The organism is Streptomyces sp. NBC_00210 (assembly GCF_045160975.1).
GTDB lineage: Bacteria > Actinomycetota > Actinomycetes > Streptomycetales > Streptomycetaceae > Streptomyces.
This window is the reverse complement of record NZ_CP108120.1, coordinates 7813697-8275069: the sequence shown is the minus strand read 5'-3', so window position 1 is coordinate 8275069 and position 461373 is coordinate 7813697. Positions and strand designations below refer to the sequence as shown.

The 461373-nt window shown below is 69.3% G+C and carries 349 protein-coding genes and 14 pseudogenes (2 of these 363 only partly in view); 195 read left to right on the top strand and 168 right to left on the bottom strand.

The genetic code is table 11. From position 1 onward, the window contains the following. Window positions 1–313, top strand: the 3' end of a protein-coding gene (locus tag OG729_RS37195) for an RNA polymerase subunit sigma-70 (protein ID WP_405810473.1). The gene continues 686 nt to the left of window position 1, outside the view; the window shows 313 of its 999 coding nt (coding positions 687–999); its start codon lies beyond the left edge, outside the window; the stop codon is at window positions 311–313. Window positions 314–318: 5 nt separating this feature from the next. Continuing rightward, window positions 319–849, top strand: a complete 531-nt coding sequence (locus OG729_RS37190; RefSeq protein WP_405810472.1) for a DUF6069 family protein — start codon at window positions 319–321, stop codon at window positions 847–849. Window positions 850–1276: 427 nt separating this feature from the next. Here the strand turns inward: OG729_RS37190 and OG729_RS37185 are convergent, their stop codons facing one another. Then, window positions 1277–4846, bottom strand: a complete 3570-nt coding sequence (locus OG729_RS37185) for a SpoIIE family protein phosphatase (RefSeq protein ID WP_405810471.1) — start codon at window positions 4844–4846, stop codon at window positions 1277–1279. Window positions 4847–5190: 344 nt separating this feature from the next. After that, on the bottom strand, window positions 5191–5736 hold the full coding sequence (locus tag OG729_RS37180; RefSeq protein ID WP_405810470.1) for a DUF6177 family protein: 546 nt from the start codon (window positions 5734–5736) through the stop codon (window positions 5191–5193). Between the two features lie 9 nt (window positions 5737–5745). Here OG729_RS37180 and OG729_RS37175 point away from each other — a divergent pair, with 9 nt between their 5' ends. Further along, window positions 5746–5994, top strand: a complete 249-nt coding sequence (locus OG729_RS37175; protein ID WP_405810468.1) for an AfsA-related hotdog domain-containing protein — start codon at window positions 5746–5748, stop codon at window positions 5992–5994. Between the two features lie 41 nt (window positions 5995–6035). Here OG729_RS37175 and OG729_RS37170 read toward each other — a convergent pair whose 3' ends face one another. After that, entirely contained in the window at window positions 6036–6956 is a 921-nt protein-coding gene (locus OG729_RS37170; protein ID WP_405810466.1) for a LysR family transcriptional regulator, read from the bottom strand. Window positions 6957–7066: 110 nt separating this feature from the next. Here OG729_RS37170 and OG729_RS37165 point away from each other — a divergent pair. After that, window positions 7067–8005: pseudogene (locus tag OG729_RS37165) on the top strand (DMT family transporter); the annotation flags it as partial. A gap of 135 nt (window positions 8006–8140) precedes the next feature. Here the strand turns inward: OG729_RS37165 and OG729_RS37160 are convergent. The 3 genes and pseudogenes from OG729_RS37160 to OG729_RS37150 all read right to left on the bottom strand — a co-directional run. Further along, window positions 8141–8515, bottom strand: a pseudogene (locus OG729_RS37160) (sulfatase-like hydrolase/transferase); the annotation flags it as partial. Then, window positions 8515–8994 (bottom strand): sulfatase-like hydrolase/transferase, encoded by a 480-nt coding sequence (locus tag OG729_RS37155; protein ID WP_405810464.1) that lies wholly within the window; start codon window positions 8992–8994, stop codon window positions 8515–8517. The gene OG729_RS37155 and the pseudogene OG729_RS37160, both read right to left, overlap by 1 nt. Window positions 8995–9051: 57 nt before the next feature. Beyond that, window positions 9052–9582: a hypothetical protein gene (locus OG729_RS37150; RefSeq protein WP_405810462.1), complete on the bottom strand. Its 531-nt coding sequence runs from the start codon at window positions 9580–9582 to the stop codon at window positions 9052–9054. A 529-nt stretch (window positions 9583–10111) separates the two neighbouring features. Here OG729_RS37150 and OG729_RS37145 point away from each other — a divergent pair. From OG729_RS37145 to OG729_RS37120, 6 genes and pseudogenes are all read left to right on the top strand, one after another. After that, window positions 10112–10717 (top strand): cation:proton antiporter, encoded by a 606-nt coding sequence (locus tag OG729_RS37145; RefSeq protein WP_405810460.1) that lies wholly within the window; start codon window positions 10112–10114, stop codon window positions 10715–10717. Next, a pseudogene (locus tag OG729_RS37140) lies at window positions 10693–11076 on the top strand (cation:proton antiporter); the annotation flags it as partial. The gene OG729_RS37145 and the pseudogene OG729_RS37140, both read left to right, overlap by 25 nt. 152 nt (window positions 11077–11228) lie before the next feature. Then, entirely contained in the window at window positions 11229–11435 is a 207-nt protein-coding gene (locus OG729_RS37135; protein ID WP_405811472.1) for a hypothetical protein, read from the top strand. Between the two features lie 222 nt (window positions 11436–11657). Next, entirely contained in the window at window positions 11658–11984 is a 327-nt protein-coding gene (locus OG729_RS37130; protein ID WP_405810458.1) for a carboxymuconolactone decarboxylase family protein, read from the top strand. 131 nt (window positions 11985–12115) lie between these two features. Next, complete coding sequence (locus tag OG729_RS37125) at window positions 12116–13546, top strand: DUF2252 domain-containing protein (RefSeq protein WP_405810457.1); 1431 nt, start codon at window positions 12116–12118, stop codon at window positions 13544–13546. Window positions 13547–15001: 1455 nt separating this feature from the next. Beyond that, on the top strand, window positions 15002–15232 hold the full coding sequence (locus tag OG729_RS37120; RefSeq protein ID WP_405810456.1) for a hypothetical protein: 231 nt from the start codon (window positions 15002–15004) through the stop codon (window positions 15230–15232). A gap of 490 nt (window positions 15233–15722) precedes the next feature. On the opposite strand, the gene OG729_RS37115 is transcribed toward OG729_RS37120, so the two are convergent. The 3 genes from OG729_RS37115 to OG729_RS37105 all read right to left on the bottom strand — a co-directional run bounded on the left by OG729_RS37115 (window position 15723) and on the right by OG729_RS37105 (window position 19259). Continuing rightward, on the bottom strand, window positions 15723–15935 hold the full coding sequence (locus OG729_RS37115; protein WP_405810454.1) for a restriction endonuclease fold toxin-2 domain-containing protein: 213 nt from the start codon (window positions 15933–15935) through the stop codon (window positions 15723–15725). Window positions 15936–16163: 228 nt separating this feature from the next. Next, window positions 16164–17552: a HEAT repeat domain-containing protein gene (locus OG729_RS37110; RefSeq protein ID WP_405810452.1), complete on the bottom strand. Its 1389-nt coding sequence runs from the start codon at window positions 17550–17552 to the stop codon at window positions 16164–16166. 618 nt (window positions 17553–18170) lie between these two features. Continuing rightward, window positions 18171–19259, bottom strand: a complete 1089-nt coding sequence (locus OG729_RS37105; protein ID WP_405810450.1) for a cation diffusion facilitator family transporter — start codon at window positions 19257–19259, stop codon at window positions 18171–18173. Window positions 19260–19323: 64 nt separating this feature from the next. On the opposite strand from OG729_RS37105, the gene OG729_RS37100 reads away from it, so the two are divergent. Next, window positions 19324–19683, top strand: a complete 360-nt coding sequence (locus OG729_RS37100; protein ID WP_405810448.1) for an ArsR/SmtB family transcription factor — start codon at window positions 19324–19326, stop codon at window positions 19681–19683. A gap of 13 nt (window positions 19684–19696) precedes the next feature. Here the strand turns inward: OG729_RS37100 and OG729_RS37095 are convergent, their stop codons facing one another. Both OG729_RS37095 and OG729_RS37090 read right to left on the bottom strand, forming a co-directional pair. Further along, entirely contained in the window at window positions 19697–19867 is a 171-nt protein-coding gene (locus OG729_RS37095; RefSeq protein WP_360876904.1) for a hypothetical protein, read from the bottom strand. 14 nt (window positions 19868–19881) lie between these two features. Then, window positions 19882–20541: a class I SAM-dependent methyltransferase gene (locus OG729_RS37090; protein ID WP_405810447.1), complete on the bottom strand. Its 660-nt coding sequence runs from the start codon at window positions 20539–20541 to the stop codon at window positions 19882–19884. A gap of 88 nt (window positions 20542–20629) precedes the next feature. Between OG729_RS37090 and OG729_RS37085 the strand changes: the two genes are divergently transcribed. The 9 genes and pseudogenes from OG729_RS37085 to OG729_RS37045 all read left to right on the top strand — a co-directional run bounded on the left by OG729_RS37085 (window position 20630) and on the right by OG729_RS37045 (window position 29874). Next, a complete protein-coding gene (locus OG729_RS37085; RefSeq protein ID WP_405810445.1) occupies window positions 20630–21274 on the top strand; it encodes a TetR/AcrR family transcriptional regulator in 645 nt (214 codons plus the stop codon). A gap of 14 nt (window positions 21275–21288) precedes the next feature. Further along, a pseudogene (locus tag OG729_RS37080) lies at window positions 21289–21617 on the top strand (HAD-IC family P-type ATPase); the annotation flags it as partial. 1134 nt (window positions 21618–22751) lie between these two features. Beyond that, the gene (locus OG729_RS37075; RefSeq protein WP_405810443.1) at window positions 22752–23027 is read left to right on the top strand and encodes a hypothetical protein; all 276 of its coding nucleotides are present in this window, start codon (window positions 22752–22754) and stop codon (window positions 23025–23027) included. A gap of 5 nt (window positions 23028–23032) precedes the next feature. Beyond that, window positions 23033–24790, top strand: a complete 1758-nt coding sequence (locus OG729_RS37070; RefSeq protein ID WP_405810442.1) for an alpha/beta hydrolase — start codon at window positions 23033–23035, stop codon at window positions 24788–24790. Between the two features lie 20 nt (window positions 24791–24810). Next, entirely contained in the window at window positions 24811–25767 is a 957-nt protein-coding gene (locus OG729_RS37065) for a hypothetical protein (protein WP_405810440.1), read from the top strand. 575 nt (window positions 25768–26342) lie between these two features. After that, on the top strand, window positions 26343–27641 hold the full coding sequence (gene ltrA / locus OG729_RS37060) for a group II intron reverse transcriptase/maturase (protein WP_405810438.1): 1299 nt from the start codon (window positions 26343–26345) through the stop codon (window positions 27639–27641). Next, on the top strand, window positions 27544–28149 hold the full coding sequence (locus OG729_RS37055; protein ID WP_405810436.1) for a transposase: 606 nt from the start codon (window positions 27544–27546) through the stop codon (window positions 28147–28149). Before ltrA ends, OG729_RS37055 begins: the two co-directional genes overlap by 98 nt. After that, a complete protein-coding gene (locus OG729_RS37050; RefSeq protein WP_405811418.1) occupies window positions 28098–28577 on the top strand; it encodes an IS5 family transposase in 480 nt (159 codons plus the stop codon). The genes OG729_RS37055 and OG729_RS37050 overlap by 52 nt, the downstream gene beginning before the upstream one ends. A gap of 187 nt (window positions 28578–28764) precedes the next feature. Then, a complete protein-coding gene (locus OG729_RS37045) occupies window positions 28765–29874 on the top strand; it encodes an IS110 family transposase (protein ID WP_405803420.1) in 1110 nt (369 codons plus the stop codon). A gap of 97 nt (window positions 29875–29971) precedes the next feature. Here the strand turns inward: OG729_RS37045 and OG729_RS37040 are convergent, their stop codons facing one another. Both OG729_RS37040 and OG729_RS37035 read right to left on the bottom strand, forming a co-directional pair. Then, window positions 29972–30502 carry a GNAT family N-acetyltransferase gene (locus OG729_RS37040; RefSeq protein WP_405803613.1) on the bottom strand — a complete coding sequence of 177 codons (531 nt, stop codon included), beginning with the start codon at window positions 30500–30502 and terminating at the stop codon, window positions 29972–29974. Between the two features lie 268 nt (window positions 30503–30770). Continuing rightward, the gene (locus OG729_RS37035; RefSeq protein ID WP_405803668.1) at window positions 30771–32039 is read right to left on the bottom strand and encodes an IS4 family transposase; all 1269 of its coding nucleotides are present in this window, start codon (window positions 32037–32039) and stop codon (window positions 30771–30773) included. A gap of 453 nt (window positions 32040–32492) precedes the next feature. Here OG729_RS37035 and OG729_RS37030 point away from each other — a divergent pair, with 453 nt between their 5' ends. From OG729_RS37030 to OG729_RS37020, 3 genes are all read left to right on the top strand, one after another. Continuing rightward, on the top strand, window positions 32493–34067 hold the full coding sequence (locus tag OG729_RS37030) for a hypothetical protein (protein ID WP_405810435.1): 1575 nt from the start codon (window positions 32493–32495) through the stop codon (window positions 34065–34067). Window positions 34068–34074: 7 nt separating this feature from the next. Further along, the gene (locus OG729_RS37025) at window positions 34075–35535 is read left to right on the top strand and encodes a hypothetical protein (RefSeq protein ID WP_405810433.1); all 1461 of its coding nucleotides are present in this window, start codon (window positions 34075–34077) and stop codon (window positions 35533–35535) included. Between the two features lie 69 nt (window positions 35536–35604). Next, the gene (locus tag OG729_RS37020; protein WP_405810432.1) at window positions 35605–36948 is read left to right on the top strand and encodes a caspase family protein; all 1344 of its coding nucleotides are present in this window, start codon (window positions 35605–35607) and stop codon (window positions 36946–36948) included. 1813 nt (window positions 36949–38761) lie between these two features. On the opposite strand, the gene OG729_RS37015 is transcribed toward OG729_RS37020, so the two are convergent. The 10 genes from OG729_RS37015 to OG729_RS36970 form a co-directional block, all read right to left on the bottom strand. Further along, window positions 38762–42799 carry a hypothetical protein gene (locus OG729_RS37015; protein ID WP_405810430.1) on the bottom strand — a complete coding sequence of 1346 codons (4038 nt, stop codon included), beginning with the start codon at window positions 42797–42799 and terminating at the stop codon, window positions 38762–38764. A 244-nt stretch (window positions 42800–43043) separates the two neighbouring features. Then, window positions 43044–43880: a hypothetical protein gene (locus OG729_RS37010; protein WP_405810428.1), complete on the bottom strand. Its 837-nt coding sequence runs from the start codon at window positions 43878–43880 to the stop codon at window positions 43044–43046. Window positions 43881–43992: 112 nt separating this feature from the next. Beyond that, on the bottom strand, window positions 43993–44478 hold the full coding sequence (locus tag OG729_RS37005; RefSeq protein WP_405810427.1) for a hypothetical protein: 486 nt from the start codon (window positions 44476–44478) through the stop codon (window positions 43993–43995). 895 nt (window positions 44479–45373) lie between these two features. Beyond that, window positions 45374–46072 (bottom strand): IMP cyclohydrolase, encoded by a 699-nt coding sequence (locus OG729_RS37000; protein WP_405810425.1) that lies wholly within the window; start codon window positions 46070–46072, stop codon window positions 45374–45376. A gap of 360 nt (window positions 46073–46432) precedes the next feature. Next, complete coding sequence (locus tag OG729_RS36995; protein ID WP_405810424.1) at window positions 46433–46594, bottom strand: hypothetical protein; 162 nt, start codon at window positions 46592–46594, stop codon at window positions 46433–46435. 1395 nt (window positions 46595–47989) lie between these two features. After that, a complete protein-coding gene (locus OG729_RS36990) occupies window positions 47990–48325 on the bottom strand; it encodes a hypothetical protein (RefSeq protein ID WP_405810422.1) in 336 nt (111 codons plus the stop codon). A 2-nt stretch (window positions 48326–48327) separates the two neighbouring features. Then, window positions 48328–53715 (bottom strand): polymorphic toxin-type HINT domain-containing protein, encoded by a 5388-nt coding sequence (locus OG729_RS36985; RefSeq protein ID WP_405810421.1) that lies wholly within the window; start codon window positions 53713–53715, stop codon window positions 48328–48330. Between the two features lie 81 nt (window positions 53716–53796). After that, window positions 53797–54567 (bottom strand): IS21-like element helper ATPase IstB, encoded by a 771-nt coding sequence (istB, locus tag OG729_RS36980; RefSeq protein ID WP_405803643.1) that lies wholly within the window; start codon window positions 54565–54567, stop codon window positions 53797–53799. After that, a complete protein-coding gene (istA, locus tag OG729_RS36975; protein WP_405811003.1) occupies window positions 54564–55979 on the bottom strand; it encodes an IS21 family transposase in 1416 nt (471 codons plus the stop codon). Before istA ends, istB begins: the two co-directional genes overlap by 4 nt. 67 nt (window positions 55980–56046) lie before the next feature. Then, on the bottom strand, window positions 56047–57234 hold the full coding sequence (locus OG729_RS36970; RefSeq protein WP_405810419.1) for a hypothetical protein: 1188 nt from the start codon (window positions 57232–57234) through the stop codon (window positions 56047–56049). An 809-nt stretch (window positions 57235–58043) separates the two neighbouring features. Here OG729_RS36970 and OG729_RS36965 point away from each other — a divergent pair. Continuing rightward, on the top strand, window positions 58044–61304 hold the full coding sequence (locus OG729_RS36965; protein ID WP_405810417.1) for a hypothetical protein: 3261 nt from the start codon (window positions 58044–58046) through the stop codon (window positions 61302–61304). Between the two features lie 420 nt (window positions 61305–61724). After that, window positions 61725–63305 (top strand): FG-GAP repeat domain-containing protein, encoded by a 1581-nt coding sequence (locus OG729_RS36960; protein WP_405810416.1) that lies wholly within the window; start codon window positions 61725–61727, stop codon window positions 63303–63305. Between the two features lie 276 nt (window positions 63306–63581). Here OG729_RS36960 and OG729_RS36955 read toward each other — a convergent pair whose 3' ends face one another. After that, window positions 63582–64343: a PIG-L family deacetylase gene (locus OG729_RS36955; protein ID WP_405810415.1), complete on the bottom strand. Its 762-nt coding sequence runs from the start codon at window positions 64341–64343 to the stop codon at window positions 63582–63584. A 1118-nt stretch (window positions 64344–65461) separates the two neighbouring features. Here OG729_RS36955 and OG729_RS36950 point away from each other — a divergent pair. Beyond that, on the top strand, window positions 65462–66112 hold the full coding sequence (locus OG729_RS36950) for a hypothetical protein (RefSeq protein ID WP_405810413.1): 651 nt from the start codon (window positions 65462–65464) through the stop codon (window positions 66110–66112). 77 nt (window positions 66113–66189) lie between these two features. Here the strand turns inward: OG729_RS36950 and OG729_RS36945 are convergent, their stop codons facing one another. Further along, window positions 66190–67458 (bottom strand): MFS transporter, encoded by a 1269-nt coding sequence (locus tag OG729_RS36945; protein WP_405810412.1) that lies wholly within the window; start codon window positions 67456–67458, stop codon window positions 66190–66192. Next, the gene (locus OG729_RS36940) at window positions 67455–68819 is read right to left on the bottom strand and encodes a rhodanese-like domain-containing protein (RefSeq protein ID WP_405810410.1); all 1365 of its coding nucleotides are present in this window, start codon (window positions 68817–68819) and stop codon (window positions 67455–67457) included. The genes OG729_RS36945 and OG729_RS36940 overlap by 4 nt, the downstream gene beginning before the upstream one ends. An 85-nt stretch (window positions 68820–68904) precedes the next feature. Here OG729_RS36940 and OG729_RS36935 point away from each other — a divergent pair, with 85 nt between their 5' ends. After that, a complete protein-coding gene (locus OG729_RS36935; protein WP_405810408.1) occupies window positions 68905–69573 on the top strand; it encodes an ArsR/SmtB family transcription factor in 669 nt (222 codons plus the stop codon). Next, on the top strand, window positions 69570–70733 hold the full coding sequence (locus OG729_RS36930) for a cysteine desulfurase family protein (protein WP_405810407.1): 1164 nt from the start codon (window positions 69570–69572) through the stop codon (window positions 70731–70733). Before OG729_RS36935 ends, OG729_RS36930 begins: the two co-directional genes overlap by 4 nt. A gap of 86 nt (window positions 70734–70819) precedes the next feature. On the opposite strand, the gene OG729_RS36925 is transcribed toward OG729_RS36930, so the two are convergent. After that, window positions 70820–71116 (bottom strand): hypothetical protein, encoded by a 297-nt coding sequence (locus tag OG729_RS36925; protein ID WP_405810405.1) that lies wholly within the window; start codon window positions 71114–71116, stop codon window positions 70820–70822. Window positions 71117–71194: 78 nt separating this feature from the next. Then, on the bottom strand, window positions 71195–72148 hold the full coding sequence (locus OG729_RS36920; RefSeq protein WP_405810404.1) for an IS4 family transposase: 954 nt from the start codon (window positions 72146–72148) through the stop codon (window positions 71195–71197). A 730-nt stretch (window positions 72149–72878) separates the two neighbouring features. Between OG729_RS36920 and OG729_RS36915 the strand changes: the two genes are divergently transcribed. From OG729_RS36915 to OG729_RS36905, 3 genes are all read left to right on the top strand, one after another. Further along, entirely contained in the window at window positions 72879–73169 is a 291-nt protein-coding gene (locus OG729_RS36915) for a hypothetical protein (protein WP_405810403.1), read from the top strand. 127 nt (window positions 73170–73296) lie between these two features. Further along, window positions 73297–73737 carry a sulfurtransferase TusA family protein gene (locus tag OG729_RS36910; protein WP_405810401.1) on the top strand — a complete coding sequence of 147 codons (441 nt, stop codon included), beginning with the start codon at window positions 73297–73299 and terminating at the stop codon, window positions 73735–73737. Between the two features lie 75 nt (window positions 73738–73812). Further along, window positions 73813–74649, top strand: a complete 837-nt coding sequence (locus tag OG729_RS36905) for a DUF2182 domain-containing protein (protein ID WP_405810399.1) — start codon at window positions 73813–73815, stop codon at window positions 74647–74649. A gap of 1 nt (window position 74650) precedes the next feature. Here the strand turns inward: OG729_RS36905 and nrtS are convergent, their stop codons facing one another. From nrtS to OG729_RS36875, 6 genes are all read right to left on the bottom strand, one after another. Further along, a complete protein-coding gene (gene nrtS / locus OG729_RS36900) occupies window positions 74651–74902 on the bottom strand; it encodes a nitrate/nitrite transporter NrtS (RefSeq protein ID WP_405810398.1) in 252 nt (83 codons plus the stop codon). A gap of 5 nt (window positions 74903–74907) precedes the next feature. After that, complete coding sequence (locus OG729_RS36895) at window positions 74908–75531, bottom strand: DUF1326 domain-containing protein (protein WP_405810396.1); 624 nt, start codon at window positions 75529–75531, stop codon at window positions 74908–74910. Between the two features lie 299 nt (window positions 75532–75830). After that, window positions 75831–77000, bottom strand: a complete 1170-nt coding sequence (locus tag OG729_RS36890; protein ID WP_405810394.1) for a permease — start codon at window positions 76998–77000, stop codon at window positions 75831–75833. A gap of 359 nt (window positions 77001–77359) precedes the next feature. Continuing rightward, window positions 77360–78052 (bottom strand): DUF4142 domain-containing protein, encoded by a 693-nt coding sequence (locus tag OG729_RS36885; protein ID WP_405810392.1) that lies wholly within the window; start codon window positions 78050–78052, stop codon window positions 77360–77362. A gap of 261 nt (window positions 78053–78313) precedes the next feature. Next, window positions 78314–79891, bottom strand: coding sequence for a chloride channel protein (locus tag OG729_RS36880; RefSeq protein WP_405810390.1), 1578 nt, complete (start codon window positions 79889–79891; stop codon window positions 78314–78316). A 23-nt stretch (window positions 79892–79914) separates the two neighbouring features. After that, entirely contained in the window at window positions 79915–80427 is a 513-nt protein-coding gene (locus OG729_RS36875) for a nitroreductase family deazaflavin-dependent oxidoreductase (protein WP_405810389.1), read from the bottom strand. Window positions 80428–80672: 245 nt separating this feature from the next. Here OG729_RS36875 and OG729_RS36870 point away from each other — a divergent pair. After that, window positions 80673–80897: pseudogene (locus OG729_RS36870) on the top strand (hypothetical protein); the annotation flags it as partial. Between the two features lie 169 nt (window positions 80898–81066). Beyond that, window positions 81067–81597, top strand: coding sequence for a MarR family winged helix-turn-helix transcriptional regulator (locus OG729_RS36865; protein ID WP_405810387.1), 531 nt, complete (start codon window positions 81067–81069; stop codon window positions 81595–81597). Window positions 81598–82028: 431 nt separating this feature from the next. On the opposite strand, the gene OG729_RS36860 is transcribed toward OG729_RS36865, so the two are convergent. The 7 genes from OG729_RS36860 to OG729_RS36830 all read right to left on the bottom strand — a co-directional run bounded on the left by OG729_RS36860 (window position 82029) and on the right by OG729_RS36830 (window position 86586). After that, entirely contained in the window at window positions 82029–82328 is a 300-nt protein-coding gene (locus tag OG729_RS36860) for a hypothetical protein (RefSeq protein ID WP_405810385.1), read from the bottom strand. A gap of 50 nt (window positions 82329–82378) precedes the next feature. Continuing rightward, window positions 82379–82864 carry a CBS domain-containing protein gene (locus tag OG729_RS36855; RefSeq protein WP_405810383.1) on the bottom strand — a complete coding sequence of 162 codons (486 nt, stop codon included), beginning with the start codon at window positions 82862–82864 and terminating at the stop codon, window positions 82379–82381. A gap of 113 nt (window positions 82865–82977) precedes the next feature. Then, the gene (locus OG729_RS36850) at window positions 82978–83268 is read right to left on the bottom strand and encodes a hypothetical protein (protein ID WP_405810381.1); all 291 of its coding nucleotides are present in this window, start codon (window positions 83266–83268) and stop codon (window positions 82978–82980) included. Between the two features lie 3 nt (window positions 83269–83271). Then, on the bottom strand, window positions 83272–84570 hold the full coding sequence (locus OG729_RS36845) for an SLC13 family permease (protein ID WP_405810379.1): 1299 nt from the start codon (window positions 84568–84570) through the stop codon (window positions 83272–83274). Continuing rightward, window positions 84567–84818, bottom strand: coding sequence for a CBS domain-containing protein (locus OG729_RS36840; protein WP_405810377.1), 252 nt, complete (start codon window positions 84816–84818; stop codon window positions 84567–84569). The genes OG729_RS36845 and OG729_RS36840 overlap by 4 nt, the downstream gene beginning before the upstream one ends. Further along, a complete protein-coding gene (locus OG729_RS36835; protein ID WP_405810375.1) occupies window positions 84805–86046 on the bottom strand; it encodes a cation:proton antiporter in 1242 nt (413 codons plus the stop codon). The genes OG729_RS36840 and OG729_RS36835 overlap by 14 nt, the downstream gene beginning before the upstream one ends. Before the next feature lie 180 nt (window positions 86047–86226). Further along, complete coding sequence (locus tag OG729_RS36830; RefSeq protein ID WP_405810374.1) at window positions 86227–86586, bottom strand: hypothetical protein; 360 nt, start codon at window positions 86584–86586, stop codon at window positions 86227–86229. Between the two features lie 143 nt (window positions 86587–86729). Between OG729_RS36830 and OG729_RS36825 the strand changes: the two genes are divergently transcribed. Then, window positions 86730–87059 carry a hypothetical protein gene (locus OG729_RS36825; RefSeq protein WP_405810372.1) on the top strand — a complete coding sequence of 110 codons (330 nt, stop codon included), beginning with the start codon at window positions 86730–86732 and terminating at the stop codon, window positions 87057–87059. Here the strand turns inward: OG729_RS36825 and OG729_RS36820 are convergent. Both OG729_RS36820 and OG729_RS36815 read right to left on the bottom strand, forming a co-directional pair. Then, the gene (locus OG729_RS36820) at window positions 87056–87604 is read right to left on the bottom strand and encodes a hypothetical protein (RefSeq protein ID WP_405810370.1); all 549 of its coding nucleotides are present in this window, start codon (window positions 87602–87604) and stop codon (window positions 87056–87058) included. The two genes, OG729_RS36825 and OG729_RS36820, sit on opposite strands and share 4 nt — an antisense overlap. After that, window positions 87601–88878 (bottom strand): molybdopterin-dependent oxidoreductase, encoded by a 1278-nt coding sequence (locus tag OG729_RS36815; RefSeq protein ID WP_405811417.1) that lies wholly within the window; start codon window positions 88876–88878, stop codon window positions 87601–87603. Before OG729_RS36815 ends, OG729_RS36820 begins: the two co-directional genes overlap by 4 nt. A 1140-nt stretch (window positions 88879–90018) precedes the next feature. Here OG729_RS36815 and OG729_RS36810 point away from each other — a divergent pair. Further along, window positions 90019–90339: an MmcQ/YjbR family DNA-binding protein gene (locus OG729_RS36810; RefSeq protein WP_405810368.1), complete on the top strand. Its 321-nt coding sequence runs from the start codon at window positions 90019–90021 to the stop codon at window positions 90337–90339. A gap of 146 nt (window positions 90340–90485) precedes the next feature. Here OG729_RS36810 and OG729_RS36805 read toward each other — a convergent pair whose 3' ends face one another. Next, window positions 90486–91700, bottom strand: a complete 1215-nt coding sequence (locus OG729_RS36805; RefSeq protein WP_405810366.1) for an RNA polymerase sigma factor — start codon at window positions 91698–91700, stop codon at window positions 90486–90488. Window positions 91701–91714: 14 nt separating this feature from the next. Further along, on the bottom strand, window positions 91715–92074 hold the full coding sequence (locus tag OG729_RS36800) for a YciI family protein (protein WP_405810364.1): 360 nt from the start codon (window positions 92072–92074) through the stop codon (window positions 91715–91717). A gap of 258 nt (window positions 92075–92332) precedes the next feature. Between OG729_RS36800 and OG729_RS36795 the strand changes: the two genes are divergently transcribed. From OG729_RS36795 to OG729_RS36765, 7 genes and pseudogenes are all read left to right on the top strand, one after another. Next, entirely contained in the window at window positions 92333–92848 is a 516-nt protein-coding gene (locus OG729_RS36795; RefSeq protein WP_405810362.1) for a class I SAM-dependent methyltransferase, read from the top strand. 557 nt (window positions 92849–93405) lie between these two features. Further along, window positions 93406–96727, top strand: a pseudogene (locus OG729_RS36790) (FtsX-like permease family protein). A 1-nt stretch (window position 96728) separates the two neighbouring features. Beyond that, window positions 96729–99524 carry an FtsX-like permease family protein gene (locus OG729_RS36785; protein ID WP_405810360.1) on the top strand — a complete coding sequence of 932 codons (2796 nt, stop codon included), beginning with the start codon at window positions 96729–96731 and terminating at the stop codon, window positions 99522–99524. Next, entirely contained in the window at window positions 99521–100609 is a 1089-nt protein-coding gene (locus OG729_RS36780; RefSeq protein ID WP_405810358.1) for an ABC transporter ATP-binding protein, read from the top strand. The genes OG729_RS36785 and OG729_RS36780 overlap by 4 nt, the downstream gene beginning before the upstream one ends. Continuing rightward, window positions 100606–101337, top strand: coding sequence for an ABC transporter ATP-binding protein (locus OG729_RS36775; RefSeq protein ID WP_405810356.1), 732 nt, complete (start codon window positions 100606–100608; stop codon window positions 101335–101337). Before OG729_RS36780 ends, OG729_RS36775 begins: the two co-directional genes overlap by 4 nt. Window positions 101338–101518: 181 nt before the next feature. Next, complete coding sequence (locus OG729_RS36770; RefSeq protein WP_360868684.1) at window positions 101519–101950, top strand: hypothetical protein; 432 nt, start codon at window positions 101519–101521, stop codon at window positions 101948–101950. 42 nt (window positions 101951–101992) lie between these two features. Then, window positions 101993–102514, top strand: coding sequence for an RICIN domain-containing protein (locus tag OG729_RS36765; RefSeq protein ID WP_405810354.1), 522 nt, complete (start codon window positions 101993–101995; stop codon window positions 102512–102514). 84 nt (window positions 102515–102598) lie between these two features. Here OG729_RS36765 and OG729_RS36760 read toward each other — a convergent pair whose 3' ends face one another. Beyond that, window positions 102599–104812 carry an FUSC family protein gene (locus tag OG729_RS36760; RefSeq protein ID WP_405811415.1) on the bottom strand — a complete coding sequence of 738 codons (2214 nt, stop codon included), beginning with the start codon at window positions 104810–104812 and terminating at the stop codon, window positions 102599–102601. Window positions 104813–105110: 298 nt separating this feature from the next. On the opposite strand from OG729_RS36760, the gene OG729_RS36755 reads away from it, so the two are divergent. The 3 genes from OG729_RS36755 (at window position 105111) to OG729_RS36745 (ending at window position 108749) form a co-directional block, all read left to right on the top strand. Then, the gene (locus OG729_RS36755) at window positions 105111–105656 is read left to right on the top strand and encodes a hypothetical protein (protein WP_405810352.1); all 546 of its coding nucleotides are present in this window, start codon (window positions 105111–105113) and stop codon (window positions 105654–105656) included. A gap of 18 nt (window positions 105657–105674) precedes the next feature. Beyond that, window positions 105675–106574 carry a DMT family transporter gene (locus OG729_RS36750; protein ID WP_405810351.1) on the top strand — a complete coding sequence of 300 codons (900 nt, stop codon included), beginning with the start codon at window positions 105675–105677 and terminating at the stop codon, window positions 106572–106574. A 261-nt stretch (window positions 106575–106835) separates the two neighbouring features. Next, window positions 106836–108749, top strand: coding sequence for a protein-arginine deiminase domain-containing protein (locus OG729_RS36745; protein ID WP_405810349.1), 1914 nt, complete (start codon window positions 106836–106838; stop codon window positions 108747–108749). 85 nt (window positions 108750–108834) lie between these two features. Here OG729_RS36745 and OG729_RS36740 read toward each other — a convergent pair whose 3' ends face one another. Then, complete coding sequence (locus OG729_RS36740; RefSeq protein ID WP_405810347.1) at window positions 108835–111240, bottom strand: SpoIIE family protein phosphatase; 2406 nt, start codon at window positions 111238–111240, stop codon at window positions 108835–108837. A gap of 529 nt (window positions 111241–111769) precedes the next feature. Between OG729_RS36740 and OG729_RS36735 the strand changes: the two genes are divergently transcribed. Then, the gene (locus OG729_RS36735; protein WP_405810346.1) at window positions 111770–115054 is read left to right on the top strand and encodes a GH92 family glycosyl hydrolase; all 3285 of its coding nucleotides are present in this window, start codon (window positions 111770–111772) and stop codon (window positions 115052–115054) included. A 60-nt stretch (window positions 115055–115114) separates the two neighbouring features. Here the strand turns inward: OG729_RS36735 and tgmB are convergent, their stop codons facing one another. Further along, window positions 115115–116071: an ATP-grasp ribosomal peptide maturase gene (gene tgmB / locus OG729_RS36730; protein ID WP_405810345.1), complete on the bottom strand. Its 957-nt coding sequence runs from the start codon at window positions 116069–116071 to the stop codon at window positions 115115–115117. A gap of 13 nt (window positions 116072–116084) precedes the next feature. Continuing rightward, window positions 116085–116276: a putative ATP-grasp-modified RiPP gene (gene tgmA, locus OG729_RS36725; protein WP_360868664.1), complete on the bottom strand. Its 192-nt coding sequence runs from the start codon at window positions 116274–116276 to the stop codon at window positions 116085–116087. 666 nt (window positions 116277–116942) lie between these two features. On the opposite strand from tgmA, the gene OG729_RS36720 reads away from it, so the two are divergent. Continuing rightward, window positions 116943–118229, top strand: a complete 1287-nt coding sequence (locus OG729_RS36720; protein WP_405810343.1) for an MFS transporter — start codon at window positions 116943–116945, stop codon at window positions 118227–118229. Between the two features lie 7 nt (window positions 118230–118236). Further along, window positions 118237–118983, top strand: a complete 747-nt coding sequence (locus OG729_RS36715) for a type 1 glutamine amidotransferase domain-containing protein (RefSeq protein ID WP_405810341.1) — start codon at window positions 118237–118239, stop codon at window positions 118981–118983. A gap of 26 nt (window positions 118984–119009) precedes the next feature. Here the strand turns inward: OG729_RS36715 and OG729_RS36710 are convergent, their stop codons facing one another. Beyond that, window positions 119010–119612, bottom strand: coding sequence for a TetR/AcrR family transcriptional regulator (locus tag OG729_RS36710; RefSeq protein ID WP_405810340.1), 603 nt, complete (start codon window positions 119610–119612; stop codon window positions 119010–119012). A gap of 175 nt (window positions 119613–119787) precedes the next feature. Between OG729_RS36710 and OG729_RS36705 the strand changes: the two genes are divergently transcribed. Next, a complete protein-coding gene (locus tag OG729_RS36705; RefSeq protein ID WP_405810338.1) occupies window positions 119788–120036 on the top strand; it encodes a hypothetical protein in 249 nt (82 codons plus the stop codon). An 8-nt stretch (window positions 120037–120044) separates the two neighbouring features. Here OG729_RS36705 and OG729_RS36700 read toward each other — a convergent pair whose 3' ends face one another. Both OG729_RS36700 and OG729_RS36695 read right to left on the bottom strand, forming a co-directional pair. Next, the gene (locus tag OG729_RS36700) at window positions 120045–120923 is read right to left on the bottom strand and encodes a hypothetical protein (RefSeq protein WP_405810337.1); all 879 of its coding nucleotides are present in this window, start codon (window positions 120921–120923) and stop codon (window positions 120045–120047) included. Between the two features lie 76 nt (window positions 120924–120999). Beyond that, a complete protein-coding gene (locus OG729_RS36695) occupies window positions 121000–121122 on the bottom strand; it encodes a hypothetical protein (RefSeq protein ID WP_405810335.1) in 123 nt (40 codons plus the stop codon). A 60-nt stretch (window positions 121123–121182) separates the two neighbouring features. Here OG729_RS36695 and OG729_RS36690 point away from each other — a divergent pair, with 60 nt between their 5' ends. Then, the gene (locus OG729_RS36690) at window positions 121183–122052 is read left to right on the top strand and encodes an IS5 family transposase (RefSeq protein ID WP_405803909.1); all 870 of its coding nucleotides are present in this window, start codon (window positions 121183–121185) and stop codon (window positions 122050–122052) included. Between the two features lie 75 nt (window positions 122053–122127). Beyond that, a complete protein-coding gene (locus OG729_RS36685; RefSeq protein WP_405803908.1) occupies window positions 122128–122457 on the top strand; it encodes a hypothetical protein in 330 nt (109 codons plus the stop codon). 327 nt (window positions 122458–122784) lie between these two features. On the opposite strand, the pseudogene OG729_RS36680 reads toward OG729_RS36685, so the two are convergent. After that, window positions 122785–122928 (bottom strand): annotated as a pseudogene (locus tag OG729_RS36680) (TetR/AcrR family transcriptional regulator); the annotation flags it as partial. Between the two features lie 208 nt (window positions 122929–123136). On the opposite strand from OG729_RS36680, the gene OG729_RS36675 reads away from it, so the two are divergent. The 4 genes from OG729_RS36675 (at window position 123137) to OG729_RS36660 (ending at window position 127254) form a co-directional block, all read left to right on the top strand. Then, window positions 123137–124033, top strand: a complete 897-nt coding sequence (locus OG729_RS36675; RefSeq protein ID WP_405810333.1) for a hypothetical protein — start codon at window positions 123137–123139, stop codon at window positions 124031–124033. A 160-nt stretch (window positions 124034–124193) separates the two neighbouring features. Beyond that, window positions 124194–125138, top strand: coding sequence for a nucleoside hydrolase (locus tag OG729_RS36670; protein WP_360868640.1), 945 nt, complete (start codon window positions 124194–124196; stop codon window positions 125136–125138). A 51-nt stretch (window positions 125139–125189) separates the two neighbouring features. Next, window positions 125190–126173 (top strand): aldo/keto reductase, encoded by a 984-nt coding sequence (locus tag OG729_RS36665; protein ID WP_360868637.1) that lies wholly within the window; start codon window positions 125190–125192, stop codon window positions 126171–126173. A gap of 118 nt (window positions 126174–126291) precedes the next feature. After that, complete coding sequence (locus tag OG729_RS36660; protein ID WP_360868635.1) at window positions 126292–127254, top strand: DUF3048 domain-containing protein; 963 nt, start codon at window positions 126292–126294, stop codon at window positions 127252–127254. Window positions 127255–127297: 43 nt separating this feature from the next. Here OG729_RS36660 and OG729_RS36655 read toward each other — a convergent pair whose 3' ends face one another. Further along, window positions 127298–127915 (bottom strand): hypothetical protein, encoded by a 618-nt coding sequence (locus OG729_RS36655; RefSeq protein WP_405810330.1) that lies wholly within the window; start codon window positions 127913–127915, stop codon window positions 127298–127300. Window positions 127916–128305: 390 nt separating this feature from the next. Here OG729_RS36655 and OG729_RS36650 point away from each other — a divergent pair, with 390 nt between their 5' ends. Further along, complete coding sequence (locus OG729_RS36650; RefSeq protein ID WP_405810328.1) at window positions 128306–129565, top strand: glycosyltransferase; 1260 nt, start codon at window positions 128306–128308, stop codon at window positions 129563–129565. A gap of 120 nt (window positions 129566–129685) precedes the next feature. On the opposite strand, the gene OG729_RS36645 is transcribed toward OG729_RS36650, so the two are convergent. Then, window positions 129686–130816 carry a S1 family peptidase gene (locus OG729_RS36645; RefSeq protein WP_405811413.1) on the bottom strand — a complete coding sequence of 377 codons (1131 nt, stop codon included), beginning with the start codon at window positions 130814–130816 and terminating at the stop codon, window positions 129686–129688. Between the two features lie 625 nt (window positions 130817–131441). On the opposite strand from OG729_RS36645, the gene OG729_RS36640 reads away from it, so the two are divergent. Continuing rightward, window positions 131442–132281, top strand: a complete 840-nt coding sequence (locus tag OG729_RS36640) for a nitroreductase/quinone reductase family protein (RefSeq protein WP_405810326.1) — start codon at window positions 131442–131444, stop codon at window positions 132279–132281. A gap of 106 nt (window positions 132282–132387) precedes the next feature. Here the strand turns inward: OG729_RS36640 and OG729_RS36635 are convergent. Then, window positions 132388–132752, bottom strand: a pseudogene (locus OG729_RS36635) (hypothetical protein); the annotation flags it as partial. A gap of 77 nt (window positions 132753–132829) precedes the next feature. On the opposite strand from OG729_RS36635, the gene OG729_RS36630 reads away from it, so the two are divergent. Beyond that, entirely contained in the window at window positions 132830–134059 is a 1230-nt protein-coding gene (locus OG729_RS36630; protein WP_405810324.1) for a cysteine desulfurase-like protein, read from the top strand. A 95-nt stretch (window positions 134060–134154) separates the two neighbouring features. Here the strand turns inward: OG729_RS36630 and OG729_RS36625 are convergent, their stop codons facing one another. Then, a complete protein-coding gene (locus tag OG729_RS36625) occupies window positions 134155–135345 on the bottom strand; it encodes a 4-hydroxybenzoate 3-monooxygenase (protein ID WP_405810323.1) in 1191 nt (396 codons plus the stop codon). A 33-nt stretch (window positions 135346–135378) separates the two neighbouring features. Here OG729_RS36625 and OG729_RS36620 point away from each other — a divergent pair. The 6 genes and pseudogenes from OG729_RS36620 to OG729_RS36595 all read left to right on the top strand — a co-directional run. Further along, window positions 135379–135596 (top strand): annotated as a pseudogene (locus OG729_RS36620) (IclR family transcriptional regulator C-terminal domain-containing protein); the annotation flags it as partial. Window positions 135597–135770: 174 nt separating this feature from the next. Then, entirely contained in the window at window positions 135771–136730 is a 960-nt protein-coding gene (locus tag OG729_RS36615; RefSeq protein WP_405810321.1) for an endonuclease/exonuclease/phosphatase family protein, read from the top strand. Between the two features lie 270 nt (window positions 136731–137000). Then, complete coding sequence (locus tag OG729_RS36610; RefSeq protein WP_405810319.1) at window positions 137001–138749, top strand: PKD domain-containing protein; 1749 nt, start codon at window positions 137001–137003, stop codon at window positions 138747–138749. 112 nt (window positions 138750–138861) lie between these two features. Beyond that, window positions 138862–139872 carry an SPFH domain-containing protein gene (locus tag OG729_RS36605; RefSeq protein WP_405810317.1) on the top strand — a complete coding sequence of 337 codons (1011 nt, stop codon included), beginning with the start codon at window positions 138862–138864 and terminating at the stop codon, window positions 139870–139872. Further along, on the top strand, window positions 139869–140762 hold the full coding sequence (locus tag OG729_RS36600) for a hypothetical protein (RefSeq protein WP_405810316.1): 894 nt from the start codon (window positions 139869–139871) through the stop codon (window positions 140760–140762). Before OG729_RS36605 ends, OG729_RS36600 begins: the two co-directional genes overlap by 4 nt. A 909-nt stretch (window positions 140763–141671) precedes the next feature. Beyond that, window positions 141672–142589 carry a S1 family peptidase gene (locus OG729_RS36595; protein WP_360868609.1) on the top strand — a complete coding sequence of 306 codons (918 nt, stop codon included), beginning with the start codon at window positions 141672–141674 and terminating at the stop codon, window positions 142587–142589. Window positions 142590–142657: 68 nt separating this feature from the next. Here the strand turns inward: OG729_RS36595 and OG729_RS36590 are convergent, their stop codons facing one another. Beyond that, window positions 142658–143500: a uracil-DNA glycosylase gene (locus tag OG729_RS36590; protein ID WP_405810314.1), complete on the bottom strand. Its 843-nt coding sequence runs from the start codon at window positions 143498–143500 to the stop codon at window positions 142658–142660. 172 nt (window positions 143501–143672) lie between these two features. Between OG729_RS36590 and OG729_RS36585 the strand changes: the two genes are divergently transcribed. After that, on the top strand, window positions 143673–145400 hold the full coding sequence (locus OG729_RS36585; protein ID WP_405810312.1) for a hypothetical protein: 1728 nt from the start codon (window positions 143673–143675) through the stop codon (window positions 145398–145400). A 70-nt stretch (window positions 145401–145470) separates the two neighbouring features. On the opposite strand, the gene OG729_RS36580 is transcribed toward OG729_RS36585, so the two are convergent. From OG729_RS36580 to OG729_RS36555, 6 genes are all read right to left on the bottom strand, one after another. Then, window positions 145471–145710 carry a hypothetical protein gene (locus tag OG729_RS36580; protein WP_405810311.1) on the bottom strand — a complete coding sequence of 80 codons (240 nt, stop codon included), beginning with the start codon at window positions 145708–145710 and terminating at the stop codon, window positions 145471–145473. Between the two features lie 236 nt (window positions 145711–145946). Then, window positions 145947–146878, bottom strand: a protein-coding gene (locus OG729_RS36575) for an IS5 family transposase (protein WP_405803601.1) whose coding sequence is annotated in 2 segments (ribosomal slippage) — window positions 145947–146528 and window positions 146531–146878 — 930 coding nt in all. Because the reading frame shifts where the segments join, the coding sequence is not laid out codon by codon here. A gap of 87 nt (window positions 146879–146965) precedes the next feature. Continuing rightward, on the bottom strand, window positions 146966–147814 hold the full coding sequence (locus OG729_RS36570) for an amino acid ABC transporter ATP-binding protein (protein WP_405810310.1): 849 nt from the start codon (window positions 147812–147814) through the stop codon (window positions 146966–146968). Between the two features lie 7 nt (window positions 147815–147821). Beyond that, a complete protein-coding gene (locus OG729_RS36565) occupies window positions 147822–148652 on the bottom strand; it encodes an amino acid ABC transporter permease (RefSeq protein ID WP_360868594.1) in 831 nt (276 codons plus the stop codon). Further along, window positions 148619–149386, bottom strand: a complete 768-nt coding sequence (locus OG729_RS36560; RefSeq protein WP_360868796.1) for an ABC transporter substrate-binding protein — start codon at window positions 149384–149386, stop codon at window positions 148619–148621. The genes OG729_RS36565 and OG729_RS36560 overlap by 34 nt, the downstream gene beginning before the upstream one ends. Window positions 149387–149697: 311 nt before the next feature. Beyond that, window positions 149698–150192 carry a GNAT family N-acetyltransferase gene (locus OG729_RS36555; RefSeq protein WP_405811412.1) on the bottom strand — a complete coding sequence of 165 codons (495 nt, stop codon included), beginning with the start codon at window positions 150190–150192 and terminating at the stop codon, window positions 149698–149700. A gap of 80 nt (window positions 150193–150272) precedes the next feature. On the opposite strand from OG729_RS36555, the gene OG729_RS36550 reads away from it, so the two are divergent. From OG729_RS36550 to OG729_RS36525, 6 genes are all read left to right on the top strand, one after another. Then, entirely contained in the window at window positions 150273–150932 is a 660-nt protein-coding gene (locus OG729_RS36550) for a histone deacetylase (RefSeq protein WP_405810308.1), read from the top strand. 122 nt (window positions 150933–151054) lie between these two features. Further along, on the top strand, window positions 151055–151504 hold the full coding sequence (locus OG729_RS36545) for an SgcJ/EcaC family oxidoreductase (protein ID WP_405810306.1): 450 nt from the start codon (window positions 151055–151057) through the stop codon (window positions 151502–151504). A gap of 156 nt (window positions 151505–151660) precedes the next feature. Next, entirely contained in the window at window positions 151661–152839 is a 1179-nt protein-coding gene (locus OG729_RS36540) for an alpha/beta hydrolase (protein ID WP_360868584.1), read from the top strand. A 127-nt stretch (window positions 152840–152966) separates the two neighbouring features. Then, entirely contained in the window at window positions 152967–154967 is a 2001-nt protein-coding gene (locus tag OG729_RS36535; protein ID WP_405810304.1) for a Xaa-Pro dipeptidyl-peptidase, read from the top strand. An 86-nt stretch (window positions 154968–155053) separates the two neighbouring features. After that, window positions 155054–155230, top strand: coding sequence for a penicillin acylase family protein (locus OG729_RS36530; RefSeq protein WP_405811410.1), 177 nt, complete (start codon window positions 155054–155056; stop codon window positions 155228–155230). Further along, on the top strand, window positions 155152–155703 hold the full coding sequence (locus tag OG729_RS36525; protein ID WP_405811408.1) for a GNAT family N-acetyltransferase: 552 nt from the start codon (window positions 155152–155154) through the stop codon (window positions 155701–155703). The genes OG729_RS36530 and OG729_RS36525 overlap by 79 nt, the downstream gene beginning before the upstream one ends. Before the next feature lie 137 nt (window positions 155704–155840). Here OG729_RS36525 and ligA read toward each other — a convergent pair whose 3' ends face one another. The 4 genes from ligA to OG729_RS36505 all read right to left on the bottom strand — a co-directional run bounded on the left by ligA (window position 155841) and on the right by OG729_RS36505 (window position 161399). Then, window positions 155841–157952, bottom strand: coding sequence for an NAD-dependent DNA ligase LigA (gene ligA / locus OG729_RS36520; RefSeq protein ID WP_405810303.1), 2112 nt, complete (start codon window positions 157950–157952; stop codon window positions 155841–155843). A gap of 99 nt (window positions 157953–158051) precedes the next feature. Continuing rightward, window positions 158052–158423, bottom strand: coding sequence for a nuclear transport factor 2 family protein (locus OG729_RS36515; protein ID WP_360868574.1), 372 nt, complete (start codon window positions 158421–158423; stop codon window positions 158052–158054). 9 nt (window positions 158424–158432) lie between these two features. Further along, on the bottom strand, window positions 158433–159971 hold the full coding sequence (locus OG729_RS36510; RefSeq protein ID WP_405810302.1) for an amino acid adenylation domain-containing protein: 1539 nt from the start codon (window positions 159969–159971) through the stop codon (window positions 158433–158435). A 66-nt stretch (window positions 159972–160037) separates the two neighbouring features. Next, the gene (locus OG729_RS36505) at window positions 160038–161399 is read right to left on the bottom strand and encodes a KamA family radical SAM protein (RefSeq protein ID WP_405810301.1); all 1362 of its coding nucleotides are present in this window, start codon (window positions 161397–161399) and stop codon (window positions 160038–160040) included. A 268-nt stretch (window positions 161400–161667) separates the two neighbouring features. On the opposite strand from OG729_RS36505, the gene OG729_RS36500 reads away from it, so the two are divergent. The 3 genes from OG729_RS36500 to OG729_RS36490 all read left to right on the top strand — a co-directional run bounded on the left by OG729_RS36500 (window position 161668) and on the right by OG729_RS36490 (window position 173547). Beyond that, a complete protein-coding gene (locus tag OG729_RS36500) occupies window positions 161668–170511 on the top strand; it encodes an amino acid adenylation domain-containing protein (RefSeq protein WP_405810299.1) in 8844 nt (2947 codons plus the stop codon). Further along, window positions 170504–171694 (top strand): NAD(P)/FAD-dependent oxidoreductase, encoded by a 1191-nt coding sequence (locus OG729_RS36495; RefSeq protein WP_405810298.1) that lies wholly within the window; start codon window positions 170504–170506, stop codon window positions 171692–171694. Before OG729_RS36500 ends, OG729_RS36495 begins: the two co-directional genes overlap by 8 nt. Before the next feature lie 416 nt (window positions 171695–172110). Further along, entirely contained in the window at window positions 172111–173547 is a 1437-nt protein-coding gene (locus tag OG729_RS36490; RefSeq protein ID WP_405811406.1) for a PP2C family protein-serine/threonine phosphatase, read from the top strand. An 84-nt stretch (window positions 173548–173631) separates the two neighbouring features. Here the strand turns inward: OG729_RS36490 and OG729_RS36485 are convergent, their stop codons facing one another. Next, window positions 173632–175125 carry a hypothetical protein gene (locus OG729_RS36485; RefSeq protein ID WP_360868560.1) on the bottom strand — a complete coding sequence of 498 codons (1494 nt, stop codon included), beginning with the start codon at window positions 175123–175125 and terminating at the stop codon, window positions 173632–173634. A gap of 232 nt (window positions 175126–175357) precedes the next feature. Here OG729_RS36485 and OG729_RS36480 point away from each other — a divergent pair, with 232 nt between their 5' ends. The 3 genes from OG729_RS36480 (at window position 175358) to OG729_RS36470 (ending at window position 179146) form a co-directional block, all read left to right on the top strand. After that, window positions 175358–176476, top strand: coding sequence for an aminoglycoside phosphotransferase family protein (locus OG729_RS36480; RefSeq protein ID WP_360868557.1), 1119 nt, complete (start codon window positions 175358–175360; stop codon window positions 176474–176476). A gap of 326 nt (window positions 176477–176802) precedes the next feature. Next, entirely contained in the window at window positions 176803–176934 is a 132-nt protein-coding gene (locus OG729_RS36475; protein ID WP_405810296.1) for a hypothetical protein, read from the top strand. 286 nt (window positions 176935–177220) lie between these two features. Then, complete coding sequence (locus OG729_RS36470) at window positions 177221–179146, top strand: N-acetylmuramoyl-L-alanine amidase (RefSeq protein WP_405810295.1); 1926 nt, start codon at window positions 177221–177223, stop codon at window positions 179144–179146. A 181-nt stretch (window positions 179147–179327) separates the two neighbouring features. Here the strand turns inward: OG729_RS36470 and OG729_RS36465 are convergent, their stop codons facing one another. The 9 genes from OG729_RS36465 to OG729_RS36425 form a co-directional block, all read right to left on the bottom strand. Beyond that, window positions 179328–179828 carry a hypothetical protein gene (locus tag OG729_RS36465; RefSeq protein ID WP_360868549.1) on the bottom strand — a complete coding sequence of 167 codons (501 nt, stop codon included), beginning with the start codon at window positions 179826–179828 and terminating at the stop codon, window positions 179328–179330. Between the two features lie 67 nt (window positions 179829–179895). Then, window positions 179896–180210 (bottom strand): hypothetical protein, encoded by a 315-nt coding sequence (locus OG729_RS36460; RefSeq protein WP_360868546.1) that lies wholly within the window; start codon window positions 180208–180210, stop codon window positions 179896–179898. 169 nt (window positions 180211–180379) lie between these two features. Then, on the bottom strand, window positions 180380–180724 hold the full coding sequence (locus OG729_RS36455) for a hypothetical protein (protein ID WP_360868544.1): 345 nt from the start codon (window positions 180722–180724) through the stop codon (window positions 180380–180382). 173 nt (window positions 180725–180897) lie between these two features. Beyond that, complete coding sequence (locus tag OG729_RS36450) at window positions 180898–181056, bottom strand: hypothetical protein (RefSeq protein ID WP_360868541.1); 159 nt, start codon at window positions 181054–181056, stop codon at window positions 180898–180900. Window positions 181057–181139: 83 nt separating this feature from the next. Next, complete coding sequence (locus tag OG729_RS36445) at window positions 181140–181382, bottom strand: DUF397 domain-containing protein (protein ID WP_360868538.1); 243 nt, start codon at window positions 181380–181382, stop codon at window positions 181140–181142. A 140-nt stretch (window positions 181383–181522) separates the two neighbouring features. After that, the gene (locus tag OG729_RS36440) at window positions 181523–182689 is read right to left on the bottom strand and encodes a thiolase domain-containing protein (protein ID WP_360868535.1); all 1167 of its coding nucleotides are present in this window, start codon (window positions 182687–182689) and stop codon (window positions 181523–181525) included. Then, entirely contained in the window at window positions 182682–183734 is a 1053-nt protein-coding gene (locus OG729_RS36435) for a thiolase domain-containing protein (RefSeq protein WP_405810292.1), read from the bottom strand. The genes OG729_RS36440 and OG729_RS36435 overlap by 8 nt, the downstream gene beginning before the upstream one ends. Further along, the gene (locus OG729_RS36430) at window positions 183731–184690 is read right to left on the bottom strand and encodes a Zn-ribbon domain-containing OB-fold protein (RefSeq protein WP_405810290.1); all 960 of its coding nucleotides are present in this window, start codon (window positions 184688–184690) and stop codon (window positions 183731–183733) included. Before OG729_RS36430 ends, OG729_RS36435 begins: the two co-directional genes overlap by 4 nt. Before the next feature lie 182 nt (window positions 184691–184872). Then, entirely contained in the window at window positions 184873–185673 is an 801-nt protein-coding gene (locus tag OG729_RS36425; protein ID WP_405810289.1) for a crotonase/enoyl-CoA hydratase family protein, read from the bottom strand. Between the two features lie 164 nt (window positions 185674–185837). Here OG729_RS36425 and OG729_RS36420 point away from each other — a divergent pair, with 164 nt between their 5' ends. After that, window positions 185838–187460, top strand: coding sequence for an acyl-CoA synthetase (locus OG729_RS36420; protein WP_360868525.1), 1623 nt, complete (start codon window positions 185838–185840; stop codon window positions 187458–187460). Window positions 187461–187512: 52 nt separating this feature from the next. Here OG729_RS36420 and OG729_RS36415 read toward each other — a convergent pair whose 3' ends face one another. Both OG729_RS36415 and OG729_RS36410 read right to left on the bottom strand, forming a co-directional pair. Next, window positions 187513–188139 (bottom strand): chorismate mutase, encoded by a 627-nt coding sequence (locus OG729_RS36415; protein ID WP_405810287.1) that lies wholly within the window; start codon window positions 188137–188139, stop codon window positions 187513–187515. A gap of 73 nt (window positions 188140–188212) precedes the next feature. Continuing rightward, entirely contained in the window at window positions 188213–188749 is a 537-nt protein-coding gene (locus OG729_RS36410; protein ID WP_405810285.1) for a VOC family protein, read from the bottom strand. 307 nt (window positions 188750–189056) lie between these two features. On the opposite strand from OG729_RS36410, the gene paaK reads away from it, so the two are divergent. Then, window positions 189057–190343, top strand: coding sequence for a phenylacetate--CoA ligase PaaK (gene paaK / locus OG729_RS36405; RefSeq protein WP_405810284.1), 1287 nt, complete (start codon window positions 189057–189059; stop codon window positions 190341–190343). On the opposite strand, the gene OG729_RS36400 is transcribed toward paaK, so the two are convergent. Beyond that, on the bottom strand, window positions 190330–191826 hold the full coding sequence (locus tag OG729_RS36400) for an acyl-CoA synthetase (protein WP_405810283.1): 1497 nt from the start codon (window positions 191824–191826) through the stop codon (window positions 190330–190332). The two genes, paaK and OG729_RS36400, sit on opposite strands and share 14 nt — an antisense overlap. A gap of 126 nt (window positions 191827–191952) precedes the next feature. Between OG729_RS36400 and OG729_RS36395 the strand changes: the two genes are divergently transcribed. Then, window positions 191953–194340 carry an acylase gene (locus OG729_RS36395; RefSeq protein ID WP_405810281.1) on the top strand — a complete coding sequence of 796 codons (2388 nt, stop codon included), beginning with the start codon at window positions 191953–191955 and terminating at the stop codon, window positions 194338–194340. A gap of 41 nt (window positions 194341–194381) precedes the next feature. Here the strand turns inward: OG729_RS36395 and OG729_RS36390 are convergent, their stop codons facing one another. Beyond that, window positions 194382–195959, bottom strand: a complete 1578-nt coding sequence (locus OG729_RS36390; protein WP_405810280.1) for an acyl-CoA synthetase — start codon at window positions 195957–195959, stop codon at window positions 194382–194384. Continuing rightward, window positions 195956–197065, bottom strand: a complete 1110-nt coding sequence (locus OG729_RS36385; protein ID WP_405810278.1) for an NAD(P)H-dependent flavin oxidoreductase — start codon at window positions 197063–197065, stop codon at window positions 195956–195958. Before OG729_RS36385 ends, OG729_RS36390 begins: the two co-directional genes overlap by 4 nt. Window positions 197066–197214: 149 nt before the next feature. Here OG729_RS36385 and OG729_RS36380 point away from each other — a divergent pair, with 149 nt between their 5' ends. Continuing rightward, entirely contained in the window at window positions 197215–199005 is a 1791-nt protein-coding gene (locus tag OG729_RS36380) for a serine hydrolase (RefSeq protein ID WP_405810277.1), read from the top strand. 352 nt (window positions 199006–199357) lie between these two features. After that, a pseudogene (locus OG729_RS36375) lies at window positions 199358–199555 on the top strand (hypothetical protein); the annotation flags it as partial. Between the two features lie 350 nt (window positions 199556–199905). Here OG729_RS36375 and acs read toward each other — a convergent pair. Beyond that, complete coding sequence (gene acs, locus OG729_RS36370; protein ID WP_405810275.1) at window positions 199906–202020, bottom strand: acetate--CoA ligase; 2115 nt, start codon at window positions 202018–202020, stop codon at window positions 199906–199908. Window positions 202021–202083: 63 nt separating this feature from the next. After that, entirely contained in the window at window positions 202084–202371 is a 288-nt protein-coding gene (locus tag OG729_RS36365) for a hypothetical protein (protein WP_405810273.1), read from the bottom strand. A 427-nt stretch (window positions 202372–202798) separates the two neighbouring features. On the opposite strand from OG729_RS36365, the gene OG729_RS36360 reads away from it, so the two are divergent. The 6 genes from OG729_RS36360 to OG729_RS36335 are packed head-to-tail and all read left to right on the top strand — an operon-like array spanning window position 202799 to window position 206386. After that, entirely contained in the window at window positions 202799–203140 is a 342-nt protein-coding gene (locus tag OG729_RS36360) for an ArsR/SmtB family transcription factor (RefSeq protein WP_405810272.1), read from the top strand. Window positions 203141–203160: 20 nt separating this feature from the next. Next, on the top strand, window positions 203161–204870 hold the full coding sequence (locus OG729_RS36355; protein ID WP_405810270.1) for a SulP family inorganic anion transporter: 1710 nt from the start codon (window positions 203161–203163) through the stop codon (window positions 204868–204870). Continuing rightward, window positions 204867–205277 (top strand): pyridoxamine 5'-phosphate oxidase family protein, encoded by a 411-nt coding sequence (locus OG729_RS36350; protein ID WP_405810268.1) that lies wholly within the window; start codon window positions 204867–204869, stop codon window positions 205275–205277. Before OG729_RS36355 ends, OG729_RS36350 begins: the two co-directional genes overlap by 4 nt. Continuing rightward, on the top strand, window positions 205277–205699 hold the full coding sequence (locus OG729_RS36345; RefSeq protein ID WP_405810266.1) for an ATP-binding protein: 423 nt from the start codon (window positions 205277–205279) through the stop codon (window positions 205697–205699). Before OG729_RS36350 ends, OG729_RS36345 begins: the two co-directional genes overlap by 1 nt. Before the next feature lie 16 nt (window positions 205700–205715). Continuing rightward, a complete protein-coding gene (locus OG729_RS36340; protein WP_405810264.1) occupies window positions 205716–206129 on the top strand; it encodes an STAS domain-containing protein in 414 nt (137 codons plus the stop codon). A 35-nt stretch (window positions 206130–206164) separates the two neighbouring features. Further along, entirely contained in the window at window positions 206165–206386 is a 222-nt protein-coding gene (locus OG729_RS36335; RefSeq protein WP_405810263.1) for an alkylphosphonate utilization protein, read from the top strand. A 114-nt stretch (window positions 206387–206500) separates the two neighbouring features. Here the strand turns inward: OG729_RS36335 and OG729_RS36330 are convergent, their stop codons facing one another. Together OG729_RS36330 and OG729_RS36325 are read right to left on the bottom strand one after the other, a co-directional pair. After that, the gene (locus OG729_RS36330; protein WP_405810261.1) at window positions 206501–206851 is read right to left on the bottom strand and encodes an STAS domain-containing protein; all 351 of its coding nucleotides are present in this window, start codon (window positions 206849–206851) and stop codon (window positions 206501–206503) included. Between the two features lie 14 nt (window positions 206852–206865). Further along, complete coding sequence (locus OG729_RS36325) at window positions 206866–207072, bottom strand: hypothetical protein (protein ID WP_405810260.1); 207 nt, start codon at window positions 207070–207072, stop codon at window positions 206866–206868. 183 nt (window positions 207073–207255) lie between these two features. Between OG729_RS36325 and OG729_RS36320 the strand changes: the two genes are divergently transcribed. The 7 genes from OG729_RS36320 (at window position 207256) to OG729_RS36290 (ending at window position 215078) form a co-directional block, all read left to right on the top strand. Further along, window positions 207256–207606: an ArsR/SmtB family transcription factor gene (locus OG729_RS36320; RefSeq protein WP_405811405.1), complete on the top strand. Its 351-nt coding sequence runs from the start codon at window positions 207256–207258 to the stop codon at window positions 207604–207606. Between the two features lie 207 nt (window positions 207607–207813). Further along, a complete protein-coding gene (locus OG729_RS36315; RefSeq protein WP_405810258.1) occupies window positions 207814–208293 on the top strand; it encodes an NADH-quinone oxidoreductase subunit B family protein in 480 nt (159 codons plus the stop codon). Continuing rightward, on the top strand, window positions 208236–210323 hold the full coding sequence (locus tag OG729_RS36310; RefSeq protein WP_405810256.1) for a proton-conducting transporter membrane subunit: 2088 nt from the start codon (window positions 208236–208238) through the stop codon (window positions 210321–210323). The genes OG729_RS36315 and OG729_RS36310 overlap by 58 nt, the downstream gene beginning before the upstream one ends. Next, window positions 210320–211273 (top strand): respiratory chain complex I subunit 1 family protein, encoded by a 954-nt coding sequence (locus OG729_RS36305; protein ID WP_405810255.1) that lies wholly within the window; start codon window positions 210320–210322, stop codon window positions 211271–211273. Before OG729_RS36310 ends, OG729_RS36305 begins: the two co-directional genes overlap by 4 nt. Window positions 211274–211280: 7 nt before the next feature. Continuing rightward, complete coding sequence (locus tag OG729_RS36300) at window positions 211281–211973, top strand: hypothetical protein (RefSeq protein ID WP_405810253.1); 693 nt, start codon at window positions 211281–211283, stop codon at window positions 211971–211973. Next, window positions 211973–213592, top strand: a complete 1620-nt coding sequence (locus OG729_RS36295; protein WP_405810252.1) for a proton-conducting transporter membrane subunit — start codon at window positions 211973–211975, stop codon at window positions 213590–213592. Before OG729_RS36300 ends, OG729_RS36295 begins: the two co-directional genes overlap by 1 nt. Before the next feature lie 4 nt (window positions 213593–213596). Continuing rightward, window positions 213597–215078, top strand: coding sequence for an NADH-quinone oxidoreductase subunit C (locus OG729_RS36290; protein ID WP_405810250.1), 1482 nt, complete (start codon window positions 213597–213599; stop codon window positions 215076–215078). Window positions 215079–215447: 369 nt separating this feature from the next. On the opposite strand, the gene OG729_RS36285 is transcribed toward OG729_RS36290, so the two are convergent. The 7 genes from OG729_RS36285 to OG729_RS36255 all read right to left on the bottom strand — a co-directional run bounded on the left by OG729_RS36285 (window position 215448) and on the right by OG729_RS36255 (window position 218716). Then, window positions 215448–216101 carry a pyridoxamine 5'-phosphate oxidase family protein gene (locus OG729_RS36285; protein ID WP_405810248.1) on the bottom strand — a complete coding sequence of 218 codons (654 nt, stop codon included), beginning with the start codon at window positions 216099–216101 and terminating at the stop codon, window positions 215448–215450. Continuing rightward, on the bottom strand, window positions 216098–216595 hold the full coding sequence (locus OG729_RS36280) for a hypothetical protein (RefSeq protein ID WP_405810246.1): 498 nt from the start codon (window positions 216593–216595) through the stop codon (window positions 216098–216100). The genes OG729_RS36285 and OG729_RS36280 overlap by 4 nt, the downstream gene beginning before the upstream one ends. A gap of 231 nt (window positions 216596–216826) precedes the next feature. Further along, the gene (locus tag OG729_RS36275; RefSeq protein ID WP_326655553.1) at window positions 216827–216952 is read right to left on the bottom strand and encodes a DUF6126 family protein; all 126 of its coding nucleotides are present in this window, start codon (window positions 216950–216952) and stop codon (window positions 216827–216829) included. Window positions 216953–216987: 35 nt separating this feature from the next. Next, the gene (locus tag OG729_RS36270) at window positions 216988–217314 is read right to left on the bottom strand and encodes a hypothetical protein (RefSeq protein ID WP_405810245.1); all 327 of its coding nucleotides are present in this window, start codon (window positions 217312–217314) and stop codon (window positions 216988–216990) included. Beyond that, entirely contained in the window at window positions 217314–217658 is a 345-nt protein-coding gene (locus OG729_RS36265; RefSeq protein WP_405811402.1) for an ArsR/SmtB family transcription factor, read from the bottom strand. Before OG729_RS36265 ends, OG729_RS36270 begins: the two co-directional genes overlap by 1 nt. Beyond that, a complete protein-coding gene (locus OG729_RS36260) occupies window positions 217639–217929 on the bottom strand; it encodes a hypothetical protein (RefSeq protein ID WP_405810244.1) in 291 nt (96 codons plus the stop codon). The genes OG729_RS36265 and OG729_RS36260 overlap by 20 nt, the downstream gene beginning before the upstream one ends. A 184-nt stretch (window positions 217930–218113) precedes the next feature. Beyond that, on the bottom strand, window positions 218114–218716 hold the full coding sequence (locus tag OG729_RS36255) for a hypothetical protein (RefSeq protein ID WP_405810243.1): 603 nt from the start codon (window positions 218714–218716) through the stop codon (window positions 218114–218116). Between OG729_RS36255 and OG729_RS36250 the strand changes: the two genes are divergently transcribed. Next, complete coding sequence (locus tag OG729_RS36250; RefSeq protein ID WP_405810241.1) at window positions 218709–219104, top strand: hypothetical protein; 396 nt, start codon at window positions 218709–218711, stop codon at window positions 219102–219104. The genes OG729_RS36255 and OG729_RS36250 overlap by 8 nt on opposite strands. Here OG729_RS36250 and OG729_RS36245 read toward each other — a convergent pair. The 5 genes from OG729_RS36245 to OG729_RS36225 all read right to left on the bottom strand — a co-directional run bounded on the left by OG729_RS36245 (window position 219099) and on the right by OG729_RS36225 (window position 226069). Further along, window positions 219099–219881 (bottom strand): hypothetical protein, encoded by a 783-nt coding sequence (locus OG729_RS36245; RefSeq protein ID WP_405810239.1) that lies wholly within the window; start codon window positions 219879–219881, stop codon window positions 219099–219101. The two genes, OG729_RS36250 and OG729_RS36245, sit on opposite strands and share 6 nt — an antisense overlap. A gap of 382 nt (window positions 219882–220263) precedes the next feature. Then, window positions 220264–221796 (bottom strand): phytoene desaturase family protein, encoded by a 1533-nt coding sequence (locus OG729_RS36240; RefSeq protein ID WP_405810238.1) that lies wholly within the window; start codon window positions 221794–221796, stop codon window positions 220264–220266. Between the two features lie 70 nt (window positions 221797–221866). Beyond that, window positions 221867–224104: a tetratricopeptide repeat protein gene (locus OG729_RS36235; protein ID WP_405810236.1), complete on the bottom strand. Its 2238-nt coding sequence runs from the start codon at window positions 224102–224104 to the stop codon at window positions 221867–221869. After that, on the bottom strand, window positions 224086–225012 hold the full coding sequence (locus OG729_RS36230; RefSeq protein ID WP_405810234.1) for an oxygenase MpaB family protein: 927 nt from the start codon (window positions 225010–225012) through the stop codon (window positions 224086–224088). The genes OG729_RS36235 and OG729_RS36230 overlap by 19 nt, the downstream gene beginning before the upstream one ends. A gap of 172 nt (window positions 225013–225184) precedes the next feature. After that, entirely contained in the window at window positions 225185–226069 is an 885-nt protein-coding gene (locus tag OG729_RS36225; RefSeq protein ID WP_405810233.1) for a LysR substrate-binding domain-containing protein, read from the bottom strand. Between the two features lie 165 nt (window positions 226070–226234). Between OG729_RS36225 and OG729_RS36220 the strand changes: the two genes are divergently transcribed. Both OG729_RS36220 and OG729_RS36215 read left to right on the top strand, forming a co-directional pair. Next, a complete protein-coding gene (locus OG729_RS36220; protein ID WP_360868488.1) occupies window positions 226235–227128 on the top strand; it encodes an MBL fold metallo-hydrolase in 894 nt (297 codons plus the stop codon). A gap of 45 nt (window positions 227129–227173) precedes the next feature. Next, window positions 227174–227596, top strand: coding sequence for a carboxymuconolactone decarboxylase family protein (locus OG729_RS36215; protein ID WP_405810231.1), 423 nt, complete (start codon window positions 227174–227176; stop codon window positions 227594–227596). Between the two features lie 42 nt (window positions 227597–227638). Here OG729_RS36215 and OG729_RS36210 read toward each other — a convergent pair whose 3' ends face one another. Then, the gene (locus OG729_RS36210; RefSeq protein WP_405810230.1) at window positions 227639–228703 is read right to left on the bottom strand and encodes an LLM class flavin-dependent oxidoreductase; all 1065 of its coding nucleotides are present in this window, start codon (window positions 228701–228703) and stop codon (window positions 227639–227641) included. A 49-nt stretch (window positions 228704–228752) separates the two neighbouring features. Then, on the bottom strand, window positions 228753–229208 hold the full coding sequence (locus tag OG729_RS36205) for a MarR family winged helix-turn-helix transcriptional regulator (protein ID WP_360868480.1): 456 nt from the start codon (window positions 229206–229208) through the stop codon (window positions 228753–228755). Window positions 229209–229310: 102 nt separating this feature from the next. On the opposite strand from OG729_RS36205, the gene OG729_RS36200 reads away from it, so the two are divergent. The 4 genes from OG729_RS36200 (at window position 229311) to OG729_RS36185 (ending at window position 234598) form a co-directional block, all read left to right on the top strand. Further along, window positions 229311–229871 carry an NADPH-dependent FMN reductase gene (locus OG729_RS36200; protein WP_405810227.1) on the top strand — a complete coding sequence of 187 codons (561 nt, stop codon included), beginning with the start codon at window positions 229311–229313 and terminating at the stop codon, window positions 229869–229871. 164 nt (window positions 229872–230035) lie between these two features. Beyond that, window positions 230036–231055: an alcohol dehydrogenase gene (locus tag OG729_RS36195; protein ID WP_405810225.1), complete on the top strand. Its 1020-nt coding sequence runs from the start codon at window positions 230036–230038 to the stop codon at window positions 231053–231055. 162 nt (window positions 231056–231217) lie between these two features. Then, entirely contained in the window at window positions 231218–233050 is a 1833-nt protein-coding gene (locus OG729_RS36190) for a glycoside hydrolase family 15 protein (RefSeq protein WP_405810224.1), read from the top strand. Window positions 233051–233152: 102 nt separating this feature from the next. Then, window positions 233153–234598, top strand: a complete 1446-nt coding sequence (locus OG729_RS36185; RefSeq protein WP_405810222.1) for a glyceraldehyde-3-phosphate dehydrogenase — start codon at window positions 233153–233155, stop codon at window positions 234596–234598. Between the two features lie 204 nt (window positions 234599–234802). On the opposite strand, the gene OG729_RS36180 is transcribed toward OG729_RS36185, so the two are convergent. Both OG729_RS36180 and OG729_RS36175 read right to left on the bottom strand, forming a co-directional pair. After that, window positions 234803–235282, bottom strand: coding sequence for a DUF1801 domain-containing protein (locus OG729_RS36180; protein ID WP_360868468.1), 480 nt, complete (start codon window positions 235280–235282; stop codon window positions 234803–234805). Window positions 235283–235478: 196 nt separating this feature from the next. Next, entirely contained in the window at window positions 235479–235934 is a 456-nt protein-coding gene (locus OG729_RS36175) for a carboxymuconolactone decarboxylase family protein (RefSeq protein ID WP_360868465.1), read from the bottom strand. 178 nt (window positions 235935–236112) lie between these two features. Here OG729_RS36175 and OG729_RS36170 point away from each other — a divergent pair, with 178 nt between their 5' ends. Next, window positions 236113–238569, top strand: a complete 2457-nt coding sequence (locus tag OG729_RS36170) for a tetratricopeptide repeat protein (protein ID WP_405810221.1) — start codon at window positions 236113–236115, stop codon at window positions 238567–238569. A 247-nt stretch (window positions 238570–238816) separates the two neighbouring features. Here OG729_RS36170 and OG729_RS36165 read toward each other — a convergent pair whose 3' ends face one another. The 3 genes from OG729_RS36165 to OG729_RS36155 form a co-directional block, all read right to left on the bottom strand. After that, entirely contained in the window at window positions 238817–239278 is a 462-nt protein-coding gene (locus tag OG729_RS36165) for a DUF6308 family protein (RefSeq protein ID WP_405810219.1), read from the bottom strand. Window positions 239279–239485: 207 nt separating this feature from the next. After that, complete coding sequence (locus OG729_RS36160; protein WP_405810218.1) at window positions 239486–240010, bottom strand: SMI1/KNR4 family protein; 525 nt, start codon at window positions 240008–240010, stop codon at window positions 239486–239488. Beyond that, window positions 240007–248634 carry a DNRLRE domain-containing protein gene (locus OG729_RS36155; protein WP_405810216.1) on the bottom strand — a complete coding sequence of 2876 codons (8628 nt, stop codon included), beginning with the start codon at window positions 248632–248634 and terminating at the stop codon, window positions 240007–240009. The genes OG729_RS36160 and OG729_RS36155 overlap by 4 nt, the downstream gene beginning before the upstream one ends. Before the next feature lie 398 nt (window positions 248635–249032). On the opposite strand from OG729_RS36155, the gene OG729_RS36150 reads away from it, so the two are divergent. Next, window positions 249033–249425 (top strand): hypothetical protein, encoded by a 393-nt coding sequence (locus OG729_RS36150; RefSeq protein ID WP_405810214.1) that lies wholly within the window; start codon window positions 249033–249035, stop codon window positions 249423–249425. Window positions 249426–250011: 586 nt separating this feature from the next. On the opposite strand, the gene OG729_RS36145 is transcribed toward OG729_RS36150, so the two are convergent. Then, the gene (locus tag OG729_RS36145; RefSeq protein ID WP_405810212.1) at window positions 250012–250473 is read right to left on the bottom strand and encodes a hypothetical protein; all 462 of its coding nucleotides are present in this window, start codon (window positions 250471–250473) and stop codon (window positions 250012–250014) included. Here OG729_RS36145 and OG729_RS36140 point away from each other — a divergent pair, their 5' ends adjacent. Beyond that, entirely contained in the window at window positions 250474–251181 is a 708-nt protein-coding gene (locus OG729_RS36140; RefSeq protein WP_405810210.1) for a hypothetical protein, read from the top strand. Window positions 251182–251830: 649 nt separating this feature from the next. On the opposite strand, the gene OG729_RS36135 is transcribed toward OG729_RS36140, so the two are convergent. Both OG729_RS36135 and OG729_RS36130 read right to left on the bottom strand, forming a co-directional pair. Next, window positions 251831–253021 (bottom strand): acyl-CoA dehydrogenase family protein, encoded by a 1191-nt coding sequence (locus OG729_RS36135; protein WP_405810208.1) that lies wholly within the window; start codon window positions 253019–253021, stop codon window positions 251831–251833. Window positions 253022–253113: 92 nt separating this feature from the next. Continuing rightward, window positions 253114–254292 (bottom strand): serine hydrolase domain-containing protein, encoded by a 1179-nt coding sequence (locus OG729_RS36130; RefSeq protein WP_405810207.1) that lies wholly within the window; start codon window positions 254290–254292, stop codon window positions 253114–253116. A gap of 239 nt (window positions 254293–254531) precedes the next feature. Between OG729_RS36130 and OG729_RS36125 the strand changes: the two genes are divergently transcribed. After that, window positions 254532–255581 carry an enoyl-CoA hydratase/isomerase family protein gene (locus OG729_RS36125; protein ID WP_405810206.1) on the top strand — a complete coding sequence of 350 codons (1050 nt, stop codon included), beginning with the start codon at window positions 254532–254534 and terminating at the stop codon, window positions 255579–255581. A gap of 2 nt (window positions 255582–255583) precedes the next feature. On the opposite strand, the gene OG729_RS36120 is transcribed toward OG729_RS36125, so the two are convergent. From OG729_RS36120 to OG729_RS36110, 3 genes are all read right to left on the bottom strand, one after another. After that, window positions 255584–256411: a hypothetical protein gene (locus OG729_RS36120; protein ID WP_360868384.1), complete on the bottom strand. Its 828-nt coding sequence runs from the start codon at window positions 256409–256411 to the stop codon at window positions 255584–255586. A gap of 95 nt (window positions 256412–256506) precedes the next feature. Further along, entirely contained in the window at window positions 256507–258645 is a 2139-nt protein-coding gene (locus tag OG729_RS36115; RefSeq protein ID WP_405810205.1) for a SpoIIE family protein phosphatase, read from the bottom strand. Window positions 258646–258923: 278 nt separating this feature from the next. Then, complete coding sequence (locus OG729_RS36110; RefSeq protein WP_405811400.1) at window positions 258924–262343, bottom strand: phosphodiester glycosidase family protein; 3420 nt, start codon at window positions 262341–262343, stop codon at window positions 258924–258926. Between the two features lie 323 nt (window positions 262344–262666). On the opposite strand from OG729_RS36110, the gene OG729_RS36105 reads away from it, so the two are divergent. From OG729_RS36105 to OG729_RS36080, 6 genes are all read left to right on the top strand, one after another. Then, a complete protein-coding gene (locus OG729_RS36105; RefSeq protein WP_351446407.1) occupies window positions 262667–262750 on the top strand; it encodes a putative leader peptide in 84 nt (27 codons plus the stop codon). A gap of 216 nt (window positions 262751–262966) precedes the next feature. Beyond that, window positions 262967–263983, top strand: coding sequence for an ABC transporter substrate-binding protein (locus tag OG729_RS36100; RefSeq protein ID WP_405810203.1), 1017 nt, complete (start codon window positions 262967–262969; stop codon window positions 263981–263983). Between the two features lie 3 nt (window positions 263984–263986). Then, window positions 263987–264799 carry an ABC transporter ATP-binding protein gene (locus tag OG729_RS36095; RefSeq protein WP_360868379.1) on the top strand — a complete coding sequence of 271 codons (813 nt, stop codon included), beginning with the start codon at window positions 263987–263989 and terminating at the stop codon, window positions 264797–264799. Next, window positions 264796–265677 carry an ABC transporter permease gene (locus OG729_RS36090; RefSeq protein ID WP_405810201.1) on the top strand — a complete coding sequence of 294 codons (882 nt, stop codon included), beginning with the start codon at window positions 264796–264798 and terminating at the stop codon, window positions 265675–265677. The genes OG729_RS36095 and OG729_RS36090 overlap by 4 nt, the downstream gene beginning before the upstream one ends. A gap of 10 nt (window positions 265678–265687) precedes the next feature. Continuing rightward, window positions 265688–267013 (top strand): LLM class flavin-dependent oxidoreductase, encoded by a 1326-nt coding sequence (locus OG729_RS36085; RefSeq protein ID WP_405810199.1) that lies wholly within the window; start codon window positions 265688–265690, stop codon window positions 267011–267013. A 92-nt stretch (window positions 267014–267105) separates the two neighbouring features. Continuing rightward, the gene (locus OG729_RS36080) at window positions 267106–268002 is read left to right on the top strand and encodes a TauD/TfdA dioxygenase family protein (RefSeq protein WP_405810197.1); all 897 of its coding nucleotides are present in this window, start codon (window positions 267106–267108) and stop codon (window positions 268000–268002) included. Between the two features lie 69 nt (window positions 268003–268071). Here the strand turns inward: OG729_RS36080 and OG729_RS36075 are convergent, their stop codons facing one another. The 3 genes from OG729_RS36075 to OG729_RS36065 form a co-directional block, all read right to left on the bottom strand. Then, entirely contained in the window at window positions 268072–268695 is a 624-nt protein-coding gene (locus tag OG729_RS36075) for an Hsp20/alpha crystallin family protein (RefSeq protein ID WP_360868367.1), read from the bottom strand. Between the two features lie 233 nt (window positions 268696–268928). Further along, on the bottom strand, window positions 268929–269456 hold the full coding sequence (locus OG729_RS36070; RefSeq protein ID WP_405810195.1) for a DUF6328 family protein: 528 nt from the start codon (window positions 269454–269456) through the stop codon (window positions 268929–268931). A gap of 28 nt (window positions 269457–269484) precedes the next feature. After that, window positions 269485–270276, bottom strand: coding sequence for a SigB/SigF/SigG family RNA polymerase sigma factor (locus OG729_RS36065; protein ID WP_405810193.1), 792 nt, complete (start codon window positions 270274–270276; stop codon window positions 269485–269487). 247 nt (window positions 270277–270523) lie between these two features. On the opposite strand from OG729_RS36065, the gene OG729_RS36060 reads away from it, so the two are divergent. Then, complete coding sequence (locus OG729_RS36060) at window positions 270524–270694, top strand: hydrophobic protein (protein ID WP_360868355.1); 171 nt, start codon at window positions 270524–270526, stop codon at window positions 270692–270694. A 121-nt stretch (window positions 270695–270815) separates the two neighbouring features. Here the strand turns inward: OG729_RS36060 and OG729_RS36055 are convergent, their stop codons facing one another. From OG729_RS36055 to OG729_RS36045, 3 genes are all read right to left on the bottom strand, one after another. Further along, a complete protein-coding gene (locus OG729_RS36055; RefSeq protein ID WP_405810191.1) occupies window positions 270816–272660 on the bottom strand; it encodes a transketolase in 1845 nt (614 codons plus the stop codon). Window position 272661: 1 nt separating this feature from the next. After that, the gene (locus OG729_RS36050) at window positions 272662–273987 is read right to left on the bottom strand and encodes an NAD(P)/FAD-dependent oxidoreductase (RefSeq protein ID WP_405810190.1); all 1326 of its coding nucleotides are present in this window, start codon (window positions 273985–273987) and stop codon (window positions 272662–272664) included. An 81-nt stretch (window positions 273988–274068) separates the two neighbouring features. Further along, window positions 274069–274296, bottom strand: coding sequence for a DUF6458 family protein (locus OG729_RS36045; RefSeq protein ID WP_360868345.1), 228 nt, complete (start codon window positions 274294–274296; stop codon window positions 274069–274071). Window positions 274297–274537: 241 nt separating this feature from the next. On the opposite strand from OG729_RS36045, the gene OG729_RS36040 reads away from it, so the two are divergent. Further along, window positions 274538–275371: a VOC family protein gene (locus OG729_RS36040; protein ID WP_405810189.1), complete on the top strand. Its 834-nt coding sequence runs from the start codon at window positions 274538–274540 to the stop codon at window positions 275369–275371. A 279-nt stretch (window positions 275372–275650) separates the two neighbouring features. Continuing rightward, complete coding sequence (locus OG729_RS36035) at window positions 275651–276028, top strand: ANTAR domain-containing protein (protein WP_405810187.1); 378 nt, start codon at window positions 275651–275653, stop codon at window positions 276026–276028. A 90-nt stretch (window positions 276029–276118) separates the two neighbouring features. Here the strand turns inward: OG729_RS36035 and OG729_RS36030 are convergent, their stop codons facing one another. Beyond that, complete coding sequence (locus OG729_RS36030; protein WP_360868336.1) at window positions 276119–276445, bottom strand: plasmid stabilization protein; 327 nt, start codon at window positions 276443–276445, stop codon at window positions 276119–276121. Between the two features lie 212 nt (window positions 276446–276657). Here OG729_RS36030 and OG729_RS36025 point away from each other — a divergent pair, with 212 nt between their 5' ends. Further along, window positions 276658–278940: a SpoIIE family protein phosphatase gene (locus OG729_RS36025; RefSeq protein ID WP_405810185.1), complete on the top strand. Its 2283-nt coding sequence runs from the start codon at window positions 276658–276660 to the stop codon at window positions 278938–278940. A gap of 68 nt (window positions 278941–279008) precedes the next feature. On the opposite strand, the gene OG729_RS36020 is transcribed toward OG729_RS36025, so the two are convergent. Next, window positions 279009–281951, bottom strand: coding sequence for a HAMP domain-containing protein (locus OG729_RS36020; protein WP_405810184.1), 2943 nt, complete (start codon window positions 281949–281951; stop codon window positions 279009–279011). Between the two features lie 166 nt (window positions 281952–282117). Next, window positions 282118–282513: an ATP-binding protein gene (locus OG729_RS36015; protein ID WP_360868327.1), complete on the bottom strand. Its 396-nt coding sequence runs from the start codon at window positions 282511–282513 to the stop codon at window positions 282118–282120. Window positions 282514–282735: 222 nt separating this feature from the next. On the opposite strand from OG729_RS36015, the gene OG729_RS36010 reads away from it, so the two are divergent. Beyond that, entirely contained in the window at window positions 282736–283581 is an 846-nt protein-coding gene (locus OG729_RS36010) for a SigB/SigF/SigG family RNA polymerase sigma factor (RefSeq protein WP_405811399.1), read from the top strand. Between the two features lie 67 nt (window positions 283582–283648). On the opposite strand, the gene OG729_RS36005 is transcribed toward OG729_RS36010, so the two are convergent. The 3 genes from OG729_RS36005 to OG729_RS35995 all read right to left on the bottom strand — a co-directional run bounded on the left by OG729_RS36005 (window position 283649) and on the right by OG729_RS35995 (window position 285151). After that, the gene (locus OG729_RS36005) at window positions 283649–284071 is read right to left on the bottom strand and encodes an ATP-binding protein (RefSeq protein ID WP_405810183.1); all 423 of its coding nucleotides are present in this window, start codon (window positions 284069–284071) and stop codon (window positions 283649–283651) included. Between the two features lie 12 nt (window positions 284072–284083). Continuing rightward, a complete protein-coding gene (locus OG729_RS36000; RefSeq protein WP_405810181.1) occupies window positions 284084–284443 on the bottom strand; it encodes an STAS domain-containing protein in 360 nt (119 codons plus the stop codon). A gap of 330 nt (window positions 284444–284773) precedes the next feature. Beyond that, entirely contained in the window at window positions 284774–285151 is a 378-nt protein-coding gene (locus OG729_RS35995; protein ID WP_405810179.1) for a DUF2795 domain-containing protein, read from the bottom strand. A gap of 283 nt (window positions 285152–285434) precedes the next feature. Between OG729_RS35995 and OG729_RS35990 the strand changes: the two genes are divergently transcribed. Next, entirely contained in the window at window positions 285435–286226 is a 792-nt protein-coding gene (locus tag OG729_RS35990; RefSeq protein WP_405810178.1) for a SigB/SigF/SigG family RNA polymerase sigma factor, read from the top strand. 34 nt (window positions 286227–286260) lie between these two features. On the opposite strand, the gene OG729_RS35985 is transcribed toward OG729_RS35990, so the two are convergent. The 12 genes from OG729_RS35985 to OG729_RS35930 form a co-directional block, all read right to left on the bottom strand. Beyond that, on the bottom strand, window positions 286261–287496 hold the full coding sequence (locus OG729_RS35985) for an FUSC family protein (RefSeq protein ID WP_405810177.1): 1236 nt from the start codon (window positions 287494–287496) through the stop codon (window positions 286261–286263). Between the two features lie 67 nt (window positions 287497–287563). Then, on the bottom strand, window positions 287564–287812 hold the full coding sequence (locus tag OG729_RS35980) for a DUF5133 domain-containing protein (protein WP_405810176.1): 249 nt from the start codon (window positions 287810–287812) through the stop codon (window positions 287564–287566). Between the two features lie 167 nt (window positions 287813–287979). Next, window positions 287980–288258 carry a gas vesicle protein K gene (locus tag OG729_RS35975; protein WP_360868304.1) on the bottom strand — a complete coding sequence of 93 codons (279 nt, stop codon included), beginning with the start codon at window positions 288256–288258 and terminating at the stop codon, window positions 287980–287982. Further along, a complete protein-coding gene (locus tag OG729_RS35970; RefSeq protein ID WP_360868301.1) occupies window positions 288255–288452 on the bottom strand; it encodes a gas vesicle protein in 198 nt (65 codons plus the stop codon). The genes OG729_RS35975 and OG729_RS35970 overlap by 4 nt, the downstream gene beginning before the upstream one ends. Next, the gene (locus OG729_RS35965) at window positions 288449–289222 is read right to left on the bottom strand and encodes a GvpL/GvpF family gas vesicle protein (RefSeq protein ID WP_405810174.1); all 774 of its coding nucleotides are present in this window, start codon (window positions 289220–289222) and stop codon (window positions 288449–288451) included. The genes OG729_RS35970 and OG729_RS35965 overlap by 4 nt, the downstream gene beginning before the upstream one ends. Further along, complete coding sequence (locus OG729_RS35960; RefSeq protein WP_360868297.1) at window positions 289219–289620, bottom strand: gas vesicle protein; 402 nt, start codon at window positions 289618–289620, stop codon at window positions 289219–289221. Before OG729_RS35960 ends, OG729_RS35965 begins: the two co-directional genes overlap by 4 nt. Continuing rightward, on the bottom strand, window positions 289617–290648 hold the full coding sequence (locus OG729_RS35955) for an SRPBCC family protein (protein WP_405810173.1): 1032 nt from the start codon (window positions 290646–290648) through the stop codon (window positions 289617–289619). The genes OG729_RS35960 and OG729_RS35955 overlap by 4 nt, the downstream gene beginning before the upstream one ends. After that, on the bottom strand, window positions 290641–291240 hold the full coding sequence (locus OG729_RS35950) for a DNA primase (protein ID WP_405810171.1): 600 nt from the start codon (window positions 291238–291240) through the stop codon (window positions 290641–290643). Before OG729_RS35950 ends, OG729_RS35955 begins: the two co-directional genes overlap by 8 nt. Then, window positions 291237–291482, bottom strand: a complete 246-nt coding sequence (locus OG729_RS35945; RefSeq protein ID WP_405810170.1) for a gas vesicle protein GvpG — start codon at window positions 291480–291482, stop codon at window positions 291237–291239. Before OG729_RS35945 ends, OG729_RS35950 begins: the two co-directional genes overlap by 4 nt. A gap of 5 nt (window positions 291483–291487) precedes the next feature. Further along, window positions 291488–292204, bottom strand: a complete 717-nt coding sequence (locus OG729_RS35940; RefSeq protein ID WP_405810168.1) for a GvpL/GvpF family gas vesicle protein — start codon at window positions 292202–292204, stop codon at window positions 291488–291490. Beyond that, window positions 292201–292656, bottom strand: coding sequence for a gas vesicle structural protein GvpA (locus tag OG729_RS35935; protein WP_405810166.1), 456 nt, complete (start codon window positions 292654–292656; stop codon window positions 292201–292203). Before OG729_RS35935 ends, OG729_RS35940 begins: the two co-directional genes overlap by 4 nt. Before the next feature lie 40 nt (window positions 292657–292696). Next, window positions 292697–293014: a gas vesicle protein gene (locus OG729_RS35930; RefSeq protein ID WP_405810165.1), complete on the bottom strand. Its 318-nt coding sequence runs from the start codon at window positions 293012–293014 to the stop codon at window positions 292697–292699. A gap of 147 nt (window positions 293015–293161) precedes the next feature. On the opposite strand from OG729_RS35930, the gene OG729_RS35925 reads away from it, so the two are divergent. The 4 genes from OG729_RS35925 (at window position 293162) to OG729_RS35910 (ending at window position 298316) form a co-directional block, all read left to right on the top strand. Then, complete coding sequence (locus tag OG729_RS35925) at window positions 293162–293386, top strand: hypothetical protein (RefSeq protein WP_405810164.1); 225 nt, start codon at window positions 293162–293164, stop codon at window positions 293384–293386. Between the two features lie 30 nt (window positions 293387–293416). Then, window positions 293417–294445, top strand: a complete 1029-nt coding sequence (locus tag OG729_RS35920) for a PHP domain-containing protein (protein ID WP_405810163.1) — start codon at window positions 293417–293419, stop codon at window positions 294443–294445. A 301-nt stretch (window positions 294446–294746) separates the two neighbouring features. Then, window positions 294747–296804, top strand: coding sequence for a phosphocholine-specific phospholipase C (locus tag OG729_RS35915; protein WP_360868266.1), 2058 nt, complete (start codon window positions 294747–294749; stop codon window positions 296802–296804). A gap of 192 nt (window positions 296805–296996) precedes the next feature. Further along, complete coding sequence (locus OG729_RS35910) at window positions 296997–298316, top strand: LCP family protein (protein ID WP_405810161.1); 1320 nt, start codon at window positions 296997–296999, stop codon at window positions 298314–298316. Window positions 298317–298349: 33 nt separating this feature from the next. Here the strand turns inward: OG729_RS35910 and OG729_RS35905 are convergent, their stop codons facing one another. The 4 genes and pseudogenes from OG729_RS35905 to OG729_RS35890 all read right to left on the bottom strand — a co-directional run bounded on the left by OG729_RS35905 (window position 298350) and on the right by OG729_RS35890 (window position 329841). Beyond that, a complete protein-coding gene (locus OG729_RS35905) occupies window positions 298350–298730 on the bottom strand; it encodes a VOC family protein (RefSeq protein WP_360868261.1) in 381 nt (126 codons plus the stop codon). 364 nt (window positions 298731–299094) lie between these two features. Further along, a complete protein-coding gene (locus OG729_RS35900; protein ID WP_405810159.1) occupies window positions 299095–305802 on the bottom strand; it encodes a type I polyketide synthase in 6708 nt (2235 codons plus the stop codon). Beyond that, window positions 305720–316285 (bottom strand): annotated as a pseudogene (locus OG729_RS35895) (SDR family NAD(P)-dependent oxidoreductase); the annotation flags it as partial. The pseudogene OG729_RS35895 and the gene OG729_RS35900, both read right to left, overlap by 83 nt. A 113-nt stretch (window positions 316286–316398) precedes the next feature. Further along, complete coding sequence (locus OG729_RS35890; protein WP_405810157.1) at window positions 316399–329841, bottom strand: SDR family NAD(P)-dependent oxidoreductase; 13443 nt, start codon at window positions 329839–329841, stop codon at window positions 316399–316401. 250 nt (window positions 329842–330091) lie between these two features. On the opposite strand from OG729_RS35890, the gene OG729_RS35885 reads away from it, so the two are divergent. Next, on the top strand, window positions 330092–330499 hold the full coding sequence (locus tag OG729_RS35885; protein ID WP_405810156.1) for a YybH family protein: 408 nt from the start codon (window positions 330092–330094) through the stop codon (window positions 330497–330499). A gap of 221 nt (window positions 330500–330720) precedes the next feature. Continuing rightward, entirely contained in the window at window positions 330721–332220 is a 1500-nt protein-coding gene (locus tag OG729_RS35880) for an aldehyde dehydrogenase family protein (RefSeq protein ID WP_405810154.1), read from the top strand. 121 nt (window positions 332221–332341) lie between these two features. On the opposite strand, the gene OG729_RS35875 is transcribed toward OG729_RS35880, so the two are convergent. Beyond that, a complete protein-coding gene (locus OG729_RS35875; RefSeq protein ID WP_405810152.1) occupies window positions 332342–333589 on the bottom strand; it encodes a cytochrome P450 in 1248 nt (415 codons plus the stop codon). 245 nt (window positions 333590–333834) lie between these two features. Here OG729_RS35875 and OG729_RS35870 point away from each other — a divergent pair, with 245 nt between their 5' ends. The 3 genes from OG729_RS35870 to OG729_RS35860 all read left to right on the top strand — a co-directional run bounded on the left by OG729_RS35870 (window position 333835) and on the right by OG729_RS35860 (window position 337514). Continuing rightward, window positions 333835–334602, top strand: a complete 768-nt coding sequence (locus tag OG729_RS35870; RefSeq protein ID WP_405810150.1) for an SDR family oxidoreductase — start codon at window positions 333835–333837, stop codon at window positions 334600–334602. A 227-nt stretch (window positions 334603–334829) separates the two neighbouring features. Beyond that, on the top strand, window positions 334830–336005 hold the full coding sequence (locus OG729_RS35865; protein WP_405810148.1) for an acyl-CoA dehydrogenase family protein: 1176 nt from the start codon (window positions 334830–334832) through the stop codon (window positions 336003–336005). 54 nt (window positions 336006–336059) lie between these two features. Further along, window positions 336060–337514, top strand: a complete 1455-nt coding sequence (locus tag OG729_RS35860) for an FAD-dependent oxidoreductase (protein WP_405810147.1) — start codon at window positions 336060–336062, stop codon at window positions 337512–337514. 332 nt (window positions 337515–337846) lie between these two features. On the opposite strand, the gene OG729_RS35855 is transcribed toward OG729_RS35860, so the two are convergent. Then, window positions 337847–338359: a flavin reductase family protein gene (locus OG729_RS35855; protein ID WP_405810145.1), complete on the bottom strand. Its 513-nt coding sequence runs from the start codon at window positions 338357–338359 to the stop codon at window positions 337847–337849. A gap of 140 nt (window positions 338360–338499) precedes the next feature. Between OG729_RS35855 and OG729_RS35850 the strand changes: the two genes are divergently transcribed. The 3 genes from OG729_RS35850 (at window position 338500) to OG729_RS35840 (ending at window position 341398) form a co-directional block, all read left to right on the top strand. Beyond that, window positions 338500–340092: an aspartate aminotransferase family protein gene (locus OG729_RS35850; RefSeq protein WP_405810143.1), complete on the top strand. Its 1593-nt coding sequence runs from the start codon at window positions 338500–338502 to the stop codon at window positions 340090–340092. A 14-nt stretch (window positions 340093–340106) separates the two neighbouring features. Continuing rightward, entirely contained in the window at window positions 340107–340868 is a 762-nt protein-coding gene (locus OG729_RS35845; RefSeq protein WP_405810142.1) for a thioesterase II family protein, read from the top strand. A gap of 203 nt (window positions 340869–341071) precedes the next feature. Then, a complete protein-coding gene (locus OG729_RS35840) occupies window positions 341072–341398 on the top strand; it encodes a winged helix-turn-helix transcriptional regulator (RefSeq protein WP_405810141.1) in 327 nt (108 codons plus the stop codon). Window positions 341399–341459: 61 nt separating this feature from the next. On the opposite strand, the gene OG729_RS35835 is transcribed toward OG729_RS35840, so the two are convergent. After that, on the bottom strand, window positions 341460–343898 hold the full coding sequence (locus OG729_RS35835; RefSeq protein WP_405810140.1) for a BTAD domain-containing putative transcriptional regulator: 2439 nt from the start codon (window positions 343896–343898) through the stop codon (window positions 341460–341462). Between the two features lie 749 nt (window positions 343899–344647). On the opposite strand from OG729_RS35835, the gene OG729_RS35830 reads away from it, so the two are divergent. From OG729_RS35830 to OG729_RS35795, 8 genes and pseudogenes are all read left to right on the top strand, one after another. Then, window positions 344648–345046, top strand: coding sequence for a YybH family protein (locus OG729_RS35830; protein WP_405810138.1), 399 nt, complete (start codon window positions 344648–344650; stop codon window positions 345044–345046). Window positions 345047–345317: 271 nt separating this feature from the next. After that, complete coding sequence (locus OG729_RS35825) at window positions 345318–345485, top strand: hypothetical protein (protein ID WP_405810137.1); 168 nt, start codon at window positions 345318–345320, stop codon at window positions 345483–345485. 3 nt (window positions 345486–345488) lie between these two features. After that, window positions 345489–347279, top strand: coding sequence for a fatty acyl-AMP ligase (locus tag OG729_RS35820; RefSeq protein WP_405810135.1), 1791 nt, complete (start codon window positions 345489–345491; stop codon window positions 347277–347279). Beyond that, window positions 347276–348280 carry a beta-ketoacyl-ACP synthase III gene (locus tag OG729_RS35815; RefSeq protein WP_405810133.1) on the top strand — a complete coding sequence of 335 codons (1005 nt, stop codon included), beginning with the start codon at window positions 347276–347278 and terminating at the stop codon, window positions 348278–348280. The genes OG729_RS35820 and OG729_RS35815 overlap by 4 nt, the downstream gene beginning before the upstream one ends. Before the next feature lie 44 nt (window positions 348281–348324). Then, window positions 348325–349902, top strand: a complete 1578-nt coding sequence (locus OG729_RS35810) for an acyl-CoA carboxylase subunit beta (protein WP_405811397.1) — start codon at window positions 348325–348327, stop codon at window positions 349900–349902. Further along, window positions 349899–350123 (top strand): acyl-CoA carboxylase epsilon subunit, encoded by a 225-nt coding sequence (locus OG729_RS35805; protein WP_360884498.1) that lies wholly within the window; start codon window positions 349899–349901, stop codon window positions 350121–350123. The genes OG729_RS35810 and OG729_RS35805 overlap by 4 nt, the downstream gene beginning before the upstream one ends. Window positions 350124–350170: 47 nt before the next feature. After that, window positions 350171–351925 carry an acetyl/propionyl/methylcrotonyl-CoA carboxylase subunit alpha gene (locus OG729_RS35800; protein ID WP_405810131.1) on the top strand — a complete coding sequence of 585 codons (1755 nt, stop codon included), beginning with the start codon at window positions 350171–350173 and terminating at the stop codon, window positions 351923–351925. A gap of 116 nt (window positions 351926–352041) precedes the next feature. Beyond that, window positions 352042–352467 (top strand): annotated as a pseudogene (locus OG729_RS35795) (4'-phosphopantetheinyl transferase); the annotation flags it as partial. Window positions 352468–352697: 230 nt separating this feature from the next. On the opposite strand, the gene OG729_RS35790 reads toward OG729_RS35795, so the two are convergent. Further along, entirely contained in the window at window positions 352698–353582 is an 885-nt protein-coding gene (locus OG729_RS35790) for an NAD(P)-dependent oxidoreductase (protein ID WP_405811395.1), read from the bottom strand. A gap of 550 nt (window positions 353583–354132) precedes the next feature. Between OG729_RS35790 and OG729_RS35785 the strand changes: the two genes are divergently transcribed. From OG729_RS35785 to dhaM, 5 genes and pseudogenes are all read left to right on the top strand, one after another. After that, the gene (locus OG729_RS35785) at window positions 354133–354480 is read left to right on the top strand and encodes a helix-turn-helix domain-containing protein (RefSeq protein WP_360885040.1); all 348 of its coding nucleotides are present in this window, start codon (window positions 354133–354135) and stop codon (window positions 354478–354480) included. 107 nt (window positions 354481–354587) lie between these two features. Next, window positions 354588–356015, top strand: a pseudogene (locus OG729_RS35780) (long-chain-fatty-acid--CoA ligase); the annotation flags it as partial. An 85-nt stretch (window positions 356016–356100) separates the two neighbouring features. Continuing rightward, window positions 356101–357093 (top strand): dihydroxyacetone kinase subunit DhaK, encoded by a 993-nt coding sequence (gene dhaK, locus OG729_RS35775; RefSeq protein WP_360885028.1) that lies wholly within the window; start codon window positions 356101–356103, stop codon window positions 357091–357093. Window positions 357094–357148: 55 nt separating this feature from the next. After that, complete coding sequence (gene dhaL / locus OG729_RS35770; RefSeq protein ID WP_360885025.1) at window positions 357149–357754, top strand: dihydroxyacetone kinase subunit DhaL; 606 nt, start codon at window positions 357149–357151, stop codon at window positions 357752–357754. After that, window positions 357751–358158, top strand: a complete 408-nt coding sequence (gene dhaM / locus OG729_RS35765) for a dihydroxyacetone kinase phosphoryl donor subunit DhaM (protein ID WP_405810129.1) — start codon at window positions 357751–357753, stop codon at window positions 358156–358158. The genes dhaL and dhaM overlap by 4 nt, the downstream gene beginning before the upstream one ends. Before the next feature lie 74 nt (window positions 358159–358232). Here dhaM and OG729_RS35760 read toward each other — a convergent pair whose 3' ends face one another. After that, window positions 358233–360221, bottom strand: a complete 1989-nt coding sequence (locus OG729_RS35760) for a GTP-binding protein (protein ID WP_405810127.1) — start codon at window positions 360219–360221, stop codon at window positions 358233–358235. Between the two features lie 314 nt (window positions 360222–360535). On the opposite strand from OG729_RS35760, the gene OG729_RS35755 reads away from it, so the two are divergent. From OG729_RS35755 to OG729_RS35740, 4 genes are all read left to right on the top strand, one after another. Next, window positions 360536–361156, top strand: coding sequence for a hypothetical protein (locus tag OG729_RS35755; protein WP_360885017.1), 621 nt, complete (start codon window positions 360536–360538; stop codon window positions 361154–361156). 84 nt (window positions 361157–361240) lie between these two features. Next, window positions 361241–361879 (top strand): class F sortase, encoded by a 639-nt coding sequence (locus tag OG729_RS35750; RefSeq protein ID WP_360885014.1) that lies wholly within the window; start codon window positions 361241–361243, stop codon window positions 361877–361879. Between the two features lie 222 nt (window positions 361880–362101). Next, a complete protein-coding gene (locus OG729_RS35745; protein ID WP_405810126.1) occupies window positions 362102–362884 on the top strand; it encodes a glucosamine-6-phosphate deaminase in 783 nt (260 codons plus the stop codon). A 233-nt stretch (window positions 362885–363117) separates the two neighbouring features. Further along, entirely contained in the window at window positions 363118–364392 is a 1275-nt protein-coding gene (locus OG729_RS35740) for a globin domain-containing protein (RefSeq protein WP_405810124.1), read from the top strand. A gap of 94 nt (window positions 364393–364486) precedes the next feature. On the opposite strand, the gene OG729_RS35735 is transcribed toward OG729_RS35740, so the two are convergent. Next, the gene (locus OG729_RS35735; protein WP_405810123.1) at window positions 364487–365947 is read right to left on the bottom strand and encodes a discoidin domain-containing protein; all 1461 of its coding nucleotides are present in this window, start codon (window positions 365945–365947) and stop codon (window positions 364487–364489) included. Window positions 365948–366402: 455 nt separating this feature from the next. On the opposite strand from OG729_RS35735, the gene OG729_RS35730 reads away from it, so the two are divergent. The 23 genes from OG729_RS35730 to OG729_RS35620 all read left to right on the top strand — a co-directional run bounded on the left by OG729_RS35730 (window position 366403) and on the right by OG729_RS35620 (window position 400661). Then, window positions 366403–367929, top strand: a complete 1527-nt coding sequence (locus tag OG729_RS35730) for an APC family permease (RefSeq protein ID WP_405810122.1) — start codon at window positions 366403–366405, stop codon at window positions 367927–367929. A 494-nt stretch (window positions 367930–368423) separates the two neighbouring features. Continuing rightward, window positions 368424–370274: a phage tail sheath family protein gene (locus tag OG729_RS35725; protein ID WP_405810120.1), complete on the top strand. Its 1851-nt coding sequence runs from the start codon at window positions 368424–368426 to the stop codon at window positions 370272–370274. A gap of 28 nt (window positions 370275–370302) precedes the next feature. Continuing rightward, window positions 370303–370827, top strand: a complete 525-nt coding sequence (locus OG729_RS35720; RefSeq protein WP_360877968.1) for a phage tail protein — start codon at window positions 370303–370305, stop codon at window positions 370825–370827. A 29-nt stretch (window positions 370828–370856) separates the two neighbouring features. Beyond that, window positions 370857–371603: a hypothetical protein gene (locus OG729_RS35715; RefSeq protein ID WP_360877965.1), complete on the top strand. Its 747-nt coding sequence runs from the start codon at window positions 370857–370859 to the stop codon at window positions 371601–371603. Next, window positions 371596–372315, top strand: coding sequence for a hypothetical protein (locus tag OG729_RS35710; RefSeq protein WP_405810118.1), 720 nt, complete (start codon window positions 371596–371598; stop codon window positions 372313–372315). The genes OG729_RS35715 and OG729_RS35710 overlap by 8 nt, the downstream gene beginning before the upstream one ends. A gap of 4 nt (window positions 372316–372319) precedes the next feature. Beyond that, complete coding sequence (locus OG729_RS35705; protein ID WP_405810116.1) at window positions 372320–373153, top strand: DUF4255 domain-containing protein; 834 nt, start codon at window positions 372320–372322, stop codon at window positions 373151–373153. A gap of 33 nt (window positions 373154–373186) precedes the next feature. Next, a complete protein-coding gene (locus tag OG729_RS35700; RefSeq protein WP_405811394.1) occupies window positions 373187–375340 on the top strand; it encodes an ATP-binding protein in 2154 nt (717 codons plus the stop codon). Continuing rightward, the gene (locus OG729_RS35695) at window positions 375331–375639 is read left to right on the top strand and encodes a hypothetical protein (protein WP_405810115.1); all 309 of its coding nucleotides are present in this window, start codon (window positions 375331–375333) and stop codon (window positions 375637–375639) included. The genes OG729_RS35700 and OG729_RS35695 overlap by 10 nt, the downstream gene beginning before the upstream one ends. Next, the gene (locus OG729_RS35690) at window positions 375636–382091 is read left to right on the top strand and encodes a DUF4157 domain-containing protein (protein WP_405810114.1); all 6456 of its coding nucleotides are present in this window, start codon (window positions 375636–375638) and stop codon (window positions 382089–382091) included. Before OG729_RS35695 ends, OG729_RS35690 begins: the two co-directional genes overlap by 4 nt. 39 nt (window positions 382092–382130) lie before the next feature. After that, window positions 382131–382838: a hypothetical protein gene (locus OG729_RS35685; RefSeq protein ID WP_405810113.1), complete on the top strand. Its 708-nt coding sequence runs from the start codon at window positions 382131–382133 to the stop codon at window positions 382836–382838. Beyond that, the gene (locus OG729_RS35680) at window positions 382835–383500 is read left to right on the top strand and encodes a hypothetical protein (protein WP_328681006.1); all 666 of its coding nucleotides are present in this window, start codon (window positions 382835–382837) and stop codon (window positions 383498–383500) included. Before OG729_RS35685 ends, OG729_RS35680 begins: the two co-directional genes overlap by 4 nt. 3 nt (window positions 383501–383503) lie before the next feature. Beyond that, window positions 383504–383854, top strand: a complete 351-nt coding sequence (locus OG729_RS35675; RefSeq protein ID WP_405810111.1) for a hypothetical protein — start codon at window positions 383504–383506, stop codon at window positions 383852–383854. Further along, window positions 383847–384986: a hypothetical protein gene (locus tag OG729_RS35670; protein WP_405810110.1), complete on the top strand. Its 1140-nt coding sequence runs from the start codon at window positions 383847–383849 to the stop codon at window positions 384984–384986. Before OG729_RS35675 ends, OG729_RS35670 begins: the two co-directional genes overlap by 8 nt. Window positions 384987–385004: 18 nt before the next feature. After that, window positions 385005–385532, top strand: coding sequence for a phage baseplate assembly protein V (locus OG729_RS35665; RefSeq protein WP_405810109.1), 528 nt, complete (start codon window positions 385005–385007; stop codon window positions 385530–385532). Then, entirely contained in the window at window positions 385529–385900 is a 372-nt protein-coding gene (locus tag OG729_RS35660) for a hypothetical protein (RefSeq protein ID WP_405810108.1), read from the top strand. The genes OG729_RS35665 and OG729_RS35660 overlap by 4 nt, the downstream gene beginning before the upstream one ends. After that, window positions 385897–386265 (top strand): GPW/gp25 family protein, encoded by a 369-nt coding sequence (locus OG729_RS35655; protein WP_266487781.1) that lies wholly within the window; start codon window positions 385897–385899, stop codon window positions 386263–386265. The genes OG729_RS35660 and OG729_RS35655 overlap by 4 nt, the downstream gene beginning before the upstream one ends. Beyond that, entirely contained in the window at window positions 386262–389429 is a 3168-nt protein-coding gene (locus OG729_RS35650) for a putative baseplate assembly protein (protein ID WP_405810107.1), read from the top strand. The genes OG729_RS35655 and OG729_RS35650 overlap by 4 nt, the downstream gene beginning before the upstream one ends. Then, window positions 389426–393178 carry a putative baseplate assembly protein gene (locus tag OG729_RS35645; protein WP_405810105.1) on the top strand — a complete coding sequence of 1251 codons (3753 nt, stop codon included), beginning with the start codon at window positions 389426–389428 and terminating at the stop codon, window positions 393176–393178. The genes OG729_RS35650 and OG729_RS35645 overlap by 4 nt, the downstream gene beginning before the upstream one ends. After that, window positions 393175–395331 carry a hypothetical protein gene (locus OG729_RS35640; protein ID WP_405810104.1) on the top strand — a complete coding sequence of 719 codons (2157 nt, stop codon included), beginning with the start codon at window positions 393175–393177 and terminating at the stop codon, window positions 395329–395331. The genes OG729_RS35645 and OG729_RS35640 overlap by 4 nt, the downstream gene beginning before the upstream one ends. A gap of 40 nt (window positions 395332–395371) precedes the next feature. Then, window positions 395372–396958 (top strand): DUF6519 domain-containing protein, encoded by a 1587-nt coding sequence (locus OG729_RS35635; protein WP_405810103.1) that lies wholly within the window; start codon window positions 395372–395374, stop codon window positions 396956–396958. Window positions 396959–396983: 25 nt separating this feature from the next. Then, the gene (locus OG729_RS35630) at window positions 396984–397868 is read left to right on the top strand and encodes a peptidoglycan-binding protein (RefSeq protein WP_405810102.1); all 885 of its coding nucleotides are present in this window, start codon (window positions 396984–396986) and stop codon (window positions 397866–397868) included. A gap of 210 nt (window positions 397869–398078) precedes the next feature. Next, window positions 398079–399026, top strand: a complete 948-nt coding sequence (locus OG729_RS35625) for an ornithine cyclodeaminase family protein (protein ID WP_405810101.1) — start codon at window positions 398079–398081, stop codon at window positions 399024–399026. A 435-nt stretch (window positions 399027–399461) separates the two neighbouring features. Further along, window positions 399462–400661: a lactate 2-monooxygenase gene (locus OG729_RS35620; protein WP_405810099.1), complete on the top strand. Its 1200-nt coding sequence runs from the start codon at window positions 399462–399464 to the stop codon at window positions 400659–400661. Between the two features lie 348 nt (window positions 400662–401009). On the opposite strand, the gene OG729_RS35615 is transcribed toward OG729_RS35620, so the two are convergent. After that, complete coding sequence (locus OG729_RS35615; protein WP_360877914.1) at window positions 401010–401396, bottom strand: helix-turn-helix domain-containing protein; 387 nt, start codon at window positions 401394–401396, stop codon at window positions 401010–401012. 156 nt (window positions 401397–401552) lie between these two features. Between OG729_RS35615 and OG729_RS35610 the strand changes: the two genes are divergently transcribed. Next, a complete protein-coding gene (locus OG729_RS35610) occupies window positions 401553–402521 on the top strand; it encodes an NADP-dependent oxidoreductase (RefSeq protein ID WP_405810097.1) in 969 nt (322 codons plus the stop codon). 50 nt (window positions 402522–402571) lie between these two features. Here OG729_RS35610 and OG729_RS35605 read toward each other — a convergent pair whose 3' ends face one another. Beyond that, window positions 402572–403033, bottom strand: coding sequence for a hypothetical protein (locus OG729_RS35605; RefSeq protein ID WP_360877907.1), 462 nt, complete (start codon window positions 403031–403033; stop codon window positions 402572–402574). Window positions 403034–403327: 294 nt separating this feature from the next. Here OG729_RS35605 and OG729_RS35600 point away from each other — a divergent pair, with 294 nt between their 5' ends. Then, the gene (locus tag OG729_RS35600) at window positions 403328–403555 is read left to right on the top strand and encodes a hypothetical protein (protein WP_360877904.1); all 228 of its coding nucleotides are present in this window, start codon (window positions 403328–403330) and stop codon (window positions 403553–403555) included. 13 nt (window positions 403556–403568) lie between these two features. Here the strand turns inward: OG729_RS35600 and OG729_RS35595 are convergent, their stop codons facing one another. Beyond that, window positions 403569–404051 carry a DUF2000 domain-containing protein gene (locus OG729_RS35595; protein WP_405810095.1) on the bottom strand — a complete coding sequence of 161 codons (483 nt, stop codon included), beginning with the start codon at window positions 404049–404051 and terminating at the stop codon, window positions 403569–403571. A gap of 73 nt (window positions 404052–404124) precedes the next feature. Between OG729_RS35595 and OG729_RS35590 the strand changes: the two genes are divergently transcribed. Next, a complete protein-coding gene (locus tag OG729_RS35590) occupies window positions 404125–404619 on the top strand; it encodes an Lrp/AsnC family transcriptional regulator (protein WP_360877897.1) in 495 nt (164 codons plus the stop codon). A 93-nt stretch (window positions 404620–404712) separates the two neighbouring features. Here the strand turns inward: OG729_RS35590 and OG729_RS35585 are convergent, their stop codons facing one another. The 4 genes from OG729_RS35585 to OG729_RS35570 all read right to left on the bottom strand — a co-directional run bounded on the left by OG729_RS35585 (window position 404713) and on the right by OG729_RS35570 (window position 407983). Continuing rightward, entirely contained in the window at window positions 404713–406125 is a 1413-nt protein-coding gene (locus OG729_RS35585; protein ID WP_405810094.1) for an NADP-dependent succinic semialdehyde dehydrogenase, read from the bottom strand. Between the two features lie 16 nt (window positions 406126–406141). Continuing rightward, on the bottom strand, window positions 406142–406540 hold the full coding sequence (locus OG729_RS35580; protein WP_360877890.1) for a hypothetical protein: 399 nt from the start codon (window positions 406538–406540) through the stop codon (window positions 406142–406144). Window positions 406541–406906: 366 nt separating this feature from the next. After that, window positions 406907–407560 carry a DUF6629 family protein gene (locus tag OG729_RS35575; RefSeq protein WP_405810092.1) on the bottom strand — a complete coding sequence of 218 codons (654 nt, stop codon included), beginning with the start codon at window positions 407558–407560 and terminating at the stop codon, window positions 406907–406909. Window positions 407561–407620: 60 nt separating this feature from the next. Further along, complete coding sequence (locus OG729_RS35570; protein WP_405810090.1) at window positions 407621–407983, bottom strand: VOC family protein; 363 nt, start codon at window positions 407981–407983, stop codon at window positions 407621–407623. A 362-nt stretch (window positions 407984–408345) separates the two neighbouring features. Between OG729_RS35570 and OG729_RS35565 the strand changes: the two genes are divergently transcribed. From OG729_RS35565 to OG729_RS35550, 4 genes are all read left to right on the top strand, one after another. Further along, window positions 408346–410229 carry a methylmalonyl-CoA mutase family protein gene (locus OG729_RS35565; protein WP_405810089.1) on the top strand — a complete coding sequence of 628 codons (1884 nt, stop codon included), beginning with the start codon at window positions 408346–408348 and terminating at the stop codon, window positions 410227–410229. Continuing rightward, entirely contained in the window at window positions 410229–412445 is a 2217-nt protein-coding gene (gene scpA, locus OG729_RS35560) for a methylmalonyl-CoA mutase (protein ID WP_405810087.1), read from the top strand. Before OG729_RS35565 ends, scpA begins: the two co-directional genes overlap by 1 nt. Window positions 412446–412458: 13 nt before the next feature. Then, on the top strand, window positions 412459–413448 hold the full coding sequence (gene meaB, locus OG729_RS35555) for a methylmalonyl Co-A mutase-associated GTPase MeaB (RefSeq protein ID WP_405810085.1): 990 nt from the start codon (window positions 412459–412461) through the stop codon (window positions 413446–413448). 127 nt (window positions 413449–413575) lie between these two features. After that, window positions 413576–414328 carry an ArsR/SmtB family transcription factor gene (locus OG729_RS35550; protein WP_405810083.1) on the top strand — a complete coding sequence of 251 codons (753 nt, stop codon included), beginning with the start codon at window positions 413576–413578 and terminating at the stop codon, window positions 414326–414328. A 90-nt stretch (window positions 414329–414418) separates the two neighbouring features. Here OG729_RS35550 and OG729_RS35545 read toward each other — a convergent pair whose 3' ends face one another. After that, window positions 414419–415633 carry a DUF2993 domain-containing protein gene (locus tag OG729_RS35545; protein ID WP_360877864.1) on the bottom strand — a complete coding sequence of 405 codons (1215 nt, stop codon included), beginning with the start codon at window positions 415631–415633 and terminating at the stop codon, window positions 414419–414421. A gap of 210 nt (window positions 415634–415843) precedes the next feature. Here OG729_RS35545 and OG729_RS35540 point away from each other — a divergent pair, with 210 nt between their 5' ends. The 3 genes and pseudogenes from OG729_RS35540 to OG729_RS35530 form a co-directional block, all read left to right on the top strand. Further along, window positions 415844–416479: a putative glycolipid-binding domain-containing protein gene (locus tag OG729_RS35540; protein WP_405810081.1), complete on the top strand. Its 636-nt coding sequence runs from the start codon at window positions 415844–415846 to the stop codon at window positions 416477–416479. A gap of 3 nt (window positions 416480–416482) precedes the next feature. Continuing rightward, a complete protein-coding gene (locus OG729_RS35535; protein ID WP_405810079.1) occupies window positions 416483–417823 on the top strand; it encodes a 6-phospho-beta-glucosidase in 1341 nt (446 codons plus the stop codon). Between the two features lie 9 nt (window positions 417824–417832). Next, window positions 417833–418332: pseudogene (locus tag OG729_RS35530) on the top strand (alpha-mannosidase 2C1); the annotation flags it as partial. Window positions 418333–418488: 156 nt separating this feature from the next. Here OG729_RS35530 and OG729_RS35525 read toward each other — a convergent pair. After that, window positions 418489–419424, bottom strand: coding sequence for a lytic polysaccharide monooxygenase (locus OG729_RS35525; RefSeq protein ID WP_405810077.1), 936 nt, complete (start codon window positions 419422–419424; stop codon window positions 418489–418491). Window positions 419425–419646: 222 nt separating this feature from the next. Between OG729_RS35525 and OG729_RS35520 the strand changes: the two genes are divergently transcribed. From OG729_RS35520 to OG729_RS35505, 4 genes are read left to right on the top strand one after another with little or no spacing between them, the layout of a single operon-like run. Next, the gene (locus OG729_RS35520) at window positions 419647–420498 is read left to right on the top strand and encodes a hypothetical protein (RefSeq protein ID WP_405810075.1); all 852 of its coding nucleotides are present in this window, start codon (window positions 419647–419649) and stop codon (window positions 420496–420498) included. A 9-nt stretch (window positions 420499–420507) separates the two neighbouring features. Beyond that, window positions 420508–422853 carry an FHA domain-containing protein gene (locus OG729_RS35515; RefSeq protein WP_405810073.1) on the top strand — a complete coding sequence of 782 codons (2346 nt, stop codon included), beginning with the start codon at window positions 420508–420510 and terminating at the stop codon, window positions 422851–422853. A gap of 13 nt (window positions 422854–422866) precedes the next feature. Next, the gene (locus OG729_RS35510) at window positions 422867–423469 is read left to right on the top strand and encodes a hypothetical protein (RefSeq protein ID WP_405810071.1); all 603 of its coding nucleotides are present in this window, start codon (window positions 422867–422869) and stop codon (window positions 423467–423469) included. Next, window positions 423469–424485: a serine/threonine-protein kinase gene (locus OG729_RS35505; protein ID WP_405810069.1), complete on the top strand. Its 1017-nt coding sequence runs from the start codon at window positions 423469–423471 to the stop codon at window positions 424483–424485. The genes OG729_RS35510 and OG729_RS35505 overlap by 1 nt, the downstream gene beginning before the upstream one ends. Before the next feature lie 7 nt (window positions 424486–424492). Here OG729_RS35505 and OG729_RS35500 read toward each other — a convergent pair whose 3' ends face one another. After that, window positions 424493–425761, bottom strand: a complete 1269-nt coding sequence (locus OG729_RS35500; RefSeq protein ID WP_405810067.1) for a streptophobe family protein — start codon at window positions 425759–425761, stop codon at window positions 424493–424495. Window positions 425762–425963: 202 nt separating this feature from the next. On the opposite strand from OG729_RS35500, the gene OG729_RS35495 reads away from it, so the two are divergent. After that, on the top strand, window positions 425964–427181 hold the full coding sequence (locus tag OG729_RS35495; RefSeq protein ID WP_405810065.1) for a DUF6777 domain-containing protein: 1218 nt from the start codon (window positions 425964–425966) through the stop codon (window positions 427179–427181). Window positions 427182–427223: 42 nt separating this feature from the next. Here OG729_RS35495 and OG729_RS35490 read toward each other — a convergent pair whose 3' ends face one another. The 3 genes from OG729_RS35490 to OG729_RS35480 form a co-directional block, all read right to left on the bottom strand. Further along, on the bottom strand, window positions 427224–428105 hold the full coding sequence (locus tag OG729_RS35490; RefSeq protein ID WP_405810063.1) for a GNAT family N-acetyltransferase: 882 nt from the start codon (window positions 428103–428105) through the stop codon (window positions 427224–427226). Between the two features lie 40 nt (window positions 428106–428145). Then, complete coding sequence (locus tag OG729_RS35485; protein WP_360877983.1) at window positions 428146–429597, bottom strand: amino acid permease; 1452 nt, start codon at window positions 429595–429597, stop codon at window positions 428146–428148. A gap of 193 nt (window positions 429598–429790) precedes the next feature. Continuing rightward, window positions 429791–430747: a hypothetical protein gene (locus OG729_RS35480; RefSeq protein ID WP_360877829.1), complete on the bottom strand. Its 957-nt coding sequence runs from the start codon at window positions 430745–430747 to the stop codon at window positions 429791–429793. Window positions 430748–431472: 725 nt separating this feature from the next. Between OG729_RS35480 and OG729_RS35475 the strand changes: the two genes are divergently transcribed. From OG729_RS35475 to OG729_RS35445, 7 genes are all read left to right on the top strand, one after another. Beyond that, the gene (locus tag OG729_RS35475; protein ID WP_405810061.1) at window positions 431473–432663 is read left to right on the top strand and encodes an acetyl-CoA carboxylase biotin carboxylase subunit family protein; all 1191 of its coding nucleotides are present in this window, start codon (window positions 431473–431475) and stop codon (window positions 432661–432663) included. Beyond that, on the top strand, window positions 432660–434462 hold the full coding sequence (locus OG729_RS35470) for an IucA/IucC family protein (protein ID WP_405810060.1): 1803 nt from the start codon (window positions 432660–432662) through the stop codon (window positions 434460–434462). Before OG729_RS35475 ends, OG729_RS35470 begins: the two co-directional genes overlap by 4 nt. Before the next feature lie 86 nt (window positions 434463–434548). Continuing rightward, entirely contained in the window at window positions 434549–436306 is a 1758-nt protein-coding gene (locus OG729_RS35465; RefSeq protein ID WP_405811392.1) for an IucA/IucC family protein, read from the top strand. 22 nt (window positions 436307–436328) lie between these two features. After that, window positions 436329–437573, top strand: a complete 1245-nt coding sequence (locus OG729_RS35460; RefSeq protein WP_405810058.1) for a type III PLP-dependent enzyme — start codon at window positions 436329–436331, stop codon at window positions 437571–437573. 105 nt (window positions 437574–437678) lie between these two features. Beyond that, complete coding sequence (locus OG729_RS35455; protein ID WP_405810056.1) at window positions 437679–439652, top strand: beta-N-acetylglucosaminidase domain-containing protein; 1974 nt, start codon at window positions 437679–437681, stop codon at window positions 439650–439652. Between the two features lie 70 nt (window positions 439653–439722). After that, entirely contained in the window at window positions 439723–443013 is a 3291-nt protein-coding gene (locus OG729_RS35450; RefSeq protein ID WP_405810054.1) for a GH92 family glycosyl hydrolase, read from the top strand. 127 nt (window positions 443014–443140) lie between these two features. After that, a complete protein-coding gene (locus OG729_RS35445; protein ID WP_405810053.1) occupies window positions 443141–444364 on the top strand; it encodes a lactonase family protein in 1224 nt (407 codons plus the stop codon). Window positions 444365–444395: 31 nt separating this feature from the next. Here the strand turns inward: OG729_RS35445 and OG729_RS35440 are convergent, their stop codons facing one another. The 6 genes from OG729_RS35440 to OG729_RS35415 all read right to left on the bottom strand — a co-directional run bounded on the left by OG729_RS35440 (window position 444396) and on the right by OG729_RS35415 (window position 454082). Continuing rightward, window positions 444396–447425, bottom strand: coding sequence for an alpha-mannosidase (locus OG729_RS35440; protein ID WP_405810052.1), 3030 nt, complete (start codon window positions 447423–447425; stop codon window positions 444396–444398). A 30-nt stretch (window positions 447426–447455) separates the two neighbouring features. Continuing rightward, a complete protein-coding gene (locus OG729_RS35435) occupies window positions 447456–449477 on the bottom strand; it encodes an endo-beta-N-acetylglucosaminidase (protein ID WP_405810050.1) in 2022 nt (673 codons plus the stop codon). 176 nt (window positions 449478–449653) lie between these two features. Then, the gene (locus OG729_RS35430) at window positions 449654–450910 is read right to left on the bottom strand and encodes a glycosyl hydrolase (RefSeq protein ID WP_405810049.1); all 1257 of its coding nucleotides are present in this window, start codon (window positions 450908–450910) and stop codon (window positions 449654–449656) included. Window positions 450911–450954: 44 nt separating this feature from the next. Continuing rightward, window positions 450955–451815, bottom strand: coding sequence for a carbohydrate ABC transporter permease (locus OG729_RS35425; protein WP_360877793.1), 861 nt, complete (start codon window positions 451813–451815; stop codon window positions 450955–450957). After that, window positions 451812–452783 carry a carbohydrate ABC transporter permease gene (locus tag OG729_RS35420; RefSeq protein ID WP_405810047.1) on the bottom strand — a complete coding sequence of 324 codons (972 nt, stop codon included), beginning with the start codon at window positions 452781–452783 and terminating at the stop codon, window positions 451812–451814. The genes OG729_RS35425 and OG729_RS35420 overlap by 4 nt, the downstream gene beginning before the upstream one ends. A 12-nt stretch (window positions 452784–452795) precedes the next feature. Next, a complete protein-coding gene (locus tag OG729_RS35415; RefSeq protein ID WP_405810046.1) occupies window positions 452796–454082 on the bottom strand; it encodes an ABC transporter substrate-binding protein in 1287 nt (428 codons plus the stop codon). A 274-nt stretch (window positions 454083–454356) separates the two neighbouring features. On the opposite strand from OG729_RS35415, the gene OG729_RS35410 reads away from it, so the two are divergent. Both OG729_RS35410 and putP read left to right on the top strand, forming a co-directional pair. Further along, window positions 454357–455373, top strand: coding sequence for a LacI family DNA-binding transcriptional regulator (locus tag OG729_RS35410; protein ID WP_360877975.1), 1017 nt, complete (start codon window positions 454357–454359; stop codon window positions 455371–455373). A gap of 271 nt (window positions 455374–455644) precedes the next feature. Continuing rightward, window positions 455645–457177, top strand: a complete 1533-nt coding sequence (putP, locus tag OG729_RS35405; protein ID WP_405810044.1) for a sodium/proline symporter PutP — start codon at window positions 455645–455647, stop codon at window positions 457175–457177. A 55-nt stretch (window positions 457178–457232) separates the two neighbouring features. Here putP and OG729_RS35400 read toward each other — a convergent pair whose 3' ends face one another. The 3 genes from OG729_RS35400 to OG729_RS35390 are packed head-to-tail and all read right to left on the bottom strand — an operon-like array spanning window position 457233 to window position 461064. Then, window positions 457233–458579 (bottom strand): carboxyl transferase domain-containing protein, encoded by a 1347-nt coding sequence (locus OG729_RS35400; RefSeq protein ID WP_405810043.1) that lies wholly within the window; start codon window positions 458577–458579, stop codon window positions 457233–457235. Then, window positions 458572–460011: an acyl-CoA synthetase gene (locus tag OG729_RS35395; RefSeq protein ID WP_405810041.1), complete on the bottom strand. Its 1440-nt coding sequence runs from the start codon at window positions 460009–460011 to the stop codon at window positions 458572–458574. The genes OG729_RS35400 and OG729_RS35395 overlap by 8 nt, the downstream gene beginning before the upstream one ends. A 51-nt stretch (window positions 460012–460062) precedes the next feature. Next, the gene (locus OG729_RS35390; RefSeq protein ID WP_405810039.1) at window positions 460063–461064 is read right to left on the bottom strand and encodes a LysR family transcriptional regulator; all 1002 of its coding nucleotides are present in this window, start codon (window positions 461062–461064) and stop codon (window positions 460063–460065) included. Between the two features lie 84 nt (window positions 461065–461148). Between OG729_RS35390 and OG729_RS35385 the strand changes: the two genes are divergently transcribed. Then, window positions 461149–461373: the 5' end (the start) of a type 1 glutamine amidotransferase domain-containing protein gene (locus OG729_RS35385; protein WP_360877769.1), read on the top strand. It continues 471 nt past the right edge of the window; 225 of the gene's 696 nt are visible here — the first part of the coding sequence; its start codon is at window positions 461149–461151; its stop codon lies off the right edge, out of view.

The following is a 461373-nucleotide window of genomic DNA, read 5'->3' as shown; positions in this document are numbered from 1 at the left end:
GCTGCGGGACGACGTCCGCTGCTCGATGCCGCCCACGCCGGGCCTGTACATCGGCCGCGACACGGTGGTGAACGACTGGGTCGAGAGCGGCTTCGAGGGCATGAAGGGCCTGCGCGCCGTCCTCACCTCCGTGAACCGGCAGCCCGCCGTCGCCTTCTACCTCTGGCACAAGCGGGAGGGCGCGTACCTGCCGCTGACGATCGACGTCCTGCGCGTCACCGGCGGGGCGATCACCGAGATCGTCACGTTCCACGACGACCAGTTCCCGCGGCTCGGGCTGCCGGAGCGCCTCCCGGCGGACGGCACGGAGTAGTCCCGGTGTGGACGCTCGCGCTGCGCGGTGGCGCGCGTGTCGCGGTGGTCGCGGCGGAGTGGTGCGACGCGTTCGGCGTCGTCACCCGCGGGCGGGTGCAGCTGGAGCTGCACCACGGCGAGCCCGGGCCGGTCCTCGGACGCGACGCCGGGTTCTGGCTCCGCGGCACCGGCTTCATTGCCACGCTCGCAGCGATGGTGGCCACCACCCTCGCCGCGGCGCTTGCCCAGGCCGTTGGCGTCGACTTCGAGGTCCCCGATGGTGGCGAGACGATCCCGTTGTCCGGGTTCGCCGTGGTGACCGGCTTCTTCTCGATCGTGGGCATCGTCATTGCCGTCGCTCTTCTTCGTTGGAGCGCTCGCCCCGCCGAGCGATTCGTGTGGACGGCAGTGTCGCTGACCGCGATCTCGTTGGTCCCGCCCCTCCTGTCCGGGGCAAACACCGCCACCACCACCGCCCTCCTCGGGCTACACCTCGTCCCTGCGACGGTGATGATCCCCACCCTGGCGCGGAGCCTCCGCACCCGGACCGAATGACGATCCAGCAACGGGACAATGCGCGGCGCAAGGGCGTGCGCGAGCGCACCAACGCGGCCCCCGGTGCTGCCACCCTCCATTCCAGGTTCCTTTTCTTGGTCAATTCGAAAGCTGAGTCGCGTGTACGAAGAAGCACAGGGCACCTTGCGGGATGAAGACCAAACGCCACCCGCTTCTGTCGGGGCGCACCGGGTACCCCGGTCGCGTTTCACCCTGGCCGACCCCGCCGTCGCGCGCCTCCCACGTGGATTCGGCTCCTGCGCGGCGGCTTGAGCCGGGATCTGCCCTCTCTCGGGTCGACTTCAGGCTCAAGCCGCGCCAGGACGCGCTCGCAGCCGAGCCCTGACACCTACGCCTGCGGGAGGCTTCCACGCCGTAGCCGACGGGGCAGGGAACGCGGTTTGTTACGTGGGAGGTTGGAAAAGGCTCAATGACTACGAGCAGTAGCGGTCGGTTGTTTGGCACTTCCGCCAGCCTGCGGGTCGCCGGTTCGACACGATGGTTCGGCGGTGGCTGCGAGCAGGGCGGTGTCGTCGTCGACCCGGTCGGGGGTGTTCAGCAGCTCCAGAGCCGCTTCGGTGATCTGCTGGGGGTCGGTGCGGGCGGCGGCGGGCAGCGCGCCGCAGGTCTGGCGCAGGGCCGCCAGGCAGTCGTCCAGGGACAGCGCCCGGTTTTCGACCAGGCCGTCGGTGTACAGCAGCAGGCTGGTGCCGGGCGGGAACGCCACCTCGCGGTCGACTGGGGTGCTGCCCAGTCCCAGCGGCAGCGCCGGGGGCAGCTCCAGGTAGGCGGTGTCGGCGGCTACCAGCAGGGGCGGCAGGTGCCCGCTGGCGGCGTAGCGCAGGCGGTGGCGGTGTGGGTTGTAGACCGCGTACAGGCAGGTGGCGAAGCGTTCGGTGGCGAGCGACTGCAGGTAGGTGTCCAGCCTGGCCAGCACCCGGGCCGGGCCGGCGCCCTCCATCGCGAGGCTGTGGAGGGCGGAGCGGAGTTGGCCCATCACAGTGGCGGCTTCCACGTCGTGGCCCATGACGTCGCCGATGGCCAGCCCCACGGCACCGTCGGGCAGTGCGAGCACGTCGTACCAGTCGCCGCCGACCTCGGCGCCGCGGTTGCTGGCACGGTAGTGGGTGGCCAGGCGCACCCCGGGCACCTGGGGCAGGCGGTGGGGCAGCAGGGCACGCTGCAGGGTCAGGGCGAGGCGGCGCTCGTTGTGGTACCGGGTGGAGTTGTCGTAGGCCAGGGCCAGGCGGTGGGCGAGGTTCTCCAGATACTTGTGTTCGACGGCGGAGTAGTCGGTGTGCCGGACCAGTACCAGGGCCCCCAGTGTCTGGTCGTGGGCGTGCAGCGGCAGGGCCAGCACGGCGGCGGGCGCCGGGTGCGGGCTGGCTGGGGCTGGGGCGGTGCCGTTGATCGCGTGGGTGGCGGCGGTGGCCAGGGCCTCGCGGGCAAGAAGGGGGGTGCCGGCGATGTATGCCGGGGGTGACTGCGCCGGGGCGGGTGCCGCGGCGGTGAGGTGGATGCTGATCTGGTCGGCGAAGTCGGGCAGCAGGATCTGGCCGGCAGTCTGCAGTACCTGGTCCGGGTCGAGGGTGGCGGACAGCCGCAGGCCCGCGTCGGCCAGGGAGGCCAGCACGGCCAGCTGGTTGCGGGTCTCGGTCAGGACCTGTTCGCGCAGCCGGGACAGTTCCAACCCGGTGCGGACGCGCGCCAGCAGCTGGCGCGCGGAGAAGGGTTTGGCCAGGTAGTCGTCGGCGCCGGCGTGCCGGCCCTGCGCGGATTCCTCCTCGCCGGCGCGGGCGGTGAGCAAGACGATGGGCAGGCGGGCGGTGCGCGGGTCGGCGCGCAGCGCCCGGACCAGCTCGAAGCCGTCCATGCGGGGCATCATCACGTCGCTCAGCACCAGCTCCACCGGCTGCGCCAGGGCCATCTCCAGGGCGGCCCGGCCGTCGGCGGCGAGCAGTACGTCGTAGTCGGGCTGCAGGAGCTGGGTGAGGTAGGCGCGCATGTCGGCGTTGTCGTCGACCACCAGCAGGCGGGCCCGGTGGGAGCGGTCGGTTTCGTGCGGGCCGGGGCCGTGGGGGGCATCGTGGGTCGCGGGGGCGTGCGGGGTGCGTGCCGCGGGGGTGGCCGCGGCGGGGACGGGGTCGGCCGCCAGCCAGCCCAGCGCCTCGTCCACGTAGGCCGCGGCGCGGCCGGGCCGGCCGCCTCCGCCTTCCCTGGGGGGTTCCCCGAGGGACCCGGCGCCGGCCGCGGGCGGGTCCGGGCGGGGCCGGTGGGCGGCGGCGAAGGGGAGGTCCATGGTGACGGTGGTGCCCTGGCCGAGCAGGCTGTCCACGCCGACGGTGCCGCCGTGCGCTTCAACCAGGTCCTTCACCAGCACCAAGCCGAGGCCGCTGCCCTCGTGGGAGCGGGAGCGGGCGCCGCGGACCCGGTGGAAGCGCTCGAACAGGCGCGGCAGCTCGTCTGCGGGGATGCCGATGCCGGTGTCGGTCACGGTCAGCCGGGCCCGGTCGCCGGCCGCGGCCACCTGCACCCGGGCGCCGCCGGTGAAGGTGAACTTCAGGGCGTTGCTGAGCAGGTTGAGGATGATCTTCTCCCACATCTCCCGGTCCAGGGACACCGGCTTGGGCAGCGGCGGGCAGTCCACCTCCAGCGTCAGCCCGGCCGACTCGAAGGCGGAGCGGAACACCCCGGCCAGCTCGGCCGTGGCACCGGCGAGGTCGACCGGCTCGCGGGCCGGGCGCATCTGCCCGGCCTCGGCCCTGGCGACGTCCAGGAGGGTGTTGACCTGCTTCAGCAGGCGCAGGGCGCCGCGCTCGGCCAGCTCCAGCTGCTCGCGCCGCTCGGGCCGGTCCTCGTCGGCCAGGGCCTGCTGGAGCGGGCCCAGGAGCAGGGTGAGTGGGGTGCGGAACTCGTGGCTGACGTTGGCGAAGAAGGTGGTCTTGGCCCGGTCCAGCTCGGCCAGCGCCTCCGCCCGTCGGCGCTGCTCGTCGTGGGCGAGCGCGGCCGTCAGCGCCCCGGCCACGGCGGCGGCGAGCACCTCCAAAAAGTCCCGGTAGGCCCCGGCCGGCGGGAAGCAGGGGTTGACGCCCACCACCAGGACGCCCTCCACCTGGCCCGCGCAGTCCAGCGGCAGGGCCAGCGCCTGCTCGACTGGGAGCCGGGGGGCCGCGGCGTGCTGCCCGGCCGTGTTGCCGCCGGTGAGCGCGGCGGCTGGCAGCGTGGCAGGGGCACCGTCGGCGACCACCTGCGCCAGCCGGGCCGCGACCTCCGACCCGTCGGCCGCACTCAGCGAGACGGCTTCGGGCGCCGGCCGGAGCCCGGCGGAGGCCGCCGGCCGCAGCATCCCCGGCTCGGAGACCAGGTACAGGCCCAGGAACGGGATCTCCTCGGGATAGGAGCCCAGCACCTCCGCGACGACGCGGGCGACCTCGCCCGGGGTGGGCAGCCCGGCGGTGCGAGCGCCGGTCTCGCTCAGCAGGCGCAGCCGGCGCTCGCCCAGTACCCGGCCGGTGGTCTCGGTGATGATCTGCAGCACGCCGCCGGCGGTGCCGTCGTCCAGCAGCACGGGCTGGAAGGCGGAGTCGAAGTAGCACTGTTCCGGAAAGCCGTGGCGCTCCATGATGAGCGGCTCATCGGGGATCAGCAGGGGCTTGCGGGTGTCGGTCACATAGTGGAAGTGGGAGCTCACGGGGTGGACCCAGACCTCGGGGAACACATCCTTATAGGGCCTGCCGAGCGCCCAGGGGTGTTTGGCGCCGACAATGGGTGAGGAGCCCAGGTTGTACAGCGTGGCGAATTCGGCGCCCCAGTACAGAGCCATCCCGTGCTCAGAGGTGAGCATGAGGCGCAGGGTGTCCACCAGGGGCCCCGGCCAGGACTCGGGGGGCCCGAGCGGCGTCGCCGCCCACTCGATCCCGGCCAGAAGCTCGCCGAACGCGCCGGCCTCGGCGAACATCCGGGCCGCCGCGGTGCGCGGGTCATCGGGCCGGGTCATCGAGAAAACTTCCTCCTGGCGCCTATGTGATCCGCCCGCGCCCTCCCAAGGCTGCCGACGGCCACTCGCTGCGGACCTTCCGGGCAGATCGGACGCCGGATCCGACGGTTCTAGCTACACTCATGCCAGAATTGCAACGTTAAAATAGTTAAACCATGATTTGCCCAGCAGTGTACGCTTGCAGCCGCATGCCGGCGGCGGCGATCGTCGACTCGCAGTCCCGCGGGCAGTCGACACCGTCGACACCGTCGGCGCCGACGGTGTCGGCCGGGACGGCGGGAAGAAGGTGGCGGGCCGCAAAGGGCAGGTCGTGGACTGCCTGGGCTTGCTGCTGGCGGTGCTGCTCACCGCCGCGAGCGTCCAGGGCCGGGATGCCGCGATGCCGCTGCTGCAGCGACTGCGTGCTGGACGGGGCGGAGAGGGAGCGGGGGGCGGCGAGCGTGGGTGAGAGTGGTGTCGGCGACTGCGTCCGCGCCGAGTGTGAAAGCGACCGGGACGGGCGGCGACTCGAAGTGTGAGGGGACGGCCAGGTCGCGCCGGGCCGGGCGGACTGTGGTGATCATAGTGTTGAAGTTGTGCTGGGTGACCAGGGCGGCGTCGAGCGGCAGGGCCTCGGCCGGTCCGTAGCCGAGCGTGAGAGTGATGTCCTGCTCGACGCCTGCCGTGGTGCGGGTGATCCGCGCGGTGGCGATGGCCGGGCGGTCTGGATGGCCGACGGCGGTGAGCTGGGTCGGCTCGGGGACACGGCTTCGGGCAAGGTCGGTCAACTGCCTAGTTGACCATGGCAGGTTGACGGGTTCGGCGGTGCCCCAGCCGGCGGGCGGCACTCCGGTGAGCAGCTGCCAGGCGGTCTCCAGTGAGCGGCCGAGCAGTAGATCGTCGTCGACCACGCCCCGGGCATGCTGCTCCTGGAGGCTGCCCGCCAGGCGGCCCTGGCCACGGCACACCACGACACGATGACGGTCACCGGCATGGACTCCGACTTCATCCGCTACGCCGAGATGGACGTCCCCTGCTGGGTGGAGGCCGAGCAACTGGCGGACCCCGACCAGGTGCGGATTGGCGCCCGGCAGCACGGCAAGGAGATCTTCGCCGGCGTGGTCACCCTGGCCGCCTTACCCACCGCGCCCGGCGCGCACGGCGCCTGACATGCGCCCCTTACGCCCCGCCGCCGACCCGCAGGCCGCGGTCATTCCGACCGGGGCTCATCGGGCGGGTCGGCGGTGGCGGCCGCGTCCCGCAGCGCGTCCAACAGGCCGCGCAGGGCCGGCTGTTCGAGGGCGGTCTCCCGGGCGGCGGCCGAGATCACCCGGACCGGCTCGGGGTTGCGGACCGGGCGCACGACGACCGCGGGGTGCTGGTTGCGCAGCCCGAGCCGCGGCATCAGACCGACGCCGAGACCGGCCGCGACGAAGCCCTGCGCGGTGGCGTAGTCCTCACTCTGGATGACGAAGTCGGGGCTGAAGCCGGCCGCCGCGCAGGAGTCGATGACGGGTTCGAGGCAGGGGCCGGGGGGCTCGCTGCCGACCCACTGCTCACCAGACAACTCGTGCAGGTCGATCACCTCCTTGCCTGCGAGCGGATGGCCGAGGGGCAGTACGGCCGCGTACGGGTCGTCGAGGAGGTGGACGAGCCGGAAGCCGTCGCCTTTGCGGTCCTGCGCCTGGACCACCACGGCCAGGTCGGCCCGGCCCCGCGCCACCCCCTGGAACGGGTCCTCCGGGTCGGCGAGTTCGAGGTCGACGCGGACGCCGGGGTGCTCGGCGCGGAGTCTGGCCAGGGCGGGCGCCACCAGCGTGGAGCCGGCCGTGGCGAAGTAGCGGACCGACAGCCGGCCGGTGCGTCCGGCGCGGAGGTCGGCGAGCGCGGTCTCCGCCTGGGCGACCGCCGAGCCGATCAGCGCCGCGTGCTCGGTGAGCAGCAGCCCGGCCGCCGTGGGGCGCACCCCGCGGCCGACCCGCTCGAGCAGCGCCGTACCGGCCTGTTTCTCCAGCGCCGCCACCTGCTGACTGACGGCGGACGGGGTGTAGCCCAAGTGGGCCGCGGCGGCCGTGACCGTGCCGCTGGTGACCACCGCGCGCAGGACCTGCAGTCGCCTCACATCAAGCATGTAGCTCAGCTTAACAGTATGAGTAGAACCATTTGCTTGTCCTCAAAGCGTAGCTGAGGCACCTTCAGGACGGGGACGAGAAACCACCGAACGAGAATGGGGGAAACGCCATGAGCGACAACAGCGGTACGCGGGGTCTTTGGGGTGGATTGCGGGTGGCCGTGCTCGCCCTACTGTGGGGCTCGACCTTCCTCTGGATCGAGCTGGCGCTGCGCGGGCTCTCCCCGCTCCAGGTCACGCTCGCGCGCTGTGTCCTCGGTGCGCTCGTCCTCGTCGTCGCCTGCTATACGACGGGGCAGCGGCTGCCTAGGGGCGTCGCCACCTGGCGGCACGTCGTCGTCGCGGCCTTCTTCTGCAACGCCCTGCCGTTCGCCCTGTTCAGCATGGGCCAGCAGACCGTCGACTCCGGGCTCGCGGGCGTCCTGAACGCCACGACCCCGCTCTGGTCGATCGCCCTCGGTCTCGCTCTCGGCTCGGAGCGCGGGCTGCGGCCCGTACGGCTGGCGGGTCTTCTGCTCGGCTTCACCGGCACGATCGTTATCTTCGCCCCCTGGCAGACGACCGGGGCCACCGGCTGGGGCGCCCTCGCGATCCTGGGCGCCGCCGCCAGCTATGCCGTCGCGTTCACGTACATGGGCCGCACCCTGGTCCGCAGGGGCACGCCCACGATCTCGCTCTCCGCCGCCCAGCTCGTCGCCGCGAGCGGACTGACCGCCCTCGCGGTGCCGATCGGCGGCCTGGAGACGATCGACCCCGGCCCGACGGTCCTGGTCGCGGCCGTCGTCCTCAGCGTCTTCTGCACCGCGATCACCTTCCACCTCACCTACCGGATCATCAACGACGAGGGCGCGACCAACGCCGCCGTGGTCGGCTATTTGCTGCCGGTGGTGTCCGTGCTGCTGGGGGCGGTCGTCCTGGGCGAGGACCTGAGCGTCCGGGTGGTGCTGGGGATGGCCGTGGTGCTGGTGGGTGTAGGGATTACCCGGAGGCAGGGGGCGGCTGCGGAAGCTGTGGCTGCTGCCGAAGAACCGGCCGTCGAGGAGTCGGCCACCCCCGGGCTCGCCCCGGACCTCCGCTCGGTCGACGCCGACCCCCGCGACTGGGTGACGCCTCGGATGGTCGCGGATGCCGAGCACGTCGAGGACGGTGGGGAGCATGTCGATGGCGTGCGCGAACTGGTTGCGGATCTCGCCGCGGGGCCCGGATGCCGGCCGGCCAGTGGACGAGGAAGGGGTCGCTGACGCCGCCGCGGTAGGTCTCCCGCTTCCAGCGCCGGAAGGGGGTGTTGCCCGCCCACGTCCAGCCCCAGGGGTAGGGGTTGAACGTCTCCGGGCCGCCGAGCTCGTCGATCCTGGCCAGACTCTCCTCCAGCGGCTCGGGCGCGTTGATGAAGAACTGCAGCTCGTGGTGGTGCCAGTCACCCCGCCCTCGGCGCTCGCCCCGTTGTCGGAGACCACCATGATCAGTGTGTTGTCGAACTCGCCGGTCTCCTTAAGGAAGTCCAGCAGCCGCCCGATGTGGTGGTCGGTGTGGCTGAGGAACCCGGCGTAGACCTCCATCATCCGCGCGGCCAGCCGCCGCGCGTCCGCAGACAGCGACTCCCACTCGGGCACGTCCGGATCGTGCGGGGACAACTGCGCGTCCGCCGGCACCACACCGAGTTGCTTCTGCCGGTCGAAGGTGTGCTCGTGGAAGGAGCCCAACCGTCGTCGAACCGCCCCCGGTAACGGTCCGCCCACTCTTTCGGCACATGGTGCCGGGCATGCGTCGCACCGGGGCACAAGTGCAGATAGAACGGCTTGTCCGGCGCGACCTGCTTGGCATCCGCAATGAACGACATCGGCCGCTCGACCAGGTCATCCGTCAGGTGGTAGCCCTCCTCCGGCGTCGCCGGCGGCTCGACCTGGTGGTTGTCGTACACCAGGTCCGGATACCACTGGCTTAAATCGCCGCCCAGGAACCCGTAGAACCGCTCGAAGCCCCGCCCCAGCGGCCACCGGCCGTAGGGCCCCGCGGCCGACTCCTGCTCCGAGGGCATCAGGTGCCACCGCCGACCAACACTTCCCGGTCTCGGCCGCGGCTGCGGTGCGTGGCATCAGTACCGCAATGCGTCACTGACCTCGGCTGTCACCGTGCCGGTCAGGTCCCGGTTACTCCGCGCGGTGGCGTGGGCCGTGCCGCCTGCGGCGACCTCGGGGACCTGGACGACGACCACGTCGAGCAGGTTGTCTGACTGGTCCTTGAAATTGACCACGAGGGTGTAACTCCTCGGCTTCGAGTCGTGGTTGGCGACGTTCACCGGGACCTGCGCCTTGCCGTCGGAGCCGGTCGCGACGCTGCCGAGGCTGATGTCCGCCTTGGCGTCCAAGCCGCCCTTCACCTTTTCCAACGCGGCCGACGCTTCCGCCGAGGCGGAAGCGACCGCGGAGGCCACCGCGGAGGCCACCGCCGACGCTGCCGCACTGTTGGCCGCGGAGGCAACGGAGGACGCCTTCGATTTCACCGCAGCGGCCGCCGAGGACTCGGGGGAGCTTGGAGACTCGTCCGACGAGCAGCCGGTCAGTCCGGCGCAGCCGAGCATGACGGCCACCCAAGCGGCAGCACATCGGCTGACCTTGCGTCCCATGGCTTCTCCCGGCTCGACGGCAATTCTCCGTCCAGCGTCAGCTGTCCCGGTCCGCCGTACCAGCAAGGCACGCGCGGCACCCGGGTGACGTCGACAGGCATCAGCCCTGCCTGCCCGCTCGGAAGCCCTGATCCGCCTCGCGATGGCCGACCTGATGGCACGCCGCCTCACCGGCGAAGCCACGACCTCCTGGCGCGACCCGACACAACGGGACGAAAGGCAACTCACGAACGGCTGCGCGCCTCGTGGATCATCCGCGTCCACCGCGATGGGCGGCGTGGAGCGAAGGCCCGCCGGGAGCCGTGGGCGTTCATCGCCCCGTGGTACGTGTGTCGGTGCCGTACTCGGGATCCGTCCTCGCGCCACACTGATCTCTGATCTGCGCGACCGGCGGCAGTCGGCCCGGGCCGCCGCCCGACGCTCTGATGCCCTACAGGAGCACCTGCGAGGTAAGCCGGTTCCACACAGCCCGCTCTCTCTCGTTCCACGGTCACGGCTTCGTGCGTTGCGACAGGAGGAGTGGGACGTCATGTGTGGTGGCAGCGCCTGGACCGGAGCTGCGGTTGCGGCCGTTACCGTCGGCTACGGGCTGTTCTCGCGCCGCCTGGCGTCGACGCCGGTGTCGGCTCCGATGGTGTTCACCGGCTTCGGGGTGCTCATCGGGCCGATCGGGCTGGACGTTCTCGACCTGGGCCACGACACAGGCCCAGTGTTGACGCTGATCGAGGCTGCCCTGACCCTCCTGCTCTTCACCGACGCGATGACCGCACGCCGACGGGACCTGCGCACGGGCGGCTTCCTGCCCATGCGTCTGCTGGCCGTCGGGCTGCCGTTGAGTATCGGAGCGGGGTGGCTGTTGGGGTGGTCCTTGATTCCGGGTCTGACCCTGTGGGAGTTCGCGTTGCTCGGGGCGGTCCTTGCCCCCACCGATGCGGCGCTCGGCAAGACCGCCAGCTCCAGCCCCCGTGTTCCGCCCCTCGTGCGCCACGGGCTCAATGTCGAGAGCGGCCTCAATGACGGCCTGGTGCTTCCGTTCTTCCTCATCTTCCTCGCCGCATCTTCCTCGCCGCGCTCTCCGGAACGGTCGCCTCCAGGGAAGGCGCGGGCGGAGTGTTCTGGCGGGCACTGGTGGTGAGCCCCGTGGTGGGCCTGGCCTTCGGAGGGCTCGGTGGCCGGATGTTGACCCTGTCGCGGGACCGGGGCTGGGCGACGCGTGAATGGCAGCAGGTGGTCGTCCTGGCGGTGGCCTTCTGCGCGTACAGCGTCGCGACGGCCCTGGACGGAAGCGGCTTCATCGCCACCTGGATGGGGGGCTTCGCGTTCGGTGTGGCACTGCGCAAGGGTGCACCGGCGGGTGGGGAGTCGGCCAAGGAGGGGCCCGCCGACCTGGCCGAGTACGTGGGCGGACTGCTGGGGACCCTGAGCTTCCTGGTCTTCGGGGCGGTCCTGCTCGGCCCGGCGCTGGAGCACCTGAACTGGCGGATCATCACATATGCGGTGCTCAGCTTGACGGTGGTCAGAATGCTTCCCGTGGCCCTCGCGCTGGCCGGCACCGGCAGCGGCTGCCCACCGTCGCCTACGTCGGTTGGTTCGGACCCGGCGGCTTGGCTTCCGTGGTCTTCGGGCTCCTTCTGGTGGAGGAACACGTGCCCGGGATGGAACGGCTGGGCCAGGTTGTCGCGGTCACCATCCGCCTCAGCGTTCTGCTGCACGGCATGTCGGCCCCGTACTTCGCCGACCGCTACGGGAACTGGTACGACGCCGCCAAGGCCGCCACCCCCGACCTGCGCGAGGCACAGGGCGCGCCGGAAGGCGCCGGGAAACAGCACAGCGGCCCGCGACGCCTGCGCTGAGCCGGGTGGGATCTGCCGGCGCGGGCCGCCACCGTCGACCCGGGTGGCCGCGAGCCTCCGTCAGGCCGGATGATCACCGGCCTTCCCGCCTCCTCTCATGCGCGAGGTCCTCATGCGCTCTAGGGTTTAAGGGAATCCGGAATCCCCAGGCTCGCGGAAATCCATTGCTTCCGCCCGCCTCCCCCCACTCGGGCTCGGAAACACACCGGGAGGGCATGCGACATGTCCACTGCATCGGAAACCCCTGTCCTGGACACCCTCGCCGCCATGACGGTCGACTCGATCGAGCGGTGCGGGCTGGCCCCGGACATGCTCATACTCACGCGCATCGCGGCACTCGCCGCCTCGGATGCCCCGCCCATCTCCTACGCGGCCCATATCGACCCCGCCCTCAAGGCCGGCCTGACCGCCGACAAGCTGCAGGACGTCCTGGTCGCCATCGCGCCCATCGTGGGCACCGCCCACGTCATGACGGCGGCAGGCAACATCACCAAAGCACTCGGCATCGCCATCGCCGTCGCCGATGCCGAGATCGAGGCCCAGGGCTGATATCGGACGCCGCCCGGCATCGATGATCCGCGCGGCCGGCATCGGGCAGAAGGCCACGAAGCTGCCCTTCTGCCCGACGTGCCCTGTGCCGGGCGTCCCGACGGCCGCATGGCCAGGCAGGAGGGTCTTCGATGACCCAGAACGCGACCACGGCGATGCGCGCGGCAGCGCACGCCACGCCCGAGGAACGCGCTGCTTTCGGCAAGGAGGCGCGGCGCCGTTCGCCGCGGTCGGGCCATGCCGTGTACAAGCCGTCTCCTGACCGGGCGGACCCGTTGGCGATCCTGGAGGCGCAGTCCGCGGCACGGGTGCCCGAACTCGTCCCGATCCGCTACGGCCGGATGATGGAGTCCCCGTTCCGCTTCTACCGGGGCGCCGCCGCGATCATGGCGGGCGACCTGGCCGACAGCCCGGTCTCGGGACTCACGGCCCAACTGTGCGGGGACGCACACCTGCTGAACTTCCGTCTGCTTGCCTCGCCGGAGAGGAACTTGATGTTCGACATCAACGACTTCGACGAGACGCTGCCGGGCCCCTGGGAGTGGGACGTCAAGCGGCTGTCGGCGAGTCTCGTCATCGCGGGCCGGGCGAACGACTTCGACGACGCCGAACGCGCAGACATAGTGAGCTCCACGGTCCGTTCGTACCGCGAGACGATGATCCGCTTCGCCGGCACGGGCAACCTCGACGTCTGGTACGCGAAGATCGACCAGGACCTTCTGGATGCCCTGGCCACAGGCCGGCTCCACAAGCGCGGTCAGAAGAACCTGGACCGCGCCATGGCGAAGGCCCGCACCCGCGACAGCCTGCAAGCCTTCGACAAGCTCACCGAGACGGTCGACGGCCGGCCCAGGATCGCGCCGGATCCCCCGCTGCTCGTCCCGGTCGGCGACCTGCTGCCGGACGTCGAGCGCAGCGCGCTCGAGCGCCAGTTCCGGGGCCTGATCGAGCGGTACGGCAGCACTCTGGCTTCCGACCGGCGCACGCTCCTGGCGGACTACCGACTGGCGGACGTTGCCCGCAAGGTGGTCGGCGTCGGCAGTGTCGGCACCCGATGCTGGATCTTCCTGCTGCTCGGCCGGGATGGCCAGGACCCGCTCTTCCTCCAGGCCAAGGAGGCCGACACCTCCGTGCTCGCCGAACACGTCGGGGCGAGCCAGTACCGCAACCAGGGCGAGCGGGTGGTATCGGGCCAGCGGTTGATGCAGGCCGCGAGCGACATCTTCCTCGGCTGGGAGCGGGTGGAGGGGATCGACGGCAAGCAGCGCGATTTCTACGTCCGCCAGTTGCGCGACTGGAAGGGCATCGCCGTGCCGGAGAGGATGCGGCCGGAGGGCATGCGGGCGTTCGGCGAACTGTGCGGGGCCACCCTGGCTCGTGCGCACGCGCGGTCCGGCGACCGCATCGCGATCGCCGCGTACCTGGGCAGCGGCGACTCGTTCGACCGGGCACTCACCACCTTCGCGGAGGCATACGCCGACCAGAACGAGCGTGACCACCAGGCCCTGGTCGACGCGGTGCACGCGGGCCGGCTACCCGCGGAGGAACTGCCCGCGGCCTGACCCGGGGCAGGGTGTCCGGGAGCTCGGCCGACAGGGGAGACGCACACGTCGGCCCTGACGGCCGGAGGTCCCGCCGAGGAGCTGCGCTCCGGGAATCCAGACTAGGTCACCGCGTGGTGGGCGGGCTGCCGTTCTCGCCGACCGCTGCTGCATGGAACTGCCGCCACACCGCGCGGACAACGCCACCCACCACCGGAGCGGTGTCGGGCAACATGGTGCCGAGGCAGCCGCTTCCGATTCCCTGCGTCCTGCCAGCGTCCCGAATTCGGCATCCAGCCGCTCACACTGGCCAACGCGGTGACTTCCCGGACTGTGGGGCCAACACATCCGCGCGGGTCAGACCAGTTCGAACTACCGCCGACGGCAACGCCGTCGAGCTCATGGGCAGCGGATTCAGTCCGTTGAGCCAAAGTCCTGAATCCGCACGCGTGATGATACGTTTCTGCAGGTCAGAGACCTGCGCGGTGGGGCGGGTGGGACTCGAACCCACGGCCGACCGATTATTAGTCCTTTGGGGATCTTGGCGGACGTGTGCTCAGGCACCGTTGACCAGTCACTCCTCTTCGGGACATGGACTACAAATCTCCGCGCAGCGGAGAGCCCTACCGACGAATGAGATCCGTGCCCTCTTTGCCCGTGTCGATTCACATTCGACTGGGGCGACACCGTCGTCTCCCATCCCTGCTGCAGCTTCCTCGTCCCTGGCCGGAGAGCCCGCGAACGGTATGGCCCCGAGGTGCTGCCTCGGCTGTGGGACGCCAGCCGCCGCCACGACCTCGGCGGAGGTCAGTTCGTGCGACGGTCCCGCCAGCACCGACTTGTGTCACGCCGCCGGCCCGGACGCCCGCGCCTTGAGGCAGGGTGAAGCCGCTGACCTGCGATGGATGCACATCGTTATCGGCGATCTCTCCTGGGAAGCCGCTGATCAACATAGGTTCACGACCATGGAAAGCCCAGAGCAGAACGCAATCAGCGAGCCCGAGGTCATCGGAGGCTTCCCTGAGTCGCCCGCTCCGGACACCTCGCACGACCAAGCCCCATCGGCGCCCGGCACACCCCGGGTCAAGGCCTGGATATTGGGCGGGCTGGGAGGCGTCGTGGCGGCGTCGGTCGTGTGGGGTTCGGGGCTCTACGCATTCGGACTCCCCGGCACACCGGACACGGTCGGCTATCGCGTCGCGGACAAGCTGTGCGACAAGGCCCTTCTGCCGGGGCTGAGTACCCGGTTCGCCAAGGGCACGGACTGGACGTCCTCGGTGAGGAAGCACCGCGCTATGGACACAGCGGACTGCTTCGGTGAGCTGCAGGCCACCGGAAAGGGCATGCACAGCGGCCAGCTTCAGCTCTCGGTCGTCCTGCACAAACAGGCCGACCTGACAGCCGAGTTCGAGGCCAGGCGGGCAGGCAGGCACCAGGAAGCGGTTCGCGGCGGGCGGCGGTGGGGGAGAGACCGAGGTGCACCGTGTTCCCGGCCTCGCGGACCATGCCTATCTGGTGACCAACGAAATCGGGGAGGGCTCGCACTGGATGCAACTGAACGTGCTCGACGGCAGAGCCGAGTTCACGCTGGGGCTGACCACCATGGCTCTGGGCGACGTGTCCCCGCCTCCCACTCCCAAGGAACTCGAACCACTCCTGGTCAAGGACATGAAGGACGTCATGAGCAGCCTCAGAAAGAGCGGCTGAACCCCGTGGCCGGAACACCGTGAGCCCAACTCCCCCAGCCTCTCGGGCCCGACAAGATCGCCCGGACATCACCTCGTGCCGTCCGGTGGTCTTTCTCAAAGTCAACCTCGTTCGCACGCACTCAGTCATGCGCGGGCGCCGAGTGGAGCTCAGAGCTGCTTGGTCAGGACACACAGGTCATAGTTGTCCAAGTCGCCCATGTACACTCACAACTTGGGCGCCTCGACCGTTCCGCCTGCCTCGTACTGGGCGTCCAGTCTTGACTCGGCGAACTCGATCGACACCTCTGTGACGGGTCGAGATTCGCTGCCGGGCGTCCGGGTGAACGTCTCCCAGGCCCCTGCTCCGTTTGCGGTCATGTAGTGGCGATCGACACCCGCAGGGACCTCACCGCCGAAGTCCCAGTAGTCGCCGCAGACCTCTTCAGCAACGAAGGTTCCCGTCGCGGAGAACGTGATGCTGCCCTCCTGCTCGTCCTGCCAAGTACCGGTCAGTTCCTCGCGGGAGAGGCCGACACGGGCACGGGCTCGCCGATGGTCTCTACATCATCGGCGGGCCGTATGCCGTCCACCATCAGACCCCGCTTCTTCCCTGCCAGCGGTACTTCCCGCTCGGGATAGCCCGCGATACGCAGCTGGTACGCGTTGTCAGGGTCGGTCGTCCCGCCACCGCCCGCAAATCCGCCGGGGCGGAGGGAGTTCATCCAGGTGCGGAACTGCTGCTGCCCGGCTGGGGACGGCGTTGTCAGTGAGGGCTTGAGACAGTGGCAACCCCGAGACTCCGGCAGCCCGCAGACATGCCGCAGACCAGGTCAAGCAGGCCACAGCCTTCCTTGGCCGGCTCGCCGACCGGGACGACGCCATCAGCACTTGGCCGCGCAGCCGCGATCCGATAACAAGTCCTGGAAATGCCCGCCCCGATTGTGGCGAAGCTATCGGCTGTCGGGGCAGGGCTGGTCGGGCCTGTTCCGCCATCTCCAGCGCCAGAGCCCGTCCGCCCGGTGATCGTGCTCGAAGCTGGGGCCGAGGGGTCCCACGCGTTCGTACGCCTCCTCGGTCCGCGGATCGTCCCGCCGGGCGAGGCCGTAGGCGCCCTCCAGGCGCAGCTGTTGATCGTCCTCGTCGAGCAGTGCCGCGAACGCGTCTGTGACGGCGGGCGTACGGTCGCGGGGTGCGGACAGGGCAGCCGCGGCGGAGGCCCGTACCGCGGTGTCCGGGTCCCGGACCAGGGCGAGCAGTGCCTGCGTGATTTCGGGAGTGAGGTCGCGCCCCGTGCCGAGCACGGTGCACACCGCGCTGCGTACCGCGGAGTCGGGGTCGCGCGCGAGGGTGAGCAGTGAGGCGGTGGCTGCGGGGGTGAGGGAGGTGCCGTGCGTGTGGAAGCAGTAGGGCACTTCACGGCGCACGCGGGGGTCCGGGTGGTCGGCGTGGCGGAGCCCGATGGCCTCCTGGCCGGGGTGTTCGTGGCCGGTGTAGATGTCGAGAACCTTGGCAAGCACCTCACTGTCCGTCTCTTCGACTGCCCAAGCAGCGAGGAGTTGGCTCTCCTCCTTCGTGTACGAGTGGAGGCCGGCGCTCTCGAAGATCGCCCTGGTCCACAGGAAGCAGGTCACGAATCGGCGGTGGGCGGGCGCCGGGTGGTGGCGGAAGGCCACCACGGCCGACCAGGTTTCCTTGCTGCGGCGCTGGCTGAGGACGAAGCAGGACGCGGACCAGTCCACATGGTCCTCGTCGGGGTACCGGACGGCGCGGGCCACCAGTTCATCGACCGGTGCCAGGATGCGGAAGGCCCACTCCAGCGAGGTGAGAATGGCGCCATACCCCGCCCGTACAGTGAGCCCACCGAGGGAGACCTGATCGACATGGTTGTACTCGTCGTCTTGGACCTGGAACGTTTCGGCTGGGCCTGACGCTCCGGTCCTGCGGCGCAACTCCTCGGCCGCGCCCGTCTCGTACCAGTTCCTGGCCAAGGCGAGCAGCCGTTCCCGTGTGGCTTGCGGGAGCCGCAGCCGCGGCTCGTTGCCCAGAACCGCCGTGACCATCGCCGGAGAGCCGAGATCGACGGCCCGCAGCAGCGGTGACATCCCGTCCGGCAGCAGCTGGTCCTGGTCCGCGCCGCCCTCCACCAGCGCCTCGGCGACCGCTTCGTCGTACGTCTCCACGGCCGCGCACAGCACCGGGAGTCCGTCCTCACCGGCCGCGTCGGGATCTGCGCCCTCTGCCAGCAGCGCGCGCACCGCGTCAGCGTTCCGTGCCCGTACCGCCGATATGAGTCTGCTGTCCCGGCTCTCTTTGTGACTGCCGTACCCCGGCGATCCCATCCGTCCCCGCTTCAACGCGCGTCCGCCCCTGTCATCGCCGACTTCACGAGTGGCCTGGTGAGCCGCCCGCCCCCTGATCGCAACCTTGGTCCTGTATTTGCCCCGTACGCAACAGGGAGTCCCTGCTGAGATTGATCTCGGGGGGCTCGCCTACTGCGCGGGGCCTCGAGCCGGCGGGGGACGGTGCCCGCAGCGGCTACAACGACGGCCCGCCCCTCCAGCCGCTTCCGGGAGCCACAGAAAGCCAAACAGCCTCATATCGGGCAGACCTTGTCCCCTGACTTGTCCCCTGACTTGTCTCCTGACTTGTCCCCTGCGGCCATGAACCGCCAATAGCCACCGCGAGAGCACCAGCCCCAAGCGAGCCCCGTAGCCGTCCCTTGGGTTCTGGTGCTCGTCCAACAAGGTTGTACCTGACTCGGCTGCTGTGGCCTGCTGTACCGCCGACGCCCAGTCCTTGACGATCAGGATGCACGGTGCACTGGCGCCGCCCGCCGACACATGGGTGAAGGTGACTTGACCTGGCCCATGGCATCCGGGCGGCGCCCTGGGGACCTCCTCGGCTGCGGTCGCCCTCGATGTGGCGACCGTCCAGCAAATCCCGCAGCCGCTCAGCCCCTACCTGGACCGCGCCCCTACCGGAGACTGAGACCCGTGATGCGCCAGGTCCAGATGCGGGTCGGGGGCACCCGGCACCGGCGCCGGGTCGGCGTGGACCAGGGCTGCTGTCAGTTTCGGTACTGCGTGCAGGAGGGCGTGCTCAGCGTCGACGGCCACCTGGTGCGCCTCGTGGACGGTCAGCTCCCCGTCCACGACGACCGCGACCTCGGCGCGCAAGCGGTGGCCGATCCAGCGCAGCCGCAGTTCGCTGACCGCCCGTACACCTGGCAACGATTCCAACGCATACTCGGCGGCATCGACGAGGGCCGGGTCGACCGCATCCATGATCCGGCGGAAGACCTCCCGGCACGCGTCGCGCAGGACGAGGAGTATCGCGGCAGTGATAGCCAACCCCACGATCGGGTCGGCGAGCTGCCAACCGATTGCCGCACCGCTCGCTCCCAACAGCACGGCGAGCGAGGTGAATCCGTCAGTACGGGCATGCAGCCCGTCGGCGACCAGTGCGGCTGAGCCGATGTCGCGGCCGACGCGGATACGGTAGCGGGCGACCCACTCATTGCCGAGGAAACCGATGACAGCCGCGGCCGCCACCACCGGCAGGTAGCTGATTTCCTGCGGGTTCAGCAGCCGGTCGATCGCGGTCCAGGCGGCGAAGGCGGCGGAGGCGGCGATGGTCAGCACGATGACGATGCCGGCCAGGTCCTCGGCCCGCCCGTAGCCGTAGGTGAAGCGCCGGTTGGCAGCGCGGCGGCCGAGTACGAAGGCGACGCCGAGCGGCAGCGCGGTCAGGGCGTCGGCGGCGTTGTGGACGGTGTCGCCCAGCAGTGCCACCGAACTGGACAGCACTACGACGACGGCCTGCGCGACCGCCGTGACGCCGAGCACGACCAGCGATGTCCACAGTGCCCGCATGCCCTTCGCGGAGGACTCCAGCGCGCTGTCGATCTTGTCGGCGGACTCGTGCGAGTGCGGTTTCAACAGATGTCCGGTCTGGTGCCGCCACCGCGCCAGGCGGCTGTCGCCATGGCCATGGGCATCCTGATGTCCGTGGTCGTGGTGGTGGGTGTGTCCGTCCTGGTTGCTCACGAATCTGGCCTTCCGACGGGGACCGGAGGTGGACATGGGGACATGACTCCCCCGTTATGTGCGTATGAGCGCACGCCTGCACCTGTCACCTGCGCACGGTTCACATCCGCAAGATCCGGGCGCCGAGCAGTTCGCCCGCGCCGCCGAGGTCCTGGGCCTGCTCGCCGACCGCACGCGCCTGGTGCTGCTGCACACTCTCGGCAAAGGCGAGGCGGACGTCACCACGCTGACCGCCGCCTGCGGCGCCGCCCGCCCGGCGGTCAGCCAGCACCTGGCCAGGCTCCGCCTCGCGGGCCTGGTCGATGCCCGTAAGGACGGCCGCCGTGTCGTTTACGCCCTGACTGACGATCACCTTGCCCGCCTGGTCGGCGAGGCACTCAGCCACGCCGACCACGATCTGTCCGGCAGTCGGCGCCACGACTGACGGGGAGCGTGCCCTACCGGGACCTGTTCCGCGCCAGCCACCGCCGTCCCGCCAGCGCGGCCGCGAGATGTGCCACAAGACCAAGACCGACCATTGCCAGCCCAACCCGCGCACTGATCCACAGGTGCACCGCGACACCCGCCACAAGCAGCAGCGCGAAGGCGATCCGCAGAGTGCGGTTCATGTGCAGCATCCGGTTCACCGCACAATTTCCGGCCGGGTGGCCTGGACATAGCGCAGGTGCGGCCGCACGTCACCGCGCGCCCGCACCTCGAAACCGGCCTCGGCGGCGAGGCCGTCGAGGAGATCCACCGGGTTGTGCTCCATCGCCGGGCCGGTCAGCGCGCCGATCAGGTGGCGGCCCAGCCGACTGCGCGGCGGCCGGAAGTCGGCGAGCAGTAGTCGTCCGCCGGGGCGCAGTACCCGGAACATCTCGCGCAGCGCGGCGGGCCGCACGTCGGCCGGGATGTGATGGATCGCCAGGCTGGTGAGCACCACGTCGAAGGAGGCGTCCGGCACCTCCAGCGCCTCGGCAACCCCGGTCTCGTACGAGCAGGCGGCGCCGGCTTTGCTCCGTGCGTAGCCGATGACGGTGGGCGAGGGATCGATGCCCAGCGCGCTGCCGCCGGGTGCCACCGCCGCGGCGACCAGCCGGGTCAGGTAGCCGGTGCCGCAGCCCACGTCGAGCACCTTGTCCCCGGGGCGGGCACCGCTGAGTTCGACCAGGCGCGAGTACGCGCGGTGCCGCCGCCCGCCGAAGAAGACCGCGGTGAACACCTCGTAGGCGCGAGCCGGGCCGATCGTCTCTCCCCGTGTGGTCGTCTGCGGATCGCCGTGCAGGAGTCGTCCGAGGGCCATCGCCCCTCCTTAACTTAGTTGCGACTAAGAACACCGCTAACTTAGTCACGACTAAGTTATGCGCGCAAGGGGGGTTACGCTTTCCTCCGTGACCGACTCAAGATCCACCACCCGGAAAGGCGCGCCGCGCGTCCGGCTCCCCGCCGCGCAGCGCAGGGAGTCGATCCTCACCGCGGCCACCGAGGTGTTCGCCGAATCCGGGTACCGGCGCGGCAAGGTCTCCGAGGTCGCCGCCCGGCTCGGGGTGAGCGAACCGGTGGTCTTTCAGAACTTCGGCTCGAAGGCCGTGCTGTACGCCGCCGTCCTGGACCGAGCCGTCACCCGGGTTCGCGATGCCCTCAACAACGCCGCCGACCAAGGCACATCGGTGTCCGAACTCCTGGCAGCATTCCTGGCCCCGGACCACATGGACCGCTTCCACACACCAGGATCGCTCGGCTTCCTCTTCGCCGACGCCTCCTCGCTCACCGGCGAGCCCGGCGTCGATGACGCAGCCCGCCACGCACTCCAACAGATGGCGGAGTCCTTCGCGGACCTGCTCCGCAGTGGACAGCGGCACGGCGACATCCGCCCCGACCTGGACCCGGCAGCCGGCGCCTGGTGGCTCATGTCGATGCTGTCCGCACGCACCTTCCGCGCCGCCGTCATCCCCGACCGGGCCGCGCTGGAGGCCCGGCTCACCGCCATGACACTCAACGCGCTGACCGCACGGGAGCGGTCCGCCGAACCGTAGGCCGCCGCGCGGCAGAACTGGCCCGGGCCCGCGACGCGGCCGAAGCCGAGGGCCGCACAGTGGTCTTCGTCGCCTGGGATGGACAGGTCCGCGGGCGCTGGTGGTCCGCGACACCGTCAAGGCGACCAGTGCCGAGGCAGTCGCCGATCTCAAGCGGCTCGGGCTCACCCGTCCTGCTGATCGGCGACAACACGGCGGCGGCCCGCGCGGTCGTTGCTCAGGTCGTGTCGATCAGGTCATCGCCGAAGTCCACCCCGAGGACAAGTTCGCCGAAGTCCAGCGGTTGCAGCAGGCGGGCCGAGTGGTGGCGATGGTCGGCGACGGCGTCAACGACGCCGCAGCCCCGTCAGCCCCAGCTCTTCCTCGGCCCGTTGTCGAGCGTCTGCAAAAGCCGGTGTGCTGTGAGGGCGCCAGGGATGGTGGCCGGATGAACCTGGACGCCGAGCGCTATCTCGCAGCCATCGCTGACACTCACGCGTCGGCGGTGGCGGTATCGGCTGACTACCCCCTCAGCAGGGACTCGTCGGCCACGGGGAAAGAGCGGTGTGCAGACCGCCAGATCGGTAATCGAGCCGGGGCACCACATGACCCGATCCAGTCCGTTAGGCGCCCCGAGCCTGTTCAGGTCCAGCTAACGTCGGCATGGTCCGTTCCAGTACGGGCTGTTTCACAACGCCCGCACGTCGGTCAGATTTGATCCTCGCCACTCAAAAGCCAAACGGGGTCATATCAGGCAGACCTTGTCCCCCGACTTGCCCCTGGGGGACCGCGGACCGCCAATAGCCACCGCGAAACCACTGGTTCCAAGCGAGCAGCACGAAAAAATCGCAGGTCAGAACGTTTCTTCTGACCTGCGGTTTGGTGGGGCGGGTGGGACTCGAACCCACGGCCGACGGATTATGAGTCCTTTGGTGATCGTGACGACCTTTGCCCTTCTGTTCAAATCTTGGGTGTTTTCACAAGTCAGCATGCGAATTGGCTGCGACTCTCAATCACCCTTTGCAGGTCTGTGCAGATGCTTGTGTCCTCACCGCGTCCACACATCGCCCCTTCAGCCACTCGGTGCCAGCCAATCGGCAGGTCGTCGCAGGCAGCACGGACGCCCGCGCAGAGGAGTGACATACCGGTGCGGGCGGTACCTCAGTGGAGGTGCCGCCCGCAATGAGTATGCGTACCCACTGGGGCGAGTACCGCCCGCTGCACTCGCCGGACCCCCCGCCGTAACGTCCGTCACACGCACAGACGTGGAATTCCACTGGCATCCAGACGCAACCTTTGCATCTTTGTGGGAGCAACTCGCTTTACCTGTACGGTACTTCAACGGGGAGAGACTGCGGCACTGAGTCCGAAGTGGGAGGAACTGTTCAACGCCGACACACCGGACGAGCAGATGCAACTGGCGTCCGCCGGACCTGGTAACGGAAGCAATGAATCCGATCTGAAGGCCAGCAAAGGGCCTTGGACGACAGCCGCCGGAGTGGCCGACCAGCTCCACACGAAGACCAAAACCTCGCTGACCGATCTCAACCTGGCGCACGAGGGCCTCACATGGGGCCTGGAGGGGTTCACGATCGGCGCGACCCTGGCCGAAGTGCGGCGCGGCTGGGAGAAGCGGCTGCGTAGCGTACGGGACGAGTGCGCCCGCCTGGACGGCGTGCTGAAGTCGGTCGGCAAGGACTTCGGTGAGATCGAGGTCGACATCCGGCGTTCCTTCCGGAACACCTCCCCCGACGCCCGCCAGAAGGACAGGTAGTCGCCTTGCTCACGTGGAAGCATGTGCGCGACATCAAGCGCGAGGAGTACGAACAGGCCGCCGACGGCTGGGGGAAGGTCAGCGCGAGTGCCAGTGCGGCGATGGACCAGGTCGACCAGCAGATGATCGCCAAGCTCCAGAAATCGCAGCGGGGCAAGGCGGCGAGGGCGGCGGTCAGGGACCTCGGCCGGCTCAGCCGCAACTACCAGTACATACATACGGAGTGCGGGCTGATCCGTACTGCTCTCAACGGCTTCGCGACCGAACTGGCCACCCCTCAGCGCAAGGTGAACGAGGCGCTGGCTGCCGCCGAAGGCTACAAATTCACGGTGAACCCCGACGGCTCGGTCGAGTACCCCCAGTCACCTCTGACCCCGCTGGGCCCCGGCACAGGAACCGCCACTCCCGGAGCCCCTGTCCCCCTCCTGCCCGGAAAGGGCGAGGGCGGTGCCGACGTCAACAAGGGCCGGGCGGAGGAGATAGCCGAGAAACTCGCGAACGCGGTACGTGAGGCCGCCGAGATCCAGTCGCGCTACAAAGCGGCGCTCGGCAAGCTGAAGTCCGAGGGAGGACTGGAGATCAGCGCCCGTATGTGGGCGGACGCGGCCAAGGACATCGGCGAAGTACGCAAGGCTGCCGGGAACTACGTCACTGCCGGTTCCGCAGACATCCCCAAGAACAAGACACCTGCGGAGAACGCCATTTGGTGGCAAAGCCTGAGGCAGGAGAAGCGGGACGAGCTCGCCACGATGTACCCGGCGAGTATCGGGGCGCTCGACGGACTGCCGTCAGAGGTCAGGGACGAGGCGAACCGCATCGTGCTGCGGACGACCACCGCGGATCTCGAACTGGAGAGGGCCGCGCTGGTGGCCCAGCGCGACGAACTCAGCCAGTACGACAGATACCGACTGCAGAAGGCAAAGCAACGAATCAAGGAGATCGACGAGGACCTCAAGGGACTCAATTCGGTCCAGAACCATCTCGACACCGCTGGGCAGAAGGATCTGCCGGAGCTCTACCTGCTGGGCGTCGACACCGAGAAGGAAGGGCACGCCATCGTCTCGGGCGGAAATCCCGACACCGCGGACAACGTCGCGACCTACGTCCCCGGAATGAATACGAATCTCGAGGGAATCGACAAGGACATCCAGCGAGCCGAGAATCTCTACAGCGAGTCGGTCAAACTCGGCGACCCGGACAAGAAGTACGCCTCCCTCATGTGGCTCGACTACGACGCCCCACAGGGCCCGTCAGTCGGCAGCGAGAACCGCGCCAACAAGGGTGCACCTGTACTGCACGACTTCCTGGACGGGCTGCAGGCGTCGCACCCGTGCCCGCCCGCCAACGACACCGTGATCGGCCACAGCTACGGATCCCTCGTCACGGGCAAGATGCTGGCCAGTGACGAGACTCCGCCCGTCGACGCAGCCATCTTCATCGGCAGTCCCGGCGTCGGGGTAGACAACGCCCGCGATCTGAACATCCCGCCGGAAGCCGTGTGGGCCGGGAAATCCAAGAATGACCCCGTGGCCCATCTACCCACCCGTACGCCGTGGGATCCGCGTGACTGGGGCAAGCGCCCCTTCGGCGTCGATCCGACCTCGTTCGATTTCGGCGGGAATTCGTTCGGGGTCCAGGACGGCAGCAAATGGCCACCCTTCTCGGCACATAGCCTGTATTGGGACGAGAACTCCGAGTCCCTGGGGAATATGGCACTCCTGGTGAATGGAGAATGGCCGGCGAGTGGCATGGATCCTGAGTGAGGACGCAGATGAGCAGCGGTATGAGGATCCGACGCCTGGCCGCGGGGCTCGCCCTGGCCTCCTTCCTGGTAGCCGGGTGCGGCGCCGACGGCAAGGACACATCGAGCAACCCCGCAGAACCCGGAGGCACCACCATGGACATGAGCCGAGCCGAGCGCAGGGCAGAAGAGCTGATCCAGCAGGCGGTCCGCGGCGTGAGCCCGGTGCCCCGGCTGGAGTCGTTCGGCGGTGGCGTCAAGCCCTGCCTGGATCCGAGCGACGGCGGTTCGGAAGACAGAGTCACGCTGACGAGGAACTACTGGTTGAAGGACATCCCGCGCGAGCAGTCCAAGGACGTCGTCCGCCAGGTTTTCGAGAGCTGGAGGGCCGGCGGCCATGCCGTCGATGCCGAACCCGACTACAACCGCAACGTCGCCGTCGCCAATCTGCGCAGCAAGCCGGACGACTTCCTGATGCAGGTGGCGGCGGGACTCGGCGGTCAGGTCAGCGTGGGTGTCACGTCTCCATGCTTCTGGCCCGACGAGGTCAAGAGCCCCGTCCCCAAGGCACTCGGACACCCGGCACCCAGATCCAACACCGAACTCCAGGCGAGGCAACAAGCCCTGAGCGGCGTGCAGGGGGTCTCCAGCCAAATTCTGGACACGTTCGCCGGAGGCCGTCCGTCTTACGAAGACGCGTACGTATGGGTTCGCGAACAGGACGGCTCCTGCGTGGCTCAGCACCAGTGGACCTACACATGCGGGGACGCCGTGAGGGCCGCGCAGGCCTTCCAGCGCATGCTGCGCAAACTGGGTGAACGCGGCTGGCAGCTGGTCGACCCCCCTGAGGATGCGGCGGCTCAGGGCGGCGATGCCGTACTTGCTCTGACGCCTGATGAATACGAAGCGGGGGCGACGGTGGAGCGCGAGCGCGCCCGGGCGGTCATCACCGTTTCCGCGGCGTGGGAACGGGAGTGGCCACCGCCCTACAGGCGCTGACCCGACCGGTGCCCCACTCTGTGGGCCGACGCTTCTAGAGCCTGTTGTGAAAGTAGATCTTGGTCGTGAAATGATCACGTGCTGTGGCACGTGGCGATCTGACGGACGAGCAATTTGCGCCGTGAGGCGCTGTCGATTCGAGCGGAGGTGTGAGACCTTCGCCGCCGATCCTGTCGCAGCAGGAGGGTGGAGCTGAGGGCAGCCTGATCCGGGTGATGCCGGGGAGGGCGGGAGCAGCCCTGACAACGTCGGGATGTGCCAGTACTGCCAGATGGTGCGGGTCCGGTCAGCGTGGTGGAGAGGAGTACGAGAGGAACCGGCGTCGTTACGTCCTAACTTCGTCACCGGCTCAAATCTGGTGGATATGGGCCGGGTGCGGTGCGCACGGCCGTTCGCGGCCGGAACTCTGAGGGCGTCTTATTGTTTGCGCCCAGGAGGCCATGAGGAAAGCCTGCGGCGTACTCATGGCGATGCCGCTGGGATACAGCCGGGCTCCTACTTCGCCAAGCGAATCACAGTGAACACGGGAACCATCCATCCGCAGTTCCCGGTTGACGGGAATCCAACTGCTGGTAGTGGCGTTCGACCGGGTGGCCGGCAACCGGGGAGCGCGAACCGCAGGCGTGGACGACCTTACGGTCGCCGACGTTGAGGAGCGGATCGGGGTTCCCGGGTTTCTGAACGACCTGCGTACTCAGATCAAGACGGGTGCGTTTCGGGCACTTCCGGTACGGCAGAAGAAGATTCCCAAGCCGGGCGGGTCGGGGAAGGTCAGACGACTGGGGATTCCCGTGGTCGCTGACCGGGTCGTTCAGGCCGCGCTGAAGCTGGTGTTGGAACCGATCTTCGAGGCCGACTTCAAGCCGGTCTCCTACGGGTTTCGGCCCAACCGGCGGGCTCAGGACGCCATTGCCGAGATCCACTTCTTCGGGACCCGCGGATACCGCTGGGTCCTGGATGCGGACATCCAGGCGTGCTTCGACGAGATCGATCACACGCCGCTGATGGCCCGCGTCCGAAGCCGGATCAAGGACAAGCGGGTCCTTGCCCTGGTGAGGGCGTTCTTGAAGGCCGCAGTGCTTGCCGAACTCGGCGAACTTCAGGACACTCACACCGGGACGCCGCAGGGCGGCGTCATCTCTCCTCTCCTGGCCAACATCGCCTTGTCCGTGCTCGATGAGCACGTGCACCGGGCCTGGGAGCCAGACGGTGTGATGGCGACACAGCAACGGCGCGAGCGACGGCGCCTCAAGGATCTGCCGAACTGGCGGATCGTCCGTTACGCGGACGATTTCGTGGATCTGGTCCATGGGACCGCGCAGGACACCGAGGCATTGCGAGAGGAGATCGCGCACGTGCTACTACCGATGGGGCTTCGGCTGTCTCCAGCGAAAACCCAAGTGGTGCACATGAGCGAGGGATTCGACTTCTTGGGGTTCCACATCCAGTGGCGTCGCAAACGAGGCACGAATAAGTGGCACGTTTACACCTTCGTCGCTCAGCGGCCCTTGCGGTCGGTGAAGGCGAAGATCCGTGCCCTGACCCACAAAACGTCACAGCAGGACCTGGGTTACGTGCTGACCAGTTTGAATATGGTCATGCGCGGGTGGGCCAACTACTTCCGGCACGCCGTCGCGAAGAACACTTTCAGCACGTTGGACAACTTCACCTGGTGGAGGCTGATCCGCATGTTGCGCGAACGGCATCACTGGACGTGGTCGGACGTCCGTCGGCGGTTCACCACTGCCTCCGGGCGGTGGCTGCCGATCACGACGGGTGAGATCGAGCTGCGGAAGATCAGCGAAATCCGGGTCACTCGGTATCGCTACCGCAGCAAGTCGATTCCCAGCCCTTGGCTCTTGCAGCAAACCTGACGGCAGAGGCCGTGGAGAGCCCGTTGCGTTGAGAGGCGCACGGCGGGTTCGGCGAGAGGTCCGGAGAAACGGACCGAGAGTGATCTCGGCACCGCGCTCCGCGCCTACTCAGCGGGCCCGGTTGGAGCCGTTGTTGCCGAAGGGCAAGAAGTCAGGCCGGCCGCCGATATGGCCGAGGCGGCAGCTGATCAACGGCACACGGTGGCGGACCGGGGCAGGGACGCCGTGGCGGGACGTGCCCGAGCGGTACGGGCCGTGGGACCGGGTCTACGACCTGTTCCGGCGCTGGCAACGGGACGGCACCTGGAAGCGCATCTTCACCGCGCTGCAGTCCCAGGCGGACGCGAAGGAGCTGATCACCTGGGATGTCAGCGTCGACTCGACGGTGTGCCGCGCCCATCAGCACGCCGCCGGGGCGGTTAAAAGGGGGATCTCCAGAGGGAGCCGCCCGGGGGCATCGAGACCGAGCCGGACGACCACGGCCTCGGGCGCTCACGGGGCGGGCTGACCACCAAGGTCCATCTCGCGGTCGAGCAGGGGCAAAAGCCCATGTCGATCGTGATCACGGCCGGGCAGCGCGGGGATTCCCCACAGTTCGAGCCGGTCCTGGAGCGAATCCGAGTGCCCCGGCAGGGGCTGGGGCGTCCACGCAAACGGCCCGACAAGGTGCGCGCCGACAAGGCATACGGATCCCGGAAGAACCGCTCCTACCTGCGCCAACGCGGGATCCGCTGCACGATCCCGGAGAAGAAGGACCAGATCCGCAACCGCAAGAAGCTCGGCTCCCACGGCGGTCGGCCACCGAGCTTCGACAAGACCGACTACCGCGAGCGCCACGCGGTCGAGTGCGGCATCAATCGCCTCAAACGCCACCGTGCTGTGGCCACCAGATATGACTGTGAGGATGTTGGGGTGCCGCTCCGGGCGGTGGCCTGACTCGCGATACGACTGGCCCTGGTGCCTTGAGTTTGATCTGTCGGCCACTGCTCGGGGCGGTACTCGCTGCCGCCGGGCAGGGGACGTGTCCCGATAGGGGCCTTCGCGACAGGCACCGTCACAGTCTTGACCGCCCCCGGCCCGGCGACGGCCACCGGTTCCCGAGGCGATCAGGAGATAGGCGACCTTGACTAGCATCACGCAGTCCACCGCCCCATGTCACGTCGCGGCGGACGCCGAGGACATCCTGCTCGGCGTGGACACGCACAAGGACGTCCACGCCGCAGCCGTCATCACCGTGCTCGGCGCCGCACTGGACGGTCGCAGCTTCCCCGCGACCGCCGATGGCTATCGGCAACTCCTCGACTGGGCAAGGTCATTCGGTGCCTTGCGGCGGGCCGGCGTTGAATGCACCGGCTCATACGGAGCCGCCCTGACCCGTCACCTGCGCGCCGAGGGCATCGTGGTAACCGAGGTCAACCAGCCCGACAAGGCCGCCCGACGCCGCCACGGCAAGACCGACGCCATCGACGCCGAGGCCGCAGCCCGCGCCGTGCTGACCGGACGCGCCACCGCCGCGGCGAAGACCGGCGACGGTCCAGTCGAGATGCTCCGACTGTTCAAGCTGGCGAAGGGGTCCGCGATCAAGTCCAGGACCCAGGCGATCAACCAGCTCAAGAGCGTCCTGGTCTCAGCTGACGCCGCCCTCCGCGAGTCGCTGGCGGGACTGAGCAATCCGCACCTGTTCAAGCAATGCGCAGACCTCGACCCCCAGCACGCGAGAGGGCCGGCCGGGGCCGCCCGCCACACCTTGAGGCTGCTGGCTCGCCGCATTCGGCACCTGACCGAGGAGATCGACGATCTCAACACGCGAATAGCCGAGGCAGTCGAAGTCAGCACGCCGGGCCTGCTGGAAGTCCGTGGCGTCGGCCCGGACAGCGCCGCTGCCCTGCTCATCTCGGCTGGCGACAACCCCGAGCGACTCGTCAGCGAGGCGTCCTTCGCAGCCTTATGCGGCACCAGCCCAGTCGAGGCTTCCTCCGGTAAGACACAGCGCCGCAGGCTGAACCGTGGCGGCGACCGCCAAGCGAACGCCGCCCTCTACCGGCTCGTCCTCAGCCGTCTACGCTGGGACGGCCGCACCCGCGACTACCTGCAACGACGTCTGACCGAGGGCAAGACACGCCGCGAGATCATCCGCTGCCTCAAACGCTACGTCGCACGAGAGATCTACCGACTTCTCGTCCCAGCGAACACTCCGGCTGACCAGACAGGACCTGCCAGCGTCGCTGCTTGACATCCATAGGGGCATCAAACTCGCGGTCCGCCACGAAGCGACCGTGCTGGTCCCGGCCATCAACGAGTGGCTGTAACCAGCACGGCTGCACCACTGCCTACAGAGTGATCCAGTAGCGGCGCTTGATGCCCGCGTCGGTGGTGCGGACATCCTCCAAGACGCCACCGTTGCGCTCGATGCTGCGCGCCGATCCGACATTGTCGTCGTCGCAGGTGACGAGGACCCGCCCCAGACCCAACGCACGGGCCTCGAATAGAACCGCCCCGAGGGCCCACGTGGCCAAGCCGCGTCTCCGGGCGGAGGGCCGGATGCTATAGCCGATGTGCCCGCCGACATCGAGCAGAAAGGCGTTCAGATAGTGCCGCAGATCGATGGCTCCCAGATAGCTGTCGCCCTCGACGATCCACCAGTGGGTGGCGTGGACGCGCTCATCTCCCACGGCAACTGACCTGTCCGACTGCTGCTGCAGTTGCTCAACCCACGCCGCGAAAACCTCGGGGCTGTCGAGGCCGGCTTCAGGTGCGAGACGCAAGCCGGTCCCGTCCTGATGGGCACCTGGAGACCACTCGTCACGCGCCGCGAGCCATGAGGACTGGAGCCGACCTGTGGGTGTGATCAGTTCAGGCATGCGGGCGACGATAACACTCGTTCGTCCCCTGTGATCAGGCATTTTGCGCTGCTCCGGGCCCACGACTGCTCGCGCATCACACCCGCATGACGCGTGATCATCCACAACCAAGATCTACTTTCACAACAGGCCCTAAGGCCAATGCCGTTGCTTTACGGATCTGCTGGTTGGGGTCTGGTGATCAGGACGGCTCGTGTGCCGGTGCGGGTGGGCTGGGGCCAGCCATGGTGTTGAGGTCGTTTGAGCCGGTAGTTGGACATCTTGCGTTTCACGACGCGGGGCTGGCTGCGTAGCCTCTGTTGGGCAGGAGTCGTTCCAGGAGGTCCTGTTCGAGTATCACCAGGGCTCTGACCAGGAGGTCAGGGGAAAAGCTGCCGGGCGTGACGGTCACGCTGCGGCGGGCGGAGCGCAGGGTTTCGGTGAAGGAGACCCGGTCGGGGTCCAGGCCACGGGTGGCGGCCGTTCTCAGCATGAGCTCGCGCAGGGCGTGGTGGACCAGCAGGTGTGCCCAGATCTGCTGGCGGACGCCGTCGGGCGTTTTGCTGCTGAGGACAACGCGTGCGCCGCGCTGATGAGTCTTGATCTCGGCGAAAACGGACTCGATCTCCCAGCGTTCGCGGTAGAGCGCGGCCAGTTGCCGGGCCGGATACCGTCGGGCGTCCAGCAGGGTGGTGACCAGGCGGTATCCGCCGGCTGCATCCTCGCCGAGCTGGTCCTTGAGCCGGTAGGCCAGGACCCGGACCACGATGGGCTCGTTCCGGGCAGGGTCGCTGCTTGCGCGGATCTGTGACAGCCACGACCCGTCACAGAACTGCCTGGTGACGGGCAGGACGCGGTTGGCGGGCACCCGCCAGAGCAGGTCGGCGCCGGTGGCGGTGAATGCCTGCCACAACGGGACACCGAGGAACTCCCGGTCGGCCAGGACGAGTTGGCCCGGGCCGAGCGACCGCGGCAGACGGGCCACCAGGGTGACTTCCCCGGTGCGGCAGCCGGCCAGTTCCGCGTCCAGCACCGCATGGCTGCCCAGCTCCACCAGGGCAGCCATCCGCACCTGCGGAAACGCACTCCGGCCCGTCCCGCGGCCGCTGCCCGGACGATCGAAGGCAGCCTCGTTGGCCGCGGTGTCCGCGACGTCCCAGCAGGTCCCGTCCACCGCCAGCAGCCGCAGGCCCCGCCAGAACGCCCCGGGCGTCGCCTCGGTGGCCATCGGCTTGGCCGTCGTGGCGAACAGCACCCGCAAGGGCTCCGAGCCCAGCCGCTGCCGGGCCCGGAACAGCGAGGACTTCGCCGGCACATGCCAGGCACCGAGCAGTCCCTGGCTTCGCAGACCCTCCACCAGGTGCCGCATCACTTCCAGATACGGAGCCGGAGAGAACAACGCGAGCCCCAGCACGAAATACACCACCAGCCGGGCGGGAAGCAGTCGCTTGCGTTGTTCCGCGCAGCCGCAAGCGGCCACCACCCGATCCACCAACCCCGGCGGATACACCCAGGTCAACAACCCAAGACCCGATAACTCAGAGACACTCGCAGCCACCCGAACCACCCCCGGGACCCACTGCCAAGCAGCCTACGCCCGCAACCTAAAACAACGGCATTGGCCCTAAGGCGTGTCTCCTTGATGGGCTGAGCAGTTGATCGGATGTGTCGTCCGGTTGGTGATCAGTGATGCGACGGGACCGGATGTAGGCATGGGCGCCGTCTCCAGCGCCAAAAACTCCTACTCCATCGCCTATAGGCTGCTGCCCGACCTGACGCCGGCCGGCTGCGTGTACGAACGGTCGGATGCGTGACACGGGCCGTAAGCGATGTGACCCGGGGGGAACCTGGGACACCGGAGCCCGCGTAGGCGACCGGCGATGTAAGGGGGCGGAGGGACGGAAACATATCAGTAGGGCAGAAATCCCATCCATATCTACGTCTTTTGTTCGCTTGGCCCCCTCCGCACCCCCCACTAATATGACGGGCAGTCTTTCGGGGAGAGGGTCGAGTGGCTGACATCAAAGACTTGATGGCACGCGTGATTGACGATCTCTATGCCGGCCTGACCGGTGGAGATGCTGAAATTCCGCTGCCCGCCAATACGCTGATCAACTGGATCCAGCCGGGAATCCCGCTGCATCCCAGTGAGTTCGACTTCGCGGTGGCCGGACCCTATGCCGGGCCGACACCGCTCACCATGGGATTCTTCCGGGAACTCGTCTCTGTCATTCAGGGCGACGATCCGAAAATGTCCCGTGAAGAAGTCCTCAAGCAGGCCAAACTGGCCTACCAGCAGCATCTGCTGGGCACCTGGGAGAACTGGTCCCGCCTCGTCGACTTCATTCCGCTGCCCGCGCCCGGCGAAGGGCAGAGCGGCTGGACGAGCCGGAATAAACAGGGCCGCAACAAACACACCCAGGTCGTCTACGCGCAGTCCGGACGCGCCGTTTCCCAGGTTTACGCGGATGCGCTGAATCTGTGCATGGTCGCAGACGACGAGATCAGCGACGAGAAAAAGGAGATCATCACCCGGATGCGCCGCCTCCTCCAGGAGGAGGTCACGGTAGAGGACTGGATCAGCGGCGAGAAACGCATCGAGATCCGGCAGTCGCAGATCATGAAGGCGTACGACGAATACCAGACCAGGTACGAGAACGCCGTCATCGACTACGGCCAGCGGCTGGCCCGCTCGCAGAACGGTTCGGCGGCGGACCTCGTCGAGTGGTCCCGCAGCGGTGGCATCTACCGGGCTCGCGCGATCAAGGCGTGGCGCGACTGGGAGTCGCTCGGCAGCAAGAACGACGTGGAGCGGGCCCAGGCGGTGCTGGATCAGCTCCTCGGCACCAGCGCCGTGCAGTGGGTGGCCGACCTGCGCTCGGACGTCGAGCAGGCGAGGAACGCGACCCAGGGTGTGTTCGGATACCCGTTCTTCCCGGCATCGGTGGTGCCGGGGGGTTTCGCGCGCAGCGACAGTTGGACGACGTACGAGAACCATGAACTGCACCGGTCCAGCCAGGAATCCAGCATTTCCCGGCGGGGCAGCGCGAGCCTCGGATTCAGCCTGGGACTCGTCAATTTCACCGGTGGCGGGGGCGGTGGCCGGCGCGAGGAGGAATTCAAGATCCAGGACAATCGGTTCGGGATGAAGTTCCAGTACACCCAGGTAGAGGTCGTGCGCCCCGCGTTCAATCCGGGTTTCTTCTCCTCGCAGAGCTGGAAGCTGAAGCACGAGTTCACCGACGCGTATCGAACGGATCAATTGTCCGACGGCTCCGAGAAACCAACGGGCGCCCTCATCGCGTATCCGTCCAAGGCGCTGTTCGTACGCGACCTCACCTTCTACTCGAGCGACCTGGCCTCATACATGAAGACCAAAACGGAGGACATCCAGGCGGGCGCATTCGTGGGGATCGGTCCGATCCTCCTGGGTGGCGGATATCAGCAGTCGTCGTTCAACAGGGAATCCAATCTGGAGATCACGGACGCATCCGTGCGCATTCCTGGACTGCAACTCGTCGCCTTCGTGAGCACCCTGCTCCCAGCGGCGCCCAATCCCTCCCCGGACATCAAGAACTGGCTCTGACCCGCCGATGATCCCGGATGGCCTGCACGTCGCCGTCGCCGCCTGGATCGACGCCAAGAGGACCTACAGCGGATTTCTGTCCGTGCCAACGGGACCTCTTGCCGTCACGCCCGGCGAGCTCGAACCCGTCGTGACCGGTGTCACTACTGCCGACGAACTTGCGCTCGCCGCCGAATTTGCCTTCCTCACCAATTTCGTGCCCCGGAAAGGCACCCCAGCCGACCCCTTCGGCCCCCGGCCCACGCTCTGGACGGTGCACCGTGAGACCCTGGCCGAGATGCGTTTCGCCGCCCAGACGCTGAGCGCGGCCGAGGCGCGCGAGCTCGAACAGGCCCGCGCGGTGCTGTACACGCAGGACGAGGACGGGCGGGCCGCGCCCTCGGCACAGTTCCTCGCCTACCAGGAGATGCGCGCCGTCGTCGATCAGCTGGAGGACCGGCATAGCCTGCCGGACGTGCTGCAACTGGCGTACGCCGACTGGCTGGTCCTCGGCCACAAGTTGGAGGTGGAGGCGGCTCTCGCCGTACTCGACCGGCTGGCCCGCCGGTCGTCGCGCACGGACGCCGCACTGGAGCGCGCCGGCCTGGAGGACACCCTGCTGAGCCGCTCGGCGGACCTGGCCTTCGCGCCGACGTACTTCGCGCCGCTTTCCGCGACGCAGGAGCCGACCTGGACGCGGGTGCGCGTCTCCTACGCCGACCTGCGGGCGGCCGTGCCGGGCGATGCCGCCGCCCACGCGCGCGCGTTCCTTTCCAGCACGGCGGAGGGGTACTGCGAGTTCGGGTACGCGGTCCTGGACGTCCTGCGGGCCTGGTTCTCTTACCGGCTCTATCTCGCGGACGACTGGAGGATGCCGGAGGGGCAGAGCGTGTCGACGGGGAGCGGCACGGAGGGTCGTATTCCGGCCTATCCGCAATCCGTCTATCTGGCACGGGTGCTCGAGTTGTCCACGCCGCTCGGTCCCGCGCCGGCAGCGTCGGCCACCTCGACGCCCGGCGTGGGCACGGTCATCGGCAGGCCGTTGCGACTGAGGGGGGTGGGCGGGGTGCTGCCCAGGCCCGTGCCGGTGGGGGGATTCGGGGCGCGGGGCGGGGTGGTCGGCATCCCGGCGATCACCGCGAGGGCCGCAGCAGCACTTCCGGCACAGACGGCGACAACCGCAGGGCAGCTTCCGGCACAGACGTTGACGCCCGCCGGCCCCTTTCCGCAGCCCACGACGAGGCCCCTCGGCCCCCCGCTGTCCAGCCCCCGCCTCCCCTTCCAGCCGGCCGACTGGCGGGCTCGGCTCGACCGGCTCCAGCTCCGGTTGCGCGACCGTGTCGGCCCCGATCTGCGCATCCCACCGGCGAGTTCGGAGGGGCCCGTCCTCGAACCGGCTCCGGCGTGCGCGTCCCCCGCGCTCGTCGTGGGCTTCGGCTGCGCCCTGCTGCCGCCCGCCCCCCACCCCAACGAGACGTACGTGTGGTGACGAGGAATGTCACCGACCGACAAGTAGAAAGCGTGGTGGCTTTCCGTGTTGACTTCGCACCGCTTCACCGTGAGGGTCACGAGGGACACTCGTGACCGCCTGGAACTGATCGCGACCAACGAGAAGCCGATGGGCCCGCGCGAACGGCACCACGGTGCCGTACGGGCCGTGCAGGCCGCGCTCGCCGACCTCAACCGGGGATATCTGCGCGGCTCCGACGTCGACGGCTTCTACGGCCAGCAGACCGCCGTCGCCGTAGAGGCGTTCCAGCGCGACTACGGTCTCTACGCCGACGGCCTGGTCGGCAAGCAGACCATCGGCCAGCTCGACGGGATCTTCTCCGCCAACGTGATCAGGCCGCCGCGCGGGATGAGCGTCCACATCGGCGTGGACCGGCTCGACGCCGGCCACTACGGCGGCGCCTTCGCGCTCTCCTCGTGCGTCAACGACGCTCGTGCCATGCGCACGATCGCCGAGGCCCTCGGCTACCAGACACTGACCCTGGAGAACGAGAACGCCACCGTCGCCAACTTCATGGGGTTCATGAGGCAGAGCGCCGCCGCGCTCTTCTCCGGCGACACCCTCCTCATCACCTTCTCCGGCCATGGCTCGCAGATCCCCGACAGCAGCGGTGACGCGGAGGCCGACGGGCTCGACGAGACCTTGTGCTTTTTCGACCGGATGCTCGTCGACGACGAGCTGTACTCCTTGCTGGCTGGCTTCCAGGCGGGTGTCCGCGTGATCGGCGTGTTCGACGCCTGCCACAGCGGGACCGTGGCCAAACCGCTCGACCTCCCGGTGGAGGAGGAGGCGCGGCTGCGCAGGGAGGAACGCCTGCGGCGGCTGACCGACGCGGCGACGGCCTACGAGGAGACGAGCAAGTCCGTGGCCGTGGACGGCAGCCCCGTGAGCACGGTCCCGCTCGCCGAGTCCGAGGTCGACGAGGCCGCCTTCGCCGAGGAGGGGGCCCCGCCCGCGCCCGCCGCATTCCTGGCCACCGAGTCCGTGACGGCCCACGACTCCGGCGCCCTCGGCCTCCTCGCCGACCTGTACGCCGGCGAGACCACCGGCAAGGGCAAGGTCATCGAGTTCTTCTCCGGGATCTACGAGAAGTACCAGACGCTCTACGACGCCGTACGCGACGCCTCCGGCCCGCGTGAGTCGGCCGACGTGGCCGCCACGGTCGTCACCCTCTCTGCGTGCAGCGACGCCCAGCTCACCCCGGCGGGGAGCGTGTACAGCCTGTTCACCTACAACGTCGTCAACGCCTGGGCGTCCGAATCCTTCAGTGGCACCTACGGCCAGTTCCACAAGGCCCTGCTGGACCGCAGCCGCGCGGACGCCACGCCCGTGCTCAGCACCTACGGCCGTTCGACGGAGGCGATGCTGGCGAACCGGCCCTTCGTCACCTGAACGGCTCCCGCCCGGTGCGTGCCGGGCGGGCGGTCCGCGGAAGTCGGGCAGGCAGCTTCCGCGGACCGCGCACCGTGCATGCAGGACCAGCAGCAGCCACGCTGCTGCCGGTTGTTGACGTTCGTCAGGGAAAGCCTTGAGGTTCTGCCAGGTGTCCGAGGTCCGGTGAAGATCCCCTGAACACGGCGCCGTGTACCAGGGGCTGGGGCCGACCCTGTGCTCGCGCCTGCACGAGCTGGCGGCGAGCCATGCTGCCCTGCCCCTTTCAGCGACGTTGCCGCCAGGCAGGGAAGCCGAGCTGGACCGCAGACTCGCTGGGCAGTTTCAGTACGGACCGTTTACCCACGAACAGCCCTGCGCTCCAGAGGTACGGAGCACCCCGTCTGCCGCCACCGACTTCTCCGCTGTCTCCACAGGTCGGCGTCGACAGGATGGGCCCGAAGCCGCCACTTCCGATTCCCTGCGTCCCATCAGCGTCCCAACTACCACCCCTCCAGTTTTGCGAGAGCCACCGAACGATTCATAACCGCAGGATCAACGGAGCTTCCAGCCACGAATCACCACATCTCCGTTGAACTCACGAGCAGCGGATTCAGTCCGTTCACCCAAAGTCCTGAATCCGCCCGCCCGCTGAGACGTTTCCGCAGGTCACGGACGTGCATGGTGGGGCGGGTGGGACTCGAACCCACGGCCGACGGATTATGAGTCCTTTTGTGATCGTGACGGCCTTTGTGATTCTGCTCAGATCTTGGGCGTTTTCACAGGTCAGCGATGGTATTGCTTGCGGCTCGCAGTCGCGCTTTGCAGGTCTGTGCAGATGCTTGTGTCCACACCGCGTCCACACAGCGCCTTCCTCGGCATCTCGGTTGCCACCCAATCGGCTGCTCGACACAGGCAGCTGCGGGTGGACGTACCAGCGCGCAACGGAGAGCCTTACCGACGAGAGAGGCCCGGCCCTCATCGCCAGTGGGTGGAGCCACACGGCATTTCCACGTCAGCTGCCTACGTGGAGAGTGGTGCAATGCGCCTCCGCCGGGATCGACACGGGCTGCACCACTACGCCTGAGTTCCAGCGCGTAGACCTTCACCACCGGCTCCGCCTGTACCCTGTCGCACAGCATCGCGAGCACGAAGGACGCCCTGCGCCACCCGTCATGTCCCTTGGTGAGCGAGGTCATGGTGCCGCCCTCGGCGACCTACTGGCAGCCGCCACAGCCAACCTCCACGCGGTGCTGGGGCCTTGGCGAGGGCGCCCAGGGCGCGGTCGGCTGCCGCCATGCGGTACCGCGCCGGCTCCCGGAGAGCGACCTAGGGAACCGACGCGGTCATGAACAGGACTGCCGAAGCTGCGAGGCAGCCCGCGGAAGCCGGTCAGGTGCAGCTATCGATCTCCCGCGCTTGGACATGGGACCGCTGGGGCGCGAACGTGACTGTGTACGCGTAGCAGCGCAGGACCTCAGTGCCGCCGAACAAGCCGGCCTGGGTGCCGCGGACTTGGGCGACCACCGTTACGGTGTCACGATCCCGCGCTGTGTCCTGTTGGGATGCTTGTGAGTCCCGGAGCGCCCTGCCGATTTCTTCGCCTGTCAGATTGCCGTCTCCCGCCGCTTCCGCCAAGAGTCGCTGGCCCCGCTCAACCGAGGCTTTCACCTGTTGAAGGGCCTTTTCCTGGCTCTGCTGACGAGTGTGAATCAGAGCGTAGGTGGTGACTCCGACCAGCAGGAGCGCGACGATAAGGGCTACGAGGCAACCCGAGGACAGAAGACGGAGTGGTCTCCTGTCATTCGAACCAACTGCATCTAATGTCATGCGACTAGCTTCCCGTATAGCCGATCGCTTGCAGTGTCTCCTCGATGAATTGCGCGTAGCCGGTGGTACCGGCGGGCTTGGGATGGAAGGACTCACGACTCAGGCACTGGCTGCCCGGGGTCCAGATCATGCAGATGGTGTCTACCTTGTCGTTCTCGTGGAAGTCGCCGTCGCCCTCCGGGCCGATCACGGTCCTGTTGAGCCATTCTGAGCTGTCGCACAGGCCATGTCCCTTGAACTTGGGGATGGGATCGGCGTGCGCCACCTTGATCCCTTGAGTTTTCAGCTTGGCAACCATGGCTGACTGCTTGGCCGCGACGTAGTCCGCCAGCCCGTTGAGCTCCTCGAACGCGGCTCCCTCACAGCTCCACTCAGCAACGATCCGCGGGTAGCCCATGAGGACGATCTGTGCGTTCTTCGCATGATTTGGGTCAGCGATCCGCCTGATGATCTCTTCTGTCTTGACAACAGCGGCATCGATGCGACCGGTGTAGTCCTCTTTCTTGCAGACACCGACGGCATAGCAATTGATGACGGCGTCCTGGAACGCGCCGCCGTCATTGCCTCCGATGCTCAGCGTCACAAGGGTGGTGTTCTCATCGAGCACGCCTGACTCGACCTGGGACATCTCGTGGAATTGTCCTTCGCCGGCGGCATAGTTGTCGGGGGTGTCCCAGGAGAAGGGGACTCCGTCGCCGAGTACATTCCAGGTTTTCGCTCCGGAGCAGGCCACGAAGCCGAGTTCAGCTCCTCCTGACCAGGCGTCGGAGAGCTGGCCGAGCGGCGTGCTCTGTCCGGGCAGGACCATCTTGCGTGGCCAGGATTCGGTGATGCTACGGCGGCAGGCGTTCCAGCGGCGGTTGCCGTGGTCGTCGTCGGATTCCTTGTAGTAGTTCTCCGTGCCTTCGCCGGAGGAGTACGAGTCGCCGAGCGCGGCGACGATGTGCTTCGGTTTGCCCGGTAGCGGCTGGAAGGCGACTGCGTCGAAGGCGATGTCCTCGTCACCGGTGCCGTCCTGCGTCAGGGTGCTGAGCTTCACCCGGGGTGTGCCGTTGATCTTGTGCACCCCCAGCGAGACCCAGTTGTTGGCACGCCGCTTCTGGTTTATATACCGGGTTTTGGTGAAGGAGCCGCTGCCGGTGTCGATGTCGTAGCGCGCCTGCTGGGTGTGCGCACCGTGATCCGGAAGGTGCACTGCGATGCGCATCCATTCGTTGCGCGGGGCGTTGAGCTTCCAGGTCCCAGAGAATTCGAGCCGGTCGCCCTTGTTGGCGAGGGTGCGGGTGTGTCCGAAATAGAAGTGGCCACCGAAGCCGGCTCCGAGTTGGTGAAGGTCGACCTTCGAGGGATAGACGCCACTACTTCCCGTGAAAGTGAAGGTGAAGGTTCCCGCATTCGCCGCGGGGCGTGGGCAGTTCGGTCGCACGGAGGCTGCGGTGGTGTCGTCCACGATAAGGGCGCCAGGAGGTGCGGCGTTCCCGGAGGCGGTGGCACTCACCGAGCAGTTGGGCGGGTAGGCGGTACCGTCGGGCTCCTCGGGGTAGGTGTTGTCGAAACGGACGAGTTCCCGGCCGCAGGAGTAGTTGCAGTCGCTCTTCCAGTAGGTGACGGGGATGTGCCACCAGCACTTGCTGTCGCCCCGGCCGCAGGGTCCTGTGGTTCCGTTGTCGTTGCTGGCGTCGTCACTGATCCGGCTGGGGTCGCACTCGTTGGCCTGGGGAGAGCAGAACATGTCCTCCGGCGGCTTGGCGCGTGCCCTGTTGTACTTGGCGCTGCCCTTGACGGTGGCGTCCTCGCTGGTGCCGTTCCACCAGGCTGCGCGGAACCCGGCGACCATCTTCCCGGGGGCTTCGATTGCCTCCAGCGGATGAGCGGCGAAGCCGATGACTTTCTCTGGGTAGGGCCAGTTCTGCGGCTTTGCGGCGTCGGCGTAGTGGTCGCTGCCGAGCCTGTCCTCCATGAAGGGGAGACGTGCGGCGTCCCAGTCGGGGTTGGCGGGGTTATTGGCCCAGCCGACCCCCCATGGTCCGCTGCCGGTGTTTTGGTGGAACCCGGCGTTGTAGATCCACAGAGCGAAGAACCAGTTCTCCAGCCGGGACGGGTCACCGTCGTTAATGACCAGGCCCGCTTTACGGGTCTCGTTCCACTTGCTGGCAAGGATCTGCAGGCCTGCGGCAATATTTGCCGTGTAGTCGAGTGCGACGGCGCGCTGGGTTTGGTAGGGCCAGGCGGCCCCGCCGTGATCGGGGTCGTCGAAGCCGGCCTTGCGCATGTGGTCAGTGACCTGGGTGACGCCGTACCCGCAGTCGGCCTTGCTCCAGTCGACGTCCCAGTCGTTTCCGGTGTTGCCGTCGTAGTAGTTGATGCCGTAGAAGTTCCCGATCAGCGGGTTGCCAGTGACGCCTGGGACAGTCATCCGGGCGGCCTGCCACATGTTGGACTCCTGGGCCGTGACGCCCAGCATGACCTGTGCGGGGATGCGCCCCCCGCCTTCCAGCGCCGGCGGCGGGAAGAGGGTCTGCGGCTGGTAGGCGGGCATGCCCAGGTTCTTCCAGTTCGCCGGGCGGGTATTCTTGAGGTTGCCCATGATCCCCTGGTCGACAGCCCACTCGACCTGCCGCGGCTTGGGCTGCATCGCCTGGTTGGCCGGGTCATTGCGGGGCACCGAGCAGACACGCTCGTCCTCAACGGGGCTGGTCGGAGAGCCAGCGGCTGCCAGCCAGACATTCGCCGCACGGGCTCGTGCTGTGCCCGTCGGGCGCTTCAATTTCGGTGACGCTTCGCCGCCCTGGACAATCGTCCTGCTGGGCGGCGCTGCAGAATTCACTGTGAAGCTGAGCTTCCTGCCTCGTCCTGGCAGGACCATGGCGACGGCGACGGAGCGGGCTGCGGCGGCGTCCTGCGGCTGGATGCGAGAGTCCTTGCCGTCGGCCCATGCGGTGCTGGTCAGCACCGCATCCCCGCCGGTACTCACCAGCGAGTCCTTCGGGACACCCTGCAAGCGGCGTACCCCGGACGGCAGTCTGCTGGTGGTCTGCTTCACCTCCCCGGTCACAAAGACCGTGCTACCGCCGCGGGTGAGGCCGGTAGCAGTAACCGGGCCGCGGGCCAGGGAGGCTGGCCGTGTGGCAGCGGGCCGGCGGTGTTTGATCTGCGCGGCGGTGATGCGGCGTACCTCGGTCTGCACGTCCATGGAGTCCTGCGCTTTGGACGGCAGCTTGTCAAGGAAAACGAGACCGCCCCCGGCGTCGGGTGTCAGCCGGTAGGGCACTCGACGGGTCTGGGCGATGCGGGTCCGCTTGCCGTCGGCGCTGATCTTCACGATCTCGGCGCCCGCAGCGGCTGCGATGCCGCCCCCTTCCAGGGGTACGGCTGAGGTGACCTGCCCTCGCGTTTCAGCAGGGGCGCTCAGCTGTCCGGTCGCCGTATCGAGACGGAACAGCCGAGTGGCAGATTTGTCCTCGCCTCCGGACTGCGACAGCACGGCGCTTTCGCCAGCCCCACATCCGGGATTGTGGTACGCCAGCGACGCTTGCAAGTTGAGCTTGTGCACAGCTCCGCTGTTCATGTCCACCACCGCCGTGAACGCACCCCGCGCCATTAGTTCCGGCTTGTTCGTGAAGGTCCGGGGCGCATAGACCACCACCGCTCGCTTGCCGGAGGCCGTCAGGCAGACGTTGCCGATCCACAGATCGGCCTCGAAGCCCGGCTCCGACAACGACGCCGTCGTACGCCACGCATACCCTTGGTTCTGGCGAGCAGTCAGGATGTGGAAGCCCGTGGCGTCCCCGATCGCCGTCCACGCGAGGTCACCTGATCCCTTCCACCCCTTTCCCAGAACATCGGCCCGCTGGGCGCTCGGCACTTCGGCGGGATCGTCCGAGACCGTGGGCTTGACCGCCTTCACGGTCGCCCGGGGTGCGTCTGCCCAGGCCGATGCCTGAATGGACCCGATCAACAGAAATGTCGCAGCCATGACAACTAAGGGAACTCTGGCCTGTCTATGAAATTTCACTTTTTCTCCATGGACGAGGGGAAGCATGCCTGATCACTAGATCTGCCCTTGAATGGCAAGGGTGTCCGGGGGAGGCGCTTTCCCATCTCGCAGTCCGGGAGGTGGAGCGAGGTTGGGAACGCAGTGGCAAAAGGGCCCGGCATGTCGGCCGCGCCTCGCGGTGTCCCACGTGGAGCCGGCTCGCAGCGGATGCAGTGATCGAGCAGATATGGAATGTGCGCTGTGCCGCGACCGATTCGGCCCCGCGCTGTGGCGGGGCCGAACGCGGTGGCTACTTGGCGATGGTTGAAGCTTTGGCGACTGCGGCCTTGTTACCCGCCTTCACTTTCTCAAGAGCGGGCCGGTTCTCCTCGATGGCTTTCAGCTGCAGCTTGACCTCGGCGTCGAACCAGGTCTTCTCGACGCTGTAGCGGTCCCGGCACTGAATGTCCGCCTTCGCCGTGGCGATCTCGAGGGCGGTCACCTTGTGCTGATCGTTGAAGCGGGGGTCGTCATTGGCCTCCATGGGCTCCTTGTAGGAGTAGCCCTTGGCCTTCATGCACGACGACCACTTGGCCAACGCCGCAACGACGTTCGGGTCGTTCTTGGACTGCATGAAGGACTCGCCATTGATCCTCTGCACAAGTTCGGCAGGTTGGGCTGGCGGAGCCTGGCCGTCGGCCGCCTGGACGCAGGCCCTCAGCTTCCCTTCATCCGCACCCGACTCGTCCACCGCGCCGGCCATCATGGCCTCGTCATAGGCCTGCTGCTGTTCAGCGGCAGGGTGGTAGCCCCGCCCGGCCGCAGTTTCGGCGTCGTGGATGCCGTACCGCCAGTCAACAAGTGTCGTCCCACCAGGTTCGGGGAGGTCAGGCGCGGGGGTCCACCTGTCGAAGCCTGCGTCCTCCATGCACTTGTCGATCAGACTGTCCCGGGCGTTGCTGATCAGGCGAGCTTCCGCCTTGGTTGTCATGAAGGCCTCGACAGGCAGCTTCCATGTGGCCGGGTCCTGCGGATCACCCACAGCCGCCTTGGCGTTCGTGTTCTGCGGTGCTGCGACGTCGGCGTGCGCCGACTGGGCCTCGCTTGACGGCGAGTCGTTCCAGGGCCCATTGAGCGTGAGAACCACCGCTCCCACGGCGGCGGCCGCCGTGACCGGGGCCCAGGCCCTGACGAGCGTCTTCTTCGAGTTCACTTGTCCCCCTCCTGCTCCTGCGTTACCAGCGGGCTGCCGAAGACACCTAAGCGACCCATGCGAAGGAGGCGTTCTCGTTGTAGACGTTCCGGAACCGGTCTATGTGCTGGTACGGAGCCATGGCGTCGTAGACCCCTTTGTATCCGCTATTGAAGTACACCCTGGCCGTGTACTTGTAATGTTCGTTCTCGCCAGATGCCGCGTTGTTCTTGACCTTCTGATTGGACCCCGGCCAGGGGCTACTGACGCCAACCGGGCAGAATTTGAGGGGGTAGGCGTGACCGTCACCAGGCCTCAGCGCGTCGAAGTCGTATACGCTGTACCCAATATTGCGGTACGCCCCGCCTTGGCCAGAGTTGTAGAAGATATGGAACTTGAACTTTGAGGCGTGCGGGTCCTTGCACGCCTCCATGCTGGTCAGGTTGTAGTTGTCTGCTGCGGGGTCGCCCGCGAGCGCGCTGGGCGCAACAGCGAGCGAGAGCATCAGTGCGGCGGATGCCGCGCCTGCCACTACTACAATTGATCTTCGCACCTGTGCCTCCGTTCGTGCCCGCCGCAGGCGGTCACGGGACAGGCGCTGTGATGCACGCCTTGCCATTGGGGCGGGAGACACCGACATACCGCCGTGCCTCGCGTGTGCAGTCCCCCCGTGACCGCGCTGCCAACGGCTCTTTTCTAACGTCCATCGGCATGCGCCAGTCGGCTTATAGAAGCCGAATCTGGCGCGGTATGAATATAGGCCTAGACCAGACCCTCAAACCAACTCGTTAGTTGCCGACCTCGTTGGTCGTGGCTGATTTGTCGCCCTGAACGGAGTGATGCAACCGAAGCCTGGAACGGGCGGGAGATGCACCGAAGCAGCGAGCCTCCTGTGAAGTGGGAGGCAGGAGAGTCGTGACTTTCTCAATCGGACTGGCCTGTTCTGGGTGACGTTGCGACGCCCCGGCGGGCCCCTGTGCGGCCGCAGGGCATGCGCTTCACGCCTGGCGGATCCACCACGCCCCGAAGCCCCGCCTCGTGGGCCTCAGTTCATAGGACACCAGCTTCTCGGCATCTTCTGGATGATCTCCAGCCGCGGTGCGAGGGGGCGTACGTCCGCATCGCACCGCCACCGCCACCGCCACCGGTCCACCGCAGGCCATGAAACGCGACGGGTGGCTCCTGGCGCGGCCAGGAGCCACCGGCAGACGAACCGAACCTCTTCCGCAGGTCGTTGTGCTCGGAGCCTCATGACTCGGGCACGTGACCATGCAGCAGCCCACAGCGCCGCTGTCTGGCTCAAGTCCTCACGCCAGACGCTGCACGTCCACGCCGTCGACGCCGGACATTCGGACCCTTTGGTTCGGCCCCGCGCCGAACCTCACTTCCTGAAGCGGACCTCCTTTAGGCTCTGGCGCCGAGCCATCGGACTCGGCGCCGGACAAACATCATGCGCGAGCCTCTGACGCTTGTCGGATGTCGGCACTCGTGAGCCCTCCGGGACCGAAGGCCGCCGCAGCGATACGGAGTTCGGGCGGCAGAACCGACCACAGCTCGTCCAGCAGGTCGGTGGGATTGTCAGCGGTCGTCCGGACCTCCATGAACGGGCTGCCGGTGGCGATCTCCTGCCCGTCCGAGTGATAGGTCATCATGAGCACTCCCTCACCAGGAGCCAGGTCGCTGACGTGCAGGGTGAGCCGGTTGGTGGTTGCGCGGTTCCCGGCGCCGCGCCGGGCGGCGCCGAACCAGGCCCGACCGCCCTCGCGGGTGCCCGCGATCACCGTCAGGCGGGGAGTGAAGATCGGCGGGTCTGGTTCGTAGTCCAGCTCGTCCAGGGCCAGGACCGGAGCCTGCCCCGAAGTGAGACGGTCGGCGACAGTGGAGACCTGTGCCCCGTTGCCGAAGACCATCCAGCCCTCGCTCTGACGGGCGGCGATGTAGTGCCGGAGATGGTCGCGCTCACGCGCATCCGAGGGGGCGACGATCAGGTCGCCTCCGACAGTGCGGCGCAGGGTGCGGGCCTGGGAGGCGGGACTCCGCCCGGTGAGGAAGTAGGCACCGAGCAGGTTGCCGTCGCCGGTTCTGCACCACAGCACGCCGCGACCTGGGTAGTGATTGTCCCTCAGCGCATCGTTCAGCCAGTCCACCGTGTGTTGCGCCCCCTCTGCTCCATGGCCTCGCGTCGCGGGGCCGGCGCTCAATGCCCAAATGGGTCAAGGGAAATCCAGCCCGGCCCTGAAGCGCGTGGTCTGACCCCACCTCTCACCTGGATCATCGCAGAGCTTGATCCACTCTTGGGGGGGGTTCCCCTAATCGACACGGTCAGGAGCACCATCCGTGGTCACTTCCCCATGAGGACCGTTACCGCGGAGGTGGGGTATAACGTGACGCTCAGCACGCCGCAGCTGGGGAATTGCATGACCGTCGACAGCTGCTCGGCCAGGGTGAGCTTTGTCCTCTTTGGCGGACACCACTGGTGTGGTCGTCCGGCTGTAGCTCAGCCATCCTCAGGCTCGCTGCTGGTCAGCCGCTCCCGCTCGCCGCATCCACCTCGGCCTGGCGACTCGCAGGCGCACCACGATCTCGGTCAGATCGAAGTCCTTGGCGACCTGGCCGACCAAGCGATTCCCGCGTCGGCACAGCTCGACGATCTTGGCCTTGTTGGACATCCTTCCGGGCGGAACCTCTGATCTCGGACGTCCGTCGAAGCGCATCAAGGCCACGTCGGCCACGATCATCGCCGACGTCCGGTGCAAGAGTCTTGAATGCCCCAGCGATTCCCTGTGTCCACACAGCGTCCACACATCACGACGTCTGGGCCTTGGGCGCAGGCTAAAGACCGGCGGGAGCGGCGCCTCATCGCAGGTCACACACGGCCCGCCCACCGCGGACATGTCACGCACCGAAGTCCTGAGCAGCGGATTTTCTCCGTTGCGGCAAATATTCAGGCCCCAACCTCGGAAGAAACGTTTCCGCAGGTCAGGGCCCTAGATGGTGGGGCGGGTGGGACTCGAACCCACGGCCGACGGATTATGAGTCCTTTTGTGATCGTGACGGCCTTTGTGATTCTGCTCAGATCTTGGGCGTTTTCACAGGTCAGCGATGGTATTGCTTGCGGCTCGCAGTCGCGCTTTGCAGGTCTGTGCAGATGCTTGTGTCCACACCGCGTCCACACAGCGCCTTCCTCGGCATCTCGGTTGCCACCCAATCGGCTGCTCGACACAGGCAGCTGCGGGTGGACGTACCAGCGCGCAACGGAGAGCCTTACCGACGAGAGAGGCCCGGCCCTCTTCGCCCGCAGGTGGAGCCACACGGCATTTTCGAACGTCAGCTGCCTACCTGGAGAGTGACGTATTGCGTCTCCACCGGGATCGACACGGGGGCTGCACCACTATGCCTGCACACTGGCAGGCTGCCCAGCAAGATCCACTGGTCGTGTCCGGGCCACAGCGATGACCATGATGTGGGTTCCAGCGCGTACACCTCCACCACCGGCTCCGCCAGTGCCCTGTCCGACATGGTGAGCCGCCTGCTGACCCCTGTCCCGTGAGGGGATGTGGCCTCGGTCAGCGGGCTCGCCGAAGGTCGCTACGGCATCGCGAGCCCGAAGGACACCCCGCGCCACCGGTCATCCTGGAGAGCCAGATCATGGTGCCGCCCTCCGCTACCTGCTGGCAGGCCCCACACGTGCGCCCCCGCGGCGAGTCGGCGCACCTCCCCCTCCGTGATGCCCGCGCTCTACGCGGATGCGGCGGAAGGAGTGAGCCTTGCGCTCGCGGTCGTAGACTTCGCACCGGCCCCACTGCCCAGGCGCCGCGACCGAGAGGCGAGCGCAACCTGATGCCTCTAATGCCACAACGGTCCGACTTCGGCGACGAGTTCAGCTAACACCGCGGGTGTCAGCCCCGTCATATCGGGCTCCCGTTGATCGCTGCTCATACCCGGTTCCCCACGACACAGACCATGATCGACGATCACTGCCGCGGCCACCGCCGCTAACGATGCACGAGCTCGTTAGCCATCTTGGATTTCGAGGTACTCCACGGCATGAGATCCCTCATCAATCAAGCCCCACCAATCGCCCGAGACTCAAAGAACTCCTCAAGCAAGGCAAAAAGGATAGCGACTGCTCGCCCATCCTCCTCAGAAGTAAAATATCTAATATCCGGCAGGGCGCCATCTTCATACACCTCACACAGGACAAGCAGTGGCCAGTAGAGTTCTGGACGACCCTTACCCCTAAGGACAAGCCAGCTGTGGAATTCCTTGAGGATGAAGTGCTCCGACCCTAGCTCGTAGCCAGTGAGGAACGCACAGGTTTCAGCATAGGTCTGCCGCATTACGTAGACGCCCAGATACTTCTTGAATCTCGGCAAGAACTCAGACAGAGGGACACTCATGATTAGAACCCGAAGTCTATGTCGTCGCCATAATCCCAGAGTCTTTTATACTCACCCACGTCAATCCCATCCGGATGCCATTGGTCATGAACCTTGCCATCTGTAATTACCACAGTGTGATGGAACCAGCTTTCGTCCACTTCCTTTCCTCCAGGCCTATAAGGGCCCATCGAATACCTATCGCCCTCAGGGCCGACAAAGGTCTTGATTTCCCCGCCATTCCTCCTCTGGAATGCAGCCGCCCATTCATCACATCCGGCATTATGCACGAGTACGGACGTCTCGCCGGCGAGTACATAGTACGTGTGAAGATCTTCAACGGTGAGGTTGTAAGTACGCGCATGCTTGACGAACGGACGGTTGTTCGTGACAGTGACCGTGGTGCCATCAACCGTGAGGAGTGTGGCGCGCGGCTGGAGTTGACCGGCTTCGACCCACCGTTTCTCGGAAGGTGACCAGAAGGGGTGCCCATGCGTGGCGATGAGCTTCTGGGCTCCATCATCGGTCGCGATCGTCAGTTCATTGAAGTACTTGTCGCCTTCGGTGCGAATGAGGCGTGTGACCTTGCGATTGCCCGACTTTCCCGTCTCAGGGTCCGTCGCGAGGACTTCGTCTCCGACCTCGATGTCTTCGATGTCTTTCGTGGAGCCGTCAGCCATGAGGACGTCGGTGCCGGCGAGGAAACAGTTGCAGTCAGGGAGGAGTCTTTTCAGGGCCGCTGTTTCGCCGGGCGCAGCCCGACTACTCTCGGCTTCGAGTCTGCCGTACAGGCCTCCCAGTTTGCTGCGGAGTGTAGCTAGGGTCGCGCTTGCGCCGAGCGATCCTCCCGAAGCGACCTCGATCTCGCTAACTACGGCATCCATCGCAGCGCCGATACATGCCTCGGCTGCCAGAACACAGCCGCCGATAAGTGCGATGGCGACTCCGACCCATGGGTGCTTCGCGTCCAGCAGGCCAACTTCCATCGCCGCACGACAGAATTCGCGAGCGTTATCGGCATTACTTCCTTGGCAGGTACCCACTGCCCAGGTGTGGAGCGCGTCCTGGTAGGTGTTCCAAGGTGTCAGGATTCCCCGAGCAGCCATCTCCTTCGGAGTGGGGATCTTGACACCCCCGATTTTGGGATTTCCCTGCGCGGGCGGAGCTCCCGGCGGGGCCGAGCCGCCACCGCCCTTGACGGGAGTGCTGGTGTCTACGTTCCCGTCGTCGTCGTAGCAGGCGTAGTGCGTGCAGCCGGGGCCGTTTTCGGGCGTCCAGGCGGTGTCGGGGTTGCCGACGCTGCAACCGTCGCAGAACAGGCCGCTGGGGTCGGAGGAGGTGACCGGGGTGTTGTTGGCGTACGAGTACCCCTGCATCTGCTGGGGGTTCGTCAGATCCATTACTGGGTCGACGCTGATGAAACGGCCGGTCGCTGGATCGTAGTCGCGGGCGCCGATGTGGGTGAATCCGGTGATGGTGTCGATGTCGCCGCCGACGAAGCCGTTCTGGCCGGGCCAGAAGGTGGGAGCGGTGCCGCGGGGGGCGCCGTAGGGGAGTTGCTTGCGGCGGTTGGCTGCGAGGGTGGTGGCGCTGACGGACAGTTGGTTGGTGCCGTGGTGGTCGGCTACCAGGAGGCGGACCTTGCCGTCGCTGCTGGTGCGGATGGCGGAGCCGCCGGGCACGGTGTAGTAGCGCGTGCCGGCCAGGGTGCCGGTGGACTTGGTGAGGACGAGTTCCTGGCCGCCGGGCAGATACAGGGTGGTGGCGGCTGGTTCCCGCTTGAGGATGCGCGTGCCCTCGGCGTCGTAGAGGAACTTGGTGACAGCGCCGGAGATGGTGGAGGTGGCGAGTTTGCCTTCTTGGTTCCAGGTGAGGTCCTGGATGGCTCCGGTGGCTGGGGTCTTCTTTGTGAGGTTGCCGGTGGTGTCGTACTGGTAGGTGTCTGTCCCGGTGGCGCCGCCAGTGGCGGTGATGGTGCGGACGGCGTGCGGCTGGGCTGCGCCGGTGGTGGTGGGGTAGGTGTAGGTGCGGGTGGTGTCGGCGGTGATGGGGCCGGCTTTGTGATGGGTTTCGGTGGCGCGGTCGCCGGAGTCGGTGAAGGTCCAGCTGGTCCAGTAGGGGTCTACGGTGCCGAGGGCCGGGGTGCCGGTTCCGTTGACCGGTTGGGTGGTGCAGGCATCGGCGGTGGTCCAGGCCTCGGACAGGCGGCGGGACCAGTCGTAGGCGAAGCACTGGTCGTCGGCGATGGTGCCGTCGTTCTGGTCGTCGCGGATCCGGGTGACGTTGCCGACCGTGTCGTAGGTGTACTTGATGTTCGACAGCGTCTGGGGGTTGGAGGTCTCGCGGTCGACGATCGAGGTGGCGAGGCGGCGGGTGACGGTGTCGTATCCGAGGGTCTGGATGACGCGGGTGCCGAGGTTGCCGAGGGATGCCTGGGCGAGTTCGCCGAACGGGGTGTAGCTGGCACCGCGCAGGTAGACCTGGGACAGGGTGCCGTCGACGATGCCGAGTTGGTCCTGGGCGCCGTAGTGGTTGGTGACGGTTTCGGCGGGCAGTGCGGTGGTAGCGTTGGTGTTGCCGGTGCTGTAGGCGGCGGTGGCGGGCAGTCCGCTGACCGGGGTGACGGTGGTGGCGATGGTGTAGGTGCCGGCGAGCTTCTCCTCCCCGGTCACAGACGGCACCGTTACCGTCGTGCCGGTGGCGTGGCCGGCGGAGTCGTAGCCTGTCACGGCGGTCTTGTAGGCGGCCGCCGGGGTGACGGATGTGTCGTTGCGGGTGGAGGAGGCGGGCAGGCCCTTGCCGCCGGTGGCGGTGTCATACGTCCACTCGGCCAGCTTGGTGCCGGTGACCGAGCCGGTGCGCAGACTGGTCCTGCGGCCGAGTTCGTCGTAAGTAGTGGCCAGAGTGCCGCGGGGATCTGTGGTGGTTTCGATGCGGCCGTCGGCGCCGTAGGCCATGCTGGTGGCGCCCTTGTCGGGGTCGGTGGTGGCGGTCTGCCGGCCACGCAGATCGTAGGTGTATGTCCACGAGTTGCGGCTGGACGCGTCGGTGACCTTCTCGAGGTTGCCGGCCCGGTCGTAGGCGTAGGTGGTCTTCTCGTACTGGCCGGCGGCTGCGCCTATGAGCGGGGTGCGGTCCTTGTACTGGCGTCCCTCAATAGCGCGGCCGCGGATGTCGTTGATGGCGAGGGTCGCGGTGCCACCGGCCGGCGGGACGGTGGAGGTCCAGGTGTCGCCGTAGGCGAAGGTAGTGCGCCACTTCTCCACGTTCAGTGACAGGGTGACCGTGGCCGTGGGACGGCCTCGGCCGTCGTACTCGGTGACGACCGAGTTGGGAATCTGGTTCGGGGTGACCGTGAGCAGCGCGGTGGAGACGGCCTGGTCGTTGTAGAAGGGGGCATCGGACTGGAAGGGGCGGCCATGGGTGTCGTAGAAGGTGCTGGTGACGGTCCGGCCGGTGGTGCCGATCCCATCCGTCTGGGTCTGGCGCTCACGCAGCAGCGAGTCATAGATCGCGACGCTGGTACCCCAGGTGCCGTTCTCGTACAGGTTCTTCGTCGTCACCGTGGACGGTGCGGTGGCGGAGATGTTGTACGCAAAGGTGGCATTGGGGTTGGCGGTGGTGGCTCGGCCTGCGCTCCAGACCTTCGTGAGGCGGCCGAGCGCATCGTATTCACCGGTGGCAGCGCGCTGGTTGGGGTCAGTGACCTTCAAGGTGAGCCCGCGAAGCCCGTCCAGGGCGGTGGTGGTGCCGTATCCCTTGGGGTTGGTGACCGTGACCGTGGTGGGCTGGGCACCGGTGGCGGGGGTGTAGGCCGTGGTGACGGGCCGACCATCCTGACCTGCAGCGGAGACTATTCGCCCGTACTGGTCGTAAGCGGTCTGGGTGGTGGTCTCCCACACCAACTGGTCGTTGATGTCCAGCTTGGATGCCTGCTCGGTCTTCGTCACGTTGGCCTGCCCCGGGTTGGGGGCGACGCCGGATGCCTGACCGTCGTAGGAGGAGCGGGTGGATCCGGTGATGGCGGGATTGAGGTAGCCGAGTGCGCAGGGTGCCTGGGCGACGGTGGTGACTCGGGAGGGGTAGGAGATCAGCCAGTTGGTGGTGTCTGGGGTGACGTAGTACGTGCGGGTGCACTTCGGCTTCACGCCGCGGGCGGTATCGCCGTCGTCGCCCTCGGCGGTCACCAGACCGTAGACCGGGTCGTAGTCGCGGGTGGTTATCAGGGTGCGCCAGGTCGTGCCGTCGTCCAGCAGGGTGCTGGCGGCCTCGGTGACCGTGCCCGCATGCAGCGCCATGGCGTCCGGCAGCACAGGGCCAGGGGTGCTCGGTTTGTCGGGGTCGGTGATCCCGGTGATGTTCTGGGTAGCGGTCGGGTCGGACTCCCACGGAGTGTAGGTGGTCTTGGCGACCACCTTGCCGCCGCTCCCGTCCTTGTCGTAGGTGCGAGTCTGCGCGGGTCGTCCGGCGAAGTCGTCCCGGTCGGTGATGCCGTTGATCTTGGCCACGGGCCTGAGGGTGCCGTCGGCGAGGGTGTCACCAGACATGCCGAGGAAGTAGCTGGTCTCGGCCATGGTGCGGTTGGTTGCGCCGGTCAGCGTGCGGACTGTGCCGTAGCCACGGAAGACTCCCCAGCTGCGGTGCTTGTCAAGGGTGAACTCACCGGTATCACGCCGCCAGTTGGGCCCATCGTCGTACTCGTACGTGGTGGTCTTCGAGGCCGAGCCGGTGCCGGCGGTGGTGTCGTCCTCGATCACCTGGGTTACCAAGTACTTGTGGAACCAGTCCTTCACCAGGTCGACCGCGCCGTCCGGGGTCCACCAGGACGGGTAGCAGCGTTTGGTGTTCTGGTCCGGGGAGGACGGCAGGCTGGTGGAGGTGCACTCGGTAGGGCTGTAGGTGACGAGGGTCTGGCCGCCGGTCTCGCTGGTGATCTGGGTGATGCGGTACTTGTTCAGCGGCGGCCGTCCCTCTGCGGAGTCCACACGGTTCGGCATCGGTGTCCCGCCGAAGGTGGTCTTCGGCAACGTCAGGTCCGCGAGGGCGCCGGCCTTGCCGGTGTGCTGGATCGACTCCAGCCACAAGGCCGGCTTTGAGACGTCACCGGTGGCCCGGAAGGACTGGGCCAGGGTCCAAGTATCGACCGGCTGCATTGTGCTGCCCTGCAGGGCAAAGGTGTTGATATCGGTCAGCCGCTTCCGGGTCCAGAACGACGGCGAGGGCTTCAAGCACTGCTTGCCCGCAGTGCAGTCCAAGTCGACCGGGACGTCGGGCCAGTTCGTGGCGTGGTCCGAATCGAAGGTGCCGCAGTTCGCGAGGCACCGTTCCGCAACACCGAACGTCACCCGGCCCGCCGGATTGACCGTCGCAGGAACGGCACCGGCGCGCAGGCCATAGTCGATGCGACTCAAGTACCCACCACGGATGTATGAGACCGGTGTCGGCGTACGGCCTCAGCTCCCCAGCCGCGTACAGATGAACGTCCCCAGCTGTCAGGCCACTTCGTTCTCTCGCTCGATGGCCTTGAGTCGGTTCTTGAGTCGGTAGCTGGGGCCGTTGATGGCGATCACTTCGCAGTGGTGCAGGAGGCGGTCGAGGATGGCGGTGGCGAGGACTTCGTCGCCGAAGACCTGGCCCCATTCGCTGAAGGTCTTGTTCGAGGTGAGGATGATCGAGCCCTTCTCGTAGCGCTTGGAGATGACCTGGAAGACCAGGTTCGCTTCCGCTCGTTCGAGGGGCTGGTAGCCGACCTCATCGACCACCAGGACGCTCGGCCGAAGGTAGGAACCGAGCTTGCTGGTCAGCCGGCCCGTCGCTTCGGCGGCTTTGAGGTTGCGGACCATGTCGTCGAGACTGGTGAAGTAGATCGAGTAGCCGGCCCGGCAGGCCGCGACCGCGAGAGCGACGGCGATATGCGTCTTGCCGACCCCGGGCGGACCGAGCAGGGCCGCGTTCGCCTTGGCCTCGACGAAGGACAAGGTGGCCAAGTCCTTGACCTTGCGCGGGTCGAGTTCGGGCTGGAAGGAAAAGTCGTATTCGTCGAGCGTCTTGTGGTGCGGCAGCTTTGAGGTCCGCAGGCAGGTGCGGAAGCGGCGGTCGTCACGGACGGCGAGTTCTTCGGAGAGGACCAGGTCGAGGAAGTCGAGGTAGCCCATCTTCGCCTCGTCCGCGCGCCGGGTGAACTCGTTGATGGTTTCCGCCAGGTGGGGCAGGCCGAGCTTGCCGGCCGTGGTGCGGATGCGGTTGCCGGTCAGCTCGCTCAAGAGGATTCCTTCGTCGGTCGGCTGGTGGTGAAGGGGCGGGTGCCGGTCAGTTCGTCATAGACCGACAGCGGACGGCGGCCGACCTCGATCCGGGTGGCGGCGGCCCGGTTCAGCAGGGCCTGCAACGGGCCGGCTTCTTCACCTCGGGGCTGCGGGCGGGGCCGGGGCGGGATGTCGCCGGTGGTGGTTCGGCGTCCCTTGCCGGTGGGCAGGCCGTCCCAGTGCTGTTCCTCGACAACGCGGACACCGCGGCCGACCACCCGCGCATGCATGGCCAGCAGCGTGTCGCCGTCGGTGCCGGGGACGGTGGAGTGCAGCATGACCTGCGACTTCGTGGCCCGGATCTCCACCAGCTGGCGCGGGCGGACGCGCCGGGCGGGCACCGAGTAGAGGTTGCCGCCGAAGGCGACCAGGCAGTCCTTGCCGACCGGCCGCAGGTGCCGCTCGGCCACCAGATAGGGGGTCGGCGGCAGCGGTTTGAGGGCCGCGTGGTCGCGGGCCGCCCGCTCGCCGATGACCTCCCGGTGTGTCTTGTGGATCTGAGCCCGCCGGAGCGGCACCCACGCGGCGAACGCGGCGTCCATCTCCTCGACGGAGCAGAAAGCCCGGCCGGACAGCACGTGATCTCGGACGATCAGCACCTGGCGTTCGACGCGGCCTTTGCCGGTGGGCCGGTAGGCGGCCAGGACATCGATGTCGAAGTCGTAGTGGCCGGCGAAGCCGACCGCCTCCGGATGCAGCGGGACCGCCTCGCCGGGGGCGACATGCCGGCGGACGACGGTCTTGGTGCGGTCGTAAACGATCGTCATGGGCACCCCGCCGAAGTGGGAAAACGCCCGGCGGTGGCAGTCGAAGAACGACTGCAGGTCTTGGCTGGTGGTGAAGCAGCAGAACGGGTCACGGGAGTACGACAGCGTCATGTGGAAGGAGTAGACCTTGCCGATGCCCATGTGGGCGAGGGTCCTTCCCTCGTCGCCCCAGTCCACCTGGGCCTGGGCGCCCGGGATGACCTCGAAGCGGCGGTGCATGCCCGCCAGTTCCTTCGGCGTGATGCCGAGTTCCTCGGCGATCCTGGGACGGGCATCCTGGACGTAGAGCTTCGTCCGCTGGTAGTTGCCGGTGAACCCGTACTCGCTGGCAAGCCGTTCGTGGATGACCGCCGCTTTCATCAGGACCTCGGCCCGCAGCATCGAGTCGACCAGCGGCGCGAACTCGTCGATTGCCCTCGCCCGTGACCGCCCGTTCGCCGACCGCCTCGGAGGAGTCGCCGGACCAGGTGCAGAGAGGTACTTGCGGACCGTCTTCCTGTCCAGCCCCGTCTCCCTGGCGATCTCCGACAGACTTATCGCCCCGGACTCCAACAGGCCACGGAAACGCCGCAGTTCCAGCCAGCGATGCGGATCCAAGACCACCGTCAACCGCCCTCCGCCATCCCACATCGATCAAGCAGCAGAGTGGCGGGCAACAGGTCTCACCGCATCAACAACTGTCCCTTTTCATCCGTACGCGGGTGGGGACGTTCACGTGTACGCCGACAACCGGGGCATCGACCTTCAGGTTCTGCGCGTAGTAGCCGGTCTCCTTGGAGTAGTACAAGGCCATGGCGTTGTGGTGCGGGTCAACGACGTAGTCGAGGTTCCAGCGCCAGCCCTGCGTTGCCGCGGACGAGGCGAAGTCCGATCCGTGGCCGGGCTCGCCGCTGTGGTTGCCGTAGACCGGAACAGTGAAGACGGAGTTCGTCTCTTCCTTGCCGCTGGTCCACCCGGGCAGGCGGTTCTTGCCGAACCAGTACTGGGTGCCGTCCAGCGAGGTGACTTTCCAGTATTCGTAGTCCTCGTCACCGTTGACATCGTTCGGGGAGCTGCCGAGGATCCGCTCGACGCGTGAGCCGTCGTCGTCGGCGAGCTTCCATACGCTCTTGCTCGCATCCCACACCAGGGCGGTGGACGTGCCGTTCAGGGAGAGTGTTGCGTTCTGCGACTTCCAGCACAGATCGCCGACCTTCTCTGTGTTGTTACCGCCCTGCTTGTCGTTCTCACAACCGGCATAGGTGCGCTCGATGAACCCCTGCGAGTAGTCCCAACCCTCACCGATCCACGACGTCTGGTTGTTCGTCGACGATGTCCGGCCGTCCACCGCAGAAGAGTTGTACGAAAGCGCCACCTTCGGCTGCAGCCCGCCGGGGACGGACGGCACCCCCAGCGGGGTACTCCAGCTGAACCCACCGGAGTTCCCGCCGGCCGACCACGACCCGGAAGGGGACAGCGAAGTGGCCTTGAACGACCCCTCCCCGCCATCCGCTGCCGCCGCGGCGGCCAGCACCACCATGCTGCCGTTCGCGGCAGCTGCGCCTGACTGCTTGGCCGTGCCATTGGCGGCCGGGAACGTCACAGTTGCGTTGAGCGTGCGGGCCTTGGTGTTGTTGTTGGTCGCCAGCGGCACGCCCTTGAGGCATGCGGCCTTGCCCGGGGTGGTCAGCGCGCAGGCAGGGAGCTGGACCAGGCGCAGCCGGGAGGACCAGCCCGCGCCGAAGGCCGACTCAATGCTCGCGTAGTCGACCTGGACAGCGGCCGCACCGGGTGGGGTGGTGGTGCTGGTCGGCTGGATCGAGAACAGCAGGCCCTGGATCCCTGCCCGTTGCGTGGTCTTTCGGTCGGCAAGCTTCACGCGCACCCGGTCCGGGCTCGCGGTGCTCGCGGTGCGGGTGCCGGCCTTGGTCAGGGCAGAAGTGGTGGTCGGCCGGCCGACTCGGACTGGCAGCGACCCCGCTTGGACCCGCTGACGGCCAGCGGCCTTCTCTGCCGCGCTGCTCGAGGCGCCGGGCAGTACGACGTCCGCCTGACCGGCGGTCGGCCACGTGGTCTTTCCCGTTGGGTGCCAGCGGTTGCGCTCAGAGGGCGAGAGCTTAATTGAGCGGCTGACGTTCAGGTCCTTGCCCGGCACCGAAGCGGTCTTCTGCAGGGGCCGCAGCGAGAATCCGTCACCGGGGTTTGCCCACGCCGGCGCGGATAGCAGAGACAGGCTCAGAGCACCGGAGAGCAGGCCGACTGAGAGGGTGCATGCACTACGAAACCGCACCAGCGGGTGAGCAGAAAGCGGCATGCCAAAACCACGGCGAAACACGATGACAACCCCACCCCTAGACCTGCATCTTATGAAGAGCCTGTAAAGCAAAGCCGACTCATCGGCCCTTGCACAAGTGTTCAACCAGGTGACCTTAGACGGGAGTTGAGCGTTTTTACGTACGAAATCGATCTAGAGTGGATCGTTCTGGATCAAGGGATCGATCGGGACAGAAGCACCCGTGAGGGATCGAAAGCGGCGTCTAGCATCGGCTGCACGCCCATGAGCGCAGCTAGCAGTTTGCATTACGTTTGCCTAAAGTGCAGTGCCCCCAAAGAACTTGGGAAATCTGCACAGTGTGAATAATCTGCGAGTCTCAGGCACCACGCGCATGCGCTCCAGAAAGGCGCCTCATGACAGACCCGCACACGACGGACTGCAGAAGAAGACGCTCCATAGCGTTTCTTCTCGCCCTCGGACTGCCGCTGACGGCCGTCACCACGCTGGCCGTTCCTACCGCGGCAGTCGCCGCCGACAGCGCGCCGCCGAAGGCGTCCGCCTCCGAGGCGGAGGCGTTCGACGTCGCCGCGAAGACCGGGCAACGCGTGGACATCCTCGACCGGCGGGAGGAGACCGCGGAGGTCTTCGCCAATCCCGACGGCACCACCACCCGCCGCCAGTACTCCACCCCCGTGTGGACCCGCTACGAAGGCGTGTGGAAGAAGGCCGACGCCACGATCGTCCAGCGCGGCGACGGCACGGTCGGCCCCACCTCACCGGCCTTCGGCATCGCCTTCTCCGGCGGCGGTACACGCCCGTTGGCGACGATGACCAAGGGCAGCAAGAGCCTGTCGCTGTCCTGGCCGACCGCGCTTCCGCAGCCGGTCCTGGACGGCAACACCGCCCTGTACAAGTCGGTTCTGCCGGACATAGACCTGAAGGTCATCGCCGAAGTCGACGGCTTCGCCGAACACCTGATCATCAACACCCCGCAGGCCGCCGCGAGCCCTGCGGTCAAGAGCATCAAGCTAGGTATCGCCACCACCGGTGTCACCCTTACCGACGACGCCGGGGACAACCTGACCGCCAAGGACGCAGGCGGCAATGTCGTCTTCAGCGCCCCCCGCCCGAAGATGTGGGAGCAGCCGGCCGCCACCGACGAACAGCCAAAGGTCAGCGGGGCGCGCGTGGCCGCTGCGGGCACCGGCGATCAGCCGCAGACCGCGCCGGTGAGCGCCGATATCTCCGGCAACACGTTGACGCTGACCCCGGACCCCACGCTGCTGGCCACCGCGGACCAGTTCCCGCTGGTGGTGGATCCGCCATTCACCGGTGGGTACCGGGAGAAGTGGGCCGTCGTGTATTCGGCGACACCAGGTGAGGCGTACCCGAACGGGTCGGGCTGGCACTCCGGCACGCCGAGCGACGAGCCGCGGGTGGGCTTCAACGGCACTGGCGCCACGCGGTCGTTCTTCGCGATGAACACTGACGGCCTGGCGGGGGCTGACATCCTCGACGCGACCTTCGCCGTGGTCGAGACGCACTCGTGGGGCTGCGACGCCTCTGCCGCCGGGCCGACCGAGCTGTGGTCAACCGGCGGCATCACCACCACACCCACCTGGAGCAGTCAGCCGAGCTGGGCCACCAAGCTCGACTCCGACTCCTACGCCCACGGCAACCCCACCTTCTGCGCGGGGAACCTGGGACACGATTACCACTCCACCGCATTGACGAACTACATCCAGCAGGCGGCCGACAGCGGCTGGGGAACCGTGGCCTTCGGCATGCGCGCCGCAAGTGGCTACGAGTACAACACCGAGAGCTTCAAGCGGTTCACCAACAGCCCAGCTCTGGAAGTCACCTACAACTACAAGCCCACCGTCAGCACCGCCAAGGCCTACGAAGGATCCTTCAGTGAGGGTGGCGACGGCAATAAGCAGGTTCCGTGCGGTGACGTGATCGGCAACAGCGGAATCGCTCTGACGGCAACACTCAAGGACCAGGACGGCGGGACGGTCACCGGCGAGTTCTCCGTGACCACCGCAGGCGGCAGCGCGGTGTCCTTCAGTCCCAATCCCTCCACCGACACCGTCTCCAGCGGCCAGACGGCCTCGGTCACCGTGCCGTACGCCAATCTGGCCAACGGTTCATACACCTGGAAGCTCCGCGCCAAGGACAACGAGGGAACCACCAGCAGCTACACCGCCTCCTGCTCCTTCACCGTAGACAAGGACGGCCCCGCCGAAGCCGTCACAGTGACGAACACCGACGACACGGCGGCCAATGAAGCCACCGACAAGTACCCGGCCCGCAAGACCGTCCGGCTGAAGCTCTACAACTCCGCCAACGACGTGGCAGGCTTCTGCTGGTCAATGGACGGAAAGCTGTCCGCCTCCAGCGTCCGCTGCCACAACGGCAGCTGGGTGAACGTCGGCGCCGACCACCACACCGCCTTCATCGACGTGATCCCCACCGGCTGGCCGAACAGCACCCTGCACGTGGTTGCCTACGACACCGCCGACAACCACTCCCCCTTGGACAACATCAAGGACGCGATCACCCTCAGCACCACCAAGTCCGAGTTCGTCTACGCCCCGGGGATGAACCCCGGCACCGGCCTGGCCCGCACGGACCTGCCCGGGGACTTGAACGGCGACTGCTATGCCGACATGGTCGCCAGCGACGACACCAACAAGTTGCGTCTGTACGCCGGAGACGGCACCGGCAAGGTCGCCGCCGCCCAGACGGTCGGAATCGGCGGCTGGGGCGGTGCTCTCATCGCGCACCGCGGCGACCTCGTCGGTTTCACCAGCCCGACCGCGGAGCCCGACGGCTACGAGGACTTCGTGGTGCGTCTGAGCGACAACAAGCTGTGGGTCTACGGCGGCACCGGCCTCGGCACCCCCGCCTTCGACACCCGCACCGAAGTGCCCCACGGGAGCGTGGACGACGCCCCGGACTGGAGACGCATCCGGCAGATCATCGCTCCCGGCGACATCGACGGCAACACGACGGCCGGCCACGTCGGCGGCAACGACCTCATCACCATCGAATGCAAAGACGATGACTGCGCCAACGCCGCCCTGTGGCTCTACTCCGGCAACACGATCGGCGATGCACAGAGCCATTCGCAAAACCAGACCGTGCCGTTCGACCTGTACCACCGGGTCAACCTCGGCCTCGCCGGTTGGAAGGACTACACCAACCTCGCTGTCGGCGACCAGAACGACGACGGCGTCAAAGACCTCGTCGCCCGAGACCCCGCCACCGGCCAGCTCTACCTCTACCCCGGCCGGATCACCAACAGCGTCTTCTCCCTGGGCACACGGTCCACGTACGGAAACGCCGGCTGGCAGCAGCGCCCCCACCTGGCCTCCCCCGGCAACGCCCAGGGAATGGTCAGCACCGCCACCTACAGCGACCCGGACGCCGGCACCGACATCACCTACCGTCAGTTCCAGCCGACGAGCGGGGAGACGTACGGCGATGTGTGGGCCACCACACCGGCCGACCCCGCCCTGACAGTCCCCTACGTCGACGACACCGGCGCAGCCAAGACCACCACCTGCCCCACCGGCTGCCTGCTGTTCTACCCCGGCGGACCCACCACGCACCGAAGCCCTCGCCTGGTGGGCCTCGGCTCATGGGACACGAGCATCACTGGCATCTTCTAGATGGGCTCCAGCCGCGGTGCGACGGGGGCGTACGTCCGCGTCGCACCGCGGCGCCACCGGCCACCGCAGGCCATGACACACGACGGGGTGGCTCCTGGTAGGGCCAGGAGTTCCCCGGCAGACGAACCGAACCGCCCCCGCCGGGCGTTGTGCCCAAGCCTCATATCTCGGGCACCTGACAACGCATCAGCCCACAGCGCCGCTGTCTTGCAGACACCCTCTGGCCGGACGACACGCCTGATCACCGATACTGCCCCATCGCGGCAGCACACCTGCCGCCCCATTCATCCGAGGACACACATGTTCAGACGCAAGCGACTTGGCCGCATAGCGGCCGTCGGCGGATCCCTTGGAGCACTGGTCGCAGCCGCGGCTGGCACAGCTGGACCGGCCTCCGCTCAGGACTTCGACGCCGTTCACGTGAACGACATCGTCCTTCGGCCGTCGGGATCCTGGGCCGCCAACGCGGCCAGCACCCTGCCGTCCCTGGACGGCACCATGGTCTACGCCTTCGCCACCAAGCCGCTGACCGGTCCCGCCGGTGACGGCGCCGGCCTGCCCGCAGGCCTCACCTTCGGGACACAGGAGGTCTGCAAGCCCGCCCCGGAGACCACGGCCGTCTATCTGTGCAAGGTCGGCGGCACCGGCGTCCATGCCGCACCGATCATCGCCATTTCACCCGAGACGCCCAACAACACCATGGGCTACTACGGCGCGGTCTACGCACCCACCGGCTCCGACCTCACCGCCGCCGTACAGGCCGCCCAGACCGCCGGGGCCACACCCGCGGACTCTACTCACGGCGCCGGCACCTTCACGGTCAAGACGCCCGAGCACGTCGCACAGAACACCCTGGCCTTCAACACCCCCGACATCGAGGCCGGCAAGTCCTCACCCCAGACCCTGCACGTCCATGCCGTCGACGCCGGGCACCTGGACCTGCGGTTCGGCCCCGCGCCGGACCAGTACGGCTGGAGCAGCCACGACGTCGACATCCGCGTCACCGCGGTGACGGCCAGCGAATCCGCCCAGTGCACACACAAAACCGAGTCACTCACCATGGGAATCGTCCTGATCCAGTGCGATCTGACGCCCGGTGACACCGACATCACCTACACCCTCACCTCGGCACCTGGCACCGAAAGCTGGGACATCAACGCCTACGCCCGCTACCAGGTCTACTCCTGGGGCAGCGACTACAGGACCGCAGAAGCGGCCTTCGCCGTCGACGGACCTCCCGTGCGTGAACGTCACACGCTCCTGGGCCGCGACAGCGCCGGCAAGCTGTGGCTCTACCACCCCACCGGCAACGCCAGCGCCCCCTTCCGCATCCGGAGCCTGATCAGCAGCGGCTGGCAGGGCTACAACACACTGACCAAACTGTCACCGCTGTCCGCAGACAAGGCCACCGGGGACCTCATCACCCGCGACTCCTCCGGCGTCCTGTGGTACCACCGCCACGTTAGCGGCGGCCCGTTCGCACCCCGCGCCCGCGTCGGCACCGGATGGAACATTTACAACAGCCTCACCGGCGCCGGTGACCTCACCGGCGACGGCAAGCCCGACCTGATCGCCCGCGACACCGCCGGAACACTCTGGCTCTACCGCGGCACCGGCAGTGCGGCGGCACCCTTCGCCAGTCGCACCAAAATCGGCGCAGGCTGGAACATCTACAACCAGCTCGCCGGAACCGCCGACCTCACCGGCGACGGCAAGCCCGACCTCATCGCCCGCGACACCGCCGGAACACTCTGGCTCTACCGCGGCACCGGCACTGCGGCGGCGCCCTTCGCCAGTCGCACCAAAATCGGCGCAGGCTGGAACATCTACAACACCCTGGTGGTCACCGGTGATCTCACCGCCGACGGCAAGCCCGACCTGATCGCCCGCGACACCGCCGGAACACTCTGGCTCTACCGCGGCACCGGCAGTGCGGCGGCACCCTTCGCCAGTCGCACCAAAATCGGCGCAGGCTGGAACATCTACAACACCCTGATCTGACCGCTCGCCGCTGGCGCCCGACCGGCCGTCCGGGCGCCGCGTAGCGTCACCCGACCCCGTCGGTGACTCCGGGCGCACAACGTGGCATCGGCCTTCACGCCCCATTGTGGCCGCGAAGGCCGATGTTCGTATCTCGCTGAGCGACTTGGTTCTGCACAGCAGAAGCGACAGCAGATGTGCAGGTCGTGGAGCAGCACCTGATTAAGCGCCAGGTCATGACTACGACTACGAGCAGCTCCCGGCGGTCTGCCTGCCGCTCGGTGCGCGGGGCGGGCCTCAGGCCGTCAGTTCCGTCTGGGCTGCCGCCGTGGAGCGGGGATCGTCGCGGATGTACCACTCGGTGGAGAGAACCCGCTCGCGGACAGCCGCCGGGAAGCCGGCGAGCAGGCCCGGTGCGGCCCCCCGCTCCACCTCAGTGCGGTGAGCCAGTACAGCGGCCCACTTCTGTTCCAGCCAGGGGCTGACGTCGACGGTCGCGGTGATGCGCTCGTCCGGGAAGCTGTTCATCGCTTTGCCCGCACCGGCCAGGTAGCCGCCCAGCGCCCGTACCGCCGAGTGCGGGTGCGTGGCCAGGTAGAGGGCGCTCGGCTGCCAGGGGTCACCGGCATCCGGGTAGAGCCGATCAAGCCCGGCGGCCTGGACTGCAAGCATGGTCACCCGGTGGGTGTGCACATGGTCCGGATGACCGGTCAACCCGCCGTAGGCATCATGGGTGACCACGATCTTCGGGCGAAACTCCCGGAGATGCGCGACCACCCGCCCCACCGTCTCGTCGAGCGGCGCATCGCAGAACCGCACACTGCCCGGGGCCGACTGCGGTGCGCGAGCGTCCGCGTAGCCAAGCATCCGTGGCTCGTCGGCACCAAGGATCTGGAGCGCCTCGACCAGCTCCGCAGCGCGCTGGGTGTCCGCAGCCCAGGTTGCCGTGACAACTGCGGTTCGAGCGCCCGCGGCCGCGTGACGGGCGAGCACTCCACCCGACCACAAGGACTCGTCGTCCGGGTGAGCGTAAACCGCGAGCAGGCTCGGCACAGGCATCGGTTCCGGGTCACCTCCAGATTGCGGGAAACCGGATCATAGGCCAGCTCGACATCCCCCATCGACAGCGCCATCGCCACGACGGATGACTGAGCAGCCCTCCCGTCCAACTCCTACCCCTCGTGTCAATGCCTGTCGGCGAGGAAGGACCAAGTGCTGTCGCATCTCGTGAACATCCGGATCGGCCGCCCGAACTCAGACGACTCCCGAATCGGTGACGAAGTGCTGTCAGGTCTCGTGAGCAGAGCCAGCGACTCATCGAGGGGCCTCCCGGGGGACGATCGGCGCTGCCAGGGCTCTTGATTGGCCAGCGAATCCTCGCGTCCACACAGCGTCCACACATCACGGCATCCGGGGCTCCGGAGTGGAGCGGAATCGGCGGGACCGGTGCCTACATCGCAGGTCACGCACACCTCGCCTGCCGAGGACATGCCAGACGCCGAAGTCCTGAGCAGCGGATTCTCTCCGTTGAGACAAAGTTTTCGGCCCCGACCGGCGAGGAATCGTTTCCGCAGGTCAGGGCCCTCTAGTGTGGGGCGGGTGGGACTCGAACCCACGGCCGACGGATTATGAGTCCTTTGGTGATCGTGTCGGTCCTTGTATTTCCAGTCTGATTCTTGGCGTTCTTGCTGGTCAGATGGGGTGCGCGCCGTTGGTCTTGCTCGATGCTTGCAGATCTGTGCGGGTCCTTGTGTCCCCTCCATGTCCCCTTGCCGTCCCCAGGGGACAACCGTGAGGCACTGGGTTTTACGTCGCCCCAGCTCGCCAGCGCGAAGGAAACCTGTGCGCAGCGGATTCCTCTTCCCACGCGCAGAGGCTCCGTCCCCGGTGCTGGGACAAAGCAGCCTGTCGCGAGTGCCCGCAATCCTCAAAGAACCCTCGCTTGTTGAAGATCGGCGACCGCGCGCGGCCCGGGGCTGGTGGTGCCGCCGTTCACGAGGTGGCCCTGGAGGTCCCACAGTGTCCAGCCTGTCGGTTGCTGGCATTCTGGGTGCAGGCCCGGGGCTGTCCGGAACGAGGTGGCACAGATGCTCGATTTGTCGTCCAAGTTGTCGGGGATCCCGGCGGGACGGGGACGGGCCCCCTGGCCGAACCATGAGTACGTGAAGGGTTGGGGCGTGTTCGGGCTGCCTTTCGACTCCGGTCACGTGCTCGCGCTGCGTGTGTTTCCGGAGAGCTCCTTCGGTCCTTATCGCACGGTGTGGCATCGCGACCCGAGCGGCAGGTGGTCGATCTACGTCGACGGGGAGCGACTCGACACGGCATGCCCGAGGTATTACGGCGCGGCCTGCGATCACACGGGCTACGCCCGGATCGGGCTCACGTGGACGGCCCCGGCCTCCCTGAGGGTGACGATGGATTCACCCTCGCTGAACTGGACTCTGACCGCCTCCGTGACCCGACTCCTCGGGTTGCTGAACCGCGTCAGCGTGGCGCTGCCACTGGCGACATGGCGTCCCCGAGCTCTTGTGGGGGCGCGCGAGCGATTGGCACGGGCGTTGGGGCTGGGCCGCCTGGAGATGACCGGCGTGATGCCGAGCGGCCACCCCGGAACGCTGATGCCACAGCAGATGTACTTCGTCGACGCCTCACGAGCCACGCTTGACGGCGCAGACCTCGGACGCCCCGTTCAACTGAAGGAGAATCCGCGGATCGGTGACGTGCCCCTGCCAGCGCGCGGCGTCCTCGCCATCGGCCAGGCCGCCTGGCAGATCCTGGACCAGGCCGAATACGAGCGCACCCGCGGCGAGACAGCCCAGCAGCCCTGAACGGCGCGAAGCGGCACAAGCCTTGCCGCCGCAAGCATGTGGCCAGCCGTCTACTGGTGGTTGGCGCGGCCCTGGTGTCAGGTGCGTGGGTGGGTCTCGTACATGCGTACCGCTACTACGAGGCCTGATGCGGCGGTGAGGGCGGCGATGGCCCAGATTGCGGTGGTCAGGCTGAAGGCGTCGGCGAGGACTCCGGCAAGGAGGGCGCCGACGGCGAATCCGCCGTCGCGCCACAGGCGGTAGACGCCGACGGCGCGGGCGCGCCAGGCGGGGTGGGCGACGTCGCCGATGACGGCGAGCAGCGTGGGGTAGACCAGGGCGGTGCCGATGCCGAGGAGGACTTGGGCGGTGGCCCAGACGCCGAAGGTGGTGCCGGCGGCGACGAGGGCGATGGCTGCGGCCTGCAGCAGCATCCCGGCGGTGATCAGGTGTTTGCGTCCGATGCGGTCGGACCACCAGCCGGTGAGCATCTGCCCCGCACCCCAGACGGCGGGGTAGAGGGCGGCGAGGATGCCGATCTCGGCGATGGACAGGCCGTGGGCGGCGAAGAGCAGGGGGAAGATGCCCCAGGCGAGGGCGTCGTTGAGGTTGTTGACCATGCCGGCCTGGCTCGCGGCGGAGAGGGCCTTGTCGCTCAGGCTGGTGAGTCGCGCGATCTGGCCCGTGGTCAGTTCCCCGTCGTGCTCGCTGCCGACAGGGGTGACGTGGCGGGCGGCTTCGAAGCGGGCGTGGTCGCGGGTCTCGCGTACCGCCAGGGTGGACAGGCCCAGGGCCAGGACGATGTAGGCGGCGCCGAGCAGGAACGGCTCAGGTCGCAGGCCTGCGTGTTCGGCGATGGCGCCGGTGGCCACGGCGGTGGCGGCGACGGCGACATAGCCGGCGGCCTCGTTGAAGCCCATGGCCAGGCCGCGTCGTTCGGGGCCGACCAGGTCGATCTTCATGATGACCGTGGTGGACCAGGTCAGTCCCTGGTTGATGCCGAGCAGGACGTTGGCGGCGATGATCCAGCCCCAGGACGGGCCCCAGGCCAGCATGGCGGGAATCGGCAGGGCGATCAGCCATCCGGCGATCAGTACGGGTTTGCGGCCGTAGCGGTCCGACCAGGTGCCGGCGAAGAAGTTGGTGACGGCCTTGGTGGCGCCGAAGGCCAGGATGTAGGTCAGCGCGGAGGTGTAGGCGGACAGGTGGAAGACGTCGTCGGCGAGCAGCGGCAGGACGGTGCGCTCCTGGCCGAGCATGCCGCCGACCAGGGCGCTGACCACGACCAGCAGGCTGAATTGGGCCAGGTTGGCCCGCAGTCCGAGACGTATGCCGGAACTGGTCTCGTCGGTGGCGTGGGTGGTCACGCGGTCTCCTCCAGGGGGTGGCCGGTGGCCTTGGACCAGTCGCCCGGTCCGCCGTCGAGGACTGCGAGATCCCGGTGCCCGGCACGCTGCAGGAGGCTGGCGGCGGTCATGGCGCGTTCGCCGTGCCCGCAGTGGACCACCGCGCCGTCCGGTGCTTCATCGGCGCGTGCGACGAGGTCGCCGAGTTCGATGTGGACCGCGTCAGCGATGTGGCCGGTGGTGTGCTCGGCGCGCTGGCGTACGTCGAGAACCGGGCGACCGGCGATCCGGTCGGCGGTGACCAGCGCGATGGTCTGCTGCGGTCCGCCGTCGGCAGTCCAGGCGGTCATGCCGCCGTCGAGGTGCCCGGCCAGCCGCTCGTATCCGATCTTCAGGGACTGCCAGGTGAGTTCGGCGAGGTCCTGTCCTGGGCCAGTGACGAAGACGAGCGGGACGTCGTCGGGGATCAGCCAGCCCAGCCAGGTGGCGAACTGGTCCCGCAATGGGATGGAGATGGCGCCGGGGATGTGGCCGGCGGCGAAGTCTGCGACCGGGCGTACGTCGACGAGCTGTGCGCCCTGGCCCAGCAGTTGGCGTGTCTCGGCCATCGTGAGTGCGCCGAGCGTGGGCGCGGAGCCGATCAGCGCGGGCCCGCGCCGGTTGATCTCGCCCAGGCGGTCGAAGTAAGCCGGGTAGGAGCCGAGACTGCCGAGCAACTCCCGTACGAAGGCGTCCTCGTCGGGCGCGGCAAGCAGCAGGTTGGCCTGCTTCTGCGCGGCGATGGTGGTGGTGCGTTCCGCGCCGGGCGGGGCGGAGCAGAAGGACCCGGCGCCGTGCGTCGGCCACACCGCGGTCGCGTCCGGCAGTTCGGCCAGGCGCTGGAGCGAGCGGTACTGGGCCCGGGCCAGCTCCTCCGCGCGGTCGGCGCCGAGCAGGTCCGTACGGGCGGCCGAGCCGACGATCAAGGAACCGCCGGTGAAGACTCCGAGCTCGCGTGCCCCGTCCAGGAGCAGGAAGGACAGATGCTCGTCGGTGTGGCCGGGGGTGGCCAGCGCGCGCAGGGTCAGTCCGCCCAGGTCGGTTTCGTCGCCGTCGGCGAGCGCGGTGTGCTCGAAGGCGCGGTGCCCGGCAGCCGAGGCGAGTACGGCCGCGCCGTCGTCAGCGGCCAGCTGCACCGCACCGGACAGGAAGTCGGCGTGCAGGTGGGTGTCGGCGGCGAAGGCGACCGTGAGCCCCCGCCGCGCGGCAGCCGTCCGCAGGGCACGCAGATCCCGGCTCGCGTCCACCGCCAGGGCCCGTCCGTCGCCGAGGTCGACGAGGTAGGCGCTGTTGCCCAGCCCCTCATCGACCAGCGGCATCAAGTGATCGTCGGCGAAGCCCATCAAATCCTCCAGGAGTCACGGAAGGTGCAGGTCGCTTCAGCACACAGCCTTAGATATAATATTCCATGGAATTATGGAGGATGCCATGGGAGACCCCGCACGCAAAGCCGCGCTGTACGACGCCTTCGCAAGCACCGGTAAGGCGCTGAGTAATGGAAAGCGCCTGGAACTGCTCGATCTGCTGGCCCAGGGCGAGCGCCCCGTCGACGCGCTGGCGAAGGCGGCGGGGCTGAATCTGACCACCGCCTCGGCGCATCTTCAGACCCTCAAGCACGCGGGACTCGTGGCCACCCGCCGCGACGGCGTACGCATCCACTACCGACTTGCCGGGGACGATGTCGCCGCCCTCTACGCGCTCCTGCGGCAGGTCGCGCAGACGCACCAGACCGATGTCGAGGCCGCCCGCACCGCCTACCTCGGACCGGACGAAGCCGAGGAGGTCGGCCGGGAGGAGCTTTTGGCCCGCGCCCAGGCGGGCGGAGTCGTCGTCCTCGACGTCCGGCCGGCCGAGGAGTACGCCGCCGGGCACATCCCCGGCGCCCTCTCCATCCCGGTCGACGAACTCGCTGAGCGCATCGCCGAGTTGCCGGATGATGCCGAGGTGATCGCATACTGCCGTGGCGCCTACTGCGTCCTCGCCTACGACGCCGTTCGCCTGCTGCACGAGCATGACCGCAAGGCGGTCCGGTTGACCGACGGGATGCTGGAGTGGCGACTGGCCCAGATGCCCGTGGACAGCGGGGCCGCCGCGTGATTCCCGCACTCGACGGCAGCCCCGTCTACCTCGACTACAACTCCACCACCCCAGTGGACCCGAGGGTCACCGAGGCGATGCGCCCGTATCTGGCGGACTGGTTCGGCAACCCCTCCAGCAGCCATACCTTCGGCGCCGAGCCCAAGCGGGCCCTCGCCCGCGCCCGCAATGAGGTCGCCGATCTCATCGGCGCAGACGCCGCAGAGATCGTCTTCACCGGCTCCGGATCCGAAGCAGACAACCTCGCCCTGCGCGGCGCCGTGCTCGCCGCCAGGACTGACCGCCCGCATGTGATCACCCAGGCCACCGAACACCCCGGCATCCTGGAGACCTGCCACGCCCTCGAACGGCACCATGGCGCCGCGGTGACCTACCTGCCCGTCGGCAGCCGCGGGCTGGTCGACCCTGCCGCGCTGGCCGCAGCACTCACCGGGCGCACCGTCCTCGTCTCGGTCATGGCCGCCAACAACGAGACCGGCGCCCTCCAGCCCATCACCGAACTGGCCCGCATCGCGCGCGCCCACGGCGCGCTCTTCCACTGCGACGCCGCCCAAGCCGCCGGAAAGATCCCCCTGCACGTACGGGACTTGGGCGTTGACCTGCTGACGATCGTCGGGCACAAGATGTACGCCCCGAAGGGCATCGCCGCCCTGTACGTCCGCGAAGGCGTCGTCCTCGAACCGCTGGTCTACGGGGGCGGCCAGGAACGCGGCCTGCGCGCCGGCACCGAGAACGTCGCCCTCGCCGCCGCCCTGGGCACCGCCGCCCAACTCGCCGCCGAGGAACTGGCCGACGGCGGCCCGCAGCGCATCGCCGCATTGCGAGACCGCCTCCACCAGGGCCTCACCGCCCGGCTACCCGGCCGCATCCACCTCAACGGCCCCACCGAACCGCGCCTGCCCAACACCCTCAACATCAGCATCGACGGCATCCGCGGCCACGAACTCCTCGAAGCCGTCCCCGAGATCGCCGCCTCCACCGGCTCGGCCTGCCACAGCGGCGACCACCGGCCCTCCCCGGTCCTCAGCGCCATGGGCCTGCCCAAGACCCGCAGCCTCGCAGCCCTCCGTCTCTCGCTCGGCCGCTGGACCACCGCGGACGACATCGACCGGACGGTCGAGCTGATCACCGCCGCCTGTGAGCAGCGTGCCGGAATCTAGAGTGAGAGCCGCCGCCCAGAACGGGGCGATGCGGACCTCAGTGGCGCGTCACCCAGAGCCTGCCGCACTAACTCCTCGGATCATTCTCAGGCGGCAGGAGCCGACGACGGCCTGAGGCCGAGTGGACGGTCGGCGAATGCCTTCTCCGAGTCGACCTCGTAGCAGACGTTGATGCTCGCGTCCCCGAGAGTTGTGTCGGCGAAGCGTTGGACGTCTTCAACGGACTTTGTCTCCCAGAGGCACGTCACGGCGGATCCTTCGACATGTGGGTAGAACTGCAGCACCCGGGTGCCATCGGGCGCTCCGATGCCGTCGATAAGGGCCTGGCCGCGGGGAAAAGCTGTCTGCGGGTTCAAGATCTTGTGCTGGGCCACGACGTACATGGTGCCCTCCTCTTTGGTGTCGTGTCGTTCGACGATTCGACGCTGGGCGTGCGGAGGTGGACGCCGCGTCGCGCATGTTCACCAAATCCATTGTGGACTGGGAAGGTCATTCCTGGCCACGCAGCTCAGACCGGCTCGAACGCCACCAGGGCGGCACCCCGCCGGTGTGACCAGGCGGTATCCGCCGGCTGCATCCTCGCCGAGCTGGTCCTTGAGCCGGTAGGCCAGGACCCGGACCACGATGGGCTCGTTCCGGGCAGGGTCGCTGCTTGCGCGGATCTGTGACAGCCACGACCCGTCACAGAACTGCCTGGTGACGGGCAGGACGCGGTTGGCGGGCACCCGCCAGAGCAGGTCGGCGCCGGTGGCGGTGAATGCCTGCCACAACGGGACACCGAGGAACTCCCGGTCGGCCAGGACGAGTTGGCCCGGGCCGAGCGACCGCGGCAGACGGGCCACCAGGGTGACTTCCCCGGTGCGGCAGCCGGCCAGTTCCGCGTCCAGCACCGCATGGCTGCCCAGCTCCACCAGGGCAGCCATCCGCACCTGCGGAAACGCACTCCGGCCCGTCCCGCGGCCGCTGCCCGGACGATCGAAGGCAGCCTCGTTGGCCGCGGTGTCCGCGACGTCCCAGCAGGTCCCGTCCACCGCCAGCAGCCGCAGGCCCCGCCAGAACGCCCCGGGCGTCGCCTCGGTGGCCATCGGCTTGGCCGTCGTGGCGAACAGCACCCGCAAGGGCTCCGAGCCCAGCCGCTGCCGGGCCCGGAACAGCGAGGACTTCGCCGGCACATGCCAGGCACCGAGCAGTCCCTGGCTTCGCAGACCCTCCACCAGGTGCCGCATCACTTCCAGATACGGAGCCGGAGAGAACAACGCGAGCCCCAGCACGAAATACACCACCAGCCGGGCGGGAAGCAGTCGCTTGCGTTGTTCCGCGCAGCCGCAAGCGGCCACCACCCGATCCACCAACCCCGGCGGATACACCCAGGTCAACAACCCAAGACCCGATAACTCAGAGACACTCGCAGCCACCCGAACCACCCCCGGGACCCACTGCCAAGCAGCCTACGCCCGCAACCTAAAACAACGGCATTGGGCCTAATGCCGGAGGCGAGCAGCCCCGCGAAGGTGATCTTGCTCGACGGATCTCAAGGCGACCACACGGCACCCGCCGGAACACCCCCAGAACGGGCACACGAGACGGGGTCGCGGGGCCACTACCAACACCCAGTGTCCCCTGTGCGTCCCCTCGATCTTGAATTCGGGCCCGACAGAGGCCGTCCCTCCAGCCAGCAACGACCTTGATCGCCCACATCTTCGCAGGTCAGAGAAGTCCCCAACTCCGCGAGCAACAGGAGCTGCACTACGCTCCAAAGCCGTGAGCAGCGGATTCTCTCCGTTGAGCCCGAGTTCGCGCCCTAAACGCCCCAAGAGGGACGTTTCTGCAGGTCAGGGCGCTACTGGAGTGGGGCGGGTGGGACTCGAACCCACGGCCGACGGATTATGAGTCCTTTGGTGATCGTGACGGCCTTTGTCGATCCCTCTCGATCTTTGCCGTTCTTGCTGGTCAGATGGGGTGCATACCGTTGGTCTTGCTCGGTATTTGCAGATCTGTGCGGGTCCCTGTGTCCCCTCCATGTCCCCTGGCCGTCCCAAGGGGGCAGCCGTGAGGCACCGGGGCTTACGTCGCCCCAGCTCGCCAAAGGGGATCGAACCTCAGCGCAGCGGATTCCTCTTCCCACGCGCAGAGGCCCCGTCCCCGGTGCTGGGAAGGGGCAGCCTGTCGCGACTGCCCGTAATCCTCAACATCAGCATCGACGGCATCCGCGGCCACGAACTCCTCGAAGCTGTACCCGAGATCGCCGCCTCTACCGGCTCTGCTTGCCACAGCGGCGACCACCGGCCCTCCCCGGTCCTCAGCGCCATGGGCCTGCCCAAGACCCTCAGCCTCGCAGCCCTCCGTCTCTCACTGGGCCGCTGGACCACCGCGGACGACATCGACCGGTCCATCGACCTGATCACCGCCGCCTGTGAGCGGCGTGCCGGAATCTAGGGTGAGTGCCGCCGCCCAGAACGGGGCGATGCGGACCTCTGTGGCGCGTCACCAAAGCCTGCCGCGATGAAGGCGGCTCCCGTCCCCTGCAGCGGCCATCACCGTCGACGGCACCGGCCTGCTGTGTATGACGCTTCTGCTGAAGCTGCGCAACCGCATCGCCGACGCCGAGCCGGGCACGATCATGCGCGTCATCGCCACAGACCCGGCCGCCCCGCTCGACCTGCCCGCCTGGTGCCACATGACCGGCCACAACAACCTCTGCCCCGTCCCCGGCGACCGGCCAGTGTACGCCCTGCGGCTTACCGCCGACGCTCGCCGTACCGGCCCGACGCGCCGTGGCGCAGGGCCGATCGCTGACGTCCAGCGTCCCCGCGCGCGGCTTCGGAGCTCGCCTCGATCACCCGTGCCCGATGGGATCGACCGCTCTGAGCCGCTCGATCATCGTCCTCAACGCGGCGGTGAGGGCATCGAGCTGATCGGGGGGCATGTCCGCGAACAACGCGGCGGCCCCCGGGTCCTCCGGGATCGAAGGCATGGCTACTCGGGCGTCGGACGGACGCTTTGATCCCTGGTCGAGTAGGCAGGGTCGCGCCGGGGGCGGGGGCGTGTTCTGCTGGAAGTGTCCCCCAGGAGAACGCTGATGCGTCGCACCCGGAACTCCCACTTCGCAGCAGTCCGGCCGGTCGCCCCGACCGGACAAGGCGGGACGTTGCTGCCGAACAAGGACCTCGCGGCGGCGTGGTTCCTGATCGTCCTTATCGCGACACCCGCCTGGGTGCTGACCATAGGGCAGGCCCGGGACATGGGCGTCGAACCCGGCACCATGGGTATGGCACTGCCGCTGTTCCTGCTGCTCTGGGTGACGATGATGGCGGCCATGATGCTGCCCTCCATGGCGCCGGTGGCCATCACCTGGGTACGGGGGATCGGCCGGCAGTCCTCCGGCTGGGCCCGGGCGTCGCGCACCATCGAATTCGTGGGCGGCTATCTGCTGGTGTGGACGGCCTTCGGTCTGCTCGCCTACGCGGCACTGGCCTTCACCGGCGGTCTGGTGGACGACCACCCGACCGCCGGGCGGTGGATAGGCTTCTCCGCTTTTCTGCTCGCCGGCCTGTATCAGCTGGGCCCGCTCAAGAACGTCTGCCTGCGGCACTGCCGCGACCCCCTGAGCCAATTGGTGCACTATGCGGGCTTCCCACGACCGGCCCGCGACTTGCGGGTGGGGGTTCACCACGGTGCCTACTGCGTCGGCTGCTGCGCCGGGCTGATGGTCGTCCTCATCCCGCTCGGTGTGATGAACGTGGCCGCGATGGCCGGACTGGCCGTGGTGATCTTCGTGGAGAAGCTGTGGTCCAGGGGGCAGCTGCTCGCGCGCGGCGTGGGCGTCACGTTCATCGTCCTGGCCGTGCTTGCGCCGTTCCAGGGCTGGCTGCTGCCGGGTCTGCAGAACTCGATGCCGGCCATGGGAGGGATGTGACTCATCGGGCCCGGGCCCGCCAGGCTGCTCGCCGACAGCTGAAGAAGCCCGCGCTGGATACGCAGAACGGCACAAGGTAGTTGAACAGCACCCGCAACCAGGTCGCAGCCGTGAAGTCCCCTGAGGCGATCACTGCGCCCTGGTTGACGAGCGAGAGGAGGGTGCCTACGAACAGGGCTATCGGTATGCATCTCGACAACGAGGACGCCGAGAACACCGTGGCCAGCAGTCGCGGCGCCTCACCGGCGCTCATGGCACTCAGGCGCGCCCGCGCGGGGCTCCCTCGATCTCCTCAGTGCTGAAGGTGTAGTCGGCAGTTTCGCCGTACGACGCCTCGTAACTCAGCCCGAAGGCGTCGGAACGCCCTGTGGTCCTGCCGACCTCGAACTCGGGCGCGAGCCCGAACATTGCGTTCGTGACCTTCGTCGGGCTCCCGTCGGCCCCGGCCAGCGGCTCGTACGAGAGTTCGGTCCTGCCCTCGACCTTGAGGCCCGGGGTGCCCGAGTCCGTCAGGGACACGCTCGCTCGCTCCATGCCGAGGTACTCGCCGTAGAACTGAGAAAGTTCGCCCAAAGGTCCGCCTTCCTGGCCTGAAACGATGCGATCCAGGGCGGCTGCCTGGTCGTCGCTCGCGGCACTGTCCACGACCAGGCCGACCTTCCAGTTACCGGAGGACAGGTTGGACGGGAAGTGGTTGTAGAACGCGAAGTCCACGTTTGACAGGTCCAGGTCGTCCAGATTCCCCTTCGCCACGTGGAACACGATGGTGCCCCGGCACTCGGTCCTGCCCTGGGCGTCCCTGGGCTGGCCGTCGTAAGGACAACTGCACAGCACCACGCATGAGCAACCGGCCACATATTTGCCGGATATCGTCCACGACATAGCTGCTCCCGCTTTCGTTGATGGTGATGGCGGTGAGCGTCATCTTTACTTTCACGCTAGCCCTGTCAATTTGGCATGTAAACGGCATTCCCGATCAGAATCACCAGAACCTCAGCGCCGCCGGCTGGCTCCGGTCGTCCACGCTTAAACCACCGCAACAGGCCCGCACCTACGCAGGAGGTCAGGACTTACCCGCTGGCTGCCGCCGGGCCAGAAATAGCCGATCAACAGCCCGTATGTGCACCGTGGCCCTGCTCCCACTGAGTCGCGACCTTGACCCGGCTCGCAGCTGAGATGTCTCACCGGTGGGGTTGCTGGCCGTTCCCCGCAGGGTTGGATGTCGCCGAGCCGCCCATAGCGCCGAGCATGGTCATCCCGCCGGTGCGCAGGAAGCGCAGCAGAAGCGCGGCGGCCAGCACGAGGAAGACGATATTGAGCCAGGTGGTGTAGTTCCAGGTCACACCCCCCATAGGGATCTCGGCATCCGCCTGGTCGGGGATGAGGCCCAGGCCGCCGAAGACGAACTCGACGACATAGCCGGCCACGACGATGGCCGTGTAGAAGGTGGCGAGGAGGAACACGGTCATCCGGAGCCCGTAGTACTTCCGGTAGATGTTGAGGATCGGAAGGATCAGCAGATCGGCGTAGATGAAGGCGACGACGCCGCCGAAACTGATGCCGCCCTGCCACAGGACCACAGCCAGTGGCACGTTGCCGATCGAGCAGACGAACGCGGCGATCGACACAAGTGGCCCGACGATCGGGCCCCACAGCTTCGACGCCAACGGATGGTCCGCGAAGAAGAACGACTGCCAGAAGGAGTCGGGAACCCAGGCAGCGATGGCGCCGGCGATGAGCAGACCGAGCACGATGTCGCGGATGATCGCTGCCCACTCCATCACAAAGACATGGGCGACCGAGGTGAAGCCCTCTCCGGAGAACAGCCGCCGGGCGAAAGACCCCTCCCGCTTAACGGACATGTCCATCGCCGCGTGGCCCTCCATCGATCCACTCAGACCGCGTTCCGCCTGCTCGCGGGCCTCGCGCAGCAGCCGGTCGCGCAGGAACAGCCGGAACAGCACCGCCAGCACGATGATCATGATCGGCCCGCCGACGAACTCAGCCGCCGTGAACTGCCAGCCCATCAACAAGGCGAGAATGACACCCAGTTCGACTACCAGATTGGTGGAGGCGATTTCGAAAGCCATCGCGGCTGTGAAGTCCGCACCTTTGCGGAACAACGAGCGGGCCATCGCCACGGCGGCATACGAACAGGACGAGGACGCAGCGCCCAGACCGGAGGCGATCGCGAGGGTGCGCGGCCGGTCGTCGCCCAGGAGCGAGATGACGGTGGACCTGCGCACGACCGCCTGTACGACGGCGGACAGGGCGAAGCCCAGGATCAGCGCCCAGGTGATCTCCCAGGTCATGGATCCGGCGATCGACAAGGCGTGCACTACTGCGTCCATCCGTCGACCCTTCCCGCAATGACGTGACATGAAGTCAGCTGCGCGGCAGATGGGCGACCGTCGACGCATCGATGACCTTCCCCCGCGCCGCAACGCCGCCGGTGGCCCGTGCGCCGATGTGGGCAGCGCCGCGGTGCCTGCGCATTTCTCTCGCCCATCTTCGATGACGTTGCTGGTCAGGGGACAGGGCAGGGAGGGCCCGGGCCGATGGAACGGCGTGCGTTGTTGAGCTGAGTCACCGTGCCAGTGCCGAGCTCCCGGGCAGAGGCCGTCCATCAGCCGGGCCCCCGTCATGAATCATTGCACAGTGCAAACGTGAGTGCACGTGTTCGTACGCGCCCAGCCCGGTCGCCGTGTGCCTACCGTGGTTTGACGGCGGCTTCGACCTCCTGGAAGGTCGTGCTGTCGACCAGTCCTGTGTCTTCGAGGACTTCGAGGTGATCAAGGACGGTCTGGTTGGCCTGGCGTGCGTGACGGCGGATCAGGTCGTTCTGGGTGGAGGCCCTGACTTCGCCGATGGTGGCGAAGATCTTGCCGTGCGAGGCGCGCAGCAGGTTGGCGAAGAGGCGGTCGAATTCGTCGCCGTGGGCGTTGTCCAACTGGGTGACCCAGCCTTGCTGCTCCGGTGTGGCCTCGTTCGGGAGCGGGACGCCGAGGATCTGAGCGTCCTCGCGTACCAGTTGGTCGAGCTTGCTGTGGCCGTCGAGCAGGTGCAGTCCTGCTCGCCTCACGGCATCGCTGGAGGCGTGCGTCTGCGCGAGCCGGCCGGCGGGTATCTCCCACAGCCCGGCCTGCCGCACCTTGATGAGGAACGTCTTGTCCACCTCCGTCACGGGCTGCGGGCCCGCCTGGGACTGGCCGAGGGCGCCGGAGGTGGTGGTGTGGCCGCTGCCGTGCTGAGCGACACCGGCTGTCGTCGGGTCAGCCGATGCTTCGCCGCTGATGCCCCGTATCGCGATCAGGACGGCGGCGACGGCGGCACAGGCCGCAGCGATGATCGCGATCGTCCGCATCGAAGCCTTGGGCCGTGCTGCGCGTCGGTTCGGACGCATGATGCCTCCCGGTTCGGCATTGAAGACTGTTCCTTCATGTCGTCGGGAGCTCGTTGTGGCGGCTGGCACGGCACGCAGGAGTAGGTACGCAGGCGAGCACGGAGATGTTCAACGGGCTTTGAAATGGGCGCTCGTCCGGCTCGGCACCGCTGTGATGCGTCTCCTTGATGTGCCCAAGCGAATCAGGACATTCCGACGCCGCGGCCATCGCAGGCAACCCGCCTCGATCAGCCATGCCAACACCCTTGCGAGCCGGTACACCTAGCCGGCGGACTCGGCGTCGCGTCCGGCCAGATCGCCTGCCGTGAGCGGTGCCGTGTCCGTCGAGCTGTCGAGGTGTGCAAGGGCATCGGCCGCCGCGCGGGCGGTCAGCATGCCGAGGCAGCGTCCGTGAGCGTCCAGCACGGGCAGCGCGCCGTGCGGGGAGAGTCTCAACAGGCGTGCGGCTTCGATGACTTCGGTGGAGGCGGGCAGTGTCAGCACCGGAGGTGTCCTGGCGGACACGCCCGCCCCATATGCGCACCGCCGTGACCACGTCGCCAAGTCGACACCCTGCCGACGCAGTTTGAGGGTATAGATCGTGTCCCGTGACAGCAGCCGGGCGGTGAGCAGGGCGAGGGCGATGCCCGCAGCCAGCGGCGGCACGATCGAGAACTGGCCGGTGAGTTCGAACAGGAGCGCCGCGGCCGTGAAGGGAGTGCCGGAGGTGGCGGCGAATACGGTGCCCATGCCGACCAACGCGTATGAGGCGACCGCACCCGCGGTGGAGGGCAGCAGCTGATTCAGGGCGGTTCCGTAGGCGGCACCGAGTGTGGTTCCGACGAACAGCGTCGGCGCGAACACGCCGCCCCCGCCGCCGATGGCCAGGGTGAGGCTGGTAGCGAGAACTTTGCCCGCGAGCAGGAGCAGCAGAAACCTGGTCGCGTAGCCGCCCTCGGCTGCCTTTTCGAGCACCGGGTAGCCAGTCCCGTACATCTCGGGCAGCACCAGCAGCACGAGGCCGAGCGGTACGCCGCCGACGGCCGGGCGCAGCCATTCCGGGCCGCGCCAGGCCCAGTTGCACACGTCCTCGACCAGATAGAGAGCGTGCGTGAGTCCGGTGCCGACCACGCCGGCGGCCAGGCCCAGCGCCGCGAGGAGCAGGTACTGGTTGATGTGGTCGGCGTGAAAGGGCGGCACGCTGAGGAGAGGGGCGTCACCGAATGCGACGTGGCCGATCGCCGCTCCGGCGGCGCCGGCCGTCGCCGTCGCGCAGAATGCTCTGACACTGCGCACCCCGAGGATCAGCTCCATGGCGAAGATTGCGCCGGCGAGCGGGGTTCCGAGGGTGGCGGCCACGCCGCCCGCAGCGCCGCAGGCCACCAGCAGGCGCACTCGGCCGTCGGCGACTCCTGTGACGCGGCCCAGCAGGGAGCCTAGCGCGGAACCGATCTGGACGATGGGGCCTACGCAGCCGACCGAGCCGCCGGAGCCTATGGTGACGGCGGACGCCCAGGCCTTCACGCCCGTGACGGCGGGGTCGATCCGGCCACCGTTCCGGTCGACGGCGAGCATCACATCCGGCACTCCGTGGCCGCGGGAACCTTTGGCGAAACGAGCGATCAGGGGTCCGTACAGCAGCCCGCCGAAGACCGGGACGAGCAGCACGACGTACGGACCGAGCCAGGGCGCATGAGGGTGTGCTGTCCCGTGGTGGAGCGCGGGATCGGCGCGTCCGGACAGCAGTCGGGTCGTCGTCTCGATCAACCACCGGAAGACGACGGCGCCACCGCCGGCTGCGGCTCCGGCAAGGGAGACGAGCACGCATGCACTCCATGGCCGGGCGAAGCTCAGGGCCATGGAGTGCGGCCGTATCGTTCCCCTCACTCGGCGTGCCTCGGCGAGGTCGGGCCGGATTGCAGACGTACGAAGGGGATCGACTCCCCGGCCCGGCGGAAGCCCTCGATGGAGCCGTCGACGGTGAAGCCCATGAAGCCGCAGAGCCGTTTGGCCAGATGGGGGTGGGCCGTCGCGTACCGGACCATGATCCAGCCGCCCTCCTCGGCGGAGACGGAGTGCGCCGTGACGGCGTGATAGCGCGTGCCGACCTGGATCGTTGCCTGGGGAGTGTGGAGCAGGTTCCTGTACCACTGCGCCGTGGGGCCGAAGCCCGAGGCCACGGTCCACGTCCCCTCTCGTGGGTCGTGCTCAACGACTTCGATGACGACCTCGCGGGCCGTCCCGGAAATGCGGCCCGTGTGGATGAGCAGAAGCAGGCGTTTACCGAAGAGCAGCCCCAGACCGACCCGGTACAGGTGCACGGGAAACCGGGCAACGCTGCGTTTCCAACCTGTCAGTGGATGGGGCCGGTTCGATTCGCTGCGCGGTGATGTCATGACTCTGCCTGTCGTGCGCTGTGGTGGGCGGACTCGTCTGCTTCGGTTCGGTCACGGGTCAGCAGGCGCAATGCTTCACCAAGGAAAGTTTTGCATAGGCTAAAGCTTGCCGGGGAGGGGTAGCGACGACGGGACCGAAGCCTCATTCAGTCCCCGGTTCTTGTCTGCGATGCCGTGCCAGGCCGCCGAGCGGAAGCCGCGCGCACCGCCTGTCACCCCGCAGGAGTTCGCCTTGGCCGAGAGGTCTTGGGCTGTACGACAACCAACTGTTGGTCGGCCGCCGGGGCTTCACCGCGCTGGCATCGGTGGCCGGGGTGACCGCCGCCGGGCTACTGGCTGCGGTCATGCGACAGAAACGGGAGGCCGAGCTCGCAAGTGTGCGCTCGATCGCGGAAGTCGCACAGCGGGTACTGCTGCGGCCGGTACCGCGCAGTGCCGGACATCTGCGCGTGGCCGTCTCATACACATCGACGGCGCACCACCCCGCAATGCACTGCCGCTCGGCCTCGGCATCCACGGCACGGACGCACAGCGGCCGTACGAGACAGATTTCACCCCCGGCGATTAGCGACGGACCGGTTCTGGTCGGGACATCGGGGTGGAGGCAGAGGCATGGCCGGAGCACGGTAGAAAGGGGGCATGGCCGAGAAAGCGCAGCCCTCCCGGGACATGGATGACGTCGACGCGGTGACCCGCGCGGTGCTGACGGCGTCCCGGCTGCTGGTCGCCGTCTCCGCGCGCTCCCTGGCCGCAGTCGAGGACCGGGTGACGCTGCCCCAGTTCCGGCTGCTGGTGGTTCTGTCCACCCATGGCCGGGCCAAGCTCGTGGAGCTTGCCGACCGCCTCGGTGTCAAACCGTCGACCGCGATGCGCATGGTCGACCGACTGATCGCTGCCGGCCTGACAGACCGGCAGACCAATCCCGACAACCGCCGTGAAACCGTGCTGCAGTTGACACTCGAGGGCAGCAGGCTCGTCGAGGACGTCACCACGAGGCGCCGACAGGAGATCGCGTCGATCGTGGAGCGTCTCGCCCCGGAACAGCGCGCCACCCTGATCGGTGCACTGACCGCGTTCACCGAGGCAGGCGGAGAACCGTCCGTACCGGCATCGGACGGTGGCTTGTACCCGCTGGGCTGGACGGACGTGGCCGCGCCGCAGGGCAATTGAGCCATATTGCAGGCTCGCGTCCGGAACAGGCCCCGTTTCGCTTGCACTGTGCAGAGATGGCGCAATGAGCAGACTGGCCGGGCTGTCTCTGGAGCGCCGGGAAGTCTGGTCGGCACCCGGGATGTCCATGCCGGACGGGAGTCGCTCATGCTCGCCAGGGACTACGCCAGACCCTGCTTGGCGTCGATCTTCACTGCAATGGCATCGTCGCCGCGCGCATGCTGTGCGCCGGTTCCGAATCCTTCTTGGTCATGGTGGATTTTCGGGCGAGCCGCATTCCTTCATCCAGGCTCGGGACATCCTCGGACACCTGCTTTCGGACTCCCTGCGAGCAAAGCCAGGGCTGCTCTCTCTCACGGGGCCGTTCGCGGAAGCCCATACCGGCGAGTCTGCGGCGATGCTGTTCGCCGTCGGCGCCGCCATCCGCGGGGTCACGGCGCCAATTCCCTGGCACGGTTGTCCGCCTTCGCCGAGCGCCGGTGTGCCCGGATCTCGCCGTACGCGACAACCAGTGTCGCCATATTCAGAGGGAAGGCGACGGTTGATGCGATCACCGTGATTCCGGCGGCCCGGGTGAGGCTGGCTGCCAGCGCCGCGCACAGCAGCGCGGCAGGCAGCAACCGGCGCCACGTGGGCAGGTCCCCTATGCGCCAAACGCGTACGCAAAGGATCACGTTGAGCGTCAGGAATGCCACGGCCCAGGCGGCAAGCACGACCAGGGACAAGGACATCGGCGGATCTCCGAGGCATAGGGAATGGTCAAAGGGGAAGGTCCGGCCGGTCACGGCCGACTCGTGCCGCCGGAGCCGCCCGACGCTGCGAGGAGCTCGTGCAGCAGGTGGGCGGCTGTGATCACGCCGAGCAGATGGGTGCCGTCCTTGGCTTTCTCGGCCACGGCTACCAGCGGGCTGCGGACCCGTGCCATGAGCGCGGCCACCTCCAGCGCGGTGTCGTCGGGGTCAGCGATGGGCGGCGGGGACGGGGTGCTGGGGAGGCAGTCGCCGACACTGCGTCCGCCCAGGGCCTGGCACAGGCGGTCGGCGTGTTTCTCGTCGACGACGGCAGCCAGGGTCGGGTCCTCGATCACGTACTCGGGTACCAGGACTTTGACCATCTGGGAGGCGGGCAGGATGGCCTTGGGTTCGCCGTGCTCGTCCAGCACCAGGAGCCCGGGGAGCCGGTGCTCGGCCATCAGCCGGGCCGCCTCCAGTGCGTCACTGTCGACGCTCACCGATTCGTAGTCAACTGCCAGGTCTCGTGCGCGCACGGCCGGCTCCTCGTCTGCTCGTCATGTCCCGGTTCCCAGCGTCGGTCATTGCCGGGCTCCCGGCGATGACCTTGACGCGACACATACAGCGCACGTGTGCCCACCGGCACTGTTCATTCCCGGCCGTCCCTCGTTCGGTCCGTGAGCCGGTCGATGATGAACGCGGTCAGCGTCCCGCCCAGCAGCGCCCACACGGAATGGCGCGGATCGCTTGTGCCGCATACGAGTGCTGACCCCAGGGCAGCGGCAGCGGCGGCACCCGCCACCGCCGCCGTTCTGTTCGACAGAAACCGCCATTGCTGTCGGGCGGTGCCGGACCGGCGTATCTCACCGAGTGCGGTGCGGATGACGAGCGCGGCCGCGGCGATGCTGCAGGCGAGAGCCGCCTGTATCCATGTGGTCATCGGTCAGGCCAGGGCGAAGTAGCGCAGCCAGACATACCCGGCCGAGATCGCCACGGTAACGGCGGTGACGACGAGTCCGTACTTGGTGAACTGCCAGAAGGAGATGGGGGTGCGGTTGCGTTCGGCGATGCCGAGGACGACGACGTTGGCGCTGGCGCCGATGGCGGTGGCGTTGCCGCCGAGGTCCGCGCCGATCGCCAGGGCCCACCACATGACGTGGTTCGTGTCGCCGCCCATCGCCTCGACCAGGTCGCTCGTGATGGGCGCCATGGTGGCGACGTACGGGATGTTGTCGATGATGCCGGACAGCACGGCGGAGGCGCCGAGCAGCAGCATGGAGCCGCCCAGCTCGTTATCGCCGATGGCGTCGGCCAGGGCCCTGGACACATCGCCGATCACACCGGTCTCGATCAAGCCGCCGATCATGATGAACAGCCCGGCGAAGAAGGCAAGGGTGGGCCACTCGACCTCGGCCAGCACCTCCCCGGTCTCCGCGGTGGACAGGGCGATCAACAGACCGGCGCCCAGCAGTGCGACGACGCTGGGCTCATAGTGGAGCACCGGGTGCAGGACGAATCCGGCGACGACCAGGGTGAGCACGATCAGGCCCTGGACGAGGAGCCGGGGGTCGCGGACGGCTTCGCGCTCCTCCAACTCCATCACCTCGGCCGCGCGGTCCTCGTCGTAGACGAAGGACCTGCGGAACAGGAAGCGGCACATGGCGATCAGGACCAGAATCAGCAGAGCGGACAGCGGCGCGAGGTGGACGAGGAAGTCGTTGAAGGTGAGGCCGGCCCGGCTGGCGATGATGATGTTCGGCGGGTCGCCGACGAGGGTCGCGGTGCCGCCGATGTTGGACGCGAACACCTCGGCGATCAGGAACGGGGCAACGGGCAGGGCGAGCCGTTCGCACACCAGCAGGGTCACCGGGGCGACGAGCAGCACGGTGGTGACGTTGTCGAGCAGCGCCGAGGCCACGGCGGTGATGACGACCAGCATGGTCATGACCCGGAAGGGCCTGGCCTTTGCTCTCTTCACTGACCAGATGGCCAGGTACTCGAACATGCCGGTCTTCTTCAGCACGCCGACGATCATCATCATGCCCATCAGCAGGAAGATGACGTTCCAGTCGATGCCGCTGTGCTCGGAGTAGAATGCGGACGTGTCGTCGGTCGCCCTGATCGCCAGCATCAGCCCGGCCCCGCCGAGGGCGGCCGCCACCCGGTGGATCTTCTCGCTGATGATCAGGGCGTACGTGCCGGCGAAGACGACGATCGCGGCCCAGCTCTGCCAGTCGTTCACGATCCTCCGATGAGTCGTTCCAACAGGCGGGCGGCCGTGATGGCACCCGCCAGCCGGGCCTGGTCCCCGTCGCATTCGATGACGGCGACCATTGGGATGTCGGTCCGGGCCATGAGAGCGTGCCGCTGATCGGAGTCGACCACGAGCAGCGCGGGCAGCTTGTGCTCGACGAGCAGTCGGGCTGCGTCCACAGCGTTGTCGTCCGTCGAGACGGAGGGGTAGGGCTCCGTGAGGTCAGGCGCGAGCATGGCCGGCCTCCTCGCCGTGGCGAACTTCGGCTGTGTCGTTGTCGGCGGGGATGCCCGTCAGGTCCTCGACGTGGAAGAGGCGGGCGATCGGCACGTCCGTACTGCTGTGGGCGATGATCGAGGCGGCGATGCAGACCGCGATGAGGGTGTACGCCTCCTGGCCCTGCGAGATGCCGGCCTGCAGCACCAGCAGCCCGTATACCACCGACGCGAAGCCCTTCGGCCCGAACCAGGCCGCGACCAACTTCTCGCGGCGGTCGAACCGCGTCCCGATGAGCGAGATCAACAGCGACGCCGGACGGATCAGCACGATCGCCAAAACCACGGCGACGTACCCGCCAATGGACAGGTCACCGAACAACTGCGGGGTCAGCAGCGCGCCGAAGACCAGCAGGGCCGCGAACTTGGCCAGCTCGGCCAGCGCCTCACCGAGCGGCTCGAACGCCGCCTTCGCCTCAGGAGACGCTCCGGTGAGAACGGCACCGGCGGAGAAGGCTGCGAGGTAGGGGTTGGCGTGGGTGAGGTGGCACAGCCCATACAGGATCATCCCCATGGCGAGCGGCAACAACGGCTGCAGCTTCGGCTCCGCGCCGAGCAGCCGGAACCGCACGAGGCCCGTGACGAGCAGCGGCAGCACGATGCCGAGGGCGAGGCCGCCTCCCAGCTCCAGGGCGATCTTCCCGAGCGATGCCTCGGCGTGGCCGACCGTGGGGCCGGCCGCGGCGATGAGGATCAGGACGATCGGCAGGGCGAGGCCGTCGTTGATGCCGCTCTCGACATTGAGCAACTGCCGCAGCTTGGCGGGGACTTCCTTGCGGCTCACTATCGCCGAGGCGAACACCGGGTCGGTGGGCGCGAGCACCGCACCGACAAGGAACGACGTCGTCCAGTCCAGTCCCACCACGTAGTGCGTGACCAGGGCCATGCCGACGAACGCCAGCGGCATGCCGAGACCCAGAGCACGCGCCGGGTTCTTCCAGTTGGCGCGCAACTTCGGGAACGAGACGTGCATCCCATCGGTGAACAGGAGGGCGAACAAGGCGAGGTCCGCGGTGACGGCGACGATCCCGCTGTCCGGTGTGATGTGGATCAGGCCGAGGAAGCCGTCACTGACCAGCGCCCCGCCGACGAGGAAGAGGAACGAGGTGGACAGGACGGTACGGGCGGCGAGCCCGGAGAGCAGCACCGCGATGAGCAGTGCGACTCCGAAGACGACAACGAGCACCATGAGGGTGTCCCCCGATCGGCAAAGAGAGCTCTCTCGAATTCGCCGACCAGGCTTCCCGGCACACCACGCTGGACTTTACACGTCCCTTACGCGACATTGACAGGTCTCCAGCGCGCACAGGCGGCGCCGTCACGTTGCCGGATCCCGGCAGGGATTCTGTGCTGCTCCGTCGCTTGGTTGTCAGGCACGACCGTTCCACCAAGTCGAGCGCACGACGGATGACCCAGATCGCTCGGCATCGCGGCGGTTGAAACGCTCGCACAGGGTCGCCCCGAGAACGAGTCCGTTTCCGCCAAAGACAGTCACAGGGACCAGGACCATCCGCAGGAAGTCCACATCCTCGGAGCGTATTCCGGACAGGGCTGTGACGGGCGGGATCAGCAGGGCCACATACAGGACCAGGGCCGCGATCCCCTTCACCTTGAGTCCACCAGGTGTGGACTGCCGCCGCATCCACTGCGGCACCCGCCCGGACAGGAATAGCGCAGCCAGGGGCAGCACGATCGCCGACCAAAGAGTTATCCACAGCCATGGGAACATTTCCCCTCCAGGGCCGAGTTGGGGACGCGAGCGGGCGCCACGCCGATGCAGAGATAGTGCCACCCGCCCCCAGGGGCCAACGGTGCGAACCGAGCCGCTGGCGGATGGCGTGCGAAGCCTCTCATCAGGCCCCATTTCGGCGGATGTCAAAGAAGACCGCCGCCGAGACCGTCCGAATCGAGGGCTACGAAGGCCACTTCGATGACCTCGAAGGCGGATACACGGTGGGCTTCGAAACCTACACTCAGACCGCAGATCTGGCCCCGTTCTTCAAGGGACCGTCTGACGATCGATGCCAGTGCTCCCACTGGGGCTACGTACTCGAGGGGAAGGTGGTGTTCAAGACCGCCGACGGCGAGGAGGCCTTCCTGGCCGGTGACGCCTACTACGTGTCGCCGGGCCACAGTCCCGAGATCTTCGAAGGCAGTGAGGTTGTCGAGTTCAGTCCGACCGACTCGTCGTCCTCGTCCTAATCCGGCTCATCCGGTTCGTTCGACTCCATGCCGGGTGTGGATTCCCGGTTCGGCTCCGGCGCCCGCCTGGTCGGGCGGGAAGACCGCATACGGACCAGCAGCAGGAGAGCGGAGAGGCCGAACAGTGCGGCGCTGACCAGTAGCCAGCGGTCGAGGAACACGTCGTCGGGGAGGCCGGTGTATGCGGTGAAGATTTCCACCTGTTCCAGGATCAGGGGAAAGTAGGTCAGGAGCAGGAGACCGGACAGGAAGACGGGCACTCGGACGTAGTTGATCCATCCCCGCATCGGCGGGTTGTCGTCGCCTTGAGCTGCAGGATCTGGGGGTCGGCCCAATACGGTCTGGGCGGCGCGGTCGGTGAGCGTATAGAGCGGGAGCAGGACCAGGTCGTGCAGGAGGGCTGCTCCGACGAACCACACCACGACCATCCACGGTTGGTCGCCGTCCAGTAGCCGGATTCCCGCATACCCGGTCAGGGCAAAGGAGCACAGCACCAGCAGCAGGTGCAGAGGCGAGGCCCCGTAGCGGGCTCGAGAGCCGCTCATGCGCTCTCCCCGAAGGTCAGTCGGGTGACCCATTTGGTGTTGTGGACACCGGGGTTGGCCGGAACGATGACCCGCGCCGGATACCCGTGATCCGGCGACAGGACGGCTCCGTTGACCCGCAGCGCCAGCAGCGAGCGCGCGTCGCGGACCTGGTTGTCGCGCAGCATGGCCGAGCGGAACGCCCCGCTGCGCTGGGCGGATTCGACGAACACACCCGGTGCATGGTCCGCGAAGCCGACGAGTGCGGCGAGGTCTGCCAGCCGCACCCCGCTCCACTCCTGGTCGTCGGTGGACCACCCTTCCACGCAGGCGATGGGCAGCGCCGCACTGTGCTGCGGCAATGCCAGCACCTGGTCGCGGGTGAGGATCCTTTCGTGGCCCCCGCCCCGTACGACCAGCCGCCAGCCGGGTCCGATGTCGCGGGCACGGATTCCCACACCCGCCGCGGTCTTGTTGATCTGGAAACCGTTCGGCCCCGGCCCGGGCTCCTGGCCGTGCGGGGCGAGCCAGGCCGTGGCTCTGAGGGAACCGCCGATGCTCTGCCCCGCCGTCACAGCCAGCAGAACCAGGGAACCCGCACCCACCATGCCCAGCGCACCCCGCCGCGACATCGTCGGCGGAGCCGGGTTCGGTGTCACCAGGCCCGTCTCGTCCACGGATGCTGCCTGCGCGCGGCCGGCCGGCGTGCGCAACTCGTCGCGGAGGCCGCCGCTGCGCAGTGTCCGGATCACCAGCGGAATGCGGAAGGCGATATGCACGATGAAGGCGCCGATGAACACCCAGGCCCCGTAGAAGTGCAGGACGTAGAAGGAGCCGGGGAAGATGTAGTCCAGCTGGATATTGAGCACACCGGTGGCGAATTCGAACAACACTCCGCCCACGAGCAGCAGCAGCGAGACCCGTTCGAGGACCTGGCTGAGTGACCTCACAGGGGGCCAGGCGAACAGCCGGGGGATCACCGACCACAGCTTCGCCAGCAGCACCGGGATCAGCACGATGCCGAGCGTGACATGGATGCCCTGGTTGAGGCGGTAGAGCCAGTACGGATCGGTTGGCCAGGCGAACAGATAGAAGCCCAACAACCCTTGGTCGGGGGTCTGGTCATTGCCCGCGAGATCCGGGTTGTACGCGGCGTAGGAGAGCAGCCCGGTCACGAACAACACCGGGATACCAACGAGCAGAACTGCGCCGAATACGGATGTCAGCCACGGTCCCCGCAGAGGACTGCGCCAGAATCCCGGCCGGGACGGACCAGCCGGTGGGCCCACCCGCAGCAGGTCCGCAGCGCGCTTCCTCGGCGCCTTCGCGCGCGAACCATCCGCCGGAGTCTGCGGGGAACGGTCCTCCCTTTCGTGCCCGTCGGATGGCTCGCCCGCGGAAGGACTGCGTTCCCGGCGGCCAGTCTCCTCCTGACCGGCAGACGACGGGGTGCCACTGATACCGCCCTTGTGCACGCTCGTCGCGTCGCTTCGTTCCGCAGGCGTCTCGTCCGCGCCGCGCCGACCCGACTCGCCTGCGCTGGCGGCCGGCTCATCTGCCGAGGAAGGCTCCCCCTCATCGTGTGTGTTGCCCATTGGATCCCTTGCGCTGTTCACGGAACGGCAGACCACTGGCCAACACCGAACAGTAGGCCCAAATACCAGTGTTTGAGGGTATTTGTTGACGTCCGATCCTCGTGGGTCCCGCGCCGACCCACTGTGCTGGAGGCCCGGACAAAGGCAACGCGTGTCTGCCGCGACGACACCCGGCCCCCGATCCGAGGACGCCCCCCGGGCCCATGTGCTTCCGGCCGAGTGTGGACGCGGCGCTGCCACCTGTTCGCCCCGGTGTCCGGGATTCGGGCAGTCGAACCGGCAGTCCCACTCGGCGCGCTGGTTCCCACGGGCCCGGATGCCAAAGGGCCGCATGTACACCGCCGAACCGGACTGCTTGAGCAGGGCGGCCAGATGCATCAGGTTCCAGCGCATTCACCCGGCTGGTGGCCAGTGCCTGATCGAAGCGCCGACCTGTGTCTACGCCTGGCACATGGATACCCACCCGCACTCCCGACCCGCAAGGCCCTGGAATTGCGACAGAAGATGTCGCGCACTTGATGGTGCGCCGCCTTCAGGTCGAGGGCGGAGTACGTCGGGATCCCCGCTGAGGAGAACATCCGCGTCGACGCCCTGAATGGCTCCGGCATCCAGTGCGTTCTCGTCCGCACGAGCAGGGCGTTACTTCATCAGCGAGGCGGTCGGTGATGTCGACGGCTCTGCTGATGCCGGCGCCCCGACGCGGAAAAGGACTACTTGGGCCGGCGTGCACGGGCAGCGACCGTAGCCTGTGTCCGCGTTCCCTGGCCGGCGGGCCGGTGGAAGCATCGCTTTCGGTCTTCCGTCTCCGCCACTGAAATCCACCACCCTGGGAGGCCACCGATGTCTGACTGCCCTACCGACTTCTTCACAGATGTCAGCACACCAGCACTCGCCCACCCGGATGTGACGACCGGCACGATGATGGGGTTCCCCTGCCTGCGGGTCTCCGGCGCCTTCTTTGCCTCCTGCGATCCCCGGTCGGGCGACCTTGTAGTCAAACTCCCCCACGAGCGCGTCGAACAGCTCATTGCGGACGGTGCCGGCCAGCCGTTCGCGCCGGCCGGGCGGACGTTCCGAGAGTGGGTCGTGATCGACGACCGCGATGCGACCCGATGGACTGAACTGATCGACGAAGCCCGACTTTTTGTCAGCGAGCAGTAGCGGACGAAGGGATGAGGGCCGATCCCACGCCAGCTCCTGCTCGAAACCAAACCCATGGTTCCGCCCCTCCGGGGCACGGGCACGGAGCCACGCCCTGACGGCGGGCGGCTACGCGCGCGATGCCCGCACACTGCAAGCCGGTTCGCTCAGCGCGCAGCTCGGCCGCCGAGCCTCAGGAAGTCCCGCTCTGCGTCCGTCGGCGCCATGGCGGCGGCGCGCTCGTAGGCGACCGCGGCCTCGCTGTTCCTGCCCAGCCGCCGCAGCAGATCGGCTCGCGTGGCGTGGAAGGGGTGGTAGTTGTCCAGGTCCAGCTCGTCCACCAGAGCCAGCGCGGCGGCGGGGCCCTGCACCTCACCGATGGCGATGGCACGGTTCAGGGCCACGACGGGCGTGGGGGCGATGGCGAGCAACTGGTCGTACAGGGCGAGGATCTGTGACCAGTCGGTCTGCTCGAATGTCGCGGCATCCGCATGTACGGCATTGATGGCGGCCTGGAACTGATACGCACCGGGGTGGTCGCGGCGAAGGCACTTGCGGACGATCGCCTGGCCCTCCTCGATCAAGGCCCGATCCCATCGGCTGCGGTCCTGCTCGCCGAGCAGCACCAGGGAGCCGTCTGGCCGCATGCGTGACGAGCGACGGGACTCGGTCAGGAGCAACAGAGCGAGCAGGCCGGCCACCTCCGGCTCGTCGGGCATGAGCGTCGTCAGGATCCGTGCCAGCCGGATCGCCTCGGGGCACAGACCCTGTTCGGCCGGTCCGGTCAGTCCGGCGTTGTAGACGAGGTAGACGACGGCCAGTACCTGGGGCAGACGGTCGGGCAGCTCGTGATCCTCCGGTACGCGGTAGGGGATCCGGGCGGCCTTGATCTTGTGCTTGGCACGCACGAGGCGTTGCGCCATCGTCGGTTCGGCCAGGAGGAAGGATCGCGCGACCTCCGCGGTCGACAGGCCGCCGAGCAGCCGGAGAGTGAGAGCCACCTGCGCTTCCGTGGAGAGTGCCGGGTGGCAGCAGGTGAAGATGAGGCGAAGCCGGTCGTCCTGCACGGGTCCCGCCTCCTCGAGCGTGCCGTAATCGTCGTTGCCGGGTGAGAGGACCGCCGCCTCGCCGAGCAGTTCCCGTTCACGCGACTCGTGGCGCAGACGGTCAATGGCACGCCGGCGGGCGGTCGTGGTGATCCAGCCGCCCGGGTTGGGCGGCAGACCGCTGCCGGGCCAGGTGCGCAGGGCGACGGCGAACGCCTCCTGCACCGCATCCTCGGCGACGTCGATGTCACCGAAGACGCGGATAAGAGCAGCGACCGATCGGCCGGATTCCTCGCGGAAGATCCGGCCGACCGCGGCCTCGTCGACGATCGGCAAGGTCAGGCTCCGGGCTACGCAGCGAAGCCCGCGAAGGGACGGACCTCGATCGGCGCCTTGATGGCCTCGGTGACTTTCGACGCCCAGGCGATCGCGGCGTCGAGGTCCTCGGCCTCGATGATGTAGAAGCCGCCAAGGTGTTCCCTGGCCTCCGCAAAGGGGCCGTCCGTGGTCAGCACCTTGCCGTCGGACATGCGCACGACGGTGGCGGTGTCGGGTCCGTGCAGTCGGCCGGAGAAAACCCAGGCGCCGAGCGACTTCATCTCCTGCTCGAGGATGCCGACCTGCTTGTGGGACTGCTGCATCTCCTCGTCGGTCATCGGAGCGAGGGCCTCGCCCTCGACGCTGTGGACAGACAGCATGTACTTCGTCATGGTGGTGCTCCTCGTGACGGTGCGGGCACTTCCCGCCTCACCACAACTACGAACGGGCCTTGGCCCAGATCGACACGTGCTTCCAAGAAAAGCTCTTGCGGCCCAAGAAGAGCTCGTCAGCGGCGGATGAATCGATCAGCACATCAGCCACCCGACCGGGTCTCTTCATCCTGGCACCTATGTCCTCGACGTCGCCTCCGGACGCGGAATCACCGCCCTGCTCCGCGCCGACGCCTACGACCCGCCCTGGTCGACGGCGTGGACTACTCCGCCGGCAACACCGTGCTCGCCCAAGGGGCGGTCCAGGCCGCAGGACTCGCCGACAGAGCACGCTTCACCACCGGCGACGCCGAGCGTCTGCCCTACCCCGACGCCGTCCTCGACGCCGTGGTGTGCGAGGGCGTGTTGTGCACCTTCCCCGACAAGACCCGGGCCGCCGCCGAGTTCGCCCGCGCTCTGAAGCCCGGTGGCCGGCTCGGCATCACCAACGTCACCATCGACCCCGCCCGGCTCCAGCCCGAACTCACCGGCCTCGGCGCCCGCATCGCCTGCATCGCCGACGCCCGGCCGCTGGACGAGTACGCGCAGATCCTCGATCTACGCCGACAAAGTGGTGCTCGGCTGGATCATGCCGTGCGGCGTCCCGAGCGCGCCTGTTCAGTTCCATCGGACGTCTGCATGGTCAGTTTCAGTACGGGCTATTTCACAACGCCCGCAAGTACCAGCGCCGGGACGAGCAGCCCCGCGAAGGTGATCTTGCTCTCCAGCACCTGAAGACGACCAAATGGCACTCGCCAGAACACCTCAGACCGGGCACACGAGACGGGGTCGCGGACCGCTACCGACCCCCCGCGTCCCCTGTACGTCCCCTCGATCTTGAATCCGAGCCCGACAGAGGCAGTCCCTCCAGGCAGCAACGACCTTGATCGCCCACGTCATCGCAGGTCAGAGAAGTCCTCTACTCCGCGAGCAACAGGAGCGCACAACGCTCCAAAGCCGTGAGCAGCGGATTCTCTCCGTTGGGCGGGAGTTCGCACCCCAACGCCCCAGGAGGGACGTTTCTGCAGGTCAGGGCACTACTAGAGTGGGGCGGGTGGGACTCGAACCCACGGCCGACGGATTATGAGTCCGCTGCGGGCACTGGCTCCGGTGTACGGGGTGTGCGGCCCGTCAGCGCGATGCCGCCGCCACCTCCGGTGCCTCGGGCCGGAACCGGTCACGATCTCATCAAGTCCCGTGTGTCCGCGGTTTCCTGCGCATACCGACTCTGAAAGCATGCCTTCCGAAAGGGCTTTCGGGGGAAGTGCATCGGGCACATCAGGGGGATGCCGGTGACGGGGTTCTTGTTTCTGCGTGTACGCGGACACCGGTTGCTGCTCACGGCCGCGCTGCTCGCCGTCCTGCTGACCACGGCCGCCCTCACCACCCTCGCCGCCTTCGCCGGCTCGGTCGAGAACGCCGGGCTGCGCCACGCCCTGCAGAGCGGAAACGCCACGGCCGCCTCGCTGGTCATCACCTCCAGGGATCCCGGCGCGGACCGCGAGGCGGCGGTACGGGCCGCCCGGCGCGGGGCGCAGCAGGCCTTCGACGGACTGCCGGTGGCTCTGCGGCAGTTCGAGGGTTCGGGGCCGTACGCCCTGCCGCGCGGTCTGCAGCCGCCCGCCGGCCGGACCGGCGAACCAGATCTCACCCACTTCGCCGCCGTCGACCGTTCCCGCGTACACCTGTCGGCGGGCCACTGGCCGACGGCCGGCCGGGACGGCGTGCTGGAGGTCGCCGTGCCCGAGGCGGCTGCGCGGCAGCTGAAGCTGTCGCCGGGTGCGCGGGTGCTGACCCTGGCCGACCGGCTCGGCGGCCGGGCGGTACGGATCCGCGTCAGTGGCATCTATCGGCCGGCGGGCCGCAGCGATCCGGTACTGGCAGTTGGACGAGCTGGGCGGCCGCGGTGTGCACAAGCAGGACGTGTTCACGACGTACGGGCCGCTGCTCGCCGACGCCGCGGCCTTCGGCTCGGGCCACATCACCCGGCGCGATGTGTCCTGGCTGGCCACCGCCGACTTCGGCGCACTGAACGCGGACCGGATCGACGCGCTGCGCACGGCCGCGAAGAGCAGCCAGCGGTTCCTCGGCGCACAGCCCGCGCTCAAGGGCGATGTCACGGCACGCACCTCGCTGCCCGACGTGCTCGACCGGCTGGAGCGGGCGCTGCTGGTGTCCCGCGCGACGCTGCTGATCGTCTCGTTGCAGCTGGTGCTGCTCGCCGGGTACGCACTGCTGCTGGTGGCCCGTCTGCTGAGCAGTGAACGGGCGGGCGAGGGCTGGGTGTTGCTGGCCCGCGGCGCGTCCCGGCGCCGTATCGCCTCGCTTGCCGTCCTGGAGGCGCTGCTGCTCGCGCTGCCCGCCGCCGTGTGCGCGCCGCTGCTCGCCGGTCCGCTCACCCGGCTGCTGGCCGGGCAGGGCCTGCTGTCCCGGATCAGGCTCCGCCTCGACGCCGGCCCGACCGTACAGGTGTGGCTGGTCGGCGCGTTGGTGGCGCTCGCCTGCGCGGCGGCTGTGGCGGCCCCGGCGCTCACCGGGGCGCGGACGGCCGGCGGCCGTGCCCGTGCCCTGCCCGCCCCCCTGCGGGCCGGCGCCGATGTCGCACTCGTCCTCGTCGCCGCCGTCGCGTACTGGCAACTGGATCGGCGCACCCTGGGCAGCGGTGCGCTCAGCCGCGGCCGTGAGGGGCAGTTGGGCATCGACTGGCTGCTCGTCGCGGCGCCCGCGCTGGCGCTGCTCGCCGGCACCGTCCTGGCTCTGCGGCTGCTGCCGCCGGCCGCGAAACTCGCCGAGCGGCGTGCGTCCACGGGCCGCGGGCTGACCGCCCCGCTCGCCGGCTGGCAGCTCAGCCGCCGACCGCTGAGCACCGCGGGCCCCGTGCTGCTGCTGGTCCTCGCCCTCGCGATGGGCATGCTGGCGATCGGACAGGGCGCGTCCTGGGACCGCTCGCAGGACGACCAGGCGGACTTCCGGTCGGGTGCCCCGGTCCGTGTCCTGGGCAGCGGGACCGTCCCGTTCGGGCAGGGCGGGGTGTACGACACCGTGCCGGGCCTCAGCGCCGCGGCACCGGCCGCCCGTATCCCGCTGGGGCTCTCGGGTGGGCGGCAGGCCACCGTGCTGGCGCTCGACACGGGCCTGGCCCGCCCGCACCTGCGGCTGCGGGACGATCTGGCCGACGGCGCCCCTCAACGCCTCCTCGCGGCCCTTGGTCCGAAGGCGGGCCGCGCCGGAGTGCTGCTGCCCGACGACACTGCGCGGCTGGTTCTCGACATCACCCTCCGTGCCGCCGACGGCGGCCCGCACAGTCAATCGGGCGCGAACCTCACGCTCACCGTCGAGGACCGTTACGCGGTGCCGTACAGGCTGCAGTTGGACACCCCGCAGCCGGACGGCAGGCCGCACCTCGTGACCGTGGATCTCGCCAAGGCGGCCGACGCCCCGGCGGGACGGCCCGCGGGCCCATTGGCGCTGACGGCGGTCGACCTCGACGAGGCTGGCTATCCCGACCGCATCGCGCCCAGGCGGCTGACGATCAATGGGATGCGTGCGTTCACCGCGGGCGGCAGTGCCCGGGCGGTCACGGTGCCCCAGGGCATGGCCTGGCAGGCGGCGGCCACCTCAAGTACCGAGTTCGGCCCGGGCGAGGCGCCGCCCGCTGTCACCCGGGTGGGCTCCTCGGCCCGCACCCCGCTCGACGTCTCGTACCACACGGGCAGGACGGTGTTCGAGGATGCGTGGGGTAACCAGCGCACAGTCACCGTCCGCATCACGGCCGGCCGGTCCGCGCCCGCCGTGCCGGCTGCGGTGGCGACCGATCGCTTCCTCGAGTCCAGCGGCGCATCGACAGGATCCGTGATCGATGTACCGATGCCCGGCGGTCCCGTCAAGGTGCGGATCGCGGGCGCCTGGCGGGCCATCTGGACGACTGGGCCCGGTACACACGGCCCTGAGGCGGTCGCCGCGCCTGCGGCCGAAGGCGGCGCGCTGCTGCTCGATCTGCGTGCCGTCAACCGGGTGCTCGCCGCCCGTCCCGACTCCGCCCTCGCGCCCACCGAATGGTGGCTGTTCCCCCGGCCCGGTGCGGCGGCAAAGGTCGCCACCGCGCTCCGGGAGCGGCCGGAGATCGACCCCGCGCAGGTCCAGGTGCGCGACGAGATCGCCGAGGAGCTGCACGACGATCCCCTGGGCGGGGGCCCGCAGGCGGCACTGCTCGCGGCGGCAGTCGTCGCCGCCGCGCTGGCAGCGGTCGGCTTCGCGGTGAGCGCGGTGGCAGCGCTGCGGGAGCGTGCACCGCAGTTCGCGCTGCTGAGGGCGCTCGGTGCCCCGCGGCGCCAGCCGGCCCGGCTGCTGGCAGCCGAACACGCTCTGCTCATCACGCTCGCGATGGTGATCGGGCTGTCCCTCGGCGCGGTACTCACCCGCGCCGTCGTGCCGCTGATCGTGCTGACCGGGCAGGCCACACAACCGGTGCCCGGCGTGCTGGTTCACCTGCCCGTCCGCCAGGTGGCCCTGCTGGTCGCGGGAGTTGCCGCCGCGCCCGTGCTCATTGTGGCTGCCCTCGCGCTGCGTCGCGGTGATCCGGCGTCGGCGCTGCGAGCCCAGGGAGCCGAGTGACATGAGGGCAGCAGGCAGGGCCGGCGGGGTGAAGAGGGCGAGTGGGGTGAGGGAGACCGGCGCGAAGAGGGCCGTCGCCCCCTGGGTGCGTACCCGGCTGCGCGCCGCGCCCGGGGCCACCGTCGCGCTGATGCTCCTCGTCCTGGTCACCTCGTTCCTTGCCGCGGCCTTCCCGCGCGCCGTCGACACCTACGAACGCGAGGGCCTGCGCCATGAGTTGAGCAGCGCCCCACCCGACCGCAGCAGCATCCAGCTGACCGATGCGCCGGAGGAGTTCGAAGGCGGCGGCCAGGACGACGACCGCGCCGCCGAGCTGCGCCCGGGACCGATGGCCGCGAAGTACCGCCAGATCCTGGCCACGCTGCCGAAACCGCTGCGCGCCGAGCCCGCACAGTCCGCGTACGGAGTGCACACCCCGAAGCCGGTGGCGGCCGCCGACGACTGGCTGCCCCAACTGGACGGCGGGCGCCCGGTGTTCACCCTGAGCACCCAGGCCCACCTCGCCGAGCACTCCACGCTCCGCTCAGGACGGCTCCCCAGAGCCGCACCTGACTCCGTCACCCCGGCGGCCGACGTCGTGGAGGCCGCCGTCACCACGGCCACCGCCACATCTCTGCGCATCAAGGCCGGATCCACCGTCCATGTGCCGCGGCCGGACGCCGGGGCCCCGCTCGCCATCACGGTCACCGGCATCGTCGAACCCGTACACCCCGAGCTCAGCTACTGGTCGCTCGAGCCGGTCCTGCGCACCCCGACACTGCTTCACACCCCGCCGCCCGTGCCTCAGCCGTACTGGCACGGCGCGCTGCTGCTGGCCCCCGAGGCGGCACCGGCGCTGCTGTCGGTGACCGGCGAAAGCGAAGCCTACTGGCGCATCGCCGCCGATCCGGCCGGACTCGGTGCCGACGACGCCCCCAAGATCAGGGATGCTGTCGCCTCGCTCGAACACGGGCCGCTGCAGAGCCAGTTGCGCACGGCGATCTCGCCCGACCTGGAGATCGACTCCGGGCTGGACGATCTCCTCATCGACTTCGACAGCCTCCTGACCGCCATCAATCCGGTGGTCACCATCGCCGCGTTCGGCGTCGGTACCGTCGCGGGCACAGTCCTGCTGATGGCCGCCGCCCTGTCCGCCACACGCCGGCACACCGAACTGTCCCTGCTGCGCGCACGTGGCGCCTCGTTGCCCGGTATCGCCGGAAGGCTGCTCGCCGAGGTCGCCCCTGCCGTGCTGCCCGCCGCGGCGCTCGGCTGGGCCTTCGCGCTCGCTCTCATGCCCGAGGGCCGCCTGCTGCCGACCCTGCTTGCCGCGGCAGCGGTCGCGACGGCCGCCGGCGCCGTGCTGCCGCTGCGGGCCGCGTTCCAGCACCGGCGGCCACAACTGCACGGCAGGCGCGAAGACCTCGCAGGAGCCAGGCCCTCACGCCGCCGGACCGTGGCCGAACTGACCCTGCTGGTACTGACCGTGGCAGCAGTCGCGGCGCTGCGCCAACGAGGTACCTCGCACGGCGAGACCGACGCACTGGTCAGCGCCGCCCCCGTACTGATCGGCATGATCGCCGCGCTGCTGGTTCTGCGGCTGTATCCGCTGCCGCTGCGGCTCATGGCGCTGCCGATGGCACGGCGCTCCGGCGCGATCGGCTTTCTCTCGCTGGCCCGCGCGGGCCGCTCCCCCGCCACCGCCGCGCTACCCCTGCTGGCGCTGCTCGTCGCCCTGACGACGGCGGCATTCGGCGGCTCGGTCCTCGCCCAGGTCGCCGAGGCCCGCGATCGGGCCTCACTCATCGCGGTGGGCGCCGACGCCCGCATCGAGACGACCGGCCGACTGCCGGGCACCCTGGCCGACACGGTGCGCAAGGTGGCCGGGGTACGGGATGTCGCGCCCGTCCTCCACGAGGTGGACCTGGATCTCGGGGACAGAGGCGCCGAGGCAGTCACCCTGATCGCCGTCGACCCCGACTCCTACGCCCGTCTCGCCCGCCGCACCGGCCTCGGCGCCTTCGACGCCGACCAGCTGCGCGCATCGTCGGGACCACTGCCCGCCCTCGCCTCCCCCCGCGTCGCCGAACGACTCGGCGGCCGCGCGAGCGAAGTCGGCCCTGCGACAGCCCCGTTCACCGTGCGGGTCGGCCTCGTGCGCAGCACCACACCCGCCGTGGCCGACGGCGATTTCCTCGTCATCGACGCGGCCGGCCTGCCGGGCAGCCACGCCGCCACCACACTCCTGGTGACCGGTCCGACCGCATCCGGCGCCGATCTGTTGGCCGCAGGCCGTACGGCGGGCGGCGGCGTCACTGTGACGCTGCGCTCCGCCGAACGGGAGGGCTACGCCCCGTCGCCCGTGCAGAAAGGCGCGATACGGATCTACACGGTGGCTGCCGCGGCAGGCGCCGCGTACGCCGTGCTCGCGGTACTGCTGTCGCTGCTGCAGGCCGCCCCCGAACGGGCCGCGTTGCTCAGCCGGCTACGCACCATGGGCCTGACGCGCCGCCACGGGCGCCGCCTGCTGATCCTGGAGTCGCTGCCCCAGGCACTGCTGGCCGCTGCGGGCGGCACGCTGGCCGGCTGGACGGCGATCTTGTTGCTCGCGCCCGGGATCGACCTGGGCCGGCTGGCCCAGCCCGCACCGGGACGACTCACGCCGCTCGGCCCGGTGCAGCTGCACGCCGACCCATGGAGCCTGCTGCTGCCCGCACTCGCCGTGGTGGCGATCGCGGCAGGGGTGGCCGCCGCGCAGGCCTGGGTGACCACCCGGCGCACGACAACGACCGAGCTGAGGGCAGGAGACACACAATGACCGAGTCCTTGCCGGGCGGAACAGGCAACACCACGGGCAGCACGGGAACCAAGGGCAGCACGGGCACCGTGGGCACATCGGGCACTTCAGGCATCACTCTCGGGGAGCTCGAACGCAGGGCAGCGGCGCGGCGCGAGGGACCCGTGTACGGCCACGACGCGCTGATCGCCTGCGACCGCCTGGTCCGTATCTTTGCCACCGACGGAGTCGAGGTCCAAGCCCTGCAAGGGCTCGATCTCCTGGTGACCAAGGGCGAGTTGATGGCCCTGGTCGGCGCGTCCGGCAGCGGCAAGTCGACCCTGATGAACATCCTCGCGGGCCTGGACGAACCCACCGCCGGCGCGGCGCAGGTGGCCGGCTGCGACCTGCTGGCCATGAGTGCCAAGGACCGGCTGCGCTACCGGCGCGAGGTCGTCGGCTTCGTCTGGCAGCAGACGGCACGCAATCTGCTGCCCTATCTGACCGCCGCACAGAATGTGGCACTGCCCATGCAACTGCGCGGCCGTGCCAAGAAGAAGGCCGAGCGGGTCGATTCCCTGCTGTCCCTGCTGGACGTCGGCGACTGCCGCGACCGCCGCCCCCACCAGATGTCCGGCGGCCAGCAGCAGCGCGTCGCCATCGCCGTCGCACTCGCCAACGAGCCCTCGGTGCTCCTCGCCGACGAACCCACCGGCGAACTCGACTCCGAGACGGCCGAGCAGATCTTCGCCGCGTTCCGCCTGGCGAACGAAGAACTCGCCACCACGATCGTCATCGTCACCCACGACCAGGCAGTCGCCGACCAGGTCCGCCGCACCGTAGCCATCCGTGACGGCCGCACCTCCACAGAAATCCTGCGCCGTACGGAAATCGACGCAACGACCGGCCAGGAATCCGTGGTTGCCCGGGAATACGCGATGCTGGATCGCGCCGGCCGCCTCCAACTCCCGAGCAACTACGTCCAGACCCTGAACATGCGGGACCGCGTCATGCTGGAACTGGAACCGGACCATATAGAAATCTGGCCGGACGGCACGGAACCGCCGCTGGAGACGGCACACCGAAACGAGACGGACGCGCGATTCCGTACGGGGGACTCTGCATGACCGAAAGCACCGGCACGCACACGGGCACGACCATCGCCGAAGACCGTGCCGAACCGCCCATGGTCCAAGTGGATAACCTGCACCGCACCTACGGCAGCGGGACCACGGCCGTACACGCACTGCGCGGCATCTCCTTCGACGTCCCACGCGGCCGACTCGTCGCCCTCAAAGGCAGATCAGGCTCCGGGAAGACAACGCTCCTCAACCTCGTCGGCGGACTCGACACCCCCGATCAGGGACGCATCACCCTCGACGGCACCGATCTCGCCGGCCTCGGCGAGAATGCCCTGCTGGAACTGCGCCGCGACCGGATCGGCTTCATCTTCCAGTCCTTCGGCCTCATCCCGATCCTGACCGCCGCCGAAAACGTCGGTGTGCCCATGCGACTGCGGAAGACCGACCCGCGCGAGCGCGAGGAACGCGTCGAACTGCTCCTCGCCCTTGTCGGCCTCGCCGGCCACACCGCGCAGCGACCCGGCGAACTCTCCGGCGGCCAGCAGCAGCGCGTCGCCATCGCCCGCGCACTCGCCAACCGGCCCGCCCTCCTGATCGCCGACGAACCGACCGGCCAACTCGACGCCGACACGGGCCTCGAAGTGATGGAGCTGCTGCGCGCCGTGGTACACAGCGAGCACGTCACGGCGCTCGTCGCGACACACGACGCCCAGTTGCTCAGCCTCGCCGACCAGGTCCTCGAACTCCACGACGGCCACATCATTCACGGCTGAGCCGAGCCGCAGGTGGCGTCGGCGTTTCGGCGCGTGGCCGCCCCTCGCCAACGCCGTTTAGTGCGGTACATGACACCTGATCGCATGAAAACACGCTCCAGAAAAGTAGCGAAACGTTACCGCTTCGCTACTTTGCGTAATGCACCCATCCATGCGCATCGGCGATCAGAGAGGCTCACTCATGGCAGCCATCACCAAGATCGAAGCGTATGTCTTCACCGCGGAGGACGACGGAGGCGGAACGGACAGTTACGTCTATCTCGGCCTGGGTGGACGCGAGTTCGCGCTCGACACCTCGGCCGACGACTTCCAAAGGGGCGCCGCCCAGACCTTCGTCCTCGGCGACGGCGGCAATGTGCTCAACGCGACGACGAACGACCCGCGCCGACCGCAGCTCGACACGAGCGATCTCCATCTGTTCCCGGTCTATCTGCGCATCGAGCCCTCCGGCTCCGAACCCGACTGGTGTCTCGAGCGGGCCACCGTCACGGTCAACTCCGGCCAGAGCAGCCTCGCCGCCTACGACTACCTGTCCCTGGCGGGCACGGAGGCACACCAGAAGATCTGGCTCGGCACCAGCCACGGAAAGCTGCTGCACCTGAAGCGGATCTGAACCAGTCCCAGCCCAACTCCCCCCACAGGAAAGAGGTCTGACATGCAACGCGTCCTCGGCCGACTGGTCCTGGTCCTCGGCCTGCTCGCAGCACTGCTGGGCGGGGCGGCCGCCACCGCGACCACCGCGAGCGCGGCCGACCCCGCGTACCGCATCCTCAACAACGCGACCGGCGGCAGTCTGTTGCCCACCGGCTATGGCAACAACCACGCCGACGGCATCTACATCTGGACCTGGAGCCAGGCCCACACCCTGGGCGGCGACCAGTGGACCTTCGAGCCCGCCGGCGGCTACTATCTCATCCGCAACACGAAGACCGGCAAGTGCCTCAAGCCCGGCGGCCCGTACTACGGCAAGACGTACGTCACCCAGGGCACGTGCAACGACACATACGAGTTCCAGTGGTCCCTGGAGCAGAGGTTCTCCGACAACCAGTACAAGATCATCTCTCGCTCCGCGAAGCAGGTGATGACGCCCTACTACGGCAACGTGACCATCGAAGTCGTCGTCCTTGAGCCCAACAGCAACATCGCGAAGAACTGGTGGTCCATCGACCCCGTCTGACACGACCGCTGAACGGCGGCCGCCCCGCTCAATCCCGAGCGGGGCGGCCCATGCAGACACACTCTCCCGCCCTCCCCGAACTGCTCAGCTGCCTTGCCTCACCGAAGCCTCGATACGGGCAAGTTGGGCAGTGAGGCTGCCCAGCCAGTACTCGAGGTCGATCAGGACGGGCAGCGGCGGGCGGTCGGGCACATCAGGGGGCGCGCGATTCGCCGACAGGGCAGGCCGGCGTCGCGAGGGGTCCTCGTCGGCGCAGAGCGCGGCGACCCGGTCGGTGGTCAGGGCCAGCCGGTCGGCCGTCGTTCTGGCCGATGCGGCGGCGGCCGGGGGGACGGCGGGCGCAGGCAGATCGAAGCGGGGCAGCCAATGGACGCCGAGCAGGATGTGATTCGCCGCGATGAGCACGGCATGCCAGTCCACCGCGGCGGCCGAACCCACGCCCGGTTCGCTGCGGAGCTGCAGATACGCCGCCTCCGCCAGGCGCAGCCGGCGCAGGACCGGCAGCGTCGACGGCAGGGGTGCACCTCGCGGCGGAGTTGTGACAAGCACGCCGACCAACTGGGTGATCAGCGGGCCGCAGGAGTTCAGCAGTGCGGCCATGGTTCTTCGCACCTCGCGCCGGGCACCGGCCGGCCAGGCCACGAGACCGCACAGCAGGCCGATCACGCTGCCCGTGACCACATCCACGATCCGGTCCTCCGCCAACTGCCAGGAGGACGGCGCGATCTGGGCGAAGGCCGCCGACACCACCAGCGTGAACAGCGCCTGCGCCCAGGCGACTCCGAACAGCGGCCCCAGCGCGAACGCGGCCAGCATGGCGGGCGCGAGCAGCGCCGCGTACACATCGGTGTGGCGCCCGGCGAGGAGCAGCAACGTACCCGCCGCGACCGCCCCGACCAGAGTGCCCGCCAGCGCCGAACGCACGGCCGTCCACGTCTCCCCCGCGGTGGTACGTCCCAAGGTGAGCACCGCGAGCAGCACCCAGAAGCCGTGGGCGAGATCCAGTGAGCCCGCCACCAGCCGGGCCAAGCCCAGCCCCAGCGCGGTCCGGACGGCGTTCTGGAACACGACCGAACGCAGCGTCAAGTTTCCGGCCACCCGCCGCCACCACAGCACAGCGGCATTGACGTCGGCGTACCAGAACAACTCCCGCGGCGGGATCGGCGACGTGCGTCTGCCGTCGAGACCGACGCGAACGGCGGTCTCCAGGATGCGGGCCGACCCCGCCATGGCGAGGACCGCGGCCTGGCGGCGCAGCACCGGGACGGACGGCACGGCCTGATGCGGTCCGGTCGCCTGGGTGACCCGCAACGCCTGAAAGTCCCGTATCGCCACCTCCAAGCCGGGGGACGGGGGCTGCGGCCTGCCGGTGCTCAGGGCCGTCGCGGTGGCGCCGCAGACGGCCGCCACCCGGCCAAGGAGACGCGCCGAGGCGGCATCCGCGCCCGCGTCAGCGGCGGTACGAGCACCCGCGGCCGCGCCCACGGGCGGCGAGGTCTGGGCCAACCGCGCCAGCTGGTCCAGCAGCCTGCGGGCCGCGGTACCGGCCTGCGCCAGCGCCCGGTCCACTCGGCCCGCCCCGGCAGGCCGTTCGGCGGGCGCAAGCCGGGACAGCCGCAGCTGATGGCCACTCTCCCGCAGCCGGTCCGCCCAGCCGACGCCGGCTTCGGCAGGCTCCGCGCCCCCTGTTGCTCCATCGGGGGGCTCGGCGCCGGCTGCTGCCGCGGCGGCGCTGCCTGCGGTCGCGATGGTGCCCGCGAGGCTCTGCCGGTAGGAGGTGGTCGGCGGGGCGGGCAGCAGGAAGACCTCGCACGCGGCGAGCAGCAGCACGCCCAGGGTCAGGCCGGCCAGCCGCGACCCCAGAGCGCCCGGTTCGTAGGGCGGGAAGCAGGCCAGGATGTAGAAGAGCTGAAGGCCGGGCGCCGCTCCTGCAGGGCGTGGCCCTGCGACCGCCGCAAAGGTCAGAACGAATCCGACGACCAGCATTCCGGCAACCGCCGCCCAGGTGTGTGCGGCCAGCATCGTCCCCAGCGCGACCAGTCCCAGGCCGACCGGCAGCGCCCGCAGCATCACAGCGGCCCGTTGCCGGCCGGAGCCGGGGATGGGCGACAGTATCCCGAACGCCACCGGCCCGAACAGGGCGTACAGCGCCGTCGCCGGCTCATCCACGCCGTACACGAACGGATAGAACCCGGCGGAGGCCGCCGTCGTCACCCGCACGGCTCGGTGCACGATCGCCGTACGGTCCGGCCGGTGCGCAGCCGTCAGGCGGCGCCGGTGCGGTTTGGCGGTGCGTATGCCGGTCACCGCGAACGCCCGGCCGACGACGTGGCGCGCATGGGCACGTTCCTCTCGCGCGACGCCGTCTCGACGTCGCGAGTAGGTCGGGCGTGCGCCCTTGCCCCCATTGTCGGCTCGCCCTCGCCGGTCCGCAGCCCGGCCGGTCCGTCTCGCCGGTCCGCAGCCCGGCCGGTCCGTCGCCCGGCGGCGGCGGTCCGGATCGCGGGGCAGGCCGGGCCGGGGCCACCATGGCAAGAAGGGCACGGGCCCGGCGGCGGCACAGGGCGCCGGACCTGTGCGGAACGTGGGAGGTCGCATGTCTTCCGAGCGCGCCGCCCCGCTGATCTGGGACGCGATCGAGCGGTACTTCGCGCTGTTGCAGGCCCATGCGCCGGCCGAGCGGATGCGGGAGGCAATCCTCACCGACGACTTCCGCACCGGCTTCGTCGACGGGCTGATCCGGCAGGGCGAGCAGGGGCTGCGGTCCTTCCTGGAAGCCCGCGCCGAATTCTTCGACGACATCGTGGAGCAGATGTCCCCGCCCGAGCGGCTGCACAGCGGCCGCCGGCGCACCCACACCCGGCTGGAGTTCTTCCTGCGGCACCGTCTCGACGGATCAGCGGTGAGCGACACCTTCACCGGAAAGGCCTTCCACCTCTGGGAATTCGCCCCGCAGCACGCGCCCGAGCCGGCCGGAGCACCGCGTCACGCACCAGCAGACGACCGGAGAGCGGACCACGGGGCGGACGGGGGCTGGCGGGTCGCGGCACAGCTCGTCGAGGGCTTCGCCGCCCTCGACGAGAACGCCCGGCGGCTCTTCGCGAGGCCCGCCTCCGGCCTGCACATCGAAGAAGAACACTGACCGCCGGAGGACCACACGGTGCACACCCTGCTGCCTGTCGTTTTCGCGCTCGGCGCTGCGCTGAGCAACGCTGTCGCGACCGTGCTGCAGCGCCGGGCGGCCCTCAGCGTGCCACGCTCCGACGGCTTTCGCGCAAGGCTGATGCTCGATCTGCTGCGCCACCCCGTCTGGCTGGCCGGAATCCTCACCGTCATCGTCGCCGCCGTCTGCCAGGCAGTGGCACTGGCGACCGGGCCACTGACGATCGTTCAGCCCCTCTTCGTCCTCGAACTGCCGCTCACCCTGATCGTCGCCTCGCTGCTGATGCGCCGGCACCTCCCGCGCGCCGGCTGGCTGGCCGTGACCGGTGTGGTGGCGGGCCTCGCAGTCGCCCTCGCGGCCGCGTCCCCGGAGGGCAACCGCACCCATGTCCCGCTGGACCGCTGGCTCCCCGCGCTCGCGGTGTGCACGGGAGCGGTCGTCGTACTCGCCCTGGCCGCCCTCAAGCGCCCCGAGGGCCGGGCCCGCGCGGCCTGTCTGGGTACGGCCACCGCCATCAGTTACGCCCTTACGGCGGCGCTGATGAAGGCAGCCATGCACATCCTGGACGACGACGGGATCGCGGCCTTCTTCACCGCCTGGCAGACCTACGCCTTCGCGGCGTTCGGCGCAGGCGCGCTCTTTCTGCTGGAGAACGCCCTGCAGGCCGGTCCGCTGGTCGCTTCCCAGCCCGCGATCACGCTCGGCGACGCGACGGTGAGCATGGCCCTCGGCATCATCATCTACGAGGAACACGTCCGCTCCGGCTGGTGGTTGCTGCCGCAGCTGCTCGGCCTCGCCATGATCGCGACGGGCGTCCTCGTGCTCTCCCGAATCCCGCTCACCCAGTCCGTGGTCGCCGCCCCGGACGAGCCGGCGCAAGGAGCGGACATTCCCTGAGGCACCCCGACTGAAGGCGGGAAGCCGAGGTCAGCACGCTGTCTCGCGTCGAAATCCAGGGCCCGGCCGTCGAGCCGATATTCGCGCCCTGTCGCCAATACCCGATTGCACCTGATTTCTCGTCATTCCCTGGGCTGACACTGCCTCCTCCCCCGGTCGCGTCCCGGTACCCCTTCCAAGGATCCCGCCACCCGCAGGCAACGCGCCTTTCCTCCCACTCCTCTTCCGGCTCGGTAACCGACCTTGAGGAAGGGACGCATCGTGGGTACGAGCCATGCGAGACGCGCGGCACTGGCGATCACCGTGATCGGGGGCGTACTGGCGCCCGTGTCACCGGCGTTCGCCGCCGATCCGCCGCAGGTTGACCTCCGGGCGGATGTGAACCGGGACGGGCGGGTGGACATCACCGGCACGAGCGACACCGCCGGCGAGGACGGCTGGACCCTCCAGCGGGGCGCGGTCTTCCTCCCCAACATCGACGACGACACCAAGAGGTGCGCGACCACCGGCCCGGGTGGCAAGCCGCTGCCGGATGCCCGGCTCGCCGCCTGCAACGACGCGGCCGACACCGTGGTGAACGGCTCGGACGACGCAGCCGACCTGGCCCGGGTGCGTTCTGTGCCGATGGCTGATCTGCCCGCCACGGCCACGGGGGCGCTGAGCGTCGTGGCCGGAGCGAAGAACACCCGGGTCTTCGTCAAGCGCGCCGGCGGCTGGGCCTGGGTGACGGCCAAGACCCGCCTGTCCGCCGCCGAGCTCCGGGCCGGAGTGGAGTTCGGGGTCGAGGGCACCGATGTGATACGCGACAGTGCGCTCTGGGGCGGTCGCACCGTGATCCGCCTGACCGTGAACGCCGGCGGAAAGAGCACCTCGGACGACATCACCCTGCGGGTCGCCCCGCTGCTCACCCACCACCATCTGCAGAACGCACAGCAGTTGCTGGTCACCAGGGTGAAGGGGAAGGACGACTATGCGCGCCGGCAGCAGGCGTTCGTCAACGGCCTGGCCGCGGAGGTCAAGTCGGCCGGAATCGACAAGCCGCTGCAGACCCTCACCAAGTACGGGGACATCTGGGCCCAGGACTTCGTCGAGCCCGGCTATGTGAACATGGCCGGTCCCGGCGGGCGTCCGCAGGTGATGCGGGTGATGCTGCGGTCGGCGCAGGCGGACCGCGCGGCGGGCCGGGAGCTGTTCGAGAAGCTGCGCGGCAACGGCGTTGGTGTGGTGCAGGTGTCCGGGGTCCGTGACTCGGAGGAGTGGACACTCAACTCGATGGGGAACCTGGAGACCATCCCTCCGTACACCCACGGTGGCCGGTCCTTCCCGGCCGGCCGCATCATCATGGGCGAGCGCAAGGACAACGGCTCGAAGCCCGCCCAGGTGATGCGTACGCTGCTGAAGTCCCAGGGCCTCCAGGACCCGCTGCTGCTGGACACCTCGTGGCTGCATGTGGGCCATGTGGACGAGTTCGTACAGTTCCTCCCCGCGGACACACCGCGCGGCTGGAGGCTCGGGATAGCCGACCCCGAGCTTGGGCTGAGGCTGCTGCGCGATGCACAGTCGGCCGGACACGGCAGGACGCGGATGTTCTCGGTGCCGGGGAACAAGGACATGCCCGCGCCGAAGGAGACCATCGACCAGGCGCTCGCCTCGAAGTTCCTGGTGGCCGACAACACCATGGCCGCGAAGCGGATCGCGGCGAATCTGGAGGTGCTCAAGCGGGAGACGGGTGTGACCGACGCCGAGGTCGTGCGGGTGCCCGCGCTGTTCACGCGGGGTACGAACGACGGCGGGCGGGGTGACAGCATGCCGCGGCTGACGCGGATGGGCGCCGGCAACGCACCGGACGTGGTCCGCGAGCACGGGCAGCAGAAGGAGCTCGCGCGGCAGGGCGACCGTGGCACGGCAGCGGATGCGGTCATGACCAGTGCCTACGTCCCGGGCGCGGTCAACGGAATCCTGCTCGGCCGCAACCGCTACCTGGCCCCGCGGCAATGGGGCCCCGTCATCGGCGGCAAGGACATATTCACCTCGGCCGTGACGGCCGCGTACACGCAGGCGGGCCTGAAGGTGTCGTACCTCGACGACTGGCACACGTACCACCTCGGCATGGGCGAGGTGCACTGCGGTACCAACACGCTGCGCGACACGTCCGCCGCGTGGTGGAAGTCGTAAGCCGGTAGGGGTAACGGCCCGGACGCCCCGCGGCGTTCGGGCCGCTCGGCCCCGCAGGGCTCCGCGGCGTCGGGCCGCTCTGCCGTCAGGGCTCGCGCGGTGACAGGACGATTTCGCCCCAGACCTGCTTGCCGCCGCCGAGCGGTACCGAGCCGTACGACGTCGACACCGCCTCGACGAGCAGGATTCCCCGGCCACCGGTCGCCTCCCAGTCCATCCGCGCCGGTTTGACGGGCGCGCGCGGCGACATGTCGCTCACTGCCACCCGGATCCGCTCCCCGGCGAGTGTGAGGTCGAGGCGCACCGGGCCCTGGGTGTGCACCAGGGCATTGGTGACCAGTTCTGAGACGACCAGCAGGATCGCGTCGCGCTCCTGAGTCACGTGCCAGGAGCGCAGGGTGCGGGAGGTGAAACGGCGCGCGTGCGCGACGGCGTCGGGCAGCCTCCACACCGTCCAGCCGGCCCGGAGCGGCCGGACTCCGATCCCGTCGTAGCGCAGAAGCAGCAGGGCCACGTCGTCGTCGCGCCGGTTGGCGCCGCCGAGCAGGTCGTCGGCCATCCGCCCGGCGTCGGACGGGTCGGCGGTGGCGAGTACGTCGCACACGCGGTGCATGCCGTCGTCCAGGTGAAGGCTGGACGACTCAACCAGGCCGTCCGTCAGCAGGGCGAGAACGGCGCCCGGGGCCAGTGCGACCGCGGTCATCGGGAACTCCGCCTCCGCCAGCACGCCCAGCGGAGGTCCGCCCTCGAGGTCCACCTCGCCGGTACTGCCCTCCGGTTGGCGCAGCACCGGCGGCAGGTGTCCGGCGCGGACGCACCAGGCGTTGCCCTCCTCCATGTCTATGGCGACATAGCAGCAGGTGGCGAAGAGGTCGGTCTCCATGCTGACGAGCAGCCGGTTGGCGCGGGAGACGACGACGTCGGGCGGGTGGCCCTCGATGGCGTAGGCCCTGATCGCCGTGCGCATCTGGCCCATGATTGTCGCGGCACCGGCGTTGTGCCCCTGCACATCACCGACGACCAGCGCCACTTGGTTCTCGGAGAGCTGGATGACGTCGTACCAGTCGCCGCCGACCGCGAGTCCCACCGTCGCGGGCAGATAGCGGGCGACGGCCACCCCGCCGGACAGCCGTGGCAGCTTGCGTGGCAGCAGGCTGCGCTGGAGCATCGTGGCGAGCTCGTGTTCGGCGTCGAGCGCACGGGCGCGCACCAGGGCCTGTCCCACCAGGCCCGCCGTCGCGGTGAGCAGATACCGTTCTTCGGGGCCGAACGCGTGCGGCTCGTCCCATCCGACCAGGCATGCGCCGACCACCCGGCCCTCGGCCGGGAGCGGCAGTACGGCGAGACCGCCGGGGCCGATGCCCCTCAGGCCCGGTTCGAGGGTGGAGCCCGCCGTCCACAGGCTCGTGCGACCCTCGCGTACCGCGGCCTCCAGCGTCGGCAGGGCACGGGCGGGCGCATCGGGCCACTCGGAGCGCCATTCGGAACGCCAGAGCTCCGGCCAGGCATCGGGCTCCGGCGGGTCGAGGACCGTGACCACCAGCCGGTCGCCCTCGATTTCGGCGAGGGCCACCCGATCGGCTTCCAGCGGGCCGCGCAGGGCGGCGACCACAGCCCTGCTGACGTCCCGGACGGTCATCGCGCCGGCCAGCGCGACGGACAGTCGCTGCACCCTGGAGACCTCGCCGCCGCTGGGCCTCAGATGCGAGGCGTCGGCGACGACACCGAGCACCCGTTCCGGCTTGCCGCCGTCGGCCGGCAGCACCCGGCACCGCAGACGCAGCCAGCGCAGCTCGCCGGTGGGGCGGCGGATGCGGAACTCGAGTTCCCGGCTGCCGGAGGTCATATGGCCGGGGTCGACGATGGACAGGAGCGCGGGCAGGTCCTCGGGGACGGTGTGCGCCAGCAGCGTCTCCACCCGTCCGTCGAAGTCGTCCCGCGGGATGTCGACCAGGTTGAGCACCTTGCTGTCCGCGTCGATCTGCCCGGTGCCGAGGACCAGGGTGAACGAGCCGACGCAGAGGCGGTCCAGGGCGGGACCCAGGACCGGCCGTGGCCCCGTTCGGGCGGGGTGGGTGCTTGGTTCGCCGCCTGCTTCGAGCCATGCGGCGACCTGGTCGGCGTAGAGCTCCAGAAGGTGGCGCCGGTCGGCGTCGAAGCCCTCGCTGACGTCGTCCACGACGACCAGGCAGCCCAGCGGGCTGCCATTCGCTCCGAGCGGCAGTGCGCCCAGCGAGATGTCGGCGGGCAGGATCTCCGGCGGATTCTCTCCGTAGGCAGCGATTCCTCCCGCGTTCAGCCACAGGGGGTGACGGGCGCGGAAGGCGTCCACGACGGGAGCATGAGCGGAGAGGGGATAGCTGGGCGACAGCCCGTACAGGGCACCGGAACCTCCGGACGATTCCACCAGTTCCAGGCTGTCGTTCTTCTTGCCCAGCACATAGACAGCGGCCAGCACCGCCCCGCCGAAGACCCGTATCCGCTCTCTCACCGGCCGCAGCGCCCCTGTGGCCGGAGGCGAGCGCGGTGGGCCTGGATCGCGGGGCGCACCGGTGGGCCCGCTGGCGTCATCGCCGGACGTCTCATGTTCCCTCGCCTCCGACCGGTCTTCGCCGGGCGAGCAGCCCTCCGAGGAGGTATACCCAACCTCGACACGCGTCAGGGACCAGTCACTTCCAGCCTAGGGAACACGGGCGCCGCGTGCGGGCTTCTACGAGTGTTCCGCAGCTCCGGTCGCCCGAGTCCCGGGCGCACCACAGGGAAGGCGCCCTTCCGTGTGGCCGACCTTCGACGGGCGATGGCTTGTTCGACCGGCCGAAGCGCGACAACGTTGTCAAGCGGGAGATGCCGATCAGTAGAGCGGCAAACTCCCCGCGCCGTCAAGGGTGTTCGGGTTCGACTCGCCGGCATGGAGCACAGGGGGCGAGGGCGCCCTTACGGGAAGTGAGGGGTTTGCGGTACGGTCCCCTCCGGCTTGTTCGACCAGTCGTGCGCGGCCCTTCCGACAAGGCAGGACCGCCATGCAATTAAAGCTCCCGGCCGCCTTCGCGGCCGCGGCGCTGACCATGGGACTCACTGTGCCCGCGCTCGCCGCCCCGGCAGCTGCGGACACGCTCGTGCCCCTGGTCAGCGATCCGACCGCCTACGTCAATCCACTGATCGGCAGCAGAAACGGCGGCAACACCGTCCCCGGTGCCGTTCTCCCGCAGGGCATGCTCTCCTGGAGCCCCGAGAACACCCGCGGAGACGCCACCCGCACCGCCGCTCCGGGCGGCTATCAGTACGACGCCGCCCGCATCCGCGGCTTCAGCCTGACCCATATGTCCGGCACCGGCTGCGCCGGCGGCTCCGGTGACATCCCGTTCTTCCCGTACGCGGGCGAAGTCACGTCCTCGCCCGCCGCGGACACGAAGGACGCGGTGTACGCAGCCGACTTCAGCCATGCCGACGAGACAGCCGAACCCGGGCACTACAAGGTCGCGTTGAAGTCCGGCGTGACCGCCGATCTGACGGCCACCACCCGCACCGGCTCCGGTCGCTTCACCTTCCCCGAGGACAAGGCCGCCTCGCTCCTCATCCGCAGCGCCAACTCCGAGGTCGGCTCCACGGACGCGCAGGTCACCATCGACCCGCAGCGCCGCACCGTTTCCGGCTCGGTCACCAGCGGCAACTTCTGCGGCTATCTCGATCCCGAGGGGCGCCGCAGCTACTACACCCTCCACTTCACCGCCACCTTCGACCGCGCCTTCACCTCCCACGGCACCTGGCAGGACGGCGAGTTGAAGCCGGGCGCCACCACGGCCGACGGCGGCACGGGCGGCTTCGGCACCGACGGCCGACCCGTCGCGGGCAAGGGCTCGGGCGGGTACGTCCAGTTCGCGCAGGGAAAGAACCCGATCGGCGTAAAGGTGGCCGTCTCCTACGTCGACCAGAAGGGCGCCGAGGCCAATCTCGTGGCCGAGAACCCGCCGGCCCGCTCCTTCGACGACGTACGCCGGGCCGCGCACGACGCGTGGCGCCGTGAGCTCTCCGCCATCCGCATCGGCGGCGGCTCCGACAGCGACCGGACCACCTTCTACACCGCGCTCTACCACGCCCTGTTCCACCCCAACGTCATCAACGACGCCGACGGGCGCTACGCGGGCAGCGACGGCAAGGTCCACCGGGTGACAGGGCGTCAGAAGGCCCAGTACGGGACCTTCTCGGGCTGGGACGTGTACCGCTCGCAGCTTCAGCTGCTGACCCTGCTCAAGCCGAGGACCGGCTCCGACATCGCCCAGTCGCTGTACAACCTGGCCCGCCAGAACGGTGGCCTGTGGGACCGGTGGATCCACAACGCCGGTGGTACGCACGTCATGAACGGAGACCCCTCCCCCGCCGCCCTCGCCGGCATCCACGCCTTCGGCGGTGACGGCTTCGATCTCGAGGGGGCGCTGGACTCGCTGGTCAAGGCCGCGACCGTACCGACCGAGAAGGACCTCAGTCCGGCCGGAAAGCCCATCCTGTCGGTGGGGCAGCGGCCGTCCCTCGACAAATACCTGGCCCTCCACTACATGCCGTCCGTCTCCAACGCCTGGGGCGGCGCGGCCGAGACCCTGGAGATCTCCGGCGCGGACTTCGCCCTCTCCCAGCTCGCCACCGCCGCCGGACGGAAGCAGACGGCCCGGACCTTCGCCGAGCGCGCCCAGTGGTGGCAGAACAGCTTCAACGCCGCGGCCCACCCGAGCGGCGGATACATCGCCAACCGCAAGGCCGACGGCAGCTGGGTCACCGGCTTCACTCCGGCCACCGGCAACGGCTTTGTCGAGGGCTCCGCGGCCCAGTACACCTGGATGGTCCCGCACAACGCCGCGGGCCTGTTCGCGGCGATGGGCGGCAAGGACAAGGCGGTCGACCGCCTGGACTCCTTCTTCCACAACGCCGACGGCAGCTGGGCCTTCAGCGGCAGCGGCGGCGAGAAGTCCGAGCTGGACAACGAACCGTCCATCAATGTGCCCTATCTGTATGCGTACGCAGGGCAGCCGTACAAGACACAGGAGACCGTACGGGCCGCGATGCGCAAACTGTGGTCCACCGAACCTCAGGGCATCCCCGGCAACGACGACCTCGGCGCCATGTCGTCCTGGTACGTCTTCTCCGCGATGGGCATGTACCCGCAGGTCCCCTCGCGTGCTGAACTCGTCCTGTCCTCACCGCTGTTCCCCCGCATCGAGATCGAGCGCGGCAACCGCGACATCACCGTACGGGCTCCGGGCGCGGCCGCCGACGCGCCGTATGTCCAGTCGCTGAAGGTCAACGGCGCGGCGAGCGACAGGCCGTGGCTGCCCGCCTCCGTCGTCGCGCGTGGCGGGAGACTCGACTACATCCTCGGCAAGGAGCCCAATCGCTCCTGGGGATCGGCCACCGACGCCGCCCCGCCGTCGTTCCGCACCGGCGAGCAGCCGTACCAGATCGGCGTCGGACCGACCACGGGGACCATCGCGCCCGGCGGCTCACTGACCATCAAGGTCGCGGCGGTGCAGGTGAGTTCGGGCACCGGACCGGCAGTGGACTTCAAGGTCACCGCACCGACCGGCCTCACCGCCTCACCCGCGTCCGGCGCGGTCGGCCCCGACGGCACGGCCGAGATCAAACTGACGGCTGCAGAGCAGACGCCGGAAGGCTTCTACGATGCCGAGGTGGCCGTCACCAGCGACGGCGGCCTGTCCGTGAAGCAGCCGGTCACCCTCACCGTCGCGGAGCCCGGCAGCATGCTCGCCGCCTACAACAACGTCGGGGCCTGTGACGACGTGGGCGAGCACGACGAAGCCGACTACGACGGTGGCGGCTGGAGCTACTCGCGCCAGGCCCTTGCCGGGGCCGGACTCGCGCCGGGCACGAAAGCCGCCACCCAGGGCCTCGACTTCACCTGGCCCGCATCGCCGGTGGCCCGGCCCGACAACGCCTCGGCCACCGGCCAGACGATCGAGGTGGCCGGCACGCCGACCGCTCTCTCCTTCGTCGGCAGCGCGGTCAACGGCAACCAGGCGGCGACGGCGAAGGTGACGTATACCGACGGCAGTTCGGGCACCGCCGACCTCTCCTTCACCGACTGGACGGTCGGCGGCGGGGGCGGCACGGTCCAGTACGGAAACGAGACTGTCGCCAGGACCCCGTACCGCAATGTCAGCGGCGGCGACAAAGACGTGGTGGACGCCTATGTCTTCGCCACCAAGTCCTTCCACGCCCCGGCCGGCAAGACCATCAGGAGCGTGACGCTGCCGGACAACCAGAACATCCATGTGTTCACGGTGGCGCTGGGCTGACCGCCTGACCCGGTCCGGGGCGCTCCCGCCCCGTCGAGAGGGCGGATGACCGACGCGGCCTCATGCCTGAACCGCAGGCGCAGGCATGGGGCCGCTTCCGCCACTCAGCCAGTCGGCGACCGCTTCGGCGATCGGCTGCTCGGTCTGCAGCTGTACGAAGCCGAACTGACCGCCCTGGTTGCACTCCAGGAACCACCAGGTCCCCTGCGAGTCCTCCGCGAAGTCGAAAGCTCCGTAGGCGAGGCCGGCAAGCTTCTTGTAGGTGGCAACGGCACGCGCGATGCCGACGGGCACGTCGACGGGCTCCCACATGTGCCCGGTGTGTCCGAACCGTCCGTCCACCTGCCCCGGCTCGGAGACCTTCCGTGCCGCGAACGACTCGTCGCCGACACTGGTCAGCCGGATGTCGGCGCGCCTGTCGACGTACCGCTGCAGCAGAGTGGGACCGGCGGCAACGCCCGCGAAGTCCGCGTCCGGCGGCACGAGCGTGGTGGGCAGCACCATCGGCGGGTCGCTGGGCGGCTTGCCCGACACCGCCTTCACCACCACCTGCCGGTACTGCTCGGCGAACTGACGCGCGATCTGCGGATAGGTGGTGATGATCGTGGCGGGCACCGGGAAGCCGCTTCGGTGAGCCAGACGCAGCTGCCACGGCTTCAGACGCGCTCTCGCGGCCGCGCCGGGCTCGTTCATCCAGCGTGCCGCCGTGCAGTCCAGCATTCCGTACAGCGCCTGCTCACTCTCCGCGGACAGCCACTCCGACGGCTCGGCGGCGTGCGCCGCCGGCCGGCTCGGTCTTCGCATCCAGATCGACCGCAGACCGTCCATGCTCACCACACGCCCGCCCGTCGACAGATAGCCACGGAACTCACCGCGCACGTACTCGGCCGACAGGGCCCCCTCGCCAGGAAGGTCGCCGGGATCGAAACGCACCAGGGGCACGCCCCGTTCGTGCAGCACCGCCACCACCATGTCGGCGGTCACATCCTGCTCACAGGTCAGGATCAGCACGGTCATTGAGTGCGGCCGGTCAGTCGTCGAAGTGGGTCGCGGAACCAGCCGTCGATGTCGTGGTGCCCACTGCTGCCAGCAACGCCCTGTCCATGATGGCCGGGCGCCCGTCCGGCAGCACATTCAGCTGCAGCGTCGGGTCGTACGCGTACTCGTCCGTCACCGGTGACAGCTCGGCCGGGCGTGCGAAGTTCCACGCAAACGGTTTCATGCCCATCTCCCTCCCCTACGGGGCCGCTTGAGGTCCCGTCAGAGTCACATGGGTAACAGTACGTATGGAAAACGTAATGGTTTCATCACATACCGTCACAATGCGAAAAACTGTTCCTCAGCCAGACATCCGGCCCACCCAGCCATATGCCCGGCGAGGCGGCAAACCTCACGAACATGCCTGCGTGCGGGGCCAATTGATGTTCTGCGATGCCCTGCTGACACCCGAGAAGACGCCAGAACGAGCATTCTCGTGCACTGCAAGGAGGTGAGATGTATCACCACCTGACACTCAAGCCCCATCAGTCACAGCGCCAACATGCCAGGGGCAGATTCCGGGATCTGGTCCCGGGTGGCAAGGATCGGGTCAGCGTGACCGCCCGGCACTGCGTCTCGGCGGCGCCCGCATCACCGGCACACTGAACTTGCGCTTCGCCGAGACCGTCCAGATCGACGGCCGCTTCGTCCTCTCCCACTGCCGCAACGCCTGCAACGAGGAGCTGAAAAATGGCGCGAACGGCTCCGGGGGCGTTTCGTACACTGACGCCATGAGCCGACGACGACATTGATTCACCGCTGAAGGTCCGCAGGGAACGGGCTGCCGAGGGCCGCCGCCGGGACGAGCGCCCTCCGCCCCCGTCCGTTCCGTGCCGCAGAAGGACCTTCCATGCTCTTCCCCACCTCACGTGTGCCCGCACGAGCCGACGCGCCGTGCCGAAGGGTCCGGCGACTGGAGCGAAAACTCCTCGTTTACGCGGGCCTCGAGGACTTGATACTGCTCTACCCCGTCTACGCTGTGCTCTTCGCCGAGCACGGCCTGAGCACCGCCGAGATCTCCTCCTTGTTCGCCATCTGGTCCCTGACCGGCCTGCTGGTCGAGGTGCCCTCGGGCATCTGGGCTGATGCCGTGTCGCGCCGGGCGTTGCTGATCGCCGGGCCGCTGCTGTCGGCCGCTGGTTTCGCGCTGTGGGTCCTGCTGCCGTCGTACGCCGCGTTCGCCAGCGGATTCGTGCTCTGGGGCACCGGCGGCGCACTTCGATCCGGCGCCATGGAAGCGCTGGTCTACGAAGAACTCGACCGGCTCGGCGCCGCCTCCCGCTACATACGGCTCATGGGCCGCGCGGCAGCGGTGAGCATGGCCGCAACAGCCGTAGCCACCGCGGCCGCCGGCCCCGTGTTCGCCGTGGGCGGTTATGGCGCGCTGGGCGTGGCGAGCGTCGCGGCCTGCCTGCTGTGCGCTCTCACGGCAGCGGCACTGCCCGAGCATCGGGACGGCAGCCCCGGGGACCCTGCCGACGGGGCGGACAGACGCCGCGCCCGCTACGCCGGGACACTGACGGCCGGCCTCCGCGAAGTCCGCGGCAGCAGGTCGGTACGCAACGCCCTGGTCATGGCAGTCGTGTTGAGCACGGTGTGGGGCGCCCTGGACGAGTACATCCCGCTGCTGGCCACCGAGTTGGGGGCCTCCACGCAGGAGGTGCCGTTTCTCGTACTGGTCGTATGGGCGGGAGTGACCATGGGCAGCCTGCTGGCCGAACGTGCGGGAGCGTTGTCGGCCCGCGCGATGGCCGCCGTGGTGGCGACAGCCGGGGCGGTCATGGCGGCGGGCGCACTCTCGGGGACCACGGCCGGCTTTGCCCTGCTCGGGCTGGCGTTCCTGGTGTTCCAGATGGCCGACGTGGTTGCCGACGCGCGGCTGCAGTCGGCCATCACCGGGACCAGCCGGGCGACCGTGACCTCACTGGCCGGTCTCGGCACGGGTGTGGCGACGCTGATGATGTACGCGGCGTACGGCGCGGCCTCCCGGCACACCGGCCACGGGCTACTGTTCGCGCTGTTCGCCGTCCCGTATCTCGGTGTCGCGCTCGCGCTGGCGCGGCGGCCATCCGGACGCGCAGATGATCCGGCTGAAGCGGCTGAAGCGGCTGAGATCAACGTGAAGCGCCTGCAATGATGCACGCATGCGTGTGCTGTTGCCGGTTCCCGACCGCGATTTCGACGTCACCGAAGTGGCCGTGCCATGGCGGATGCTCACCGATGCCGGGCACCAGGTGGTGTTCGCCACGGAACACGCCGGAACACGGCCCGCCGCGGACCCGCGGCTGCTGACCGGAGTGCTCTTCGGGCAACTCGGCGCCGAGAAGGAACCCAAGGACTTCTACGCCGAACTCACCCGGTCCGAGGAGTTCACCGCGACCGTGTCGTGGGCGGATGTTGATGTGACGGGCTTCGACGGGCTGATCCTGCCCGGCGGGCACGCGCCGGGGATGCGGCAGTACCTCGGCTCACAGGTCCTGCACCGGCAGGTCGCACGGTTCTGGGCGCTGGAGCGGCCCGTCGGTGCGATCTGCCACGGCGTACTCGTACTGGCCCGGTCGCACGACACAGCCACGGGCCGCAGCGTGCTGGCGAACCGCCGTACGACCTGCCTGCCCAAGTACATGGAACGCTCGGCCTATCTGACCACCGCGTGGCGCCTCGGCCGCTACTACCGCACCTACCCGGCCTACGTCGAGGACGAGGTCAAAACCGCCCTCGCCGATCCGGGCAGTCAGTTCGAACGCGGCCCCAGAGTCCTCACCGCGCGCGGCACCGCGACCGACGACACGCATGCGTTGGTCGTCCAGGACCGCAACTACGTTTCCGCCCGCTGGCCGGGGGACGCCTACCTGTTCGGCCGCCGGTATCTGGAGCTCTTGGAGGCGTAAGCGCGAGCCGCGGGGCGGCCGCTGGGCTACGCCTTCACGCCGCCCGCAGTATGACGGGCGGCGTCCCAGCCGTGTTCGAGGAGGTCGAAGGCGGCGTCGACGGCCCGGTGCGGATCGTCAGCGGCGTGGGCAAGTCCGGGAGCTTCGAGTGCGAACCGGGCCAGCGCAGCGCAGCGCGGCTCGCTTGCCTCGGCGCCGATCTCGTGGGCGATGGCGTGGGCGAGGGCGTCCTGGTGGCGCGTCCACATGCGGTTGGCGTAGGCGCTCAGGGCGGGGGTGTTCCTGACGAGGTCGAGGAATGCGCTGAACCGGGCGTCAGAGTCTCCTGGGCTGATCCGTACGTGCTTGATGTGCTCGCGCAGAGCCTGCGGAATCGACTGGTCCGGTGTGCGGTCGCGCACAGCCGCGACGAGGGCGGCCTCCTGATCGGTGTCCTCGTCGAAGACCAGCGCCTCCTTGCTGGGGAAGTGCTTGAAGAGCGTGGTGGTGGAGACGTCGGCGGCTTCCGCGATGTCCCGGATGGACACCTGGTCGTAGCCGCGGTCGAGGAACAGGCGCAGGGCGGCGTCAGCGAGGGACTTGCGGGTGGCCGCCTTCTTGCGCTCCCGGCGCCCAATGGTCTGCGTCATGCCTGCATCCTACCCCAAGGTTGCTCGATTCAATAAGTTGACTCGTTGCACTTTTTTACTCGGTGTGCTTTTGTGTTCGTGGCGGTCGGTGAGGCGATGACACGGTGCCGCCTCCGCCTCCACCAACCTCTTCCGCACCCTCGGCGGATCCCTCGGGGTCGCCGTCTTCGGCTCATTGCTCACCGCCGCAACCGGCCCCGGTGCAAATGCTGCTGACGGGACGTCTCCCGCGCACCCCGCGCACCTTTCCCACGCCTACCAGGAGGCGGTCGCCACCGGCATCAGCCACATCTTCCTCAGTGCAGCCGTTGTCTGTGCCGCGGGATTCCTGGCCGCCCTGTTCATCAAGGAAGTACCGCTGCGGGGCGAGCCGGCCGGCCCCAAGCCCGCCGCGGGCCGGGCCGTGTCCCCCGCGGACGCGTAACCCGCGCCTCAGTCCCCCGCGGCGAGGACTGTCCGCCCCCGGCCGCCGCGGCGGTCCGGCAGTCCGAGCAACGTGAAGGTGCGGTCGGCCGCACCACCGCGTCGTACGACCAGGAGCGCGGCGAGAAGGACGGCGACCGGGACGCCGAGCCACCAGCCGAGCAGGTGCACCAGGACCGAGGCGGCCACGGCCGTGCCGAGTGCAACCCCGAAGACGGCGCCGAGCACGGCAGCAAGGATGCGGAAGCGGCCCGTCACGGCCCTGGTGCCACTCTCGCGCTGCCCGGACCGGATCCAGAGCGCCATGGACGCCAGCATCACCGGAACGAGCACGACCCCCATTCCGTAAAGCGTCAGGGCGACCGGCGACGTGAGCCAGTCACCCATGCGCGACAGGGCCTCCCCCACCGAGGGCTGCTCCGGCCACGCCGCGAAGGTCTCCCGGCCGGCGGAGAAGAACCGCTGGTAGCCGCGGCCGTCCCAGCCGTGGACAAGGATGAAGAACATGCCCGCGTATCCGATCCCGGCCTGCAGGAACGCCGCGTACACCCGGCCGGAGGCGATGAGCCGCTGAGCAACCCAGAAGCCGAGTACGCCCTGGCTGACATTCGTCGCGGCGAACAGTGCGACGAGCCAGGCGGGCAGTGCGCCGTGCCCGTCTGCGACCTGCATCGTCTCCCAGTCGGGAAAGCCCCACAGGAGCCATGCCCCGCTGGGCGCGAAGAGGATCGCGCAGTAGAGAACGGTGCCCATCAGGTAGGGGTTGGACCACCGGCCGTCGTGCCCGGTGCGGCCGGTGCGGCCGGTGCGGGCCGTGAGCTGCTGGGCGGCGGCGGTCGCGAAACTCGCGCCTATCCCGTAGGACCAGAAGACATCGACCTGGACCATCGTGCTCCCTTTCCGGAATGACACGTCATTCCGTTCTCGAGGCAGAAGAAATGAGCGGTCCTTGCGGGCCTGTGGTTCAGGGGGAACCGAGGCCGTCGAACATGAGCGTCTCCACCGTGCGGATCCACGGATCACGCATGGCTTCGGGATCCCGTGCGTGCAGCAGCCGCACCGCACCGGTGACGATCATTCCGTTCACGGCTAGGACGTGTTTTAGAACTGGGCTCCTGGCCACGCCTCATGCCGTGATGCTCTCGGTGTGGGGCGTGGGGATCTCTCAGATGGCCAGTGGGCAGTGCTGGAACCGTTGTTGCCGGTCGCGGGGGTGGGCAGACCTTCAGCGTGTCGGCGGAGGTTGATCGACGGGATCCGGTGGCGGGTGCGGACCGGTGCCCCGTGGCGGGATCTGCCTGTGGAGTACGGGCCGTGGCAGACGGTCTATGGGCTCTTTCGCCGCTGGCAGCGCGATGGTGTCTGGTCGGTGGTACTGACCGGGTTGCAGGCTCGGGCCGATGCCGCCGGGCTGATCACGTGGGAAGTGAACGTCGACTCCACGATCTGCCGGGCTCATCAGCATGCGGCCGGTGCCCGCCGGGACGGGCAAGCCCAGAAGGAACCGCCGGGCGGGATGGGGGCCGAGCCCGACGACCACGGCCTGGGCCGGTCCCGGGGTGGCTGGACCACCAAGATTCATCTGGCCTGTGAACAGGGCCAGCGGCCGTTATCGCTTCTGGTCACCGCCGGGCAGCGCGGTGACAGCCCACAGTTCGTGGCTGTCCTGGAAGCCATCCGGGTACCTCGGCTGGGGCTCGGGCGTCCCCGCAGTCGGCCGCTGCGGGTGCGGGGCGACAAGGCCTATTCCTCGCGCACCAACCGTGCCTATCTCCGTCGGCGCGGGATCCGCTGCACCATCCCGGAACCGGCCGACCAGGCAGGCCACCGCAAGCGCCGTGGGACGAATGGCGGGCGTCCCCCGGTCTTCGATCACGAGGATTACAAGGCCCGGCACGCGGTCGAATGCGGTATCAACCGGCTCAAGCGCAATCGGGCGGTGGCCATGCGGTTCGACAAGCTCGCCGTTCGCTTCGAGGCCACCGTCCATGTCGCCGCCATCAACGAATGGCTGTGACCTGCCGACGGTGTCGGCCCCGCATGCCATGCTGAACGGCGGTCACAGCCCAGCATGTTGAGGGGAGACAGTCCGATGGGGGCTCGGTACTACTGCGGCGACAGCGAGAACGGCGACCACTTCGACGACCCGTCCGAAGACGCACTGTTCATGCTGATCGACGACCTCAACGACACGGACAACACCTTCGTCGTCATCCAGCCCGACGAGGACGACCCGGCCTGGTTCGCCTCGGTCGCCGTCCTGGACGAAGGCGGTTACGAGGTCGTCCGCCGTGACACCACCCACCGCGAGCACGAGGTCACCACCGAAACCAGCATCGGCCGGATCGCGAGCAACCTCACCATCTGGATGGCCGCCCGCGACCTCTCCGGACGGCCAAACAGGCAGATCAGCGAGTTCTAAAACACGCCCTAGGCCCACGACATGGGCGTCGAGATCACGCCGCAGAAAGCCGCGGTCCTGTCCGTTGTGAATGAAGGCAGCGGTGTACCGCGCAGCCGCCTCCATGGCCCGGCCGGCCAGCTCCGGCTCGGCCCTGTCGATCGCGATGGCGTCGTAGAAGAGAATGCGGCACAGCGCCGGTTCCGCGACGACAAGGTCGAAGAGCTTGTGTCCGATGCGCCGGACCTGTTCCCGGTACTGCACCAGCGACTCGCAGGAGCCGGGGTCTTCGTCGGCGAGGGCATCCATGACCTGCCCCAGCGCGCGGGCGACCACGCTGCGCGCGATGTCCTCCTTGTTCTTGAAGTAGCGGTAGAAGGTGCCGTGCCCGGCACCGAGCTCGCGGGCGATGTCGGAGATGCCGGTCGCGTGGTAGCCACGCTCTGCGAACACCTTGCCCGCCGCGCGCAGTATCGCGTCCCGCTTGTCCACCACGCTCTGCGGCACGACCGGCTCCTCCCGCGACGGAATGACGTGTCATTCTGGAACTGGCCAGCAACTCACGTCAACGGCATGGCAGTTGGACTGATGGACCGCACTCCGCCTTCACCGTGGGGCTGTCGCCCGGCAGCGCACTGACCTGCGCGGAGCACTGCGGGTGAGAAAATCGGTAGCGGGGATTGATGCCCGCTGGAGGACTGTGGACCTGGAGAGCGTTACCGACGAGCTGTACGAGCTGCGGCCCAAGGACTTCACCGCCGCCCGCGACGAGCGCGCGGCCGCGGCCCGCAAGGCAGGTGACAGCGAACTCGCCCACCACATCAAAGACCTGCGCCGCCCGACGCTTTCGGCCTGGGCCGGCAACCTGCTCGTGCGTCGTCGGCCACAAGAGGCGCAGTCGCTGATCAGCCTCGGCAAAGGGCTGCGCCAGGCCCACCGGAATCTCGACGGCGAGCAGCTGCGTGAGCTCGGCCGCCGGCAGCATGCTCTGGTGGGCGCGCTGGCCCGCGAGGCCCGGCAGCTGGCACAAGCGGCAGGGCAGCCGATCAGCGACGAGGCGCAGTACGAGGTCGAAGCCACCCTGCATGCGGTGCTGGCCGACCCGCAGGCGGCCCGGGAATGGGCAACGGGGCACCTCGCCAGGCCGCTCAGCCCGCCCATCGGATTCACCGAGGCCGTGCAGACCGCCGTGCCGCAGCCGAAACCGCCGGCCCGGCCCGCGTCGGGCAGGAAGCAGGAGCCACGCCGCGAGCGGGAGCGGGAACAGGAACAGGAGCAGGAACAGCGCAGGAAGCTCGACCAGGCCCGCAAGGACGCAAGAGCCACCGAAGAAGAGGCGCACGCCCTGGAGGCGAAGAAGAAGCAGGCGGAGGCGGAGAAAGAGCAGGCCGAGCAAGCGCTGGAGGAGGCCGAGGAACGGGCCTCCGCACTTGCCCGGGAGCTGAAGGAGGCCCAGCAGCAGCGACAGGGTGCCCGTAACAGTGCGCGCGAAGCACGGGAGCGGGCCCAGGCGGCAGAACGTGCGGCTGGAACGGCGCGCCGCAAGGCGCAGCGGGCGGCCGAGACTGCCGAGCGTCTGGCGGCCGAGAGCTCGTGACAGGCGGCCGAGAGCCCGTGACAGAGGGCCGTGACACAGCCGGCCGAGGTACGCCACGGGGAACGGCGCGAGCCACCACCCGCTTCGGCGAAAGCCGCGCCCGGACCCGCTTCAGGGGCACACTCAAGGCACGTTGCCGTCCCTGACACCGAGGAGCACCGTGCCTGTCCCGATCATCATCGACTGCGACCCCGGACACGACGACGCCATCGCCATCATGCTCGCTGCGGGGGATCCGGCGATCGACCTGCTGGCGATCACCACGGTCGCAGGCAATCAGACGGTCGAGAAGACCACCTTGAACGCGCGCCGCGTCTGCACGGTAGCGGGAATCACCGGTGTTCCCATCGCGGCCGGATGCGCCAGGCCGCTCGTCCAGCCGCTGCTCGTCGCTGACGATGTCCATGGGGACTCCGGTCTCGACGGGCCGCAGTTCCCGGAGCCCACCGTCGATGTGGTCCCCGAGCACGCGATCGATCTCATGTACCGGATCCTGACCCGACATCCGGAACCCGTGACCCTCGTCCCGACGGCGCCGCTGACCAACATCGCCCTGCTTCTGACCCGCTACCCCGACAGTGCCGCGTACATCCGCGAGATCGTGCTCATGGGCGGCTCCACAGAACGCGGCAACAGGACCCCGGCCGCCGAGTTCAACATCCACGTCGACCCCGAGGCCGCGGACATCGTCCTCCGCAGCGGCGTACCGGTCACCATGTGCGGGCTCAATGTCACCCACCAAGCGCTTGCCACGCCCGACGTGCTGGCCCGCCTCGAAGGGCTCGGTACCGAACTCGGCCGAATCTGCGCCGAGTTGATGATGTTCTTCGCAGCCACATACCGGCGGCTGTGGGGCTTCGAGTCCCCGCCCCTGCACGACCCCGTCGCGGTGGCCCGGGTCATCGACCCGGCCATCGTGCACTGCGCCGACGCGAGTGTGGCGGTCGAACTGCGCGGAGAGCACACACGCGGGGCGACGGTGGTGGACCTGCACCGATATCTGGACCGGCCCGTGAACGCGCGCGTCGCGGTGGCGCTGGAGCGTGAGCTGTTCTGGGACCGGGTGATCGCGGCGGTCGAAGCGCTCGGGAAACGTACGGCGTGAGCTGGGGTTCGCGGCAGGTCCGTGGCAGATCCGCAGACGTAGCATGGCGACATGGAACAGCGAGTGCTGGGCAGGGCGGGCAAGAGCGTTTCCGTCGTGGGTCTGGGTACGTGGCAGCTGGGCGCCGACTGGGGTGAGGTGCGGGAAGCAGATGCCTTCGCGGTCCTCGATGCGGCCGTCGAGTCGGGCGTGACCTTCTTCGACACCGCCGACGTCTATGGCGATGGGCGCAGCGAGCAACTCATCGGCCGCTATCTCCAAAGCCACCCCGACGCCGATGTGTTCGTCGCCACGAAGATGGGGCGCCGAGCCGCTCAGCTGCCGGAGAGCTACGTCCTGGACAACTTCCGTGCCTGGACCGACCGTTCGCGCACCAATCTCGGCGTGGACACGCTCGACCTGGTGCAGCTGCACTGTCCTCCGACGCCCGTATTCGCATCCGATGCCGTGTTCGACGCGCTCGACACGCTCGTCGAGGAAAAGCGCATCGCCGCCTACGGCGTCAGCGTGGAAACGTGCGCCGAGGCACTGACGGCCATTGCCCGACCGGGAACCGCCGGCGTCCAGATCATTCTCAACCCCTTCCGGCGCAAGCCACTTGAAGAAGTGCTGCCGGCCGCACGGGCGGCGGGCGTCGGCATCATCGCCCGGGTGCCGCTGGCCTCCGGCCTCCTGTCCGGCAGGTATACGAAGGACACGGTGTTCGCGGCCGACGACCACCGCACGTACAACCGCCACGGGGAAGCGTTCGACCAGGGCGAAACCTTCTCCGGCGTCGACTACGAGACCGGTGTCGAAGCGGCGGCGGAGTTCTCCGCGCTCGCCCCCGAAGGCGCCACGCCGGCCCAGACCGCACTGCGCTGGATCCTCCAGCAGCAGGGCGTCACCAGCGTCATTCCCGGTGCCCGCTCGGTCGACCAGGCCCGTGCCAACGCCGCGGCCGCGTCGCTGCCCCGGCTCACCGAAGAGACTCTGGACGCGGTGCGTGAGCTGTACGACCGACGCATCCGCGGCCAGGTGCACCACCGCTGGTAGCCGCGGCGGGCGGCTCAGGTCGCAATTCGTCCCGTCAGCGTGATGATTGATGTGGGAGTCATCGCCGCATCGGGTCGTGAGCCGATACGGCCGGCTGCTCCAGAAAGGAGCGGCAGCCATGCCCACAACCGGTTCGAGGAGATCACCTGGAGCCGCCCTCGTGGCTTTGACGGCGGCGGTGATCGTGGCCATGTCCGGATGCGACGGCGGCGGTACGGCCCCATCGCCGGACGGGCATACTACGTCGTCGCGGGAAGCGGTCCCGCGTGCCCACGTCCTTGCTGTGAAGATCGACAACGTGGTGCCGGCCAGGCCGCAGACAGGCCTCGAGAAGGCGGACATCGTCTATGTGGAGCAGGTGGAGGCCGGTCTCAGCCGGATACTCGCCGTCTACTCCTCACAACTGCCCCCCGTCATCGGCCCCGTGCGCAGCGCCCGGGAGAGCGATCTGGAACTGCTTCGGCAGTTCGACCGGCCGACGCTCGCCTATTCCGGGTCACAGTCCAAGCTCGTGCCCCTCATCAAGAAGGCGCCGCTGAACGCGGTCCCTCACGGCAAGGCACCAAACGCGTACTTCCGCAGCGGTGACCGGGCGGCGCCGCACAATCTCTATCTGCGGCCCGAACGCGTACTGCGCTCCGTCCCCGGAACGAACGCCGCCGAGAGCATCGGGATCCGCTTCGGTCCCCCGCCTCCGGGAGGGGACCCGGCCACCGCTGAGAAGGTCAGCTACCCGGCGGCACGTTTCGCCTTCACCTGGTCCGCGGACAGGAAGCAGTGGCTGGTGACCATGGACGGCACCGCGGCACGCACGGCCGAGGGGAAGCCGCTGGGTGCGGCCACGGTCGTCCTGCAGTACGTCACCGTGCGGCCGTCGCGATTCCGCGACCGCTCGGGGAACACCACTCCGTACACCGAGACGGTGGGCGCCGGCGGAGCACTGGTCCTGCGCGACGGCAAGGCGTACGAGGCGGGGTGGTCGCGCAGAACGGCCCCGTCGGGAACCGCGTTCACCACGGCTGACGGAAAGCAGATGACATTCGCGCCCGGGCAGGTCTGGATCGTGTATGTACGACGGTGACGCCCCCTCCGCCCCCACTCTGTTCCGCCCCCACTCTGTGGGATCACCTGTCCCTCGTACGCCCCGACATGCGGGGCTCCACCTCGTCCCACTCCCGCGCCCACTGCTCGTACCGTCTGCGGTTCATCAGGTGAACGAAGCCCTTCCACGACACATAGACGATCCCCGTCACCAGGGCGCTGGTGACAATCGCCGTCAGCCAGCCGGCCACGGCCGCTTCCGAAGCGGTCTGCGGCGGCACCGTGGACACGACGCCGCCGGGGCTCACCCAGAGCGGAACCGGCGAAAGGACACTGGTCTCCACGTCCACCCGCACCAGCGCCGTTCGCACCGCGCCGTCGCGCTCGGTCCAGCGGACCGGTGTCGTCACGTTCTCGTCCCCACTGGCGGCTGCCTTGCGTACACCCGCATCACTGACCAGGTGTGCCTCCACGGCATAGGAGCCCGCGGAGGCGTGGACCTTGGCCATCTCGACCCGGTGGACCGCCTGCCCCACGCCGGTGGCCGCGGCCGGGACGGCCGCCAGCGACAGCAGCACCACGAGAGCGCCGACCCACCGCTGCACTCGGTCCGACGTACGACGTAGCGGGTTTCCGCGCGATGGCTTGCGCTCCGGCTCGGCATGCGTGCCCTGACCCCGGTCGGGCAGATCTGCAGTCATGGCCTGACCTCGCTCACTCGAAGGACCGAGCTGACATGGTTCGACGCGGCTGACGCCGGTTCGCCGGTACCCACGGTGTTAGTTCGTCCCACCTCCAGCATGAGCCCAGCGGGCCGAATTCACAGCCGCCCAGCCCCAATGCGACAGAGGCCTCACCGAGGGGTTGAATGGATGTATGAGCGTCCGGGCTCGGGTGGGACACCGGCGGAGGCGAGCACTGGCCGTAGGGCCTGTCCGGCCGATCTTGCCGGGCTCGCGTGCCCTGGCACGGCACCCAGCAGGTGCGGCCTCCCTGCTGCCGGACCCCCCTGCGCCACCACAGCGACCGAGCAGCGCCGCCGCTGCGCGCCGCACCTGACCGGTTCTGCCGCCCCGGCCATACTGGTAACCATGCGCGTGGCAGTGATGACAGCCGGCTCGCGAGGCGACGTGGCTCCCTACACCGGACTCGGCCACGGCCTGGCGCGGGCCGGGCACCAAGTCACCCTCGTCACTCACGCCCGATTCGCACCCATGGCGGAGGCCGCCGGTATGCGCTTCCATGCGCTGCCCGTCGACCCGCGCACAGAACTGGAATCCACAGCAGGGCGAGCCCTGCACCGCAGCACCACCGGCGCCGGGAAACTGGTCCGGGTGATCGCCATGGCGCGGGCGCTGGTCGGGCAGATGACCGACGACCTGCTTGAGGCCGCCCGGGCGAGCGATGTGCTGCTGCTGTCCGGCTCGGTGGGGCCACTCGGCCACGCCATCGCGGAGGGGCTCGGCCTGCCGAGTGTGGGCGTCTACCTCCAACCGGTCGCCGCCACCGGGGAGTTCGCGCCGCCTCTCACCGGCACCCGGTCGTTCGGACGGCCGGGGAACCGGCTGGCCGGGCGGGCCGTGAACGCCGCCGTCGACAGCGTCTTCGCCGACACCATCCGCACCCTGCGAGCCCGCCTCGGCCTGCCACGCGCCACAACCCGCGCCGCCCGCCGCGCCCGCGAGCAGCAGGACTGGCCCATCTTCCACGGCTTCAGCGAACTGGTGGTGCCCCGGCCCCCCGACTGGCGCCCCGGCCTAAAAGTCTCCGGCTACTGGTGGCCCCACGACCCTCCCCGGCCGCAACTCCCGCCGCGGCTGCGCGACTTCCTGGCCGCCGGGCCTCCCCCGGTCTTCGTCGGCCTGGGCAGCGCCACCGTGCCCGACGCCGAGCAGGTCAGCGAGAGTGTCGTGCGCGCCCTGCGCGCGGCTCGTCTGCGTGGCGTGATCCAGTCCGGCTGGAGCGGACTGCACGCCGACGGTGAGGACATGCTGACCATCGGCGAGATCCCGCACAGCATGCTGTTCCCCAGGATGGCAGCGGTGGTTCACCACGCGGGCGCGGGCACGACCGCGGCAGGCCTGCGGGCCGGCGTTCCCGCCGTCCCTGTCCCCATCCAGTTCGACGCGGCGTTCTGGGCGGCCCGCCTGACCGCACTCGGCGTCTCCCCCGGTCCCGTCCCGCTGCGCCGGCTGGCCGCGCCCGTCCTCGCCGCCGCCCTGCGCCGGGCCATCACGGATCCGTCGTACCGACACACCGCACACGCCCTGGCTGCCCGGATACAGGCGGAGGACGGCGTGAGCCCGGTCCTAGCGGCCGTGAACCGGCTTGCCGGGACGCAGGCCGGTTGACGCTTCCCCCTTCGGTCCCAACAACCACAACAGCGCCCTACGGAAGAGCCCGCCGCGGCGACGGCCCGGCTCGGAGCCGGGATCCGGGTCGCGACGGGCACTGCCCGTGGGGGCGTCTCGTCAGGCCGTGTGCAGAGTCAGGCCGTACCGGCCCAGGATTTCGTTGACCGGCTGGTACCAGGTCTCGCCTCCACCGCTGCAGTTGCCCCAGCCGCCGGAGGTCACTCCCTGAGCCTGGTCGCCGCTGATGAAGGAGCCGCCCGAGTCACCGGGCTCGGCGCACACGCTGGTCTTGGTCATCTGATGGACCGCGCCCTGGCTGTAGTTGACGGTCTCGTTCTTGGCCAGAACAGCGCCGCAGTGCCAGTGACTCGTGGAGCCGGAGCGACAGATCGAAGCGCCGACGGGGGCCTCGGCGGACCCGCGGACCAGCCGGTCGGGGACGGTGCCCCAGCCGAGGACCACGGGGACGGTCCACCAGCCGTTGCCGACGCTGACCCAGGCGTAGTCGTTGTCGGGGAAGGACGAGCCCTGGAACGAGCCGATGGCGGAGCCGTCCCAGCCGCGGACCGCCGCTCCCGGCCGGCCGCAATGCCCGGCCGTGACGAAGCCGCCGTACACGGAGAAGCCGATGGAGCACCGGACGTTGCCGGTGTAGTACGGGTCGCCGCCCACCGTGCCCGCGGCGAAGGTCTTCGGTGCCGCGGTTGTCTCCTTGACCTGGACCGGGCCGGCTTGCCGAGCCCTGGCCAGGAAGGCTTCGACATCGTTGTCACGATGCTCGGAGGCAACGACGTTCACCACGACCCGGTTGGCTTTCGGATCGACGTGCCAACTGCTGACGCCGGCGGGAGCGGAGAGTGCGTCGATCTTCTTCTTGACCGAGTCGAGCTGGTGCGCGCTGTAAGTGACCAGCCGCACCGAGGCACCCGTCGCGCGTACGGCGTCGGCCTTCTGCGTGCCCGCGAGGGCAACGGTCAGCTTTCCGCTGTCCGCGTCGAACCAGGCGCCTCCGTACGACGACCCGGCGGCACGCCGCGCTTTTCCGTCGATGGCCGTCGCCGTCTTTTCCGCCGCCAGACGCGCCTGAGCCTCGCTCTTTGTCAGGCCCAGGTCCTGCTGCATGGCGCTCAGCAGGCCGGCGGAGGCCTGCGGTTCGGGTGTGGGGGTAGGAGTTGCGGCCGAGGCCGGGGCGAACCCTCCGGCCGCCCACGTACCCAGGAGGAGAAGTGCGGATATACCGCTGCGCATGGCTGTTGTGCGTCTCAAGGCTTTGACCCTTCGGTTGTTCCAGCTTCGTGGGGGTGGAACAGCAAGGAGTGAAAGCGCTCTCAGGGAGCACCCGGCCCGGAGCGTAGCCGAGGAGCGCAAGCAGGTCCATACCAGTTCTCCGCCAACACGCCTTCGTTGCAAGGTGGTTGGCGGTCTTCACCGTCTGCCCGGTCATGCTCAACGGAGTTCCCGTCGTACGGCTCGTACGGGCACGGGTAATTCGACATTGCCTTCCGCCCTTTCCGAGCACTAGAGTTGACGACGTGACTGCCGGGTCGGCCATGGGCCAAGAACGAGTTGGGCACCCGGCCTCGGCGTGAGTCCGAGGCGGGCGCGAGGCCCGCCTTTCCCTTTTCTTCCGCGCACTTCGCGCGATGCTTCCATGTGCACGGCGGTGTCATCTCCGCCGCCGATTTACGCGAGCCACTCAGAAACCGAGCGGGTCGGCGAATCGCCTGACCACGGCCGGTTATTCGGCACGCCCTCCTGCGTTACAGCCACCACGCCCGGGCCGCCCCGTGGTGAATTCATGCCGCCGCCGAGCGGTTCTTCGTCATGCCCGCGAGCGGCCCGCGGGACCGTCAATCCGAGCAGAAAGCAGCGAATGCCGAACGATTTCAACCAGCAGATCATCGAGGAGTTCCGCGCCAACGGCGGGAGGGTCGGCGGCTATTTCGAGGGAGCCCGGTTGCTCCTGCTGACCACCGTCGGAGCGCGGTCCGGCGCTCCGCACACGACACCCGTCGGCTACCTTCCCGACGGCGGCGAACGAGTCCTGGTGATCGCCTCGGCCGGTGGCGCGCCGAAGCATCCCGACTGGTACCACAACCTGGTGGCCAACCCTCGTGCCACCGTCGAGAACGGCGTCTTCACCTATGAAGCGACGGCCGTCGTCCTTGAAGGGGCCGAGCGCGACCGCGCCTTCGCCCGCGCGGTCGATACCGACCCCGGGTGGGCCGACTACCAGGCCAAGACGACGCGCGTCATCCCTGTGGTCGCCCTCCAGGTGATCCCGGGTCCCCCGCAGCCGAACGCGACATCGTGGGGTGCCGCGCTCAAGCTGATCCACGACGGGTTCCGGCGGGAACTCGCCCTGATCCGCAAGGAGATCACCGAGTCGGGCCCAGGGCTCGGCGCGCAGCTCCGGGTGAACTGCCTGACCCTCTGCCAAGGACTGCACAATCACCACACCGGTGAGGAGGCGGGGATGTTCCCGTTGCTCGCCGAGCGCCATCCCGCGCTCGCCCCGGCCCTGGACCGGCTCCGCGAGGAGCACGAGCGGATCGCCGCTCTCCTCGACGACCTGCAGAAGGTCATCTCCTCCGGCGCGGCGGATCCGCTGCTGGTCGTCGCCGAGGTCGAGCGGCTCGCGGTGGAGCTCGAGAGCCATCTGACGTACGAGGAGGAGCAGTTGATACCGATCCTCGACGCGCCGGCTGTCTGAGCCGCTTCGGGCGGTGCCGCTGCCGGTCCGCGCTCCCTGGCCCTACCCGGCCGGGGAGCGCGTGCCGGTGTGGCGGACGGCTCCGTAGCGGGCTACGGCGCTCCCCGTGCCACCACTCCGTGGGGTAGTTCACCAGCCCCACGGCCGTCAGGGCGGTCCCCAGGAACTCGCGATGGGCCCGGGGCCGGCCCGCAGCTGACCTGCGTACTCGTCGAAGTACCGCCGCTACAGCGACGGCGGCCGGTATCCCTCGACGAACAGCAGCCGCACACCCTGGGGAAGCAGCGTCTGGGCTTCGAGTAGTCGGCTGAGGACACCTCCTCGCAGCTGCGCGGAGGCGCCCTCGGGATCTTGTTTGCGTGCGTCGACCAGCAGGGATCCGGCACTGCGGGCGTCCACAAGGCGCTCACCGCACTCCCGGACGGGTATGGCGACGACCTTCGGGTCCACCATCAAAATGACCTCGTTCATGAAGAGAGATCATCTCTTGATTCGGCGCAAAGCGTACGGTGGAGTGCGTCCTCCCGGTCGTCCAAGGAGTGTCCGTCGTGACCTACGACATCGCCGCCGTCCGCGCACAGTTTCCTGCCCTCAAAGCGGGCTCCGCCCACTTCGACGGACCGGGCGGCTCACAGACGCCGCAGTCTGTCATCGAGGCCGTCACCGATGCGCTCGCGAACCCGCTGTCCAACCGGGGCAGCCGCACGCACGGGGAGCGCAACGCCGAGAGAATCGTCACGGGAGCCCGGCATGCCCTGGCCGACCTCCTCGGCGCGCAGCCGTCCGGGATCGTCTTCGGCCGCAGCGCCACACAGCTGGCGTACGACTTCTCCCGGACCCTCGCCAGAACCTGGGGGCCCGGTGACGAAATCGTCGTCACCAGCCTCGACCACGACGCCAATATCCGGCCCTGGATCCAGGCCGCAGCGAATGCGGGAGCCACCGTGCGGTGGGCCGAGTTCGACCCGGCAACGGGAGAGTTGACCCCCGGCCACATACGCGCCGTGCTCTCCGAGCGCACCCGCCTGGTCGCCGTGACCGCCGCCTCCAACCTCATCGGCACTCGCCCCGCCATCCCCGAGATCGCCCGGCTGGCGCATGAGACCGGTGCACTGCTCTACATCGACGGTGTGCACTACACCGCCCACGCCTGCGTCGACATCGACGCGCTCGGCGCGGACTTCTTCGCCTGCTCTCCCTACAAGTTCCTCGGCCCCCACCTCGGCGTCCTCGCCGGCCGTCCCGAACTGCTGGAAACTCTGCAGCCGGACAAGCTGCTGCCGTCGTCGAACGCGGTGCCCGAGCGTTTCGAGTTCGGCACTCTGCCTTATGAAATCCTCGCGGGCGCAGCGGCCGCCGTCGACTTCCTGGCCACGCTGGGCCCGCACCACGACGGCAGCCGCCGGGTACGACTGGTCTCCGCTTTCGCGGCGCTGGAAGGCCACGAGGACACCCTGCGGCTGCGCATCGAGCAGGGGTTGCGCGACTTCGAGGCGATCACAGTCCACTCACGGGCGCCCGAGCGGACCCCGACGCTGCTGCTGACCATCGAAGGCCGCAGCACGCTCGACGCCTACCACTACCTGGCCGACCGCGGAATCGACGCCCCATCGGGCTCCTTCTACGCCCTGGAGGCATCCCGCCGCCTCGGGCTGGGCGATGCGGGCGGACTGCGGGTGGGCCTGGCCCCGTACAACAACGCCGAGGACGTGGACCGTCTGCTTCAAGGATTGTCGGACTTCCTGCGCCGCCCGCGCCCGGCATCCGGCGCCCACTGAGCGGACCCTCGCAGGACAGCAACTTGAGCCGCGTCATGGCTCGTGAGCGCAGGCCGTGCCGCTCGCCGTGAGCACGTCCGAATGAGCCCGTCGGGTCAGGCCGTCACCCCGAGCGGCAACCCGACGTAGTTCTCCGCCAGTTCGGCGCAGGCGTGCGGCGAAGTGGCAATGCGGTCGAGCTGGGAGAGCTGCAGCTTCCTCTCGAAGGCGGTCTGCGCGGGGTCGGTGTGCAGCGTCGTCGTCATGAAGTACGAGAAGTGCTCGGCGCGCCACACCCGGCGCAGGCAGGTGTCGGAATAGGCGTCGAGAAGTGCGGCCGAGCCGGTGTCCCGCAGCTGGGCGAAGGCGCGGGCCAGCACGATCACGTCGGCGACCGCCAGGTTGAGGCCTTTGGCGCCGGTGGGCGGGACGATGTGCGCGGCGTCCCCGGCCAGGAACATCCTGCCGTGGCGCATGGGCTCGGTGACCGAACTGCGCATCGGCAGCACGGACTTGGCGGTGACGGCGCTGCGGTTCAGCCGCCATCCGGGATCCGCGTCGATGGCGAAGCGGGCGTCCAGCTCGTCCCAGATCCGCTCGTCCGGCCAGTCGGCCGGGTCGGTGCCGTTGGGCACCTGCAGATAGAGCCGGCTGATCTGCGGGGAGCGCATGCTGGCCAGCGCGAAGCCGCGCTCGGAGTGGGCGTAGATCAACTCCTCGTACCCGGGCGGGGCTTCGGCGAGGATTCCGAGCCAGGAGTACGGGTAGGTGCGCTCGTACGTCCTGCGCACACTGGCGGGCACCGCGCTTCGGGACACCCCGTGGAAGCCGTCGCAGCCGACCACGTAATCGCAGTTCAGGGTCTGCTCGCGGCCTTCGTGTACGTAGCGGATGACCGGGCTCTCGGTGTCGGCGCCCTCAACCGCACGCACCTCTGCGTCGAACAGCAGCGGCCCACCGTCGGCGAGTTGCAGGGCGATCAGGTCCTTGACCACCTCGGTCTGTGCATACACCCACACCCGGCGGCCGCCGGTCAGGGCGGGGAAGTCGACGCGATGCGCGCGGCGGTCGAAGCGCAGCTCGATGCCGTCATGGACCAGCCCCTCGCGATCCAGACGCGCACCGGCACCGGCGGCCCGCAGGGCCTCCACTGTGGCCTGTTCCAGGATGCCGGCGCGCTGCCGCTGCTCGACGTAGGCCCGGTCGCGGCGCTCCAGAACCACACTGTCGATGCCGGCGTTGCCCAGCAGACGGGCCAGCAGCAGACCGGAGGGACCGCCCCCGATGATCCCGACGGTGGTGTGCATCAGTTCTCCTCAGCGCCGAGGGTGGGCTGAGTGTACGCCCTGGCCGACGAGGAGCTGGAAGAGGGCCTGCGCTCGATCGCCATACCGGTCCACGACCGCAACGGGGCTGTCGTGGCCGCCGTCAACGTCGCGATGCACAGCAGCCTCGCAGCGTCGAGGAGTGCGTCAGCGACGTACTTCCCGAGCTTCGGGCCGCGGCCGTGGGCATCGAGGCCGACCTGCACATCACCGGTCGGTTCACCCGCGTACCGCCCGTCTGCCCTTCGTCCGACCCGGCAGCTCACGCCTGTGCAGCAGGAGGTGCGGCGGACAGCGGGCTCGGAACCTGTCGCGCCCGAAACCAGTCGCGCCGCCGCGCTGGCTGACTCGCCGCGTCCCTGCCACGATGGACTCCAGGAAGTCCGCCCACAGGACGGAGCCGCCCGATGCTCCTGGGTACGTGGAACCTCGAGAACCTCTACCGGCCGGGCGGCGAGTTCGGCCCGAGCGACAAGGCCTCGTACGAGGCGAAACTCGTTTCGCTCGCCGCGACCATTTCCGCACTCGAGCCCGGCCTCCTGGGCATACAGGAAGTCGGCGACCCCGAAGCTCTGGACGACCTCACCTCGCTGCTCAGCGGCACCTGGCACACGGCGCTGTCAGAGCACGCGGACGGCCGGGGTATCCGCGTCGGCTTCCTCAGCCGCCATCCGCTCGATGTCCGCAGCGACACCAACTTCCTTGCCCCGCTGCTGCGGCCGGTGCAGAGCGACGACGACGGCGACCCGGCCCCCACCATGGGCCGCGGGGCGCTCGTGGTGCAGATCCGGCCCGAGCAGGGGCCCGAGCTCCACGTGGCCGTCTGTCACCTCAAGTCCAAGCTGCTCAGCTACCCCGGCAAGCGGTTCGCGCCGCGCGACGAGGACGAGCGCGCCCGCTACGGCGCCTACGCCCTCTTCCGCCGTGCCGCCGAGGCAACCACCGTGCGCGCTCTGGCCGACGGACTGATCGACGGAAAGGGCAAGCAGCGCGCGGTCGTGGTGCTGGGCGACATGAACGACGAGGCGGGTGCCGCCACCACGCAGATTCTGCACGGACCACCGGGATCCGAGATCGGCACAACCGGGTTCGAGCGCGAGGACAACGGTGATCACTGGCGGCTCTGGAACATCGCCCCACTCATCCCCGGCGACCGGCGCTACTCCCGAATCCACTCCGGGCACAAGGAGTTGATCGACCACATACTGATCAGCCACCGGCTGCTCAAGGACGTGGAGTCGGCGGGGACCGGCACCATCGGGGCCGCCGACCCGCCACCGCTGCCATCGGTCGCCGAATCGCCCACCGAGCGCCGCGACGCCCGCGGCTCCGACCACGCGCCGGTCTGGGTCCGGCTGCGCACCTGACGAGACACCACGCCCCGGAAAAGCGGAGGTAATGCGCCCGCTCCAGCGCACTCGGTAATGCCATGGGCTCGACCGCCGACCCGCCGGTCAACAGCAGGAGCCCGACACGGCCATGGCGCGACAGGCTGACTGTGGGTAAGTGATCAGTTTCACTCCGCACGAGAACCGCCTCGCGTTTTACGCCCGCCCCCGGCTGCCATGATCCCTACTGACGAGTAAATCAGTTGGCCGCGTACCGACCCAACGGGCGGCAGAATCAGGGGTGTTGGCGTGAGAATTGCCTTGACCAGGCGATTGGCTGCGGCGGCCGGAGCGGGGGTGCTCCTCGGCCAGTTGCTCGGTGGGACACCCGCCGCAGCACAGACCACCGCATTGCCGGGATCCGCGTACCCTCTTGTTCTCGACGTGGATCTGACGCCGAATCCGGTGTGCAGCGGTCCCGTACAGGGCCGGGTGGAGGTGTACGACCCGGCAGCGGCGAAGGCCGGTGCCACGGTCGAGTGGCGCGTGCGCGCCGGTCAGCAGCAGCTGGCCGACGGTCAGGTCGGCATGGATGCGTCCGTGGGGACGGCCGAGTTCGGCATCCCCTTCGACCAGGTGCCGGCGGCCGACACCGCCCTGCAGATCGAGGCGCGCCTGGCCGCTCCGTCTCCCGGCGAGGAGCCCGGCCGCTGGGGCAAGGTCTGGCGGGATACGGTCCGGCGGGGCTGCGACCCGGTGCGCGTGGCGTCCGTCGGCGACTCCGTCGTCTGGGGGCAGGGCCTGGACCACGACCAGAAGTTCCCTTACCTGACGGGCGAGTTGCTGGGCCGCGCCACCGGTCGGGGGCATCAGCACATGGACTACTCGATCTCCGGCGCGGTGCTCGACGCGCCCGGGCTTCCTGCAGGCAACAACGACGCGGCCTGCCTGGACAGGAGGGAGAAGCAGGACCCGGACGGCGACGGCGAGATGGAGTTCGGCGAGGTCACCCAGCAAATGCCGGATGTCTTCTGCCAGTTGGAGGCGGCGGGCGCGCAGGCACGTGCGGGCGGTTACGGTCTCGACCTCGTCGTGGTGAACGGGTGCATCAACGACATCGACCCCTTCTTCGGGATCGGCGTCGGCATCACTCCCGGCTCGAAGAACGTGCCCGAGGCCGTGCAGCGGGAATGCTCGGGCGTCGGCGCGGCACCTGAGAACCCGGCCAAGGACGTGCCGTACTTCAGCGGCGCGAAGGTCGGTTACGGCGGGCGCGGCATGCAGGCAGCGATCGAGAAAGCCCACTCCCTGCCCGGGCACCCGAAGGTGATCGTGGCCGACTTCTACTATGCGCTCAGCCGCCGAAGCGCCTCGGTCCCGGCGAGCAGATGCTCGACGCCCGGGCTCACCGGCGCACGGCTGAGCAGTTGCAAGGGCGCACTCGGGCAGGTGGCGGTGCGCTACGAGCAGTACACGCAGCTGGCCAACGACGCCTACCGCCAGGCAGCCGCCGCGGCCAACGAGGCTTCCACGGACGGCCCGTACGCGGTCGCTGCCGACGGCTTGTTCAGCCTGGACAGTGCCGTCCTCGCCCCGCACTCCAAGCTCTGGGACACTCCGGTCACCGACTCGGCGTTCCCGCTGCGCACGCGGGCCTGCCCGGAGCTGAGCGAGACTCCCGCGCAGTGCCTCACCGCCGCGGTGGCTCATCCGGACATCGAGGGCGCCCGCCAGTACGCCGACTCCTTCCTGCTCAATCCGCGCGTCCGCGAGTGGTTCGGGCTCCCGGCCGGCGGACCGCGGGCGAAGCTGACCGTCCCCACAGAGACCTCGGTCGGCAGCGAGGTGCCGCTGAGCGTGACGGTGGACGGCGAGCCACCGGCCGGTGGGTACACCTACCACTGGTACTTCGGCGACGGCACGGTGCAGGTGACGAGCGAACCGAACGTCACCCATGTCTACGACCGCGAAGGGCCCTATCTGCCCCGGCTGGTGCTGAGTTCCGCGGACGGCCGACAGGTCCTGACCGAGGCCACGCACGCCATCACCGCGAGCTGAGGCTCCCGGCGACAGGGGGCGGCTCGACGGTTCGAGCCGCCCCTCATTTCGTCGTATTGACGATAACAACTCTCCCCCTATATCGTCGATACGACGAAAAGGGGAGGCCGTCATGGCAGACATCACCAGGCGCTTCGGCTGGCGCCATCTCCGTTCCGCGCCCACCGCCCATGTGCGCCACCACCGGCGCGGACAACTGGTCCACGACGGGCCCGGGCTGAGCTTCTGGTTCCGTGCCCTGAGCGCCGCTCTGTGCGAAGTACCGGTCGACGACCGGGAGTTGGCCATGGCCTTTCACGCCCGTACGTCCGACTTCCAGGACGTCACCGTGCAGGCGACAGTGACGTACCGGATCAGCGATCCTGCCACTGCCGCCGCCCGCCTGGACTTCTCCGTCGACCCCGACACCGGCATCTGGCGCAGCGCCCCGCTGGAGCAGATCTCCACGCTGCTCACGGAGACCGCTCAGCAGCATGCCCTCGATGTGCTGGCCCGTACACCGCTGGCGTCAGCTCTGGTCGACGGCGTCGCATCGGTGCGGGAGCGGATCGGTCAGGGACTGGGTGCCGAGCCCCGGCTGCAGGCCACCGGGATCGCGGTGGTTGCGGTACGCGTCGTCGCGCTGCGGCCGGAGCCCGAGGTCGAGCGGGCGCTGCGCACCCCGGCGCGGGAGCAGATTCAGCAGGAGGCGGACCGGGCGACGTACGAACGACGCGCCGTGGCCGTCGAGCGGGAGCGGGCCATCGCCGAGAACGAGCTGGCCAGCCGGATCGAACTGGCCCGCCGTGAGGAGCAGTTGGTCGAGCAGCGCGGCACCAATGCGCGCCGCGAGGCGGAGGAGAACGCGGCGGCCGACGCCGTACGTGCACAGGCGGAGGCCGCACGCACGGTGCGGCTGGCGACGGCCGAAGCCGAAGCCGCACGCGAGGTCGGCGAGGCCCGGGCCCGGGCCCAGGCCGCCTGGCTGCGGGTGCACGCCGACGTCGACGCGGCGACCCTGCACGCCCTGACTGCCACCCGGCTCGCCGAGAACCTGCCCCGCATCGACAGCCTCACCGTCTCCCCCGACGTCCTCACCGGCCTGCTCGCCAAGCTCGGCCGGCCGGGCGGGGAGCAGGCGTGAGTCTCGCCCCACGGGCGGTCCTGGTACATCGCACCACGGAGTACGAGGAGTTGCTCGCCCGGCACGGTACGCACGGCCAGGCCGGGTTCTTCCTCTCCTCGCGCGGACGCGGCATCGAGGAGGTGGCCGAGCGCCACCACCGTGCGCGGCGGACGCTCGCGCAGGTGGCGGCGGCGGTTCCGCTGCAGTGGCGACAGGCGCGCGTCGAACGCAGGGACCTCGACCGCTTTCTGTTCGCCCCGGAGGACGTCGTGGTCGTGGTGGGAGCGGACGGGCTGGTGGCCAATGCGGCCAAGTATCTGTCCGGGCAGCCGGTGATCGGGATCGACACCGATCCCGGCCGCAACCCTGGCGTCCTGGTACGCCACCGGGTGGCCGACACGGCGAGCTTGCTTCCCGCGGCCGCATCGCCCCGGTGCGCGGCCGAGGAGCTGACGATGGTGGAGGCCGTCGCCGACGACACCCAGCGTCTGCTGGCCCTCAATGAGATCTATCTCGGTGCGTCCGGCCATCAGACCGCCCGCTACCGCATCGGGCAGGACGAGGAGGCGGCAGAGGCCCAGGCCTCGTCGGGCGTCCTGGTCGGCACCGGCACCGGCGCCACCGGGTGGCTGCGCTCCCTGTGGCAGGACCGCGGCAGCAAGCTGACGCTCCCGGGCCCCGCCGACCCGCGGCTCATCTGGTTCGTACGCGAGGCCTGGCCCTCCCCCGCGACCGGCACGTCGTTGGTGGCGGGCTCCCTGCAGAGGGACGAACAGCTCAGCCTCGTCGTCGAGTCCGACCGGCTGGTCGCCTTCGGCGACGGGATCGAGAGCGACGCGCTGGAACTCACCTGGGGACAGACGGTGCGGCTCGGCATCGCGGACACGACACTGCGGCTGCTCCTGTGAGGGGGCTGCCGGTCGTGCCGCGAGAGATTCCGCGGCTCTCGCCGGGAACGGGAGCCGTGGGACGTTTCAAAGTCGCGGCGCTTTAAGGTCGCGGCGTTTCAAGGTCACGACGTCACGGCGGGCGCTCTGCTCGACACAGCCGGGATGAGCGAATAGAGAAACCGGCGTCCAGACCGGCCCGTTCAGACCGACCCCTCCATACCAGCCTGTTCAGAATCGGACACGCACACCAGGCGGCCGAACGGTGGCGATTACCCCATAGCGCCGCCCGCAGCCGCCGAGGCGAACACTGCAGCAAGCCCCTTTCGCGGGCGCAGAGTTGGGCCGAGAAGCCCGGCAGGTGCGGCAGGGGCGGTGCACGTGGCCCGGCACCGGCCGGAAGTGTGTGCATGCGCCACCGTCCCGGATGGACGGGATACGCGTAGATCTCGTGGAACATGCGGCAGCGTCACCTCACCTCAGGCGGCAGGTCGTTCAATCCCATACGACCCTGAGCAGCACATACGGCGAGGGGAATTCCGGTTGCGGATCCGGGCGGCACCTCGGCGGGCGACCCAACCCTACTGACCTGTAGGTCGGTTGACGTGACTCCTGCAAACGATATGCGATCTTTGCCGCGCCGCGAGACGCGCAAGTCGGCCTGCCCACACATCCGTTCAGCACGACAGGCCGCTCACACGGGCACGCCCCTGACACCGCGATCCGGCGTACGCCGCCGCTGGACGCGCGTAGAGCGACCGAAAGGCGATCTTGTGGCACAGGCCATCCGGAGCCGAGGATTCCTAACGCACCGGTTGTCAGGACCATGACTGGTACTGGGAGGTACAGGTCCAGTCGTCGTCCCCGTCACCCGTGCTCTGAAAGGGCCCGCCCACCCAACGGGCCCCGGAACCCCCACCGGAGGATGTAGTGAACATCAAGCGCTTCTCCCCCCTCGGCGGCGTCGCAAGACGTGCGCGACTGATCGCAGTCGCGTCAGGTCTGCTGGCTGTCTCCGCGCTTGCCGCCCCGAGCGCCGTCGCCGAATCGGGCGACGGCGTACGGGCCACCACCGCGCAGCTCACCCAGGCGAGCGACGCAGTGCTCGGCGCGGACGTGCCCGGCACCGCCTGGTACACGGACAAGGCATCGGGCAAGATCGTCCTCACGGCCGACAGCAGCGTGTCGGCCGCCGAGATTGCCGAGATCAAGAAGGCCGCCGGCGCACGTGCCGGAGCCCTTGAAATCAAGCGCACGCAGGGCACGTTCAACAAGCTCATCGCCGGTGGCCAGGCCATCTACACCGGCGGCGGACGCTGCTCACTCGGCTTCAACGTCCGCAGCGGAAGCACGTACTACGCCCTTACCGCCGGCCACTGCACCAACATCGGCAGCACCTGGTACACCAACTCCTCGAACACCACGGTGCTCGGCTCCACGGCGGGCTCCAGCTTCCCGACCAACGACTACGGCATCATCCGGCACTCCAGTGCATCGGCCGCCGACGGCCGGGTCTACCTCTACAACGGCACGTACCGCGACATCACCGCCGCCGGCAACGCGACCGTCGGCCAGTCCGTACAGCGCAGCGGCAGCACCACCGGCGTGCACGGCGGCACGGTGACGGGCCTCAATGCGACGGTCAACTACGGCGACGGAGACATCGTCTACGGGCTGATCCAGACCAACGTGTGCGCGGAGCCCGGGGACAGCGGCGGCTCCCTGTTCTCCGGCAGCACCGCACTTGGCCTGACCTCCGGAGGCAGCGGCGACTGCACTTCGGGCGGCACCACGTTCTTCCAGCCCGTGACCGAGGCGCTGAGCGCCTACGGGGTGAGCATTTTCTAAGAGCACCGAACGGGACGGCGGTCCGCCCGCGGGCGGACCGCCGTTCTGTCCCCCTACTGGTCCAAGCCCTACTGGTCGAAGCCGGACTGATCCAGCCCGGACTGATCCAGCCCGGTCCGGTCCGGCCCGGTCCGGTCCAGTCCGGCGACGTCGGCGGCATACCGGAAGACGTCGACGAGCATCGGGAGGGTGAGAAGCCCGGTGAAGGTGTTGCGCTGGCTCGGGTGGTAGCAGCCGAGCAGGTGCAGCTCCCGTCCCGTTGCACCGTCCGCCAGCGTCACGTGCGCGCCGTGGCCGAACACCGGCCGGGGCCTGGGCAGTTGATACCCCGCCGCGCTGAGCACCGGGAGCAGCGCCTGCCAGCCGAAGGCTCCCAGTGCCACCACGGCGCGCAGGGAGGGGCTCAGCAGTTCCAGTTCTCTCGCCAGCCAGGGCCGACACGTGTCCCGCTCGCGCGGGGTCGGCCTGTTCTGCGGCGGCGCGCAGTGGACGGGCGCCGCGAGCCGGACGCCGCGCAACTCCAGCCCGTCACCGATATGGGTGCCGGTCGGCTGGGAAGCGAGGCCGACAGCGTGCAGCGCCTTGAAGAGGATGTCGCCCGAGGCGTCCCCGGTGAACATACGGCCGGTCCGGTTTCCGCCGTGCGCGGCGGGCGCAAGGCCGACCACGGCCAGCGAGGCGTCCGGCGGACCGAACCCCGGGACCGGCCTGCCCCAGTACTCCCAGTCCCGGAACGCCGCGCGTTTCGTGCGGGCGACCTCCTCCCGCCAGGCCACCAGCCTCGGGCACGCCCGGCACTCGGTCACGGCGAGGTCCAGCCCGGCGAGTCCCGCGCAGCCGGGAGCGCGGCGCGCGGGAAAGTCGCCATCCTCAGGATCAGGCCGCCGACCTGCGGATTCCTGCGTGTCCATGTCTCCACGCTAGACCGGGCTCCTCCGTCCCTTCCATCGCATTCGAAATGATTGCGGCGAGTTCTCGGCCCCCGCAGGGTTGACGCAATCAAGCCTGCGCCTTGGAGGGCGAATGACTCGCAGCAGTCCACACACCCGTAGGGGCGCCCGATGGGGCGCCCTCGTTTCGTTAGTGAGCCTGCTGGCCGGCTCATTTCTGGTCACGGTGGCAACGGCGCCCGCAGCCCGGGCGTACGGAACCATTCCGGGCCGTGAACACTCCAACATCACCAGAGCCGCGCTCGGCTGCCCACAGAGCGGCACCGACCGCGACTACTGCTTCGACACCAACTCGCTGACCGTGCTGGCCGGCGGTGGCGGGATCATTGAGAACCCGAACTTCTTCGGGGCGGTCGGCTGGCCCGACAACCCCCTCAAGCCGGGCGGCGCCGACGGCGACGAGGCTCACTGTGACAACGCCGACTACCTCGACCCTTCGTACAACACAGGCCGCGGCTATCCGCAGACGCGCGAGCGGGCGAGCACCGCGCTGCTGGCCTGCGTGAAGCACGCCCGTGAGGCGTTCAGCGCCGCTGTCGACGACGCCGACGATCTGCTGGACATCAACAACCGGCTGAAGACCGGGCCGGAGTTCGACCGGGCGAAGCGCCAGGTCCTCTACGACTGGGGCCGACTGCTTCATGCAGTACAGGACTTCTATTCGCACTCCAACTGGGCAGACATCGCCGCCCCGAATGTGCCCCTGGGGCCCGACAATCCGCCCGGGCTGAACATGACCACGCCGTCGCTGCTGTTCAACGCGCTCGCTCCCGAGCCCACCGCGGCTTCCATCCCGCGTGATCTCACGACCGGCTGCTACATGGTGCCGGGCGGCTGCCGCGGTCACGTCCGGCACGGCGCGCCCTTCAACGGCGACGACACGGGGCTGAACAAGGACGGCGGCAGGATCGACCCGAAGACTGGTCAGACCTCCAATCCCACCAAGTACCGGGGCAGGATCGGGCAGAACTTCCAGCAGTCCGTGCGCGCGGCCATCACCGACACCCGCCTCCAGTGGGTCGATCTGCGCCAGGGCCTGGAGAACCACTACACCGGTCCCGGCCAGGCATGGCTGATGGCGTGCGGGCTGCTGCGTGACAATCCGCAGGCCGACTGCCGCCCGGGCACCGCGAAAGCACCCGCCGCGAAGACGGCCGCCCCGAAGGCACCCGCCGCCACGGGCGGCGGCACGGCACGGGCGGCGAGGGCCGCGGCGTGCGGTGTCAGCTGGCAACAGCCGGGCGGCGCGAACACGACCGTCTTCATGCAGTACGTCAACTGCGGCTCGACCGCACAGGCCTTGGCACCCTTCGCCGTGGGCGCGGGCAGCGAGTCCCAGTACACGCTCGCCCGGGTGTGCCGGACCGTACAACCCGGAGCGGGAACGTCGTGGGTGATCGATCCCTCGTACTTCCCGCCCGAGAACACCAATGTGCAGACGGTGACCTACTGCTGGCCCCCCGCGCCCGGCGCGGCCACACGCTCGCAGACCATTGCTCCGAAGGCTGCCGCTGAGCGGGCCGGGACACCGTCCGCCCATACCGGGGGTGCCCGGCTTGGCTCAGGCCCCATGCAGCAGGGCACGGGAGGTAGCCGGCACTCTGCCGCCGTGCCGTGCGGCACCACCTGGGCCCAGCCCGGCGGTCCGGGCACGACCGTGACCGTCGACTACGGCAACTGCATGAGCGTGCCGACCCTGATCGCGCCGCTCGCCATCGGTGACGGGCCCGACGCACGGTACAGCTACACGGGCATCGCCCAGTACGTGCCCCCGGGCGGCCAGGCAGCGCAATTCCGTATCGACGCACCCCTGTTCCCGCCGGAGCCGACCAACCTTCAGTGGACCACGCGCGTCATGTAGAGCATCGCGTGCAGAGCGTGCCGAGTGCAGAGCTTCGTCGCACACAGGGGATGCGATGACGCATCGGCCTTCACGAACCCCCGTGGTTCGTGAAGGCCGACGGCGCGTGCCGATGGTCGCGGCGTGCACGGTTGTGGCGGGCCACCGCGTGGAAGGATCGCTTCGGCTCCCAGCGATAGGCGGAAGCGGGGTCGGTGTGGTCCCGCCTGATCACCTTCACCAGGCCGTACGAGGCCATGTCCAGGTCGAATCCGGCGATCGGCGAATGGGGCAGGTCGGTCGAGATGGGTTCATCGTGGACGCCTCGCACGAGACGTACGGGCGATCGGCTGCGGTGCGATCGATGCCGCGCTCGACTCCAGGCTCGATCGCGGGCCCGACTCCAGGGTCGATCGCGGGCTCGTGCTCCCGTGGCTCATTCACCGTGTCTCCCCTTGACCGACGCTCCGAGTGCTGGCGCTTCAGCACCAGGTTCCGGCCACGGGACAAGGACGGTTCATCGGCCATAAGTGCCATCGGGGAGCGACTTAGGCGCTGTTTCTCGGATCATGTGCGGAGCCAGATCAGGAGTGCTGCGAGTGTGACGGTGCCGAGGTAGATGTAGGCGCGTTTCTCGTAGCGGGTGGCGACGGCTCGGAAGCCCTTCAACCGGTTGATGGCGCGTTCGACGGTGTTGCGCTTCTTGTAGCGCTCGCTGTCGAAACCGGTGGGCCGGCCGCCTCGGGAACCGCGGTTGCGGCGGTGTTCTTGCTGGTCGAGACGTTCGGGGATGGTGTGCCGGATTCCACGTCGTCGCAGGTAACGACGGTTAATTCGGGACGTGTAGGCCTTGTCCGCCAGGACATGGTCGGGGCGGGTGCGGGGCCGCCCGACTCCGGTGCGAGGCACGGATACCTGCTCCAGCACGCGCTCGAGCTGAGGGCCGTCGCCGTAGTGTCCGGGTGTCAGGACGAGGGCGAGGGGTCGGCATCGTCCCTCCGCGGCGAGGTGGATTTTGGTCGTGAAGCCTCCGCGGGAGCGTCCCAGGCATTCGCCGATCTGACCACCTCCGCCAATCGGGCGGCCAGCTTCCGAAGCACCGGATCGGCCTGGTTCGTCCCCCGGACGGCCCCCTTTTGAACAACCGCGGCCGGCCGAGCCTTCCTTGCGCCGGCGGCGTGCTGGTGGGCCCGCACCGCTGTTGAGTCCACCGAGACGTCCCAGTCGATCCGGCCCGCGGCGTCCTCGGCGGCCTGGACCTTCGACAGCAGCATCTCCCACGTTCCATCCGCGGACCAGCGGCGATGCCGCTTATAGACCGTCTCCCACGGCCCGAACCGTTCCGGAAGATCCCGCCACTGAACACCCGTCCGCACCCGGTAGAGGACCCCGTTGATCACCCGACGGTGATCGCTCCACCGGCCCCCACGAGTACCACCACGAGGTAAGCACGAAGCCAGCCGATCCCATTCCGCATTTGTCAGATCCCCACGGCCCATACCCCGAGCCTGACCCCAACCCCCCGCTCACGTCCCGAGATCCGAGAAACAGTGCCTAAGTCGCTCCCCGATGGCACTGCGATCCGATCACCCTTCGGAAGGGCCGCCGTCCGGCTTGCGCACATCCGGCCCGGCGTCCCCCACGGGGGCATCGGCCGCCGCGGGATCCAGAATGCGCATCAGGAAGTTCCTGGTCCGCTCGTGCTGCGGATCGCCCACAACCTGCTCGGCCGGCCCCTGCTCGACGATCACTCCGCCGTCCATGAACACGACCCGGTCGGCGACCTCCCGCGCGAAACTCATCTCGTGCGTGACGACCATCATCGTCATGCCCTCGGCGGCCAGCAGCCGCATCACCGAGAGCACATCGCCCACCAGCTCGGGGTCGAGCGCCGAGGTCGGCTCGTCGAAAAGCATCACCTTGGGCCCCATCGACAGCGCCCGTGCAATCGCCACCCGCTGCTGCTGCCCGCCGGACAGCTGCGCCGGATAGGCATCCGCCTTGTCGGCAAGACCCACGCGGTCGAGGTTCTCCCGGGCCACGGCGGCGGCCTGTGCCTTGCCCCGGCCCAGCACGCGCCGCTGGGGCAGCGTGAGGTTCTCGGTCACGCTCACATGCGGGAAGAGGTTGAACTGCTGGAAGACCATGCCGATACGGCGGCGTACCGCGTCGATGTCCACGTCCAGGTCGGTGACTTCCGTACCGCCCACGAAGACCTGGCCGGAGGTGGGCTCCTCCAGCAGATTGACGCAGCGCAGCAGGGTCGACTTGCCCGACCCCGACGGTCCGATGACGCACACCACCTCGCCGCGGGCGATGTCCAGGTCGATGCCCCGCAGGACCTCGTTGTCCCCGAAGGACTTGTGCAGGCCCCGGATCTCGATCTCCGCGCGGTCCGCGCCCATGCTGTCCACCGTGTCCGTCTTCTGAGACATCACGTCCTCACCTGGCCTTCTCGGAGCGGGCCTCCAGGCGGCGCACCACGAAGCTCAGCGGCACGGTCACCAGGAGATAGCAGAGCCCCGCGACCAGGATCGGGGTCGAGTTGGCGGTCTGGCTGGCCAGGTCCCTGCCGAACTTGGTCAGCTCCCGTTCCTCCAGCGTGACACCGAGGAACAGCACCAGCGAGGAGTCCTTGAACAGCAGGACGAGCTCATTGGTCAGTGGCGGGATGACGATGCGGAACGCCTGCGGAATGATCACCGACACCATGGCCCGGCCGTGTGAGAAGCCGAGCGAACGGGCCGCCTCCATCTGTCCCTTGGGCACCGCCTGGATGCCCGCCCGGATCGTTTCCGCCATATAGGCCGCGGCGACCAGTCCAAGACCGAGCGCGACCTTGCCGTACGTACCACCGGGAATCTGGGTCCCGGGGAACGCCAGTGGCACCGCCACGCCCACGAAGATGAAGATCAGCAGGGCGGGCAGACCACGGAAGAGCTCGATGTAGACGGTGGCGACCCACCGGTAGGGAGCGACGGAGGAGAGCCGCATCAGCGCGATGATCAGACCGAGCACCAGGCCGAAGACGAAGCCGGAGAGGGTGTAGATCACCGTGTTGCGCAGCGCGGTCGTGATGATGTCCGGGAAGAGCTCCTTCGCCAGGTCCTTCTGCGCGAACTGGTTCTGGAGCCTGCCCCAGTCGGCCAGAAGGCCGACCGCGGCTATCGCCGCGACGAACACGGCGTACTGGATGCCCTGCGAGACACGGCGCCGCTGGCGCCTGGTCAGCCGAGAGGTCACGACGTGCCCTGGGGCAGCGGGCCGATCCACTGCTCGTAGAGCTTCTTGTACGTGCCGTCCGCGCGGGCGTCCGTGATCGCCTTGTTGATGGCGTCGAGGAGCTTCTTGTTGCCCTTCTTCACCGAGATGCCGTACTGCTCGCCGGTGTCGATGTTGTCACCGAGGACGAATTCGGCGGCGTTCGTCTTGTCCTTGAGCCAGCCCTGGACGACCGGGTAGTCGATGACGACGGCGTCGACCTGACCGGTGCGCAGCCCGTTGAGCACCGCGTCCGAGCTCTCGAACGCGACCGGGTTGAAGCCCTGGTCCTTGGCGTAGCTCTCGCCGGTGGTCTCCGCCTGGGCGCCCAGCTTCTTGTTCTTGGCCTTGACGTCCGCGAGGGACTTCACGCCGCTCTTCTTGGTCGCGAGCAGCGCCTGCGTGGCGTCGAAGTACGGGACGGAGAAGTCCACGTTCTTCTTGCGCTCATCCGTGATCGTCATGCCCGCGGCGGCCAGGTCGCACTCGCCGGAGTTGAGGAAGGCGCCGGTCTTGAAGTTCTCGAACGGGGTGTCCACGATCTTCTGCTCGACCTTGAGGTTCTTCGCCACAAGGTCGACCAGCGCCACGTCGAAACCGACGACCTTGCCGCCCTGCTCGAACTGGAACGGCGGGTACGGCAGATGGGTGCAGGTGGTCAGCTTGCCCTTGTGGACCACGGGGACGCCGCCCGCCGCTTCACCCGCACCGTCGTCTCCCGAGGAACAGCCCACGGCAAGGAACATCCCCGCCGCCACGGCTCCGGCTGCGGTGGCGCGGGCACGGATGCTGGTGCGGTTGCTGCGGTGTCCGCTGGCCGTCCAGAACACGGTTGACCTCCATCGATGTGCGGTTGCGGGCGATCGGCAGGCGCGACTGCCCGCGGAGATCGTAAGGCACCGGCGGCGCGGGATGACCCAGCTGTCCACGCGGCGTTCCACCTGATGAGACGGGAGGGTGTCCAGTTGCGACCGGACAAGACCGGGTGAACGGCGACGAACGGGGACGAGTGCGCCGGCGCGTGCGGCGGTCGGGTCACCGGCCGCCCGGGTTCGCGTCAGACGATCGGAATGGCCAGTTCGGGACGGTCCCACAGCACCGCGGGCGGATTAGCGCGCACGGTGCCGATCCGCTGCGCGCCCACGCTGAGGTAGAAGCCTTCGGCGGGCGGGTGTGAGACGACGCGCACGGCCTCGATCCCCGCATCGCGCGCCCCGCCGACCATGTGCTCGATGAGCAGGCGGCCGATGCCGAGTCCCTGGGCGGCATCGGCGACGAACAGCAGGTCGAGTTCCGGCGGGGACAGGATGAGGGCATAGAAGCCCAGAGGTATCCCGTCCTCGCCGACGGCGACGAAGACCGAGTGGGTCTCGAGGTAGTCGGGCCCCACCCGGTATCCGGCGATCATCGGGGCGTACGGGCCCTCATAGGCGCGAGAACGGCGCACCAGCCGGGTCAGCCGCTTCGCGTCGCGGGCGGTGGCTCGTCTGATCCCTACGGCCGCCCGGCTCCCTACGGCCGCCCGGCGCGCCCCGCCGCGGGCGTCCGTCATACGCGAAGTCATGGAGAGAGTATTACCTGTCGACGCAGCCGCGGCAGTTCACCAGCGGACCGGACAAAGGAGGGGACCCGATGATCAGCCCCCGCGTCATCGATCAGCGATTGGTCGAGGACACCTCGCCACGTCTGGTCTGGTACGCCTCGTACGGCTCCAACATGCACATCGGCCGGCTGATGCACTACATCACGGGCGGGCGGCCCCCCGGCGCCACGAGAACGTACCCGGGTTGTCGCGACAAGCGGCCGCCACAGGCGTCCGTCCCGGTGGAACTCCGCGGCCAGGTGTACTTCGCCACCGAGTCGGCCGTGTGGACCGGCGGGCGAGCCTTCTACGATCCGGACACCGACGGGCAGGCACTCGCCAGGGCGCACCTGGTCACTTCCGGACAGTTCTCGGACATCGCGGCGCAGGAGATGTACGCGGAGCCGGGCCGGGACCTCGACCTGACGGAAGTCCTGAGTGCCGGCCGGGCAGTGCTCGGAGAGGGGCGTTACGAGACGCTTGTCTGTCCGGGCGCGCTGGACGGGGTTCCGGTGCTCACCTTCACGGCTCCGTGGGCCATGGCCGATGTCGAGTGGAACACACCGTCGGCGCCCTACCTGAAGCACCTGTCCGCCGGCCTCCTGGAGGCGGGCGCCTGGAGTGTGTCCGACATTGTCGAGTATGTGGCGGCTTGCCCGGGTGCGGCCGGGCATTGGAGCACAGTGGAGATTGCCCGCCTCATCGAGTGACGCCGTGCACGGCGCCCGTTCCGTCGCGACCCGTCCCGGGATCCCCCTTGCCAACTATCTGCATGCATGCATATATTGCAGATGTGCAAGCTTCAGATCGGCGCAACCAACTGGAGGACCCCATGGACACCACAGCGGACGAGCACGAGGTCTCCGCCGTCATCGCCGACCTCGTCGAGGCCTGGCGTCGGCACGACGCCGACGCGTACGGCGAACTCTTCACCGCCGACGCCACGTACACCACCTTCGTCGGCACCCACTACCGCGGCCGCCGCGACATCGTCGAGAGCCACCGCACCCTGTTCTCCACCTTCCTCAAGGGCACCCGACTGGCCGACGAGATCGTCGACATCCGCTTCTACGGGCCCGACACCGCCGTGGTCACGGGATGGGGCGACACCTACAAGGGCAAGCAGCCGAAGAAGCTCGTCAAGGCGCAGACGTACACGATGGTCCGCGAGGCCGACGGGCGGTGGCGCATCGCCGCCTTCCACAACACCAAGGCCAGGCGGCTCATGGAGGGCATCTCCTTCAAGGTCGCCCCCGGGCTCGTACCGGCAGCCCGGAGGTAACCCCTACTGCGGGGTGCTTTGCTGACGGCGCCTCCACCCTGAGCCGTACGGAGAGTTGGCTCCGTGGAGTGATGCCGCACCTCCTGCGTGATTCCTAGGCTCGCCTCCATCAGGCCGTCGCCCGACGCCGGCCACCAGGAGAAGGAGACCTCCGGGATGACCCGAGTCCGTCATACCGCCATCGCCGCCGCGCTCGTGCTGTCGCTGGCCGGGACGGGTACGGCATTGGCCGCTCCGCAGCAGGGGCGCGCCGCCGCGCACGCCGCCGCGCCCATCGACGCCAAGGGCGTTCAGCTGGAACTGCCGCGCCCCACAGGACCGTACGCCGTCGGGCGCAACACACTGCACCTCGTCGACACCTCCCGCCGCGACCACTGGGTGCCCACAGCGGGTGCGCGGGAACTGATGGTGTCGATGTACTACCCGGCACGGCCCGGTACCGGCACGCCCTCCCCGTACATGACCACCAAGGAAGCCCGGCTGCTGCTGGAGTATCAGGACCTGGACAAGCTGATTCCGGCCGAGGTCCTCAGCGGCACCCGCACCCACTCGTCGCGCGGCGCGCGGCCCGCGCACGGCCGCTTCCCGCTCGTGGTGCTCTCCCCCGGCTTCACCGCGCCTCGTAGCACCATCACCGCTCTCGCCGAGGAACTGACCAGCCGCGGCTATGTCGTCGCCACCGTCGACCACGCCTACGAGGCCGTGGGTGTGACCTTTCCCGGTGGCCGGACGCTGCCCTGCACGGCCTGCGAGACCGCTCAGGGGACCGGCCAGATCGCCGACGGACGGGCGAAGGATCTCTCCTTCGTACTGGACCGGCTGACGGGACGTCACCCGGCCTGGCGGTATGCCCGCATGATCGACCCGAGGCGGATCGGCATGGGCGGTCACTCCATCGGCGGCGCGAGCACCGCGGCGACGATGGCGCTCGACAGGCGGATACGCGCCGGGGTGAACATGGACGGCGCCTTCGCGACCGCACCCACCGCCGCGGGCCTGGGCGGACGTCCCTTCATGATGCTCGGCACCGAGGCCGGGCACAGCCCCGGCAGCAAGGACACCACCTGGGACCGCGCCTGGAGCAATCTGGACGGCTGGAAGCGCTGGGTGACCGTCGCCGGTTCGGGCCACTTCGCCTTCACCGATCTGCCGGTGCTCGGTGCGCAGTTGGGACTGAGCGACCCGGAGGAGCCGCTGCCCGGGAAGCGTGCGGGTGAGATCACCCGTGACTATGTGGGTGCCTTCTACGACCTGCATCTGCGGGGCATCGCACAGCCCCTGCTCGACGGTCCGTCGCCGCAGAACCCGGAAGTGAAGCTGCACAACCCTTCCTAGCCGCGGCGCCCGGCCACACATGTGGTGTACGTGGCGGGAGTTGCGCTCTGGCGCGGGGCGGTGCGGGCGCGATGGAATGTGCGCGCGCTCCCCGCGTGATCGTCACTTCCCGGGCTCTGGAGGCACGATGGCGAGACCGACCGCGTTACGTACGGCACGGAGGCTGGGCGTCGGCGCCCTCGCTGCCTGCCTGATGACGGCGCTGCCCGCCCCCACGGCGCGGGCGAACGACCCCGCGCAGGCGACGGACCCCGCGTATGCCCAGGCCGCGGGGCTGAAGATCGTCGGCAATGAGACGCAGCCCGCCTTCTCGCGCGCCGACGCGGTGTTCCAGCAGGTGAACGTCGAGACGGCGACGGACAGCGACGGCGACGGGCGGCGCGACACCGTACGGATGCGGATTCTGCGTCCGAAGGAGACCGACACCGGACTGAAGGTCGCCACGATCATCGAGGCGAGCCCGTACTGGGCCGGGGGCAACGATGTGCCGAACCATGAGGTGGATCTGGACGAGGACGGCCTGCCGGCCGACAGGCTGAGCTCCGGCGACCGGCGGCCGCCCGGCCTCGTCGGTCCGGCCGTGCCGTTCTCCGGCTATACGGACAACTACTTTCTGCCGCGCGGCTATGCGGTCGCCCAGGTCGACAGCGTCGGCACGGGCGGTTCGACCGGCTGCCCGACATCCGGTGGCCGCAATGAGACGCTCGGCGCGAAGGCGGTCGTGGACTGGCTGAACGGCCGGGCCAGGGGCTGGGACCTGGAGGGCAGGCCCGTCGGCGCGGCCTGGTCGACCGGCAATGCGGCGATGATGGGGATCTCGTACAACGGGACGCTGCCGACTGCCGTGGCCACGACGGGCGTTGAGGGACTCAAGGCGATCGTGCCGATCTCCGGCATATCGTCCTGGTACGACTACTACCGGGCGAACGGCGGGGTCGTGGCCCCCGGCGGCTATCAGGGCGAGGACACCGACGTCCTCGCCAAGTACGTCTACAGCCGCACCGACCGGGAGATCTGCAAGCCCGTCCTTGACCGGCTGACGGCCGATCAGGACCGCACGACCGGTGACTGGAGCCGGTTCTGGGCGGAGCGCGACTATGTCAAGGACGTACGGAAGATCAGGGCCGGGGTCTTCGCCGTGCACGGCGGCAACGACTGGAATGTGAAGACCCAGCACTTCGGGCAGTTGTGGGAGGCCCTGAAGAAGTACGACGTGCCGCGCAAGCTGTGGCTGCATCAGGCGGGCCACACCAATCCCATGCCGCTGCGGATGGAGGAGTGGCTGCGACAGCTGCACCAGTGGTTCGACTACTGGCTGTACGACCTGGACAACGGCGCACTCGACGCGCCACGGGTCGATGTCGAACAGTCCGACTTCAGCTGGCGTCAGCAGTCCGAGTGGCCGGCGCGCGGCACCCGCGATGTGACACTGCGGCTGAACGAGGACGGCCTCGCGCCGCTGCCCGGCCGGCCGGTCAAGCAGTCGCTGACGGACGAAGGCCGCACGGTTACGGCGGAGCGGCTGGTGGCCGATCCGGACACGGCGAAGGCGAACCGGCTGGCGTACACGACGGGCCCGCTGCCCCGGGATCTGCGGGTCAACGGCGTGCCCGAGGTGTCGGTACGGGCTTCACTGGACGGGACGTCCCCGTATGTGACGGCGCTGCTCGTCGACTACGGCACGGACACGCGCGCGACGGCGGGCACGGTCGCGGACACCTCCAAGCTGATCTGCTACGGAGAGGGCATCCCCGAGGACACGGGCTGCACCTACCGGACAGTGCACCGCACCGAGACGGCCGACTTCAAGATTGTGTCGCGCGGCTGGCTGGACGCCCGTAACCGCAATTCGATCGCTCGGCAGGACAAGGTCGTGGAGGGCCGGGAGTACCGACTGGATTGGGCGATGCAGCCTCAGGACTACGTCTTCAAGAGGGGGCACCGGCTGGGCGTGGTGCTGATCTCGACGGACTACGACTACACGCTGCGGTATCCGGCAGGGACGCGGATGACGGTACGGGCCGGGGTCAGCACGGTCACGCTCCCGGTCGGGAGGCCCTTAAGTCCCTTACATCTCACCCGCGCACCGGGTAGCAGGCCAGGACGCGGCACCGCATCAGAATACTGAGCCCCTGGCCGGAATTGATTCTCGAACATCCGTCCTCTAGGTTAGGCGAGCCTAACCTAAGAGAGTCGGAGAGCAGTGTGCGCGCAATGGTCTACCGGGACGCCTGGGGGATCCCGCATCTGCGGGCCGGCAGTCCGGACGAACTCGCCTACGTCCAGGGGCGCAACGTCGCGGCGGACCGGGCCTGGCAGATCGAGGTCGAACGCACGGCTTCGGGACGGTACGCATCGTCCCGCTGGATCCCGCCGCCGACGTCGATCTGATCCACGGCTGGGTCACCGAGGAACGGGCCCGGTTCTGGGGCATGGCCGACCACACCCGCGAACAGGTCCTGGAGATATATGAGTATCTGGACTCGCTCACGACCCATCACGCCTTCCTGGTCCAACGGGACGGCGAACCGGTCGCGCTCCTCCAGACGTACGAACCGGACGCCGACCCGGTCGGCGAGTGCTACGAGGTGCAGCCCGGCGACTACGGCGTACACATCCTGATCGGTCCCGCGGACGGCCGTACGGAGCGGGGCTTCACCGGCGAAATCCTTCGCGTCCTCATCGCCTACGTGCTGGCCGACCCGGCGCACCGGCGGATCATCGTCGAGCCGGATGCCCGCAACCAGAAGGCCATCGAGCGCATGGTCCGTGCCGGGTTCGAGCTCGGACCGGAGATCGACAAGCCGGAGAAGCGGGCGCGGCTGGCGTTCTTCAGCCGCGAGCCGCAGGAGCGCCGCGGCTGAGCGCCCCGGGACGACGGGCTCGGGCTGAGCGACCCGGGCGGACCGGCCGGGCTGACCGGCTTGGCCCCGGATGCCGGCCCCGCCGGTCAGCGCGAGAGGCCGGCCGGTCAGCGCGAGAGGCCCGGCCGGTCGACCGGTCAGCTGTGCTGGTCGAGGAAGTCGGCGACCAGCTCGGCGAACTCGTCCGGCGTGGCGATCCGCGTGCCCAGCTGCTCCGCCCTCTCCCGCTTCGATCCGGCGTTCTCACCGGCGACGAGGAGCGACGTGCGCTTCGAGACACTGGAGGACGACTTGCCCCCGGCCCGCTCGACGAGTTCGTTCATCTGATTGCGGGACAGCTTCTCCAGCGCTCCGGTCATCGCGCCGGTCACCACGACCGTCATGCCGTCCAGCGGGCCCGCATCCGCATCAGCCGAGTCGTCGCTCTCTCCCGCTGCCCCCACTTCGGCCGGCGGGGTCGCACCGGGCTCGGTCATATTGACGCCCGCTGCCGTCAGCTTGTCGATGAGGGAGCCCAGTTCGGCGAGTTCGGCTACCACCAGTCTGGCCTTCTCCACACCGATGCCGTCGACCTGCTGAAGGGCTTCGGCGTCGGCCGCGCGTATGTGCTCCATCGTCGCGAAGTGGCGGGCGATGCGGCGCGACATCGAGCGGCCGGTGCCGCGTACGCCGAGCGCGCAGAAGACCCGGGACAGCGGCCGCGCCTTCGCCCCCTCGATGGCCGCGATCAGATTGTCGGTGCTCGTCTCCCCCATCCGCTCCAGGCCGAGGAGCTGTTCGCGGGTCAGCGTGAACAGATCGGCGAAGTCGCTGACGAGTCCCGCTTCGACCAGCTGGACGACGCGAGTCGCGCCGAGACCCTCGATGTCGAGCTGGTCGCGTCCGGCCGCGTACGAAACGGAGGCCACCAGCCGGCAGTCGCGTCCTCGCACACACCGCCAGCGCTGCTCCGAGGTGTCGATCTCCGAGCCGCACTGCGGGCATGCCTCGGGGAAGGCGATCGGCTGCTCCTCACCCGTGCGCAGATGGGCGACCGGCGCCTCGATGCGGGGGATGATGTCGCCCGCCTTGTAGACCATCACGCGATCACCGATGCGCAGGTCGCGTCGGGTGATGTCGGCGGGGTTGTGGAGGGTCGCATAGGTGACGGTCGATCCGTCGATCTCCACCGGCTCCAGCACGGCGCGGGGCGCGATGATGCCGGTGCGCCCCACGTTCCACTCCACGCCGAGGAGGGTGGTGACCTTCTCCACGGCGGGCAGCTTGTACGCGATCGCCCAGCGCGGCGCCCGCGAGCCGGACCCGGCCGCGGCCTGGTCGGCGGCGAGGTCCGCCTTGATGACGATGCCGTCGATACCGAACGCCAACTCCGGGCGCAGCGCGGCAATTTCATCGACACGGGCCTGTATCTCGTCGATGGTCGTCAGAGTGCGCGGCGCGACCGGGGTGGTCTCGGCGGTGTGCACGCCCAGCCCCGCGACGTAGGTCATGAGACTGCTGTGCGGCCACTGACGCAGTTGCTCGTCGAGCGCCGTGCCGGAGGCGGCCAGCGGCAGGGCGCCGTAGCCGAAGAACGTCATCTCGACCCGGTATTCGCGGTCCTTGGCGCGCAGCGTGCCCGCCGCGCCGTTGCGCGGGTTGGCGAAGGGGGCGCCGCCGTGCGCGGTGCGCACCGTGTTGGCCTGCTCGAACTGCTCGTTGGTCATCAGCACTTCGCCGCGCACCTCCAGCGTGACCGGCTCGGCGAGCCGGTCCGGCAGGCCCGTGATGGTGCCGATCGCGTGCGACACGTCCTCACCGGCGCTCCCGTCACCGCGGGTGATGAGCCGGGTGAGCCGGCCGTCCTCGTAGCGCGCGGCGATCGCGAGTCCGTCCAGCTTCGGCTCGACGCTCCACTGCTCGACCGTCCTGCCGATCCGGCGCTCCACCGAGGCGACCCACGCGTGCAGCTGCTCGCCGGAGAAGACGTTGTCCAGGGAGAGCATCGGCACCGTGTGCGGCACATCCCCGACGGCCGCTCCCCCGGCGACCTTCCCGGTCGGTGAAGCGGCCGACACCTCGTCCGGATGCGCCTGTTCGTACGCGGCGATCCCGCGCACCAGGCGGTCGTACGCATCGTCGTCGAGGGTGCTCTCGCCCGTCGCGTAGTAGGCAGCGGCGGCCTGTGTCGCGGTCTCGACCGCTTCGGCGTACGCGGCGGAGTCGGCGAGAGCCGCGGCAGCGGCATGCGCGGCAGTTGATGTCGTCATGGCTCTCATACTGGCGCCCACCACTGACAATGGCCCCGGCCCGCGTCCTTGCCCGGGCCGCCGCACCTGCCCAGCGCGTGGCTCCCGCTCTGCTCCGGCTTACTCCTCGCCGATCGGCGTGCCCTGGTGGAAGTACATCCGCCAGCCTTCCGAGGTCCAGCGCCAAAGCGAGCTCCGGCGCGCCCGGCGTCCGCCCGAGTCGGACACGTACGTCAACTGGACGAGGCCGGGAGCCAGCAGCTTCCCGACCAGTTCGCTGACCGCGGTGGTGGTCACCGGCTCGCCCGGAGCGGGCGTGATCGCGGCCAGAATCGTCTTGCGGTCCCAGCGCCGACCCGATGCCCCGAATTCGAAGAACTCCGGGTCCAGCAGCTCAAGGACCAGGTCGGGTGAGTCACGCACCGCGGGATCGAGGAGCCGCAGCTCCCTCTCGACGACGGCATCGACGGCCTGCTCCTCCTGGTCAGTCATGCCGGGAGCCTAACTCCCTGCGTCGGCGAGCCCGGGCAGACGTGCGCGGTCGACCTTCCCGCTCGCCGTGTGCGCCAGCCGCTCGGTGACGACGATCCTGGCCGGGATCAGATGGCGGGGGCTGCGCGGGCGCATGAAGGCCAGAATGTCGCCGGGCAGCTGGGCGGCATCGCTCCCGGGCGCGCCGACGACGTAGGCGACCAGGCTGGTCAGGCCGTCGAGGTTCTGACCGGTGACCGCCACGGCGGCCACGTGCGGGTGCTCCGAGATCAGTGCCTCGGCCTCGCCCGGATCCACCCGGATGCCCGCGACCTTGAGCTGATGGTCGGCGCGGCCCTCGTGGAGAAGGACGCCTCCGTCCAAGCGGCGCACCAGGTCTCCGGTACGGAAGAAGCGCACGGGTCCTGCCGGTGTGCCGAGGACGAGGAACTTCTCCGCGGTCGCGGTGGGCAGCCCCTGGTAGCCGAGGGCCACCGAGTCCCCGCCGATCAGCAACTCGCCGTCGCCACCCAGGCGTTCGACGACATGCGGCAGCGGGCCGCCGATCGGCACCCGCTCGCCGGCGAGGTCCGCCGCGGCGAGCGGCCCGTACAGGTCCACGGCGTGGGTGACCAGGGTCGTTTCGGTACAGCCGTAGGTGTTCACGAGCCGTACGTCCGCAGTGTCCAGGGCCCGCCAGTCGGCCAGCCGGGCGGGGTGGGCTGCCTCGCCGCCGATGACGACGATCCGCAGCGACGGGGGCAGTGACTGCCGCTCGCGGATCAGATGGCGTACCCATTCGTGCCAGTAGGCGGTGGGCAGATCCACGACGCTGATCCGTTGCCGGTCGATCACGTCGAGGAACCGGGCGAATGAGCCCGCGTGCGCCGCGTGATCGAAGACGAGCGCGGCGCCGGTGGTCAGCGCGGGCAGGATCTCCTCGAAGCAGGTGTCCCAGTTGAGGGACGCGAACTGGAGCACGCGGTCTCCGTCGTTGAGCCCGAGGAACTGCCCAAGGGAGCTCACGGCGGCGGCGATGGCGCGCCGCGGCGTCACGACCGGCTTGGGTGCTCCGGTGGAACCTGAGGTGAACAGGATGTAAGCCGGTTCGTCCGGTTCGCCGATGTCGGACGGCTGCCCCGCCGGGCTCGTGTCCCGGCCACTCGTGTCACAGCCGTCGCTCATGTTCCGGATGTCGATGGCAGGCACTCCGGACAGCAGCGTCGGCCCGTCGCCGGTGGCGATGACGACTCGGCAGCCCGCCGCGCGGGCCAGGGCATCGCGGCGCTCGGCGGGATACTGCGGGTCGATCGGGCAGTACGTCCCGCCCGCGGCGAGCACGCCCAGCAGCGCGACAACGGTGCTCGCCGTCCGGGTGGCCGCGACGGCGACCGTGCCGGGGCCGGGACCGAGCCGCGCAGCGACACCGGTGACCAGCGTGTCGAGGGTGCGGTAGTCCATCGCCGTCCCGTCGTGCACGATCGCCGTCCGGTCGGGATGCTGCCTGGCCGCCTGTCGGAAGGCATCGACGACATCGAGGGCCGTGGGGCCCGTGGGCGCTGTGGACATGGGTGTTGCTGCCTTTCCGGTGCGGGGTGAGGTGTGGCGTACGGACAGGGCCGCGACGTGAGGACGTCAGGCATGCACGGTGGCCACAGCACGCCGTTGTCGCGCCCACCACTCGCGCCCCTCGCTGCCGAGGGTCTGCACCGGGTCGTAGTAGTGATGGCGCCGCCCGAGCGCGAGGGGATCGTCCTGCTCCAGCGCGGTGCGGTAGTTCTTCGTCCAGGAGGAGATGCCGCGCTCCCGGTCGTACTCCTCGCTCTGGTGCACCCACCGCTTGCCGACGAAGGGCACATCGCAGACGAGCCGGGGCGTGGCGAAGCCGGGCAGATATCCCATGATCGCCTGCTGCAGGTCCTGGGCCTCGTGGAGGGCGAGCCGCCAGTGTTCCCCGTGCGGAATCAGGTCGCAGAGATAGAAGTAGTACGGCAGGACGCCCGCTCCGTCGAGGAGCGCGAAACACAGATCGAGCAGCTGTGTCGCCGAGTCGTTCACGCCGCGCAGCAGCACGCCCTGGTTGCGTACGTCGCGTACGCCGAGGTCGAGCATCGCCCTGGCCGCCTCGGCGTTGAGCGGGGTGACCTGCTGGGCGGCGTTGACATGCGTGTGGACGGCGAGGGCGACGCCCCGGTCGCGCGCGGTCTTCGCAAGCCGCTCGACGCAGCCGCGCGCCTCGCTCGTCAGCCAGTGCTGGGGCAGATCCATCAGCGCCTTCGACGCGAGCCGGATGTCCCGTACATGGTCGATGTCCAGAAGGGCCATCAGGAATTCTTCAAGCCTCGGCCAGGACACATTCGCGATATCGCCGCCCGACACCACGACATCGCGCACGGCAGGGGTTTCAGCGATATAGCGGAGCATCGCACTCAGCCGGTCCGGCTGCCGCGCCGAGAATTTCAGTTTCGTCACCTGCACAGTGGAATTCCCGACGAGATCCATGCGGGTGCAGTGCCCGCAGTACTGCGGGCAGGTGGAGACGAGTTCCGCCAGGACTTTCGTCGGATAGCGATGGGTGAGTCCTTCCACCGCCCACATGTCGGCCTCATGGAGGGAGTCACGAGAGGCGTACGGATGTGAGGGCCACTCGGGATCCCGGTCGAAGAAGACAGGCAGCATATGGCGGCGGACCGGGTCGGCATACATCCCATCGGCATCGGGGACTGCCCCCGGGACCATGGTGTTGAGCACATAGGGCGGCAGCAGCAGTGACATCGTGGCACGTTCCGCCTGGTCACGCTCGACGTCACGGTAGAAGGACTCCGGCAGCAACCCACCGTACACAGCGCGCAGTTGGCGCGTGTTCTTCACACAGTGCGCCCGCTGCCAGCGCGCATCCCGCCACTGCTGCGGGGTGACGTCCCGCCAGCCCGGGAGTCGTTTCCAGTCCGGTTCCACGAGTTCTCGGCGCATATAGGAATACGGCTGGTGCGGCATGATCATCCCCCTGCCCGGTTTCCCCTCTCCTGGGGGACGGGTATGAACGTAGCCCGGGGTGAGTGCTTCAACGCAGTCGCCATCGAGGATTTCCGGGGCAGTTTGCTGTCAATGGCAGCAACCGGACAGTGCGGCACGAATGTTGAGGCTGCCGGCTCTCTTCGATGCGGTGCTAGCGTGGCCCGTCGCAGGGAATTGCGCAGCGCCGCTCACGACCTCGCGGCCCCATTCCCTTTTCACTGTTTCGACAAGTCTCCAGGGGGCGGGCATGTCTGGTTCTGAGCTCGAAGGGTGGCCGGCGTCGACCGCGCAGACCGGGATCTGGTTCGCGCAGCAGCTCGCCCCGCAGAGTCCGGCCCATACGGTCGCCCACTTCGTGGAGATCCGCGGATCGCTCGATCCTCTGCTGTTCGAGGTGGCGGTCCGTCAGGGCGTGTGCGAGACCGAGGCGATGAACGTGCGGTTCGTCGCGGACGGTGAGGGCGGTCTGTCCCAGCTCGTCGAGCCGCTGGAGTTCTGGCCCTTCCCGCAACTGGACCTGCGCACGGATGCCGATCCGCAGGCGGCCGCCGAGGCCTGGATGCGGGCTGATCTCGCAGTGCCGCTGGATCTGGTGAACGGCCCTGTGTTCTCCATGGCGCTGCTCAGGACCGGTCCCGACCGGTTCCTCTGGTACCAGCGCTGTCATCACATCGCGATGGACGGCTACGCGGGGACGCTGCTGACCAAGCGGGTCGCCGCGATCTACACCGCACAGGTGGACGGCACTTCGGCGGACGAGGGCACCTTCGGATCGCTGCGACTGCTGCTTGAGGAAGACGCGGCGTACCGAAGCTCGCAGAGCCACGCCGAGGACCGGCGCTACTGGGCCGAGCGGTTGGCAGGTCACCCCCGGGCCGTCGGCTTCCCCGGCACCGGCAGTGGCACCGGCACCGGCGAGGTCGGCGGTCTCGGCTTCATCCGGCAGAGCGTCGAGGTCGGCGCCGACCCGGCAGCCCGGCTGAAGCAACTCGCCGCTGCGGCCGGCACCAGTGTGGCGGGCATCCTGATCGCTTCACTCGCCGGAGTGCTCCAACGCTTCACCGACGCAGAAGAGTTGACGCTCGCGCTGCCCGTAACCGGCCGCACCAGCCGTGCCGCCCGGTCCATTCCCGGTATGGCGTCCAATGTGCTGCCGCTGCTTCTGTCGGCCGGTCCGCAGACAACCCAGCGGGAACTTGTCCGGCAGGTGACCCGCGAGGTACGCCAAGCGCTGCGGCACCAGCGCTACCGGTACGAGGAGATCCGCCACGACCTCGGGCTGACCGGCCGGCACGACCGGCTCACCGGACCGTCGATCAACATCATGATGTTCGACGGCGAGCAGGCGTTCGCCGGCCTGCCGTCCACTGTGCACAACCTCACCAACGGCCGCATCGACGACCTCGACATCATGGTCTACGGATCGGGGGGCCTGGTCACCCGTATCGACTTCAACGCCAGTCCCGAGCGGTACGGGCCCGACGATGTCACTGCCGTGCGGGAGGCATTCCTCTCCTGGCTGGACTCCGCCGCCACGCTCGGCCCCGACGCGCCGCTCGGCAGCCTGAAGGTGACGGGCGCGGACGAGCGGAACTGGGTTCCGCTGTCCGCTCCCCAGCCCGAGCCGGTGGCCATCTCCCAGGACGGGGCTGCGCAGCCCCGTGCGGAGGTCCGGCCGGGGGTTCCCGTACGCGGAGCGCGGGGCACGGGACGCGGGCCGCGGGGCCCGGAGGAGGAGATCCTGTGCGGACTGTGCACCGAGCTCCTGGGCGCGAAGCGGGTCACGCCCGACGACAACTTCTTCGATCTCGGCGGCCACTCGCTGCTCGCGATACGCCTGATCGGTCGGGTGCGTGCGGCCCTCGGCGTCGAGCTGGACATCCGGGATGTCTTCGAGGCACCGACGGTGGCCGCCCTCGCCGCGTTGGTATGTGACGCGCACGAGGCACGTCCGCGGCTGCGGGCGGCGGAACGCCCCGAGACCGTGCCACTGTCGGCCGCCCAGCGAAGGCTGTGGTTCCTCAGCCGGGGCGACGCCGAGCGGGCGACGTACAACATGCCCATGGCCCTGCGGATCAGCGGCGAACTGAACCGGGCGGCCCTCGCCGAAGCGCTGGCCGATGTGATCGCCCGCCATGAGAGCCTGCGTACGGTCTTCCCGGACGTCGAGGGCGAGCCCCGGCAGGAGATACGCGCCCGGGCCCGCCCCCGGTTCGCGATCTCGACGACCACCGAGGACGAGCTGACCGCGGTCCTGGCGGAACTCGCGGCGGTCGGCTTCGATCTGTCGGCAGACCTTCCCCTGCGCGCCCATCTGCTGGAGCTCTCGCCCACCGAACATGTGCTGCTGCTTGTCGTCCATCACATCGCGATGGACGGCTGGTCGGCGGCGCCGCTCGCCACCGATCTGGCTCGGGCGTTCGCGGCGCGGTGCAGGGGCACGGCGCCGACATGGGAGCCCCTGCCCGTGCAGTACGCCGACTACACGCTCTGGCAGCGGGAGCTACTCGGCGAAGAGGACGACCCCAGCAGCCTGGGCGCACGTCAACTCGCCTACTGGGCCGACTCGCTGGCGGGCCTGCCGCCCGAGCTGCGGCTGCCAGCCGACCGGCCGCGGCCCACCACGGCCAGTCACCGGGGAGCCGTCACCCCCCTGGAGATCGCCCCGGAGACCCATCGCCGCATCCAGGAGCTGGCCCACCGGAGCGGCACGAGCGTCTTCATGGTCGTACACGCGGCACTCTCGGCACTGCTGTCGCGCCTGGGTGCGGGAGACGACATCGCCATCGGGACCCCGGTCGCGGGACGCGCCGACGAAGCGCTCGACGATCTGGTCGGGTTCTTCGTCAACACGCTCGTGCTGCGAACCGATGTGTCAGGTGCGCCGACGTTCACCGAACTGCTCGAGCGCGTACGGGACATCGACCTCGCGGTGTACGCGCACCAGGATCTGCCCTTCGACCAGCTGGTGGAGGCGCTGAACCCGGAGCGCTCCCCCGGCCGCCACCCCCTCTTCCAGGTGATGCTCGCCCTGCAGAACAACACCGGCGTACGGGCCCACCTGCCCAATCTGGATGTGGTGTTCGAGCACGTCGCGCCGGGGTCCGCCAAGTTCGACCTTGCCTTCGAGCTCACCGAGCGGGTGGCGGAGGACGGAAGTCCGCAGGGGCTCAGCGGTTCGGTGGAGTACGCCCTGGATCTCTTCGACGAAGAGTCCGCCGTTGCGCTCGTACGCCGTCTGGAACGCTTCCTCGCCAACGCCGTCGCCGCGCCCGACACTCCTGTGCACGAGTTGGACATCCTCGATCGCTCCGAACGCCACCGCATCCTCCACCAGTGGAGCGGTGCCCCCCGCGAGGATCGGCCGGAGACGGTTCCGGAGCTGTTCCGTGCTCAGGTGGCGAAGACCCCGGACGCAACCGCGCTCCGCTTCGAGCGCGAGAACGTGAGCTACGCCGAGCTGAATTGCCGGACCAACCGGCTGGCGGCCGAACTGATCGGACGTGGCGTCGGTCCCGGCCAGGTGGTGGCTCTTCTGCTGCCCCGCTCGGTCGACTTGGTCGTGGCCCTGCTGGCCGCGGTGAAGGCAGGGGCGGCGTTTCTGCCCGTGGATCCGGCCCATCCAGCGGCCCGGATAGCCCAGCTGCTGGGCGACGCATCACCCACGCTCGTACTGACGGTGTCGGAGCAGGCGGCAGGCGTACCCGAGGCGCCCGCGGGGGTGCTGGTCCTGGACGCGCCCGACACGGTGGCGGCCGTGACCGCCCGCAGCGCCGACGATCCGGGCGACGCGCGGCGCGTACGCCCCTTGTCGCCGCTGGACACCGCCTACGTCATCTACACCTCAGGTTCCACCGGCCGCCCCAAGGGGGTGCTGGTCCCCCATGCGGGCATCGGCACCATGGCCCACTCTCTGGCGGCGCGGTCCGGGATCGACGCCGGCAGCAGACTCCTTCAATTCGCCTCGCCCTCCTTCGACGCGGCCGTGGCGGAGGTGATGATGTGTCTGCTGACGGGGGCGACCCTGGTCCTCGCGCCCGCGGAGCGGCTCATGCTCGGCCCGGCGCTCGTGGACCTGGTTCAGGAGCAGCGAATCACCCATCTGCTGCTGGTGCCGAGCGCGCTCGCCGCCCTGTCCGACGAGGACGAACTGCCCGGCGATGTCTCGCTGGTGCTCGCGGGTGAGGCGCTGTCACCGGAGCTCGCCGCACGCTTCTCGGACGGGCGGCGGCTCGTGAACGCGTACGGCCCGACCGAAGTGACCGTCTGCGCGACCACCAGCCTGCCCGGGTCCCCCGCCGTCCAGGGGGCGCCGCCGATCGGGCGGCCGCTGCCCGGCACGCGGGTGTATGTGCTGGATGCAGCTCTGCGGCCGGTGCCGGTCGGGGTGCCCGGCGAGTTGTACGTCGCGGGATCGGGGGTGGCTCGCGGCTATCGGGGCAGGCCGGGGCTGACGGCCCAGCGGTTTGTCGCGGACCCGTTCGGGGAGCCGGGGAGCCGGATGTACCGCACCGGCGACCTCGTGCGGTGGCAGCGCGGCGGGGACCTGGAATTCCTCGGACGCACGGATGAGCAGGTGAAGATCCGGGGCTTCCGCATCGAGCCGGGCGAGGTCGAGGCCGTGCTGGCCGGTCATCCGGCGGTGTCCCAGGTCGCCGTGCTCGTACGGGAGGACCGGCCGGGCGACAAGCGGCTGGTGGCGTACGCGGTCCCGGCGCGCAGCCGGGCGACGGACAGCACAGCAGCGATCGATGCGGAGCTGTTGCACGTCGCGCAGGGTCGCCTGCCGTCGTATCTGGTGCCCTCCGCCGTTGTGGTTCTCGAAGCGCTGCCGTTGCTGCCCAGCGGAAAACTCGACCGGCACAGCCTTCCCGCGCCGCAGGAGGGGTCGTCGAGCGACGGGCGTGCGCCGAGCACGCGCGAGGAGCGCGTCCTGTGCGCGCTGTTCACGGAGATCCTGGGTGTCGACGAGGTCGGTATCGACGACAGCTTCTTCGCTCTGGGCGGCCACTCGCTGCGGGCGATGCGGCTCATCGGCCGGATCCGTGCCGAGCTGGGGGCGGAACTCACCATCCGTACGCTCTTCGAGAACCCGACCGTGGCAGAGCTCGCGCCGCTGGTGACCGCACCGCCCGCCGTCACGAGGGTGCCCGTGCGGATGCGCGAGCGGCCCGAGCGGATACCTCTGTCGTCGGGCCAGCGGCGGCTGTGGTTCGTCAACCGGCTGGAGGGCGGAAGCGCCACCTACAACATGCCCATGGCGCTGAGGCTGAGCGGCACGCTGGACCGGGTGGCGCTGGAGCGGGCGCTGGGGGATGTGGTGGCGCGGCACGAGAGCCTGCGCACTCGCTTCCCCGACATGGACGGGGAGCCGTATCAGCAGATCCTGGCGCCGGAGCAGGCGGCGATCCGGCTGCCGGTATCGGCGGTCACCGAGGAGACGCTTGCCGACGCGCTGGAGGCGGCCGCGGGACGCGGGTTCGATCTGGCGGATCAACTGCCCGTGCGAACACAGCTGTTCGCAGTCTCGCCGACCGAGCATGTGCTCCTCATCGTGGTGCATCACATCGCCGGTGACGGCTGGTCGTACCGACCGTTCCTGGCAGATCTCGAGCGGGCGTTCGCGGCACGTTGCGAGGGTTCGCCGCCGGGGTGGGAGCCGCTGCCGGTGCAGTACGCCGACTACACACTCTGGCAACAGGATCTGGCACAGAATGTGACAGATCATCATCTTGCCCACTGGGCCGAAGCGTTGGACGGACTGCCGCCGGAACTGCGGCTACCCGCCGACCGGCCGCGGCCGGCCGTGGCCTCCTACCGGGGAGCCGTCACCCCGCTGACCGTCGACGCCGCCACGCATCAGCGTATCCATGATGTCGCTCACCGGACCGGCGCCAGCGTCTTCATGGTCGTCCAGGCGGCGCTGGCCGCGCTGCTCTCCCGACTCGGCGCGGGCGAGGACATCCCCATCGGCACGCCCGTCGCAGGGCGCAGCGACGATTCCCTCGACGAGCTCGTCGGTTTCTTCGTCAACACACTCGTCCTGCGCACCGATCTCTCCGGCGAACCGACCTTCACCGAAGTGCTGCGACGCGTACGGGAAGCCGATCTCGCGGCATACGCGCATCAGGATCTGCCCTTCGACCAGCTGGTCGAAGCACTCAACCCGGAGCGCTCACCCGGCCGCCACCCCCTCTTCCAGGTCATGCTGGCTCTCCAGAACGGTTCGCAGAGCCGGCCCCGACTGCGTGACCTGGAGGTGGCGTTCGAAACGGTCGACTCGCGAACGGCGAAGTTCGATCTGCTGCTGGATGTGCGCGAGTGCTTCTCGGAGGGCGGCGCTCCGGCGGGGCTGACCGGGTGGCTGGAGTACGCCTCGGACCTGTTCGACGCCCCGACCGCCACCGCCCTCGCCCGTCGGCTGGAACGCTTCCTCGCCACGGCGGTGGCCACACCCGATCTGCCGGTGCACCGCATCGACGTCCTCGAGCCGGGCGAGCACCGCATGTACAGCTGCACACCCGCCGCGTTCCCGCCCGCCACCCTCCCTGAACTCTTCCGGGCGCAGGCCGCCAGGACCCCCGCTGCGCCCGCCCTCACCTGGGGTGGCAGCACCCTCACCTACCGCGAGCTGAACGGGCGTGCGAACCGGCTGGCCCGGCTGCTGCTCGCGCATGGCGCGGGTCCCGAGCGGCTGGTGGCCGTCGCCCTGCCCCGGTCGGCCGACCTGGTGGTGGCGCTGCTCGCCGTGGTCAAGGCGGGCGCGGCCTATCTCCCGATCGACCCCGAGTACCCGCCCGAGCGCGTCGCTTTCATGCTCGACGACGCACGCCCGGCGCTCGTGCTCAGCACGGCGGCCGCACGGACGCCCGGGACCGCCGCAGTGCTCCTCGATGATCCCGACGTGGTCTCGCAGCTCGCCCGTACGCCGGACACTGAGCTCACGGAAGCCGAGCTGCCCGAGCGCCTGACGCCGCAGCATCCCGCGTACGTCATCTACACCTCCGGCTCGACCGGGCGGCCGAAGGGTGTCGTGATTCCGCACGCGAATGTGGCCCGGCTGTTCGCCGCGACGGACCACTGGTTCCGCTTCGGTCCTGATGACGTGTGGACGCTGTTCCACTCCTACGCCTTCGACTTCTCGGTCTGGGAGCTGTGGGGGCCGCTGCTGCACGGCGGACGGCTGGTGGTGGTCGACCACGAGGTGAGCCGCTCTCCCGTCGACTTCCTGGGGCTCCTCGTACGCGAGGGTGTGACGGTGCTGAACCAGACCCCGTCGGCCTTCCACCAGTTGGCGCAGGCCGACCGCGACCACCCGGAGCTCAGCCGTCAACTGACGCTGCGCCACGTCGTGTTCGGCGGCGAGGCACTGGACCTCGGTCGTCTCGCCGACTGGTACACCCGGCACCCGGACGACTCCCCCACGCTGGTGAACATGTACGGCATCACCGAGACCACCGTGCACGTCAGCCATCTGACGCTGGACGCGGCGACCGTCGCCGGGCGGCCGGGGAGCCTGATCGGGCGCGGCATCCCCGACCTGCGGGTCCATGTGCTCGACCGGTGGCTTCAGCCGGTGCCGCCCGGCACGCCCGGTGAGCTGTACGTCGCGGGGGCAGGACTCGCGCGCGGCTATCTGCGTCGTCCAGGGCTGACCGCGGGGCGGTTCGTGGCCGATCCGTTCGGCGAGCCGGGGACCCGGATGTACCGGACGGGCGACCTGGCGCGGTGGCGCGAGGACGGCACGCTGGAATACCTGGGGCGCGGAGACGACCAGGTGAAGGTCCGCGGGTTCCGGATCGAGCCGGGCGAGGTGGAGGCGGCGCTGCGCGGCTGCGCGGGCGTCGCGGACGCGGCGGTGCTGGTGCGTACGGACGCGGTGGGCGACGCCCGGCTGGTCGCCTATGTGGTGGCCGATCCGGGGGCGCAGCCCGCGCCCGCGGAGCTGCGCAAGGCACTGGGTGAGGAACTGCCACCGTGGATGCTGCCCCAGGCGTACGTCATGGTCGGGGCGATCCCGCTGACGCGGAACGGGAAGCTGGACCGTGCGGCTCTGCCGGACCCCGCGTCGAACGCCGTGCCCGGCCGGGTCGTCGCCGAACCGAGAAACGCCCTGGAACGACTGATCACCAAGGTGTGGCGCACGCTCCTCGACGTCCCCGAAGTCGGCATCGACGACGACTTCTTCGCGCTGGGAGGAGACTCCTTCAAGGCGGTGCGGATCGCCCGCCGCATCGACCCGGAACTGCCGGTGATCGAACTGTTCAAGCACCCCACTCCGCGCGCGCTCGCGACGTATCTGCAGGGCGGACGCACCGATGCGGAACGCGATGGCGGCTGGCTGCACCGGCTGACCCCCGACCGCGCCGGCGCCCCCGGACTGAGCCTGGTGTGCGTGCCGTACGGCGGGGGCAGCGCCTTGGCCTACCAGCCCCTCGCGCGGCACCTGCCGGACCATCTGGCGCTGTGGGGGGTTTCGTTGCCGGGCAGCGATCCGGCGGAGCGTGATATCCCGCCCGTTCAGTGGGAGGAGGCGGCGGACGAGCTCGCGCGGCAGATCGGCGCGACCGTGCCCGGACCGTTCGCGCTGTACGGGCACTGCGCGGGCACGGTCCTGGCCGTGGAGCTGGCGCGCCGACTGGAGCAGCGGGGTGTTGGGCCCGTGGCCGTATATCTCGGCGCCGCGCTTCCCGAGGAGGGCTCCGCAGAGCCCCTGTCCGGTTCGGACGCCGAACTGGAGGCATTTCTGAGGTCGTTGGGCGGGTTCGACGGCGCACTGGACCCCTATGACACGGAGGGAGCCGTACGGCTGGTGCGGCACGACATGCTCCAGGCCGCCGCGATGCACGCCCGCTCCCGCCTCGATCCGACACCACGTCCGCAGGTCCCGGTGTGCGTCGTGGTGGGCGACGGCGACCCGCTCACCGAGGGGCATGAGGAGCGCTACCGGGACTGGGAGCGTTCGGCCGGCCCCGCGGAACTGGAGGTGCTCCCCGGGGCCGGGCACTACTTCGTCAAACACCGGGCAGCCGAGCTCGCCGCGCTCATCGCCGCGCGCCACCCCGCCGCTCCGGGAGACGCCCATGTATGACGTGATCGTGGTGGGCGCGCGCGTCGCGGGTGCATCCACCGCCCTGCTGCTCGCCCGAGCCGGTTACCGGGTGCTCGTGCTCGAAAGGTCGGTGTTCCCGCGCGACACCCTCTCCACCCTGTACATCCACCAGCCGGGCGTGGCACTTCTCGCCCGCTGGGGTGTTCTCGACACGGTGGCCGCCAGCGGGTGCCCGCGGCTGGACCGGGTGTCGTACGAGGTGGCGGATGTACGTCTGGAGGGCTGTGCGCGGCCGGTGGACGGCAGGCGGGAGGCGTACGCGCCACGCCGCATGGTGCTCGACATGATTCTGGTCGAAGCGGCGGTCGCGGCGGGTGCGGAGTTCCGGGACGGCTGCGCTGTGGAGGATCTGCTCTTCGACGACGACGGCGGGGTCAGTGGCGTCCGCTGCCGCGGCAGCGGATCCGTCACGACGGAGGAACGCGCCCTGCTCGTCGTCGGCGCGGACGGCATGCGCTCACTGGTCGCCGACCGGGTACGGGCCGCGACGCTGCTCCGGGACCCGCAGCTGACCTGCGCGTACTACACGTACTGGGAAGGGGTCTCGGAGCACTTCGAGCTGTTCGAGGCCCCGGGCCGCTGGGTCGGCGCGATCCCCACGCATGACGGGGCGACGCTGATCGGCGCCTATCTCCCGCAGTCGGAGTTCGCGCGGGTGCGTGCGGACGCGCTGCCCGCGTATCTGCAAGCCGTTCGCTCCACGGCACCCGCTCTCGGCGAGCGGCTTTCGGGCCTGCGCCCGCTGGAGAAGCTGTACGGGACGGGCGATCAGCGCAACTTCTTCCGGCAGGCCTCCGGCCCCGGTTGGGCGCTGGTCGGCGACTCGGCGCACCACAAGGACTCGATCACCGCCCGCGGGATCACCGACGCCTTCCGTCAGGCGCAGTCGCTGGCGGATGCCCTCGGCGGGCAGCTGCACGCTCCGGCCCGGCGGACTGCGGCACTTGAGCAATACGCCGCGGGGCAGAAGGAGTTGTTCATCGACGACTACCACAGCACCCTGACGGTGGCGGCGCTGGAGCTCCACGAGGACCGTCTTGCGATGCTCCGTGCCGTCGCCACCAGTGCGGATCTGCGGGAGCGGTACTTCTCTTCGGTGGCCGGTGTCTGTGCGGTCGAGGAGCTGTACACCCCCGAGCTGCTGGGGATGCTCTACGGCTGACGGCGCATCACTCCGCATCAAAAGGGGCAGTGTGTCAGAAGGGAAGCACCCTGCCCGACGGAGTCCGCAGGTCCAGATCGCGTGCGGGCTTCTGACGCACGGGTTTGCGGATACGGATCTGAGGAGCCTTGGCCATCGCACTCACCCTCTCGCTCACTCACGGCGCCGAAGAGAATCGCACCATCGCACAACGGGCTCCAGCCTTGCTAGTGATGCAATACAGCGACGCGGGCGACGCCGTGGCCGACGCCCCCGCAGAGAGCCGGACGGCCAACTGCCCGGCCTATGACATATGACAAAGGCACCACCGTATCGAGTGTTGCCAAATCCCTTACGGGCCATCGCTCCCTGTGCAACAGTCGTAACGGTCCTTTTGTAGAGACTTGGCCGTGGCCGCGCCTGTATCGGAGTACGACATGCCGTCCCATGTGTTCGCGGACCGTCCCGCCCCACAGCCGCCCGAGCGCGGCACCGTCGACGCCCTGATCACCCGGACCCGTCGGCTGCGCGGAGACGTGGACGCCGTGCGCCGGGACGCCGTTTCCGACGAGGACGACGCGCAGGGACGCTGGCAACGGGCGCTCTGCGACCTGGCCGTCCACCATCTCGACGACCTCGGCGCGCACCTGGGACAGCTCAAGGAAGGCCTGCCGCAAGAGAGTATCGAAGCCTTCGAGGACGAGCTCGCGGCGTACGAGGCGGACAGCGCCCAGAGCACCGGATCGCTCCTCAGCAGGGTCGGCAGCGCACAGTGGAACCTCCTCACCGACGAGGTCAGCTGGTCCGACGAGCTCTATCAGATCCTCGGGCGCTCCAAGGAGAGCGGCCCCATGTCACTGGACGAGCTGCCTTCCGTCGTGTTCGCGGAGGACCAGGCTCTGCTCACCGCGATGGTCACGGACTGTCTGGTCGACGGCCGTCCGATCGACGGAGAGTTCCGCATGGTCCGGACCGACGGGCGGGTCCGTACGGTCCACATGATGGGCGAGCCCGTGCTCGACTCCGACGGATCCACCGCCTCCATGTGGGCGGTACTGCGTGACGTCAGCGAACTGCGCCGCAGCCAGCGGGCGGTGCGCGAGAGTCGTGACTCGCTGGAGCGCAGGGAATACTTCGCGCAGACGGAGCGCCGGCTCACCATCGAGCTGCAGGAGGCAGTCCTTCCGCCCTGGCGGGGCTCCTTGCAGTTCCCGCTCGACGGCCCCGCCACGCTCGATGTCTCGGCGCACTATCTGCCGTCCGCCAACAGCGCACTGATCGGCGGCAATTGGTACGACGCGCTGCAACTGCCCAATGGTGACTCGCTGTTAAGCGTCGGCGACCTCACCGGGCACGGAGTGACCGCAACCTCGTCGATGGCGATGCTGCTGGGAGCCCTGCGTGGAATGGCCGTGGCCGGGATCAGTCCCGGCCCGCTGATGACGCATCTCAACCAGCTGCTCGAGACCTCGGTGCAGCCCGCCCTCGGCAGTGCGGTGTGCTGCCGATACGAGCCGACGAGCCGCATGCTCTCCTGGGCCCATGCGGGACACCCCGCCCCGCTGCTCTTCCGCAACGGAACGGGGTGTGCGCTGACACCGCCCGACGGTGTGCTGCTCGGTGCTACGTCCGGTGCCCGGTACGAGCAGGCCGAGGTGCCGCTGCTCCCCGGCGATCTGCTGATCCTGCACAGCGACGGCCTGACGCGTACGACCGCGGCCGAAGAGGGCGACACGGAGCGGCTGCTGGCGCTGGCGCCGCGGTTCGCCGAGGCCCGTGATGCTCAGGAGTGTGTACGGGCGGTCGTCGAGGAGTTCGGCGAGCACGACCGTGAGCACGACGCCTGTGTGATGGTCGCGAGGATCGGCTCGTAGGCCTCCCCGCAGGCGGACACGTGGTGTTGGTGGATACGCAATGGCGGATACCCGAAGGCGGCCGGGATTCGGGACGGGTGGCCGCTAGATCTCGGCGCTCCTCGGCTTCCTGGAGGGGCTGTTGGGCAGGGCCAGCTGGATCTCCTCGCGCAGATCCTGGATCTTCGGGTACCCCGCATAGTGCCCCGTCAGCCGGTACATCTCCCGCAGCCTGTCCCACGTCCGGTGCGAGGAGGTCTCCCCCATCGAGACGAGTGCCAGCCTGGCGTAGCGGTCGGCCTGTTCGGGGTCGTCGGCGATGAAGCATGCCGATGCCAGTGAGATGTAGTCGAAGATCTTCGAGCGCTGACGACCGCCTTCGCGCAGCTCCAGCGCCTGTTTGGCGTGGTTCTGTGCGGTGCCGGCGGCGGACGGATCGTGTTCGGCGAGGGTGCGGTACGCCAGTGCCTCCATGCCGTGCAGATCCGCCTCGTCGAACATCTGCATCCAACTCGGCGGCGGTACATCTCCTTTGTCCGAGACGAACAGGTCCTCGGCCTCACCCAGCGTGCGGCGCATGGCCTGGCCCCGCCCCATGGATGCCTGTGCCCAGGCCTCGATGGTGTGCAGCATCGCCCGGGTGCGCGGCAGGGTCTGTTCCCCGGAGCCGGACTTGGCGAGCTTCATCAGGTCGAGCGCGTCGTCCGGACGGCCCAGATGGACCATCTGCCGGGCGGCGCGGGAGAGGGCTTCGCCGGCGCGCGGGCGGTCGCCGCCCTCGCGTGCCGCGTGGGCGGCGATGACGAAGTACTTCTGGGCGGTGGGTTCGAGGCCGACGTCGTGGGACATCCAGCCGGCGAGCACCGCGAGGTTGGCGGCGACGCCCCACAGGCGCCGCTGCAGATGGTCGGGGTGGCGGTAGGCGAGCATGCCGCCCACCTCGTTGAGCTGCCCCACTACGGCCTTGCGCTGGAGCCCGCCGCCGCGGGCGGCGTCCCAGGCGCGGAACACTTCGACAGAGCGCTCCAGGGCCTCGATCTCCTGCGACCCGATGGGGGCGGCCTCATAGCGGTCGAACCCAGCGGGGTCGGCGTGCAGGGGACTGTCGATTCGGGGGGCGTCCTGCGTGAGTGAGGGATCGGTGTGCAGCCAGTCGTGCATGGCGCTGCTGAGTGCGGAGCCTGCGGCGAGCGCGGCACCCGCGCCCACCAAGCCGCGTCGGTTGAGCATGAGGTCCATTCCCGTGAATTCGGTGAGGACCGCAGCTGTCCGGTCGGGCGCCCACGGAAGACTGTCGGGGTTGCCAGCCCCCTCGACGTCTCTCCGCCTTCCCGTTCGACCGCTCCGTACGAACCCGAGGTCCTCGATGGTCACGACACGGCCGAGTCGCTCGGTGAACAGGGCTGCCAGCACTCGGGGCACGGGATCGCGCGGGGTCTCCCCCATGTCGATCCAACGCCGCACCCGCGAGGTGTCGGTCGCCAGCTGAGGGTGGCCCATGGCCGCCGCCTGCCGGTTCACGAGTCTCGCGAGCTCCCCCTTGGACCAGCCGGCCAGGCCGAACAGGTCGCAGAGGCGGGTGTTGGGTACTCCGGTCACGTCAAGCCCCCAGGTTCTCGGCTGAGTTGACAGTAACCCCCTGTCATAGGGCTGGCGACTATTCGCCAGGGTTCGCCAGGGTGCGCCAGATGGTGTGCCACCCGTGACCGGGTGTCACGTAGGAACGCGCCACCTCGGCCCGGCAGCCGCACGCATTCCCCAGGATGCGGACCGGCTGCCGGGGCGGGGCCGCGCACGCAAACCGTCGGCACACGAAGGGATCTGTCACCCCATGTACACAGCATCGTCCCCCGTGGCCGCCCCGAACCGGCCGCAGCGGCCCCCCGCTCCGGGCGGCACCGGACCGTATCTCGACCCTACTCACGCCGGTCGGACTCGACGGCCGGCGGGGACGGTCGGCCAGCCCCTCAGTGGGAGAATCGACTTGTCCGGCCCTCAGGGCGCGCAGCTGCGTATGGCGGTCGCGTCGGTGCACCGCATCTGCCCGGAGTTCAATCCGGTGCAAGTGCTGCGCCGCAGCGGACGCTCCGTACTGATCGTCGGCACGACAGGACGTACGACGGCGGTGGCCAAGTGCTTACTGGACCACTCGCCCGTCTGGGCCGAGCGGCTCCGCCATGAAATAGCTGCATATCGCGCCTTCGTCCGGCACCGCCCACCGGTGCGGGTCCCACGGCTGATCGCCGCGGATCCCGACAACTGCACACTGGTGATCGAGCGGATGCCGGGCCGGGCGGCGGCCCTTGCACGGCACCCGGCCGAGGCTCCGCCCCGTGCCGATGTACGGGCCGTCCTCGGCGCGCTCGCCAGGCTCAACTCCTGGCGGCCGCCGGCCGGTATGTTCGACGCCCCTCTCGACTACGCGTCGCGCATCTCGCGCTATCACGAGCTGGGTCTGTTCACCGACCGCGACCTCGGGGATCTGCAGAAGCTGCTGCACGGTCTGGCACATGCGGGCGGCCGCCAGGGCATGGGGCAGTTCTGTCACGGCGATGCGCTGCTGTCCAACATCCTGCTGTCGCCCACGGGTCCGGTGCTGGTCGACTGGGAACACGCGGGCTGGTATCTGCCGGGCTACGACCTGGCGACGCTGTGGGCGGTGCTGGGGGACGCGCCGGTGGCGCGCCGGCAGATCAGTCAGCTGGCGCAGCAGACGGGTACTGCGGCGCGGGACGCGTTCCTGGTGAATCTGATGCTGGTGCTGACCCGGGAGATCCGTACCTACGAGACGGCTGTGCAGCGGACGATGCGGGAGGCGCCGCCCGCGAGCAGCCAGGCTCCGACCGGCGGTCTGTCGGCCGGTGAGGAGCAGCGGCTGCTGCTCCGGCGGCTGCACGACGACTGCGCAATGGCCCGTCGGGCCGTGCGTGCCGCGGTCGGCACTCGCTGACCGGCCGCCACAGAGGGGGAAGCGCGCTGCGCGTCCAGTGCCGACACACTGGGCGCGCAGCGCACTGTGGTGCCACAGGGGTCATGGCGCGTGGAACTCCACCGCGTCCACGTCGAAGGAGTTCTCCTGCGGCGACGTCCGGCAACCGTGACGCGGTGCGCATGGTGCGCGAGGCGGGCGCGCGGTCGGCGAGGTGCTGGCCGGCCTGGTGAACTTCTTCAACCCGGACACGGTGGTGCTCGGCGGCGCGCTGGCCGCCGTGCACGACCAACTGCTCGCGGGTGTACGGGAGGCGGTCTACCGGCGTTCGCATCCACTGGCCACCTATGTACTGCGGATGGAGCCGAGCCGCACCGGGGGAGGACGCGGCGGCGCTCGGCGCGGGCATCCTGGCCATCGAGCACGCCCTCTCCCCTGCTCAGGTGGACCGGCAGCCGGCGCGGGCCGCCGTCTCCTGACCGCATCCGGGGGCGCTGGAACTCACCTTCTGTATACGGACATTGGTCCACTCCACTGACGCGCCGCAGGCCCGCGCCCCATTCCCGCGAAACTCCGCGACACCCGTGCTGACATGCGAAATCCTTCCGGTGGAGGTTGATTGACGGATCGTCCGGGAGCCGATACCCATACCTCTGTGGCCGAGTCCGACCCCACGGCCCCGCCGCGCCCCACCCGTCCCTGGAGGCTGCCTTGCAAGGATCCGCCCCCGCACGAGAGACCCACGAGACACGAGCCTGCCGTCGCATGCTCAGGGCAGCCGGCGCGGTGGCCTCGGCCGCCCTGCTGCTGCCACTGGTCTCGGCCGGTCCGTCGGCCACCGCCGAGCAGCGCGCCTCCGACGCCCTGCAGCGGGACTTCGCGGCGGCCGCCGAGCGGTACGGCGTGCCGCAGAGTGTGCTGCTCGGCGTGTCGTATCTGCAGTCCCGCTGGGACACGCACGGGGGCGCGCCCAGCGTCACGGGCGGCTACGGACCGATGCATCTGACCGATGCCGCAACCGCGCTGGCCGAGGCGCCGCATCACTCGGACGGCAGCGAGGACGCGCGTGGCGACGACGCCCGTCCGGCCCGTAGGACCGCTCCGGCCGAGCGGCCGAGGGCAGCCGAACTCCCGGCCCGGCTGCGGACCTTGGACCGGGCGGCCCGGCTCTCCGGTTACTCGGCCGATCAGCTGCGCGACAACGCGGCTGCCAATGTGCAGGGAGGCGCGGCTCTCCTCGCCAACGCCCAGAAGAAGCTGGGGCGGCCGCTGAGCGAGGACCCCGCCGACTGGTACGGCGCGGTCGCTCGATTCTCCGGCGCGGACGACACGGCGACCGCGACGACGTATGCCAACGATGTCTTCGACGTGATCCGTACGGGCGAGTCACGCATCACGGACAGCGGCCAGCGGGTCGCACTCGCGGCCGCCCCGGCCGTGGCACCCGACCCGGCGCAGACGGCGGCACTCGGACTGCGGACCGCCGACGCACGGCAGACGGAATGCCCCCGGACGGTGGCCTGCGAGTGGATCCTCGCGCCCTACGAGGAGTTCGGCGACGGCGACTACGGCAATCACGACCTGGCGGACCGGCCCGCGTCCCAGTCGGTCAAGTACATCGTCATCCATGACACCGAGGGCTCCTGGGACACCACGCTCAGGCTGGTGCAGGACCCGACGTATGTGTCCTGGCAGTACACCCTGCGCTCGTCGGACGGGCACATCGCCCAGCATGTGCCCCTCAAGGACGTGGCCTGGCACGCCGGCAACTGGTACGTGAACGCCAAGTCGGTGGGCCTGGAGCACGAGGGCTTCCTGGTCTCGCCGGACGCCTGGTACACGGAGGCGATGTACCGCTCGTCGGCCCGGCTCGTGAGGTACCTCGCGTCGCGGTACGGCATCCCGCTGGACCGCCAGCACATTCTCGGGCACGACACTGTGCCGGGCACGACGGCCGCGACGATCCGCGGAATGCATACCGACCCCGGTCCCTACTGGGACTGGGCGCACTACTTCACCCTGCTGGGCAGGCCGTTCTTGCCGACCGCGGGCCCGAACAGCGCTGCGGTGACCATCCGCCCCGACTACGCCACGAACCAGCCGCTGTACACCGGCTGTGTGAAGGCGGGCCAGGCCTGCGCTCCGCACGGATCCGGCGCGGTGCGGCTGCACACGGCGCCCGCCGAGGACGCACCGCTGGTCAAGGACGTCGGTCTGCGCCCGGGCGGAGAGGACTCGACGAACGGCGTCAACGACACGGGTGCGCGTGCCTCGACCGGCCAGCAGTATGCGGTCGCCGGGCGCGAGGGCGACTGGACCGCGATCTGGTACCTGGGGCAGAAGGCGTGGTTCAGCAATCCGCGCAGCGAGCCGACGGCGGTGGGCGCCCGGGGCTGGATGCTCACCCCGAAGGACGGCGCCGCGGACATCCCGGTCTACGGGCGTGCCTACCCGGAGGCGGCGGCCTACCCCGTCGGCGTCCCGGTGCAGGCCATCTCGCCACTGCCCTACAAACTGCTCGCCGGCCAGCGGTATGTGGTGGGCGACCGGGTGCCGGGCGAGTATCTGTACGCGACCACCTTCGACACCGCCGGCCACCGAGTGGTGCGCGGCCAGGAGGCGTACTACGAGATCCAGTTCGGGCAGCGGGTCGCCTTTGTGAAGGCATCCGACGTGCGCCTGCTGAGATAGCCACCCAGCTGCGGTGCGTCACCGTTCGTGGGGTCCGGTGGCGCACCGCTCTCTCCTGTGTGCGCTTGTGTGACTGATTGTCCCCGTGGGGCGGCCTGCAGAGACGAGGGCAGGGAGCACGAACTCCCCATGCAGCGACAGGACTTCGCCCGCCCGGACGAAGGATGTGGGCCGGAAAGCGTCAGCCCTGCTGGAAGAGCTCCGCGGGCAGCGGCTTCAGCAGCGCGTACAGATCGTCGGTGATCGGCCGGTCCCAGCTGGCGATGGTGACCAGGACATTGTCACTGCGGTCGAACTGGACGCAGGAGATACGGCTTTCGGAGAGCTTGAGGCGGCGCACGATCAGCAGGTTGTCGCCCTGCATCACCGGCATGTCCTCGACATCCACGACGGCGACGGGCTCGTCGTTCTCCAGGGCCAGCAGCAGCTGGGCCACCTCGAAGGGGACCTCGCCCTCTTCGAGGTCGCGGGCCGGCGAGCCCTCCGGCAGATTGCCGATGATCATCGCGGGGCCGCGGCCGCCGAACAGGTCGTACCGCAGAAAGACGCCCTGGCAGGTCCCGTCGGGCGCGGGAAGCAGACCGGCGCCGAGATTGCCGGGCCAGTCTCCCGGATCCATGGCCAGGACGTCGAAGTCCGGGCCCGCGGGTGTGGCGGCGCTGCGGCGGCGGAGGAAGGACATACCGCCATGGTACGTGTCCGGGCGGACCCGGCCGAGCCGGGGCCCGCTGCCTCTCGGGCGCCGTCGGTCACCGTCCATGGCCGCCGCCCATGCCCTCGGCCAGGCCGTCACGGAGGGCATCCGCCAGGCCTGCCTCGTCGGTGTCCGCCCTGCGGTGGCCGGCAGCGAGCAGCCTGGTCACGCACTGTTCGTCCAGGTGCAGGGCGGCGACGGCTGCCTTCTCGCGGCCCTCGGCGGCGGTCGGGACGACCCCGCTCCGCTCACGGGCCGTGATGCCCTCGGTCTCGATGGCGCGGAGCCGTCGGGGGCGCAGCCCGGCGGCGGCCGGTTCGGCCTCGCGCTCGAAGAGCCGGCGCCTGGACCTGCCGACAGGTCGCGTCATGGTGCACCCCCACGGCCGGGGCGTACGCCCGGCGCGCTGAGGGGACTGCCGGACGGACGTCCTCAAGGCACCTCAGGGTACGCCCGCGGAGGCGAACGCGAACCTGTCCTGCGCAAAGCTGTTGGCGGGAGCTTTCGAGTGCTGAGGAAGCCGGGGGGTGCGGTCCCGGTCAGGCCGATGTCTGGGTCGGGCCGAGCCCGGGTCCGGTCGTCCCGTTGATCTTCTCGATCGCCTGGCGGGCGTGCTCTCCGGGGGTCCGGGCCGTGAGCGACGAGACGGACGACGGCGCGCTGTGCTGGGCCGCCGCCGCGGGCCTGGCATGTCCCGCGGCCCGCGTCCGCAACCGATGGCTCGCGGCCTCGTCGAGGGTCACCGGCCGCTGCATCTGAGCGGCCAGCCGGCCCGCCTCCTGCCCCAGCGCGGCGACGTCCTCCCACTGCAGACGGACCACCAGACGGAGTTCGGCCTCCCCGTCCGGAAGGGCTTGGAGAGGCGGGTTGATGGGGTCACTCATGGGCTGATCCTCACGGTCTCGGGACGGCATCTCGCGGGAACGCTGCGCACCCCGGAATCCGGGGTGCGCAGAGTCATACGGGAAACTCGCCCGAGGTGTTCAGTTGATCCGGCCGTTCTCGTCGAGAACGTGCACCCCGCTGTCCGAGGGCGCCCGCCGGGCAGCGTTGAGCCTCAGCCGGCAGCGGACCGGTGCCGCTCATGGTGGCGGGCCGCCCCGAGGCCCGGTTGCCGGGACACGGCGGCGGGCTCGGAGCCCCCCGGCCCGTCGAGGCGTACGACGACGGGCCCGTCGGCCGCCGCCACATTGAGCTCGCCCGGCGCCCGGTCCACAGACGGCAGCCGCTGCGCGCCGACGGGGCTGGGCAGTAACCCCGCGACGGCTCCCCCGCCCCGGAGGCCGCTGTGTGCAGCCGCTACGTGAGGTCGAACTCCCCCTCGCGGGCGTTCACGACGAACGCGCGCCACTCGGCCGGAGTGAAGATCAGCGACGGGCTCTCCGGCCGGCCGCCGTTGCGCATCGCGATGAAGCCCTCGACGAAGGCGATCTGGACGTCTCCCGTTCCCTGACTGCTCGACTGCCAGTCGGCGTTGCTGAGGTCGAGTTCCGGCTTGTCCCAGCCCGAAAACATCTGCGTGGTGGTGGTGGTCTCGGCCACTTCCGTGCTCCTCCCGCGTCGTCTCCGGGCCTCAGACTAGCGATCGTCTCCGGCTGCGGACAGGCCGCGGAAGCAGGACCACGGCCGGTCCGCCGTTACGCGACGTACACCGGTCGATCGGCGCGCCGTACACCGGTCGATCAGGTGCTGGGTGGCTCCGCGCCGACCAGCCACATGGAGAAGAACTGCGACCCGCCGCCATAGGCGTGGCCCAGTGCCCTGCGGGCCCCCTCCACCTGGTGTTCGCCCGCCCGGCCGCGCACCTGGAGGGCCGCCTCGGCGAACCGGATCATGCCGGAGGCCCCGATGGGGTTGGTGGACAGCACACCGCCCGACGGATTCACGGGCAGATCGCCGTCGAGTTCGGTCACCCCGGACTCGGTGAGCTTCCAGCCCTCCCCCTCGGCGGCGAAGCCCAGGTTCTCCAGCCACATCGGCTCGTACCAGGAGAACGGAACGTACATCTCGACCACATCGATCTCCCGGCGCGGATCGGCGATGCCGGCCTGCCGGTACACGTCGGCCGCGCAGTCCTTGCCCGCCTGCGGGGACACAAAGTCCTTGCCCGCGAACATCGTCGGCTCGCTGCGCATCGCGCCGCCGTGCATCCAGGCGGGCGGCTGCGGTGAACGGGCCGCACCCGCACGGTCGGTGAGGATCATCGCGCACGCGCCGTCCGAGGACGGGCAGGTCTCGGAGTAGCGGATCGGGTCCCAGAGCATCGGTGACGCCTGCACCTTCTCCAGCGTGATGCCGTGCTCGTGGAGATGGGCGTACGGATTCTTCAGGGCGTTGCGGCGGTCCTTGTACGCGACGAGTGAACCGACGGTGTCCGGAGCGCCGGTGCGGCGCATGTACGCCCGTATGTGCGGCGCGAAGAAGCCGCCCGCCCCCGCCAGCAGCGGCTGCTGGAACGGGATCGGCAGGGACAAGCCCCACATCGCGTTGGACTCGGACTGCTTCTCGAAGGCGAGGGTGAGAACGGTGCGGTGGACTCGCGATGCGACGAGGTTGGAGGCGACGAGGGCGGTGGAGCCGCCGACCGAGCCCGCGGTGTGGACGCGCAGCATCGGCTTGCCGACCGCTCCCAGCGCGTCCGCGAGATAGAGCTCCGGCATCATCAGGCCCTCGAAGAAGTCGGGAGCCTTGCCGATGACGACGGCGTCGATGTCCGACCAAGTCAACTGGGCGTCTTCCAGGGCGCTATGGGCCGCTTCGCGAACCAGGCCCGCGATGGAGACATCCCGGCGGGCGGCTACGTGCTTGGTCTGGCCGATGCCGACGACGGCCACGGGCTCTTTACTCACGGGCCTCTCCTTCGAGGACGGCGACCAGGTTCTGCTGAAGGCAGGGGCCGGAGGTGGCGTGGGCGAGCGCCCGGTCCGACGCGCCGCGATGGATGCGGGCGGCGGCCTCGCCGAGACGGATCAGGCCGGCGGCCATGACCGGGTTGGCGGCGAGTGGGCCGCCGGAGGGATTGACCGTGACGTCGTCGCCGAGCTTCAGCGCCTTGCGCAGCACGACCTCCTGCGAGGTGAAGGGCGCATGCAACTCCGCGGTGTCCACGGGCCGTTCGAAGGCTCCGGCTTGCTCGGCGGCGAGCCGGGTCGACGGCGAGTCGGTGAGATCGCGCACTCCCAGGCTGTGCGCCTCGATTCGGTGGTCGATGCCCCGGATCCAGGCGGGCCGCTCGCACAGCTCGCGGGCCCTGTCGCCGGCCGCGAGGATCACGGCGGCCGCGCCGTCGCCGATGGGCGGGCAGTCGCCGGTGCGCAACGGCTGGACCAGATAGTCGCCCTGCGGCCGCGAACCCGCCAGTTGAGCATGGGGGTTGGCGATGGCGGCGTCGCGGCTGCGGGCCGCGATCGTCGCGAGAGCGGGTTCGTCGGTGTCGCCCGCGTCGATCAGGGCCTGGGCCTGCAGGGCGGCGAGCGCCACCGAGTCGGGCCACAGGGGTGCGACGTAGTAGGGATCGAGCTGGCGGGTGAGCACGTCCCGGACCGCACCGGGCGAGGACTTCCCGTAGGAGTAGACGAGCGCGGTGTCTGCCTCACCCGTGAGGATCTTCACCCAGGCCTCGTACAGGGCCCAGGCGCCGTCCATCTCGACATGGGACTCGGATATCGGCGGCCAGGCGCCGACTCCGTCCAGGGCCATGGTGAAGGAGAAGGCCCGTCCGGCGAGATAGTCGGAGGAACCTGAGCAGGTGAAGCCGATGTCGCTGGTCTGCAGGCCGGTCCGGCGCAGCACCTGGTGCAGCACCGGCATCAGCATCTCGACTTCGGAGAGCTCGTCGGTACGCCGCAGGTGGTCGGTCTGCGCGAAGGCGACGATCGCCACGTCTCGGGTCACAGGAGCTCCTTGTACGTGTCGTAGTCGGCGTCGGGCTCGCCGGTGGGCCGGTAGTGGTCCGGATAGCGGCCGTCCTCGCTCCACGCCGGTTCGACGCGCAGGCCCATCCGCACCCGGTCGTAGGGGATGCCGCCGATACGGCCGTGCAGGGCGAGATCCGCGCCGTCGAGGGCGATGTGCGCATAGACGTACGGCACTTCGATGTCGAGATTCGCCGTATGCGCAGCCTTGATGTTGACGATGCAGTACGTGGTGACGGTGCCGCGCGGGCCGACCTCGACCTGCTCGTCGGTGGCGACTCCGCAGGTGGGGCAGGCGCCGCGGGGCGGCACATAGACCTTCCTGCAGGAGGGGCACCGCTCGCCGACGGTCCTGCGCTCGGAGAGGGCGTGGATGTAGCCGGCCTGGGCGCGGCCGGGCGAGTAGGTGTAGTCGAGCCGGGCGGGGGCGACGATGCCGGTCACCGCGTCGGCGAACTCGCCCCTGTGCCCGGTGACGTCAGTGACCGGCTCGCCGTCGTCCAACTCTGTGTCGTACGGCTCGAAGCAGGCGATGTCGGTGATGGCTCCGGTGCGCTCCTCGGCCCAGCGGATACGGACACGCATGCCGCTGCGTACGGCGTCGGGGCCCGCCGCGTCGAGGACGTGGAGGAGTGAGGTGTCGGCGCCGTCGAGCTTCACCAGTACCCAGGCGAAGGGTGTCGCCAGGGGCTGGTCGCGGCGCGGGCTGGGGTTCCAGGCCCAGGTGGTGACGGTTCCGGTGGCGGCAACCTCGACCAGATCGCGGATCTCCTCGGCGGTGACGGGGTCGTACTCGACAGGTGGCACGAGGACCTTGCCGTCACTGGTCCGCACGCCGAGGACGGTGCGCTCGCGCAGTCCGGTGAGGAAGTCGGACTGGACGGGGCCGAGGGAGCGGGTGAAGGGGAACTCGACGACGAGCGGTGCGGTGAGCATGGGCGGGGCTCCTTCTGGGGTCGGCGGGGGTGCGGGGGGCCCGAACCGGGGCTCCGCCCCGGACCCCGCTACGCGCTTCGCGCGTTTCCTCAATCCCCGGACGGGGTTGGATTTCCGCCGGCGATTGAGGCGCGAGGTCTGGGGCGGAGCCCCAGTTACGGGAAGGGCGGGTGGGAGAAAACTCAAGCCCGGCGGTACACCGCCCCCCGTTTCTCCGCGAACGCGCGCGCCCCCTCCTTCGCATCCGCCGTGTCGAAGACCGGCCACCCCCGTTCGAGTTCCGCCGCCAGCCCCGCCGTCTCCGTCATCTCCGCCGTCTCGTACACCGACGCCTTCACCGCCTCGACGGCGAGCGGCCCGCACGCGTTGATCTGCTCCGCGACGGCGAGCGCCTTCTCCAGCGCGGCGCCGTCGGCGACGACATGGCCGACCAGCCCGATGTCCCGCGCCTCCGACGCGCTGTACGGGCGGCCGGTGAGCAGCATTTCCAGGGCGTGCGTACGGGGAATCTGGCGCTGCAGCCGTACGGTCGAGCCGCCGATCGGGAAGAGCCCGCGCCTGACCTCGAAGAGGCCGAACGTGGCGCTCGCGCCCGCGACCCTGATGTCGGTGCCCTGGAGGATCTCGGTCCCGCCCGCCACACAGTGGCCCTCGACAGCGGCGATCACCGGTTTGCGGGGGCGGTGGTGGCGCAGCATGGCCTTCCAGTGCAGATCGGGGTCGGCCTTCAGCCGGTCCCGGTACTGCTGTCCCTCCATCCCGTTGCCCGCCAGGGCTTTGAGGTCCATGCCGGCACAGAAGGAGCCGCCTGCTCCCGTCAGCACGATGGAGCGGATCTCGTCGTCCTCGTCCGCCTCCAGCCAGCCGTCGTACAGACCGACCAGCATCGGCAGCGAGAGTGCGTTCTTCGCTTCCGGCCTGTTCAAAGTGAGCACCAGCGTGGCGCCTTCGCGCTGCACGGTGAGGTGTTCCGTGCCACCCATGGCTGTTCTCCCGTCTTCAGACCTAGAACAGGTTGCAGGAGGCGGGTGCCCAGTTCAATAGTTTTCTGACAGTCAGTCAGATTCTTCTGCGTCACCTCTTCCCAGTTGCTCGCCCCGGCGCTCTAATGACCGGCGAGTCAGTCGGGCCGCGGTCAGGAGGAACGGTGGAGTACAACCTTGCCGACCTGTTCGAGTCGGTCGTCGATGTGGTCCCGGACCGCGAGGCGCTCGTATACATCGACCATCCCGGCACGGGCGCGGAGCGCCGGCTCACCTACGCCGAACTGGACGCCGCGGCCAACCGCGTCGCACACCATCTCATCGACGCGGGCATCGAGCCCGGCGACCACCTCGGCCTGCATCTCTACAACGGCATCGAGTATCTGCAGACCACTCTCGGCTGCCTGAAGGCGCGGATCGTGCCGGTCAATGTCAACTACCGCTACGTGGAGGAGGAACTGGTCTATCTCTACCGCGACGCCGATCTCGCCGCGCTCGTCTTCGACGCGGAGTTCACCGAGCGGGTCGCGGCCGCGCTGCCGAAGACGGAGAAACTCCGGCATCTCGTGCGCGTCGGCACGCCGCCCGACGGAGCGCCGCAGCTGGACGCCGTCCCCTTCGCCGAGGCCGAGGCCCTCGCCTCGCCCGAGCGCGGCTTCGGGGCGCGCTCCGCGGACGACCAGTTCATCATCTACACCGGCGGCACCACCGGCATGCCCAAGGGCGTGATGTGGCGACAGGAGGACCTGTTCTTCTCCGGGCTCGGCGGCGGCGCGCCCACCGGCGAGCCAGTGGCCGCGCCCGAGGAGCTCGCCGAGCGGGTGGCCGCGGGCGGCGACGGCATCACCTTCTTCCCCACTCCGCCACTGATGCACGGCACCTCCACCCTCACCGCGTTCATCGGCTTCAACTTCGGCCAACGGATCGTCGTCCACCGCAAGTTCGTGCCCGAAGAAGTGCTCCGTACGGTCGAGAAGGAGAAGGTCACCAGCGTGTCGCTGGTCGGCGACGCAATGCTGCGGCCGCTGATCGACGCGCTGTCCGGGCCGATGAAAGGGACCGACTGCTCCTGCCTGTTCAGTGTGTCGTCGTCCGGCGCAATCATGTCGGAGACGGTGCGGGCGCAGTTCTCGGCGCTCGTACCGCATGTGATGCTGCTGAACAATTTCGGCTCGTCGGAGTCCGGCTTCAACGGCACCGCGACCGAGGACTCAGGACCGGAGAAGGGCTTCAGGCTGCGGGTCAACGCCCGTACGGCGGTGGTCGACCCGGCCACCTACGAACCGGTGCAGCCGGGCGAGCCGGGCCGCATCGCGCAGCGCGGACACGTCCCGCTCGGCTACTACAACGACCCGAAGAAGACCGCCGAGACCTTCTTCCAGCGCGGCGACGAGCGGTGGGTGCTGCTCGGCGACATGGCGACGGTCGACCAGGAGGGCATCGTCACCGTTCTCGGCCGCGGCTCGCAGTGCATCAACACCGGCGGCGAGAAGGTGTATCCCGAGGAGGTCGAGCAGGCCCTCAAGTCGCATCCGGATGTGTACGACGCCCTGGTCGCCGGGGTGCCGGACACCAGGTGGGGCAACCATGTGGCGGCCGTGGTGCAGCTGCGCGCGGGCGCGCTCACGCCGAGCCTCGACGACATCCAGACGCACTGCCGCACCCGGCTGGCCGGGTACAAGATCCCCCGGCAGCTGGTGATCGCGCAGGAGATCCAGCGTTCACCGAGCGGCAAGGCGGACTACCGCTGGGCCCGGACGGTCGCGGTGGAGTCGGCCACGCAATGACCCTCCGGCCCACCGCCGCGCGCCCGGGGCTCCCGGACGCGCGAACCCCGGGTCAGACGCCGCAGACGGACCGCAGCGAGCGGACCAGCGCCACGGTGTGGAGCGCGTCGAGCTGCCGCTCGTGCCGTACGTGCGCTGCCGAGGCGATCAGCAGGCCGTCGCAGTACGGAGCCGGCCGGGCCGAGGCGGAATCGGCGATGCCCTGGACGAGAGCGGCATTGATCCGGTTGATCTCTTTGCGTACCTCCGCGAGGTCGGGCCGCACCGTCGGCGCCTGCGACGGGTCCGCGTCCCAGCGGCGGAACAGCGCGCGCTGGACAAGCTTGTTCGCCTCGATCTGGTCACGGAAGATCCGTACCGTCGCTTCGGGATCCGCACCCAGGTCGCGGGCCTGCTGCGCCACGCTGTCGAGGACCTGCTTCTCCCGGGCCGGGTCGTCGATGGGAGCGCCTGTGCCGTATTTGGCCGCGGCGACCAGGCCCGCGGTGGCCAGCCGCTGGGCGGAGAGATCGGCAATGGTGTGGAGGCCGGAGTACGGGCCGCTCCGCACGCCGGCCGCGGCGACCGCAGCCGTCTGCGGTACGGCCGGGTCGGCGGAGGCGGTGCCCGCCCCGGTGAACAGGAGTGTCGCGGCGGCGCCTGTGGTCAGCAAACGCCTTACGGATGAGCTCAGTTGCACGAGTTCCCCTTCTCGGGCCGACGAATCGACGTCGATCGTACGAGGCGGGGGCGCATTGACCCAGCCGTCGGCCTCAGTCGTCGCCGTCCGTCGGGCTGAGAATGGACTCACCGTCGAAGATGCCGAGCCGCTCCCGGTAGAGCTCCAGTGGGACGCCACTGGGGTCACGGATGTACAGGCTGTCCTCGACCCCGCGGTCCGGTCCGAGGTACTCGATGCCCGCCTCGTCCAGCGCCTTGCGAGCCGCGTCGAACTCCGCCGCGCCCACCGACAGGGCGAGATGCTGCACCCCGCCGATCGTCTCCTTGATCGGCGGGTGCTCATGGCCGGGGAAGTCGAAGAAGCCGAGCAGATTGCCGTTGCCGATGTCGAAGAAGAAGTGCGTGGAGCCGCGATAGTCGCGGTTCTCGACGATCTCGACCAGCGGGAAGCCGAGAAAGTCCTGATAGAAGCGGATGGTCTCCTCGACGTCGCGACAGATGAAGGCGACATGGTGGACGCCACGGGCGGCGGTCGGCGGCCGGTCGGACATCGGGCGCAGATGGCGCCGCCGCAGCTCCTCTCTTCGGGCGTGGATGGCGTCGAGCGCGGCTCCCTCGGGCTGGGGCATGGCGGACTCCTTGTCAGGCTGTCGTGAGAATGTTTGCGGGTTTCAACTTCTATCCCGCATCTTGCCCCCTCGGCCACGGCTCGTCTCGGCGGGAGTGCCGTAATCGTCCGTACGTACCAGTCGGTACGCCGAGAGCGCATTGTTCGAGCTCGGGGGCATGGCGTCAGCCGCCGATGACGCGCTCGGCGTTCACAAGCCCTGATTGCGGGAACCGGCCTCTTGCCAGGAGACGGGAGATCCTGGATTACTGATCCCGAAACAGCACGACCGAATGATCGGTCGCCCGATTTGGGACGGGAGTATCCGAATGACGGACCTGCTGGACGCGGCGGAGCGGCTCAGTCGCGAGGAGCTCGAGGCGCTGCAGCTCGAGCGACTGCGGGCGACCTTGCGCCATGCCTACGAGAACGTCGGCTTCTACCGGCAGTCCTTCGACAAGGCGGGGCTGCGACCCGAGGACTGCCGCACGCTCGCCGACCTCGCCCGGTTCCCGTTCACCGCCAAGGCCGATCTGCGGGACAACTACCCGTTCGGGATGTTCGCCGTGGACCAGTCCCAGGTGCGGCGGATCCATGCCTCCAGCGGGACCACGGGCCGCCCCACAGTCGTCGGCTACACCGAGCACGATCTGGACATGTGGGCGGATGTGGTGGCCCGCTCGATCCGCGCGGCCGGCGGCCGGCCGGGTCACAAGGTCCATGTGGCGTACGGATACGGGCTGTTCACCGGCGGTCTCGGCGCACACTACGGCGCCGAGCGGCTCGGTTGCACGGTCATCCCGGCCTCCGGCGGCATGACCGCCCGTCAGGTTCAGCTGATCCAGGACTTCCGCCCCGAGATCATCATGGTGACGCCCTCCTACATGCTCACGCTGCTCGACGAGTTCGAGCGGCAGGGCGTCGATCCGCGTACGACGTCCCTCGAGGTCGGCATCTTCGGGGCCGAGCCGTGGACCGAGGAGATGCGCCGCGAGATCGAGGAGCGGTTCGCGATCGACGCCGTCGACATATACGGGCTGTCCGAGGTCATCGGCCCCGGCGTGGCGCAGGAGTGTGTGGAGACCAAGGACGGGCTGCACATCTGGGAGGACCACTTCTATCCGGAGGTCGTCGATCCGTTCACCGGCGAGGTACTGCCGGACGGCGAGCACGGCGAACTGGTCTTCACCTCGCTCACCAAGGAGGCCATGCCCGTGATCCGTTACCGGACACGGGACTTGACGCGGCTGCTGCCGGGGACGGCGCGGGTGTTCCGGCGGATGGAGAAGGTGACCGGGCGCAGCGACGACATGGTGATCCTGCGTGGGGTCAATCTCTTCCCCACCCAGATCGAGGAGATCGTGCTGCGCACGGCGCATGTGGCGCCGCATTTCCAGCTGCGGCTGACCCGCGAGGGCCGTCTCGACGTGCTCACGGTGCGGGCCGAGGCGCGCGTGGAGGCGACTCCCGGCCAGCGGGAGGCCGCCGCCCGGGCGATCGCGGCGGCCGTTAAGGACGGCATCGGGGTGTCCGTCACGGTCGAGGTGGTGGACCCCGAGACGCTGGAGCGGTCGGTGGGCAAGATCAAACGGATCGTGGATCTCAGGACGAAGTGAAGCGGTCCCTCAGCTCGCGCTTGAGGATCTTTCCGCTGGCGTTGCGCGGCAGCTCGTCCACGAACAGGACCCGCTTGGGGGCCTTGAAGTGGGCGAGCTTCTCGCGCGCGTGGTCGATCAGCTCGGCCTGCGTCACCTCACCTCGCGGGACGACGACGGCGGTGACCGCCTCGATCCAGCGGTCGTCCGGCAGGCCGATGACGGCGGTCTCGGCGACGGCGGGATGGGTGTAGAGCGCGTCCTCGACCTGCCGTGAAGCGACGAGCACTCCCCCGGAGTTGATGACGTCCTTCACTCGGTCGACGACGGTGAAGTACCCCTCCGCGTCGCGAACGGCGAGGTCGCCGGAGCGGAACCAGCCGTCGCGGAAGGCCTCTTTGGTCTCGGCCGGCTTGTGCCAGTAGCCCTCGCACAGCTGCGGTGAGCGGTAGACGACTTCGCCCGCCGTCCCGTCCGGGACCTCGTCGCCGTTCTCGTCGACAACGTTCGCCTCCACGAAGAGCACGGGTCGGCCACAGGAGTCCATCCGTCCCTCGTGCTCGTCCGGCCCGAGGACGGTGGCCAGCGGACCGATCTCGCTCTGCCCGAAGCAGTTGTAGAAGGCCAGGCCGGGCAGCCGGGCACGCAGTCGCTCCAGTACCGGTACGGGCATGATCGACGCCCCGTAGTACGCCTTGCGCAGTCCGCCCAGCTCTCGGGTGGCGAAGTCGGGATGGTTGGACAGCCCGATCCAGACCGTGGGCGGCGCGAAGAGACTGTCCGCCTCCCCCGCCTCCACCAGATCGAAGATCCTCGCCGCATCCGGCCCGTCGATGATGATGTTCTCCGCGCCGACCGCGAGATACGGCAGCAGGAACACATGCATCTGCGCCGAGTGGTACAGCGGCAGCGAATGGACGGGCCGGTCGGACTCGTTGAGATCCAGCGCCGTGATGGCGCTGACGTACTCATGGACGAGCGCTCGATGCGTCATCATCGCGCCTTTGGGCAGTGCGGTGGTGCCGGAGGTATAGAGAAACTGCACCACCTCCCGCGCGTCCCCGTCCGGGTCGAACGGGCGCGGGGTGTTCAGCGCGGCGAGCAGCGAGTCGTCCGTGTCGCGCAGCGGGCGCACGGTGAAGCCCTCGGGGACCCGGCCCGCGAGATCGGGATCGGCGAGCACCAGCGCGCTGGCCGAGTCCTCAAGGATGTACGCAAGGTCGTCACCGGTGAGGTTCTGGTTGACCGGCACATGGACCAGCCCGGCCCGCGCGCAGGCGAGGAAGGCGATCAGATAGACGTCCGAGTTGTGGCCGTAGGTGGCCACCCGGTCGCCGGACTCCAGGCCGTTCCCGATGAGCTCGGCGGCCGCGGTGGAGACGGCGGAGTCCAGCTCGGCGTAGGTCCAGGCCCGGTCCGCGTACCGTACGGCGGTTCGGTCCGGGGTGCGCCGGGCGCTGCGCCGCACGATGCCGTCGACTGTGCTGTTGCGTACACCGGTCATGGCGCGATCCTGTGCGGCGGCGGCCGGAGGGTCAAGTACCCGGATACCGAACGGGATGTTGACACCGCCCGCCGCGGCTGAATGCATGGACCAACTCGCTTTCTCCGCAGTCCGTTGGGAGGCACGTTGCTCTTCCGCACCCGCCTGAGACGGCTCGCGCTCACCGCCATAGCCCTGGTGACGGCCGTGTCCGCGCTGCCGCCGGCCGCATCCGCCGATTCCCGTGACCGGAACGACCAGCACCCCTTCGGCGGTGGTCTGTCCGCCGTCATCCGCTACACCGAGTACGGAATTCCGCACATCGTCGCCAAGGACTACGCGAGTCTCGGCTTCGGCACCGGCTGGGCGCAGGCCGCCGACCAGGTGTGCGTCCTCGCCAACGGCTTCGTCACGGTGCGCGGCGAGCGCTCGCGCTATTTCGGCCCCGACGCGGCCCCCGACGGCTCGCTCTCCTCGGCGACGAAGAACCTCTCCAGTGATCTGTACTTCCGCGGCATACGCGACGCGGGCACCGTCGAGAAGCTGCTGGCCACCCCTGCACCGGCCGGTCCAGGACGGCAGGTCAAGGAGCTGATGCGGGGCTGGGCCGCCGGCTACAACGCCTGGCTGAAGCAGCGCCCCATCACGGATCCTGCCTGCAAGAACGCCGACTGGGTGGGCCCGGTGACCACACTGGACGTGGCCAGGCGAGGCTTCGCCGTCTCGGTGCTCGGCGGCCAGGGGCGGGGCATCGACGGCATCACCGCGGCGCAGCCGCCGGGCCAGGCACCGGTCGGCGCGCCCGAGGCGGCGGCGACGGCGAAGGCCGCACGTGAACTGTTCGCCGCCGAGAGCGCCGACATGGGCTCCAATGCCGTGGCGTTCAGCGGCAGTAGGACTGCGAGCGGCCGAGGTCTGCTGCTCGGCAACCCTCACTATCCGTGGCAGGGCGGCCGCCGGTTCTGGCAGTCCCAGCAGACCATCCCCGGCGAGCTGAATGTCTCGGGCGCCTCGCTGCTCGGCACCGCCGTGGTCAACATAGGCTTCAACGACAAGGTGGCGTGGAGTCATACCGTCGCCACCGGCGTCACCCTGAATCTGCATCAGCTGACGCTGGATCCGGCTGATCCGACCGCGTATCTGGTGGACGGCAGGCCGGAGCGGATGACGAAGCGGACCGTCACCGTACAGGTCAAGGACGGGCCGCCCGTGATCCGTACCCAGTGGTGGACGCGGTACGGGCCGGTCGTCACCTCTCTCGGCCCGACGCTGCCGCTGCCCTGGTCGGCCACGACGGCGTACGCGCTCAACGACCCCAACGCGTCGAATCTGCGCGCCTCCGACACCGCGCTCGCCTTCGGCAGGTCCCACTCCACCGACGATGTGGTGCGGGCGCTGCGGCGTACCCAGGGGCTGCCGTGGATCAATACGATCGCCGCCGACTCGAAGGGCCACACGCTCTTCACCCAGTCGCAGGTGCTGCCGCGGATCACGGACGAGTTGGCGCAGCGCTGCTCGACCCCGCTGGGCAGGGTGACGTATCCGGCGTCGGGTGTGGCCGTGCTGGACGGTTCGCGCGGCGACTGCGCGCTCGGTTCGGACGAGGACGCGGTGCAGCCCGGCATCTTCGGCCCGTCGAAGATGCCGGCACTCAAGAACGCTCCGTACGCGGAGAACTCCAACGACAGTGCCTGGCTGGCCAACGCCGACCGACCGATCACCGGCTACGAGCGGGTCTTCGGCTCGATCGGCACCCCTCGTTCGCTGCGCACCCGAGGCGGCATCGAGGATGTGGCCGCGATGGCGGGCAGGGGCCGGCTGACCGTCGCCGATCTGCAGAAGCAGCAGTTCGCGAACCGCGTGCCTGCCGGGGATCTGGCCGCTGCCGACACAGCCAAGGCGTGCGTGGCACTGCCCGACAAGAGCGCCGACCTGAAGCAGGCGTGCGACGTGCTGGCGACGTGGGACCGGACCATGAACCCCGACAGCCGGGGCGCGCTCCTTTTCGACCGGTTCTGGCGGGGCCTGACCGCGTCGGTCCCGGCGGCCGAGCTGTGGAAGGTGCCGTTCTCGGCGGCCGATCCGGTGCGCACGCCGAACACGCTGAACACCGCGTCGCCCGGCTTCGCCCGCGCGCTCACCAATGCCGTCGCCGAACTGCGTACGGCCGGGATTCCACTGGCCGCGCCACTGAGTGAGCACCAGTTTGTCGTACGGAACGACAAGCGCATCCCGGTCCCTGGCGGCACGGAGGGTCTCGGCGTCTGGAACAAGGTCGAGCCGGTGTGGAGTCCGGCAGTCGGCTACACCCAGGTGGTGACGGGTTCGAGCCATGTCCAGGCGGTCGGCTGGGACGGCGGGCACTGCCCGGTGGCACGCACTCTGCTCACCTACTCCCAGTCGTCGAACCCCAATTCCCCGCACTACAGCGACCAGACCGAGCTGTTCTCGGGCGAGCGCTGGGTGACGTCCCGGTTCTGCGAGCGGGACATCTGGCGCTCGCCCGCACTGAAGGTGGTGTGGGTCAGGGGCTGACGCGGTTCAGGGGGCCCGGACAGCCGTCGCGCTGTCCGGGCTCACATCGCGCGCTCGTGGCCCTCCCAGTACGGCGCGCGCAGCCTGCGCTTGTAGAGCTTGCCGTTCGGATCGCGCGGCATGACCTCGATGAAGTCCACCGTCCTGGGGCGTTTGTAGCCTGCCAGTTGGCGTTCGCAGTGGGCCAGGATGTCGGCGGCCAGCGCGGCGCCCGGCTCATTGCCCTCGGCCGGTTCGACGACAGCCTTGACCTCTTCGCCCCAGTCGGCGTGCGGGATCCCGAACGCTGCCGCGTCCGCGACGGCGGGATGGGTCAGCAGTGCCGACTCGATCTCGGCGGGATAGATGTTGACGCCGCCCGAGATGATCATGTCGATCTTGCGGTCGCGGAGGAAGAGAAAGCCGTCCTCGTCGAGGATGCCGAGATCGCCGACGGTGAAGAAGTCGCCGATGCGGTTCTTCTTCGTCTTGGCCTCGTCCTTGTGGTAGCTGAAGCCGCCGGTGCTCATCTTCATGTAGACGGTGCCCAGTTCGCCGGGCGGAAGCTTGTTTCCGTCGTCGTCGAAGACGGCGAGCTCGCTGATGGGCCAGGCCTTGCCGACGGTGCCGGGCTTCTTCAGCCAGTCCTCGGCGGTCGCGAACGCCCCGCCTCCCTCACTCGCCGCGTAGTACTCCTCGACACAGCTCCCCCACCAGTCGATCATCGCCCGCTTCACATGGTCGGGACAGGGGGCCGCGCCATGGATGGCATGCCGCATGGAGGAGACGTCGTAGCGCTCCTTGACCGCGTCGGGCAGTGCGAGCAGCCGATGGAACTGCGTCGGCACCATGTGCGTGTGGGTGCAGTCGTACGCGTCGATGAGGCGCAGCATCTCCTCGGGCGTCCACTTGTCCATCAGCACCAGCGGATGCCCGATGTGCAGGGAGGCGCCCGCGAATTGGAGTACGGCGGTGTGGTAGAGCGGCGAGCAGACCAGATGGACGTTGTCGCCGAAGGGCCTGATGCCGAAGATGCCGAGGAAGCCGCCGAGGTGGGTCTCCTCGGGGACCTGGCCGGACAGCGGACGGCGGATGCCGCGCGGCCGTCCGGTGGTGCCCGAGGTGTAGTTCATGACCCAGCCGAGCGTCCGGTCGTCGGGCGCGGACCGGGGCTGTCCGGCGAGGAGTTCGACGTACGGACGGAATCCTTCGACCGCGCCCACGGCGTAGCGGTGGCTCGCCGGCAGCTTCGCCTCGTCGGCGGCGGCCGTGGCGGCGTCCGCGAAGCGCTCGTGCGCGATGAGCACCTTGGCTCCGGAGTCGGAGACGATCCAGGCGATCTCGGGACCGACGAGGTGATGGTTGACAGGGACGAGATAGAACCCGGCCTGGGACGCGGCGAGATAGGCCGTGAAGAACTCGACGCCATTGGGGAGGACGACCGCGAAGGCGTCCCCCTTCTCCAGGCCCGCCGCGCGCAGACCGTGGACGAGCTGGTTCGCGGCGGCGTGCAGCCGCCCGGCTGTCCACATCTCGCCGTCCGGCGCGATCAGGATCGACCGGTCCGGGTCGGCGGTCGCCTGAGCCCAGAAGCCTCCCGCAGACTCCGTCCGGGGGGACCCCCACGGCCGTTCGGTCATGACTGGCTCCTTCCGGCGATGTGGTTGATCCGGTCCACAGCCCGCTCGAAGCCGCATGTGAGGTCGTCGAAGACCTGCCGCACACTGCGCTCGGAGTTCATCCGGCCGACGATCTGCCCGACGGGTGTACCGAGCAGCGCCCCGACTTCGTATTTCTGGATACGCGATACGGCGTCGGCGACGAGCAGTCCCTGGAGCGGCATGGGCAGGGCGCCGGGTCCGTTCGGGTCGTCCCAGGCGTCCGTCCACTCGGTGCGCAGCTGACGGGCGGGCTTCCCGGTCAGGGCGCGCGAGCGGACGGTGTCCCCCGAACCCGCCGCGAGGAGCTTTTCGGTGAGGGCGCGCGAGTGGAGGTCCGCCTCGGTGGTGGTGAGCCACAGAGAGCCGAGCCAGACGCCCTGGGCGCCGAGTGCGAGTCCGGCGGTGATCTGCTCGCCGCTGCCGATACCGCCGGCGGCGAGTACGGGCAGCGGGCTCACGGCCGCCACGACCTCCGGGGTGAGCACCATGGAGGCGATGTCACCGGTGTGGCCGCCCGCCTCGTAGCCCTGTGCGACGACGATGTCGATGCCCGCTTCGGCGTGGTGGCGGGCGTGCTTGGCGCTCCCGGCGAGGGCCGCGACCAGGATGCCGTGGTCGTGGGCGCGCTGGACGACATCCATGGGCGGGGAGCCGAGCGCGTTGGCGAGGAGCTTGATCGGGTAGTCGAAGGCCACGTCGAGCTGGCTGCGTGCCACCTGCTCCATCCAGCCGGTGATGCGCCAGCCGGAGGCCTCGCCCTCGGGGAGCTCCGGTACGCCGTGCTTGGCGAGGGTCTCCTCGACGAACTGCCGGTGCCCCGCCGGGATCATCGCCTCCACGTCGGCCTCGCTCACCCCCTCGACCTTCTTGGCGGGCATGACGACGTCGAGGCCGTAGGGCTTGCCGTCCGTGTGCTCCTGCATCCAGTCGAGGTCGCGTTTGAGGTCGTCGGGGGCGGTGTAGCGGACTGCGCCGAGGACGCCGAAACCTCCCGCCCGGGTGATCGCGGCGGCCACCGCCGGGAAAGGCGTGAAGCCGAAGATGGCGTGCTCGACGCCCAGTCTCTTGCTCAGCTCCGTCTCCATGGGGCGCAGGATGCCGCAGTGGGCCGGACGAGGGAAGAGATTTTCTGATGCAGTGTCAGATTCTTTGCCGCCTTGACGGCCCCTGCCGTCGGTAAGAAAGTTTCACGTGTTGCGCGAGAGTTCGAAGGATTCTTTCAGGGAGGGTGAGAATGACGGAGGACTCGGCGGGCAGCGGGATCAGCCGGCGCCGACTCGGTGGCGGCGTCCTGGCTCTGGGAGGTGCGCTGGTGATCGGTCCGATTCCGGGTGCCACCGCGGCGACGGAGGCAGGGAGAGCGGGCGGCGGCCATGCCACACTCCGGCGCGGCTCCGCCGAGCGGGCCGGGCTGATCCCCGGTCATCTCGACCAACTGGTCGCCGACGCCGAGAAGTTCCTCACCCCCTCCCCCAGGCACCCCTGGTACGCGGGAGCCGTTCTGCTGGCGGGGCGGGGCGGCACTGTGGCGCTGCACCGGCCCATCGGCAAGGCGGTGCGCTATGCGGCCTACGACGAGAAGACCGACGCCGGGGTGGAGTTCCCGACGGAGCAGCAGCTCCCGATGGCCGAGGACACCGTCTTCGATCTGGCGTCGGTCTCGAAGCTGTTCACCTCGATTCTCGCCGTGCAGCAAATCGAGCGAGGGGCGTTGGAGCTGGCGGCCACCGTCGCCTCGTATCTCCCGGAATTCGGCGGCGCGGGCAAGCAGGACATCACCGTGCGCCAGCTGCTGACCCACACCTCGGGGTTCCGTGCCTGGATTCCGCTGTACAAGGAGCCGACCCGGGAAGGAAAGCTCCGGCTGCTGTGGAACGAGGCCCCGGCCAGCCCACCCGGCACCAAGTACCTGTACTCCGACCTCAATCTGATCTCGCTGCAGCTGATCCTGGAGGAGATCACCGGTCACCCTCTGGATGTACTGCTCCGAAACGAGATCACTGCTCCACTCGGGATGCACCGCACTCGCTACAACCCGCCCGCTTCCTGGAAGCCGAAGATCGCCGCCACCGAGGACGCCAGGCTGCCCTGGTCGGGCCTCGACCGCGGCCTGGTCTGGGGCGAGGTGCACGACGAGAACGCGTACAGCTTCGGCGGAGTCGCGGGCCACGCCGGCGTCTTCTCGCGCGCCTGGGACCTCGCGATCCTCGCACGTACGCTGCTGAACGGCGGCTCGTACGGCAGGGCCCGGATCCTTCGGCCCGAGTCCGTGCAGCTGATGTTCACCGACTTCAACACCGCCTTCCCCGGTCATGACCACGGCCTCGGCTTCGAGCTCTACCAGCACTGGTACATGGGCGCGATGGCAACGCCCCGCACCGCGGGCCACACCGGCTTCACCGGCACCAGCCTGGTCCTCGACCCGAGCACCGACTCGTTCCTGATCGTCCTGGGAAACTCCGTGCATCCGGTGCGCAGTTGGCGCTCCGGCAGTGCGCCGCGCGTCGCCGCCGCCAACAACATGGCCCGCGCGGTCGCCGTCCGCCCCGAGCACGGCCGCACCGCCTGGTTCTCCGGCATGGCCAATTCGACGTCCGCCACGCTCACGCTGCCCACGCTCGCCCTCACCTCGCCGCGTGCGCGGCTGTGCTGCTCGCTGTGGTGGGACACCGAGCCGGGCTCGGACACCCTGTTCCTGGAGGGGTCGGCGGACGAGGGGGCGACCTGGCGGGCGGTGCCGTTCACGACCGTACGCAAGGGGGAGGAGCCGCTGTCACACCCGGCGGGCACCGCGACCGGCTGGTCCGGGCGTGTCTGGCACCGGCTCACCGCGGACCTCTCGGCGTGGTGCGGCACCCCGGTGCGGCTGCGCTGGCGTTGTGCGACCGACCAGCTCTACGTCTGGCGCGGGGTGTACGTGGACGGGGTGCGGGTCGAGGACGGCGGGCGCCCCGTCTTCGACGAGTCGAGACCCGGGGACGCCGCGCGGATAGAGATCGAGGGCTGGGCGGCGTGCCGGGACTGACGGCCCCCGACCCCGCGCCTGAAACGCCGGCGAGGCTTGATTGTGCGGCTTGGCCGCGCAATCAAGCCCGTCTGGGGGTCCCCCGGACGAAGTCTGGGGGAGATTGAGGACACGCGCGAAGCGCGTACGGGTCTGGGGCGGACCCCCAGTTACGGACAGGGGCGGGGTGGGGAACAAGCCCGTCGCAGGCGGAAGCGCGCGGGTTCGTAGATTCTGGGATGCGTTCGAGCCGGAACTTGAAGCACTGTGCCGAACAGGACCATTTTGACTGCGGGTTCGGTCTTGCTCGGCCAAGGGCCAGCTTCTGAAGAGCCAAAGGCCAAGTCGTCCCTCGACACACGGGGAGTGCTGGTTCCAGACCCGCGAACTGCGCCGCTACCTGCTCTGGCGCAACGCCAACGCCCGCCACCCCGAAGTGCTGGCCGCCGAGCGCCGCGAACGCGCACACATCCGCAGCAAGAAAGGCATCCGCTGGGGGCATCGAACTCCTCCTTGCGTTAGGGACACACAGACCGACGAAACAGGTTCTCGCCAGAGACAAAAGTCCTGACGGGGGCCCGTTTCTCGTTGGCCGGGGCGGCCTCGGCCCCGCGAAGCCTGGCAGGATGACTTCCGCGAGGTCGACGGTCAGCCGGTCCTGGTCTACCTCCCCACCGACCCCGCCGAACTGCTCCAACGACTCACCGAACGCAACCAACGCGAAGACGCCAATGCCCACAACGTCACCCCCGAAGCACTGGACGACTTCTTCGCACGCTTCGAACCCCGACCGCAGATGAGGACGCCATCGTCTACACCGGCGATACGGACACCCGGGGGCTTGCATCCTTGGGGACGTACGACCGGCCATCGCCCGGCCCCGACCCCCGTTGCGCCACCGGTGACGTTCTTCAGGTGCTGTTATTCGGCCTTGCCGAAGTCCCGGATCTCCTGGGCCTCCTGTGGTGAGAGTTCACGGGGAGCGTCGCCACGGGCGAGTTTCGCGCTTTGAACGTGGTGGCGGATGTCGTCGACGATCTCGGGGTTGGCCAGGGTGGTGACGTCGCCGACGTCGGCGAAGTTGGAGATCCCGGCGATCACCCGGCGCATGATCTTCCCCGAGCGGGTCTTGGGCATGTCGGGGACGATCCACACGTTCTGGGGCCGGGCGATTTTCCCGATCTCCCGCTCGATGGCGGCGGCCACCTTCTGTTCGATCTCTGGGCCGGGGGCGAGGCCGGGGTTGAGGGCGACGTATATCTCCACGGCCCGGCCGCGCAGTTCGTCCATCACCGGGACGGCGGCGGCCTCGGCCACCTCCTCGACGGTGAGGGTGGCCGATTCGAGCTCCTTGGTGCCGAGCCGGTGGCCGGCGACGTTGATCACGTCGTCGATCCGGCCGAGGATCCGGAAGTAGCCGTCGGCCGCCTGGACGGCGCCGTCGCCGCACAGGAAGGGCCAGTCGTGCCAGTCGGTGCTGTCCGGGTCCTTGCAGTAGCGGCGGTAGTAGATGTCCACGAAGCGGTCGGGCTGGCCCCAGACGGTCTGCAGGACGCCGGGCCAGGGGTTGCGGATGCAGATGTTGCCGGCCTTGCCGCTGCCGGCCTCGACGACATTGTCGTCCTCGTCGTAGATCACCGGGTAGATCCCCAGCACTCCCGGGCCGCAGCTGCCGGGCTTCATCGGCTGCAGGGCGGGCAGCGTGCTGCCGAGGAAGCCGCCGGTCTCGGTCATCCACCAGGTGTCGACGACGGTTGCCTCGCTCTTGCCGACCTCGTCGTGATACCAGCGCCACACCTCCGGCTCGATGGGTTCGCCCACTGTGGTCATGTGCTTGAGGTGGTAGTCGTAGGCCGAGGGCTCGTGCGGGCCGACCTTGCGCAGCATCCGGATGGTGGTGGGTGCGGTGTGGAAGATGCTCACCCCGAGCCGTTCGGCGATGCGCCAGCAGCGGCCGGCATCCGGGTAGGTGGGCACGCCCTCGTACAGCACGCTGGTCGTGCCGAGCAGCAGCGGGCCGTAGACGATGTACGAGTGCCCGGTGATCCAGCCGATGTCGGCGGCGCACCAGTAGGTGTCCTCGGGGTGGATGTCCTGGTAGTACTTCGAGGTGCCGGCGACGTAGGCGAGGTAGCCGCCGGTGGAGTGCTGGCAGCCCTTGGGGCGGCCGGTGGTGCCGCTGGTGTACATCAGGAACAGCGGCGCCTCGGCGGGCATCGAGACGGGCTCGACGCTGTGGCCGCGGTAGTCGGCCAGGATCTCGTCGACGAAGAAGTCGCGGCCTTCGACCATGGGGCTCTTCGACGCGTACTGGCCGGGGTGGCGACGCCAGACCAGCACCTTGTCGACCTGCTGGCCGAGCTTGCCGGCGGCGGCCACCGCCTCGTCCGCCTTGGCCTTGTGGTCGACCAGGGTGCCGCCGCGGTAGTAGCCGTCCATGGTCACCAGGACCCGGCTGCCGGAGTCGGCGATCCGGTCGCCGCAGGCCGTGCCGCTGAACCCGCCGAACACCTCGGAGTGGATGGCGCCCAGCCGGGCGCAGGCCAGCATGGAGATGGGCAGCTCCGGGACCATCGGCAGGTGGAAGGTGACCCGGTCGCCGGTGTCCACGCCGCCGAAGCCGCTCAGTAGGGCGGCGAATTCGTTGACCCGCCGGTACAGCTCCTGGTAGGTGATCGCCCGGGTGTCCTGGTCCTCGGGCTCGGGCACCCAGATGAAGGCGGCCTTGTTCCGGCTGGCGGCCAGGTGCCGGTCGACGCAGTTGTAGCAGGCGTTCAGGCGGCCGCCGACGAACCACTTCCAGAACGGCGGTCGGCTGGTGTCCAGCGTGGTGTGCCAGTACGTGTCCCAGGTGAGCAGGTCGGCGTACTCCCTGAAGCACTCGGGGAAGTGCTCCTCGCCGAACCGCTCGATGATGGCCGGGTCGCCCGCGTTGGCCTGGGCGACGAATTTGGCCGGCGGCCGGTAGTAGTCCTCTTCGCGCCAGTGGACGGCGATCTGTGCCTCGGAGAGCTGCGGCTGTGGTTCTGCTGCCATGGGTTCGACCTCCCACTGGAATGGCCGCGGCGGCGGGGCGGCGGCGGGGCGGCGGCCCGGCCGCTAACCGTCCGCGAGCAGCCCGGCGCAGACGCAGAATTCGCGCAGTTCGGCCCCGCAGGCGCACTGGCGGGCGAACGCCGTGACATCGCCCTGGTCCAGGGAGTCCCAGCACAGCTCGTCGGTCAGCGCCATCGCGCGGGTCAGTACCGGTCCGAGTGCCAAAGGCGGCGTAGCCTCGGCCTCGCGGCGCAGCCGCGCGGCCTCGCGCATGTGCGCCTGATCGGTGGCCGCACCCTGCAACTGGGCGAGGAGTACCGATGTCTCGCCGATGAGGTACTGCTGCGTCATCGCGACCGCCACCCCGCGAATCACCCTTCGTGCACCGGCTCCGATGCACCTCCGAGGAGCCTTCAGCGTATCGCCGGGAGCACTCCTGGGCCATGAGAGCGGTCCTGTCAGAACCCTGCCGCGTGGCCCGACCGCGAGGGCAGGTCCCGCAGCGCCCGCACAGCGGGAGATACCTGCTCCGAGGCGCAGGGAGGTCTGGCTCTGCCCTCATTGAGGGAGGCCGTGACTGCAGGGGAAGTTGAGGGTGGACTTTCCCTCCCTCACGCGATGTCGCAGACCAGCAGGCGACGCCTTCAGCCTTGAGCAGAACTCCATGAATTGCAAAATTCTGCAATTCAATACATGCTGTGGTGGCTGTGTCCGTAGGTAGCCGCGGGCACAGCACCAAGCGACACCCCCGACGGGGGTTGAGGAGAGTTCGAGGGTCGTGCCGGTTCCGCTGTATCAGGCCAAGGCAGAGTTCTTCCGGATGCTGGGGCATCCGGTGCGCATCCGTGTGCTGGAGCTGCTGCAGGGCGGGCCGATGCCGGTGCGGGATCTGCTCGCCTCGATCGAGGTGGAGCCGTCGGCCCTGTCCCAGCAGCTGGCGGTGCTGCGCCGGTCGGGCATCGTGACCTCCACCCGGGAGGGCTCGACCGTGGTCTACGAGCTCGCGGGCGGGGATGTCGCGGATCTGATGCGGGCCGCACGGCGGATCCTCACCGAGATGCTGGCCGGGCAGAACGAGCTGCTGGCGGAGTTGCGGGAAGCCGAGGTCGCGGCGCAGTGAGTGCGGTTTTCACCCGGGCCATGAGCCGGGTGCGTTCCCTGCTGCCTGCCCGCGCCGACTTCCTGCTCATGGCACGCAACCCACGCCGCGATCTGCTGGCGGGCCTGACGGTGGCGATCGTGGCGCTGCCGCTCGCGCTGGGCTTCGGGGTGTCCTCCGGGCTCGGCGCGGAGGCTGGGCTTGCCACTGCGGTGGTCGCCGGAGCGCTCGCCGCGCTGTTCGGCGGCTCCAATCTCCAGGTTTCCGGCCCCACCGGGGCCATGACGGTGGTGCTGGTGCCGATCGTCGCCGAGTACGGGCCCGGCGGGGTGCTGACGGTCGGAGTGCTGGCCGGGCTGATCCTGATCGCACTCGCCCTGCTGCGCGCCGGGAAGTACATGCAGTACATCCCGGCTCCGGTGGTGGAGGGTTTCACCCTCGGCATCGCGTGCGTGATCGGGCTTCAGCAGCTCCCGAACGCGCTCGGCGTGGCCAAGCCCGAGGGCGAGCGTGTCCTGCTGGTGACCTGGCGGGCCCTCGAGGAGTTCGCACACAGCCCGAACTGGACCGCCCTCGCGATAGCGCTCGGGGTCGCCGCCGTGATGCTCCTCGGCGCGCGCGTGCGGCCGACCGTCCCCTTCTCGATCGTCGCGGTGATCGCCGCGACCGTCGTGGCGCAGCTCTTCCATCTGGATGCGGCCGCCCCGATTGGGGATCTGCCGTCCGGGCTGCCCGCTCCGTCGCTGGGCTTCCTCGACCTGTCCTCGCTCGGTTCGCTGCTCGCCCCGGCGGTGGCGGTTGCCGCGCTCGCGGCACTGGAGTCGCTGCTGTCGGCCACCGTCGCGGACGGCATGACGGTGGGCCAGAAGCACGATCCCGACAAGGAGTTGTTCGGGCAGGGCATCGCGAACCTGGCGGTGCCCCTGTTCGGTGGCGTCCCGGCGACGGCCGCCATCGCCCGTACGGCGGTCAACGTCCGTACCGGCGCGGGCTCGCGGCTCGCGGCGCTCGCTCACGCCGCCGTCCTCGCGGTGATCGTCTTCGCCGCCGCCCCGCTGGTCTCCAGGATCCCCCTGGCCGCTCTAGCGGGTGTGCTGCTGGCGACCGCGATCCGCATGGTCGAGGTCGGCGCGTTGCGCGCCATGGCCCGCGCGACCCGCTCCGATGCCCTCGTGCTCGTGCTGACGGCCGTCGCCACGCTCGCCCTGGACCTGGTCTATGCGGTGATCATCGGCCTGGTCGTGGCCGGGGCGCTGGCCCTGCGGGCGGTGGCCAAGCAGGCCCGGATGGATCAGGTGGACTTCCGGCCCGACCTGCCCGGTGAGCACAGCGATGAGGAACACGCCCTGCTGGCCGAGCACATCGTGGCCTACCGGATCGACGGGCCGCTGTTCTTCGCCGGCGCGCACCGCTTCCTGCTGGAGCTGAGCGAGGTCGCCGACGTCCGGGTCGTCATCCTGCGCATGTCGCGCATCACGACCATGGACGCCACCGGTGCACTGGTCCTCAAGGACGCCGTGCAGAAGCTCAACCGGCGCGGCATCGCGGTGATGACGTCCGGGATACGGCCCGGACAGCGGCGCGTCCTCGACTCCGTCGGCGCGTTGGATCTGCTGCGGCTGGAGGGGCGGGAGTACGCGACCACCCCGGAGGCCATCGCCGGTGCCCGCGCCCATCTGCAGGGTGCCGGGGTCCTGCCCGTCGTTCCCGCGCAGTCGCCCGCCCCCGTCGCCGAGGAGGCTTCCCGATGACCGTCCCCGTCTCCCGTCGCATGGCGGAGGTGTCCGGCACCGAAGCCTTGTGGCTGCTCGAAGGCGCGGCCCAGGGACGGCTCGTGTACGTCCAGCGCGACAGCGCGGTGATACGCCCGGCGGTGCACATCCTCCAGTACGGCCGCTTGATCGTCCGCACCCCGGCCCAGGCGGCCGCCCTGTCCGACAGGGCCGCACTCACGTACCACGCGGACGAGATCCGCGTGGCCGGCGGCACCGGGTGGACGGTGACGGCGACCGGTCCGGCCGAGGTGATCACCGACCCCGATGAGGCCGCCCACTACCGCCGTACGCTGCCCGGCTGGGTCCACGGCCCGCATGACACCCTCGTCCGGATCCGCCCGCAGACGGTGACCGGCTTCCGCCTCGCCCACGAGGGTGCCTGATGGCCGCTCAGCTCGAGAGCCTGCCCTACCGGCATGTGCTGACGGTGCCCGCCATAGGGTCCGCTGTCCGCATAGCGCGCGAGACCACCGAACAGGTGCTGGTGGAGTGGGGCATCAGCCGGCGCCACCCCACGGTCGATCCAGCGTTGCTGATCCTCGGCGAGCTGGTCACCAACAGCGTGCGGCACGCCGCCGTGCTCTCCCCGAACGTCACGGTGATCTACGCGGCGAGCCATGACACGTTCGCGTTCGCCGTCCACGACCGCCACCCCTATCAGCCCGCCCTGTACGCCCCGGCTGGCAACGGGGGCAGCGGGCTGGCCACTGTCGTCGAGCTCACCCTCGGCCTCGGCGGCACCGCGGTCGTACGCGCGGACGCTGACGGCCGCGGCAAAAGCGTGTGGATCACCCTCCCCCTGTGAGAACGAGAGAGCGACGATGACCATCGAGTGGCGTTACACCACCCAGCAGGACTTCTGTGTCCTCTCGCTGGCCGGGTATCTCGGCGCGGATGCCGTAGCCCGCTTCTCCGGCGCCGTCGGCTGGGCCCTGGCCCGCGGCACGGGACCGGTCATTCTCGACCTCACCGAGCTGCGCGGCTGGTCCATCGGTGGCCAGCTGGCCGTCGCCCAGGCAGCACGCCAACTCGCGGATGAGGGACGGCGCCTGGAACTCGCTGCGATCCCCGCGGACGGCTCCCTCGTCCCCGACGGCACCCACCCGCCGATCCCCGTCCACTGCGACCTCACCGCCGCCCTCGCGGCGTATGACGACGTGAGTGGCCAAACGCGTGAGTGGCACAGCGACGACTGGCCCGGCGCGCGGAATGTGGCGGCACAGGGCCTGATGTAAGAGATACACGGGAACGACAAAGGCAAGGAAACGGCATGAGTGATGTGATCGTGAAGGACAGCAACGGCACCGCCCTGGAGGACGGCGACTCCGTGACGCTGATCAAGGACCTGAAGGTGAAGGGCACCTCCGAGACCCTCAAGCGCGGAACGCTGGTGAAGAACATCCGCCTCACTGGCAAGGCCGGCGAGATAGAATGCAACACGAAGAAGGTCAAGGGCCTGGTCCTGAAGACCGAGTTCCTGAAGAAGGCGTGACCTAAGGCCCCCTGGCAGTTCGTCTGGCGCTTCTTCCTGCTGCCCGTCACCTCCTGGCCGACTGCAGGGGAAGCGCCACTGGACTTCTACCGCACCGCCGGGGCCCGCGCGTGGTCAGCCGGAGGTCGGTGGCAGGGCGTCGAGGGCAGCGTCCAGATCTGTGTAGATGGTCATCGAGTCGTGGTGGATGACCAATGACTCCGCTGCCTCGATGCGGTCCAGGCCGCACAGTACGAGGGGACGCTCACTCTTCCGCAGCGTGGCTGCCGCCTGCAGGACTGCCGCCCATCCTTCGGTACTCCAGCCCAGCAGTTCGGTCAAGTCCAGGACGACTGCCCCGGTGCTGCGGGCAGCTACCCAGCCGAACCCATCCAAAAAGCGGTCGACCGCGCTGCTGCCGAGGAACCCGGCGACACGCAAGACCGCCACGCCGCGCTGTTCCCCGAAACTCCAGCTGATACTCATGGGCGGCGCCGTTCTCAGTGCTCGCCGTCGGACAGCTTCGGGTTGCCGGCCAGGGGGGCGGCGTGCCCGACCCAGCCGCGCTCAAGGTCCATGCTCAGCAGGCGCTCGTGCCCGCAGCGGGGGCATGAGCCGTCAGGTTCGACGGCCGCGGGCAGGCACTTGAGACGGCACATAGGGCACTTGAGCAGAGCGCTGCCACCACGCAGTCGTGGGATTCGCATCCGAACCTCCCTCTCTCGACCTTCGGAATTGCTAATCTTAGCAATTCCCGAGGTCATCACGTGGGTGTGATGGCGCGAGGATGACCCCATGGTGAAGAGTTTTGGGTGGATGCGATGCACGGTGCAGGCATGGCAACGATCGTCCGGCCTTACGGCGGCACGCGCGGGCATGGGGCCGGTTCGGTGAGCGCGCCGCTGTACCAACTGAAGGCGGAGTTCTTCAAGACGCTGGGCCATCCGGTACGGATTCGCGTGCTGGAACTGCTGAGCGAGCGCGAGCATGCGGTCTCCGAGATGCTCCCGGTAGTGGGCGTCGAGCCTGCCCACCTCTCGCAGCAACTGGCCGTCCTGCGCCGGGCCAATCTGGTCATCACCCGCAGGGAAGGTTCGGCCGTCTACTACTCGCTGACCAGTCCGCAGGTGGCTGAGCTGCTGAAAGTCGCGCGGTCGATCCTGTCCGGAGTGCTGGCGGGACAGGCCGAACTGCTCGCCGACCTGCAGGCGGCGTCATCCGAGGGAGAACCGCAGGCCTAAGCCGTCCCCCAGACCGGCGGCCGCCCTTCGGCGTACATGGACAGCGCTCTGCGCGGCGAGGGGCGGCCGCCTTCAACCCGCCGACGCACAGGCGACAAAGTCTCAACAAAATAGGCAAAGCGCAAGAAAAAGGGCGTAACTCCGGCTGTGGAGACGTCCGTTAGCCACCTGCGGAAGAGTCCTCACCAGCATCCGGGAGGGGCGTTCATGGGCCTGCTGCGCAAGATCCGCGACACCGGGCGGGTGGCTGAACCTGCTCGGCCCCCGTCGGTGGCACCGCTGCCGATGGCGCGCGGGCTGGGCGGGTCGGCGCAAGTGCGCTGTGTGGATGCCGGCTCGTGCAACGGATGCGAGATCGAGATCGCGGCGGCCTTCGGCCCGGTCTACGACGCGGAGCGGTACGGCGCGCGACTGGTGGCCTCGCCCCGGCATGCGGATGTGGCCCTGGTGACCGGGCCGGTCACGCGGAACATGGCCGAGCCGCTCCGGCGCACGGTGGCGGCCATGCCCGAGCCGCGGCTGGTGGTCGCGGTCGGGGACTGTGCGATCAACTGCGGTGAGTTCGCGGGAGGGTACGGAGTCGAGGGCGCGGTCGCCGATGTCGTACCGGTCGATCTCGAGGTGCCGGGGTGCCCGCCGACGCCGGACGACATCGTGGCGGCGCTGCGGTGGGTGACCGGCCGGTGAGCCTGGTCGCGGCCGCCCTTGGTGCTGCCGTCGCCATGGGTGGGGCGGGAGCGGCGGCGGGGGCCGGGCTGCCGGTCCGGTGGCGCGTCCGAGTGGCCGGAGGGTGCACGGTCTGGGTGGGGGTGGCCGGTGGTGCGGCGGGTGTGGCTGTACTGGGCGGAAGGCGATGGTCGGCCGAGCTGCCGGGGTTGCTGCCGCTGGCCGGGGTGCATCTTGAAGTGGATGCGCTGTCGGGGCTGTTCATGGCTGTGGCGGGGGCCGTGGTGGCGGCGGTGGCGGTGTACGGCATCGGGTACGCGTCCGGGCACGGCCCGCACGGGCTGGGCTCACGGGCGGCGCAGACGGTGCTGCCGCTGTTCGCCCTGTCGCTGGTACTGGTGCCTGCGGCGGGATCGGTGTCCACGTTCCTGGTGCTGTGGGAGCTGATGGCGCTGGCCTCGCTGCTGCTTGCCCTGGCCGAGCACCGCGAGCGGCCGTCGGTGCGAGCCGCGGGCGTCTGGTACGCGGTGATGACCCACCTCGGACTTGTCCTGCTGCTGGTTGCCTTCGCGTTGTTTGCCGCGCACGCCGGGGGTGAGACTTTCGCGACGCTGCGGGCAGGTGCGGACGGGATGTCTGCGACGGTGCGCGGTCTGGTGTTCGTGCTGACCGCGGCGGCCTTCACCTCCAAGGCGGGGGCGGTGCCACTGCACGCCTGGCTGCCGCGTGCCCACCCCGAAGCGCCCAGCCCCGTCTCGGCGTTGATGAGCGCGGCCATGGTCAACCTCGGCATCTACGGGCTCGTACGCACCGGGTTCGACCTGCTGGGCGGCGGACCGTCCTGGTGGTGGCTGGCGCTGATCACGACGGGCGGGCTGTCCGCCGTGTACGGGATCCTGCAGGCCGCGATGGCCTCCGACCTGAAGAGACTGCTGGCGTACTCGACATCCGAGAACATGGGGCTGGTCCTGATCGGGGCCGGAGCGGCGGGCCTGTTCGCCGCCGCGGGTGATCGTCCGCTGGCCGCCCTCGCGCTGGCGGCCGCGCTGCTTCACGTGGTCAACCACTCGGCGTTCAAAGCCCTGTTGTTCTGCACGGCCGGTTCCATCCTGCGCGCCACCGGCGTACGGGATCTCGACCGGCTCGGCGGTCTGAGGGCGCGGATGCCGGTCACGGCCGGACTCTTCGCGCTGGGCGCGCTGGGGGCGGTGGCGCTGCCGCCAGGCAACGGGTTCATCAGTGAGTGGCTGCTGCTGCAGTCACTGATCCACGGACTGGAGATGCCAGGGGTGGCCGTCGCCGTGATGCTGCCGCTGGCGGTGGCGCTGATCGCGCTTTCGGCCGGGATCGCCGCGGCGGTGTTCGTCAAGGCGCTCGGGGTCGGCTTCTTCGCCCGGCCACGCAGCCAAGAGGCCACCGGCGCGCGGGAGGCGCCGCCGATGATGCTCGCCGGAATGGGGTTGCTCGCGGCCGGGTGCGTGGGGCTGGCACTGGTCCCGGGACTGCTGGGCAGTGGCTTGGATCAGGCCGTACTCGCCGCGGACCTTCCTGGGAGTCAGGCCGTGTCGGGCGGCGGGGCGAAGGTACGGCTTGCCGACGTGTCGGCGTCGCTGTCGCCGCTGTGGGTGGTGGCCGCCTTGACGGCGGCGTTGGCCCTCGCGGTGTACCTGCCCCGGCTGTACGGCAATCGCCGCCGGCGTAGAGACGCCAGGCTGTGGGACTGCGGCGGCGGCGCGCCCACGCCGAGGATGGCCTATACGGCGACCTCGTTCGCCGAACCTTTGCAGCGCGTCTTCGACGACGTACTTGCCCCGGAGCAGGACGTGAATGTCACGCACGCAGGTGAGTCCACGTACCTGGTGGAGCGTGTTCGGTTCCGCAACCGAGTGCCCGACCGGATCGAGCACCGGCTGTACGAACCGGTGCTGGCCTTTCTCGCGAGGTCCGGGCGCGCCGCGCGCCGACTGGCGGGCGGCAGCGTCCATCTCTATCTCGGCTACGGCTTCTTCGGCCTGGTCACCCTGCTCCTGGTGCTGGCGGTGGGCTGGTGAGCGCCGCCGGGTATGTGGCGGTGGCGGGGCAGATCGCTGTGGTCGTCGGGGGCGCTCCCCTGCTCACCGGGCTGATGCGGCAGGTGCGGGCGCGCATGGAGGGGCGGGCCGGCGCCGGTGTGCTCCAGCCGTGGCGGGATACCCGCAAGCTGCTGCGTAAAGAACCGATCAGTGCGATCGGGACGGGGCCCGCGTTCCGTATCGCTCCGGCGCTGCTGGTGGCGACCACTGTGGTGGTCGCCGCGCTGGTTCCGCTGCTTTCCACGGACACACCGGTCGCCGGGCGCGCGGACCTGATCCTGGTGGTGGCGCTCCTCGCGCTGGGCACCGTCGCCCTGGCGCTGGCCGGGCTGGATACCGGGACCGCCTTCGGCGGTATGGGGGCCTCGCGCGAGATGACCATCGCGGCCCTGGTGGAGCCGACCCTCCTGATGTCGGTGTTCGCCCTGTCGATACCGGCCGGCTCCACCAACCTCCCCGCCATCGTCTCCGGCGCCGTCCACGAACCGGCACGGCTGACCTCCCCCGCGGGGCTGCTGGCCACCGCCGCGCTCGCTGTCGCCGTCCTCGCGGAGACCGGGCGGCTCCCGGTGGACAACCCCTCCACCCATCTGGAGTTGACGATGGTGCACGAGGCGATGGTGCTGGAGTACGCGGGGCCCGATCTGGCGCTGGTCGAACTGGGTGCGCAGATGCGGCTCACGGTGCTGCTGGGGCTGCTTGCCTCGCTGTTCGCGCCCTGGGGCATCGCGACCTCCACCTCGGCTGCGGCGCTGGCGCTCGCTCTCGTCCTGTTCGTGGTCAAGGTCGCGCTGCTGGGGGCGGTGCTGGCCGCCGCCGAGGTGTTCTGGGCCAAGCTGCGGCTGTTCCGCGTGCCCGAACTGCTCGCCGGGTCCTTCCTGCTGGCGCTGCTCGCGGTGACCTCCTCCTACTTCCTGAGCGGAGAGTGAGCGCGCGGTGAGCGAGGGTCTGTACACGCAGCTGCTGGACCTGGCTTGCGGGGCGTTCCTGCTGGCGGCGGTGGTGGTCCTCTGGATGCGTGAACTCGGCGCGATCGTACGGATCTTCGCCCTCCAAGGCATCGCCCTGGCTGCCATAGCCGTCCTGCTGGGCCTGCACGAGGAACGCTGGGACCTCATCGCGGTGGCGGCCGGAATCGGTCTCCTGCGGGCCGGAGTGCTTCCGTACCTGATGCGCCGGGCGCTGACCGCGTTGAGTGTCGGCCACACCACGTCCGACACGGACGGCGCCGAGACCCGGGAGACCCAGCCGCTGGTGAACGTGGCAGCGTCCCTGCTCACCGCGGCGGCATTGACCCTGCTGGCCTATGCCGTGGCCCGGCCGCTGGCCGAGCTCGACCCCACCCCGGCCACACGGGCTCTGCCGGTGGGCCTAGCGGTCGTCCTGATCGGGTTCTTCGTGCTGGTCACCAGGCGCCGCGCGCTCGCCCAGGTGGTGGGCTTCCTGCTGCTGGACAACGGCATCACCGCGACCGCCTTCCTGGCCACCTCCGGAGTGCCGCTGATCGTCGAACTCGGTGTCTCCTTCGATGTCCTGCTCGCCGTACTGGTACTGCAGCTGCTCACCACTCGTATGCGGGCCGCGTTCGGCACGACCGACATCGACGACCTGCGGGAGCTGCACGACTGATGCCGCATCTTCTCCAAGAGCCTGCTGCGACCGCCCTGTTGCTGATCGCGCCCGTCGCCGTGCCCCTCGCCGTGGCCGGCGTCCATGCGCTGACTGGCGTGCGCGCGTCTGCCGCGGAAGTCCGCGAGCCGAGCAGGCAAGTGTCCCGTCAGCCTGCCCTGGTCGGAGCCGCAACCGGACCGGCGGACGGGGCCGCAGCACCACCTCCGCCAGGGTCCAATGCACCTCACCGGGCCGACTGGTACGGGCTCATCTCCCCATCGGCGATCATCACCTGCGGTGCGGTACTGGCAGCCGCCCTCGGTGACGACGAAGCCGTGACCGCCTACGGCGGACTGCTGCGCGCCGACGCCCTGACGGTGTGGATGCTGCTCGTCGTCGGAGCCGTCGCACTGATCGCCTGCGCGAGTGCCCCCTCCTATCTCGCGGGCGAGCGCGCTGTCGGACGGGCGGATGCCCGTAACACCGCGCTCTTCCACGTCCTCGTGCAGTCGTTCCTCGCTGCCATGTGCCTGGCCGTGCTCACCGCGAATCTCGGGGTGTTGTGGGTGGCCATCGAAGCCACCACCATCGTCACTGCCTTCCTCGTCGGCCACCGCCGCACCCGTACATCCGTCGAGGCCGCGTGGAAATACGTGGTGATCTGCTCAGCCGGGATCGCCCTGGCCTTCCTGGGCACCGTCCTCATCTACTACGCCGCCCGACAGGCGGGCATCGCCGAGGCGTACGCCCTGAACTGGCCCACCCTCGTGGCCCGGGCCGACCGGCTCGATCCGGCCGTCACCCGGCTCGGCATCATGCTCGTCGTACTCGGCTTCGGGGCGAAAGCGGGCCTCGTGCCCCTGCACGCCTGGCTGCCGGACGCCCACAGCCAGGCACCGGCCCCCGTCTCCGCGCTGATGTCCGGTGTCCTGCTGTCCGTGGCCTTCACCGCGATCCTGCGCTACCAGAGCATCTCCGACGCGGCCCTCGGGACCGGCTACATCCGCGCCCTACTGACCGGCATTGCTCTGCTCACGCTCGCCCTCGCCGCGGCCCTGCTGCTCGCCCAGCGCGACTACAAACGGATGCTCGCCTATTCGAGCATGGAGCACATGAGCCTGATCGCCCTCGGCGCCGCGATCGGCACCCCTCTCGCCCGTGCCGCCGTGCTCTTGCACATCGCCGGGCACGGGCTCGCCAAAGCGGTCGCCTTCTGCGCCTCCGGCCACATCCTGCATCTCACCCGGACCACCCGCATCGGGCGGGTACGCGGCCTGATCGCCCGGGCACCCGGCCTTGCGGGCACCTTCGGGCTCGCGGTCGTCGCGCTGCTCGGGTTCCCGCCCTTCAGTCTGTTCGCCTCCGAACTGGGCATCGTCCGCGCCGGATTCGCCGCCCGTATGGGCTGGGCCGTCTCGGCGGCCCTGCTGCTGGTCCTGATCACCTTCGCCGCGCTCGCCGCCCGCACCGCCCGGATGCTGCTCGGCCCCGCGCCCACGGCCTGGACGGACGAGCCGCCCGCCACGACAGGATGGCCGCTCGTCCTGGGCCTGGTGGCCTGCGCGGCCCTGGGTATCGCGACCGGTCCGCTCACCGACCTGCTGCTGAATGCCGCCCAGGCGATCGGAGCCCGCTGAAGCCATGCGCACCGTGCACGAGATCCATGCCGCCGAACTGTCCAAGCGGGCCGAGGAGCTGCTGCGCGCCGGGCGTCGACTGGCCCTGGTCGCCGCCCACCACGACGAGGACCGGATCCGCGTGGTGTACCTCTTCGTCGCGGGGCCGCCCGACAGCCGTACCGAACTACACGTACACCTCAACCCTGATGCTCCCGCGGTCCCGACGCTGGCCCACATGTCCTTCCCCTCAGGCCGGTTCGAGCGCGAAATGCGGGACCTGTTCGGCATCGTCCCCCGCGATCACCCCATGCCGCGACGCCTGGTGCGCCACTTCCACTGGCCGCGCGGCTGGTACCCGATGCTCCCCGACGCCGGGCCCCCGCCGCCCTTCGCGGAGCAGGAAGGCCCCTATCCCTTCCTCGAGGTCGAAGGCGACGGCGTCTACGAAATCCCGGTCGGGCCGGTGCACGCCGGGCTGATCGAGCCAGGCCACTTCCGCTTCTCCGTCGTCGGCGAGACCATCCTCAAACTCAAAGCCCGCCTGTGGTTCGTCCACAAAGGCATCGAAAAACTCTTCCAAGGCCGCAGCGTCGCGGCCGGGCTTCCCCTCGCCGAACGGATCAGCGGCGACACCGCCGTCGGACACGCCCTCGCCTACTGCCTCGCCGTCGAAGAGGCCACCGGCACGGCGGTCCCGGCCGCCGCCCAGCGCGCCCGCACCATGCTCCTGGAGCTGGAGCGCCTGCACAACCATGTCGCCGACCTGGGCATGCTCTGCAACGACGTCGGCCACTCCATCCTCAACGCCCACGCCCAACGCGTGAGAGAACAACTCCTGCGCCTCAACGCTGAGATCACCGGCCACCGCCTGCTGCGCGGCGGCGTCGTACCCGGCGGCGCAGCCCTGCACACGCTGCCCGACCTGAGGCGCCTCCACGCGATCGGCAGGGACATCCGCGAGATCGCCCACCTCGCGCTCGACCAGTCCACCGTCCGCGACCGCTTCACCGGCACCGCCGTCCTCACCGCCGAGGCCGCGCGGGACATCGGCTGCCTCGGCTACGTGGCCCGCGCCAGCGGCCTGCCCGGCACCGACGCCCGCGTCAGCCACCCCTTCACCACCTACGACTCCGAAATCGCCGTCCCCGTCCGCGACACCGGCGACGTGCTCGCCCGCTTCCTCGTCCGCGCCGAAGAGATCGACGTCTCCCTCGCGCTGATCGAGCACCTCATCGAGGGCCTCGCGACGGGTGCTGTCCTCGCTCCGACGCCCGCACCGGGCGCGGGCCCCGGCACAGGCGCCGGCATCGTCGAGGGCTGGCGCGGCACCATCACCACCCGCATCGAACTCGCCCCCAACGGAGCCCTGGCCAGGGTCAAACCGGTCGACCCGTCGTTCTTCAACTGGCCCGCCCTGCCCCTGGCGCTCGCCGACACCATCGTCCCCGACTTCCCGCTGACCAATAAAAGCTTCAACCTCTCCTACGCCGGCAACGACCTCTGACCACGCTGCGCGGGACCCGGTCATCGGTCAACCCTTGCACTCAGTGGGCGACACCGCCGCGTTGCGAACACGTATCCCGCCCCGTTAGACCGACGGCGCCCCAGCCGAGCAGCAGCAGGGGGCGACCGCGTCCACGGCCGTGCGACCGTAGTGGCGGCGATGGGTTCGGCCCCGCGCCCTGGACCCCAACCGGATCGGCGTCCGGCCCGTGGCGGCATTCGCACCCGAGCGGGGCGGGTGGCAGTGTCTGGACGGTGGAGCCGTTCGGAGGGATCTGTGACTGATACCGGTCGTGCTGGTCTTCGATCAGGTGCCTGCGATGACGCGGATTGAGCGCGACGGCGATCAGGCTTAACGTGGTCTCGCCGTTCACCCAGGAGCCGGTAGCTGGCGCCCAGGAACGTATCGGCCCGGGCGGTGGCACTGGCCGCTTTGCCCAGGGCACATTTGAGCCAGGGGCGCCCGGCGATGCCCGAGCCTCAACTGCCGGTCGCGGTCGGGGACTGTGCGGTCGGCCGCGGCGAGCTCGCTGGAAGGTACGGGGCCGAAGGCGCGGTCGCCGAGAGCTTCAACCTCGCTTACACGGCAATGACCTATGACGGTGTCGCCCGTTCCAGGCGGTAGCCGGTGACGATCTCGGCCCGGATACGGATCACATGCCCCGTCTCGGTGTCCACCCATGGGGTGAGCAAGGGCCCGGTAGCGAGCGAGTTCAACCGGGTCCGACACATGCGTCGCTGTGCCGGTGACGACCACGCTCCAGCCGGTGCGGGTGTCGAAGTCGAGCTGATCGGCTTCGTACGCCACCACCTCGGACACCCGGGCGGTGCTCAGCAACGCGGAACCGGTATGCGTACGGATCACCACGCTGCCGGCGTCCACGACATGGTTGACCAGCCGGATGGCGGGCAGCGCCTGGTAGGAGAAGGCCACCCGACCCAGCGGCACACGGCCCAGCAGCTCGAGGGCGGCTTCCCGGCTCAGCTCCACCATGCGGGCACCGGGCCGCAGACAGGAGGTCACGGCTGGGCTCCGTCCAGCGGCATCCGGCACGCGCCCGCGGGCCAGAGCACATCTACCTCGATGCCCCGCCCGTGCGCGAAGGCCACCAGATGGGCCGTCGCATCCCGGCTGTTCGACGGGGAGCCGTCCCATACGGCCAGCACCCGGGCGCAGGTCCTGAGCAGGCTTTCGTCCGCGGCCACGCACGAGCTGCCGCTCGCCGGGTCGTATTCCAGAAGCCGCACCTGCTCAGACAGCAGCAGCAACTCCCCGGCCGCCCTCCGGTCACGCTCCCGCAGCGGCGCGGGCACACCCGCCGCCGTGGGCAAGACCGTCACCAGCGCCAGCCCCGCCGCCCGCGCGGCCCGCCCAAACGCGACCGGAAGCCCCTGCCCGGCCCGCACCAGACCGGCCTTCCCAGCCCGCGCGAATCCGGCCAGCCGGGAACCCAATTCGGTCTCCAGCAACGCCAGCGTCGGCGCGGTGAGGTCACGATGACCCACAACGGCGATCATTCTCTGCCGCCCTCTCTCCACGTGCACAACAGTCAAGCAACTAGGCAATTGAAGAAGCCTTCAGGATGCAGCTCAGGGTATCCGCCACGCGTCGACGACCTATGGGGGAATGAGGGGCCGTCCACCGGCCCGTCCGCTGATGGTGCCCCGGTGAGGCCCCATCGGTCGAGGGCCATCCAGCCCACCACCGGGACCGTCCAGCCCTTGTCCGGGCGCCTCCCGGCCGGTCCGCTACTTCGGCGCGTGCTCGCCCACGTAGAACAGAAGCCAGACGAAGCCGGCGAACAGGTGCGTTGCGAAGACGTATACGAAGACGCGCAGCATGACGCCGCGTTCCTTCCACCTCTCCAGGTCCATCGGCTCCTTGGCTTGCTTCCCGGTCACGTCACCACTCACCGCCTTGCATCTCCTGGGGTCTGTGGATAAGGAATCCGGAACCGGACGAGCACGACCTTGCCGTCGTGATCCACGGCGGGTTCCACGCTGACATCGCCGTCGTAGATGTCGGCGAGTTCAGCCACCGTCCGCAGGCCCTCACCCCTTGCGTCCGCGGCGATGCCGACCTTCGGCAGGTGCTCGGCCACCGCCTGCCGAGCCTCGCGCACCGCCTCCGGCGCCACCTGGACAGACACGATGTGCCGCTGGACCGAAGGCAAGGTGTGCTCGACTGCCGCGGCGGGCAAGTGCTTGCGCCACGGCCTGAACCTGTCCATCCCCATCACGGAGCCGCTTCCTTCTCCGCCTCGCGCAGCTCGGCGAGCAGCTCTTGCTGCCCAGCCAGCAGGACAGACAGGATGCGCCGCGCGGCAGCCAGTAGCTCCGCCACATCCCCGCCCGCCAGCTCGTACACCACCGTCGAACTCTCACGGGTGGCCGTGACGATGCCCGAACGGCGCAGCACCGCCAGCTGCTGCGACAGGTTCGACGGCTCGATCTCGATCGCCGCAAGAAGATCCCGGACCGGCATCGGCCCGGCCTGCAGCAGTTCCAGCACACGGATGCGCACCGGATGCCCCAGCATTCGGAAGAACTCCGCCTTCGCCTCATACAGCGGAACCGGCACCTCGCTCACCCTCCTCCGCCCCCACGTCGATCCCGTGGTCGCTCGCGAGCCGAAGCGCATCGTCCAGCTCTTCCTGCGCTACCGCCACACCGTAGGCGTCCTCTGTCTCCAGCACGGCCTCCAAGGCAGCCCGCGCTTCCCGGACACGCTCGAGCACCGCCTCGACGAACCCGCCCACGGTCACCCTTCCCACCTCGGCACCCTTGTCCGACTCAGCAACTAACAAATTGAAGAACTCTTCAATTCTAGACCCTGAGTGGTGCCGGTACACCACTCCCGGGGGACGGCGCCCACGGTGACGGAGGCCAAGCGATCCTTCACGGTTCCGCCAGCAGATCAGCCGCACTGAGCAGCATCTTGCTGACGGGTGGGCCGGAAGGGTCGAGGGCCGTCTGGCTGCTGACGAGTAGGTGGGGGTTGCTGCAGGCGGGCCAGGTCTGCTGCCGCAGGCGGAGTCACTGGGTGAGCAGCTCGGTAGTGAGGGTTTCGAGGTAGATGGTGCGCTTGGGCAGCCGTAGGGCGCCGTGGGTGAGGTCGAGTTCATCGAACCGGATCTCGGCAGCTTGGGAGGGCAGCAGGGCGTGGACGGCGACCAGGGCGACAGGGAGGCGGGCAAGCGGGGTGTGGGCTCGCTGGAGCAAGCCGGTGAGATGGTCGCTCTGGATGGGGCGGGGCAGGCGGACCTGGGCGGGGAGGCTGATGCCTCGGGTCGGGTCGTGAAAGACGAGCCGTTGCTCGGAAGATGCTCCGCAGATCTGCTGGGCGATGCGGGCCGGGCGGCCGGGGGCCAGGTCCAGGACGTCCCTGATGTCCTGGCGGGTGATCGCGGCCAGGGTGGTGGTGTGCTCGGTCCACATCCGCAGTGTGGGAGCGGCGCACTGGAGGTAGCTGCGGATCGTCGCGGTTGGCAGGGCGGGATGCCTGCGCCGGCCCTGGCCTTGAAGGACTGTGACCCAGCAGCGCAGTTCACTGTCCATGGGGGCGGGGAAGCTGGCGATCAGACGGTCGACGGCGGCGAGATGGCGGTCTGCCGTGCGGGCGAGATCGGGGATGAGCATTCCGCGCTGGGCGAGGAAGCCCGATTACGCGCGGGGCATTGATGTTGCGGTCCAGCGCGGCCAGGGCTCGCAGGTCACGTTCGTGGATGGGCACGGCGGCACCCAGGTGGGCCAGCACAATACGCAGGGCGCGCAGGGCTCCGGCGTGGCCGTGCGGGTCAGGGTCGACCCGGCGCATCTGCGCGCGGCAGAACTGAGTGAACTCCTCCAGCAGCTGTCCGGCATCGGTGGTCAGGGCGGGCAGCTCGTCCACGTTGCGTGCCGTGATGCGGCTCCAGTCACGGTCCAGGGTGAACAGCACGAGCTGGTGCGGGTCGGCCAGGTGCGCGGAGACGGTACGCGGCGCAGGCCGGCGCCGGGCTCGCGCGTTGTGCCGTTTGCCCTATGATCGGTCGGTTGTGTCGTAGCCGAGCCGGTGGGCGTGGTGCTTGAGCTGGCGGACGGGGTGCTTGCCGAGGGCGAGTTGGAGCTGAGTGAAGGGCGCCCGGTCGAGTTCACCGTGCTCGCGGACGTGGATGAGGCAGCCCCGGCACAGCCTCTCCGGCGCGGACAGTGGCAGCTCCCTTCGGCACCGCCCGCAGGGTCCGGTCGGGTAGCGGCCGGTGTCGTGCTTCCAGCACTCGCACAGGTATGCCTCACGTTGCCGCGGTCCCGAACCCCGTGCCCCTTTGCCGTTGACCAGGAAACGGCCCCGCTGTCCGGCTTCCCAGTGCACATCGGTGATCTTCGTGGCACACAGCTCGGCGGCCCGGACCCCGGAGAGGTAGGCGACCTTCGCCATCACGTAGTTCCGGCACGCCACCGCCTCCTTACGCGCGGACGGCAAGTCCCTGTGCCATCGGCAGAAGAACTCCTTCATCGCCGCCCGGGACGGCGGGATCCGCAGCCCGAAGTCCCCGCGGCGACGCGGACGGTTGAGCAGATCGACCGGTGACTCCACCAGCACCCCGAACCGGCGGCCGATCTCCCCGGCGTAACGCTGCTCCAGAAAGGCGAAGTAGCCGTCGATCTGGTTCATCTTGGTGCGGATAGTGGACCGGGCTCGTTTACCGGGGCCGGAGAAGTAGTGGTCCACATGGCGGGGCTGGAGTTGCCAGGGCACAAGCTGGAAGTACTCGCAGACCTCGATGACAGGCTTGATCAGCTGGTCGATTGTCCCCGGCATCAGCCCCGCAGCATCACGTGCCCACTAATACTCCGCCAGGGTTTCCACGAAGAAACCCTGCGGATCATCCGCGTCCATGTCGGCGGCACGTCGGTTTTTCAGCGCGACCACATCCGCGAGTCCCGGCTCCCCGCCGGACAGCCCTCACGTTCCTACGTGCTCCGTCGTGGACACCACAGTCAGGTGACGGGTGCCGAAATCTGCCACGAGAACGCAGATTAGGGAACTTGCCCGTAGATTCTGCGAGTTACGGCGGGAATCCCACACGGACGAGGGAAGGCTCGAACAACCATCTCCTGCCTGCTGATGCACAGACACCGGCTCGACCGACCACCAGGGAACCCGTCCCTACTCCACTTCACCGCATCCGCGCCGCACCGGCTCAGTCGCCGAGCACCGCCATCGCCGCGTTGTGCCCCGGCACCCCGCTGACCCCGCCGCCGCGGACAGCGCCCGCCCCGCACAGCAGCACATTGGCATGCGCCGTCTCGACGCCCCAGCGCCCCGTGGACTCCATCGCGTACGGGAAGGCGAGATCGCGATGGAAGATATGGCCGCCGGGCAGGCGCAGTTCCCGTTCGAGGTCGAGCGGCGTCTTCGCCTCGATGCACGGCTCGCCGTGCTCGTCGAGCGCCAGACAGTCGGCGATCGGCTCGTCCAGGTGGGCATCCAGCTCGGCGATGGTCGCGGCCAGCAGCTCGCCGCGCGCCTTGTCGTTGTCGGCGGCGAACAGCCGGGCAGGGGTGTGCAGCCCGAACAGGGTCAGCGTGTGGTAGCCCTTGGCCACAAGGTCGGGGCCGAGGATCGAGGGGTCGGTCAGCGAGTGGCAGTAGATCTCCGAGGGCGGCGCGCTCGGCAGCCGCCCCTCGGCGGCCTCCCGGTACGCGGTCGCCAACTGCCCGTATCCCTCCGAGACATGGAAGGTCCCCGAGAACGCGTCGCGCGGGTCGACGGACCTGTCACGGAGTCGCGGCAGCCGCCGCAGCAGCATGTTGACCTTGAGCTGGGCGCCCTCGGCGGGGGCGGGCGGCTCTTCGCCGAGCAGTGCGGCAAGCTCCTGGGGGGAGGCGTTCACCAGGACATGGCCCGCCCCGACCGTGCCCTCCGCCCCCTCGGAGCGGAAGGCGACCTCGGCCCGCGAGCCGTCCGTCTCGATCCCGGTCACCTCGTGCAGCACCGCGATCTCGGCGCCCGCCGCCCTGGCCGCACCCGCCAGTGCGTCGGTCAGCGCGCCCATGCCGCCCACCGGCACGTCCCAGTCGCCTGTCCCGCCGCCGATCACGTGGTAGAGGAAGCAGCGGTTCTGGAGCAACGATGGGTCATCGGCGGCGGAAAAGGTGCCGATCAGGGCGTCGGTCAGCACCACACCCCGTACGAGATCGTCGGCGAACCGCTGCTCGATCGCAGCGCCGATGGGCTCCTCGAAGAGCGTCCGCCAGGCCGTCTCGTCGTCGACGCGCGCACGCAGCGCCTCGCGCGTCGGCAGTGGCTCGGTCAGCGTCGGGAACACCCGCTCGGCGACCCGCCCGGTCATTGCGTAGAACTCCTGCCAGGCCGCGTACTCCCGCTCCCCACCGGTGAGCCTGGCGAACGACTCACGGGTACCGGGACCGCCGACGAGCAGTCCGCCGTCGCCCTTCGGGGTGTACGAGGAGATGGTGCGTTTACGGACGGCGAAGTTCAGCCCCAGCTCGCGGACGATCTTGTCCGGCAGCAGCGAAACGAGATACGAGTAGCGCGAGAGACGGGCGTCGACCCCGTCGAAGGGGCGGGTGGAGACGGCCGCTCCCCCGGTGTTTCCACGGCGCTCCAGGACGAGGACGGAGCGTCCGGCGCGGGCGAGGTATGCGGCGGCGACCAGGCCGTTGTGGCCTCCGCCGACGATCACGACGTCGTACGAGGTGTGTGCGGGCATGGCCGGACCCTAACTGCTGGTTCCCGTCCGGTCGATCAGGGCGAGCCCGGCAGGATCGGCAGGACCCGGCCTAATTCGCGTGGGCGCCCCGCTGCTGCCGCAGCGCCGCGACCCGCCGGTACAGGTCCACCGCCTCGGTGTGGCGGCCGAGCTGCTCCAGGCAGTGCGCCTCGTCGTTGCGGCTGGCCAGCGCGTCGGGGTGGTCGGGGCCGAGCACCTGCTCACGGGCCTGAGCCACCTGGCGGTAGACGGCCAGCGCGTCCGCCCAGCGGCCCAGCCAGCCGAGCCCCACGGCCACCTCGCGGCGGCTGACAAGGGTGTCGGGGTGGTCCGCGCCGAGCACCCGCTCGCGCAGTGCGCACACGTCGCGCGCCTCGGCCAGCGCCTCCTCCCAGCGGGCCAGCCTGCCAAGATTCACGCCGAGGCCGTGCCGGGCGCGCAGTGTCTCGGGGTCGGCGGGCCCGTGCACGCGGGTGCGGTCGTCGACGAGATCGCGGTAGAGCTCCAGGGCCTCCGCGCTGCGGCCGAGCCGGCCGAGGCTGATGCCGACCTCGTAGCGCGCGGCGAGGGTGTCGGGATGGTCCGCGCCCAGCGCCCGGGCGCGCGCCACGACCACCTCCCGATACGTCCCCAGCGCCTCGGACCAGCGCCCCAACTGGCCCAGCGCGTAGGCCACTTCGTACCGGGTGACCAGAGTGTCCGGATGCTCGGCGCCGAGCACCCGGGCGCGGGCGGCCGCGACCTCGTACGCCATCCGGTAGGAGTCCTCGAGGCGGCCCAGCCTGCTGAGGTTGAAGGCGAGGTTGTGCCGGCAGCGCAGGGTGTCGGGGTGGTCGGGGCCCATGGTGCGCAGGCGGGACTCGAGGACCGCGGAATACGCCTCGTGGGCTTCGAAGTACCGCCCGAGCTGGCCGAGGACGTACGCCATCTCCTGGCCGGCGCCGAGCGTCTCGGGATGGTCGGCGCCCATGGTCCGCTCGCGGCCATCGGTGACCCGGCCGAACTCGCGCAGGGCGTCCGCGGCCCGCCCCGTCCTGCTCAGCGTGAAGCCGACCTCGTAGCGGCTGGCCAGGGTGTCCGGGTGGTCGGGGCCGAGCACGTGTTCGCGCTCGGCCGCGACGGCGCGGTGCACCTCGCCGGCCTCGTCCCAGCGGCCGAGCCGGCCGAGGCTGAGGCCGGCGTTGTGGCGGCCGGCGAGGACGGCGAGCAGTTCGGGCGGCGGGGTGGGGCGCTCGGGTCTGTCCCGTGGCGGCAGCAGTGGGCCGCCGCGCGGATCGGCGTACGTGGTCCACTCGCCGGTCAGCCCGGCGGTGTGGTCGGGCAGGGCGGACGGCAGGACCGAGGTGCCGGTGGCCTTGTGGCCGGTGGTCATGCCGCGGGTCCAGGACGGCAGCCGCGGCTCGCGGGAGTCCGGCTTCTGAGGGCGCGGCCCGGGCAGGACCTGGTGCGTCCGCCCGTGGCGGGTGGCCGCAGCGATCCGGCGGCACAGGTCCTTGGCGTCGGCGGGCCGCTCCTCGGGGGTCTTGGCCAGCAGTTCGAGGACGATCCGCTGGAAGTACTCGGGGATCTCGGCCCGGTGGGTGCGCAGCGGCTGCGGCGCGGTGTCCCGGTGTCCGACGAGCACGGCCCAGGTGTCGTCGTGGTCGAAGGGCGGGGCGCCGGTGGCGATCTCGTACAGCACACAGCCCAGCGAGTACAGATCGCTGCGATGGTCGACATGGTCGCCGCTGATCTGCTCGGGCGACATGTAGTGCGGGGTGCCCATGGCGATGCCGGTGCCGGTGAGCTTGGAGGTGAAGCCGATGTCCTCGCCGAGGCGGGCGATGCCGAAGTCGCAGATCTTCACGGCGCCGTCGGTGAGCCGCATGATGTTGGCGGGCTTCAGATCGCGGTGGACGATGCCCTGCTCATGGGTGTACGCGAGGGCGTCGGCGACCTGCTCGGCGATGTCGACGACATCGGACACCGGCAGGGGCTGCTGTTTGTTCTCCTCCATCAGCTGGCTGAGGTTGTGGCCCTCGAGCAGCTCCATCACCAGATAGAGGACGCCCTCGTGCTCGCCGAAGTCGTGGACGACGGTCACCCCGCGGTGCTGAAGCGCCGCGGCGACGCGCGCCTCGCGCCGGAATCGCTCCCGCAGCACCCGGGTGAAGGACTGGTCGTGCTGCGGTCCCAGCGGCTTGAGGCACTTGACCGCGACGCGCCGTCCGAGGGACTCGTCGCGGGCCCGCCACACCTCGCCCATGCCGCCGCGCCCGATGAGATCGAGCAGCCGGTACCGGCCTTGGATCAGCCTGGATTCCGCCATCGCGTGCTATCGCCCCCGTTGCTTCGCTGCGCCCTCCCCGGCCCGTCCAGTATGGCCTCCTGTCTGCGCAGTTTGTACGGGGCCGGGCGGCTGCCGGGGCCCAGTCGCGCCATCGCTTTCAAGATGTGACCTGGCGGCAGTTGCCAGCGGAGACGGGAGGGAATGCAGCGCAGGAGGTTGCCCGTGGCGATGAGTTGATACGTGACCCGTTCGGGGGCGGGGGCGGGTCTGCCGTACAGCTCATGGGCGTATGGGGGCAGTGCGTTGTACGCGAGCGTGGCCACGCGCCGCCAGAGCAGTTCGCGCGCCGGGACGAGGAGTGCGGTGATGGGCGGCCGCTGGAGGAAGTCGTCGACGTCGTGCGCCTCGGGTCCGGCGGCGAGTTCGGGGCGGACCCGCTCGAAGTAGGCGGCGAGCTGCTCGGTGGTCGCGGGCACTTCGGCCGGATCGAGGCCGACGAGGCGTGCGCCCTCGCGCTGTTCGGCGAGGTAGCGGTCGGCCTGGGCGTCGCTGAGCGGGAGGCCGGAGCGGCGCCCGACGTCGAGGTACGAGCCGACCTCGGCGCAGTGCACCCAGAGCAGCAGTCCGGGCTCGTCGACTCCGTAGCGCTCCCCCGTCGCGGGGTCGGTTGCCCCCAGACGGCTGTGAATACGGCGGATGCGGGCACCCGCCTTTTCGGCGGCCTCGGTGGTGCCGTAGGAGATGGTGCCGACGAAGTCGGCCGTGCGTATCAGCCGGCCCCAGGCGTCCTTGCGGAAGTCCGAGTTCTGCATGACACCGCGTACGGCTCGGGGGTGCAGGGCCTGGAGGTACAGGGCTCGCACCCCGGCGACCCACATCATCGGGTCACCGTGCATCTGCCAGGTCACCGAGTCGGGCCCGAAGAGCCCGGGGTTCGCGTCCGTCATGGTTCGATGCGACTCCTCGGTATACACGTCACCTACTTGGAGCAAGGTATCGCCCAGGGCCCTCTGCCACATCTCCGGCGGATCGTCGTAGGTGTAAACGACTTGTCCCGATACGCATTGGGAGCCGGGCCCCACTCTGACGCACACCGGCGACGAGAGCATGGCCGCTCCGCTACGGGGCCGGAGTGGTGCGGGCCGGGCGACAGATGGCCGTGGCGATTCGCAAGAACGAGCGGATGAGCGGGGTGGTGTTGGCGCTCTTCCAGGCGATCACGAGGTGACTGGGTGGCGCGTCGGTCAAGGGGACTGCTGTGAGGCCTTCGGGAAGTGTGTGGGCGAGCGGTGTCAGGCCCACCGTGCCGTTCCACAGGACGGACTGGAGGCACTCATGGACTGTTCGTACGACGGGACCGCCACGACGTCGGCCGACGTCTGACGGGCCCGTCCAGAAGGCCCGCCACACCGGGTCCGTGCCGTCCGGAAACTGGAACCATCGACGGTCCGCGAGATCGTCCAGGTGCAGACTGTCGCGGTCGGCAAGCGGATCGTCGGCGCGCAGCACCACGCCGACCGGGTCCGAGCGCAGCACGCGGGTGCTGATGCCGGTGTCGTCGAACGGTGCCCGGGTCAGGGCCACGTCGACGAGGCCGGCCCGCAGTCCGGTGGTCGGGTCGGTCAGGTCGGCCTCACGAATGCGGACTCGTACGCCGGGGTGGTGTTGCCGGTAGGCGGCGGCCAGTCGTGTTCCGACCTGCTCGGCGCTGTCGGCGAGGGTGCCGACGGTCAGGGTGGCCGTGCCGGCGGCGGCGGCCACTCGGGCACGCGCCTGGTCGGCCTGCGCCAGCAGGGTGCGTGCCTCGTCGTAGAGCAAGGCCCCGGCAGGGGTGAGGGCCACTCCCGTGGGAGAGCGGCGCAACAGTTCGCAGCCGAGGTCGGTCTCCAACTGCTTGATCGCCCGGCTCAGCGGAGGCTGAGTCATCTGAAGTCGCGCGGCGGCCCTGCCGAAGTGGAGTTCTTCGGCGACCGCCACGAAGTAGCGCAGCATGCGTAGCTCCATTACCAGCAACGATACCCGCACGGTATCGAGGGTGCGGGATCGGTCTTGGACGCCCCGGGGCGTCCCGCTATGGACTGGGGGCCCAACCCGATCTGCCGCCGTACGAGCCCGCCCGGCGGGCGGGATGTCGGCAAGTTGCGATCATCGCAATGCTGAGGAGTCGCCATGGCTGAACATGTGATGCAGGAGCCCGTCGTGCACCTCGCGGGTGTTCAGGAGCTTGCCCGCGACGTAGTGGTCATCCCCGACCGGCGGGTGCAGCTCGTGCCGAACATCGGCATCATCGGCGGTCAGCACTCCGTTCTGGTCGTCGAAACCGGCATGGGTCCTCGTAACGCCGAGAAGGTGCTGGAGTTCGCGGCCGACTACGCCAAGGGACGCAGGCTGTACCTGACCACGACGCATTTTCACCCCGAGCACGCGTTCGGGGCGCAAGTCTTCGCCGGCGAGGCGACGTTCCTGGTCAACCGGGATCAGGCCGAGGACCTGAAGCTGAAGGGCCCGGGCTATCTCGAGATGTTCAAGGGGCTCGGCGAGCAGGTCGCACGCCAGCTTGAGGGCGTCGAATTGGCGCAGGCCGATGTCGTCTACGACCAGGCGTACGACCTGGACCTGGGCGGCCGGGTGGTGCAGTTGCGGGCCACCGGCCGCGCACACAGCAAGGGCGACCAGGTGGTCAAGGTGCCGGACGCGGATGTTCTGTTCACCGGGGATCTCGTGGAAGCCGGGCAGTTCGCCATCTTCCCGTGGTTCCCGCCGCACGACACCGACGTTACGGGAACCCGCTGGATCGCGGTCATGCAGCGGCTGGCAGCCGAGAGCGCACGTGTCGTGGTGCCCGGCCATGGTGAGGTCGGCGGCCCGCAACTGCTGGCAGACGTCCGGGACTACCTGCAGCTCCTGCGGGACGAGACGTGGGCCCGCCGCGATTCGGCAGTCAGTGAGCAGACGATCGTCGAAGAGATCTCGGCGCTGATGATTCAGCGGCACCCGGAGTGGGTCGGCCGTGAGTGGATCGAGAAAGGTGTCGGGTGCCTGTGCTCCGAGCACCCCGCCTGACGGGCACGCCAGTCCATGTCTGCCACGACCGGTGAAGGCTGCCAGATGCACGAGACACCCGACGGTGAGGGCACGCCGCCCACCGTGAGCAGGCGCGACCGCGGCATCGCGGCCTACGCCAGGATATTCGCCCTGCCCGAGCAGGAAGTACCCGCGGCTTTCGCCGAACTCGTCGGACCGGCATTCGCCGAGGAGGCTCTCCAGGCCGCCGGTGGGGCCGGATGGCGGCACCCGGCGCTCACCGCACGGGACCGCAGCATCGCCATCATCACGGCCCTGGCCTGTCAGGGTGTCGCGGACAAGCGCCTGCACACCCACGTTCGGCTGGGCATGCGCCACGGACTTGACCAGGACGCACTCACCGCGCTTGCCGCTCTGCTGGCCGGCTACATCGGATACCCGCGAGCCTCGATCACCATGGAGACCATCAAGGACGAATGCGCGCACACCGAGCGTGCGGTGCCGTAACCGGCAGCGATCATGCGATGCGCAGCTGTCAACGGCGAGGTGTCAGGCACCAATCATCTCGCGTACCAGCGGTGCCACCTTGGTGCCGAACAGCTCGATGTTGGTCATGACTGCGCTGTGAGACATCCCGTGCATCCCGTACTTCAGATCGAAGCGGGTCGCGTTGAGGTCCGTGAGCGTCGCCGTGATCTTGCGGGCCACGGTTTCGGGCGACCCGATGTGCAGCGCTCCGCCGGGGCCGACATCGCGCATGAGGCTCTCGCGGGTGGGTGTGCGGAAACCGCGCTGTTTGGCCACGCTTCGGATCGTGGCTTCGAAGGCTGGCAGGAACTCCTCGACCGCCTGTTCGTCGGTGGCGGCGACATGGCCGGGCGCATGGACGCCGACGGGCCGCCGGGGTTGTCCGAACTTCTCCAGTGCCTGCTGGAACAGCTGTGAGAACGGCGCGAAGCGGGCTGTCTCGCCGCCGATGATCGCGAGCATCAGCGAGAAACCGTACCGGGCGGTCCGGACGACCGACTCGGGGCTGCCGCCGACGCCGACCCAGGTCGGAATCGAGCCCGACTCGCTGTGCGGGTAGATGGAGTGACCGTCGAGGGACGCGCGGGTGTTGCCGGACCAGGTGACGGGCTTCTCCCGGAGAAGTTCGGCGAAGAGGCTGAGCTTCTCCTCGAACAGTTCCTCGTAGTCGTTGAGGTCGTAGCCGAAGATCGGGAAGGACTCGATGCTCGATCCCCTGCCGAGGATCACCTCGGCGCGACCGCCGGAAACGGCGTCGAGGGTGGCGTAGCGCTGGAAGACGCGGACGGGATCGTCGGAGCTGATCACCGTCACTGCCGAACCGAGTCGGATGTGCGATGTGCGCGACGCGATGGCAGCGAGCACGACGTCGGCGGCCGAGAGCGGCATCGTGTCGGTGTGGTGCTCGCCGATGCCGAAGTGGTCCAGGCCGACCCGGTCGGCAAGAACGCCTTCCTCGACCAGACGACGGATGGTCTGGCCGTGCGACAGCGGCCGGCCTTCGGCGTCGTTCGTCACGTCGCCGAAGGTGTCCAGCCCGAGCGTGATGTCTCCCCCACCGGCCTGGTCGATCGAAGCGTTGGTCATGTCGTACTCCTCGGATGCTGCGGCCGGCCGGCGCGCATCGCCACGTGCCTCAGGTCGCGATGCGCCGCAGTGCGCGGACGAGTTGGGTCAGGTCGGCGCCTTCGAGGTGGTCGAAGACATGGCGCCGGGCGCTGGCCAGGTGGGCGGGCCACGCCTGTTCCAACCGGGCGAGGCCCGCATCGGTGAGGACGGCGTTCCACCCGCGGGCGTCCGCGTCACACCTGACCCGTTCGACCAGTCCCTGCTTCTCCAGGCGGGTGACGATGCGGGTCATCCCGCTCAGCGAGAGGTTGCAGACGGCGGCGAGCTCGCTCATGCGCATCAGCCGGTGCGCAGCCTCGGACAGATGCATCAGTGTCGTGTACTCGGAGAGCGGCAGGTGCCGCTCGCGCATCATGTCGGCGTCGATCACGCGGGGCAGGACGATCATCACCCGGCCGAGCTCGCGCAACAGAGCTTCCTCGTCCGTGTTCAGGGGCTGCAGCGGCTGCTCGGCGGTGGACATGCGTCCATCTTAGTTGCTTGACGCAGCAAGCGCCAAGTGGGTTACTTGACGATGCAAGCATTTTTCCCGGATGGATCAACAGAACGTCACAAGGGGGCTCTCATGACCAGGATCGGGATCATCCTCGGCAGCACCCGCCCCGGACGCAACGAGGAGGCCGTCGCCCGCTGGGTGTACGAGGTCGCCGCGCAGCGCACCGACGCGGAGTTCGAGCTGGTAGACCTGCTCGACTACAAGCTCCCCCACCTCGACGAGGTGTATCCGCCGTCGATGGGCCAGTACATGCAGCCGCACACCCTGAGCTGGGCGAACAAGATCGCCTCGTTCGACGGCTACGTGATGGTGACGCCGGAGTACAACCACTCCACCTCCGGCGCGCTGAAGAACGCCATCGACTTCCTCTACGCCGAGTGGAACAACAAGGCCGTCGGGTTTGTCAGCTACGGCTCGGCCGGCGGCACCCGCGCCGTGGAGCATCTGCGCCTGATAGCCGCCGAACTCCAAATGGCCGATGTGCGCGCCCAGGTCGCGCTGTCCCTGTTCACCGACTTCGAGAACTACAGCGTGTTCAAGCCCGGCGACTTCCAGCGCGAGGCACTCACCACCGTGCTCGACCAGGTCGTGTCGTGGAGCGTGGCGTTGGCCCCGCTGCGCGCCGGCTGAGATCACGCCGATCGTACGGAGGACTCCGAACTGCGCATACCAGCGGGCAATGTCATGCTCGATTGGGCGCCCGCGAGCGGCAGCGGGACGGACATGGCTGCCCTCCTCGGATTGCCGTACTCGTACGTGTGCTCCGTGCGTTTACGAGAATTGAGGAGAGAGCGATGTCTGCATACCGCGCCTTCCAGGTCACGGGCTCCCGGAATTTCGAACTGGTCGATCGCGAGGTGACTGCGCCGCCCGTGGGGCACGTGCGCATCAAGGTGGAGAACTGCGGGGTATGCCACTCGGATGTTCTCGCCGTCGAGGGCATGCGGGAGGATCCGTCTCGGCCTGTTGTGCCGGGGCACGAGCTCGTCGGGGTGATCGACGCAGTCGGGGACGGAGTGAACACCTGGCGGGTCGGTGAGCGGGTGGGCGTCGGCTTCCTGGCCGGCCAGTGCAACGAGTGCGAATTCTGCCGCCGCGGTGACTTCGTCAACTGCACGGATCAGCCCTTGACGGGAAGCAGTGTGGACGGCGGATATGCCGAGATGGTCATCGCAAGGAGCACCGGGTTGGTGCGCATCCCGGAGGCGATGTCCTCCGTGGACGCGGCGCCTCTGCTCTGTGCAGGCCTTACGGTCCTGAGCGCGATCAGGCAGGTCGGCAGTCGCCCGGGTGCCCTCGTGGCGATCCAGGGCATCGGAGGTCTCGGACATCTCGGGGTGCAGTACGCCAACAGGCTCGGCTACCGCGTGGTGGCCATCGCCCGAGGGACGGAAAAGGCGGCACTCGCCAAGCAGTTGGGTGCGGACGAATACATCGACAGCTCCGGCGAAGACCCGGGGACGGCCCTGCAGAACCTGGGCGGCGCCGGCGCCATCGTGGCAACCGCCGCCAGCGGCAGCTCGATGTCACCGCTGCTTCCCGGCCTCGCGCCACGCGGCCGCATGATCGTCGTCGGAGCCGCCACCGATCCCCTCACCGTCTCCACGGGTGACCTCGTCTTCGGAACCCGGACGATCACCGGAAGCCTGACAGGCAGCGCCATCGACAACGAGGACAACCTCGACTTCAGCATGCGTCACAATGTCCGCCCGATGACCGAGGTCTTTCCCTTGGCCGATGCGCCCAAGGCGTACGAACGGATGATGTCCGGAAAGGCCCGGTTCCGCATCGTGCTCGACATGGCGGCCGGCTGATCGGCAGCCGGTGCTGCCGCAGCCCAATGCTGAGTACGTCATGCCAGGTCAGACCCTGCGAAGCCGTACTGGAGCGCTGTTCGGCCGCAATGGCATCCGCGGCCGTGAAGATCTATTATCACGTGAAGGCATTACGCGCCCTGCGGTCGTAGGGAGGCCGGTATGGCGGACGCCGGATTCATACAAGTGGGCCCCGCCTCGCCCTATCTGCCGATCGCCGAGCACGGACTTATCGGCGATCTTCACAGTGCGGCCCTCGTGGGCACCAACGGCACCATCGATTGGTACTGCTGCCCGCGCTTCGACTCACCGAGCGTGTTCGCCTCCATTCTGGACGCGAACCGGGGCGGATCGTTCGAACTGGCCGCCGAGGTGCCGACGCGGACTCGGCAGTTCTACTTTCCTGACACCAACGTCCTCATCACGCGGTTCTTCGCCTCCGACGGGGTGGCCGAGATCCAGGACTTCATGCCGGTCACCGACGACTCGGGCGCGGCGGCCCGGCACCGGCTGATCCGGCGAGTCATCTGCGTCCGGGGCTCGCTTCCGTTCACAGCGCGGGTGGCTCCCCGCTTCGGCTACGGGGCCGAACCGCACACCGCACAGCTGCACGGCAACACTGCACTGTTCCGGTCCCAGAGCCTGCAGTTGGCGCTGACCGCCACGTCGCCGCTGGAGTGCGACGGCCTGGACGTGCGGTCGCGCTTCAAGCTCCTCGAAGGCGAGTCCGCGGTGTTCGCCCTTGACCAGGTCAGCGATGACGTCATCCCGCGCGCCTGCCCCCAGGCCGAGGCGGAGGACGAGTTCGAGACAACAGTCAGGTTCTGGCGCGGCTGGCTGTCCGGCTCGCGCTACCACGGACGGTGGCGGGAGATGGTGCACCGCTCCGCGCTCGTACTGAAGCTGCTCACCTACGCGCCGACCGGTGCGATCGTGGCCGCCCCGACGACCAGCCTGCCCGAGCAGATCGGCGGCGAGCGCAACTGGGACTACCGGTTCGTGTGGGTCCGGGACGCCGCCTTCTGTGTCTACGCCATGCTCAGGCTGGGCTTCACCGGAGAGGCCGAGGCGTTCATGGGCTTCCTGTCCGAGCGGGGCATCATGCGTGGCAGCGGCCCCTCGGGTCCGCTGCAGATCATGTACGGAATCGACGGGCGCGGCGAGCTGCCCGAGCGTGAACTGCCCCACCTCGAGGGCTACCTGGGGTCCGCCCCGGTGCGAGTGGGAAATGCCGCCACCGGCCAGCTCCAGCTGGACATCTACGGAGCACTCATCGACTCCGTGTATCTGTACGACAAGTGGGGACAACCCATCAGCAGTGATCGGTGGGACGAGCTCGGTGTACTGGTGGACTGGCTCTGCGACCACTGGGACCAACCCGACGACGGCGTCTGGGAAACGCGCGGGGGACGCAAGAACTTCGTGTACTCGCGGCTGATGTGCTGGGTGGCGATAGAGCGGGCCATCCGGATGGCGAACCGGCGGGGCCTGCCCGCGGACCTCCCCCGGTGGCGGCAGAGCCGCGATGCGATCTACCGGCAGATCATGCAACGCGGCTGGTCCCCTGGACGAGGGGCGTTCGTTCAGCACCTCGACGACCGCGTACTCGACGCCTCCGTGCTGATGATGCCGATGGCCAAATTCATCTCACCCACCGACCCCAAGTGGCTCGCGACCCTGGACGCACTCACCACGGACCTGGTGTCCGACTCGTTGGTCTACCGCTACGACCCCGAGGCGAGCCCGGACGGCCTCCGCGGGGCCGAGGGCACATTCTCGATCTGCTCGTTCTGGTACGTCGAGGCGCTCGCCCGCGCCGGACGGCTGGAGGAAGCCCGGCTGGCCTTCGAGAAGATGCTCACCTACGCCAACCACGTCGGCCTGTACGCCGAGGAAATCGGACGGACCGGCGAACAGCTGGGCAACTTCCCACAGGCGTTCACCCACCTCTCACTGATCAGCGCCGCGTTCAACCTCGACCGCGCCCTTGGCTGACAGGCCGCCATCGCTGGGCACTGGCCGGATTCGGGACCGGTTGAATGATCAAAGTGGCGGGGGGTTAGCATATGAGCACCGCCTAGCTCGAAAGATAAACCTGTGACTGTCAATGACGACTCGTTCACCAACTGGAACAACCGCGAAGAGATCGCGGAGTCGATGATTCCAATCATCGGGAAGCTGCACCGGGAGCGGGACGTGACGGTCCTGCTTCACAGCCGCTCCTTGGTGAACAAGTCGGTGGTCAGCATCCTCAAGACCCACCGATTCGCCCGGCAGATCGCCGGTGAGGAACTCTCGGTCACCGAGACCCTGCCGTTCCTGCAGGCTCTCACCACGCTCGATCTCGGCCCTTCCCAGATCGACATCGGCATGCTCGCCGCGACGTACAAGAGCGACGAACGCGGTCTCTCGGTGCAGGAGTTCACCGCCGGGGCCGTCGCCGGCGCCACGGGTGCCAACAAGATCGAGCGCCGCGAGGGGCGTGACGTCGTCCTCTACGGCTTCGGCCGCATCGGCCGCCTCGTCGCCCGCCTGCTCATCGAGAAGGCCGGCTCCGGCAACGGCCTGCGACTGCGCGCCATCGTCGTCCGCAAGGGCGGCGACCAGGACATCGTCAAGCGCGCGTCGCTGCTGCGCCGCGACTCCATCCACGGCCAGTTCCAGGGCACGATCTCCGTCGACGAGGCGACCAGCACGATCATCGCCAACGGCAACGAGATCAAGGTGATCTACGCCAACGACCCGTCGGAGGTCGACTACGCGGCGTACGGCATCAAGGACGCCATCCTCATCGACAACACCGGCAAGTGGCGCGACCGCGAGGGCCTGTCGAAGCACCTCCGCCCCGGCATCGACAAGGTCGTCCTGACCGCGCCGGGCAAGGGCGACGTTCCCAACATCGTGCACGGCGTCAACCACGACATGATCAAGCCGGACGAGCAGATCCTGTCCTGCGCGTCCTGCACCACCAACGCGATCGTCCCGCCGCTGAAGGCGATGGCGGACGAGTACGGCGTCCTGCGCGGTCATGTGGAGACCGTCCACTCGTTCACCAACGACCAGAACCTGCTGGACAACTACCACAGCTCCGACCGCCGCGGCCGCTCGGCGCCGCTCAACATGGTCATCACCGAGACCGGTGCCGCCTCCGCGGTCGCCAAGGCGCTGCCCGACCTCAAGGCGCCGATCACCGGCAGCTCGATCCGCGTCCCGGTGCCCGACGTCTCGATCGCGATCCTCAGCCTGCGGCTCGGGCGCGAGACCAACCGCGAGGAGGTCCTCGACTACCTCCGCAACGTGTCGCTGACCTCGCCGCTCAAGCGCCAGATCGACTTCACCACCGCCCCCGACGCAGTCTCGAGCGACTTCATCGGCTCGCGTCACGCCTCGATCGTCGACGCAGGCGCCACCAAGGTGGACAGCGACAACGCGATCCTCTACCTCTGGTACGACAACGAGTTCGGCTACTCCTGCCAGGTCATCCGCGTCGTCCAGCACGTCTCCGGGGTGGAGTACCCGACCTACCCGGCCCCGGTGGTCTGATCTCGGCGGACTGTCCGATCCGGTGTCCCGGCGGGCAGGGCGGCTGTGGGGCGGCAACCGATCCCGCTCGGTATCCGGTTGCTCTCCCACCCGCCGGCCGCCGGCCGGACTGCGACCACCTGCCACAGATGCCACTCGGTACCGTGCGGGCGGCGCGGCTCTACTGCACGATCCGGCCGCGTTGTGCGGCGGCGCCCTCGGCTCTCAGTTCACCGCTTTCTTCACGAGCGCGCCGATCCTTGCCTCGTCGGTAGCGGTCAGCTCCTTCAGGGCGTACGAGGTCGCCCACATGGCGCCTTCGTCGAGGTTCGCCTTGTCGCTGAAGCCGAGCGTCGCGTACCTCGTTTTGAACTTCTGTGCGCTCTGGAAGAAGCAGACGACCTTGCCTTCCTTGGCGTACGCGGGCATCCCGTACCAGAGCTTCGGCGAGAGGTCCGGCGCACTTGCCTTGATGACCGCGTGGAGCCGTTCGGCCATGACCCGGTCCGAGTCCGGCATCTCGGCGATCTTCGCGAGCACGGCGGCTTCATCCTCTGCTGCCTTGTTGGCGCGCGATCCGCGGCGCGCGGACGCCTTCAGTTCCTGGGCGCGCTCCTTCATCGCGCCTCGTTCCTCGTCCGTGAATCTCTCGGATGTCCTGTCGGTCGCGGTGGTGCTCTTGGCGGGCTTCTGCGTGTCCTTCATTGCGGGTTTCCTCCCGGTACGTTGCTTGATGGATAGCGTCGTCATGCCAGGGAACGGCCGCGGCGGTGGCTCCTGGGAAACTGACGTTCATGATGCCTGTCGGTGTGTCCGTGTGAGCCGGTGGCGGGGCGGTGATGAAGCCGAGGAGCCGTCCCCGGCCAGCGGGTCCGTGCCCGCCGGCCGGGGTCGGCGCCCGTCATCCCCACGCGCCGGCGATCTGGCGGGTCGTGGCGTTGAGCCGGTTGAACAGGTTGGTGACGCCGATCATCAGGATGATCGCGGCCAGCTGCTTCTCGTCGAAGTAGGTGGCGGCCGTGTCCCAGACCTCGTCGCTCACCGGGTCGGGGCGGTCGGCCAGCCGCGTCGCGGCCTCGGCCAGCGCGAGGGCTGCCCGCTCCTCGTCGGTGAAGTACGGTGCCTCCCGCCAGGCGGCGACCGCGGCCAGCCGCTCGTCGCTCACTCCGGCCTTGCGGGCCGACTTCGCGCCGCCGTCGACGCAGGCGCTGCAGCCGTTGATCTGGCTGACCCGCAGATGCACCAGCTCCAGCGTCTGCCCGTCCACCCCACCGGAGTGCACGGCCTTGAAGAGCGTCTGGATGGACGGCATCGCGTCGGGCAGGACGACGGCGGGGTTCTGCATACGGGACTGCATATCGGTTTGCTCCTCGTTCCGGGTCGGTGCCCCGTTCCTTCGGGGCGTGGGTCCATATCAGCCGGATCCGCTCGCCACGACCACGGCGGTGGGACACCGTGGGACAGCTGAAACAGCCTTGAGCAGCGGCGACTTGGCCCGGTAGGTTTCTGCCGGAACGGGACACGGGGGGCACCTGATGGATGTGCGACAGGGGACGGCGAAGGCCGACCCGCAGAACGAGCTGGCCGCCCGGCTGCGCCTGCTCCAGGAACTGTCCGGGCTCGGCGTACGCGCCCTCGCCCGGGACACCGGTCTCAGCTCCTCGTCGCTGTCGCGCTACCTCAGCGGCCAGACCGTGCCGCCCTGGCCCGCGGTGATCGCCCTCTGCCGCCTCGTCAAGCGCGACCCCCGCCCACTGCGCCCCCTGTGGGAGCGGTCCTCCAACCCTCTCCCGGCGCCCCCGAAGTCCAGCCGCCAGGGCCGGCCGAGGCCCCGCAACGATCTGCCGCGCGACGTGCCCGACTTCACCGGGCGCGAGGCCCAGCTCGCCGCCGTACTCACCGCGGTGGACAGCCACCGGGTGGTCGCCGTCGACGGCATGGCCGGTGTCGGCAAGACCTGTCTGGCGATGCACGCCGCGCACCGGCTCGCCGCCGATTACCCGGACGCCCAGCTCTATGTGGACCTGCACGGGTTCACCGAGGGCCGGGAACCGCTCGATCCCGACTCCGCGCTGCGGATGCTGCTCGCCGCGCTCGACGTCCCGTCCGAAAGGGTCCCGCAGGAGGGCGTCGAACAGCTCGCCGCCTGCTGGCGGTCGGAACTGGCCCGCCGACGGGCCGTCGTGGTCCTCGACAACGCCGCCGACGCCGACCAGGTCCGCCCGCTGCTGCCCGGCGCCGGCCCCTCCGTCGCCCTGATCACCAGCCGCAACCGGCTCCTCGGCCTGGACGAGGTGCCCCCGGTGTCACTGGACGTGCTGAGCCCACAGGAGAGCGCAGAGCTGCTGGCCCGTGCCAGCGGCGAGGCCGGCGGGCCCGACGGCCGGCTGGCCCGCGAGCCGGAGTCCGCCGCCGAGGTGCTGCGGCTGTGCGGGCATCTGCCGCTGGCCCTGCGGCTGGCCGCGGCCCGGCTGCGGCACCGGCCGGGCTGGACTGTGGGCATCCTCGTCGAGCGGATGGCGCAGGGCGCGAGCGAGTTCGACACCGCGTTCGCCATGTCCGTGCGGCAGTTGGACCGGACCCAGGCGCGCCTGTTCCGGATGCTGGGCCTGCTTCCCGGGGCGTACTTCGACGAGTACGTGGCGGCGGCGCTGGCGGACGTGCCGCTGCGCAGCGCCCGGGCGATGCTGGAGGACCTGCTCGACGCGCACCTTGTCCAGCAGCCGACGGCTGGCCGCTACCGGCTGCACGACCTGGTGCACCAGCACGCGCGCCGGGCCGGCGCGGAGCAGGACTCGCAGGCCGAGCGGGAACGGGCACTGGGCCGCTTTCTCGACTACTACGTGCACGCGGCGGCCGCCGCCGACGCCGCGATGCCGTTCCTGTCGCCCGGCCGGCCGGCCTCCGCAGGTCGGCCCCCGGCCGAGCTGCCGCGGTTCGCGGACAAGAACGCGGCCTTTGCCTGGCTCGTCACGGAGTACGTGAACCTGGTGGCCGCCTTCGAGACGGCGGTCGCCGTCGGGGCCGATGTGCATGTGTGCGAGCTGCCGCGCTTCCTGCGGGCGTACTTCGCGCGGCGCTGCGGCACGACGCATCTCAACGCCCTCTTCGAGCGGTCACTGGCCGCCGCCGAGCGCCTGGGCGATCCGCTGCAACTGGCCGAGGCGCACAGCGACCTGGGCTTCGCGCGCTACAACGCGGGCCGGATGGCGGAGGCCGCCGCCGCGTACGAGGCGGCGGAACTGCGGTTGTCCCAGGCGGGAGACATGGGGTCGGAAGCCGAACTCGCCATGCGTCGCGGCTATCTGAAGTGGGATGAGGGGCATGTCGAGGAGCCGCTCGAACTCTTCAGGCTGGCGGGGAAGTTGTATGAGGAAGCCGGTTGCCCGACCGGCGCGGCCCATGCGGCCGCGTCGGAGGCTTGGGCGATGCTGCAGCTGGGACACCGCGATCAGGCGGCGCAGCGGGCCCGGGAGGTGCTGGGCCTCCCACACGCCGACCCCACAGGGCCGCCCATGCTGACGGCTCGGATCACCCTCGGCGTGGCCATCGCCCACGAGGAACCCGACGAGGCGGTGGAGCACCTGCATCAGGCGCTGGCGCTGGCCCGCGAGGACGGGCACATGCACAACGAGGCGTGGTGCCTCAACTGCCTGGGCGTCGCGCTTCGGCAGATGGGCCGGTACGAGGAGGCACTGGCCAGTCATCGGAAGGCGTTCGCGCTGCTGGACGAGCTGTTCGAGGATCATTGGAAGATCCGTTTCCTCAACGGCTATGGCGAGACCTGCCGGCTCGCAGGCCTGCCCGAGGAGGCCCTGCGGCTGCACCGGCAGGCGCTGGAGCTGGCCCCGAGGCTGGGATACCGGTACGAGGAAGCGCTGGCCCACGAGGGGATCGCGATCGTGCTCGACGAGACGGATCCGACTGCAGCCGCCGAGCACCGTGCGGCGGGGCAGGCCGTCCTGCAGGAGTTCAACCCCGGGGCTCACTGACCGTGCCGGAATGGCATGGGCCTAAGGCGGCGGCGCGGCTCGGCGACGCGTGCGACCGAGGTCCCAGGCGTGTGACGAAGATTCGTAGTTGGCACTCACTAACGTCCCCGATCTGCAGTGATGCCAACCACGTTCAGTAACTCATAGCCAGGAATCAGAAGCCTACTTGGCACATTGGTACACGATCGACGCAGGCATGATGGTCATGTCTGCGGACACACAAACGGCCCTGCGATGCAGGTACGCATCACACTGAAAGCTGTCCGCCCTGGCCCCCGAAGTGGTCGCAGAATCGGCCTGGCGGCGGGATACCCGATGCCGGAACGGTCACCTGCTCCGACGCGGGTGTTCGGTCACGACCATGTCGACGTCGAAGCGAACGCTGCTTAGCAGCGGACAACCGGACTCCAAGGTCGCCTTCAAGGAGTTCGACGGCGACCTGCGCGGGAATCCTGACCGACAGGGTCTGCACAGCAATCAGGTCGTCGGCGGTCACTACGTTCGCGACCGCCTGACAGTCCCCTCCGCCGGCCAGATGCTCGAAACGACTACCCGTGAACGGCACTGCTTCATCGAGCAGGCCGGTGCCGAAGTAGCATCGGAGATCGGATACGGCCTGATCAGAGGTGATGAGGCTGTTCAGGCGGTGAGCGAGCGGCGCCCGTGCCGTCCATCTTCTGGGACTCCACGACGTGGTCGAAGCCGTCATACACGCTTCGCGAGATGATCTTTCCGCCTGAGGTGACCGACTCCTGGCGGCCGAACGGAGTACGCGGCCTGGTCACGGGCCACCGGAGGCGGAGCGGACCAGCCTGACGCACTCGGGGCCCGCCTCCTGACGGAAGCAGGCCCCGACGCAATCATCCGCTATGGGTCAACCCTTGCGCTCAAGGGTCCCTGAGCATTTCGAGCACTCTTATCCGACGGAAACCACCGGTTCGGGCCCCGGAAAGTTCGGAGGGAGCCCATGCGGTTCGGCCGTCCCAGAGCACAACCAGGCGAGATAGCTCGAGAGGCTGCCCTCGTAGTGGAACCAGTCGTCATTCCGCCCAGCCACAACGACTGTCCATTCGTTGGGCTGCCCTTCCGTACGCCAGTAGAACTCGTCCCCGTCTATCGAGCTGCCCCACGGCAGCAAACCTCCCGATTCCGGGAACGCAGGGTAGCCGCCGAGCATTTCCTTCTGTGCCATATCCTCGGCACCGGCGAGATCCTCTCTCGCCCCCTCGACGAATTCCGCTTCGCCTCCTGGGGCCGGCGACGTCACAAAGAGGAACTGCCCGATCTTCAACCGAGGGTAGGACTCCGCCAAAGCGATGTAGTCGTCCGGCAGCCCAGTCCGCAACCCGTCGAAGAGCACCTGCCAGTCGATGCGCCGTGGAACCTCGAGCCGCTGCGCCACCAGCCCCGGCAGCGCGGCCTCCAGGGATTCGATACTCAACAGCCACCTCCATTTGCGTTCTTGTTTTCTATCCGCACACTGAACAGTTTACGGGTTGGCGTCGATGCCGTCATGGTGATCGCAGTCGGCCGGTCCGCGTTGTTCGGATCACCGTACTCCAGAACTGCACCATAGGTGACAGGTTCCGTGGCGAGGGCTTCCGCCATCCTGTTCTCACACGTCTTCATTCCGCTCACATTGAAGCGCCGGTAACCCGTGAAGATGTTTTCCGGAATGTTTGCCCCGTTGAATCTGTCTCCGATGATGTGAGACCGATTGAAGAGGGGATTTCCTTGTGCGTCCTGCTCACCGACGGGGAACCCCTGCGGAGTGAACACATCTTCTGTGCTGCGCGAGTTCGGAGGCTTGAGGTCGCTGGGACACATAAGGGCTGTCGCCCCTGTAGCGTTCCCGTTCATGAGCGGAAAATACATGTACCGCTCTTCTCTCGGCTGGGAACTGCACCTGATGCGATCCGTCAGGGAGCGGGTGTTCATCTGTCTGCATCCAGCGGAACATGCGAGGGCGTGGAGCGGGTCGTCTCCGTTCCAGATATCTATGACCGTGCTGATTGCCCCGCCCACCAGATTCCGCTTGCCTGCAGTCTTCGCCGTATCCCAAATGCTCCGACTGGCCTGGCTCTCGACCGCCGCGGTGGCCGCCTTGGCGACCGTCTCTTCGGCCTTTTCGAGAACGTCGGTGAACCAGGAGTCGTGCCCGTCGATCTCAATGCGGTTGATGGGATTGCCGCCGGTGAAGGCATACCGGTTTCCGGTGTACGGGTCGGTTCCGAGCCCCATGTCGGCGAGTGCGCCGTTGTACATGTCCCGGGTGGTGAAGCGGTTCAAGCCCGGGTCGTAGTCGCGGAAGCCCATGTCGTACGTGCCGGAGCCGGCGTCCCAGCGCTTGGCGTTGAACCGATAGGGGTTGTAGTCCTCCTTGGTGGGGTCGTTGGTGTCGGGCTTGTCGATTCCGGTGAATTCCGAGTCGTCGCTGTTGCCGTAGGCGGTGTAGCCGTAGGTGGCCTTGGTGTCGCCGTTCTTGTCGGTCAGCGTTTCGACGTCAGCGTGGTTGTTGTAGCCGTAGTAGCCGTCCTCACTCGTCCCGTCCGTGTTGTGCTTGATCTGGGAGAGGCGTTCGCCCCACGGGCTGTACTGGTAGGACTTGGTCAGCTCGCTGCCGACCTTCTCGTCCAGCACCTCCCCCGACATACCGAGGTAGTTGAAGTCCGTGATCTTGCCGTCGGCCGTCTTGGAGGCGGTGCGGTCCAGTGGGTCGAAGGTGTACTTCGTCGACTTCAACGCACCCGCGTCGTCGGCCTTCTGGGACTCGACGACGTGGTCGAAGCCGTCGTACACGCTCCGCTCGATGACCTTCCCGCCGCTGGTCGTGGACTCCGCCCGGCCGAAGGGGTCGTAGGTGTAGTTCGCCGTGGGGCCGCCGGCCACCGTGGCCGACTGAAGGCGATTGCGGTCGTAGTTGTAGTTGGTGGTGACGTTCTTGACGGTCTGGCTGATGACGTTGGCGTTGTCGTCGTGGACGTACGACTCCGTGCCCGCGCCCGTGCCGGTCTTGACACTCTTGGCGAGCCGGTCGGCGGGGTCGTAGGTGTAGTCCGTGGTCGAGGAGAGATAGGCGCCGTGGGTGTCGGCGTTCATCTTCTTGGCGACGTCCTGCGCCTTGTTCCCGTTGGGGTCGTAGGCGTAGGTGTGCGAGGCGGCAAGCGTCGTACCGTCGGGCTTCTCCTCCGTCGACGTCTTCAGCGATCCGTCGGCGTAGTAGGTGTAGTCGACGGTGTTCTTGTTGCCCTTGGTCTCCTGGAGCTTCTGACCGCGGTCGGTGTACGTGTACGACGTGACCTTCGGGGCAGCGTCGTCCACGCTCTTGCCGACCGAGACGGTCTTGACCAGCTCGCGCAGGTCGTATGTGTACTTCGAGTACTGGTCGGGGTGGGTGACCGTCTCCGGCTGACCGTCGGCGTCGTAGATGTACGACGTGGCCTTCTTCTCCTGACCGGCGAGCGCCTCGACCACCTTCTGGACCTGGTTGAGGCCGGTGTAGGTGACCGTGTAGGCGTCGATCTTCGCTCCGGACGAGGTGTCGTCGATGGAGGTCAGGTTGCCGTTGAGGTCGTAGGTGTAGGCGAAGTTCTTCCTCTCGTTGTCCGTGTCACCGGAGTTGTTGCGGACCAGTTTGACGCCGTCGGCGACCGCGATGCCCGTGCTGGACTGGTCGAGCTTGAGCTTGCTGTCCTCGCCCTGCTTGAGGGTGTACGTGCCCAGGCTGACCCAGGTGCCGGTGTTCGCCGTCTGGTCCTTGGTGACGGGCGTCTCACTGGTGGTGCCGTGGGTGAGCGTGTACTTCGCGCTCGTGGTGGCACCGGTCACCTTCGGGTACTTCACGTATGCCGTGTAGGAGCCGTCGGCGGGGGTGTTCAGCGTCCATGTGAAGGCGTCGGTGCCCGAACCGACAGCGTGCGTGGCGTGGTTGTAGCCCTGCTGGCCGGTGATGTCTCCCTTGGCCCAAGTGCCGGTGGAGGAGGTGTTCTGAGTGTCGGAGTTGTCGGTCAGGACCACGCTCTGGCCGACCGGGACTCCGTCGTCCGCTCTCGACTTCAGCGAGCCGTCCGGGTAGTAGGACCACGTCATGGTCCGGTTCGAGGAGCCGTCCGCGGCCGAGATGGTGCGCGCCTTCTGCTTCCCGGTGTCGGTGTAGTCGTAGTCGGTGACGATCGACCACGGGTCGGTGGACTTCTTCACCCAGCCGTTGTCGTAGTACTCGTAGGTGGAGTCGTTGCGGACCGTCTCGCCGTCCGAGGGCGGCAGCGACGTCGTCTTGACCCGGCCCACCTCGTCGTAGTCGGTGCGGGTGTAGACGTTGTTCTTGTTGTAGCGGGCGTCCGCCGGGTCGTAGGGCTGGTACTGCTTGACGGGGCGGTTCAGCGCGTCGTACTCGGTGCGGGAGGCGAATGCCTCCGTCGAGCCGGCCGCCGTGCCCCGCGGAGTGATGACCTTGGTGACGTTGCCGACCTGGTCGTACTCGTACTTGGTCGAACGCGTCTTGCTGCCGTCGTAGGGGGCCTTGACCTCGGTCTGCTTGCCCCGTGCGTCGTAGACGACGGTGGTGGTGTTGTTCTCCTTGTCCGTGCTCGTGACGGTCAGACCGTCCTTGTCGTAGGACTGCTGCGTGTACTTGCCGGCCGAGTCGGTGACCTTCACCGGGCGGTGGTTCAGGTCGTAGTCCGTCTTTGACGAGAAGTCGCCGGTGTCCGCGGTCGCGTTCTTCTTCGGGTCGACGACCGTGGTGGCGTTGCCGACGTTGTCGTAGACGTAGGAGACCTTGTCGCCGTTCGCGTTGGTCACATCGGTCAGCTGATAGATGGTGTCGTAGGTGTTGGTGGTGACGTAGTCGGTGGCGTCCGAGGTCGCCGTGCCCTTGGGCTCGGTCGTCGTCTTCAGGTTGCCGACCTTGTCGTACGTGTACGACGTCGCCCGCGCGGCCGTGTTGTTGTTGGCCGGGGCCGTCGCCGAGGTGACCTCGTCCGCGTTGTCGTACACCCCGGTGGAGACGGCTCCGTCGGGTGCGGTCGCCTTGGTGACGTTGTCGTTGGCGTCGTACTCGGGAGCCGGGGTGGTGAGGTCCACGCCCGTGCTCTTCGGCGTGGTGCCCGCCATCAGACGGCCGAAGACGTCGTAGTTCTGCGTCGTCTTCTTGCCGAGTGCGTCCGTGACCTGCTTCACCCGGCCGCGCTCGTCGTAGACGTACGTTGTCGACTCGTTCAGGGCGTCGGTGATGGTGTTCGGGTAGCCCGTCGGCCCGAAGTCGCTGTAGATCGTGGAGTGCTGGTTGGCGTCAGCGGCCTTGGTGAGTTGACCGTAGGAGTCGTAGGTGTACGACGTCGTGTAGTCACCAGCCGTCGACGACTCGACACCCTTGGGATCGGTGACCGTCTTCAGGTTCCCGAACGAGTCGTACCCGAACTGCCAGGCGCGGCCCTCCGGGGAGGTCTTCTTGATCATGTCGGCGGAGTAACCGTCGAGACGCGTCTGATACTCGTACTTGGTGGCGTTGGCCGGGTAGACGCCCGGTGCGCAGTCGGAGCCTGCTGGCACTCCCGCCTTGTTGTTCTCGGCGTCGCGTTGCCAGAGCGGGTAGCCGGTCTTCTGGTCGTAGCAGTACGCGGTCTTGGCGCCGTTGCCCTCCTCCAGATAGGTGACGTTGTTGTCCGCGTCCCACGACATCTTCGTGGTCTGAGACTTGGCGTTGGTGGCCTGGACCGGTCGGAAAAAGTCGTCCGTGACCTGGGTCGTGGCGTGGTTCTCGGCGTCGGTGACCTTGGTGTCGGTGAACTTGGTGTTTGTGGCGTTCACGGCGTACGTGAAACCGGTGGAACCCTGCAGACGGTCAGTGATCGTCTTGGTCCACCAGTGGTACTTCGGGTCGTCGCCGGTCTGGGGCGCGTAGTACGCCATGTTCGTCGCGTTGCCGCGCGGGTCGGTCGCCTTGACCAGCTTGACGTTCTTGTTGCCCTGAGTGGCGTCGTAGGTGAACTTGAAGTTCTTCGGCTGGGTGGAGCCGTCGCCGTCGGTGATCTGACCGAGCAGGCCCTTGTCGGTGTAGTAGAAGGAGACCTTGCGGCCCGAGATGTCCGTCATGGACTTCACGTGGTCGTAGATCTTGGAGTTGTTCAGGCTGGTGCCGGAGACCTTCGCTCCGGTGGCGTCGATGTAGTCGTAGGTCGCGTCACCCTTGTTGTAGTAGGTGACGGTGAGGGACTGCCGACCCGCGGGATCCGTGATGTATTTGAGGAACTTGGTCGGCTTGTTGTTGGACTTGCGCTCCTCGTACGTGTACGTCTGCGTGTTGCCGTTCTTGTCGATCGCGGACGTCATGTAACCGTCGCAGCCGAACAGGAAGCGAGTCCCGTCCGGCCGGGTCAGCGTCCAGGCGTCCGGAACCGGGTCCTTGGTCGGCTGGCAGTCCAGGCCCGACTTCATCGTGACCTTGTAGTGGACACCCGCCGGAGCCTTCCACGAGCCGTCGGGCTGCTTGCTGAAGACGTGCGTGGTGCCGTCACCGTCCGGCAGCTTGATCTCCGTCGGGTTGGGGTTCGGGTGGAAGTCCAGCGGAGCGCCGAGCCGGATCGGCCCCGCAGCCTGGAACGACCAGCCGTGTCCGGCGACGGTGTCGCTGGTGTCCAGCGAGTTGTACGCGAACCGGGCGAAGGTGCTCAGGCCCCGGCCCGGGTTGGTGAACGCGTTGTAGGACCAGACGCTGTTACCGGCCGCCAGGTTGTTCATGACCGTGGAGCCGGCGCCGGTGTTCTTGCCGGTGTAGGAGTAGAACTTCTCCAGGCCCAGGCTGTTGGAGGTCGGGTCCTCCACCGCCACGTTCTGCTTCAGCGACGGAATAGCGCCCGTCCCGGCCGACAGCCAGCTGCCGTCCGAGATCTTGCGGACGTCCCAGCCCAGCACGTACTCGGTGCGCTTGGAGCCGTTGTCCGAGTTGATGGGCGTCTTGACCTGCGCCTGGATCGTGGCCGACTTGCCCGGCAGCAGCGCCGGGATCGCCGTCGACAGCTGGTTGCCGCCGTTGGTCATGTCCGTGCCGTCGGGCAGCTTCCAGGTGTACGACAGCTGCCGCTCACCGGCGGCCCACGCGGTCGCGGTGGTGTTGGTGACCGTGAAGTCCACCGTGTACGTGGAGTTCGGCGTCATCCGGGCCGGGGTGGTCGGCGCGTAGTACGTGTCCTCCGTGGTGGAGTCGACGTAGATGACCTGCATGTACGGGCGCAGCTGCGGGTCGGAGGCCTCCGACGACAGGAACAGGGTGCGTTCCTGCGGGCCGGTGGTGGTCTCGTCCTTCAGCTTGACCGCGACGCCCTTGTTGTTGGCGGGCGTCTTGACCCAGGACTGCATCAGGCCGGTGGCGTCCCACCAGTGGCGGCCGACCTCGTCGGTGATCTGCGGGACGGTGTCCGCGACGGTGGCGGACATGTCGCCGCCCGGGGTGGTCCACGGCGTCGTCGAGGTCGCGTTGTTCCAGGTGGCCTGGGTCTCGGTGAAGTCCCGGGTCAGCGCGTGGAGCTCGTAGATCGCACCGTTGGTCGTGCTGGTGGTCTCCGCTCCCCACATGTACATCTTGTTCTCCAGCACCGTGGCGGTGGTGGGGATCGAGCTGGTGGGGAACTTCAGCACGGCGCGCGTCTTGCCGTACGTGGTGGAGTTGTTGCCGACGCTCAGCCAGGTCTGGCCGACACCCAAGGACTGGATGGCGTCCTGGTTGGTGGTCGGCTGCTGCGAGGACAGCGTGGTGTCCGTCTGACCCGCCTGGATGATCTTCATCGTCCGGCCGGCCTTCGGGATGCCCACCACCCGGGTCGGCGACCCGAGCAGCTCACCGCCCTTCGTCTTGACGGCGAGCTGGTAGAAGTACGACTTCCCGATCTCGCTGGAGCTGGAGTCCGGGGTCGGCACCGCGGTGGTGTCCGTGTACGCGGTCACGGTGGAGGCGATCGGCGCCACGAGGGTTGCCGCGGAGGGCGTGAAGACCTGCTGCGTGGAGCGGTGCAGCTGGTACTCGGCGATCGCGTCGTTCGCCGCGCCGCTGGTGTTGACGTACGCCGGCCACGACAGCTCGGGGCCCGTGCCGTGCACCACGGTCGGCGAGTCCAGCGCGGTGCCGACCTTGCCGTAGGTGACGGTCAGCCGCGGAATGGTCGAGGTCTCGCCGCCGTAGTCGCCGTCCCCCGCCTCGTAGCGCGGACCACCGGTCAGCGTGCCAGCCAGGGTGTCGTCCTTGGCCTGCAGCACGAACCCGTAGTTGGGATTGACCCCGGACACCCAGCGCTGGACGGTGTCGGTGACCGGGAAGTCGTGCCACTGGTTGTACTTGCCGACCGGCTTCACGATCTGCGCCGGGTTCACCAGCCGGACCGAGTCCGCCAGCGTCCGCGTCGTGGAGCTGCCGGTGTCGCCCAGGACGACCTTGCCGGTGTTGCCCTTGACGAAGCTGTACTCAGCGGCATCCAGGGTCTTCCAGACCCCGCCCGTCCCGGTCTGGTTGACCGTGTAGTTCTTCGTGCCACCGTTGTAGTTCACGGTGTACGGAGCCGCCGTGGCCGCATCCGCAGCCGCCGGGTAGTGCACATCCACCCGGTAGGTGTCGGTCTCCGCCACCTGCGGCTGCCAGCTGTACGTCTCGCCCGTCAGCGCGTTCTTGTTGTACGCGAAGTCGTCGTACGTCGCGGCGCCACCGGTCGTGGTGCCACCGGGCCACTCGCCGACCGCCGCCGTCCCCACAGCACCGTCATCGATCATGACGGTCGTGGCGGACAACTCACCCACCAGCGCACTGGTGTTGGACCAGGTCGCCGTCGACTCGTCCCACGCACCCGTCGCCCGGTGCGCCTCCAGCGTCACCGCGTTGCCGTTCGTGGTGTGCGCCTGGTCGTAGTACATCCCCAGCCGCGCCGCATCGACCTTCACACCCGCCGGGATCTCACTCAGCGGGAACTGAATCAGCGAGCGCGCGATACCCGTGTCCGTCTTGCCCGCCGACAGCTTCCAGGTGGTGTTGAAGTTCGTCGACGGCTGGTCGGACAGGACCATCGTGTCCTGCGAGGTGGCCGCGTTCGGCGCGACAGTGATCGTCGGGTCGATCACCACCGGGTACTGGCGTTCCTTCGCCGCCAGCCACTTGGCGTCCGGCGCAAGGGTCAGCTTCCAGTTCTTCCCGTCGCGGGTGAGCTTCTGGCTGACCTTGGTGGAGTACGTACCGCCCGTCGGCGACAGGGGCGCCTTCTTGGCGTCCGTCATGTACGGAGCGGGAATCACCAGGACCGGCGTGCCCGGCGCCTCACCGTAGAAGGCGACCGAGCCGTCCTTGCGCGCCTTCGGCGTCAGACCCTCGGCATCCAGCGTGAAGGTGAACGACACCGGTCCCGCCGGGCGCTCAGCCAGGACGATGTTCTCCTTCACCTGCCCCCGGCCGACCTTGTACTGCAGATCCGCGCCCGACGCGGCGTGCTTGTACGTGACCGTGTCGCCGTCGGCCTGCGGCTTCAGGCTCTTGGCGGCCGCGCCCGTCAGGCCCATGCTGATGGCCCCGCCGCCCGCGGACTCGAAGCGCAGCAGCTTGTCCGGATCAGAACCGAACCAGCTCCGGCCGGTGTTGGCCGTGTTCGCGAAGTCGAAGCCCTTGTCCTCGATGGCGCGCACCGCGGTGTCGATCGGCTTCCAGGACTTCCCGGACCTGTACGAGACCGGAACGGCCGACAGCTCGGCCTCCACCCGGCCGTCCGACAGCTCGAAGAACCGCGCCTGCGATGTGCGCCGCTCGGTCAGCTCCTTGACCCGCTTGGCCTTCGGAAGCTTCTCGCCCTTCGGCAGCTTCTCGCGGCTCGGTATCTCAAGCTTCCCGCCGACCGGCGGCTTGTCCGCCTCCTCGTCGTCGTCGGAGAACCAGCCCTTGACGGTGTCAACGATCCCCTTACCGCCGTCATCCGACGACGACGCCGGGGCCGCATAAGCGACCTGCGGCAGCAGCGTTCCCGCCACCGCCGACACGACCAGACAGGAGATATATCTCCCGTACGGAACTTTCACCTCAATGCCCTTCCGCATCGGCGATGCCAATTCGCCGCATGCGAAATCGGCACGCCGAATGGGCCCGCTCGGAAATTTCCGAGCTGGCTTGACTCTCTGCGTCACAACAAAAAAGTGGCAAGGCCACGGACGTAGCGAGGGTGATTATTAGTCACATGCCTGACCCTGCGTCAACCACACAGACATACAGGACAGTTGGTCATCTGAAACGAGCGTCGATTCGCCCCCTTTCTCCGATCGCTGGCGTCTGACGGAGCGAATGAGATATAACCGCCCAGTTCCGCACCGAGTCATTCATCGAAAGCCGGGCCCTCATGCCATCCACGGAATCGCCTGAATCCGCTGAGTCCGCTGAATCAACTGAAGCCGCGAGCCCGGCGGACGCCGGAAAGAGCGGCGGCCCGGACCGGCGCGGAGTGGCCATCGCCGCCGTGGCACTGCTCGCATGCGGCGGGCTCATCGGGTACGGCTTCCTCAACACCGACGAGAAGCCCAAGCCGCGCGCCGTCCCGACCGCGGAGGTGACTTACGAGGTGACCGGACAGGGCACGGCCGAGCTCTCGTACCTCGCGCGCAGCGAGTCGGGCAAGGCGACCGTGGAGAAGCGCGTTGCGCTGCCCTGGAAGAAGACGGTCCAGGTACCGCTGGGCAAGGCGCCGACCATCGGCCTCGTCCTGGACGAGAAGGGCGGCCAGGCCAGCTGCTCGCTCGCCATCCGCGGCAAGCACGTACAACTCGCCACCGCGTCAGGCAGCTACGGACGGGCCACCTGCACCGGTCAACTGCCGACCGACGAAGGCGGGGAATAACTGACGCCCACTAACGTCCGTTCGTTTCAGATCCGGCACCCCGAGGGGGGTGCGCTGGCGGCCCCACGCGTACCAGGCAGGGTCAGTGCCGCAGACATGACCACGACCAGCCGGGTTCCGGCATCGATCATGACCTTGTGATTGTGGAGCAGGAAGTCGCTTTTCGCCTGCTCGGCGATCGGGTGGTCGCCGGTCGGCACCACAATCAGGCGGGCAAGAACTCGTCGACGAAGCGCCGTCCCGTCCGTGACCCTGGCAGTTCAGGCCACGGAGGCGGTCGTCACCCCGCCCGACGCCGCGGTTTCGGGGCTGGTCGGCTCGCCCAGCCGCGAGCGGCTCAGGTCCTCACCTCCCGCACCACCTCCACCAGGTGGGGCGACGAGGCCCTGGGCGCCTCGCCCTGATGTTCCGTTCCTTCGGCCTCCTTGAGGCAGGTGCAGGTTGCGGATCGGGGCGGGCTCCAGCCGCGTGCTTGTGTGCGCGGACGTTGGGCGTGAGCTCTGCGTACTTGCTGAGTTCGATGTTCTTGATCTGACAGGAGGCCCGCCCCGGCCATGGGCTGGGTGGCTAGCGGGCAGGATCGGAGCTACGGCAATTGCTTCAAATCCACTTCTTGCCGGGTGCCAGGTTCACTGGCGAGGACGAGTTGGGTGATTGTGTGGGCGTCCATGGTGCGGACGGTGACTCGGTACAGGCCGGGAGTGCTCACGGTTGTCTCGGCCTTGATGTGGCCGTCGCCCCAGCCCACTTTGGGTGACTGGGAGCTCTGACTCTCGATGTCGGTGATTTCGCAGTGGAGACCGGCCAGGGAGTCGACGCCGCTGAGCGTGATGGTCCATGGGGTGCCGGCTTCGACCAGGTCGGGGATGGCCAGGCCGCAGCCGGGGGCGCCTTGGGGCGGGCCGAGGTGTTCGTCGTCGCGCAGAATTTCTCCCCTGCGGTGGCACGTGCCCTGCTGCGTCATTCCCAGGGGTTCTACCGTGCCGGTGGCCACCGGCACGCGCGGCAGCGCATTCCCTCGCGTCAGAGCCACTTCGGAATCGACCATGTGCCCGCTCTCCTGCCGTACGTGTGGCTCTCCGGTCCCTTCGGCGAACTGTTGTCCCGGTGGGCGCACCACACCGACTGGAAGGTGCGGCACCTGCGGCGCGTTTCGGCGCTCAAGCTCGCGGAAATGAGTGGCGGTGGCACCTGGCCCGATTGCGCAAAGACTCTCCGTATCCCGTGGAACACCGCGCAGCAGTCCCTCAAAGTCATCAGGCAGGAGTTGAATTCACGGGATCTGTGGCCGGACTTTGAGCGGGCCGTCGAAAGTGTAGCCAGCCAATTGGACTGCGGCACGGATCGTGTTCACTACGGGCGAGGCCGGGAGCTTCTTTCGTCCTGGCAGGTCCCGGCTGGCGACTGGGCCGAACTCTGCCGTGATCTCGAGCAGTTCGGCCAGGGTGTCACCTCCCCCACCTGTGACACCGCGACCGTGCTGATCTGGACTCATGTCACCCAGGGCGATCACCTTCACAGCCCCGTGCTTGGCGCCCTGAGGGAATCGGGCTGCAGCACCCAGCGCCTGGTCGCATCCGTCAACCAGCTCCGCACCCCAGCCAACCGCAAGGGCGGCAAACGCGAGCTGCTGCGCCGCCTCGAAACGTACTCCGACGTCCTCGCTACCGCCTGCGACCGGCCCGCCTCGCTACAGACAAGCAGCCTCGAGATCGGGGTACTTGCTGCGCACCTGCGCGGGGCCAAGGCTCCGTAGGAGCGGGGCACACCGAGGTTCGGTGGCAGGTCATCCGCCGACGCCCCGGGGCGAACGGCAAGGGCGCGTACGGGCTGCCGCCGTTCGCGCAGCGCTCGGACGAGGGCGCCGGTGCCGTGCCCGAGGGCACTGCCGACCGTTCCGGGCAGCAGGAGGCCTGGACGACGTCGCTGAGCACGGACTGCATCTGCTGCGGCAGGGCGGCCGCGGCACTGAAGCGGCTGAGCAGGCCGCCTCGGCGCAGGTGATCCTCGATTGACTCACCGGGGTGATTGTGCTCCGAGGTGAGGCCAGCCTCCAGGTCCGCATCGACGAAATCCTGTCCGGGGCTGACCTCAGCGTGAGGATCATAGGCCTCACGCTGGGGGACGAAGCAGCGAGCAGCTCTGCTGACGCGGACGCCTGAGACTCGACACGACTCGGGACTTCCTGCCCCCAGAATCTGCCCCTCCGCGTCTCCGTACGCACGATCATCGAGTAGGAGACACGAAAGCGCAGCACGCCCGAACCTCACCAGCCCTGAGGAAGCAGCAGGTCAGCCGACTCAGACAGTCTGCAAGCCAGGCCCGCTACCCTCCGGTCCGCGCCCTCGGTACGGTGCCAACTATCCCGCTTTTGTGCCAACTAAAAAGCCTCGTCACACAAGGCGCTAACGCCGCACTCGCGGCATGCCGAGCCCGATCCAGGAGATGATCTCCCGCTGGATCTCGTTGTTGCCGCCGCCGAAGGTGAAGATCACGGCGGATCGGTATCCGCGCTCCAGTTCGCCGTGCAGAACGGCGCCGGCGGAGCCCTCCTTGAGGGGGCCCGCCGCTCCGACGACCTCCATCAGCCAGGCGTACGCGTCACGGCGCGCTTCGGAGCCGTGGACCTTGACGGCGGATGCGTCCTGCGGGGTGAGCGTGCCGTCCTGGACGGCGCCGACCATCTGCCAGTTGAGCAGCTTCATCGCATCCAGCTTGGTGTGGGTCTGCGCGAGGCGCCCGCGCACCCAGCCAAGGTCGATGACACGGCGGCCGTCGGCGAGCTTGGTGTCCATGGCCCACCGCTGCACATCGTGCAGTGCCCGGATCGCCATGGTGCCGTGCGCGGCGAGGGTGACGCGCTCGTGGTTGAGCTGGTTGGTGATGAGCCGCCAGCCCTTGTTCTCCTGGCCGACGCGACGCGAGGCGGGCACCTTGATGTTCTCGTAGTAGCTGGCGGTGGTGTCGTGCGAGGCGAGGGTGTTGATGATGGTGCAGGAGTAGCCGGGGTCGGACGTCGGGACGAGCAGCATGGTGATGCCCTTGTGCGGCGGGGCGTCGGGGTCGGTGCGCACGGCGAGCCAGACCCAGTCGGCGGTGTCGCCGTTGGTGGTCCAGATCTTCTGTCCGTCGACGGTGTATGTGCCGGTTTCCGCGTCGCCTTCCCGGACCGCACGGGTCTTGAGGGCGGCGAGGTCGGTGCCCGCGTCGGGCTCGCTGTAGCCGATCGCGAAGTCGATCTCGCCGGAGAGGATCTTCGGCAGGAAGTACGATTTCTGCTCGTCCGTGCCGAACTGCATGATCGTCGGCCCGACGGTGTTGAGTGCCATCAGCGGCAGCGGTACGCCTGCCTGCGCGGCCTCGTCGAAGAAGATGAACTGCTCAATAGGAGTGAGGCCGCGGCCGCCGTACTCCTCGGGCCAGCCCACGCCGAGCCATCCGTCGGTGCCGAGGCGGCGGACTGTCTCGCGGTAGAAGCGCTTCTGCTCGCCCGGGTCGGCGTATCGTGCGTAGACGTTGTCCGGCACGAGCCCGGCGAAGTACGTGCGCAGCTCGGCGCGCAACTGCTGTTGCTCAGGCGTGTATTCGAGGTGCACGGCCCCTCCAGGAGTCTCGCGGTCCGTCAATGCGCGGCGCACACAGTAGAACGTGTTGCAAGAATCTGGAAGGGCCGTCGGCCGGACAGGACCTAGGCAGGCAGCTTGGCCGCCTCGTACAGGGCGTCGACCAGTGCCATCTTGCGTGGATCGTCGGCGATGTTGGGGCCCATGCGGTTCATCACGTAACCGAGACTGAGACCCGCCTCGGGGTCGGCCAGGCCGCAGGAGCCGCCGAAGCCGTCGTGTCCGACGGCGCGGGGGTTGGGTCCGTACGAACCGTTCTCGCCGCTCAGCCAGAGGCCGAGCCCGACCTCCGTCTCGTTCTCGAACCCGGCGCCGAGTACCAGGTCCCGGCAGCTGCCCTGGCCTTCGCGGACGCGTTCGGCGGCCTCGGGGGACAGCAGGCGCCGGCCCGCGAACTCGCCGCGGCCCGCGAAGATCCCGTAGAGCGCGGCGACGGCGCGGGCGGTGCCGTGGCCGTTGGCGGCGGGAATGTGGGCCGCGCGCCAGGCGGGCGTGTTGGCGTCCGCCGCTCCGACGATCGGGTTGACCAGGGCGGCCAGGGCGGCAGGCTGCAACTGGGCGAAGATTGCGGCCTGTTCGCTGCTGGACGCGGCCGGCGGATGCACCAGCTCGGCGGCGCGCCCGGCCTCCTTCTCCGGCAGGCCGATCGTGAAGTCGATGCCCAGCGGCCCGGTGACCTCCTGATGCAGAAACTCTCCAGGGAGCTGCCCGGTGATGCGCCGGATCACTTCGCCGACCAGGAAGCCGTAGGTCATCGCGTGGTACCCGGACCGCGTGCCCGGCTCCCACCAGGGTTCGGTGGCGGCGAGGCGCGCACAGGTCAGCTCCCAGTCGTAGAGCTGCTCGATGGTGTGCGGCTCACGGAGCCCGGACAGGCCCGCGCGGTGCGAGAGCAGATGGCGTACGGGAAGGCCCTCCTTGCCGGCCGCGGCGAACTCCGGCCAGTAGGTGGCGACAGGTGCGTCCAGATCGAGCAGCCCTCGGTCGGCGAGCAGATGCGCGCACAGGGCGGTGGGCCCCTTGGTCGTGGACCAGACGTTCACGAGCGTCTCGCGCTCCCAGGGGCGGGTGCGCGCCTCGTCGGCCCAGCCGCCCCACAGGTCGACGACGGCCTCACCGTCGAGGAACACGCTCACGGCCGCGCCCAGTTCGCCGCGTTCGCGGAAGTTCTCCTCGAAAGCGGCACGCACCGCGAGGAAGCGTTCGTCGCAGTGGCCTTCGATGGTGGGTGTGCTCTCTGACATGGGGCCTCCGTCGCCAGGGACCGGGTGTCCGGCTCCGGAAGAACGTACCGACTGGTCGGACTGCCGGGAAGAGTCCGAACAGAGCGTGCCTGGCGACGTGGCTTGGATCGCCCGTACGGCCCGTTCGACTGGCTGGACGGCGTCCTCGCCCGGTCGCCGTGAGCCACTGCCCTCATGGCACCTGGCGGGAGTGAGCGAGGATGGAGAGAGAAAGATCCACCCCGCGGAAGGAACGCCCCATGGCCCTCGACGAGTCCGAATCCGTGCTGCTGCGCACCGAGGGCCGCGCCGGGTACATCACTCTCAACCGGCCTCGGGCTCTCAATGCCCTGACCCACCCCATGGTCCGCAGCGTCGACGCGGCGCTCGCCGCCTGGGAGCAGGACCCTGCCGTTGAGGCCGTGGTCATCGCGGGGGCCGGTGAGCGTGGACTCTGCGCGGGCGGCGACATCCGCGCCATTCACGCGGACGCGCTTGCGGGCGGCAGCGCCTCGGTGGCCTTCTGGCGGGACGAGTACCGCCTCAACGCCCGTATCGCCCGCTACTCCAAGCCCTATGTCGCAGTGATGGACGGCATCGTCATGGGCGGTGGAGTCGGCGTCTCCGCGCACGGCGACGTGCGCATCGTCACGGAACGTTCCGCGGTCGCCATGCCGGAGACGGGCATAGGCTTCGTACCGGACGTCGGCGGTACGCATCTGCTGGCGCGGGCGCCTGGCGAGCTCGGCACACATCTGGCGCTCACCGGCTCGGCCGTGGGCGCGGCCGACGCGCTGCTGTGCGGGCTCGCCGACCATTTCGTGCCCTCGCAGCGGCTGGCGGAGCTCACCGCTTCGCTGGCCGGTTCCGACGTGTCCGCTGCTGTCCGGCGATACGCGGTTGCCGCGCCCGAGGGCGAACTGGCCCGGCACCGCGACTGGATCGACGAGTCCTACGCGGCCGACACCGTGGAGGAGATCCTCGAGCGGCTGCTCGACTGCGGCGAGCCGGCGGCGAAGGAAGCCGCCCAGACGATCCTCACCCGGTCCCCCACGTCCCTGAAGGTGACCCTCGCCGCGATGCGCAGGGCCCGGGCGCTCGGTGAGTTGGAGCCGGTCCTGGACCAGGAGTACCGCGTCTCGTGCGCCGCCTTCTCTTCGCCCGATCTGATCGAGGGGGTCCGGGCGCAGGTCATCGACAAGGACCGCCGGCCGCGCTGGTCGCCGGCGGAACTTTCGGAGGTGTCGGAGGCGGACGTGGCCCGGTTCTTCGCACCTCGTGGGGAGCGCGAACTGGGGCTCGCCGGCTGAAGTCAGCCGCCGACGAACGCGTGGAGCGAGGCCTTCATCCGGGCGACGAAGGCCTCGCGGACGCTGTCCTCGACAAGGTCCAGCGAGAGATACGGATTGAGGTCCTCCAGCTCGACCAGCAGCAGTTCGCCGTCCGGGGCGCGGCAGGCGTCGACGCGCTGGATCCCGTGGTCAAGGGTGTTCCAGTCGACGAACCGCTGCGCGAACTCCAGGTCGTCCGGGCCCGGTTCGTAGCGCTCCAGCTCCCAGCGGCGCTCCGGGCGCGGGGCGTACAGCGCGTACTGGAAGTCCCGGTCGACGAAGTAGAACGACACCTCGTAACGGAACGGGATCCTCGGCTGCACCAGCACATCGTCGTACGCCAGGTCCCCGAGGGCGTCCCGGTCGAGGAACCGCATGCCGATCGAGTCCGCGCCGAGCTTGGGTTTGACGACGTAGCTCCCGGCCCCCGGCAGCCTGCTGAGGTCCGCGGCGCGGTCGACGGTCGGTATCACCGGAAAGCCGGCCGCGCTGAGCTCGACCAGATACTGCTTGCCCGCCATGTCGGCGCGGCCCGTCAGCGGGTTGTACAGGCGGGTGCCCCGCTGCCGAGCCAGGGCGCGGAACTCGTCGAACTCCCGCTGGTAGTGGAGCACCGGGCCACTGTTGCGTACGACGACGGCGTCGAAGGTCCCCATCAGACGCGCCGCGTCCAGCGGATGGCACAGGGCGATGTCGAAGTCCTCGCGCAGGCGCCCGGAGAGCCGGATGTCCTCGTCGCAGTAGCGGCGGCCCTTCGCCTCGTAGCCGAGATCGGTGACATAGAGGATGCTCGGGCGTGCGGCGGACACTGGTGCTCCCGGTACTCGGACTGCGTGATCGTGTCTGGTCGTCCGGCCTTCCTATCAGACCAGTCGTGTACGCATGGCGGCGGAGGTGGTACTGGTCAGCGCTGCGGGCGGAGCAGCAGCAGCGCCGTGTCGTCGCCGCCCTGAATACCGCCGGTCGCACGGCCCACAAGATGTTCCGCCAGGGCATCGAGAGGCTGGTCCGCAGCATGCTCCAGCTCTGCGGCCAGCGCCGCCAGGGCGTCGTCCATGTCGGTGTCAGGCGTCTCGATCAGCCCGTCCGTGTACAGGACCAGCAGCGATCCGGGGTGCAACGGCACCACCGTGGTGGGATAGGCGGCCCTGCGGTCGACGCCGAGCAGGGGGCCGCCGTCCAGGTCCAGGATGTGGACCCGGCCGTCCGGATCCAGCAGCAGCGGCTGGGGGTGTCCGGCACGGGCCAGCCGGGCGCGGTGGCGCTCCAGGTCCAGATGGAGATAGACGCAGCTGACGAGGAGTTCGGCGTCGAGGTCGATCAGGAGTCGGTTGGTGCTCACCACGACCTTGCCGGGCGACTGGCCGACCGCCGTGTACGCGCGTACGGCGGTGCGGACCTGGCCCATCAGCCCGGCGGCCGTCACGTTGTGTCCCTGCACATCGCCGATGACGGCGGCGGCGGTCGCATCGCCGGTGCGGATGAGGTCGTAGAAGTCGCCGCCGATGTCCATGCCCTGGGTGCCGGGCAGATAACGTGCCGCGACCTCCAGCCCTGGCAGGCTGGGCAGGGAGTGCGGCAGCAGGGCGGACTGGAGCCCGTGGGCGAGACGGTGCTTGGTGTCGTAGAGCCTGGCCCGCTCCAGCGCCTGGGCGATCAGGCCGCCGAGGCTGGTGAGCACGGCGCGCTCGTCGGTGGAGAAGCTGTGTGGCTGTGAGTAGCCGAGGACGCAGGTGCCGACGGGGCGTCCGGAGGCGATCAGTGGCAGATAGGCCCAGGAGGACATGCCGTCGCGTGTCACGGAGGGGGCGGGGTAGATGTGCTCGAGTTCTGCGCGGGACTCGAAGAAGGACGGCACTCCGGTCGCGAGGGCATGGGCACCTGGCGTATGGGCGGTCAGGGGCTTGCCGTCGAACCGGTCCGCGATCGTGGAGTCCTCGTAACCGCGCTGTCCGAGAACGCGCAGGCGGCCCGCCTCGGACGCGAGCATGACCAGCGACCGGCTGCCGACGGCCGGCATGATCTCGTCCGCGACCAGTTCGATCACGTCGGACACGCCCACGGCCTCGGTGAGGGCGCTGGCCAGGGTGAGGATGTGGGAGATCGCCACCAGGCCCGCGGTGTGCTGCGGCGGCTTGTCGTGCGGCATTTCCTGGACCGTGCCGCGGGCGGGGGTGATGTGCACACTGATGCCGTTGCGGCTGGGGTGGAGCTGGAACATCAGCCAGTCCTGCGGCGGGCGCAGTGCTACGAACGAGGTGGTGTGCTGGCTGATCATCGCCGCGCGGTAGCGGTCTTCGTACACCGGGTCGTTCAGCCACGGCACAGAGCTCCACAGCTGCTTGCCGAGCAGCGTGGACGCATTCGCACCGAGCAGCTCGCGGGCCGCGGGGTTGGCGTAGGTGAGGTGCCCGTTCACATCGAGGGAGCACAGCCCGTCCGGCACGCGCGCCACCATGCGTACGGCCTCGATCGCGCCGGTCGTTCCCGCCATGGCGGCGGGTCCGAGGAAGTCCGCCTCCGGGACGAGGGGGCTGCCCGACTCGGCGGCGCGCCGCAGCCGCAGGGCGAGGCGGTCGCAGGCCGCGATGAGGCGGTCGCGTTCGGAGTCGGAGATCTGGGGCGGATGGGAGCCGGGCCAGGTGACGAACACGGCTCCGTACACGGTGCCGTGTGTGGCGATGGGCAGGGCGGCGACAGAGAACGGATAGGGCAGGACGACGGCGATACGGGGGTAGCGGCGCGCCATGTCCTCCTCGCCGGCGACCCAGATGAGCCCGCGTTCGCGGACGGCGTCGGCGACGGGGATCGGCGAGGTGATCGCCACGCGCTCCCAGGGCGCGGCGAAGGCGCGGGGCAGCCCGGCCATGACGGCCATCTCGAGGACCTGCTCATCGGGAGAGAGCAGATACACGGCTCCGGAGTGGGCCTGGACGTCGTCCATCATTCCGGCCAGCGCGAGCGACAGGAGGGGGTGGGAGCCCTCGCCCCCGTCGTCCGACGTGCTGGGCCCGGAGGCGAGCAGATCAGACAACGGAATCACCTCCTCCGCAATGCTCCCCACCAAGGCTGCCGCTTACGGGGCGGTATCGCACGGCGAACGTGGTGCGGGTCGGCGGACACGGCCGGACACGCCTGCGGCGGGCTTGCCCCCGGACCCGCCCCCTACGCCCTGCGGGCGTGGGGGGACCCCCAGTACTCCCGGCGGGCGTGTCCTCAATCCCGCCCGGACTTCGTCCGGCAGGACCCCCGGGCGGGCTGAAATTCAGCCCCTCCGGCGATTGAGGAGCGGCGGTCCGGGGGCGGAGCCCCGGGCGCCGACTACGCCGCGCGGCCCCAGCCCACCCCCTCCCCCGCAACGCGGATCTCCGCACGCTGCGTGACCCCCGCCACCGTCACCGCCAGCGTGACCGTCCCCGGGCGCAGCGCCGTCAGGCGGCCCGTCGAAGGGTCGAAGGCCGCCGCGTGGCGGGGGCGGGCGTCCTCGGGGGCGCCGATGTACAGATTGGGTGAGCCTGTCCAGTCCGCGCTCAGAGGGAAGGCGACCGGGATCCGCCGTGCACCCTGGGTCACCGTCGCCCGCGCGTCCCGGCTCTGGCCCGGCGGCAGTGTTGCCGGCGCCTCCAGTGTCAGGCCGTCGACATGGGCGCGGGTCTGGACGGAGACCCAGTCCGGGCCGCCCTCCCACGGCCTGAGCCGGCCTGCCAGCTGCTCGCCGCGCGTCACCTTGTCGACGCCCACCAGCGACCAGCCGGTGAAGCCGCCCTCGTTCGCCGGGGCCGCCGGCGCTTTGCCCGAGTTGCCGTTAATCAGATACGGCACGCCGTCCACGTGCTCGGCGTGGAAGACCCCGACATGGCTGCCGATGAGCCCCGCACCCTTCCCGGTCGCACGGCGGAACTCCGCGAGCCACTGCTCGATCAGCGCCGCCTCCTTGCGGTCACCCAGCTGGCTGCCCTTCTGCACGGTCGGGTCGCGCGGCGGCACATGCTCGACGAGCATCACCGAGCTGACGTCCGCGTCCCTCGCCGCCGCGTCGAGCTGCGCCCGCGCCTCCTTGATCTGGTCGAAGCCGCCGCCCCGCAGGCTCAGACTCGACGTGTCCAGCGTGACGAAGCGCGTACCGTGATGGTCGAACGTCCGGTGCGCGGGCCCGAATTCGGCGATGAAGTTGTCGATCTTTCCGCCCATCACCTCATGGTTGCCGGGCACGTAGTACCAGGGCAGTTCGTCCCCCAGTTCCTCCGTCAGCACCCGCCTGGCGAAGGCGAGGTCCGCGGGCGAGCCTTCGTCGACCAGGTCACCGTTGACGATGAGGAAGTCGGGCCGTGCGGCCTTGATCTCGCGCAGCGTCCGCCGTGCCTGCGCCACGATCGCACTGCCAGGGTCTCGCGCGACGAACTGCGCGTCGGACATGACCGCGAACTGCCAGTCCCTGTCCTCGGTTTCGGCCGCGGGATCGATCAGCGGATCGGCTGTCCGCGGCTGCGCCGGCAGCTCGACGGTCGGCGGCACCTGCGCGCTCAGCCCGTCGATGACGATCTTCCCTGTGTACTGCTTCGCGGCTGCGGTCTCGGCCAGATAGAAGCGGTACACCGACAGCGGCATCGCGGCCCCCGCCGGCACGGCGAAGGTCACCTGCCGCCACCCGGTCCAGGTGACGAACGGGCCACGCAGCAGCTGGTCGGAACCGGCCGCGTCCTTCAGATGCAGCGTCGGCCACGCGCCCTTCCCGTCACCCTTGATCCAGAGCGTGAAGGACTGCGGCTGCCCCGCGACGGCAATCGGCCGCGGCGGATTGGCGTACGCCGCGCGGGTCGCGGTCGACTGCGTGAAGTCGTAGGTGAGCTCAAGACCGGCGCCGGTCTGGCCCTCGGGCGTCGCCGCGACCGACCCGCTCGCGCGCGCCTGGCTGAAGGTCCACGACGCCGCGTCGTCGAAGCCGGACACGGGCTGCTCGGCGAGGCCGACGCTGACGGCGAGGACCGTGGTGACGCCCGCGACGCTCGCGGTGATCCGCCCGGCGCCGCTGCCCGTGAGGGAATTGACGGTGAAGGAGCCCCGGCCGTCGTCGCGTATCCCGAACAGCGAGTGGTCGTAGGTGAGATGGACGTCGGCCGGTTCGACGGGTGCGCTGTTGCCCTGGGCGTCCAGGCCGAGAATCCCGAAGGTGCCGGTTCCGCTGCCGTCCGTGAGCCCGACGCGCCGGGTCGTCGGCTCGATGCGGGCCAGGTGGTCCAGGACGGTCAGCTCGGTGCTGCCGTGTGCGCCCGCCCGCTCCGCGCGAATCGCGGTGGTGCCGCTGTGCCGCGCCCGGAACACGCCGTGGTCGTCGATCCGGCCCACCGACGGGCGCCCGACCCGCCAGTGCGGGCTCCCTTCAGCCGGTCCGTACGTCTCGTCGTACCCGGCGGCGGTGAGAGTGCGGGTCAGTCCGGGGAACACCCGCTCGGGGTGGCCGCCCTTGACCGGGTCGGCGGTGGGGGCGCTCCCCGCGGGCGTGCGGGTCTCGACCCAGAAGCCGCGCAGCCGTCCGCTGCCGTCGGGCGCGGTGAGCGCAAGGCCGTTGGGGACGGTGCGCTCGCTGCCGTCGGAGGGGCTGTTCTCGACCTGGAGCGCGTCACTGCCGGGTTCGCGGGCGACGAGCGTGGACGAGCCGCCCCCGTCCAGGTTGAGCGCGCTGAAGGCACCGGCCTTCTTCATCATCAGGCCGAGCTCGGTGAGGGTGACGCCGCCGCTGTCGGCCTGCCGGCCGTCGACGGTGATGACCTGCATCGTGCGGCCGTCCTTGGAGAAGCCGACGGCGGTGCGGGGGGCCGCGGTGTTGTTGCCCTCGCCCTCGTGGTTCTGGGGCACGCCGTCGACGACGAGGAGTTCACGGCCGCCGACCGCGGTGCGCGGGACGGGGCCGCTGTCGGTACGCGGCCGGTACTCCAGGGCCACCGGGTCGCCCGGCCGTAACGCGGCGAGAAGACCGGCTCCGGCCTCCCGGCCGACCAGGACGGTGGTGTCCGGGGCGATCGGTCCGGTGCCGGGCCGGCCGGTGACCTCGACGACCTTGCCGTCCCGTACGAGTGCCTCGGCGACGGGAGTTGCGGCATCGACGGTCAGGGCGCGGTCGGCCGTTCCCCACGCCGCGGTGTATGCGCCGATGCCGCCGGACGGGACGTTCGCGGCGTTGTACGCGGCCAGCGGGTGCGGCCCGGAAGGCAGCGTTAGGGTTCCGTCGAAGTACAGCTGCAGGACGCGTCCCGCGCTCCCGGGACCTATGCCGACGGCCCGGTTGACGCCGCTGGCCGGCGAGTGGGTGACCTGGCCGTCCTTGATGCCCGGGCCCTGCGGCGCGCCGGTCTGGTTGATGTCGAAGAAGTCGGCGTTGATCGCGGCAACCGTGCGCCGGCCGGGCCCGGGATCGTGGTCGGCGGCGAGTGCGGAGACGGTGTGGCGGTCGGCCACCTTGCCCGACGAGAGGTAGTCGGCCTGGACGCCACTGCCGTCAAGGTCGACGGAGAGCGCGTCGACACGCAGCCACTTGTTGGATTCGAGCCGGTCGTACGAGGTGAGGCCGATGCCCTCAGCGATGGGCCGGGAGCTGCGCGCGGTCTCGATCCCGTCGCCGTCGGCGATGGCTCGGGGGCGTCCGGCCGGACCGCTCGCGGGCGGCGGCGCAATCGGGCGCAGCACTTCGGCGGAGTCTCGGGGACGGGGGTCGGGGGTGGAATCGGCGACGGCGGGGGACATCGCTCCCACCGCCACTGCGGACACCGTCGCGACCAGCACGACGGAGCATCTTGCTCTGCCAAGGCCCACAACTACTCCTGGAAAACGGCGTGTTGAGCGCGCAGTAAGCGCTGTCGGCGCTCAGCATCGCGGCGCTCGCACGAACACACCAGGGGGCAACGGGAACACCAGGAAGAACAGCGGCTGTCAGGGCCGTGGACACTCCGAGGCCATGACGCTGCCCGGCGGGCCACATTCGTGAAAGAAATCCGTAACAATTCACCATGCGAGACGATTTCCGATACTCATTGACGTGACTGGAAATCGCTGCCACTCTCACCGTTGTGAGTCAAGCTGACATTCTCGTATCACGCCTGCACGTCGATCTTCGACGGCACGCCAGCGCACTCTGTGCCGCCGGCCGCTGAAACACGCACAGCTGACTTCTTCACCCGCGTCCAGCCCCTGTTCCGGGGGCTTCTGACGGGCTGAGCACCCTCTGGCCCCGGCACGCGGCAATTCCTTCGGCATGACTTCCCCAGTACTCATCTGCCGATGTATGACCACCCTTTCCTGAATTCACCGCACCCTTTTTGCGCTGAATTTTTTCAGGCATCTTCGCGTACCCCGAAACGGAATGACTGATGACCTCCTCCAGACGCACCTTTCTTGCGCTCTCCGGTCTCTCCATGCTGGCGGCCGCGGGCTGCGGCACAGCGAGCGGCAGCGGCGTCCGTAACACCAGGACGCTCCGCTACCAGGGTTCGGCCGGCGCGGTCACCCCGCCCGAACTCGCTGAAGCCCTGGGCTACTTGGGCGATCTGAAGCTGGACTGGGTGGGCAACACCATCAGCGGCCCGCAGGACATCCAGTCCGCCGCTTCCGGCCAGATCGATTTCGGCGGCGCGTTCAACGGCGCGGTGGTCAAACTTGCCTCCCGCAAGGCCCCCATCAAGGCCGTCGTCAGCTACTACGGCTCCGACAAGTACGCCTACAGCGGCTACTACGTCGCCGAGAAGAGCGCCATCCGCCGGCCCCGCGACCTCATCGGCAAGAAGGTCGGGATGAACACCCTCGGCGCCCACGCCGAGGCGATGCTCGACATCTACCTCAAGAAGAACGGCCTGAGCAGGGCGGAGGCCGAGCAGGTCGAACGGATCGTGATACCCCCCGTCAACACCGAACAGTCGCTGCGTCAGCGGCAGATCGATGTGGCGGTCCTCGGCGGCATCCTGCGCGACAAGGCACTGCAGACGGGCGGCATACGCAAGCTCTTCAGCGACTTCGAGCTGCGCGGCGCCTTCAGCGCAGGCACCTATGTGCTGACCGACCGCTTCATCAAACAGAACCCGGAGACGGTACGGACCTTCGTCACCGGCGTGGGCAAGGCCCTGGACTGGTCCCGTACGACGCCACAGGACGAGGTCATCGCCAAGATGACCGAGATCGTCGCCAAGCGGAAGCGCAACGAGACCGCCGACGCGCTCAAGTTCTGGCACTCCTACGGTGTCTCCGCCCCCGGCGGCCGGATCGAGGAGCAGGAGCTGTCGGTCTGGTCCGACTGGCTCACCGATCGCGGAGACATCAAGTCCGGCCAGGTGAACGTCCCCGACCTCTACACCAACGAGTTCAACAAGAGCCGTACCAAGGCAGGGAGTTGATCCATGTCGACAGCGAAGATCAGCTTCCAGGGCATCGGCAAGACCTTCCCGGTACGCGGCAAGCAGCACCACGTAACCGCGCTGGAAGGCATCGACCTCGACATCGCCGCCGGGGAGTTCGTGGTCCTTGTCGGCCCCAGCGGCTGCGGGAAGTCCACCCTGCTCGACCTGCTCGGCGGGCTTTCCGAGCCGTCCTCGGGCCGGATCCTGCTGGACGGCAAGCCCGTCTCGGGGCCGGGTCTGGACCGCGGCATCGTCTTCCAGCAGTACGCCCTGCTGCCCTGGCGCACCGCCCTGGGAAATGTTCAGTTCGGCCTCGAAGCCACCCGGGTGCCGCGCCGTGAACGCGCCGAACGGGCCCGGGAGTATCTGGCGCTCGTCGGGCTCACCGGCTTCGAGGACCGCCATCCGCACGAGCTCTCCGGCGGTATGCGCCAGCGCGTGGCCATCGCCCGCAGCCTCGCCTACGACCCCGATGTGCTGCTGATGGACGAGCCGTTCGCCGCGCTCGACGCACAGACCCGGGAGTCGCTCCAGGACGAACTGCTGCGGATCTGGCAGCGCACCGGCAAGACGATCGTGTTCATCACGCACGGCATCGACGAGGCGGTCCATCTGGGGCAGCGGGTCGCCGTGCTCACCTCACGGCCCGGCCGGATCAAGGAGGTCGTCCCGATCGACCTGGGCGACCGCAGCGCCGACGCAGATCCGCGGTCCAGCCCCGAGTTTGCGCACCACCGACATCAGATCTGGAGCCTGCTGCGCGACGAGGTCAGCCGGGCTCAGCGCGAGGAACGGGAGGCGGCAACGCTATGAGCATCACCACCGAGAAGGCGCTTGCGACCGTCGATGTGGGCGGCGCGGCACTGCACACCGATCCGGTGCCCGCGGCCGGGCGCCGGGCACTGCCGGCCCCGCTGCAGCGCACCGGCCGGATCCTGCTGGCCGTGTTCACCCGCACCGTCGCGATCGTGGCACTGCTGGCGGTGTGGGAGACCGCGCCCCGCCTGGGGCTGGTCGACCGGACCTTTCTGCCGCCGTTCTCCGAGGTCGCCGTTGCCTGGTGGCAGCTGCTGCTCGACGGGCAGCTCGCCGAGCATGCACAGGCCAGCCTGGGGCGATCGTTCACCGGCTTCGGGCTCGCGGTCGTCGTCGCCGTACCGCTCGGCCTGCTGATCGGCTGGTACCAGCCGCTCGCGAGTCTCCTCGGGCCACTCCTCGAGGTCTTCCGCAACACCGCCGCACTGGCGCTGCTGCCGGTCTTCGTGCTGCTGCTCGGCATCGGCGAGACCTCGAAGATCTCCATCGTCCTCTATGCCTGCACCTGGCCAATCCTGTTGAACACCATCAGCGCCGTACGCAGCGTCGATCCGACGCTGCTGAGGCTCGCCAGGTCGATGGATCTGCCCGCGCCGCGGATCTTCCAGAAAGTGATCCTGCCCGCTTCGGTCCCGACGGTCTTCACCGGCATCCGGCTGGCCGGCGGGTTCGCGATCCTCGTCCTGGTCGCCGCCGAGATGGTGGGCGCCAAGGCCGGGCTCGGCTATCTCGTCAACTCCTCGCAGTTCAACTTCGCGATCCCCGAGATGTACGCAGGGATCATCACCATCTCCGCCATCGGCGTGGCCTTCAACCAGCTGCTCGTAGCAGTGGAGCGCCGCTTCACGTCCTGGCGCACCCCGACCGGAAACTGAGGTTCCGCCCATGCCCGCCGACACCCCACGCCAGTTCCATCTCAACGCGTTCCTGATGAACGCCGGCCATCACGACGCGGCCTGGCGCCATCCAGGCACCCGGCCCGACCGGATCACCGATCTCTCGTACTTCCAGGAGCTGGCCCGTACCGCCGAACGTGGCAGGCTCGACTCGCTGTTCCTCGCGGACGGCGTCGCCCTGTGGGGCGATGCCCGCTACAACGCGGCCGGCGGTTTCGAGCCGCTCACGCTACTGTCCGCGCTGGCCGTCGCCACCGAGCACATCGGGCTGATCGCCACCGTCTCTACCACCTTCAACGAGCCCTTCCATGTGGCGCGCAAATTCGCCTCGCTGGACCACATCAGCGGCGGCCGCGCCGGCTGGAACATCGTCACCTCCGGGAATGTCGCCGAAGCCAGGAACTTCGGTCTCGAAGAGCATCTGGAGCACTCGCTGCGCTACGAGCGCGCCGCCGAGTTCGTCGATGTGACCAAGGAGCTGTGGGACAGCTGGCGCGACGATGCGCCGGTGATCGACCGCGAGCGCGGTGTCTACGCCGAGGAGGGCGCGATCCGGCCTATCGGACACCGCGGCACCCACTTCCGGGTCGACGGGCCGCTCAACGTACAGCGCTCGCCCCAGGGTCATCCGCTGCTGGTGCAGGCCGGGTCGTCCGAGGACGGCAAGGAGTTCGCGGCACGGTACGCGGAGGCCGTGTTCACCGCGCAGCAGACCCTCGCCGACGGCCAGACCTTCTACAAGGACCTCAAGTCGCGGCTCGCGAAGTACGGCCGCACGCCCGACCAGCTGAAGATCCTGCCCGGTATCTGCCCGATCATCGGCGCGACCGAGGCCGAGGCGCTGGCGCTCGAGGACGAGCTCACACGGCTGCAGGTCCCCGAGTACGGGCTGCAGCAGCTGTCCGGGATGCTCGGTACGGATCTGAGCGGTCTGCCGCTGGACGGACCGCTGCCCGACCTCCCCGAGGAACGGGACATCAACGGCAACAAGTCCCGTTTCACGCTGGTCGCCGAGCTCGCCGGGCGCGAGCAGCTCACCATCCGCCAGCTGATAGCCCGCCTGGGCGGCGGGCGCGGCCACCGCGTCTTCGCCGGCACGCCCGAGCAGATCGCGGACCAACTGGAGGAGTGGTTCACCGAGGGCGCCGCGGACGGCTTCAACATCATGCCGCCGTATCTGCCGGGCGGCCTCGACCACTTCGTCGACCAGGTGGTGCCCCTGCTGCAGGCCCGGGGGCTGTTCCGCACCGAGTACAGCGGGCGGACCCTGCGCGACCACTACGGCCTGCAGCGCCCGCCCGGCCGGACCCACTGACCTGCATCCACCCGGGCACGGACCGGCACCTTCCGGTACAGCACGTACACCCGTACAGCCCGTACACCCGTACAGAGAGAGGAAGTTCCCCCATGACCAGCACCGGTTTCGACATCCGTCGGGTCGGCGGCCGCATCGGCGCCGAGATCCTCGGCGTCGACATTTCGGCCGACCTCGACCCCTCCATCGTCACCGAGATCAACGCGGCGCTCGTGGAGCACAAGGCGCTCTTCTTCCGCGGCCAGCAGCTCGACGACGCGGCTCAGATCCGCTTCGCCGCGCTCTTCGGCGAACTCACCACCGCGCACCCCACCGTGCCGTCGGTCGAGGGACAGCCGAACATCCTGCCGGTCGACGGCGACGAGGGCATCCGCGCCAACCAGTGGCACACCGATGTCACGTTCCTGCGCACCCCGCCCAAGGCGTCCACGCTGCGCAGCCTCGTCGTCCCGCCCTACGGCGGCAACACTCTGATCGCCAACTCGGCCGCCGCCTACCGGGATCTGCCCGACGCGCTGCGCGAGCTGGCCGATCGGCTGTGGGCCGTACACACCAATGCGTACGACTATGCCGAGCCGAAGAGCGAGAAGGCGGCCGAGCACCGCAGGCAGTTCGTCTCCAGGAAGTACCGCACCGAGCACCCGGTGGTGCGCGTGCACCCGGAGTCGGGTGAGCGCGGCCTGTTCATCGGCGGATTCGCGCAGTCTCTCGTGGGCCTCTCCCCGTCCGAGTCGCGCGACATCCTGCGAATCCTGCAGTCGTATGTGACCCGCCCTGAGAACGTCGTCCGCTGGACCTGGGCACCGGGCGACCTGGTCCTCTTCGACAACCGCAGCACCCAGCACTACGCGCCCGACGACTACGGCGACCTGCCGCGCCTGCTGCACCGTGTGACGGTCGCGGGCGACGTCCCGGTGGGCGTCGACGGCGAGCGCAGCCGGGTGGTCGAGGGCGACGAGGCCGCGCACTACACCCCGGCCGCGGCCTGACAACGGCGCGGGGAGGGCGGGCCGTCCCCCGACGACCCGCCCTCCCCGCCTGCCTGGTGCGGCAAAACGTCAGCCCTGGACGCTGCGACGCTTGCGCGCGGCCCACATGATGCCGCCACCCGCGACTATGACCACGGCGGCAGCGCCGGCGATCAGCGGAGTGGAGCTGGAAGAGCCGGTCTCAGCCAGGTCACCCGGGTTGCTCGGCTTGGCAGAGGCCGGGGGCGCCTCGGCGGAACTGGTGGCCGTGCTCGGCGTGTCGGTCGGAGTGTCACTCGGCGAGGGAGTGGAACTCGGCGGCTGAGACGGCGTGGGCGACGGGCTCGGCGTGTTGTCGTCGCAGACCGGCGCCGTCTTGGATTCGTCGCGCGAGAACTTGTCGTCGTCGCCGGCCTTCACGACCAGACGGACGGTGAGCTCCTTGTCGTGCTTGGGGAGCTCGAGCTTCTTGTGGAAGTTCCCCTTGAACGTCTCGGTGGGCAGCAGGTCCTTGCCGTCCACCGTGACGGTCACGGTGTTGTCCTTCTCGGGGCTGTAGGCCTTCAGGTCGACGCTGACCTCTGTGCAGGTCACCTCCCACACCGGGGTGTGCGCCTGCGCGGTCCCGGCGCTCAGGCCGACGCCGAGAGCGCTGACCGTCGCGACAGCTGCGAAGGCTCCTGCACGCCGCCACGATCTGTTGATTGTTGTCACTAATTCCTCCACTGTTGCCACGCCACCCATCTGGCGGTGGGCGCACAGTACCGCCACGCTCCCAGGGCTTTACACCCACCCCACCCCTTTCTTTTACTGACTCGCGTCACCCAATGTGCCGCCCGCGCGGCGCAGTTCACGCACTCCCCCCATCACGCCGGAACGCCGACGGTGACCGAAATGAAGCGCAACGCGGCCGGCCCGCCCACAGGCGGATCGGGTCTTTCTCGACATCACTGAGGCGCGCGCGGACTGACCGGGGGGCCTTCCTTGCCCGGGTTCGTGATGCGGGTCCAGAGCGGAAGGACCAACCAGCAGAGGACGAACCAGAGCACCATGGCGACCACCAGCCACAGAGCGAGCGTGTCGTCCAGGACCAGCCGCAGGATGAGCAGCAGCGCCGAAGTCATCGTGCCCAGCAGCAGAAACAGTCCGAGGACGGTCAGGCGCGAGGCCCAGATGACCGTCTGCGGTTTGAGCATCAGTCCGGTCAGCAGCCGGTGGAACGACACCGGCCCGATCAGAGCGCCGACCGTCGCCGCCCCCAGGAGCACGGTCACCACATAGATGTTGCGGTCGGTGCCGGACAGTTCGACGAAACGGGGCTGGAAAGCCACGGCGAGCAGGAATCCGAACAGGATTTGCACACCGGTCTGCGCCACCCGCAATTCCTGGAGCAGATCACTCCATCGCCGGTCGGCCCGTTCCTCCTCCGTCTCGCGCCTGCCGCGTTGGCGGCTCTCTGCGGCGTGCTGTTCCATCTGGCGCCTCCCTTACATACCGAACTCCCTACGCGGCATCCTGCATGATCTCTCGGCGAAGTCGCTCGCAGCAGCTGCTGATGAGTCGCGACACGTGCATCTGAGAGATGCCGAGATCTTCGGCAATTCTGCTCTGCGTCATGTCACGGAAGAACCGCATGTAGAGGATCCTCCGTTCCCGCTCGGGTAATCGCCGCAGGCGGGGCTTCACAGCCTCGCGGTCGATGACGATGTCGAGCGCCGGATCGGGGCTGCCCAGTGCGTCGGACAGGGTGTGGCCGCCGTCGCTGCCCGGGTGTTCGGCGTCCAGGGACAGCGTGGTGAAGGAGTCGGCGGCCTCCAGACCTGCTCGGGTCTCGTCCAGGGTCAGCCCCGCCTGTGCGGCGATCTCGGCGAGGGTGGGTGCCCGTCCGGACACGCGCTGGAGGAGTTCGCGCTGGGCCGCCCGGACCCGGTTGCGCTGGTCCTGGACGCGGCGCGGCACATGCAGGGTCCACATGTGGTCCCGGAAGTGCCGCTTGACCTCGCCGGTGATGGTGGGCACGGCGAAGCTGGCGAACGCGCTGCCGCGCGCGGGGTCGTACCGGTCGACTGCCTTGACCAGGCCGAGGGCCGCGACCTGGCAGAGGTCTTCGAGGTTCTCGCCCCGGTTCCTGAACCGGCCGGCCAGCCGCTCCGCCATGGGCAGCCATGCTTTCACCAACTCCCGGCGCACGGCCTCGCGCTCGGCTCCCTCGGGAAGTTTCGCGAGCCGTTCGAAGGCGGCTGCGGTGTCGGGGGCGTCGTCGTGCGGATTCTTCCTGCTCGCTTGTGTGCGCATGAGGCGCTGCCACTCCCTCAACGGTGGGGACGGGATCATTACCGCCGCGGGAATGTGGACGCATCAAAGACACGTCAGGGCGCTTGGCGCCGCTCCCACGGACGTGCCTCCGGTCCGAAGCACAGATTTGCGTCTGCCCTCGGCCTCCCCCGGCAAACACCGGGCGAGGAATTCTGCCAATTCCTGAACACCGGAGCAGCGTGTATGTCGGAGAGGAATGGGCACCCGCTGGTTGGAGGTGCAGATTATGGTTCCCATCCTTCTCGTTCTGCTTCTCGCACTCGTTCTCTTCGGTGTGGGATTCGCCGTCAAGGCGCTGTGGTGGATTGCCATCGCCGTCCTGGTCGTATGGCTGCTGGGATTCCTGATGCGGAGCACGTCAGGGGCGGGCACAAGGGCTCGCTGGTACCGGTGGTAGACGAGAGAAGAACAATGAACGGCGGCCTTCGGGCCGCCGTTCGTCGTTTCAGTCCTTCTCAGTCCGCCCGCACTCGGTGGCTTCTCATGGCTCGGCGCACCACCGCTCGGAGCGGCACCGCTCAGCGCACCACCGCTTCTCCCACCAGCAGCCGTACCGCGGCCGCGATCGAGTCCGCGTCGATTCCCGACACCCGCAACTGCTCCTCGGGCGTGGCCGAAGCGGGCATGTTGCGGACACCGAGCCGCACCAGTCGCGGTACGGGCCGGCCGTCCGAGAAGGCTTCGGCGACCGCGTCGCCCAGGCCGCCCTCGGGGCGGTGGTCCTCCACGGTCAGCAGACAGCCCGTCTCATCGCCCGCCTGCTGCAGCGTCTGAGTATCGACCGGCTTGACGGAGTAGAGGTCGACGACGCGCACCGCTATGTTCTCGCCGTCCAGCAGCTCCGCGGCCGCGAGCGCCTCATGGACCGTCACTCCGGCGGCGACGACCGTCACACGGTCCTGCTCCCCCGACCGCAGCACCTTGGAGCCGCCCACCGGGAACTCCTCGTCCGGACCGTAGACGACCGGCGTGTCACCCCTGGTCGTACGCAGATAGCTCACATTCGGCAGCTCGGCCATCGCCTCGACCAGCCGGGCCGTCTGGTTGCCGTCGCAGGGGTAGAGCACCGTGCTGCCGTGCACGGCGCGGAACATCGCCAGGTCCTCGAGCCCCATCTGCGACGGCCCGTCCTGGCCGATGGCGACCCCCGCGTGCGATCCGACGACATTGATCGACGCGCGGCTGACGGCGGCCATCCGTATGAAGTCGTGGGCGCGGGTCAGGAAGGCCGCGAACGTGGCGGCGTACGGGACGTATCCCCGGGCCTGCAACCCCACGGCCGCCGCCACGAGTTGCTGCTCGGCGATGTAGCACTCGAAGTACCGGCTGGGGTGCGCCTTCGCGAAGTATTCGCTACGCGTCGAGTCGCCGACCTCCCCGTCGAGCGCGACCACGTCGCCGCGCACCGAGCCGAGGGCGGCGAGCGCCTGTCCGTACGCGGTGCGGGTGGCGACCGAGTCTCCGACGTCGAACCGCGGCGGCTCCAGATGCACGCTGTGGGCGCCGTGCAGCACGCGTGCCGCAGGCGGGGACTGGACCTCCACCCGGAGGAAACGCGGCCCGCCGAGTTCCTCAATGGCTGCGTCCGCGTCGGGCAGCGGCTTGCCGTGCATGCCCTCCCGGTCCTCCACGGCCGAGACACCGCGGCCCTTGCGGGTACGGGCGATGACCGCGGTGGGCCGCCGGAAAGTGGAGCGGGCCTCGGCGAGTGCCTCGTCCACCGCGGCGACGTCGTGCCCGTCGATCTCGACGGTGTGCCAGCCGAAGGCCTCCAGCCGGCGGGCGTAGGCGTCGAGATCCCACTCGTGGCGGGTTGGCCCGCGCTGGCCAAGCCGGTTCACATCGATGAGCAGCGTCAGATTGTCGAGATTCTCGTACGCCGCGTGCTCGATGGCCTCCCACACAGAACCCTCCGCCATCTCGCTGTCGCCCGAGAGCACCCATACCCGATAGGGGATCTGGTCCAGCTTCTTGCCCGCCAGCGCCATGCCGACGCCGATCGGCAGGCCCTGGCCGAGGGACCCGGTGCCCACGTCCACCCAGGGCAGCCGGGGCGTCGGATGCCCTTCGAGGCGGCTGTCGAGACGCCGGAAGGTGAGCAGCTCCTCGTCGTCGATGACGTGCGCCGCCTTGTACATGGCGTACAGCAGCGGTGAGGCATGCCCTTTGGAGAAGATCAGCCGGTCGTTGCCCGGATGGTCGGGGCGTTCGAAGTCGTAGCGCAGATGGTTGGCGAGCAGTACGGCGCCCAGGTCCGCTGCCGACATGGAGGACGTCGGATGCCCGGATCCGGCCGCGTCGGCGGCGCGGACCGCGTCCACGCGCAACTGCTGGCCCAGTTCCGCCAGTTGTTCGGTTCGCATGTCACTCCTCATTTACCGTGGGGGCCGGGACCCGAGCGAGTTCCGGCGAAGCGGTGTCCAGCGGGACCGACCAGGAGCGGACGAGGCCCAACTGGACGGACTGGCGCGGCAACGCGGCATCCAGCAACCAGTCGGCGGCGACGCGCACCCGGTTCCCCGGCATGGCGGCCAGGTGGTAGCCACGGGTGACAGCGCCCGCGAGCGGCCCGGACAGCGGCACTCCGAGGGGGTTCGCTGCGGCCTGGACCCCGCCGAGGTCGACGAGGAAGCCAAGGTCGTGATGGCTGTACGCACGCTGCTCGCCGCGCCCGAGGGAGGCTGCGACATTGAGTCCGGCCAGCTTTCCCTGGCGTGAGGCGTGCTGGGCTGTCATCGGCGTGTACTGGCCGGGCCTGGTCGGGTCCGGCACCGCGGCCGCGTCGCCGCAGGCGAAGAACTCGGGGTGCCCGGGTACGGTCAGCCGCGAGTCGACGAGCAGACGGCCGCGCTCGACAGGCAGTCCGACGTCGGACACCAGTGGGTCGGGCCGCACGCCCACACACCAGATCAGCGTCCTCGTGTCGATGAACTCCCCGTCGTCCAGCAGGACTCCGTCCCGGGTGGCCTCCTTGACCGATGTCCCGGTCCGGATGTCGACGCCGCGCCGGCGCAGTACACGGTCGGCCGTCGAGGAGAGCCTGCGGTCGAGCTCGGGCAGCACTCGCTCGGCGATGTCGAGCAGCAGCCAGCGCACCGGGCCGCCCTGGTCCCCGGTGCGCTGCTTGCGGGTCAGCGCGTCGGTGAAGAGCTTTCCCTGGGCGGCGACTTCGGTGCCGGTGTAACCGGCGCCGACGACCACGAAGGTGCGCCGGGACGCACGCTCCTGTGAGGTCGTGGCGGTAGCGGCCATCTCGATCTGCCGTGTGATGTGGTCGCGCAGGTACAGCGCCTCGGGCAGACCGCGGAAGCCGTGCGCATGGTCGGCGATCCCGGGCACGGGAAGCAGTTTGTTGACACTGCCGACGGCCAGGACGAGTCGGTCGTACTCCAGCGCACCGGAGCCGCCCTCGGGGTCCGTGTAGTGAACGCGCCGCTCGGCCAGATCGATCCCGACGGCCTCGCCGAGCACCAGCCGCACACGTGGCAGAGAGTCGGGAATCGACACGGTCACCCGGCGGGGTTCCAGGATTCCTGCCGCAACCTGAGGCAGCAGCGGCAGATAGAGGAAATAGTCGGTCGGGTTGAGCACGATGATCTCGGCTTTGTCACGAGCTGCCCGGGACAGTGCACGGGCGGCCTGGAAACCGGCGAATCCGGCTCCGACGACAACGACACGGGAACGGATCACGATCTACTCCGGCGCGGAATCGGAAGTGGTGCGGCGGACGGCGGGCGAGTGCCCCTGGGTCACCGCGCGAAACCGGCGCCGTCACTCATACGTGCGGCGACCCCGCTCGTCGTCGACAACGGGGGTCGTCGGCGGCACGATGACGCGACGGCGCTTGGCGATGCTCGTGAACGTGGCGACACCGATGATGCCGACGGCCATGAGGATCAGACCAATCACGTCGAGGTTTGCGCCCTGCACTTTCCAGTCTGTGGCAAACGTCAGGATCGCGCCGACTGCGATGAGGATGATGCACCCACCCAGGCCCATGCGACTCACCTTCCTGTTCGAAGTGCTGGTCGCAGCCGGGTACCCGCGCCGGGGCCGGTCATGCGCGGGTACAGCGGAGCCGCGGCCGCTGTGCCCTGCCCTGTGGGAGGGGGTCCTGCCCGCGGCGGACAGTCGCGGCTCGCGTGTACGAAGCCACGGGGGCAGGATGAGGTGCGAGCCCATTTCCCCCGATACTGCCCGGGCCGGCGCTGGGGCCCATTCGACCGGGACACCGAGTGTGATGGACAAGGAAACGACAGCGGCCAAGTCCGCAGCTGCGACGTCGAGCGCCGCCGTGTTCGGCGCGCCCTGCTGGGTCAGTCTCATGACGCGTGATCTCAAAGCCGCCCAGGATTTCTACGGTGCGGTCCTGGGGTGGCGGTTCCGCAAGGGCAGACTGGGCGAACAGTTCAGCGTCGCCTTCCACGACGGCGCGCCGGTCGCGGGCATCGGAGCCCTGGCACCCCAGCTGCAGATCGCCGTCGCCTGGACCCCGTACTTCGCCGTCACCGACACGGATGAGGCAGCGGCACGTATCCGGGAGCGCAGCGGCACCGTCGCGGTCGGCCCGCTCACCTTCTCGCTGGGCCGGGGAGCCCTGGCCGCCGACCGGGACGGCGCCATTTTCGGGATCTGGGAGGGCGAGCTCATCCCTGACTGGCACACCTGGCGCAAGAGCACGCCCGCCTGGCTGCGGCTGCGGACGCGGGACGCGTTCGATGCCGCCATTTTCTACGGAGAGGTCCTTGAGTGGGCATCCGAGCGCCCTGGCGCCTGCGAGGTCAGCTACGAGGAGGACGAGGTCGTGCTGCGCAGCAACGGGCACGTACTCGCGCGCCTCAGCTCCGGTGCGAGTGCAGGCTCCAGTACGAGTGAAGATGCGCCCGATCTCATGATCCAGCCCCGCTGGCACATCCACTTCCCGGTCAAGGACGTGGACGCCACCGCCGAGGCTGCCCTCGACAATGGCGGCTTCGTACTGGTCAGGCGGTCCACGCCACATGGTCCCGAGGTGACGCTGCGCGACGCCGACGGAGCCCTCTTCACGATCACCAGCCGTCAATTCCTCGAGTGACGACCCGGTGGCCTTCTTCGGCCGGAATGAGGCGGCGCCGACAGCTGATGTGCCCAACTGGCCGGCGCCTGCGTTCCCTCGTACGTAGGGAACTTCCAGGCCCAGTACCGCAATCACAGCGCGCGAAACACCGCGGAGAGTGTCTTTGCCGTGTCGCAATGAAGCCCCTGCGTGCATGTGTCCGGGGTGCGTGCATGTGTCCGAGGCGCTTCCCTGGGCACACGCGTGAGGAAGACACGACGTCTGCCAGAGGGTCCTTGAGCAGGAAGGAGCGGAACCATGGCGCAGGGGAACGACGGAGAGCGGGCGCTCGAGAGCGCAGCTGCCCCGGCATGGGCCGCTTCGGACGAGATGCAGTACCGGATCGTGAGTGCGGAAGTGGAAGCTCGTGTGCTGCGCGAGGAGGTCGACGGGCTGCGCCGGGCACTCCGTACGCACCCGGTGATCGACATGGCGCGCGGCGTCATCATGGCAACGGCATCGTGCACGCCGGACCAGGCCTGGCAGGTACTGGTACAGGTCTCCCAGCGCACCAACATCAAGCTCCGCGAGATCGCGCAGGGCATCGTGGACAGCATCGACGGCTCGCCGCCGTCCCGGCCGATCCGCGCCGCGCTGCGTACCGCTCTGGCGGCCCTGCACGAGAGCGGGCAGTGACCGGCGGCCGGTCCGTCGTGGCTGCCGGTCACTGCCCGGAGCAGGCGGCGCAGCTTGCGGAGAAATGCCCGGCGGCCGTCCGTGCAGCAGTCAGCTGTTGCCCAGCTTGCGCTTGAGCTCGGCCTTGTTCATCGAAGACCGCCCTTGGATGTTGCGACGCTGCGCCTCCGCGTACAGCTGGTCGTACGTCGGCCCCTCGGATCCGCTGTGCGAGCGCTTGCCACCGCGCCGGGACGACGACATGTCCTGAGTGGAACTCTTGCTCGCCGTACGGGACTCACCGGAGCGGGCCCGTTCCTTGTTCACGGTGCGCGCGGCGATCTCCTCCGCGCGCTCCTTGCTCTCGCCGCGCTGCTGAGCGCTCTCCTTGATGTGCTCGTACTGACGTTCACGCTTGGGACTCGAACCGCGAGGCATGGCAACTCCTTCGCCGTTGTGTGGCTGATTCCCCCGGAGATTCCCCCACCGCGACGCTCCCCCTACGAGTTACCGCATCCTCCCCGGGCAAACACCGGGTTGCCAGGTCAGACGACTGCGGACACATGCTCCGCAGGGCCTGCCCGCGTAGAATCCAGATCGGGCGGATCACCCGTTTGCGTTGTCTGCTCGGGATGGGAGTGGTCGTGATCATGCCTGCGCCGGAGCCTTCGGGTTCGAGCGGCGGGCACGACCAGCTGTCCGCAGCGGTCGCCGCCCTCGCCGCCGACAACGCCTCTCTGCGCGAGCAGCTCTCGCAACGGCATCTGATCGACCTGGCCACCGGGATTCTGGTGACACAGCTGGAGGTGTCTCCCGCCGAAGCCGCCGAACACCTCGCGCGCCTCGCCGAGGCGACCGGTCTGAGCTCCGAGGACCTCGCCGCGGACATCGTGAACGGCGTGGCGGGGACCATCGCCGTCGCGCCGCGTGCGCCGTCATCGGGCGGTGACGGCAGCGATCACGGCGCAGCCGTCGCCGAGGCTCGCAGGACACGCCGCGTCGCCAGCGCCGCAGAGGCTGATCACACGGTCAGCCAGGCGGCGGCCACCCTGCTGGAGGGCGGTCTGGGTCCACTCGGCGTGGAGAGTCTGTGGCTGTGGCGCCGGATGGAGTCCGACTGTTTCCGGCTGGCCGGACACGCCGGCGTGAGTGCCACGGAAGCGGCGCGATGGCAGTGGATCCCGCCTGCGGCCCCCGCGCCGTTTCACCAGGTGGTCGCGGAAGGCTCCCCTCTCTGGTCGGCCTCGGGGGTGCCCCCCGGCTCCGTCCTTCCGGGCGCTCCCGAGGCTGCCCGTGCCCTGCTCCCGCTGCGTCTCAAGGGCGCTACCGTGGGGCTGGCTCTCGTCGTCTGGCCCGGGCCCGCTGACCTCGACGACAACTTCCGCCGCGCGCTGACCGACCTCATCGACGTGGCAGCGAGGGTGCTGAACGCCACGGAGACCGAACCCTCCCCCTCTCCGCTGCTCGACGACCTGCTCGACTCCCTGGCTCATCCGGCGATGATCCTGCATCGTGAGCCGGACTCGTCGAAGCTGTCGGTCGAGTACCTCAACGAGCCGGCGTCCAAGGCCCTCGGCGGCAGCTACCCGGCAGTGGGCCGGCCCATCGAAGTCGCCTTCCCTCACCACCATTCCGACCTCGCGATGCTGTCCCAAGAGGCGCACTCCGGGACCACTGTCCGGCGCGCGGCCAGGCTGCCTGCGGAGCACGGCCCCGGCGCCCCCGACCCGCTTCTCGACGTACGCGTCCTGTCGGCAGGCGCCGAGCAGACCATCGTCCTGTGGCACACCGGCAGTGACCGGCGTCTGTCCGCGATGCGCGCACTGGGCCGGCTGCAGGGCGTCGCACCGTTCGAGGACGATCTCACCACCGGCACCTCCGCATGGAGTGAACAGGCGTACGGAATTCTCGGCGTCGACCGGGAGTCGGAGCCCTTCCCGCTGGCGGGACTGCAGCTCCGGGTCCACCCGGAGGACGCCGACAATCTGGCCGAGCTTCTGTCGACGCTCAATGAACGGCGCACAAGCGCGGTCGCGGTCGTCCGCATCACCCGTGAGGACGGCGGACTCCGACACGTACGGATCGCCGCGGAGCCGCTGCTGGACGAGGGGGTCCTCACCGGAATCACCGGTGTCTACCAGGATGTTTCCGCCGGGTTCCACACAGAGGTCGCTCTCAGCGCGACTTTCGACCAGCTCACCGCCGTACAGGCGCAGGCTGCCCTGCGGCACCAGCTGGCCCTCCAGCTCCAGCAGGCCATCGTCCCCGAGATGCCCGCGGTTCAGCGACTGCCGGGACTGCAGGCGACGGCGCGCTACCGGCCCGCGGTGCAGGAGTACCGCGTGGGCGGCGACTGGTACGACGTGCTCCCGCTGCCCAACGGCAAGGTACTGGTCGCGGTGGGCGACATGGCCGGGCACGGCATCGACTCCGCCACCGGAATGGTCGCCCTGCGCAATGCGCTGCGGGGGCTGGCGTTCACCGGGCACACCCCGGGACGGCTCATGGAGTGGCTGAACGACGTCACCATCAACACCCAGGGGCACCCGACAGCGACCGCGGTCTGCGCACTCTACGATCCGGCCGACCGGACACTGTGCTGGGCCAGCGCCGGGCATCTGCCGCTGCTGCTGGTACGCGGCGGCAGGGCTCGGCTGCTCGATCCGCCGCGGGACGTCCTGCTGGGGGCCGTGCCGTCCTCCGTCTACCAGGAGACGACCACCCAACTGATAACGGGCGACACGCTGTTTCTGTACACGGACGGACTCATCGAGCGCCGTCACGACGCCCTGGACGAGGGGCTCGACGGGCTGCGACGGGCTGCGGAGGAGCTGAGCATCTGCGAGGTCGAGGAACAGGCCGACCGCCTGCTGAACTCGGCCCCGGGCGACACGGACGACGACACGAGCCTCATCGCGGTACGGATCGTCTGAGAGCGTGCATGTTCGGGTTCTGAGCACGCGCGGGTTCCGACGCCCGCCCGGGTTCCGAGCACGCGCGGTCAGCCGCCGCGCGTGAGCCACATGCGGATTCTCGCCATCAGGTCGTCCGCGTCCACCGGCTTGGCCACATAGTCGCTGGCTCCCGCCGCCAGGGCCTGCGCGCGGTCGCCCGGCATGGCCTTGGCGGTGACGGCGATGATCGGCACATCGGCGAATCGGGGCAGTTCCCTGATCGCCGCCATGGTGGCGTTGCCGTCCATGCCGGCCATCATCACGTCCATCACGATGAGATCCACCTCGACGTGCTGCATGAGCAGATCGATCCCCGCTCTGCCGTTGTCCGCCTGGAGCACCACCATCCCCTCGCGTTCCAGGACCTCGGTCAGCGCAAAGATGTTCCGGATGTCGTCGTCCACCACCAGCACCGTGTGTCCCGTGGCCGGTTCCGCCTCGTGCATGACGCCCTCGGCGAGCTCCCGCCTGCCCTCCTCGCCCCGCTGCTTCCGGGCCGGAGCCCGAGCCGGCAGATACAGCGTGAAGGAACTGCCCCTGCCCACGGTGCTCTCCGCGACGATGGTGCCGCCGAGCAGCTGCGCCACCTCACGGCTGATGGACAGCCCGAGTCCGGTACCGCCGTACTGCCGGGACGTGGTGCCGTCGCCCTGCTGAAAAGCGCCGAACACACTCTGCAGACGATCGTCCGGGATGCCGATCCCGGTATCGGTGACCCGGAAGGCGACCACCGGACCGGAGTCGCGCAGGGAAGTCGGCAACCGCCCCTCGGTGACAGGGTGGACGCGGAGCTCGACGCTGCCCTCCTCGGTGAACTTCAGCGCGTTGGAGAGCAGATTGCGCAGAACCTGCCGGAGCCGGGCCTCGTCGGTGATGAGTTCCTCGGGGATCCCCGGCGCCGCGACCACATGGAACTCCAGATCACGGTCGCTCGCCACCGGCCGGAAGGTCGCCTCGACGTACTCAAGGAGCTGATGCAGAGAGAAGGGCTCGGCGTGGATGTCCATCTTTCCGGCTTCGACCTTCGACAGATCCAGGATGTCGTTGATCAGCTGGAGCAGGTCGGAGCCCGCGGAGTGGATCACCTCGGCGTAGTCGACCTGTTTCGACGTCAGATTGCCTTCGAGGTTCTGCGCGAGCAACTGGGCAAGGATCAGCAGGCTGTTCAGTGGCGTACGGAGTTCATGGCTCATGTTGGCCAGGAACTCGGACTTGTACATCGAGGTGCGGGAGAGCTGCTGGGCGCGGGCCTCCAGCTCCTGACGGGCCTGCTCGATCTCCAGGTTCTTGCGCTCGATGTCCCGGTTGCGGTCGGCCAGCAGCGCCGCCTTTTCCTTCAGTTCGGCGTTGGAGCGCTGCAGTTCCTCCTGCCGCGCCTGCAACTCGCCGGAACGGGCGCTGAGTTCGGCGGTCAGGCGCTGCGACTGGTCCAGCAGTTCGTCGGTACGCACATTGGCGATCAGCGAGCTGAGGTTCACGCCGACCGTCTCGATGAACTGGTCGAGGAAGTCCCGGTGGATGACGGTCAGGGGGCGCAGCGTCGCGAGTTCGATGGCGCCGAGCACCTGCTCCTCCACGACGATCGGCAGCACGATCAGATGGCTGGGATCCATCCGGCCGGTGCCGGACACGATGGTCGCGTACCCGGGCGGCAGGTCCTCCACGGTGATGGTGTGGCGGCTCTTTGCGGCCTGCCCGACCAGGGACTGGCCGAGCCGGAAGCGGCGAGGTCCGGTGGCCGGGTCGTCCGGCAAACCGTATGCGGAGGTCATGACCAGTTCGAGCCCTTCGCCCTCGTCCCGGGCCAGGAAGAAGCCGCCGTACTGGGCGGAGACGAGCGGGGGCACCTCCGTCATGATCAGCTCGGCGACCGCGGAGAGGCTTCTGGTGCCCTGCATCAGGCTGGACACCCGCGCCAGATGGGTCTTGAGCCAGTCCTGCTCCTCATTGGCCCTAGTCGTCGCACGCAGCGATTCGACCATCGCGTTGATGTTGTCCTTGAGGTCTCCGACCTCTCCGGGCGCCTCGACCGTGATGGAGCGGGTGAGGTCGCCCTCCGCGACCGCGCTGGTCACCTCGGCGATGGCGCGCACCTGCCGGGTCAGATTGCCGGCCAGTTCATTGACGTTCTCGGTGAGCCTCTTCCAGGTACCGGCAACGCCCTCCACCTCGGCCTGGCCGCCGAGCCGCCCCTCGCTGCCCACTTCGCGGGCCACACGCGTGACCTCGGCGGCGAACGACGACAGCTGGTCGACCATGGTGTTGATGGTGGTCTTGAGCTCCAGGATCTCCCCGCGCGCATCGACGTCGATCTTGCGCGTCAGATCGCCGCCGGCGACGGCGGTGGTGACCTGGGCGATGTTACGGACCTGATTGGTGAGGTTGTTCGCCATGGAGTTGACGTTGTCGGTCAGGTCCTTCCAGGTGCCCGACACGCCCCGGACGGTGGCCTGTCCGCCGAGCTTTCCGTCGGTGCCCACCTCGCGTGCTACCCGGCTGACCTCCTCGGCGAACGACGACAGCCGGTCCACCATCGTGTTGATGGTCTCCTTCAGCTCCAGGATCTCCCCGCGCGCATCGACCCGGATCTTCTGGGTGAGGTCGCCGCGGGCCACTGCCGTGGCGACCTGGGCGATGGAGCGCACCTGCGACGTCAGATTGTCCGCCATGGTGTTGACGCCCGTGGTGAGCTCCAGCCAGACGCCTTGCACCCGCGGCTCGCGCGCATGACCGCCGAGCAGGCCCTGTCCGCCCACCTCGCGGGCGACCCGGGTCACCTCGGAGGTGACCAGCAGGAGCTGCTCCACCATGGCGTTGTAGATGGTCGCGATCTCGCCGAGGAGCCCGCCGGCGTCGTCGGGGAGGCGGGCGGAGAGATCGCCGTCACGTACGGCTGTGAGCCCGGCCAGCAGCTTCCGCAACCCGTCCTCGCCCAGCTCCGCGGGCGGCCGGGCGCGATCGGGGTCGGGCGTGTGGGCAGAGACATCCATCGCAGACCTCGCGCCGTCGTCACTCGCTGCGCCGTCGATGCCCCGCGGAGAGGCGCTCTCAACGGCTCTACCCACTGTGGCACGCGGCTTCGGTCCGGTCACCCTGGCGCGATCCCCGTCGTTCCTGGTCACTGGGGACGGGACGCTGCCTGCTCAAGGGCCCTGCTCACTCGGGGACGAGAACCATGAACCAGACCACCTTGCCCGTATCGCGAGGCATCCAGCCCCAGCCGGCGGAGAGCCGCTGCAGCAGATACAGGCCGTGCCCGGACGTCCGGGCGGCCCGATGCCGGTGGCGCGGCCGGGGCCGTTCCGGGCTGGTGTCGCTGACCTGGACCCATAGCCGCCCAGGAGTACTGTCGAGCCTCAGCTCGGTGGGGGCTCCGCCGTGCAGGCAGGCATTGGTGACGATCTCGGACACGAGCAGCAGGACATCCGCCGTGATCATGCCTGCGGTCGGTCCTGACAGGCTGTACCACTCGTCGAGTACCTGCCTCGTCAGGTCGCGGCACTGGCCGACCACGCCGGGTCCGCCCTCCAGCGGAAATCGGCGGCTGTGCAATACAAGCCGCTCTTTCTGAGCCCGATCCATGTCATACGCGTGCCCCGCAAATCGACATTAAAGCGCGAGAAACGGGCATCTCCTGGAGAGAAGCTCGCACGACGGTCCCACTGCATCCAACAGCGCCGGCCTTCGCCCCGTCGAAGGAACCCCATGGCCAGCAGCATTCACACCGACCGGACTACCGACGAGAGGACGCCGTCGCAACCGCGACAGGAACGCATGGTCCGCCGCAGCGCACTGGACGGCCTGCCGGAGATCTCCGATCCGCGCTCCGTCAGCACCATGGACGCGCGCACCTTGTCGGTCTCGCTGTTCAGGCGTCTCGCGATGCTCGAGGAGGGCACGGCCGAGTACGCGTACGTACGCAACACCCTGGTCGAGCTCAATCTCAGCCTGGTGAAATTCGCCGCGCAGCGGTTCCGGGCCCGCTCCGAGCCCGTCGAAGACATCGTCCAGGTGGGAACGATCGGCCTCATCAAGGCGATCAACCGCTTCGACGTCGAGCGCGAGGTGGAGTTCACCAGCTTCGCCCTGCCGACCATCGTCGGCGAGATGAAGCGCTTCTTCCGCGACACCAGCTGGGCCGTCCAGGTGCCGCGCCGGCTCCAGGAGCTGCGCATCGACCTGGCCAGGGCACGTGACGCCATGGAGCAAGACCTGGGACGTCCGCCGACGGCGGCCGAACTGGGCGAATGCCTCGGGCTCAGCGAGGCCGAAGTGGTCGAGGGCGAACAGGCGGCCAACGGCTATGTCGCCCGCTCCCTGGACGCTCCGCCCAACGAGGACGAGGCTGTGGGCGCGGTCGGCCGGAGTCTCGGCAGGGAGGATCCGGCGTTCGACATCGTGGAGTCCCTGGAGTCCCTCAAGCCGGTGATCGCCGGCCTCGGGGAGCGAGACCGGCTCATCCTGTCGCTGCGCTTCGGCGACGAGCTGACGCAGTCCGAGATCGGGGCCCGGCTGGGCCTCTCCCAGATGCATGTCTCACGGCTGCTGGCACGCATCCTCGCGACGCTGCGCGCCGCGTTGCTGGACGACGGGGACGACGACACCGCCATTGACTCCTAGTTTCTGTCCGGCCGATAGTTTCTGTCCGGCCGATCTTGCCGGGCCTGCGAGAGCCGGTGCCTCAGGCTCAGGGACGGGTGACCTCGACCCACACGACCTTCCCGCCCTCCAGCGGTGCCCAGCCCCAGCGGTGAGCCAGCCGCTCCAGCACCATCAGGCCGTGCCCGCCCGGCTGCGACGCATCGCCCGGCGACCGTGGCCTCGGAGGCTCCGGGCTGCCGTCGACGACCTCGATCCGCAGCTGGTCGCCACTGTGGTGGAGAACCAGCTCCTTCGGCCCTCCCGCGTGCAGACAGGCGTTGGTGACCACCTCGGAGACGAGCAGCAGCACGTCCTCGACGAGCTCCGTCTCCTCGTCCGCAGTGGTGTGCGCCCACTCCCAGTCGGCCAGGGCCACCCTGGTGAAGTCGCGGCAGCGGCTCACCACGCCCTTGGTTGCGAACAGCGCCAGACGACGTGTCTGCCCCTGTCCGCGGAGGCTCACGCCCATCGGCACCTCCGCTCACTTCGCCTGCTGGTCCGCCAGCGCCGCGTCGAGACTGGCGTACACCTGGAACACCTGATGGGCACCGGTGATGTCGAACATGCGCGCCACCGGCGGCCGCAGCGCAGCGAGCTCGAGCCGACCGCCCGCCTCGCGCGCGGCCAGCCTGGCCCGCAGCAGTACGTTCAGGCCGGTGGAGTCGCAGAACCGCAGGTCGGCGCAGTCGACCACAATCCGGTCGGGCGCGGCCCGCACGCTGTCCGCCAGGGCCTCACGGAGCGGCTCCGCCGTGTCGTGATCGAGTTCGCCCGAGAGTACGAGCACGATGGCGTCGGCCCCCGGCCTCACTTCGACGCCGAAGCGTCCGCCACCGGCCATACCGTCCCCCTCTGGCTGCCCGGCAACTCCCGACACCATGGGGTTTCTCCCGCCTCCTCGACGTCCTTCTTGTCAGGTCCAGGTGCCCACTGCGGTGACGCGGCCGGCGTCCTGAGACTCGGCGCTACGGCATGGCACACTCTCGACGTTGGCAGGATGAGAACGGCACCGCCACCGGACCTGTCTCTGAGGCCCCTGTCGGAATAGAGGGAACGTACCCGCCGGCCACGCCTCCACACCCCCGCTCGGCCGACCGCCGCACGCCGGCCCGGGGATCATTCGCCGAGGAGCGGGTACTCGCACCGTCCCGAACCTCTCCGGACAACACACCTAGTCGCGACGCGACACCGCCTTCACGACATCCCGCGCACTGCGACAGGACTCGTGCGCGGGCAGTGCGTTCACGAGGTCGATCAGTCGGTCCGGAGCATGCCGCTCACGCAGAATGTGCACCAGGTCCCGACGCTTCGCCGGGAAGGCCGCGCGGCCCAGGTGACGGGCCAGCTCGACCTCCAACTGCTCATCGGCGCCCAGGGAGCCCACCGTAGGCACCGGGCCCCATGCGATCTCCGGGTCGTCATCGGCACCCGGCTCCGGGTCGTGCCATTCCGCTACCCGGGTGGGGTGTCCGGAACGGAGCAGCCCCTGCAATTCATGCTTCATCTCCTCGTCCTTGTGGACGCTGAGGCGGTCGCTGCCTCGCTGCATGTCCTCCTCCTCGCTCGTGGGGACTGTGCGCGTACCCGATCCGTCCGCCCTGACACAGACGGCACGGGCCGAATGCCCACTTCCGGCAAGAGGTTCCGGTACGTCACGTTTCCGTGCGGTTCCACCGGGAACGTGCGTCATGTGCTTCGGACAGGAGGCACGACCCGTGGGAGCAGAGGCTCCGGGCGTGCGCTGATCCTGCCCGGCAGTGCCTCCACCGGATCCGGTGAGCGGGAAATCCTTCCCCGATTGAGAGACATTCTCTCAGGGAGCTGCGAGCACTATGCGAACCAACGCACATGCGAATCACGCGCACGACGACGCGCCGGACACCACGGACGCCTTCAGGAGGATGGCCGCACTGCCCGATGGTCCAGAGCGGCAGCGGCTGCGACAGGAAATCGTGTACGCCTGGCTGCCCATGTCGGAGCGGCTGGCCTGCCGCTTCCGCAACCGGGGTGAATCGCTGGAGGACCTGCGCCAGGTCGCCGCGCTCGGACTGGTCAAGGCTGTCGATCACTACGACCCGTCCCGCGGCCACGCCTTCGAGAGCTATGCCGTGCCGACGGTCGTCGGCGAGCTCAAGCGCCATTTCCGCGATCACATGTGGGCACTCCATGTGCCGCGCAGGGTGCAGGATCTGCGCAACCGCGTCCGTTCTGCCTGCCATGAGCTCAGCCAGGTCATCCCCGGCCGACCCCCCACCACCGCCGAAATCGCAGAGCACACCGGAATGACCGAGAACGAGGTACTCGTGGGTCTCGACGCACTCGAGAGCTTCACCGCGCTCTCCCTCGACGCCGAACTCCCCGGTTCCGAGGACGGATACGCGCTGAGTGACACCCTGGGCGAGCCCGACACGGACATCGACGTGCTCGTGGACCGCGAAGCGGTCAAACCGGAGATGCGCCGGCTGCCTGAACGCGAACAGCTCATCCTCTACATGCGCTTCTTCCGCGACATGACACAGAGCAACATCGCGGAGCATTTGGGCATCTCCCAGATGCATGTGTCCAGGCTGATCAGCCGCTCCTGCCGTCAACTGCGCGAGCAGGCCACGCTGGACGCTGCTTAGGCCCTGTCCGGTGACCGTTGCGATGGCCGGCCGGTCAGCGAACCGTGGCGCGCCCGGAGCGCTTGCTCTGCGCCCATCGGCGCACGGCGGAGAGCTGCGGGTACCGTTCGCGCTGTTCGCGTGCGTAGCGGTCCAGCTCCTCCATCAGGCGCCGGCTGCGATGATCCATGTCCAGCTCGGCCAGAATCCGGTCGATCTCCGCCAGCAGCGCGCCGCGGAGCTGCCAATCGCGCGGGTGTCGCTGAACTCCCTCGAGCAGCAGATGCGCCGCCTTCTCCCGGGCGGCAGCGGCCGCGGCGAGCTCCCCGGCCAGCCGGGCCTCCGCAGCGTCGGCACTCTCGCTCACCTGAGTGGTCACGAGGACGGCGAAGCTGACGAGGGCATCGGCGACATGGCCCAGTAGTTCCCTGATGGCAATCCCCTCCTCCGGCGGGAACAGGAGTTCCTCGCGCCGCTCCTTGGCCAGGTCGGTCATCGTGCGGGCCAGTACACGCAGAACCACCGCACAGATCTCGAGGGTGTCGAGCCCGGTGCGCAGCACCACGCGATGCAGCATTCCTTCCTTCACCCGCGGATTGAGCCGGAGGCTGTCCTCCGCTTGGCGCAGGGCCGCGTCGACGTCGGCGATGTCGTGGTCGAGACGACGGGCCTCGTGGAGCCGGGCGGCGGCTTGCTCGACGGGAGTGGGGCTGGTCAGTTCCTCCCCGATGTGCAGAAGCAGTTGGCGCATCCGCCGGGACAGATCCTCGATGGACTCACCGGCCGGTCCCACCCAGACGGGAGGCACGAGCAGAACGTTGAACAGGAGACCCACCACCGCGCCGATCAGCGTCTCCAGCACCCGGTCCCATGCGGTGTCCGCCACCCGGGTCACGCCGAGCACGAGCATCGCGCTGATCGCCACTTCCGGGACGAACTCACCGACCCGGACCAAGCGCCCCACCACCAAGGACGCCAGGATGATCAGGCCAAGGCTCCACCAGGTCAGGCCGACGAGCTCGCTGAAGCCAATGGCGATCACAACGCCGGCGACCACGGAGTTCACTCGGCGGATGCTGGTGGTGAGTGTGGAGTAGAGGGTGACCTGGACAACGAGGAGCGCGGTGAGGGGAGCGGTGAGCGGAGCGGGTTCGCTGCTCAGCCCCAGGGCTGCCACGTAGGCGAGAGTCGCCGCCGCCGTCGACCGCAAGGTCTGGGCGACGGCGGGCTCCCTGCCCCACCTGACGAGTTCGGCAACCGGCGCTCTTACTGGATTACGGAGATCACGCACCCCTTGATCCTTCCCGCGTTCCAGCGGGCCAGACGCGTGATCAGCGCTCCGACGCCCGCTGCCGCGGTCAACGTGTGCCGGGAGTGGCGCGTTTCTCGGCGTGCCCGCGCTTCACCCGTCCTCGGGCGACGTAGCGTTCCGCCGCGAGCACGGCTTCTCGCGCCGTGCGCTCACCCATCAACACACACAGGGTGTAGGCGGTGTCCTCGAAGCGCATGCGCGCATCACGGTCGTGGGGGGTGGCCAGAAAATGGTGCTCATGTGCCCGATAGCGGGCCATGAGGGTGGCGACGACAGCGAGGTCCGGCATCAACATCAGTGCCCTCCTTGAGTGAAAGCACCAGCGCGTCAAGCACCGAGCGGTCGGTCCGGGCCAGTGTCACCCGGAGCAGCCGCAACCGCCATTCGCGTGACTACTCGCAGCGATAACCACAGGTCAAAGCCGTAAGTGCGCTCCGGTTCCACCCTGCCTGGGGAGCTCCATCACCTGGGGAGCAACGGTCCCAGTGGTCCGAGGTCGATGTTGAGGTCTTCGGGCTCGAGTCCGAACTTCTCCCGCAGGAGCTCCATCCGGTCCTCCAGCAGCATCAGCGTGAGACCGATCCGCTCCTCCTGCGCCTCGGTCAGGCATCCCCCGTCCACGCGGCGCAGTGCCTGCCGCTCCATGAGCTGGCGCAGCAGCTCCACCACTGTCAGGACCAGCTTCGCCAGATCGCGTTCCACGGTGTCGGGATCCAGGTCGACCCTGCGCTTGGCGCTCATTCGGGCTCCTCCCAAGGCGATGCGATCTGCGCGTTCACCGAGCTGATCAGTGCGTTGAGGTCGATGCGTACGAGATCGACGTCGGCGATGCGCAGGGTGACCTCACCGGCGATCACAACACCGCCCGCGAGCAGTCGGTCGAGCAGGTCGACCAGCGCGACTTGGCGCTGGGCCAGCGGCGCCGGGGTCGTCATTGCTCACCCACCTCACCCGTGAAGGAGTACGGGGCCCACGGTCCGGTCAGTTCGACCCGTATGCCGGGCTCGTGCGGGCGCAGCTCGTTCAGGCTCGCGACAAAGGCCGCGCTCTCCTCGCGCGGTACGAGATAGGCGGCGTTGAGGACATTGTGGCCGGCGGCCCTGGAGAGCTGGGCCTGCTGCGGGCGGTGCAGCCTGCCTGCCTCCGCATGACGGGAAAGCTTCTCGTGCAGCCGCCGCGACACCACGTCGGCACGCTCCCAGGTTCCCTCTTCCGCGCGGCGTTCCTGAAGGCGCCTGCGCAGGTAGTCGCGGCCGGTCGTTGCGGGCGCGGGCGCGGGGGCCGGTTCTTGCGGTTCCGGCGTTTCCGGCGTTTCCGCATACACCTTGACGCCCCATTCGACGCGTCCGTCGAGCCTCTCCAGGGTGTCGACGAACCGGTCGTGGTCCGAGTCGAGCATCCGTCGCACGCCGTCTTCGTCCCGGCAGACCGTGGCGAGACGCAGCGGCAGCGGACAGGTCAGCGAGGCGAGCGCCGCGATCACGGCCTCGTGGGCGCGGGCGGTCCCGGTCAGCCAGTCGAGGTCCTCGAGATGGGCGCGCAGCGGGATCTCGTCGAAGTCGTCGGCGGGCACCGCGGACACGACGGCGACCAGGCCGCCGTGGTGCAGTGCGTACGGTTGCGTGGCCGCGACCCCGCGGAGATCTTCGGCCAGCGGCCCGTCGAAGGGGCGGGTCACGGCGTACACATAGCGCAGCTCGTTCATGCCGACTCCTTGCGGTCCTCCTTGGTTCGACTCTTAGGCCGATCCCTGGGGGGCCGGTCCCTTGTTCGAACGGCAGCTCGATCCGCAGTTCGAGAAGCCGATTCCAGTTCCGCGACGCGGTTGTGCAATCGCTCGTTCTCCTCGGCCAGCTCGCGGCGGCGGGCACCCGAGGAGAGCGCCGGGTCGTCCTCCCACCAGTCGATCCCCATTTCCTTGGCCTTGTCGACGGACGCGACGATCAGGCGGAGTTTGATCGTCAGAAGCTCGATGTCCAGGAGATTGATGCGGATGTCGCCGGCGATGACGATTCCCTTGTCGAGAACGCGCTCAAGGATGTCGGCGAGATTCGCACTGCTGGAACCAGCGTAAGGATCCGGCAGCCTGCTGGCGGTGGTCATCGGCGACCTCGGCTTCCGGACCCGGCGTACTCGGCCTCGTCTTCTTCCTGGTCTTCCTCCTCGGCCTCGTCCTCGTACGCGCCTTGGTCCTCGTCCTCGTCCTCGTATTCCTCTTCCGGTGCCTCTTCCAGTTCTTCCTCCCCTTCGTTGTCCTCGTACTCGTCCTGCTCGTCCTTCTCCTGGTCCTGGTCCTGCTCCTGCTCCTCCTCCTTGGCGTCTTCGTCGCTGCGCACCACCTCGCCGTCCTGGATCTCGCCGCGCCATCCGTCTTCTGCCTCACCGCGCATCGAGATGTGGCGGGCGAAGTGCTTGAGATCGAGCCGGGCGCGGCGACCCTGGGCACGCCAGATGTTGCCCGTCTTCTCGAAGAACCCCGTGGGGTAGTACTCCATGACCAGGAGGATGCGGGTCAGGTTGTCACCGAGTGGATGGAAGGTCACGACACCGTTCGCCGTTCCCTTGGCGCCCTCCGACGTCCACTGGATACGGGCGTCCGGTATCTGCTCCGTGATGTGGGCCTTCCAGCTACGGCTCGACCAGAGGATCTTCAACTGCCAGTCCGATGTGGTGTCGTCGGCGATGTTCACGTCCTTGACACCCTTGGTGAATGCGGAGAAGTCCTGGAAGAGCGTCCACTGGTCGTAGGCCTCGCGCACCGGGACTCCGACATCGATGGTCTCCAGGATGACGATCGGCTTCCCTCCTCCCTTGTCCTTCTTGCCCTTCTTGCCGAAGCCCTTGACAGCCTGGGTGAGACCACCCCCGATCTGCGATGTACCGAGTTCGATCGCGCTGCGGAGTGGCCCCTTGCCCTGGGCGACCTTGCGGCCGGCTTCCAGAGCCATTTTGGCGAGGCCGGGGCTGTTACCCTCCGCGATGTCGTTGAGCTTGGCGGTGCTGCGGCCGAGTGTGCGCCCTGCCGCCATCATCGCCTGCTGTACCTGCGCGACCAGATACTCCTGCAGTTCCTCTTTCAACCTCTGAGCAGCGGGGTTGTCCGCGCTGAACAGGCTCGCTTTCTCAGCCATCGCTGCGGCCTCCCTTCGAGGCAGCCTTCTTGGCGACGGCCTTCCTCGGGGTGCGCCGAGCTGTCCCGGTTGTCTTCTTCGCGGGGGCCTTGCGTCCCGACGTCGTCTTCTTCTGCCGCTCGGGCCGCTCCTGCCGCGCCGCCTTCTCCTTCGTTTCGTCCTCGTCCTCGTTCTCGTCCTCGTTCTCGTCCTCGTCCTCGTTCTCGTTCTCGATCTCGTCCTCGTCCTCGGTCTCGCCGTCCGTCTCGTCCTCGTCATCCGCATGGGGGACGACCCCATCGATACGGTCCTGGACGCCCAGTGTCCGCTCGTGCAAGCGGTCCGCGATTCCTTCGAGCTGCCGATTGACCAGCGCCCCGGTGGCCGCCTTGCCCACGCCACGCAGGTCCTCGCGCAGCTGGTCGCCGAGCGCCTTGAACTGCGGATTGTTCTGCAGTTGTTGACCGACGAGGCCACCGAGCGCCTTCGGGTTCAACGGCAATTGTTTGCCGGCCACCAGCGTGCCGACGGCGAAGGCCAGCTTCGCCTTTTTGGTGCGCCCGAGTAGATACCCGGCGCCCATCGCGAGCCCCAATACAGTGCTGTTGTTCATGGTTGCCGCCTTCTGTTCTGCATGGTCTGCAGCCGCTCCAGGAGTTCGTCCTCGCGGCGGTCGAATTCGGCCTCGTCGATCTCGCCCGCATCAAGCCGCTCTGCAAGACGGGCAAGTTCGCCCTGAATGGCTGCCGGGTCGTAGTACTGCCGTTCCGCCTCGTCCACAACCTGTTGCAGCACCCACATGGTGCCGCGTACGGGTGCGGCGGGCAGGAGCAACAACTCTCCGATGAGTCCCATCTGTCTCACTCCACGAAGCTGTAGGGAGGAAGGGGCCCGGTCACGGTCAGTACCAAGTGCGGCTGCTGCTTGCGCAGTTCGTCGACCGCGTTCAGGAAGTCGGCGCCGCGTTCGCGGACTACGAGGAAGGAGAGGTTTGCCAGCCATCCGGTGCTCTGCGGGCCGGCGCTCACTTCCTCTGCCGCTTCTTCGAGCCGCGCTCGGACCAGATCGGCGTCCGCGGCCTCGCGCAGTTGCACGGCGGTCGCGATGCGCTCGCCGAGCTGGATCTTCTGCTCATGCGAACCGCCGCCGGCGGTCCGGCCGGCCTCGGCCATCGCGCGCAGTCGGGGGTCGTCCGCAAGAACGCGGTGAAGGACGGCCTCCTCGTCGTGGTTGGCCTTGACGTTGTACTCGGCCCTGCCGTCGAGTGCGAGCAACCGCTCCAGGTAGTGATCCTCACGTTCCGCGAGCACGGATGCCAGCGTCTCGTCGTCGGGCGAAATGCCCCCGAAGCGCAGAGGCAGTACGGTGCCCTCCTCGCCCGCCTCGCGCAGCACGTTCTGGTGCGCCAGCAGATCACGCCGCTTGGGCCTGAGGTCTTCGGGCGCATCGCTGACGAGAGCCGCCAGCCGGCCCTGCTTCAGGATGCGTACGGGCCGCGGAGGGTCACCCACGCCCTTCGCCTCCTCCGGAAGGCTCGGGTGCGAGCTCCTCGCGATGCCATAGACGTAAGTGCTCATTCGTCCGTCGCCTCTTTCCTGCTGTGCGACGTCGTGCGCCGGGCCCGCGGCCTGGGTTCCTTCTCCTTCTCCTTCTCCTGCTCCTCATCACGGCCACGCTTGAAGGAGTCCGAGATCTTCTCCGCGGCACCCTCCAGGGCACCCTTGGACTTGCCGCGCGCTCCGGACTCCGTAATCTCCCCGACGAGGTCGGGCAGCCCCGGGTCCTTGCGCGGCCCGGCTTCCAGGTCGAGTCGATTACAGGCTTCCGCGAAGCGCAGATACGTGTCGACGCTGGCAACCACGATCCTCACATCGATCTTCAGGATCTCGATGCCCACCAGGGAGACCCGAATGAACACGTCAATGACGAGTCCTCGGTCGAGTATGAGTTCCAGTACGTCGTAGAGGCTGCTGCTACTGCTGCCGCCGCCTCCACGCCCGGTTTGCTGTTGTGCCGGCACTACGGTCATTGGCACCAGCCCTCCTGTTCGGTTCGTTGCGCGGGGCCTGTTACCTGGGGTCGGCCCTGCCGCGCTCGTATCGGCGAATGCGCCGGTAGCCGATCAGCTCCCCCTGGGCGTCGAGGGCCACCTCGTACGTCGCAAGGAGGCTTGTCGTCGGGGGGATGCGCGGCAGTTCAAGCACCTCGACCTCCAGCGACCAGCCGTCCTCCGTCTCGACGAACGACGAGACCGTTTCGACCTCCATGCCGATGAGCTCTGCCAGCTGCTCGCGCGCCTGGCGCAAAACCGCCATCGGCCCCGGCTTCGGCTTCGGCTTCGCCGCCGCACTCCGGTTCCTGTTCGTGTTCTCTGATGAATTCGCCATGGCTCCTCATTTCTGCGAGTTGCACGAATGGGCCACCTGAAACGTCCATCTGCCGGATTGCCCACGCCTTGCCGCTGTGGACATGTCCGGAGGTTTACCGAGGCGTGAGGGGGGACCCGGGAAGAGTTCCCAGGAAAGGACAGGGCCATGGCTGTCATCGCCGTGCTCATTCCGATCGCGATGCTGGGCATCGTCCTCGCGCTCGGCCGCTACGAAGAGCTGCTCCTCCCGCAGAAGGAGACGAGCGTCGACAACGCAACCGATCGCCTCAGGCAACCGTTCGGCATGCCGTCGCTCCCGGCGGGGGTCACAGTGGAGGAAGCGGCCATCGCCCCGGACGCGTGTAGCGCATCACCCCCGATTCCGCGGTAGCCGTCACCGTCATCGTGCGAAGGAGACGAGATGCACCCGGTGGAGGCGCTCGACAGGGTCGCGTTTCTGCTGGAGCGCTCCCTCGCGGAGACCTACCGGGTCAAGGCCTTTCGCACCGCCTCCGCCGTCCTTGCGCAGATGTCCGACGACGAGATCCGCCGGCGCACGGAGGAAGGGACACTGCAGGCGGTCAAGGGCATCGGCCCGAAGACCGCGGCTGTCGTACGGGAGACGCTGGCCGGAGGCGTACCGCGCTACCTTCAGCGACTGGAGGAGGAGGCGTCCGAGCCGCTTGCCGAGGGCGGGGCACGGCTGCGTTCCCTGCTGCGCGGCGACTGCCATCTGCATTCGGACTGGTCGGACGGCGGCAGCCCCATTGAGGCGATGGGCCGGACGGCGATCGCCCTGGGCCACGAGTGGGCCGTGCTCACCGATCACTCCCCCCGGCTGACGGTCGCGAGCGGGCTGTCCGCGGAGCGGCTGCGCGAGCAGCTGGAGGTGGTGGCCGAGCTGAACAAGCAGTGGGCGCCCTTCAGACTGCTGACCGGCATCGAGTGCGACATCCTGTCGGACGGCTCGCTCGACCAGCAGCCGGAGCTGCTGGACCAGCTGGATCTCGTGGTCGTCTCCGTCCACTCTGAGCTGCGCATGGCGTCGGCGGCGATGACACGTCGCATGGTCAAGGCGGTTCAGAACCCCTTGGCCGATGTGCTGGGCCACTGCACAGGCCGGCTGATCCTGGACAAGAAACGGCCCGAGTCGCAGTTCGACGCGGAGGAGGTCTTCGGGGCGTGCGCCGCCCACGGCACTGCCGTGGAGATCAACAGCAGACCCGAGCGACGGGATCCCCCCAAGCGCCTGCTACGCCAAGCGGTGGCCGCCGGAACCAGCTTCGCCATCGACACGGACGCCCACGCCCCGGGCCAGCTCGACTGGCAGATCATCGGCTGCGCCCGGGCCGAGGAGTGCGAGGTGCCCGCGGAACGAGTGATCAACACCTGGAGGGCGGAGGACCTGCTCGACTGGACGGAATCCCGCGTGCGCCCGGCGGTCTCCTGACCGGAAGCCGTTCGACGACTTGCTTCAACTCCTGGTTTCGGCTCGCCGTTTCGACTGCCTGTATGGAGCCCGGCGCGTCAAGTGCCAGGGTAGGCGCACTGTATGACGGGAAGGACAACGGCGGTCCGCGCGAGCCACACAGCAGCTTGCCGAAGTCTGAGCCCGCCCCCAGACCCCGAGATGTTGTTCTCGGTGAGTACGTCGCCCCTTCACACTGGCGACATCACCCCTTCCCTTCCTCTCGTTCCTCTTGGACACTCCGCTCACTCCTGTTTCCTCACTCCAAGAGGTGCCCACACACATGCCTGAACTCAATCGGCGCCGCTTCCTCCAGATCGCCGGCGCGACCGCCGGCTTCTCGGCCCTGTCGAGCAGCATCGACCGGGCCGCAGCCATCCCCGCCAGTCGCCGCTCCGGCACCATCAAGGACGTCGAGCACATCGTCGTGCTGATGCAGGAGAACCGTTCCTTCGACCACTACTTCGGCGCCCTCAAGGGCGTACGCGGCTTCGGCGACCCGCGCCCGGTGTCGACCGGACCCGGCAAGTCCGTCTGGTACCAGTCGGACGGCTCCAAGGACGTGCTGCCGTACCACCCGGACGCCAAGGACCTCGGGATGCAGTTCATCGCGGGGCTCAACCACGACTGGCAGGGCGGCCACAAGGCCTGGAACAACGGCAAGTACGACCAGTGGATACCGGCCAAGTCCCCGGGCACGATGGCGTATCTGACGCGCGAGGACATCCCGTTCCACTACGCCCTCGCGGACGCGTTCACCGTGTGCGACGCGTATCACTGCTCCTTCATCGGGGCCACCGACCCCAACCGCTACTACATGTGGACGGGCCACACCGGCAACGACGGCAAGGGCGGCGGGCCCGTCCTCGGCAACGACGAGGCCGGATACGACTGGACGACGTACCCCGAGCGGCTGCAGCAGGCCGGAATCTCCTGGAAGATCTACCAGGACATCGGCGACGGCCTGGACGCGGCCGGCTCCTGGGGCTGGATCGAGGACGCCTACCGCGGCAACTACGGCGACAACTCCCTGCTGTACTTCAACAAGTACCGGGGTGCCAAGCCCGGCGACCCGCTCTACGACAAGGCTCGCACCGGTACGAACGCCAAGGCAGGCGATGGATACTTCGACATCCTCAAGGCGGATGTGAAGGCCGGCAAGCTCCCTCAGATCTCCTGGATCGCCGCCCCCGAGGCGTTCTCCGAGCACCCCAACTGGCCCGCGAACTTCGGCGCCTGGTACGTCGCGCAGGTGCTGGACGCGCTCACCTCCAACCCCGAGGTGTGGAGCAAGACCGCCCTGTTCATCACGTACGACGAGAACGACGGGTACTTCGACCACGTGCCGCCGCCCTATCCGCCGGCCTCCGCCGCACAGGGCCTGTCGACCGTGGACACCGCGCTGGACAGCTTCAAGGGCAACGCCAACTACGCCGCCGGTCCGTACGGGCTCGGCCAGCGCGTGCCCATGCTCGTCGTCTCCCCCTGGAGCACCGGCGGATTCGTCTGCTCCGAGGTCTTCGACCACACCTCGGTCGTCCGGTTCATGGAGAGCCGCTTCGGCGTGAGCGAGCCGAACATCTCGCCGTGGCGGCGCGCCATCTGCGGCGATCTGACTTCGGCCTTCGACTTCGGGCTCAAGAACACCGAGCCCGCCCAGCTGCCGGACACCGACGCGTATGAGCCGACGGACAACAAGCGGCACCCCGACTATGTGCCGAAGCCGCCCGCCAAACCCGTGCTGCCCAAGCAGGAGCGCGGCTCCAGGCCGGCCCGCCCGCTGCGGTACGCACCGCTGGTGGACGGGGCAGCGACGCCGTCGACCGGGCGCTTCAAGCTGACCTTCAGCGGGGGTGCGGCGGCAGGTGCGCACTTCCTGGTCACGTCCGCGAATCGTGCGGACGGACCGTGGACGTACACCGCCGAAGCCGGCAAGCAGCTCTCCGACACCTGGAACACGGCCTATTCGCAGGGCGTGTACGACCTGTCGGTGCACGGCCCGAACGGCTTCCTGCGCACCTTCAAGGGGCCCGGTACCACCGCGGGCCCGGAGGTGACGGCCCGCCATGTCGCCGCCACCGGCGGCGTCGAGCTGACCATGACGAACGCAGGCAGCACGACCTGCCACCTCACCCTCACGAATGCGTACTGCGGGCTGAAGGAGACGTTCACGGTGCGCCCGGGCGGGCGCGTCGTGTACACGGTGGATCTGCGTGCCGGCAAGCGCTGGTACGACCTGACCGTGGTGTCCGACTCCAACGCGACGTTCCTGCGCCGCTTTGCCGGGCATGTCGAGAACGGCCTGCCGGGCGTGAGCGACCCGGCGATCATCACCGTCTGACCGGGCCACAATCGGGCCACACTGTGGAGGCGCCGCCCGCTCGACCGCGGGCGGCGCCTTCCCTCGAATGGCCCGCGAGTCCGCCAATCGCCGGACACCTCTCGATCAATTCGCCACTCAATACCCGCTCCAGCAGGAATTCCATGCTTCTGTCGGATTACTGGCCGATATCCGATGTGGCAGGAGTCCTCTGTGCGCAGCTTCACCCTCACGGCTGTTCTGGTCGCCGCGGTCGCCACGAGCGGTGCCGTCTGGGCAGGTGACCTGCCCTCCCCCCGCCTCTTTGACACGGAAAAGGACAAGGGCACGAATGTCCTCGTGGTGGGAATCGACCGCCGCGCCGGTATGTCCGCCGAGGAGATCAAGCGCCTGCACGTCGGCGGCAAGGGCTGCGACTGCACGGACGTGATGATGGTCGTGCATTTCGCCGGGAACGGTGAGCGGATGAGCGTGGTCTCCATTCCACGCGACTCCTATGTGGAGTTCGCCGATCACGCTCATCCACAGCACTCCGGGAAAATCAATGCCGCCTTTGCGCACGGTGGCTCAGATCTCGCCGTACGGACCGTTCAGCAGGCGACCGGCCTGAAAATCGATCACTATCTGGAGGCGGACTTCACCGGCTTCGTCAACACCGTGGACAGCTTCGGCGGGGCGAAGGTGTGCACGGACAAACCCATGCAGGACATCAATTCGGGGCTGGCGCTGCAGCCCGGAACGCACACACTCGACGGGCGGCGCGCCCTGCGTTACGTCCGGACGCGGCATGTCTCACCGCCCGGGGATCTGGGACGCGTCCGCCGTCAGCAGCGCCTCCTCGTCGAGATGCTCTCCCGGCTGCGGGCCGAAGGGGCCTTCGCCAACCCCGTCGCGGCGATGGAAACGGCCACGAAGCTGCGCAAGTCCGTACGCGCCGACGCCAACACCAGCCTCACGGACCTGGTGCATCTGGGCGCCCTGCTGCGTGGGCTGAAGGCGGATCAGACGGAGTTCGCGACCGTGCCCATCTCGAACTTCGACTACCGCGTGCCGGAGTGGGGCTCTTCCCTGCTGTGGGACGAGGAGCGCTCCGCCGCACTGTGGGCCGCCCTGCGCGAGGACCGTACGATCGTCGGCGACTCCCGGATCCGGCCGAGCAATGACGTACCGGTCGAGTTCCCACCGTCCTCGATCCGCCTACGGGCCACGGACGCGGCCGTCGCTGCCGCGCTGCGAGCCAATGGCTTCGTGGTCGAGGACACTGGGGCGCAGATCGACGAGCCGCGTCCCGAGGGTCCGACCGTCATCACGTACGACCCGTTCTGGGACCGGTATGCGGCCACGCTCCAAGCCGCGATCCCTGGTTCCGAACTGCGCCCCGTCGACGGCCACGGCGACATCTTCGACGTGCAGGTCGGGTCCAGGGCCAACACGGTCGTCAAGGTCGTCCACGACCGGAGCAGCGTGGAGGGGGCGCCCGTCCAGGGAGACCGGCTGCGGTGCCTGCCCCCTGCGAACGCGCCCCAGGAATGAGCCGGGCGGCGGGAGCCCGCCGCCCAACGGGCCTCAGTCCAGCTGGAGAACGGCGAGTGTGTTGCCGGACGGGTCGGTGAACCAGGCGATGGGCGGGCCCTCAGCACGCATGACGCCCTTCTCGTCCTGGTCGAACCCGGCGTACCGCTCGAAGGTCACACCGCGCTCGGTGAGCTCGTCTACGGCCTGATCGATGTCGGGGACCGGAAAGTTCAGCAGGGTGAAGTTCGCGGCGACATGGTTGGGCTTGGGGTAGACGAGGATCTCGGCACCGCCCCCGAGGTGGAGGGTCAGCATCCCGCCCATGCCGGTCTCCTCCGTGACCCGCAGGCCGAGCGTCTGGCCGTAGAACTCCTTCGCCTGCTGGAGATCGTTGACCGCGAAGCTGCTGAATGCCTTGCTGCTGGTGAGCATGATCGCCTTCCTTCCGTCTGCCGTGCGGACGAGCGGTACGAGTATTCACACGGGACCGGCGGCCGAGCGCGGCGAATCGGCAGGGCGGCGTGGGATGGCCGGGGCGATTCCCCCCGATGGCCGAGGCCGCCCGCCCATGAGGTGGCCGAATCGCGCTGAGATGGATGACGAACCCGCGCAGAGCGGCAGTGGGAATGCGGTCCCTCCGCATCGGCGACGACCTGCGACGACGCGACCGTCCCGGAACCGGGCGAGGCCCGGGTACGGGCTGGCATCAAGGCACTGGTGGCGCGTCTCTGAGAACGCAGTGAGGCGGGCGGGGGCGACACCCCGCCCGCCTCACGAATACGCGGGCCTCGGCCCGCTACTTCTTCGCCGGGAAGTACCCCTTCTCGGCGAAGAACTCGACATGCCTGCCGAACAGTTCGCGGGTCGCCTCCGCGCAGTGGATGCCGCTGCCTTCCAGCGCCGCCACCGTCTCGCTGTCGTCGATCGGCGGATAGAAGGCGTCCGGCGCGGCGGCCATCACCTCGAACGCGTCGAAGAGCGGAACCATCGCGTTCTCCGGGTCCGCGATCACCAGATCGCGCCAGGTGTTCCAGTCCAACTCGTCCAGCGGGTACCCGTGCGCACGCAGTTCCTCGACCATCGTGGACAGCGTCAGGCCGGAGTGGCTGCAGACATGGAAGGTCTGGGAGTCCGTCCCCGCCCGGCGCGAGATGTGCAGGATCGCGGCGCTCGCGTAGTCCACCGGCATCAGGCGGAACTGCACCGGGATCTCGCCAGGCACCGCGCCGGCCTGGAGGAGACCCTTCAGAGTCAGCCAGACGAAGTCGCGGGTCTGGCAGGCGCCGGTTTCATGGTCTCCGGCGATCAGGTCGACCCGGTAGACGGAGACCGGCAGGCCCCGGTCCCGGGCCAGCTCGATGATCTGCTCGGCCACCCACTTGCTCTGGGTGTAGCCGGTCGGCAGGGTCTCGCCGGGGCCGCTCGGGTCGGCGACCTTGATCCCCGCGCCGCCGGTGTCCCGGCCGACGTAGACACCGAGAGTCGACACATAGTGCACGGGAACGGTGCGGTGGCGGGCGGCCAGCCGGAGGAGCTCCTCGGTGCCCGACACATTGGCCGCCTTGACCGTCGCATAGGGCTGGACCCAGTTGACCATCGCCCCCGGGTGGTAGACGGCGTCGACCGTACGGGCCAGCTCGTCGAAGCGCTCCGGGGCGAGACCGAGGCCGGGCTCGGCGAGATCGCCGACCACGACCGACAGCCGGGTGCGGTCCACCTGGTCCCAGATTCCGTACCACTCCAGGTTCGCCCGGAGCCGGTCCAGCGCGGCCGTCTCGTCGGCGCCGCGCACCAGGCAGTGCACGGTCGCCTCCGTCGTACGCATCACGTCGCGCAGAAGATATGCGCCGAGGAATCCGGTGGCACCGGTCAGGAAGACTTCCTTGGGGTGCTCGACGACGCGGTGCAGCTCCGCGGCCGGGCGGATGTCGTCGGCAAGGCGTATCTCCGCCGCGAAGTCGACCGCGGGCTGGGGAGCGAGGCCATCGGCCGCACCCCTCTCCCCCACCAGCTCGGCCCACAGATACTCGGTGAGACCGGCCAGGGTGGGGTGGTCGAAGACGAGCGTGGTGGGCAGCCGCAGTCCAGTCAGCGAGCCGAGCCTGTTGCGGAGTTCGACGGCCGTCAGCGAGTCGAAGCCCAGGTCGGTGAAGGGCTGCCGCTCGTCGATGGTGTCGGGAGCCGGATGGCCCAGGACGGCGCCCGCTTCCGCCCGGATCAGTTCCTGCACGCGGTGGCGCTGCTCGTCCTCCGGCAGGCCGGCGAGGTCGCGGGCCAGGGAGCCGACAGCGACATCGCTGTTCCGTGCGGCCGGGCGGGTCGGTACGCGCACGAGTGCACCGAGCACCGCGGGCAGCTGCCGCGGCTGGTCGCGCAGCGCCTCGATGTTGAGCGGCGTGGCCACGGCGGTGGGCCACTCGAGGCTCAGCGCGAGATCCAGCATCGCCGGGCCCCGCTCGGAGGCGATCGGCGGATAGCCGGCGCGGGCGATGCGCTCCAGGTCCGCCGCCGTCAGATCGCCCGTCGTACCCGTCTGCTCCCACAGTCCCCAGGCGACGGAGGTGGCGGGTAGGCCGAGGCCCGCCCGGTACTCGGCGAGGCCGTCGAGGAAGGTGTTCGCGGCGGCGTAACTGGACTGTCCGGCACCGCCGATGACACCCGCGAGCGAGGAGAACAGGACGAACGCCGACAGGTCGAGATCCCGGGTGAGTTCGTGCAGATGCCACGCCGCGTCGACCTTCGGCCGCAGCACGCCGTCAAGACGCTCCGGGGTCATGGCCGTGATCAGGCCGTCGTCCAGGGTGCCCGCCGCGTGCACAACGGCGGTCAGAGGATGGTCGTCCGGCACGGCGGCCAGAACGCCGGCGAGCGCGTCGCGATCCCCGGCGTCGCAGGCGGCGACGGTGACCTGGGCGCCCAGCTCCACGAGCTCTGCCGTCAGCTCGGCGGCGCCCGGCGCATCGGGGCCTCGGCGGCTGGTGAGCAGCAGGTGGGTCACGCCGTGCTCGACGACCAGGTGCCGGGCGAAGAGACCGCCCAGCGTGCCGGTACCGCCGGTGATGAGCACGGTGCCCCTGGGACTCCACGAACCGGAGGGCGAGCCGTCGGCGGCAACCGGCACCCGGCGCAGTCGAGGCAGCAGCACCTTGCCTGCCCGCAGGGCCAGTTGGGACTCGCCGGACGCTACGGCCGCGGACAGGGTCGCGGGCGACGGTTCCTCGTCGCCCGTGTCCGGGGCTGTGTCCACGAGCACGAACCGTCCCGGGTTCTCGGACTGGGCCGAGCGGATCTGGCCCCATACGGCCGCCGCACCCAGATCCCGTACCGTCTCGCCGGGACCGGCGGCGACCGCTCCCCGGGTCAGAACCAGCAGCGGTGTGTCGGCGAGCCGGTCGTCGGCCAACCACGCACGGACCAGGGCCAGTACGCGGTGGGTTGCGTCGTACGCAGCTGCCACAGGATCCTTCGTCTGCTGCGACGTCATGCGTACGAGAACGGCGTCGACATCCCCAAGGCCCGCCGGGGAGACTTCGTCGGCGCTCAACTCGCCGAAGCGAAGCGGCTCAGCGGGCCGGGCGAGCGCGATCGGGGTCCAGTCGGTGTGGAAGAGCGCGTCACCGTCGCGGGTCCCGGCGCGTTCGAGCTGACCGGTGGCTGGGGGCGCCAGGGTGAGTGAACCGATGGCAGCGACCGGCTGACCGCTCAAGTCCGTGAGCAATGCGGACAGTTGGCCGTCGGCCGACCGGGTCAGCTTGGCGCGCAGCGCCGTGGCGCCGGTGGCGTAGAGCTGGATGTCGTCCCAGGTGACGGCGGTACGTGCGACCGGCCCGGGCGGGGCGCCGAGGTCGGTGTGGGCTTCGGCGTCGCCGTCGGCGAGCAGGGCCGCGTGGGTCACCGCGTCCAGCAGCGCCGGGTGCAGCCCGAACCGGGCAGCCTCGCCACGTACCTGCTCGGGCAGGGACAGCTCGGCGTAGACGACGGAGGTGTCCGCGACTGAGGTGTCCGTGCGCCAGAGGGCCGTGAGCCCCTGGAACCTCGGGCCGTACGCCAGGCCCGCCGCGGCGAGCCGCCCGTACGCCCCGTCGATGTCGATCGCCTCGGCCCCCGCGGGCGGCCACTGGCCCAGGGTGAACGGCGCGCCCCGCCCCCGTACGCTCAGCCGCGCCCGGGCCGTCTCGGTCCAGGCGACATCGCCGCCCTCCGGGCGGGCGTGCACGGTGAGGGCCCGCCCGCCCTCCTCGTCCGGTGCTCCCACCGCGACCTGGAGCTGCACACCGCCGCGCTCGGGCAGCACGAGCGGCGCGCTGATCGAGAGTTCGTCCACGGCCGTGCAGCCGAGCTCGTCACCGGCCCGGAGTGCCAGTTCCACCAGGGCGGACGACGGCAGCACGGCCGCGCCCGCGACGGCGTGGTCGGCCAGCCAGGGGTGCGTGTGCAGCGACAGCCTGCTGGTGAACAGCGTTAGTTCGGCTCCGGCGACCGCGACCGCCGCGCCGAGCAGCGGATGCCCGGTCGCGCTCATGCCCAGACCGGCGGCGTCGAGCGACTCGGAGCCGGACTCGTACCAGTACCGCTCATGCTGGAAGGCGTACGTCGGCAGCACGACGCGGCGTGCGCCGGTGCCCGCGAACAGCCGTGGCCAGTCGACCCCGCCGCCGCGCGCGTGGTACGTGCCCAGCGAGGTGAGAAAACGCCCGATGCCGCCCTCGTCGCGCCTGAGGGTGCCGGTGAGGACGGTGTCGTCGCCGAGGTTCTCCTGAAGATGCGAGATCAGCACCGGGTGCGGGCTGATCTCGACGAAGATGCCGTGCCCCTGCTCGGCCAGGGCTTGGGCGGAGCGCGCGAACTCGACGGTCCCGCGCAGATTCGTGTACCAGTACTCGGCGTCAAGACGGGTGGTCTCCACCCAGTCGCACGTCACCGTCGAGAAGAACGGAACGGTCCCCTGCTGCGGCCGTACGGGCGCCAGCGCCGCCAGCAGCTCCTGCTTGACCCGCTCCACCTGCGCGGAGTGTGAGGCGAAGTCCGTCGGGAACCGCTTGGTCCGTGCACCGTCCGCCTTGCACTGCGCGATGAACTCGCCGAGGGCGTCGGGGTCTCCGGCGACCAGCACCGAGCTGGGGCCGTTCTCCACCGCGATCGACAGCCGCCCTTCCCACGGCTCCAGGCGTGCGGCGACCTCCTCGCGCGGCAGCCCGACCGCGCCCATGCCGCCGGTGCCCTGGAGCTTGAGGGCGATGATGCTGCGCAGGGCGACCACCCGGGCCGCGTCGTCCAGCGACAGGGCGCCCGCCACATACGCGGCGGCGACCTCGCCCTGGGAGTGCCCGACGACGGCCGCGGGTTCCACGCCGTACGAACGCCACAGCTCCGCGAGGGAGACCATGACCGCGAACAGCGCGGGCTGAACCACATCGAGCCGCTCCAGCGAGGCCGCTCCCTCCGCGCCGCGCAGCACGTCCTCCAACGACCAGTCGATGTACGGCTCCAGAGCTTTGGCGCACTCCGCGATCCGCGCGGCGAACACCTCCGAGGCGTCCAGCAACTCCTGGGCCATCGCGGGCCACTGGCTGCCCTGGCCGGGGAAGACGAACACCGTCTTGCCGTTCTCACCGGGACTGCCGGCGGTCCCCTCGATGACGGCGTCGGACGCGACGCCGTTCGCCAGCGCGTCCAGACCGCTCAGCAGCTCCACGCGCCGCTGGCCGACGACCAGGGCCCGGTGCTCCATCGCCGTACGGGTGGTGGCGAGGGACAGTGCCACATCCAGGGTGCCGGGGGCGGAGTCACGGTCGGCGAAGGACCGCAGCCGACGGGCCTGTGCGCGCAGCGCCTCGGGGGTCTTGGCGGACAGCACCCACGGCACGGCCGGCACCCCAGCGGCCGGAATTTTCTCGGCCGGGATTCCGTCGGCCGGGATTCCGTCAGTCAGGATTTCGTCGGCCTGGATCCCGTCGGCATCGATCCTGTCGGCCTCCTCCACCGGTTCCTTCTCCGGCGGTGCCTGTTCCAGGATGACGTGGGCGTTGGTGCCGCTCGCGCCGAACGCGGACACCGCACCCCGGCGGGGCGCGCCTGTCTCGGGCCACGGCCGGGTCTCGCCGAGGAGCTCGAGATCGCCCGCCGACCAGTCCACGAACGGCGTGGGCTCGTCCAGATGCAGCATCTTGGGCAGCACGCCGTGCCGCATCGACTGGATCATCTTGATCAGACCGCCGACGCCCGAAGCGGCCTGCGCATGACCGATGTTGGACTTGAAGGAGCCGACGAGCAGCGGTCGCCCCTCGGGCCTGGAACGGCCGTAGGTGGCGAGCAGCGCCTGCGCCTCGATGGGGTCGCCGAGCCGAGTGCCGGTGCCATGAGCCTCCACGGCGTCCACATCGGCCGCCGTCAGCCTGGCGTTGGCCAGGGCCTGGCGGATCACCCGCTCCTGCGAGGGACCGTTGGGAGCCGTCAAACCATTCGACGCACCGTCCTGGTTGACCGCGCTCCCCCGGACCACGGCGAGCACCTGGTGACCATTGCGCCGCGCGTCCGAGAGCTTCTCAAGGACCAGCAGTCCGACGCCTTCGGACCAGCCGATGCCGTCGGCGGCGGCGGAGAAGGGCTTGCAGCGGCCGTCCTCGGCTAGCCCGCGCTGCCGTGAGCCGTCGATGTATCCGCCGGGATGCGCGGAAATGTACGACGCGCCGGCGAGCGCCAGCGTCGACTCGCCCGAACGGAGCGACTGCGCCGCCAGATGCAGGGCGACCAGCGACGACGAGCAGGCGGTGTCGACCGAAACCGAGGGGCCTTCGAGCCCGAGGGTGTACGAGATACGGCCCGAGGCCATCGAACTGAGCTTGCTGGTCATCTGGTAGCCCTCGAACTCCTCGGGGCTGTCCAGATCCAGATAGCTCTGCTCCACCAGGCCCGCGAAGACACCGGTCCTGCTCCCCTTGAGCGACGTAGGGTCGATGCCCGCCTGCTCCAGGGCCTCCCACGCGGTCTCCAGCAGGACTCGCTGCTGCGGGTCCATCGCCAGTGCCTCACGCGGCGAGATCCCGAAGAAGGCCGCGTCGAACCGCGTTGCGCCGTCGAGGAAACCGCCCTGCCGAATGTAGATCTTGCCGGGTTTGGACGGATCGGGGTCGTAGAGGCTGTCGAGATCCCAGCCCCGGTCGGTGGGGAAGTCCGAGATCGCATCGCCCTCGTCGATGACAAGCTGCCACAGCTGGTCCGGCGATTCGACACTCGGGAATCGGCAGGCCATGCCGACGATCGCGACGGGCTCGTCCTGGTCCGCCTCCAGTTCGGCCACCCGCTGGCGCGTCTTCTGGAGATCCGCGGTCACCCATTTGAGGTATTCGACCAGCTTCTCTTCATTCGGCATGTGGAACCCGCTTCTCCTTGGATTGCTGAGAGGTGCCTGAGAGGGATGTTCAGTTGGCGCCGCGGCCCAGCTCGCTGTCGATGAAGTCGAAGATCTCGTCGGCCGAGGCCTCGGCGAGCCTGCTCGCCGCATCGGGACCCTGGCCTTCCTCCGCCGGGGCCGGGCCGAGCTTCGCCAGCAGAACCCGCAGCCGTTCGGTGATCACGGTCCGGTCCGGGCCGACGGGGTCGGCCGCCGAGATCGCGGCTTCCAGACCGTCGAGCTCGGCCAGGACGAACGTCGCGCCGGGCTCCTCCTCGGCTGCCACCTGTGCGAGGACGTACTGAGTGAGTACGGCCGGCGATGGGTGGTCGAAGATCAGGGTCGCGGCCAGCGGCAGCCCGGTCTCCGCCTTGAGCCGGTTGCGCAGGTCGACGGCCGTGAGCGAGTCGAAGCCCATTTCCTGGAACGGCCGTTCGGTCCCGATCGAGGACGCCTCGGTGCGGCCGAGTACGTCCGCAACCTGCGTCCGCACCAGGTCGAGAACGATCCTGTGCCGCTCGTCGTCGTCCAGTCCGGCCAGCCGTCCCACCAGTGGCTCGGCCGTCGCGCCGGTGTGGGCGGTGCCTCGTGCCGGAACCCTGGCCAGGGCCCGGAACAGCGCCGGTACGCTGCCGTGCGCGCGCATCGCGGACAGGTTCACGGGCGTGGCGACCAGGACCGCGCTACCCGTGGCCCCGCCCGCACCGGCCGGAGCCGAGAGCGCGGCGTCGAAGAGCGCCGTGCCCATGGGCGGCGTGATCGGCCGGAAGCCCTCCCGGACCTGTCGGGCCCTACTGGCTTCGTCCAGGCCCGAGTTGATGCCGCCCGCCCCCTCCGGAAGGTCCCACAGCCCCCAGGCGAGCGCCGTCGCGGGCAGCCCGTGCGCCGCCCGGTGGGCGGCCAGCGCGTCGAGGTAGGCGTTCGCCGCCGCGTAGTTCGCCCGGCCCGGTCCGCCCAGTGCTCCCGCCGCGTCAGAGAACATCACGAAGGCGGCAAGGTCCATGTCACGGGTGAGCTCGTGCAGATGCCATGCGCCGTCGGCCTTCGGACCCAGTACGGCATCGAGACGGACGGAGTCGAGCGTGCCGACCACGCCGTTGTCCAGGGTGCCCGCCGTGTGGACGACAGCGGTCAGCGGGTGCTCGGCCGGTATCGCGGCCAGCACCCGGGCGAGCGCTTCGCGGTCGGCGACGTCGCAGGCGGCGAAGGCGGCCTGTGCGCCGAGCTCGGCCAGTTCGATCGCCAACTCCCGGGCGCCGTCCGCCTCCTGGCCTCGACGGCCGACGAGCAGTAGCTGTCGTACGCCGTACCGGGCCGCCAGGTGCCGGGCGAACAGGCCGCCCAGGGCGCCGGTGCCGCCGGTGATCAGCACGGTGCCTTCCGGGTCGAAGGTCCGGGCGCGCGCGCCCTCCAACGTCGGCCGGCCGAGGCGTGGCGCCAGCAGTCGTCCGTCCCGTACGGCGGTCTCGGGCTCGCCCGATGCGAGGGCCGCGGTGAAGGTGGCGAGCGGGATCTCTGCGGCTGCGGTTCCGCTGTCCATGTCGACGAGCACAATCCGGTCCGGGTGCTCGGCCTGGGCGGAGCGCAGCAGGCCGCGGACCGTCGCCGCCTCCAGATCGACGGAGTCCGCCACGCCGACCGCCGCGCCACCACTGGTGACCACGACGAGCCGTGTTCCGGCAAGCCGTTCGTCGGCGAGCCAGTCCTGTACGAGGGTCAGCGCGCGGTGGGCTGCCGCTCGGACGGCGGTGCCACCGTCAGCCGTGCCGGAAGGCCAGCTGATCAGTACGGCGTCGAGCGGTGTGCCGGACTCGACGGCCTTGCCGACGGCCGCCACGTCCTCATGGCACTCGACGCCGTGATCGCCGGTGCCGGAGCCGAGGGCCGCCCACTGGAGCGGTCCGTGGGACTGCGGCACGGCGACCGGGGTCCACTCGACGCGGAAGAGTGCGTCGGCGTACGCACCGGAGGCGGCGGTGAACTCCTCCTCGGCGATTTCCCGGTAACCGACCGAGTCCACGGTGGCAATCACCTCACCTTGATCATCGGTGAGTTGGATTGAGACAGTGTTCTCGGCGGTCTCCGTCAGCCGGGCCCGTACGGACGAGGCACCAAGTGCGTACGTACGTATCCCGTGCCACTCGACGGGTACGAGCACGGTGCCTTCACCCGCCGTGAACGGGTGGTTGAGGAGGGCGGCATCCAGCAGGGCCGGGTGCAGCCCATAGCCGTCCTCCACCAGGTGGTCCGGCAGCCGGACATCGAAGGTGGCTTCGGTGGTTGCGGCTCGCAGGCTGTGATCGCCTCCGGCTCCGGCTCCGGCTCCTAGGATGCCGTCGGCATGCAGGGTCCAGGGCGCGTCGGCCCTTTCGGGACGGGCGTACACAGCGAGCGAACGCCGCTCCGCACTCGCCGTACCCGGGGCGCCCACCCTGACCTGGATCTGCACCGCCGCCTGGGACGCCGGCAGCACGAGCGGCGTCCGGAGCACCAGCTCCTCAACGGCGGTCGCCCCGACCTCGTCGCCCGCGCGCGCCGCCAGCTCCACGAACGTACCGGCCGACAGGACAACACTGCCGAAGACGGTGTGCTCCGCCAGCCACGGCCGGGTCCGCGTCGAGATCCCGCTGGTGAACAGCATCTCGTCAGCGCCGGCAAGGTCGAGCGCGGCACCGAGCAGCGGGTGCCCGGTCGCGCTCATACCCGGTCCCCCGGCCTCGTCGCCCGCCATGTCGGCGTCCAGCCAGTAACGCTCCTGCTGGAAGGCGTAAGTGGGCAGATCCACGCGGCGGGCTCCGCTGCCCGCGAAGAAGGCATGCCAGTCGACCGGCAGGCCGCTTGCGTACAGCTGCCCCAGCCCGGCGACGAGCGTGCCGGTCTCGGACCGGTCGCGTCGCAGCAGCGGCAGCGCCAGGTGTTCGCCCTGCTCGCCCTGCTCCCCCTGTTGCTCGTCGAGCGTGTCCTCGACGAGGGCGGTCAGTACGCCGCCGGGGCCGATCTCGACAAACCTCGTCACCCCTTCGCGGGCAAGGGTGCGCACGCCGTCGGCGAAGCGGACGGCCTCGCGCACGTGCCGTGCCCAGTACTCCGCGGAGCCGAGCTGAGCCGCGTTGGCGAGTTCACCGGTGACGTTGGAGACGAGGGGGATGTGGGGTGCGTTGTACGTCAGTCCCGCCGCGATCTCACGGAATTCGTCCAGCATCCCGTCCATACGCGGCGAATGAAACGCGTGCGAAACCGTCAGGCGTCGGGTCTTGCGCCCCAGCGCCTCGAGTCGTGCCGCCACCGCCAGCACCGCGTCCTCATCACCGGACAGCACCGTCGCCCGCGGCCCGTTCACCGCCGCGATCGCCGCCCGGCCCGAGAAGTCCTCCAACAGCGGCAGGACCTCGTCCTCGGTGGCCTGCACCGCCACCATCGCCCCACCGGCCGGCAACGCCTGCATCAACCGCGCCCGCGCCGCCACCAGCACCGCCGCGTCCGCAAGCGACAACACCCCGGCCACATGAGCCGCCACAAGCTCACCAACCGAATGCCCCGCCACGAAGTCCGGACGTACCCCCCAGGACTCCACCAGCCGGAACAGCGCGACCTCAACGGCGAACAACGCCGGCTGGGTGAACGCCGTCTGATCCAGCAGCCCCGACTCATCGGCGAACAACACATCCTTCAACGGCCGCGTCAGTTCACCGTCCAGATGCGCACACACCTCGTCGAAGGCACGGGCGAACTCCGACACCCTCTCGTACAGTTCACGCCCCATCCCCAGCCGCTGACTCCCCTGCCCCGTGAACAAGAACGCGGTTCGGCCCTGATCGCGCGTGCCACGAACCACACCGGGTGCAAAGACCCCGGTTGCCAGCGCTCCGAGGCCGGCCAGCAGCTCAGCCCGGTCGGTACCGACGACGACGGCTCGCTGTTCCAGCGCCGCGCGGCCGGTGGTCAGTGTGTACGCCACGTCCAGCTCATCCGGACCACTCGCACCCGAGACGGATGCGAGCAGACGCTGTGCCTGGACCGTCAGAGCCTCGGCGGAATTGCCCGATACCGCCCAGGGCAGCACGGGAAGTCCGACTCCGCCGCTCACCGGAGCATGAGTCTCGGGCTCGGCCGGCTGCTCGATGATGACGTGGGCATTGGTGCCGCTGATCCCGAAGGACGAGACACCTGCTCGGCGCGGCCGACCGTCACCCTGCTGCCACGGCTGCTCCTCGCTCAGCAGGCGTACGGCACCGGAGTCCCAGTCCACATGCGGTGTCGGGTCGTCGATGTGCAGGCTCTTCGGCAGTACTCCGTGCCGCATGGCCTGGATCATCTTGATCACACCACCGACACCGGCCGCCGCCTGGCTGTGCCCGATGTTGGACTTCAGCGAGCCCAGCCACAACGGCCGCTCCCCCACTCGCTCCTGACCGTAGGTCGCCAGCAGCGCCTGTGCCTCGATGGGGTCGCCGAGCGTGGTGCCGGTCCCATGGGCCTCGACCGCGTCCACATCCGCCGGCGTCAGCTTGGCGTTGGCCAGGGCCTGGCGGATCACCCGCTCCTGCGAGGGACCGTTCGGCGCCGTCAAACCATTCGACGCACCATCCTGGTTGACCGCACTCCCCCGGACCACGGCGAGCACCCGATGACCGTTGCGCCGCGCGTCGGACAGCCGCTCGACCAGCAGCAGCCCCACACCCTCCGACCAGCCCGTACCATCCGCCGCCGCCGAGAACGGCTTGCAGCGACCGTCGGCAGACAGTCCCCGCTGGCGTGAGAACTCTACGAACGCCTGCGGAGTGGACATGACGGTGACGCCACCGGCCAGTGCCATGTCGCACTCACCCTGGCGCAGGGCGTTCGCCGCGAGATGCAGGGCGACCAGCGACGACGAGCAGGCGGTGTCCACCGTGACCGCCGGACCCTCCAGACCGTAGGTGTAGGCGAGGCGCCCCGAGGCGACGCTGCCCGCGTTGCCGCTCGCGAGGTAGCCCTCAAGATCCTTGGGCACGTTCCGTATGCGCGAGCCGTAGTCGTGGTACATCACGCCGGCGAATACGCCGGTACGGCTGCCGCGCAGCGTCTCCGGATCGACACCGGCGTTCTCGAAGGTCTCCCACGCGGTCTGCAGCAACAGTCGCTGCTGAGGGTCTGTGGCGAGTGCCTCGCGCGGGGACATGCCGAAGAACTCCGGGTCGAACTCGTCGGCGTCGTAGAGGAATCCGCCGTGCCGCGTGTAGGAGGTTCCCGTCTTCATCGGGTCGGGGTCGTACAGCCCGTTCAGATTCCAGCCACGATTGACCGGGAACTCACCGACCGCATCCACCCCGTCGGCCACCAGCCGCCACAACTCCTCGGGAGAACGCACACCACCAGGGAAGCGGCAGGCCATACCGACGATTGCAATCGGCTCATCGGCCACCACCGACGAATACGCGTCGGCAACGGGCGCGGCCGGGCTGCCCGAGATCTGCTGAGTCAGATAGGCCGCGAGGGCGTCCGGGGACGGATGGTCGAAGACGAGGGTGGTCGGCAGGCGCAGCCCGGTCGCTGCGCCCAGCCGGTTACGGAGTTCGACCGAGGTGAGCGAGTCGAAGCCCATTTCCTGGAACGCCCGGTCGCCCGCGATCCCGGCCGTGTCGGCATGGCCGAGCACGCCGGCGACATGCGTGCCTACGAGATCGCTGAGCGCGCGCTGCTGGTCGGCCCGGGAGAGGCCGGCCAGGCGGTGGGTCAGCGACTCCTCCTCGGAGCGAGTACTCGCGGCGGCCGAACGCCGCCGGGGAGCAGCCGGTACGAGCCCGCGCAGCAGGAGGGGTGCTGGTTCGGTGTTCCGTGCGCGCAGCGCGGCTGTGTTGAGCTTGGTGACAGCGAGTACGGCTTCACCGGTGGCGGACGCCGCATCGAACCAGGCCATCGCATCGGCGGAGGAGATCGGCGCAAGGCCCATGCGGGCCATCCGCTGCAGATCCACCTCCGCCAAATGCCCGGTCAGCGAGCTGGACTCCTCCCACAGACCCCACGCCAGGGAGACCGCGGGCAGACCGTTCGCCCGGCGATGCGCCGCCAGAGCGTCCAGGAACGCGTTGCCCGCCGCATAGTTGGCCTGACCCGCCGTGCCCAGCAGACCCGCCAGCGACGAATACAGCACAAACGCCGACAGCCCCAGATCAGCCGTCAACTCATGCAGATTCCACCCCGCATCCACCTTCGGCCGCAGAACCCGCGACAGCTGCTCCTCACTCATCGCCGCGACAACGCCGTCGTCAAGAACGCCTGCCGTGTGAATGACAGCCGTCAGCGGATGGTCGGCAGGCACTCCCGCAAGGACCGCCGCCAGCGCATCACGGTCCGCCGCGTCACACGCCGAGAACGTGACCTCGACTCCCAACCCGGCAAGTTCTTGCCGCAGTTCAACAGCACCCTCAGCCTGCTCCCCACGCCGGCTCAGCAGCAGAAGACGGCGCGCACCATGCTCGGCCACCAGATGCCTGACGAGTACGCCACCGAGCGCACCGGTCGCACCCGTGATCAGCACCGTCCCCCGGCTCCAGTCCGGTCCCGCAACTGCCTTGTCCTCGGCCTGAGTCGCCCGGGAAAGACGGGGCACGCGCAACTGACCGTCCCGCACCGCCACCTGCGGCTCCCCGGAGGCAATAGCCTCCGCCAGCCGTCCCTCCGCTGCATCGGCATGGGCATGGGCATCGACATCGACCAGTACGAACCGACCGGGGTTCTCCGTCTGCGCGGACCGCACCAGACCCCAGACGGGCGCAGCCGCCAGATCGGTCACGTCCTCGCCCTCACCAGCGGCGACCGCACGCGACGTGACAAAGATCAACCGCGACCCGTCGTACCGCTCATCGCCCAGGAACCGCTGGATCAGCCGCAGCGCACGACTCGCCCCCGCCGTCCGTACGACGACATCGTCGCCGCCCACATCCGGCAGCTCGTCCCCGCTCACCTCGATCCAACGCACCGCACCGGTCTCCGGGAGGGCGATCGGCTGCCATTCGACTTTGAACAGGCCATCGCCCCGTACCGCCGCCTGCACAGCCGGCGGCCGTAGAACCAACTCGTCGACAGACACAACCGGCGCACCCGCCGTATCCGCCACCGTCAGCGACACGGTCTCCGGGCCCGTGCTCCTCAGGCGTACACGCAGGCTCGACGCACCCACGGCATGCACCTGCACACCGCTCCACGAGAACGGAAGCCGCTTCGGCACATCTCCATCCACCACACCCGGCAGCAACGGATGCAACGCCGCGTCCAACAACGCCGGATGCAGGACGAACCGCTCCGCATCCCCTCGCAGCTCCTCACCCAGCGCCACCTCGGCAAAGACCTCACCCTCAGCGCGCCACACCCGGCGAAGCCCCGCAAACGCCGGACCGTACCCAAACCCCCCATCGGCCAACCGGCCATACACACCATCGAGATCAACCTCAACAGCACCCACCGGCGGCCACACCCCAAGCCCTCCGCCCCGCTCAGAACCGCCAGCCAACCGCCCACCGGCATGCAGCACCCACGGACCCTCCTCGCCATCGGGACGCGCATACACCTCAATCCGCCGGGCGCCGGAGTCATCGGGCTCCGCCAGGACCACCTGCAGCTGCACACCGCCGCGCTCGGGAAGCACCAACGGCGCGGTCAACGTCAGTTCCTCGACACAGTGGAGGCCGACCTCTTCGCCCGCTCGCAGCGCCAGGTCCAGCAGCCCGGTGCCCGGGAACAGCGTCGCGCCATGCACAGTGTGGTCGGCCAGCCAGGGATGAGTGGCGGTCGACAGATGGCCGGTGAAGAGCACATCACTACCGTCCGCCGGGCGCACCATCGCGCCGATCAGCGGGTGACCGGTCGGCGTCAGCCCCAGTCCACCCGTGTCCGCAGCCGGACCGGTCGCGGTCAGCCAGTGGCGTGAAGTCTGGAAGGCGTAGGTGGGCAGGTCGACGCGGCGGGCTCCGCTGCCCGCGAAGAAGGCATTCCAGTCCACCGGGACGCCCCTGGCGTGGAGTCGGCCGAGGGCAGTGAGGAAGGTGGAGAGCTCGGGGCGTCCGCTGCGCAGCGCGGGTACGGACACCACGGCGTCGGTGTCGACCCCAGCGTCTTCCACGGTCGCGTCGACCATGGCCGAGAGCACACCGTCGGGGCCCAGCTCCAGCAGGGTGGCGACGCCCTCGGCCTGGAGGGCGCGGGCCGCGTCGGCGAAGCGTACAGCCTGGCGGACCTGAGCGGCCCAGTAGTCCGGGGAGCGCAGATCCTCGCCCTCGGCCACTCGTCCCGTCACCGTGGAGACGAGGGGGATGTGGGGTGCGTTGTACGTCAGTCCCGCCGCGATCTCACGGAATCCGTCCAGCATCCCGTCCATACGCGGCGAATGAAACGCGTGCGAAACCGTCAGGCGTCGGGTCTTGCGCCCCAGCGCCTCGAGTCGTGCCGCCACCGCCAGCACCGCGTCCTCATCACCGGACACCACCGTCGCCCGCGGCCCGTTCACCGCCGCGATCGCCGCCCGGCCCGAGAAGTCCTCCAACAGCGGCAGGACCTCGTCCTCGGTGGCCTGCACCGCCACCATCGCCCCACCGGCCGGCAACGCCTGCATCAACCGCGCCCGCGCCGCCACCAGCACCGCCGCGTCCGCAAGCGACAACACCCCGGCCACATGAGCCGCCACAAGCTCACCAACCGAATGCCCCGCCACGAAGTCCGGACGTACCCCCCAGGACTCCACCAGCCGGAACAGCGCGACCTCAACGGCGAACAACGCCGGCTGGGTGAACGCCGTCTGATCCAGCAGCCCCGACTCATCGGCGAACAACACATCCTTCAACGGCCGCGTCAGTTCACCGTCCAGATGCGCACACACCTCGTCGAAGGCACGGGCGAACTCCGACACCCTCTCGTACAGTTCACGCCCCATCCCCAGCCGCTGACTCCCCTGCCCCGTGAACAAGAACGCAGTCTTTTCGCTACGCACCTCGGCAGGAGCGTTCTCACCACGGACCACGGCCTCCAGGCCGCGCAGCAGCTCGGCACGGTCCTCACCGACGACCGCGGCACGCCGTTCCAAGGCCGCCCGGGTTGTCGCCAGCGACAAGCCGACATCCACCAGCGGTAGTTCCGGATACTCGGTGAGATACGCGTGCAGCCGCTCGGCCTGGGCACGCAGACCCGCGGCATCACGACCGGACAACAGCCAGGGGACGGCGGTCAGGGGCGTGCCGGAGGGAGTCTCCTCCTCGGCCTCCTCAACCGCAGCCTCCGCGGCCTGCTCGATGATGATGTGCGCGTTGGTGCCACCGAATCCGAAGGACGAGATGCCCGCGCGGCGGGGAGCGTCTGTCTGCGGCCAGTCCTGCTCCTCGCTCAGCAGACGTACGGCACCGGCTTCCCAGTCCACATGCGGTGACGGCTCTCCCACATGCAAGGTCCTCGGAAGCACCCCGTGCCGCATCGCCTGAATCATCTTGATCACACCACCGACACCGGCCGCCGCCTGCGCATGACCAATATTCGACTTCAGCGAACCCAGCCACAACGGCCGATCCCCCGCACGCTCCCGCCCATACGTCGCCAGCAGAGCCTGCGCCTCGATCGGATCACCCAGCGTCGTACCCGTCCCATGCGCCTCGACCGCATCCACATCCGCAGCCGACAACCCCGCATTCGCCAGAGCCTGACGGATCACCCGCTCCTGCGAGGGACCATTCGGCGCCGTCAAACCATTCGACGCACCATCCTGGTTGACCGCACTCCCCCGCAGCACCGCCAGCACCCGATGACCCTGCCGCCGCGCATCCGACAACCGCTCCACCAGCAGCAGCCCCACACCCTCCGACCAGCCCGTACCATCCGCCGCCGCCGAGAACGACTTGCACCGACCATCGGCAGACAGCCCGCGGAGCCGGGAGAATTCGACGAACGCGACCGGAGTCGACATCACCGTCGCGCCGCCGGCCAAGGCGAAGTCGCACTCGCCCCGGCGCAGCGCGTTCGCCGCGAGATGCAGGGCGACCAGCGACGACGAGCAGGCGGTGTCCACCGTGACCGCCGGACCCTCCAGACCGTACGTATAGGCCAGCCGCCCGGAGGCGATGCTGCCCGCGCTGCCGCTGAAGAGATAGCCCTCGAAGTCCTCGGGCGGCAGGTGGGGACGTGAGCCGTAGTCGCTGTACATGACGCCAGTGAAGACGCCCGTACGGCTGCCGCGCAGCGTCTCCGGATCGACACCGGCGTTCTCGAAGGTCTCCCACGCGGTCTGCAGCAACAGTCGCTGCTGCGGATCGGTCGCCACCGCCTCGCGCGGCGACATCCCGAAGAACTCCGGATCGAACAGATCGGCGTCATAAAGAAAACCACCGTGCCGCGTGTAGGACGCCCCGGCCTTCGCCGGATCCGGGTCATACAGCCCATCCAGATCCCAGCCACGATTGAGCGGGAACTCACCGACCGCATCCACCCCGTCGGCCACCAGCCGCCACAACCCCTCCGGAGAGTTCACACCACCCGGGTAGCGGCACGCCATGCCCACAATCGCGATCGGCTCATGCTGCTTGTCCTCGACTTCGCGCAGGCGCTTGCGTGCGTCGCGCGCATCGGCGATGGCCCGCTTGAGATATTCGCGGAGCTTTTCCTCGTCAGCCACGTGCTCTCAGCTTTCCCGGGATGGTGTGGTCAGGGACTGCGGATCGGGGTGTGCACCCGATGGCGGGTACACGGTCATTCCAGGTCGTCGAGGAGGGCGAACAGTTCCTCGTCGGTGGCCTCTTTGAGGTCCTCGGCCTCGTGGGGGGCGGTCGCGCTGCCCGCCTTTCCGGCAAGCTCCAGCAGTTCCCGCAGTCGGGCAGTGATCTGCTCGTGTGCAAAGTCGGAGTCGGCAGTTCCATCGCTGCTGCGGATCGCCGCTTCGATACGGTCGAGTTCTGCCAGCACGGAGGTGGCAGCCGACGCCTCGTCGAGGTCCAGCTGCTCCCGCAGATGTGCCGCGAGGGCGTCCGGGGACGGATGGTCGAAGACGAGGGTGGTCGGCAGGCGGAGCCCGGTCGCCGTGTTGAGTTGGTTGCGGAGTTCGACGGCGGTGAGCGAGTCGAAGCCCATTTCCTGGAACGCCCGGTCGCCCGCGATCCCGGCCGTGTCGGCATGGCCGAGCACGCCGGCGACATGCGTGCCTACGAGATCGCTGAGCGCGCGCTGCTGGTCGGCCCGGGAGAGGCCGGCCAGGCGGTGGGTCAGCGACTCCTCCTCGGAGCGAGTACTCGCGGCGGCCGAACGCCGCCGGGGAGCAGCCGGTACGAGCCCGCGCAGCAGGAGGGGTGCTGGTTCGGTGTTCCGTGCGCGCAGCGCGGCTGTGTTGAGCTTGGTGACAGCGAGTACGGCTTCACCGGTGGCGGACGCCGCATCGAACCAGGCCATCGCATCGGCGGAGGAGATCGGCGCAAGGCCCATGCGGGCCATCCGCTGCAGATCCACCTCCGCCAAATGCCCGGTCAGCGAGCTGGACTCCTCCCACAGACCCCACGCCAGGGAGACCGCGGGCAGACCGTTCGCCCGGCGATGCGCCGCCAGAGCGTCCAGGAACGCGTTGCCCGCCGCATAGTTGGCCTGACCCGCCGTGCCCAGCAGACCCGCCAGCGACGAATACAGCACAAACGCCGACAGCCCCAGATCAGCCGTCAACTCATGCAGATTCCACCCCGCATCCACCTTCGGCCGCAGAACCCGCGACAGCTGCTCCTCACTCATCGCCGCGACAACGCCGTCGTCAAGAACGCCTGCCGTGTGAATGACAGCCGTCAGCGGATGGTCGGCAGGCACTCCCGCAAGGACCGCCGCCAGCGCATCACGGTCCGCCGCGTCACACGCCGAGAACGTGACCTCGACTCCCAACCCGGCAAGTTCTTGCCGCAGTTCAACAGCACCCTCAGCCTGCTCCCCACGCCGGCTCAGCAGCAGAAGACGGCGCGCACCATGCTCGGCCACCAGATGCCTGACGAGTACGCCACCGAGCGCACCGGTCGCACCCGTGATCAGCACCGTCCCGTCCTGGCCGAGGTCCATACCCTCGGACTCGTCGGGCAGTACCGCACGGCTCAGGCGAGGCACACGCAACTGACCGTCCCGCACCGCCACCTGCGGCTCCCCGGAGGCAATAGCCTCCGCCAGTCGTCCCTCCGCTGCATGGGCATCGACATCGACCAGTACGAACCGACCGGGGTTCTCCGTCTGCGCGGACCGCACCAGACCCCAGACGGGCGCAGCCGCCAGATCGGTCACGTCCTCGCCCTCACCAGCGGCGACCGCACGCGACGTGACGAACACCAGCCTGGAATACTCGTTCTGTTCGTCCTTGAGGAACTGCTGAATCAGCCGCAGCGCACGACTGGTCGCTTCAGACCCCGCCACGTGCTCGACAACATCCGTGCCCCACCCCTGTGCGCCTGCCTCGGGGAGGGCGATCGGCTGCCATTCGACTTTGAACAGGCCATCGCCCCGTACTGCCGCCTGCACAGCCGGCGGCCGTAGAACCAACTCGTCGACAGACACAACCGGCGCACCCGCCGTATCCGCCACCGTCAGCGACACGGTCTCCGGGCCCGTGCTCCTCAGGCGTACACGCAGGCTCGACGCACCCACGGCATGCACCTGCACACCGCTCCACGAGAACGGAAGCCGCTTCGGCACATCTCCATCCACCACACCCGGCAGCAACGGATGCAACGCCGCGTCCAACAACGCCGGATGCAGGACGAACCGCTCCGCATCCCCTCGCAGCTCCTCACCCAGCGCCACCTCGGCAAAGACCTCACCCTCAGCGCGCCACACCCGGCGAAGCCCCGCAAACGCCGGACCGTACCCAAACCCCCCATCGGCCAACCGGCCATACACACCATCGAGATCAACCTCAACAGCACCCACCGGCGGCCACACCCCAAGCTCTCCGCCCCGCTCAGAACCGCCAGCCAACCGCCCACCGGCATGCAGCACCCACGGACCCTCCTCGCCATCGGGACGCGCATACACCTCAATCCGCCGGGCGCCGGAGTCATCGGGCTCCGCCAGGACCACCTGCAGCTGCACACCGCCGCGCTCGGGAAGCACCAACGGCGCGGTCAACGTCAGTTCCTCCACCCGCTCGCACCCGACCTGTTCGCCGGCGTGCAGGGCGAGTTCCAGCAGCCCCGTACCCGGCACCAGTAGCGAGCCCTGGACCGTGTGGTCGGCCAGCCACGGGTGCGTGCTCAATGAGATCCTGCCGGTGAACAGATGGGCGTCCCGGTCGGCGACCCGTACGGCTGCGCCGAGCAGCGGGTGGTCGGTCGCGTGCAGACCGAGCCCCGCGGCGTCGGCCGGGGTGGCTGGCGCCGAGAGCCAGTAACGGTCGCGACGGAAGGCGTACGTCGGCAGGTCGATCCGGCGGCCGCCCGGGTAGGTCGCGCCCGTATCGAGTGCCCCGCCCCTCAGGTGCAGCAGGGCCAGCGCCGCCGTCGCCGTGGTGGCCTCGGCGCGCCCGGTGCGCAGCAGTGGCGCGATCGCTCCCGCCTCGCCCGACAGGCAGTCCTGGACCATCGCGGTGAGTACGCCGTCGGGGCCCAGCTCCAGGTAGTCGGTGACGCCTTGCCCTTCCAGGAACCGTACGCAGTCGTGGAAACGGACGGCCTGGCGGATGTGCTGGGCCCAATAGTCGGGCGACCGCAACTGCTCGGCGGTGGCGAGTTCGCCGGTGACGTTGGAGACGACGGGGATGCGCGGCTCGTGGAAGGTGAGCTGCGCGAGCGCGGCACGGAACTCCTCCAGCATCTCGTCCATGTGCGGCGAGTGGAAGGCGTGGCTGACGGGCAGCCGCTTGCTCTTGCGGTCCTTGGACCGCCACAGCGCCGCGACCTTGTCGACCGCGGCCTCGTCTCCGGAGACGACGACTGCCCGGGGGCCGTTGACGGCGGCGACCGAGATCGCGTCGCCGAACCCGGCCAGCGTCTCGCGGACCTCCTCCTCCGTCGCCTGGATCGCGGCCATCGCACCGCCCTCACGAGCGGCCTGCATAAGCCTGCCCCGGGCGGCGACGAGTACGCAGGCATCCTCGAGGGAGAGCACACCCGCCACATGGGCCGCGGTGACCTCGCCGATGGAGTGGCCGAGCAGATAGTCGGGGGCCGCCCCTCGGCTCACGGCCAGTCGGTGGAGCGCGACCTCGACGGCGAACAGTGCGGCCTGTGTGAAGGCCGTCTGGCCGAGCAAGACCGAGTCCGCCGAATCGACAGGAGCGAAGAGGACGTCCTTCAGCGGGCGCGCCAGTTCACCGTCCAGATGCGCGCACACCTCATCGAGGGCTCGCGCGAACTCCGGTACCTTCTCGTAGAGTTCGCGCCCCATTCCCAGACGCTGGCTGCCCTGCCCCGTGAACATGAATGCGGTCTTCCCCCGGGATGCGGCACTGTCGCCGCGTACGACACCGGCCGTATTTTCACCTCGCGCCAGTTCATCGAGGCCGCGCAGAAGCTCGGCACGGTCCTCACCGACGACCGCGGCACGCCGTTCCAAGGCCGCCCGGGTTGTCGCCAGCGACAAGCCGACATCCACCAGCGGTAGTTCCGGATACTCCGTGAGATGCGCGTGCAGCCGCTCGGCCTGCGCTCGCAGACCCGCCTCATCACGTCCGGAGACAAACAGCGGCACAGCAGGGACGGCCATGGTGTCGGCCGAGTTGTTCCCGATCTCGACGACGGCCGGCTGCTCGATGATGATGTGCGCGTTGGTGCCGCTGATGCCGAAGGACGAGATGCCCGCGCGGCGGGGAGCGTCTGTCTGCGGCCAGTCCTGCTCCTCGCTCAGCAGACGTACGGCACCGGCTTCCCAGTCCACATGCGGTGACGGCTCTCCCACATGCAAGGTCCTCGGAAGCACCCCGTGCCGCATCGCCTCGATCATCTTGATCACACCACCGACACCGGCCGCCGCCTGCGCATGACCAATATTCGACTTCAGCGAACCCAGCCACAACGGCCGATCCCCCGCACGCTCCCGCCCATACGTCGCCAGCAGAGCCTGCGCCTCGATCGGATCACCCAGCGTCGTACCCGTCCCATGCGCCTCGACCGCATCCACATCCGCAGCCGACAACCCCGCATTCGCCAACGCCTGACGGATCACCCGCTCCTGCGAGGGACCATTCGGCGCCGTCAAACCATTCGACGCACCATCCTGGTTGACCGCACTCCCCCGCAGCACCGCCAGCACCCGATGACCCTGCCGCCGCGCATCCGACAACCGCTCCACCAGCAGCAGCCCCACACCCTCCGACCAGCCCGTACCATCCGCCGCCGCCGAGAACGACTTGCACCGACCATCGGCAGACAGCCCGCGCTGGCGCGAGAACTCGACGAATGTGTTCGGCCCGGACATCACGGTGACGCCGCCCGTCAGGGCCATGTCGCACTCGCCCTGACGCAGCGCGTTGGCGGCGAGATGCAGGGCGACCAGCGACGACGAGCAGGCGGTATCCACCGTCACTGCCGGACCCTCCAAGCCATAGGTGTAGGCCAGCCGCCCGGAGACGACGCTGGAGAGGTTGCCTGCCAGCAGAAAGCCTTCGAACTCCTCCGGGCTCTTGGCCAGGCGCGAGGCATAGTCGTCGTACATGGCGCCCGCGTAGACGCCGGTGTTGCTGCCTCGTACGGTGGCCGGGTCAATACCGGCGTTCTCGAAGGTCTCCCACGCGGTCTGCAGCAACAGTCGCTGTTGCGGATCGGTCGCCACCGCCTCGCGCGGCGACATCCCGAAGAACTCCGGATCGAACAGATCGGCGTCGTAAAGAAAACCGCCGTGCCGCGTGTAGGACGTCCCTGCCTTCGCCGGATCCGGGTCATACAGCCCATCCAGATCCCAGCCGCGATTGACCGGGAACTCACCGACCGCATCCACCCCGTCGGCCACCAGCCGCCACAACCCCTCCGGAGAGTTCACACCACCGGGGAAACGGCAGGCCATGCCCACAATCGCGATGGGTTCGTCGGCCGCCACCGCAGAGGTCACGCGGGGAGCATCGGCGGGCGCGGCGCCGGACACCTGGCTGTGCAGATGCCGTGCCAGTGCCGTGGGCGAGGGATGGTCGAAGACGAGGGTGGCGGGCAGCCGCAGCCCGGTCGCGGCGCCCAGGCGGTTGCGGAGTTCGACGCCTGCGAGCGAGTCGAACCCGAGCTCTCTGAAGGCGCGTTCGGGATCGACGCCGCTGGGGTCAGGGTGACCGAGTACGGACGCGACCATCCTGCGTACTTCGTCCAGCACGGCGTCGAACCGCTCGTCCTCGGGGAGTTCGGCGATGAGCCGCGGCCAGGACGCATCGGATTCGGTCGCGCCGACGGCGGTCTGAGCCGTGCGGCGAGTCGTACGCGTGCGGACAAGACCGCTCAGCAACGGGGACGGAAGGTCGGCGGCCGCGTTCAGTACCGCAGGGTTGAGCAGCACGGGTACGGCGAGGGCCGCGTCGCGCGCGAGGGCGGCGTCGAAAAGGGCCAGGCCCTGGTCGGCCGGGAGCGGCAGGACGCCCGAGCGGGCCCATCGGGCGAGGTCGGCCTCGCCGAGTGAGCCACCCATGCCGTGGTCGGCGCTCCACAGGCCCCAGGCGAGGGAGAGTCCTGGCAGGCCCTGTGCACGACGGTGCGCGGCGAGGGCGTCGAGGAAGGTGTTGGCAGCGGCGTAGTTGGCCTGGCCCGCGGTGCCGGTGATCCCGGACACGGAGGAGAACAGGACGAAAGCCGTGAGCTTCTGGTCCCTCGTCAGCTCATGCAGGTGCCGAGCGGCGTCGGCTTTGGGGCGTACGACGTCGGCCAGCCGCTCCGGCGTGAGTGACTCGACTGTCGCGTCGTCGAGGACGCCTGCCGTGTGGATGACGGCGGTCAGCGGACGGTCGGTCGGTATACCGGCCAGGACCGTCGCCAGCGCATCGCGGTCGGCGGCGTCGCAGGCCGCGAAGGCGACTTCGGCGCCCAACTCGACAAGGGCGTCGCGCAGTTCAAGGGCGTTCGGAGCCTGCTCACCACGACGGCTCAGCAGCAGGAGTCGCCGTACGCCATGGCCGGCCACCAGATGCCGGGCGAGCAGACCACCCAGGCCTCCCGTACCGCCGGTGATCAGGACCGTCCCGCCCGGATCGAAGCGCACCCCTTCGGCCTCGGCGGGTACGGCCACCCGAGCCAGACGGGGCACCCGCAGCTCCCCGTCCCGTACGGCCACTTGGGGCTCGCCTGAGGCAATCGCCTCCGTCAACAGCCCCTCGGGCCCATCGGCTTCGGCATCGACAAGTACGAACCTGCCAGGGTTCTCGGTCTGCGCGGAGCGCACCAGACCCCAGACGGGCGCAGCCGCCAGATCGGTCACGTCCTCGCCCTCACCAGCGGCGACCGCACGCGACGTGACGAACACCAGCCTGGAATACTCGTTCTGTTCGTCCTTGAGGAACTCCTGCACCAGATCCAGTGCCCGACCCGGCGCCTGCGCTCCCGCCAGTCGCACGACGACATCCGCGCCGTCCGCCAGGGGCAGTTCCGGCACCGCGATCCGCTGCCAGTCCACGGCGAACAGCGCATCGCGCACCCCGCCCGCCGCCCCGCGCAGCGCCTCCCTCGCCACCGGCCGCAGCACCAGCGAATCCACCGTGGCCACCGGCGCGCCGGTTCCGTCCGCAAGGGTGAGGGTCACCGCGTCCGGGCCGGCCGGGGAGATCCGCGCACGCAGCTCCATCGCTCCCGTGGCGTGCACGGCGACGTCGCCCCAGGCGAACGGCAGCCTGATGAGCTCCGGCCGGCCGGGGCCGGCCGTGGCCAGTACGAGCGGGTGGAGCACCGAGTCGAACAGGGCGGGGTGTAGGGCGTAGCCACCGGCGGACGCACGCTGGTCCTCGGGCAGCCGCAACTCGGCGTAGAGGTCGTCGCCCGCGCGCCACAGCGCACGCAGGCCCTGGAACGCGGGCCCGTATGCGTAGCCGAGAGCGGCAAGGCGCTCGTACGCGTCGGTGAGCGGCTGCGGCGTGCCGCCCGGCGGCGGCCACTGGGTGAGCTCACGTGCGGCAGCCGTGTCGGGGCTCAGCAGGCCGGAGGCGTGCCGGGTCCAGGCGCGTGGCTCGTCGTCGCCGGTGTCGGGGCTGGCGTGCACGGTGAAGGGCCGGTGGCCGGAGGCGTCGGGGGCGGCGACCGCGACCTGGAGTCGTACGGCCCGGCGCTCCGGCAGTACGAGCGGCGCCTCCAGGGTGAGTTCGGCAACGTGGCCTTCGGTCGTGTGGTCGCCCGCGGCGACGGCCAGTTCGAGGAACGCGGTGGCGGGGACGAGGACCGTGCCCTCGATGGTGTGGTCGGCCAGCCAGGGGTGGCTGCTGAGTGAGAGACGGCTGGTGAGGACGGTCTCGTCGCGGCCCGCGAGTTCGACCGCGGTGGCGAGCAGCGGGTGCTGCGACGGGTCCAGGCCGAGCCGTCGGGCGTCGCCGCGTGCTTCGGCGACCAGCCAGTAGTGTGCGCGCTGGAAGGCGTAGGTGGGCAGGTCGACGTGGACGGCGCCGGGGAAGAAGGACGCCATGTCGGGCGCAGCGCCCGCTGTGTGGGCCCGGGCGAGTCCGTTGACGAAGTTCTCGGCCTCGGAACGGCCCGCACGCTGCAGCGGAACCACGGTTGCCGTGCCGGTGGTGAGAGCGCCCTGAGCCATGGGCGCGAGGACGGCGTCGGGGCCGACCTCGACGAGGACGGTTGTGCCCTGGGTCTCCAGCGTGCGTACGGCGTCGAGGAAACGGACGGGCTCGCGGATCTGGCGTACCCAGTATTCCGGGGAGCGCAGTTCGTCGTCCTGAGCCGGCTCACCGGTGACGGTGGAGACGACCGGGATGCGGGGGGCCTGGTAGGTGAGCTGAGCGGCCACGGCCCGGAACTCCTGCAGCACCTCGTCCATGTGCGGCGAGTGGAAGGCATGGCTCACCCGGAGCCTGCGAGTGCGGCGGCCGCGCTCCTCCCAGACCTCGGCGACGGTGGCGGTCACGGAGGCGTCGCCGGAAATCACCACGGCTTCGGGGCCGTTGACGGCGGCAACCGTGACGGCCTGTTCGTGGCCCGCCAGTGTCTCGCGGACCTCGTCCTCGCTCGCCTGGACAGCAATCATGGCGCCGCCGTCGCGAGCTGCCTCCATGAGACGGCCGCGCGCGGTGACCAGGCGGGCCGCGTCGGTGAGCGACCACACGCCCGCGATGTGCGCGGCGGCCAGTTCGCCGATCGAGTGGCCCGCCACGGAGTCGGGGGCGAAACCGTGATGTTCCAGCAGCCGGGCGAGCGCGACCTCGACCGCGAACAGCGCGGGCTGCGTGTACGTGGTCCGGTGCAGGAGGCCCGCCTCGTCCCCGCCCTCGTCCGCGAACATCACCGTGCGCAGCGGGCGGTCCAGATGGGCGTCGAGCGCGGTGCACACGGCGTCGAAGGCGTCCGCGAAGGCGGGATACGTCTCGTACAACTCCCGGCCCATTCCAAGGTGTTGGGCGCCCTGGCCGGTGAAGAGGAACGCGGTGCGGCCGACGGCCGAGGCGCTGCCGCGCACCACATGGGGTGTGTCCTCACCCCGGGCGAGCGCGTCGAGTCCCGCGAGCAGGTCCTCGGCGCCGGTGCCGGTCACGACGGCCCGCTCTTCGAAGGCGGTACGAGTCGTGGCCAGGGAGTGTCCGACATCGGACGGGCTCAACTCGGGGTGGCGGCGCAGATGGTCGAGCAGCCGCCCGGCCTGGGCGCGCAGCGCGGCGTCGGTACGGCCGGAGAGCGTCCAGGGGACGATTGCGGTAGCACCGGTCCCGGCGGTGGCGCGGGGAGCCTCCGGCTCGGCCTGCTCGATGATCACATGCGCATTGGTGCCGCTGATACCGAACGAGGACACGGCACTTCGCCTGGGGCGGCGGGTCTCGGGCCAGTCGCGCCGCTCGGTGAGGAGAGCCACCGCGCCACCGGTCCAGTCGACATGCGGGGTCGGCTCGGCAACGTGCAGCGTCCGCGGCAGCACTCCGTGCCGTATCGCCTGGACCATCTTGATCACACCGCCGACGCCCGCGGCGGCCTGAGTGTGGCCGATGTTGGACTTCAGCGAGCCGAGGTACACCGGCTCGAGACCGGCGCGGTCGCGACCGTACGTCGCCAGGATCGCCTCGGCCTCGATCGGGTCGCCGAGCCGGGTGCCCGTGCCGTGTGCCTCGACCGCGTCCACATCCGCGGCGGACAGGCCCGAGTCGGCCAGCGCCTGGCGGATCACCCGCTGCTGGGAGGGGCCGTTCGGTGCGGTCAGCCCATTGGACGCCCCGTCCTGGTTGACGGCTGAGCCACGGATAACGGCGAGCACCGGGTGGCCGTTGCGGCGCGCGTCGGAGAGCCGCTCGACGAGGAGCAGGCCCGCGCCCTCAGCCCAGGAGGTGCCGTCCGCGTCCGCCGAGAAGGACTTGCTGCGGCCGTCGGCTGCGAGCCCGCGCTGCCGGGAGAACTCGACGAACATGCCGGGCGACGACATCACCGTGACACCGCCCGCGAGCGCCATGGCCGATTCGCCCGAGCGCAGCGAACGCACCGCCATGTGCAGCGCCACCAGCGACGACGAGCACGCCGTGTCGACGGTGACGGCAGGGCCGACCAGGCCCAGTTGGTAGGCGATTCGGCCCGAGGCGACGCTGGAGGTGGTGCCGGTGAGCACATGGCCCTCGGCGCCGCTGTCGGCGTCGTGCATGCGGGGGCCGTAGTCGAGCGCCGTGGCACCGACGAACACGCCGGTGCGGCTGCCGCCGAGCGTGCGCGGGTCGAGCCCGGCCCGCTCCACGGCCTCCCATGCGGTTTCGAGCAGCAGGCGCTGCTGCGGGTCCATGCCGAGGGCCTCGCGCGGCGAGATGCCGAAGAAGGCGGCGTCGAACTCGCCCGCGTCGTACAGGAATCCGCCCTGGTCGACAGAGCTGCGCCCGGTCCGCCCGGGGTCGGGATCGTAGAGGTCCTCGTCCCAGCCCCGGTCGGTGGGGAACGCCGATACGGCGTCCACGCCGTCGGAGACCAGCCGCCACAGCTCCTCAGGCGAGGCGACACCACCCGGGTAGCGGCAGGCCATGGAGATGATGGCGATGGGTTCGCCGTCGTCGGCCGCGGCGGACGTGGGCGCTGCCAGGTCCGTCTCGTCCGTGCCCAGCAGCTGGGCCACCAGATGGGCGACGAGGGCGGCGGGAGTGGGCTGGTCGAAGAGCAGACCGCTGGGCAGTCGCAGCCCTGTGGCGGCGGACAGGGTGGAGCGCAGCTCCACCGCCATCAGGGAGTCGAACCCCAGCTCCTTGAAGGTGAGATGGTGCTCGACCCGCTGATGGTCGGCGTGCCCGAGGATCGCCGCGATGTGGGCGCTCACCAGGTCCGTGAGGGCACTCTCGTCCTGAACGGACAACGGCGCGCCGCCCGCTCGCTCGTCGGCCTCGGGGCCTCTGTCCGCGTCGGCCGTCGGCGCTGCGGCGCGTCGCATGCTCGTGTCGAACCAGTGCCGCTCGCGCTGGAAGGCGTACGTGGGCAGCTCGGCCCGGCGCGCGCCGGCACCTGCGTACGCGGCGGACCAGTCCACGCTCCCGCCCCGCACGAACACGGTCGCGAGAGCGGTCACCAGGGTGCGCGGCTCGGGACGGCCCGCGCGCAGGGCGGCAACTGCGGCGGTCGCGTCGGCGTCACGGACCGAGTCGGCGACCATGGCCGAGCAGACGCCGTCGGGGCCGAGTTCGAGGTAGGTGGTGACGCCTTCGGCCTCCAGCGTCCGTACCGCGTCGAGGAACCGCACGGGGCGGCGCACCTGGTCCACCCAGTACTCCGGTGAGCGCAGCTGCTCGGCGCTTGCCGCGCGCCCGGTCACGGTGGAGACGATGTCGATGCGCGGCGGGCGGAAGTCCAGCGTCTCAACTACGGCCCGGAAGTCCTCCAGCATCGGCTCCATGAGCGGTGAGTGGAAGGCGTGCGAGACCGTGAGGCGCTTGGTCCTGCGGCCCGAGTCGGCCAGCCGGGCGGCGACTTCGGCCGTGGCGTCGGCCGCGCCGGAGATCACCACGGCTTCGGGGCCGTTGACGGCGGCGACGGTCACCTCGTGCTCGCGACCCGCCAGCAGCGGCAGCACGTCACCCTCGGCCGCTGCCACCGCGATCATGGCGCCGTCGGCGGGCAGCGCCTGCATGAAGCGGCCCCGGGCGGCGACGAGCACGGCGGCGTCCGCGAGGGAGAGCACGCCCGCCACATGTGCAGCGGCGATCTCGCCGATGGAGTGTCCGGCGAGGAGGTCGGGACGTACGCCCCAGGACTCGACGAGGCGGAAGAGCGCGACCTCGACGGCGAACAGCGCGGGCTGCGTGAAGCCGGTGTCGTCGAGTCCGGCGCCGGAGTCGATCACCTCGCCGAGCGGCCGGTCAAGGAGCGGGTCCAGCTGCGCGCAGACCTCGTCGAACGCGGCGGCAAAGACCGGGTAGGCGGCGTACAACTCCCTTCCCATTGCGGTGCGTTGGCTGCCCTGGCCGGTGAAGACGATGCCGAGGCGGCCGGGGCGGGCGGTGCCGGAGACAATGCCCCCGGCGGGCAGCCCGGCGGCCAGCGCGTCGAGTCCGCGCAGCAGTTCGTCCCGGGCCGCGGCACGGCTGCCGGCCACGGCGTCGACCCCGCCCGCGCCGCCCGTCCCGCCCAGGGTCTCGCCCGCACTGTCGGCCCCACCCGCGCCGTCCGCGAGCACGACCGCCCGGTGGTCGAAAGCCGCTCGCGTCGCGGCGAGCGACCAGCCCACATCCACCGGGTCCTGTGCGTCGCCCGACCCTCGTACCGCATCACCCAGCCGTCCCGCCTGAGCGCGCAGGGCGTCACCGCCCCGACCCGACACAACCCACGGCAGCACGGCGGGCAGACCAGGACGCTCCCCCACCGAAGACGCAGGCGCAGGGCTCTCCCCCACCACCACATGGCAGTTCGTCCCGCCCATGCCGAACGAGCTCACCCCGCCCACCAGCGGTCGGTCCGGTCGCGGCCACGGCGTCACCTCGCGCTGCACGGCCAGGCCGAGCTCGTCGAACGGAATCGCCGGGTTGGGCACCTCGAAGTTGCGGCTCGGCGGCAGCTCCTGGTGGTGCAGGCTGAGCAGCGTCTTGAGCAGACCCACGATGCCTGCCGCGCCCTCCAGATGGCCGACGTTGGTCTTGGCCGAGCCGATCAGCAGCCGGTCCCAGGCCGGCCGGCCCGCGCCGAGCGCCGCGCCGAGCGCCGCCGCCTCGATCGGGTCGCCGACCGGAGTTCCGGTGCCGTGCGCCTCGACGTACTGCACGCTCCGGGGGTCGATGCCCGCCTGCTCGTACGCCGCCCGGATCACGCTCTCCTGGGCGGCCTGACTGGGCACGGTCAGCCCGGGCGTGGCCCCGTCGCTGTTGACCGCGCTGCCGCGGATCACGCCGTAGACACGGTCTCCGTCCGCGAGGGCCCGGTCCAGCGGTTTGAGGATCACGGCACCGCCGCCCTCGCCGGGCACAAAGCCGTTGGCCCTGGCGTCGAAGGCGTAACTCTCGCCGTCCGGGGAGAGACCGCCGAAGCGCTCCTCGGTGATCGTGTGCTCGGCGAGGATGTTCAGGTTCACTCCGGCGGCGATCGCCGTCTCGGCCTCGCCGGAGCGCAGGCTCTCGCAGGCGAGATGGACGGCGACGAGCGACGAGGACTGCGCGGTGTCCACGGTGAGGCTGGGCCCGCGCAGGTCGAGGTGGTACGAGACCCGGTTGGCGATGACGCCGCGGTTGAGGCCGGTCATGGTGTGCTGGGTGATCGCTTCGGCGCCGTGCTGGTAGAGCAGGCTCGTGTAGTCGTCCCGCAGGGTGCCGACGTACACGGCCGTACGGCTGCCGCGCAGCGCGGCGGGCACGATGCCCGCGTCCTCGAGCGCCTCCCAGGCGAGTTCGAGGACGAGCCGCTGCTGCGGGTCCATGGCGGCGGCTTCGCGCGGCGATACGCCGAAGAACCCGGCGTCGAATTCGCCGACGGCGTCGAGGAATCCGCCGCGTCGGCCGTCCGGCCCGTCGGTGACGACGCCCAGGCCGGCGCGCAGCAGCTCCCAGAAAGCCTGTGGACCGGACGCCTTCGGCAGTCGGCAGGACAACCCGACAACAGCGATTTCCTTCATGGCCGAGCGATTCCCTTCTTCGCCGACTCCTGGCCGACAACAACAGCCCAAGTAATTTCGGGAATGTGATCAACAGTCTGACTATGCCGACCCCAGCGGGCAGTAATGTGCCGGTAACTCCCTCTGGCCAGCACCTCGGTGAGTCGCCCATTGCCTGGCGATGAGCCCCCGGTGAAGAGAGTTCGGTTACCTTCGGGCCACGCTCAACCCTCCGGCCTGATACACCAGAGAAAGTGGGAGCAGCCTCGACATGGCCAGCACACTCGAAAACATCGATCTCGCCAGCGACCCGGAAGAGCACGGAAACCTCTATGTGCAGGCTTTCAATTCCGGTGACATCGCGACGCTCGACCGTATGTACACCGATGACGCGATCTCCGTCTGGGAACCCGGAAATCCGCTGTCCGGTCAGGCCCGCAAGGACGCGCTGCGGGAGTTCATCGCACTGAAGCCCAAAATGACCGCCACACTGCGCGAGAAGCATGTCACCGGGGACACCGCACTGCTGGTCGTCGACTGGACCATCGACGTGACCGACCCGGACGGCGAGCAGCAGTTGTCGGGCACCGGCCTCGACGTACTGCGCCGCGGCCGGGACGGCAAGTGGCGCTTCGCCGTCGACAACCCCTTCGGTGAGGCGGGCGCGCCCACCGCCTGACGCCCCCGCACACCGTGGGTGCGTTCCGGTCCCCCACTCGTGGCGCCGTCGCGGTGGCCATGGCGCGGCTGTCTCCGCGTCATGGCCACCGCTGCGTCATGTCCCGATGGTGTCGGCGCGCTTCCCCTTCCGCCCGACTCGTGTCCCCGTTCCGCCCAGCTCGTGTCCCTGCTCGTCTTCCCGCTCGTGTCCCGACCCACCGACCCCGCTGGAGTGCAGCCGTGATCTCATCGGTCTCTTCCGTGCCCCCTCTCAGCCCACAGGTGAAGGAGTTCCTCGACCGGCCCCATCTGCTCTACATAGGCGGCCGTTTCGTACCGGCCCATGACGGCCGGACGTTCACGACGTACGACCCATCGACCGGACAGCGCATCGGCGAGGTCGCCCACGCCGGTCCGGACGACATCACGGCCGCCGTCTCCGCGGCCCGTGCCGCCCTCGACGGGGCGTGGGGCGCCCTGCCCGCCCTGGTGCGCGGCAGGCTGCTGGCCAAGCTCGCCGATCTCATCGAGGAACACGCCGGAGAACTGGCCGAACTCGAAGCGCTCGACGGGGGCAAGCCCGTCTCCGTGAATGAGGTCATGGACATCCCGGCCGCGATCGAGCACTTCCGCTACTACAGCGGCTGGCCGACCAAGATCGAGGGCGAGACGATCCCGGTCCATATGCCGGACACCCTGTGCTACACCCGCAAGGAACCGGTGGGCGTATGCGGCCAGATCATCCCCTGGAACTACCCGTTGATGATGGCGGCCTGGAAGCTGGCGCCGGCGCTTGCGGCCGGCTGCACCGTCGTCCTCAAGCCCGCCGAGCAGACGCCGCTGTCGGCGCTGCGCCTCGCCGAGCTGATCGAGGAGGCCGGGTTCCCTCCTGGCACGGTCAACATCCTCACGGGTGGCGGTTCGACTGGAGCCGGAATCGTCGAACACCCCGGCACGGACAAGATCGCCTTCACCGGTTCCACCGCGGTGGGGCGTGAAATCGGCTCCCGTGCCGGTGCGCTGCTCAAGCGGGTCACGCTGGAACTGGGCGGAAAGAGCCCCAACATCGTCCTCGCGGACGCGGACGTCGAGGCCGCCGTCGCCGGCGCGTTCAACGGCATCTACTTCAACAGCGGGCAGAGCTGTATCGCCGCCTCCCGGCTGTATGTGCACCGGAGCGTGTTCGCAGAGGTGGTCGACCGGCTGGCCGACGCCGCCGCCAAGGCCGTGGTCGGTCCGGCATTGGACCGCTCCACCCAGTTCGGCCCGCTGGTGTCGGCCGGGCAGTTCCACCGGGTGCGCGGCTATCTGGAGGACGGCGTCGGATCCGGGGCCACCCTGTTCGCGGGCGAGGTTCCCGCACCGGAGCCCGAGGGCGGCTTCTATGTCCGGCCCGCCCTGTTCACCGATGTCACCTCCGACATGCGGATCTGCCGTGAGGAGATTTTCGGTCCGGTGCTGGTGGCCGCTCCGTTCGACGAGACGGAGGAGGCGCTGGAGTACGCCAATGACACCCCGTACGGGCTGGCGGCTGGCGTGTGGACCAGGAGCCTTGGTCATGCGCACACCTTCGCCGCACAGCTGCGCGCAGGGATGGTCTACCTCAACTCGTGGGCCTCAGGAGACCCCGCTGCCCCGTTCGGCGGCGTCAAGGCGTCGGGAATCGGACGGGAGATGGGGCGTACGAACCTGGACGCCTATCTGGAGACCAAGACCGTGTGGACGTCCCTGACGACGTGACGTCCGCGGCGCGACTCAAGGCGTCCCGACACAGCATCAAGGGGGGCGTCCCCCGGCGGATTCCGCCGGGGGACGCCCCCCTTGATGCTGTCTTGGTTCTGCAGGCCGCGGGCCGGTGCGCTCAGACCGCCGCCTTCGCCGTCAGATGGACCGGAAGCGACAGATGACCGTTGGAGATGAACGACTCCTGCCGCGCCAGGCGTTCCGCGGGCTCGGCAAGACTCAGCTCAGGGAAGCGGGAGAACAGCGCCGGCAGCGCGATCTGCGCCTCGAGACGGGCGAGCGGCGCGCCGAGGCAGTAATGCACACCGTGCCCGAAGGCGAGGTGGTCGCCGCGTGTTGCCCGGGTGATGTCGAAGCGGTCGGCGGTGTCACCGTGCACCTTCGGATCACGCCCGGCGCCGGCAAAGGAGATGAGGATCGGCTCGCCCTTGGCGATCGTCACCTCGTCCAGCTCGATGTCCTCGACCGCGTAGCGCAGTGGCATGCTCCCCAGTGGGGACTCCCAGCGCAGCGTCTCGTCGATCACCGCGTCCCAGGTGACCTCCCCTGCGCGTACGAGTTCGAGCTGGCTCGGGTGGGTGAGCAGCGCGGAGACGGCGTGGTCGAGGAGGTTGACGGTGGTCTCGTGACCCGCCGTGTACATCAGGAAGAGCGTGTCGATCAGCTCCCGCTCCGTCAGCCCCACTCCGCCCTCGTCGCGTACGGTGACCAGGCCGCTGGACAGGTCGTCGCCGGGCGTCTCGCGCTTGTACGCAAGGAAGCCGGACGCAAGCCCGTACAGGTTCTGCTCGGTGGCCCTGGCCTCCTCCTCCGTCGCCGATGTGTCGAAGATGGCATGCATCATCCGGAGCATCTCCGCGCGCATGTCCTCGGGTACTCCGAGCAGTTCGGAGATCACCTGGGTGGGCAGCGGATGGGCGAACTCCTCTCGCAGGTCGACCGGTCGGTCCTGCGGCGCGGCAGCGATGCCGTCCAGGAGCTCGGCGGTGATGGCCTCGATGCGCGGGCGCAGAGTGGCGGTCCGCCGGGCCGTGAACGCCTTGGCCACCAGCTTGCGCAGCCGGGCGTGTTCCGGACCGTATGCCGTGATCATGTTCCGGTCCTGCACCCAGATGGCCAGCGGCCAGGAACGGGCCAGCTCTCCCTCGCCGTTCTCCCAGGCGGGCCAGTGCTGATAGGCGTCCCGGGACACGCGGGGGTCGGTCAGCAGACGCTTGATCAGCGCATAGTCGGTGATGGACCAGGCCCGCACCGAGCCGGGCAGCTCGACCAGCGTCGCCGACCCGCTCTCCCGTATCCGGGCGGCCTCCCCGTGGATGTCGCGGCCCGTGGGATCTATGGCGTACGGGCAGGACTGGTTACTCATCGGACGTCTCCCATGTGTCGGCGAGCCAAGTACCTCGGATGCTCTCTGGGGACCGCCAGCATAAGGAGGAGCGTGTAACTGGGCGCTCACAGCACGGTCTTCGCATTCACCCACTGACTTCCAGGTAAGTACTGACTTTGATGTGCGTACTTGTGAGCGGCGGATTCGATAAGTGACGCTGGTGAAACGACCGAAAAAGCCAGTGTCGGCAGCGCGCTGCGGTCGCGAGGGCAAGAGAGGATTTCATGAGCAAGTACGCAGGCAAGAAGGCCGTCATTACCGGTGGAACCATCGGCATGGGTTTCGCCACCGCCAAAGCGCTGGTGGAGGGGGGCGGCGAGGTTCTGGTCACGGGACGTAACGAGAAGAACCTCGAGACCGCACAGGGCGCGCTCGGCACCCTGGCGCACGCCGTACGCTCCGACACCGCGAGCCTGGCCGACATCGAAGCGCTGGGCGGGATCGTCGAGGAGAAGCTCGGTCAGATCGACTTCCTCTTCATCAACGCCGGCTTCGCCCAGCTCGGCCCGTTCGGTCTGGTGAGCGAGGAGCTCTACGACCAGACCTTCAACGTCAACGCCAAGGGCGCCTTCTTCACGGCGCAGCGGCTGGCCCCGCTCATCAAGGACGGCGGCTCGATCGTCTTCACGACGTCCATCGCCAATGACTCGGGCAACCCCGGCATGGGTGTCTACTCGGGTGCCAAGGCCGCGGTCCGGTCGTTCACCAAGGTGATCGCCGCTGAGCTGCTGCCGCGCAACATCCGGGTGAACGCCGTGAGCCCCGGCTTCATCTCCACCCCCACCGGCGGTATCACCGGCGCCTCGGACGAAATGCTGGCCGCGTTCGAGCAGCTCGGTGACCAGATCACACCGATGCGCCGGCACGGCTCGGCCGACGAGGTTGCCGAGGCGGTGCTGTTCCTCGCCTTCGACGCCACCTTCACCACCGGCGAGGAGCTCAACATCGACGGCGGTCTCGGCCAGCGGATCAACCGGCCCCAGGGCCAGTAGCCGCGGGCGCCGCTCGCACGCACCGATCAGGGCGGTGCTTCCGGACATCACTCCGGGAGCACCGCCTTGGTGTTTACCCAGTGCGACCGCCCGTCTCCGTACCCATCGGCAGGTAATCCGTCCCCTCGCTCTGCAAGGGGACGAGGAGTTACCACGCCATGACTGGATTCGGCCATCTCTCTGCCAGGCTGCCGCTGTCCCCCGGTGGTCAATGACAAGGAGACGGAATGGCCAAGAACGAGACCGATGTCGCTGCCGTGCTCGAAGCCGTACGCGATATCGTCCCCAAACTCCGGGAGAACGGACTCGAGGCCGAGAACCTGCGCTGGCTGCCCGACGAGAACATTGAACTCCTGGAAAAGGCTGGGGTATTCCGCCTCGCCACGCCGCGCCACTTCGGCGGTCTTGAGTTCTCCCTGGCCGACCAGGCCAAGGTGTTCGCCGAAATAGCCAGGGGCTGCCCCTCGACCGCCTGGATCGCCAGCGTCTGGGTGTCCAGCGTGTGGATGGTCACACTCTTCCCCGAGGCGCTGCAGAAGGACGTCTTCGCCCGGAGCTCGGTGCGCATCTCCGGCGGCTTCACCCCCTCCGGGGTGCTCAAGCCGACCGAGGGCGGCTACGTTCTCAACGGCGCCTGGAAGTTCAACTCCGGTGCGCGCGGCGCCCATTGGAACGTCGCGTCGTCGGTCATCGAGGGCCCCGACGGTTCGTACGAGGAGGCCATCGCCCTGGTGCCGATGTCGGACTTCACGCTGGAGGACGACTGGCACACCTCGTCCGTCTCCGCCACCGGCAGCTCCACCTCCATCGCCACCGACGTGTTCGTGCCGGAGCACCGTGTCGTTCCCACCGACCCCGCGGCGTTCGAGGCCGCCCTGCCGGCCGACTACGAGCCGACCGGCCGTGAGTACGGGCTCTACAGCTATGTCATCGCCCAGGGTGTGGCTGTGCTCGTGGGCATCGCGCGCGGCGCCTATGAGCTGTTCCTGGAGCGGCTCCCCGGCCGGGGCATCACCTACACCTCCTGGACGGACCAGACACAGCACCCGCTGACCCAGATTCAGGTCGCCACCGCGGAGAGCAAGATCGCGGCTGCCGAGGCGCTGATGGATCGCACCTATGCGACCCTCCAGCACCGCGCCGACGCCGGCGAGCAGCCCAGCCTCGGGGAAAAGGCTGCCGTGCGCGGGCACGGCGCCTACGCGGTGCAGCTGGCCAAGGAGGCTGTCGAGATCCTGTTCAACGCCAGCGGAGCCACCGCCATCCAGCGCAGCGTCCCGATTCAGCGCTTCCACCGCGACATCCAAGGGCTCGCGCTGCACGGAATGATCCTTCTCAACCCCAGCCTCGAGGTCCATGGGCGCGTGCTGCTCGGCCTCGATCCGGACACCCCCCTGCTGTAGCCAACGCCCACGCCGCGTGCGTACGGCACAGGATGAATCGTCAAAGGAAGCATCGTGACAAAAGACAGACGGCTGCCCCAGCACAGCGCTCCGGGAAAGTTGTCGCGCCGTAACGTCCTCAAGGCGGGCGCGCTCTCCACAGTGGCCGCTTCAATCGCCCTGCCGAGCGCATTGGCAGCCGGGGACGGGGCGGCGCCACACTACGACGCCATCGTCATAGGCGCCGGCTTCGCCGGGGTCACCGCCGCGCGCGAGCTGCGGGCCAAGGGGCTGCGGACCCTGGTCCTGGAGGCGCGCAACCGTATCGGCGGCCGCATCTGGACCGATACCTTCGTCGGCCAGCCGATCGAGTTCGGCGCCCAGTGGGTCGGCTCGTCGCAGCCCCTCGTCAATGCGGAGCTTCAGCGCTACGGCATCGCAAAGACCTCGGGCCAGCCCCCGACCCGGGCGATCATGCCCACCCCCACCGGTCCCAAGCCGTTCTCGCCACTCGAAGTCGACGAGAAGCAGAGCGAGTTGCTGCAAAAGCTCTTCGAGGGGTCCAGGGAGTACTTCCCCCGCCCCACCGAGCCGCTGTACGCCCGGGATCGGGTGGCCCAGATCGACGGTCTGTCACTGCGCGACCGGCTCAACCAGCTCAAGTTGTCGCCGCAGGACGAGAGCTGGATCAATGGGACCACCTCCGGGCAGTCCGGTGGTTCCAGTTCGTACGGCGGGCTGACGGCCCTGACCCAGTGGTGGGCGCTGTGCGGCCACAACATCGACGGCTGGTACGGGGCCATGGCGTACCGGATCGGGACGGGCATGTCCGGTCTGCTCAAGGCCATGCTCGACGACGCGGCCGTCGAACTGCGTCTCAGCTCCCCTGTCGCCTCGGTCGCCGACGACGGGAAGCAGGTGACTGTCACCACCAAGTCGGGGGCGAAGTTCACGGCGAAAACCACCGTCGTGGCGGTGCCGGTGAACGTATGGAAGAACATCACGTTCCGGCCGGGGCTGCCCGCGGCTCACACCGCCGCCACCACCCAGGGGGTCGGCGTACCGAACAGCCGGAAGCTGTGGATGCATGTCAGCGGCCTCACCGACCGCGTGGTGGTGCACGGCGCGGAGGGGGACACGTTCACCACGGTGCTCTCCCAGGGCCAGGTCCCGGGCGGACAGCTCATGCTCGCGTTCAACAGCCTTCCGGCGCTGGATGTCACCAGCCGTACGGCGGTGCAGAGCGCATTGCGCAAGGTGCTGCCCGAGGCATCGGTCATCGAGGTCAAGGCCCAGGACTGGGGCCGGGACAAGTACTCGCTCGGCGGGTGGGCGATGCGCCGGCCCAACCAGCTCACCACGCAGTTCCCCGCGATCCAGCAGCCCTCCGGCAGACTCGCGTTCGCCAGCGGCGACATTGCCAGTGGCTGGAACGGGTTCGTGGAGGGCGCGATCGAGTCGGGGCAGCGCGCGGCGCAGCAGGCGATCGCGGCCTCGGGCAGCGCCCGCGGTCTCGCCACGGCGGCCTGACCGACAGCAGGACAAGGCCCCTGTGGCCGGGTGGGATCACCCGGCCACAGGGGCCTTGTGCACGACGTGGACCAGGATACGAACGGGGGCGGTCTTGTCGCATCGGGTGGCGTTCAACCCCTTGAGGCAGTGGTGCGGCATCACCCGACCGTGATCCACCACCGGAGATGATTCGACGGCGAGACCTGGAGGCGAGACCTGGAGGGGCTCCGCCGCTTGGAGGAGACGGGGTGGCAGGTAGGCAGCGCGCTCGAGGGCTTTCGCCCGGCACACCGAGAGCGCGCACCGGGCGCCGCACGGCCGCTCTTCGGGCGACGAAGCGAGTTGCACACCTAGGGGGCGACGCGACGGAACTTTCCGTCGAAGAACAGCAGGCCCTCCTGACCTGCCCCCCGGGTCGAGCCAAGCACCGTTCCTATGAAGATCGAGTGGTCTCCCGAGTCGTACGACTCGCTGAGCTCGCACTCCAGCCAGGCCATTGCTCCCGAGAGCAGCGGCGCCCCCGTGTGCTGCCCGGGACGCCAGTCGACCGTGTTGAACTGGTCGGGTCCCAGGGGGCGTTCCTTGTCCGCGAAGTACCGCGCCAAGGGCTCCTGGTCGGCGCCCATGATGGACACCGCGAAGCGCCGCTCGGACGAGACCGCCCGGTGCATCACGGCGCTGTGGGACACACAGCAAAGCAGCAGTGGCGGCTCCAGGGATACCGAACTGAACGCGTTGGCCGTCATGCCATGGATGTGCTCACCGCCGACGGTGAGCACGATGACACCGGTCGCGAACTGGGACATCACCTCGCGCATCGACGCGGGCGCAAGGGTTGGCGTCATTCGCCCGTTGCTGGACATGCCGCAAACGTATCCGCGCCCGACATCCCCATGCCCACCGCGAGGTCACGCATCGCTAACCGGACGAGTTCCAGGCACACTTACCGCTTCATGACCGGACACTGGGAAGCGAATTCGCCGCGCGCCCGTATGGTCGGCCCATGTCCTCACAAACTTCTGAACTCGAACTCGCCGATCCGATGATGCTCCAGTGGCTGTCCATGCTCGGCGTCGACGTCGAGTACGTACAGGGCGAGGGAAACACGCTCCACTTCCTCGACGACAAGGGCGAGCGGATATCCGTCCTCGACTACGCGGGAGGCTATGGCGCGCTCATTCTCGGGCACAACCACCCCGAAATCGTCGCGGCCGCCAAGGACTTCCTGGACGCCGGCACGCCGGTCCTCGCACAGGCTTCCCGGCAGCCCGCGGCAAGCAATGTCGCCACCACGCTCAACACCATCCTGCATCGCGAATTCGGCGTCGACGAGCCCTATTTCGCGGTGTTCTCCAACAGCGGCGCCGAGTCCGTCGAGGTCGCGCTCAAGCACGCCGAATTCGACCGGATGCTGAAGATCCAGGCGCTCGGCCAGGAGATCGCCACGCACATCGACGCCGCCCGTACCGCGGTCCAGGACGGCGGCGCCAAGGTGACGGAGGCGGCGTACGACCTGCTGGGGATCGGCGCGGCCGACCGCTCGGGCGGTACCTCCGGCTTCGAACGGCTGGTGGCCGGGATTCAGCGTCAGAATGCGGAGCGCACGAGCAGGCCCCCGCTGTTCCTCACCCTGGAAGGCTCGTTCCACGGCAAGCTGGTCGGCAGTGTTCAGCTGACGCACAATGCCTCGTTCCGCACGCCGTTCTCGGCCATGGCTCCGCAGGCCAGGTTCATCCCCTTCGACCAGCCGGAAGCCCTCGGCAAGGTCTTCGACGAGGAGCGCGGCACCGTATTCGACGTCGTGGTCGAGGGCAGCGAGGTCACTGTCGTCGAGCGGGACTTCCCGGTCTTCGGCGCATTCGTCTTCGAGGTGATCCAGGGTGAGGGCGGCATCAAGGTGGTCACCGAGGAGCTCGCCGCCGAAATTCAGCGGGCCTGCACGGCGGCCGACTGCCCGATCGTGATCGACGAGATCCAGAGCGGCATGGGCCGCACCGGTGCCTTCTTCGCCAGCTCGCTCATCGGTCTGCGGGCGGACTACTACACCCTGGCCAAGAGCCTGGGCGGCGGGATCGCCAAGACGGCGGTGACCCTGATCAGCGGCAGCCGCTACCGGCACGAATTCGAGCTGGTGCACAGCTCGACCTTCGCGAAGGACACGTTCTCGTCCACGCTAGCCCTGAAGGTGCTTCAGCTGCTGGAGGCCGAGGACGGCCGGGCGTACCGGCTGGCGCGGGACTGGGGGGACCGGCTGACGGCGCTGTTCCTGGCGCTGCGCGAGGAGTTCCCCGATGTGGTCAAGGACGTACGGGGCAAGGGGCTGATGCTCGGACTGGAATTCCACGACCAGTCTGCATCGAGCGTCGCCGGAATCCGTGACGCCGCCCTCACCGACACCTTCGGCTATGTCGTCTCCGGCTATCTCTTCCGCGCGCACCGGATCCGGACCTTCCCGACCGCCAGCGCCGTGAATACTTTGCGCTTCGAGCCGTCGGTGCTGCTGACCGACGCCGAGGTGAAGCGGCTGGAAGTCGCGCTGCGAGAGCTGTGCGTGGTCCTGCGGGACCAGAACGAGCAGCGGTTCTTCGGCTCGTGACGGGAGGTCGGATCATGCGCGGTGAATGGTTCCGGCGGTACGGCACGGCCGAGGCCGGGGCGCAGCGGCTGTACTGCTTCCCGCACGCCGGCGGCGCGGCGAGCGCGTACATCCCGTTGTCGCGGGCGCTGTTGCCGTCCGTGGAGGCGCTGTCGGTGCAGTACCCCGGGCGGCAGGACCGCCGCCTGGAGCCGGGCATCGAGGACATCGGCGTCCTGGCGGATCTGCTCGCGGAGCAAGTAGGGCGGGAGTCCGCGGGGCGGCCGTACGCCTTTTTCGGCCACAGCATGGGCGCGATCGTCGCCTATGAGACGGCGCGCCGGCTGGAGAAGCAGTCGATTCCCGGCCCCGTACACCTGTTTGTGTCAGGGCGCAGCACACCGTCCACGGGCCCTCGCACCAGCGACCGGCTGCACGGCGACGCGGAGCTGCGCGCCGAGATCCGAAGGCTCGGCGGCACGGGCAGCAGGGTGCTCGACGACCCGGAGCTGATGGAGATGGTGATGCCCGCGCTGCGCGCCGACTACCGGGCGCTTGCGGGCTACGCGTGGGAGCCGGGGTGGCCGCTGAGTTGTCCGCTGACCGTGCTGGTCGGCGACGCGGACCCGGTCGTCACCGTCGAGGAGGCCGCGGCCTGGGGCAAGTTCTCCACCGAATCGACCGAGCTGCGCGTTTTCACCGGCGGTCACTTCTACCTGGACGACCGCATGGGTGAGGTCGCCTCCGTCATCTCGGGCCGTCTTGGTGCCGGAGCGCGAGACGAGTCGGCCGCCTGAATGCAGTCGGCGCGCCGTCCGGCGAACGACCGCTTCACGCCAAATAGGCGGTGACCAGCTACCGCTCGCACACGAATCGCGGCGCCGCGTTACCCTGGGGACGCTCATTTTTACCTAAGGTCCAGTAACTGCAGGGAAGTTGGCGGGGGTGTGCGTGCATGACTGTGAGGGCGAGACCACGCGAATGTGGCCTGGACGCTGCAATGGAGGTCATCAGCGGTAAGTGGAAAGTTCTCATTCTCTGGGCTCTCCACCAACAGCACCGCCGCTTCGGTGAATTGCGGCGGCATGTCCCCGGAGTCAGCGAGAAGGTGTTGATCCAGCAGTTGCGGGAGCTGGAGGCGGATGGAATCGTCCTGCGCGAGATGTACGACGAGGCGCCGTTGCGGGTCGAGTACTCCCTCAGACCACGAGGTGAAGCCCTCTTCGAAGCACTGAGGCCACTCGGGGCATGGGGCCGCAAGCACCTGGTCCGAGTCGACGTCCCGGATGAGATTCCGGTGGAAGTCCCGGTCGAGGTCCAGGTCTGACGAGTCCGTCGGGCGACTCGGACCAGGTGGTTGATGCCTTGCCCTGCCGTGCTGCGGTGTTCTACATCCGTCCGGATCCGGACAGCAGGGGCTCTGCGACAGTCAGACAGGCGTTGCCTTGGCTCCCGAACAGGCGCCTGGGGGCGCCCATGCTCAGGAGTGTTCGGATATAGCGGCGGCGTTCGTCCGGCCGGTCGCCCGCAGTGGCGTAAAGCCGCCTGTGGAACCAGCGGGCCGACCCCTTGCGCTCGCTCAGCGCGGGTGAGAGAAGGAAGTCGACCAGCTGGTCCACAGCGGCGTCCGAGAGTGCTTCCAAAGTGATCGTGGTGAAGTGCCGTTTTCCGCCGCCCCACTCCGGCCGGCGCCCCAGCAGCTCCGGGCGGGCCGAGGCCACCACGAAGAGGGGCACCCCCGAGAAGTCGGCCATCCCGTCGACGAAGTCCAGCAGGTCGTCGTCGGCCGAGTGGAGATCGTCGACGATGAGAACAAGCGGACGGTCAAGGGCCGTCCGCTCCAGGAACTGACGCCATGCGGCCAGCTCCGTCGCCGAGTCCCTCAGCAGGAACGGACCGGCCTCGGGGTCGACGAACGGGGCCAGGCAGGCCATCAGCCGGCCCACCCGCTCCTCGTCGTCGACCAGGCGGTGGATGGTGGCGGTGAGCTTGTCCATCGCGAGCTGCGGAGAGTCACCCGGCTGGATCGCACAGAGGGCATTGACCAGCTCGCGCTGAACGGCGTGAACGGTACTCATCCTTGCCCCGCGCGACCCGTCGGGCGGCACGTAGGGGCCTCCGGCGGCCGGACTCGGCACCCGGAATCGGGCCAGATACGACCGGTCGGAGTTCTGCCGCTCGAACTCGTCCAGGAATCGCGTCTTGCCAGTCCCTGCATCCCCGAGGACGGTGACGAGATGCGAGGTGGACCGGTGCCGGCTGCGCTCGGCCAGACCCTGCAGCAGTTCCAGTTCGAACTCCCGGTCCACGGTGGGCATGGAGTCCTGTCGCATGGGGTCGCGGCAGATTCCTTGGACCGTCCACTCGCCAACGTTGTCACTTCTGTTGTACTCGAGCGTGGACTCGGTGGCCCGGCGGGTGTCGTCGCAGACCCGTATCTCGCTCGCGTCGGCGTGGGACAGCAGGGCGTGGCCCCTGTCGAGCAGGGCTCCTGTGATCGACAGCGGGCTCCCGCCGTCGGGCTGATAGCGCACCAGTGCCTCCCCCGTGACGACGGCCGCATGGAAGGACAACCCCCCTGACAGGGACGGGGGGCGAGTGGTGGGGGCTGCCCCGGAGAGCAGCTCGTCACCAATGGTCAGCGCGGCCAGCACTGCGCGCTCGGCAGCGTCCTCGCACTCCCCGTGGGCACCGAAGAGCGCCATCGAGACGGAGCCGATGGTCGCGCTGACGGTTCCGTCGAAGTGCTCGATGTTCTCCTTGATCCGGTGGGACACGTCCTCGAGTATCTCGTCAATGCGCAGAGCGTCGATGTGGGCGAGCTCCGGGCCGAGTTGCGTGCGGACGAGCAGCGCGCTGACGGACTTGCGCGCAGTGCGGGGTTCGGTGCGTCGCTCGCCGCCAAAGGCCCGAGTCGCCGCGTCGGGCGTACCGCCCGTGTTCCCGTGGCGGGGGCCTTCGTGAGCAGGCGCCGGCAACTCGTTGTGCATGGCGGCGGCTTGGGGCGGGTGGGACATGTCGGCCGACTCATGGGCACGGGCGACGGGGACGGCGGTCGTCTCATCGATGACGGCCAGGCCATGTGCGACCTCACATGAGGCAGTCAGTTCGCGCGGCCTGGCGTCCTGGCGAGGCGCTTCGTGCAGGGCGGCCGCCTCGTGCGTCACCGCGGCTTCCGCGGCGGTGCGCGTCGTGGGCGGCCGGGCAGTCCCGTGGGCAGCGGTCGGTTCTTGCGCCCCGACCGGTGAGTCCACCGCGGCGACCGGGCTCAGGACCACCGCCCCCAGCCCGGCGGGTTCACCATGGACGGCTCCCCTGGGCGGCATCAGCGACGGATCGTGCGCCAGTATCGCCTGCTGCAACAGTTGTAGTTCCCGGCCGGGTTCCAGGCCGAGTTCCTCCACCAGCGCCGTACGCACCCTGCTGTAGACACTGAGCGCGTCCGCCTGGCGACCACTGCGGTAGAGCGCCAGCATGAGCTGCCCCGAGGAACGCTCCCGCAGGGCCATGCTCTCGACCATGGCCTCCAGTTCGCTGAGCACCGCAAGATGGCGCCCACAGGCCAGCTCCGCGTCGAAGTAGTCCTCCATCGCGTCCCACTGCGCGTTCTGCGCGGCTGACAGCTCCGGCCAGTTGATACCCGCCTCGACGAGATCCGCCAGAACCGGGCCGCGCCACAGGGCAAGGGCGCCCCGGAGGATCTGCGCGGCCTGCTCGGGCTCGCCGGCCGCGAGTTCTTCCCGTCCGGCGTCCATCTGGCGCTGGAAGCGGAACAGATCGATGTCATTGAGGTCGACGCTCAGTTTGTATCCAGGCGCCTGGGTCACCAGAGCGGCGTCCGGCGATTCCCCCCTGGTGAGTACGCGCCGTAAGCCCCACACGGCGTTCTGCAGAATTTTCCTCGCGGAAATAGGGGCGTCATCAACAGACCATAAAGCGTTAAGCAGTTGGCTGGTTGCCACCACTCGATTGGCCTGCAACAACAGATAGCCGAGAGTCGCTCTCTGCTTGGTACCGCCGAGCGCCAACGAGCAGCGGTCGTCGAACACTTCCATTGGCCCCAAGATCTGAAATTGCACAACTTCCCCCTAGTGCGGTACAGAATCATGCAAACCATAACGCTTGGCCTGAAATGGGTAGAAGCAGATGAGATGTCGGACATGACGCAATTAAGGGCGACGTAAACGAGATAGTGGCTAGTGAGCGATGGATGGATCGGCCCCCTGACTTCCTCGCTCCCCACAACCTCCCCCATCGCCCCCACGCGTCGGCACCATTCCCGACCGACCCTTAGCAGGGGCCCGACTTCAGGGTAAGTACTAACTTTGAGGAAAGCAATTAACTTCGGGTGTGGCTGGGGCCGGCGCTGGACACCTCGGCACACATGGCCGAAACTCGCCCGGCGACGCTGCCGGGAGGCCACGCCCATCAACAGGTAACCCCTGACTCACCATTGCTCCGCAGAATGCCAGGTTACCGGTCCGTGACCGGAGCGCGTACGGCCTCTGCAATGCTTTTCGAAGCCTTTATACGGCTAGCGATCGACGATCACTGGAGAGTTGGGAGCAGCTTCCGCATGAGCGATGGACCCGGTTTCGACATACCCGAAGACCCCCACCAGCAGAATGAGCTCTTCGTCCGCATTTTTAATGAGGGCGACGGCGCACTGTACGACTCGATGTACACCGGCGACGCGATCTCCAACATCTCCGGCGCCCCTCTCACCGGAGCCGAGCGTACACAGTTCTTCAAGGATTTTCTGGCCATGGGCCCGAAGATCAATTCCAAGGTGCTGCAGACCTACACGACCGGCGACACCTCGCTGCTCATCGTGGACTACAGCCTCGACATCCCCAGCCCGGACGGCGAGGTCACGAATGTGCACGGGACCTGCACCGACGTTCTGGTCCGGGACGAAAAGGGAGAGTGGCGACTGGCCATCGACCGTCCGGTAGCGGACGTTCACGCGGCATAACACGCCGTCACGGCACGCCGCTCGACGCATTCACCCCCTTTGGGCCTCTGCATCGGAGCCCCTGTATCGGCATGAAATCCCGCCGATACAGGGGCTTCCTGCCTTCTCGGCCGACTTCACGATTCCCGGCGCACTCTCAGAACGAGCGGTTACCGCGCCGTGACTGAGATCTGAAGGGCAGAAACGGATTGCCGGGTAGGGTCGCTTCAGCAGCTTGAAATCCAGTACCGCATTGCTGTTGCACCGTATATTCCACGGAAAGGGCGTGCCCATGGATCACATATCCGAGGCCGTGCCGGCGAGCACGGCCGATGCAGGCGATTTCCCACTCCCCATGGTGCCGAGCAACGCCGAAATCCTGAGAGCCGTCCTCTCCCTCTCCTTGGCCGCGACGACGGTCCTGCCCACGGCGAGTTCCCATCCCGGCAAGGAGAAGTGAGAGATGACCACCACCGCACCCGACCGCCTCGTGGCCGAGATTCGTACCCTTCCCGACGCCTTGCGGCTGCGCAGCGAGAAGCAGCCCGACGAGACCGCCTATGTCTTTCTGCGTAATGGCGAGGAACCCGAAGATTCCCTCACCTACCGGGAACTCGACGACGACGCGTGCGCCCGGGCCGCCGCGCTCGAAACGGCCGGGCTGACCGGAAAGAGCGCGATTCTGCTCTACCCGTCGGGCCTTGAGTTCATCCGCACCCTGATCGGCTGCATGTACGCGGGAGTGGCCGGCGCCCCCGTCCAGGTCCCGCGCCGTCGCCAGGGCGTCGAACGGCTGCGCCGCATCGCCGACGACGCCGGCACCTCCACGGTGTTGACCACGGCGGAGGTCAAGCGCGATCTGGAAGAGCGGTTCGGCGATCTGCCGGAACTCGCCGGACTGACGCTCCTCAACACCGAGGCGCTCGCACCGCCGTCGTCCGACGCCCCCGCCTCGTACGCACTCCCGGTCTCGGACCCCGACGGCATCGCGCTGCTCCAGTACACCTCCGGGTCCACCGGAGACCCGAAGGGCGTGATGGTGACCCACGCCAACTTCCTGAGCAATGTGGTGGAGACGGACGAGTTGTGGCCCTGCGAGCCGCAGGGGACGTTCGTCTCCTGGCTGCCGCTCTTCCACGACATGGGGATGTTGTTCGGCGTGGTGCTCCCCCTCTGGGCAGGGGCGCCTTCGTACCTCATGGCGCCCGATGCCTTCATCCGCCGGCCCGCACGCTGGCTGGAGGCGATCTCCCGGTTCCGCGGCACCCACGCGGCGGCACCCAGCTTCGCCTATGAACTCTGTGTCCGAGCCGCCGATGAGGGCAGGACCGCGGACGTGGGCGACCTCTCCAGTTGGCGGGTCGCCGCCAATGGCGCCGAGCCCGTTCGCTGGGGGACCATCCGCGCGTTCGATGAGGCATTCGCCCCCTATGGCTTCAACTCCCGTGCCATGGCCCCGGGTTACGGACTCGCCGAGAACACGCTGAAGGCCACCGGGAGCCCCCAGGACCGCAAGCCCTCGGCACTGTGGCTGTCCGCCCGGGCCCTGGGCGAGAACCGGATCGAGATCGTCGGCGAAGCAGCCGAGGGAGCGACACCCATGGTCAGCAGCGGTGTCCCGGTCCTCGGCACCCAGGTGTGCACGGTGGATCCGGTCACCCTGGAGCTCTGCCCGTCGAGCCGGGTCGGGGAGATCTGGATCAGCGGGCCGTGCGTGGCCGCCGGGTATCTGGGCAGGCCCGAGCTGAGCGAGGAGACGTTCCGTGCCCGCCTGCGCGGCACGCCCCGGACCGCGGAACAGACCTATCTGCGCAGCGGTGACCTCGGATTCCTGCACAACGGCGAGCTCTATGTCACCGGGCGCCTCAAGGACGTCGTGATCCGCAAGGGCCGCAACTACTACCCGCAGGACATCGAGTTGACGGCCGAGTCGGCGGTGCCCGGTCTGCACCCCAACTGCGCCGCCGCGTTCTCCGTCGACGACGGCACCGAGGAGCGGCTCGTGGTGGTGGTCGAGGCGGACGGCCGGGTCCTTCGGACCCCCGGCGAGCAGAAGCTGCGCGAGCGCATACGCGACGCAATCCGTGAGAGCCACCGGCTGGAGGCCGAGGACATCCTCGTCGTACGCCGTGGCGCGCTCTCCAAGACCTCCAGCGGCAAGGTGCAGCGCCGAGCCTGCCGACGGCGGTACGAGGACGGCTCGTTGGACGCCTTCGTGGTGGCCCCGGCCGGGTCCGCGCAGGTGTCGCGATGACGGCGAAGGTGTTGCGCACCGCGCGGGGCCCGGCGGGCTCCCGCATCCTCGGCATCGGTGTCTACCGGCCGGCCAGGGTGGTGGACAACGACGAGGTGTGTGCCCGTATCGACTCCTCCGACGCATGGATACGTCGGCGGTCCGGGATCGTCAGCCGGCGCTTCGCCGGGGACGAGGAGACAGTCGTCACCATGGCCGCGGAAGCAGCCGTGAAGGCGCTGGCCCACTCGGGCATCGACCCGGCAGATGTGGGCATGGTGCTGCTGGCATCGATGTCCCATCTCGAGCAGGCCCCCACGGCCGCGCCCCGGGTCGCCCATCTGATCGGCTCGCATGCCGCCGCGGCCACCGACATCGGCGCCGCCTGCGCCGGATTCTGCTACGCCCTGGCGCTGGCCGACTCCCTCGTGCGGTCCGGTTCGGTCGGCCACGTCCTGGTCATCGGCGCGGAGAAGATGAGCGACATCATCGACCCCGAGGACCGGGGAACGGCGTTCATCTTCGGCGACGGAGCGGGCGCGGCAGTCGTGGGCCCCGCCGAGACAGCCGGCATCGGCCCTGTCGTCTGGGGCGCCGACGGGCAGCGGCACGGACTGATCGCACATGACCGGAGTTGGCTGGACACACGTGAGCGGACCGGGCCCTGGCCCGTTCTGCGCATGGCCGGGCCCGAGGTGTTCCGCTGGGCGACCCGGCAGGTACCGGAGACCGCCCGGCAGGCGCTGGACGCGGCCGGTCTGGAGAGCTCCGACCTGGCGGCGTTCATCCCCCACCAGGCCAACGCGCGGATCGTGGACTCGGCGGCCAAGGCGCTCGATCTCGCCCCGCACACCGCCGTGGCCAGAGACATCGTCGAGTCCGGCAACACCTCGGCCGCCTCGATCCCGCTCGCCATCGACAGCCTGTTGTCACAGGGCGCCGTGGCGTCCGGCGGCCATGCGCTCCTCGTCGGCTTCGGTGCCGGCCTGGTGCACGCGGCCCAGGTGGTGACCCTGCCATGACACATTCCGAAGAATCCGCGAACACAGCACGTACGGGAGAGGCAATGCCGGGCGACGACGGCGGTACGACACAGGAGCGGATCGCCGAACTGGCGCGGCGCCGGGCCATTGTTGCCGAGCCCTACGACGCCGGAGCGGCCGAGCGCCAGCGCGCCAAGGGGAAGCTGACCGCCCGCGAACGGGTCGAAGCCCTGCTGGACCCGGGGTCCTTCGTCGAACTGGACGCGCTGGCCCGGCACCGCAGTCACAACTTCGGCATGGAGCGGGAGCGTCCGCTCGGCGACGGCGTGATCACCGGGTACGGCACCGTCGACGGCCGCCAAGTCTGCCTCTTCGCCCAGGACTTCACCGTCTTCGGCGGCTCCCTGGGCGAGGTGAACGGCGAGAAGATCGTCAAAGTGCTGGACTTCGCCATCCGCACCGGCACCCCCATCATCGGCATCAATGACTCCGGCGGCGCGCGCATCCAGGAGGGTGTGGTCTCGCTCGCCCTCTACGCAGAGCTGGTCAAGCGGCATGTGGAGGCGTCGGGAGTGGTTCCGCAGATCTCCCTTATGACCGGACCGTGCGCCGGAGGAGCCGTCTACGCCCCGGCGATCACCGACTTCGTGGTCATGGTCGACGGCATCTCCCACATGTTCGTGACCGGGCCCGAGGTGCTGCGTACGGTCACCGGTCAGGCCGTCGACCGCGAAGAACTGGGCGGCGCCCGCAACCACAACACCGTCTCCGGCAACGCCCATTATCTGGCGCTCGACGAGAAGGACGCGTTCGAGTACGTACGGCAGCTGCTGGGCTATCTGCCGTCGAACAACATGGAGGACCCGCCCGTCTACGCGGAGAGCGGGCAGAAGGACATCATCGGCGAGGCGGATCTGGCGCTGGACAGCCTCATCCCCGACGACCGCAATCAGCCGTACGACATGCTGCGCCTTGTGCACACCGTCCTCGACGACGGCGAACTGCTCGAGGTACAGCCGCTGTTCGCACGGAACATCATCTGCGGATTCGGACGTGTCGAGGGCCGCAGCGTGGGCGTCGTCGCCAACCAGCCCACCTTCATGGCGGGGGTGCTCGACATCGATGCCAGCGAAAAGGCGGCCCGCTTCATCCGTATGTGCGACGCCTTCCACATCCCGATCCTCACGTTCGTGGACGTCCCGGGCTTCATGCCCAGCCTCGAACAGGAGCAGGGCGGCATCATTCGCCGTGGCGCCAAGCTGATCTACGCATACGCGGAGGCGACCGTCCCCATGGTCACCGTGGTCACCAGGAAGGCCTACGGCGGCGGCTACGGCGTCATGGGCTCCAAGCATCTTGGCACCGACGTCAATCTTGCCTGGCCGACGGCCGAGATCGCGGTGATGGGCGGCGAGAGCGCGGTGAGCGTGCTGCACCGCCGTACGCTTGAGAAGTCCGCGAACCCGGAGGCCGATCGGGAGCGGCTGCGCGGCGAGTACGAGAAGGCTCTGTGCAATCCCTATGTGGCCGCCGAGCGAGGCTACGTCGATGTGGTGATCATGCCGCACGAGACCCGGCAGCAGGTGGCCAGTGCCTTGTGGGCGCTGCGCGACAAACGCGTCACCCGGCTGCCGCGCAAGCACGGGAACATCCCCCTGTGACCCGGTCCGCCGCCATCGACGTACAGGTGCTGCGAGGCCGTCCGACAGCCGAGGAGCTGGCGGCCGCTCTGGTGGCGCTTCGGGCTCTCGCCGCCCAAAGCGCCCAGCAGCACGAGGCGCCCGGCGAACTCGGCGGGCGGCGCCGGCGGCGGATGGACGGGCTGCGGCCCCAGCCGGGGCAGCGCGGTCCGGGAGCATGGCGCAAGAGCGGCTGGAGATGACCGCCATGCGGCAAGAACCATCAGGAGATGAAAGGAAGAGGATCGTCGTGCGCAAGGTGCTCATCGCCAACCGTGGCGAAATCGCTGTCCGCGTTGCCCGTGCTTGCCGGGACGCCCAGATCGCGAGCGTAGCCGTCTACGCCGATCCGGACCGGGATGCGCTGCATGTCCGCGCGGCCGACGAAGCGTTCGCCCTGGGCGGTGACACCCCGGCCACCAGCTATCTGGACATGGCCAAGGTGCTCCAGGCCGCAAAGGACTCCGGCGCGGACGCCATCCACCCCGGATACGGCTTCCTCTCGGAGAACGCCGACTTCGCCCAGGCCGTCCTGGACGCCGGTCTGACCTGGATCGGCCCGCCCCCGCAGGCCATCCGCGATCTGGGTGACAAGGTCGCCGCCCGCCACATCGCCCAGCGCGCCGGCGCCCCGCTGGTCGCGGGCACCCCCGACCCGGTCTCCGGTGCCGACGAGGTCGTCGCCTTCGCCGAGGAGCACGGCCTGCCCATCGCGATCAAGGCAGCATTCGGCGGCGGCGGCCGTGGTCTGAAGGTCGCCCGCACGCTGCAAGAGGTGCCGGAGCTGTACGACTCCGCGGTGCGCGAGGCCGTTGCCGCGTTCGGCCGCGGCGAGTGCTTCGTCGAGCGCTACCTCGACAAGCCCCGCCACGTGGAGACCCAGTGCCTGGCCGACTCCCACGGCAACGTCGTCGTCGTCTCCACCCGTGACTGCTCCCTGCAGCGCCGCCACCAGAAACTGGTGGAGGAGGCCCCGGCCCCCTTCCTGTCCCAGGCCCAGAACGACCAGCTGTACGCCGCCTCCAAAGCCATCCTCAAGGAAGCCGGCTACGTCGGCGCCGGCACCGTCGAGTTCCTCGTCGGAGTCGACGGCACGATCTCGTTCCTCGAGGTCAACACCCGCCTGCAGGTCGAGCACCCGGTCACCGAAGAGGTCACCGGCATCGACCTGGTCCGCGAGATGTTCCGCATCGCCGACGGCGAGGAACTCGGCTACGACGACCCCGCCATCCGCGGCCACTCCTTCGAATTCCGCATCAACGGCGAAGACCCCGGCCGGGGCTTCCTCCCCGCCCCCGGCACCGTCACCGCCTTCAACCCGCCCAGCGGCCCCGGCGTGCGCCTGGACGCGGGCGTGGAGTCCGGCAGCGTGATCGGCCCGGCCTGGGACTCGCTGCTCGCCAAGCTGATCGTCACCGGCGCCACCCGCCGGCAGGCGCTGCAGCGCGCCTCCCGCGCGCTGGCGGAGTTCCAGGTGGAGGGCATGGCCACCGCCATCCCCTTCCACCGCGCGGTCGTCACCGACCCCGCCTTCACCGCCGACCCGTTCACCGTCCACACCCGGTGGATCGAGACCGAGTTCGTCAACGAGATCAAGCCGTTCGCCGCGCCCACCGAGGCGGAGACCGAGGACGAGCCGGGCCGCGAGACCGTCATCGTCGAGGTCGGCGGCAAGCGCCTCGAGGTCTCCCTGCCCTCCTCGCTCGGCATGACGCTGGCCCGCACCGGCCTGGCCGCCGGCGCCAAGCCCAAGCGCCGCGCCGCCAAGAAGTCCGCCTCCGCGGCCTCCGGCGACACCCTCGCCTCCCCGATGCAGGGCACCATCGTCAAGGTCGCCGTCGAGGAAGGCCAGGAAGTCAACGAGGGCGACCTCGTCGTCGTCCTGGAAGCCATGAAAATGGAACAGCCCCTCAACGCACACCGCTCCGGCACCATCAAGGCACTGGCAGCAGAAGTCGGCGCCTCCATCTCCTCCGGCGCCACCATCTGCGAGATCAAGGAGTGAGAGCGGATCAGGCTGTTCGTGGAGCGGACCTGTTCAAGCAGCTGACGCCGGCCGTGGTGGCGGCCTGCGAGACCTTTCGCGACCAGCCGCTGTCGCTCTTTCCCGAGGAAGAGGCGATGGTTGCTCAATCGGTCGAGGAACGGCAGCGAGAATTCAGCACCGCCCGGTACTGCGCGCGGGAGGCCCTGGCACAGCTGGGGGTCAGGCCCGTGCCGATCCTGCCGGGGCCGCGCGGCGAGCCGCGCTGGCCCACGGGGATCGTGGGCAGCATGACGCACTGCGCCGGATACCGGGCCGCTGTGGTCGCCCCCGCCGATGATGTGCTGGCCCTCGGTATCGATGCCGAGCCCCACGGTCCCCTCCCCGACGGCGTCCTGGAAGCCGTATCGCTCCCGCGTGAACGCCGTCGGCTGACCGGGCTGGTCGCCGGATGGCCGGGCATCTGCTGGGACCGGCTTCTGTTCAGCGCCAAGGAGAGTGTGTACAAAGCGTGGTTTCCGCTGGCCCGCCGCCCGTTGGAGTTCGAGGACGCGGACATCACCCTCGACCCCCGCACCATGACCTTCCGTGCTGAACTTCTGCTGCCCGGGCCCGTGTCGGCCGGTGCGCCGATCACCGCATTCAGCGGGCGGTGGCTGGCCCGCGACGGCCTGGTGGCCACGGCGATCACGGTGCTGCGCGCCACTCGCCCGACGCCTGGCACGGTAAGGGGGCGTACCGTGCCAGGCGTGAGCGGCGGCTCGAGGGAGACGACGAGCCGCCGGCAGCGCCCCTACTCGGGGTTCTTGATGACCTCGATCATTCCGGCGATGGCCTCGTCGCCATGGCCGTCGGCCACCCGCTTCGCCAGGAACTCCCTGATCGGGACCATCAGGTCGGGCCGAATGCCCTGGGCCTTGCTGGCCTCGACCAGCTTCACCAGACCCACGGCGTTGAGGTCGGTGGTGGAGAAGGCCGTGCCGTACTGACCCGCGTCCACCATCTGGGCGGCGCCCTTGACGCTGGGCAGCACCACATTGGTGATCCAGGCCTCCGCGTACGGAGCGAGGGCGGCCGCCGGGACCTTCTCGCTGCCGACCAGGGCGTAGCCGTGCAGCGCGCTGGCCAGGGAGGACCAAAGGATGCCCAGCAGGGCCAGGTCGTAGAGCGCGGCGATGCCTGCGTCGGCGCCGAGGAAGACGCTGTTGCCGCCGAGCACCTTCAGCGTGGACTCGTGGGCCTCGAACGTGGACTGCGAGCCGCCGTAGAACAGCAGCGTCTGCGGCAGGCCGACCGTCGGCGGAACCGTCATGATGTAGCCGTCGAGGTATTCGGCGCCGATCTCGTCGGCCCACTTGGCCGCCTTGCGGGCGTCCTCGGGGACGCCGGAGGTGAGGTTGACGACGACCTTGCCGGACAACGAGTCCTTCACCGGGTCGAGGATCGTGTACAGGGCGTCGTAGTCGACGACGCAAACCACCAGGATGTCGCTGGCGGCCACGGCTGTGGCGACGTCGTCCGCGCGCACCGCGCCCTGTTCGACGAGTTCGTCCGCCTTGCCGGCCGAGCGGTTCCACACGGTCGTCCGGTGGCCCGCCTTGAGGTACGCACCGGCCAGTGCGGCCCCCATCATGCCCAGACCTAAAACTGATACGGGTGCATGATTTGCATCGGCCACCACAACCACGCTCCTTCTAGCATTTCACTGGGATTGCAGACTGGTGCACCTCGACAACAACCGTCACGGTGCCCCTTGTTATGTACGACCCCTGGAAAGCTATACCGACACCTGCGGCCACTCAAGTACTTACTGCAAAGTACGTGCCCGGGCGCGGCCGCACGGTAATCCACCACCAATCGAATGCGCCTTGGCCGCTGATTACCGGAGAATTACCGGGCATTGAGAGGGCGTCACAGGTCCCGCACGTAATGTCCGGCTCGTATGTCCGGGAGCAATTGCCCGGCCCGGCCGCGGTGTCCCGGCCGACGGCGCCCGAGCTCATGGAGCGAACGGTCTCGGCCATGAACCGGCCCCGGAACCGTCGCCGCCGCAACCTCGTTCTCGCGGGCCCAGGACCCTTGGGCCGACTCTCGGCGGTCCGGATCAGGCCGACGCCGGATCGCCACCTCCCCGGCCAACGACCCTGCGTTACCATGGAGTTACTCGTGCGGGCGGAGTTTCGCGCGAGCTACGGAGCGCCATACATGTCAGCTAGCGGGGTGGGAGCATGAGCGTCAGAGTCAGGCCGACACACTGCGGACTGGACGCCGCGGTCGAAGTCATCAGCGGCAAATGGAAGGTAGTCATCCTCTGGGCCCTCGCCCAGCAGGACCGGCGCTTCGGGGAGCTGAGGCGGCTCATTCCGGGTGTCAGTGAGAAGGTACTGTTCCAGCATCTGCGGGAGCTGGAGGCGGACGGCGTCGTCCACCGCGAGACATACGAGGCACCACCGATGCGCGTGGAGTACTCACTGACGCCTCGCGGCTTTGCACTCAATGAAGCTCTCAAGCCACTGGGCGCCTGGGGCCGTGAGTACCTGCCCGAGAAGGCGGAGCCGGTGCCCGAGGGCGTGTGACCCCGGGCCATCAATTCAGCACTGCCCTTTCCAGATACGGCGTCGCACTTGTGCGGCGCCGCACTCATTGGCGCGGCGGGTCACCACCGAAACTGACGTCGCACGAAGCCAGGCAGTATGCGGCGGTGCTGCGTGCCCACGGCTTCGGGCCGGGTGACCGTATCGCGCTGCTGCTCCCCAATACGCCGCACTTCCCCAAGATCTACTTCGGCGCGCTCGCCCTCGGTGCGGTGGTGGTGCCCGTGCACGCACTGCTGAAGGCGGAGGAGATCTCCTACGTCCTTACCGACTCCGAGGCGAAGGCGCTGGTGTGCGCCGGGCCCTTGCTGGACGAGGGCGCCAAGGGCGCGGAGTTGGCCGGGGTGCCGCTGCTCACGGTGATGGAGGAGGACGAGAACAGCGGCTGTCCCCGCATCGACGCGCTCGCCCGGGACAGCACACCCATCGACCGTCTGATGCCGCGCACGCCGGACGACATCGCGGTGGTCCTCTACACCTCGGGCACCACGGGCCGGCCCAAGGGGGCGATGCTCACCCATCTCAACATCGTGATGAACGTCAGCACCACCATGCTCTCCCCGTTCGACCTGAGGCCGGACGATGTCCTGCTCGGCGCTCTGCCGCTGTTCCACACCTTCGGCCAGATCTGCGGAATGGCCACGTGCTTCAGGGCCGGCGCGACGCTGGTCCTCATGGAGCGGTTCGACGGGCCGGGCGCGCTCGACCTCATGGTGCACAGCGTCTGCACGGTCTTCATGGGTGTTCCGACGATGTACATCGCACTGCTCGCGGCCGCGGCGCAGGCGCGGCACCGCCCACGCCTGGACCGCGCGTTCTCCGGCGGCTCGGCGCTGCCGGTGAAGGTGCTCGAGGACTTCGAGGAGACCTTCGGCTGCCGGATCTACGAGGGCTACGGCCTCACGGAGACCTCGCCGGTGGTGGCGTACAACCAGAAGGCCTGGCCGTGCAGGCCCGGCACGGTGGGGCGGCCGATCTGGGGCGTTGATGTGGAGATCGCCAGGGCCGAGGTGGAGGGCCGGATCGAACTGCTTCCCGTCGGTGAGCTGGGCGAGATCGTCATCCGCGGCCACAACGTGATGGCCGGGTACCTGGGCCGGCCCGAGGCCACCGCCGAGGTGATGGTCGACGGCTGGTTCCGCTCGGGCGATCTCGGTGTGAAGGACGCCGACGGCTATCTCTCCCTCGTCGACCGGAAGAAGGACATGGTGGTCCGCGGCGGTTACAACGTGTATCCGCGCGAGGTGGAGGAGGTGCTGATGCGCCACCCGGCGATCGCACAGGTCGCGGTCATCGGCGTTCCGCACGAGCTCCACGGCGAGGAGGTCTGCGCCGTCGTCTCCGTACGGCCGTGCGCCCAGCCCGGTGCGGCGCTGGCGGAAGAGATCGTGGCCTGGGCCAAGGGGAGACTCGCCGGGTACAAATATCCGCGTGTGGTGGAGTTCGTGGACGCCTTCCCGCTCGGTCCCAGCGGAAAAGTCCTAAAACGCGAGTTGGCTGCCCGGTTCAGTCGCTGACACGGCGAGCTCCGCTTGCTTCGACACCGCTGGCGCCGGAGTCTGAGTCCAAGGCCCAAGCTGCTCGTCGCACCAGGAGGTAGCCATGAGGATGCTCATCAATGTGCCCGAGACCGTTGTCGCCGACGCGCTCCGCGGTATGGCGGCCGCGCACCCCGAATTGAATGTGGACGTGGAGAACCGGGTGATCGTGCGAGGTGACGCGCCCGTCGCCGGGAAGGTGGGGCTCGTCTCCGGAGGCGGCTCGGGCCACGAGCCGCTGCACGGCGGATTCGTCGGGCCCGGGATGCTCTCAGCAGCCTGCCCGGGTGAAGTCTTCACCAGCCCCGTGCCCGATCAGATGGCGCGTGCAGCCGCCGCCGTCGACAGCGGCGAGGGCGTGCTGTTCATCGTCAAGAACTACACCGGCGACGTCCTCAACTTCGACATGGCCGCCGAGCTCGCCGAGGACGAGGGCGTACGCCTGGCAAAAGTGCTGGTCAATGACGATGTGGCGGTGATCGACAGCCTCTATACGGCGGGCCGGCGCGGCACCGGCGCGACCCTGTTCGTGGAGAAGATCGCCGGAGCGGCCGCGGAGGAGGGCGCGCCGCTGGAGCGGGTCGAGGCGATCGCCCGCCAGGTGAACGAGAACTCCCGGAGCTTCGGCGTCGCCCTGAGCGCCAGCACCACACCCGCCAAGGGCAGTCCTACCTTCGACCTTCCGTCGGGCGAGCTGGAACTGGGCATCGGCATTCACGGAGAGCCGGGCCGTGAGCGGCGCCCGATGATGACGTCGAGGGAGATCGCGGACTTCGCCGTCCATGCCGTGCTGGAGGATCTGACGCCTTCGGGCCCGGTGATCGCGCTCGTCAACGGCATGGGGGCGACCCCGCTGCTGGAGCTGTACGGCTTCAATGCCGAGGTGCAACGGGTACTGAGCGAGCGCGGAGTGGCCGTCGCCCGTACCCTCGTCGGGAACTACGTGACCTCGCTCGACATGGCGGGCTGCTCGGTGACCCTCTGCCAGGTCGACGAGGAGCTGCTGCGGTTGTGGGACGCGCCGGTGCAGACCCCCGGGCTCCGCTGGGGCCGCTGAATCGGGGCCGCAGACCTGGACCGACGACGCCACCGACTCACCTCCGGGAGCTCATGTGCTGGACGCCGACTTCTTCCGCCGCTGGCTGACGACAGCTGCGGCCCTGGTGGATCGTGAGGCCGACCATCTCACCGAGCTGGACTCGGCGATCGGCGACGCCGACCACGGCATCAATCTCCGGCGCGGGTTCACGGCGGTGACGGCGGTACTGGCCAAAGAGGCACCGCAGACACCCGGGGCCGTGCTGACCCTGGCGGGGCGGCAGTTGATCTCGACCGTGGGCGGCGCTTCCGGCCCGCTGTACGGGACGCTGCTGCGCCGTACGGGCAAGGCGCTGGGCGAGGACGCCGAGGTGACGCCCGGGCAGCTGGCCGATGCGCTGCGCACGGGTGTGGCGGCGGTGGCGCAGCTCGGCGGGGCCAAGGCCGGGGACAAGACGATGCTGGACGCGCTGGAACCGGCGGTCGAAGCCCTCGGCGACGACACGGGGTCGTTCGCGGCGGCGCGGGACGCGGCCGAGCAGGGCGCGCTGGCGACCGTGCCCCTGCAGGCCCGCAAGGGCAGGGCCAGCTACCTGGGCGAGCGCAGCATCGGGCACCAGGACCCCGGCGCGACCTCTTCCGCCCTGCTGATGTCGGCGCTGGCGGAGGTGGCGGCATGAACGACGCCAAGCAGGTCGGCATCGTGCTGGTCTCGCACAGCAAGGAGGTGGCAGCGGCGGTCGTCGAGCTCGCGAAGGCTCTCGCGGGCGGCACGACCGTGCCCATCGCCCCGGCGGGCGGCACGGCGGACGGCCGCTTCGGCACCAGCTCGGAGCTGGTTGCGGCTGCCGCGGCCTCGGTCGACAGAGGGGCGGGAATCGCCGTCCTCGTCGATCTGGGCAGCGCCGTGCTGACAGTGAAGTCGCTGCTGGCCGAGGGCGACGAACTCCCGGACGGGACCCGCTTGGTGGACGCGCCGTTGGTGGAGGGGGCGGTGGCCGCGGTGGTGACCGCGTCGGCGGGCGGCGACCTGGACGCGGTGCAGGCCGCCGCCTCGGAGGCGTACGACTACCGAAAGGTGTGATGCGCCGTTCCCACGCGGGGCTCCGTTCCCACGCCGGGCGCCGTTCCCACGCGGCAGCCGTTCCGCACGCGGCGCTAGACGCGCCGTACGACGTGCAGCAGGTACTCCTTCCGGCTGAGCGGATTGTGGTCAGTCCGCGGACGGGTCGGGATCGTGTCCTGGACCGGCTGGTAGTGGTCGAAGGCGCATTCCAGCACTCCCTCACCACTGGTCAGCGTCGGCAGCTGCTGCTCGAGATCGTGCACCCGGGCCGCCGGGATGTCGCCCTCGAGCAGATACGACGAACCCCGCATCACGGGTGCTTGCGGCACGGCGCGCAGCCGTGCCAGTACGGGCAGCACCGCCCCGAAGGTGTCCGCGGGGATGTCGAGCAGAAACCGGTGCATCGGCTCGTACACCCTGGTGCCGGCCTGCCGCAGCGCATCCATCAGCACCAGCGGCGTCAGGTTGCGGAAGTCCCCGGCGGTGCTCGACATGCTCTTGTCGAAGACGGCGTGCGCGTGGCTCTGCCGCGGCCAGTAGCCGGAGCGGGTCAGGGTAACGGTGCAGTCGGGGACCTGCCAGCCGTGGATCCCTTGCCGCAGCGTCTGCCGCACGGTCTCCTCGACCGCCTTGATGAATGCGAACGGCAGTGAGCCGAGTTCGATCCCCAGCCGGAATTCCACGCCGGTGTTGATCGGCGCCGGCTCGACGCGCAGTCCTACCGTGGCGAGAAACGGATTGGGATCCTTGTCGATGATCTCGACGGCGGCACCGGTGCCGACCAGCCGTTCGATGCAGATGGTCGTGGTCTCGCGGAAGGTGACGTCAACGCCGAATTCGTTCGCCAGCGTCGCCTGAATGACTTCCTTCTGCACCTCGCCGTAGAGCGAGACGGCGACTTCCTGCCGGATTTCGTCCTGCCGCAGATTGATCAGCGGGTCCTGTTCGGCCAGCTGGGTGAGGGCTGCGTACAGCGCGCCTCTGTCGGCTCGGCGGCACGGAACGACGACTGTTTCCAGCGTCGGCGGTGCGAAGTGCGCGCGCTGTGCGGCAGACGCCCGTGGTGTGCCGATCACATCGCCGATCCGGATGCCGGCGAGGCCCCAGAGCCTGCCGATCCGCCCCCCGGTGAGCGACGCACGCCGGACGGCCGAGCCACGGTCGAAGACGCTGACCGCGGTGACCTTCCCCTCGTCGTCCTCGCCGAACCGGAGCAGGTCCCGGGTCCGTACCGTCCCCGAGAACATCCGGGCGTACGCGATCTTCTCCCCGGCCGGACCACGTTCGACCTTGAAGACCGTGCCCGAGACGGGGCCGTCGGCATCACCCTCGACGGCGGGCAGCAGCTCCCTGATGCCTGCCATCAGCGAGTCCACGCCCGCGCCCGTGATGGCCGAGCCGAAGAACACCGGATGCACCAGTGCCTGATGGGTCTTCGCCGCAAGCTCGGCGCGGAGCCGGCCGTACGAGAGAGCCTTCTCGTCCTCGACGAACGCGGCCATGAACGCGTCGTCGTGGTCGGCGAGCAGGTCGACCAGCCGGGAAGCGAAGTCACCGTCACCGGCGGCATACGGGGTGAAGCACGCGCCCCGGGAGCCCAGGCCCTCGGCCGACCCCATCGGGACCACCGCCGGGGTGAGTTTCTCGGCGATGCTCCGCAGCACGCGTTCGTACTGCGCACCGCGGCGGTCGATCTTGTTCACAAAGACGAGGGTGGGGATGCGCAGCCGCTGGAGCGTCCGCATCAGCACGCGGGTCTGCGGCTGGACGCCCTCGACGGCGGAGATGACCAGCACGGCGCCGTCGAGCACACTCAGCACCCGTTCCACCTCGGCGATGAAATCCGGGTGGCCGGGAGTGTCGATCAGATTGACCGTCATGTCATCGATGGCGAACGACACGACTGCGGACTTGATGGTGATGCCGCGCTGTCGCTCCAGCGCCATGGAATCGGTCTGGGTACTGCCGTCGTCGACGCTGCCGATCTCGTCGATGACTCCGGCGGCGTAGAGCAGCCGCTCGGTCAGGCTCGTCTTACCGGCGTCGATGTGCGCCAGAATCCCAAGGTTCAACGTGTGCACGAAGCGTCATGTCCTTTAGGCAGATGGAAATTACCTTCTGGGTGGACATGAACGTCGCCAGCATGTGCGTCTCCGTGGTCGGTCGGCTGATGCGTGGAGTACAGCAGGCGGCGCTGCGGCGGACAACCGAATTACGGGGCGGCTCGTGCCTCTGGGCCCACCTGAGTGACACGGTCACTCGTTCGGCGTTGCGTGCGCGACGGCCGCATGCGGCGCCCCATCCCCCCTCCTAGCGTCGGAACTCATCGAGGGGTACCTATTCTCTTTCGCGGAACATCTCCGCAGCTGCCCTTCGGGAACACGGAGAATTGACCATGCGTGCGATATGTGTCGCATCCCTTGCACTCGGCACCGCCGCGCTGGCCTTCGGCGCGTCGGCCGCCCTCGCCGACGACGGGAACAACACCACTTCGTTCGGCGTCACCGTCAGCCCGAGCTCCGATGGGGGCTCCGACGCCGCGGCCGACCCAAGTACCGGTGCGGGCTCCGACCCCGCAGCCGAAGTGGAGGCCGGGACCGGCACCGCCGCAGGGGCCGGCCCGAGCACCAGTGGTGACTCCGACACAGAGGCCGGCCTGGGGTCCGACGCCGGATCCGGCTTGATGAAACCCGACGCAGGGGTAAGTCCGGGGACCGGTACGGGCTACGACGCGGAAGCAGGCATGGGCACCGGTACGGGCTACGACGCCGGGTCCGGCATGGGCACCGGTACGAGCTCCGATGCCGGGGCCGGTCTGGGGTCCGACACCGGGTCCGGTCTGGGGTCCAGCGCAGGGCACGGCATGAGGAAGCCCGGCGGGGGCGTCAAGGGCGGCGCCGGCGGCAGCTTCGCCGAGCTCAGCCCCACGCAGCTCGGCGTCGGCTCCACCCTCATCGCCGGCGCGCTCGGCGGCGGCTTCCTGCTGCTGCGCCGCCGGGCCGGGAGCGACGCCTGACGGTGCAACAGCGGCTGCGCCGCGCCGGGCCCCGGGCGGTCCGGCGCGGCGCAGCACCATGACAGGGAGCGCAAGGGAAGGTCTATGCCCACGTCCGACAGGCGCGGTGCCTGGTTCACGCTCGCCTGTGTGCTGCTGCTCGGAGTGTTCTTCGTACGCAACGGCACTCCCGAGGCAACCGGCGGCCCGCCCCAGCCCGGCTCCGCCGTCACGAGTCACCACCCGGCCGCCGCCCCGCTGCCGCCCGCGCCGCAGCCGCTCCCCCATTCCCCGCCGCGGCGGATCGCCATCCCGTCCGCCACGGTGGACGCTCCGCTGATCGAGGTCGGCCTCGACGCCGACGGCTGGGTCGAGGCGCCGCCGCTCGCTTACAGCAATCTCGCCGGCTGGTTCAAGGGCGCGGTCAGCCCCGGCGAACGGGGCACGTCCGTCGTCGTCGGCCATGTCGACAACAAGGCGGGACCCGCCGTGTTCTACTCGCTCGGCGCGCTGGAGCGTGGCGCTCGCATCGAGATCCTGCGCGCCGACGGCCGCACGGCGGTGTTCGCCGTCTACGGCATCGAGGTGCTCGCCAAGAAGGACTTCCCGGCAGCCCGCGTCTATCAGGACACTCCGGTCCCCGAGCTGCGGGTCATCACTTGCGGCGGCGGCTTTTCGAAGAAGACCGGATATGACGGGAACGTGGTCGCGTTCGCCCGGTTGGTCGAGGTACGCGGGCCTTGAGCGACGACGGAGTGCAGGCGGCCTGTCGGTCGCGTGTACGTGATTGCTGGGGGCGGACGCGCAGAAGCCAGACGGACTGCCTGAGGATCTCGGCCTGAGGACTGGGCCCTGTCCGGCCGACCCCGAGAGTTCATGCACGCGCAACCCCCTCGCGCGACAGCATGCCTGCTCACGGAGTACATTGGTCTACACCACTTGTTGCCTTCAGAGACAGGGATCTTCGTGGAAGTTGTCATCGTTCCGGACTCCGCCGCCGGTGGCGAGCTCATCGCCGAGACACTGGCCGACCTGCTACGACGCAAGCCCGACGCCCTGCTGGGCGTTGCCACGGGATCGACCCCGCTGCCTGTCTACGAAGCGCTCGCAGCCAAGGTCCGCGCCCTTGAGGTCGACGCATCCCACGCCCGTATATGCCAGCTCGACGAGTACGTCGGGCTGCCCTTCGGCCACCCCGAGTCCTACCGCTCGGTCGTCCTGCGCGAGGTAGTCGAACCTCTCGGCCTGGCCGAGGTGTCCTTCATGGGCCCCGACGGCACGGCCGAGGACGTCGAGTCCGCCTGTCTCGCCTACGACCGTGCGCTGGCCGAGGCCGGCGGCGTCGACCTCCAGCTGCTCGGCATCGGCACCGACGGGCACATCGGCTTCAACGAGCCGTGCTCGTCGCTCGCCTCCCGCACCCGGATCAAGACCCTGACCGAGCAGACCCGCAAGGACAACGCCCGGTTCTTCAACGGGCTCGACGAGGTCCCGCACCATGTGATCACACAGGGCATCGGCACCATCCTGGAGGCCCGCCACCTGGTCCTGCTGGCCACCGGCGAGGCGAAGGCCGACGCCGTGGCGCTCGCCGTCGAAGGCCCACTGTCCGCGCTGGTGCCCGCGTCCGCCCTGCAGCTCCACCCCCACGCGACGGTCGTGGTCGACGAGGCCGCGGCCTCCCGCCTCAAACTCGCCGACTACTTCCGGGCCACCTACGCCGCCAAGCCCGATTGGCAGGGCATCTAGGTCACGTCCGTTCGATCAGGCCGGATCCGGCCGGATCAGCCCGGCAAGATCGGCCGGACAAGGACCCAGGGGGTGTCGCGACAGTCCCGGCCGCGAACGGGAATGTCCCGGTCGAGACATAGTTTGCGCCGAACGGCTCATATCTGCCCACGAGTTGATACGGTGCGCTGGCTCAGCACTTGACGCGCATTCAACTAACTAGTGCGCGGGCGTGCAGCCCCCGGGGGATTGCCATGATCGACGACATAGATGACGGCACAGACGACATACATCTGGTCAGAGCGAGTCTGGAGCGCGTCCGACGGCGGGCCGGTCATGTGGTCCGGTACTTCTACGCCCATCTGTTCAGGCACAATCCGCAGCTGCGCGCGCTCTTCCCCTCCGCGATGGACGACCAGTACGAGCGGCTGTTCACCGCCCTCGTCCATGTCGTGCACAATCTCGACCACCCCGGGCTCCCCGCCCATCTGGACCGGCTGGGCCGAGACCACCGCAAGTTCGGCATAGCGGACGCGGACTACGCGGCGGTGGGCGAAAGCCTTGTCGCCGCGCTGCGCTTCCACAGCCCGAACTCCTGGGACGAGCGGACCGAGGCGGCCTGGCTGCGGGTCTACCGGAGCGCCGCCGAGGCCATGACCGGCGGCGCCCACCGGTCCCTCGCCGCGCACGAACCCGCGTCCTGGGATGCCACCGTCGTCTCGCACCGGCTGCACGGCGATCACACCGCGGTCGTCCGAGCCGCCGTCTCCGCCCCGTACCCGTGGCTCCCCGGCCAGTACGCCACGATCGAGCACCCCGAGCTTCCGGGTGTGTGGCGGCCCTACTCGCTTGCGGGCCGGGCCGACGGGGACAGTGTGCTGGAGTTCCATGTCGGCCGCGTCGACGAGGGGCTGCTCAGCAATGTGCTCTGCGACCACACGGTGCCCGGCCAGATACTGCGGCTCGGCCCTGCCTCGGGTTCCGCGCTCGCACCGCCGCCCGGCACCCCGGCGGTCACGCTGATCGCCGCCGGCACGGGCTGGGCTCCGGTCAAGTCGGTCCTCGACGAGTTACTCGCCCGCAGGCCCGCGCCCCGCATCCGTATCGACGTCGTGGCCCGCGGCGAGGCGCACTTCTACGACGGCGCCTCCCTCGACGACATCCTGCTGGCCCACCCGTATCTGAGCGCCTACTGGTGGTACCAGGAGCGGGGCGAGGGACGGATGCGGGCCGCGGAACGTCTGCACACCCATCTGAGCGGGCGCCGGGACTGGCCCGACGAAAGCGTCTATCTCTGCGGTCCCGCGAAGTTCGTGCAGGAGACGGCCGAGCTCCTCCACGACCGCGGACTGCCGCCCGGCTCGCTGATCCGCGATCCGCTGCCCGCCTCCGTCGCACAGCGCGGACATGTCTCCCACGCCGAGGCGTTCCTCGACCCCCACCCGGTGAACTGGATCGACCCGGACGCCCGTACCCGACCGCTCGACGCGCAGGCGCCCTCGCCGCAGAGCACGGCCGGCCGGTTCTGAGAGTCCGCCACCGCAGGGTTCCTCGCCCGGACGCAGCAGCGGCACCACCGGGGAGAGGGGTGCCGCTGCCGACCCGGGGTGGGGGCGGGCCGGTTCAGGAGGCGAGCCAGAGCGCCGGAGTGTTCGGCGGCTCCCACGTGACGATCGAGGTGTGGGCCTGACGGCAGGTGTAGGTGACGCCGTTGTAGAGCACCATCTGGCCCACCGTGTAGGCGACGCCCGGAGACCAGGTGGTGGTGCCCGGCGGATCGGGGTCACCGGGGCCGGGGTCCCCACCGCCCGGGCAGGCGCCGAAGACTTCCATCTCCCAGAGGGAATGGCCGTACACGGTCCCCCGCGCCAGGCCGTTCATCCGCACATAGCGCGCGGTCCCGTTGACGGCCAGGTCGTCGATTCCGCCGTCGCCGAATCTGTCGACCGGAGTGCTCCAGCTCGAACCGTTGGTGGACAGCTGGATCTGGTAGTGCGAGGAGTACGCCGTCTCCCAGTTCAGCCGGACCCGTGTCAGGGGCTGCGCGGAGCCGAGGTCCACCTGCAGCCAGCCCGTGTCCACATGCGCGCTCGACCAACGGGTGCCGGTGTTCCCGTCCACGGCGTACTGCGGGCCGAGGCTCGCGTTCTCGATGCTGGACGTGGTGGCCGGCTTGTTCTTGGAGAGCAGCGGGCCGCAGGTGGGCGGAGCGGGATCGCCGGGGTCGCTGCCGCCGCCGGTCCTGGACAGCACCCGCACATAGTCGACGACCAGGGTGCCGCCGGAGGCGGTGGAGCCGGTGGGTCCGCCGCCCGTCTTGGCCGGGAACTCACCGCCGATGGCGAGGTTGAGGATCATGTAGAAGCCGTGATTGAAGGCGGCGGCCCAGGTGCCGGAAGAGATCTGGGACTGGTTGACCGCGTGGAACTGCCGCCCGTCGAGGTACCAGCGGATCTCGTTGGGGGACCTGCTCTTGTCCCACTCGACCCGGTAGGTGTGCATGCCGGTCTGCAGACTGGGGCTTCCGCCGGGCGTGTTGGCGCTCCGGCCGTCCTTCTCGTTGCACTCGCCGCCGGGGCTGGTGCCGCAGTGCATCGTGCCCCATTCGGTGTTGAGGCCCTGCACGTTCTCCATGATGTCCATCTCGCCGACGCTGGGCCAGTTCCAGAGATTGCCGCGGTACGGCTGGCCGAGCACCCAGAAGGCAGGCCAGTAGCCGACGGCTGCGCCTGCGGTGACATTGGGCAGTTGCATGCGGCCCTCGAAGGCGAGGACTCCGCCGGCCGGGGCCTGGAAGTCGTCGCGGGCGGTTTCGATACGGCCCGAGGTCCAGTTGCCCGCGCCGTCGCGCAGTGCTCTGATGTTCAGATTGCCGCCGGACTGAAAGACGTTCGCCGTGCTGGTGGTGTTGTCCTCGACCTCCCCGGTGCCCCAGTTGGCGGGGCCGCCGGGGATCTGGTGGCCGGTGCGGTAGATCCAGTTGCCGCCGAGGCCGCCCGACCCGGTGAAGTCGTCGAGGAACACTTCGGTCCAGCCCGCGGGCGGCGGCGGGGCAACGGCATGCGTTCCCGTTGCGCCGGCCATCGACGCGGCGAGCAGCGCGAGAACACCGGTGAGCGCGGCCGGAATTCTGGCGCGTAAACGGCTTATGGGTGGTGACGGAGGAGCTTTGCGGGCATGCGGGAATAACCTCATGGCTGCCTCGTCAGGTCGGAATCCGGGATCGTCGGCCGGGGGTTTCGAGAGCGCCCTGAGAGCGCTCTCAATCGAGCTAGGGACGTGATACCGCTGCACCGCAAGCGTGTCAACGGGTCGCGTCGTCCGCTGCCAATCACCGTCCGCCGTCAATCCCTGGGAGGCTTCTGCTGCGCCGAATGCCCGCAGGAAAGAGTTTCGGCTTTCACCCGGGAAGAAATGGGTGTATGCCGGAAACATACGGTGCATGCGTACGCGCTCCGGCGACAGGCTGCCCGTGGCCGACAGCGAAAGGGCGTCTCATGCAAACAGCCCCCGGCCCCCCTCCTCCACAGTCCTCCGCGGTGGGCGAGAAGGGGCTCAAAGGCAGCGCACTGGGCCTTGTCTCCTCCGTGGCCATCGGCCTGGCCTCCACAGCCCCCGCATACAGCCTGGCTGCCACGCTCGGCTTCATCGTCCTCGCCGTCGGGCTCCAGTCACCGGTCGTGGTGATCCTGGGATTCGTCCCAATGCTCTTCATCGCCTACGCCTACAAGGCGATGAACGCCGTGGACCCCGACTGCGGCACCACCTTCACCTGGTCCGCGCGGGCCTTCGGACCGCGCACGGCATGGATGGGTGGCTGGGGCATCATCATCGCCGACATCATCGTGATGGCAAACCTGGCACAGATCGCGGGCCAGTACGGATTCCAGTTGGTCGGAGCAGACGGGCTTGCCGACAGCCGCGGCTGGACGGCGCTCGCGGGCGTGATCTGGATCGCCGTGATGACGGCCATCTGCTACATCGGCATCGAGATCTCCGCCTTCCTGCAGAAGTGGCTGCTCAGCATCGAGCTCGTCCTGCTCGCGATCCTGTCCATCATGGCGCTGGTGAAGGTGTACGGCGACAACCCGCATCCGGAATCCCTGCACGTGAGCGCCGCCTGGTTCAACCCCTTCGAGATCGGCTCCGCCAGCGCCCTGACCCAGGGCGTCCTCCTGGCCGTCTTCATCTACTGGGGCTGGGACACCGCGGTGAGCGTCAACGAGGAGACCGCCGACCGCGAGCGCACCCCCGGCCGCGCCGCAGTCATCTCCACCGTCCTGCTGCTCCTCATCTACCTCCTGGTGACCACCTCGGCCCAGGCCTTCGCCGGTATCGGCGAGAAGGGCATCGGCCTGGCCAACCCGGACAATTCCGGCGACGTCCTGGGCAGCTTCGGAGACGAAGTGTTCGGCACGGAAGGATTCGGCGGCTTCCTGTCGAAACTGCTGGTCCTGATGGTGCTCACCTCCGCGGCGGCCTCCACGCAGACGACGATCCTGCCGACAGCCCGCACCAGCTTCTCGATGGCCACGCACAAGGCGCTCCCCGCCGTCTTCGCCCGCGTCCACCCACGCTTCCTGACACCGACCTGGTCGACGGTTGCCATGGGACTGGCATCGATTGCCTTCTACGCCGGACTGACGGCCATCAGCGGCAATGTCCTGGAGGACTCCATCGCGTCGGTCGGTCTGGGCATCGCGTTCTACTACGGACTGACCGGCTTCGCCTGCGTGTGGTACTTCCGCAAGGTCCTCACCCGCAGTGCAGCCGACTTCTGGCTGAAGGGCGTACTCCCGGCTCTCGGCGGCCTGATGCTGCTGTACTTCTTCTGCTACGCGGCCTTCAGCGTCTACGCCGATCCCGAATACGGCAGCACGGTCATCGACCTGCCATGGATCGGCGACACCGGCGGCGTGTCCGTCATCGGCATCGGCGCCCTGGCGATCGGAGCCATCCTGATGCTCATCCAGCGGGCGGTGCAGGGCTCTTGGTTCCGCCACCCCGACGTACCCGTCGAAGCCGCCTCCGCCACCCCCGCCGCCTCCAAGTCCCCGCCCCAGTAGGCCGTTTCCTTCCGGTTCCCGGCATTTCCTGCCGGTTCCTTGCGGTGACCCGCCCCCGGTTCGACGGCCGAACAGAGCTCCCATATTTCACCAATGGGACACAAGGCGGCGCGCCGGGGCGAGTTGCATTCGGCTTGTTTCTCACCCCGGATCGAATCAACCTGTGAAGTGATTGTGAATTCCTCTTCATATTCAGCCTGCGATATCTCTCTCACCACGCCAAATCGCCCTTGATCGCCTGCACAGCCAATGATCGGCGGATGACTCAATCGGTCTCTTGACCCACCGTTGAGACTCGAACCAGACTCTCCAGAGGCACTCATGCATCAGGAGCCACAAGCACAGGCACATGCCGATGGCCCTGCGAGACCGATATCGCACGGGGTGTGTGACGGGGGAATGCATTGAACAGCGCGTATGCATACTGCACGCATGCGCGCGGGTCCTTCAGCTCCCCTCCTCATCTCTTGGTGCGCGAAGGGAATGGAGGGGGAATGCCGACGCACATGGGCTATCCCGGCGTTTACATCGAAGAACTTCCCAGCAGCAGCCGTACCATCGCCTCCGTCACCACCTCGGTGACCGCGTTCGTGGGGCACACCCGCCGGGGTCCGCTCAACCAACCCGTGCGGATCACCAGCTTCGCCGACTTCGAGCGCCGCTTCGGCGGACTCACCTCGCAGAGCGCTGTCAGCTACGCCGTGCACCAGTTCTTCGGCAACGGCGGCACGGTCGCGGTGATCGTGCGCGTGGCCAAGGCCGGCACCGGCGAGGAAGCGTGCGTCACGCTCAACTCCACCGAGGGGCACAGCGAGTGCCCGGTGCTCGAGGTGCACGCCAAGGAGCCCGGCGTATGGGGCTCGGGCCTTCGGGTGGCCGTCGACCACGACACCCCGACCCCGGACAAGACGTTCAACCTGCACATCCTCGACGCGCGCGGCGGCGCCCGGGAGTCCTTCACCTGTCTTTCGATGCACTCCGGTCACGGCCGCTTCGTGGAGACCGTCGTGGGCGCCGGCTCCTCGCTCGTGCGGGTCAAGGCGCTCGACGAGGACCGGCCCGACCCCTCCGGCACGGTCTCCAAGCCCTTCGCGGCCGAACTGCCCGACCTGAACGTCGAGTTGAAGGTCAAGATCGGCGACGTGGAGCGGGAGTTCACGCTCTACGAGCCCGACCACGACGGCGAGCCGCCGGCAAATGTCACCGAACTCGCCCTGCTGCTGGAGCGCAAGCTGCGCGCGCTGCCCGACGCCCCCGGCAAGCACGCCTTCGCCGGAGCCGAGGTCACCGCCTTCGGCCGCCGTCTCCAGGTCGTCGCCGGGTCCGTGGACCCCGAGGACGTGGTGCGCTTCATCGGCGAGTGCGCCAACGACCTGGGTCTCGAGGCCTCGGTCAACCCGCCCGTCTTTCCGCTCCAGGGCGGCAAGGACGGCGACCCGCCCGGACCGCGCGACCTCATCGGCAGCGAGGCGCGCAAGACCGGCGTCCAGGCGCTGCGCGACGTGGACGACGTCAACCTGCTGTCCCTGCCCGAGCTTTCGGCGTACGAGTCCGCCGAGGACATGGTCACCGTGCTCTCCGCGGCCGAGCAGCTCTGCCGCGAGCGGCGGATCTTCCTGCTCGTCGACTCGCCGTCGACCTGGGGCAGCGTGGACGCGGCGCGTGCCGGAATCGGCGCGTTCGAGCCCGTACGCAGCAACCACGCGGGCCTGTACTTCCCGCATCTGCAGCTCACCGACCCGCTGACCGGGCGGCTTCGTTCCTTCCCGCCCTCGGGCGCCATCGCCGGCGTCATCGCCCGGACCGACGGCGAGCGCGGCGTGTGGAAGGCGCCCGCCGGCACCGAGGCACGGCTGGCCGGTGTGCGCTCGCTGACGGTCAAGCTCACCGACCGGGAGAACGGGCTGCTCAATCCGCTGGGCATCAACTGCCTGCGCACTTTCCCGGTGGTGGGACCGCTGGTGTGGGGCGCCCGCACGCTCGAAGGCGCGGACGCGCTCGACAGCGAGTGGAAGTACGTGCCGGTGCGCCGTCTCGCGCTGCATGTCGAGGAGAGCCTGTACCGCGGACTGCAATGGGTCGTCTTCGAGCCCAACACCGAGCAGCTGTGGCAGCAGATCCGGCTGAAGGCATCGGCCTACCTCAACGACCTCTTCCGGCAGGGCGCGTTCAAGGGCGGCACGCCGCGCGAGGCGTACTTCGTCAAGTGCGACAAGGACACCACCACCGACGCCGACATCGACGCCGGAGTGGTCAATGTCGTGATCGGCATCGCGCCGGTCAAGCCGGCGGAGTTCGTGATCGTCAAGATCCAGCAGCTGGCCGGACAGTTCGACCTCTCGTAACCAAGGAAAAGGAACACGAAGGAAACCGATGGCTGAGTTCCAGATAAACGCCCATCGCTTCGACCCCTACAAGAATTTCAAGTTCCTGGTCCTCTGGGACGGTCGAACGGTCGCGGGCATCAGCAAGATCAGTCCTCTCAAGCGCACCACCGAGGTGGTCAAGCACCGCAACGGCGGCGACCCGAGCTCACCACGCAAATCGCCGGGCCGCTCCGAGTTCGAGGGCGTCACGCTCGAACGCGGCGTCACCCACGACCCGGAGTTCGACCGCTGGGCCAACAAGGTCTGGCAGGTCGGCGCGGGCCTTGGCGCGGAGGTGTCACTGCGGGACTTCCGCAAGGACATCATCATCCAGGTCCTCAACGAGGCCGGGCAGGTGGCCGTCTCGCACAAGCTGTACCGGGCCTGGGTGAGCGAGTACCAGGTGCTCGGCGAGCTGGACGCCAACGCCAACGCCGTGGCCATCCAGAGCGTCAAGCTCGAATGCGAGGGCTGGGAGCGGGACTACGAGGTGGAGGAGCCCGTCGAGCCCTCCTTCACCCATCCCGCCTGAGCGCTCTCTGTACACCGGAGGAATGAGGGATGACGCCGACGGGGCCGGCCGAGCTGCTCGCGACCTGGGAGGCCGGGCTTGCGCAGCACGACTCGGGAAGGTCGCTGCTGCTGCACCGGGCGGCCCGCCCGGGAGCCGGCGCCGACGAGCTGCTGTCGATGCCCGTCGGCGAACGGGAGTCGGATCTGTTCGCGCTGCGCCGGGCGCTGTTCGGCGAGCGGATGCAGGTGCGCTTCGAGTGCGCGTCGTGCGGCGAGGCCATGGAGTTCGACCTCGATGCGACGCAGCTGGGCGCCGGGGAGCGGACGCCGGACCGGCCGCTGCGGGTGGAAGAGGGCGAGTGGGCGATCGAGTTCCGGCTGCCCACCGTCGCCGACCTCGCGGCGGCCGGCGCGGTGCGGGATCCGGCCGAGGCCCGTCGGCTGCTGGTGGCGCGCTGCACGGTCTCGGCCGTACGGGGCGGGGAGTCAGTCGCCCCCGAGCAACTGGCCGCTCTCCTGCCGGAGCGGGTGGAGCAGCGGCTCGCCGAGGCGGCAGCGCAAGCCGACCCGGCGGCCGATGTGACACTCGACGTCGGCTGTCCCGAATGCGGTGAGAGCACTCCGGCGGAGCTCGACATCACCTCCTATCTGTGGACCGAACTGGACACCTGGGCACGGGACTTGATGCTCGACGTCCATCTGCTCGCCACCGCCTACGGGTGGAGCGAGCCGGAAATTCTGGCGCTCAGCCCGCTGCGGCGTCGTTACTACCTGGAGCTGTGCGCAGATGCCTGACTACTTCGACCGGTTGCTCGCCCGGTACACGCCGGTGCCGGCGACCGGCGGTGGCGCGGTACGGGTGCGGCCGCGGCTGCCCGGCCCGTTCGAGCGCGTCGAGGCGCTGCGGAGCGGACCGCCGGAGCCGGGCGAACCGGCGGCGCTGATCCCGTCCGCGCCCCAGCCTGCCTTCGGACCGGCCGAGTTGGTACGGCACGAGCGCGAGGTCCGGACGGATCGCGAGACCGTCGTACGGACCGAGGCGGCGGCCGCGGCGGGTGAGCCCGAGGGGCGGGCGGCGCAGGCAGCGCCTGTTCCGGGCCCACTGCTGCGGCCGGCCCCGCCTGCCGGTGTGAGGCCGCGTCCGGCTGCCCCCGACGTTCCGCACCCGGCACGGCGGGGTGCTGCGTCCGCGGTTCCCGATGCGCCACGGACACTGCCCCGTGTCGCGGCGCGGGCCACCGGCCCCGCTCCCCGGGCGGCCGCCGCCCCGGCCGGGCCGCGCAGCGCGGATGCGGCCGCCGCACGAGGGGCGGCGCTGAGCGGAGTGGGCCGACGCGCGCCGCGGCCCGCCGAGCGTGTCGTACACGTACAGATCGGCCGACTCGAGGTGAGCGCGGCACCGCCGCCCGGTGCGGACCGCGCCGACAGTGCCCGCACTGATGCCGGCCGGCGCGCGCCCGCACTGACGCTGGACGACTATCTGTCGCGCGGCGAGAAGAGGGACTGACGTCATGAGCAACGCACTCGCCATCGCGACGGTCACCCAGGCCCTCGCTCTGCTGATCGAAAGCAACCTGAGCCCCGAGATGGACATCGCGGTCAGGGTGGAGACCCGTAAGCCACCGGCCGAGCCGCCGACCGAGCCGACCATCAACGTCTTTCTGTACCAGGTGACCCCGAACGCCTCGATGCGCCATACCGATCTGCCGACGCGGGCCTCGGACGGAACGCTGCTCAAGCGCCCGGCGGCGCCGCTCGATCTGCACTATCTGATCAGCGCGTACGGGGAGGAGGCAGAGCTGGTCGGGCAGCGGCTGATCGGGTGCGTCGTGCGAACGCTGCACGAAATCCCGGTGCTGCCGGAGGAGTTGATCGAGCTTGCGGCGCAGCGGCCGTATCTGGCGGGGAGCGATCTGGCCGCCTCGCCGCAGAAGGTGCGCTTCACGCCGACGGTGATGGACATCGACGAGACGTCCAAGCTCTGGGGGATGCTCCACCAGACCCCGTACACCCTGTCGGTGGCGTACCAGGCGGCGCTGGTCCTGATCGAGGGCCGCGAGAAGCCGGTCCCGGCGAAGCCCGTGGAGCGGCGGACGGTGAAGGTGCTGCCGTTCGGGGCACCGGGCGCGCCTGTGCCGCCGGGGGGTGGGTCACCGGTGTCCGAACCCGAGCCGCCGACCGAGCCGGAGCCTGCGCCTGACGCGGAGCCCAAGGCCGCTGTGCCTGTGCGGAAACGGGCCGCGGCGAAGGCCACCAAGGCTGCGGTGAAGCCCGTCGCGAAACGGGCCGCCCCCGCTCGTGCCCGTAAAGGCACTGAAGCGGGCGCAGACGACAAGGAGAGCTGAGACACGGTGCACGACACGGGGGCGGGTGAGGGCATGGGCACTTTCGACGGGACGGCTGGGTCCACCACGGCGGACGGCCGTGCGTTGTTCGCGGCGGTACGGTCCGTGCTCACCCGTGTCGACGACCATGCGGCCCGGGCGCAGGGACGGCCGGGACGCGGAGAGAGCCCCGCGGCCGGCGGAGCCGACGGCCCCGCAGGCACGGACGCTCCGGGCGCCGGTGCCCACCGCGCCGCCGCGGCGGATGGGCCCGGACGGCAGGGCGGTGACCCGGGCGCCGAGCCCCTTCCGCGGAGCGAACTCGCGGCCCAAGGCAGCACCCCCACCGCCGCAGCCGGAGGCGCACCGGCAGCCCAGGGCCTACGCGCAGCGGCCCCCGGCGTGCGCCGCCCCGCCACGCTCGACTCGCTCGTCGCCTGCTTCGGGCTCAGCCCCTTCGAGCGTGACGTCGTCCTGCTGGCCGCCGCCGCGGAGCTCGACGCCACGACCGGTGGACGGTGTGCGGCCGCGAGCGGGGACCCCGAGCGCGCCCACCCCACCTTCTCGCTCGCCCTGGCCGCGCTCGACGGCGCCCACTGGAGCGCGCTGACCCCCGTTGCCCCGCTGCGCCGCTGGCGGCTCGTCGAGCTGGAGGACGAGACCCGGCTGACGACCTCCCGGCTGCGGCTGGACGAGCGCATCCTGCACTTCCTCGTCGGCTCGCCCTATCTGGACTCCCGGTTGCACGGACTGCTGCGCCGTGCGCCCGTACCGGAGTCCCTGCCCGCCTCCTACGATCTGGCGGCGAGTCAGGTCGCCGCGAGCTGGGCGGGAGCCGGAGCGCATGCTCCGCTGCGGGTCGAGCTGGTCGGCGGCGATCTGCGGACCCGTGCCGACATTGCCGCCGCGGCGGCCCGCCGTTCGGGGCTGGGGCTCTATTCCATGGCCGCCGACGACATGCCCACCGATCCGGCCGAGCGCGACCGCCTGGCGCGGCTGTGGCAGCGCGAGGCGATCATGCTGCCTGCCGCCCTGCTCGTCGAGGTCGGCGAGCTCGACCGCGACCAAGCCGCGGCGACGGACGCGTTCATCGAGAGCGCGGCCGTTCCGCTCGTCGTCTCCAGCCTCGATCCCCGGCAGACTGCCCGGCCGCGGGGCGAGCGCGTGACCGTGCCCCCACTGGACAGCGATGAGCAACTGGGCGTGTGGGCAGACGCGTTCGCGGAGGTACCGGAGGTGAGCGAGGAGGATCTGCGGGATCTGGTCGAGCAATTCTCGCTGCCGCCGCATCTGATCCGGTCCGCCGGCGCGGCTGTCGTACGGGATCTGCCGGGCGAGGACGAACTCGACGCCACCGCTCTTGCCTGGCGGGCCGGGCTCACCGAGGCCCGGATGGGCATGGACGAGCTGGGCCGGCGGATCGAGCCGCGGGCGGCGTGGGGCGATCTGGTGCTGGCCGAGCGGCAGTTGCGGATTCTGCGCGAGATCGTCGCGCATGTGCGTCAGCGCTCGACCGTGTACCAGGAGTGGGGGTTCGCCGAGACGCTGCGCCGCGGGCTCGGCGTCACCGCGCTCTTCGCGGGCGGCTCCGGCACCGGAAAGACCCTGGCCGCCGAGGTGATGGCGAAGGAACTGGGCCTGGATCTGTTCATCATCGATCTCTCGCAGGTGGTCAGCAAATACATCGGCGAGACCGAGAAGAACCTGCGCAAGGTCTTCGACGCGGCCGAACGCGGCGGCGCGCTGCTGCTGTTCGACGAGGCCGACGCGCTCTTCGGCAAGCGCAGCGAGGTCAAGGACAGCCATGACCGGTACGCCAACCTCGAGGTCAGCTATCTGCTGATGCGGATGGAGGCGTACCGGGGGCTCGCGATCCTGACCACGAACATGAAGCAGGCCCTGGACACGGCGTTCATGCGCCGTATCCGCTTCGTCGTCGACTTCCCCTTCCCCGGTGAGAGCGAGCGCGCCGAGATCTGGCGGCGAGTGCTGCCCGCTCGGGCACCGATGAAGGGCATCGATCCCGAGCAGCTCGCCCGGCTGACCGTGGCGGGCGGCTCCATCCGCAATATCGCGCTGTCGGGCGCCTTCCTGGCGGCGGAGGAGGGCGACCGGCTCCAGATGCGTCACATGCTGGAAGCGGCGCGAACCGAATACCTCAAGCTGGACCGCTCCTTGACGCCCTCGGAGGTCCACGGATGGGTCTGAACGAGGCACGGCGCGAGGCACCGCGCCTTGCGGAGCGCACGATCCGCGTGGACATCGGCGAGCTGGTGCTCGACGGTTTCGAGCGGCTCGACCCGGACCGGGTCTCGGCCGCGTTCGAGGCGGAGCTGTCACGGCTGGTACGGGAGCGCGGCGTGCCGCTGGCGGCGGACGGCGGCCGGGCCCTGGAAGCGCTGTCAGGGCTGCCGCCGCTGCCGAGGACCACGTCGCCGGGACGGCTCGGCGAGGCGCTGGCACGTGCGGTGCACGCCGGACTTTCGGGGCGGGGTGAGCCGCGATGAGTACATCGCATGCCCAGGATGCGCAGGCGGCCCAGGCCGAACGGCGGCGCAAGCGCAAGGAGCGCGCCAAGTCCCTTACACCGGAGCCGAAGAACATCGTCAGCGGCGCCGGACAGCCGCTCGACCTGAGCGTGCGGCGGGAGCTGGAGGAGCAGCTCGGCCACGACTTCAGCCGGGTGCGCCTGCACACCGACCGCGACGCCGGGCAGCTCACCGAGATGCTGGGCGCGGACGCGGTGGCGGTCGGTCAGGACATCTTCTTCCGCGAGGGAACCTACCGTCCGGGCACTGCGAACGGGCAGCGGCTGCTGGCTCATGAGCTGCTGCACACGGTGCAGAACCCGGGCGGTCTGGGCGCGTTGCGCGCGGGCCGCGACCTGGGTGCGGTGAGCCTGCCGCAGCAGGCGATGGAGCGCGAGGCGGAGTCGGCGGCGCAGGCCCTCGTGCGGGGCGAGGAGCAGGCCCCCGAAGTGGAGCCGGAGCAGTCGACGCCCGGCTGGCTGCGCTACGCCACGGTCGACGCCGACCGGTCCCGGATGGAACAGCTGGACCCCGCAACGCTGGTGGACCGGCTGGCCAATGGCGTACTGCGCTCGCTGCGCGGCGACCCGGCGGATCTGTCAGGTCGCGTGCGACTCCAACTCGGCCGGATGTCACCGCAGTTGCAGGACTCGGTGCTGGACCGGCTGGAAGTGCGGCTGCTCTCCAACGAGTACGACCGGCTGCTCGACCTCGCCGAGGAGTCCGAGACCGGGCCCGTCGACCTCCAGCCTGCCGAGGTGCCCGAACCGGAGACCGATCTCTTCGAGCTCCTGGGTGTCGAGCGCACCCAGTGGAAGCGCAAGGAGGAAGGCGGCCGGGGCGCTGAGGACAAGCGGGCCGAGGACTCCAGCGAGGAGCAGAAGGACGCCAGGGCGCGCGACGAGAAGCGCGGCGGCGACCGGAGCAGGGCACAGTCGGACGCAGCGGCCGAGAAGGAGGAGGCCGCCCGGCGCACGGAGCAGGAGGACGAACGCGCCCAGTCCCGGCAGCAGGCGGCACAGGAACAGCAGCAGGAAGAAGAGAAGCAGGACCAGGACCGGCAGCGGGTCGACGAGGCCGCGGACGAGCGTGCGCAGGGCCAGGCGGACGGCGCCGAGCAGACCAAGGAGGAGCGCAAGGAACAGCGCGACCGGGAGGAGCAGGACCCGGAGCAGGCGAACGCCCCCGGCGCCGACAAGCGCAAGCGCAAGGACGACGCGAAGAAGCCGGCGGACGGCTCGAAGCAGGAGAACCTCGACCCGAAGGCGAAGGGGCAGCCCGGGCCCGTACGCCCGGAGAAGGTGGACGAGCGGGCGGAGCAGTCGGACAGCGCGCTGTCCGAGCACGGCCTGCACGAGAAGGACGAGGACGAGGGCGAGCCGCGCGAGGAGGAGAAGCCGCTCGGGCTCGAGGCGGGCGCGGACCGGGAGATCGGCGGCGAGGAGGGCGACCGGGCCAAGGGCGGCGGCACGGCCGAGACCGAGCTGAAGCCCGAGGACTATCTCCCGGACACCGATCTCGACGTCTCGTCGGTTCCCACGGCCGACAACCCCACTGCCACGGTGCCGGCCTTCCCCACTCCCCCGCCGACGAAGGCCGAACAGGTCCAGGAGCAGCGGGAGAACGACGCCGAGGAGGAAGAGGACGAGGACGCCCCGGAGGCGGAGGCCAAGCCGCCGGGTGCCGAGATGGGCCCGGTCGAGGGTGAGGCGCCGCAGCCTGAGGGCGGCCCGGCGGCCGAGGCCGGGGACCGCAGCGAGAAGGACCTCCAGCCGGAGAAACCGGTGGACCAGGAGGTCGGACCCGATCCGGAGACCGAGGGCAGGCAGGAGCCGGAGCCCGAGGCGGAGAAGCAGGACCCGGAGCAGCAACAGGGCGAGCAGAACGCCGACGGCGGGGAACGCGACGGCGATGAGCAGCCTGACGCCAAGAGCGCCGAGGACCAGCAGGAGGAGCGCAAGGAGCAGGAGCAGCAGGACGCCAAGGCCCGTCCTGGGGCGGATGCTTCCGCAGCGCCGGATGTCAGCAGCACCGCTACCGTGGCCGCCGCCACCCCGCCCGCAGGCGCCCACACGGAGCGGACATCCGCCGAGGACCGCAGGCCCTCCCCTGCCGCCCGCCGGGTCGCCGACTCGGCGAAAGGCGACCACGAGGCGTCGGCCCCCAAGAGCGCGGTGCCGAAGGAGAGCGGTCCGGGAGCGGCGCCGAGCGGTGTGGTCGGCGGAAGCGGTACGGCGGGCCCGAGCGCGGCCACCGGCCCCGGCGGGGCGCCCTCGGCGGCGCAGGCCGCGGTCAGTCCGGCGGCCGAACAGGCGGAAAGCCCGGGGAAGTTCGGTGCTCCCGCGCCGGAGGGCACCAAGGCCCAGCCTGAGGCGTCGCTGGAGAAGGACGGCGGCGGTTGCGCCCCTCCGGAGCCCGCGGCGGAGAAGGAGGAGGGCGGCGGTAGTTGCGGTGGCGGTGGGGCCGCTCCCGAGGAGAAGCAGGAGGAGCCGCCCGACGTCTCGGGCCAGGATCCGAAGGCCGCCATCGGCACAGTCAGCAAGCTGGCGCCGGACCAGGCCGCGGCCGCCATGCCCGGTGTGGACGCCGCCGCGGACAAGAAGATCGGCGAGGAGCAGCAGCGGCTCGACGCCAACCCGCCGAAGCGGGAACGCCCTTCGGGTGCCCCGCGCACCCAGTCGGGCCCGCCCGAGGCGGCCGCACCCGCGGCCCCGGTGACGGGCAAGGTCGAGAAGCTCGGGCCCGAGGACCGGGTCGAGAAGCAGAAGGCCAAGGGCAGCGAGAAGGCGGAGGGCGCGAAACCCACCGACAACACTCCCCCACCGCCGGCCCCGGTGGCGGACAAACTGACCGCCGAAGAGGCGAAGAACGTCGATGCCGCGGCCGACGCCGTCCCGACCGTCGACCCGGAACTGCAGAACAAGACGGTCGGCCCCGCCCCCAAGATCAGGCTTGAGGGCGAGAGCGACCCGAAGCGCACGGACGACCAGGCCAAGGCGCTCAAGGAGAAGCAGTCCGACATCCAGAGCACGGGCCGCGAGGACGCGGCCAAGCCGATGGGCGAGGACCAGATCTTCCCCGACGCGCCCCAGGAACAGCTGGTCGGCAAAGCCACGGGCGGTCGACGGCGGGGTGGCGGAGGCGATCTGAAGGCCGGGTCCGCGCCCAAGCCCGGCGTCGGAGCGGTCGCCAAGCAGGAGCGCGGCAGCGAGATCCAGGGAGCCGCCGGCCAGGCCCAGGGCGATCTGGTCACCAAGGAGAAGGAACAGCAGCAGGGCGAGCAGCAGGCCAAGCAGGAGAAGCAGACCGAGATCGACCGCGAGGTCGCCCAGAACGCGGAGAAGCAGACGGCCGAGCGCGGCCGAGCGGCTGAGGACGCCCAGCGCGAGCGCGAGAACTGGCGCACCGAGCAGGACCAGAAGATCGAGGACGCGGACAAGAAGTCCGAGAAGGAACACACCGAGAAGAACAAGGAAATCGTCAAGGCCCGCGACGACAAGGACAAGGAGGTCAGCGACCGGAAGGACAAGGACAACGCGCAGATCGACACGGAGCGCGAGAAGGCGGAGAAGGAGGCCGAGAAGAAAAAGGAGGAGGAGAAGCCCTCGAGGGGCTTCTTCGGCTGGGTCGCCGACAAGGTGAAGAGCGCCTTCAACGCGATCCTCGACGCGGTCACCAAGGTCTTCGACGCGGCGCGCAAGCTTGTCAACGGCATCATCGACACGTTCAAGGAGTGGGCCAACAAGGCCATCGACTTCGTACGTGACCTCGCCATCAGCGCGATCAATGTGCTGGCGGACGCGCTGATCGCCATCGGGGACGTGCTGCTCGCGGCCTTCCCGGAGCTGCGAGACAAGTTCCGCAAGGCGATCGAGGGCCTGCGCGACAAGGCGATCGCAGGGGTCAACGCGCTGGCGGACGGCCTGAAGAAGGCGGTCAACGCGCTGCTCGACGCGCTGGCGGCGGGCCTGAACGCACTGCTCGACGTCCTTGAGGCGGGCATCAAGGCCGTCATCAAGATCTATCAGGCGGTCATCCTCGGCGCGATCAAGTTCGCCCAGGCGGCGATCGAGGCGCTGGGCAAGTTCGCCGCGCTGGTGGCGGACATCGCCCCGGACCCGGGCGGCTGGCTGAGCAAGGCGGGGAGTTCGGCCAAGTCCGGTATTCAGGACCACCTCTGGGGCGCGATCAAGACCGGCGTGAAGCGGTGGTTCGACACGAAGGTCGAGGGCATCCTCGGGCTCGGCAAGGCCGTGATCGACGTCCTGGTGAAGGGCTGCGTCTCGATCAAGCAGATCGGCAAGATGGCGTGGGACGCGATCATCGCGTCGCTGCCGATGATGATCGCCTCGATCGTGATCGAGAAGGTCGTCTCGATGCTGGTCCCGGCGGCGGGGGCGATCCTCACGATCGTGCAGGGCCTGATGGCGGCGTGGCAGAGCCTGAGCTCGATCCTGAACGCCTTCAGCAAGTTCTGGGCCTACCTGAAGGCGGTCAAGGCGGGCCCGGCGGCCTGCCTGTTCGCGGAGGCGGTCGCGGCGGGGATCGTCGCCCTGCTCGACTTCATCGCCAACTTCCTGATGATCCGCCTGTCTTCGGCGACGAAGGGCGTCGGCAAGCGCCTCAAAGTGATGGCCGAGAAGATCACGAAGGGCCTCAAGAAGACGGGCAAGGGCGCGAAGGAGGCGGCGGGAAACGCGGTGAACAAGGCGCGTGGTGCGGTGCGGAACGCGGTCGAGTCCTTGAGGAAGCCGACGGGCCCGTCGAAGCCGAAGGGCCCGCGGGTCCCGAAGAACCGGTCGACGTCGACGGACCGGGGGTCGGGGGCGAACCGCAGCCCACAGACCACGAGCCATGACAGGCCGACGAGCAAGACTCCGGACAAGGAGCGGGAGCGGCGCCGCGACGCATCCGAGGACAGTCTGAACAAGGACAGGGAGTCGGCTAAGGCCCAGCAGGAGCGCAGCCCCGACTCCGCCCCGGCCAAAGACCGCACACCGGACCAGAAGCCGGGCCTGACGAAGGACAAGGCACCCGACACCCCCAAGAAGAAGAAGGAGACGGAGGCCCCGAAGCGCGCGAAGCCACGCAGGCCGAAGTCCCCACTGGGCAAGGCACTCCAGAAAATCAAGGGCAAGGTTAAGTCGGCCCTCAAGAAAGTACGCAACGCCAGGAAGGCGCTCGGCAAGAAACTTCGGAAGTCCAAACTCGGCAAGTCACTCAAGAACAGCGCCAAGAAGGTGCGTGACTTTTTCAAGAAGAAGCGCGACCGCATGCGTGACGACAAGAAGAACCACATGGACAGGAGGAAGCAGCGACGCGACAACCGTAAGAAGAAGGAGAAGTCGCAACAGGCCAAGCATGACCGGCTGGACGAAATCCTGCCCCGACTCCAACGCATCCTCAAGGGGCGATTGGAGCCAGGCATCCCGCAACTGGCGCATCGACTGCTCCTGTCAGCCCTGCGCAAGTGGTACCGGTTGACCAGCCTGGAAAAGGAAGGCAGCGCGGACTTCAAGGTGCGCGCGACTCTCAACCCTGGGCGCACAGTCATCACCGGAATATCGGATAACCTGCGCGACTACCTGAAGCACCAGCAACTGCCGCGGCCCGTGGTTCTGCCCCTGCCCCGGAATGGGACCCCACCGGGGGTCCGGCCCGGCTCGGAGACCAATGCAAAATACATCAACCCGGTCTATGCGGAAGAGCACGGACGGGAGCCGAGCGGGCAGACCACAGAAGGCTTCGACTATCTGGAGTTGCACAAGTTCAACAAGAACCCCGCAGGGCCGCAGTGGGACCGCATGCACCTCATACCCCGCGAAGTGGGCGGAGCGGCGAAAACAACCAACTTCGTACCGGCCAGAAACGAGGACAACAAGGCGTTCTACAACAGCATCGAGAAGTACGCAGGGCAGTCATTCGGCAGCAAGTCCAACGCCAATCCGCCGGTGCCTGGTTGGTACAAGGTATCCCTGGCGCGCTACTCAGGCACAGCCAGGGCGTACCCGACCGGGAAGTACCCGGAAGGCTTCCCGAAGCGGCTGGAAGCCCAGTGGGGCCTGTACGCGAGGAATGGCCGAGGGTCCGGAATCAACCACACGGACTGGAAGCAGTTGCCCGCCAGGATGACAGCCGCGATCGACTTCGCACCCCCGCCGGTCCCGGGCACCAAGCCGGCCACAGTCAACATCAACAAGGACAGCCGGGAGTCCATCAAGGCCGCTCTCAGGCAGAGCGCAGTCTTCATGGACGCAGTCATGGAAGAACGAACAAAGGCAGGTCCCGGCGGCCAGGCGTTCAGCGACATCGTCGATATGCGCACCAAACTTGCGGGCTTCAAATCGAAAGCTGGGAAGAGCCTCTACAACCTCGACAAGAGCATGGACCAGGTTGAAGCGCGCTACGTTGCTGGATTGTTCACCTTCTAGCGGCACCACAACCCTGATCACATACAGAAAGCCAGCGTCATGCAGATCCTCACCCCGAACGAGCAACGGCACGCAGCATCATTGGAGCAAATCCGCACGAGCCCCTTCCTTGAAGCGCAATGCGGCAGCTCCGAGGAGTTGGCGGAGCCCGTCGAAGACCTGCTGCCGCTGTACGAGCACAACCCCGACTGGGAAGGCGTGGAATTCGACGAGCGTCTGCTCAATTGCTCTCTGCGGTTCACGGATCTAGGAGGCCGGTGGGAGACGTCCGGGGATCTCCCGGAAATCTATGGAGAGTTCAGTCTCCTCCATTTCTACGACGTATTCGACCAGCCGGAAGGACCCTCCGGAGGGCAGGAAACAACGGATTTCCAGCGGGAGTTCCTGTCACAGCTGCGTTTTTTTGATCACACGCCTCGCTCCGGTGCGGGAATGATGACATACATTCGAATGCAGCCGCATGTCACACCCTTGGAAATCTGGTACCAGGACATCGCGGACATCGGCAGCGATCCTTATCCGACCAACTTCATCAAGATGGACATCACGTACTGCGAGTATCTTGAGGCATTGATCCTCACCAAAGGCACTTACGGCTGGCAGTACCTCTACACCGACATCTCGCTTCGCGGGGGCGAATTTCACAGCAAAGTCAGCTACCTCGAACACATGCTGGACGTCTTTCCGCGAATCTTTCCCAGCTATGACTACTCAAGTCTTCTGGTCCGCCTGGAGGAACGACTGTGACCCGCTACGCAGACATCCCCAAGCCCATCCGCTCCGGCATCGTCGTCGTCGACCCCGAGCGCGGTACCCCCCAGCGCATCATCGTCCTCCAGTTCAACCCCGACACCCTCGAACGTTCCCTCGCCCCCCAGTCCGCCGGCGGCTCCGGGGACGCGGGCGGCGGAGGGAGCGGAGGGGACCGCAACGAGGCCCTACGCCTCAAGGGGCCCGCCGAGGAGAGCTGGAAGTTCACCGCCGAGATCGATGCCACCGATCAGTTCGAGGTCGCCGCGCCCGACGGGATTCATCCGCAGCTCGCGACGCTGGAGATGCTCGTGCATCCCACCAGCGCTCAGCTTCGCGAGGCCTCCCGCCGGACCCAGAAGGGCACCATCGAGATCAGCCCCATCGAGATGCCGCTGACCCTCTTCACCTGGGGGAGCAAGCGCGTCATGCCCGTGCGGCTCACCGAACTGTCCATCAACGAGTCGGCGTTCGACGTCAATCTCAATCCGATCAGGGCGAGCCTCGGCATCGGCATGAAGGTGCTCAGCGTGAGCGATCTGCCCGCCGGGCACCGCGGGGCCGATCTGTATCTCGCGCATCTGGCGCAGAAGGAACGGCTCGCCGCCGCCGCGCGGGGCGGTCGGCTTGCCGAGCTCGGTCTTGGACGGGGGCTGTAGGACGTGATTGATCCTTATGAGAGCGCGCTGGACGCCATCCCGGGGGCACATCCCTACCCCCGCACCAGCCGGTACCACGACGCGGAGATCGACGTGCACCGCCTCCCGGACGGCACCGAAGTGCGGTACACCAAGCGGCGTTTGCTGCCTCCGCTCAGCGAGGCCGCCGGCGAGACCGCCCCGCACACGGTCAGCAGTGGCGAGCGGCCCGATCATCTCGGGCAGCGCTACTTCGGCGACCCCGGGCAGTGGTGGCAGATCGCGGACGCCAATCCCGTGCTCGACCCGCAGGAGCTGACCGCCGAGCCGGGGCGGACGATCGACATTCCTCTGCCGGGTGGGTTCCATGGCTGACGAGCCCATCGGGAGCGGGCCCGTCCATCTCACCCTGCACATGGGGCCCAAGCTCACCCGCCCGGTGCCGGCCGAGGTGGCCGAGGCTCTGCTGTCCGCGCAGATCACCATGACCGCCGGAGAACGGAGCGGGTTCCAGCTCGCCTTCGATCTGACCAAGCGCGGGCTGATCACTCAGCGGCTGCTGCCCGAGGGGTACTTCGATCCGAAGACCAGGGTGATCGTCACGACATCCGTCAAGGGCACGTCGACGGTGATCCTGGACGGGCTGATCGTGCGGCAGGAAGTGGGCGCCAGCAATCAGCCGGGGCAGACCACGCTCACCGTCACCGGTGAGGATCTGACCCTGCTGATGGACCTGGAGGAGCGGACGGACCGGTATCCGAATCTCGGCCCCGCACAGCGCGTTGAGCGGATTCTGCGGAAGTACGCCGACTATGGAATCGATCCCTGGATCATCCGTGAGCAGATCCATCAGCCGCCTCGCGAGCAGCTGCGGGTCGACTACCAGACCGGCACGGATCTGCAGTATCTGAACGAGCTGGCCCGCGCCAACGGATACACCTTCTATCTGGAGCCGGGTCCGGGCATCGGCCGGTCCGTCGCCTTCTGGGGTCCCGAGCAGCGGCTCGGGCAGCGTCAGCATGCGCTGAACGTCAACATGGACAACAACTCCACCGTCGACCAGCTGACGTTCGCCTACGACGGGACGGCAAGGGAAGAGCCCCAGGCCCGCGTCCAGGACCCGCGCACCCGCGACGTGCGGCTGCTGGCACAGCCCGACATCAGCCCCTTGCGGCCACCGCTCGGCCTCCGCGCCTCCCCCGCACTCAAGCGCAAGACCCTTTCCGGTACGGCGAAGAAGGAGCTCGGGCAGGCCGAGGCCGAGACCCTCGCCAGGGCCGCGACGTCCGCGGACGCGATTTCCGGGTCGGGGTCGCTGGATGTCAACCGGCACGGATATGTCCTGCGGCCACGGGAGTTGGTGGGGGTACGCGGCTCGGGCGTGACGTACGACGGCGACTACTACGTCAAGAGCGTGACGCACAACCTCAGGCCCGGCTCGTACCAGCAGAACTTCACGCTCTCACGTGAAGGACTGATCGCCCGCAGCAGCACCGTACGACCGTAAAGACCAGGAGAACTTCGCATGGCTGCAGGACCGAACAACCGGTTTCTCGGCAAGTTCCGGGGGCGGGTGATCGACAACAGGGATCCGCTCAAGCTCGGCCGGATCACGGCCCAGGTGCCGGATGTGCTCGGCGACGAGGCCTCCACCTGGGCGTTGCCCTGTCTGCCGTTCACCGGACGGCAGGCGGGTCAGTATGTCGTGCCCGAGATCGGCGCCGGCGTGTGGATGGAGTTCGAGCAGGGTGATCCCAGCTTCCCCATCTGGACGGGGAGTTGGTACGGCGACGCCTCCGAGCTGCCGCCGCGGGCGAGCGCCGAGCTGCCCGGCTCTCAGCCCGTGGTCATCCAGACGCCGGGCGCTCACAAGCTGGTGATGTCGGACGTGCCCGGCGGTACGGGGATTCTCCTTGAGGCCAAGAGCGGCGCGTACATCCAGATCGACGAGAAGGGCGTGACGATCGGCAACGGCAAGGGGGCGTCGATCGTGCTGATCGGCGACGAGGTCAACATCAACGAGGGCCGGCTGATCGTGCCGAAGAAGCGATGAGCACCAGGACCAAGGGAACGGGGAGTTACGTGTTGTCGGGGAATCTCGTGAACGGCGGCAGCGTGATCAGCTGCCCGCACGGCGGCCGCGTCGTGCCCGCCTCCGCCCCGTCGTCCGGCGTCCGGATCGACGGCCATCAAGTGCCCACCGCCGCCGACGTCTTCATCGTCAGCGGCTGCCGCCACACGGTCGACGGCGTGCCACATCCGTGCGCCACCGTCCGCTGGACGCCGCACCGCGACAGCGTGCTCATCGACGGCTCACCCGTGCTGCTGGAGGGCACGTCCGCGCTCTGCTTCAGCGCCGCGCTGGTGCCGCAGGGCCCGCCGGTGGTCGCCGCCTCGGCGCGGGGGGTGTCGTCGCGATGAGGAGCGATATCGCCTTCCCCTTCCGCACGGACCGGCGGGGACGCACCGCGCACGCGGCGTACGACGAGCATGTGCGGGATCTGATCGAGCAGTTGCTGTTCACCAGCCCCGGCGAGCGCGTGATGCGCCCCGACTTCGGCTGTGGGCTGCTCGATCTGGTCTTCACGCCCAACAGCCCCGAGCTGGCCTCCGCGCTGGAGCTGTCGGTGCAGGCGTCCCTGCAGCGCTGGCTGGGTGAACTGATCGAGGTGGAGGCCCTGGACGTGGTGAGCGAGGAGAACGTGGTCAGGGTGTATCTGCGCTACGTGGTGCGCTCCACCGCGAGCCGGCGCGACGACGTGTTCGAGGGGAGCGGCCCGGCATGAGCGGTACGAGCAAGGAGTTGGTCTGCCGTACGGACGGCAGGCGCGCCAAGGTACGGGCCGCGCAGCTCGGCGGTGTGGACGCCGTCGAGGTCGGTGACGACGGGCTGACGCTCACCGTCACGTTCCTCGGCAAGGCGCCCCACGGGCTGTGCCCGGAGAACATACGCATCGACGGCGGCCGCCGGATCACCGGCATCGAGGCCGTCGACGTGTCCGTCGAGCGCGAGGAGGACCCGGAGCTCGACGACAGGCTGTACGTCACGCTGGACCGCACCGGCGACACTTCCCGGTACACGCTTTCGGTGGTGGACACGGATCCGTACGGGCGGCCGGGCACCGAGCCCTTCCCCGGTTTCGACCAGCGGTATTTCTCGGCGGAGTTCGAGTTCCGTCCCGATTGCCCCACGCCCTTCGACAGCCAGGACGAGCAGACCGACTGCCCGCCCACCCTCAAGGCCACGCCGGTCATCGACTACACAGCGCGCGACTACGAGTCGATCCGTCGGCTGATCCTGGACCGGCTGGCGCTCACCACCCCGGACTGGGTCGAGCGCAACGCCGCCGACCTCGGCACGACGCTGGTCGAACTGCTGGCCCACACCGGCGATCTGATCAGCTATCAGCAGGACGCGGTCGCGACGGAGGCGTATCTCGACACGGCACGCCGCCGGGTGTCCGTACGCCGTCATGTGCGGCTCATCGACTATCCGATGCACGACGGCGTCAACGCCCGCGCCTTCGTCGCGGTCGAGACCGTACGGGAACTGACGCTGCTGCCCGGCTCCTTCCGTTTCGCCGCTGTCGACGTCCGCACACTGGGGCCGCGGGACCGGCCCGACATCGGGACCGTCATCGACGACCGGGATCTGGCGGTCCTTGACGAGCGCGGCTCGGTGGAGGTGTTCGAGCCGGTCGTCCGCGAGGAGCCGCTGGTGCTGCGGCCCGAGCACAACACCATCCGCTTCTGGACCTGGGGCGACGAGGTGTGCGCGCTGCCCGAGGGGGCCACCGCGGCCACGCTGCGGGACGAGTGGGCGGACGAGGAGTGCTCGGCCAGGTCGCTGACGCTGGCCCCGGGCGATCTGCTGCTGATCGAGGAGGTGCTGGGGGCGCGCTCGGGGACGCCGGGCGACGCCGACCCCGCCCACCGTCAGGCCTTACGCCTCACCTCCGTGACCCCGGCCGTGGACCGGCTGGCGGACCAGCCCCTGCTGGAGGTCACCTGGGCGCAGGAGGACGCGCTTGCGTTCCCCGTCTGTCTCTCGACGCGCGGCGGCCCTCACTGCGATCCGGTGGAAGATGTGAGCGTGGCGCGCGGCAATGTTGTGCTCGTCGACCACGGGCGGTCGCTGACGTTCTGCGACGGCACCCCGGAGACGGTCACCGTGCCTGCCGCGCCCGCCGTCCTCGGGTCCTGCGATCCGTCCGGCTTCGGCTGCTGGGACCGCAAGGAGGGCAATGCCACGGCGGACCTGATCAACGCCCGCCTGGAGCAGACGCGTTCCGGACGGCTGCTGAGTGCCGATCAGATACGGGAGCTGTTCACCGTCGTCGGCGAGGACGCCACCGGCCGCGCCGGTCTCGGCCTGGAACTCGCGGGCCGGCGGCGGGAGAAGGTCGTACCGGGCACCGCCTATGCCCAGGCCGAGGCGCTCCAGACGCTGCTTGCCCAGGTCGTCTACCCGGGCATCGCACCACGCTTCAGGCCGGTGCTGGAGCGCTCTCCCGTCGTGCAGTCCGTGCCGTTCCCCCAGCCGCGCGATGTGTCGGCGGGGCAGGCCGAGCGTCTTGCGGCCATTCCTGGCCGGGTGCGGCAGCGGCTTGTGGAGCTGTGGCGCAGCGCCCGGGACAATGACGGGCTGAGCGAGCCGGAGATCGCCCGGCTGACCGTGCTGTTCGGGCTGCGGGTGCTGGAGCGTCTTGAGCTGCGCCGTCACCCGGTGCGTGCGCTGCGGGAGTTGCTGCACCGCAGCGAGCGGCTGCTGGCCGCGAAGCTGCGCCGGCTCCAGGTGCTGACGGCCCGCTCGCGGGCGGGCGCGGTGCTCGACGCCGGCATCGCGTGGGAGATCGCGCACACCTGGGGTCCCGAGTACGCGGCCGGGCTCCACCCGGACGAGCCCGTGCTGCGGGGCCCCGCTGCCGCGCTCGTACCGGATCCGCGGGCCGCGTTGCCCGCGGTGACGGTCATCGACGGCGACGAGACCTGGACGGTGCAGCGGGATCTGCTCGACAGCGGCCCGCGCGAGCGGCACTTCGTCGGCGAGCTCGAGGACGACGGCCGGATCGCGCTGCGCTTCGGGGACGGCCGGCACGGCGCCCGCCCGGCGCCCGGCGCGCGGCTCGAGCTGCACTACCGGCTCGGCGGCGGCATCGCGGGCAACGTCGGCGCGGAAGCCATCAACCATCTGGTTCTGTGCCGCGATCCGGATGCTTCCGACGCCGGGGACCCGATGCCCGTCGCGGGGGTGCGCAATCCGCTGCCGGCCGTCGGCGGCACCGAACCCGAGCCGGTCGAGCAGGTCCGCCAGCTCGCCCCGCTCGACCTCAAGCGCACCCGGCTGCGGGCCGTCACCGCCGAGGACTATGCGGCGCTGACGTCGAAGCTGCCCGGCGTGCAGCGCGCCGCCGCCGAGATCCGCTGGACCGGCAGCGTGCAGGAGGCGCATGTCGCCGTCGACGCACTGGGCAGCGGGGATCCGTCCCCGGAGCTGCTCGACTCGGTGGCGTACGCGCTGGAGAGCCACCGCCGGATCGGCCACGACCTGGTGGTGGGTCCGGCCAGGTCGGTGCCGCTGGACATCGCGCTCGCGGTGTGTGCGGCGCCCGGCCATCAGCACGGCCAGATCCTCGCCGAGCTGTACCGGCTCCTCGGCAGCCGCCCGCTCTCCGGCGGACGGCTCGGTTTCTTCCATCCCGACGCGCTGACGTTCGGCGAACCGGTGCGGCTGAGCCGTCTGGTGGCCGCGGCAGCGGCCGTCCAGGGTGTGGAGAGCGTACGGGTGACGCGGCTGCGCCGACTGTTCCACGAAGATCCACTCGATGACACCGCACTGGAGGCAGGCGTGCTGCGGCTCGGCCCGCTGGAGATCGCGCGTTGCGACAACGACCCCGACCGGCCCGAACTCGGCCGGCTGTCGATCGAGCTCGGCGGAGGTGCCCGATGAACGGCTCCTGCGGTTGCGGCTGCGGCGGGCACGACGAACGCCATGCGCCGAATGCCCTGTACAACAGGCCGGGCCGCACGGCCCTGGACTACCGGGTCGGCGAGTACGGCTCGTTCCTCGCGGCCATGCTCGACCGGCTCGCCTCACCCGCGTATCCGGCGCTGCGCGGGCTCACCGTCCGCACACCGGACGACCCGGCGATCGGACTCATCGACTCCTGGGCGGTCGTGGGTGATCTGCTCACCTTCCACTCCGAGCGCATCGCCGACGAGGGCTATCTGCGCACCGCCGACGAGCACCGCTCGCTGGCCCTGCTCGGACGCCTCGTGGGACACCGGCCGCGGCCCGGCATCGCCGCCGACACCCATCTCGCGTACACGCTCGACCGGGATCCGCGGGCCGAGGACGTGCCGGTGCTGATCCCGCGCGGCGCGCGCAGCAACAGCGTGCCCACCACGTCCGACGAGGAGTCGCAGGCCTTCGAGACCAGCGAGGACCTGGTGGCTCGCTCGGCCTGGAACGAGCTGGCGGTGCGCCGGCGCCGACCCGCCCTGCTGACTCCGGACGATCTGCGGGGGCGCTCCGAGATCTTCGTCTCGGGCACCGGTACGTCCCTTCAGACCGGGGACAAGCTGCTCTTCGTCTTCGGAGCGGACGGGGACACGGCCGGGCAGCGGCTGCTGCTGCCAGTGGCGCGCATCCGGATCGACCGGGGCGACGACATCACGGCGATCGGGCTGCCGCAGTCCGCGCCGCCGTCGCTGACCGAGCTGGTGGCCGGACTGCTCGAGTGGATCACCGAGGACGAGCGGGAGGTGGAGGAGGGCGAGCCGACTCCCGACAACCCCAATCCGCGTCCGGTCAGCCGGATCATCGAGGACTTCGACGCTCAGGTGCTGGCGCCGCTGCGCGCCGATCTCGACGGGATCAGGACACCCGCGCAGTTCGCCGCGCGGCTGGCCGAACCGCACGACCGGCTCGCCGAGGCACAGGCCATCGCTGCTCCGTACGAAGAAGTCGCCACCTGGTTCGAGCAGTTGGAGGCGGTGGTCGGTGAACTGAGGGAGCGGGCGGCCGAGCTGGAGCCTTCCCGCCCGCAGTCGCCAGTGGCCGCCTCGGGCTCCGAGGCGATGCGGGCGCTCGGCGCCGTACTGCCCGCGCTGCGCACCCGTGTGGTGCGGCCACCGTCGGGCGCGCGCACGCCGGCCCACGATCCGGCACGCTACTTCGCGCCGGGCTCCGATCTCGGAGCCCGGCTGCTGTCCGCGCTCGACCCGCGGGTCGCCGACGGGATGTACGCGGCGTGGCGGAGCGCCGCGCCTGCGGTGCCCGCCCTGCTGCGCGAGTTGCAGGCGATGCGGGTGACCGCCGCTCCGTTCGGGGCGACGGCACCGCTCAAGCCCGTACAGGACGAGCGCGGAAGGGTGATCCGGCAGACGGACTGGCCCGTGAGCGGCGGGGAACTCACCACGATGCGGATCGTGTACGACACGGCCGGACGGGTGCCGGTGCGCGCCGAGTTCCAGCACATCGAGACCGGGTCCTCGTGGCAGCGTTCGGAGAATCTGCCCACTCAGACGAGCTTCGGTCTGGGGCCCGGCAGGGTCTCGCTGCAGACCAGGGTGGGCCAGGACCACGATCTGAGCTGGCTGACCAGGCGCCCCGCAGACTCTCAGGAGCCCGGTGTGACGGCCGAGTTCTCCGACGGGCTTCCGGAGCGGACGCTCTTCGTGTCGAGGCCCGCCGAGGACGGGCGGGTGCATGTGGCCGTGCAGAGCGGCCAACCGCTCAACTGGCTGCTGTCTCCCGGTGACCACAAGCAGGTCACGCACGGCGATGTGGAGGTGACCGCGCGGTACACGGTCGGCAGCGAGCCCGCGAATGTCGAGATCGGCATCGCGACCGTGCCGGAGCAGGCGAACCGTCATGTTCTTCCGCTCGACTCCGTGCAGGACGGGATCACGGTCGGCAGCTGGGTCGCGATCGAGCGTCCCCGCAAGGGCACCGGGGAACCCGACGGCATCCCCGGCGACAAGAAGCTCGCGCTCGTGACCACCCGGGTCACGGCCGTGCGCACCGCCGCGTACACCAACTACGGGATCACCGGCCGCGGCACCGAGCTGACGCTCGCCGATCCCTGGCTGGACGAGCACGACGTGCTGCTCTCCGCGATCCGGGACGCCACCGTGCATGCGGGCGGTCAGGCGCTGCGACCGGCGGACGAGCCGTTGGGTGAGGACGTGCACGGAAACGAGCTCGAACTGGCGGAGCTGTACGACGGGTTGCTGCCCGGCCGTCATCTGGTGGTGTCGGGCGAGCGCACCGACATCCCGAACACCGCCGGGGTGCGCGGCACCGAACTGGCGGTGATCGCCTCGGTGGAGCAGCGGCTCGATCCGCATCTGCCGGGCGACCATGTCCATACGAAGCTGACGCTCACCACTGATCTGGCCTACCGCTACCGCCGTGACACGGTGCGCATCCAGGGCAATGTGGTGCCCGCCACGCACGGCGAGAGCCGGGACGAGCCGGTCGGCAGCGGCGACGCCGGCCGCATCAACCAGACCTTCGCGCTCTGGCAGTCGCCGCTGACCTGGCTGCCCGCCGCCAATCCCCTGGGTGCCACGCCCACGCTGGAGGTCCGTGTCGACGGGCTGTTGTGGCACGAGGTGGACAGCCTCGCCGGGCGCGGGCCGCGTGAACGCGTCTATGTGTCGGGGACGGCCGGGGACGGGCGTACGACCGTGACCTTCGGCGACGGAGTGCACGGCGCCCGGCTGCCCACCGGGCAGGAGAACGTGCGGGCCCGGTACCGCTTCGGCACCGGCAGGGCCGCCAATGTCCGGGCGGACCGCATCACTCAGGCGATCACCCGGCCGCTGGGCGTCACCGCGGTCACCAATCCGCAGCCCGCGACGGGCGGCGCGGACGCCGACGGCCCCGGGCTGACCCGGCGCACGATCCCGCTCGCGGTGTCCGCCCTCGACCGGCTGGTGTCCGTCACGGACTACGAGGACTTCGCCCGCTCCCGGGCGGGCATCGGCCGGGCGACGGCCCGCGAGATCTTCGACGGCCGACGGCGCGTGCTGCATGTGACGGTCGCCGGAGTTGACGACATCGCGATGGCCGAGGACTCCGAGGTGCTGCGCGCACTGCGCTCCTCGCTCGCCGAGTACGGCGACTCCCGGCTACCCGTCCGGGTGGACGTGCGCGAGCTGGTGCTGCTGCTGCTCGCGGCGAAGGTGAAGGTCGCCCGCGACCACACCTGGAGTGTGGTCGAGCCGCGGCTGCGGCAGGCGCTGCTGCGTGAATTCGGCAGCGGGCGGCGCGAGTTGGGTCGTCCCGCGCGGCTGTCCCAGGTACTGGCGACCGCCCATTCGGTGCCCGGCGTCGACTATGTGGACGTCGACCTGTTCACCGGAGTCCCCGCCTCCGTCACACCCGGCGGGCTGACCGGCCTGGCGGAAACGCTCGCCGAGCCACAGACCTCGGTCGGGTCGCGGCTCGCCGAGTACGACGAGGACGTGCACCACGTCACCGCCGATGAGGGCGAGACACTCACACAGGTCGCCGCCAGGTACGGCATCCCGCTCGCCGAACTGCTGCGGCTGAACCCGGACATCACCGATACCCGGCGGCTGAAGAAGGGCCGTGCGGTGTTCGTGTTCCGAGGCATCCGGCCGGCCCAGCTGTCAATCCTCTCCCCGCATGTCGCGGACACGCTGATTCTGACGGAGGTCACCTCATGACCAGGGAACCGGACGGCCTCGCGGATCTGCTCCCGCAATGGCACCGCCTGCGGGACGCCGAGGACGGTGAGCCGCTGCGCGCTCTGCTGGCCGTGATCGCCGAACAGGTCGACCGGGTACGCGACGGGGTCGAGCAGAGCTACGAGGACTGGTTCGTGGAGACCGCGGCGCCGTGGGTGCTGCCGTATCTCGGCGATCTGGTCGGCTACTCCCCACTGCCGGGATATGAGCGCGTGCAGGCGCAGGGCCTTGAGGGCGGGGACGGCGATTCCCGCAGCCGCCTCGCCGAGGCGCTGGCGCCGCGCCGCGACGTGGCCGCCACGGTCGCCAACCGACGGCGCAAGGGCACTCTCGCCCTGTTGGAGGAGCTGGCCGAGGACGTCGCCGGATGGCCCTCGCGGGCCGTGGAGTTCTCCCGGCTGGTCTCCCACCAGCAGCCGGTGAAGCTGTACGGATCGGGCACGGACGCCACGAATGCGCACCGGCGTGCCCGCGGCAGGCTCGTCGACGTACGCGAAGGGGGCGCGCTCGATCTGGCGGGCGGTCCGTTCGGTTCGGTCGCCCGGTCCGTGAATGTGCGGCGCGCCAACTCGGCGCGTACGCAAGGCGGCTACTCCCCGGCCGGGGTCGGACTGTTCGTCTGGCGGCTGAAGCCGTACCAGGTGACGGGCGCGCCCGCGTACTGCATCGACCGGGCCCGCAGTCTCTACACCTTCTCGATCCTGGGCAATGACACGCCACTGGTGACCAGGCCGGTACCGGAGCCGTCGGCGACCCACGTGGCAACGATCGACAATGTGCCCGCGTACATCCGGCGCCGTCAGCTCGCCGACCGGCTCGCGGACTACTACGGGCCCGGCAAGAGCTTCACGATCTGGCGCGACGGACAGGACGAGCCGGTGCCGCTCTCGGACCTCGTGGTGGCGGATCTGAGCCACTGGCGCTATCGCCCCAAGCGGGGGCAGGTGGCCATCGACCCGGCGCTCGGCCGGATCGCGTTCGGCTCGCGGTCCGCGCCGCGGCAGGGTGTGTGGGTCACGTACCACTACGCCTTCGCCGACGACACGGGCGGCGGCGAGTACACGCGCGAGCGTGAGACGCCCACTGCGGCCAAGGTCTACCGGGTCGGCCCCGGCCAGGGCCACCAGCGGATCATGGACGCGTACAACGACTGGCGGCGCGACCGGCGGGCCGGGCACTGCGGCCCGGACGGCATCATCGAGATCACGCACAGCGGCGCCTACCAGGAGCAGCTGGACTTCGATCTGGATCCGGGCGACCGCCTTGAGCTGCGCGCGGCCGAGGGCACAAGGCCGGTGATCCGGCTGCTCGACTGGTACAGCAACCGGCCCGACGCGCTCAACATCCGGGCCCAGGAGGAGGGCGAGGGCGGAGCTCCGCGGATCATGCTCGACGGTCTGCTGATCACCGGTCGCGGGCTCAATGTCACCGGTCCCGTCGGGGCGGTGGTGCTGCGGCACTGCACCCTCGTGCCGGGCTGGTCGCTGGAGCCCGAGTGCGATCCGCACTCCCCCGAGGAGCCGAGTCTGGTGCTGGATCGCACTACCGCGTGCGTGTCCATCGATCGCAGCATCCTCGGCACCATCGAGGTGATCGGCGACGAGGTGAACCACGATCCGCTGCCCATCCACATCCGGGACAGCATCCTGGACGCCACAGGCCACGACCGGGCGGCGCTGTCCGCGCCGGACTGCCGTCACGCACATGCCGTACTGCACGCGCACCGCACCACCGTCATCGGCGAAGTCCACACGCATGCGGTGGAGATCGCCGAGAACAGCATCTTTACCGGGCGGATGCGGGTGGCCCGGCGGGGCATCGGCTGTGTGCGCTTCAGTTACGTACCCGCCGGCTCGCGCACTCCGCGCCGCCACCGCTGCCAGCCGGATCTGGTGGGCAGAGACAACGCGCAGCTGGTCCGGCCGCTGTTCACCGGCGAGCGGTACGGCACGCCCGCATACGGGCAACTGGCCGCGGGCTGTGCCGAGGAGATCAGGCGCGGCGCCGAGGACGGCTCCGAGATGGGCGCCTTCCACGACCTCTACCAGCCGCAGCGCGAAGACAGTCTGCGCGCCCGGCTCGCCGAGTACACCCCGGCGGGTAGCGACGCCGGGATCATCCCCGTCACCTGACACGACTTCCACTGCCCAATCCTGAGGGGGACCCCTTCCCATGCACGCAGACATCTCCCGCATCACCTTCCGGCCGGACCGGCACTACTCGGCGGTGATCGCCCAGCAGGGCCGTGTCCAGCTGGACGCCGACGCCAATGAGCAGACCGCGATCCAGCTGGTGCAGGCCCGTACCACCGCAGCCGATCTCATCGGGCAGCACGGCGGCCCGCGCGGCGCCACCGGCTTCGAACTTCACTTTCTGGGCGGCAGCCGGGAGTTGGACGACCTTTCCATCGGCGGCGGCCGCTACTACGTGGACGGCATCCTGCTCGATGCGACGCGCCCGCAGCCGGGCGTCCCGGTCGTGGACGACACACACGACGCACACAGCACCGAGGAGGGCGAGAAGGACGCGCCCGCCGAGACGCAGCCGCCGGCCACCTGGACGTACTGGGACCAGCCCGACGGCCACCGGGACCCGGAGCGCCCCGGCGACCGGCTGCCCTCCCAATTTCCGTACCTCGCCTATCTGAAGGTGTGGGAGCGCTCGGTGACCGCGGCCGAGGACCCGCTGCTGCGCGAGGTGGCGCTGGGGTCGGCGATGCCCGACACCGCGGCCCGGCTGAAGGTCGTCTGGCAGGTGCTGCCGCTGCCCGGCTCACAGCTGGAACTGGCGGACGGGGCGAACAAGGACCAGGTGCGGGCCGCGTTCGCCAAGTGGGTGGCGGCGCAGGCGCCGAGTGCGCGGATGGCGGCGCGCAGCGAGCGGCCCGAGCATGCGGACGAGGACCCGTGCCTGGTGAAGCCGGACGCCCGTTATCGCGGACAGGAGAACCAGCTGTACCGCGTCGAGATCCATGAGGGCGGCGCGGCGAAGGACGCCACCTTCAAGTGGTCCCGGGAAAACGGCTCGGTGACCTTCCCGGTCGACGAACTGGACGGCACCTGGACCGAGTTGGCCTCGCTGGGCAGTGACGACAAGCTCGATCTGAACGTCGGCGACTGGGTGGAGCTGGTGGACAGCGCCTCTCTCAGCCGCGGCGAGCCGCTGCCGCTGCTGCGGATCGAGGAGATCGACCTGCCGGGCCGCCGGGTGCGTCTTTCGGCCGAGCCTGACCCGTCGGTCGGGCGGCGCCCCGAGCTGCACCCCTTCCTGCGGCGCTGGGACCACCGGCCCGGTGCCCGGCACACGGGCGGCGGCCGTACGAAGCAGGGCACCGCCAAGGTGCGGGGCGGCGCGCTGCGGATCGAGGAAGGCGGCTGGCTGCCGCTGGAGGACGGCGTGTTCGTGTACTTCGAGCCGGGCAAGTCCTACCGTCCGGGCGACTACTGGACCGTGGCCGCGCGGACGGCGACGGGCAATGTGGAGTGGCCGACGGACGCGGCACGGCGGCCTCTGCTGCAGGCCCCGGCGGGCAACCATGTCCACTATGCGCCACTGGCCTGGGTGCTTGGAGAGGGCTCGGTGGCCGATCTGCGCCTGGCGTTCGCACCGCTGGCCGCCCCCGTCCCGGCCGCCGACGCTGAGGCGTTGGAGGCGGAGGCCACGTATGAAGCAGAGGCAGCGGCGGCCGAGAAGGCGGCGGCTGCCGGTTCGGGCGCACGGACGGCGGGAGCGGACGAGCAGGGACAGCCCGAGAAGTGACGTACCACCTGGAAGGAGCACCACCATGGCAACGCCTCTGACCGCCTCCCAACTGGTCAAGGTCCTGCGTGACGAAGGGCTACAGGTCGTCGAGCACCGGAGCTGGCGGACGCACAACCGCAATCACAAGGGTCCTTGGGGCCCCATGCACGGCGTGATGATCCATCACACCGTGACCAAAGGCACCCAGAACTCAGTGGCCATCTGCTACAACGGCCACTCCAGCCTGCCGGGCCCGCTGTGCCACGGGGTGATAGCCAAGGACGGCTCGGTCCATATGGTCGGCAACGGCAGAGCCAACCACGCCGGGCTCGGCGACGACGACGTCCTGCGCGCGGTGGTCAACGAGGCCGCCCTGCCGGGCGACAACGAGGCCAACACCGACGGCAACCGGTACTTCTACGGCTTCGAGTGCGTCAACCTCGGCGACGGCAAGGACCCGTGGCCCGCCGCCCAGCTGGAGGCCATCGAGAAGGCGGCGGCCGCGATCTGCCGCGCGCACGGCTGGTCGCAGCGCTCGGTCATCGGCCACAAGGAGTGGCAGCCGGGGAAGGTCGACCCGCGCGGGTTCACGATGGACTCGATGCGCGCGCGGATCAGGGCCCGGCTGGGCGGCAAGCCGTCGGGCCCGGCCAAGCCGCCCCCGACCCAGCCGCCGGCGGCGCACGAGCCGTTCCCCGGCGCCGCGTTCTTCGCGCCCGGCCGGCACAGCCCGATCATCACGGCGATGGGGAAGCGGCTGGTGGCGGAGGGCTGCGGGCAGTACGAGGTCGGGCCGAGCCCGGACTGGTCGGAGGCCGACCAGAAGTCGTACGCCGCATGGCAGCGCAAGCTGGGGTTCTCGGGGAGCGACGCCGACGGCATCCCGGGAAAGTCGAGCTGGGACAGGCTGAAGGTGCCCAACGTCTGAGCCTGTCCTGGACGGACTTGTTCCCCACCCCCCACCCCCCACTTCCCGCGCCCCGCCGGCGTTTGAGGCGTGAGGTCCCCCCGCGCCCGCAGGGCGTAGGGGGAGGGTCTGGATCGGAGCCCCAGGGGACGCGGCGGAGGGCACGGCAAGTGCACGGTAACGTTCCGCGCACAGGAGGCATCGGGCGATCTGCTTCCGATGGAGGATCGGATGAGCCAGGGCACCACCGCCGTCATCGGTGCCGCGGAAGTGCGCGCGGCCCTCCCCGTGGCCGCCGCAGTCGCCGCGATCCAGAACGCCCTGCGCAACGGCCTCGACCCCGAGACCGACCCCGCCCGCACCGTCGTCCCGGTCAACCACGGTCAGCTGCTGATCATGCCCTCGCACTCCCACCGCTATGCGGGCGTCAAGATCGCCACGGTGGCGCCGGGCAACCCCGTGCTCGGACTCCCCCGCATCCAGGGCAACTATCTGCTGTTTGACGCCGCGACGCTGAGCCCGCTGGCGGTGCTCGACGGTGTCGCGCTCACCGCCGTCCGTACCGCAGCCGTCTCGGCGGCAGCGGCCGATCTGCTCGCCGTGCCGGACGCCGCGCGACTCGTCGTCTTCGGCACCGGACCGCAGGCCCACAGCCACATCGAGGCGCTGCGCGCCGTCCGCCCGGTCCGGCGCGTCACGGTCGTCGGCCGCGACCGCGATCGTCTCGCCACCTTCCTCGAGCAGTACCGGGATGCGGGGCTCACGGTTGAGGCCGGTATGCCGGACGCGGTCGGGGAGGCCGATCTGGTGGCGTGCTGCACCACGGCTCGTACGCCACTCTTCGACGGCGCATCGCTGCCCGCGCACGCGACGGTCGTCGCCGTGGGATCGCACGAGCCCGAAGCTCGCGAGGTCGACGACGAAGCGGTGCGCCGCTCGACGGTGGTGGTTGAGGCCCGCGGCGCCGCACTGCGCGAAGCCGGCGACGTCATCCTCGCCGTGCAGTCCGGCGCGCTGGATCCCGACTCCCTGGTGACCCTCGCGAATCTGGCCCGCGGCACAGCTCGGGCCGACGACTCGCGCCCCCGCCTCTTCAAGAGCGTCGGCATGGCCTGGGAGGACCTCGTCGTCGCCTCGGTCGCCTACGAGTCCCTTCAGCGCCAGGCAGGCTTGTCGTAGCGGGTGGGCAGGCTGCGCGATTGCTTGAGGTCACGGCAAGCGCCTGCGCCTGGCCCAGAGCAGGGAGGCGTGAGCGCTGTCCGAGTTTGGCCAGAATGCGGGGCGAGGTGGGCTTTGACGGTGCGTTCGGCGATGGCGAGGTACTTGGCGGTCTCGCCATTGGTCAGGCCCGAGCCGAGGTAAAAGGAGTACCTGTTTTTCCCGGTCTGTGAGGTCGTCGAGGTTCCAGGGGCCCTGGAACGGGCCGCTGTCGGACAGCTCAGTTACGGGATGCTCGCCATGGCGGCCGGTATGCCGCGGCTCATCGACTGCGAGACTCCGCTGATCACCCGCGCTCAGGCCGGCACGCATCTGGCGGGCTGCTTCCGGTCTCGGCCACAGTGGGGCGAGATCACTGCCGCGCAGCCACTGACCGCAGACATCAGGGAGCCTCGTATGCCTGACACCGCACCTGGAACGTCCGGACCGCGCGTCGACTGGGCGAACTTCCAGAACGAGATCTACGCCGCCGGGCTGTTCGGCGGCGCAGTCCCCCGGCTGCCCACCGATCTGGCTCAGTTGGAGGAGCTGGCCTCGCGCAGGCTGCCACCAGGGCCGGTCGGCTATGTCGCGGGCAGCGCCGGTGACGGCAGTACGGCCAGGGCCAACCGGGAGGCGCTGGACCGGCTGCGGATCGTGCCGCGCATGCTGCGCGATGTCGCCGAACGGGATCTGACTGTCGACCTGTTCGGCACCCGGCTGCCCGCGCCGCTGGCTCTCGCCCCGGTCGGCGTCCAGTCGATCATGCACCCCGACGCGGAGCCGGGCGCGGCCCGTGCCGCGGCGGCTGTGGGCGTCCCGTACACCACCTCGTCGGCATCGAGCGTCCCGATGGAGGAGATCGCCGCTGCGGCCGGGGACGCGCTGCGCTGGTTCCAGCTGTACTGGCCCAAGGACCGCGAAGTCGCGGTCAGTTTCCTCGACCGCGCCCGGGCCTGCGGCTACTCCGCACTGATCGTCACGCTGGACACCTGGCTGCTGTCGTGGCGGCCGCGCGATCTCGACCAGGCGTATCTGCCGTTCCTGCGCGGGGTCGGCACCGCCAACTACTTCTCCGATCCCGCCTTTCAGGCCGGGCTCGCCAAACCGGTGGCCGAGGATCCGGGCGCGGCAGTCCAGCACTTTCTGCGGATGTTCGCCGATCCGACGAAGACCTGGGACGACCTGGGTTTCCTGCGTGAGCACTGGGACGGCCCGATCGTGCTCAAGGGCATCCAGCACCCGGACGACGCGCGGCGCGCGGCCGACTCGGGCATGGACGGGATCGTGGTCTCCAACCACGGTGGCCGACAGGTCAGCGGCGCGGTCGGGTCCGCAGCAGCGCTGCCGGGAATCGTCTCCGCAGTCGGCGACCGCCTCACGGTCCTCTTCGACAGCGGCATCCGCTCGGGTGCGGACATGCTCAAGGCCCTCGCTCTGGGAGCGCAGGCCGTGCTGCTCGGCCGACCCTATGTGTACGGCCTCGGGCTGGACGGCCAGGCGGGAGTGGACCATGTCATCCGCAGCATGCTGGCGGACTTCGACCTCACGCTGGCCCTGTCCGGGTACACCTCGCCCGGTCAGCTCACGCCCGACGCGCTGACTCCTCGCGACTGACCTCGCCGGCGCGCCGTCCAAAAGCCTCGTGCAGATCCTGCGCCGCTCTCGGCACCGCACCCGAGGGTGCGGCGCTGGGTGACGAGCAGCACCTGGGGGCTGACGTCGGCGAGCGGCCGGTACAGGATCGGCCGACGCCCGCCGGCGCCTGGTACGAGGACGCCCGGCGGAGAGCGGAACGGTCTGGAGATCCATCCGAACCTCCGGGCGGGCATCTGGTGCGGGGCGGCGCCGGAACCACGCTGGTCGGCAGCCATGAGGAGGTCGCCGACCCGCGGCGCCCACGGCCCGCTGACCCGGCACCCGCCGATCCGGCCCGGCGTCCGCTGACCCGGCCCGGCGTCCGGCTCAGCCGCGGGCAGGCTCGTCGGCTCCGGCGGAGCGAATCTCGTCGAGGTGCAGCTCCACCCAGCCGCGCAGCTGCCCCAGCGGCACGGCGACGCCTCGCCCCAGCTCGGTCAGTTCGTACTCGACGTGCAGCGGCACGGCCGGATAGACCGTGCGGTCGACGAAGCCGTGGAGCTCCAGCCTGCGCAGGGTGTTGGTCAGCACCTTGGGACTGACACCCTGGAGCCGCCGCTGCAGCGAGCCGAAGCGCTGCGGCCCCTCCCCCATGGCACCGATGGCCAGCGCCGACCACTTGCTTGCCAGGACGTCCAGGACATCACGGCACGGGCATTCCGCCGCGAACACATCGTGATCGTCGTGCTGCCCCGTCGTGCAGGGAATGGACATGAACGTGCCTCCGGTACGGCTGTGACCTCGATGCTTCCCCTTGGATAGTAGTAGCCCTTGCGGGTTACCACTACCCCACGGGTAGCTTTCAGGCGTCGATGATCAGCCGACCGGGCCGTGCGTCCGCGCCCCGGCACTTCATGCAGGAGAACCCCCATGAGCAGTGAGACCATGCGCGCGATCACCCAGGACAGCTTCGGCGGGCCCGAGGTACTGCGCCTTGCCGAGGTGCCGCGGCCCGCGCCGCTGCCCACCGAGGTGCTGGTGCGGGTGCGCTCCGCGGGTGTGAACCCGGTGGACTGGAAGACCCGTGAGGGCGGCGGCATGGCGCAGGTGCTGGGCGAGCCGCCGTTCGTCCTCGGCTGGGACGTGTCCGGCGTCGTGGAGGAGGTCGGCTTCGGCGTCCATACGCTCGAGGTCGGCGACGAGGTCTACGGCATGCCGTGGTTCCCGCGCCAGGCCGGTGCGTACGCGGAGTATGTGACCGCGCCCGCACGGCAGTTCGCGCGCAAGCCCGCAGCCGTCGACCACGACCGTGCTGCCGCGGTGCCGTTGGCCGCGCTCACCGCCTGGCAGGCGCTCGCCGACGCCGCACGGATCGAGGCAGGTCAGCGGGTGCTGATCCACGCGGCAGCGGGCGGCGTGGGGCACTTCGCCGTGCAGTTCGCCAAGCACTTCGGCGCGCACGTCATCGGCACCGCGCGGGCCGCCAAGCACGACTGGCTGCGCTCGCTCGGCGCCGACGAGCTGATCGACTACACCCGGGCCCGCTTCGAGGACGCGGTGCACGACGTCGACCTCGTCATCGACCTGGTCGGCGACGGGCACGACTCGACCAGCACGCGTTCGCTGAAGACCCTGCGCCCCGGCGGCACGATCGTCGCGGTTCCGTCCGGTGTCTCCCCCGAACTGCTGGAGGCAGCCGGCGCACAGGGCCTGCGGGCCAAGCCCTTCCTGGTGGAGCCGGACGGCGCGGCGCTCACCAAGATCGCCGCACTGATCGACAAGGGCGCGGTGAGCGTCGAGGTCGAGGACGTGCTGCCACTGGCGGACGCCGCCGAGGCGCACCGCCGGGGCGAGGAGGGCCGCACCCGCGGCAAGCTGGTGCTGCGCGTCACCGACTGAGATTGAGTTTCGGCCTGGGGGCGCCGACGTGACGCCGGCTTCCACCCCCCTCATCCGCCAGAGGTAACTCCCCCGCCGCGTTGGCCACGAGAGCCGGAGCGCAGCGCAAGGGCGCACCATATGGCCACCGCCGTCAGCGCGGCCGCGGCCATCGGACCCAGCACCGGCGCCTCCGGCCGCCAGCCCAGCGAGAGCCGGGTGCCCAGGATGGTGAGCACGGCAGCGATCCCCTCCGGGGCGTAGACCGGCACCCTGGCGGCGGCAGCCCGCAGTACGGCTGCCGCCGCCAGGCCGATCACGGTCCAGGCGACCAGATACGGCCACACTGCCCCCGGAGCGGCGGGCGGCAGCCCGTATTCCTTGGGGCCGACACGGAACAAGGCGCCGGCCCAACCCACGCCCACCCCGAGGACGGTGATGCCCGCCACCCACAAGGCGTGGCGCCACAGCGGGCCGGGTCGCACGGCCCCTTCGTAGTCGTCAGGGCTGGTGGGGTCGAGGAGTTCGATCATGCCCACAAGGACGCGGCCCGGCGGCCGTACGTTGCCCCCTGTCGTGGCCGTTCTCGGACTCTCTTCGCCTTTCGGGCTGATCGCGCCGGCAACTGGGTAATCTTCCTACGGGAGTTACGGGGGGGGTGGATCATGGCGGATGAGCAGAGTCACGGCCGCACTTGGCTGACAGCCCGCCAAGCCGCCGCGGTGTGTCGCGTGCGTCGAAGCTGCGTCCATGGGGTCGCCGCAGCTCAAGGGATACGGTGCGAGACGCGGACGGGCTACGGCACGTGGGGACCGAGCACATCGCGGGTGTATCACGCCGGGGATGTGCTGGACCTGGCTGATGCCCTCGGCAACGGCACAGCATCCATCGACCCGAGGTGGCGGACCGATACCCGTCAAGGGCGGCAGGCCCAGCTGCGTGAGCTGCTCGCGGGATGCGGGTGCCTCCTGTTGATCGTGCTGGTGTTCGTCGCGCTGGTCGTGTGGGGGCTCTCCACCGACGAGACAGGCGGCGAGCCCTCTTACTGGCATTGAACCTTCGGGCGCCTCAGCCCAGCAGGGAGAGCTTTCCGACGAGCTTGCTCACCTGGTTGCGCGGGCCGACGAGACTGATCGCGTGGTACGTCAGATCCTCGATCTTCGTCCCGGCGAGACGGTCGAGATACTCGTCGTACACCCGTGTGCTCTGGGCGTGTTCGGGCATGTCGACGATGAAGAAGCCGTCCGTCGCCCCGGCCTTCTCGCGCAGCGCGCGGACGGTCTCGGCGTCGGCGGCGAGCACCGAGCAGCCCGCCCAGGGCAGGCCCGGGTGGACGGTGCCCGAGCCGTCGTGGCCGTGGTCGCCGAGCAGGTCGGGCAGGGCCTTGCCGACGGCCGCGGCCAGGCATGCCGCGGCGTTCGCCGCCCGCCCGGCGGGCAGCTTCTGGTCGATGACGATGACCCACTTCAGCGTGGCCTGGCGGGTCGACAGATCGGTACGTACTTCAGCGCTGGGCAGCCGTGTGGCAGCCGCGTCGTTCTGAACGGTCATACTTCGGAACGCTAGGCAATAGTGCTTACACTTAATAGATCTGCCGAACTTCATCAGGTCAAGAGGCGATTTCATGGAACTTGATGCGCTCGACTGGGCTCTGCTGCGGGAGCTGCAGCACGATGCACGGCAGACCAACCGCGATCTGGCCGCCAAGACCGGTGTCTCCCCCTCCACCTCGCTGGAGCGCGTCAAGGCGTTGCGCGAGCGTGGCGTCATCGGCGGCTATCACGCGGCACTCGAGCTGGCGGCGGTCGGCCGCCCGGTCCAGGCGCTGATCTCGGTCCGGATCAGACCGCCGTCACGCCCGGTCATCGAGGGCTTTCGCGAGTGGGCCGCCCAACTGCCGGAGACCATCGGCCTCTTCGTCACTTCGGGGCCGTACGACTTTCTCATCCACGTCGCGGTCCCGGACGTCAACGGCCTGTACGCGTTCGTCATCGACCGGCTGACCGAGCGCCGCGAGGTCGCGGACGTGCAGTCGACGATGGTCTACGAGCATGTGCAGTCCCGGTCCATCACCGCACCGGCCGAGCGCACCCAGCGCCCGAAGCAGCGCCCCAGGTAGCGGCGACGGTCGTCTCACACACGGCGGTTCGAGCAGTACTGCTCGACGAGCATGATGAACGTGATGACGAGGCTGTTCTCGCTGGACCGGCTGTCACTGCCCGGCCTGGTGGGATTCAGGGCCGTGCCAGAGCGTGGTGATGTTGCAGAACTCGCGAATGCCGTGGCCCGACAGCTCCCTGCCGTAACCGGAGCGCTTGGCGCCGCCGAAGGGCAGCGCCGGGTGGGAGGCAGTCATTCCGTTGAAGAAGACACCGCCCGCCTCCATGTCCCGCGCGAACCGCTGTACCTCCTCTTCGTCGCGCGTCCACACATTGGAACTCAGCCCGAAGGGCGTGTCGTTGGCGCGTTCGACCGCCTCTTCGAGGCCGCTGACCCGGTAGACCGTGGCGACCGGGCCGAAGGCCTCCTCGTGGTGGATACGCATCTCGGCGGTGATGTCGGTGAGGACGGTGGGCTCGTAGTACCAGCCCCGGTCCCACTTCTCGGGGCGCCGTGCTCCGCAGCGGGCCGTGGCGCCGCGGCGCAGGGCGTCCTCGACGAGCTCTTCGAGGTCCGCGCGGCCCTGTTCGCTGGAGAGCGGGCCGATGTCGGTGGATTCCTGCATCGGATCGCCCAGCGTCAGCGCACTCATGCCGGCCGTGAAGCGCTCGCAGAAGTCGTCGTACACCTGCTCATGGACGATGAAGCGCTTGGCCGCGATACAGGACTGGCCGTTGTTCTGCACCCGGGCGGTCACCGCGGTGCTTGCCGCCTTCTCGACGTCGGCCGACGGCATCACGACGAAGGGATCGCTGCCGCCGAGCTCCAGTACGGTCTTCTTCACCTCGTCGCCCGCGATCGCCGCGACGGAGCGGCCGGCCGGCTCGCTGCCGGTCAGCGTCGCGGCGGCCACCCTGGGGTCGCGCAGGATGGCCTCGACCGCGCCGGATCCGACGAGCAGCGTCTGGAAGCACCCCTGCGGGTATCCGGCGCGCTGAAAGAGGTCCTCAAGATAGAGGGCGGTCTGCGGCACGTTCGATGCGTGCTTGAGCAGACCTACGTTGCCCGCCATCAGGGCGGGGGCGGCAAAGCGTACGACCTGCCAGAGCGGGAAGTTCCACGGCATCACGGCCAGCACGACGCCGAGCGGACGGTAGCGGACAGTCACCCGGGAGGCTCCGGAGTCCTTGACGTCGGCGGGCGAGGGGTGCTCGTCGGCAAGGAGCTCTTCGGCGTGTCCCGCGTACCAGCGCATCGCCTTGGCACACTTCGCGGCCTCCGCGACGGCGGCCTTGATCGGCTTGCCCATCTCGGTGGTCATGGTGCGTGCGATGTCGTGCTGGTCCTGCTCCAGCAGTTCGGCGGCGCGGATCAGCAGGTGCGCCCGGTCGCCGAATCCCCTGGTGCGATGGTCCCCGAAGGCGGTCACGCCGAGTGCCAGACGGCGCTCGATCTCCTCGGGGCCGAGCGGGTCGAAGGTCTTGAGTGTCTCGCCGGTTGCGGGATTCACCGTGGCGATGGGCATGGCTCTTCCTCCTCGGCTATCCGCTGCGGCTCTCGAGAAGCAGCTGGACGTCCTTTTCCTGGTCGCCGGCGGCCATCCCTCGCTCCCGTACGGCAAAGGCGTCGCCCAGCGTCTCGGTCAGCTTGTCCACTCCCCAGTAGGTGCCCTGCAGATCGACCTTGACGGGCGCGGTCAACTGCACCGGTCCGGGCTTGGCGTGCGAGCGCGAGACCTCGAAGGTCGAGGTCCACACGGTCGTGTGCGCGTCCGAGGTGTCGTGGGAGGTGTCGTGGGTGGTGTACTGCGGGGCGTCCTCGTCCTCGCGGTCCGAGGCGAAGGACTGGTGCAGCAGGCGGAAGACGGTGTGGGCATCCTCCTTCGCGCAACTGCTCAGCGTCACGACGACCGGCGTCGTGTACTCCTGTGTGCGGTTCACGGTGTTTCCTGTCTCTCGGGGTCGTGCTCCAGCGGCAGCGGCGGTTCGAACACGCCCATCGCTTCCTCCAGCTCCTCCAGCGCACTCGCGGCCCGGCTCTCGAAGGGGCGCCTCCTCCAGACTCACCCGGTCGGGCACCGTGTGCGACCGGGCTTCAGCCGGACGGCTCGTCCGGGACCGGCTGATCGGGCAGGTCCTGGGGACCTGGGTGTCGTCTTCCGTCTCCTTCGTCGCGCGGTCGGTCGGCCGGTGGTCGGTCATGATCGTTCTCCTTGCCTCCCTCTGACCCCGGCCGGGCCCGGCGAAGCGCCTGCGTCGCAATGAGCAAGATCCGAAAGCCACCCTCTGGACGCGCGGAGCGGCGGTTCAGCCGGAGGCGAGGTCGCCGTAGTCCCCGCGCGGCGCCGGTGCCGACGGTCGGTGCCGGGACCAGCGGAAGAGGACGAGGGACGCCACCGCGGCCAGGGCGCACCAGGTGGAGACGAACTCCAGTCGCCACAGCAGCGCGCAGGCCACCGCCCCGGCCCCGACGATGACGCCGAGCAGCCGCAGCGCCGGATCGCCGCCGAGCAGCAGGGAGCCGACGGTGGCCAGCAGATACCCCGCGATGATCAGCGGGGAGTGCGGCAGGCCCAGGACATAGCCGAGGGTGTGCCCGCGGATCTCGGCCGTCACGGAACGGGTGGCCAGGCAGTATGCGAGGACCGCGGCGGTCGCGAGCCCGGCGGCGAGCGGAATGACCAGCCGGGGCCTGGCGCGGGCCGGCGCGGCGAGGAGTACGCCGAGCGGCACCCACACCGGTAGCAGGGGCAGGGCGATGACCGCCCAGGCGAGGGTGGCGGGGCCCGTACCCCCGCCGGAGCGCCAGACGACCGACTCGATGATTTGATGCGCTCCGAGGAGCAACGGCAACGCGGCGAGCGGCAGATCGCGCATTCGGCGCACCTGCCCGACGCCGGCCACTCCGATCGCGGCGATGCAGGTGCCCGCCATGAGGTCGGCTGTCGCGCTCCAGCACATGAGGCCAAGCTATATCGGGTCATCGGGATTGGCCGGGCGGTCGCCCGGCCTCGCCGTGACTCAGGCCGCCGGCGGTTCGTGCAGACCGAAGGGCGAGCCCTGGTCGTCGTGGCAGAGCTTGAAACGGCCGAAGCGGGCGACCGTCTCGTCGTCGTCGCCCGCGTCGAAATCGTCGACCGTGCCGCCGAGTTCACGCACCCTCTCGAGCGCGGCCTTCATGTCGTCGACCCGGAAGAAGAGATACGGACCGGCGCCGGGGTCGCCGCCGTGCACTCCGCCGGGGACATTGGGCGTACTGATCGCATAGCCGCCGCCCTCCGTCGGGCCGGGCTCGAAGATCCAGCCGAACAGGCCGCTGTAGAACGTGCGGGCCGCCTCGAAGTCGCCCACGCCCAGTTCGAAGAAGGAGATCTCACCGGCCATCGCGGGTCCCGCCTTCCGTAGGCACTGCCGGGCCGTGGCCTGTCGACCCAACCTGTCCAGCGACCCGGTCCGTCGACCGTGTCCATCCCACCGTACGGCCGCCCCCGTACGGCCGCCCCCGTACCCACTGCACCGCACCGCTGCACCCGCCCGTCACGCCCCCGGATGATCTCCGTGGTGACGCCGGCGATGTCGACCGCCCCCACCGCCCCTGCCGTACGCCGAAGCGGAGCCGGCGCGGTGGCCGCCGCACCCGCACCGGATAGGCCATCGCGCCGCAAGGATCAAGAGAGCTCCGGAGAGTGCAAGGTCACAGCCTTCTCCCCTGCTGCACGTATGCGAGCTTGACCTAGCATCTGAGCATGACGGTCCTCCCCGACGACGGGTTCTCATTGGCCGCCGAATTCCCGGATGCGACCCACGAGCAGTGGCAGCGGCTGGTGGCCGGCGTGCTTCGCAAGGCAGGCAGGGACGCGCCGGACACGGCGGCCGAGGACGTGCTGTCCACGGCCCTGGAGGACGGGCTCACCACCCGTCCCCTGTACACCGCACACACGGCACGCAACGGCGCAGGCGGCGCCGGATATCCGGGCTTCGCCCCCTTCACCAGGGGCGGCAGGCCCGAGGGCGGTGCGGTCTCCGGCTGGGACGTACGCCAGCGCCACGACCGGCCGGATCCGGCCCGTACGAACGAAGCCGTGCTCGCGGACCTGGAGAACGGGGTCACCTCGATCTGGCTGTCCGTCGGCGCAGCAGGTGTACCCCTGTCCGGGCTCGCCACGGCACTGGACGGCGTCTATCTCGACCTCGCCCCCGTCGTACTGGACGCGGGGGACGAATTCGACGCCGCCGCCCGCGAGTTGCTGCGGCTGTACGACGAGCGGGGGGTGGCTCCCGAGGCCGCGCTCGGCAACCTCGGCGCCGACCCGCTCGGGCACGCCGCCCGCACCGGACAGTACGGGGACGTCGCCGACCGCACGGCCGCCGCGACAGATCTCGCTCAGCTCTGCCACCAGAGGTACCCCGGGCTGCGGGCGCTGACGGTGGACGCGCTGCCGTACCACGAGGCCGGCGCCTCGGCCGCCCAGGAACTGGGTTGCTCGCTGGCCACCGGCGTCGCCTGGCTGCGTGCCCTCACCGCTGCCGGTCTCTCGGTGGAAGCGGCCTGCGGCCAGCTGGAGTTCCGCTACGCGGCCACCGCCGACCAGTTCCTCACCATCGCCAAGCTGCGCGCGGCCCGCAGGCTCTGGGCCCGGGTGACCGAGGTGTGCGGCGCCGCCGGTGCACAGCGCCAGCACGTGGTGACATCGCCGGTGATGATGACCCGCCGCGACCCCTGGGTGAACATGCTGCGCACCACGGTCGCCTCGCTCGCCGCCGGTGTCGGCGGTGCCGATGCCGTGACCGTGCTGCCCTTCGACCACGCCATCGGGCTGCCGGACGGCTTCGCCCGGCGCATCGCGCGCAACACCTCGACGATTCTCATGGAGGAATCGCATGTGGGCCGGGTCATCGACCCGGCCGGCGGCTCCTGGTACGTGGAGCAGCTCACCGACGAACTCGCCCACGCGGCCTGGACCTGGTTCCAGGAGATCGAGCGCGCAGGTGGCCAGCAGGCCGCGCTGCGCGGCGGTCTCGTCTCCGAACGGATCGGCGCCGGCTGGGAGAGCCGTACGAAGAACCTGGCCAAGCGGCGCGAACCGGTCACCGGGGTGAGCGAGTTCCCGCTGCTCTCCCAGGCTCCGGTCGAGCGCGACCCGGCGCCCGCCGCACCGTCCGGCGGACTGCCGAAGGTGCGACGCGACGAGGCCTTCGAGGCGCTGCGCGCCCGCTCGGACGCCCATCTCGCCGCCACCGGCGCCCGCCCGCGCGTCTTCATCGCCGCCCTCGGCCCGGCCGCCGCGCACACCGCACGCGCCTCCTTCGCCGCCAACCTCTTCCAGGCGGGCGGCATCGAACCGGTCCACGACCCGGTCCGGGTCGACGCGGCCTCGGTCGGTGAGGCCTTCACCGCCAGTGGGGCGAGCGTGGCGTGCATCTGCTCCAGCGACGCGCTCTATGCCGAGCAGGCCGCACCGGTGGCCGAGGCGCTCACGGCGGCGGGCGCGCTGCGGGTCTTCCTCGCCGGCCGTCCCGGCGAACAGCGAGAGACGTATGTACGGGCCGGAGTCGACGAGTTCGTCGTCGCTGGCGGCGACGCGGTCGCCGTCCTGACCTCCGTCCTCGACCGGATCGGAGTGGCGTGATGCGGACCCCTGACTTCTCGATCCCCGACTTCTCGGAGATCGAACTCGGTTCCGGCGGCGTGTCCGGGGTCGACGAGGACCAGTGGCGTACGGCGGTCAAGGAGTCCACCGGCAAGGGCGCCGCGGACCTGGTGTGGGACACGCCCGAGGGCATCCCCGTCAAGCCGCTGTACACCGGGCAGGATCTGGCCGGTCTCGACTTCCTCGGGACATACCCGGGCATCGCACCGTACCTGCGCGGTCCGTACCCGACGATGTACGTCAATCAGCCGTGGACGATCCGTCAGTACGCGGGCTTCTCGACCGCCGAGGAGTCGAACGCCTTCTACCGGCGCAACCTCGCGGCCGGGCAGAAGGGTCTGTCGGTCGCCTTCGACCTGCCGACCCACCGCGGCTACGACAGCGACCACCCCCGGGTGACGGGCGATGTCGGCATGGCCGGTGTGGCCATCGACTCGATCTACGACATGCGGCAGCTCTTCGACGGCATTCCGCTGGACCGGATGAGTGTGTCGATGACGATGAACGGGGCCGTGCTGCCCGTTCTCGCGCTGTACATCGTGGCCGCCGAGGAGCAGGGCGTACCGCCCGAGAAGCTGGCCGGGACCATCCAGAACGACATCCTCAAAGAGTTCATGGTCCGCAACACCTACATCTATCCGCCCAAGCCCTCGATGCGGATCATCTCGGACATCTTCGCGTACACCTCGCAGAAGATGCCCCGCTACAACTCCATCTCCATCTCCGGCTATCACATCCAGGAGGCCGGAGCGACGGCCGATCTGGAGCTGGCATACACCCTCGCCGACGGCATGGAGTATCTGCGGGCCGGGATCGACACGGGGCTGGACGTGGACGCTTTCGCGCCCCGGCTTTCGTTCTTCTGGGCGATCGGCATGAACTTCTTCATGGAGGTCGCCAAGCTGCGGGCCGCGCGGCTGCTGTGGGCGAAGCTGGTGAAGACGTTCGACCCGAAGAACTCCAAGTCGCTCTCGCTGCGTACCCATTCGCAGACCTCGGGCTGGTCGCTGACGGCGCAGGACGTCTTCAACAACGTGACCCGTACGTGTGTGGAGGCGATGGCCGCCACCCAGGGGCACACGCAGTCGCTGCACACCAACGCGCTGGACGAGGCGCTGGCGCTGCCGACGGACTTCTCCGCGCGGATCGCCCGCAACACCCAGCTGCTCCTCCAGCAGGAGTCGGGGACCTGCCGGGTCATCGACCCGTGGGGCGGCAGTGCGTACGTCGAGAAGCTCACCCACGACCTCGCTCGCCGTGCCTGGCAGCACATCGAGGAGGTCGAGGCGGCCGGCGGCATGGCGCAGGCCATCGACGCCGGCATCCCGAAGCTGCGCATCGAGGAGGCCGCGGCCCGTACACAGGCTCGTATCGACTCCGGACGCCAGCCGGTCATCGGCGTGAACAAGTACCGTGTCGAGACCGACGAGCAGATCGATGTGCTCAAGGTCGACAACTCCTCGGTGCGCGCCCAGCAGATCGAGAAGCTGCGGCGGCTGCGGGCAGAGCGCGACGAGAACGCCTGCCAGGACGCGCTGCGCGCGCTGACCGCCGCGGCCGAGGCGGGTCCGGGCCCCGGTCTTGAGGGCAATCTGCTGGCGCTCGCGGTGAGCGCGGCACGTGCGATGGCGACGGTCGGCGAGATCTCCGATGCCCTGGAGAAGGTGTACGGACGGCACTCGGGGCAGATCCGTACGATCTCCGGTGTGTACCGGAACGAGGCAGGGACGTCACCCGCGGTGGAGAGTACCCGCACCATGGTCGAGGAGTTCGAGGAGGCCGAGGGCCGCCGTCCGCGCATCCTGGTCGCCAAGATGGGCCAGGACGGCCATGACCGCGGCCAGAAGGTGATCGCCACGGCCTTCGCCGACCTGGGCTTCGACGTGGATGTCGGCCCGCTGTTCCAGACGCCGGAGGAGGTGGCCCGCCAGGCGGTCGAGGCGGATGTGCACATCGTCGGCGTCTCCTCGCTGGCCGCCGGGCATCTCACGCTCGTGCCGGCGCTGAAGGAGCAACTGGCCGCCGAGGGACGGGAAGACATCATGATCGTGGTGGGCGGCGTGATTCCGCCCCAGGACGTGGAGACACTGCACGAGGCGGGAGCCGCCGCGGTCTTCCCGCCCGGCACGGTGATCCCCGACGCCGCTCGGGACCTGGTGAAGACCCTGGCCGCCTCGCTCGGCCACGAGTTGTGAGACTGTGCCCCGGATGCCTCCCACGATCGACATCGACACCTATGTCAAAGGCGTGCGCGACGGGTCGCGGGCGCACATCGCCCGCGCCATCACTCTCGTCGAGTCAACGCGGGCCGATCACCGGGCGCTGGCCCAGCGGCTGCTGACCGAGCTGCTGCCCTACGCGGGCAACGCGCGGCGGGTCGGCATCAGTGGTGTGCCGGGCGTCGGGAAGTCCACCTTCATCGACGCACTCGGCACGATGCTCACCGGCCTGGGCCATCGGGTCGCGGTGCTCGCCGTGGACCCTTCCTCCACGCGTACGGGCGGCTCGATCCTGGGCGACAAGACGCGGATGGAGCGGCTGGCGGTGGACCCGGCGGCGTTTGTGCGCCCGTCGCCCACCGCGGGCACGCTCGGCGGGGTTGCCAAGGCGACCCGCGAGACCATCATCGTGATGGAGGCCGCGGGCTACGACGTGGTGCTGGTGGAGACGGTCGGGGTCGGCCAGTCGGAAACAGCCGTGGCCAACATGGTGGACTCCTTCCTGCTGCTCACGCTGGCCCGTACCGGCGACCAGCTCCAGGGCATCAAGAAGGGCGTCCTCGAGCTGGCCGACGTCATCGCGGTGAACAAGGCGGACGGTCCGCACGAGCGCGACGCCCGCGCGGCCGCCCGTGAACTCGCGGGTGCGCTGCGGCTGATGCACCCCGCCGACGCTGCCTGGACTCCCCCGGTGCTGTCCTGCAGCGCGCGGGAGAGCACGGGGCTCGACACGCTGTGGGAGCGTGTCGAACAGCACCGCTCGCTGCTCGACTCGACCGGCAGGCTCGCCGCCAAGCGCCGCGACCAGCAGATCGACTGGGCCTGGACGATGGTCCACGACGAGCTGCGGGACCGGCTGCGCAGCCATCCCGGTGTACGTGCCCTCACGCCCGGCCTCGAACAGCAGGTGCGGGACGGGCAGTTGACGGCGACGCTCGCCGCCGACCGGATTCTGGACGCTTTTCAGCAGCCGCGCTAGCGCGGTCCCGGCGGCGGGTGCCGGCTGCGCCCACCCCCGGGACCGGGCGGCTTCAGTCGTACTCCAGTCCTCACCCAGGTCGAGTACCCCTTGACAGGTGACCAAATGGTCACCTATTTTTTGTGGTGTGGACGAAGTGTTCAAGGCACTGGCCGACCCGACCCGGCGCAGCCTCCTCGACGAGCTCTTCCGGGAGGACGGGCAGACGCTCAGCGCACTCGAGGCGCGGTTCGGCATCAGCCGCTTCGGGGTGATGAAGCACCTCAAGCAGCTCGAGGAAGCGGGCCTCGTAGTGACCAGGCGGCGAGGCCGCGAGAAGCTCCACTTCCTGAACCCCGTCCCTATCCGGCTCGTCCACGACCGGTGGGTGAGCAAGTACGCGGAACCCTGGGCCGCTGGCCTCAGTGGCCTCAAAAGCCGACTGGAGAGCCCCATGGAAAAGATCTTCGAGATTTACATCCGCACCACCCCGGAACGCCTGTGGCAGGCGATCACCGACCCCGAGATCAGAAGCAAGTACAACTTCGGCGCGCGGGTCACGGCGGACTGGAAGCCCGGCGGGCACTTCGAGATGAGTTCCCCCAAGGCCGACGGCCTGCTCGGCGAGGGCGAGATCCTCGAGATCGATCCACCGCGCCGGCTCGTCCAGAGCATGGTGGCGCTCTGGAGCGACGAGGTGAAGAGCGAGGGTACGTCCAGGGTCACCTGGGAGATCGAGCCCGTCGGCGACTCCTGTCGGCTGGTCGTCACCCACGACCAACTGCGCGAGGGCGCGAACGACGAGCTCTACGGCGGCTGGCCGATGATCCTCTCCGGCCTGAAGACCTGGCTGGAGACGGGCGAGCTGCTCACCACGCCGGGATCACTGATGTACTCCTAGGAAGGCCCGGACTGGACCGCCTACGGCGACCGGCTTTTCCGGTACGACTGTGCGCGGCGGCACCCGCACCGGAAAAGCCGTCGCGTCACGTCACGAAGCGCCCGACTGCCCGATGCGCAGGCCGGAGCCCACCACACGGGCCCTGATGCCCTCGCGCTCGACGGTGATGTCCCGCAGGTTCAACTCGCTGAGCGAGCGGGGCAGTTCGAAGGAGAGCGACAGCCGCTCCGAGAGCTCCGGAGGCTTTAGAGCGAGCAGCGCCTCGACGAGGCCGGGGTCGACGCCCACCTTCCGCAGCAGCTGCGGGTGCTCGATCACCACGTCGACGAGATTGACCTTCATCAGCCGCTCGATGAACTTCGGGGCGTTGGTGAGCCGGTGGAGCTCCTCCTCGCTCCGCAGCGCCCTGCTCACCTGTTCCTTGGGCACTCCGAGCCGGTCGATCACCGCGGGCACCGCGAGCAGTCCCTTCAGCCGGGCCGCTTCCCGGCTGATCTGCTCGGCCGCCTCGCGGTGCAGCCGCAGACCGGAGTGTTCCGGGTCCTTGCCCGGCCGGTAGGTGGCCACGCGCGGGATGTCGAGCTCCATGCCGTCGATGGTGGTGGTCAGCGCCCGGCCGTTGTCGCGCCTGATGCGCGCCTGGGCCCGTACGCGCAGATCCTGGCCGGCGACCGCGAGTTCGCCGTTGACGCGCACCGCGTCGGGACCGCTGCCGGTGAACTTCAGCTGTGAGGCGCCCAGTTCACGGTTGAGGTCGTCGAAGGAGAGCAGCACCTCACCGTCGAGCCTTCCGACGACGGCGCCCTTGATCGAGGTCGGCGCGTCCCCAACGATACGTACATCCTTGACGGTGGCCCGTACCTCGGCCAGCGAGACCCGGTCGGCGGAGACGTCGGGCACGGTGACGTCGACCTGGTCGATCCGCTCGTCGAGCAGCTGAGTGAGGAAGGGGAAGCCGTGGATGTCGACCTCGGGCCTGGTGGCGAGCCCGAGCGACTGCTGAAGCTTGTCCGCGGCCTTGGTCTGTGCGTACGCCTCGGCGAGGCGGTCGGCGAGCAGCAGACAGAGGGTGCACACCAGGGTCGCGAGGGTCACCTTCACCACCGCGGGCAGCGCGGCGAATCGGCTCCTGCCCCGATGGTTGGGCGGCGACCAGTCGTCATCGTCGTCGAGGTCCGAGGTGAGCCCGAGTTCCAGCGGATCTCTGGGGACGTAGTTCGCGTAGTCCGGTTCCGGATCTGCCAGTTGAGCGAGCTCTTCGTATGGATTTCGGGAATGCGCTGATATGCGTGTGGGGGGTCGCATCGCCTCATCCCACCACGCGGACCACCCTCGAACGCAAGTCCTACCGGGTCTGCGTAATGGTTCAAGCCAATAAGTGACCACGAACTCCCTGGTGGCCGCGGTGTTCAGTGATCGGATTCACTCCCGCCGAGGCCGTCCATTCGGTTGGCATTCCCGTCGGCGCGCCATTGCGCGGCGGCGAGCCCGCCGCCTGCTCGTTAGGCTCGGTGCATGGTCACTTCGCACGTCCTCACCTGGGAAGTCACGGAGAGCCAGGGATACGAGACCTCATGGATCGAGTTCCGTGGCACGACCCTCCAGGCCCACGGACGTGCGGTCGGGACCCGGCCGGAGGTGTACTGGCTCTCCTACGACCTCGACACGGGCGAGGACTTCGTGACCCGTGAACTGCATGTGCGGGCTGCGACGGCCATGGGTTCGCGCGAGCTGCGGCTGCTGCACGACGGGGACGGCCGGTGGACCGCGAACAAAGAGCATGTGCCCCAGGTCGACGGCGCGCTCGACTGCGATCTCGGACGGTGTCCGCTCACCAACACCATGCCGGTGCTGCGGCACGGTCTCCAACTGGCGCCGGGCGAGCGGACGTTCCTGACGGCCTGGGTCTCGGTACCGGATCTGACCGTGCACGCGTCACGGCAGACCTACACCCACCTCGCGCGCACCGAGAGCGGTGCGCGCATCCGGTTCGCATCGGGCGACTTCCGCAGGGACATCGAGTTCGACGCGGAGGGCCTTGTGGTCGACTATCCGGGGCTGGCGCACCGGCATGCGCCGGTGGCCACCACAGGTGATCACCAGCGCAGCATCGGCAACGGCGTTCGACGAGGCAGAACTGAAGGTGGTTGAGGTATGAGGCTCACGGTCCTCGGCGGCGGCGGTTTCCGGCTGCCGCTGGTGTACGGCGCGCTGCTCGGCGATCACGCCGACGGCCGCATCACCGAGGTGACCCTCCACGACCTGGACGCCGGGCGGCTGACCGCGATCGCGCGAGTCCTCGCCGACCAGGCGCACGGCGTGCCGGACGCCCCGCGTGTCACGGTCACCACCGACCTCGACGAGGCGCTGCGCGGCGCCGACTTCATCTTCTCCGCCGTCCGCGTCGGCGGCCTCGAAGGCCGCGCGGCCGACGAGCGGATCGCCCTGGCCGAGGGCGTCCTGGGCCAGGAGACGGTCGGCGCCGGAGGCATCGCGTACGGACTGCGCACGGTGCCGGTCGCCGTCGACATCGCGCGCCGTGTCGCCCGGCTGGCCCCCGACTCCTGGGTCATCAACTTCACCAACCCGGCCGGCCTGGTCACCGAGGCCATGGCCCGCCACCTCGGCGACCGCGTCATCGGCATCTGCGACTCGCCGGTCGGGCTCGGTCGCCGGGTCGCCCACGCTCTCGGCGCGGACCCCGGCACGGCGTGGCTGGACTACGCCGGCCTCAATCACCTCGGCTGGCTGACCGGGCTGCGCGTCGAGGGCCGCGACGAACTGCCCCGGCTGCTTGCCGACCCCGAGCTGCTCGGCTCCTTCGAGGAGGGCAGACTCTTCGGCCCCGACTGGCTCAGGTCCCTCGGCGCGATCCCGAACGAGTACCTGCACTACTACTACTTCAACCGGGAAACGGTACGCGCCTACCAGGACGCGCGGCAGACCCGCGGGGCTTTCCTCCATCAGCAACAGGCGCGGTTCTACGCGGAGATGGAGCGCCCCGACGCCCCGGCCCTGAAGACCTGGGACCGCACCCGCGCCGAGCGCGAGGCCACCTATATGGCACACAACCGCGAGGCGGCCGGAGCGGGCGGACGCGACCCCAGTGATCTGGAGTCCGGCGGCTACGAAAAGGTGGCGCTCGCGCTGATGCGGGCCATCGCGCACAACCAGCGCACCACGCTCATCCTCAACGTCCGCAATCGCACGACCCTGTCCATGCTGGACGAGGAGGCGGTCGTCGAGGTGCCCTGCTTTGTCGACGCGAACGGTGCGCACCCCGCCCCCGTCGCCCCGCTCCCGCTGCACGCCACCGGCCTGGTCTGCGCCGTCAAGGCCGTCGAGCGCGAAGTACTGGCCGCCGCCCGGAGCGGCTCGCGCGCGAGGGCGGTGAAGGCTTTCGCCCTGCATCCCCTCATCGACTCGGTGACCGTCGCCCGCCGTCTCGTCGACGGCTACACCGGCGTCCACCCCGCGCTCGCGTATCTGAGGTAGGAGCCGCACATGCACGACGAACGCCGCCGCATCGAGGATCGCGTCGAGCGCTTCCTTCAGCAGCGCATCAAGACGGCCGTCCACTCGGCCTCGCTCCCCCTCGACGTCGCCGCCTGGGCGGCTCCCGACGAGCCCGTGCCGCTCGCCGAGGCCGCGGCACAGACGTACGCACCGTTCGCGATGGGGACCCGTGGGGCCCGCCCTGGGGCACGACCTGGTTCCGGGTCCGCGGCGAGGTGCCCGCCGAGTGGGCGGGCAGCCGCGTCGAGGCCGTCTTCGACCTCGGCTTAGTCGGCGACCGGCCCGGCAACCAGGCCGAGGCCCTGGTCCACACCGTGGACGGCAGTCCGCTCAAGGCGGTCAATCCGCAGAACCAGTACGTCCCGGTCGCCCGCCCTGCCGTGGGCGGGGAGCGGATCGACTATCTCGTCGAGGCCGCGTCCAACCCGGACATCCTCGCCAACGGATTTCGCGGCCCGACCCCGCTCGGCGACAAGGCCACCGCCGGCCGAGGAGTACGACGAGTTCGTCTTCGCCTGCTCGCAGGAGCGAGCGCTGCCGGGCGAGTCCGTGACCGTGAGGGAAGGCGAAGTGCTGGTGACGCTGCGGCCGTTCCAGATTCTGACGCTACGGCTCTCGCGGACGTAGGGGTGTCTTTCGGCCCCTTACGACTGGGCGCGGCGGCGGAGGAGTACGGACACGCCCACAGCGACCAGCGCGAGCACGGCGGCGGCCCCGCCGGCGATGATGGCGGGCTCATTGTCCTGACCGGCCGCCGACGTTGCGGCCTGCCGCCCGGCAGGCTCGACGACGACGGGGGCGTTGCTCGGCTGTGCCTGGGCCGGCGGACTGCTCTGCTGTCCCTGTTCCTGTTCCTCGGCAGGCGGACCGCTCTGCTGTCCCTGGGCGGACGGATCGCTCTGCTGCCCGCCGCCCGCCTGCCCATCGTGCTGTGCCGCGCCGTCACCCTGCATGACCACGTCTGAGCACGAGTAGTAGGTGTCCGGCGTGCTGCTGTTCCGCCATACCGTGTACAGCACATGACGGCCGGTCAGATCGGCCGGGAGCCGACCGGAGATCCGGTACGCACCGCCCTTGAGCTCCGGATCGGTGACCGTGGCGAAAGGCTCCGCCGCCAGATCGTCCCACCGCAGCGGCGCGCCCGGATCGTAGCCCTGCTTGGTGAGATACAGACTGAACGTCCCTTTGTGCGGGATGGTCGACTGATAGGTGAGGGTGAAGTCGGCACCCGCCTTCAGCGGCGTGGCCGGCCAGTCCTTACGGGCGATGTCCAGACCGGCATACGCGTCGAGGCCCGCGCTGCACAGCTGCCCGTCCGGGATGAACTCGCGGTCCCTGCCCCGGACATCGGCGACCCGCAGGTTGTCCCAGGCCTCGAACTCCGCCCCTCCGTTGGCGTCGACGGCTGCCCGGCACGCGGCCGACGCGTGCTGCGAGCCCTCCGGGCTGCACGCGGCAACCCGGCTGACGGGATCGGTCGGCGCACCGTGTGCCCGGGCGGGCCCTGCGGCCACGATCGTGAGCGCCAACGGCACGACACCGGCGAGCGCGGTGGCAGCGGCAATGCGATGATGAGTCATGCGCGGCAGGCCTCCTGAGTGGGCTCGACAGGCTGCCGTGTATTACGACGGAACCCGGCGGAGCGTTCACCGCGGAGTCAAACGCTCCGGACACGGACGACAAACGCCGGGAACATCCGTGCAGCCGTGGCCGGTTGTGTCCCCGCGCTCTACCGGAGCGCCCGCATGTCCGATAGAGGTTCCTGCGCGCACACCTGTCCCCAGCCCGCGGAGGTACGCCACATGGCCCAAGGACGGAGCAGCACCACCACACCGGGAAAGAGCCGGTTCGACGACATCTACAACGAGCCCGACCCTCGCGCCTACTTCCGCCGGCTCGCGCCCCTGCGGTACGAGATTCCGCACCACGCCCAGGACGTCTTCCGGCGCGCCCGCGCCGAGCGGGCCGCCGCCCACGGCGCTGGCGCCCCCGTCACGGTGCTCGACCTGTGCTGCTCGTACGGCATCAACGCCGCCCTTCTCAATCACCACCTCACGCTCTCCGAGCTGTACGCGCACTACACCGGCCCCGAGGCCGAGCGCCTCACCCCCGACGAACTCATCGAGCGGGACAAGGAGTTCTACGCCACCCGGCGGCGCGCGGACGCGACCCCGGTCATCGGCCTCGACGCCGCCGGACAAGCCGTCCGCTACGCCGTGGCGGTCGGCCTGCTCGACGAGGCGTACGCCGAGAACCTGGAGCACCGTCCACCGAGCCACGGGCTGCGCCGCGCCGTCGCCGGCGCCGGGCTGATCACGGTCACCGGAGGCATCGGGTACATCACCCACCGGACCTTCGATTCCCTGCTCGACTGCGCCGGGCTGCCCCTCTGGGTGGCCGCATTCGTACTGCGCACCGTTTCCTACCAGCCGGTGATCACCTGTCTGGCCGACCACGGCCTGCTCACCGAGACGGCCGCGCAGACCTATCCGCAGCGCCTGTTCACCGGACCGGCGGAACAGCGCAACGCCATCGAACAGACCCTGCTCGCCGGTCACAACCCCGCCGGTCTTGAGACGAGAGGCCGCTACTACACCCAGCTCTACCAGTCCCGGCCCCGCACTGCGTGGGCGCATATGAGGACCAATAGCTAGAATTCGAACATGGGAGAACGGCCTGCCGCGCCTACTGCGCCCGAGCTCGTCCTCGAAACCGACACGGGCTTCACCGTGATGAGCCCGAGCCGGGATTACCACGTCGGGCGCGACCCCTTGTGCGACATCGTCATCGACGATGCCCGGGTGTCCTGGCACCACGCCGTGCTGCGGCCCGATGACGGCCACTGGACGCTCGAGGACGAGAACAGCACGAACGGCACATTCGCCGACGGCAGGCGGATCCACGAGTGGGGGGTGGGTCCCGGCAGCGTCATCCGGTTCGGCAGTCCCGCCGACGGCCCGCGGGCAGTGCTCGTGGGCCGGAAGCCGTCGCGGGTGGCTGACCGTCCGTCGGCCGTCTCGATGCCGTCGGCGACCGGGACCTTCCGGGCGCCGACGACGATACGGCCGCTGCCCGCCCGCACGGTACGCATCGGCCGGGGCACCGACAACGACCTGGTCATCGACGATCTGGTCGTCTCACGCCGGCACGCGGAGCTGCAGGCGCTCCCGGACGGCACATACGAGATCGTCGACCTCGGCTCGCACAACGGCACCTTTCTGAACGGTCAGCCGGTCGACCGGGGCCAGGTCGGGGCCGGTGACATTGTGGGCATCGGCCACTCCGCGTTCTGCCTGGTCGGCGACCAGTTGCAGGAATACGTCGACACCGGTGAGGTCTCGCTCGACGTGCAGGACCTCGCGGTCTCGGTGGACCGGGGCCGTAAGACACTGCTCGACCATGTCTCGTTCCCCGTCGGCCAGAAGTGCCTGCTCGCCGTGGTGGGACCGAGCGGCGCCGGAAAGTCGACGCTCCTCAACGCGCTGACCGGGCTCCGGCCCGCCGACCAGGGCACCGTCCTCTACGACGGCCGCGACCTGTACCGCGACTACGCGGAGTTGCGCCAGCGCATCGGCCTCGTGCCGCAGGACGACATCCTGCACTCGCAGCTGAGTGTGCGCCGGGCGCTGGCATACGCCGCCGAGCTGCGTTTTCCCCAGGACACCGCGAAGGCGGAGCGCCAGGCCAGGGTCGCCGAGGTGGTGCGCGAACTGGGCCTGGAGCAACGGGCCGCGCAGCCGATCCACAGCCTGTCGGGCGGCCAGCGCAAGCGGGTCAGCGTGGCCCTGGAGCTGCTGACGAAGCCGTCGCTGCTCTTCCTCGACGAGCCGACCTCGGGGCTCGACCCCGGCATGGATCGCTCGGTGATGCATATGCTCCGCGGCCTCGCCGACGACGGGCGTACGGTCATCGTCGTCACGCACAGTGTGCTCAGTCTGGAGGTGTGCGACAGGTTGCTGGTCCTCGCACCCGGCGGCCGCATCGCCTACTACGGGCCGCCTGACGACGCGCTCGCGTTCTTCGGCTTCGAGCAGTGGCCGGAGGCGTTCGAGGCCTTCGAGAACGACCGCGAGCGGGACTGGGCGGGGACGTATCGCGAGTCCCCCTTCCATCGACAGTACATCTCGAACTCGACGGCGCAGCCGCAACTGCCACCCGCCGCGGCCTCGGGCTTCGTCCCGCCGCCGCCGAAGGCGCAGAGCTGGGGGGCGCAGCTGCGGACCCTGGTGCGGCGGTATGCGGCCGCACTCAGCGCGGACCGGACCTTCCTGATCATCATGATCGCGCTGCCGTTCGTGATGGGCGCGATGACCCGCGCGCTGGCGGGCAGCCGGCTCACCCAGGAGACGGCGATGAACGCGCTGCTCATCCTGTGTGTGGGCGGGGTGCTCACCGGCGCCGCGAATGCCGTACGGGAACTGGTCAAGGAACGGGTCATCTACCAGCGAGAACGGGCCGTCGGGCTGTCCAGATCCGCGTATCTGATGTCCAAGGTCGTGGTGCTGGGCACGATCACCGTGCTGCAGGCGGTGGTGCTCACGCTCGTCGGTCTGGTCGGCGTCGATCTGTCCGCACCGAACGGTGAAGGGGTGCTGATGCCGCCGCTGGCCGAGATCACCCTGGCCGTGGCGGTGCTGTCGTTCACGGCGATGATGCTCGGCCTGCTGGTCTCCGCGCTGGTGCGCAAGGAGGAGGTGACGATGCCGCTGCTGGTGCTCCTCGCCATCGTGCAGGTCGTGTTCTGCGGGGCGCTGCTGAAGCTGGACGGGGTGCCGGGGGTCGAGCAGCTGGCCTGGCTGGTGCCGTCCCGCTGGGCGCTCGGCGCGATGGCAGGGACGATCGGGCTGTCCCGCCTCGTTCCGGGCAAGTTGACGGCAGATCCGCTCTTCGAACACTCCACGGGGGTATGGCTGCTCAACGTGGGCATGCTGGTCGTGCTCTCCGTCGTCTTCGGATACGCGGTCGCCAAACTGCTGCGCCGCCATGAGCCCGCGATCATGCGGAAGTAGGAGCGGGACCCACATGGCGATCGAGGAATTCCGCCCGACACATGTGGTCCCCAGGGACGGGATGCCCGCCTGGGAGACCGCCGACGCGTCCCGGCCCACCGACCCGCTCGATCCGCTGCTCCCGGTGGAGCTGGTCGACCGACGGGGTGACTGGGGCCGGATCGTGTGTGCCAACGGCTGGTCGGCATGGGTGGACGGCCGCCTGCTGGTCTCCGTACCGCAGGACCCTCCGACGCCCGGTGGCCCAATGACCCGCACGGAGAATCCACGTCCCTTGCTGGGCCGCGTGGCGGAATCGCTGAGCCAGTACCGCCGCGCCGCGGAGGACGTCGCCACCGCGGGGACGGACGGCGAGACGTTCCGCCGCCGGACGCAGGGACTGCGGATGGGGGTGGTGGTGGACGGCGAGTCGATGTGGCTGTACGACGCGGAGCACGAGCGCTGGGTGTACTGCGACGGGTCGCGGCTGAGCACCTACGCAGCGGGGTCGGCCCCGGGCGGCGCGGCGGGCCCGAGCGCAGGCGCGCCGGGCCCGAGCGCGGCGGAGCCGACGCAGGTCGTCGACCCTGCCCGGGGCGCCACACCGGAATCGGGCCGACCGGCCGGTGACGACTGATGGACCGTGGTTCCCGCGATTCGAGCCTTCCTGTCGGGAGGCCGTCCGACGTGCTCGGCAAGCAGATCGCGAGCTACCTCGTGGAGAGCGAGATCGGCCGCGGCGGCATGGCCGTCGTCTACCGCGCCAAAGACCTACGGCTCGACCGCACCGTCGCTCTCAAACTCCTCGCCCCCGAGCTCGCCCGCAACGACACCTTCCGGCAGCGCTTCACCCACGAGTCGCGTGTCGCCGCCGCCATCGACCATCCGCACATCGTGCCCGTCTTCGAGGCCGGCGAGACCGACGGCATCCTCTACATCGCCATGCGTTACGTCGCCGGGCAGGATCTGCGCGCGCTTCTCGATCGCAAGGGCCCGCTCTCGGTGCAGGCGGCGGGCCGGATCGCGGCGCAGGTCGCGTCCGCGCTCGACGCCGCCCATGACCACGACCTGGTGCACCGGGACGTCAAACCCGGCAACATCCTCGTTGCGGCGGGCACGGACAGCGACCACCCCGAGCATGTCTATCTGACCGACTTCGGGCTGACGAAGAAGTCACTGTCGCTGACCGGGTTCACCACGGTCGGCCAGTTCGTCGGGACCCTCGACTATGTGGCCCCGGAGCAGATCTCGGGCCGCCCGGTGGACGGCAGGTGCGATGTCTACAGCCTCGCCTGCGTCGTCTACGAGTCCATGGCCGGGGCCCCGCCCTTCCAACGCGATGACGACATGGCGCTGTTGTGGGCGCATCAGTACGATCCTCCCCCGCCGCTGACCGGTCAACGCCCCGACCTGCCGTCCGCGGTCGACGATGTGCTGGCGAAGGCACTCGCCAAGTCGCCCGACGACCGGTTCGACAGCTGCCTGGAGTTCGTGACCGCACTGCGGGTCGCGGGCACGGCTCAGGAGACGGGCGGCCATCCGCCGACGCGGCTGGATGTGCACGCGGCCAAGGCGACCTGGGATCCCGGGCCGCCGCCCCAGCCGCCGCGCTGGGCGAAGCCGGTCTTCCGCGGCCCTGGCCAAGGAGCGTGAGCGGGGGTCAGACCTCGCCCCGGCGGCGCACTCGCAGGGCGAGCAGGCTGCCGAGCAGACCGGCGATCAGACCCCACAGCACCGCCAGGCCGAGCGCCGTCCACACATGCGGCCAGAGCGTCACCTGCCCGGCGAGGCTGCCGCCGAGGTCCCCGATGCCCAGCAGGGACAGGCTGTAGTGGGCGGAGACCCGGGCGACGAGACAGATCGTCAGGACGGTGAGGGTGAGAGCCACCGCCATGTGCAGGGCGTGCTGCCAGGGCCGCATCCGGGCGGGCGAGCGCGCGGCCATGACGAACGCAGCGCCCAGCAGCATCACCGCGGCGACTACGACGAGCCACCAGGCCCGCTCGTCGTAGTCGGCGAGCGAGCTCACATTGAGGGTGGAGTTCTCGGGGGTGCGCAGCACCGAGTCCAGCACCTCCGGCATGGGCAGCCCGAAGGGGCCGTTCACCCGGCCCTCCCAGGAGGCTCCGAGACCGAGCGTGAAGGCGAGCCAGACGAGGTTCGGGAGTCCGAGCAGGATCACGGCGAAGGTCTCGGCGGCGTGTCCACGGGTCGCCGCGACGTACAGTCCGATGACGACGCCCACGACGACGTACGCGAGAAGCAGCGCGACCATGGCGAACGCGGCCGGGCGGACCGACTCGTGAAAGCGCACCAGGCGGACCGGCAGCGGAGCCCTCCGCGATACGAGCAGGGCGAGGATCAGCAGACCCGCCAACCACACCATGCCGAGGACGAGGGTGAGCGGCAGATCGGCGCGGAAGCCTACCTTGGGGGACGAGTCGAGCACTTCGCCGATGTCGGCGATCGTTCCCTCGCCCAGCGGGATGTCGAAGGTGTGGCGGGCCAGGACCGACAGGCCGATGAGAGCCAGCGCCCACAGGACGGCCAGCCGGGCCGCCCAGCCGAGGAGTTCGCGGGTGCCGGCGACGGCCCGGTGCCGCAGCGGACGGAGAAAGCCGGTGGCGATGACGAGGGCCCCGGCCAGGGTGACGGAGAGGGGCAGCACATCGAGGTCCGCGTTCGTCTGGGCGATGAACCCCGCGTCTCCGGAGAGTTCGACCGAGCCGCCGACCGCGATGACGACGACGGCCGCGACGACGTTCGGGAACGCGCCGTCGGGGAGGTCGGCCGCGCCTGCCGCCCACAAACCGAGCGCGGCCGTGACGGCGAGGGCGACGAGCCCGGCGAGCACGGCGACGAGGGCGTTGCCCCAGCCGTGTACGGCGCGCGTAGCGCGGGCCCGGTCGCTGGTCTGCTGCTGGCTCACGCTGCCACGCTAAGCAGGGGCCGGGCGCTCCGCCCGTTGGGAGGTCCGACCGCGTCGGCTTGCGGGCCGTACGGGTGCGAGGCACACAATAGGCACGTTATGCGTGAATACGGGTATTTGTAACCTTCGCCTGCATTCACTCCTATGCCTGTGTCGAGTTTCCCGCGCTGAATGACTCCTACGCTGGAAAGAAGAGCCGCCCGTGACTGCCGAACCGCCGCCGAACGGCCGCCCGACAGGACCCCCCTCAGGCCCCCTCTCCGGCCCCTCGCAGCAGGGGCCCACGCCGCCGCCCCCCACGATGCCCGGAACTCCGACGGGTCCCCCGTCCGTACCACCCGGCGGCGCAGGACCGGGCGGGCCGGAGAAGGGTCCCGGCCCGGAGCCCGGCGGCCCCTGGTGGCGTTCCGTCCCCAGAATCGCGGCGATCGCCATCACGGTGGCCGCCGCGGTGGTGCTGATCGTCGTCTTCACCCGTCCGGGGGGCGGCGGCACGGCTTCGGCCGGCGAGATCGTCAGAGATCCCGTCAACTCGGCCGGCGAGCATCCCTTCACCCCTCCGTCGACGGACAAGGCTCCCTCCGAGGATCCGCCCGCGCCACCGGCGAGGAACCTGAGCGGTTCGGAGGCCGGCGTGTACGGAGGGACGCAGCAGACGGCCAGCTGCAACGTCGAGAAACAGATCGGCTACCTGGCCGCGGACCCGGCCAAGAACAGCGCCTTCGCCTCGGTCCTGGGCATTGGCCCCGCTCAGGTACCCGGGTACCTGCGGGGGCTCACCCCGCTTCGGCTGAACTACGACACGCGGGTCACCAACCACGGCTACGAGAACGGCGGCCCCACGACCTATCAGTCGGTGCTCCAGGCCGGTACGGCCGTGCTCGTCGACAACCACGGCGTCCCGCGCGTGCGCTGCGCCTGCGGCAATCCGCTGAAGCCTCCGGTCGAGCAGGGCAACGTCCGGCTGACGGGCCCCACATGGTCCGGATTCCAGCCGACGAAGATCGTGCAGGTTCAGCCGTCCGTCACGGTGATCAACGTCTTCATCGTCTACGACCCGTACCGCGACGACTGGTTCGCCCGCAAGCACGGTGACCAGTACGGCCGCCACGACAAGAAGGTCCCGCCGCCGCCCGTGACCCGGCCGCCCTCGTCCCCGTCGCCGAACACGTCCTCGCCGTCGCCGGGTGAGACGTCGCAGTCGCCCTGCCCGCCGCAGCCGCCGGGGAGCCCCTGTCCGCCGAGTTCGCCGTCGTCTCCCGAGACTCCCTCGTCGGGCTCCACGACCCCGGAGTCGTCGTCCGCATCGTCGTCCTCGGCCTCAACCTCGACATCGGCGTCAACCTCGACGTCAGCGTCAACCTCGACATCGGCCTCAGCCCTGACCTTGGCCCCGGAATCCTCCGTCTCCTCGTCGTAGCGGAGACGGAGGCGAGAGCGCGTGTGCTCTCCAGGGCCTGTCTCAGCCGAGTTCGAGCGTGGTGACGCCGTAGGTGCGCTCCGTCCGGGTCGGCGGGACCGGGCCGGTGTACATGCGCACGGTGTGAAAGCGCGGCTCGAGGCCGCGGGACGTCGCGAGTCGGACGGCGGCCCGCTGGGGTTCGGGGACGTCGATGGAGACCTCGTCCCACGGACCCAGGTGGGCGGTGAGGGCGTCGAAGAGCGCTTCGGCGTCCTCGGGGGTGTCGGCGAACAGCGGGCCGATTCGCTGACCGTCGCGGGCGGGGCGGATCACGCCGTAGCCGGTGAGTTGGCCGTCGCGCAGCCGGGCGTACGCCATGTGTCCCGCGGCCGAGAGCCAACGCGTGACGAACGCCCGTCGGTCGGCGGGGAAGCTCTCCCGGTCGTATGCCGCGATCGCGTCGAGGTGCTCCGCCGTGACAGGCACGACCGACTCCGCCGCAGTGCCCGACCGCTCGGGACGTCCGCCGTAGCGGACGGTGTCGTTCGCGGACTTGAACCCGGCGCGCTCGTAGGTGGCTTGCTGCGCGGGCACCGCGTCCAGGCCGATCGTGCGCTTGCCCGCGTGCGGGAAGGCGGCGCTCCAGGTCGCCAGGCCGAGGCCCTGTCGGCGGTGCTCGGGATGGACCAGGTAGTAGCCGAGGAAGGCGTACTGATCCGAGTAGTTGACGATGGAGACGGCCGAGACCGTCCGGGTGCCCAGGCGGCCGATGAAGAAACCCGTGGGGTCGGTGGGGTGGAAGCATGCCACGTCGCCGCGGCCGGGATTCCACCCTTCCTCGGCGGCCCACTCCGCCACCTGGTGCCATTCCTCCAACGAGGCCACGGTGACGGTGAGTTCGCCGGGGCCGTGTGGCTGAGGGGCTTCGCCGAGGGGGTTCATGCGTGCTGTGTCCCTTCCAGTGGTTGACGTGTGCTGTCGATCAGATCAGGTCCATGGCGGCGACCTCGTCGGGGCTGCCGTAACTGACCGGCCCCTGGAAGCGCCGGCGGGCGGTGGCGAACCACCACACCGTGGCGATGAGCAGTACCACTCCCAGTGCGATCGGCGCGTAGTTGAACGTTGAGCCGGTGATCGGCGAGACCTGGGGCAGCATGAACAGCACGCTGCTGAGCACGATCCAGGTCACCGCGATCCCCGCGACCAGCTTGCCGTACCGCCCGAGGTTCCAGGGGCCGGGCTGGAAGTCGTTCAGCCGCAGCCGCAGGAAGATCGGTACTCCGTAGGCGAGATAGAGCCCCACGACATTGACGCTCACAATCGCGGTGAAGGAGGTGTGGGACCACCACGCCGGGACGACCAGCACCAGCGAGCAGGCCGCCGCGAGCCATACCGCCTTGACCGGCGTACGCGTACGCAGCGAGACGGAATGCCACCAACGAGAGCCGGGCATCGCGCCGTCGCGTGAGAACGCGAAGATCTGCCGGGTATTGCTGGTCATGTTGGCCAGACCACAGAAGAGCATGGCGCCGATCACGATCAGCAGCAACAGCTTCGCGGTGCCCATGCCAAGCGCATCGATGAGAATCTGCACCGGCGGCGCGGCGGAACTCGCTGTAGCGGCGTAATCGCGGATCGCATACACCAGAGCGAGCATGAGAATCAGACCGGTGCCCGCGGAGTACCCGATCGCCCGCATGATGCCCTTGGGCGTGTTGACCGTTGCCTTCACCGTCTCCTCGGACATGTGGAAACTGCCGTCGAAGCCGGTGAAGGTCCAGCTGGTGACCAGCAGGCCCAGCATTGCGGCGTACATGCCGCTGGTGAACCCGGTGTTGTTCACGAAATGGGTCGCGAACGAAACCGGCTGATGGTGCGTCGGGACCGCGATCAGCGCAACGACGATGGTCACCATGCCGATCAGCAGCCACCACACGGAGATCCGGTTGAGCGTTGCGACCAGCTGGACTGTGTAGGTATTGGCCAGCCCTTGGATCAGCAGGATCACGGCCGTGATGAGGACGGTGCGCTGAGCCGTCACCTCGTAGTCGGGCCACTGCATGGTGAGGTACGCCTGGATGAAGGTGGCGGCCGCGTAGCCGGTGGCGGCCGTGCCGCCGACCTGACCCACGAAGTTGAGCCAGCCCGTGTACCAGGACCAGGCGCCGCGGTGCCGCTTGGCGAGCTTGCCCGCGGAGAAGTAAAGGGCGCCGCTGGTCGGATAGGCGGAGGCGATCTCACCCATCGCGGCGCCGACGAACAGCACCATGACCGACACGCCGATCCAGCCGAAGATGAGAATCAGCGGACCGCCGGCGCCCATTCCGAAACCGAAGGCGGAGAAGATTCCGGAGATGATGTTGATGATGGTGAAGGAGATGGCGAAGTTGTCGAATGCGCGGAATCTACGGGTGAGTTTCCGCGGATAGCCCATCGCATGCAGAGTGGCGTCGTCGTCGAGCGTGACCGGATCGTCTTGGTGACGGGTTTTCAATCGGGAGAATGACGTGCGCTCGGACACAATCACGTCCTTTCCATTCGGGGGTGGGGAGTTGGGGACGAGAGGACCAATGGAACGTCGGACAGGAAAAGTCGGGCAGCTGGTTCGGAAGAATCGGAAGAAGGGGTCAGGCAGCGTGGGGGATCGGCAGCCCGCACGCGCGTCTCGCTCTGGTCAGTTGCTCCTCGGGAGAGCCGAACACGCTCCAGGGCATCCGGGAGGCGTACGGCCCCATGGCCGTGAAGACCTCCCGTGCCTCGAATTCGCGCTTGGCCATGTACAGCGCGTGGGCCAGATACGACAGGTCGAGTACCGGCGTGAAGCGGGAGCCGGCCACCTGGGGAAACCAGTTGTTGTAGCTACCGGTCGCCGTCGCCAGCCACTGGGGCTGCTCCCAGGTGCGATCCGCCAGCAGGGCCGAGGCGTCGTAGTCCTCGACAAGTGCCACAAGGGGCAGCAGCCGCAGCGGCGATGTGGCCGGCGCCCGGTGGCTCAGAAAGGAGGCGACGTCCCATCGCGCGCTCGCCGTCCCGCCGTGGCGGGTGAAGAAAAAGGACAGGAACCGGTGGTGCGCCTCGCGGTGCCAGGGGTCGAGCCGGAGGATGTGGGCGAACAGATGCCAGGGACCGGCCGGTGCGGTCAGCAGCCCGGGCGGCGCGGGGTCACGCGGTCGCCGCAGGCGGGACAGCGCCAGTTGGGCCACCCACGGAGTGGGGTCCTTGGGCAGCATCTGGGCCGCGCGCTCGCAGGCCGTCTGCGCTATGCCTACGAGCGTGCCCGCCCGGCGGTCATGGGCGTCGGCCATGCGCAGCGCCCGGAGCATCGCCACGCGGGCCCACAGCAGCGCCGCCTCCGCACTGGGTTCCTCGGCGAGCCACCGCTCGGCCAGATCCGAGTCGGCCGCTTCCGACGCCAGCACCAGTGACCGATGGGCCCGTACTTCGAAATCCTCGCGCGCTTCTTTCAGGACCTCGTGAGCACTCAGGTACCGCCCGGCCTTCACATCGATGCATGCTCGCGCCAACTGGCGATCGTCGGCCGCCGGATGCCAGACGTAGTGCCCCTCAAACGAGCCAGCGGCCACGATCCCCTCCCCGTTCCGGCAGTTGACACCACCTGTGCGCGCATTCCGGCCAGGCCGAATTCAGCCGGATCCCGTTCATAGATCCACCGGTAGCGACCACACCCTACTCACCATCAAGTCGTATAGAAAACAGTCGCCCGGAACTTCCGTCTCCACCTCTTTTATGTTTCAACTGCATTGCAGGCATCTATGTTTGGCATATGCGTTTCTCCGCGCGATCTGCACGCCCATTCCCGGGCAACTCGCTCGGGCCACGGTGGGCGACACTTCCACCGCGGACGCCCGTTGAGGGCGGCATCCGAGCCCCATTCCCGCCCCGCGCAACCGCAGTTGTCCGTCGGTGCGGCCATGTCGTGCCACCCGTTCTCACTTGCAGGTTTAGGGTTGCCTAACTTAGGGTTTCTACGGTGTCGACGACCGGGCCAGCTTCCACCGCACCCCCCATGACCAGCGCGCCACTCGCCGCCGGCGCGGTGCGGCCCATCCCGCTGTTCGTGACCTCGGCTGCCGCGCACGGTCATCGCCCCCGCGGCCGGGGCGGCCTCTCCGATGCCGCCGACACTGCTGATCGGTCCGGTCGCAGGCCACCGGCGTGACGCTCCCCGAGCAGCGAGCCCAGAGATCGCCGGGCTGAACTCCGGGGCTGGGCCATCGTCTGAGCGGTCCACTCCCCGCTGCGCTCCCCCGTCCCGCCGCGCCACCCGATCCGGAAGGGTCTCCCACCTATGCGGATGTACCTGATCACCCTCAACCCCACCGACTCGGTCACCGATGGCTTCCTCCCCGCCGCCGCCCGCCTCGGCCTCGACGTCACCGTGCTGACGAACCAGCCCGAAGCGCACCGGCGGGTCTGTCCGGACGCCGAGATCCTTCAGTGCGACGTACCCGACTTCCGCGCCGTGATCGCCCGGATCTCGGCCCACCGCCGGGCCGATGCCATCTTCACCAACAGCGACCATCTGCAGACCCAGACGGCCCTGGCCGCAGAGTATTTCGGGCTGCCCGGCAAGGACTGGCGGGCAGCGCTGCGCGCCAAGAACAAGGCCGAGATGCGCCGCCGTCTCGCGGCGGCCGGCGCGGACGCCGTCCGCTGCGCGGAACTCGCCGCCGGTCAGGACCCCTCGGCGCTCGCAGCAGCCGGCCTGACCTACCCCTGTGTCGTCAAACCGCGGGAGGGCGTGGCCAGTGAGGACGTGATACTCGCCGCGAGCGCCGAGGAGCTGGTGGCGCGCGCCAAGGAGATACAGCAGCGCAGGCCGCAGGCCGCGCTGATTGCAGAGGAGTTCCTCGAAGGCGAGCTGTGCACCCTGGAGACGCTGGGCGACGGACAGGTACGGCATGTCCTGGGCGGCTTTCGGACCACCGTGTCCGCGCCCCCGGCCTTCATCGAGGAACGGCTCGACTTCGTCGCCGCCCACCCCGAGCCCGTGGTCGAGCAGGTGCTGGCCCAACTGGACGTGCTCGGTGTCGCGTTCGGCGCCTGCCACACCGAGTTCATGGTGCAGGGGGGCCGCGCGCGCCTCGTCGAGGTGAACTATCGCGTCATCGGCGACCAGTGCGATCTGCTGCTGGCGCAGGTCCTGGACATCCCACTGTTCGAGCACATTCTCCGTACGCATCTGGGCGAGGCGCTGCCCGCCGGCCTCGGCGCGCGCGGGGACGGGGCGGGCCGGGTGGAGTACGCCCTCGCCGACCGGGCCGGGAGGCTCACCGCCGCTCCCGCGGCGATCGACCGGACACAGGACGGCGTACGGCTGTCGTACCGGCCGCTGCGCGCGCTCGGCACTGAGCACCCGCTGTACGCCACCAACCGCGACTATCTCGGCGTGCTGCGGGTCACCGGCACCGACCGGAGCGCGGTCGACCGGGTCGCGGACGGGTTCTTCGCGGCCGAGCGCTGGGAGATCTCCTCATGACCACCGCGATACGGGCGACGGGCACAGGACACGCGACCGAAGAGGACACCCAGGAGGCCGAGTTGCTGGCGCGGGTGCTCGGCGCGCTGCTGCGGGAGGACGTCGTCGGTCTGCGTACCCGCAGCACGCTGCTCGATGGCCCGGACGGCCGCTGGCTGCGGTTGCCCGCCGACGAAACTGCCGGAGCCCTGCTGCTGCCGCTGGGCGAGGACGGCTTCCAGAGCGAGTTCACCGCGCTGGCGCCGTTTCTTGTGCGCGAGTGCGACGGCGCTCGGCTGACCACGATCGAAGAGGTCCTCGCCGCGCTGCGCGCGCTCGCCGATCCGGTCGACCAGGAGGGTTTCGACGCCTTTTCCGAGGAGTGCCGTCAGACGCTGACGACGATGCGTCTGCACGCCCGTACGCGGGACGAGACCGACGCCCGGCTGTCTGCCCGTCATGGTGCCGTCGCCGACTGGACGGGACTCGACGGCGGCCTGGCGTACGACGCGCTCGCCGCCCGGCTGGATCACCCGGTCTATCCGACAGCGCGAGGCCGCTCAGGGCTGACCGAGGCCCAACTGCTGGCCTACGCACCCGAGTTCAGCCGGCACTTCACCCTGCGCTGGCTGGCCCTGCCACGCGACGCGGTCACTGTGGCGGGCGGCGGGGCGGCCCTGCCCGCCTGCTGGCCCACGCCCGCCGCGCTCGGCCTCCCCCACCTCGAGGAAAGTCATCTCGCCCTGCCCGTACATCCGTTGAGCGTGGGTGGCCCGCTGCGTGACGCCCTGCGCGAGCGCGGCCTGGCGGACGGCGCGGTCCTGTCCGACCGGGCGCTGCTCGATGTCGTACCAACTCTGTCGATGCGTACGGTGGCGACTGCCGCCGACCCCGCGCTGCACCTGAAGCTGCCGCTGACCACCTCCACACTCGGCCTGCGCAACCGGCGCACGATCAAGACTTCCACGCTCATCGACGGCGCGGCGGGGCAGCGGCTGCTGGAAACCGTGATCGCCCGTGAACCGCGCTTCGCGCAGACGATTCTGCAGGCCGACGAGACCGGCTACGCGCACGCAGGGCACGAACTGCTCGCCGTGCTGTGCCGCCGCTACCCCACCGGTCTTGACGGCAGCACCGTCGTGCCCATGGCCGCTGTGCTGAGCCGCGCGCCCGACGGGCGACTGGTCATCGACCACCTCGCCGACCGCTTCTACGGGGGCGACCCGCCGGCCCTGCTCGACGCCTGCTTCCGCCTTCTCTTCGACTGGCAGGCCACGCTCTTCGGCTACGGCATCGCGCTGGAGTCCCATCAGCAGAACATCTCGCTGGTGCTGAGCGGGGCCGGATCGGGTGGCCCACGGCTACGACTGCTGTTCAAGGACAACGACGGGCCGCGTATCAACATCGCGCGGCTGCGGGACACCCTCGGCGACGACGCCCCGGACCCGGCGGACTTCGCCGATCCGCGGATCTTCGGCGAGAGCGACCGGCCGGTGCTTGATCTGTTCGCCACCATCACGGTTCATCTGTGCGCGGGTGCGTACGCCTTCGGTCTCGCGGGGCACGGCCGCGCCCAGCTGTCGCGGCTGACCGGCCTGATCCGCGACCGGCTCGGCGAGGCCGTCGAACGGCTCGGCACCGGACCGGGCGAGCCCGGCGCGGCCCTGCGCGCGCATGTCCTGGACGCTCCGCACCTCCCGGTCAAGGCCATGGTCAGCGCGGGCACTCTGCTGTCCAAGGAGCGTTCGGGCGCGGCCGACATCAACAAGCACTACACCACAGGACCCAACTACCTGCTGCCGACGGCTGGTGGGCGATGACGGGCACCGCGACCGCGCCGGTCCCCGCGTTCGCGACCGCCCCGCATTTGTCCTCCCCGTTTCCACCGCACTCGCTGGAGCTCTCGATGCCCCTGCTGACCAACACCCCCGGCACCGCCCCCGCGTTCGCCGGACTGCCCACCGCCGACCGGGCCGTCGCGTACACCCTCCTCAACTGTCTGCTCCGCGAGGTGTCGGGCCCGGAGCGGCAGACGGCGGTGGCGCAGGGCCGGCTGCTGCTCAGGCTGCCGCGCCGCGGGGTTCTGCTGCGCGTCGCGCTGCGCCGTACGTCTCTGCTCGGCACGCATCGCTTCACCGGCCCGGTGACCGAGCAGTCCGGCAGCGGCTGGGGGGAGGTCGGCTGGTACCGGCTGGCCGAGTATGTCCACGACGAACTGTCGCTGCGCACCGGCGTGGACAACGAGGAGTTCCTGGAGCAGATCGCCTCCAGCCACCAGGCGGTTTCGGCGGCGCTCGCCGCCCGTGCGGCGCGGGGCCCGGCCGACGCGATGGACGACTGGCTCGCGGCCTATGTTGCGTCCGAGCAGTCCCTGCTCCTCGGACACCGGTTCCACCCGACCCCCAAGGCCCGCAGCGGGGACCTCGCCTCCTGGCAGTCGTACGCCCCCGAGGCAGGGGCTTGCTTCCCGCTGCTCCTGCTCGCCGTGCGCGAAGAGCTGATCGCGGAGGAGACGGCTTCGCCCGGCGCCGCCGCACCCCTGGACGCGCTGCACACCGAGGTCCCGGACGGCTACCGGCTGCTGCCCGTGCACCCTTGGCAGTACGAGCTGCTGCGCGACCGTCCGGCGCTGAAGGAAGCACTCGGCCGTGGCGACATCCTCGTCCTGGGCACCAGCAAGACGTCGTACGCGGCGACCGCCTCGGTCCGCACGCTCTATGCCGGCGGCGCCTTCCTGAAGTTCAGCCTGAATGTCCGGATCACCAACTGCCTGCGCAAGAACGCCAGTTACGAACTGTCCGGCGCCGTCGCCCTCACCCGGCTGCTCCAGCCGGTCTTTGCCGACCTGGCCGCGCGCTTCCCCGGCAGCGCGGTGCTGCGCGAGCCCGCCTACCGCAGCCTCGCCCTCCCCGGTCCCGACGGCCGGCCCGACACCGAACTGCTCGAAGGCTTCGGCGTCATCGTCCGCGAAGGCCTTTCCCCGCGGCTGCTGCCCGGCACCACCCCGCTGCTGGCCGCCGCCGTCGCCGACGAGTATCCGCACAGCGCAGCCCACATCTCCCGTCAGGCGGCCGCTGCGAGCCCGCAGGCGGCGCTTCGATGGTGGGCCGTCTACCTCGACCTGCTGCTGCCGCCGGTGCTCGCCGCCTACTTCGACCACGGCGTCGTACTGGAACCCCATCTCCAGAACGTTTTGGTCTGCGTCGACGGCGACGGTATGCCGGCGCAGTTGCTCTTCCGCGACCTGGAGGGCACCAAGCTCGTCCCCGAGCACCACGCCGAGCTGCTGGCCTCGCTGCCCGAGAGTGTCGCCGGGCCGATGACCTACGACGCGCAGCGCGGCTGGGACCGGGTCGTGTACTGCCTGCTGGTCAACCACGTGGCCGAGCTGCTTGCCGCGCTCGCCGATCTGCACCCGGGCACCGAGGCAAAGCTGTGGGCACAGGTCCGCCGCACCCTGCAGTCCCACGCGGACCGGCACGGCTGCCCACCGCGGCTGGCCGCTCTGCTGGCCGGTGTGCCGCTGCCCGCCAAGGCCAATCTCCTGACCCGCTGGGAGCGCAAGGCCGACCGGGACGCAGGCTATGTCCGGCTGCCCTCGCCCCTCGCCGAAGCCGTCCTGTCCGGCGCGGCAGTCGCCGACCCCACCTGGAGCACCCGATGACCGATCCCGCCCGGAGCACCCGATGACCGCCCCCACCCCCGCGGTCCGCGACCATGTCCTGGCACTGACTGGCGATGAACTGCCCGCGTATGTCTACGACTTGAAGGCGCTGCGCGACCATGTGGCCGTGGTGCGGGGCGCGCTGCCCGAGCGGGTGGAGCTCTACTACGCGGCCAAGGCGAACCCCGAGCCGGACATCCTGACCGCGCTGCGCCCTTTCCTCGACGGCTACGAGATCTCCTCGGGCGGCGAACTGGCCCATGTGCACGGGGCCGTGCCCGGCTCGCCACTGGCCTTCGGCGGACCGGGCAAGACCCCCGATGAGCTCGCGCAGGCGCTGAACCTGCGGGTGGAACGCTTCCATGTGGAAAGCGTGTACGAACTCCACATGCTGGCGAGCCTCGCGGCGCGGCTCGCCCCGGGGCGGCGTATCGCGGTGCTGCCGCGCTTCAACCTGCCCGTCGACGACGATTGTCTGGAGGGCAGTTCGCTCACGATGGGCGGTCGGCCGACCCCCTTCGGCATGGACCCGAGCCAGGCCGACGAGGTGGTCCGGCTGCTCACCGACGGGACGTATCCGCAGCTCGAACTCCGCGGTGTGCACGCCCACTTGGCCAGTGGCCTGGAGGCAGAGCAGCAGCTCGCCGTCGGGGCCTCCCTCCTTCGGTGGGCCACGGCACTCGCCGAGCGCCATGGCTTCGCTCTGTCCGAACTGACCATCGGCGGCGGCATGGCCGTCGACTACACCGCCCCCGATCGCCGCTTCGACTGGGCCGCGTACGGCAAAGGTCTGGAGCTCCTCTCCGCGGCCAACCCGGGTGTCACGCTGCGCATCGAGCCGGGCCGGGCGCTCACCGCGTACTGCGGCTGGTACGCCACCGAGGTGCTGGATGTGAAGCCGAGCCACGGCGAGGAGTTCGCGGTCGTCCGCGGCGGCACGCACCATCTGCGCACCCCCGCGACCAAGGGCCACGACCAGCCGTGCACGGTGCTTCGGTCGGACGCCCCCTGGCCGCACGAATGGCCGCGGTCGGCGGCGCGGGGGGACCGGGTGACGCTGACCGGTCAGCTGTGCACCCCGAAGGACGTCCTCGCACGTCATGTGCCGGCGCCGGGGCTGCGGGCCGGTGACCGGGTGGTGTTCGGCGTCGCCGGGGCCTACGCCTGGAACATCTCCCACCACGACTTCCTGATGCACCCGCGCCCGGGCTTCCACTTCCTGCCGGGAACACGGCCGGAAACCGGGACGACAACGTACAGAGCCTGAGGAGGGTAGCGGAAGGAAGAGGGAAGCGCACACCCACTTGACAACGATGTCAGCAAGTGGTCCAGTCCCCGGTTGTCGGGGTATGCAAAAGGAGGCGGCACGGCGATGGCAAGCGGACCGACGTCCCAGGCAATTCTGACCGGTTGGCGCTCCCGGGGCGCGGATGCCGTCGCGCTGATGGCCTCTCTACTCGCCCCCGCCGCCGTCGCGGCCGCGGACACCGGGCAGGCCACCGCGAACCCCGCCCCGCAGGTGTACCCGAAGCCACGCTCGCTGAAGAACCGCCCCGAAGAGGTGCGCATCCCCTCAGCCGTGACGCTGGTGAGCGGTGCCTCGACCGACCGCTGGGCACTCGCCGCCTTACGGCAGGTCCTGCGCGACGCAGGCGTACGGACCGTCCGTCAGGTCGACGCCTGCGCCGCCGCGCCCGACGGCCGGCTCATCGTCCATGTGGGTGGGCACAGGGAGAACGCCGCGACCGCGAAGGCGCTCCACTGGCTCGGCGTCCAGGGCGCCGAGACCATGGCGGCTGAAGGCTATGTCCTCGCGGTCGGCAGGGGCCGGGACCACCGCGACCGGATCGTACTGAGCGGCGCGGACGCCGCCGGGACGTACTACGCCGCGCAGACGCTGCGTCAGTTGGTGCGGGGCCCACGGCTGCGCGGAGTGGTGATCCGCGACTGGCCCTCACTGCGCCGGCGGGGGGTGGTCGAGGGCTTCTCCGGGCCGCCGTGGTCGCATCGGCAGCGCCTCGCCGATCTCGACTGGTACGGCCGGCACAAGCTGAACTCCTACCTCTACGCGCCCAAGGACGACACGTATCTGCGGGCCGAGTGGCGAGAGCCCTGTCCGGCGGACGAGCGCGCCCGGATCGGTGAGCTGGTGCGGCGGGCCCGGGCGAACCATGTCGAGTTCGGCTGCGTCCTCTCCCCCGGCGTCTCGGTCTGCTACTCGAAGCCCTCCGATGCGGCGGCGCTGACCGCCAAGTTCGAGTCGCTGTGGGAGCTGGGGGTACGCAGCTTCGTGGTGGCCTTTGACGACGTCGACCACCAGCGGTGGAACTGCGAGGAGGACCGGGCCGCTTTCGGCACCGGCGCGGCGGCCGCCGCCGCAGCACAGGCGCACATCGTGAACGCCGTACAGGAGGCGTTCATCGAGGCGCATCCTCAGGCCGAGCCGCTGCAACTGGTCCCGACCGAATACCGGGGCAACGCCAGGACCGACTACACGCGGCGCATCGCCCAGGAGCTCCACCCCGGGGTCGTGGTCCAGTGGACCGGCACCGACGTGATCGCGCCCAGGATCACCCGGGCCGATGTCGCGGCCGCCCGCGAGGTCTTCGGCCACCCGGTCCTGCTCCGGGACAACTACCAGGTCAACGGCCATGTGCAGGGCCGGCTGCCGCTCGGCCCGTTCACCGGCCGCGAGTGCGGGCTCAGCGAGTCGGTGCTCGGCCTGACGGTCAGCCCGATGCCTCAGGCCCAGGCGTCCAAGATCTCGCTGTTCGGGGCCGCCGACTACGCCTGGAACGACAACGCGTACGACCCGGAACGGTCCTGGTCGGCGGGGCTGGACGAGCTGGCGGGCGGCGATGCGCGTACGGCCGACGCGCTGCGCACGTTCGCCCGGGTCCAGCGCTCCTCAAGGATCGATCCGCGCCCCGCTCCCGAACTCGCCGCGCAGATCGCTCAGTTCCGGCCCAGCGGCAGGGCGGCACCGCTCCACCGCGCCCTGTGTGCGACGCGGAACGCACCGGGACTGATCCGGGAACGGCTGGCGGACCCGGCGTTCCTCACCGAGACCGCGCCCTGGCTGGACGCCACCGAAGCCTGGGGACGGGCCGCCCTCACCGCGCTCGACATGCTGAGCGCCCAGCAGTTGGGCAACGACGCCGAGGCCCGGGCGGCATATGAGGCGCTGCCCGCTCTCGTTGCCCGCGCGAGGTCCTTCACCTGGACGGGGACCGATCCGCGGCGCAAGGTGCCGGTCGAACTCGACCCGGTGCTGGAGGAGTTCGTGCGGCGGGCCGTCGAGGAGAGCACGCGCCGGCACGGACTCACAACAGCGTCGGGCCGTTGACAGGTTTTGCAGAGCCATGACATCTTTCCCGGACCCAGATCCGACAACGTTGTCAACAAGGGGTGCGCGCATGCGACCGTCAGCCCGCTGGATCCGTACGAGAGCGGTGCGGCTACTGGTCGCCGCCCTGATGACCGGAGGTCTGACCGCCCCCGCGACGGCAACCGCGTTGGCCGCGCCCCCTTCGGTGGCCGACCCGGCGAGCCTGGTCAACCCCTTCGTCGGCACCCAGAACTTCGGCAACACCTTCCCCGGCGCGAGCGCGCCCTTCGGCATGGTCCAGGTCAGCCCGGACACCGGGGGCCAGGGCGGCTACGACTACCAGCAGAACAAGATCCACGGCTTCAGCCAGACCCATCTGTCCGGCGTCGGCTGCGGAGTCGCGGGCGAGCTGCCCATCATGCCGACCACCGGCGCGGTGGACCGGGTGAACCCGGACGACTACCGCTCGACGTACTCCCACGCCGACGAGAAGGCCGAACCCGGCTACTACCGGGTGAATCTGAAGACGTACGGAATCGACGCCGAGCTCACCGCGACACAGCGCACCGGCTGGCAGCGCTACACCTTCCCGTCCACCGGCGCCGCAAATGTCCTGTTCAACACCGGCAAAGCCAACCAGAAGGTGTACGACTCCGAGGTGCACGTCGTCGGCGACCGCACCGTCGAGGGCCGCGTGCACGCGGGCAACTTCTGCGCGGGGAAGGACGACCACACCGTCTACTTCTCCGCCACCTTCGACCGGCCCTTCACGGCCCATGGCACCTGGCGCGGTTCAACTCCGCAGCCGGGCAGCCGCGAGGCGTCGGGCGAGGGCGGCAACGGCGCCTGGGTGACGTTCGACGCAAGCGCCGACAAGGACGTCGTGGTGAAGGTCTCTCTGTCGTACACGGGAGTGGAGGGCGCCCGGAAGAACCTGGCGGCGGAGACGAAGGACTCGTACGACTTCGACGCGACCCGCGCCGCTCTGCACCGCACCTGGCAGGAGCAGCTCGGCTCGATCCGGATCGGCGGCGGTTCGCACGACCGGCAGAGCGCCTTCTACACCGCGCTGTACCACGCGCAGCTGCACCCCAACCTGGCCGGCGACGTGGACGGCCGCTACACCGGCTTCGACCGCAAAACCCATAGGGCCGACGGATTCACGCCGTACCAGAACCTCTCCCTGTGGGACACCTACCGCCCGCAGAACCAGCTCCTGGAGCTCCTTCAGCCAGGCGTCGCCCGCGATGTGGCGCTGTCCGTCGTCGCCATCGGCAGGGACGGCGGCTGGCTGCCCCGCTGGGCGCTCGCCAACAGCGAGACCAACATCATGACCGGCGACCCGGTGACGCCGTTCCTCGTCGAGGCCTGGTCGAAGGGTCTGCTGGCGGGGCACGAGGAGGAGGCGTACACGCTGCTACGGAAGAACGCCACCAGCACCCCGCCCGCGCAATCCCCGTACAACGGCCGCTCGGCCGTGGACTTCTACCGCGAGCGCGGCTACATCCCCTCGGGTCTCGGCCTCGGCAAGGAGTGCGCCGACAAGGGCGGCGACAACGACTGCAACCACCCGGCGTCGGCCACGATGGAGTACGCGGCGGCCGATGCCTCGCTCGCCCTGATGGCCAAGGGGCTCGGCCACCGGGCCGACGCCACGATGTTCGCCGCGCGCGGCCAGTGGTACCGCAATCTGTGGGACTCCTCCATCGGCCAGTTCCGCCCGCGTACGACACAGGGCACCTGGATGACGCCGTACTCCCCCGTCGAGGCGGGCCACCAGTTCCATGAGGGCGGCGCCTACCAGTACCAGTGGCTGGTGCCCCAGGACCCGGCCGGTCTGGTGGAGTTGATGGGTGGCAGGAAGGCCGCCGAGAAGCGGCTCGACGCATTCTTCGTCCACGACAAGCTGCTCACCGACCCCGCGGGCACCGCACGCAAGGACTGGATCTCCCAGCCCTACGACTACTACGGCAAGCCCACCTACAACCCCAACAACGAGCCCGATCTGCACGCCCCGTACATGTATCTGTGGGCGGGCGCGCCGGCGAAGACGGCGACCGTGACCCGGGCGGCGATGACACTCTTCACCAACGGCCCGGACGGCATGACAGGCAATGACGACCTGGGCACGATGTCGGCCTGGTACGTCTTCTCGTCGCTCGGTCTGTATCCGACCATGAGCGGTGCCGACTTCCTGGCGCTGTCCAGCCCGCAGTTCGAGTCGGCGACCATCCGGATCGGGCAGTACGGCCGTACGCAGGGCGGCACGCTGGACATCACGGCCCCCGGAGCGAGCGACGAGCGGCGGTACGTGCAGAGCGCGGCCCTGAACGGCAAGGACGTGCGCACCACCTGGCTGAGCCGGGGCGCGATCGCGCACGGCGGGCGGCTGGCCCACCGGCTCGGGACCGAGCCGTCGTCCTGGGGCACGGGCAGGGATGCCGAACCTCCGTCGGTCAACGGCGCTGCCGGAGCCGACCGGCGCCGACGGGTCGACGCGTCGCTGCGCACCGCCTCGGAGGCCGTACCGACCAGCGACAGCACGCAGTCCGCGCATCTGGCGGTGGACGTGCTCGCCCAGTCGCCGGGCGATGTGCGGGTGTCCGTCACGGCGAAGGCTCCCGACGGCTGGGCGGTGCGGGCCAATTCGCCGGTAACGCTCGAGTCCCGCCGTCTGCCGGTGCAGACGACGGTCCCGCTCGCGGTGACCGTGCCGGCGGGCACGCCGGTCGGCTCGTACCCGGTGCGGGTCGCCGTCGAGGCGAAGGGCGTCCCGGCGGTCGTCCGTACCGCGACCGTCGAGGTGCGGCCCGCGGTGAGCTGTGCGGACAGCGACAAGGACGGGTGCGCGGTGGATCTGGCGGGTGCCTGGAACCACGACGGGACGGCCACGAAGGAACAGTCCGGCCAGGGCAACTTCGACGGTCTCGGGTGGAGTTACGACGCCGATCTGCTGCCGAAGGCGGGGCGGGTCACCTTCAACGGCGTGTCGTACCACGCGCCCGCCCCCTCCGGAACGTCGCCGAACTTCGTGGAGGCCCGTGGCCAGGCACTGCTCCTTCCCGCCGGCGCCCGCTCCGCGCTGCACCTGGTCGCCGCCTCGCACAACGGCCCGGTGACCACCACGCTGACCGTGCGCTACACGGACGGCACCAGCGCGGATGTGCCGGTCACCATCGGCGACTGGGCCGGTTCGACGCCGTCCGGCAGCTCGGTCGTCCTCGACATGCCGCACCGCATCAAGGACGGGCAGGGTGTCGACGGCCCCTCGGTACGGCTGTTCGGCGATACGGCGGCGCTCGACAGCGCGAAGCAGGTGCGCTCGGTGGCACTGCCGGACGACCCCCGCGTCGAGTTGTTCGCGATCACGCTGACCTGACCTGGATACCCGCTCGAGTCGCGTTGCACAGGATGCAATCAGAGTTGCGTCTCTTGCCTATGTGGCAGACACAGGGCACTGTGTCTGCCACATCCGAAGCGACAGACCCACGCGCGAGGTGCACCGCATGAGCAGCAGGGCAGGACGGACGGAGACGGCATCGGCTCCCGGCACCAGCCGCCGCCGGTTCCTCGGCGCTGTCGCGGCCGCCGCGGTCGGCGCAACGGCCGTGGGCTCCGCGGCCCCGGCGAGCGCGAGCCCTACCCCGACCCCGAGCTCGAGCCCCAGTCCGAGTGCTCGGACATGCTCCCGTGGCTCGCGCTCGCTGTTCCTGGGCACGTACACCTCGGTCCCGGGTGGCGGCGCCGGGATCGGTCTCGCCACCTACGACGAGGCGACGGGGCGGATCACCGCCACCGGTACGGTCTCCGGTCTCAGTGACCCTTCCTTCCTGGCCCTCCATCCCTCGGGTCGCACCCTGTACTGCGTGAACGAACAGCAGCAGGGCGGGGTGAGTGCCGTCCGGCTCTCCCCCGACGGTCAGCACGAGGTGCTCGGCAGCCGAAGCACCGGCGGCGCGGGCCCCTGCCATCTGTCCGTGCATCCCGGCGGGCGCTGGCTGCTCAGCGCCAACTACAACTCCGGCAGTGTGGCCGTACACCCCATCGAGCCCTCCGGCGCGCTGGGCGCCCGCACGGCCCTCGTCACCCACTCCACGCCGCCCCCTGGCCCCGGCCAACAAGGGCCGCACGCCCACCAGATCATCACCAGCCCGGACGGCGGCCATGTGCTCGCCGTCGACCTGGGCACCGACACCGTCTACACCTACCGGCTCGACACCTCGCGCGGGACCCTCGCCCGGGTCTCGTACGCGAGTGTCCGCCCGGGTGCGGGACCCCGGCATCTCACGTTCCACCCCTCGGGCCGGTTCGCCTATCTGGCCAACGAGGTGGACAACACCGTCGTCGTCTGCGCCTACGAGCCCGCAACCGGCCGACTGACCCCCGGCACACCTCAGCCCACCGGCACGGGCCCGGGCACCAGTTATCCGGCCCAGCTGGTCGTCACCGGCGACGGCCGCTACGCCTTCCTCGCCAATCGCGGCCACAACAGCCTGACCCGCTACGCGATCGAGGGCGACGGGTCCCGGCTGACGCTGCTGGGCACGGTGCCCGTCGGTGGCGACTTCCCCCGGCACATCGCCCTCTCGCCCGACGAGAACCTGCTCTTCGCGGCGAACCAGCGCTCCAGCTCGGTCACGGTCTTCCACGTCGATCACGCGAGCGGTGAACTCCGTCCCGCGGGTGATCCGTTCAGCTCACCCGTCGCGGTCTGCGCACTGCCCCGGTAGCTGCCCCCGGGTTGGGGGCAGCAGGACCCGGTCAGGCCTGGGCGCGCGCCAGGCGCAAGGTGACCAGCTCGAAGGGGCGCAGCGTCAACTTCACCGCCCCGTCGGCCACTTCCGGCTCCGGCGTATCGGTCAGGGGGCGCTCCAGCAGGTCGGTCGCCGTTGCCCCGGCCGCCTCGAAACCAGGGGTGATACGGGCCCGCGCGCGGCCGCCGCGGGACTCGTAGAGCCGTACCACGACATCACCGCTCGCGTCGTCCGCCAGCTTCATCGCGCTGACGACGACCGCGTCGTTGTCGACCGCCACCAGCGGTGCCACCTCGCCCTCGCCGGGGACAAGGCGCTCCGGGAGATTGATACGGAAACCCTCGCGGACCGCGTCGCCGATCGCCGCGCCCGGCACCAGGGCATGCCGGAACCGGTGCACGCCCTGATCGGTCTCGGGGTCGGGGAAGCGCGGGGCCCGCAGCAGCGAGACGCGCAGCGTGGTGGTCGTGCCGGAGTCGGAGGCACGGACGGTCCGGGTGATGTCATGTCCGTACGTCGAGTCATTGACAAGCGCAATGCCCCAGCCGGGCTCCTCGATGTGTACGAAGCGGTGGTTGCAGGCCTCGAACTTGGCCGACTCCCAGCTGGTGTTGGTGTGCGTTGCCCGGTGGAAGTGGCCGAACTGGGTCTCCGACGCATACCGCTCGGCGTGGATGTCCAGTGGGAATGCCGCCTTGAGGAACTTCTCGGTCTCGTGCCAGTCGACCTCGGTGTCGATGTCGAGGCGCTTGGCACCCGCGGCCAGGGTCAGCAGCTGGATGACCTTCGAGTCGCCGAAGCCACGGACGACGCGCACCGCGGCGGAGCCCTCGCCCTCGATCGCGGTGACCTCGTCGGCGTCCGTCAGATCGGTGACGGTGTTGCGATAGAACTCGTCGACGTCCCAGGCGTCCCACATGTTCGGGAAGTCGGGGTGGATCTGGAGCAGGTTCGCCGCCCGGCCGGGGGCGACCGACTCCCGTTCCGCGCCGATGTCGTACACGGAGACCACCAGGCCGCGTCCGTCGATCCCGACCTGGAGCAGGCCGTTGTCGAGCACGAAACCGCCGCCCTCGCGCGCGGACAGCTGAGCCTGGCCGCCGTGGGTGGCACTCCCGGCACCGCCGGCCGCGACGCCGTGCCGCTCATGCGGCGCGGCGTTGAAGACGAGTGTCCCCGAGCCGTCACCGGCGAGCGCACGCTGGGCGGCATCGATGATGCCGGTCAGCTCATCGGCGAGCGCCGCGTACGTCTTCTCCGCCTCACGGTGCACCCAGGCGATCGACGAGCCGGGCAGGATGTCGTGGAACTGGTGCAGCAGGACGGTCTTCCAGATCCGGTCCAACTGCTCGTACGGATAAGCAAATCCGCTCCGCACGGCCGCGGTCGCCGCCCACAGCTCGGCCTCGCGAAGCAGGTGCTCGCTCCTGCGGTTGCCCTGCTTGGTCCTGGCCTGGCTGGTGAGTGTCGCGCGGTGCAGCTCCAGATAGAGCTCGCCGACCCACACCGGCGGGTTCACGTACTCCGCCTCGGCCTTGGCGAAGAAGTCGGCGGGCGTCTCCCAACGGACGGTCGCGGAGCCTTCGAGACTGCGCATCCGGGCGGCCTTGCCGACCATCTCACGGGTGGTGCCGCCGCCCCCGTCGCCCCAGCCGGTGGGCGCCAGGGAGTGCTTGGCCACGCCCTTGTCCTTGAAGTTCTTCGCCGCGTGGGCGATCTCGCTGCCCTTCATCGAGCAGTTGTAGGTGTCGACGGGCGGGAAGTGGGTGAAGATCCGGGTGCCGTCGATGCCTTCCCACTGGAAGGTGTGGTGCGGGAACTTGTTGGTCTGGCTCCAGGAGATCTTCTGGGTCAGCAGCCACTTGGCGCCGGCGGCCTTGATGATCTGCGGCAGCCCGGCGGCGAAGCCGAAGGTGTCGGGCAGCCATGCCTCGTCGTTCTCGACGCCGAACTCGTCGATGAAGAAGCGCTTTCCGTGCACGAACTGCCGGGCCATCGCCTCCGACCCCGGCATGTTGGTGTCGGACTCGACCCACATGCCGCCGGCGGGCACGAACCGCCCTTCCGTCACCGCCTTTTTGACCTTGGCGTAGACCTCGGGCCGGTGCTCCTTGATCCAGGCGAACTGCTGCGCCTGCGACATGGTGTAGATGAAGTCCGGCTCGTCCGCCAGCAGGGCGGTCATGTTCGCCGTCGTACGGGCGACCTTGCGGACCGTCTCCCGCAGCGGCCACAGCCACGCGGAGTCGATATGGGCGTGGCCGATCGCGCTGATCCGGTGCGCCGTGGGCTGAGCGGGTGTGGCGAGGACTTCTTCGAGGCATGAACGCGCTGCGGCTGCGGTGCCGTTCACATCCTGAAGGTCGATCGCGTCGAGCGCGCGCCCCACCGCGCGCAGGATGTCCCAGCGCCGTGCGCCGTCCACGGGCAGCTCATGCATCAGCTCGCCGAGCACCTCGAGGTCGAGCACCAGCTGCCACACGGTCTCGTCGAAAACGGCGAGATCCATCCTGGTCAGCCGGTACTGCGGCGCGCTGCCCGCGGTGTCCTTGTCGCCGAGCTGCGTCGGCAGGAAGGGGTGGTAGTCGAGGATGACCGGGTTGGACGCCGCCTCGATATGCAGCCGCACCTCTTCCCCGCCCGCGACGGGCGCGCCGATGCGCACCCACTGGTTGCGCGGGTTGAGGCCCTTCACGGGTGTGCCGTCGGGGCGGTAGACGAGGCCCTCGCACTGGAAGCCGGGCATGTTCTCGTCGAAGCCGAGGTCGAGGAGGGCCTCCACGGTCTTCCCGGCCCACTCGGCCGGCACGGTGCCGGTGACGGAGAACCAGCTCGTTCCCCACGGAGCGCCCCACATGTCGCCGACCGCAATCGGCCCGGGTGAGGCGGCGAGACCTTCGGCGACCGGGACGGGCTCGCCCGGCGCGTTCCAGACGGCCACCTGAAGCGGGGCGGATTCGGGGTACACGGCGGGACGGATGCGCTCGTCGAGGACGCGCCTCAGGCGGGCTTCGACGAGGCTGCGGTCGTCATGCATGCGGGGCTGCTCCGTGGGTTTCGGTGGTGGTTACCAGGGGTGAACGGCGGTCGCGGGGATGGATGCGGTGTAGAGCTCCCCTGTTGCGCGCAGTTCGAACCGCGCCGACCGCTCGCCCTGCTCGGGGGTGAGGCCGGGTACGAAGTAGGCACGCTGGCAGGTTGCGCCGAGGAAGCGCCGTGTCCCGTTCGGCAGGAGCCGGTGCAGTGTGTAGTGCCGTACGGCCCCGGGGGCGCCCTGCCAGCTGAACCGCAGGTCGCCGCCCGTGACGGCGGTGATCCGCAGCTCGGCCGGGGCGGCGGGGCTCTGGGCGGCCTTGTCGCGCACGGCCAGGGCCCCGAGCCGCCATTTCACGGGTCCGCTGCTCGCCGTGAGGCGGACGCCGAGGGCGCTCACGGTCCCGGACAGGCCGGTCAGCCGCACGGCCTGGGTGGTCCAGCCGCTGCCCGGGCCCAGGGTGCCCACCGGGAGGTAGGTGTACGGCGGGGGCACACCCGGCCCCGAGGGCTCGGCCACGGCGACGGCCAGTTCTACGGTGACCCGGCCGGAGTCGGCGCGGTGGGTGAGCTCGACGACCGTGTCAGCGGTGAGTGGCAGCCGGGTCGCATACAGATCGACCGCGGTGGGCGCGTTGAGCGGGCCGTCGACGAGGAGGCTGCTGCCGCCGTGCCAGGCATCGGCGAAGTCGTAGGCGACCAAGGGGCGTTGGCCGTTCGTGCGTACGACCCACTGGCGGGAGGGGAGGCGGTCCTGGACGCCGAGATGGTTCCACTGGGCGTCCGACGTCACCTTGCCGCACTCGTACCAGCGCAGTCCGTGGCCGGTGTTGAAGACGGTCGCGAACGGCACGGTGTCCACGGTCGAGCGGTCGGCGACGGCCAGCGCCGGGGCCCGCCAGGTGTCGCCGGGGGTGGGCCGCGACGGGTCGAGCGACTGCCCGCTCCAGAACCGGTCGTCGGCGGCGTGGAACTGGGCCGGGGTGCGGCCGGCGGGCAGGTGGTTGCGGGTCCATTCGGGCCGGTAGAAGCCGAGCGAGACGATGTCCGCGGTGCTCTCGGGGATGATGGCGTCCCAGTCCACCGATCTGTTCCAGCCGTTCGCCTCGACGTCGACGCCTGCCCACAATGCGTAGCGGCTGCGGCCGAGTTGCTGCGCGACCTGCGCGGACGACGCCAGGCTGGACCGCGACCAGCGGAAGTCGACGAACATGGAGTCGGCGGCCTGGAAGAACGCTTTGTTCCGGTCGTTCAGCGCACCCTGCCAGCTCACCGAACCGTTCACGGTCATCGAGTCGTACCAGCAGACGCGAAGCCCCTTCGGGGTGCCCAGGGACTTCAGCTCCTTGACGAAGCCGAGCATGTCGGCCGCGAGTGCGCTGTTGCCGCCCCCGGTCTCCGCGTTGATGAACCAGCCGTCGAAGCCGTACGCCGAAGCGAGCGCGACGAGCCGTTCGGCGAGCGGGAATCTGCCGAAGGAGTCCTTCTGGACCAGATCGCGGGTCCAGCGCAGATCGCCGCCATAGGCGACGGGCGGCAGGAAGACATTGCCGAGGACGGGCACACCGTGGCGGTGTGCGGCGTCCACAATCGGCGCGTTGGGCGCGAGGATCAGGCCCTCCCCGGACGAACCGCCCCAGAAGACCAGCTCGTCGAGGTACGACCAGTGGGTCAGGGCGTAGTAGTCGGCGGTGGCAGCGCCCTGGGAGGGGTTGCCGGCGGTGGGCCCGAAGGAGACGAGGGACTGGATGCGGGCCTGACCGCTGCGGGCGGTGGTGTTGACCGGCGTCGGCGTGAAGCGCTTGGCGAGCGGCACGGCCGACGTGTTGAAGGCCAGGTCCGTGTCGTCCTCGGCGCGCCAGCTCTTGAGGCTGCGCCAGGTGATGCCCGGTCCCGGCGTGCCGGAGGGGAACGAGTCGGGGTACCAGTAGGAGGCGTACGGCGCGCCGGTGGCGGCCTTTGTCGCGGCGGACGCGGTGCCGGGCAGGAGAGCCGGGGTGACGGCTGTGGCGGCGGCTGCGGTGAGGAAGCCGCGTCGGCTGAGGTGGGGGGTCATGTGCGCTCCGTTTCTTGACTGGGGCCGCGCCTCAATCGCCGGATCAAGCCCGTCCGGGGGTCCCCCCGGACGAAGTCTGGGGGGAGATTGAGGACACGCCCGAAGGGCGTACTGGGGCGCCCCCACGCCCGCAGGGCGTAGGGGAGGCTCTGGGGGGGCTTGCCCCGGGTCAAAGCTCATGCGCCGACCTGGTCCGGCGTGACCACTTCGGCGATGCCTCGATCAGCAAGGTGCTCCTTGTCCTCGGCGCGGCCCGCGAGCACCGCGGTGGGCCGGACACCCTCCGCCGTCAGCCGCGCGAAGGCCTCGAAGAAGGCGCCCCCGGGCGCGCACGTGGATCGCTGGGGAGCCGTCTCGTCGTCACCGGTGTCGACGACGAGCGCGGTGGTGCGTGGCGCGGGACGGTGTTCCTTCCCCCGCCATTCCGCGACGATGCGCGCGATCGAAAGACCGGCCGGTTTGGGCTGCCGGTCGTTGGTCAACAGGCCGAGGCTGTACTCAAGTTCGGGGAAGTCGGCGAGCGAGCGCGACACGTCGTGGGAGCACCACCAGGTGACACCCCACAGGTCCGGGCAGTCCAGCGCGTTCGCCACGGTCGCCTCGGTGAACTCGGCCGCGTGCTCGGCCGGGACGAGCGGTGCGGGTGCACCGACCTCCTGCAGCCACACCGGCCGGTGCGGGTCGAGCGCCCACGCCTTGGACAGCTCGATCAGATACGCCGCGTGGTGCTCGGTCGCCACTCCCCCGCGCCCGTGCCGCTGCGCGGTGCCGTTGAAGACCCAGGAGTGCACCGCCGTCGCCGCACCGATGCGGGCCGCGTGCGCGGGGGTGAAGGGCTGGTTGTCCTGGTACCAGGCCGCGTCGTACTCGGCGTGCACATGCATCCTGCCGGGCGCGCCCTCCTCACACGCGTCGAGCAGCCGCCGCAACCAACTACCCGCCTGATCAGGGGTGATGCGGTCGGGGTCGGGGTGCGGCCCGCTCGCGAACTGGTTGACCTCGTTGCCGATGGTCATGCCGATGAAGTTCGGCCGGTCGGCGAGCGCGGTCGCGAGGGTACGCAGATACTCGGCCTGCCCCGCCACGACGTCCGGATCGGTGAAGATATTGCGTCGGTGCCAGGTCTGTGTCCATGCGGGCAGGAAGTCGAAGCTCGACAAGTGCCCCTGCAGTCCGTCCACATTGACGTCGAGGCCGCGTTCGGCGGCGGCGTCGGCGAGCCGCACGAGCTGTTCGACGGCGCGTGGACGGATGAAGGTGCGGTTGGGCTGGAAGAGCGGCCAGAGCGGAAAGACCCGGATGTGGTCCAGGCCGAGGCCGGCGATCGAGTCCAGGTCGGCGCGTACGGCATCGAGGTCGAAGTCCAGCCAGTGGTGGAACCAGCCCTGGCTGGGGGTGTAGTTGGCGCCGAAGCGCGGCGTGGAGGAGCTCATTCGCAAAGGGGTGTCCTGGTTCGTGGGTGCGGTGGCGGCCGGGATCAGCCCTTGACGGCGCCCTCCCCGACGCCACGGAAGAAGAAGCGCTGCAGGCAGGCGAAGAGCACGATGAGCGGCAGTACGGCGATGATCGTGCCGGCGGCGACGAGTCGTTCGTCGTTGGCGAAGGTGCCGTGCAAATAGTTCAGGCCGATGGTCAGGGTGAAGTTCTCCGGGTCGCTCAGCACGATCAGTGGCCACAGGAAGTCGTCCCAGGCGCCCATGAAGGCGAAGATCGCGACCACGGCCAAAGTGCCCTTGACCGAGGGGAGGGCGATGCGCAGGAACCGCTGCCAGGCGTTGGCTCCGTCGACGAACGCCGCCTCCTCCACTTCGTAGGGAAGATTGAGGAAGGCGTTGCGCATCAGCAGCACGTTCATCGCGGCGATGCAGCCGGGCAGCAGCACGGCGACCAGGGTGTTGTTGAGGCCGAGGTCCCGCATGGTGGTGAACTGGGCGATGATGATGCCCTCGACGGGGACGAGCATCGCGAGGATGAACGCCAGCGTTGCGGCCCGGCGGCCCCGGTAGCGCAGCCGGGCGAGTGCGTAGCCGGCCAGCGAGGCACCGACGCAGTTGGTCAGCACATTGGCGGAGGCGACCTTGAGGGAGTTCAGCGCGTAGTCCCAGACCGGGATGGTGTGGGCGACCCGCGTGTAGTTGTCGAGGGTCGGCTCGCCCGGCAGGAACGTCGGCGGGGAGCTGAAGATGTCCTCGTGCGGCCCCTTGAGCGAAGTGGACAGCTGCCACAGGAAGGGCCCGACGGTCAGTGCGAGGACGGCGAGCAGAGCCGCGTAACGGAGTACGAGCTGCGGGGCGGGGACGCGCCTGCCCTCGGCGTCCCTGATCGTGAGGGTCTTCACGCGTCCTCCTTGCGGTCGGCGCGCAGCACCAGCAGCATCAGCGCGACGGTGACGACGAAGACGACGACGGAGATGGCGGAGGCGTAGCCGACGCGGCCGGTCAGTCCCGTGCCGACACGCTGGACGAGCATCACGAGCGTGGTGTCCTCGCCCGCCGGACCGCCGCTGGGTCCCGCCATCAGATAGACCTCGGAGAACACCTTGAAGGCGGCGACCGAGGAGAGCGCGCCGACGAGGACCATGGTGGAGCGGACCGCGGGAACGGTGACGGTGAAGAAGCGGCGTACCGGTCCGGCGCCGTCGACCGCCGCGGCCTCGTGCAGCTCGCGCGGGACATTCGTCAGCGCGGCCAGATAAATGATCATGTAGTAGCCGAGGCCCTTCCAGACCGTGACCGCCATGGCGCTGCCGAGCAGCAGCCACTGGTCGCTGAGGAAGCCGACCTTGCCGACACCCACCGCCTCCAGAAGGGAGTTGATCAGCCCTCGGTCGTCGAGCATCCACACCCAGATCAGGCCGACCACGACGACGGAGGCGACGACCGGGGTGTAGAAGGCCGAGCGGAAGAAGGTGATGCCGGGGAGGTGACGCTGTACGAGCATCGCCAGCAGCAGCGGCAGAAGTACCAGGGCGGGGACGACGCCGAGGACGTAGAGGGTGCTGTTGCGCAGCCCGGTCCAGAACATCTCGTCGTGGATCAGTTCCTCGAAGTTGGCCAGGCCCACGTACTGGCCGGGGACCAGGGTCCGCCGGTCGGTGAAGGCGTTGACCAGGGTGCTGAGGAACGGATACAGGCTGAACACGCCGACGATCAGGAGACCGGGCGCCGCGAACAGCCAGGGGCTCGTCGGCAGATGGCGCCTGATCCCGCGGGCGGGCCGGCCGACGCCGGAGCCGGGGCTCCGGGCGGCCGGGCCCGCCGTGGTGAGATCCGACGAGATCGCCCGTGAGGCGGTGGGGGTTTTCATCGGGGACTCGGCTCAGCTCTGCTGCAGCAGCCGGTCACAGGCTTTGACAGCGTTGTCAAGCGCTTCCTTGGGGCTCTCCTTGCCCTGCAGCGCCTTGGCCACCTCATTGCGCAGTTCGGTCTTCATCTGCTCGCTGAACAGCACCGGCGTGTAATTGACCGCGTTCTTCAGCGACTTGGCGGCGGCGATGCGCACCCGGGTCTCGTCGGTGCCGTCCTCCTTGGTGAAGTACGGGTCGTCGAGGGAGCCGGCGGTGCTCGGGAAGATGGCGACCTTCTTGGCGAACTCCATCTGGCGCGTCGCGTCGGTCACGAAGTGGGCGAAGGCGACCGCGGCGGGCTTCTGCTTGGCCTTGGTGTTCACCATCACGCCCATGACATACATATTGGCGTGGCCGGTGCTGCTGATCTGGTCCGTGATGCCGATGTTCTTGTAGAGACTCGGCGCCTGCTTCTTGAAGTTGCCGAGGTCGAGGGCGCTGCCCGGGTTCATCGCGACGGCCTCGGTGAGGAACTTCTTGCCGGAGGACTCGGGGGTGGCGGTGAGCGCCTGCGGGTCGAGCGCCTTGGCGTCGTACAACTCCTTGTAGTGGGTGAGGAGTTCGACGCCCTTGGCATCGTTGAAGGCGAAGCCGGTGCCTTCCTTGTTCATCAGCTCGACGCCGTAGCGGCCGAAGTCCTCGATGGTGGGGACGTTCGCGAGGGTCGCGATCTCGCCCTTGGACTCCTTGGCCATCTTCAGCCCGGAGGCGAAGACCTCGTCGTACGTCTTCGGGGGCTGCTGGGCATCCAGGCCCGCCTCCTTGAAGAGCCGCTTGTTGTAGAACAGCGGGCCGGTGTTGAGGTACCAGGGGAAGGCGTACGTACCCTGCATGCCCGGTATCCGATGGCTCGCCCAGGCGCCCGGCAGATACTCCTTCTTGTACTTCTCGGCCGCCTTGTCGAGGTCGACGGCGAGACCGGCCTTGGCAAGGGGGGCCACCAGGTCCGGGGAGACATTGACGACGTCGGGCAGGGTGCCGCCCGCGGCGTCGGCGCTGATCTTGTCGGCGTAACCCTCGGCGGGCCGGTCGACCCACTTCACGTCGGTGCCGGGGTACTGCTTCTCGAAGGCCGCGATCAGTGAGTTGAAGTAGTCCTTGAAGTTGGCCTGCAGGTTCCAGGTCTGGAAGGTGATCTTGCCTTCGACCTTGCCGGAGGCGTCGGAAGCGCCTGAGTCGGATCCGCCGCCGCAGGCGCTGAGCGGCAGGACGGTGGCGATGGCGGCGGCAGCGGCGACTGCCCTGCGGGGGATGCGCACGGTGAACGGCTCCTTTGCTCGGACCAGACGTGCAGACCTTGCAAGTGAACCCGCAGGGAAGTCAATACATTCGCTGCAACTAATGCGATTGAGCAAGCATTAGTGCAGGTAGAAGGCTTACTGGCGACCACTTGCCGTGATCGACTAATGCGCTTTAGAGTGCAGGAGCTCAAGCGCATTAGTAAGCAGGTTGAAAGGGGCACGAGTGAGTGCCGACAGCCCGTCCGGCAAGGACGCATCGCCGGCCAGGCGCGCCCCGGCGCGCCGCCCGACGATGAAGGACATCGCCCGGCGCGCCGGTGTGTCGGAGAGCGCCGTGTCCTTCGCGCTCAACGACCGCCCCGGTGTCTCGGAGATCACCCGCGACCGGATCCGCCGCGTCGCCGAACAGCTGGGCTGGCGGCCGAGCACGGCTGCCCGCGCACTGTCCGGCGAGGGCTCGGCAACCGTCGGCCTGGTGCTGGCGCGACCGGCCGCGACGCTGGGTGTGGACTCGTTCTTCCTGCAGTTGATCTCCGGCATCCAGGAGGTCCTGGCCGAGCGTCAACTGGGCCTGCTCTTCCAGGTGGTGGAGGATGTGACGGCCGAGTGCGCGGCCTACCGCCGCTGGTGGGCAGAACACCGGGTCGACGGGGTCCTGGTGGTCGACCCCCGCACTCACGACCCGCGCCCCGACCTCCTGGACGAACTCGGTCTCCCCGGCGTCGTCATCGGCGGGCTGCCCGCCGCCCACGCCAACCTCTCCCAGGTGCGCGCCGACGACACAGCGGCGATGGCCTCCATCGTCGGCCGGCTGTACGAACTGGGCCACCGGCGCATCGTGCACATCGCGGGCCTGTCCGCGCTGGCCCACACCGACCGGCGCATCCGCTCTCTGCGCGCCGAGGCCGACCGGCGCGGTCTGACCGAGGTCCACTCGCTCACGACGGACTACTCCGACACGGAGGGAGCGGCGGTCACCCGCCGGGTGCTCCGCGGGGATGCGGCGCCCACCGCGCTGATCTACGACAACGATGTGATGGCCGCGGCAGGAGCAACGGTCACAGCGGGCCTCGGCCTCAGCGTTCCCGGCGACGTCTCGATCGTCTCCTTCGAGGACTCGGTCCTGTGCCGCATGGTCCACCCCTGGCTGACGGCGCTCTCCCGCGACACGGTGGCATTCGGCCGGATCGCCGCGCAGGAGCTGACGGCTCTCCTGGACGGCGGCGCGGCCAGGTCCGTACAGGTCCCGCTGCCCCAGCTGATCGAGCGGGAGAGCACGGCCCCGGCCCGGGACCTTACGGCCCAGTAGCCCTGGCTCGGACACCAGCGAGCGGGCCATCACTCCACAGCCGCTGTCGGGGCGGTTGTTGGGGTGGCCGAGCCGCCGCACAAAAGTGTTCCCGCTCACTCCTTGTGCTGCGTTCAGCAACTCACCATGCTGCTAGGCCAGAGATCACCGGCCCGACGACGCGTCGCGATTGGACGCGGCGTCCTTCACGAGTACACAAACGCCGCCTGCCAGCACCGATGAGGTTCTCGGCACGTACGGGCCACCGTTGTCCGCGCCAAGGGAGAACTAGATGGAGCTGCAGACCATACCCATCATGCTCGTGTTCGGGATCTTCATGATCGCGATGATCTGTATAGGGATCGCTGTTTACCAGGAGACCCAGACCTTCACCGACTTCGCCCTCGGCGGACGTCGCCTCAGCGCCGTGGTGGCCGCCCTGTCCGCAGAAGCCAGCGACATGTCGGGCTGGCTGTTCCTGGGCCTGCCCGGTGCGGTGTACGCGGCAGGAATCGGCGCCACGTGGATCGCCGTCGGCCTCATCATCGGCACGTACCTCAACTGGCGGTTCGTCGCACCGCGTCTGCGCACCTACACCGAGCTGGCCAACAACTCGGTGACCCTGCCCGCGTATCTGGAAGAGCGCTTCGAGGACCGCAGCAGAATGCTTCGCATCATCACGGCGACCGTCATCGTCGTGTTCTTCACCGTCTACGTGGCCAGCGGCCTCGTCGCGGGCGGTCTGCTGTTCGACCAAATCTTCCGCGTCGGCTTCCAATTCGGGGTCACCGTGTTTGCCGTGGTGATCGTCATCTACTCCGTCCTCGGCGGTTTTCGCGCCATGTGCATGTCGCACTCGGTGCAGGGCACGCTCATGCTCCTCGCGGCGTGCGCCCTGCCCCTGATCGGTCTCTGGCAGCTCGGGGGCTTCGGGGCGCTGCATGACGCGCTCGCCGACAAGGCCCCGGCACTGCTCGACATGGGGACGGAGGCAAGCCTCGCCGACCGCCGGTGGACCGCCGGCGAGCCCCTCGGTGCCATCGCGGTGATCTCAATGCTCGCGTGGGGGCTCGGGTACTTCGGACAGCCACACATCCTGGCCCGCTTCATGGGCATCCGCAGCACACACGACATCCCCCTGGCCCGGCGTATCGGCGTGAGCTGGGTGGTCGTCGTTCTGACGGGCGCCAGCCTCGTGGGGCTCCTCGGGATCGCCCTGATCCATCCGACCCTCACCGAACCGGAGACGGTCTTCATCGTGCTGTCCTCGCAATTGGCCAACCCATGGTTCACAGGCGTTCTGCTCGTGGCCGTGCTGGCCGCGATCAAATCCACCGCAGACAGCCAGTTGCTGGTGGCAGCAACTTCCCTCACCGAGGACTTCTTCCATGCGTTCCTCAACCGGCGGGCCTCGGACACGGTATTGCTCTTGACAGTCCGCGCGACCGTGATCGGTGTGGCACTGGTCGCCTACCTGATCGCCCTCAGCGGCGGCGCGGTGCTGGACATCGTCGCCTATGCCTGGGCGGGCTTCGGTGCCGCAATCGGCCCGGTGCTCCTGCTGTCGCTCTACTGGCCGCGTATGACGAAGGCCGGGGCGACGGCCGGCATCGTGACGGGTGCGCTCACTGTCGTCCTGTGGGAGGACATCGACCCGCTCCTCGGCCCGTTCCAGACCGGCGTGTACGCGATGGTGCCTGGGGTGCTCGCCGCCACAGCCGCCGCGCTGTTCTTCGGCACCTTCGTCGGCCGCCCCCCGATGCGCTCCTGGGTCGGCGCGATGGAGAAGAGGACACCCGCGCGAGGGCGGGTTCACCGCGGGTGACCGGCCGGAGCGGGTGCGGCGCCGTCGTCGGACATGACGGATGCGCGGCCTTCACCTAACGCTCCCCGGGAGCTGCGCCGGGCACGATGCCGCGGGCGATCCCCAGGTCCACCAAGTCCTGGGGCCGCACGTGGAGTTGTTCGGCCGTTGTCCGGGTCTCGTCCGGGGCGCGTTTGAGGATCATGGCGGCGAGTTCCGGTGCGATCACCGAGAAGTAGCTGTCCGGTGTGGCCCAGGTGTTGTCGGGTGCGGAGAGTGCGAGTGCTCCGCCCGAACCGCCCTCACCGATCAGCAGGGTGGTGACCGGCACCCGGGCGGAGGCCACGGCGGCGAACACGTCCGCGATGGCGGCGCCCGTGCCCGCGCGTTCCGCGGCGGCGTCGTTCGCGGCCCCCGGGGTGTCGATCAGGGTCAGCACCGGGATGGCCAGCCGGTCGGCAAGGCGGATCAGCCGGGCCGCGGTGCGGTACCCGGACGGAAGCGTCGCCGTGCCGAGCTGGGCGGCGAAGGCGATCGTGCGGCCCTCGCGAAGGCCGAAGCCGCACAGCATGCCGGGGTCGACGCCCCCGCACCGGTCGCCGCTGATGACGTCGTACGTCTCGAAGTACGCGTCCAGGTACGCGGCGGCGCGGGGCCGCGCGGCGGAACGGGCCTGCTGCACCGCATCCCAGCCGGTGGCCGGAACCGCCGCGTCACCCAGGGCGCGCGGCGGCTCGGCGGGGAGATCGGACGATGTCGTGAGCAGGGTCAGCCAGCGCCCGAGCCGTCCGGGCAGCTCCTCCCGCCGTACCACCGCGTCGACATGCCCCGCGGCCAGCTGCGCCTCGGCCGTGTACGCGGACGGATCGGCGTCCGGCGGGCGTACCCGTGAGCCCGCGAAGCCGATCTGGGCGCCGGGCAGTGCAAGCACGATGTCCGCGCCCGCGCCCAGGGTGGCCCAGCCGCCGCCCGTCGCCGGGTCGCACGCCACCGCGACATGGGGCAGCCCCGCCGCGCGGGTCAGTGCCGACTGCCGTGCCACCCGCTGGAGTTGGACCAGTGCGCGCATCCCCTCCTGCATCCGGCTGCCGCCCGTCGCGATCAGCGAGACGACGGGCAGTCGGCGCGCCCGCGCATGCGTGTAGGCCGCCTCCAGCCGGTCGCCGGTCCGCTCCCCCAGCGATCCGCCGAGGAAGCCGAACTCGAAGGAGATCAGCACCGCTTCGGTGCCACCGATGAAGCCGGTGCCGCAGACGACCGACTCCTGCTCGCCGGTGCGCGCTGCGGCGCGGGCGCGCTGTTCGTCGTAACCATGCCAGGCGATCGGCCCGTCGGGGGCCGACGTGCCCTCGGGAGCGGGCAGTTCGGTGAAGGCAGAGGTCACCCGGGCGAGAGCGGCGCGGGCCGTGAGTCGCTCAGCCATGGAGCGCCCGCTTCATGATCTTGCCCATGTCGTTGCGTGGCAGCGCCTCGAGGAAGCGCACCTCGCGAGGGCGCTTGTGCGGGGCGAGCTGGGCCGCGACATGCGCGGACAGCTCCTCGGGGGCGGGTGGCCGGGACGGATCCGCGGGCACGATCCACGCGACGATCCGCTCCCCCAGATCGGCGTCCTGCTCCCCGGTCACCGCCGCCTCCCGTACCGCCGGATGTTCCAGCAGCGCGTTCTCGATCTCGCCCGCGCCGATCTTGTAGCCGCCGCTCTTGATCAGGTCGGTGGCCTTGCGGCCGACGATCCGCACATAGCCGTCGGGATCGCGGCTGGCCATGTCCCCCGTGCGGAACCAGTCGCCGTCGAAGGCGTCCGCGGTCGCGTCGGGCCGGTTCAGATACTCCGTGAAGAGGTTCGGCCCGCGTACCTGGATCTCGCCGATGCCGTCGCTCTCGTCCACCAGCCGCAGCTCAACTCCCTTGACGGGCAGGCCGACCGTGCCGGCTCGCGGCTCCCCGTCGGCGCGTACCGAGGTGTTCATCAGCGTCTCCGTCATCCCGTACCGCTCGATGACCCGGCGGCCCGTCGCCGCCGCGATCCGCTCATGGTCGTGCACGGGCAGCGCGGCCGAACCGGAGACCAGCAGCCGGGCCCCGGCCAGGGCCTTGGCGAGCCGCGGATCGCCGGGCAGGGCCTCGGCGATGCGGTGGTACATCGTCGGTACGCCGAAGAGCATCGTCGCCCCGGACTCCAGCTCGCGGGCCACGCCGTCGGTGCTGAACCGCCCCAGATGCCGCACCTCGCCGCCCCGGCGCAGCGGGCCGAGGATGCCCAGGATCAGCCCGTGGACATGGAACAGCGGGAGGGCGTGGACGAGGACGTCGTCGGCCGTCCACTGCCAGGCGTCCTCCAGGGCGTCCAGGGTCGAGGTGACCGCCCGGCGCGGCAGCACGGCGCCCTTGGGCGGGCCCGTGGTGCCGGAGGTGTAAACGATCAGGGCGGGCGCCTCGGGAGACGGCTCGGGCACACCCGGAGCTCCCGATGACGGCTCGGGCACCGACGGCGCTCCGGGTCCGGTGAGCTCGATGTCCATACGCGGCAAAGCGCTCAGCGCCGGGGGCAGTTCGGCGCCCGGCTCCGCCAGCACCAGCGACGGCGCGCTGTCCGCGAGGATGTGCGCCAGCTCCCGCTCACCGGTCTTCGGATTCAGCGGTACGGCGGGTACGCCCGCCAGCAGCGCCGCCACCACGCCCACCGCAGTCTCCAGCGTGGGCGTCGCCCAGACCGCGACCCTCCGCATATCGGCAAGCCCGGCGGCCAGCGAGCCGGCGGCCGCGGCCAGTTCGGCGTGAGTCAGCGACCGGTCACCGAAGCGCAGGGCCGGCAGCGGCGACCGCGCGGCCAGAGCAGGAAAGAGAGAGGACACGTGTCGTACTCCTTGCTGTAGTCGAGTCTGACCGGTCGTCCGAACCCCGGCTCACCAGTCGCGGGCCTCCCGCAGCAGCCGGTCGCGAACCAGCGTGAGATGCGGGTTGTCGGTGGTCCCGGGGCGCTGGACAAGATAGCCGGTGTTGATCGGCGGATCCTGCGGAGTGAGCAGCGCCACCAGCGTGCCCGCCGCGAGTTCGCCCTGGCAGAGGTAGCGCGGCAACACGCTCATCCCGGCCCCCGCGGCGACGGCCGAGAGCACCCCCCGCAGATCGGGGACGGTGAGTGCGGCATGTGCGGTCAGCCGGGTGCCGAAGACATGACGCCAGTAGCGACGGGCGATGGGCAGGTCTTCCGCGTACGTCACGAGGGGGACGCCGACCAGCACTGCGGGCCCCTCGTGCGCGACCCTGTCCTCTCCGATGCGCTCCGCCCACAGGGGTGAGGCGACCAGCACGAACTCCTCGTCCATCAGCGGTACGGCGGCCAGGGTGCGGCCTCGTGGGCGATGGGTGGAGATCACCAGATCGTGGTGGCCCGAGCGGAGTCCGTCGAGCAGCTCGTCGGTGAGACCCGTCGTGGTGCGCAGCCGTACCCCCTGCTCGATCAGTGGCGCGAGTGCGGGCAGTGCCCTGGCGCAGAGCAGTTCGGCGGGGCCGGCGAGGTGCACGGGATCGGCCGGGACACTCTCGTCGAGGTGTCCGCGGTCGGCGACGGCGGCGAGGGCGTCCAGCGGTGCCGCGATCCGGGCGGCAAGCCCGTCGGCGACCGGGGTCGGGGTGACGCCACGGGGCAGTCGGCCGAACAGTTCGCGGCCCAACTGCCGTTCCAGGGAGCGGATCTGGGTGGTGACGGTCGGCTGGGACAGGCCGAGCAGCCGGGCGGCCGCGGTGAACGAGCCCGCCCGGTGGACGGCGAGGAAGGTCCGAAGCAGGGTCAGGTCGAGCGGTCCGTTCGCGGCCGCCTCCTGCGTTGCCGTCTGCTGTGTTCCCGGCTGCTGTGTTCCCGGCTCCCGCAGTCCCGTCGATCCATTGGATTTCCTATGGGTCATGGTGGTGAGCCTATTGGATTCGAATGGAACTGAGACCTAGATTCGGATACATCAACGAGAAGTCACGCACAGCGGAGATGTGAGATGGCGAAGATCCTGTTCGTACTGACCGGAGTGGACCACTGGACGCTCGCGGACGGCACGCGGCACCCCACCGGGTTCTGGGCGGAGGAGGCCGTGGCGCCGTACCGGACCTTCACCGCGGCGGGCCACGAGGTCGTCGTCGCCACGCCCGGCGGCGTCGTCCCCACCGTGGACAGCGCGAGCCTGGCCCCCGAGGTGAACGGCGGCCCGGACGGCGCCGCCGCC

Bases quoted from the DNA above. Each gene is read 5' to 3' on its own strand.
- OG729_RS37185 (WP_405810471.1), bottom strand. From the start codon at position 4,846: ATGACCCGGCCCGATGACCCGCGCACCGCGGCGGCCCGGATGTTCGCC.
- OG729_RS37175 (WP_405810468.1), top strand. From the start codon at position 5,746: ATGCTGCTCCTGGAGGCTGCCCGCCAGGCGGCCCTGGCCACGGCACAC.
- OG729_RS37170 (WP_405810466.1), bottom strand. From the start codon at position 6,956: ATGCTTGATGTGAGGCGACTGCAGGTCCTGCGCGCGGTGGTCACCAGC.
- OG729_RS37155 (WP_405810464.1), bottom strand. From the start codon at position 8,994: ATGCCCTCGGAGCAGGAGTCGGCCGCGGGGCCCTACGGCCGGTGGCCG.
- OG729_RS37150 (WP_405810462.1), bottom strand. From the start codon at position 9,582: ATGGGACGCAAGGTCAGCCGATGTGCTGCCGCTTGGGTGGCCGTCATG.
- OG729_RS37145 (WP_405810460.1), top strand. From the start codon at position 10,112: ATGTGTGGTGGCAGCGCCTGGACCGGAGCTGCGGTTGCGGCCGTTACC.
- OG729_RS37130 (WP_405810458.1), top strand. From the start codon at position 11,658: ATGTCCACTGCATCGGAAACCCCTGTCCTGGACACCCTCGCCGCCATG.
- OG729_RS37125 (WP_405810457.1), top strand. From the start codon at position 12,116: ATGACCCAGAACGCGACCACGGCGATGCGCGCGGCAGCGCACGCCACG.
- OG729_RS37115 (WP_405810454.1), bottom strand. From the start codon at position 15,935: ATGAACTCCCTCCGCCCCGGCGGATTTGCGGGCGGTGGCGGGACGACC.
- OG729_RS37110 (WP_405810452.1), bottom strand. From the start codon at position 17,552: ATGGGATCGCCGGGGTACGGCAGTCACAAAGAGAGCCGGGACAGCAGA.
- OG729_RS37100 (WP_405810448.1), top strand. From the start codon at position 19,324: ATGAGCGCACGCCTGCACCTGTCACCTGCGCACGGTTCACATCCGCAA.
- OG729_RS37095 (WP_360876904.1), bottom strand. From the start codon at position 19,867: ATGAACCGCACTCTGCGGATCGCCTTCGCGCTGCTGCTTGTGGCGGGT.
- OG729_RS37090 (WP_405810447.1), bottom strand. From the start codon at position 20,541: ATGGCCCTCGGACGACTCCTGCACGGCGATCCGCAGACGACCACACGG.
- OG729_RS37065 (WP_405810440.1), top strand. From the start codon at position 24,811: ATGAGGATCCGACGCCTGGCCGCGGGGCTCGCCCTGGCCTCCTTCCTG.
- OG729_RS37040 (WP_405803613.1), bottom strand. From the start codon at position 30,502: ATGCCTGAACTGATCACACCCACAGGTCGGCTCCAGTCCTCATGGCTC.
- OG729_RS37025 (WP_405810433.1), top strand. From the start codon at position 34,075: ATGATCCCGGATGGCCTGCACGTCGCCGTCGCCGCCTGGATCGACGCC.
- OG729_RS37015 (WP_405810430.1), bottom strand. From the start codon at position 42,799: ATGCTTCCCCTCGTCCATGGAGAAAAAGTGAAATTTCATAGACAGGCC.
- OG729_RS36995 (WP_405810424.1), bottom strand. From the start codon at position 46,594: ATGTCCAACAAGGCCAAGATCGTCGAGCTGTGCCGACGCGGGAATCGC.
- OG729_RS36990 (WP_405810422.1), bottom strand. From the start codon at position 48,325: ATGAGTGTCCCTCTGTCTGAGTTCTTGCCGAGATTCAAGAAGTATCTG.
- OG729_RS36965 (WP_405810417.1), top strand. From the start codon at position 58,044: ATGACAGACCCGCACACGACGGACTGCAGAAGAAGACGCTCCATAGCG.
- OG729_RS36955 (WP_405810415.1), bottom strand. From the start codon at position 64,343: ATGCCTGTGCCGAGCCTGCTCGCGGTTTACGCTCACCCGGACGACGAG.
- OG729_RS36940 (WP_405810410.1), bottom strand. From the start codon at position 68,819: ATGGGCTTCGCCGACGATCACTTGATGCCGCTGGTCGATGAGGGGCTG.
- OG729_RS36935 (WP_405810408.1), top strand. From the start codon at position 68,905: ATGGGAGACCCCGCACGCAAAGCCGCGCTGTACGACGCCTTCGCAAGC.
- OG729_RS36925 (WP_405810405.1), bottom strand. From the start codon at position 71,116: ATGTACGTCGTGGCCCAGCACAAGATCTTGAACCCGCAGACAGCTTTT.
- OG729_RS36910 (WP_405810401.1), top strand. From the start codon at position 73,297: ATGACGCTTCTGCTGAAGCTGCGCAACCGCATCGCCGACGCCGAGCCG.
- OG729_RS36905 (WP_405810399.1), top strand. From the start codon at position 73,813: ATGCGTCGCACCCGGAACTCCCACTTCGCAGCAGTCCGGCCGGTCGCC.
- nrtS (WP_405810398.1), bottom strand. From the start codon at position 74,902: ATGAGCGCCGGTGAGGCGCCGCGACTGCTGGCCACGGTGTTCTCGGCG.
- OG729_RS36895 (WP_405810396.1), bottom strand. From the start codon at position 75,531: ATGTCGTGGACGATATCCGGCAAATATGTGGCCGGTTGCTCATGCGTG.
- OG729_RS36890 (WP_405810394.1), bottom strand. From the start codon at position 77,000: ATGGACGCAGTAGTGCACGCCTTGTCGATCGCCGGATCCATGACCTGG.
- OG729_RS36885 (WP_405810392.1), bottom strand. From the start codon at position 78,052: ATGCGTCCGAACCGACGCGCAGCACGGCCCAAGGCTTCGATGCGGACG.
- OG729_RS36880 (WP_405810390.1), bottom strand. From the start codon at position 79,891: ATGGCCCTGAGCTTCGCCCGGCCATGGAGTGCATGCGTGCTCGTCTCC.
- OG729_RS36875 (WP_405810389.1), bottom strand. From the start codon at position 80,427: ATGACATCACCGCGCAGCGAATCGAACCGGCCCCATCCACTGACAGGT.
- OG729_RS36865 (WP_405810387.1), top strand. From the start codon at position 81,067: ATGGCCGAGAAAGCGCAGCCCTCCCGGGACATGGATGACGTCGACGCG.
- OG729_RS36860 (WP_405810385.1), bottom strand. From the start codon at position 82,328: ATGTCCTTGTCCCTGGTCGTGCTTGCCGCCTGGGCCGTGGCATTCCTG.
- OG729_RS36850 (WP_405810381.1), bottom strand. From the start codon at position 83,268: ATGACCACATGGATACAGGCGGCTCTCGCCTGCAGCATCGCCGCGGCC.
- OG729_RS36840 (WP_405810377.1), bottom strand. From the start codon at position 84,818: ATGCTCGCGCCTGACCTCACGGAGCCCTACCCCTCCGTCTCGACGGAC.
- OG729_RS36835 (WP_405810375.1), bottom strand. From the start codon at position 86,046: ATGGTGCTCGTTGTCGTCTTCGGAGTCGCACTGCTCATCGCGGTGCTG.
- OG729_RS36830 (WP_405810374.1), bottom strand. From the start codon at position 86,586: ATGTTCCCATGGCTGTGGATAACTCTTTGGTCGGCGATCGTGCTGCCC.
- OG729_RS36825 (WP_405810372.1), top strand. From the start codon at position 86,730: ATGTCAAAGAAGACCGCCGCCGAGACCGTCCGAATCGAGGGCTACGAA.
- OG729_RS36820 (WP_405810370.1), bottom strand. From the start codon at position 87,604: ATGAGCGGCTCTCGAGCCCGCTACGGGGCCTCGCCTCTGCACCTGCTG.
- OG729_RS36810 (WP_405810368.1), top strand. From the start codon at position 90,019: ATGTCTGACTGCCCTACCGACTTCTTCACAGATGTCAGCACACCAGCA.
- OG729_RS36800 (WP_405810364.1), bottom strand. From the start codon at position 92,074: ATGACGAAGTACATGCTGTCTGTCCACAGCGTCGAGGGCGAGGCCCTC.
- OG729_RS36785 (WP_405810360.1), top strand. From the start codon at position 96,729: ATGAGGGCAGCAGGCAGGGCCGGCGGGGTGAAGAGGGCGAGTGGGGTG.
- OG729_RS36780 (WP_405810358.1), top strand. From the start codon at position 99,521: ATGACCGAGTCCTTGCCGGGCGGAACAGGCAACACCACGGGCAGCACG.
- OG729_RS36775 (WP_405810356.1), top strand. From the start codon at position 100,606: ATGACCGAAAGCACCGGCACGCACACGGGCACGACCATCGCCGAAGAC.
- OG729_RS36770 (WP_360868684.1), top strand. From the start codon at position 101,519: ATGGCAGCCATCACCAAGATCGAAGCGTATGTCTTCACCGCGGAGGAC.
- OG729_RS36765 (WP_405810354.1), top strand. From the start codon at position 101,993: ATGCAACGCGTCCTCGGCCGACTGGTCCTGGTCCTCGGCCTGCTCGCA.
- OG729_RS36755 (WP_405810352.1), top strand. From the start codon at position 105,111: ATGTCTTCCGAGCGCGCCGCCCCGCTGATCTGGGACGCGATCGAGCGG.
- OG729_RS36735 (WP_405810346.1), top strand. From the start codon at position 111,770: ATGCAATTAAAGCTCCCGGCCGCCTTCGCGGCCGCGGCGCTGACCATG.
- tgmB (WP_405810345.1), bottom strand. From the start codon at position 116,071: ATGACCGTGCTGATCCTGACCTGTGAGCAGGATGTGACCGCCGACATG.
- tgmA (WP_360868664.1), bottom strand. From the start codon at position 116,276: ATGAAACCGTTTGCGTGGAACTTCGCACGCCCGGCCGAGCTGTCACCG.
- OG729_RS36720 (WP_405810343.1), top strand. From the start codon at position 116,943: ATGCTCTTCCCCACCTCACGTGTGCCCGCACGAGCCGACGCGCCGTGC.
- OG729_RS36715 (WP_405810341.1), top strand. From the start codon at position 118,237: ATGCGTGTGCTGTTGCCGGTTCCCGACCGCGATTTCGACGTCACCGAA.
- OG729_RS36710 (WP_405810340.1), bottom strand. From the start codon at position 119,612: ATGACGCAGACCATTGGGCGCCGGGAGCGCAAGAAGGCGGCCACCCGC.
- OG729_RS36700 (WP_405810337.1), bottom strand. From the start codon at position 120,923: ATGGTCCAGGTCGATGTCTTCTGGTCCTACGGGATAGGCGCGAGTTTC.
- OG729_RS36685 (WP_405803908.1), top strand. From the start codon at position 122,128: ATGGGGGCTCGGTACTACTGCGGCGACAGCGAGAACGGCGACCACTTC.
- OG729_RS36665 (WP_360868637.1), top strand. From the start codon at position 125,190: ATGGAACAGCGAGTGCTGGGCAGGGCGGGCAAGAGCGTTTCCGTCGTG.
- OG729_RS36660 (WP_360868635.1), top strand. From the start codon at position 126,292: ATGCCCACAACCGGTTCGAGGAGATCACCTGGAGCCGCCCTCGTGGCT.
- OG729_RS36655 (WP_405810330.1), bottom strand. From the start codon at position 127,915: ATGACTGCAGATCTGCCCGACCGGGGTCAGGGCACGCATGCCGAGCCG.
- OG729_RS36650 (WP_405810328.1), top strand. From the start codon at position 128,306: ATGCGCGTGGCAGTGATGACAGCCGGCTCGCGAGGCGACGTGGCTCCC.
- OG729_RS36645 (WP_405811413.1), bottom strand. From the start codon at position 130,816: ATGCGCAGCGGTATATCCGCACTTCTCCTCCTGGGTACGTGGGCGGCC.
- OG729_RS36640 (WP_405810326.1), top strand. From the start codon at position 131,442: ATGCCGAACGATTTCAACCAGCAGATCATCGAGGAGTTCCGCGCCAAC.
- OG729_RS36625 (WP_405810323.1), bottom strand. From the start codon at position 135,345: ATGCACACCACCGTCGGGATCATCGGGGGCGGTCCCTCCGGTCTGCTG.
- OG729_RS36615 (WP_405810321.1), top strand. From the start codon at position 135,771: ATGCTCCTGGGTACGTGGAACCTCGAGAACCTCTACCGGCCGGGCGGC.
- OG729_RS36605 (WP_405810317.1), top strand. From the start codon at position 138,862: ATGGCAGACATCACCAGGCGCTTCGGCTGGCGCCATCTCCGTTCCGCG.
- OG729_RS36590 (WP_405810314.1), bottom strand. From the start codon at position 143,500: ATGGACACGCAGGAATCCGCAGGTCGGCGGCCTGATCCTGAGGATGGC.
- OG729_RS36570 (WP_405810310.1), bottom strand. From the start codon at position 147,814: ATGTCTCAGAAGACGGACACGGTGGACAGCATGGGCGCGGACCGCGCG.
- OG729_RS36560 (WP_360868796.1), bottom strand. From the start codon at position 149,386: ATGTTCCTTGCCGTGGGCTGTTCCTCGGGAGACGACGGTGCGGGTGAA.
- OG729_RS36555 (WP_405811412.1), bottom strand. From the start codon at position 150,192: ATGACGGACGCCCGCGGCGGGGCGCGCCGGGCGGCCGTAGGGAGCCGG.
- OG729_RS36550 (WP_405810308.1), top strand. From the start codon at position 150,273: ATGATCAGCCCCCGCGTCATCGATCAGCGATTGGTCGAGGACACCTCG.
- OG729_RS36545 (WP_405810306.1), top strand. From the start codon at position 151,055: ATGGACACCACAGCGGACGAGCACGAGGTCTCCGCCGTCATCGCCGAC.
- OG729_RS36540 (WP_360868584.1), top strand. From the start codon at position 151,661: ATGACCCGAGTCCGTCATACCGCCATCGCCGCCGCGCTCGTGCTGTCG.
- OG729_RS36535 (WP_405810304.1), top strand. From the start codon at position 152,967: ATGGCGAGACCGACCGCGTTACGTACGGCACGGAGGCTGGGCGTCGGC.
- OG729_RS36530 (WP_405811410.1), top strand. From the start codon at position 155,054: ATGGTCTACCGGGACGCCTGGGGGATCCCGCATCTGCGGGCCGGCAGT.
- ligA (WP_405810303.1), bottom strand. From the start codon at position 157,952: ATGACGACATCAACTGCCGCGCATGCCGCTGCCGCGGCTCTCGCCGAC.
- OG729_RS36515 (WP_360868574.1), bottom strand. From the start codon at position 158,423: ATGACTGACCAGGAGGAGCAGGCCGTCGATGCCGTCGTCGAGAGGGAG.
- OG729_RS36510 (WP_405810302.1), bottom strand. From the start codon at position 159,971: ATGTCCACAGCGCCCACGGGCCCCACGGCCCTCGATGTCGTCGATGCC.
- OG729_RS36505 (WP_405810301.1), bottom strand. From the start codon at position 161,399: ATGCCGCACCAGCCGTATTCCTATATGCGCCGAGAACTCGTGGAACCG.
- OG729_RS36500 (WP_405810299.1), top strand. From the start codon at position 161,668: ATGTCTGGTTCTGAGCTCGAAGGGTGGCCGGCGTCGACCGCGCAGACC.
- OG729_RS36495 (WP_405810298.1), top strand. From the start codon at position 170,504: ATGTATGACGTGATCGTGGTGGGCGCGCGCGTCGCGGGTGCATCCACC.
- OG729_RS36490 (WP_405811406.1), top strand. From the start codon at position 172,111: ATGCCGTCCCATGTGTTCGCGGACCGTCCCGCCCCACAGCCGCCCGAG.
- OG729_RS36480 (WP_360868557.1), top strand. From the start codon at position 175,358: ATGTACACAGCATCGTCCCCCGTGGCCGCCCCGAACCGGCCGCAGCGG.
- OG729_RS36475 (WP_405810296.1), top strand. From the start codon at position 176,803: ATGTACTGCGGATGGAGCCGAGCCGCACCGGGGGAGGACGCGGCGGCG.
- OG729_RS36470 (WP_405810295.1), top strand. From the start codon at position 177,221: ATGCTCAGGGCAGCCGGCGCGGTGGCCTCGGCCGCCCTGCTGCTGCCA.
- OG729_RS36465 (WP_360868549.1), bottom strand. From the start codon at position 179,828: ATGTCCTTCCTCCGCCGCCGCAGCGCCGCCACACCCGCGGGCCCGGAC.
- OG729_RS36460 (WP_360868546.1), bottom strand. From the start codon at position 180,210: ATGACGCGACCTGTCGGCAGGTCCAGGCGCCGGCTCTTCGAGCGCGAG.
- OG729_RS36455 (WP_360868544.1), bottom strand. From the start codon at position 180,724: ATGAGTGACCCCATCAACCCGCCTCTCCAAGCCCTTCCGGACGGGGAG.
- OG729_RS36430 (WP_405810290.1), bottom strand. From the start codon at position 184,690: ATGCTCACCGCACCGCTCGTCGTCGAGTTCCCCTTCACCCGCTCCCTC.
- OG729_RS36425 (WP_405810289.1), bottom strand. From the start codon at position 185,673: ATGGGTGGCACGGAACACCTCACCGTGCAGCGCGAAGGCGCCACGCTG.
- OG729_RS36410 (WP_405810285.1), bottom strand. From the start codon at position 188,749: ATGCCCCAGCCCGAGGGAGCCGCGCTCGACGCCATCCACGCCCGAAGA.
- paaK (WP_405810284.1), top strand. From the start codon at position 189,057: ATGACGGACCTGCTGGACGCGGCGGAGCGGCTCAGTCGCGAGGAGCTC.
- OG729_RS36400 (WP_405810283.1), bottom strand. From the start codon at position 191,826: ATGACCGGTGTACGCAACAGCACAGTCGACGGCATCGTGCGGCGCAGC.
- OG729_RS36390 (WP_405810280.1), bottom strand. From the start codon at position 195,959: ATGACCGAACGGCCGTGGGGGTCCCCCCGGACGGAGTCTGCGGGAGGC.
- OG729_RS36385 (WP_405810278.1), bottom strand. From the start codon at position 197,065: ATGGAGACGGAGCTGAGCAAGAGACTGGGCGTCGAGCACGCCATCTTC.
- OG729_RS36380 (WP_405810277.1), top strand. From the start codon at position 197,215: ATGACGGAGGACTCGGCGGGCAGCGGGATCAGCCGGCGCCGACTCGGT.
- acs (WP_405810275.1), bottom strand. From the start codon at position 202,020: ATGGCAGCAGAACCACAGCCGCAGCTCTCCGAGGCACAGATCGCCGTC.
- OG729_RS36365 (WP_405810273.1), bottom strand. From the start codon at position 202,371: ATGACGCAGCAGTACCTCATCGGCGAGACATCGGTACTCCTCGCCCAG.
- OG729_RS36355 (WP_405810270.1), top strand. From the start codon at position 203,161: ATGAGCCGGGTGCGTTCCCTGCTGCCTGCCCGCGCCGACTTCCTGCTC.
- OG729_RS36350 (WP_405810268.1), top strand. From the start codon at position 204,867: ATGACCGTCCCCGTCTCCCGTCGCATGGCGGAGGTGTCCGGCACCGAA.
- OG729_RS36345 (WP_405810266.1), top strand. From the start codon at position 205,277: ATGGCCGCTCAGCTCGAGAGCCTGCCCTACCGGCATGTGCTGACGGTG.
- OG729_RS36340 (WP_405810264.1), top strand. From the start codon at position 205,716: ATGACCATCGAGTGGCGTTACACCACCCAGCAGGACTTCTGTGTCCTC.
- OG729_RS36335 (WP_405810263.1), top strand. From the start codon at position 206,165: ATGAGTGATGTGATCGTGAAGGACAGCAACGGCACCGCCCTGGAGGAC.
- OG729_RS36330 (WP_405810261.1), bottom strand. From the start codon at position 206,851: ATGAGTATCAGCTGGAGTTTCGGGGAACAGCGCGGCGTGGCGGTCTTG.
- OG729_RS36325 (WP_405810260.1), bottom strand. From the start codon at position 207,072: ATGCGAATCCCACGACTGCGTGGTGGCAGCGCTCTGCTCAAGTGCCCT.
- OG729_RS36315 (WP_405810258.1), top strand. From the start codon at position 207,814: ATGGGCCTGCTGCGCAAGATCCGCGACACCGGGCGGGTGGCTGAACCT.
- OG729_RS36295 (WP_405810252.1), top strand. From the start codon at position 211,973: ATGCCGCATCTTCTCCAAGAGCCTGCTGCGACCGCCCTGTTGCTGATC.
- OG729_RS36290 (WP_405810250.1), top strand. From the start codon at position 213,597: ATGCGCACCGTGCACGAGATCCATGCCGCCGAACTGTCCAAGCGGGCC.
- OG729_RS36280 (WP_405810246.1), bottom strand. From the start codon at position 216,595: ATGATCGCCGTTGTGGGTCATCGTGACCTCACCGCGCCGACGCTGGCG.
- OG729_RS36275 (WP_326655553.1), bottom strand. From the start codon at position 216,952: ATGGACCTGGAGAGGTGGAAGGAACGCGGCGTCATGCTGCGCGTCTTC.
- OG729_RS36270 (WP_405810245.1), bottom strand. From the start codon at position 217,314: ATGGGGATGGACAGGTTCAGGCCGTGGCGCAAGCACTTGCCCGCCGCG.
- OG729_RS36250 (WP_405810241.1), top strand. From the start codon at position 218,709: ATGAGCATTCCGCGCTGGGCGAGGAAGCCCGATTACGCGCGGGGCATT.
- OG729_RS36255 (WP_405810243.1), bottom strand. From the start codon at position 218,716: ATGCTCATCCCCGATCTCGCCCGCACGGCAGACCGCCATCTCGCCGCC.
- OG729_RS36245 (WP_405810239.1), bottom strand. From the start codon at position 219,881: ATGCCGGGGACAATCGACCAGCTGATCAAGCCTGTCATCGAGGTCTGC.
- OG729_RS36240 (WP_405810238.1), bottom strand. From the start codon at position 221,796: ATGCCCGCACACACCTCGTACGACGTCGTGATCGTCGGCGGAGGCCAC.
- OG729_RS36235 (WP_405810236.1), bottom strand. From the start codon at position 224,104: ATGGCGGAATCCAGGCTGATCCAAGGCCGGTACCGGCTGCTCGATCTC.
- OG729_RS36230 (WP_405810234.1), bottom strand. From the start codon at position 225,012: ATGACGGACGCGAACCCCGGGCTCTTCGGGCCCGACTCGGTGACCTGG.
- OG729_RS36225 (WP_405810233.1), bottom strand. From the start codon at position 226,069: ATGGAGCTACGCATGCTGCGCTACTTCGTGGCGGTCGCCGAAGAACTC.
- OG729_RS36220 (WP_360868488.1), top strand. From the start codon at position 226,235: ATGGCTGAACATGTGATGCAGGAGCCCGTCGTGCACCTCGCGGGTGTT.
- OG729_RS36215 (WP_405810231.1), top strand. From the start codon at position 227,174: ATGCACGAGACACCCGACGGTGAGGGCACGCCGCCCACCGTGAGCAGG.
- OG729_RS36210 (WP_405810230.1), bottom strand. From the start codon at position 228,703: ATGACCAACGCTTCGATCGACCAGGCCGGTGGGGGAGACATCACGCTC.
- OG729_RS36205 (WP_360868480.1), bottom strand. From the start codon at position 229,208: ATGTCCACCGCCGAGCAGCCGCTGCAGCCCCTGAACACGGACGAGGAA.
- OG729_RS36200 (WP_405810227.1), top strand. From the start codon at position 229,311: ATGACCAGGATCGGGATCATCCTCGGCAGCACCCGCCCCGGACGCAAC.
- OG729_RS36195 (WP_405810225.1), top strand. From the start codon at position 230,036: ATGTCTGCATACCGCGCCTTCCAGGTCACGGGCTCCCGGAATTTCGAA.
- OG729_RS36190 (WP_405810224.1), top strand. From the start codon at position 231,218: ATGGCGGACGCCGGATTCATACAAGTGGGCCCCGCCTCGCCCTATCTG.
- OG729_RS36180 (WP_360868468.1), bottom strand. From the start codon at position 235,282: ATGAAGGACACGCAGAAGCCCGCCAAGAGCACCACCGCGACCGACAGG.
- OG729_RS36175 (WP_360868465.1), bottom strand. From the start codon at position 235,934: ATGCAGTCCCGTATGCAGAACCCCGCCGTCGTCCTGCCCGACGCGATG.
- OG729_RS36170 (WP_405810221.1), top strand. From the start codon at position 236,113: ATGGATGTGCGACAGGGGACGGCGAAGGCCGACCCGCAGAACGAGCTG.
- OG729_RS36165 (WP_405810219.1), bottom strand. From the start codon at position 239,278: ATGACGGCTTCGACCACGTCGTGGAGTCCCAGAAGATGGACGGCACGG.
- OG729_RS36155 (WP_405810216.1), bottom strand. From the start codon at position 248,634: ATGCGGAAGGGCATTGAGGTGAAAGTTCCGTACGGGAGATATATCTCC.
- OG729_RS36145 (WP_405810212.1), bottom strand. From the start codon at position 250,473: ATGGTCGATTCCGAAGTGGCTCTGACGCGAGGGAATGCGCTGCCGCGC.
- OG729_RS36130 (WP_405810207.1), bottom strand. From the start codon at position 254,292: ATGTCAGAGAGCACACCCACCATCGAAGGCCACTGCGACGAACGCTTC.
- OG729_RS36125 (WP_405810206.1), top strand. From the start codon at position 254,532: ATGGCCCTCGACGAGTCCGAATCCGTGCTGCTGCGCACCGAGGGCCGC.
- OG729_RS36110 (WP_405811400.1), bottom strand. From the start codon at position 262,343: ATGTCCCCCGCCGTCGCCGATTCCACCCCCGACCCCCGTCCCCGAGAC.
- OG729_RS36100 (WP_405810203.1), top strand. From the start codon at position 262,967: ATGACCTCCTCCAGACGCACCTTTCTTGCGCTCTCCGGTCTCTCCATG.
- OG729_RS36095 (WP_360868379.1), top strand. From the start codon at position 263,987: ATGTCGACAGCGAAGATCAGCTTCCAGGGCATCGGCAAGACCTTCCCG.
- OG729_RS36090 (WP_405810201.1), top strand. From the start codon at position 264,796: ATGAGCATCACCACCGAGAAGGCGCTTGCGACCGTCGATGTGGGCGGC.
- OG729_RS36085 (WP_405810199.1), top strand. From the start codon at position 265,688: ATGCCCGCCGACACCCCACGCCAGTTCCATCTCAACGCGTTCCTGATG.
- OG729_RS36080 (WP_405810197.1), top strand. From the start codon at position 267,106: ATGACCAGCACCGGTTTCGACATCCGTCGGGTCGGCGGCCGCATCGGC.
- OG729_RS36070 (WP_405810195.1), bottom strand. From the start codon at position 269,456: ATGGAACAGCACGCCGCAGAGAGCCGCCAACGCGGCAGGCGCGAGACG.
- OG729_RS36065 (WP_405810193.1), bottom strand. From the start codon at position 270,276: ATGCGCACACAAGCGAGCAGGAAGAATCCGCACGACGACGCCCCCGAC.
- OG729_RS36060 (WP_360868355.1), top strand. From the start codon at position 270,524: ATGGTTCCCATCCTTCTCGTTCTGCTTCTCGCACTCGTTCTCTTCGGT.
- OG729_RS36055 (WP_405810191.1), bottom strand. From the start codon at position 272,660: ATGCGAACCGAACAACTGGCGGAACTGGGCCAGCAGTTGCGCGTGGAC.
- OG729_RS36045 (WP_360868345.1), bottom strand. From the start codon at position 274,296: ATGGGCCTGGGTGGGTGCATCATCCTCATCGCAGTCGGCGCGATCCTG.
- OG729_RS36040 (WP_405810189.1), top strand. From the start codon at position 274,538: ATGGACAAGGAAACGACAGCGGCCAAGTCCGCAGCTGCGACGTCGAGC.
- OG729_RS36035 (WP_405810187.1), top strand. From the start codon at position 275,651: ATGGCGCAGGGGAACGACGGAGAGCGGGCGCTCGAGAGCGCAGCTGCC.
- OG729_RS36030 (WP_360868336.1), bottom strand. From the start codon at position 276,445: ATGCCTCGCGGTTCGAGTCCCAAGCGTGAACGTCAGTACGAGCACATC.
- OG729_RS36025 (WP_405810185.1), top strand. From the start codon at position 276,658: ATGCCTGCGCCGGAGCCTTCGGGTTCGAGCGGCGGGCACGACCAGCTG.
- OG729_RS36020 (WP_405810184.1), bottom strand. From the start codon at position 281,951: ATGGATGTCTCTGCCCACACGCCCGACCCCGATCGCGCCCGGCCGCCC.
- OG729_RS36010 (WP_405811399.1), top strand. From the start codon at position 282,736: ATGGTCCGCCGCAGCGCACTGGACGGCCTGCCGGAGATCTCCGATCCG.
- OG729_RS36005 (WP_405810183.1), bottom strand. From the start codon at position 284,071: ATGGGCGTGAGCCTCCGCGGACAGGGGCAGACACGTCGTCTGGCGCTG.
- OG729_RS36000 (WP_405810181.1), bottom strand. From the start codon at position 284,443: ATGGCCGGTGGCGGACGCTTCGGCGTCGAAGTGAGGCCGGGGGCCGAC.
- OG729_RS35995 (WP_405810179.1), bottom strand. From the start codon at position 285,151: ATGCAGCGAGGCAGCGACCGCCTCAGCGTCCACAAGGACGAGGAGATG.
- OG729_RS35990 (WP_405810178.1), top strand. From the start codon at position 285,435: ATGCGAACCAACGCACATGCGAATCACGCGCACGACGACGCGCCGGAC.
- OG729_RS35980 (WP_405810176.1), bottom strand. From the start codon at position 287,812: ATGTTGATGCCGGACCTCGCTGTCGTCGCCACCCTCATGGCCCGCTAT.
- OG729_RS35975 (WP_360868304.1), bottom strand. From the start codon at position 288,258: ATGAGCGCCAAGCGCAGGGTCGACCTGGATCCCGACACCGTGGAACGC.
- OG729_RS35970 (WP_360868301.1), bottom strand. From the start codon at position 288,452: ATGACGACCCCGGCGCCGCTGGCCCAGCGCCAAGTCGCGCTGGTCGAC.
- OG729_RS35965 (WP_405810174.1), bottom strand. From the start codon at position 289,222: ATGAACGAGCTGCGCTATGTGTACGCCGTGACCCGCCCCTTCGACGGG.
- OG729_RS35960 (WP_360868297.1), bottom strand. From the start codon at position 289,620: ATGACCACCGCCAGCAGGCTGCCGGATCCTTACGCTGGTTCCAGCAGT.
- OG729_RS35955 (WP_405810173.1), bottom strand. From the start codon at position 290,648: ATGGCTGAGAAAGCGAGCCTGTTCAGCGCGGACAACCCCGCTGCTCAG.
- OG729_RS35950 (WP_405810171.1), bottom strand. From the start codon at position 291,240: ATGAACAACAGCACTGTATTGGGGCTCGCGATGGGCGCCGGGTATCTA.
- OG729_RS35945 (WP_405810170.1), bottom strand. From the start codon at position 291,482: ATGGGACTCATCGGAGAGTTGTTGCTCCTGCCCGCCGCACCCGTACGC.
- OG729_RS35940 (WP_405810168.1), bottom strand. From the start codon at position 292,204: ATGAGCACTTACGTCTATGGCATCGCGAGGAGCTCGCACCCGAGCCTT.
- OG729_RS35935 (WP_405810166.1), bottom strand. From the start codon at position 292,656: ATGACCGTAGTGCCGGCACAACAGCAAACCGGGCGTGGAGGCGGCGGC.
- OG729_RS35930 (WP_405810165.1), bottom strand. From the start codon at position 293,014: ATGGCGAATTCATCAGAGAACACGAACAGGAACCGGAGTGCGGCGGCG.
- OG729_RS35925 (WP_405810164.1), top strand. From the start codon at position 293,162: ATGGCTGTCATCGCCGTGCTCATTCCGATCGCGATGCTGGGCATCGTC.
- OG729_RS35920 (WP_405810163.1), top strand. From the start codon at position 293,417: ATGCACCCGGTGGAGGCGCTCGACAGGGTCGCGTTTCTGCTGGAGCGC.
- OG729_RS35915 (WP_360868266.1), top strand. From the start codon at position 294,747: ATGCCTGAACTCAATCGGCGCCGCTTCCTCCAGATCGCCGGCGCGACC.
- OG729_RS35905 (WP_360868261.1), bottom strand. From the start codon at position 298,730: ATGCTCACCAGCAGCAAGGCATTCAGCAGCTTCGCGGTCAACGATCTC.
- OG729_RS35900 (WP_405810159.1), bottom strand. From the start codon at position 305,802: ATGCGGCGAGCAGGCTCGCCGAGGCCTCGGCCGACGAGATCTTCGACT.
- OG729_RS35890 (WP_405810157.1), bottom strand. From the start codon at position 329,841: ATGAAGGAAATCGCTGTTGTCGGGTTGTCCTGCCGACTGCCGAAGGCG.
- OG729_RS35885 (WP_405810156.1), top strand. From the start codon at position 330,092: ATGGCCAGCACACTCGAAAACATCGATCTCGCCAGCGACCCGGAAGAG.
- OG729_RS35875 (WP_405810152.1), bottom strand. From the start codon at position 333,589: ATGAGTAACCAGTCCTGCCCGTACGCCATAGATCCCACGGGCCGCGAC.
- OG729_RS35870 (WP_405810150.1), top strand. From the start codon at position 333,835: ATGAGCAAGTACGCAGGCAAGAAGGCCGTCATTACCGGTGGAACCATC.
- OG729_RS35865 (WP_405810148.1), top strand. From the start codon at position 334,830: ATGGCCAAGAACGAGACCGATGTCGCTGCCGTGCTCGAAGCCGTACGC.
- OG729_RS35855 (WP_405810145.1), bottom strand. From the start codon at position 338,359: ATGTCCAGCAACGGGCGAATGACGCCAACCCTTGCGCCCGCGTCGATG.
- OG729_RS35850 (WP_405810143.1), top strand. From the start codon at position 338,500: ATGTCCTCACAAACTTCTGAACTCGAACTCGCCGATCCGATGATGCTC.
- OG729_RS35845 (WP_405810142.1), top strand. From the start codon at position 340,107: ATGCGCGGTGAATGGTTCCGGCGGTACGGCACGGCCGAGGCCGGGGCG.
- OG729_RS35840 (WP_405810141.1), top strand. From the start codon at position 341,072: ATGGAGGTCATCAGCGGTAAGTGGAAAGTTCTCATTCTCTGGGCTCTC.
- OG729_RS35830 (WP_405810138.1), top strand. From the start codon at position 344,648: ATGAGCGATGGACCCGGTTTCGACATACCCGAAGACCCCCACCAGCAG.
- OG729_RS35825 (WP_405810137.1), top strand. From the start codon at position 345,318: ATGGATCACATATCCGAGGCCGTGCCGGCGAGCACGGCCGATGCAGGC.
- OG729_RS35820 (WP_405810135.1), top strand. From the start codon at position 345,489: ATGACCACCACCGCACCCGACCGCCTCGTGGCCGAGATTCGTACCCTT.
- OG729_RS35815 (WP_405810133.1), top strand. From the start codon at position 347,276: ATGACGGCGAAGGTGTTGCGCACCGCGCGGGGCCCGGCGGGCTCCCGC.
- OG729_RS35810 (WP_405811397.1), top strand. From the start codon at position 348,325: ATGCCGGGCGACGACGGCGGTACGACACAGGAGCGGATCGCCGAACTG.
- OG729_RS35785 (WP_360885040.1), top strand. From the start codon at position 354,133: ATGAGCGTCAGAGTCAGGCCGACACACTGCGGACTGGACGCCGCGGTC.
- dhaK (WP_360885028.1), top strand. From the start codon at position 356,101: ATGAGGATGCTCATCAATGTGCCCGAGACCGTTGTCGCCGACGCGCTC.
- dhaM (WP_405810129.1), top strand. From the start codon at position 357,751: ATGAACGACGCCAAGCAGGTCGGCATCGTGCTGGTCTCGCACAGCAAG.
- OG729_RS35755 (WP_360885017.1), top strand. From the start codon at position 360,536: ATGCGTGCGATATGTGTCGCATCCCTTGCACTCGGCACCGCCGCGCTG.
- OG729_RS35750 (WP_360885014.1), top strand. From the start codon at position 361,241: ATGCCCACGTCCGACAGGCGCGGTGCCTGGTTCACGCTCGCCTGTGTG.
- OG729_RS35740 (WP_405810124.1), top strand. From the start codon at position 363,118: ATGATCGACGACATAGATGACGGCACAGACGACATACATCTGGTCAGA.
- OG729_RS35735 (WP_405810123.1), bottom strand. From the start codon at position 365,947: ATGGCCGGCGCAACGGGAACGCATGCCGTTGCCCCGCCGCCGCCCGCG.
- OG729_RS35725 (WP_405810120.1), top strand. From the start codon at position 368,424: ATGCCGACGCACATGGGCTATCCCGGCGTTTACATCGAAGAACTTCCC.
- OG729_RS35720 (WP_360877968.1), top strand. From the start codon at position 370,303: ATGGCTGAGTTCCAGATAAACGCCCATCGCTTCGACCCCTACAAGAAT.
- OG729_RS35715 (WP_360877965.1), top strand. From the start codon at position 370,857: ATGACGCCGACGGGGCCGGCCGAGCTGCTCGCGACCTGGGAGGCCGGG.
- OG729_RS35710 (WP_405810118.1), top strand. From the start codon at position 371,596: ATGCCTGACTACTTCGACCGGTTGCTCGCCCGGTACACGCCGGTGCCG.
- OG729_RS35705 (WP_405810116.1), top strand. From the start codon at position 372,320: ATGAGCAACGCACTCGCCATCGCGACGGTCACCCAGGCCCTCGCTCTG.
- OG729_RS35700 (WP_405811394.1), top strand. From the start codon at position 373,187: ATGGGCACTTTCGACGGGACGGCTGGGTCCACCACGGCGGACGGCCGT.
- OG729_RS35695 (WP_405810115.1), top strand. From the start codon at position 375,331: ATGGGTCTGAACGAGGCACGGCGCGAGGCACCGCGCCTTGCGGAGCGC.
- OG729_RS35690 (WP_405810114.1), top strand. From the start codon at position 375,636: ATGAGTACATCGCATGCCCAGGATGCGCAGGCGGCCCAGGCCGAACGG.
- OG729_RS35685 (WP_405810113.1), top strand. From the start codon at position 382,131: ATGCAGATCCTCACCCCGAACGAGCAACGGCACGCAGCATCATTGGAG.
- OG729_RS35670 (WP_405810110.1), top strand. From the start codon at position 383,847: ATGGCTGACGAGCCCATCGGGAGCGGGCCCGTCCATCTCACCCTGCAC.
- OG729_RS35665 (WP_405810109.1), top strand. From the start codon at position 385,005: ATGGCTGCAGGACCGAACAACCGGTTTCTCGGCAAGTTCCGGGGGCGG.
- OG729_RS35660 (WP_405810108.1), top strand. From the start codon at position 385,529: ATGAGCACCAGGACCAAGGGAACGGGGAGTTACGTGTTGTCGGGGAAT.
- OG729_RS35655 (WP_266487781.1), top strand. From the start codon at position 385,897: ATGAGGAGCGATATCGCCTTCCCCTTCCGCACGGACCGGCGGGGACGC.
- OG729_RS35650 (WP_405810107.1), top strand. From the start codon at position 386,262: ATGAGCGGTACGAGCAAGGAGTTGGTCTGCCGTACGGACGGCAGGCGC.
- OG729_RS35645 (WP_405810105.1), top strand. From the start codon at position 389,426: ATGAACGGCTCCTGCGGTTGCGGCTGCGGCGGGCACGACGAACGCCAT.
- OG729_RS35640 (WP_405810104.1), top strand. From the start codon at position 393,175: ATGACCAGGGAACCGGACGGCCTCGCGGATCTGCTCCCGCAATGGCAC.
- OG729_RS35635 (WP_405810103.1), top strand. From the start codon at position 395,372: ATGCACGCAGACATCTCCCGCATCACCTTCCGGCCGGACCGGCACTAC.
- OG729_RS35630 (WP_405810102.1), top strand. From the start codon at position 396,984: ATGGCAACGCCTCTGACCGCCTCCCAACTGGTCAAGGTCCTGCGTGAC.
- OG729_RS35625 (WP_405810101.1), top strand. From the start codon at position 398,079: ATGAGCCAGGGCACCACCGCCGTCATCGGTGCCGCGGAAGTGCGCGCG.
- OG729_RS35620 (WP_405810099.1), top strand. From the start codon at position 399,462: ATGCCTGACACCGCACCTGGAACGTCCGGACCGCGCGTCGACTGGGCG.
- OG729_RS35615 (WP_360877914.1), bottom strand. From the start codon at position 401,396: ATGTCCATTCCCTGCACGACGGGGCAGCACGACGATCACGATGTGTTC.
- OG729_RS35610 (WP_405810097.1), top strand. From the start codon at position 401,553: ATGAGCAGTGAGACCATGCGCGCGATCACCCAGGACAGCTTCGGCGGG.
- OG729_RS35605 (WP_360877907.1), bottom strand. From the start codon at position 403,033: ATGATCGAACTCCTCGACCCCACCAGCCCTGACGACTACGAAGGGGCC.
- OG729_RS35595 (WP_405810095.1), bottom strand. From the start codon at position 404,051: ATGACCGTTCAGAACGACGCGGCTGCCACACGGCTGCCCAGCGCTGAA.
- OG729_RS35590 (WP_360877897.1), top strand. From the start codon at position 404,125: ATGGAACTTGATGCGCTCGACTGGGCTCTGCTGCGGGAGCTGCAGCAC.
- OG729_RS35585 (WP_405810094.1), bottom strand. From the start codon at position 406,125: ATGCCCATCGCCACGGTGAATCCCGCAACCGGCGAGACACTCAAGACC.
- OG729_RS35575 (WP_405810092.1), bottom strand. From the start codon at position 407,560: ATGTGCTGGAGCGCGACAGCCGACCTCATGGCGGGCACCTGCATCGCC.
- OG729_RS35570 (WP_405810090.1), bottom strand. From the start codon at position 407,983: ATGGCCGGTGAGATCTCCTTCTTCGAACTGGGCGTGGGCGACTTCGAG.
- OG729_RS35565 (WP_405810089.1), top strand. From the start codon at position 408,346: ATGACGGTCCTCCCCGACGACGGGTTCTCATTGGCCGCCGAATTCCCG.
- scpA (WP_405810087.1), top strand. From the start codon at position 410,229: ATGCGGACCCCTGACTTCTCGATCCCCGACTTCTCGGAGATCGAACTC.
- meaB (WP_405810085.1), top strand. From the start codon at position 412,459: ATGCCTCCCACGATCGACATCGACACCTATGTCAAAGGCGTGCGCGAC.
- OG729_RS35545 (WP_360877864.1), bottom strand. From the start codon at position 415,633: ATGCGACCCCCCACACGCATATCAGCGCATTCCCGAAATCCATACGAA.
- OG729_RS35540 (WP_405810081.1), top strand. From the start codon at position 415,844: ATGGTCACTTCGCACGTCCTCACCTGGGAAGTCACGGAGAGCCAGGGA.
- OG729_RS35535 (WP_405810079.1), top strand. From the start codon at position 416,483: ATGAGGCTCACGGTCCTCGGCGGCGGCGGTTTCCGGCTGCCGCTGGTG.
- OG729_RS35525 (WP_405810077.1), bottom strand. From the start codon at position 419,424: ATGACTCATCATCGCATTGCCGCTGCCACCGCGCTCGCCGGTGTCGTG.
- OG729_RS35520 (WP_405810075.1), top strand. From the start codon at position 419,647: ATGGCCCAAGGACGGAGCAGCACCACCACACCGGGAAAGAGCCGGTTC.
- OG729_RS35515 (WP_405810073.1), top strand. From the start codon at position 420,508: ATGGGAGAACGGCCTGCCGCGCCTACTGCGCCCGAGCTCGTCCTCGAA.
- OG729_RS35510 (WP_405810071.1), top strand. From the start codon at position 422,867: ATGGCGATCGAGGAATTCCGCCCGACACATGTGGTCCCCAGGGACGGG.
- OG729_RS35505 (WP_405810069.1), top strand. From the start codon at position 423,469: ATGGACCGTGGTTCCCGCGATTCGAGCCTTCCTGTCGGGAGGCCGTCC.
- OG729_RS35490 (WP_405810063.1), bottom strand. From the start codon at position 428,105: ATGAACCCCCTCGGCGAAGCCCCTCAGCCACACGGCCCCGGCGAACTC.
- OG729_RS35485 (WP_360877983.1), bottom strand. From the start codon at position 429,597: ATGGGCTATCCGCGGAAACTCACCCGTAGATTCCGCGCATTCGACAAC.
- OG729_RS35475 (WP_405810061.1), top strand. From the start codon at position 431,473: ATGCGGATGTACCTGATCACCCTCAACCCCACCGACTCGGTCACCGAT.
- OG729_RS35470 (WP_405810060.1), top strand. From the start codon at position 432,660: ATGACCACCGCGATACGGGCGACGGGCACAGGACACGCGACCGAAGAG.
- OG729_RS35465 (WP_405811392.1), top strand. From the start codon at position 434,549: ATGCCCCTGCTGACCAACACCCCCGGCACCGCCCCCGCGTTCGCCGGA.
- OG729_RS35460 (WP_405810058.1), top strand. From the start codon at position 436,329: ATGACCGCCCCCACCCCCGCGGTCCGCGACCATGTCCTGGCACTGACT.
- OG729_RS35455 (WP_405810056.1), top strand. From the start codon at position 437,679: ATGGCAAGCGGACCGACGTCCCAGGCAATTCTGACCGGTTGGCGCTCC.
- OG729_RS35450 (WP_405810054.1), top strand. From the start codon at position 439,723: ATGCGACCGTCAGCCCGCTGGATCCGTACGAGAGCGGTGCGGCTACTG.
- OG729_RS35445 (WP_405810053.1), top strand. From the start codon at position 443,141: ATGAGCAGCAGGGCAGGACGGACGGAGACGGCATCGGCTCCCGGCACC.
- OG729_RS35440 (WP_405810052.1), bottom strand. From the start codon at position 447,425: ATGCATGACGACCGCAGCCTCGTCGAAGCCCGCCTGAGGCGCGTCCTC.
- OG729_RS35435 (WP_405810050.1), bottom strand. From the start codon at position 449,477: ATGACCCCCCACCTCAGCCGACGCGGCTTCCTCACCGCAGCCGCCGCC.
- OG729_RS35430 (WP_405810049.1), bottom strand. From the start codon at position 450,910: ATGAGCTCCTCCACGCCGCGCTTCGGCGCCAACTACACCCCCAGCCAG.
- OG729_RS35420 (WP_405810047.1), bottom strand. From the start codon at position 452,783: ATGAAAACCCCCACCGCCTCACGGGCGATCTCGTCGGATCTCACCACG.
- OG729_RS35410 (WP_360877975.1), top strand. From the start codon at position 454,357: ATGAAGGACATCGCCCGGCGCGCCGGTGTGTCGGAGAGCGCCGTGTCC.
- putP (WP_405810044.1), top strand. From the start codon at position 455,645: ATGGAGCTGCAGACCATACCCATCATGCTCGTGTTCGGGATCTTCATG.
- OG729_RS35400 (WP_405810043.1), bottom strand. From the start codon at position 458,579: ATGGCTGAGCGACTCACGGCCCGCGCCGCTCTCGCCCGGGTGACCTCT.
- OG729_RS35390 (WP_405810039.1), bottom strand. From the start codon at position 461,064: ATGACCCATAGGAAATCCAATGGATCGACGGGACTGCGGGAGCCGGGA.